Raw genomic sequence first — 403,436 nt, 5'->3', positions numbered from 1 at the left:
TCAGGAACCGAGTTCTTTGCAGGTGACCTGTCTCCAGAAGATCAAAAACTGGTTTGGGCTACACATTATGCACCTGTTGCTGATTTATTCCAGCAGCAAAAAATCACTATTACACCACCGTGGGATAGTAAACCTAGTTGGTATATCTTATGTACTGATGATCACACCGTACATCCAGACTTACAGCGTTGGGTTTCTAAGCGTATGGGAGCTGATGTAACCGAGATTAAAAGTAGTCATGTGCCTATGCTTTCAAATCCTCAAGTTGTCATTGATGTTATCCGTAAGGCAGCCGCATCTGTTTAAAAATAATTATTGAATTATAATAAAAAGACTTCTTTAAAATTCCTTTATAGGAACATTTGAAGAAACTCATTTATTTAGAATAACCGCAAATTTTAAGGGAATTTAGGAAAATTTAATAGTTATAACTTTTCTGAAGATGTCACAGCAAATTATGGTTGTTCACGTAAATTTACAAGGTATTTATTATCCAACTTCCTAACAGGTTTTGTTAAATACCTATAAAGTAAAGGCTGTTATATTTATATAACAGCCTTTTATTAATTAAAGGAAGCCGATAAAGATGCTTTTCAATAATTAATTAAATTATAAATGCCCATTGGTCATGCATTACTATTGAAAAATGGGTATTTTTATACCTCTTTAGTATTAAAATAATGTTGGTGCTTTTTATAAAAATATAAAAACCGATGATAAAAGATAGCGAACATTTCTACTCTAATTTACCTGTAAATAAAGTTTCCATTGTTAAACTCTTGGAAGCTGAAGATATGTTTACTCCTTTGCCCGAAAATTGGCATGTAATTATTACTGATATTACAAATTCCACCGGGGCTGTTCATAAGGGTATGCATCAAACTGTAAACCTAGCCGCAACAGGAAGCATTGTAGTGGTCCTGAACATTGCTTATGATTTGAATATTTCTATACCGTTTTTCTTTGGTGGAGACGGGGCGACATTCCTTGTGCCTGGATTTCTAATTGATCACATGATGGATGCCCTTGCACAATACAAAGCAAATATCTTCAAAAATTTCAATCTTAAATTAAGAACGGAGACTATTTCGGTCGCTAAAATTTATGAAGCAGGCCATCAGATAAAAATATCAAAATTTAAAAGCGAAGGCTCCTTTTCTATTCCCATTGTTCTTGGCAGTGGATTGGCATACGCAGAACATATGATCAAGGCAAAAGATTTTAGCGTAGAGGAAAATGAAAACAATACAGAAAAATTAAATTTAGAGGGGATGCTATGTCGTTGGGATATTATTGAGCCTCCAAAAAATAAGCAGGAAGTAGTTACCCTATTAGTAATCGCTAATGGCACGACACAGCAGGCCATTGTTTTTAAAAAAGTACTTCAAAAAATTGATGAACTTTATGGTCTCCAAAAAAATCGACAACCCATATCTATTGGCAGACTAAAAGTAAAAAGTTCGTTTAAACGATTAGGTATGGAATCACGAATGAAATCTGGCTCAACGAAATGGCTGACGCTTATATTTACTTGGTTTAATACACAATATTTTCGTTTTTATTTTACAACAAAAAAAGGGAAACAATACCTTAAGAGTCTTGTTATAATGTCTGATACCCTCGTAATTGACGGAAAAATTAATACAATTATATCAGGCACAGAAGACCAAAGATCAGCTCTACAGCAATTATTGGATGAAATGGAATCGAATGACGAAATTATCTATGGTATGCATATCAGCAATGCTTCGATAATGTCATGTTATGTAAGAAACATTCAGGATGACCATGTTCACTTTGTTGATGGTTCAGATGGAGGATATAGCAAAGCCGCAACCATGCTTAAAGAAAAACAAAAATATAGATCCTAATGCTGAACGTTGACTTATAACAGAAGAAAACATAAGTAATGATTGAGAATTTTATATATTAAAAATATATAGAAACGTTTATTGATTGAGCTGTATTTGAAAGTATAAGCAAAGTTACAATGTTAATAGAGCTTGAAATGAACGTAATAAAGGAGATATTAAAAGAGTAAATTGTCAAGTAAATAATGGAAAAAACTTGACATATAGAAAAAATAGTTATCTTTGTAATTGATTATGACTGTAACAAATAAGATAGAACGTAAGATAGAACAAATAGCTCCTGGAGAGGTATTTGGATATAATACATTTGGACTTGCTTCAAATGAAGTTTTGGCAGGTGCTAAAGCACTTGGCAGATTAAAGGAAAGAGGGGTTATTAAAAGAGCAAGAAAGGGATATTACTATAAGCCCAAGCTTTCGGTATTTGGTGAACAAAAACCCAGAGAAGATGTTTTGCTTAAACTTTACTTATTTGATAACAATAAACAGACGGCTTATATTACCGGAACAAGGCTTTATAACAGACTTGGACTAACTACACAAGTACCAAGTTCAATTCGTATAGCATCACTTGACAGGCAGATCAAGGGTAAAGTTGGAAATTTAGTTATTAAACCAGCCAGGAGTTATGTAAGAGTAACTTCGGAGAATGTTCGTTATTTGGAAATACTGGATGTAATTAAAGATTTCAATACAATTCCTGATTTGCAAAAAAAAGATGGGCTGGCTTACTTAAAAAAAACGATTAGGAATTTAAATAATATTGAGATAAAAAAACTGATTGCCTACGGTATATCTTATCCACCAAAGGTGCGTGCTTTACTTGGTGCTCTTTTAGAGGAATATTATAATGATGGCGGAGATTTAAAAAAACTTAGAAATTCTTTAAATGTAACGAGTCGTTATCAGTATGGGATTGGATCTATATTGCTTTCAACGGCACAATTATGGAACATATCATAATGAATTTACATTTAGACAAAGAAAATTTTGAAGGTGCTATTACAGCCGCAGCAGATTATTTTTCAATTCCGGAGATTTTCATTGAAAAGGATTACTGGGTTACTTATGCACTTGCCGAACTATTTCAATCAGAAGTAAAAGATAGGGTTGTTTTTAAAGGTGGAACATCACTTTCAAAATGTTATAAGATAATCGAAAGATTCTCTGAAGATATTGATCTGGTGATTATAAAAAAAGATAGCGATACGGGAAATGAGCTTAAAAGAAAACTAAAGGAGATTACTGAGGTTGTCGACAAATCTATTTTGCAGGAAGTTACAGGTGATGCTCAAACCAATAAAGGAGGCAGCGTAAGAAAAATAGTTTATTCGTATCCAAAAATTGGGATGTCTGGGAATTACGGGCAGGTTAGGGAGCATATTACTGTTGAGGTTTCGCATTTGGGAAATTACATGCCTAATGAAACACGATCAATCTGTACACTTATTGCTGATTATATCAAGACGCTGCCAGAAGATGCAGGATTGATTACACAATTTGGATTGCAAGATTTTGAGGTTTGTGCCTTAGCAGTTGAACGAACTTTTTGTGAGAAAATAATCAGTCTGATTCGTTTTTCTTATTCAAAAACACCATTGGAAGATTTGTCTCAAAAAGTGCGCCATACGTACGATTTACATCAGTTGCTTCAACTCGAAAAAATCCAAAACTTTATAGCTTCGAAGAAATTTGACAGCATGCTTCTGCAAGTAGCGATGGATGATGATAAGGCGATCCCAAATGACAAAGCCTGGCTTTATGAACATCCAAAAGAGGCCTTTATTTTTAGTAAAACCTCCATTGTATGGAATCAATTAAAAAAAGTTTATACAACATCTTTTAAAGAATTGGTAACAGGTCATCTTCCTGATGAAAATAAAATTCTTGAAACTTTACTATTAATTTCCGAGCGACTTGAAAAAATGGAATGGTCTGTAAAAAAATAAATTTCTGAAAGCGTTGAAGACAGCTTTTTGAATTTTGAGCTAATTTTTTAGCTTTCTTTATCAATTATCGTTTTTAAATCATTGTATATAGTTTCGCTGTTGTCCATAACTCCTTTTATAATGCCGTTTTTATCAATCACAAAACTAGTTGGGAAATAAAAAACATTATATTTTTTACTTATCTCACCTGAATTTGGCAATTGTGTGAAGTTAAAAGCGGATTTTTTTAGAAAATTATGTACATGTTGTGAAGTGTTGTATGTAAGTCCAAGAAAAATGACCTCTTTATTTTTGTATTCACCCACTAGCTTATTGAGTTCAGGAATTTCCTTAATACATGGAGCACAAGATATAAACCAGAAATTCAATATTATTGTTTTTCCGCGAAGTTCTTTTAGAGACCATATTTTACCATCAAGATCCTTAACTTGAAAATCAGGAGCTGGATTATTAAGCATTTCTGCTAAAGCTTTTTTACTTTTAAATTCGTTTTCTTTAAATTCAGAAGTCTTTCTTACCAGATGCATCACACCATTTTTATCATCCTGTTCGCTATGTTTAAATAGTATTTGACCTTTTCCCCACGCATTTTCAAGGCTATCGAGATTATTACTTTTAAGAACCTCACCATTTGGCAAAATAAAATGGGTTGACTTTTTTGAAGACAGAGTCTGACCATTCATGTTTACGAAAAGTAAACATACAGCTGCACATATTAAAGATTTTATATTATACATTTTTTCAATTGTTTAAGTTTTATATGTCAAAAGTAATTGTAATGTTTTGCCTTACAGGTTAACCCCATCTTAACTAATGTTAACTAGTGTTAACTGATTTTTTCGGTTACCAAAATGAGATATATTTGTATATTATAATTTGCTATGAAAAATCAGTTTAAAATTATTTTAATTACTTCTATTACTGTATGTAGCATCTTGCTTTTTCAGGTTTTTTGGGTTTATAGAACCTATGAAAATAGTCGGGAGAATTTTCAGGTGAAAGTTAAAACTGCATTGCAGCGAAGTGTCGACTTATTCTTTTTGGAAAAAATCAGAACACCTATGAGTTTATCCAGTAGCAATCCTTATTTGTCAATAGTAAGCGAGGTTACAAATGAAAAGAAAGAAAAATTAAGCTTAAAAGAAGATTTTTCGAAATCGTCAGGACCAATCAAAATAGGAATGCAGCCCCTAAAAATAGATACCGCAGATTTGGAAAGTGTACGTCTTTTTTTAGTGAAATTAATAGCTTCATCAAATAAGCAAAATCTAGATTTATCAGTGATTAAAGAAGATTTTAAAAAAGAACTCTACAAAGAAAAAATTTTCATCGACTATAAATTGTCAATGAAAAAAAAGGCAGTTTTGGATTCTGAAGAAATCGTAAGCATTCCTTTAGGCACAGGTAAGAAAAACTGGGTAATTGAAGCCAGGCTTTTTAAAACGGAAAAATACCTGCTTTTAATAAATATCATTCCTTTTTCGATATCCTTAATACTGGTAATTTTAACCGCAGGAAGCCTTTGGTATCTCGGATTGATAATTTATAGACAAAAACAGCTGGATTATAAAAAGAATAATTTTATAAGCAATATCACTCACGAATTACGAACACCAATATCAATTCTTAAATCTTCTAATGAAGCATTATTACAATTCGGACAAGCTTCCAATCCAGAGAAGACAAATCGTTATTTAAAGATTAATGCAGATGTTTTAAATAAATTGGATTATAATATAGATCGTCTTTTGGACATAACCAGATACGAACTAGGAGTAAAATACGTAAATTTAAGCAATGTAAATATTGATGAACTAGTAAGAAGCATAGTAGATAAATTTCAAGTAGATAATAATAATCAGATATCAATAAGGACTGAATTAGAAAATGAAATAATTCGTACCGATAAAGATATGGTTGAGGGAATATTGAATAACCTTATAGATAATGCTTTGAAGTTTAGTGTCAGGTCTTCTAAAATTACAATAAAAGTTTTGAGTTCATCAAAATTTTGGCAACTGGAAGTAGAGGATAATGGCAGCGGAATAAGCGAAGAAAATCTTCCTTTAATTTTTGATAAATTTTACAGGATAACAACTGGTAATCTTCATGATGTAAAGGGATATGGAATAGGATTGAGTTACGTAAAAGAACTGGCTGGTTTGCTGTCGGGTGAAATAATTGTAAAAAGCTCTTTAGGATTGGGTACAACCTTTATTATAAAATTTCCGTTATGAAGGAGATAATTAACGTTTTGCTTGTAGAAGATGAAGAAGTGTTGTCAACTATCATAAAAGAAACTCTTGAATTGCGAGGGTTTAGCTTTTCAATTGCCAAAAACGGAGTAGAAGGCTGGGAACAATTTCAAAGAAAGAAACCTGACATTTGTATAGTTGATATCATGATGCCCAGAAAAGACGGATATTCCCTTGTAGAAGATATTCGAATAGTAGATCATCTGACTCCCATAATTTTTCTCACGGCAAAAAATGAAATTGCAGATGTTTTAAAAGGACTTAAAATTGGTGCGGATGATTATATGAAAAAGCCTTTTAGTTTGGAAGAACTTATTTTGCGAATACAAAAACTAGTACGACGAAAGTATGTCCACTCGGATCAAGCAACTTCCAAAACTTGTGATAAAAATATAATAGTTGGAAATTTTCAGTTCAATCGTCATAGATTAGAATTAACATTTGAACAGAAATCAGTAAATCTTTCGCAGCGTGAATCAGAATTATTGGATTTACTCATTCAAAATAAAAATCAATTATTAGATCGCAATAAAGCCTTGTTGCTGCTGTGGGGAGATAATAATCAGTTTACAGCAAGAAGCATGGACGTTTACATCACCCGCCTGCGAAAATATTTAAGCGCTGATCCGGCTGTAGAAATTCTTAGTATAAGAAATAAGGGATTTAAATTAATCGATTAGAAAGATTTAGAATTTTATTGTAATACAGAAGTTTCGAAACTAAATCAGTTATGACTTTATTTTATTGAAATATCTTTTTTGTTAATAGCCATTTGCGACAATTCTGCCCAGTCGAAAATATTGGAGAGTGAGTTGGATTTAGCACAAATTAAAAAATCACGTTTTGATGCAACAGTAGATATTTGTCGTGCTGCAGGAGGCGGGAGGAGATAACTGTGTGACTTTATTGTGATCTCTGCTTTAACCGTGTTTAAGTGTTGTGTGGAAGAGAACGCTACGGTTTACTTTTTGTTTAAATAGCAACAATTCATATTATCAAATTAACGAAATAAAGCAAAAAATTACGCGGCAAAATTTTTAATGCTTTGATTTTTAATGCTTTAAATAATGGCGCGCTCCTTGCATGTTTATTCCTAGATTTTTTACTTAAAGCTTAACATTATGAAAAAAACAACTATTTTAGTAATCTTAGTTTTATTGCAAATAGTTGGATGCGCCACATTCAAAGAGCAATCAATTGAAGAAACTGCAAATGCATCCGATAAAAAGATTATTCATTCTATTTACCTGACTGGAGGATATGGAGAAAAGGAAACAGCCGACAATACTTTGAATCAGTTTAATGAAATACTAAAAAAAGAAAAGGAAAAAAATTCAACATTTTTGTTATTGGGAGATAATATAACTGCAAATGAAAAAGATATTCTTTCGGATAAGTCGCTTTTAACTGAACAGACAGAGATGATTAAAGGTTATAGTGGAAATACTTATTTTCTTCCCGGTGATTATGAGTGGAAATACAAAAATAGCAGAAAGACGCAAGAGAGCCAGAATTTGCTGAAGATCATACCACGCAATACGGCAGAATATTTACCTAAAAATGGAGCTCCCTTAAGCAAAGTTTCGGTTAATGAAAATCTCGAAATTATATTTATAGATTCGCAGTGGTACATTTCGAACTGGGATGATGTGCAGTACATAAATGAGAATTCACCGGATATTAAAACAAGAAGACGTTTTCTCGAGGAGCTGGAAGGTATGATTCGTGATGCTGCATTTAAAAACGTAATCATTGCCATGCATCACCCAATTTTCAGCAATGGTAAGCATGGTGGAAAATATAGTTTCAATGATTATCAGCATCCTTTACCCATTATTGGCTTAGCAGATAAAACGGTCCGCAAACTGGGAGGAACGAGTTCTCAAGACATTGCCTACAGCAGATATAGAGAATTAACGAGCTTCGTGGCCGCCCTCGCAAAATTATCGGATCATATTGTTATTGTTTCAGGACATGAAAACAGTCTGCAATATTTGGAAGGAAATGGAATTCATCAGATTATCAGTGGCTCACTTGGAAAAAGTGAAGCAACAAAACTATCAAAGGAACTCGTAACAGCTCCAGGTGGAAAATTAAAGTATGAAGGCATTTACAGCTCAAGTGAAAAAGGATATGCCAAGCTTAATTACTTCGAGGATGGTTCCTCAGAAGTGGAATTTCATTCTGTTGAAAACAACAAATTATTATACCGACACGCAGTAAATAAAGCGCTGCCAAATATTGATGAAAAACCCAATAATATTGTAACAGCTGATTTCCCGAATACTGCAAAAGCCCAAATATTAACTAAAGAAGAAACATCTAAATCCTGGTTTTATAAGTTATTCTGGGGAGAACATTATCGTGATTATTATTCCAGGGAAGTCACTGTAAAAACTGCATCGCTGGATACCTTATATGGCGGACTTACGGTATTAAGAGAAGGCGGGGGGCATCAGTCTCAGTCTTTAAAACTCCAAGGTAAAACCGGAAAACAATATGTAATGCGATCACTTCACAAAGATGCGCTCAAATTTTTGCGATTTAAACTAAAAGGGATTGCTTTTAAACCCGATTCGTATGATGATACAGCTACAGAAGAATTGGTATCCGACTTTTTCACTACAGCGCACCCATATGCACAGTTGGCCGTGAGCGATCTTGCAGAGGCAGCTTTAATCAATCATTCCAATATAAAATTATTCTACTTTCCCAAACAATCCGGATTTGGAGATTTAAATGATAAATACGGTAATGGATTGTATTATATCGAAGAAAGACCATCAAAAGACCAGAAAGATTTTAAAGGTTTTCAGCATACTTCAATAGAAAATTCAGGCGAGATAGTTGATTTTGCAAATACAGAAGACGTTCTTAAAAAATTGCGTGATAATGATAAATACAGTATTGATAAGCGTCAGTACATCCGCTCGAGAATTTTCGATATGCTTATTGGCGATTGGGACCGCCACGAAGACCAATGGCGATGGGCACTTCGGGAAACAGGGAATAAATCAGGGGTCTATTCGCCAATACCACGGGATCGTGATGCCGCTTTTTCAAAATTTGATGGTGCTGCTTTAGCCGTAGTCAAAAACAGAGTTCCTGACACCCGTTTTTGGCAAAGTTATGATGACAATCTGGACAATGTAAAGTGGTTTAATTCTGAAGCCTATAACCTTGATAAAATTCTTGTTTCCCAGTATGATGCATCAATCTGGAATGAAGAAGCAATATCCATTCAAAAAGGCATAACCGATGCTGTAATTGATAAGGCATTTTTGAATCTTCCACAAGAAATGCAGGATAAGGCTTTGGAAGATATCAAAACAAAATTTAAAAAAAGACTTAAAAATTTAAACATTCTGGCTTCTGAATATGCTGATTTCATCAATGAAAAAGTTGTAGTTCACGGCACAGATAAAAAAGATGTTTTCCAGATTACCAGACAGCCAAAGGGCAATACAACAATAGAAATATTTTCTGAAAAGAACAGTACCCAGCCTTATTATTCAGCCGTAATAAATTCTGACAACACTTGTGAAATCTGGATATACGGACTTAATGGCGATGATGATTTTATAGTAAAAGGTGAAGGAGACAAGGAAATATTGGTGCGCATTATTGGAGGTTATGGAACGGATCATTATACAGTAGAGGAGAATGATAAAATCCGTATTTATGACTATGATTATGAGAAAAACATCATCGACGCCAAGCAGCCTTCAAAGAAACAGTTATCATCACTTTATGAAACTAATAATTTGCATTTCAGGTATTTTATCCCAAGCAATAATATTTTAGTTCCTGTATTGGGGTATGCGACTGATGACGGTTTTGTACTCGGAGCGAAGGATACTTATACCTACAATGCCTTTAATGGAAATCCACATAAACAGATACATGAAATTTTTGCCAATTATTATTTCACCTACCAATCAGCTGAGGCGGGATACAATGGAAGTTTTTTTAATGTTTTTCCACACATTAACCTTTTAGTCGAAGCGTATTTCTCGGGAACTAAGTTTTCGAACAACTTCTTTGGTTACGGAAACGAAACCGTTAATGATGATAAGGAACTTGGAAAGGATTATAACCGTGCTAGAACCAGACAGACCAATTTGAACGCAGGGTTTGAATATCACAAATTTAAAATTAAGGCTTTGTTTGAAAGTTTTGAAATCCAGGAAATGAATGATCGTTTTTTTACTCCTGCAAATGTAGATCCTGCTGTATTTGAACACCAGAATTATGCCGGTACAGAAGCATCCATAGCTTATCTGAACAGGGATGCAGAAGATTTTTCTACAAAAGGTTTATATGCTTCCGCTAAGGCAGGCTGGAAAATTAATACCGATAACAGCGATAATAATTTTGGTTATTTTGTTGGAAAGGTAGGACTCGAAGACAAGCTTACCAATTCAGGTAATCTGGTATTTCAGACGGTTGCCGAGGGACGCGTTATTTTTGGAGATAATTATTATTTCTATCACTCTTCATTTTTGGGTGGCAATAATGGTTTACGTGGTTATCGCAACGAACGTTTCAGTGGGAAAAACAGTTTGTATGACAGCTCGAATCTTAAACTAAAAGTAGCAAGTTTTAAAACAGGCCTTATTCCGATTGATTTTGGCCTTTATGGCGGATTTGATGTCGGCCGCGTCTGGGTTGAGGATGATCCTTCCAAAAAATGGCATACCTCGCAGGGCGGTGGAATATGGTTTGGAGGACTCAGTACGCTAAGTCTTCAGGCTGCTTGTTTTAATTCCGACGAGGGAAATATTATATTTATAGGTTTTAATTTTAAGTATTGACTAGCTGATTAACAAAATCTGATTGGTTTTAAGTGAAAACGCAACAGGTACCGCAATTTTTTAATTAATGCAATCACAATAAGAAGATTTGTAGAATCCAATAAACTTATAAGTACCAGTTTGGCTTTTGCCTTATTCCGTGGCTTAGTTTATGGAATGATGCTGGTGTATAATATGGCAAGCCCTTTTTTGATTGAAGGGGTAATGCATTATTCAACTTAAGTCAGCGGTAACGCTTCGCTTCTTTAGGTGTGGCAGTGCTTTGCGAAGGGCTTTTGGCAAAGCGCAATATCAAAGCATAATCATTACATTTTACTTTGGTAGAAATTGATAAGAATTTGTCAAATGCGTATTTATGATTAGTTTTTTGAAACTCTTTCTATTATTTCTCGCATTTCATAGAAATAGGATTTATAAATTTCAAGTTTGATAGAGGCTGACTGATGCTCCTTATGGTATGTATTAAATAAATCCTCATAATTTTTTACATCTTTAAACATTCCTGTAAAATCCTGGTGAGGCTCGTTAATGATTTTCTGCATTATATTTTCAAGTTCCGATTCATTACCAAAATGGGAAATAAGCTTATAAATATTTTTACAATAATCACCGATCAGAGCAGAATATTGTGCATGCATGGAATTACTAATTTTAATCTCTTCATGATGCCTTTGTATACTAAAATCTTTTTGTTCTTTCTCTGTACTAATAACTGCTAACTGATGATAGTATTCAATAGTCATACCTGTTTGAAGGTAACCTACCTGATTTAATAAAATCATATAAGTCAGTTTGCGCTCTTCTGCAATTAAGTCGATTTCTGTTTTTTTCTTGTCGCTTTTATCTTTTAATGTATTTGCTACATATTGTGACAATATTCCCGCAGCTGCTCCAATACATGTGGAAAATAGGGCTATTTCTGGTGTAGTCATTTTGAAAAATAGATTTTTGTGAATTTATATCTGCCTTTATTTTCTGAATTGGCTGTGGCAAAAGCAGTGAGAATTCCATTATCGAAGATAAACTTTCCCGGCTAAAGTAGAAATTAATTTTATCTAAACCAGTATTTTAAAAGTATGTGCTTGTGAAGTTTTACTTTTTGTTTTGCTCCATTCTTGCTCTGCGTTACTATGGAATTAATTCTTAAATTTATTACCATGAAAATTCAGCACTAAAAATTATAGATATGGATCCACTTACCTGGGGTTTTATAGGAACCCTTATAGGCACCGTTGTCGGGGCTTCAGCGAGTATAGTCACTACAATAATCAATTCAAGAAATGTTTCCAGAAACCAGAATAAACTTGAAATCTACAAACGTCAGGAAATTTTCCGCGAATTCCAGCGCGATAATTATTTAAAAATTCAGGAAAATATTTATAAAGCGCTCGGGATAATTAACCTGATGCATATTCAGGGGATGCAGAAACTCGATGATACAGGAGAGTGGCACGAAGAATCCCCGAATTCTGAAAATTATAATGAACTGATGGCTGTGATAAGGGATTTGATGATGCACCTGGAGCGTATCGAAAATGAGAAGTTACGCGGAGAGATCAGGGTTATTCTCGGTAAAATGACCACAGTTTCCAGTACTTCGGGCTGGAGGCAAAGCATAGATCTTTTGGCACAAATAACCTTTGCTGCCAATGATGCGATGAAGATACTGGGAACAGAATTACGAAATAACTACTACAGCGGAGCTGTGATTTAGTAATAAAAAGGCAGCGCTACTGATCTGTAATTTTTCTTTTACTGTATACTATCAATTGGCATTGTCCCGTTTATAATGCTCTTATATAGTATACTATGAAAACGATCAGTTTTACACGTGAAGAATTATATGATCTTGTCTGGAAAAAAAACCTCGGCCAAATTAGTCATTTGTATGATCTTTCCAGTTATAGTATTCGACAGGCCTGTGCCACACTAAAAGTTCCACTACCTCATGCAAGTTATTGGATACAGTTAAAGCATGGTTATAGTTGGGTTGCTAAACTTTCAGAATCTTATGAGGGGCCTGAATCGATAGAGATTCTTAAAAAGAAATACGAAACTAATGTGCCCCAACTTGTTCCATCTCCTATAGTGCTACGGACCAAAGAAATTGAAAAGGATCCTAAGGCTCCTCTTACCGTTGCGGAGAAACTTACCAAACCTGAGCCACTGATTCGTCAGACCAAAGAGTATTGGGACAAAAGACGCAAAAACAAAAACTATCGCGAGCAGGATCCTGAGATTATTTTTTTTAATGTCGCGGATACCAATTTTCCACGGGCACTTCGTTTTATGGATGCGCTTATTAAACTGCTTAAATACAGGGGTCATGGGCTTCAAAAAGACCGATACAACCATACGGTCGCGGTAGTTGACGGAATTGAAATCGAGGTCTATCTCCGTGAAGCCAGTAAACGTGTACCGGCGACCGGCGGCTACAGCGGAACGGAGCTCGTGCCAACGGGGGACTTTATTTTTCAGGTGGGAAAGTACTCCGGTCAGAAAGAATGGCGCGACGGCGCCAAACCTGTAGAAGGACTATTGGCCAGGATCGTGGCCAAACTGGAGCTGATGGCGGAGAAAGAAAAAAAATGGCAGGAAGAATCCCGTTTGCGCCAGATCGAGCGTGAAAAACAAGAGGCCATTGAAAGGGCTGCAGCTCAGAGAAAACAAAAGGAAGTGCAGGATTTTAAAGCTTTGCTCAGCGGTGCTGAGCGATATGATGAGGTCACCAAACTGCGTAATTATGTAAAGGCGGTTCACGCGCAAGCTGATCCTTTGGATGAGGCACTTCAGCAGTGGATTGTGTGGGCAGAGAAAAAGATTAACTGGATGGATCCTCTGATCTGCACACCTGACGACATCTTTACAGCTTATGACCTCACGCAGTATAAAAAATGGTAAATGGCGCCTTACAGGGCGCCATCATCTATGAAGGAGTAGTAGGATTCTGAGGTGATAATCAGGTGATCCATTAGTTTAATATCGAGCAGCTCTCCTGCCTGTCTGATCTTTGTAGTGGTGTACTTATCAGCCTCGGAGGGTCTTTTATTGCCTGAAGGGTGATTGTGGGCGATCATAATGCTGGTGGCATTGGCTTTCAGGGCTGCGGAGAATATCATGCGAAGATCCACGGTGGTTCCGGTGATACCTCCTGAGGACATTTCATATAACCCTAAAACTTTTAGTGAATTATTTAGAAAGAGTATTTTAAATTGTTCGAAATATTCGATTTTACCCTGATCCCAGGAGGATTTCAAAAGTTGGTAGGCATCTTTTGAGGATTTGATCTGCAGTCTTTCAGAAGCTTTTACCTTTGATTTGTAAACGAGTTCGATTTCTGAGACCATTTGCCAGTTCTGATTGGTAGTTTCCATGATTTTTATATTTTAAATTAATAATGGAACTGATACCGGAAATGGGCAAGCGAGCGCAAAAAGCAACGCAATAAAGTGCGGTTTACCCGCACATTTATGGGGGAATTTTTTGCAGTGAACCGCTGAACGTTTTCGAACTTTGTGATACTATTAATAACATATAAATAAAAATAACAGCCTTACTAAAGCTACAGGAGATTCAAATGTCTGAGCGCCTCAAAGCAGGGGCAGGCTGTTCTCAGCCTGCCCCTAAAGGGCTTTTAATTGGACAGGATACTGTTTCTTTTCTGTGCAAAATCAGTGCAGAGGTTAAAGGCGCTCTGTCCTCTCTGCTGGGCTGTACCGCCTAAAAGCAATGATTTAAGTTTTGCCTCAGAATCTTTGTAATTCCTTACATTTTGAAAGTAGCCCGTAACGGCATTATAGGCCCCAAAAACGGTGCCTTCACAGGTTTTGTTGAGCTGGGTGTCATTGCTCATGGCGTATTCATAGCAGGCTTCTACACAGTTTGAAAAACAGGCAGACAATTCTGCTACTTCGCCATTTTTAAGATTCTGGGTTATTTCTTTGCTTGGTGCAAGGGCTAACGAGATCAGTTTTTTTACTTCAGTATCGGTAATAGGCACTTTTGCCCAATGGTTAAAAATGCCCTCGAGCTGGACGGATAAAGAGTCGGTAATTCCCATGACTTTGTGCGCCTGTTCCAGACGGCTTATGGCGTTGGAGGTATGACGAATCCTTACGGTATTGGTTTGTGTGCGAAGGGCAGCGTTAAGCGTATTGGCACAGACAATGCGAATGGGAGTAAAGGCAGCTGTAATGCTTCCGCTTCCGTCGTGAGAGGTGGTAAGGAACAGGTATTTTTCTATCAGGTCGTCTTTTCCAACACGGATATAATCGGGGAGTTTGGCAGTTATAAAAATACGTTCGCCTTTTCCCAGAGCGCCTGCAGTTTCGTAAAGGATACCGTTACCACCGATAATGCTGTCAAAGAATGTAAAAGCCTCGCTGTTCTGTACAATCTGATAATCTTTGCCCACAACGCCCAGAACAGCACTGGTGTCGGTTCGCAGGGTTGAAAAATAATCGGCAACGGGTATTTTATCAAGTTCTCCCCTTTGGCTGTATAGCGGTGCTTTGATGACCTCATAGTCCAGCCCTGCATGTTTGATAGCCTGTGCGGAGTTTGGATAATCCGATACAATCTGACCCAGATTGTGCCATGGTTTTTGGGCAACGGAAAAAAAAGAATGTTTTTGTGTACTCTCGTTAAAATGAATTTGATGTGACATGATATTGAATTTTAAATTAAAAAATGTGATGTAAATAATTAAAAAGGCAGGTCGTCGGGATCGTCTTTATTGGAATTTGTTAATGGTATAGCCGCTGAGGGTGTTTGAGAATCTTTTTTGGCAAAGACCAAAATTTTCAGGTGGTTGACATGAAAAGTCAGACTTCCAGCGGGATTGCCTTCATGGCTTAGATAAACGCTGAGGCCGATCCGCCCAAAGAGCTGAACCAGAGCGCCTTTTTTTAGATAAGGAGCTACGCCAGGGCTGAGCCAGTAATCACAATTGATATAAGTGGTTACTTCTTTAACCTGTGAAGCTCCTTTGGGTTTATAAGAATCATTAATAGCTATGCTGAAATTAATGACTTGTTTGCCGTCTTTCAGTTTAAAAAGGCTGGCATCTTTGGTGATACGTCCGGTGATTTCCATAGGGTTTGTTTTTAAGGTTACTACTAAATCCTTTTAAAATCCGCTTTGTCCAAAAAATATTTTCAAAAGAAAAAACGGAAAAAAAGAAAGCAAGAAATCAGTAGTGCCTGGATATCATGGGCTATAAGTCCCGAAGGGTGGGCAAGGGAAGCGCAGTCCATTATGCGCACAGGGTATTGGGGTACTACTATCTTAGCTGCCCTTTTAGTCCGTTTCGAATGAAAATGCTTATTTATGTTTTATCTGTCTGAAAGAAGTTCTTACGAGGACTATGAAAAGACTAATTAAGAAGCATTGGCAGATTAAAGTTTTTGTTCTGCCAATAAGAAATTATTTTTTATTAGAATATATTTACAGTCAACATAAAAATATAATGGGAGACATTTCAGGTAATTTTAAACTTATTGGTATCCAGCCCCATCTTACTTGTGATCAAAAATTCACTAAAGTGCTGGAGCGTGGAAGATTGTATCAATTCTATAGAGAATTTATTTTTTTAAATGCGAAAGGAGACCAGGCTAAGGTTGGCGATACTATTGTTTCTTATATTAGAGTTGAAAATGAGGTTCCTTCAGATTTATTCACTATTGATAATCTCAATATAAATATTTCAGCTATAGTAGGAAAAAATGGAAGCGGAAAGAGCAGTTTGATTGAGCTTTTATTGTACAGCATCTACAAACTGGGAATAACTCTAAAGGATGAGTTCGGTCAACCTGTTTTAAAAACATACAGCCAGCAAGCAAAAGAAGATGTTAAACTTATTAATGATATCCTTGACATTGATCTGGTAAAAACAATAGAACTTCAAAAATATTTTTTGATTGCTAATAATCAAAAAACCGTTGATTATAGTCAAAAACTTGATGAATTCTCCTATATAGACAATAAAATCAAAGAATCAGTTCGAAGAAAGGATCTGCTGGAAAAAAACATTGCTGAAGCTCAAAAGGAGAATGATTTTATCATCTCAAAATTAAAATGCAGCATTTTCTTTGAGGTTGATGGCGTAGTTTGCGAATTGAACACCGATGATCAAGTAGATGTAAATTTGAAGGTTGTTGAGTCCGATGAAAATCCTGTTAATGCAGAGGCTAGAAACATTCGAATTTTTAATCTACTTGATCCCAATGATTATAAAATCCTCTCGAGTTTTTTCTACACGATGGTACTCAATTATTCACACCACGGTCTTAATTCCTCCCATTTAGGATTTTGGATTACAATGCTGTTTCATAAAAACGATGGATATAAAGCCCCTGCGGTTATCAATCCAATGCGCAAAGAAGGCAATTTTGATATTAATACAGAAAATGCTTTAGCCAAGTCACGGCTTTTGATGAATTTATTGGTTCAGGCACTCCATCACAGAGAAAATCCAAAAAAAATTAAACTCACTGACAAACAATATGTTTATAAAGTTCGTTTTGAGTTGGATCAAAAAAATAGTGAAGTAGAGAATAACTATGAGGAGCAATACTATTTGAACTATGAGGATCGTTTTATCGGCAAAAAAGAAATGAATGAAAACATTTTAAAGCTTTTAACCCTTTATTACAAGGAATTGACTCCGGTAATTTCACAAAAAAAGGAGTTGCCCTTTACCGATGAAATTATTGATTACTTAAAAAGAAAAATTCCAAAAGCATTAAAAAAATATCCTAGGTATGGCAGTTTATTAGGATCTGGTGATACACTTTCTTATTTTGATGCAGTTTTAAAGGTCTTAAGAGATGATAAGTCTCATGTTACTTTTAAAATCGAGCGTGCCTTGTTTTTTCTTAGAAAATTGCTAGAGCCGCGCAATGCGATGATTTGGACATTGGCACAGGAAAGGGGCTATATTGATTTTGACCTGTATGAGTTGCTGGAGTGGATGGAAATTAAAGAGATTAAAGATTTACATTTGATTTTTGAAAGAATCCCTCCATCTGTTTTTAAGATAGATTTTATTCTTGACACTAATAAATTGTTTGTCAGCAACAATTTTAAAGAAGAGAAGCTTCCTACTCTTGACAGTCTAAGCTCAGGTGAGCAACAGAAAATCCATATCATAAATGGGGTAGTTTATCATCTTAATAATATTTTTTCAGTACATAATTCGCATTCTGCGATTACCAGAACAAAGTATAATTATGTCAATATTATATTTGATGAGATTGAATTGTATTTCCATCCGGATTTTCAAAGGGAATTTATTTACGATCTTTTGCAAAACATTAAGAGACTTTCTCACATCACACAGGATAAAGATAAAAGGATTAAGGGATTAAATCTTATTTTTTCTACCCATTCACCATTTATACTCTCAGATATTCCAGTTCAGAATATTTTAAAGATTGAGTATGATCAAAGTTTAAAAGCGGCTGTTCCGATCCTGGAAGGTACCCAAACTTTTGGGGCGAACATTCACGATCTTTTGGCGAACAGCTTTTTCTTTAAAAATAAAGCGTTCAGCGGCAAAAAAGCGGATGATTATTTGAAGCAATTGATAAGGAAGATAAATTCTTATGATAAGGAAATACCTTATGCGGAATCTCAGGAATTATTAAAAAAGGCATCTTTAATTGGGGAAAATTTCTTTAGAGAGAAACTTCTTGAAATGATTCTCAGCAATTCTGAAAAAACTTCAAAAGCATTGGAGGACTTGATTGAGAAAAAGAGAAAAGAACTAGAAGATTTAGAAAATCGTAAAAATAATTTGAACAATGATCTTAATTAATCATCCTAATATTAATATTATTGCAACGAAGTATGCTGATGATCTTTTTAAACAATTTGAAAATAAGAGAGGCATTATTACAAGGATCCTGGAAATCCTACTTAGTACGGGCAATTACGATAAAAATATTCATGTAAATAAAGGGCTGCCCGCTTTAAAATTGATTTTAAATCAGACAGAGCTTCAAATTCCTAAAGGGAAGACGAAGAACGATAAAACTGATATTTTATATCATAATATTGATATGCATCGCATCAGAGCAGACAAACGATCAAAATGCAATAGAAGAATCAGGTATAATTTTATTGAAACACAGTTGAAGCTAATTTTTAATTCTAATTCTTTAAAGAAGCTGTTTTCGGCAGAAATTGGCGAATTAAAAAAGCTTGATCAGCTTTTTATTGATGGTGGTAAATTAGATTCGAGAGTTTATGCATATTTTTTTGATTATGAAAAGTACTATAAGACCTTAAATAAATATATTGGTCAGGAATTAGGAATCATTTGCTGTCCTTACTGCAATAGAAATTATATAACTTACGTGTCATCTGATGATGAAAGGCGTATTATAGGTCCTACATATGATCATTTTTTTAATAAAAGCACTTACAAATTCTGTGCGCTGAGCTTTTTTAACCTTATTCCAAGCTGTTATGTCTGTAACAGTAACTTAAAAAATAGAATAAATTTTGATCTGACAACTCATTTGTATCCTTATACAGATGAGTTTGGAAAAAATGCTTTCTTTGATTTTGATTTAAAATTGGTGAATACGAGCGCCGAAAAAAAGATTATATTCAAACCTACTATCAAGCTTATAAATGGAATAAGCCCTGAAGACGAGCTCAAACTAATAGGCAAGAAGGTAGATAAAAAAGGCCAGGTAACGGGTAGTATCAAGGTTTTTAAGCTTCAGAAAATTTATGAATCGCATTATGATACCGTTGAGGAAGTCCACGAAAAATTTGATGCCAACAGCCCTTATTACATTAAATCAATTAAAGAAAAATTAAAACTCATGGGAGTAGGGGAAAAGGAATTTTACAGGTTTCACTTTCATAATTACTATGATAATTCTGATTTTCACAAAAGACCGCTAGCTAAATTGACCAAAGATATATACGCAAAAATGGAGCAGATTCAAAAAGATACGTCAACGGGAATTTAAAACGGAAGAGCGACTATCTTTGTGTTAATTTTTGACGCTTTGGTTTTATGTTTATTCGAGAAGTTCTTGAGATATTTGAGGAATCTTTTCCAGTCAACTTAGAAGATTCCTCATTAGATATTATGTAATTCAAGGAATAAGTGTGTTCAAAAGATCTTTTAATTCGTCCAATCTTGGCTTTAATATATAGTCGTGCGTCTTATAATAATCCTTGAGGATTTGATATTTGTCAGGGTCAACAATTTTTTCGCCCAATCTTTGTGACACACTTTTTTCGTCTTTATTCGGAGGAAGCATTGATGCTACAATAAGAATTGCTAAATCCAGTGTTCTGTGGATTGGCAGCTCTTCGCTTTGTCTGCTCCAATTCTTACCGGTATGTCTGAGGACTTTTGCTGAGATTTCATTTTTGCCGTATTGTGCTTCTCCAATTGACAGGGCTCTGGCGTCGGTATTTGGCGCATAGTGACCATCTATTGTATCATATTTATCTACTGCTATAATTGGTTTGTGTTGTAAATTTTTTGGAATTGCCATAAGAATTTTGTCTGGTTTAAGGAATGATTAAAAGTTTATGTTAGTGATTTTCGCCAGCCTTAGCTGCTGACTTTACAATTTTCGCAGATGTACTTAATTTTTTTGACTGCATTTTGCCAGATCACTTCAGTAAAAGTACTGTTATCCAGAACAGTTTTGTAATCCTGTAAGGATTTTTCTAAAGCCTTTACAAACATTTCAGAGTTGATTGTCTTATTTGTCTTATCCAAAATTTTGCCTGATCTTAAAATACGCCAGCCATTAGTTGTCTCGGCCTGATGCAGGATTCCGCAGCGAATATTGTAATAAAACTCTTTATAGATACTTTCAAATTCAGGAAAATTTGATTTTTCACTTTTAAAAAAGTCCTCAAACATTTTTTTTCCCATACCCGTTGGTTTAGTATTTTTTTTGCCCTGCTTAAAAGATTCGATTGTTTCAATCATCAGGCAGCAGACGGCCATTTTTAAAAAACCGCTGTCCATACTTTTCACATGTTTGATATACCGGTTATAAAATCTGTGGTAAATAAAATTTGTCAGGGCCTCTTTTGCCTGATCATCCTTATCGGTGATCCATTGCTTGGCTTGTCCTACCGTAATGGTTTGTGTTAAAAGAAAGTCATCAGTGTTTTTCATATTTTATGAAATAAGATTTTGGTTAATCAGTGTAAGAAGAAATAGGGTTGCATGGTATTTTAGTTAATATTTAAAGAGATTAAAGATTCTCAAATCCAAGCATTTTTCAGTTATCTATCCAGTACACATAATTAAAAAAGCTATCGATTTCCAAAAATGATTTCATCTTCAGATCATCCTTTATTTTAGTTAAAAGAAGTGTGTATTGAAGATAATCTGCACCTTTGAAAGAGCCTGCTGCTTTAAAATTTGAGCCTGCGATTGATAAGACTGTAAGTGGGTTTCTATTTAAATTGGGAAACTTTTGAAAATTATAACTCAGCATTATCTCGGTCATTATATTTTCTCCAATACCGAAAATTTCTTTGGATTTTCTTTTTGTATTTAAAAAATGCATCACATTTGAAAAAGCGTTGTCAACGGTGTTGATTGAGTTATCTTTTACAACCCTTACCAGTTCACGAAAAGCATCGGCATATTGCAAAGTGATATGCGTTGTCCGGTGGATACTGCCCGAATGCCAGAGTTTTTCATATCCGGCGTGTCCAACAAGGGGACCAAATAGATCATGAAATTGTACTGCATCCAAAGGTTCATCACTGGCCAGGCGATCCAAATTCTGTCTGGCGAGAATGTATTGATTTTCTCTTGTAGAAGGTTTGATAAATTCTTTTGATTTTTTATAACTTTCATAATAATGCCTAAGCATGGGAAGATCAATTCCCAGGATTTCTGCTTGTTGAGTTCTTTTAAATTTAAAAACTGGCTTTTTGCTATGATTTTGATTGAACTGCTCGAGTTGAGTTTTATATTTTAAAATAAGGCCAAGGATATCCTTAGTATAATAAGATTTGTGAAGGTGCGAGAGATAATGGGTGAGTTGTAAATAATCTGCTGCGTGAGTTGAAGTTTGGGTAAGCATTGAAACTTCATCGTTTACCACCCATCCTGCTTCGGTTAAATTGGCAGAACCGATCAGAATTGTTACCGTGGTTTCTTTACGGAAGACATAGATTTTTGAATGAAATATTCCTGCATCAGGAGTACAGAGAATCAGCTGGTGATTTTCTTTGGTTTTGATAATAGAATGCAGCTCTTCCAATGTTTTTGGGTCGGTTTCTCCGAGTCCGGTTCCAATGAAAAAGGTAGATTTCTTTTTTTTATCATTGCAGAAAGTTTTCAATTCCGATTTGATATTGTTCAAACCGCTCTGTCTTAAAAATCCGGCTGCAAAGATTATTTCATCCGAATTTTTGAAAAGCTGCAATAAATGTTCCTTATGAGATGATCCTTCGTGGTTTGTTATAATCATTGTTGTAGTTTAAAAGAGCTATTAAATATTAGAAAAAAGAGGTGCCAGAAAACTGCCTTTTGTAATTGTTATAATTGAATCCAGAAGACAATAATTTCATTTATGATTTCTTATAACTATATTTAATAGGGTTAGATGCTCCTTTTTTTCGATATTCTTCAGGGATTCTTTTTCTTAGATACAGCCCCTGAATGTCAAGGGGAGCCTGTTGTCCGTTAAACGCGTATCTTTTAGTGGTTTGATTTGTAAGTTCAGCCAAATACCAATTCTCAGCTGTAAAAATCCCTACAATAATTCCTTTTTCTACTGCTAAAACATATTCTGCTTTTTGAGCTCTGTTTGGATCAAGTTTCCATGCAAATCTCACAGCATCGTAGATGTCTTTGTCATTGACTGATCTATTGATGCTGATCATTATAATTTTATGTCTGAAATCTGCTGTTTCAGCTTTGTATCTTTGTAAGATTTCATAAGAATTCATCGGACCAATATCATTACTGTAGCGACCGGCAACTAAATTTGTGGTTCCTGGAAATGCGTCGATTAAAGATGCCTCAACGTGAAAGGCAGTATCGTTATCCAAACCGTGTCTATGAATAATATGAATTACTTGTAAGCCGGTTTTTTGAATCTCTCTAATTCGCTGTAATTTTAAATCAACGCTGTCTTCATTGTCATCTAATGGAATTGAACCCTTAATATGTTCAAAGATCCTGTTCGCTTTCCCTTTTCCAATATAGAATGTTTCACCATTACGAGGATCGATCAATCGGTAAACGTAATAGTTTAATTCAGCTGTAACTTCGGGTGGAAATTCAGTTATTTCAAAGTTATTCATAAATTTATTAAGGTTATAATAATTGCATTTAATCAAGTTTAATTAGAGTCAGAGCAAAAAACAAGAATACCATTCTGTTTGATAAATGTAATGTTTTTCAATGATGAAAAGTTGTATAAACGGAGTCATCAAGAAAAAAATATATTGATTCCAGATCAGTGACTAAATATTCGATAAGGATTATAAAGAGTAGCTAACCTGACGAAATGTTAAGTTAATCCTCGGCAGCACATCACGCGCTGTTTTAGGCACCTGATGTTCCCAATAGGTATTAGTCTTTCCTGCCATGAGTAAAAAAGTACCATGATGCAGAGGAATTTCGATCTGAGGAAGGTCTTTTAAAAATTTATGGCGAAGACGGAAGATTCTGGTCTCGCCAAAAGTAACAGAGGCAATATTCATATTCTTGTTGCTGCTTGTGGTTTTATCACTGTGCCATCCCACGCCATCGCTTCCATCCCTGTAGAGATTAAGCAGTACGGCATTAAAATCGATATGCGTTTCGTTTTCAACCCGTTTGCGGATTGCCAGTAGTTCCTCAGGCCATTCTGGATTTGATTTTCTCGAAGCCCTGTTACTGTGACCATACCAGGAAATCATTCTAGGGGCAGTAACAACCTTGTCATACATTGGCATTTCATATTCATGCCACCGGGTCTGATTGTAAAGTGTCTTGTAATAGTGGTCCGATTCGTGCTTGTTGAAGAAATTATCGATGAGCAGTAAATCCGCATCGGGAACATCAAAAGTTTTTCTTCCCCGGTTTCCAGATGAGAAGATCTCGGTATCGTTGAACAGTGTCATATTCTTGCTCTTTAAAGATTATTATTAATCATTTTATGTCTTGGCAAATTGATTTCATGTTCCTGCGGATATGGATCCCGATGGGTCATGCTGACATCTTCGCGAATCTGTTTGTGGACGGTAAATTGCCTGTCATCAGCATTGGAATAACGGGGATCGGCAATAAAGGGCATCTTGGCCATTTTGGTTACTGTAATAGTCGGAAAATGATAATCTACCTCTACGTTGCCCAAGAGCAGATAACAGCCACCTCCCTGAAACGGATATTCCTTGAGGCTTCCGGTAAAATGTGCCGTATCGAAGAGCTCACCCTCTGTATCGATCCAGGTTCCAAAATACATGGCTCCCATCTTGGTTGGGACATGTTTGCGTGAAATGAGATAGGCTATCATTCTAACTGTTTTTTTATGATGTTTCAGTAGGTCCTTTGCCATAACATCACCACGGAATTTAGTCTGCAGCAGCTCAAAAGGAGAACAGGAGACTGGAAAACTCAAGAGTTCAATCTCATCAAAAGCATCTTCAAAAGCAGAACGAGCAAGCTCTGGCAATTCATATTCCTTGACAGGCTCCTGAATCAACATCAGGCTTCTGTTCTCGGGCTTGAAATTGACAAGGATCAGTCTTGCAATGACCAGCAATTGATTTTTTGTTTTTCCGGTAAAACGGAAAGCGCCGATGAAAATCAAAATCTGAATGCCTTCAATGCCAATTGGAATGCGGTTAATAAAATCCTCGAGTGATTTATACGCACCGTTATTTTCGCGTTCCTGTTGTATCAGCAGGGCTATTTTGGATTCCAGGCTTTGCAGGTGCATGAATCCCAGATAAACATCTGAGCTGTAAAGTGTAGTTTCAAATTCGCTTTTGTTTACACACGGATTATGGATAATAGCACCCGACATTCGTGCCTCATGGACATACACTTCAGTGCGGTAAAAACCACCCTGATTATTGATCACCGCCACCATAAATTCGATAGGATAATGCACTTTCAAATAGAGGCTTTGGTAGCTTTCTACAGCATAAGATGCTGAATGTGCCTTGCAGAAAGAATATCCGGCAAAGGATTCGATCTGTCGGTAGATTTCCTCACTAAGTCTTAAGGGGTGTCCCTGGGCTGCGCAGGATACAAAGAAATTATCTTTCACCTTCTGTAGTGCCGCTTTGGAGCGTCCTTTACCCGACATGGCACGACGAAGGATATCACCATCAGCTGCGGGAAGACCGCCGTAATGCAGAGCGATTTTAATTACATCTTCCTGATAAACCATAATCCCATAGGTTTCACCTAATTGCTCTTGAAACACTGGATGGAAATATTCAAATTTTTCAGGATTATTATGGCGGAAGATGTACTCTTTCATCATTCCGGATTGTGCCACTCCGGGTCGAATGATAGAAGAAGCAGCAACAAGAGTTTTATAGTTGTTACAATTCAATCGTCGCAAAAGGCCTCTCATGGCAGGGCTTTCAATGTAAAAACATCCGATGGTTTTGCCAATCCCCAGAAACTCATTGCATCGCTTCTCATTTTTTGAAATTGTAGTGTCGCGAATATTAAGGCGGATCCCACGGTTTTTTTCAATAAGTTTTACGCTGTCGTCAATATGCCCGATCCCGCGCTGGCTTAAAATGTCAAATTTTTCAAGTCCGATATCCTCGGCAATGTGCATATCAAAAAGCACAATAGGAAAACCCTTAGGTGGCATTTCAAGCGGTGTGTAATTTGTAATGGGTTCTTCGGAGATGAGGATCCCGCAAGAATGCATGCTTCGCTGATTTGGGTATTTCTCCAAAAGCATTCCATATTCCTGTACCTGTTTGACTACTTTGTTAGTCGCATGAAGTTCCATCGGGTTTTTAGCCAGCGCATCGAGCTCCTCCTTGGGAAGCCCGAAAACTTTACCGACTTCACGGAAAATTGATCGGTATTTGAATTCTACATTGGTGCCGCAAAAAGCCACATGATCATAACCGTAACGAGAGAAGATATATTCCAGAATCGTATCCCTTTCTTTCCAGCTCCAGTCAATATCAAAATCCGGCGGACTTTTGCGGTTTAGATTCAAAAAACGTTCAAAATATAAATCAAGCTCCAATGGACAGATATCAGTAATCCCAAGGCAATAGGCAATGATGCTGTTAGCGCCACTTCCTCTTCCAATATGCAAAAATCCCTGAGAGTTACTGAACCGGATAATATCCCAGGTAATTAAAAAGTAGCCGCTGAACTGGAGCTCGTCAATTACTTTGAGTTCCTTGAACATTCGGGATTTAGCCTCTGCATTATTTTTGCCATAGCGCCATTCAAGACCCTGCTTTGCCAGGGTGGTCAGCAGGTTCATATCGTCTTTACGGTTATTGGTGTAAAATTTCTTGTTTTTTGGCGTTTTAAAATCAAATTCAAAATTACACTGTTCGATTATCTTTTCCGTGTTGGAAATAATCTCAGGATACTCTGAATAGCAGGACAAAAGCCTGTCCAGAGGTACCATTACTTCGGTATCTTTACAATAATCATAGACAGAAAGCCGTGACAAAATCAGATTCATATCAATAGCACGAAGGATGCGGTGCAGATTGTATTCTCTTTTGGTACGAAAGGTTACAGGCTGGAGCACTACCATTTTTTTCTGTCTGTTTTTCCACTCGGACAATATCAGTTTTTGTAATTGTTCGGGACGGATTCCGATATATTCATTATCCCTTAAAGATTCTGGCACGTTCTCAAGGGGATAGATAACAATTACATTCTCAAACTTTGGAGCGGTTTCAGGCAGGGCAGTTTTTTCAAAATTGTGTCTGGTTAGATAGCGGTTCATCTCCCCAAGCCCCGCTGCATTTTTAGCCACTGCGATAAAATGCAGTTTATGTTCCCAGCGGAATTCCATTCCTACCAGAGGTTTAATACCTGCAGCTTCACAACCTTTTATAAAATCATAGATTCCCGTTACGGTATTAATATCTGTAAGTGCCAGGGCAGTGATCCCGCAGTTTACTGCCTGAGCAATCAGTTCCTCCAAAGGAATGGTCCCGTAGCGCAGGGAGTGAAAGGAATGACAGTTGAGGTACATGGAAATTATGGTTTACGTTTTAAAATTTCATCTTTGTTATTTGGTTTGAACGAGGCTCCGGCGCACCGCATCACGGCATCGAAACCGTAACGGTTTTTCATTCGGTCCATGGCCTGATAAAGTGCGAGCATTTCTTCGGTGTCCTGAAACAGATCGATCTGATAAGTCCCCCTGACCAGTCCACTGAACCGCACCCCAATCAGACGCAGTCGCATGCGGCGCTGGTAGAGTTTGTCAAAGAGTTCCGTTACGGTTTTGGTCAGGATATGATCCGCTGAGGTGTATTGAACACGGCACTGTTTGGTTTCGGTATCAAAATTGGCGTATCGGATTTTGATGGTGACTGTCGAAGTCAGCCACTCTTCGGAGCGCAGCTGAAAGGCCAGTTTTTCCACCATTCCCAGGATTACCCTTTTGAGCCTGTCAATATCGATGGTGTCCTGCATAAAAGTATGTTCAGTGGATATGGATTTTCTTTCTGTATAGGGCTCGACGGGATTATGGTCTATTCCATTGGCTTTCTTCCAAAGCTCCGAACCATTTTTGCCGATCATCTGCTGCAGTACATCACAAGGCATTTTGGAAAGGGTTTCAATAGTACGAATCCCGATTCGGGACAGTAACTGAAAAGTTTTGTCACCAACCATAGGTATTTTCTGAACCGACAAAGGGTTCAGAAATTGCTGCACCAGATGCTCCGGGATTTCCAGGTTCTGTTTTTGCTTTCCTTCTCCGGTTCCAATTTTTGAAACGGTTTTATTTATTGATAATGCAAAGGTGAGAGGCAGTCCCGTTTCTTTGATAATAGTCTGGGCAAGTTCATTGGTCCATTTATAACTGCCGTGAAATTTGTCCATGCCGGTGATGTCCAGATAAAATTCATCGATACTGGCTTTTTCCACCACGGGCGCTTTTTCCTGAATAATTTCTGTGATGTCATGGGAAAGTCTGGAATACAATTCCATATCACCTTTCATTATTTTGGCCTGTGGGCAGAGTTTCATGGCCATGTGAATGGGCATTGCAGAGCGCACTCCAAAACGTCTGGCTTCGTAAGAACAGGATGCCACAACACCTCTTTCACCGCCTCCAATGATTAGAGGTATTCCACTTAATTCAGAATTTGTCAGCCTTTCGCAGGATACGAAAAACGTATTCATGTCGATATGTACAATAGATCTTTCCAATGTTCTTCTCATTTTTATACAAAAACAAAATTAGCATTGATGATAACAATTTTTTATTTTAAAATGTTATAAATAGTAACAAAATTAAAAAACTCTTATTTTTCAGTACCTGTATAATGGAGAAGAAACAGGGGATTTGGCCTTTATTCAGAATTTACAGCATCCTAAATTAATAGATTAGTTTGGTCGTGGAACAGGAGACTCCCTGATATAGATCACAGCGTTTTTTTATTTTATTATTTTGAGTTGTTTTCCTATGTCCTTAGAAAGTTTAGACAAAGGCCTATTGTTTATTTCTGAATCTAAAGTGTAATTACCCAGTATAAATCTATTAATTGTCGATTTATCTAATTTAAGATCCTCAAAAGCTGTTCTTAGTTCTTGTATTTTGGAATCGTTATAATATAAAAATTTTAAAACCAGTTCTTCTACAATATCAGTATGTTTATTATATATGTGATCTAATCTGAACTCTTGTATATGATTATAAACCCTTTTATCTGTAAAATGAATTATTGGTTCTAATAGTCTCTCATCTCTTTTTTCTACTAAATATTTCAAAATATTTTCTTCATCTACTCTAAATGTAAAATTAGAGCTTATATCTTCTAGATATGGATGAAAAAAATTTGCTGAGTCAAAATCTTTTTTGCTCTTGGCTATATTGCAGGACGAACAGCAAGGTATTAAGTTGCCCATTGTCAAAGATAAGAAAGGGTATTTTCTCCTGGTGTGATAATGATCTAACTGAAATAAGAGTTTTTTGGAATTGCCACTTTTTCCAACTGCTAAAGTAAACTGCGCATTGCAGTACAAACATGCTTTAACAGTTAATTTTTCGCAGAACCATGATGCTTTTGCACTTTTCCTAAAATCCTTATAATTAAATTTATCTTCTATTTCAGTACATAAAGCTGTTCTGGCATCAGCTGCATCTATTAGTAAATTCTCATACTGGCCAGTTGTAAATTTAGTAATTAACTGAGGTATGTCACTAGGGGCAGCTTTGATTATATCTTCAAAGTTATTTATTAAATCATTTATTAAACTCAACTCAGAATTATGATATCCCTGTCGTAAATCTTCCAGACCACTTTTTGCATTAGTAAAATAATTTGTCCATGATCCTTTATGAAAATTAAAATATTCAGAAGAGAAATCTTTAAATTCAACAATTTTATCACCGTTATTTTTAATTTTCGTTACTATTCTCATTTAAATTAGCTTTAATTTTTTTTGCTTCTAACAATGTGTTTTCCAAACTTTCAATATATTGATCAATGTTCTTTATATTGCCATGAAAAGAAGGATAGTTTTCGTCTAATAAATTTTTTAATTGATTTTTAATTAATGGCTCCCCTATAAGCTCTATCAAGGCAGCTAATTCACCTTTACTTTTTTCTTTTCGTTTAATGTCCTTTATAAGTTTATTAATATAGCCTCTGGCGACATCGCCCATTGCTGCACCTTTGTCTCTTAAGAAAAAAGCATTGGAGTAAAGAGAGTGGATATTTGCAGCAAAAGTAGAATTTGAATTTTGCATATTATCAACCTGGCATCTACCTGTTTCCCCGTCTTTTTTCAAATATATTACATGATTCGGAGGGAAATCAGATAATAAAATAGGAGAATGAGTTGTCAGTAAAATCTGGATTTTATTAGCAGGAAAAAGTGTTGTCAGAAAGGAAGTTAATATTGAAATAAATTCGGTCTGCCATTGTGGGTGAAGCCCAACTTCAGGTTCATCCAGCAGTAATATAAGTTCTTTGTTTTTAAAATTATAATATTTAGAACTACTATAAAATCTGGAAAATAATGCAAGTAAATTCTTTTCGCCATTACTTAATCCGTCAAATTCTATTAAAATAAAATTACATAAGTAGTATTTGTGTTCTGTTTTAAAATTTTCATTTTCATAAAAAAGTCTGAATAATTCATTAATGGTTTCTACTTCACTAACTTCAATCTCAAAACAGTCTTCATATAATGTTTTAATTTTTGCATTATCAGTTATAAACTTAATAATATCTTCAAAGATTTTTATATTGATCTTTGTTTTTTTATTAAAGAGTGTTTCTTTTAGAAAAGATTCTAATATGGTATGGGGGGTCCGCTTTCCCTTAGTTGCTTCAATAAAAGTATTTAAGGTGTCTATTAAAGCGTTACTTCCAGCAGTGTTTTTGATACTCCACCTGTAGTCATATTCAAATTTCAAAACACAGTATATAAATTCCCTGTATAAATTTGATTTTAAATCCGTGAAGCCATAGTTATTGGATTTAGCTTTTTCATTGATAAAACTGGTTACTTTTTTTATACTTCCTAAAGTCTGGTTGTCAGTTTTTAAAAAATCATCAATTGTTTCCCAATACATATCGTAAAAAGTATTTATTCGGAAACGGATTTTTTCGATTTTATTGTTAAATATAAAATCATCCCCAACCTGGAAATTAAATAAAAAATCAAGGTATCTTTTAGTCTCAAAAATTTTAAAATTAAGCAGTTCGCTTACTCCGTTTAATCTGTATTGATTTGGTTGGTTTATATTGTTTTTATAATCTCTTATTATTTGGTTTTCAATGGATAGATTGATATATTTTTCATAGTATTCGAAAGCATCATTCATTCCTCCGACTCCTTCAAAATCAATGACCTTGTCGAAATTCAATAAAGGACTATAGTAAAAAACAAGATTATTCTTCAAGTAGCTTTCTACTAATCTGGTTGGATAATCTTTGTCGCGTTTTTCCTTGTATTTAGGAAGCTCATAATTAACTACATCAATATCGGCAACAAAATCTAATTTAAGCTTATCATTATTATATTTGATTTTACTATTATCTCTAAAAATTATGAATTTATCCGTTACTATAAATCCATCAAAATTCCTGTTATGCTCCGTCATTAAATTATTTATTAATGCATCTAGGAGAGAAGTTTTGCCAGCACCATTTTCTCCAATAATAACTTTAAAATCTATTATGTTGTCAGGAAAAATATTTACACTATCCAATATCTGACATTTTAATTCTCCTTCAATTCCGTTTGAGATAGTTCTTTTTGTACTTTCTTCAAATGTAAAATTATATCTTGAGGAAAGATTAAATCCTGTTCTTGAGATATTTCTGAAGTTGTTTATCCAAATGTATAATAACATATAATTTAAAATAATAAAAGATTAGGCATTTGCTCTAAAAAAAATAAAAAGCTTAAAATGTAATGATATAAAAAAAAAAGCACATTTTTTTACGGAAAAGCATACTAGCAGGAAATAATTTTTATTTTTTTATAACTAAATGAGTCAGTGAAGGATCACCAAGTAAACGTTCAATTTCAGAATGAACAATATCTTGTACATCCTGTTTGATCTGAAGGTAATTTCGCTGTATTATGCTATTGTCAATTCTCCGGATTGGAGTAATATCCAGATAAGTATCCTGCTCTTTTTTTAGCGCATCATGATCATTTAAAATTTCTGAGTGAAAGGTCTTGAGCTCAATTTTACAGTCGGGATTATCGGCCATAATCCCTACAAATTCTCCTGAACTCAGAGAAGAAATCTTTGACGCGGGAACAGCAGATTCCAATTGTTTGGAACGGCTGATTGAGATATCGGCGCTATTAATTGAGAGGCTTTCGCGGTCCTGCATGATTTTTCCAAACCTCTCGGAGAGCTGTTTCGCTGTATCACCTGTGACCTGACCGCTGATAATGTTTCCGGTAATGTTTAAAATTACATCTGCCTGTTCACGGCCATAGTCTTTTCGAAGCTGGCTGAAGTCCTGAATTCCCAGACAGGTTGCCACTTTATTGCTCCTTGCCGTTGCAATTAAACTGTCCATATTGTTTAAATAAATTGTCGGAAATTCGTCAAAAATCAGACTGCTTTTCAACTTTCCTTTTTGATTAACCTGTTTAATCAGACGGCTCACATAGAGAGATAAAACTGCCCCGTAAGTTTGGATTTTCAGAGGATTATTACCCATGCATACAATCTTAGGCTCCAAGGGATTATTAATGTCCAATGTAAAGTCATTTCCTGATAGAACATAATAGAGTTGGGCGGAAGAAAGCCTTGCCATGGAAATTTTAGCAGAAGCAATCTGACCCTCCAATTGCTCCATGACATCGTTTAGGTAGGCGCTGACAAAGGGATTGATCAATACTTCAATTTCTTTCTCGGTTCTGAGTAGCGTGAAAAGACTGTCATAATCAATCTGCATTAGTTCAATTATGTGAGGCAGGGTACAAAATTCACCATCATTATATTTACGCAGGTACCATATTATGGCAGTGAGGAAATTGATAGGAGATTCTACGAAAAAGTCGCCTTGTTTTTTAATCCATTCTCGGTTCAGCCCAAGTAAAATAGTGCGTGCTGATTCGGTTGCATCAGTGATGTCTGTCATAGATTTGGGATCAAGTGGATTGCATCTGTGCGTGCGGCTCAGGTCATCAAAATTAATGATGTAGAATTTTGGCTCAACAACATAAAGATGTCTGTATTTAAGCCATGTATTATAGGCGATCCGGCTCAGATCATCAAATTTAAAATCATATACAAACATGGAAAAACCTTTTTGAATATGCTGGGTAATAACATGACGGATTACAAAGTATGATTTTCCTGAACCCGGGGTTCCGACAACAAGAAACGAACGAAAAGGATTGATGATATTAATCCAGCTGTTTCGGATCTTATCTTTTAAATGATAGCGGGCCGGAAGATTAATGGAATACTCATTCTCGATGAGTCTTTCTTCCTGGGGAAAGGTTTCATTTTCTTTGTTGAAGATATCTTTATGATTTAACTTTCTTTGAATGATCCTGGTCAGTAAAGTGCCTCCTGAGAGCACCATCAGATAACCAATTGAGGTAGTTGCTATATACCCGATTGTTTTGTATAAAAGATTCACAAAAACAATGAAGAATATTGAACTGCAAAAGTATAGGCAAAGTCCGGCGAGAATATAAGACAGCGCTGTTTTAAAATGTAGTTTTTCATCCTTACGGCCTTTTGCTCCCAGTAAGGAAATAAACAAAAAGCCTAAGGCTATGAGTTTTGATTTATAGAAATGGCTGAACAATCCGGTCTTATAAATGTTTTCCAGAATCCGGTCACTAAATTCACTTACCAGCTGCCAATTTTTAAATGCAGCATAACCGTAATAATAGAAATGAATACTTAAAAGAATGATACTGATAAGTCTGGTCATATCTAAAATTTTTCTAAGTGCCTGCTCATTTTCTCCTGTCTGCATCCCCATGACTTTGTTTGTTATTAATTGTCGGATTGTCCTTTTCTTTTTCTTTTTTTGCGCTTTCCTTTTAGCTGATTTGAAATGTAGTTTTCGGTATATTCAGGCTGTACTATGCTATCTATTATTTTTTTTAATTCGCTTTCCGAAATAAATGAGGTCATATATTTTTTGCTCTTAGAAATAACAATTTCTTTGGGGGTTACAGGACTTAATGATTTACTACTAACTGAATCAATTCCACATCTCTGCTGAATACCTTTAGCAGCATATGCTGTGCCTAAAACGCTGCCATTAAAAACACATTTTGTAGTATGATCAACATAGGTGACTCCGTACAATAATCCTTGTTCATTTTTTCTGTAAACAACAGAGATGCCTTCTTTAAACAGAATGTTTTGCAAATCATTCAGTGCTATTTTGCTGTTCTTTAAAAAGGCCAGATCAATTGTATTCCTAATTTTTTTTAAATGAGGAATTCTGGCTGCTTTATTGGAGGCAAATTTTATTTCAAGATTTTTAAGTGTTGGTTGTAAATAAAAACTGCTGGCTTTTATCGGAACCCCGACGGGCTTTTTGTTGTAATCCTGTATACGATATACCAGTCCTTTGTGAAGAAACATTTTAGAGCCTTCTTTTCCCTGCTCGGCTGTAATATTGTACAGGTTTAAAATGGCATTAAGTTCCCCAATAGTTGTGTATTTATAATTTGGAATTACGGCGTTTAATATTCCGGAGATTGCTTTTTTTGAATCCAGGCTGCCATATTGAACCTTTTGAATATTCACTGGTTGAATATTTAATTTTGCTTTACTGTTTTTACTTTCTGCCCGCACCAAATTAAAAGTGGTTTCTATTTCTTTGCGGGCAGTCTCGGACTTATTCTTTCCAATATTGTGCATGTCTATTCTTCTGCCGTCTGCCTGTACTTTTATAGATACAATATGAATGTGCGGATGCCCCGCATCATAATGCTGATAAACCAGATAGGGCTGGGAACCAAAACCGATTTTCTCCATGTACATTTTGGCAATTTCCATTAGTTTTTCTGTTGCTAATGCTGTTTCAGAAGGATCAAAATTTAGTGAAATATGAACGCTGTTCCTCTTTGCATTTTCATTTAATTCCAGCTGTTTCAAAAACAGTTTTAATTTTAAATCAACAGAGAGATTCTCAACAGCAACAGGATAATTACCTTCGCCAATACACGCTGCTTTACCCTCCAAAACTTTGGTCTCATTATAATAGAATATACTTCTAACCGAATGTCCTGTGTTTATGACTGCAACCATTTTTCTGCAAGATTTTGAATATGTTTTTTTATCTGATCTATAGAATCAAGCAGCACTTTTTTTTCCGATTCATAAGCCATAATCCAGTGTCTGAATTCGGAGATATGTGCAAGTGTATGAAGTTTCTTTACTGCCTGATTAAAATTGTTTCCAATTGAGCTGAGCTGTGCCTTAAGCTGAATCAATTCGGTCATCAGAGCATCAAGTGATTCGTTTCTATATTTCATCACTATCGGTTTCTGTAAAAGGTTTTTTCTGGCAAAATCACTGAGCTTTGGACAGGTAGATTTATTATAAAGGTTTTGAAGTCTTTCAAATTCATCAGGTGTTAGTCTTAAATGAAGCCATCTTGTTCTGTTGTTTTGTTGCTCTTTCATCATATATCTTTTTTTCATCTTCAACAATAATTTCTTTAAGTTTCACCGCCAACGAGTTCCGAGTAAAAAGGCGGCAAGATATCGGTTGTGACACAACCGGACATCTTGCAGATTGCAGGAACGTGGCAATCTTTGCGGGTCTTATAATGTATTTGTTATGGTTCCATGTATTTAGGGGAATTGAAAAACACAGTATTTGAAACAGATTAAAGACTTTCTCTTGATATGTTATTTTACAATTTAATTAGTCATACGAAGTTAACAAAGCCCAATGAATGCAGAGCATCATGGGTAAATTATGCTTATGATGCTCTGAGAATACCTTATTAACTTTAGGGATTGAATTATTAATTTAAAACGTTGAAATTATGATTACAAAAAATGAGTTTGCCAAGGTCTTTGATACTGTTTTCAGTACTCCTGGCATGAGTGAGGCGGTGAAGATTGATTTTAAAATTTCACGCAAGAATGTACTGGTATTAAGTCACTTTATTGAACAGGGATTGCTGTTGGAAAAAGATCCCTCGAGCCTGATGGGAAACCTTTCAGAAGAAGGGCTATCAGAACTCAAAAATATTTCGCAGGAATGCCTTCAGAAGGCCGGACTTGTAGAACTCAATCAAAAGCTTTTATCGCTGAGTGAGTCTTATAAATCTTAACGTTACCTAAACGATTAGAAATGCTTTATAGATATTCTGTATTTATAAAGCATTTTTTTTAGGAAAATATATATAAAATGGCTTCTTTTTGAAAACTTTTGGCTTGTTTTTGATAGCTGTTTCTCAAAAGAACCGATCTACATTTGTTTAAGAATTTACTGATGATAAGTTTGAAAAGTCAGAACGAATCTAAAACTGTTGATTATGAAATTAAATACTAAGAATAAAAGTTTAATTGTAGAGATAATTTCTCTCTTATATATTCTTTTATTTATTTACGCGGCCATCAGTAAAATACTTGATTTTGAGAATTTTCAGGTTCAATTAGGACAGTCTCCAATATTAAGTGCGTTCGCTTCATGGATTTCATGGCTGGTTCCAATAATTGAGATCATAATTTCGTTGCTGCTGTGCATTCCAAAATTTAGAAATTTCGGGCTCTTTGGTGCCTTCAGCCTCATGATTATGTTTACGGCTTATATTTTTATTGTATTGCATTTTAGTTCTTTTGTTCCCTGTTCCTGTGGTGGTATATTAGAAAAAATGAGTTGGAATATTCATTTGTTTTTTAACGTATTGTTTGTTTTTCTTGCCGCAGCTGCACTGGTATTCCAATATAAAAATAATAGAGAAACATTTGAAAATGATAGAATGATATTAATTAAAAGGATTTCAATTTCAATTGTTTTTAGTTCGATGACAGTAATAATTTTGTTTCTATATTCTGAAAATATTATTCATAATGAAAACCCATTTATAAGACGTTATCCACAACATCCAATAATGATGACCCATTCTAAGGATATAAAATTTAATTCCTATTATTTCGCCGGATCTATTAATGGAAGAATTTATCTGGGTAATTATACCGATCCATTACATTTACTTTCGATGGATAATAATTTACAGAATCAAACCATAATAAAAATATCTTTTGACCCAAAAAAGATTCCATTTAAATTAGTTACAATTCGCATTCGTGGTCATTTTTTTTATTTAATGGATGGTACAGTCCCGGTTATTTACAGAGGATCTATTTTAGATTGGAAAGTTAGAGAAAAACTTAACGGAAGTCCATATTTTAATCTAGCGGTACCAATCGATTCAACGCATATTGTATTCAGGTCACACGACGGAAAGAACTCATCTCATATAATTGGTCTTTTTTCTCCAAATGGAACTCCGAAAATCGTATACAATAAAGAATATTTACAAAAGCAAATTGACGGTGTTTTTGATACGGATGGTATGCTGCTCTATGATGAAAAATCTAATAAGATAGTATATCTATATTACTATCGCAATGAATTTGTAATAAGCAATAAATCTGTAAATCTAGTTCGAACACAACATACTATAGATACTAACTCAAGAGCAAAAATAAAGATTGCCTATTTAAGAAATGGAGACAGAACAATGTCAGAACCCCCGTTAATGATAAATCCGCATTCAACAGTGTATGACAATCTTTTATTTATCCACTCAAAAGTAAAAGGAAAATACGAAGTTGATAAACTATGGGAGCAGGCTTCTATAATTGATGTCTACGACATCGAAAAGGCATCTTATTTAATGAGCTTTGCTATTTATGGAATTAAGGGAAAAAAAATAAATTCATTCTATGTTACTGAAACAAATTTGTACGCTCTGATTGGAGATCAATTGGTGGTACATGAGTTTAGGTCAGTTTTAGGAAAAGAATTTAATCATACTCAAAATAGTGATTTAAAATAATGAAGATATACTGGCCAGTATCAGGAAGAAAGATCGAAAACCTGTAAAAAAAAGTAGGTCAAAGTTTAATTTAATATTAAATATTATGAAAACATTAATTTTAAAAAACATTGCTCCCTTTGCTGTAATTGTAATGGGGGTCTCTGGAGCATTTTTAACTACTTCGATGCAAAGTGCACCAAAGAGTACATTACCAAACGGTTACATTTTTAGTGGAAATAAATGTAATGTTGAAGTAAATTGTAGCAATATCTCCACCAATCCGGTATGTCGCCAAGGAGGTGATACAGGACCGCAGGCATTTGGAAAAGATGGTGAGGATAATTGTAATGTAGAATTGTATAAACCTTCAAATCCATAATTAGGATTTAACAATTAGACAATGCAGTTCCAATTTGAAACTGCATTGTCTTTTTATATTTATTTAAGATTATTTTATTCCTTTCTCGACCCAACCAGAAGGAATATCTTTCAAAAAATAATCAAACCAATCTTGCATGCGATTAGTAATGTCTATTTGATTTTTTTCATTAAGGAGCACATGAGTTTCGGCGGGATACTGCAGCATAATGTTTTTTTTTCTAAACCTTCGAAGTGCCAGGTAATATTCCATACTTTGATGCGGATCTACCTGCGGATCTATTTTTCCTGTCCATAATAGCAGTGGCGTTTGTACCTTTTGAACATGGAATACCGGCGAACTTGCATTATAAAGTTCAGGTGCTTCATAGGGAGTTTTCTTTAACATCCAATAGGTGCTTTGAAATCGCCACATTTCAGATTTACCGGTGCCCTGACCCAAATTAAAAAATAAACTATTCAGGTCAGTACTTGCTCCGCCAGCAATGGCAGCTGCAAACAAGTTGGTTTGTGTAATAGTAAATGCGGTTTCGTATCCTCCCGATGAAAATCCTATAAGACCAATTTTTTCAGTATTAACAACGTTTTTCTCGAGTACTTTTTCAACGGCTGCTGTTACACAATTTACAATAGAATTGCCTACATTTTGAAATTCCTGGACAATATCAGGTAATAGTATAAAATATCCCTGCGCACTAAAATTTGTTTTGTTAAAGCCATCTTCATTGTATAAGGTGGGATTTTTATAACGATGAAGCTCATCTGATTGTATTTCATAAATATTTACAATCATAGGATATTTTTTTGCAGGGTCATACCTGGCTGGATATATTAGAACTCCTTTCAAATTTTGGCCTTTTGCATTTTGATATCTTATTAACTCCGAACGTCCCCAAAAATAATTTTGCTGTTGTATATTACTTTGGAAAAACGGTTTATAATTCAATGCTTTATTACTGATTACCAATTGTGGAGGGAGATCAAATTTTTGTTCTCTAAAAATAAAACTCTGCGTTTTTGGATTATAGAAAGGCTGGTCAATATAAGAATCACGGTAAAGAACTTTTTGCTCTTTTGAATGATTGTTCCATGTAAAATATCCTGTTTTACCATCGTCTCCCTGAGCACGTAAATAAATTCCCTTTTCCAGATTATAACTTTCCACATGGTTATCTTCATAAATAGCGGCATAATAAACTTTATTAGGTATGGCAGCGATTCTATATCTTATCTTTGATTCTCTCCCGTGGGTCAGCCTTCTGCTTGAACTGCCATCTGGTTTAATCGCCCATATATCATATTGATCATAAATTAAAATTTCCTTATCACCATCTGTCCATCCTGGATTGCCACAAACTGATTCGGGTGTAAAAATTTCCTCTTTAGCTGTAAATTTTGTATCAATGTTACTAGTCAGATTGATATGTTTATTTTCCTTAATCGCATATAACCACCAATCCTTGTCTTTAAAATAAGCGATATAATTTCCACCTGGAGAAGGATTTATGTGCTTCCTTTCGTAAGGGAGTTTTTTAAGAAATAACATTTTCTCAAATGTTCTTAAATTCATTAAATAGTAATCCCTTGGTGAATATAATTCCAACTGAGGTTCGTAATCTTTAGGATTTGATAAAATTGCAAAGTCTTTATTTCCCGTAAGTGAAATTTTAGGGAGATTATCTGTTGAAAGAAGCCTGAAAGAATTATTTTCAGGAACCCAAAGTGCGTTCTTTACAGCTCTTTCAAATTTTCCGTGCTTAATTTCATCCAGATAAACCCATTTGTCATTTCCATTCCAAATTTCCACGTTAGATTTTTGCGTATTTACAGTGGAAATAACCTTGTTAGTAACATTAAAAAAAACCCTTTGCATATCATCAGAAATTAGTAATTGTGGTTCTCGATGAATTACTAAACTGTCGTTAGGAAAGTCAGACCTATCATTTGAATTTAGTATATATAATTTGTCTTGTTGTAAAACATAATAAAAAATAGATTTTATCGTCTTGGGGTCCGTTTTTGAAAAAAGTGCAATTGATTTTCCTTCTTTTTGCCATGAGAAACCATCAAAGGAATCCTTAGCATTCATTATGATCCAATTTTCAAGGCTCAAATGTTTTAAATTAAGAATTCGAAGTGCGTGTTTTTCATTTTGGAAACTGGTGTAAACCAAGTCCTCCCCATTTGGACTCAATGAAAATTGATCTGCATCTTGTAATTCTCTGACCGTTTTTCCAGCTGGGTAACGAATTATTAGAGTGTTTATGTTTAGTTCGGGGTGCAGGAGAATAACCAAAAAACCGGTTTGTTGTGAATAAGTGTATTCCTTTACATTTTTGATAACTTCCTGCTTTCCGGTTTTCAAATTTAAAATATAGAGACCATTCTTGTTACTACATACAAATGAATTATCATTGGTAAATGTTGAACTTTCAGAGCTGGGAAAAGAGTATGATTTTTTTGAGTCTGTATTTTGGACAAAAAGGCTGTCGGTAATATTTTCATAAGACAATTTGTAACTTGTCCACTGTGCATTTGGAGATAGCTGATTAATATTTATTCTGGTCCAAAGATGATAATCTGAAGATTTTAGTTCTTTTTTTTGCAACACCTGCCCCCATAAGGGACAGGCTTCCAATTGCAAAATAAAAACTAAAACAAAAATTAAAACTGGATTAAAAATGACCGCATTACTATAAATCTTTTTTTGTGTATTGTTATTTATAATCATGATCTTACGAGTTTAGTATCCGGGATTTTGTGGCCCAAGGTTTGGATTCGTAAGCAATTCATTTTGTGGTATTGGGAAAAGTGCGTTCGAAGTTTTCCAACCTGGTTTGCTTACCGATAATTGACTGTCAAGCAGGTTAAATCGTTTCAAATCAAAAAACCGATGGCCATGTTCTGAAAAGAACTCCAATCTTCTTTCTTTTAGAATATCGGTGAGTAGTTCCTCTTTGTTATTTGCTACTGTATTTTGCAGACCGGCACGATTTCTTATTCTATTTAGATCTTCTCTGGCCCCTATTAAATCACCCTGATGCGCTCGTGCTTCGGCTCTAATAAGGTATTGTTCAGCGAGACGAAAGACAATTGAATATTCCAAGGAGCTCGGAGTATTATTTTGCTCTTTATATTTGAAAGGATGAAACCATGTGGAAATACCATTTGTTCTCGATCTTAACCAATTGGACTTGCGTAAATCATCTTGTGAAAATGAGTTAACTAAAAAAGTGCTCAGAGCGACAACTGGTGGTGGAGTAGACTGAAATATAAATTGTAGTCCTTCCTCTGTATTTTTGCCTGGATTTGCAGATTGTAACTGCCAAATCGTTTCGGAGGAACTAATTAAAAAAACTCGATTTAAATCTTGCTCTAATTTAAACAGACCTGTTTGGTTTATCAAAGACGACGCCTCATTAGATGCTTGTGCATAAGCTCCACTATAGAGGTAGGTTCTGGCAAGTAATGCCTTAACTACATATCTGTTTGGGCGAACTCGCTGTAGATTACTGTAATTATTAGTTAACAGTATACTTGCGTTCTCTAAATCTTTTATAATATATCCGAACACCTCTTCGATAGGCATTCTGCCAGTCACACTGTTTTTTCTGTAATCTGTTTGGGTTATAAACGGAATGTCTCCATAGAGATTAACAAGATAAAAATGGGAGAGCGCTCTAATAAAAAGCGCTTCACCGGTAAGCTGATTCTTTTGTTCCGGTGAAAGGCCTGTACTATTTGAAACTCCTTCAATTACTTCGTTTGCAGCATATATCTGATTGTAGGCATAATTCCAGTACTGTGTTACTTCCGGAGTTGTAGCAAGGACGGAATTATAATAAAAATTAAAACTTGTATTGGATGGATTTCCAAATGGGACCATTTCATCTGTATAATTTCCGAGTTTATTCGACAATCCCGAGTTGTTGCCTGCAAGAAAACCTTTATCTCTAATTTTGGAATAGATGTCGGTAATTGCAGTGTTAGCTGTCATATACTCCTGAAATACTGCTGAACTATTAAGCTGCGATTTGGGTAAATCGACATCAACAAAAGAATCACATGAATTTAAGACGAAAAGCAGAAGTATAATATTTATAAAATAGCGGGTATTTGTATATAATTTTTTCATTTGTTCTTATTTAAAATATTAATTGGACTCCAGCAGTAACAACTTTAAGAGGAGGTAGGTAACCATATTTAATAAATTCAGGATCGCCGTCATCATATGGGGTGAAGGTTAGCAGATTTTGCCCTTGTAACATTATTTTAAGTTTGGTGTTTTTTAAATTTACAGGGACGTCGTAGGTGAGTGAAATATTTTTTAAGCGTATAAAGGAAGCATCTACAATAGCAGCGTTACTGTCAGAATATAAATAATATGCATTTGCCGCGTCATTACTGTATGATGTCGTAAAGACCTGATAAGGTTTTATATCTCCCGGCTGTTGCCAGCTATCGCTTTTTCTGGTTTGCTGGTTGGACATTTGACCAGTGATTCCCATTGGATAGGAGTAGTTTTTTTGTTTTACAAATTGAAATAAAAAATCAAGTGTCCATTTTTTGTAGCTTACATGATTTTGTATTCCTCCATAGTACTCAGGATTAAGATCGGACACTGTTTGTCGGTCCTCTGCAGCTGAAATTCTTCCATCTTTATTAACATCTTCATATTGGTAAATTCCCTTCTGCGGATCGACCCCTATATTATTATAAAGGAGCTTAATATTCAGAGGCTCGCCAATTCTATAGGTTTGCTTGTAAGTTGAGCTTTCCAAATTTGGAAATTCCAGAAGTTTGTTATTGGCAAATGTGATATTGAAACTTGTAGTCCAATTAAAATGACCAGATTCAATATTTGATGTTCTTAAAGTCAGTTCCAATCCGGAATTCTCTACCGTAGCATCTAAATTAGACTGCAGGGAAGTAAATCCGGTTGTTCCCGGTAATGGAATGCCTACTAATTGGCTGGAAGATCTATTTTGGTACCATGCAACTGTTGAAAAAATACGGTCTTTAAAAAAACCTAATTCCATGGCTATTTCCAATTTTTTATTTGTTTCCCATCCAAAGTCAGGATTATAAAGCCTCGATGGTTCAAGTCCGATATTGCCGTTGTAACTTACGCCGGTTGTTCGATATGTATTAAGGAATTGATAATCTCCAATTTGATCATTGCCTGTCGTTCCATAACTGCCTCTAATCTTTCCAAAACTTAACCACGAACTGTTTTGGAATAAATGTTCACGTGAGAACAGCCAAGCTGTTCCAATGGCACCAAAATTTGCAAATTGGTTTCCTGAACCAAACCTGCTTGAACCATCACGACGGGCTGTTATATTAATGATGTACTTCTCAAGTAAATTGTAATTTACCCTGCCAAAAAAAGCCTGATATTTATATTTTGTTTCGTCATTTAATAAAATACTTACGACACTAGCTGAAGCCAAATTGTAAATTAAACTATTAGAACTAAAACCGCTCGCTGATTGAAAAAGGCTTGTGGTTGTTTGACTCTGGAAAGTAGATCCCACAAGGAGATCAAGTTTACCTTTACCCAAGTTTTTTTCATAGTTAATCTGTGGTTCCATAATCCACGACGACCTACTTGTGTTATTTACATAAATCGCACTGCTTTTACTCGTTATATTAAAGGAGGGATTATAGATGCTAGAGGGGTTTGTGCGCGTTTCAACAGTATTCAAATTGGTGAACCCCATATTTGTTTTAATAAGTAGCCCGGGTGCCAGCTGGTATGATATAACTGTATTGGCTACCAGATCATTTGTTTTGGATTTAAATTTTGCATTTAGATATCTAAGGGGGTTGTCCCATGTTCCATTCGCCCAGTTTAAATTACTATTGCTGTCATATAGTGCAGGTGCATTGGGGGGCAATGTCCTTGAATCGTAGGTGAAATCATGAGAAGGCTGATCATTATCCTGCACATTATATCCTGTGGACAATGTCAATTTAAACTTATTGTCCTCTGAAGTATGATTCATATTAAATTGCCCGCCACCTTTTTTATAAGTGAAATCACCTGGAAAGACGGTAGATTCTGTATGGTAAGAAGTACTAAGTAAAAATTGAGTCCTGTCAGAACCTCCCGAAACGCTGGCTTGCAGATCGTTTGTACGGGAAGTCCCTCCAAGGAATTCCTTTTGCCAGTTCGTATAACGATTTTGATCCCAAGCACCGTTAATATCATAATCCCAGTCATTATATTGAGAAATGCCATCATTTGCAAATGCTTTTTTACGCATATCCAAATATTGGGACGTATTCATGAGATTCAAAAATCTAGTCACTTTGCCTGTACCTGTTACTGCTGTAATATTAAAAACTGTCTTGCCTGCTTTTCCTTTTTTAGTTGTAATTAGCACAACACCATTAGCTCCACGCGAACCATATATGGAAGTCGCGTCGGCGTCTTTTAAGACTTCAATGCTTTCTATATTGTCAGGATTAATATTATTTAATGGACTTGTTACAGTTGGGAATATTGTAGAGGTCTGATTGTATCCAATTGATTCTGAAGCATACGGTACTCCATCCACAATATACAAAGGTGCGTTTGCCTCTGAGCGAAGACTGTTTTGTCCCCTAATCTTAATTTCAAAGCCTCCTCCAGGCACTCCAGTTGTCTGTGTGATACTTACCCCAGCCATACGGCCTTGCATGGTTGCCAGAACATTGATCACAGGCTGTGTTTCAATATCCTTGGATGTAATACGTGCAATACTTCCTGTGCGCTCGCTTTCTTTTACGGAATAGTATCCGGCATTTACTCGCACTTCCTGAAGTGTTGTTGTATCATAAATTAATTTGATATCAACAATTTTACGGCCTGCAACTGGAATTTGGGCAGTTTTGAATCCAATGAACGAAACAATTAAAGTGTCATTAGCAGCAGCTGAAAGAGTGTATTGGCCACTATAGTCAGAGATTGCAGTACTCCCTGATTTGCTTTTAACTGCAATAGTAACCCCTGGAAGCGGATTACTGCCATCAGTGACAGTTCCCTGAATTTGATACTGTTGAGGTAATAAAGTATTATACCGAAAAGAAGATTTGGCATAAGCAGATGAAAAAGACAATAAGAAGCCAAGAAAAATTAGGCAATAAAGAGCTTTTCCATCCTTGTAAAATGAAAAATTATTCATAATATTGGGATTGGTTAGTTAGATATGATTTAATTAGCTACGGTCCTCTATACTAGTTTAGTCGCTGTGGTAGAGGGCCATTTTTTATGCATTAAGTAAACGGCTTAATGGTCATAATTTTAATAATTAGTACATAGGCATTATATTTTAAAGATTCGAATTTTGGAATGCGGAGCTTTAATAAAAGAGAGAATTGCTAAGAATGTAAGAAGAGTCTAAATCGTAAAAAAAGATACGTGGGACTCATCTTATTGCATTAGAAGGATTTACTGGACTACCTGCGCGCAAATAAGTGAGCCCACGCACTTTAAAGCGTAGGCTATTGCACTTATCATCTTACGCGCTAAAAAAGTGTCCAGTTTTTCTAAGCAAGATTCAAAGCGAATGCTTCAAATATTTTATATGAAGAATCGCAAAATTATTTATTTATAAATTCAAAGCAAACATTTATAAATGTTTATTTGAATATTTTACAAATATAACAAAAAAAAATTATTTGTTATAAGTTCTTATAACATTTTTATTTAAAATTATGACGCCTTTTGTTTAAAAGATTAAAAATGGAAAAGCTGAAGGAGGAAAAATTAAAAAAATTTGGTTTACATATTAAACAGTTAAGAACTGATTTGAATCTAAGTCAAGATAATGTTGCTTTGAATAGCGATAAATTGATTAAAGCTACTATTAGTGACATTGAAAACGGTAAAAGAAACTTATCTTTTACAACTCTTCTAGATTTGGCTAAAGGACTTGGGAAACATCCCAAAGAATTACTTGATTTTGATTTCGATTTAAAAACATAGATATTCAAAAAAAGATGCTTTTAAGCATCTTTTTTTAGTTTTAAAATTTAGAAAATAGATATTTTTAATATATTGAAATTTATTAAAGAAGTATTTTGGTTTAATTTTCTATATGGAAAACCGTAAAATTGAATAGAAAGTTAAGTCATGAAAGAAATCGAAATTGCCAAAGTGCTGTTTTATATTAAAACATATAAAGTGCTCCCACTACATTATAATATGGTAGGTAAAAACAAACCTAATAAGCCAACTTAAAATTATATCTTTGGGCATTAATAAAATAAGCAAATGGTTTAATGACAGTAAAAAATAGCAATTTAATAGTAAAAAATACTGAAGTAATGACATTTTTTTTAATGAATAGTTTATATCTTAAGTGATATAATTCTTTAAAAAAAAGATAATGAAATTATTTAGATTGTCAAATCTTACTTTACTTTTATCAAAAATAATATCTAAAATGACTGATAGCTTTTATAATTGGTCTAATTGGTTGAAAATACAAAACAATAATGGCAAACGAGCGTAAAACTGATTTTTTTATAGGGAAATTATTAGATCAAGCTAAAATTGAATATACACCAAATGGTAGTGATATTAAAGAGGTGAATGATGCTTTAAAAACAGCTTCTAAAAAAGGTACTGGTAGAATAGGCTTTCCGGAATTTACAGCAATCGTCAAAGATTATATAATTGTAATAGAGAATAAAGCTGATATAAATAAACAAGCTCACTTTATTAATAATAATTTAATAGAATATTCTACTGATACAAAATCTTTAATCAACTATGCTGAGAATGGAGCTCTACATTATGCAAAACAGATTGTAGAAAAAACAAGTTTTAAAAAAGTTTTTGCGTTTGGGTGTTCTGGTGATGAAAAGCATCATACGATTCGTCCTATTTATGTTGACCTAAACGGTTATAAACCTCTAGATAAGGTTGATAATTTTATTAATTTTTCAAAACAAAATATTGATCGCTATTATCGAGAACAAGTTCTAGGGGAAACGCCGCAAGAAGAGTTAGAATTAGAAGATATTCTTGCCAAATCTAAAGAATTACATGAGGCATTGCGTAATTATGGACAATTAGGTGATTCTGAAAAGCCGTTAGTTGTATCAGCAATCTTGTTAGCATTAAGCGAGAAGACTTTCAACATGGAAACCTTAATCGGTGATGAGGAAAAAACTGATGGGCAAATTTTATACGACTACATTTCTACATACATGAATCGTGTAAAAGTAACGCCATCAACTAAAAAAGAAAAGGTATTAGGTCAATTTAATATGATTAAAGACCGTGCGCTTTTAAATCAAATTGATGCTCGCTTGAAAAAAACGCCATTAAAATATTTTACTGAATATCTAGAAAAAAATATTCTAAAGTCAGTAAAAGCAAATACTGCCGAAGATGTTTTAGGTAGGTTTTATGGAGAGTTTATAAGTTTTAGTGGAGGTGATGGACAGACTTTAGGAGTGGTATTAACACCAAGTCACATTACCGAATTATTTTGTGATTTGGTTGATTTAAAACCAACTGATCAAATTATGGATCCATGTTGTGGAACATCAGGCTTTTTAATTGCAGGAATGCATAAAATGTTAGAACAAGCAAAAGATGATAAGGAGATAGAGCGAATAAAACAACAACAGTTGCATGGTATTGAAATTCGTGAAGATATGTTTTCAATTGCTACAACTAATATGATTCTTCGAGGTGACGGTAAAAGTAATCTAGAGAATAAGGATTTCTTAAAAATACCAGTTGAAGAGCTTCGAGAAAAGAAGCTTACTGTAGGATTTATTAATCCTCCGTATTCACAAGCTAAAAATAAAGAAACTGTTCATCTATCTGAAATCAGTTTTATAAAGCATCTGCTAGACTGTTTAGCAGATAATGCTCGTTGTGTTGCTATTGTGCCACAATCCACAATGGTAGGTAAAACTAAAGAAGATAAAAAAATAAAAGCTCGCATATTAGAACAACATACATTGGAAGGAGTATTAACTCTGAATAAAAATACATTTTATGGTGTTGGAACTAATGCGTGTATAGTGGTTTTTACCGCTCACCAACCACATCCACCTCAAAAACGTTGTAAATTTATCAATTTTGAAGATGATGGTTATGTAGTTAGTAAACATATAGGATTAACTAAGACACAACGAGCAATTTCACAAAAACAATTACTATTAGATATTTGGAATGACGTTCGTGATACTGAAACTAAATACATGGTAAAAACGATCATAGAAGCAGATGATGAATGGTTACATTCATTTTATTACTTTAATGATGAAGTACCAAAAATAGAGGATTTTGAAAAAAGTATTGGCGACTATCTTTCTTTTGAGTTCAATATGATTATGCAAGGAAAAGGATATTTGTTTAATAATGAAAATGAATAAACTATGGATCTAATTGATAGAGAATGGAAAGAGTTTAAAATTCAAGAAATTTTTACTGTTGAGAAGGGCATTTACTTGCACTCTAGTAAAATATTGAAAGGAGATAACCCGTATATAACTGCTCGTTCAGAAAATAATGGTTTAAATCAACTTATTGGAAACGAATCTATTTTTAAAGGGAATGCAATAACTATTGAAAAAATAAATTTATCTGCTTATTACCAAAAACATGACTTTTATTGTTCTCATGATGTATCTGTTATTAGAAATCAATTTTTAAATCAGTTTAATGCAATTTTTATTTGCAATATGATAAACCGCCAAGGTTTTAAATACTCCTATGGTCGACAAGCGCAAATGAATATTGTAAAAAAAGAAACAATATATCTTCCATGTGATGAGTTTGGTAATCCCGACTATATATTTATGGAACAATATATAAATCACAGAGAAATTACAAAGCAGAATCTGTATGATACTTATGTTAATGAACGTTTAAAAAAGCTTGGTTTTATTAAAAAAGTATTACCATTGGAACAAAAAGTTTGGAAAGAGTTTTTTATAGAAGATATTGCAGAAATTTCATCTGGACGAGATATATATGAAAGTGAACGTGTTTCGGGAAATGTACCTTATATTACCGCTACAGCTAATCAGAATGGAATAGGATATTTTGTAAAAAATGAGAATGTGACTTTGGAAGAAAATTGCTTATCAGTAAATAGAAACGGTTCAGTGGGCTATTCTTTTTATCATCCATATAAAGGTCTTTTCTCTAATGACTGTAGAAAACTACGGTTGCATCACAATAATAAATATGTGGGATTATTTATCTCTAGACAGATAACGTCACAAAAAGAAAAATATGGATATGGCTACAAAATGGGAACTGGGAGGTTAAAAAGGCAGAAAATAATGCTCCCGGTTGATAATAACGAAAAGCCCGATTATTTATATATGGAGCAGTTTATAAAGAATATAGAAATAGGAAAATTACAACATTATGTAGATTTTAAAACGCAAAAAAAGAAGAATATAAAGTAATTGAAAGTTATTGACAATGAAGCTTAATGTTAAGTGTAAAGTTATAGATTCCGAAATAATAGACGATTGATTAATAGAAAAAAATATAATATGAGTGATCAAAATTTTGTTGAAGATCAAGAATTAGAAGATACTAATGAATTACAATTAGCTGAAAATTCAGAAATTGAGCAATATGAATCTATAGGGGATTTGACCTTTGTAGAAAAAAGGGCGTTATTGGAGAAGACAAAGATTGTAAAACAGACATGGTCAATCTTAGAAATATATCAAAAAATTAAAAGTGGTAAATTAATATTGTCTCCGGAGTATCAAAGAAATAGTATATGGAAAGTAGATAAACAAACGGCATTTATAGAAAGTTTATTTATGGATATACTTGTTCCTCCTATATATGTTGTTGAAGTCCCAGGAGATGACGTATTAGAAGATAGTACTTATGAGGTAGTTGACGGTAAACAGCGTTTAACCGCAATTCATGATTTTATTATTAATAATTATTCATTAGATTCTAAGACTTTAGAATATTTTGCAGATCTGTTTTCGGACAAAAAATTTACTGAGATCCAATCATTTTTTCCTGAAGAAACTAATAACCTTTTGTCTTCTGTACTGGATATTTATGTAATTACTGCAAATTCGCCTGAATTCACAAAATATGATATTTTTTCTCGTCTAAATAAAGGTTCAGAAAAATTAAAAGTTAATGAAATTAGAAAGGCAATTTATCGTTCATCTACCTTAAAACGTATTGAAGCATTTACAAATAAACATTTAGTAAGAGAAAATAAAGATGATATAGAGTTTGTTAAATACAATCTTTTTTTTACACAAAATGATATTCAAAGATATGAAGACTATGGTAGGTTTTATAGAAGTATTGCTTTTTATGTCAAATCAAAAATAGAACCGGAAGTTTTTGTTGAAGGCTATAATTCTAGACCTAGAGAAATGATAAATATTGTTCTCCAAGGTATTCAGCTTAAAAAAACCAACATTCCAAATAATATTATAGATAATATCCTAAACTTTACATTAGATTTTGGAGTATGGTTAACGGAAAATAAAGTTGAAAAAAGTAGAATTCACTATATAATAGATTCATTAATTCTTTTCAATGAAAAAATAACTGATTTTAATTCCATAAAGCCGCTTTTAGAAGATGAGAATTTTAATGCTACTTTTGAAAAGTCAGTAGCAACTACAACAAATGTTAACGAGCGATTAAGAATAGCATATGATTTTGTAAGTACTAATCTATGACGGAACAAGAATTTGAAAACTTTAAAATAGAAGCTTTGCTAAGAGCTTATTATTTCAGTTTGTTTGCTGAATTTGAGAAGTTAATAAGAAAGATTTTTAACGAAGAAATTGTAAGTGTAGATAGACAATTTAAAAATAAATTGTTTTTCTACTATGGAGCAGTGCATGGTAATTCTACGTTTATAGATTATCAAAAGAATATGGCAGTTAAGTTAGAAAAAGCTTTCACAGAAGATGAACTTTTTAAAGATTTTGCAGTACTCAAACTTATAAAAATCGATGAGACTGATAAAATTATTAAAAAATTTGACTTTGAAATTCGCTCTCTAAATAAACGAACAGTGAATCTTCCTTTTCATGAAATTACTAAAAAATTGGTTGAGATGAGAAACATACTAGCACATGAACCTAAAGATCTCGAATTTAAAGATAAACATCTTGTTGAATTGTTATCAAGCGCTACTATTAAAGAATACAATAATTTCGATTTTGGCGATTTTGATATGTCTACGGCAAGTACAAAAAATCAAGAATTATTGAGTAATTTAATATATATGAACTTGTTAATGATTGAACTAGATGGAGTTACTTCGCTAGTGAATTAAGTACTAGTTTATAGATTTAAGGCATTAGTGACATATGGTAAACTTTGATGTAATCAATTGAAAAGTAATTTGCATTTTAAAAAGATCAGGTCTTTGTTAAGACCTAATCTTTGTTTCTTTTTATATGTTCAATAAAAAATACTGTAGGCATTTCAGTTCTGGCAAGAAAAGCACTAGCAAATCTTTGTGTACTAGTGAAGCCGACTTCCTCAGCGAGCGCCTTATTTGTATAATTCCTGAGCTGCTTATCATTTTGTAATAAAGTTATTAAATGATCAATTTTTAAATCATTAATATATTCTACAAAACCTTTATCCTTGTAATGAAAGATAATTTTTGAGAGATATTTTGTATTTGAATTAAATGACGCCGAGAGTTTTACCAGAGAAATGTCTTTCTCTAAAAATTTTTTAGTGGACTCAAATTTTTCTAACTGTTTTAGGACCGCGTCCACTGCTTCAGGATTTATATCTAAGATTTCAGGTCTGGTTGCTTTTGTTTTGGATCTGGTTTGATTTATATCGCTAGTTTTTAAAATGAGCTGTTCAAACTTTTGCTTATAGATTTTACGATTTTCAAAATGTCGATAGGTCAGAAAAATCAACACCACAAATAGGATCAGAATGATTGCTGCTAAAATCAAATCATAATATTTCCTTTTCTGCAGCAGATCATTTATCCTTTCTTTTTCAGCGAGTAAAACTTTGGTGTCATATTCTTTATGGATTTTTCCAATGAGATATTTATAGGTTTCGTTTAAACTGTGGTCGGCTTTTAAAAGCTGGTCTATATAATACAATTGCGTTTTTGGCTCGTTACGGGTTTTGTAATAGGTAATAAGTAACTCGTAAACCTCTCTAAGATCAGGACGTAAATAACCTTTGTCATTATAAATCTGATCTACTTTCTTAAAGTAAATTAAAGCCTCGTCCTGTTTTTTCAAGCTCCAAAGGCTTTTTCCGATATAAAAGTAACCAACTGATTCATTGGCAAAATCTTTATTTTCGATAATATTTTCTAGTGAGGCCTTTATCTGCGAAATAGCTAGTGTATAATTCTGTTTAAAGTAATTATTGATTCCTTCAGAATGGATAAAATAGGGCACCATATCTGTGTTGCTTAGTCTTTTGCTTTCCGCAAGTCCAATGTCATTTGTTTGAGAGCAAAGTCCATAATTTCCAATTTTATTGTAACAGAGGCCTAATGAATGCAGTGAGTTAAGATATGGCCTTGAATTTTCGCTTTTAAAATACACAACACATTCTTTTAATAAAGAAATTGCCTCGTCATAAAAACCTAAATAATATTTAATTTGAGCAATGTTGTATTTCACTTTATAGATCAGATATTTATCGTTGGTTTTTGAGATATAACTATTAGCAATGATATAATTATCCAGGGCCGAGTTCTGCTCTTTGAATCCATAAAAAACAATTCCTTTTGATAGATAAGCCGATCCAATAAGCGCATTGTTATTGGATTGCTTGGCTGCATAAATCATGCTGTCGGCATATATCAATCTGAGTTTATCAGGAGATTCGTGAAGAATATTTTGATAGCCGTTTACGATCTCTTTCCAATTCTGCTCATTTTTTGCTTTATGCAGGTAGGTAAACAAATAAACAGAAGCTTTCGCGCTATCTTTTTTTAGATCATATATTTTGTTGTCCAAATATTCATAATCTCTTTTTTGAAGGGAATCAGGAATTTTATAGATCATTTTTTGCGCGATTGCCAACTGACTAATACACAGCAATACTAGAAGAGGAAATTTTTTTTTCATTGATTTGGTTTGGAGACTATATTTTTTTGATTAAAAAAAACATAGAGGTTTACGATTAGTAGGATGATAATCAAAGTTATCTAAAATATTGTAAGTCCTTGTAGTACAAGGTTAACTTCGATAAAAGTGTAGTGTGAATTTCGTGGAAATCCATATCATATTTCGTGGAAACCCACATTGATTGTGTTGTTTGGGAATTTTTAGGGAAATAGATTTGCTTTCGAATTCAAAGGCAAAATGTTTAGCAAAGTGCTGAATAAAAATTCTGCCAACCCAGGGTGAAATGAATTGAGAGGTAACTCTCGATCATATTTAAACACATTAATCATGAAAAATTTTCTATTATGTATGATTTTCCTATTTCAATTTTCTTCCTGTTCAACTGATTCAGATTTTGATAATGCAGAAAGTTTTAATGCAAGCAAATCAAAGCAAATTTCTTTCTCTGCTGAGAATAAAAGGAATCCAATGGATGCGAAGGGTAAAAAGTATTCTGATGTTTTGAGCTTCTATTTAAAGAGTAATAAAGTCCCAAATTCAAAAATCGAATTAACGAATCAAATTAATTTTATTTCAAAAGAATTTTTAAAAGGGAATTCTCTAGAAAAAAAAGTACAACAAATAACTCCTGAGCAGATTTCTACTATCATGGATAATCCTGAATCGGCGCTTCTTGAAATTATAGAAGACAGTACATTAGGCTCAAACGCTAAAAGCGAATTATTAGAGTTTGTCCAAAGCTTAATAGACAGGCAAAATGATAACTATAGCGATGTCTATTTATATATCATTGCATTTGAAGACGAGATAATACAGAATACCTCGCTGTTTACAGATGAAAAAAATGCGATTCTGACAATATCATCTGTTTCAAGATATGTTCTTTATGCTGAAGCGCGTAAGGATCGAGACTGGGAGACTTCAGTAGGCAATAGGATTGCACAGCCTTTTTTGGGTTTTAATCAGGCAGCAATAATTTCGCTTCTTGCGCTTCTTGAAGAAATTATTTAACATTCAAAGTGATTAATTATGGTCTACAATAATTTGAAACCAAGAACTATCTTTTATTTATTTCTGATCATTTTTAATCTTGTGAGCCTTTATTTCATCATAGAACTTTTTACCTATGATGAAATAGTAGGCTACTTAATCACAGGTGAGAAAAAAATAGGAAGCCCAAGGGCAAGAGCTTATTTATTGCTGATTACATTTTTACTCAATCTATATTTTATGATGGTGGAAGTAATCGAAAATTTCTTTATAAATAAAATGTAATCCCTCGCAACGTTGCGTCTTTGATCTTTCTAATTGTAATAATCATGATAAAAGATTTAATAAATATTGAACTGAAAGATTTGCCCATTGAAGGGCTTGATGTTCATATTATTAAAAAATATATCGTAAAAACAGCTTCGGATGAATCATTTTTAGTAAATAATTTTTCCATTTTACTTATTAAATCCGGCAAATTTAAAATTCAGATTAAAGATATTGTCCAACATTTATCAGCCCATGATTTTATAGTAATTCCAAAAAATTCCTTCTGCACTATTCTTGAAGTTCAGGATAAATTGCAATTATTTTTAATTTCTTTCACCTCTGAATTTGCATTTCAAAATTGTCTAAAAAGAGAATTAGTTGAAACGTTTTATTTCTTCATCGGAAAGTCTTCCATTAAAATCACCTTGGAAGAAAGAGATTTCATTGTGCTTTCTCTAATTTATAAACTTATTTATTATGTGAACAATGATGCCAAAAAAAATGGATTAGAAAGAGAGTTACAGCGGATTAGTTTCAACTTATTTCTATATGAACTCAGACTTATATTTGGGAAATACAGTTTGGATGAAAAATTGAATTTTACGAGAAAAGAAACCCTGGTTATTCACTTTTTGACTCTTCTTACCATCCATTGTAAAAAACAGCATAACGTAAAATTTTATGCCGGTTCATTATTTGTTACTTCGGGACATTTGAATAAAATAGTAAAGCAAATAACTGGGAAAACAATTAAAATATTTATAGCGGAAGCTATCATAAGTGAGGCTAAAAATCTACTTGATGACTCACAGATTTCAATTGCTTTTGTGGCTGAAGATTTAGAATTCAGCAACGCTTCAAGCTTTAGCAATTTCTTTAAAAGACATACTTCTATATCCCCATCTGAATATCGTTCGAATACTACCGAAAATTTTAGAGATCGTTAGTTTTCGTTGCATTAATTGTAATTTAAAACTATACCATGATGATTAAAACATATCCTTTAGAATGTTTAGACTCGTTGATTTTAGAAACTTTCGATTCCAATAATAATATAAAGATGAAGTCAATTTTGGAAAGTGATCTAAATCTTATAGCAGAAAATATTTTAAAAGAGTCTTACAATGTCAAATTTGAACTAAAGAAGGAAATTTTTTGTCTGCACAAAAAAGGCCAGATTCAGCTTTTAGTTAGAAAATATCATTCAACCATTATTTTTTTACTGGATAATGTAATCGAAAATCAAAATACAGAAAGGTTCAGAGGAGCTAATTTATCGAAAATCATTGATAAGATAGTTATGGTTCTTGATGAACTGTTATCTTTTGTTCAAAATTGGTTTTCCGGATATTTGAGCCTTGATGAAAGAGTGCCTGCGACCTATCTTATAGTAGCAAGAAAGGAATTGATTTTAAAATTGGAAACTATTAAAAGAAAAAAAATCTCCGGTGACTCGGATACCAATGTAATGAAAATTGTTTTGGAGATTCTTTATAGGACTTCTGAGCTTTATCACGGAAATAAAATTACTTACCGTCATATTATATATCAAAAAGAACTCCTTAGACATTTGGAGGAACACAATTATAGCGAAAAGACCTCAAGCATATTTTCATCTTTAGACCATTTATTGATAAACTTAAATTTTAATTACAGCGGGTATATAAACTGCTTAATTGAAAGATTTACTTTTAATTTAAATTCGACCACGATATTAGAAAATAGAAACAGTATGCTTCTATTTTACTTTAAGGAGCTTAATCAGATGCAGTCTAGTGATCACGTTATGTTTGATCCCCTCCAGCAAAACATAAAGGATGTACTTGCTAACTGGCTAGAATATGAAATTGCTTATTCGCAAAAAAATGTAAAGCCAAATGAAATTTCTAAGATAGATTTTGTGACAGAACAATTAAATCCAGCAGAGGTAGATACAAATAAGCTTGAGTGTATTTTGTCTACAGATCAAATGGGACTTATTTTGAGAGCTACCGATGAGTCCAGAATAGTAAAGGCTAAATCGATGACTCAGGTTTTTAAAACTATTATTCCTTATCTCTCCACACCATTTAAAAAGGATCTTTCTTATCAATCGGTCAGAAGCAAAGCCTATCATGCGGAGGAAAGGGATAAACAAATTGCTATTCAGACTTTGGAAAAGATTATTAAAAAAATAAAAACTTATTAAAAGGCGACCACAACTGCCCTGAGAAGGGGTACGGAAGGGCACGATTTAAAGTTGTACTTGTAGAGAATGTTACATATCACTTCCTTTGACTTGTAGAATGAATCATAAAACTTTGAAGTGATTCATAGAGAAAGTGAACTGATGTTGAATGATAAATGAAAAGGCTATGCTTACAACAATCTCGTGGAGCAATTATATTATTGCCATAACTGTACTGATGCTTTTTTGGTACTTGTTTTTAGGACTTCGATTTTACAAAACTGAATTTAACCGTGTTTTATCAGGACAGTTGAAAATTAGATTTCCTGCACTAAACAGGAATCACTCACAAGTAAATGAGCAAAAAAAATCAGAGAACCTTTCTGAAGTTGGTTTGTCAAGTTCAATGGAGGAATCCTTCAGCACTGTGGAAGATGCTCAGGAACTATCAGACAGGTTAATTATTGCAATTGCAGAACATTCACAGAGTAATCTGTCAAAAGAGGAGTTTACGAATTATATCAGGTTAATTTTAAGTGAGTACCCTTTTGTAAAGAGTTCTTCTTTACGACAAATGATCAATAAATTGTTGGTATCAGAAAGTGGAAAAAATCCACAAATAATTATGACCTATAACCAGGCTGATGTCCTTTGGGATTCTGCTTAATAAATTTCAGAAGAGGAATGATCCCTGTTCGCTCTGATGCGGTATGGCTGATGTGACGGAAAAATAGAGTTGTGTAACGGCGAGATTCCTCTTCTTTGTATTAAACTTTAAAAAATGTAAATGATGAAAAAATGTGATTGGAAGTTAAAAGATTTAAATGTGTCAAAGTTATTGTCTGTTGGGCTAATTCTTTTATTATTACTTGACCAATATAATGGATATGCACAGGATGGAGTTGCAGGAATTAATGAAGCAAATCAAAAGGTAAGAAGTTATTTTGATGCAGGAACAGAGCTGATGTATGCCGTTGGTGCATTACTGGGACTTATTGGTGCAGTTAAAGTATATCAGAAGTGGAATGCAGGTGATCCCGATACAGGAAAAGTCGCAGCCGCATGGTTTGGCAGCTGCGTATTTTTAGTGGTAGTAGCTACGGTTATTAAGTCATTCTTTGGTGTTTAGATAATACAAATGAAAACTTATGAGCAACAGCGTCTACCATATTAATAAAGGAATTAATCAAAGCATAGAATTTAAAGGACTTAAAGCCCAATACATATGGTATTTGGGAGGAGGGGTTGTAGCTCTGATGATACTGTTTGCGCTAATGTATATTATGGGTTTGCCCTCACTTGTCTGTATCGCAATTATTGCTATTGCTGGAACTATTCTAATTGTACGCATCTATAAAATGAGCAATCAATATGGAGAATTTGGGATGATGAAGGCATTGGCAAGAAAACAAATTCCAAAAAACATAAAAGTATACAGCAGGAGAATTTTTAAAATATTATAGCTATAGAACGTTAATCTTAAAAACAGTTACTAATGCAGAAAGAGATAGATGATATTTTACCGATTATGGCTGTCGAGCATGATTGTATCTTATCCAAACAGGGAGATATAACTGTTGCCTTTAAAGTGGAGCTGCCGGAGATTTTTACTTTGTCAGACCAGGAATATGAAGCGTTTCATCAGAGCTGGATTAAGGCTATGAAAATACTTCCGAAATTTTGCGTGTTTCACAAACAGGACTGGTTTTTGGAAAGTACCTATAAAGCTGATTTTGAAAATCAGGACAGTAGTTTTTTAACCAGAAGCAGCGAGCGATTTTTTAATGAAAGGCCTTTTTTAGACCATTCCTGTTACATCATGATTACTAAAAAAGCTCCAGGAAGGAAAAGTTCAAGTTCATTGTTTTCTAATTTGATCAGAAACTCACCGGTTCCTGAACAAACATTAAAAGATCAGCTTTTTCAGGATTTCATTGACTCCACAGGACAATTCAAACGAATTATGGAGGATAGTGGTTTTGTGAAGCTTAACCGTCTCAAAGATGTCTCGCTTAAAAGCCAGAGCAGAAATATTGGCCTGATTGAGAAATATTGCTTTTTGTCTGAGCGTGAGAGTTCTTTTGTTTATAAGGATCTTAAATTTAGCGAAGGTCTTGAGGTAGGAGACAAGCATTGTCAGTTATTTACTTTGGGAGATGCCTCGGATCTGCCAGCTCTTTGCGGTTCAAGAATCAATTATGACAGATATTCCACCGATAAAACAAAATTTAGTGTAGGATTTGCCTCCACACTCGGACAGTTACTGGCATGTAATCATATTTACAATCAGTACATTTTTATCGATGATGCCCAGAAGACAATTCAAAAACTAGAGAGCAAAAGACTGCGATTGCAATCGCTCTCAGCTTATAGCAGAGAAAATATGATTGCCAGGGATGCAACAAACGATTTTTTGAACGAGGCGATCTCGTTGCAGCGACTACCTGTTAAAGCTCATTTTAACGTATTGGCCTGGACATCAGATTTGGAAGAGTTGAATGAGATTAAAAATAAGGTTTGCTCAGCGCTTGCGCAGATGGATTCTGCTGCCAAGCAGGAAACGGTTGGGGCACCACAGATATATTGGGCAGGAATGCCGGGCAATGCTGCCGATTTCCCAATGAATGACACCTTTGACACTTTCACTGAACAGGCGGTATGTTTTTTAAATATGGAAACAGGTTACAGGTCTTCGCTGAGCCCTGTTGGTATTCGGTTAGGAGATCGTTTAACAGGTAAACCAATCCATGTTGATATTAGTGATGAGCCCGTAAAAATGGGGATTTGTACCAATCGTAATAAGTTTATCCTGGGGCCATCTGGAAGTGGAAAATCATTTTTTACCAATCATATGGTTAGAAGTTATTATGAACAAGGAACTCATATAGTGCTGGTAGATGTAGGCCACAGTTACAAAGGATTGTGTGATATGGTTGGGGGGTACTATTTTACTTATGACGAAAAGAATCCTATCAGGTTTAATCCTTTTTACATAAGTGAAGGAGACACATTGGATACCGAAAAAAAAGAAAGTATCAAAACGCTGCTGCTAGCCCTTTGGAAAAAAGATGATGAGTCATTCAACAGAAGCGAATATGTGGCGCTGTCAAATTCTCTGCAGTTGTACTACGAAAAGCTTGAAATTAATAAATCTATTTTTCCGTGTTTCAACACTTTTTATGAATTTTTAAAAGAGGACTTTGTCCCGATTCTGGAAAGTGACAAGGTTAAGGAGAAAGATTTTGATGTTAATAATTTTCTTTATGTGCTTCGGCCTTATTACAAAGGAGGGGAGTTTGATTACTTGCTTAATGCCACTGAGAATCTGGAACTTTTAAAAGAGCGGTTTATTGTCTTTGAACTTGATAACATAAAAGACCATCCGATACTTTTTCCTGTAGTGACAATTATCATTATGGAAGTTTTTATCAGTAAAATGCGAAAGCTCAAAGGGATTCGAAAAATGATCTTAATAGAGGAGGCTTGGAAAGCTATAGCAAGGGAAGGAATGGCTGAATACATAAAGTATTTATTCAAGACGGTTAGGAAGTTCTTTGGTGAGGCTATTGTGGTTACCCAGGAAGTGGAAGATATAATTTCTTCACCGGTTGTCAAGCAGGCAATTATCAATAACAGCGATTGTAAAATCCTTTTGGATCAAAGCAAATATCAAAATAAGTTTGATCAGATTCAGGAATTGCTGGGCTTAACTGAAAAAGAAAAAGCACTGGTTCTTTCGGTTAATAAATCTAATGACCCGGATAAGAAATATAAAGAAGTGTTTATATCACTAGGAGGGATACTTTCTAAAGTGTATAGAACCGAAGTGTCACTGGAGGAATATTTAGCATATACCACAGAGGAGAGTGAGAAGGTAAAAGTAAATGCTTACGCCAGAAAATACGACGGTGATATAAAAAAAGGTATTGCTGCGTTAGCGTTTGACATGCGAAACGGAAATTAAATGAAATCGAAAAATGAAAACGAAATTAATCATTTATATGCTGTGCTTTTTTTTATTGAGCACAGAGGGGAGGCCAGCTGAAAATTGCAGTACCCTTCCTATTCTTGAGATAGTAAAAGCTGTTACCAAAAAAGTAATTAAAGCCATAGATCTGGGAATTCAGCGATTGCAGAATAAGACAATATGGCTTCAGAATGCTCAAAAACAAGTTGAGAATACCTTATCAAAATTAAAGCTTGACGAGATTTCAAATTGGACAAAAAAGCAGCGGGATCTTTATAAACGATACTATGAAGAGCTGCAAAAAGTTAAATCAATAATTACCTATTATCAAAGAATAAAGGAAATCACCAGCAAACAGACCAGACTTATTGAAGAGTATGAGCGGGCATGGAATCTCTTTAAGCAAGACAGCCATTTTAGTGCTTCTGAATTGGATTATATGGAAACAGTTTATACTGGAATTCTGGATGAGAGTGTAAAAAATATAGATCAGATATTTCTGGTGCTGGAATCATTCACAACACAGATGAGTGATCTTCGAAGACTCGAAATCATAAATGGGGCTGCTGATCAGATCGATGCAAATTATGATGACTTGACTCAATTTAATAAGCAAAACGTACTTCTGAGTTTGCAAAGGGCCAAGACTGAAAACGATGTAAATAAAGTCAAACAATTTTACGGAATTCCGTAATTAAGTAAAAAAGATGAAAATTATAGTACTATTATTATTTCTCTCGGGTTTGTTCTCACAGGGAATACACGCACAGGCCAAGCAAAGAAAGGTTTTGCTTCTGCAAATAGCTGCTCTCCAAACTTACATCGGTTATGCTAAAAAAGGATACAGTGTTGTTAAAAATGGACTTAATTTTATTGGAGATGTAAAAAAGGGAGAAGTAAACCTTCATGGTGATTATTTCAAATCACTTCAAAAAGTAAATCCAAAAGTTAGGAAGTACGTAAGAATTTCCGAGATTATTTCTTTACAAGTTAAAATTATAAAGGTTCAAAAAAATACTCTTAAGCAATTACAACATGAAGATTTGTTTCATGGAGATGAACTTGATTATATCAAAAAAACTTTTGAGAAGTTACTTGACAATTGCTCAGGAACCCTAGAAGAGCTTTTACTGATTTCGACCGATAATCAGCTTGAAATGAAAGATGACCAGCGAATAGAGAGAATTGATGGTTTGTACAGAACAATGATGGACGATTATTCTTTCTGTGAAAACTTTAGTGAGCAGATAAGGGTATTATCATTATCGAAAACTAAAGAGGAAAATGAAATTAGACAAAGTCATGTTTTACTTGGTTTATAAAGAAAATAGATATGAAAAAAATACTATTGATTTTTGTGGTCACGGTGACGCTTTTCGCGCCATTAAAGACCAAAGGCCAATCTCAGGAGATTCAGCAGCTGATTCTAAATATTGAGAAACTTGCTCAGTTTAAAAAGATTCTAAGCGACATGAAAAAAGGGTATGAGATTTTAAGTGGAGGTTATAATATTGTGAAAGATTTGTCCCAGGGTAATTTCTCTTTACATAAGACATTCTTAGATGCCCTGATGCAGGTGAGTCCCGTAGTTAAAAATTATAAGCGGGTTGGAGATATTGTAAGCTATCAACTTATACTTGTCAGGGAAAGCAAAATTGCGCTTAATCGTTTTGTTAAAAGCGACTCTTTTACAGCTAAGGAAATAGATTATTTTGAAAAGATATATTCCAATTTGACCAAAGAAAGTCTACGGAATCTCGATGAGCTCATTACCATTGTTACAGCTGACAAATTAAGAATGTCCGATGACGAAAGACTCGAGGCTATTGATAAAATATATCTCGAGATGCAGGAGAAAGTATTGTTTCTGCGAAACTTTAATTCTTCTTCCGATGTTCTTGCGCTGCAGCGTGCAAAAGATAAAAATGATGTCAATCTAATCCGTGACAATTATCAGATAAAAAACTAATTCCTAAGAAATATGCTCAGTATAAATAAAGTGACTGCTTTTGCGGTCGCAGGATTGTTATTCCCTTTTTCGAGCCAGGCTCAGGGAATTGGTGATAATATAGGGGGCCTTCATACTGTACTAGAACAGCTCTATGATGAAATGATGCCACTGTGTTCTAATCTCATTGGAGTGGGGCAGGGCATCGCCGGATTTGCGACGATTTGGTATATAGCTTCAAGAGTATGGCGTCATATTGCCAATGCAGAACCAATTGATTTTTACCCGCTTTTCAGGCCCTTTGTGATTGGTTTTTGTATTATGATTTTTCCATCAGTTCTCGCTTTGATCAACGGCGTGATGAAACCTACCGTTACCGCCACAGGTGCAATGATGACAGGATCTAATAAAGCCATTGAAGTTCTTTTGAATGAAAAGGAAAAGGCAGTGAAGCAAAGTGATCCATGGAAAATGTATGTTGGGATTTTGGGTACCGGTGATCGAGACAGATGGTATAAATATACGCATAGCCAGGCTGATCCGGCAGCAGAAGGAATGCTTGAAGGTATTGGCAATGATGTCAAATTCGCAATGGAGAAAGCTTCTTATAGTTTTAGAAATTCTGTTAAAGAATGGGCTAGCGAAGTTCTGAGAATTCTTTTTGAGGCTTCTTCATTGTGCATTGATACTCTTCGAACTTTTCAATTGGTGGTACTTTCTATTTTAGGTCCCTTGGTGTTTGGAATTGCAGTCTTTGATGGTTTTCAACATACCCTTACAGTCTGGTTGGCCAGATATATTAATATTTATTTATGGCTTCCCGTAGCTAATATTTTTGGCAGTATCATTGGTAAAATTCAACAGCAGATGCTCAAGCTTGACATTTCGCAAATAAATACTTCAGGGGATACTTTTTTTAGTCGAACAGATATGGGATATCTCATTTTTATGATCATTGGGATCGTAGGTTATTTTACTGTACCATCAGTAGCAAATTACATTGTGCATGCCGGTGGAGGAGGAGGACTTGGTCAAAAAGTGACAAGTATTTTTGGGAACTCTACTTCTTCATTAATTACAAGATCATCTCAAGGCGTGGGGATGGTGATGGATTCCATGGGAAATGCCTCAGGTAAAATGAGTCAGAGTATGTCTTCCTCCTCTGGCGCGGCCCCATATTTTGGTGAAAAAGGAAACTATATGAGCGATAAGCTCAAGGGAAACTCTAAGTAATTAAAACCAGCTCAAATATGTTTACAAAAATGAAAAATATAGACACTGCTTTTCGCTACGTCAGGGGTTTTACAATGCTCATTATTGTTGGCTGTATTGTTATTTGTTGTTATACGTTGTATAAAAGTTTTACAGCTGTAACGGTGATGCAGGACAGGATTTACATTTTGGCAAACGGCAAAGCTCTGGAAGCATTTTCATCTGATCGAAAAGAAAACGTTCCTGTTGAAGCCAGGGATCATGTGAAAACATTTCATAGATTATTTTTTACACTTGATCCCGATGATAAGGTAATTAAGTCAAATGTTACCAAGGCTCTTTATTTGGCCGATGATACGGCCAAGCGAGTATACGATGACCTGAAAGAAAATGGATATTATGCAGGGGTGATTTCTGGAAATATCAGTCAGACCATTATAATTGACAGTATTAATGTTGATGTTAACGTGTATCCTTATCATTTTAAATGTTACGCCAAACAAAACATCATTAGAACGACCAGTATTTTAAATCGAAGTCTAATTACAGAAGGGACTCTGAGAAATGTATCAAGAAGCGATAATAATCCACACGGTTTTCTTATAGAAAGGTGGAATACTATTGAAAATAAGGATTTGGGAGTTCAAAACAGGAAATGATGTGGAGGCAATTTAAAAAAAGAAAAGTTGTCAAAATCAGTCCTAAGTACTATTTGTTCCTGCAAGATAAATGGGCCAAAAAAATGAGCGCTCTAACTTCGGATTTATCGATGAGAACTTTGAAGTATTTACTGATACTATTTGTGCTTTTTACAGGGACTGTCTGCCTTTACAATGTCTGGTGTGGATTTTTTAGTCCAGATTCAGTTTCTCAAAAGATTTTTGTTCTTTCTAAAACTGCTTATAAAAATCAAAATCCAATATCGCAAAAAACTGTTCAGAATATGCCTGTATTATCAAAAAAGGAGCTTGAAAACATCACAAGTTTCATGTTATATATAGACAGCCTTAAGCAATCTCCAGAAGGAAAAGGAATTTACGAAAGTATAAATTACTCAAGGCCTGGCCTTCTGGACAGTCTTTATTATGTTGAGAACTATTATAAAAATAAGTCTAAAAACTAAACACATGGAAAAGAAAATAATAACATTGAAAGAACTTAAAAAGCGTAAAATGCTTTTAATACTGCCAATTTTGGCTCTGCCATTTATAACAATTATATTTTGGACACTCGGAGGTGGAGAAAGCAATCTGGATGATTTTGTGAAGGTGGATAATCCAGGATTTAATATAAAGCTTCCTGATCCGAAATTCAAAGAAGATTCTGCTTTAGATAAGATGAGCTACTATGACCAGGCTGCAATTGATTCGTTAAAATTCCAGGACGCGATTAAAAATGATCCGAATTATTCGAGCGATATATTTATAAGGGATTCCTCAGCTGCAAACGATCAAACAGAATTTGATCCGGCAATTTTCAGCAGAAGAAAAACGGCTTTAAATACGTCGTCTTTCAGGGGAGAGAACGAGCAGAAAGTTTATCAAAAATTAAAAGCACTTCAAAACGCAATTGCCGAGCCTCCTAAATCTTATGATACTGATCAGGATATGAGAGAATTTGAAAATGTAAATTCATCCGGCAACATTTCTGATGATATGAAAAATCTGGAACAGATGATGGCAGCTATCAGTGCGCCTGCTGAACCCGATCCGGAGCTCAAGCAACTAGGAGGGATGCTTGAGAATATTTTAGACATTCAGCATCCACAGCGGATTCAGGAAAAATTAAGACAATCTTCTTTAGCTCAAAAAGGAAAAGTTTTTTCTGTCAGCAGAACACCCTCAGATGACCCACTTACCTCATTTGAGCTAAAGAGTAAAAGGCCAATTGATTCAAAATCGAACTCTTTTTACTCCTTAGAGGAAAATGTCACTGCTGATGAAATTCAAAATGGAATTGAGGCTGTTATCCATCAGACCCAGACTATAATTAACGGTTCAATCGTGAAATTACGTTTGACAAGTGATGTTTTTATTAATGGGGTATTAATTCCAAGAAACAGTTTTCTCTATGGAATAGCGGCACTTAAAGGAGAACGACTGGAAGTTAAGATAGACAATATAAAATTCAGGAACTCTATTTTTCCAGTATCGCTGTTAGTTTATGATATGGATGGAATAGATGGGATTTATATTCCCGGCGCTATTAGCAGAGACGTTGCTAAATCTTCAGCTGAGAGATCCTCACAGAGTTTAGGGATTGCAAGTCTGGATGATTCATGGGGAGCTCAGGCAGCCGGGATGGGAGTTGAAGCAGCTAAGACGCTTTTGAGTAAGAAAGTAAAACTTATTAAAGTTGTTGTAAAGGCCGGCTATCAGGTATTGCTTTATGATGAGAAGCAAAACAACGAAAAATAACCTTTAAATATCTATAAGATGAAAAATATTAAATCTTGGTTAATGATGTTCATTACCATTTCGGCACTTGCTCAAAATAACACAGCTATTGAGCCAAACAATTTACAATTAAGTTATTCTAAAACTACTAGTATTGTCTTTCCCTACTCCGTAAAAAGTGTAGATCGCGGAAGTCAGGATGTTCTGGTTCAAAAAGCTAAAGGTGTAGAAAATATTTTATTATTAAAGGCTGGGATCGTTAATTTCAAACAAACGAATCTAACTGTTGTTACCTCTGATGGAAAATTGTATGCTTTTATTCTGAATTTTGATGAACAGTGCCCAACTTTAAATTTAGTTGCTGAGGTTTCAAATTATGATACGGATGTTTTGTTTTTTACCGAGAATGAAAATCAAAAGAAAATTGAGCAATTTTCTCAATTAGCACTTTCAAAGAAGAAGAAGATAACGGGGCTTAAAGCAAATCAATTTTCTGTGCAGCTTCAAGTAAATGGAATTTTCATTCATCACGATGTGATGTATTTCAGAGTAGTGGTGGTAAATAATTCAAGAATTAGTTATGATATTGACCAGCTGCGTTTTTTTATTCGGGACCAAAAGAAAACTAAGCGCGCAGCATCACAGGAAATTGAAATCATGCCGCTTTTTGCAAAGTCAGATTTTACTAAAATACAGGACTATTCGGAAGTAACTCTGGTTTTTGCGGTTCCAAAATTTACTATCCCGGAAAAGAAACTTTTCACACTGCAGCTAATTGAGAAAAATGGTGGCAGACATGTTGAGCTGGATATCAAAAACAAGGATCTGATTAACTTAGAAATACTGAGATCTTTATAATCACTTGCTAATTTTAAAAATAGAAATCATGAACGAGAAAAATGTAGAATACTTGAAAGAGCAGTTAAAATATACTGGATTTGGCGATGCCATGGAAAATGTATTAAGAGAAAATATTGCCAAAGGAAATCCAGAATTTAAGCTGGATCATGAAGTAAAATATGGCAATGATACAGCATCCGCTGTATTGAATTTTAAAAAGTCAGATCAGACTGATATGTACTTTTTTAATTCCTATGATATGAAGATTCAAAGAGAGGGACAGTCGGAAGCATTATCCCAAACCTTTTATATTAACAGGGAAAACAATATTACCGCTAAGGAAGCCTACAATTTAATGGAAGGCAGGGCTGTTAATAAGGATTTAAAAAACAAAGAGGGTGAAGTTTATAATTGCTGGATAAAGATGGACTTCAAAGAAGCAGCAGATGACAAGGGTAATTTCAAACTAAATCATTATCATCAGAATTATGGCTATGATCTGGAAGCAAGCCTTGCAAAACATTCTATTAAAGAATTGGAAACCCCAAAGTACAAGGAGGATTTAATGAACTCGCTAAAAAAAGGAAATATTCAATCGGTAACCTTTATAATTGGCTCGGAGGAAAAAAAGCAATTTGTTGAAGCAAATCCTCATTTCAAAACAGTCAATGTCTATGATAATGCAATGCAAAGGATTAATGATAGAGAGAGTAAAGATCAAAAGAAAAACGAGACAGAAACAAAATCTTCAGGTAAGGATTTAAAACAGAAGCAAGATATTGATTCTAATGCTCCTGAATCAGGACCTAAACAGAATGCAAAAAAAAAGAAACAAGGTAATTCAATCTAGATGTAATGGATAATATACAGCCCTTATCAGCTTTTTTTCTTGCTATTGAAAAAGACTTCAGGATCAGTACAACCCATATAGCAATATTTGCTGCGCTTGTTCAGTTTCGAAATGATAAGGGTTTTATAAATCCAATTCAGGCATACAGTATTGAAATTCAAAATATCGCTAAAATAGCTTCTCCTAAGACCTATCATAAATGCATGCGGGAGCTAGATGCTTACGGGTATGTAATTTATCTGCCTACAAAAAATAAAAATAAACGAAGCAAAGTATATTTTCATTTGGAATAAATAGGGACTAAAAATCACGTTTTATGAAAAAGGCTAAAATGTTTAAATCCCTGGAAGAATTCTTAAATCTGGAAAGCCGGCTAAAATTTTTAGAAAACACTATTAAAGTGAATAATAAAGATTATAATGTTCGGATTTTAAAACCAGGTTTTTCAAAGCAAAGATGCAAGTCATGTTATACTAAGGCTGAGCTTGCTCATTTTTTTTATATTTTATTGGATGAAGGGCTTTTGTTTTTTGATTTGGAAAACACCAGTAACAATCGAAGTGAATTTCAGCATTTTGTTATTGATAATTTTTCATATGCCGGAGATCATGGTTCTCAGATCGCTATAAAGTCAATTAGTAAGCAATTTTCAGAATCTAAAGGTTATAGTTATAGAGAGAAACAAATTAAATTCTTAGAAGAATTTATTACAAGAATGCAGTGTAGAAAACAACGGCTGGAAAATTGGTAAGGATATGGGAAATCAAAGTGTTTAAATTAAATAACATTACTGATGAGAAGGAGCAGAGAAGAAAAAATACTTTCTTTTACGATGAAAGTTGAACAGTTGATCGAACCAGTAATTTTGAGACTGGAAAAGATTGACTCAAAGATAAGCGGTGAAAATATCAGACCGGTCTATTACAGAAACGAAGATCTAAAAAAAATATTTGGTCTGTCCAGCAATACAATCGTAAAATACAGACAGACAGGAATTCTTCCCTTCACCAAACTGGGAGATATATTTTTATATGATGCACTAATAATTGAAAAAAAACTTAGTGAAAACAAAAGATAGTTTTTTATACTATTAAGAAAAGCTAAAGATCGCCAGCAATAGGAATCTTTAGCTTTTTTTCATGAGTAAATTATATATTTGTTTCTAGCAGATCGACTAAAAATTCGGACTTAACAGTTAAATGGACATTTAAGTGAAGCTTTATTATTGCATGCTTTTCGCTTATCTTTGATAGTTAAGAAGGTGTCAATAATAAAAATAAAACTAACTCAACCAGATAAAGGAGTATGGCAAGTAAGAGAATTTTTGAATTAATAAGAAAAGAGGAAGTAGTATTATTCGCCGGAGCAGGTATGTCAAGATATGCTGGGTATCCCTCTGGAGGAGAATTGGCAGACATACTATATAAAAATTTGTCTGATGATATTAGAGAAGATATTGAACCTACATTTAATCTGCCAAAACTTTGTGAAGATATTTTATTGATTAAAGGAAACAAAAGTTATCTAATTGAAACTTTAAAAAAAGAATTTCGCAAAAAAAATACACCGGCAGAAGCTCATAAAATTCTTGCAGGAATTCCGCATTTTAAAACTATCATAACCACTAATTATGATACTTTAATTGAGTCGGAAAACGATAGGATTGAAGTGATAAGGACTAGTATTGATTATGTAAATGCAGATAAAAATGCGCAAATGCTGTTTAAAATCCATTCTGATTTTACGGATATAGAAAACATTATTTTAACCAGTTCTGATTATCTAAATTATTTTTCACAACAAAGTGAAAACACTGTGTTTTGGAATGCGGTAAAAGACAGGCTAGCATCAAATAATATATTATTTGTTGGATATTCACTTGAGGATATCAATGTTCAGGATATGATTAAAAAAATAATACATCAACTGGGAGATTACAAAAAAGAGATGTATTTCGTTGCACCTTCACTTGATAGGGTAAAACAAGGTTTTTTACAAAAGCATAATATAAAACACATTCAATCTACGGGTGAGGATTTAATTAAAGAAATCGATACAGATATCAGACATAATTTTTTACCGGATCTGGCTAAAGGAATCGGCAAAGCAGACACAGCACTGAATTTTGCAAAAGAAAGACAGCTTAGTATAGAGTTAAAAAAAGGTGAAAAGGGAATTGATATTGGTCATGTCAAATCCCTGGATTCAAATAAGGCCTATAAAATTGATCTAAAACTTACACTTGAAGGTGAAAAAAAAGATCAATTTTTCCAGTTTTTAGACAATAAAAGTTTTGACGAGATCTGCCTTGAAAGTGATGTACTTAAAGAACTGAGTTTTATTATGAAAGATCTCCGCATACTAAATCAAGATAGTATTTCAAAAATGACGCTACAGAAGCGACCTAATTTTGATTTCAATATTAACATTGAATTTGATGACGATTTTGAAGTACATGATTACCCGTTTGTATTTACCGTTATAAAACCTGCTGAAGATCAAAGTCACATAAAAATCGTTGTTGACGGTTTTGTTGTTATGATAAAGTTATTCTTTGATTCAATAGAAGATAAAAATAAATTTAATATGGAGATATTTCCTCCTGAAGACATTAAATCTGTAAACCAAGGCTTAAAGTTCTATGAGATTTTATCTAGGATAGCGAATAATATACCATTCAAAATTTTTAAAGAAGGAAAATTATTTTTTAATTCAGCGCAGTTTCCTCTGCCTTTTGAAAAGAACGCTTTCAATGCTGATGGCTTACAACAGTATTTTGCTAATCTAAGAAAGATTGAGAAATATTTCAATATAAAATTTTCAGGTATAAATCTTCAGCAGGCATTTCCTGAGCGAGTAAAATTAATACAGGCAAAAATGAATAATCAGACTTTATTCTATGAATTTGAAGGAGTTAGTATTACTACTGTTGAAGAGAATGAAATTGAGGTTTTAAAGAATATTGAAGGAATTGAAAAAGCTTTGGCTATGAGTGATAAAAAGAAAACGGTAATAAACCTTCATGGTCAAGATTTTGATTTGGGTTATATAGTGGATTTAATTTTTGATCCGGTCATTCGAAACCCGGAGGATCTTATTGATTTTAAAAACAAAGAAATTATTGTTGGAAGTAAAACAAATAAGATTGGAAGAAGATTCTCAGAAGATGGAACCCCTGAAGACTAACAAAGAAATTAAGAATTACGTTGAAACTTCATTATTAGTTTTTATAAATTAGGATTATTTATTGGAGAAAAAAAAGAATACAGTTAAATATATTAGAAAATTATTTTCCAGAGAGGTTTAGTTGTTTATTAAAGATAAAGGTCTATTCCAATTGATATAGGCCTTCTATTATTTTTGAATGGCAGACTCGAATGATTTGTATAAATCGAAAGAAATAAAAATACTAACTAGTATGAATTATAATTTCAGAAACATTCTCTTTACCTTTGTTCGTTATATATGTAATAGATTGGCTTCTATATATGGCTTTTTGGAGTCACCATGTAAAGCATAAAAGTGAAATACATAAAGCTATTAAAATGACAATTTACAACATCAATGGAATTCCTGAGGAGGTAGAGCTAAAGAATATTACAGCAAAAGAGGGATTTTATGTTGTACAAGAGCAATTAGATAATTTTATTTATCGTGGAGGTGAAAAGGTTTCTGAAATTGAATCCATGTGCTTTGAATTAAGGACCTTGCTGGCCATTAAAATATTTGGATCCGCTCAGGAATATTACAGAATTGTGGAACATCCAATTTACTACTTTGTCGCTCAGGCAGGTATAGATGCTGACGTTAGAATATCAAAAAAAGAATTTGAAGAGTTTGTTCTTCAATATCCTGATAAAGAAACCCTCTACAAAATGTTGTACTTCTTTGATATTGATAATGTAATAGGAACTCTTCAAAATTGTATGGTTGAAACAAAATTTGCAGTTGGAGAATTTTATAAACAACTAAATATAAATAGTTTTTCAGTCATAGAGAATAGATTTATTAATGAAGATGGAATTCAATATTCTTCAGGAGGAGTAGTTGCGAATATAACTTCGCTGGTCAATCGTATTTTTATTTGTTTATACAGTATGTTGGACTTCATTACTAAAATTGCACATGAAGTTGAAGCATTACAGACAGATTTCACTTCTTATCCAAAGCTTAAATCAAAAGAAACTGTTTTGGGATATGCTAAAAAGACAACATTTCACGAAATGAAAAATACACTCTTTGAGAGGACAGATACTAGAAAAATGATTGAATTTTTACGAAATGAAATTATTCATAATGCTTCTATTGACAGCCTGCCAAAAGTTTATCAGCGTGTTGAAGCAAATAAGATTGTAGAAAAATTTATATTACTTCCTGATTTTTCTAACGGTATTATAGAGACTTACATAAATAGAAAGAGGTTTTACACAGTCGACACAAAATTGAATGAGATTCTGCCCGACATTATCAATGATTATTTTACAAGATTAAGTTTTACTTTACAACAAATTAATAAGTATTGCAATTCGGATAATAAAGCATAAAAACTCGCTCATAATAATATGAGCGAGTTTTTTGTTTCCTATTTTACAAGATTTTGCAGAGAAATAATAAAAGTAGTTACATCCATGAATCAAAGTAAAATTTGTAATGCCTAACCTTATTGAAATTTATCTTTAAGTTTATTCATATCATCCATTACGTTAACATCTAAAACTTTTGCGTAATGCTGTGTCTGTTTGATGTTGGTGTGACCCATCATCGATGAAACATGCTCAAGTCGCACGCCATTACCCAATGTTACAGTAGTACCAAAGGTATGTCTTGAAACATACCATGTGAGATGTTTATCGATATCACAGATGTCTGCTATCTCTTTTAAATAGGCGTTCATTTTCTGATTCGAAATCTGTGGAAGTAGGAATGTTTGCTTATTTTTATATTTGTTAATAATAGCAAGGGCAGGAGGCAGTACAGGCACATTTTCTCTTATCGTAGTCTTTGTTCTGTTTGCCATAATCCAAAGATTACCATTGTTATCTTCGGACAAGTTCGCTTTGGTTAAACTTATTGCATCTACTGGAGCATAACCCGTGTAACAACAGAACAGAAATATATCCCTAACTTTCTGCAGTCTCTCAATAAAAATCGGCTTATCTGTAATTTTGTTTAATTCCTGTTGTGATAGAAAGATTGCATCAGTGACGTTTAGTTTTCCGTTATAAATATTGAAAGGGTTCTTTTGAATCAAATCCATTCTAAAGCAGTAATTGCAGGCGGTTTTGTACATCTTCATATATTTTACAACAGAATTATTTTTAATTCCGATCTGACCTTTATAGCTACTTTCGTATTTAAGGTATTCTTCCAGGCTAAAGACAAATGCACTCGAAATATCCTCTATTACCATGTCATCGTTTCCGTAGTGTTTTTTAATAAAAACAGACAGTAGGTTAGATGCTCTTTCATATTTTTGAAATGAGGCTGACGATCTCTCCCCTGCAAGAACCATTTTCTTGAAATGTTTATTATGTTTTTGCATAATCTCAATTATGGTGATCTGCTTCGTTTTAATTTCTGCTTTTCCGCTGAGCTCTGCTTTCAATAAATCCAACGATACCTCTGAATCTAAATTAAAGAGCTTATTGAATTTTTTCTCTACATTAAGTCGGTATAAGTCAAGATAATTTTTAAGCACTTTTTCTTTTTCCAGTTTTAAGACATTTCTCAGGTTGTTGGTATAAGCCCATCTTTCTTTTGAGATTGCTTTTCCTGTGCTTAAAGTGATTCTCTTTGTGTTGTAAGTGATTCGTGCAAAAATGGAAAATTCTCCATTTTTGTCTGCTTGTTCAGTTTTGAGGTAAAAAATTACTTTTAACATGTTTTCTTGTTTTTAAATTAATATCAAATTGATTTAAAAAACTCGAGACACACCTTTGTTTACAGGGAATTCCCTAGGGAATTCTTCAATTTAGTACACTATTTTCAGGACCAAAAACCCTAAAAAAAAAATAGTGTACTAAATAGTGTACCGTGCTTTGCCATAACATGTGCTTTTTGAAGGTATGCCAAAAAAGAAAAAGCCTTTAAACAGTGATGTTTAAAGGCTTTTGACTTTTAAAGTTTCTTTTGAAACTTCTACTGGCGGAGAAAGAGGGATTCGAACCCCCGGACCTGTTACAGTCAACAGTTTTCAAGACTGCCGCATTCGACCGCTCTGCCATTTCTCCAGTATGTTGCGATCATTTGCTGATTGCGAGTGCAAATATAAGACCCTTTTTCGGTTCTCAAAACTTTTTCAAAGCTTTTTTACGGATTATTTTAAATTAATTTTTAAGTCATTCATAATCAGTATTTATTTTGTGAACAATTTTGGGTTACTTAACGTTTTTAATCCAAAATAGGCACTGGTTTTTTGTTTTCATCGACAGCAACAAACGAAAAAGTTCCTGAAACTACGGTTTCGCGAAGTTCTGAATACATTTGTTCCATGAAAATGTCAACATGAATTTTACAGCTTGTTCTTCCAACACTAATTACTTTTGCAACTAATTCTATTAATGTACCAGCCGGAATTGCTTTTTTAAAATCAATTTGTCCGGTTGAAATCGTTACAACTTTCTTTCGGCTGAATCGTGTTGCACAAATAAAAGCTACTTCATCCATAAGATGAAGTGCGGTTCCTCCAAATAAAGTATCATAATGATTTGTCGTACTTGGAAAAACTGCTTTAAATATATGAGTCTCAGATTTTGTAATTCGTTCTTCTAAGGTCCCCATATTAATAATTTACATATTCGGTGATTTCAAGTCCATATCCAATCATTCCCACACGTTTTGTCTGCTCTGTATTTGATACTAATCTAATTTTTGAAATGTCAATATCGTGTAAAATTTGAGCTCCAATTCCGTAATCTTTACTATCAATTATTACTTTTGGAGCTTTCATTGTACCTTCTGACTGTAAATTTTTAAGTTCAGTAATACGGCTCAATAGATTTACGGCCTGCATATCCTGATTGATAAAAACTACAGCACCTTTTCCGTTTTCATTAATAACTTTAAACATACCATCTAACTGTTGTTCAGCATTGTTAGTTAAAGTTCCTAATAAATCATTGTTTACCTGAGAAGAGTGAATTCTGGTTAAGATTGGTTCTCCAAGATTCCAGGTCCCTTTTGTTAAAGCAATATGAATTTGCTTGTTTGTTGTTTGTTCGTATGCTCTCAATCTGAAAGTTCCAAAGCGGGTTTCAATATCAAAATCTTCTTTTTTGACAATTAAACTATCGTGTTGCATTCTATAAGCAACAAGATCTTCAATCGAAACAAGTTTTAAATCAAATTTCTTAGCTACTTTCACCAATTCAGGCAAACGAGACATAGTTCCGTCTTCATTTAGAATTTCGCAGATCACACCAGCTGATTTAAATCCGGCTAATCTCGCAAAATCAATTGCGGCTTCTGTATGGCCAGTTCTTCTTAAAACACCACCTTGTTTAGCGATTAATGGAAAAATGTGTCCAGGGCGTGCTAAATCATGTGGTTTTGTATTGCCATCAACTAAAGCCTGAACAGTTTTTGCTCTGTCTGCCGCTGAAATTCCAGTCGTAACACCATGTCCTTTCAAATCTATAGAAACTGTAAAAGCAGTTTCCATATGATCCGTATTATTAGTAACCATTGCACGTAAATCAAGCTCTTTGCAACGGCTTTCAGTAAGCGGTGTGCAAATTAATCCACGTCCGTGAGTCGCCATGAAATTGATCATTTCCGGAGTTACTTTTTCTGCTGCTGCTAAAAAATCACCTTCATTTTCACGATCTTCATCATCGACTACAATGATGATTTTACCTTGACGAATATCTTCTATAGCTTCCTCAATGGTATTCAGTTGTATTTTTGTTGTTGACATAATTATTGTTGATTTTGAGCAGGAAAAAACCGCTCGGAAATTTTTTGAAATAGTTGTGATATCGGAGTTGTGATTGCATCAAAGTTTATTAATCCATTGTCATTTGTAGCACGATAGGTTAACAAAACAGCCAATGGAAGTAAGATAAATGAAGACATCCACGATCCTAAAAACGGACTCATTCCGCCTTCTTGCGAAAGCCTTTTTCCAAAAGTATTGATGAAATGAAAAGTAATAAAAATTAATACGGCAAAGACAATCGGTAAGCCTAATCCTCCTTTACGGATAATAGCACCTAGTGGAGCTCCAATAAAAAACATTAAGAAACAGGCAAAAGCGATGACAAACTTTTCGTATAAGGCACTAAGGTGTTTGTTAATTTCTCTTTGTTTGTCTTTTAATTCTTTTTGAGTTGATTCAATAGAATAGGTATTGCTGGTAACATTGCTGCTAGCCATTTTCAGGATATCCGATTTTTGTTTATTGGTATAAAGGGATAAAATATCGTTCGGAAGTGGTTTTTTCTTTTTATCTGTTTTTGGAAATACAGGTTGTTTTTTAATACCAACTCGCTGATTAATATTCTCTGAAAATGATACTATTTCATTATTCAGATTTTTATTTAAGGAGTCCAAAGTATAACGTAATTCATTTACGTTCAGCATTCCGTTTGTACTGCTAATACTTTGCTGATCATCATCAACTTTGTTTAATTCCGATAAATCAATATTGATAATTTGTTTTTTAAATGCGGCTTTTACAAACGGCAATTTCGCTCGATCTTCATATTTTTTTGGTGTAACATCCTGATAATAATAACCATCATTTAATACCAATTTTAAGATACTTGATTTTTCATTGCTGATTAATTTACCATTCTTAGCTTTGATAACGGTTTTATTTTCGCCGACATTATTTGGTTTTTCATGAATGGTAACGCCAGTTAATATGTTTCCATTTTCGCCCGACTTTTTATTTACTTTAATGTTGTAAAATCCTACATCGTTAAACTGCCCTTCGGCAATAGCCATAGCCGGTTTAGCCTGAGCAATGTTTTTTCGGAAATTGACAAATTTATATTCAGCGTATGGGATCACGTTATTGGCAAACCAGAATGCTACAATGCTTAACACGAAGATAAAAACAATCAAAACACGCATTGCTCTTTGAAGTGATATCCCTGAAGACTTCATAGCGGCAAATTCATAATTCTCTGCCAAATTTCCGAAAGTCATAATCGACGCCAGTAAAACCGATAAAGGCAAAACTAACGGGATAATACGTGGCATTGAGAAAAGAAGGAATTTTACAACCAATATCAAATCCAGATCTTTACCTGCGAGTTCAGAGATAAAAAGCCAGACGGTTTGAAGTATGAATATAAAAAAAAGGATTACAAATACCGTAGTAAATGTAATCAGGAATGTTTTTAGTAAGTATTTGTCTAAAATTTTCAACCTTGTAATTAGTCTAATTTATTGATGTAGTATTTTGGATATTTGCTCGCTACAAAGGTAAATTGATTTTTTGATAAAGGCTGATTGGTTTTAAAAGAATTAACGGTTAAAGTAGTTTTTGTTCCGTTTTTACCAGTTTCAATCAAATTATAGATGTGTTTTGTCTGCACGTCAATGCCTAGTAAGATTTCTTTTCTTTGATCTTTTGTATTTACCGGTGCTAATTTGATGTATTGAATTTTTCTTCCTTTAACGTTTTGAACAATATCCATGTTGTATTTGTATCCGGAATTAAAGAAAGTCAGCATTTTTGAAGGTGTGATAGCGTTATCGTCTTTCTCATTTACTTTAGAAATAGTAACTTCTTCGTCTTCAGGAACAATAGTATATGTTTTTTGTCCATCGAATATTTTAGTAACGCCCATAAAATTCAATACGTATTGATTTCCTTTCATAGTAACATTTCCTTTACTGTCCTGATTAATGTTTTCTTTAGAATTGTTTAAAGAATACTTGAAATCAATAACAATATTGTCATAGCTTTTGATTTTAGCCGTTACTTCGTTCAATAAATCCTTGGCTTTTTTATCCTGAGCTTGAATAGAACCTAAGCTCAAAAGAAATAAAACTGCTATTTTGAAGCATTTTTTACTTCTGTTTGTGATAGAATTGTTTTTGATTTCTTGAATTTTTGTTTTCATGATGGGATTAATTTTGTTCATTATTAAAAAATTGATCAAGAGCACTTAAATCTGAAATATTCACGCTGCGCGCTTTACTGCCTTCAAACGGACCAACAATTCCTGCTGCTTCCAGCTGATCGATTAAACGACCGGCTCTGTTGTATCCTAATTTTAATTTTCTTTGCAATAAAGATGCTGAACCTTGTTGTGCGTTGACAATAATCTCCGCGGCCTCTCTAAATAAAGTATCTCTTTCGGAAATATCCATATCAAGATTAATGCCAGTTTCCTCTCCAACGAACTCTGGAAGCAAATAAGCCGTGGCATAAGCTTTTTGGGAACCAATAAAATCTGTAATTTTTTCAACCTCAGGAGTATCAATAAAAGCACACTGAACACGAACTACATCATTTCCGTTTGTGTATAATAAATCTCCACGACCAATTAACTGATCGGCTCCTTGTGTGTCTAAAATAGTTCTTGAGTCAATTTTAGAAGTTACTCTAAAAGCAATTCTCGCAGGGAAATTCGCTTTAATCAAACCTGTGATTACATTTACAGATGGTCGCTGAGTTGCAATAATCAAGTGAATACCAATAGCACGGGCTAACTGAGCCAGACGCGCAATCGGAATTTCAACTTCTTTTCCGGCAGTCATAATCAAATCGGCGAACTCATCGACAACCAAAATGATATATGGTAAAAATCGATGCCCGGCTTCCGGATTTAATTTTCGTGCTCTGAATTTCTCGTTGTATTCTTTGATATTACGAACCATCGCATCTTTTAATAAAGAATAACGATTATCCATTTCAACGCAAAGAGAGTTTAATGTATTGACTACTTTGGCATTGTCTGTAATAATGGCGTCTTCAGTATCAGGAAGTTTGGCTAGATAATGTCTTTCGATTTTATTGAAGAGTGTAAGCTCAACTTTCTTCGGATCCACCAACACAAATTTTACTTCAGCTGGATGTTTTTTGTATAAAAGAGACGTTAAAACAGCATTCAATCCAACCGATTTCCCTTGTCCTGTAGCACCCGCCATTAATAAGTGAGGCATTTTGGCCAAATCGACAACAAAAGTTTCGTTCGAAATAGTTTTTCCTAAAGCAATTGGAAGTTCCATTTCAGCTTCCTGAAATTTAGCCGATCCAATAACGCTTTTCATAGAAACCATAGTTGGGTTCTTATTCGGAACCTCGATACCGATAGTTCCTTTCCCAGGAATTGGAGCGATAATACGGATTCCTAAAGCCGATAATGACAAAGCGATATCATCTTCTAAACTCTTAATTTTAGAAATTCTGATTCCGGCCTCCGGTACAATTTCGTATAAAGTTACCGATGGACCAACCGTTGCTTTAATCTGTGCAATTTCAATTTTGTAGTTACGAAGTGTATCTACAATTTTGTTTTTATTTTCTTCTAATTCTTCCTGGTTGATTGTAATTCCGCCAGTTGAATATTCTTTTAATAAATCAATGGTCGGGAATTTGTAATTCGATAAATCCAAAGTTGGGTCGAATAATCCAAAATCAGCGACAAGACGAGAAGCCAGATTTTCTTCAATAATATCTTCTTCTTCCGCTTTCTCAATAACAAATTCTTCGGTATGAACCGGAGCAGTTACCGTTGCTGGTTTGATATCCATTTGAACTGGTTTTAAAACCGGATTCAAATCAATTTCTGATGAATGAGAAATTGTTGGTTTTAAAGCTTCTTTGTTAATTTCGAATTGAGTGTCCTCAGTTTTTAAATGGATATTGTCTATTTCAGGATCTTCCTCAATAGCAAATTCTTCTAAATTGTAAGCACTTTCAGGTTGTTTAGGTGTATTTAAAGAACTTAATTCAGATTTAAATTCTTTTTTAGTAGAATCAAAATACGATTGAATTTTTTCCGGAGATAATTTTATTTTGAAAATTAAATACACGATTAATCCAAAAAGCAAGGATAATAAAGTTCCTGTTTTTCCGATGTAATCCTGTGAGAATGAATTTAGCTCATAGCCAATTGTCCCTCCTAATTCTGGTGCCGAAGTAGCAAAGAATCCAAATAGAACCGAAATAATAATAATAGCAAACAAATCCCAGAACCAAATATTTTTTAGTTTTTTGGTAGACATTTCTAATGCCAGAAATAATCCGGTTAAGAAAAATAAACGAACAAGAACAAAAGATGCAATACCGAAACCTCGATATACAATCAGATCTGCAAGATAGGCACCGAATTTTCCGAGCCAGTTTTGTACGTCTTCAGAACGATCGCCAAGCTGGCTAACTGCGCTCTGGTCATACTGCCATTGTCCGTTGACATAAAAAGAAATAAATGCAACTAATAATGCAACAGAAAATAGTACCAAAAGACAGCCTATAACAAAACGTTGTTGTTTGTTAGGTCTCCAAGATCTTAAATTCTCGGCTTTTGGGTTGTTTTTTTTATCTACAGTTTCTTTTTTTGTTGTTTTTGCCATTCTTGCGTTTAGTATTGCCTATATAAATTTTGGGACATAAATAATCAAACCTATCGCTATTGCAGTCATTGCAGCAAAAAATACTGCTCCAGCCGCAATATCTTTAATAAAACCGATTCGTCTGCTGTAATCAGGATGAATAAAATCAGCAATTTTTTCAACTGCTGTATTCAAGCCTTCAACAGCTAAAACTAAACCGATTGCCAATGTTTGACAAAGCCATTCGGTTTGTGAAATATGAAAATAAAAACCAGCAATAGTCATTATGATTCCCAATGAAAATTGAACCATAATGCTATGCTCTGTTCTAATTAGTTTTACAGCTCCGTTAAAAGCATAAGTCATGCTTTTTAACCGGCCTGTAAAAAAAGTATTGTCTTTTTGAAATTCCATTTATAGGTATTATAGTGCTGCTAAAGCTGCTTCGTAATTTGGTTCATTTGCAATTTCAGCAACTTGCTCTGTATGTAAAACTTTTCCGTTAGCATCAACTACAATGATTGCTCTTGAGTGTAATCCTGCCAATGGTCCGTCAACGATTTCTAAACCGTTTGTTTTACCGAAATCTCCAGCTTGGAAATCAGATAAGTTTACCACGTTTTCTAACCCTTCAGCTCCACAGAAACGTTTTTGAGCGAATGGCAAATCTCTTGAAATACAAAGTACAGTTGTGTTTTCTAAGTTGCTTGCACTTTCGTTGAATTTTCTAACAGAAGTTGCACAAGTTCCTGTATCGATACTTGGGAAAATATTTAAAACTAATTTTTTACCGGCAAAATTACTTAATGAAGCAATTGATAAATCATTTTGTACTAATTTGAAATCAGCTAGTTGTGATCCGACTGTTGGTAATTCTCCTGAAGTATGAATAGGATTTCCTCCTAATGTTATTGAAGCCATGATATTTGTTTAAATTAATGAGGTTCAAAAGTAAGGATTAATATTTGAATCTAAAAGTATTTGTTGTGGGTTGTGAGTACAATTAGGCGAGTTTTAAGAGTAACGAAAAAATCGGAATTTTATATTATAAACGTGATGATTTGTCATTGCGAGGAACGAAGCAATCTCATGTAGTATGTGTATTTCAAGGATTTTTTAAGTTTGATTTTGGTTGTGTGGTTGCTTCGTTCCTCGCAATGACTTTGCGTGTGTTTATCTTTGTCAAATTACTGTGCCGAGCTACTTGCGGGGATCCCTCGTTCCTCGGGATGACATACTTTGTGGTTACTTTCTCTTTGTTCTATTCTCTTTTTCCGCGAGAGGGATAGGAGTTAACTACCGAAGTAGTGCGGATAGCCCGACAGCATTAGGGAAAGGGGCGAATAAGCGCAAAGTGAAATAGCCCCTTTTTCTAATGGTGTCTCGCCCAAATGATGATTTAGATTGCGGAGCTTCTAGTGTGATCTCTCCTCCGTCGAGATGACAAGATTGCGCACAAAAAAAGCGTCTCTTATTCAGAAACGCTTTATTGTTTTTTGTTTTTTCTTTGAAAGAGGCCGACTATTTGTCGATGGAGCCTAAAACACGTTTCATGAACGCGTTTAAAGCTTCTTTTTTATCAGTGCCCTGAACTACCATTTTGTGTACTTCAAGCGCACCATACATGTTGGAAATCAATTCGCCAATTACATCTAATTCTTCATCTTTTAGGGATGGAATTTCGCACATAGCTTCCAGAACTTCAATCGTTTCGATGATATAATCCTGATCGTTTTCTTCGATAAATTGCGTTAACTGCTTTATTACGGGTAATTTCATAATTTAGACTTCTTAGATTTTTAGACTTGCTTAGACTACTTAGACTTTCTTTGAATTTAGCAACATCTAAGTTGTCTAAAAATCTAAGCAAGTCTAACAATCTAAATTAAGCGATTGCGTTTACCAGGTCGATTAAAACTTCTTGTTTGTTGGTTTGAGTTTCACCAACCAATTGTCCGTTTACGAAAGTAGCGAAAGTAGGCAGGTTGCTTACATTAGCTAATTTTCTTGATTCCGGAGAATTTTCAGCATCAACCAAAACAAAAGTGATAGCTTCATTTTCTGTTGCTAATTTTTTGAATTTTGGTTTCATAATACGGCAATTTCCACACCATGAAGCTGAATATTGTACTACTACTTTTTCGTTTTTAGCAACTAAATCTGCTAACGTATCTTCGTTTAAGTCGATTAACATACCATTTGATTTAAATTCCAAACTTTTTAAATTCCAAATTCCAAATCTTTACGATTGAACTTATAAATTTTAAATTTTGAAATGTTATTTTTTAATGAAATTCCAATATTTTAAACTCCAAATTCCAAAAACTTAGTATTGAGATTAAAGAATAATGATATTGAAATTGTATTGTTTTTTGAAATGAAATTTCCAATTTAGAAATTCCAAACCCCAAAACTTGGAATTTGGAATTTTAAAAATTTGGAATTTATTTTTTCTTAATTTGCACTAAGGTACTCAGCAGTACTCAATCTGTCTGCAGACATAGCTTCTTTTCCAGCTTCCCAGTTTGCAGGACAAACTTCACCTTTAGTTTGAATATGTGTGTAAGCGTCAACCATACGTAAGTACTCGTTTACGTTACGCCCTAATGGCATATCGTTAACACTTTCGTGGAAGATTTTTCCAGTTTCGTCAATTAAGTAAGTAGCTCTGTAAGTTACGTTTGAACCTTCGATGATAACTGAATCAGTTTCTTCGCTGTATTCTGTAGAATCGATATCTAAAATCCCTAAAATGTTAGATAAGTTACGGTTTGTATCCGCTAAGATTGGGTACGTTACACCTTCAATTCCACCGTTGTTTTTTGGAGTATTTAACCAGGCAAAGTGTACTTCGTTTGTGTCGCATGATGCTCCGATTACGATAGTATTTCTTTTTTCAAATTCTGGTAATGCAGCTTGAAAGGCGTGTAATTCAGTTGGACATACAAAAGTGAAATCTTTTGGGTACCAGAACAATAATACTTTTTTGTTGTTATTTACTGCTTCTTCAAAAATGTTGATTTTCAAGTTATCACCCATTTCTGAGATAGCGTCTACTGCAATACTTGGGAATTTTTTTCCTACTAAAGACATATTTTTCGTTTTAAAGTTAAAATTTATTTGTGGTGCAAAAGTAGGGTATAAGTAGAGTTACTTACAATAAGATGTAATTATAAAAATTTATTTAGTGATAGTATTTAGTTATGGGTTGAAATCATTATTGTGTAAGTTATTGAAGGTCAATATTTACAGGAAGAATTCCGTTACAGGTTTTATTTTCTAAAAATTGAATTCCTGCATTTTTTTGAAATTCTTCAAAATCCTGATACACCTGAATTAGTCCTGAAGCCATAGAAAGATTTGGAATAATAGGTAAAACGTACGGATTTCCGAAAACGTAAACGATGCATTTTTTGGTTTGAACCAAGTCTGAAAGCAATGCTAAAACTTCATCATTGATTTCGAAATTGTTCATTGGTTTTGCCTTTGGAACAAATAAAGAAATAAGAATCGTTTCGAAATTATCCAATTCTTTTTTGATTAATGAAATATCAGAACTTTCTATATTTTCGAAAGCAAATTCCGGAGATTTTAGTTTTGAATTTATAGTTTGGAAGAAAGTATTTTCGACATTTTTATACAAACTCAATTTGGCTAATTGATTGTTTTTCTGTGCTTCAAAAGCCAATTCTGTATTTGAATTGTCAATGATTTTTGTGATGGAATCCTGAGCGATTTCTAAATTTAGTTCGGCTGCTTTTTTGAAGTTTAATTCGCCTGAAGTAAAGTTGTTTTCAGATAAGATTCCAACTTTTTTCTTCGCTTTCATGATTCTGTTGAAGCTTTCTTCAATTCTTTCCGGTGAAGCATTTTTAAGAATAGCTTCAATTCCTTCCGGAACATTTTCGGCAAAGCACAAAACATCGTTTCCGGCGTTGAACGCTACCCATTCTAATTCTCCTTTGGTTTCATATAGTTTAGAAACGCTGTGCATGTTTAAGGCATCAGAAATAATTAAACCATTGTAACCTAATTTCTCACGCAAAAGCGTTTGAATAACTGCTTTTGATAAAGTTGCAGATGTATCTTTTCCGTCATTTAAACTTGGAACTGCCAAATGTCCAATCATAATAGAGTCGACATTATTTTCGATTCCTTTGATGAACGGGTATAGTTCATTTTCTAATAATTCTTCTAAAGTTTCCTTTAAAACCGGTAATCCTAAATGCGAATCGACATTGGTATTTCCGTGTCCGGGAAAGTGTTTCAGGCAGCCTAAAACGCCAACTTCCGACATTCCGTTTAAATATTCTACGGCAAAATCGGTGACTTTTTCTTTGTTTTCGCCAAAAGAACGATAGCCAATTACAGGATTATTAGGATTGTTATTGATATCTGCCAAAGGCGATAAATTATAATGAATTCCAGCTGCTTTTAAGTCTAAACCAATTTGTTTTCCCACTTCGTAAACCAAATCAGATTTGTTTTCCGGCAAAGCACCCAGCGTAATCGCGTACGGATATTGCGGTGTTTTTTCGATGCGCATGGCTAAACCCCATTCAGCATCAATGCTGATTAAAAGTGGGGTAGAGGCCGACTTTTGGTAACGAATAATTAAAGCTTTGATTTTTTCGTAGCTGTCATCATTAAAAACAACTTTTTTCTTGCTTTCGTAATTCGTTGCAGCGCTGGCACGACTGTGAAAAAAAGTCAATCCGCCAATGTTGTGTTCTTTTATTAAACGTTCAGTTTCCTGAATATTTTCTTCGCTATCGTTGATGAAAACAGCAGGAAAAAAGAATTGTCCTACTTTTTGTTTTAATGTTTGAGTCGTCATTTTCATTATTATAAAAAACGTTTGTTGTAAATATTTTTAACACATAGAAACATAGCTTTTTTTAATGTAAAATTAGGCGTTTCACTTGTTGAAAGACACAGAGTAAGCTATGTGTAAAGAAATTTGTTTCTTTTTTTTATTCTCTAACTTATGTAGCAAACCTATGCTTCTATGTGTTTCATAAAGTCTTTTTCATGCACACACTATTCTCTACTTTTTCGTAAGGAGGATAATTTGGAATAATGGTGTACTCTTGTTTTTGATATAGATTAATTGCTTCCGGCTGATTTTTTCCTGTTTCTAAAATCGTGTACGCATAACCTATTTCTTTTGCCCAAATTTCCAGTGCTGCCAGAACGGAAGATGCAATTCCTTTTTTACGAAAATCCGGATGAACAAACATTCGTTTAATTTCGACCGTATCGGATTCTTTTTCCCTAAACGCACCACAGCCAACGGGAGTATCATTTTCATAAAAAACGATCGCATGTTTTATTTTATCGGTTTTGTTAAACTGATTGTAAAAGGCGTGATCTTCTCCGTCTCTGATGGCCAAATCCTGGTCTAATAAAACAACCAGATTTTTGAAATCAGTATCGTCAGAGTTTGTTCTTTTGATCGTAATCATGATAAAATGTGTGAAATTTTATGCTTTATTTCAACTTAGCTTTCTTTTGTTTAGCCAGTTGTTTTTTGGTTTCAATTGCTTTTTCTAATCGGTTTTTGAAACGGAAGAGTTTCGGTAAACCTTCCAGTCGGTCTTCTAGTGTGATTTCTTCAAAAACAATAATTGCTTTTTCCAGAACCCGAATTTCGTTTTCAATATCATTTTGGTTTTTGTAGATCGTAGCTAATCGATCGTAAGGATGATTTCCTTTAAAGCTTTCCGCGACATTTTCTTCATATACTTCAATTGCTTTTTCAAAATCTCCTGTTTTTTCGAACTCAGCCCCTTTTAGGTTGCGTTCGGCCTGCAGATTTTCGTTGAATTCCATATTTAAGATGTTTGATTTGGGGTTAAACTTCTTCAGATTTTTTTCCAAAATCTTTTGGGAAAATTAAAAATCGTGATAAAATAATACCAGGAATTGTAGCCAGAAATACCCAGATAAAGAAATTTCCGTAGCCTAAATATTGTTGTATATATCCGCTTACCATACCCGGCAACATCATTCCCATTGCCATAAATCCGGTTGCCAATGCATAATGGGCAGTTTTAGATTCACCTTCAGCCACATAAATCAAATACATCATAAAGGCAGCAAAACCAAAGCCATAGCCAAATTGTTCAACAATTACGACAGCATAGATATAATAAATAGAAGCCGGATGAAAATACGCCAACAAAATAAAACCAATTATAGGTAAATGCATGGTTAAAATCATTGGAAGCATCCATTTGGTCAGTCCTTGTTTTGAGATCGCAATTCCCCCGAGGATTCCACCCAAAGTCAATGCAATTAAACCACAAGTTCCGTAAATCAAACCAATGTCTTCGGTTTCAAGCCCCATTCCCCCTTTTTTGATTGTTTTTTGATTTCCTCTATTGGCAATCAATTCATCAACAAAGGTAATTCGGGCCTTATTTGCATTTTTATATTCAGCCTTATCTTTATTTTCTACTTCTGCCAATGGTTTTTTTCCATCTCTCATTTCCACCAAAATAGGCAGGTTAGCATAAAGTAATTGTAGTTCTGAATCTGATAATTGCTCGCCGTTCTTTACTTTTGAATTGTATAGTTCTAACGCTTTTGTCTGATTTTCATCTGACCCGATTTCAACCAATTCATATTTAATTGGATCTATCAAAAATGGTGTCAGCATTTTAATTAATTGCGATTCTCCTAATCTGAATAATAAGATGAAAGCGAGGATGATAAGAATTTGTTTTTTTCTGAAGAAGCTTGCAAAAATGCTTGCAAAACTTTGTTTATTGGCATCCACAGGTTTTTCTCCTGCGTTTATTTCGGTTTTTGGAGTTAAGAAAAAATTGTAAACCGTTATGAAAGTCATTAAAAAACCAACAGCAATCATGGTGTACGACCAGGCTTTAGTGTTGTCTCCGTATTTATGTTCCAGATATCCTGCCAATAAAACAATTAGTCCGTTCCCGGCTAACATTGCAATTCTGTAAAAAGTACTTCTGATTCCAATAAAAAAGGATTGTTTATCTTCCGGTAAAACCAATAAATAAAAACCATCACTGGCAATATCATTAGAGGCTGAAGCAAAAGCGGCAACCCAAAAGATAGCGAGGGTCATCATGAAAAAACCGGAGGTCGGAATTGTAAAACCGACTAACAAGAAGGCAATTGAAATAAGCAATTGCATCGATAAAAACCATTTTCTTTTAGTTCCGATTAATTCAATAAACGGACTCCATAGTGGTTTAATTACCCAAGGCAGATATAATAAACTGGTATAAAGACCAATGTCTTCATTAGAGATTCCAAGTTTTTTGTACATAATTACCGAAACCGAGATTATTACGGCGTAAGGTAATCCAGACGCAAAATTTAGAAGCGGAATCCAAAACCAGGGTTTATTATCTGTTTTCATTTGGTTGATTAGGGCTATAGGTTTTAAATGTATTTTTTAAGTCAATAAAAGTAGGTACACTTTCGTTTGCAAAATAGTCAATAAATGTTACAGCGCAAGCTTTGTACTGATTCATTTTTTGAGCCGGTACAGAAAATGAAATTGTCCCATCAAACTGATTAACGGCTACTTTGTCAATTATTTTAGAGGCATCATTAATATCCACTTTCGAAATATGTTCTCCGCCATAAATAACCACATAGCGTACTTTGGTATTCAATGGTGATTTAATATTGAATGAATATTTGGTGCTGTCTTTTCCATATTCATTGACAACCGGAGTGTCAATAACAACATGTTTTAAATTCGGAACTGGAGCTGGTAAAGCAGGATACTTATATTGATTTTCTTCTAAAAGACGTGCGATATCGTAATTTTTATTCATGAACCATTTGGCGCTGTAATAAGCGCTTCCGCCCACTTTTTTGAAGCTTCTGGCATAATCAACCTGATTCGGAATTTCATTTGCAAAGTTCCAGCTTTTGTCACCGTCACCTCTTATTTTATAAGTGGCATGACCAATATAAAGCGCTGTATTATCATTTGCGTTTTCTGACCACCATTTTACTAATTTAGAATATGATGCTCTCGGATTATTCATGCTCCAATACAATTGAGGCAGGATATAATCAATCCATTTTTGGTCCATCCATAAAATAGGATCGGCATATAAATCATCATAATTTGAAGTCGATTGTGTTTCAGAACCTTTCGGATCCTGTGATTTATTTCGCCAAACCCCAAACGGACTAATTCCGAATTGAACCCACGGTTTGCTTGCTTTAATAGTTGTCGAAATAGTATGCACAAAGTTGTTCACATTGGCACGACGCCAATCGGCAAGGCTTAGACCCGCGCCATATTTTTTGTATGATGCGGCGTCATTAAATGTTTTTCCGGGAACGGTATATGGGTAAAAATAATCATCAAAATGAATGGCGTCGATATCGTATTTATCGACAACTTCTTTTACGACTTTTGTTAAATGTTCCTGAACTTCAGGTAATGCCGGATTGTAATATACTTTTCCGCCGTATTCGATCATCCATTCCGGATGTTTAAAAACATCATGATTTGGACTTAATAGTTGTTTGTTTAAATCGAAAGTGGCACGATACGGATTCAGCCATGCATGAAATTCAAATCCTCTTGCGTGGGCTTCATTAATCATCCACGCCAATGCATCATAATACGGACTTGGAGCCTGACCTTCTTTACCCGTTAAAAAACGCGACCAAGGCGCTAGTTCCGAAGGATAAAAAGCATCACCAACACTTCTGATCTGAACAATTACAGCATTATAATTTAATTGTTTATACGTGTTTAAAATCTCAAGATAATCGGCTTTTTCTTTTTCAACAATATCAGCAGCTGTTTTTGGCCAGTCTATATTGACCACGGATGCAATCCAAACCCCTCTAAATTCGTTTTTAGGATGCATTAATTTTTCCTGTGAGTTGGATTTCCATCCTAAGAATAGTAAGAATATGATAGAGAAAAGTAGTGACTGATTTTTATGCATTGTAATCTTTTTTAACAGAAACCAAAAATAGTTTTTTTAGCTGATTATCGTAAATAATTCAGAGATTATAATTTTAACGTTATTTATGTCAATTTCTTATACGGGGTTTTTTGCCACGAAGGCACTAAGGCGCAAAGTTTTTTTTAAATATTGGGCTAAATTTCACGCAGATTCTGCAGATTTAAGCAGATTTAATTTGGATTCAACTATAATAAATCTGCGTTCATCTGCTTAAATCTTTTTAAAATCTGCGTGAAATTTTTCAATCCATCCAGCAAACAAAAACTTTGTGCCCTAGCGCCTTCGTGGCAAACCCTTTTTTAATCCGGGAGAGAAATTTTTCCCATTGTAATGGAAGGGATTCCTTTGTTTGTTCCGAAATTAAAATCTCCGCCGGCAACTGTTTCGTTTGCTAAAAGTGCAAATAAAACAGCTTCTTTGGCATCGCCTGAAATCCCGAGAATGTCGCTTTTTTCAAAATGGCAAGGCAATAATTCTTTTAACCAGCTTACTAAAAGCGGATTACTCGCGCCACCGCCCGACATATAAACCGTAAATTCTTCGATTGGCATTCCCGTGTTTTTTACAACAAACCATATCGCTTCGGCAATCGTTTCTGCGCTTAGTCTTGTTAAAGTCGCAAGCAAATCTGGTGCCGAAATATCCTGAAGACAAGTTTTTGCCAAAGCCAAATCGACAAAATCTTTATTGAATAATTCCTGGCCGATAGTTTTTGGGAAGCTTTTTTGAAAGAAAGGATCGCTTTTTAATTCGGTTAAAAGCGTTTGATTGACCGTTCCTTTTTTGGAGATTTCGGCATCTTTATCGTAGCTTTTTTCAGGGAAAAACTGTTTGGTATAAATGTCGATTAGGGTATTTGCAGTTCCGGTGTCGGTTACAAAAACTTCATTGGCGTTTTGGGAAGCGGGCAAATAAGTGAAATTAGCGATGCCGCCCATGTTGAGCATAATGCGGTTTTCGCCTTTTTTGCTGAACAATAAATAATCGCCATAAACCGCCAAAGGCGCGCCTTCGCCACCGCCAGCCACATGTTTTTGCCTGAAATCTGATAACGTTATAATTCCGGTTTTTACGGCAATATGATCGCCATCGCCAATTTGCAAAGTCGCATTAGGAAATTTTTCCTGCTGATGCAAAAACTTCGGAGCATGCAAAACCGTTTGTCCGTGCGAGGCAATTAAGTCGACTTCGTGCGCGGGAATATTCCATTTTTGAAGACAATCGTTGACCATGCCGGCGTGCAAAAGACCGATCCATTCGTTTAATAAAGCCAAATGCTGAAAATCGATGGTTTTCTGTGCAAACACTTTACGGATTTCGGTTTTAATGTCTTCTGTATAATTGATGGTTTCGAATTCCAGAATTTTTACAGCGGTATTTTCGCCCTTACCAGAAATAGCACAAAGCGCAATATCAAGTCCGTCAAGCGAAGTGCCGGACATTAAACCTATTATTTTTCGGGTCTCCTTTTGAGCGATTTCAAAAAGGGCACTTATATTTTTATTCATTAAAATGAGGTTTTAAGGAAGTGTTTTATTGGTAATGCTAAAATGGGATTTATTTGGGGATAAATTTAGGGAAAGTTGGAGATTTTTTTGTTTTAATAATTAGGTAAAAGTACTTGTTGGTTTGTACTTGTTAATTGATGTTTTTAAAATTCATTCTTAACAAAAGTAAAAAATGTCCTATTAATGTATTTTTTAGACTTATTGTGTTCTATCATAAAATTGAGATAGTGATAGATTTATTATAGAACAATAAAAATCAAAAATCATGTCAAAATTCTCAGAACAAGTTCATATTTCCATCAGTTCTTTTAGTCAAAATATAATTTATTATGATTTGAAGCTATCACAAAAAATGGCCGATCATCACTATTTTTCGTTTGTCTGGCAGTATACCGGAAGGGCAGTAATACCTCCCGAAGATCAGGCAAAAGCGGTTGCCAAATATATAGGAAGTGAAGTGATTTTTACCTTCCAAGTCAACGGAATCAGATTAATGTCTAAGGGGATTATTGAAAACCTGAAATCGATTGATAAGAATGGAAGCCCGGTTGGACTACATGTAACCGGTGTCAGCCATACCATTGTTCTTGATGATATGGAGAAATCCAGAATTTTCCTGAACAAAAACCTTCAGCAAATTGCACTGGAAATTTTTGCCGAAGAAAGTTCCGGGGAGTTTTATCAAAGAGAAGCGATCAAGCCTTCTTCTACCAAAACTTTTGCCTGTAAACCGCAATACAACGAAACGAGTTTTGCTTTTATAAAACGGCTTGCTGCTCGCAATGGTGAATGGCTTTATTTTGATGGGATGCGAATGCAGTTTGGGCAGACAAAAACCAGCAAAGTAGAACTTATCAGCGGGTCGTCGCTTCATGATTTTACATACGAAGCAAATCTGATTTCGAATAAGATTTCATTAGGAGGTTACGATTATAATTCGGCAGCAAATATTCGAAATTCATCAGCCAGAACTGCCACTGGAAGTCAGGATAGGTTTGCCATCTCGATGGGATGGAATCAGGGTGCCGTGACGAATTCAGATTTAAGTGTTGGTACCTATACCAATAATGCGCAAAATAAGGAAGAAATAGACGAAATGATTAGGCTCCAGACTGCGGGCAGTAATGCCAACAGTATTTTTTACAGCGGAATCTCCTATTTTCCTATTGGTGTGGGTCAGGTTTTTGTTATTCATAACGGAGAGGTCAGACATGATTTGTTAGCCATTGAAGTTATCCATCATTCAGAGGTAAATGGAAATTACCGTTGTGAGTTCAGGGCAATCCCCTCAGATGTTGAAGCACCGCATTATACAGATGTAAAAGTATTCGCAGTAGCCGAAACCCAACCCGCCAAAGTAACCGAGAACAACGACCCCGAAGGACTGGGCCGTGTAAAAGTTCGGTTTTACTGGAACGGATGGGGAACCGAAAGTGACTGGATGCGTGTAGTACAACAATATTCTGGTCCGGGACGAGGCTCATATTGCAGACCCGAAATAGACGACGAAGTATTGGTAAGTTTTGAAGGAGGAAATGCAGAACGACCGTATGTTTCCGGTTCACATTATAACGGACGGGCAAAACCGGAGTTTTTCGATTCGAACAATATGATAAAAGGCTGGAAACTAAGATTCGGTCAATTATTCAAATTCATAGAAAAAGTGGGTATCTGGCTCTCAGACCCAAGCGGGAATGAAATTCATTTGGATCAGGAGAATAAAAATATAAATGCCACTACACCAGAAACCTTTACAATACGTGCCAAGAATATCATTTTTGAAGCTACTGAAAGTATTACTTATAGTGCCGGAACGCATATTTCAGAAAATGCGACTTTGAATAAAACAACAATTGTTGGTGGGGTTTTGAATACGAATGTAACTGGAGATAATTTTTTACATGTAGTTGGTGACAGTCATACAGATATTGATGGAGATTCTCATTCAGATGTTAAAAAAGGAAGAAATGTCGCGACGGAAAATAAAATTATCACGCGAAGTGAATCAGGACATGAATTTCATACCGATAAAGAAATAAAAAATAACAGTAGCGAAAATACCAGTCAAAATTAAAATAGCATCAAATGAATGAAACACGCAAAATGATTGGAGATCTATTAATAATTAATCAAGGTAATTTCATCGTTGAATTTATTAATTTAAAAAATAATGCTGCGTTTTGCTTCATGCAAAATGGAGTCCAATACTATGACCCGTTTGACAATTCGATGATAAGTTATCCAAGTGCCTTAGTTATGGATAGAAAAGTTTATAGTTTAAAAAAAATGGGAGATGAAGTTAAGATAAAAAGTGGAACAGCAATATTATTACCAATAAGAGAAATTCAGGAAATTGCCAACAAAACATTTTATGAAGACGGGCAATTTCACGCCATAGACTTTTTAACTTTCACTATAACCGAAGAAAAATAAATTGTATGTCAGAATATATAAGAGTAAAAGGAAATATTTATGAAAAAACTGGCGGAGTCTCAAAAGTCTTCGCCAAAGAAGGAATTGAGCATAACTCTAATGGAAAAATAGAATATTTTGCGGAAAGCTATAGCTACGGAGAACCGGAAAAACCACCTGTACGTGAAAATAAAATTACTTTCTCAGGTTGGTGGAGCCAAGATTATGAAGGATTAAGAAATTTACAAGAAGATACCAGAGGGCGCAAATCCTCCTTGGGAAAAACGGTTTATTTTCAACTCACCGTTAGTGATAATATTCCATTGGGAACTCCCATTGTATTTCAGCTTTGGGATTATGATACCGGAATGTTTATAGACTGTCTGAATCCTGATGACGACAAATTTAATGGCAAAAAAGTATATAGAACTGCTGTGGTTAGAGAAGTTGAAGGAAAACATAGAATAACAATAGAACTTTATTTAAAACCAGAATGGAACCCAGACTTAATTGCAGACAAAGGACCTGCTAAAGATGCGTGTTTAGATTTTTACTGGAATTGGGAATATAATGGCGAACCTTGGACCTCTGAACCTAACTATCTCAGTGTATATCCTTCAGAAACTACTTTGTTTATAAAACCAGCTATTAACGACAATCGTTACGGGCTTCCTGAAATTTATTCTAACACAGGTGCTACAATTTTATATGCTCTAGAAAAGACACCAAACGGTACTGTAAAAAAGTTTTCGATGGTTAAACTTCGTACGATAACCACGTTTAAATTTCAAGCTGATATAAACAAATTTAAAAGAGAAATTTACGAAGAAGCTATAAACTTAGGAACTAACAGGTTAGAATCTGCGAGTTACGTCGTTGAGGAAGGAGCTTCATTTTTTAAAGCACCCAAAAACTCTTCTCAAATTTATATCGACGAACAAATCATCAATATCCCTATAGAAGCAAGAGGATTGCTTGCAGTACGCAATTTTGGAGTGAAGACTTTAAAATTTGCCAAGGAAGCAGCACATTATTACGGGCAATATGAGATACTAAAAGAGATGAAGGAAATGATACCGGAGCTAAGCAGTAACGAAAAATTTAATATGCCTTCGTTATCTACTTTTGTGGGTTTTATACCTCAATTAGAAGTTGTTGCTTTTGGTGTCGAAGTGGTAGGCTGGATGGTAGCCGAATCACTTCGAGAATCTAAAGAAATTGTAGACGAGAGTATGTGGGCAGATTGGCAAAATGCAAAAGGAAAAGGATTGAGGTATGCTCAAGATTTTATGCGAAGTTCTTGGGCGAGAGATCATAAATTTAATAGTATGTATATTGGCCAATCTATTTTAGATAACGTTCTAAAAGGAAAATTTAAAACACTCACAGAATTAAGAAATCAAAATGATAATGATCGCTGTAATAAAAATCACACATTAATACATTACAAAATAAATGATGAAACTACGGATAAAATATTTGACATAATAGACTCAATATATATTAACGAACAAGAATACTAATGACAAAAAGAAGTTTTATAGGAATAATGGCTTTATGCTTTTTAGGATGTAAATCCCCAAACTCGCCCTATTTCAAAGAAATAATTTCAGAAAAAAACATTACAATTACAACAATTCGGACTGATACAAATACAGATAGTTTGTGTTTGAATATTCCAATAGAATTTATGTTAGATTTAAACTCTTCAAATATAAAATCGGTAGTTATTTACTACGTAATAGATGATAAACAATTAATGGATGTAGAGGATTTTTTAATTTATAACGGAGAAAACAATAAAATCATGTATGTAATGGAAGATTTGGAAGAGAATATTTACCCTCAAAGTATCTACATTCTTCAAAGAAAAAATAGACATATCGGAAAAGAAAAGGCAGAGAGCCTATTAAAAAAATACAATCCAACAGCTTCGATAAGTAACATTAAATTTGGGGATACTATAAAATTAGTTTCTTATAAAAAATATATCCAGGATAATCCAGAATTTATAAAGGAAATGAGAAAAGTGCCAGATTCTCTTATTTTGAGTATTGGTTTTAGTGGAGGAAAGTCAAAAGTTGTAGGAGAAAAAATTAAGTGGTTGGATAAATAATAGCCGAATCACTTCGAGAATCTAAAGAAATTGTCGATGAAAGTATGTGGGCAGATTGGCAAAACGCAAAAGGGAGAGGATTGAAGTACGCTCAAGATTTTATTCAAAGTTCTTGGGCTATTGAAAATGGTTTTAAGTTTATAAAGATTAGTAAGGAACTCCTAAATAAATTATTAAAAGGGGAAATTAAAACTTTAGAAGAGTTAAAAAATATCAAATTTAATGAAAAACAAAATGAGTTTTCAGAAAAATACACCATTTTCTACATTGAAATCTACGACAACGAAATTGATAAATATATTACAACAATTGATTCCATATTCATTAATAATTAACATTATGAGATATCCCATTATTGCCTTTATGATTTTATTTTCTTGCCAAAATAAAAATAACATTACGTTAAAACCTGTTGTGAGTAATGAAAGTGTATTTATGAAAGCAAATTATAGACATCCCGAAAAAGATAGTATTATACTAGATTTACCATTAGAATATAAAATAATAAACAATTCATCTAAAGAAATTGACAATTCTGATATACTAATTACACATAATGGACATAGTTTGAGTTATTTAGATGATTTTATTGTTTTTGATAAAAATCAGTATTACAGTAATAATTTTTTGGAAACCAAAAAAAAAATAAAACAGAAGGAGCAATTACATATAATTATTAGAGAAAATTATATTTATATATCAAAAAAAGAAGCTTATCAGATTTTAAAAAAATATAATATAGATCAAAATTTGCTTAAAACAACAAAAGCAGTTAAAATTGTGAATTTCAATAAATTTATAATTGAAAATCCAGAAATAATGAATGAAATTAATAAGAGTAATGATTCAATATTGTTGTCAAATTTTAATAAAGGAACATTGATTTTTATAAATCGAAAAAAAATAAATTGGTAATATTTTTTGATTCATTATATGGTATAAAAAATTAGAAGTAGTCGCTTTTGGAGTCCAAGTAATAGGCTGGATGGTGGCAGAATCATTTAGAGAAGTAGATGGAATTGTTAACGAAAGTATGTGGGCAGATTGGCAAAACGCAAAAGCAAGAGGATTGAAATATGCACAAAATTTTATACAAAGTTCTTGGGCTATTGAAAATCGTTTTAATCTCATAGAACTAAGTAATGAAATGGTTAATAAATTATTGAAAGGTGAGATTAAAACTTTAGAAGAATTAGAGAAATTAAGAGAAAGTCAACTAATTAATAATAATTATAATCGTGCTATATTTAATTATTGGGCTTTTTATCATACAAATGAGAATGAGGACACCGACCAAAACATAACATATATAGATTGTATTATCATAAATTAAAAAATCATGAAACATACCTACATTAATATTATACTGTTTTTATCATTGATGTCTTGCGAATCTAAAAAACCTATAGTAGTAAAACAAACTATATCAAATGAAATTGTAACGATTCTTCCAAGTTTAAAAAATCCTCTGATAAAAGATAGTATTGTTATATCTATTCCTACTGAATTTGAAATAACAATAAATTCCTCTAAGCTTATAGGTCTTAGTTTGTACTATAAAATTAATAAAAAGACATTAATAGATCATATTTTCGATTACCAAGTTTATAACAAGCAAAACAAAACAGAGCCGATATACTCATTTGAATCTTTATCAACCGATAAACCAATTAATATTATTATAAAAGAAAGAAATCATTTAATTTCAAAAAAAGAAGGCTATGAGTTATTAAAAAAATATCATATAAAAAGGTCTATAGATAATTTAAAATTTGGAGATACAATAAAATTAGCGCCTTACAATGAGTTCAGAAAAAAAAATAATTCAATAATTAATGATTTAAAAAAAATTAATGATTCAATATTTTTTAGAGTAACAACAGGTAAAGAGAAACCTTTAATTATTAAAGAAAAAATTAATTGGTAATATAATGGCGAACCTTGGACCTCTGAACCTAACTATCTTAGTGTATATCCCTCAGAAACTACTTTGTACATAAAACCTGCTTACGAAGGTTATGGTTTTCCAGAAATAAGAACAGCTGATGGACAAATTGTAGTATTTTCAAAAGGAATAATTGCTGTTGAAGAACCGTCAAAGGAATTAGAACATGTAATGGAAACTATTTTGGATGATATAAAAAGTAAAGCCATCACCAAAGTTAGGAGAAGATGATAACCTATAGTGCCAAATTACGCTACTCTATAGCTGTAAAACAGCTTAAAAAAGGCTATTTGACAAACAATTTAGGTAAGATAGAATTTAGCCGCAGGCTTTATACACAGCCTGTTTTTGACAACGAAGGCAAGCTTTACGAAATAACTAAAGCAACTAATTTTGGTTATAAAAAGGAAGGAAAACTTGTAACAACCAAAGGAATAAGCCAACTAGATTATTTTAGAGAAGTTGGTGTTCGGAATACCATTGCAAAAGCTTCTAAAGAACTGTTAGGATTTTTTGAATTTTCAGACATCATCAGTTATGTAATGGATGAAAAACCAGAAACGATTATGACAGGTTTTGCACCCGCAGATTTTGTGGTTGCCGTGTTAGCTCCTGAGATTTTGAATTCTATAAAAGAAACTTGGGACAATGTAGTTTATGAACTAGCAGAAAAAGCTAAGGATAAAGGGATTGCTGGGATTAATGATTTTTTGCAAACAAGTGGAGGACAAGAACTGAGATATGGTTTTGGCATTACACAAATAACGCAAGAAATATTAAACAAACTACTAACAGGTAAAATTAAAACTATAGATGAATTAAAAGATTTAAAAGATAACCAGATGATAAAAAATAATTATAATCAATCAATTTTTATCTATAGTGTTTTTTATTACAAAAAGCAACAAGAAAACAAAGATGAAGACACAATAACATTCATAGATTCTATTTTTACAAATAATTAATAAAAAATGAAAAATACATTCCTATATATATTAGTTCCTTTAGCATTAGTTTCTTGTAAACACAAAGAACCTATTGCAGTTCAACAAATAGCTTCTAATGAAATGGTAACTATCTTACCAAATCTTAAAAACCCTCAGATAAAAGATAGTATTCCTATTAGTATTCCTACTGAATTTAAAATAATGGTGAATTCTTCTAACCTTATAGACCTTGATGTTTTTTATCTTCTTGACGGCAAGCGTTTGTTAGATGACTTTATTGATTATCAAGTTTATAATAAAAAAAATAAAAGAAAACCTATACATACATTAAAGCCTTATTTATCATCCGATAAACCAATTAACATTATCATAAAAGAAAGAAATCATTTAATTTCAAAAAAAGATGCTAACGAATTACTTAAAAAATATGATATAAATCTGTCCTTAAACAATTTAAAATTTGGTGATACTATAAAACTAACAACATATAATAAATTTAGGATAGATAATAAACAACTGATTAATGGTTTCAATAAAATTAGTGATTCCATAATATTTGTTGTGTGGTCAAAAGGGGGCAAAACAATTTATAAAAAAAAAATAAATTGGTAATATGATTTACATTCTAGAAAAATTAAGAAAAACAATACTATATACAAAATATGATAGAAGAAAAAGATTTTAGAATATTAAAAAATTCTATTCTTATAATAAATGCATTTACAGAACAAGTTCCCCGCTAGCGCGAGCGTCCCGCTCGTGAACACAAAGCAAAAGCAAAATAATAGGCACGAGCGTGACGCTCGCGCCAGCAGGGGAATGTACGAGTCCATATTGGTAAGGAAATCACACCCCCCGCTCTTCGAAGTCTTCTTGAAACGGAAAGTTTTGCTGTGCGAAGTCTCCCGACTTCGTACCCGCTCCAATATTATATCGCTAATCAATTACGATAAAATGAATATTATCATCTGATTGAAAAATATTTTTCTTAAATTAGAGAAACAATTAAATTCAAAATACATGAATCCATCAAAAATAATAGGAATAATTCTAATCGTTATTAGTCTCGGTGTGGGATATATAGGTATCAATAAAATAGCTGATAATACAAAAGAAATTAATTTTTTAGGACTAAAAATTAATGCATCCAACGAATCCGGTAAACAACAGGGATACCTTTATTTAGGGCTGGGCGTCATTTTACTTGTGGGCGGAATTTACACTGTCAACAAATCAAAATAAAGTGCTGTAAGTACAACTTCAAATTTATCTTTGAATATTTTTTATAAATTTCTCCTTACTGATTTTTCTTCGTCATTTAATTCAATAATATAAACTCTGGTGCTTAGTTTTATATTTCAAAATTTGGTTCTACTGGCTAATTTTTCTTAAATTTGGGTAAATGAATTATTCGAAATGGGTAGTCACACACTCATGTTGTCCATAACCAAATCAGCATACGGATTATTTAAGTAAACTATTTATAACCTCGCTAATCAATCTCAATCTTGCATTGACTGAATACTTTGGAGAAGAAATAGATAAACAACATATCGATAGCTTTATATGCGACTTATTCGAGAAATTATCCAAGCGAGATTTTCAAACAGATGATAAAGATGTTAGAGTATACATATATCAGTAAGACATGAGTTACGAAAAAATCAAAGAAGAATTTATTAAAGGTGCGGAAGAGTATATAAACGCAAAGCGCAAACCGTTCGAAAAATTATCAGGTAGCGAACTAGAAGCTGCAAAATATCATTATCTGGATGATTTTCAAGATTACATCACTCACTTAAACTTTACATTATACAAATTGATTGACGAGCATTTGATATCTTTTCAAACCCTTGAAGAGGCAAATGCTTTCCAGGATTATATGAAACCGACTTTTGGTATGCTTTCTATAAAATTTACAGAAGGACTTATGGATTAAATTTCAGGAAGTGCCTTAATTATTCGCCAAGTAACTCTTCTACTTCTTTTTGTAAAACAGGTAAATTTCTAATTACAATTCCCCAAATTATATCATCAGAAACTGAATCATATCCGTGAATGATTCTATTTCTAACATCGACAATTTTTCTCGAGTTAGAAATTACAATTTCACTGTCAAGTTTTAAAATACGGTTCATCGCTTCTCCAATAATTTCAATATTTCTTTCAACGGCTCTTTTGGTTCTTAAGTCATTTTGATAAACCTCAAAAAATTTTGGAGTATCGATATAATTAACTTTCTATTTCATTGATTGAACTTAAAATGTCATAAAGCCATGTTTTAATATTATTGTCCATAAATCAATTGTTTTTTTTGATTTATAGTTTTTCTGAAAAAAGGATTTTTTATTGCTTTTTCTTCAAGTAAATCAACACTTCTTTTGAAAATCTTTTCTAATGAAAATTTCAAATCATAATAATTATCTCCATAATCGAGAACATCTAATTGTTGGAAATCAACGATTAAATCAATGTCACTTTCGGGATTAAATTCATCAGTCAAAACTGAACCAAAAGCATATAATGATTTTACTTTATGTGATTTACATAAATTTAAAATATCTTTTGTATGACTTTCAATTAAATTCATTTTATCTATTTTTTTATAAAAGTAATAAAAACAAATTTAGATGTATAATATATTCTAAATTTCCTCAATTTTGGGCGTATTTGTGCTTGAAAATATTTTTTTTAAAAAAAACTATAATATAGCATGTGGGGTCGAAGTCAGGAGACTTCGAACAGTGCTAGAGTGTTTAAATTCAAAATCATAAAGCTTCTTATGAAACCAAACTCCCTAGCCCTGATAGAAGTGGAAATCCTTTTGTGTGGTCCCGAAGCCTCGGAACCCCCTGCTGGCGCGAGCGTCCCGCTCGTGCGCGCAATCTATATTACTAAAAGAATCTAAGCGTTCACGAGCGGGACGCTCGCGCCAGCAGAGTAATTCATTAAGCCAATAAAAGCTGTTTTCTAAAGTGTTTATTTGAAGTTGAAGGGTTTCTTTCTAATATCATATATTTGTTTAAGATTTTAAAAAAAAGTAGAAAGAATTAATTTAAAAAATGAAACAGTTTAAAATTCAATTTATAATTTCAACAAGTATTATTTTAATAATTGCCTTCCTTGTTTCTATAAGTGATTCGGTATGGCTAAAAATGTTAGTTATTCCATTACTGTTTTTATCTGCTTTGGTAAACGCAGTTTTTTCAGTTGTTCTGTATTATCTCAATAATAAAGTGTCAGTCTTCGTTTCATTAGGAATCTTTATAATAAGTGCATGGCTTTTGCGGGTAATAAATAAAAACCATGACGAATTTAGTAATTATGAAAACTGGCAGTTCTACCATCATCAACAAATAATTTCAACTAAATTAGATTTAATTATTGGCAAAAATTTGGATTGGTTTCAATTTTATTTAGCCCTGATTTTGCTAAACATTTTTTCGGGTTTTATTGGGTTTTTAATAAGTTACTTTAGAGAAAGAAAAAATGAAAAGCTGAGTTTAGAAGAGGAAAATAGTTAGTAAACTCATAGATGGTGCGACTGTCGCGCTCGTGTGCGTAAAATAAATCAGGCGAGATAATTGTGACTTCAGAGTGTATATAATGATTAGTAATTGTAAATATTTTATGAGGGCCTTGTTTGGTAACTATTTCTTATCAATTAATTTTACAACCTTTTTATGAAAAAAAAATGCCCTAGCCTTGATGGGAGGCACAAAAGGATTTGGAAGGACAGCAGGACAAGAGCGATAGCGACTGACGAAGTAAATAGATCCTGATAAAAAATGAAATTCCAATCTTTTAAAATTCCAAATTCCATATTTTTGCGTATTGGTTTTGTTGAGGCTTCGTTTTCAAAAGTCTTCTCCCTATCCCAAAACTTCGGGAAGGGACGCCCAGGGTTACAATTCGGTTAAATTTCAATAAGAAAAAATCCAAAATTCCAATTTTTCACATGTTTATTAATGTTGAAATTCAGTTTTCAAAAACCTTCGACTTCGCTGAGGATGACAATCGTAGAAAAAACCTTAGAACCTTAGCTCCTCAGAACCTCAGAACCTAAAAAAAAAGTATTTTTGTGAAATCATATTCAGCAAAAATGTCACTACAAAAGGATTTAGAACAATTATCAGCATCGTTGGAAGGAACACTTTTATACGATGATCTTCATAAAACACTTTATTCGACCGATGCTTCGGTGTACCGGATTAAACCAAAAGCGGTTGCGGTGCCTAAAACGATTGCAGATATTAGTAAACTGATTCGGTTTGCGGGGGAGCATCAAATTTCGATTACGCCAAGAACGGCGGGAACTTCGCTAGCCGGACAAACGGTGGGTGACGGAATTGTGGTCGATGTTTCGAAAAACTTTACTAAAATCCTGAATTTCGACCCGATAAAAAAAACAGTTACGGTGGAACCTGGCGTGATTCGTGATGAACTGAATTTGTTTCTGAAACCTCATGGCGTGTTTTTTGGCCCGAATACTTCGACTTCCAACCGCTGTATGATTGGCGGAATGGTGGGCAATAATTCTTCAGGAACGACTTCGATTCGCTATGGCGTGACGCGCGATAAAATTGTGGAAATCAAAGCGATTTTGAGCGACGGATCGGAAGTGGTTTTTAAGGAACTGACTTCGGCGGAATTCATCGAAAAAACCAAAGGCGATACCTTAGAAAATAAAATATACAAAAGCGTTTACGACGAACTTTCGGTAAAAGCAACGCAGGACGAAATTGTAAAAGAGTTTCCGAAACAGGAGATTCACAGAAGAAATACGGGTTATGCGGTTGATATTTTACTGAAATCGGATTTGTTTGGCGGAACGGAACCAACAATAAATCTTGGAAAATTACTTTGTGGAAGCGAAGGAACTTTGGCCTTTACTTATGAAATTACGTTAAAAGTAGACGATTTACCGCCGGCCAATAATATCATGGTGGTGGCACATTATCATAGTATTCAGGAATCGCTGGAATCTGTTGTGGTAGCGATGAAACATCATTTGTACACCGCAGAAATGGTCGACGACACGATTTTAGATTGTACAAAAACGAATCGCGAGCACATTAAAAACAGATTTTTTTTGGTTGGAGAACCAAAAGCGATTATGATGTTTGAAGTGGCTTCGCACGACGCGCAAGATGCCGAAAATCAGGCAAATGCTTTAATTGCCGATTTAGAGAAAAACAACTTTGGTTACGCACTCGTAAAAATTTACGGAGCGGATATTGAAAAAGTAAACGAACTTAGAAAAGCCGGCCTTGGACTTTTAGGAAGTATAGTAGGAGACGACAAAGCAGCCGATTCTATTGAAGATACAGCAGTTGAGTTGAGCGATTTACCTGCTTATATTGCGGAGTTTTCGGCGATGATGCTGCGTCACGGACAAGGTGCGATTTATTATGCGCATGCGGGTGCGGGCGAACTGCATTTGCGTCCGGTTTTGAATTTGAAGAAAACATCTGACTTAAAATTATTTAGAACCATCGCGACCGATGTGGCGATTTTGGTAAAGAAATACAGAGGTTCGCTAAGCGGGGAACACGGCGACGGAATTGTTCGTGGCGAGTTTATTCCGTTTATGATTGGCGAAACGAATTATGAATTGCTGAAACGTATTAAACTGGCTTTTGATCCGAATTCGGTTTTGAATATCGGGAAGATTGTGAACGCTTTAAAGATGGATGAAAACCATCGCGTGGTTTCGGGCAGGGTAGAACCGGATATTAAAACATTTCAGGATTTCTCAGATAGTTTAGGGATTTTGCGTGCGGCCGAAAAATGTAACGGTTCCGGCGATTGTAGAAAATTGCCATCGGCAGGCGGCGCGATGTGTCCGAGTTATCGTGCGACCAAAAATGAAAAAGAAACAACGCGTGCGAGAGCGAATGCGTTACGTGAATATTTGACCTATTCGGAAAAAGAAAACAAATTCGACCAGAAAGAATTATACGAAGTTTTTGAGTTGTGTGTGAGCTGTAAAGCCTGTGCCAGCGAATGTCCGAGTAATGTGGATGTTGCGACTTTAAAAGCCGAATTTTTATACCAATACCAAAAAGCAAATGGTTTCTCAACCCGAAATAAGATTTTTGCCCACAACGCAAAACTGAATAAAATGGGAAGTTTGTTTCCGTCGATCACCAACTTTATTTCGAATCAATCCTTCGTTAAAAAAAGTATGGGAATTGCGCCTGAGAGACAAGTGCCGCTTTTGGCGAAAAAGACTTTCAGAAAATGGCATGAAAATCATAAGCCTACAGTTACGGATTTTCCGAACGGAAGATTGTATTTGTTTGTAGATGAATTTACCAATTATTATGATGTAAATATAGGAATCGATGCTTTCGAATTATTAACCAAATTAGGTTATCAGGTTCTGGTTATCGATCATGAAGAAAGTGGAAGGGCTTATTTATCTAAAGGTTTTTTAGAAGAAGCAAAAAAAATAGCCAATCATAATGTCCGCATTTTTAAAGATTTGGTTTTAGGCAATGCGCCTTTGGTTGGTATTGAACCTTCTGCCATTTTAACTTTCAGGGATGAATATCTTCGCCTGGCTGATGATAAGGAAGAAGCTGAGAAGTTATCCCGAAATGCTTATACAATCGAAGAATTCTTTAAAAAAGAAATTATCGATGGTAAAATTAAACCGGATTCATTCTCTGATGAAAAGAAAGAAATCAAAATTCACGGACATTGTCATCAGAAATCATTAAGTTCTGTTGAAGCGACTTTCGCGATGCTGAATTTGCCGACAAATAATGCGGTTACGATTTATAATTCGGGCTGTTGCGGAATGGCAGGATCTTTCGGTTACGAAAAAGAACATTATCAAGTGAGTATGCAAATGGGAGAAGATACTTTATTCCCAAAAGTGCGTGCCACCGCTGAAAATGTAAAAATTGCCGCTGCAGGAACGAGCTGCCGTCATCAAATCTATGATGGAACGAGTAGGGAAGCGCAGCATCCGGTGAGTATTTTGAGAAGCTGCCTGAAATAATTTTAGATTTTAGAATGTAGATTTTAGATTTTTGTTTAGCCACAGATTAAAGGATTAAAAGGATTTTTTCACGCAGATTTGGCAGATTTTAGCAGATTTAAAAAGATTTTTTTTAGGCTTAGTAAACAATAATCTGCGCTTATCTGCTTAAATCCTTTTAAATCTGCGTGAAACAAGAAACTCAGCGTCAATCCGCCTAAATTCGTGTCATCCGCGTGCTAAAATTACAACGAGATTTTCTTCCCGGTTTCAGCGGCTTTGTATATCGCGTTTATGACTTTAATGTCTTTTAGACCTTCTTCGCCAGTGATGTGGCTTGGGAGTTTTTTGTTTTCTAAGAGCACTTTTGCGATTTCATCCATTTGTGTTTGCTGTTGGTTGATTGCGGGAAATTTTAATGGACCTTTTGATGTTTTTCCTTCGTAGGGACCATAACTTAAAGAAGGGCTTAATTGAAAATTACCTTCATCTGCAGTTGCATAAATTCGGTCAATATAATAACCAACAGAAGAATTGCAATTGGCCATTGCACCGCTTGGAAATTCCATTTGCCAGGAAATACTTTCTTCCGTTTCTGAGAATCTGTTTTTATCATTTACGGTTCCGAATTGCGCTGTTACGGCGATTGGTTCTTCGCCTAAAATATAACGGCTTGCCTGAATACAATAAATCCCCAAATCCATTAACGGACCACCGCCGGATAATTTTTTATTTAACCTCCATACGCTTGGATCATTTATATCGACAGGCTTTTTGGCAATCGTATCATAAGTTTTATATCCCAGAGATGTTTCTATGTATCTAACTTTTCCGAAGACTTTTTCTTGCCCCAATCGCTTAATTTCCATGTGTGTTGGTTCATAATGCAAACGATACCCAACAGCTAACTGTACCTTATTATCGTTGCAGGCTTTGATCATTTCTTCACATTCTGCGGCAGTAATTGCCATAGGTTTTTCGGTAATAACATGCTTTCCGGCTTTTGCAGAACGAACAACAAAATCTTTGTGCATGCTGTTTGGCAGTATCACGTAAACTAAGTCAATATCTTTGTTATTGGCGATCTCATCAAAATTTTGATAGTTATAGATGTTCTTGTCGGGTATGTTATATTTCGCTTTCCATTTAGTCGCTTTTGCGGGAGTACCGGTAACGATTCCGGCAAGCGTACAGTATTCAGAAACCTGAAGCCCTTTGGCTACCAGATCAGCATAAACTCCTAATCCGCAAAGCGCAACATTTAATTTTTTTCCGGTATAAGGTATTTTATCAGGATCCGGTGCAGTTAAAAAAGAGGGGAGTGTTGTTATGATCACGGAGGCTCCAACACCTGCCCCAAATTTATTTACAAATGATCGTCTTGAAATTTTTTCCATGTGGTTTGGTTTTATAGTAATCGTGGTTTATTAATAGGTGTTTTTTTGAGAAATATTACATTAGTGGTTTTTGTAAAATGCTCATTAAAAAACAATTATAAATTGTAGTGTGTGATTTACATTTATCATAATGTAACAAATGTAATAAAAGAAGCAAGATTTATTATGAAGGTTTAAAACAAAAAACTGTGAGAATTTTTCTAATTTGTGAAAAATTATAGAAGTGTATTTTAAAGGAGAGATGGCAAGCGGATGGTAAGCCTTTGGCAGGGATTGATGCGGTTTTTTTGCTAGTCTTTGGCAGTTTTTCACGCAGATTATCGCAGATTTAAAAAGACTTTTAATCTTAGTAAATAAATAATCTGCGCACATCTGCTAAAATCTTTTAAAATCTGCGTGAAAAAATAAATCTGCGGTAACCCGCATTAATCCCTGTCATCCTCGGGCCATAAATTACGTCAACGAGATTTTTTTTCCGGTTTCAGCGGCTTTGTATATCGCGTTTATAACCTTAATATCTTTCAGGCCTTCTTCGCCGGTAATGTGGTTTGGTAATTTTTTGTTTTCTAATAATAATTTCGCGATTTCATCCATTTGTGTTTGCTGTTGATTGATTACCGGAAATTTCAATGGACCTTTTGATGTTTTTCCTTCAAATGGTCCGTAGCTTAACGCTGGAGTTAGTTCAAAGAAACCTTCATCTGCGGAAGCATACAATCTGTCAATATTGTAATTTACAGAAGTATTACAATTGGCGACGGCGCTACTTGGAAATTCCATTTGCCATGAAATACTTTCTTCTGTTTCAGAAAAAATTTGTTTGTTGTATACAGTGCCAAATTGTGCCGTAACAGCAGTTGGCTCTTCACCCAAAATATAACGGCTGGCCTGAATACAATATACCCCTAAATCCATTAACGGTCCGCCTCCTGATAATTTTTTGTTGAGTCTCCATTCGTTTCGGTCATTTAGATTAACAGTGCTTTTTGTATCACGAGGATCGTGGATTTGATAACCAAGAGAAGCTTCTATAAATCGGACTTGTCCAAAAACTTTCTCCTGCCCGAGTCTTTTAATTTCTAAATGAGTTGGTTCATAATGCAAGCGATATCCAATCGCTAACTGGACATTATTATCGTTACAGGCTTTAATCATTTCTTCGCAGTCTTTGACTGTAATTGCCATTGGTTTCTCGGTAATGACATGTTTTCCTGCTTTCGCAGAACGGATAACAAATTCTTTGTGCAGACCATTTGGAAGAACAACATAAACCAAATCGATATCTTTGTTTTTGATGATTTCATCGAAATTCTGATAATTATAAATGTTCTTGTCGGGTATATTATATTGGGTTTTCCATTTTTCAGCTTTAGCTGGAGTTCCGGTAACGATTCCGGCAAGATTACAAAATTCAGAAACCTTAATTCCTTCTGCCAGCATTGAGGCGTAATTTCCTAATCCGCACAGTGCGATATTTAATTTTTTTCCGGTGTAAGGGATTTTATTTTCTTCCGGAGCAGATAAAAAAGAAGGAAGAGTTGTCATGATAACAGAAGCGCCAACGCCAACACCAAATCTATTCACAAACGATCGTCTTGTCATTTTTTCCATGTAGTTTATCTTTTAAATTAAATATCAATTTATTAGTAAGCACTTTTTGATAAATGTTACATTTGTGTAGGGATATGTAGAAAAATGGAACGCGGATGACACGGATTTAGGCAGATTGGCGCGGATTTTTTTTAAATCATTTTAATCTTGTAATCTGTGGCAAATATTTCACGCAGATTTTAAAAGGATATTAGTAGATGCACGCAGATTTTTTACAATTAATTTTTAAATTAAATCTGCTTAAATCTGCCAAATCTGCGTGAAACAAAAACTTCATGCCTTAGCGCCTTAGTGGCAAAAAATAATTCCCATTAAAACAAAATGGTTTTATATATTTGAAATCAGGATAATTTTTGCATTATTTGCAAAATAAATCCACAAAGACCGACATAAATTAATTTTAAAAAGCAAAATCATATATGGCATTATCAGGTTTATTCCGAAAAAAAACGGTACAAGATATTCTCAAGCAAGTTGCAAAGAACGAAGCAGATGGTCATAATGCATTAGGAAAACATTTAACGACCAGGGATTTAACTGCTTTTGGAATCGCGGCAATTGTTGGAGCGGGAATTTTTAGTACCATCGGAAAAGCAAGTGCCGACGGTGGACCAGCCGTAATTTTCTTGTTTTTATTTACGGCTTTGGCTTGTAGTTTTGCTGCTTTTGCTTACGCCGAATTTGCCTCGATGGTTCCGGTTTCAGGAAGTGCTTATACCTATTCTTATGTAGCTTTTGGAGAAATTATCGCCTGGATTATTGGTTGGGCATTAATTATGGAATATGCTGTCGGAAATATAACGGTTGCCATATCGTGGAGTGATTATTTTACCGGACTGCTCCAGAGTGGCGGTATTCATTTACCACAATGGATTCAGATGGATTATTTAACAGCCTCAAACGGATTTAAAGACGCTACCGCTTTAATGCAGGGCGGAAAAACATACGAAAATTTAGGATCAGGATTACAAGCGGCTTATACAGCCTGGACAACAGCACCAACAATTGGTTCTTTTCATTTTGTTGCTGATTTACCAGCTTTATTCATTATTGTTTTAATTACAGCTTTGGTTTACCGCGGAATGAAAGAATCTCGTAACGCGAGTAACGTGATGGTTGTTGTAAAACTTTGTATTGTGCTTCTAGTAATCGCCGTTGGTGTATTTTATGTAGATACAGCTAATTGGGATCCGTTTGCACCAAATGGAGTTAGCGGAGTTTTAAAAGGAGTTTCTGCTGTTTTCTTTGCTTATATTGGTTTTGACGCGATTTCTACAACTGCTGAAGAATGTAAAAATCCACAGCGTGATTTGCCACGCGGTATGATGTGGGCCATTATTATTTGTACTTTATTATATATCGCTATTGCCTTGGTTTTAACTGGAATGGTGCGTTATAACGAATTGAATGTTGGAGATCCTCTTGCATTTGTTTTCGATAAATTAAACTTAAAATGGATGTCTGGAATTATTGCCGTAAGTGCCGTAATTGCGATGGCGAGCGTTCTTTTGGTTTTCCAAATGGGACAACCTCGTATCTGGATGAGCATGAGCCGTGACGGTTTGTTGCCAAAGAAATTTTCTACTGTGCATCCAAAATTCAAAACACCTTCATTTGCTACAATCGTTACTGGTTTTGTGGTTGCCGTTCCGGCTTTATTTTTGAACTTAACAATGGTAACCGATTTATGCAGTATAGGAACTTTATTTGCCTTTGTATTGGTTTGCGCGGGAGTTTTAGTATTGCAAAATAAACCTGAAATTCCAAGAGGAAAATTTAAAACACCTTATGTGAATTCGAAGTATATTTTGCCGGTTTTAATGATTGCCGGAATATATTACGCCTTTGCTTTCAACAATAAAGCGACAATGGCTTTTATTAATAATGAAGCACAAACAAACGATGCAACGACGATTATTACATCTTTAGATAAAGAACAGTCAGCTAAAGTTTTCAATTATTTGGAAAGCATCGACGTCAAAAATAAAACGGCCGAAACTTCAGATTTAGAACATTTATTAAGCCAATACCAGGACGACGACGCTAAATATGCTGAGGTTGTAAAAGGCTTGCCAATCAACGATTCTCTAAAATACGAATCAGGTTTCAGTTTGTTCAAACACAAAATCCCAATGTGGATTTTCCTTTTCGTTTTAGTTGGATTAGCCGTTTGGTCGTTTAGACAAAACTTGTCTTTAATTCCGCTTTTAGGATTAATCTGCTGCCTGTACATGATGGCCGAATTAAGCGTTTGGAACTGGATTTACTTTACAGTTTGGTTGTTAATCGGATTGTTGATTTACTTTACCTATAGTAGAAAAAATAGTAAGCTGAATACGATTGAAGCTTAAGATGTGAGGAGTAAAAAGTATATGTGAAAAGCCGTTTTGAAATTAATCAGAACGGCTTTTTTATTTTATTTTTTCACGCAGATTTGGCAGATTAAAGCAGATTTAAGTAGATTTTTAAGTTTATAGCAATAAATAAATTTGCGCTGATCTGCCTAAATCTTTTTAAATCTGCGTGAAAAATTCTGTGCTCTCTAAAAAAAATCCGCTAAGAGAAAAATCTCCAGCGGATTTAAACAAACAAATTAAAAATCTTGCAAATTTATATATAAAGAAATGTTTGCCTTTTTAAGTTATTATTTTGTTTCACGCAGATTCTGCAGATTAAAGCAGATTTAAATAGATTTTTTTTAACTTGAGCAATATATAAATCTGCGCTCATCTGCTTAAATCCTTTTAAATCTGCGTGAAATAACTTAGTGTATCTCTGCGAAAACCCTCCTCGAATCTCTGCGAAATATAGATTACAAAATCCCAAGCTCAACCATACAAGCTTTCATCATCTCATAAGTACGCTGAATATCATTATCCAACCCAATAGAAAAACGAATTAAGCCATCTGTCAATCCCATTTCTGCTTGTTCCTCTAACGGAATTTCACTAGAAGTTGAGGTTCCCGGCGCGCTGAAAAGTGTTTTATAAAAACCTAAACTTACCGCCAAATACCCTAAGTTTCTCGATTGCATCAATTCCATTAGTTCATTGGCTTTCTCCAAAGTGCCAACGTCAATGGTCATCATTCCCCCAAAACCGTATTCCGGATTAATCATTGTTTTATAAAGCTCATGACTAGGATGACTTTTCAATCCAGGGTAAACCGTTTTTAAACCATCCGCTTCAAATTGATCTGCCAGAAAATGCGCATTATGACTGTGTTGTTTGATACGGATATGAAGCGTACGAAGATTTTTCATTACCGAAGCCGAACGTAAACTGTCCATTGTTGGGCCCAAAAGCATGCTCGCTCCGGAGTTTACATTTTTCAATGAATTGATAAATTCTTTAGAGGCGCAAGTCACACCACCAACCGTATCGCTGCTTCCGTTAATGTATTTCGTCAAACTGTGAATCACGATATCAGCACCTAATTTTGCAGGCGAAACTGATAATGGCGAAAATGTATTGTCAACCACCAATTTCAAATTATGCTTTTTGGCAATTTTTGCCAAGCCAGCAATATCAGCCACTTCCAATAACGGATTACTTACCGTTTCACAGTAAATAACTTTCGTATTAGGCGTAATCGAAGCTTCTACAATATCCAATTTCGTAATGTCCACAAAGCTCGTTTCAATTCCGAATCGGGGTGTAAAATTCTTCAAAAAAGCATACGTTCCGCCATAAATAGTTCGGCTGGAAACAATATGGTCGCCCGCACCGCAAAGCTGCAATAGGGTAGGCGTAATGGCTCCCATTCCAGAAGCTGATACGTTTGCCGTTTCCGTTCCTTCCATCGCTGCCAAAGCCTGATCCAAATACAAATTACTTGGCGAAGAATGGCGCGAATACAAATAACAGCCTTCCATGTTGCCTTCAAAAGTATCGAACATCGTTTTAGCCGAAAGGAAAGTATAAGTAGAAGAATCAGAAATCGAAGGATTCACACCTCCAAATTCCCCAAAGTATTGCAAATCCTGAATTTTATCAGCTGGGTTAAAGTTTTTCATATGTTTTTAGTTTCAAGTTTTTATTTGTTTCAAGTTTCAAGTTGTTGGAACCTTATTAATCAAGCTTTAATTTTTAACCATTTTCATTGGAATTTGGAATTTAAAATTTGGGATTTGATTTAATCAGGAGCTATTTCCAGCTTTCCGTTTCAAGTCCTCATAAAAAAGGCAAAGTTTCTAATGGTCTAAAAAGAGCTTCCGCTGGTCGCTTTTTTAGACCAAGAAACTTTTGCCTTTTTTACTCCGGGCTTTACTCTTCAAATGAAATTCACTGAACTCCGATTAAAATAAAAGTATAGTGAAGTAATCTGGGCTAGGGCACTCGTTTTCAAAAGAAAATCAGTTCAAAATAACATCTATTAAGAAAATTAATCAATAATTGTTTTGATAATTAGATTTTAAAACTATAAAGTGTTATTATAATAGATTTTTAATTTAAATTTGTTTGATAAAACCCAAATCAATAGATTTTTTTTCATCGCATCAAAAATCAACAATCAACAATCAACAATCAACAATCATGACCTTAGACGCCACTGATAAAAAACTCCTGGTTCTATTACAAACCGACAGTAAAAAAACAACCAAAGAATTGTCCTTAAAGCTGAATCTTTCGGTAACAGCAGTTTATGAAAGAATCAAAAAACTAGAGCGCGAAGGAATTATCAAAAACTACGTTGCATTGGTTGATAAATCAAAGATTGAAAAAGGTTTTGTGGTTTTCTGTCATTTAAAACTCATTCAGCACACCAAAGAATTCTTAACAAAATTCGAAAGCGAAGTCATCAAACTAAACGAAGTTTTAGAGTGTCACCACGTAAGCGGAGATTATGATTACATATTAAAAGTATTGGTAAAAGACATGGAAGCTTATAGAGAGTTTTTGGTAACAAAACTTACAACGTTACAACATATAGGAAGCACACAAAGTACTTTTATGATTAGTGAAGTGAAGAATTCGACAGTAATTTTCTAAGATGCTAAGATTCTAAGTTGCTTAGGTTCTAAGTTTAGGTTCAATGGTTTTTTTGTTTCAGGTTGTTTTACTTTGTGTCCTTATCTTTGCCAGCAAATTTTAGATAAGCCTTTGTGCATCTTTGCGTAAACCTTTGCGAACTTTGTTGTAAAATGCCCAATACAAAATAAAACTTAGCGAACCTTTCGTAAATCTTAGCGCCCTTTGCGGTAAAATTTACAAACCAAATTCAAAATTCAAAACGAAAAAGCCGTAAATTTGATTTTAAATGCAACGATAATGGAAACGAAAGAATTAAGACGTAAACTCATAAAGGATTTTGGTAAATTCATTGAAGACGATTCTAAATTAGAGATTTTGGAAAGTGTTTTTGATGCCATAAATAATGATGAAAAAAAAACAATAGTTTCCGATTCCCATTACGATTTAGTTGCTGAAGAAAGAGAAAAGTATATTTCCGGAGAAAATCAGTCAAGTTCCTGGGAAGAAGTGGAGAAACGCTTGAATGCTAAATATAGTTTTTAAGATTATTATTTTACCATTAGCAGAAAAAGAAATTGACGAATCTATTGAATTTTATGAAAGTAGAAGTAAAGGTTTAGGAAAGCAATTTCTGCTTTACCTAAAATCTTACTTAAAAGTTTTAAAAACAAATCCCGAATTTTTCGAAATTAAAAAGCAGCCTTGTTTTCGCGAATTAACATTGGTTAAATTCCATTTGTCATTATTTATGAAATTAGCGGAAATGAAATAATTATTCATTCTGTTTTTCATACCTCACGAAATCCTCAGAGGAAGCCGTAACTTTAGGTACAAAGGTTCAGAGGAGCAAAGGGACAAAGGTTTTTTTGTTTCAGGTTTCAAGTTTCAGGTTGCTCCGCCTTGTGGACTTAACTTTGCTTATCAAAAATCAAAAAAAAAAACTTTGCGACTTCGCGACTTTGCGAGATTAAAAAACAAAAAACTTAGCGAACCTTGCGTAAATCTTAGCGCTCTTTGCGGTTAAGCCCTCCCCATAAAATTCACACAAAAAACATTGAAATTTAAACTTTAAACAAAACTTTATTCCTTAATTTTGTATCGCTAAAAATAAAATAGACAAACTATGAGTTCATTTGACGTAGTCATTATAGGTTCAGGTCCTGGCGGATATGTATCAGCAATTCGTTGCGCACAATTAGGTTTCAAAACAGCAATTGTAGAAAAGTATAACTCTTTGGGCGGAACTTGCCTTAACGTAGGTTGTATACCTTCAAAAGCATTACTTTCTTCTTCTCATCATTATGCAGAAATTGCTCATTTCGCAGATCACGGAATCGAAGTTTCTGGTGATGTGAAAATCAATTTAGAGAAAATGATCGCGCGCAAACAAGCAGTTGTAGATCAAACCGTAGGTGGAATCAACTACTTAATGGATAAAAATAAAATCACTGTTTTCAATGGTTTAGGTTCTTTCGTAGACGCAACGCACATTGCAGTTGCAAAAGCAGACGGAACATCTGAAACTATCGAAGCAAAATATACTGTAATTGCTACAGGTTCAAAACCATCTTCTTTGCCTTTCATCAAAATTGATAAAGAAAGAATTATCACTTCTACTGAAGCTTTGGCTTTAAAAGAAGTTCCAAAACACTTGGTGATTATTGGTGGTGGAGTTATCGGAATCGAGCTTGGACAAGTTTACTTGCGTTTAGGAGCTCAGGTTTCTGTAGTAGAATTCATGGACAGAATCATTCCGGGAATGGACGGAGCTTTGTCTAAAGAATTGACTAAAGTATTGAAAAAACAAGGAATGAAATTCTACGTTTCTCACAAAGTAAAATCAGTTGAAAGAAACGGCGATGCTGTTGTAGTTCAGGCTGAAAATGCAAAAGGAGAAACGATAACTTTAGAAGGAGATTATTCATTAGTTTCTGTTGGTCGTCGTCCTTATACAGACGGATTAAACGCAGACAAAGCAGGAGTGAAAATTTCAGACAGAGGACAAGTAGAAGTAAACGATCATTTACAAACTAACGTTCCAAATATTTACGCAATTGGAGATGTTGTTCGTGGAGCAATGTTAGCACATAAAGCGGAAGAAGAAGGAACTATGGTTGCTGAAATCTTAGCAGGTCAAAAACCACATATCGATTATAACTTAATTCCTGGTGTTGTTTACACTTGGCCAGAAGTTGCTGCAGTTGGACAAACAGAAGAGCAGGTTAAAGCTTCAGGAACTGAATATAAAGTGGGAAGTTTCCCTTTCAAAGCTTTAGGTCGTGCAAGAGCAAGTGGAGATTTAGACGGATTCGTAAAAATCATTGCTGATGCTAAGACCGATGAGGTTTTAGGAGTTCACATGATTGGAGCACGTACAGCTGACTTAATTGCTGAGGCAGTTACTGCAATGGAATTCAAAGCTTCTGCTGAAGATATTTCAAGAATGAGCCACGCGCACCCAACTTTCGCTGAAGCGGTAAAAGAAGCTGCATTGGCTGCTACTGATAATAGAGCATTACACGTATAAACTACGTAAAATAATATTTTAAAAACCCATCGGAATCTAATTTCTGATGGGTTTTTCTTTTGCTGTAATTTTATGGTTTATATAATATAAAATTCAAAAATAATTTTGTAAATTAGATGAACAATTCTGATGCTATCTTTACTTCGATAAAAAGATAACATTATGAAAAATAAATATATAGCTCCAATTCTAATAGGAGCAGGAATTGCATTTGTACTTACTTCGTGCAAAGCAACCATACCAAAAAAAGCAACTGCAGTCACCAATTTTGACAAAGCAAAATATTTGGGAAAATGGTTTGAAATTGCAAGATTAGATTATAAATGGGAGAAAAATTTAAACAACGTAACTGCCGAATATTCCCTAAAGGATGATGGCACGATTAAAGTTGATAACAGGGGCTATAATGTCAAAAAAGACAAATGGGAAGAGAGCATAGGGAAAGCCAAGTTCGTCAAAAAGGACAATGTAGGTATGCTTAAGGTCTCATTTTTTGGTCCTTTTTATGCTGGTTATAATGTAATTGCAATCGACTCGGATTATAAATACGCGCTTGTGGCTGGCGAAAGCTTAAAATACATGTGGATACTTTCCAGAGAAACTACAATTCCTGAAAGTGTAAAAGCAGATTTTCTTATAAAAGCCCAGGAAATAGGATATAACGTTACCGATCTTGTTTGGGTAACTCACGATAAAACTTATCGCTAAATTCTATAAATAACAGCATTTTATCAAATAAATTATTAACCATATAAGTTCATTTAAGAGATTATAAGCTAGATGTTTTCTGAAGTATAAAGTTAAAATATAAGAAAAATTGAGCAAAATTTTAAATGAACTTATATTTGAAATGAATTTTCACCAAATATGAGTTTTTAGTTTTCTTTTAAATAAGACAAAAGTTTTGACCCAAAATATTTAAAAATATTTTTAACTTATATGATTTTTTTAATCACTAATTGATTAAAATGTTAAAAAAGCTTCTATGACTTATATGGTAAAAATTAAATCCTGATTATTTTAGAACATAGCCAAACTAATTATAAAAATAAAACCCGACAGTTTTAAAACTGTCGGGTTTTTTTATGTTAATGTGAAAATAAATTTATGCAGTGAAAATACTTTTATAATTATCCCAATATCTGTAAATCAAAAATAAATTGGCAAGGAATAATATTCCTGCAAGAGCCAACCCCGATGGATTTAAAAAATAGTTGATAAACAGAATGTTAACCGTAATAGGTAAGATCAAAATATTGGCTAAAGTTACATAGCGGCCAGTTACAAAAGCAATTCCGCAAAGCAATTCAATTGATTTTGCCAAAGGCATTAAATATGTAGAAGCCATTAAACCAGTATTAAAAGCTTTAAAATCATCATTTGTTGCTGGTTCTGCCGGCATCAAATGGAAGAAAAAACTAATAGAGGCAAAAAGAAACAACAGACCAATTAAAACTCGGACAATTATGGTAGCAATTTTCATAATACTAGGATTTTTATAGTTAAAAATATATAATTATTTACTGATAAACATTGCAAATTACAACTCTCTATAAAATGAAAATTTGTTTTTGAGGCGGTCTTTATTGAGAATCTTACAATCAATACAGCCCTATTTTGGGATTAATTGAATGCTATATCAAATATAACGATTTTTTTCTTATTAAATTGCTGATTAATTAACAGTTTTCTTATTTTTTAACGTACTTTCTATAAAGGAAAAATCCTCCCAAACTAATTAAAATAAACGGCCACAGATTGATGAAAAATACTAAAATTGACTGAAGAATATACCAGCCGCTTTTTAAAGAATCAACAATCTGAATACCTAAGTTAGGTTTGTAATAAGCGCTGTCCTTTTCGCCGGCCGTGATTTCTTGCTTTATCGTTTCATTTTGATAAAGCTGTAAAGTAACAGTGCTAAAATTAATCTGATCCTGCATTGACAAATTATCAATTGTACGATTATCATTGGCTTCTTTTTGATTAGCCAAAGTGTTTTCAGCAGCCATAATATCATTTATTTTTTTGCCTTTATTATCGATTGCTTTTTCAACTCTTTTTTCATTTGTAGTACTTCTTTTTTGTGAAAGCTGATTGGCTAATAATTTCAACGAAACATCATCAGCTTTGATGACCCTGAAATCCAGAAAGTCGATTTGTCTGGCAATACTCTTAATTACAGTGTCAAGCTGCGTGTTTGGAACGCGAATAGTGATATTGTTTTCTACCGAATATTTTGTGGTTTCGAGCGTGCTGTCCTGACTAATTTTAGTTTTAATCTGATCGTGAATATTGCTTTGCAGGTTGGTGTAAGTAACAAAACCTCCAAATTTTGCCACGGCGTTTTCAATTGCATAAGTAGATTTGACGACGTTTTTAACCTTGAATTTGATATCAGCGGTTCGAATAAATTTCTGTGTGCTGTTTTTGGGCTGCACTGCTGCTGTTGAGGAAACAGCCGTACTGTCTGCTGTAGTTTTGTAATCTGCAGGTTCCTCAGAAGCGTAATCTGCTTTTTTACAAGAAAATAATAATGCGATAATCACCAAGGTAGTCAAACCTAATTGTGCAATTGTTTTCATAAAGGTTATAAAATTTGATTAATAAAAATACTCGCCTGTCTTTCAGGTTCGTTTTGTTTTTTGCCACAGATTATTAGATTTAAATGATTTTTTAATCTTGTTAATCTGTGCAATCTGTGGCATTTTTTTCGTGAGTAATTTTTTAATCAAATGGCAAGAAAAGTTTTAATAATTAGCACTAATTCGATATACTAAAAAGTGTGCCAATAATTTTTGAGGATTACTTTATTGAAGGATTTTTTTTGTCGTAATTTTGAAGTCTAAAATTTATACTTTTTTGAGAGTTTCCATTCATAAACCTATTTCAAATCCAGAGCAGTTTAAAGAGCAACTTCTAACCTGGTCACAGCAATTTCGTGAGGTTGTTTTTTTAGACAGCAATTCGCATACGCAGGAATATTCAAGTTTCGATTGTGTATTGGCTGTTGATGCTTTCACTTCCTTGAAAACCGATTTTCACAATGCTTTTGATGATTTAAAACAATATCAGCAAACGACAAAAGACTGGCTTTTTGGATATTTAACCTACGATCTAAAGAATGATGTCGAGGAGTTGAAGTCAGCTAATTTTGATGGATTAAATTTTCCGGATTTGTTTTTCTTTCAGCCAAAAAAAATATTTTTATTGAAAGGAAATCAGCTCGAAATTCGATATTTATTACTTTGTGATGATGAGGTTGAGGCCGATTTCAATGAGATAGTTGAAAGTCGATCCCGAAGCCTCGGGACGAAAGTCGAAAGTGGTGGAGCTTTAAAAATTGAGCAGCGAATTTCAAAGGAATTTTATGTTGAAAAAGTAACAAAAATGCTAGAGTATATTAATAAAGGAGATATGTACGAAGCTAATTTTTGTATGGAATTTTATGCTGAAGATGCAATAATTAATCCATTAGAAAAATTTCTGAAATTAAATGAAATTTCGAAGGCTCCGTTTTCTGTTTTCTTTAAAAATCATAGACAATATTTACTTTCTGCTTCACCCGAACGTTATTTGAAAAAAGTGGGTGAAACGATTATTTCTCAACCCATAAAAGGAACTTCGAAACGATCTTTAGATTTAGTTGAAGATGAAAAATCCAAACTATTTTTAGAATCAGATTCGAAAGAACGCGCTGAAAATATAATGATTACCGATTTAGTCAGAAACGATTTGTCGCACACCGCACAAAAAGGTTCAGTTGAAGTTGTAGAGCTTTGCAAGATTTATTCATTTTTGCAGGTGCATCAAATGATTACGACGATTACTTCAAAACTAGATTCACAATATTCTCCAACTGATGTTTTAAGAACTACTTTCCCAATGGGAAGCATGACGGGCGCACCAAAAATTTCGGTGATGAAAATCATTGAAAATCTTGAAGAAACCAAACGCGGTTTGTACAGTGGTGCAGTAGGTTATTTTACCCCCGAAGGAGATTTTGATTTTAATGTTGTCATCAGAAGTATTTTGTATAATCAGGAAAATGAATATGTTTCTTTTTCAGTAGGAAGTGCGATTACAGCACAATCTGATCCTGAAAAAGAATATGAAGAATGTCTGTTGAAGGCAAAGGCAATGCATGAGGTTTTGCGATAAAAAAGGTTTGCCACTCCCGATAGCTATCGGGATAAGCGATTAAAATGATTTTGTTTCACGCAGATTCTACAGATTTAAGCAGATTTAAATAGATTTTTATTAAAATAAATCTGCGTCAATCTGCTTAAATCTTTTTAAATCTGCGTGAAAAAATAATTAGTAAAATTCGTGGCGAAAAAATATTTTACGCTTAACATTTCATTTAAAAATTGATAAAATTTAATTCTTTACATTTATCAAATGTTTTCAAAATTTCAAGATCATATCGTTTCAAGATTCCTTTTTCTGAGGAATAACAAACTATTTCTGGCTGTAAGTGGAGGATTGGACAGTATGGTTTTATTGCATTTGATGCAGCAATTACCATGTGAAATAGCCGTTTTGCATTGCAATTTTCAACTTCGCGGATTAGAAAGTTTTGGCGATCAGGATTTTGTTCGCGAGTATTGCGATCAGCATAAAATTCCTTTTTTTACCACACAATTTGATACCGAAGCTTTTGCTAAAGATTATAAACTATCGACTCAGGTTGCCGCGCGAGAATTGAGATACAGCTGGTTTTATGAACTTCTGGAAACCGAAGATTTTGATTTTATTTTGACAGCACATCATGCCGATGATAATCTCGAAACTTTCATTATCAACTTAACGAGAGGAACAGGATTAGACGGTTTGGTTGGAATTCCCGAGCAAAATGATAATATTGTTCGTCCACTTTTGCCTTTTTCAAGAGATGAAATTCTGAAATATGCTGAAGAAAATAAGATAGAATGGCGTGAAGATAGCAGCAATGCTTCCAATAAATATCTTCGAAATAAAATTCGTCATGATTTAGTTCCGATGCTGAAAGAAATCAATCCGAACTTTCTGCACGCTTTTCAGAAAACACAATCATATTTGCAGGAATCCAGAGAAATGGCTGAAGATGCGTCGATTATGATTTATCAGCAAGTGGCAAAAGAAATGGGTAATGATATTCATTTCGATTTAAATCAGCTTAAAAAATTACCTAATTATAAATCGTATTTGTACCAATGGCTGAATGAATTTGGATTTTTGGCATGGAATGATATTTACGATTTAGTCGAAAGTCAGTCAGGAAAACAAATTTTTTCGGCCGAGTTTAGATTGCTAAAAAATAGAAATACGTTGATTTTAAGTCCGCTTGCAGAAGTCAATGAAACAGAGGAATATTTGATTAATGAAAATCAATCAGACGTTAATTTTCCCTTAAAATTGAGCCTTTGTAACGTAGGTCACATAACAATAGATTCAAATAAAGCTATCTTTGTGGACGCTGAAAAAATCCAGTTTCCTTTGGTTTTACGTAAATGGAATGAAGGAGATGTTTTTCACCCTTTTGGAATGAATGGCAAATCTAAAAAAGTAAGCAAGCTTTTTAAAGATGAGAAATTATCGCTGATCGAAAAGGAAAAAACGTGGATTCTTTGCTCCGATAATCAGATTGTCTGGGTTATTGGAATTCGACAGGACGAGCGTTTTAAAATTGAAACTACAACAAATAACATACTTAAAATAGAATTACAATAATGAACTTTAATCAATCCTATCAAACGATAACGTCAAAAAGTGTTTGGAATAAAACCATTGTTTTTTTGTTATTTTTCATTTTTGCTTTTGCAAAAGGTAACGCTCAGATTTTAGAGCCTGTAAAATGGACAGCAAAAATTGAAAAGAAATCAGGGACAAATGCTGTTTTGATTTTTGATGCAACGATTGAAAAAGACTGGCATATGTATTCGCAATTTACGCCGGATGGAGGACCGCTTCCGTTAGAAATTGTCTTTAAAAATCAAAAAGGAAATTACAATTTGGTTGGGAAAGCCAAAGAAGGAAAAACTAAAACAGCTTTTAATGATGTTTTTGGTGTAAATGAAACTTTCTTTGTAGGCAAAGCACATGTCGAACAGGAAATTACAATCACAAATCCGGATTTAAAAACCGTTGATGTCGATTTTGATTTTCAGGTTTGTAAAGAAGTGTGCATTAATTCAAATAAAAAATTCTCTATAGCAATTCCGGCATCTTTCAAAATGGTTGCTGTTGCAACAGTTTCTGAAGCTAAACCTGATGAAACAAAAGTAGAAGGAATTGCTGTTGATACTTTGTCATCAGTATCAAAAGAAACGAAATCAGAACAAGCTAAATCGGAAGTTGCAGCATCTTCAAAAGAAGAAATTCCAGCGCCGGCTCCGACGAGAAGTTTATGGTCAATCTTTTTAATCGCTTTTATATCAGGTTTCGCAGCATTGTTGACACCTTGCGTTTTTCCAATGATCCCAATGACGGTAAGTTTCTTTACCAAACAAAGTAAAAGCAGAGCAAAAGGAATTAGAAATGCTATTATCTATGGACTTTCAATTATCACTATTTATGTAGTTTTAGGTCTTATTGTGACTAAAATATTTGGTGCCGATGCTTTGAATGCATTATCTACCGATGTTTATTTTAACTTGATTTTCTTCGTTTTATTGATTGTGTTTGCAGTTTCATTTTTGGGAGCGTTCGAAATTATGCTTCCAAATTCATGGGCAAATAAAGCAGACCAACAAGCAGACAGAGGCGGAATAGTTGGAATATTATTCATGGCTTTGGCTTTGGCAATTGTGTCCTTTTCTTGTACAGGGCCTATCGTTGGAACTTTATTGGTGGAAGCAGCTTCAAATGGCGGAATTGCGCCGGTTGTCGGAATGTTAGGATTTTCATCCGCTATGGCATTGCCTTTTATGTTGTTTGCCATGTTTCCGGGGTGGTTAAATTCGTTGCCAAAATCAGGTGGCTGGCTGAACACGGTAAAAGTGGTTTTAGGATTTTTAGAATTGGCTTTGGCATTCAAATTTTTATCTAATGCAGATTTGGTTTTACAATTGCATTTATTAGAAAGAGAAGTTTTCTTAGCGATCTGGATTGCTATTTTTGGAACTTTGGCATTTTATTTATTCGGAAAAATTACGTTGCCGCATGACAGTCCGACAAATCATATTTCGGTTGGAAGATTATCATTTGGATTATTAGTATTGACGTTTACCATTTATTTAATTCCGGGACTTTGGGGAGCACCATTAAAATTAATCAGTGCTTTTCCTCCTCCACAAACATACAGTGAAAGCCCATTTGGTGTAGGAAGTTCATCAACTTCAAATGTAAATTCGGGAGAGATAAAAGGATTGCCTGATGGTGCTGAATTAGGACCACATGGTATAATGGTATTTCACGATTACGAAGATGGATTGGCATATGCAAAAGAAATCAAAAAGCCAATAATGTTAGACTTTACAGGTTATGCATGCGTAAACTGTAGAAAGATGGAAAACAATGTTTGGTCTGATGAAAGAGTTTTACCAATCTTAAAAAATGAAGTTGTTTTAATTTCTCTTTATGTAGATGACAAACGCGAATTGCCAAAAGAGGAACAATTTGTTACCGCGAAAGGAGATAAAATTGAAACAGTTGGTGATAAATGGACTGACTTTATGATTTCAAAGTATAAAACAAATACGCAGCCGTTATATGTTTTAACTGATTTGGAAGGAAAGAATTTAAACAATTCAAAACCAACCATTAGTTATGTAGATGTTGAAGAATATTTAACCTGGTTGAAAACTGGGATTTCAAATTTTAAGTAGAGAGCAAGAGGCAAGAGGCAAGAAGCAAGAAGCAAGAAGCAAGAGAAAAGAATATAGAATATAGAATATAGAATATAGAATATTAGAACGAGTATAGAAAAAGTAGTTGAAAAATCTAAAATCTACAGTCTAAAATCTAAAATAATTAAGGTGAAGTTAATTCAAACAAAAAGCACTCTAAGTTTAGAACTCAGAGTGCTTTTTTATTGGGTTGGCAAATTGGAAATTAATTTCTTATAGATATTCTCCGTGTTGAGAAATATCTAATCCTAATTCTTCTTTCTCTTCGGTAACTCTTAGAGGAGTAATTTTATTTACAATGAAGAATAAAATGTAAGAACCAACGAAAGCAAATATAGATACAACTACCAAAGCAATTAATTGGTTAATGAATAAAGTTGGAGTTCCAAAAATCAAACCTTGGTTGTCACCAACTACTGGGTTAACTGCTTTTGAAGCAAAAACCCCAGTTAATAACATACCTACCATACCACCAACACCGTGACAAGCAAAAACGTCTAAAGCATCATCGATTTTTCCTTTAGGGAATTTGCTTACTACAAGGTTACTAACGATAGCAGCAAAAGCTCCAATAAAAATTCCGTGAGGAATACTTACGAAACCTGCAGCAGGAGTAATTGCAACAAGACCTACAACAGCTCCAATACAAGCGCCAAGTGCAGATAATTTATGTCCTAAAATTTTGTCAAGGAAAACCCATGCCATAGCAGCGGCAGCGGCAGCAACAGTTGTAGTTCCTAAGGCCTGAACAGCTAAACCATTAGATCCTAATGCAGAACCCGCATTGAAACCAAACCATCCGAACCATAATAAACCAGTTCCTAATAATACGTAAGTGATTCTTGCAGGGTTAACTTTTTGAATTTTTCTTTTTCCTAAGAAGATTGCTCCGGCTAGTGCGGCCCAACCAGCACTCATGTGTACTACAGTTCCTCCGGCGAAGTCTAATACTCCCATTTTGAAGAAAACTCCGTCAGGATGCCATGTCATGTGTGCTAACGGTGAATATATGAATAAGATAAATAAAACCATGAATAATAAATAAGCCCAGAAACGTACACGCTCTGCAAAAGCACCTGTAATTAATGCAGGAGTAATGATGGCAAATTTTGCTTGAAATAATGCGAATAACATAAATGGAATTGTAGGGGCAAGGCTCCAGGCTGTACTTGTACCAACACCCTGAAAGAATAAATTTGAAGTTGGGTCTCCAATAATTCCGCCAATAGTAGGTCCGAAAGCTAAACCAAAAGCAACAACAACCCATAAAATAGTAACAATTACCATAGCCATAAAGCTTTGTAGCATTGTACTAATAACGTTTTTCTTACCTACCATTCCTCCGTAGAAAAATCCTAAACCTGGTGTCATTAACAATACAAATGCAGTTGCTACAATCATCCAAGCCGTATCTCCGGTATCAAACTTTACAGCTTCTGCTGGAATTGGGTTGTCTGATAAGATGAAATTTGATACAAAAGTTAGTACCAAAATAGTGATAAGAATCACACTTAAAATAATTTTTCGCATAGTTATTTAGTTTTAAAATTTTTTATAAAAATATAAAATCATTCGATACCCCTATAAAAAATAGAGTGTAATGCTTAACTTTTGTTAATTTTTAGATTTAACCCCCTATATTTTACAGGTATTTGTTAAAAAGAACTTAAAATTTACAATTTATTAATCTAAAAATAGAAAAATGTCAGTTTTTTCATCTTTGTTAACAAAAAAACGTTAAAATAATTCTAATTTTAAGAGTAATTATGCTTAAATATTTATAAATATAATCAAAACGTTTAATTATTTAAATAAGAAGGATATCAAATGAATATTTTATCTGATGCCCTTTATTAATAAAATTTAGATTTAGATGTATACCCATTACGTGGTTTTTAGTAATCTTTTTTCTTTATTTGTATTCATTAATTAAGTTGCCTTTTTTAAGAAGATAAATAGAAGATTATGAAAATTGATAATAAAATTAAATGGGGAATTGTTGGTTTAGGAAATATCGCCCATCAATTTGCAACGGATTTGTTACTGATCGAAGATGCCAGTTTGGCTGCTGTTGCCTCTAGAAATTTTGATAAAGCAAATGATTTTGCTGCGGAATACAATTGCCCAAAAGCTTATGATTCGTATGAAGCAATTTTTGCAGATAAAGACGTCGAAATTATTTACATCGCGACCCCTCATGATTCCCATGCCGATTTATCTATCAAAGCTTTAGAAAATGGGAAACACGTTTTATGTGAAAAACCACTTGCCTTGTCTTTTGAAGATGCAGTTCGAATGATTGAAGCTTCTAAAAAATACAATAAATTTTTTATGGAAGCTTTCTGGACACGTTTTCTTCCCGCTTTTCAGGAGATCTTTGCAAAAGTGAAAAATGGAGAAATTGGCGAATTAACATATCTCAATGCCGACTTTACTTTTTGTGCAGATTTATCAGGATTAAATAGATTGACAGATGTTAAACGAGGTGGCGGTGCATTGTTTGATATTGGAGTGTATCCAATTTTTATCTCCTATATTATGTTGGGAATGCCGAAAGAAATTATTGCTAAAGCCAAGTACCATGATACCGGAGTAGATGTACAGACCAGTATTGTTTTACAATATGAAAATGCTCAGGCTGTTTTGCATACCGATTTAGTTTCGTCTCCAAGCATGAAAGCCAATATTTGTGGTACAAAAGGACGTGCCGAATTAAATGCGCCGTGGTTTATGAGTGATGGCTATTCGATTATAAAAGATGATCGTGAAGAAAAATTTATTCTTCCAAACCTTGGAAAAGGATATTCGCATGAAGCAATTGAATGTCATAAATGTATCAGAAATAATCAGATCGAAAGTCAGCTTTGGTCACATCAGAACAGTTTAGATTTGAGTGAAATCGTGAACAAAATTAAAAAGCAAATCGGCTTGCCATTTTAAGGGAAGAATATTTTGTAGTAAAAAAGCTATATTTTAAATATTTTCATTAGATTTAAAAATATTTAATGAAAAGAATTTATGTTAGTAAAAGTTTACGGAAGTGCCGTTTTTGGAGTGGAAGCAACCACAATTACGATTGAGGTTCATATGGATAAAGGAATTGGTTATCATTTAGTTGGGCTGCCGGATAATGCAATTAAAGAAAGCAGTTATCGTATTGCTGCCGCTCTCAAAAATAACGGATTGAGTTTGCCTGGTAAAAAAATAACTATCAATATGGCGCCAGCCGACCTCCGAAAAGAAGGTTCTGCTTACGATTTACCCCTGGCAATGGGAATATTAGTAGGTTCAGATCAAATAAAAGCGCCAGAAATTGAAGAATATGTTATAATGGGGGAGCTTTCTTTAGATGGAAGTCTGCAGCCCATTCGCGGAGCACTGCCCATTGCGATAAAAGCGAAAGAAGAAGGTTATAAAGGTTTTTTTCTCCCGATTCAGAATGTAAAAGAGGCTGCGATCGTTGTGGGCTTAGATGTATATGGAGTTAGTAATTTACAAGAAATTATTGATTTTTTTTCCGGAAAAGGCACGCTAGAACCTACGGTAATTGATACGCGAGCGGAATTCTATAAAACTTTAGATTTCCCTGAATTCGATTTTTCAGATGTTAGAGGTCAGGAAAGTATTAAACGATGCATGGAAATTGCTGCAGCAGGAGGTCATAATATTATTTTAATCGGTCCGCCCGGAGCAGGAAAAACGATGCTTGCCAAACGTGTTCCGAGTATTTTGCCTCCAATGACTTTGCGAGAAGCACTCGAAACCACCAAAATTCATAGTGTTGCCGGAAAATTAAAAGAAGTTGGTTTAATGAATCAAAGGCCATTCAGAAGTCCGCATCATACCATTTCAAACGTCGCTTTAGTGGGAGGAGGGAGTTATCCGCAACCAGGGGAAATTTCGATGGCTCATAATGGTGTTTTATTTTTAGATGAATTACCGGAATTCAAACGCGATGTCTTAGAAGTAATGCGACAACCTCTTGAAGACCGCGAAGTAACTATCTCGCGAGCAAAATTTACCGTTACCTATCCGTCCTCATTTATGTTGGTGGCGAGTATGAACCCAAGTCCGAGTGGTTTTTTTAATGACCCTGGTATGCCAAATACATCCTCACCACATGAAATGCAACGTTATCTAAGCAAAATTTCCGGACCTTTATTAGACCGAATTGATATTCATATAGAGGTGACGCCTGTTCCGTTTGAGAAATTATCCGACGACAGAAAAGCGGAAAGTAGTGTCGAAATCCGTAAAAGGGTTACAGCAGCGAGAGAAATCCAAACCAAAAGATTTGAAGAGATCGAAAACATACATTACAATGCACAAATGAGCAGTAAACTTATTCGTGAGTTTTGCGCTCTTGATAATCAATCAAAAGAATTACTGAAAACGGCTATGGAACGCCTGAATCTTTCTGCCCGGGCTTACGACAGGATTTTGAAAGTTGCACGCACGATTGCCGACCTAGATGACGCACCAACTGTAATTTCTCAACATATCGCCGAAGCCATTCAATACAGAAGTTTAGACCGTGATGGCTGGCTCGGATAATTTTAAATTTTTAGAACAAGTCTTTGCATCTTTTTCTATTACGATGAATAGGAATCTCCGTTAGTACTGCGACGTAGATTTTTATTTCAGATATTCATTAAAATTCATCACAGATTTCTTTTATTCAAACTGTAAATTTATTTGTTTTTAGAAATATTCCAGAAGCTCATTTTTCTTCTGGTTGTAAATCCTAATTTTTCATAGAGTCCGATTGCTCCAGTATTACTTTCTACAACGTGCAAAAACGGAATTTTACCCTGATCAAAAATAGCATTTACCACATACGTAATTAGTTGTTTTGCATGCCCTTTTCCAGTATGATCAGGATGCGTGATAATTGCACTTACTTCGGTAAAAGCATTCATTTTCATACGTTCTCCGGTAATTGCAATTAATTGGCTGTCCTTAAAAATTCCATAATAATCTCCAAGTAAAATGGTTTTGTTTTTAAAATATCCGGGCTGTATTAAATTGACCAAACTGCACAAAGCTTCGTTATGTTCTTGAGTAAGTTTGATAATTTCAGTTTCTACTGGAAGCTGAATTTTTTCTTTTATAATCATTTGAAGACAAACCAATTCTTTTGTGATTTTTAATTCATCAACTATTTCAGGCTTTTCCCCTACAGTAAAAAAATTATCAGTTAAAGTTGCATATTCTTTTGTAGCAATTGCTGTATTTTCCAGATGTATAAAACCTCCAAAAGGACCATAATCCGGATGGTAGAATTTTGTATTACCATAATCTATCGCAAATGCCTGATGGTTTTCTGTTAAGGAATACCAAACCGGATTATCTAATTTATTTTCTTCTGTACCTTTCATTTATAAGGACTTTATTTGTTATTCTTGCGGTTTAGAATATAATACTCTAAAAGAATGAGCAACGGCCGGATGCAAAATGGTAGCGTGGTTTTCTTCAGGGAAATATTCAAAATTCACTTTTATGTTTTTGTTTGTAGAAGATTTAATTCTTTCTGCTAGTAAATTGGCGTCAACTTCCATTACTCTTGGGATTTCTGTTGGCGTAAGACCTTCTTTGCCCACTGCGATGTAAATATCAATTGGTTGATTAAAACTTTGCTGAAAAATAATAGAATCGTCATTTAACAATGAGCCATTATTCCACCATAAACTCGGACTTACGATGATGTATTTATTAAACAGGTTTGGTTTTTTTAATAATATTTCTGTTTCTAACAATCCACCTAATGATTGTCCGATAATCATTTTAGAATTCGTTGTTTTGTATTTTTTATCTATGAAAGGCTGTAATTCTTTTTCGATAAAAGCAATGAATTTATCCGAATGACCGGAAGTTGGAAAACGCTTTTGGTCTTTTTCTATAGTTGTCGGAAAAGTAAAATCTCTTCTTCTGTCAACCGTACCAATACCGACAACAATTGATTTTGGGACCTGATTTACCCATTCAAAACTATTAAATTGAACTAATCCTGAAATATGAATAAAATCTTCATCGGCCGATCCGTCTAATAAATAAATCACGGGATATTTTGTAGCTTCATTTGGATTATAACCTTCAGGCAGATAGATATTCAGGATTCTTTTTTCGCCTAATTCTTTCGATTGAATTTCATTAATAACGCCTAATACAAAAGGTTTACCAGCATCGGTTGATTGAGAATTGCTTGTTTGGCTAAAAATTGAAGTTAAAGAAAAAAATAAGCAGGCAAGTAAGTGTAATTTATTCATTTTGAAATATTTAATGACCAGTTTTGAATTTTTTAGAACAAGTTGTAAGAAGCTAAAATACAAATTTTGATTTACAGTTAATGTCAAAAAGAAATCCCATTCGCCTTAAACGAACGGGATTCCATAAAATGTAATAATTAAAAATTACTTCCCTCTCGAAGCAAATATTTTGTCCAAACCTTCCATCGCAATGGTGAAACCTTCTTTGAAACCCATTTCGATGATTTTTTCTAAATCGGATAGATTTTCATGTTTGATAGCAATGTCTACAAAAGTGCCAGCACCTTGTTCAGAGAAATTCACATTCCAGTCAGAACGTGGAAAATCTTTGTTTAAATTTCCATCGCTATCTGAAAAAGCGTCCAGATATTTAAAATTTGATTTTGGTGTTATTGATGTAAAATCGGCAATAGCCCAATGTTCTTCACCTTGCGGACCAACCATGGCATATAGTCTCCGCCCGCCTACTTTAAAATCCATAAATTTTGTTTTGGCTTTCCATGGCGATGGCGCCCACCACTGGTCTAATATTTCGGGTTCTGTCCAGGCCGACCAAACATTATCAAGAGAGGCATTAAATTCACGTTTTACATTTACCGTGCTATTTTCCTGATCTACGGTAAAATTCATCAATAGATTAGATTTCATTTTCTTTAGATTTTAGATTCATTAATACTTGATCCAATTGACTGAAACGGTTTTCCCAAATTTCTTTAAACTGAGCCAGCCATTTGTCAACTTCTTTCATTTTGTCAATTTTTAGCTGATAATAAATTTCTCTTCCAACTTTTTTCTCGTCTAACAGTTCACATTCATTAAGAATTTTAATGTGTTTAGAAACGGCTTGCCTTGTGGTGTTAAATTGTTCCGCAATCGCATTTGGCGTAAGGGCATTAGTAGCAACTAATACTAAAATGGCTCTTCGGGTCGGGTCAGCAATTGCCTGAAAAATATCTCGTTTCATTTTTAAATTATTTAAACACGCAATCAATCAGTTGCAAATATAAGCAACTTTTTGGTTGCGAAAAAAGCTACTATGATTTTTTTAAAATTTCGTGTATTCGAAGTGTAGCATGATTTATTTCGGCCAGTACAAAACATTAAATTTATGTCCGTCAGGATCAGAAAATCCAAAGAAATAGCCTTTTTCAAAATTTTGTGGTTCAGCGAAAACTTTCCCGCCAGCGCTTTTAACAGCCAGCAATCTTTGATGTACTTCATCAACACTTTCAGCCGAAAGAGAAAATATGATTTCGTTACCTTGTTTCAAATCGGCCATTTCATCATTGACTGCCCACTTGAATCTTTCTTTTGTAAAAAAATGAATTATAAAATCATCATCGCCAAAACAAAAACTTGTTAAATCTGTATTTGTACCATTTGGTTTAAATCCTAATTCGCTATAGAATTTAGTTGTGCGTGCCAAATCTTCTACGCCTAAATTGGCCCATATTTTTTTAGTTTTCATAATAATAACTTTAAAAAATTAGCATTCTATCTCCACCATTCCATAATAGTCGTGTAATAAAATTACGAATTTTAAATTAGAAAATGTAGAAATGAAGACGTATCTCAGTGATGCGCTATAGCTTTAAATGTCAGATAAAATGAAAAATGTAGAGGGACGTAATACGTCTAATTGTAGAGGCGCACAGCAGTGCGTCTAACGCATAGTTTAATTTTTTTGTTTTCTAATTTTTATCTGATAAGCAATTTCCCATAAGATAATTGAAAATATTGCATTAGTCAGGATAGCTGTTTTAATCAGGTAAGGATCATATTTTGTAAGCAGCTGTAAATTGGTAAATTTCAAAGCAAAGAATAGTGCAAAAATTGAAATCAAAATAGAACACGTTATATTAAATAATGGCGTCCATTTTAGAACTAAAAAAGAAAAAACAATATTGATAATAAGAAAACCGCATCCCAGCGTAATGAATCTATGATCTTTTAATTTTTCGCCCAGCGCAAGTAAAGGCGAAGTAGCAAAACTATAAGTAAAAAATAAGAGTGAATAAAGCAGAATTCGAATTTGTGGTTTCATTTTTTAAGATTTCTTTTAATGAATAAACAAAGATAAACATAATGTATAAATTTTTGTGACTTGTGTTCATAAGTGGCATTCTTGCATTCTTATGCTAGCGCGAGCGTCCCGCTCGTGCCCGCAAAGTTTTTAAATTCAGTGTTTTCAGGCTTACGTTCACGAGCGGGACGCTCGCGCTAGCAAGGGGGTTACTTGTGGAGATTCCTCATTCGGTGGGATGACAAACAAAATGGTTGCTTACGGGGCTTCGACTTCGCTCAGCCTGACAAGACTGGGTGAAATAAGAATCTGCAAAATCTGCGCGAAACCAAAAAAAATCCCGCTTCAAAAAATGAAACGGGATTTTTACACTTGATATTCTCTTTTTTTTTATTTTAAACTGTTGCAGCAATTTCTTGTGGCAACGGAATTTGATTTTTAAGCAAATCTTCGAATGTTTCGTGTTGGCGAATTAAGATTCCTTTTCCGTCTTTCCATAAAACTTCAGCTGGTTTGTATCTTGAATTGTAGTTCGAAGACATGGAGAAGCAATATGCTCCTGCATTTCTGAAAGCTAAAATATCACCTTCAGTAATTTCTGAAATTTTGCGATTGTTAGCAAACGTATCAGTTTCACAAATATATCCTACAACAGAGTAAAAACGCTCTTTTCCTTTTGGGTTCGAGATGTTTTCAATGTAGTGTTGTGAACCGTAAAACATCGGACGAATTAAGTGATTGAAACCACTATCAACTCCTGCGAAAACTGTTGAAGTTGTTTGTTTTACTACATTTACTTTTGCTAAGAAGTAACCCGCTTCACTCACCAAAAACTTACCTGGTTCGAAAATCAACGTTAAATCTTTACCATATTCTGCACAGAAAGCGTTGAATCTTTTTGATAATTTTTTACCTAATTCTTCAATATCTGTTTCGATATCGTCTTTTTTGTAAGGTACTTTAAATCCGCTTCCGAAATCTAAAAATTCAAGATTTTTAAAGTGTTTTGCAGTATCAAACAAGATTTCAGCAGCATACAAGAATACTTCGATATCTAAAATATCTGATCCTGTGTGCATGTGAATTCCAACAATACTCATTTTTGTATTTTCGACAATTCGCAGGATATGTGGTATCTGATGTACCGAGATTCCGAATTTACTATCGATATGTCCCACAGAAATATTAGCATTTCCACCCGCCATTACATGCGGATTAATACGAATACATACCGGAATTTGAGGATATTTTGTTCCGAATTGCTCCAGAATAGATAAGTTATCAATATTAATTTGAACACCCATTGCAGCAACTTCTTCGATTTCTTCTAAAGAAACTCCGTTTGGCGTAAAAAAGATTTTTTCAGGTTCATAGCCAGCATGAAGTCCCAATAAAACTTCTTGAATTGATACAGTATCTAACCCAGACCCCATGTTCTTTAATAACTGAAGAATCGCAACGTTAGACAATGCCTTCATGGCATAATTAACTCTCAAGTTCTCTACTTTAGAGAAAGCTTTAGTTAACCTGTTGTACTGTGATTGGATTTTTTCGGCATCATAAACATATAATGGACTTCCAAATTGCTCTGCTAACTGCAGTAAATCTTTTGCTTGCATTTTTTTAAACTATTTTGGGCAAAGTTATTATACTTTTGAGTAACTGCAAATTATTTGTAGAAAAATAACAAATTGTAACAAATTGTTTGTTTTTGAACAAAAAGTGCTTTATTTCGAATTTTTATAAATTCTTTTTAGGTTCTGAGGAGCTAAGATTCTAAGGTACTAAGATTTTGCCACAGATTAAAGGATTAGCGTAGATTTTTTTGCTACGAAGTACACGAATTTTCGCGAATTTTATTTTGAATTTCAGCAAAATGCATAAAACATAGCCCGTGGATTCAACCATGGGAAACGTTTCGGATTAGACGTAATCATATATTGTGTCCCCGCGGTTGAAACCGCTCGCTATGTCTGAAGATTAGATTTTTTAATTTTGAATTTTTCATAAAAGGCTCAAAACATAGCCCGTGGTTTCAACCACGGCAAACGTTGGGAATTGGACGTAATCATCTATTGTGTTCCCGTGGTTGAAACCACGGGCTATGTTTAATTTTAGAAGCGAGCAAAAAAGAAATTTGTGGAAATTAGTGTAATTTGTGGCAAACAAAAGATCACTTTAATCCATATAATCTGTGGCAAAAAAACAAAACCCCTGAATGTAAATTCAAGGGTTTGTTAGTAGTAATGTTGTTTATTGGAATAAAGACTTAATGATTTTAACTTTTAAGTTCTTAAGATTTAGGTTAGAAAGAGAACCTTAGTCCCTCAGTACCTTAGCAACTCAGAACCTTCAAAACTATAAACTCGGTAAATCTCCGTTTCCTTTGGTTGGCAAGTTGGTAGAGCCCATTAAGAACAAATCTACTTCTCTTGCTGCTTCTCGACCTTCTGAAATAGCCCATACAATTAACGATTGTCCTCTTCGCATATCACCAGCGGTGAAAATGTGAGGAACATTCGTTTGATAATTTTTTGCTTTATAGTTGCTTCTCATGTCAACTTCAAGACCTAATTGCTCGCTTAAAGTTTTCTCAGGACCTGTAAATCCTAAAGCCAATAAAGCCAAATCGCAAGGCCAGATTTTTTCTGAACCTTCTCTTTCGATCAATTCAGGACGCTGACCCGGAGTCATTTTCCATTGTACTTCAACTGTTTTTAATCCCACTAATTCTCCTTTTTCGTTCGCCAGGAATTCTTTAGTATTGATTAACCAGTTTCTGTCGCAGCCTTCTTCGTGAGAAGATGACGTTTTCAACTGCAGCGGCCAGAAAGGCCAAGGCGTTGATTCGCTTCTTCCAACTGGAGGTTTTGGTAAAATCTCAAAGTTAGTTACTGATTTTGCTCCGTGTCTGTTGGATGTTCCGATACAATCTGAACCTGTATCTCCACCACCAATTACGATTACGTCTTTTCCAGTTGCCATTACCTGGTCTGGAATTGACTCTCCGTATAAAACTTTCGTTTGCTGTGTTAAGAAATCCATTGCCTGAACAACACCTTTGCTATCGATTCCTTTAGTTGGCAAACTTCTTCTCTCCGTTGCTCCACCGCATAATACGATAGAATCAAAAGAATTTAGTTCTTCAACGCTAAAGTTTACTCCAACATTTACATTAGTTTTGAAAGTGATTCCTTCTGCTTCAAGGATCGCTACACGTCTGTCGATAATTCCTTTTTCTAATTTGAAATTTGGAATTCCGTAACGTAATAAACCTCCAATAGCATTGTCTCTTTCAAAAACCGTTACAGTGTGACCTGCTCTGTTTAATTGTTGAGCCGCCGCCAAACCAGCAGGACCTGAACCAATAACAGCAACAGTTTTTCCTGTTCTCTTTGTTGGTGGCTGTGGTTTGATCCATCCTTCAGCAAAACCTCTTTCGATGATGTTTTTCTCGATGTTTTCGATTGCAACCGGTTCTTTGATGATTCCTAATACACATGATTTCTCACATGGAGCAGGGCATAAGCGACCTGTAAATTCCGGAAAGTTATTGGTAGATTGTAAAATCTCCAATGCACCTTGCCATTCTTCCTGATGTACCATGTCGTTAAAGTCAGGAATTAAATTTCCTAATGGACAAGCACTGTGGCAAAAAGGAATACCACAATCCATACATCTTGAACCTTGTTCTTTTTTCTTATCTTCTGTTAACGGAATAGTAAATTCGTTGTAGTTCGAAACACGTTCTGCAACTGCTACATTACTTTCGTCGGCTCTGTTATATTCTTTAAATCCGCCTATTTTACCCATGACATTTTAATTAAATTCCAACTTCTTTAAATTCCAAATTCCAATTTTTTATTGACATTTGCATTGCCATTGAAATTGATTTTTGATTTTTGAAATTGATTTTTATCCAGCTATTAATTCTTCTATTTTTTTCTCTTCTGCAATTCGTTGTAATGCTTTTTTGTAATCAGTTGGCATTACTTTTACGAAATGTTTCTGCTCATTTTCCCAGTCTGCTAAAATTCTTTTTGCTAATGGACTGTTGGTGTACAAAGAGTGATTTTTGATTAATTTTCTCAATTTGGTCACATCTTCTTCTTCGATAGGATCAAAAGCAACCATTTCCATGTTGCATAATGTTGCATCGAATTGTTGTTTTGGATCATAAACATAAGCTACACCACCGCTCATACCAGCTGCGAAGTTTCTTCCTGTTTTTCCTAAAACAACTACAGTACCACCGGTCATGTACTCGCATCCGTGATCTCCAATTCCTTCAACAACCGCAGTTGCTCCAGAATTTCTCACACAAAAACGCTCTCCGGCCATTCCATTAATATAAGCCTCTCCGGTAATAGCTCCGTAAAGGGCAACGTTTCCAATAATGATGTTTTCTTCAGGTTTGAAGGTTGCAGTAGGAGGGACTTTGATAATCAATTTTCCTCCGGAAAGTCCTTTTCCTAAATAATCATTACAGTTTCCGTGAATTTTAAACGACAATCCGTTTGTTGCAAAAGCACCAAAACTTTGTCCGGCAGAACCTTCAAAATCAACTAAAATAGTGTCTTCAGGTAAACCTTGTGCGCCATATATTTTTGAGATTTCATTACTCAAAATGGCACCTACAGAACGGTCTGTATTTTTAATTTTAAATGTAACTCTTGTTTTTTCTTTTCTATAAATAGAAGGAATCGCTTCTTTGATAATATCAAAATCCAATACATTTTCAAGTTGGTGATCTTGTTCAGTTGTATTGTGAATCGGCTCTGTTTTAGCTTTTTCCGGTTTGTATAGAATTGATGATAAATCTAAACCATTGGCTTTGTAATGTTTGATCGCTTTGTTCACATTTAATTTTTGTGATTGACCCACCATTTCTTTTAAGGTTCTGAAACCTAATTGTGCCATGATCTCTCTTAATTCCTCAGCAATAAAATACATGAAGTTGATTACGTGCTCTGGAGTTCCTTTGAAATTTTTTCTCAATTCAGGATCCTGAGTTGCAATACCAACCGGACATGTATTTAAGTGACAAGCTCTCATCATAATACAGCCAGAAGCCACAAGCGGAGCAGTAGCGAAACCAAATTCTTCAGCTCCTAACAATGCAGCAATAGCTACGTCACGACCTGTTTTCAACTGTCCGTCACACTCTAAAACCACACGGCTTCTTAAATCATTTAAGATCAAAGTTTGTTGTGCTTCAGCTAAACCAAGTTCCCATGGAATTCCAGTATGTTGTAAGGAAGTTAATGGTGCAGCACCAGTTCCTCCGTCATAACCTGAAATAAGGATAACATCAGCTTTTGCTTTGGCAACACCGGCAGCAATTGTTCCAACACCTACTTCAGAAACTAATTTTACGTTTACACGCGCCTCACGATTGGCATTTTTTAAGTCGAAAATCAACTGAGATAAATCCTCAATAGAGTAAATATCGTGGTGAGGCGGAGGCGAAATCAAACCTACATAAGGTGTAGAGTTTCTCGTTTCAGCAATCCAAGGCACCACTTTTTCTCCAGGTAATTGTCCACCTTCTCCAGGTTTTGCACCCTGAGCCATTTTAATCTGAATTTCTTTAGCGTTTGTCAAATAGTTGATCGAAACACCAAAACGTCCCGAAGCAACTTGTTTGATTGCACTGTTTCTTGAATCTCCGTTGATTTCTTTCTGGAAACGTTTTGGGTCTTCTCCACCTTCTCCAGAATTACTTTTTCCGCCAATTCTGTTCATTGCAATCGCTAAATTCTCGTGTGCTTCTCTACTAATAGATCCGTAAGACATCGCACCCGTTTTGAATTTCTTCACAATTTCTGTCCAAGGCTCTACTTCATCAATAGAAATTGGATCTAAGTTGTTGAATTCAAACATACCTCTAATAGTCATTAGGTTTGAGCTTTGCTCGTTTACCATATTAGAGTATTCTTTATAACTTTCAGGACTGTTCAAACGAACTGCCTGTTGTAGTTTAGCAATAGTTGTCGGGTTAAACATGTGTTTTTCACCACCACGTCTCCATCTGTAAATACCTCCAATTTCTAAAGGCAATAAGTTGGCAACTTTTGAATTTGGGAATGCTTTTTGGAAACGTTTTTTAACTTCTTTTTCAACTTCCATCAAACCAATTCCTTCTATTCTTGAAGGTGTATAAGGGAAATATTTAGAAGTAAATGTTTTATTTAAACCTAGAATCTCGAAAATTTGAGCCGCTCTGTACGAATGTAAAGTAGAGATTCCAATTTTGTTCATGATTTTAACGATTCCTTTTGCAATCGCTTTGTTGTAGTTTACAACTGCATAATCAGCTTTTACTCCTGTAATAAATCCTTGTGCAACCTGATCGTGAATGATTTCGTTTACCATGTATGGATTGATCGCACTTGCACCGTATCCGAACAATAAAGCAAAATGATGCGGCTCACGAGGTTCTGCAGATTCGATTATGATTCCGAATTTAGAACGAACCTGTAAAATGTTCAAAGAATGGTGAATGTAAGAACAAGCCAATAACATAGGAATTGGAGCCATTTGTTCGCTCACGCCTCTGTCAGACAAAATGATTACGTTACAGCCTTCAGAAACCGCCTTGTAAGTTGCCTGAACACATTTTTCAAGCGCACGTTCCAAACCGTTAACACCTTTTTCTATTTTATATAAAGTAGAAATAGTAGCCGATTTAAAATCTGCGTGGTCAATGTTTCTGATTTTATCTAAATCCTCGTTAGAGATAACCGGATTTTGAATTTTTAATTTTTTACATTGTTTAGATTCAATTTCGAAAATATTGAAATCTCCACCAACTGCTAAACTGATATCAGTAATGATTTCCTCACGAATACCATCCAAAGGCGGGTTGGTAACCTGAGCAAATAATTGTTTGAAATAGTTGTACAACAATTGAGGCTGGTCTGACAATACTGCCAAAGGCGTATCGTTACCCATAGAACTGATGGCTTCAGCTCCCTGACCTCCCATTGGATTGATGATTGTTTTTAAATCTTCAATAGTGTAACCAAATAAACGTTGTCTGGTTTGGAAATCTAATTTCTCGACCGGAGTCGGATTATTTGTGTATGGAATTTTAGCTAATGGCAGTAAATTCGCATCCAACCATTCTTTATAAGGACGTTTTGTTACGATTGAATTTTTAACCTCTTCATCCTCAATAATACGGCCTTCGTTCATATCAACAAGGAACATTTTTCCTGGCTCAAGACGACCGTGTTTAATTACATCCTCAGGATCGATATCCAATACACCAATTTCTGATGACATGATTACGAAACCGCTTTTTGTCAAAGTGTAACGGGAAGGACGCAAACCGTTTCTGTCTAATAACGCACCAATTACGTTACCATCTGTAAACGGAATAGAAGCAGGACCATCCCAAGGTTCCATGATACAAGCGTTAAATTCGTAAAACGCTCTTTTTTCAGGAGACATCGTCTGGTGTTTTTCCCAAGCTTCAGGAACCACCATCATCATCGCTTCAGGCAATGAACGGCCGGTCATCAATAGAAGCTCAACCACCATATCCATAGAAGCAGAATCTGATTTTCCTTCTAAGATAATTGGGAATAACTTTTTGATATCATCGCCAAAAACTTTGCTTTGCATAAGCTCTTCACGAGCACGCATACGGCTTACGTTTCCACGAAGTGTGTTAATCTCACCATTATGACACATGTATCTAAATGGCTGAGCTAATTCCCATGAAGGGAAAGTATTTGTAGAGAAACGCTGGTGAACTAACGCCAAACGAGTCACTAAATCTGGATCTTTTAAGTCAACATAATAACGGCTGATGTCTTCCGGCATCAATAGACCTTTATATATTATGGTAGTTGTCGATAAACTAGAGAAATAAAACATATGGCTTTCAGAGGTTTTAGAGCCTCTAATAGCGTGTTCGGCAATTTTTCTAGCTGCAAAAAGTTTTGCATTAAATTCATTTTCAGTTAAATCCTGACCGTTTTTGCTAACAAAAACCTGTTTAACTGTTGGTTCTTTTTCTGCGGCAATCTGCCCTAAATTTTCAACTTCAACAGGTACATCTCTCCAACCTAAGACTTTTAAATTTTGGTCTTTAATAGTTGCTTCAAAAGTGTTCATACAAAAAGAAACCTGGTTTTTGCTTTTTGGTAAAAAAACCATTCCTACTGCATACTCACGTGTTTCAGGGATTTCAAAGTCACATACTTTTTTGAAAAAGTTATGTGGGATGTCGAATAAAATTCCAGCTCCGTCTCCAGTTCTTCCATCAGAACTAACGGCACCACGATGTTCCAATTTTATTAAGATGTCCAATGCTTTGTGAATAATATCATTAGATTTAATACCATTCAAATTACAAATAAATCCTGCACCACAATTGTCGTGTTCAAATTCAGGCAAATAAAGCCCTTGTTCTTTAACTTTCATTCTTGATATTTTTTCTACAAAAATAAAGATTTCGTTAAACATAATGTATTGAAATTGTAATATGACTTACATTTTTGTTGTAATATTAGAAAAACGGTTCTTAAATGATAATAATTATATTTAATCCATTGCGAAATGATAAAATGACAATATGTTTTAAATTATATTAAGAAAAATCGGCGGTAAGGTATTGTAATCATTGACATTTTTGTTAAATATCAAACGATATAGTGTTTTTCTGTTAACATTAACAAAGTAATTGTTTAACTATTTATTTGCTTTGAAAAAGAATTAACGACGAATCTGAAAATGACTCATTTTTAATTGAAAAAGATTTTACTATTAAGTTGAATTTTGCTACTTTTGTCGCACTTTTATTCTGAAATAAATTCAGAACCAGACAAATTCTATATTATGAACATACACGAATATCAAGGAAAAGAAATTTTAGCAAGTTACGGAGTACGCATTCAACGCGGAATTGTAGCTAATAATGCGGTTGAAGCTGTAGCTGCTGCAAAACAATTAACTGCCGAAACTGGTACAGGATGGCACGTAATAAAAGCACAAATTCACGCAGGTGGACGTGGAAAAGGTGGTGGAGTTAAGTTGGCTAAAAATCTTCAACAAGTTGAAGAAATTGCAGGACAAATTATCGGAATGCAATTGATTACACCTCAAACTTCTGCTGAAGGTAAAAAAGTAAACAAAGTTTTAGTTGCTGAAGATGTATACTATCCTGGTGAAAGTGAAACTTCTGAATTTTATGTTTCTGTTTTATTGAATAGAGCTACAGGACGTAACATGATTATGTATTCTACTGAAGGTGGAATGGATATCGAAGAAGTTGCTGAGCACACGCCGCACTTAATCTTTACTGAAGAAGTTGATCCAACTGTTGGATTACAAGGTTTTCAGGCAAGAAGAATTGCCTTTAACTTAGGTCTTTCTGGAAATGCTTTCAAAGAAATGGTTAAATTCATCGATTCATTATACAATGCTTACATTGGTTCTGATGCTTCTATGTTTGAAATCAACCCGGTTTTGAAAACATCTGATAACAAAATTATGGCTGTTGATGCTAAAGTAAATATCGATGATAATGCTTTATACAGACAACCAAAATATGCTGAAATGAGAGATATCCGTGAGGAGAATCCAATCGAAGTTGAAGCTAAAGAAGTAGGTTTGAACTATGTAGATCTTGACGGTACTGTAGGATGTATGGTAAACGGAGCTGGTCTTGCAATGGCAACTATGGATTTAATTAAATACGCTGGTTTTGAGCCTGCTAACTTCCTTGACGTAGGTGGAACTGCTGATGCTAAACGTGTTGAAACTGCTTTCCGTATTATCTTAAAAGATCCAAACGTAAAAGCAATTTTGATCAATATTTTTGGTGGAATCGTTCGTTGTGACCGTGTGGCGCAAGGAGTTGTTGACGCTTACAAAAATATGGGTGATGCTATCAATGTGCCAATTATCGTTCGTTTGCAAGGAACAAATGCTGAAATTGCAAAAGAATTAATTGACAACTCTGGTATGCCAATTTTATCAGCTACTCAATTTCAAGAAGCTGCTGACCAAGTTAAAGCTGCATTATCTTAATCAAATAAGAAATCAATTATATAGAAATCCCTCCGAGAAATTGGAGGGATTTTTTTTGCTGGCTATTTAACTGCAAAGTGCGCAAAGTTTTTTGCTTGTAGGATTTTTATATAACCGAAAAGTTCGCAAAGCTTTATCAATAAGCCTTGCGAACTTTGCGTAAATCCTTGCGCCCTTTGCGGTTAAACTAACGTTAGTTATTTTTTATTCTTACCGTTTTTATAAACAACCTTCTCTACAACTTGTATTTTTGGAGATGCTGGTTTTTTCTTGAAAGGTTTTTTAGCAGCAGGACCCGTTTTAGATGGTGCTTTATCGCCTCTTCCTTTTTCAGCATCTTTTGGACTTGCTTTAAATTCAGGTCTTTCCTTTGTACTGTCTTTCTTTGGAATTTCAGCTTTATGTTTCGCTAAAACATCATTCGGATTTTTAGGATTTTCTTTGGTTCCTCTTAAATGAATTACTAATCCATTCAAAAAGTTACGCAAAACCTGATCACCGCATTCCATGTAATTTTCATGATCTTCGGCTCTGAAAAAAGCTCCTAATTCTGATTTTGAAATTCTAAAATCTACCAATTCTAAAATTTCAACTATTTGATCATCACGGAGCATCAAAGCCACGCGCAGTTTTTTTAGGATATCGTTATTCGTCATCGTTTAATTTTTTACAAAGGTACGTTTTAAAAGCAATTAGAGAAGCAGAATTGGTTCAAAGTTTTTTGCCACGAATTCCCGAATTCTCCCGAACTATTTTCTTATGCAGCTTCTGCAAGTATTTTTTTTTGCCACAGATTAAAATATTTTCGCAGATTTTTCAATCCTTTTAATCCTTTAATCTGTGGCTGTTTTTTAAAATAATTAGTGATAATTCGTGAAATTAGTGGCGAACTTTCTATATTTATTTTGAATTATAGTTATTTAAAACATCAATTAATTTATCTAAATCTTCTTTAAGATGATTAGCAGTAACTACAATTCTATTCAGATAATCAGCATCCTGCTTGTATTTAAAACTGGCAATGATGATTTTATTTTCTTTTAAAACTTCAATAACCTTTGCATCTTTAAGATAAATTAAAGGATAGTTTTTACTGAATTTAATTGAATCGTGTTTGATGAGTTTTTTGTCAATATAAAGAAGATTCTCGACCAATTTTTGGTGTTGTTCAGGATATATTTCGGCAGCATCAGCGAGAGTTTGAACAAAAGCGGGATTCATTCCGGCCGCTGAACCAAAGATTTCCGATTTATGGATCTGTTGAATAAAAGCAACATCACTTGCAATGACACCTCCGGTTAAACCAAAAGCTTTTCCTAAAGACGAAACCATAATTTTTCTCTTTATAGGAAGATTGATTTCCGAATAAATTCCACAGCCATTTTTACCTAGAATTCCAAGAGAATGTGATTCATCAACCAGTAATGTAATCTCTTTGTATTTTGGAATTTCTCCTAAAAAATTTAAGTCAGTCGCTTTGGTTTCAAAAGAAATAACTCCATCAGTCAGAATCGTAATTTTCTCTTCTTTTTCGTCCAATAATCTTGGATTTAACTGATTATTGATGAAAACGGGTAAGCTATTATTTACTTGAATTGCCGGATGAATGTCGTTAACATGAAAAAAAGTATCAGTCTGCTTTTTCAACTCGTCGATGACTAATTTTCCTGCCAGCATTCCGGAAGAAACCGTAACTACAGCTTCCGCTTTAATATAATTGGCTAAAAAAGTTTCGCCGTTTTCATAAGCTGTAAGTTTAATATTTGCGTTTCGTGAACTTCCATAAGTGGTTCCCCATTGTAGAATATTTTTTACAACCAATTCCTGAAAAGCTTTATTTGTCGATAACCCTAAATAGGCTGTTCCTCCAAAATACAAATATTGCTCTTGGTCGATTTCGATAATTCGATCTGGAAATTGGTTAATATTCATTGCTTTTTTAGATTAGAGTAACGCCGGTTCCGTTAAGTTCAGAATAAGAGACAACGCCATTTTTTATCGTAACTCCGGTTGCAATATCTTCTGCTAAAAGTAGAGCGCCATCCATATCAACATAATCCAATTGCGGAAGTAAATGCGCGATTGCTGAAATTCCAACAGTAGATTCGGTCATACAGCCAACCATGGTTTTCAATCCCAATTTTTTAGCTTCTTCAATCATACGTTTTCCGGGAGTCAATCCACCACATTTTACCAATTTTACATTTACACCGTGAAAATGATTGTGGCATTTGGCAACATCTTCTTCAATAATACAGCTTTCATCGGCAATTACAGGAAGAACTGAATGTTTGAAGACTTCTTTGTGTGCTTCCCAGTTATCAGCTTTCATAGGCTGTTCAAGAAACTCAACGCCCAATTTTTTTAATTCGATTGCATTATTAATTGTTTCTTCAACCCCCCAGCCGCAATTGGCATCAATTCTAAAAATAGCATCAGTGTGTTTGCGAAGTTCTTTTACGATAGCAATGTCTTCTTTGGTTCCTAATTTGATTTTATAAATCGGCCACGGAAGTTCCTGCATTTTTGAAACCATTTTTTCTATCGAAGCAATTCCAATCGTATAATCAGTTAGCGGATTTCTTTCAGTAGTGTAGTTCCACAATTCGTATAGTTTTTTGCCTTTTTGACGTGCGTACAAATCATTGTAAGCTAAATCTAAAGCGCACAAAGCAAACATATCGTCTTTTAAATACGGATAGATTTTTGCCCAAAAAGCATCTGGGGTTTCATTTCCTGTTGCTTCAATAACAGTTCTGATTTTTTCCAAATCTGCCATCATCATTGGAACTGTTGTTTTGTAATACGGATTTGAAGTAGCTTCTCCGAAACCAGAAAATCCCTCACTTTGCAACTCTACAATTAATGAAGGCTGAAAATCAATAGATTCTCTTGAAATAGTAAAAGTATGTTTTAGCTTTAAGTTATATTCTCTTAAAATTAGTTTCATGATTGTAATATTGTTTTTTTATTTTTTAATAGCCAAGCCAAAGTAAAGCATTTACAAAATTATCCCGCCATAACTTTTCGTTATGTTCGCCACCTTTTACAACTTTCGATTTTGTGAGATGTAAACAAGAGCAGCGTTTTGTGGCTAATAATTTTTCCATTTTATGCATTTCTCCAACCATATCATCACTTTCTTTATCACCACATAAAAAATAGATTTTTGTTTTGTTTTTAGGTGCTTTTTCGGTTAAGGTATAAATGTCTTTTGAAAACCAAAAGGAAGGAGAGAAAACTCCTGCTTTTCCAAAAACTTCAGGATATTTCAGAATCGCATAATAAGAAACCAATCCGCCAAGTGAACTTCCTATTATGGTGGTGTTTTTCGCTTTTGTTTTAGTATTGTAATTTTTATCGATATATGGTTTTAATGTTTTTACAATAAAATCAAGATAATTGTCTGCATTTCCGCCACCATATTTTTCATTTTTGTACGGTGTTAATTCATCGATGCGTTTGTCGTTTCCGTGTTCAATTCCTACGACAATTACAGGTGCTTTTAAACTGTCCAGTTTTTCATCTACATTCCATTCACCAACAAAAGAGGTTTTGGCATCAAATAAATTTTGAGCATCATGCATATAAATGACGTTGTATCTTTTCTTGGCTGAAGCCGAATAGCCTTCTGGGAAGTAAATCCAGATTTTTTTTGCGGTCTTGAGTTGAGGGGCCTCAATCGTAAAAGTTGATACATTTTTTGAAGCCGTACTTTGCTGTGCATTTCCGATAGTGATCATCCACAGAGAAATAAAAAAGAAGAATCCTCGAATCATCAGTTGTGTTGCGTTTTAGATTTAAATATAATATTTTAGCTAAAAATAATAAATTGATGAATACCGAAGCCGAAAAGAGAAGTTTACTTTTAGAAATGATTGCTTTTTCTACCGTTGATGGGCAACTGCATAAAAGAGAGTATGATTTTTTGTGGCTTGTTGCACAGGAATTAAATATTGATCTTAATGATTTTAATGATTTATTTCATCAGGAAAACACAAAGCAAATTATAAAATCAGAATTTCAGCGTATTCAGCAATTTTACAGACTAGCCCTGATTATGCATTGTGATGGAATTTTGCATGAAAAAGAAGCAATAGCGATTCAGCAGATTGCCATCGATATGGGTTTAAATCCCAGTGCGGTAAAACGAGTTTTGGATTTAATGAAGAAAGCACCAAACGCGATGATTGACCCAAAAGTTTTATTGAAGGTTTTTCAGGAACAGCATAATTAAAGAGAAGGACTGTGATATGCAGTCCTTCTCTATTAATGTTTACTATTGTTTTATTTTTTTCGGAGGTTGAAATTTAGGATTCCCGGTATAGGTATAAGCAAAACTGATAACATCGCTTGATTTTTCAATAGCTTTCGTTGCACTGTCTCCCATTCCGTGACCGGATTCAAAATCAGTTAAAAATAATATTGGTTTATCAGAACTATTGGCATTTTGAAGCAATGCCGCAAACTTTGCTGGTTCCCACGCGATAACCCGCGGGTCGTTCATGCCTGCAGTAATTAAAGTTGCAGGATATGCAGTTCCTTTTTTAATATGATGAAAAGAATCCATTTCGAGTAAGGCTTTAAATTCTGTTTCATTTTTTACCGTTCCAAATTCAGGAATATTGCCAGGACCATTAGGTGACGCTTCTGCGCGAAGAGGGTTAAGGCATCCCACTTCCGGAATAGCGGCCGCGAATAAATCTGGTCGTTCTGTAATCGCTCTTCCAATCAAAATACCACCGGCACTTCCTCCGGAAATTGCTATTTTTTTTGAAGTAGTGTATTTTTCATTAATTAAATATTCAGCAGTTGCAATTAAATCTTTCCAGGTATTGGGTTTTGTTTCTTTAAAACCTGCTTTGTGCCAGGCTTCACCTAATTCGCCACCTCCTCTAACATGAGGAACAACAAAGACGCCGCCATAAGTACAATAGGGTAATATGAATCCGGGACTGAAACGTGGATCTAATGAAATACCATAGGCTCCGTATCCCATTATGAGAACTGGATTGTCTCCATTTAGTTTAGTGTTTTTATCATAAATAATTGAAACAGGAACCTTTACACCATCGTGCGATGCAATCATAACCTCTTTTGAAACTATATCTTTAAATTCAGGGTATTCGATAAATTTTGTTAAAGGTTGAAAAGTAAACGTATTGGAAGTTGGAGAATATAGATAACGTTTTGTTGGAGAGGTCCAGCCAGAAAGGGTTACCCAAATATCGCTTTTGTTTTCATTAATCGTTAAAAAAGTGGAAGAACCCGCCGGAAACGGTAAATTTAATTCAACAGGTTCAGTTTTGTTTTTTGCTAAATAAAATACTTTTGCCTGAACTCCATTTTCTCTTACAGAATAATATAACCCGTCTTTAGTAATTGTAAAATCGGTAATGTTTCCATTTTTAGGTTCTTCGACTACCGTTTTTCCGTTTTCCATATTGGGCTGGGAAATAGGAACCTTAACAATCTTAAAATTAGGAGCATTATGATACGTTAAATAATATATAAACTCTTTATCTACATTAAAGTTTGTTACTTCATCTTTTTTCTCTACTAAAGTAGTCCATTTTGTGGGCTTGAAATTTTCTTTCAAATCAGTATCATATAGTTTAATTCGATTGTCAACAGTAACAACCAGAGCAAAATTTTTGTTTGAATTTTTATGATAATAAACCAGGGGAAATTCCTCTTCTCCAATACTAAGTTCGGGATTAGTAGCATTTGACAGGTATTCTATATCTTTGTTTGGATCTTCTCCTAATTTATGATAATACACTTTAGAGTTTAATAATCTATTTGGATCCGTAACATTGGAAGAGTTTAATCTTGCATAAGTAAATGAATTTCCATCCGGCATCCAGGAAGGTGAGCTGAACCAGCATTTGTCGTATACTTCAGGATATCTTTTTCCATCAATATTTATGATGATTAATTCAGCACTTTCAGAACCGCTTGGTGCAATTTCAATTGCAACTTTGTCTCCTTTTTCATTTGGAGTAATACTGCTGATATTGTAATTTACTCCTGCTACCTTATGATACGTTTCCGGATCAAATAACAATTTTTCAATTCCATCGTATCCTATTCTGTAATAGAGCTTTCCATTTTCTTCTTTAGCATTTCGCTTTAAATAGAAATAATAATTGTTTTCGGTTATTTGTAGTTTAGAAATGGTGCTTTCCTTTCTGGCATCAAGCTCCTTTAGCTTTTTAATAAGTTTTTCACGTTCAGGAGTTTCATTTAATTTTTCCTGTGCATAATTAGCATTGGATTTCATCCAGCTTACCACTTGTGGATCATCTAAATTTTCGAGGTATCGATAAGGATCTTCGACTTTTTGCCCGAAATAAACATCTGTAACAATTTTTTCTGGAATGGGTTGTGGCTTAATTTGTCCTGAAACAGAAATTACCGGACCACAAAAGGCAGCAATTAAAATAAATTTAGTGTTCATAATTTTTCTAGTTTAGAAGTAAGACCGAAATACTAGTAGATTATGGATTTGTAAATTTATTAAATTATTTTAAATGATTGACAATTAATGTGTTGTATTTTTTTAAGGCAATTGTTCCTGTAATTTTTTAATATCGTCACGTAATTTGGCAGCTTGCAAAAAGTCTAAATCTTTAGCCGCTTTTTCCATTGATTTTCGTTTCTCGCGAATCATTTTTTCCAATTCCGATTTTGATAAATAAGCAGTTTCTGGCTCAGCTGCAACAGACAAAGTATGTCCTAACTCATATTCCACCAACGGATTCTTAGTAAAAGCACTGTCGATTTTTTTATTTAAAGCTTGTGGCGTAATGTTATTTTCAACGTTGAAATTAATCTGTTTAGTTCTGCGATAATTTGTTTCGTCAATGGTTTTTTGCATACTTCCCGTAATTTTATCGGCATACAAAATCGCTTTTCCATTTAGATTTCTCGCCGCGCGACCAATGGTTTGCGTTAACGATCTGTGGCTTCTTAAAAAACCTTCTTTATCGGCATCTAAAATGGCAACAAGCGAAACTTCGGGCAAATCCAGACCTTCACGAAGTAAGTTCACTCCAATTAAAACATCAAAAATACCTTTTCGCAAATCCTGCATGATTTCGATTCGCTCTAAAGTATCAACGTCAGAGTGAATATAACGACAGCGAATATTAACTTTGGTCAAATATTTGGCTAATTCCTCGGCCATTCTTTTGGTTAAAGTCGTTACCAAAACTCTTTCATCCAATTCACAGCGAACCTGAATTTCTTCGATCAAATCATCAATCTGATTTAAACTTGGTCTGATTTCTATAATTGGATCCAACAATCCTGTCGGGCGAATAACCTGTTCAACATAAATTCCATCCGATTTTTGCAATTCATAGTCGGCAGGAGTCGCCGAAACATAAATCACCTGATTTTGCATGGCTTCAAATTCTTCAAACTTCAAAGGTCTGTTGTCCATCGCTGCCGGAAGTCGGAAACCATATTCCACCAGATTTTCTTTACGGCTGCGATCGCCTCCGTACATAGCATGAACCTGCGAAATCGTCACGTGACTTTCATCGACAACCATCAAATAATCATTTGGGAAATAATCTAATAAACAGAAAGGTCTTGTTCCGGCTTCTCTTCCGTCAAGGTAACGGGAATAATTTTCAATTCCGGAGCAATATCCCAATTCGCGAATCATTTCTAAATCGAAATTAGTTCGTTCTTCCAAACGTTTTGCTTCGAGATGTTTTCCTATTTCTTTAAAATAATCCACTTGTTTTACCAAATCCTGCTGAATTTCCCAAATTGCTCCTTGTAAAACATCCGGAGAAGTCACAAACATATTGGCAGGATAAATCGTCAGCCTTTTAAATTTTTCAATGACTTGAGAAGTCTTAGCATCAAAGGATTCGATTTCTTCAATTTCATCTCCAAAAAAGTGAATTCTAAAAGCGTCATCGGCATAACTTGGGTAAACTTCTACAGTGTCGCCTTTGATTCTGAAGGTTCCAGGTGTAAAATCGGCCTCAGTTCTCGCATATAAACTCTGTACTAAACTGTGTAGTAATTTAGTTCTCGAAATAACCTGATCTCTTGCAATCTCAATTACATTTTTCTGAAATTCAACGGGGTTTCCAATACCATACAAACACGAAACCGAAGCCACAACCAAAATATCGCGACGCCCTGAAAGTAGGGAAGAAGTGGTGCTCAAACGCATTTTTTCAAGCTCTTCATTGATAGATAAATCTTTTTCAATGAAAACGCCAGTTACGGGCATGAAAGCTTCCGGTTGATAATAATCGTAGTAAGAAACAAAATATTCAACGGCATTATTCGGAAAAAACTGTTTGAATTCAGAATACAATTGGGCCGCCAAAGTTTTATTGTGTGCCAAAACTAATGTTGGTCTTTGAACTTCCTCAATAACATTGGCAACTGTAAATGTTTTTCCGGATCCGGTAACTCCTAATAAAGTTTGATATTTTTCGCCATCTCGAACACCTTGTGCCAATTTTTCAATTGCTTGTGGCTGATCACCTTTCGGACTATATTCTGAGGATACCTGGAAATTCATTTTGGACTGATGAAAAGTTTAGTTTTGTAAAGATACAAAGTTTGAATTCGATTTAAATTACGAACAAAAAAAAACCGCCAATAATTTATTGACGGTTTTTAGAACAATATCTTTAAAAATAACTTAAAAGCTCAAACTTAATCTCGCAAAAACAAATCGGCCATTTTGACCAAATTGAGATACATTTCGTGAATACACAAACTGATTTTGATTTGATAAATCGATTGCAGTTGCAGTAGGAGCATAGGTAACAACTCCGTTTGCATCGACGCCATTAGCTCTTTTTGCCATTTGCGGCCCTAAGTTTTTATCAGGATAAATATCAAAAATGTTGTTGGCCCCGATAACAACTCTTGTTGCATCAGTAATTTTTATTCCAACAGACATATCCGTAATAATTTTAGCTCCCCAAATTGGATGTTCATTTTCAACGGCTTTTCCATTTACAACAATTGCACCTACAAGACCATCACCATTGACATCAGCGACATTTGGATCAGTAACTTGTCCAAAATAGACATTTCTTAAAAAGAAATCAAATCTTTTGTAGGTCAGGCTATTCGTGAAGTTTGCTTTTATTCTCGGAATTGCTTCTTCAAGATAAATTCTTGAAGATTCAGAATAATACGTGTTTACCTGACCGGCAGCTTCCAATATTGGCGATGCGTGAATTGCACCTACCTGATGTGTTTTTGAAAAAGTTGCAGAGAAATCATTGTGTAACGTCAGATTTTCGGTTAACGGTATTTTGTTGCTTATTACTACATCAATTCCTTTTGATTCCGTGTCAATTGCATTCGCGAAAAAAGTTGCTGCATTTGCTCCAGCCTGATTAAATAAACCTTGTGTAATTGGAGTAGGAGTAAATTGATCTGTTAATATTACCCTGTCATCAATTTTTATAAAATATGCATCTGCAGTTAATGTTAGATTTGCAGATGGAATTTTAATTGTAAATCCGGCGCTTGTACTTCTGGATTCTTCTTGTTTTAGCTTTGGAATTCCTAATAATTTTGCTACTTCAGAATCATTGCTGAATGTCCCTACTTCAAATGGAACTCCTCCTGTAAATTGTGTAGCAGTCGATTCGTAATAAATTTGGTGTAATGACGGTGCTCTAAATCCTGTAGATATCGCTCCGCGTAAATTGATATTGTCTGTTAATTTGTTACGAGTCGCTAATTTGAAGTTGGTTGTATTTCCAAAATCGGAATAATTTTCAAAACGGGCAGCACCATTTAGTAGCCATTTATCCGTAACATCCAACTCTAAATCAGTATAAAAAGCATAGCTGTTTCTGGATTGATTTTTTGCATTTTCAGCTCTATATCCGGGAAAAACCTGTGCGCCTCCAGGTCTCGCGGCACCATAAAAGTCGGTAACCCTAATATTTGCAGGCGTTGTTGCGTTAATCACATTTCCATTAATATCATATTGATTGTAAGATTCCGGAACTCCTGCATTAATACCATACATTTCATGGCGATATTCAGAACCAAGTGCAATGTTTAATCCTTTTAAAACATCAAATTTTTTGCTCATGTCAAAATTAGTAGTGTTCTGAGCAAAGCGTAAACCACCAGCATCAAATTTTGTAGGGGAACCTTCTCTTAGAGTTGAATTTACTGTATTCTCGATACTGTAATTAAAAGCATTTCGGCCATAAGTGTTACTCAAATCAAAATTCCAATCTTTTAAGAAGGTACCTCTAAGTCCCGCCGCTACTGAAATGTCATTAATTGTAGAATGAATTTCAGGTAAAAATCCGTTCAGATATAAACCCGTATAAGATCTTGACTGATTTGGTCTTCTATAAAAACCTGCCGATTCCCCTTCTCGATAACTGCTTCCTCCAAAAACATATACTTCCAATTTATCATTTATTGGATACGCTGCATTTAAGAAAAACTGAACACTTTTAAAAGAAGATTGACCAACTCTCATGTTAAAATCTTTTCTTTCAAGATTTCTATAGGCCAACTCTCCATCGGTAGCATCAAAATTTAATGCAGTTTGTAATTGCGAAATATTAGCAGCATTATTAATTGACGATTGCTGAGCAGCTGTAAAATAACCTACTTGTGGTGCATACGTTTTTATTGTGTTGAAAATTTGAGTCGAATTTGGCGTATTGTTGATGTTTGCAAAAAGAGAATTAATATTAATACCGTCTTCAAATGCTCTTTGTTCTACTGCATTATACCCATTAAATATTGTTCCGGCAGCATCATTGGCTCTGCTTGTCGCATCTCGTAATTGTAAACTTCCTGTCAAATTGATAAAACTCTTTTCTTTGCCCAGATCTGTTCCAAAATTAGCATCCATTTGGTAATGATTCCCATCATTTCCTCCTCTATGATCATTAGCATTTTTGGAGAAATTACTTCCAGAGAAAAGATTAACATCAATTTTTTTTGTGTTTTTCTTTAGGCTAAGATTAATGACTCCAGCAATTGCATCAGAACCATATTGTGCAGAGGCACCGTCTCTTAGAACTTCGATTTTTTCAATGGCAAACGAAGGAATTGCATTCAAATCCGTTCCTACAGATCCTCTTCCCGGAGTACCATTAATATTGACTAACGATGAAGTATGTCTTCTTTTTCCGTTTAATAAAACTAAAACCTGATCAGGTCCTAATCCTCTTAACTGAGCAGGATCTAAGTGATCAGTTCCATCTGCAACAGTTTGTGTATTAGAGGTAAACGAAGGGGCTACCATATTCAAAATCTGATTTAAATTGGTTTGTGCGCCCTGAGAAGCAATTTTTTTCATGCTGATAACGTCAATCGCTACCGCAGATTCCGTTACAACTCTTGTTGGATTTCGAGAGCCTAAAACGACAATATCATTTAAAGTTTCCCCACTTCCTTTTAATGTTACATTTACTATTTCTCCTGTTACAGTGACTGATTGCGTATCAAGACCCACATATGAAAATTGTAAAACATCTCCTTTTTTGGCATTTACAGTATAATTTCCATCGATGTCAGTAATAGCACCATTTTTAGTTCCTTTTACAAGGACACTTACGCCTGTTAAAGGCGCACCAGCTTCATCGGTGACTTTACCTTTTACTATGTCAGCAATTTTATTTTGTTTTAAAGAAACATTTGACTTTGCATTGGGTATGTTTTCTTTTGCCTGGGTTGATAGACCATTCAGTAAAATGATCGACATAACAAAAGGGGATACTAATGTTTTTTTCAGTTCGAAAAGTAATTTGGTTTTTAGTACATTTTTTTTCATTTTAGTTTTTTTTGGTTACAGCAATAGAAATCTTCAATTTAAAACAGCATCATTTTGGGAGCTGTCGTAAATCACTTGAATGGATTAAATTTGCTTTGGAATTTCTAAAATTGAAAAAGCTGGTACTTGTCTACGATTTTACATTTTTAAGCATGTGGTATAAGATTTTAAATGTAATGACAATGCGATCTAGTTGTATTACTTTGTTTTTTATAAGAAAAGTATCACATTGGACAAATATATGTAATTATTAATTATAAAGGATTTTTTTATTTGAAAATATAAAATAGCAGTTTATTAAATGTGAATAACACTTAATTTTATGATTTGTAACAATTGCAATTTTGTATATTAATCTAAAAAATCAGCCATAGCATCATTTACAATTTTGGCTTGGTCAATACTTAAAAAATGTCCTGCGTCTGCTACTTTTTTAGTTTTACTATTCGGTAAATATTTCTTCGCACGTTCCAGACTTTCATCAGAATTAATGACATCTTTATCACCAATCAAAACCAAAACCGGATTTGTGATAGATCTTAATTCATCATCTGAAAAAGGCGTCATTTTTAGCATACTCGAATTCGATTTGGCGTATTTGTTGGCTAAATAAAATTGTTTTTTATAAACGGCACTTATCTTTTCAGGATGCGTTGAAAAAGTAGTTAATGTTTTTTCGAATTTCTTTTCACTCGGAAAAAGTTTAAGCATTAACGCCGTTGTTGTTTTACCCATTTTATCAATAAACTTAAAAGTTTGCGCTGGACTTAATAAAACGATTTTATCAATAGAATTTGGTTTCTGCGTAGCCAATAATGTCGCAATCCATCCTCCTCGGGAAGCCCCGACAATATCAAATTTCTTTAATTTATAATGCGTGAAAATTTCATTGTACCAAAGGACAATTTCTTCTTTTGATAGTGGTTTAGCAGTTAAGTTTGATTTGCCGGGTTCCATTAAAAAGTCGATGGCATAAATTCTATGGTTTTTAGCCAATGGTTTAATATTTGGAAACCACATGGTTGAGCTGGCATCCATACCGTGAAGCAAGACTAAATCCTTGCCGTTTTTTGGTCCGGAAATAACGAGGTGTGCGGGTCCAAAACGGGTTTGAATGATTTCTTCAGTATACGGAATATCCCAAAGTTTTAGCGCTTTATCGTACGCACTTACATACGTTTGTTTTTCGCTTTTTGTTTCAAAAACATAATCTTCGAACTTTGCTTTTTTTGAAGAAGCACAACTTGCAAGTAAGGTGAACAGTACTATTCTAAAGAATATTTTCGGTGTGGTCATAAAATTCAATTTACTATAAAGGTACTTCGAATCATGAAGTTAAAGTATCAGAATTTTGGTTTAAAGTATCAGAATTACAACCTTTTAGTATCTTTTACGGTGAGATGATATATTTGAACAATCGCTAAAATAGCATTCGGAATTATAATCGGTAAAAGCCATTGATTGAAATCATTATAATCTTTCAGAAAAATACCGTAAATCACGAAGCAAATGCATCCGAAGAGATTGATGAATCGTATCGTTCTGAGGTCTTTTAATAAAAAACCTCCAACAATAAAAATAGATGCCAGGTAACCAATATAATCTGCCATAGTTTTGATATTAAATGATTTAGAATCAAATCTACCAAAAGCAAATTAATAAATCAAGTTTCAAGGCTGGAAATCAGTGTTTTGCAGTTTCCAGGATTTTTGTTGTGCTTCACTTAAGAAAGTCCACGCTACAATTCGGCTGGTTTTTTGGCCCTGCGCCATATCAATAGTTTTTATGAAGGCTGCATTTACTTTATTTAGTGTTTTGTAAATGCTCGAAAGGTTTTCTCTTTTAGAAACTAAAGTCGTGAACCATTGACATTGCATAGCATATTTAGCACTTTCGTAAATCATTTGAGTAACAAAACCAATTTCGCCGCCATCACACCATAATTCGGCATTTTGACCTCCGAAGTTTAAAACCGGATTTGTTTTTTTCTTTTCCTTCGGATTCAGATTAGATACTTTTCTAACAGTACTTTGATGCGCATCTTCGGCTGAAGCGTGAAAAGGAGGATTACACATCGTAAACGTAAAACGATCCTCAGGGGTAATGATATTTTTGAAAATAAATCGGGATTCTGTTTGTTGCTGAAGACTGATTGCGTCAATTAATTTTGGATTTTCTTCAATGATTTTTGCGCAATTCTGAATCGCGCTTTTATCGATATCCGTTCCAACAAAACTCCAGTCATAAATGGCATTTCCTAAAATAGGGTAAATGCAATTAGATCCGGTTCCGATGTCCAAACCTAAAACGGATGCGCCAGTCGGAATAATTCCGTTGTTGGTTTCCGCCAGTAAATCAGCTAAATAATGAATATAATCGGCTCTTCCGGGAATTGGCGGACAGAGATAATTTCTTGGAATACTCCAATTCTTAATGTCATAATACGTTTGTAATAATGCTTTGTTCAGTGCTTTTACTGACTCAGGATTACTGAAATCGATTGTTTCACTTCCGTGAATGTTGATCGCAACATGTTTTTTTAGTTCCGGACAATTCGAAATAAGAAGTTTGAAATCATAACGCGAACGATGAAGATTTCGGGGATGTAAATTGGTTTTTTCGGAATTGTCTGTTGCTTTCATTTTGTGAATTTGGATTGCAAAGATAGTCATTCCTTTTTTAGAAAAGATCTTGTGGAATATTGTGTTAAATCAATTGCCCAAAATCCGTTGTAATTGTTAGCGGTATGTGGCGTTTCGTCCGTTTACCTTGGTTTAAGTAATATTTCTGTTTTCTTTACAGAAGACGTGTATTCATTCTATTATTTTTTCGTTGATGTAAAGGTTATGAACAGTCATAGGAACAAACATAATTGAAAATGGATGAATTTGTAATGTGTACTAAATTCAAAATGCTCAATAGCATTTACCATTGAGCATTTTGCTAAAGATTAATCAATTCAGTGATTACTCAATCACAATACTATTAATTCCTTTTTCCAATGCCTTATCTTGTACCTCAGACACGTGAAGTCCTTCTGCTCTGAATACGGTAAGGTTTGTCATTCCTAAAGCGCCTAAAAAAGATTGCAGATAAGGTACTACAAAATCATTGGCTCTGCCTTGCTCATCGGTATAAATACCCCCCGAACTCATCGCAACATATATTTTTTTACCCGACACGAAACCTATGGGCAAACCCTCTTTGCTATAACCAAAAGTAATTCCACGGCGTGTGATATGGTCTATCCAGGCTTTGAGCGAACTATGAATAGTGCGATTGATGAGTGGTGCCCCTATCACGATAATATCTGCATTAAATAATTGTTTCACCAATTTATCAGATAATTTAAGTTTTTGTTTTGTTTCTTCTGTTTGATTTTCTAGTGGTGTAAACATAGCTTGAAACGTTTCAGGAGAGAGATGTGGAATGTTGCTTTCTACCAAATCCAACTGCTCAACTGTGCTTTCAGGATATTTTTCCTGAATTTTTTCTATGATAGCATTACCCAATTTTCTACTATACGATTGCTCACCCATTATGCTGGAATTAAGCTGTAATATTTTCTTTTGACTCATTGTTTATTTTTTTATGGTTTAATAATATAAAAGTACACCCAATAAGTATCGAAAAGATAGTAGTTACCCAAAGGAAAGCAGTTACCTTTTGGAAAGTTATTATATTTGCAATATAGCAACAAAAAAACGGCAAAAATGACAAAAACAGAATGCACAAGCAATTTAAAGAACGTTATAGACGCTTTGTATGTATTGAATGGCAAATGGAAATTGCCCATTGTATTGAGTTTGGTAAATGCACCCAAGCGGTTTAACGAAATTATGAGAGAGGTGGAAGGTATTTCTCCCAAAATATTAGCGCAAGAACTCAAGCATTTAGAGCAAAACGAATTGATAGTGAGAAATGTATATGACACCACACCTGTAAGTATTGTTTATGAAGCATCGTCATACAGCGAAACACTGAAAGACGTTTTAAGAACTTTAAGTGACTGGGGAGCCGGTCATAGAAAGAAGATTACCGGAAAATAGAAAGCTATTAGCGAAATAAACTATTAAATTCTCTTTTAGAACTTGTCTAGGTTGAAATTGTTGGATGGTTTGTGGGGGGGATGCCATTACCGCTAATGTTATGGTACTACAGCGGGTTTGGGACTAAATTAAGCCCATTCTTCGGATTTGCCAAATATTCCAAATACAAAACCAACTTCCCATTGAGCCCATTGCCCAAATTCGTTGTAGTAGCTGTTTGCGGAAGTGCCTTTGTTAACACAGATTTTAATTGACGAAACAATTAGTTTGCAAAATGAAAACTTTTAGTTATATTTGTCACATGAAAATCCTCATAAAGAAAACTATTTTATTTTACACCGAAAAATATCCAATTGCAAAAACGCAATTGTTGATTTGGTATAATGAATTTACGAAATTGGATTTTCATAATTTCAACGAACTCAAACGAGTTTATGGAAATGCAAGTATTGTTAATAATGAAAGAGTTGTTTTCAATATTAAAGGAAATGATTTTCGATTAGTTATTTCAATTAATTTCCTGCAAATGGCCTGTTATGTTATTTGGTTTGGAACTCACAAAGAATATGATAAAATTAATGTTGAAACTGTTGCTTTTGATACAGCAATCTTAAACGATAAAAATCTATGAACTGGAAAGTGTTAAAAACAGAAGAAGATTATAATAAAGCTTCTATAAGATTGATGGAAATTTTCCATGCAGAGCCAAACTCAGCGGAAAGTGATGAATTAGATTTGCTATTGGTTCTGGTAAAAGATTATGATGATAAACATTATGAATTACCTGAGCTTGACGCGTTAGAAGTAATTAAATACAAAATGCAGGAAATGGGGATGAAAGCCAAAGATCTTGAGCCAATAATTGGAAGCAAGGGACACGTTTCTGCAATTCTTTCCGGAAAGAGAGAAATCACATTAAAAATGGCTCAAAAACTTAAAAATTACTTTAGCATTCCGGCTGAAGTTTTTTTCCACAGCGCTTAACAAAAGTTCCAATTTACTGCAGTTTTTTTTGCATTTCCGCTAACGTCTTGGTACAACAGCGGGTTTGGGACTAAATTAAGCCCTATTTTCGGATTTGCCAAATCATCCCAAATACAAGACCATTTTTCCATTAAGCCTAATGCCCAAATCCGTTGTGGTGGCTGTTAGCACCAGTTATTCTTTTTCTTCTTCAAGTAATTCAGTTATTTTTTTATTGATTATTTGACCTAATCCAGTGTCAAGTGAGAATTTATGCATTTTCAAGTTACCATATATGTCTATTGTAAAATGATATTTCAATTTAGCTTCTCCAGCAGGTTTTGGGGGTATTTTATTAATAACCATCTTTACTAATGCTTGATTTAAACTTGCCTTTGGATTTTCTCCATAATGAATTGTCGCTCCTGATGAAACCTGATTGTCAACAGTAGTAATAACAATTGCACTTAAACTAATAGGGATAAAACTATCTTTCGGCACAATTATCAAATAACCATCGTCTTTCACACTAGAACCAATTGAATGTTTTAATTTGTAACGTTTAGTTAGATTAAGGTCAAATGCAGTTTTTTGAACTTCTATGTTTTCAGAAGCTAATTGAAAAGCACTTTCAATAATATCTTTGTTTCCCGTTGCTTTTGCTTGAAATACGATGTCATTAGCTAAATAATCTCTTGCTCTTAATAAATTGAATTCGTCAACTTCAAATTTTGTCAATGCTCTAATTGTCTCAATTTTCTCAGTCAAAGATTTTAGTCTTTCGAATTCAATGCTAAAAGCATCAATTGTTTCTTGCTCTTCTTTAATCAGCAATATGTTTTCTCTGTTTCTATCCTCTGCATAATACGTCCAGTTATAAGAACCATTTATGAGAACTTTATTATCAATAACGCAGAATTTATTATGCATTGGATTTAATGTACTAGAAAAGTAAAACTCACCACCTTTATCTATAAATTCTTGGAATGGAAGTCCCGCTTCTCTGTTATTTATATAGTCGTTATGAATTATTAACTCAACATTAAGCCCTGCTTCTACTTTGTCTATTAAACGTTGGAATAATGTTTTATTAGTAAACCAGTAAACTGCAACAACAATTTTTTCTTGAGCATTATCAAGTTCTGTTAAAAGTTGTTGTCGGATTTCATCAAAGTATGCTTTTACCATTTATTACTTTAGTTCATTGGTTTTTTCGTCGTTTTTTGGTAATTGGTGCTAACGTTCTGGCGCTACACGAGGTTTGGGATTAAAGAAGCGAGGTTTTTCGGTTAAACACAAATTTCCCAAGTACAAAACCATCTCTAAATTCAGCGAAATGCCCAAATCTCGTGTAACGGCTGTTAGCCGTAGTTTTTATTTATGTATGGAATTTTGTCTTTCCCATTTTTTCCAAGCACTTTTGTCTCCTTTCAACCATATAATGTACTGACTAATAACTACACCTGAAATTGCGTCATTTCCGAACATTTCTTTTCCTATATTTCGGTCGTTAAAGTATTTTAGAAGTCTAGATCCGCCATTAATTCCCCAATTGTTTCTAATCCACATCCCTAATCCTCCCATATGTGAGTTAAATTCCCAAGAATCTTTTGCTTCAATTAATTGCTTTTTACTTTCAAAATTCAGAATATGGTCTAATTCTGTCATACATTCAAATAGGTTTTTAGGAATATAAATGTTATTGATTTTTTCAAGCGTAAGACGTTTTTTAAATTCTTCTGTTCTTCTTTCTTTTTCTTTAAATGTTTCTTGTTCTGCTATTTTATCATCGTAACTACGATACCCACCGAAAAAATGTTTTAAATAAATTTTGTCAACTTCTTGGGGAATAAACTCTGTTTTGAACGTCGTTGTTGTTATATAATTTTCTATCAATTTTCTGTCGAATATTGAATCGGTTTCCAAATTTTCAATTTCAAATTTTCCTTTTCGATTCATATAACCGCTTAATGCAATTCTAAAAAGTTTGTATTTACGATAAGTTGAATCATTTATAGAAATAAATTTCAAATTAGCTATTTTGCTAATACTTGCGGAAAGTTTTTCATTGTTTACTGAGTTTTGGATGTCCGTTACATATTTGTAAGGATATTTATAGTAGGAAACTCTGCTTTTAATGGACTCTATATTTTTAATTTTTGAATAAATGGAATCAAAGTTTATTTTTGAACCTATAATTTTCCCTTTATCTAAATCATAAAGTGTTATTTTTTTTCTTGAATCAATTACATATATTGTATCATTTTTATTGAAAATAAAATTTTTATTCAAAAAAATGTCTATATCCGAAGCAGTGTTTTTATATTGTTTTATTGTAGAACTTCGACCTTCAATTATTTGATATTGATTGTCGTAAAATAGCTCACACTTTTCTTTGTTTTTATCACAGTTAATAAATTCTTCAGTTGTATATGTTTTTTCTAGTTTACCGTCAACATAATAAGTGATATTTTTATTTTCTAAGCCACTTTCATAAATATAATTGGTGATATATATGATTTTTCTTCCATCGTTACTGATTGCAGTGAAAAACGAATTACCTTCATAAACATCAAAAGACCTATTTATTTTATAAAATTTTTTTCTAACTCCAATACTGTCATATTCTTGAGTATATGAAACGAAAGATTCTCCTTTTAGATTTGGGAATTCATCATCATAGGAAATTGATAATAATTTAAATTTTCCATTGGAAGAATAAGTTTCGGAAATTGGAACTACTTCCGTCGACATTTGGGAATATAAGTTTGTGAAAAAGAAAAAAGGGAACAATAAGATTAAGTGATTTTTTTTCATTTGTATTTTTCTCCGGTCTATTTTAAAATTACGGCTAACGTCTTGGCACTACAGCGGGTTTGGGACTAAATTAATCCCTATTTTCGGATTAGCTAAATCATCCCAAGTACAAAACCATCTTTCCATTAAGCCTATTGTCGAAATCCGTTGTAGTGGCTGTTATGTGCAGGCTATTATTTTGTTCTCTTAAATTCTGGTATGCAAAAACTTCCAATTGCTCCACTTCCGTATTTAAGAACAATATTATCCTTGTAAAACATTTGCGAACAATCGTCAGAATATTTTTCTTGAAGTTCTTTACTTAAATTTTTATCAAAAATCTCATAACTAAAAACTCCCGTTCCTTTAAATCCATATTCGATTTCAGTTGAATTTCCGTTAGAAATTCCAATACAGTTTACATTTTCTAATTTATTATACAATTCGGCAAACGTTTCGTCATTCCAATTAAGTTTTTGTTTCAAAATTTCAAGTGAGTTGGTTTTGCCGTTATATTTTTTTTCGTACTCTGTTTGAGCTTTAGGTTCGTAATTATCTAAATTTAAATTCCATTGCTGAAACAATAATTCACTCTTTTCTGAATTTTCTATTGGTTCATACACAAATAGATTTATTTCATCGGATGATTCATATCTAATACTGACTATAAATCCTTTAGGAACAATTTCATTGAAATAATTTTTTAATTTTATTATTTCAGATTTATTTTTATCATAGTTTTCAGTCAAGTCTTGTTTACTTTTCATTCCACAACTTGTAATGAAAAGTAGTATTGTTAAAATAAGAATATTTTGTTCTTTCATCGATGTTTTTTTAGCTTGCTCATAACGGTTTGGGGCTTTGCGATGGTGGGGCAATCGAAGCACAAATCTTCAATTTTGCACAAAAGTTCAATCGAAGAACTGCCGTTGAACTTTGCAGTTTCGCCCCACTATTGCAAAACCCTTGTTAGTGGCAGTTTTATTTTAAGTTCCCAAAGTTTTTCAGTTTTATTTCTTCCCATTCTTCCCGAATGATGCTGAAATAAACGTCATTTTTACTTTTACCTTCAGAATCTATGTAATTATTTCTAAAAATTCCTTCTTGTTTTGCTCCTAATTTTGTTATGGCTCTTTGCGAGGCTAAATTCTCCAAATCAGCACTGAATTGCACTCTTCTTAATTTTATGTTTTCAAAACAATGTTTTAATAATTCAAATTTTGTTGCGTGGTTTAGTCCTGTTCCGTGATGTTTTTTCCCGTACCAAGTCCAACCTATTTCTAATTTTTCACTATTGAAATTGATGTTTCCAAATCTTGTACTTCCTGCAAATTCATTAGTTTGCTTGTCGAAAATCAAAAAGGCATAATGGTTTATCCCTTGAAATTCTATAGTACTTTCAATATAATTTTTAAAATCTTGTTGTGTTCGCACATACATTCCCATAAACTCCCATACGGAATCATCGAATATTATTGATTCTAATTTTCGGGTATATTCTCTGTTAAAAGGAATAAGTTTAAGTCTTTCGTTTTCCAAAACGATTTCTTCTTGTAAAAAGTTTTTGTTCATTATAATATTGGTTCAAAATAATCATCAAAATCAATTTGTAACAATCTGTGAAGGTTTTCTTCGTTCTCTTGTAAACAGAAAACACCAAATGCGAGTTGTTTCTGATAATCAAATAATTGTTCGAGTTTTATATTAGTAAATTCATTTTTTAATTTCTGTATGTTTGGGTAGTTCGTATTTTTATCTTTTGAAAATGCATTGTATGCTATGAAATAAACAAAACGTAAATCATCGTCCACATTTTGAAAAATCTCAGACCAATTTGGTTCTCTATTTTCCAAAAAATATTGGTATGGGTTTATGTTAAATGAATAATAAGTTAGATTACCTAAACCCATTCCTCCAAATCTCATTGGATTAATTTCTATTGGAATCAATTTATTACCAATGAGTTTAAATTCACAATGCATTGGAAAATCCGTAACATTTATTTTTTCGTTCAATTGCTCAAAAAACGATTTTGCCAATGGATAAATTTCATTAAATGTATTTTTGGACGAATAATAAATCATATGCAAATATTGTTCGTATTTTGGAATCGGATGATGGTAAATATTGACAATACACGGTTTACCATCACTATTATAAAACATATCTATGGCATATTCTTGCCCTTCAATAAAATCTTCAACAATAAATTCATTTAAAGTCAATACATTCTCATTGAATACAGTACTGTTTTTTTCTAATTCTTTACGAATTTCCTTTTGAAGTTTCTGTAAATCTGTATATTCATCAATAATCTTTACAGCTGTACCGAAACAACCTTTTAAAGGTTTAAGAACAGATTTGTTTTTGATTTTAAGTTGATAAATGTCTTGAAAATCAATTTTGTGTATTTTGAAATTTTCATCTTTTATCAGTTTACGGAAAATAAATTTATCCTTGAACAACTCAATTGCTTTTCTTTTCGGGTTGCTTTCTTGTAAAGTTGCCAATATGATGTCAATAGATGATTCAGAAATAATGGCAATTTTTTTGTTGTTTTCAAAAATAGATTTTAACTCTATATTTGAATCATCGATAAGTTGAAGTTGTTCAAATTCAGGTAAGGTTTCTATTGTTCCCGATTCTGTATTTTTTGATTTTATTAAATATACTTTCAATTTTGTAAAGTGTGTTCGTTTTAAAATTGCCGCTAACTTATTTATATGCGATACAAACCTTCGCCAATCTTTCGAAATTGGGTGTATATACGAAGGTTTATATCGCTTTTTGTTTTCCAAATGTATTAATTTTTTTCTTACAAATCATCAAACGGACTTTTAATCTGTTGAATGCTTTTGGTGCTTACATGAGTATATATTTCGGTTGTTTTACTACTGGCATGACCCAACAATTCTTGAATATAACGCAAATCAGTTCCGCTTTCTAATAAATGGGTAGCAAAACTGTTTCGCAACCAATGCAAAGTGGCAGGCTTTGTAATTCCTGTTTTTTGTAAGACTTGTTTCAATACAAGTTGTAAGCTTCGGGCATCATAATGTTGTCCTTTAATTTGTCCTTCGAACAAGTAAGTTGTTGGCTTGTATATTTTATAATAGTCTCGCAGCATTTCTAATATTTTGGGAGACAAAGGTACAATTCTGTCTTTTTTGCCTTTGCCATTTTTAAGCAAAACCAAATTCCTTTTAGAATCGATATGAACAGGTCGAAGTGCCAATAATTCGCCACAACGCAGGCCACAACTGTATATCAGCGAAAGCATCATTTTGTGTTTGATGTTACTGTGGGCATTCAAAATCAATTTCACTTCTTCTTTGCTCAAAACATTAGGTAGTGTTTTGGCATTTTTGGGACGATGAATTTTATCCACTATCATCTTGGTTTCTCGAATGGTTTGAAAAAACAATTTAACAGCATTAACGATTTGGTTTTGATAAGAGGCAGAAAGATTATTCTTTAAGATATGCTCGTTATTATATAGAATCACATCTTCGTTGGTAATTTCGGCGACCGCTTTCTCCCGGTAGAAAACCAAAAAAGATTTCAGGGCTTCGCTGTAAGTCGTAACAGTGTTGTCGCTGTAACGTTTGGAACGCAGTATTTGTTTGAATTTTTCGATTTGCTCAATGCCTTCTTCTGATGGTAAGGAATAGGAGAGAGGTGCCAAATGAAATCGTTGTCTATTTTCAACCGTGTCGGGTAGATGCCAAGTTCCCAAAGTTTGACTCCATCGAGAACCTGTCAATTTTTTTATTCGGGCGATCCATTCGTCATTTTTTTCAAAATAGACAGCAATTCTTTTTTCTTTTTTATGAGTAATAATTTTGGCTTTCCACTTCATAGCAATGTAATTTAATTGCTAAAATAAGAAAAAGGTTACAATTTGTTAACGAAAGTCACATACAAAGATTAAAATAGCCCGCAAGTAACATCGAGTATTTTTTGATGTTGTAATCAGAATTCTTAATCAGAATAATTTAATCAATACACTCCATCAACAACAAATCGCCGTTGTTGTGCGTGATGGTTACAAGTCCGTCCTGCGCAACCGAATTACTGCTTCCGGTTCTGTAGCCCATAGTGAGCGTGTCATTTTGCAGTGGATATTCTAAATTGCTGGAATAAATGCCATTTACAACGCCAATTGGAATCAAAGAAATTGGTGTTTTTGCTGTATACCATTTCTCGAATTTATTCGGAAGTAGAAATATTTTGGAGTGATCGTCCAGAATTACAATTTTAAGCAAATTTCGGTAACGAACAATATTGGTAAGGTTCGTAATGGTATGATCGGCACGTTTTCCGGTAGCCCAGACAACGTTTACAGCAGGAATTTTTCGGTCTATTAAATAATCAAAAGCTTTTTCGAGATCAGTTTTATTTTGATCTGGGGTATGCACAATTTCGATAGGATATTGTGAAGTTTTATAGATTTCAGGATCAAAACCGCGATCGAAATCTCCCAAAAGCACATCTACTTTTATGTCCAATTCAATCACACGTTCTATGGCAGAATCTAAAACGACAACGAGCGGAGACCATTCGAGCAATTGCCCTAATAATTCAGGATTGCAGGCAGCTCCGTTAGCAATGATTAAAGCGGGTTCCTGATCGTCGCGAACTATATGGTGTGATGACATGCTGAATTGTTTTTAATGTGGTGCAAAGGTACGGGGAGTATTTTAGATTTTAGAGTTCAGATTTTAGATTTTTTGAGACATATTAGAAATTAGCATAAATTAATCTTAATCCATGGCAAATATTTTTAAGGTTGTAGTTTTTCAATCTAAAATCTACAATCTAAAATCTACAATCTAAAATCTACAATCTAAAATCTACAATCTAAAATCTACAATCTACAATCTGCAATCTAAATTTTATATCAGCCTTCTGTGATAATTGATTTGTCCTAAATGATAGGCTAAATGGGTGGAAAGATGCACTAAAAAGAATTCCGTTGTCATTTCCTTTTCGAAGACAATTTGCGGATATATTTTTTCTAAATCGGTTTCCGTTAAAGAATCAAGAGTATTATTTATAACCAAAATTGTTTCATCGATTTTGGTGATTAATTCTGATTTTGGAACATCTTTCAAAGAAAATTCTAAAGGACGATTTCTTATATAAGCTGTTTTGCCAAGCTCTGCGCCGATATAAGTGTTTAAATTTCCAATTAAATGCAAACAAAGATTTCCCGCCGAATTGGAGATGTTTTTATCAATTACCCAAATCTGATTTTCGTTTTGATACGATTCAATTTCGACTTTTAGTTTATTCAAATCTCGGTTAAAAAGCGATTTTAGCGTTTCGATTAGCATGATGTTTTGATTTTGATTTTTGCCACAGATTTCACAGATTCTCACAGATTAGTATTTGCAATTTTAAATACAATCACTTTAATCCTTGAAATCAGTTGCATAAAAATTAAGCTCTATGTTTTATCGGAATCCAAATTTCTTCTTCAGAATCAGGGTCATCTTTTTGATATCGTTCGTCCATTACTGCAAAATGTGGCCTGTCGTCTACAATATATGGAGAGTTGGGCAGCCACTCTGCAAAGATAGTATGATATGTTTGATAGGCTTCCGTTGCTGCGCCTTTATGAAGAAAAACGGCATACAATCCGGTTGGAATTACGAGTATTTCCATGTTGGCTGGAATTTCATCAAAATCAGAAACTTCGACAGCTGCCCATTTCTGGAAAGTATTACTGGGATCGAAATTATCAAAATGCCCGATAGGAAATACTTCCAAAGAATATAAATTAGAGTCCGTTGCATTTTTGATTTCCTTTCGCCTTGGCATGAAACTGCTCCATAATTGAAAAGTTTTGTTTTCGATAAAGGACATCACAAGATGTTTGCCAAGCAATTTTTTTTCGGTTAAGGTTTCGATTCGGGCTTCCATTTTATTTCATTATTTAATGGTGTATTTTTTTGTATCAGTTTCACTAAGAGAAAAATAGCCTAAAGGATAATTGTTTTTATCTGTTGTATTAATAATATTTCCTTTTACAGTTGCGGGCGGAGATTGAAATGGCCCTCCAACATTAGTTCCTGCAATACTTACTAAAATACTCATATAATTGTAATATTGTTTCGAAATTCCGTAATGTGTTATTTCAATTTCATTGCCAATTTCTAATTCATCGTCATCTGAAAGACTGAAAAATTCATTACCCTGAAAGAATTTATCATCATCTACATAATAGTTTGATCTAATTTTATTGGAGTAAATGTATCGGTATAAATAATAATTTTCTGCAGCTCCGGGATCATTGTAAAAAGCTCTAATCTCAATGTCTTTACCGGTAAATCCTCCTTCGTTATTTTGCTCTATTCGGGTAATTGGCGCTATTGATTTTAAAGTTTCACTTGCTGTATAAGTATTTCCGCCACTAATTACGGTCAACGTATATGTTCCTTCGATTACTGGTTTAAAATTGGTGCAGGCGTATTTTCCCGTTTTTGGAATTTCAGTAAAGGTAAATTTTTCTTTTTGACTATTTGTTATATAAACAGTTGCTCCGGAAACAATTGGAACCTGACTTTCAAAGTAGCCTGTTGTTGTAGTAAGTTTAATAAATTGCTGATTTCCGGAAGTTCCTTTTTGCCAGTTTATTGCCGCTTCAATTACCAATTTTGGAGGAGCGGTTTCTAAATCAACATCAACAACTTCTTCACAGCTGGTGATAAAAATTGCTATAAAAAATACAAGTAATAAGGTTGCTTTTTTCATAATGTATCTCTTTTTCGTTCTAATGACAAACGTGATTTTTTAAAATTTAAAATTATAACTAACAGCTGGCACAACTCCGAAAATCGATATCTTCACAGCTTCATTATTGCCTGTGTCAACATTTTGTCGGAAATTAATCGAAGCCGCATTCTTGCGATTATATAAATTGTAAATGCTAAAAACCCATTCGCCTTTCCAGTTTCTATCCTTGTTTTTTCTTGGAGTTAAAGTTGCCGAAACGTCTAAATGATGATACGTAGGCAAGCGATTTTCATTTCGCAGACCATAACTCGGAACTGTGATTCCTAAATATTCATATTGACCATTCGGATAAGTAACCGGTTGTCCGGTCTGTAAAGCAAAGTTAGCACCAAATGACCATTTTTCGTTCAAATTATATGCAGAAGTAACCGCTAAATTATGCGTTTTATCGTAGGCTGAATTGTACCATTCGCCATTATTGATTCCTATTTCTTCCGGCGTTCTTCCGGGCGTTTGCTGTTCTGATTTGGATAAAGTATATGAAATCCAGCCGTTAAATTTGCCTTCATTTTTTTTCAGCATCAATTCTAAACCATAAGTTCGCATTTGTCCATTCAGAATTACCTGTTCTATAGCATCATTGGCAATCAAATCGGCACCATCAATATAATCCAGACGATTCTGAATTTCTTTGTAGTACGTTTCTACTTCAAGAGCATATTTTCCATTATTGATATTTCTGAAATAACCCAAAGCCACCTGATCAGCAAGCTGTGGTTTGATATACGTATCACTTGGCATCCAGACATCTAACGGAGTCGGAGATGAGGTATTTGAAATCAGTTGAAGATATTGCGTCATTCGGTTGTAACTGGCTTTAATAGCTTCATCATCATTTAGTTGATACGAAACAGAAAGTCTTGGTTCAAGATTATTATAGTTTTTAATGACCTTATTTTTGCCATAATACTGAGTTCCGATTGGAGTTCCTTTTTCGTAAATCTGCAAATCAGAATTGAAAACAACTGCATTATTGTTTTCGTATAAATTAACTGTCGATTCTCCTAAACGATAAAATAAACTGTAGCGCAATCCGTAAGCAACTGTTATTTTTTTTGAAAGCTGGCTTTCAGCATCAATATAAATAGAAGGTTCAAAAGCATATTTTTTGTCTAATTGATCAGGATTAATTCCAGATTCAGTATCAGTTGGCTTAATAGTTCCCGGATTAAATTCATAGTAAATTCCGTTTAAACCATAATTCAGTTTGAATTTATCTGAAATATAATGTTTGAAATCATATTTGATATTGTAATTTCTAATGCCCGAATCCCATTTGAATCCCACAAAATCTAAATCTAAGCCATAATAATAATCACTGTAAATCAGCGAAAGATTTGAAAAGAGTTTATTTGAATATAAATGATTCCAACGAAGATTTAAAGTTGAGTTTCCGTAAATATTAGTAAAACTTTTATTTAAGCTAAAAACATCACGACCAAAATAACCCGATAAATAAAGGTTGTTGTTTTCGTTTAGTTTATAACTCAATTTGGTATTTAAATCATAAAAATAAGCGGAGTTATCTTTTTGATCTTCAGATAGTTTTAAGAACAAATGCGCGTAAGAAGCTCGTCCTCCAATCAAAAATGAACCTTTGTCTTTTACAATCGGACCTTCGGCAAGAATTCGGCTTGAAATTAATCCGATTCCACCATTTACATGGAAATTTTTGCTGCTTCCGTCTTTCTGATAAATATCCAAAACAGATGAAGCTCTTCCGCCGTATCGTGCTGGAATTCCGCCTTTGTACAATTTTAAGTCCTTGATGGCATCGGGATTAAAAACAGAGAAAAAACCAAATACGTGAGAAGAATTGAATATCGTTGCTTCATCCAATAAAATTAAATTCTGATCTGCACCGCCGCCGCGAACATTAAATCCGGAAGCGCCTTCGCCCGCATTAGTAACGCCAGGCAGTAATAAGATCGATTTTAAAACATCGACTTCGCCTAAAACAACCGGCATTTTTTTGATGGTTGCAATCGAAAGTTTATTGGCGCTCATTTCTGGCGATTTGATATTTATTTTGCCTTTATTATCTGTAATGACAACTTCCTGAAGTTCTTCGCCAGCTCCTTCATTAAGTCCAAAATTCAATTTGGTATTTTGGTTTAGGTTGACGGTTTTTTGTACGGTTTGAAATCCGATATAAGAAATTTCTATTTGATGTTCTCCTGAAGGAATCGTAAGAGAATAAAAACCATATTCGTTGGTAGTAGTTCCTATTTTTAATGCCGGGATGTAAATATTGACACCAATTAAGGTTTCGTTATTTTTAAAGTCGGTTATCGTACCGCTTAAAGTGAATTTTTCCTGAGAAAATGAAGTAAATGTTGTAAAAATGATAATAAGAAAAAAGCCGATTTTTTTTGAAATCATCGTGGTATTTGATTTACAGATTTATGAATTCTTACTAAATATTGCGGTTAACTCTCGTTAACCAGCGGTTAAGATAAAAAAAAGACAACCAGTTAAGGTTGTCTTTAATATAAAAATAACAATATTTTGCTTATTTTATTTTTGCAATGATAGCATTGAATGTTTCACTAGGACGCATTGCTTTACTTACTAAAGCAGGGGTTGGCTGGTAATAACCACCAAGTGTCTGAGGTTTTCCCTGTGCTCCAATTAATTCTGCATCAATTTTAGCTTCGTTAGCTTCCAATTCTGCAGCAATAGGAGTGAAGATCGCTTTCAATTCAGCATCTTTATTTTGAGCTGCCAAAGCTTGTGCCCAATAGAATGCAAGATAGAAATGAGATCCTCTGTTGTCGATCTGACCTACTTTACGAGCAGGAGATTTATCGTTTGCAAGGAATTTATCGTTAGCCTCATCTAAAGTTTCAGCTAAAATAATTGCTTTAGAATTGTCTAAAGTTTGTCCTAAGTGCTCTAATGAAGCACCAAGTGCTAAAAATTCTCCTAACGAATCCCAACGTAAATAGCCTTCTTCTGTAAATTGCTCTACGTGTTTAGGAGCAGAACCCCCAGCACCAGTTTCGAACAATCCACCACCATTCATTAACGGAACGATAGAAAGCATTTTAGCAGAAGTTCCTAATTCTAAAATTGGGAATAAATCTGTTAAGTAATCACGTAAAACGTTTCCGGTTACAGAAATAGTGTCTAAACCTTTGATGATTCTGTCTAAAGTAAATTCAGTTGCAGCAATCGGATTTAAGATTCTGATATCTAAGTTTACGGTATTGTAATCTTTTAAATATTTTTGAACTTTTAGAATCAATTCTCTGTCGTGCGCTCTGTTTTCATCTAACCAGAAAACAGCAGGAGTATCAGATAAACGAGCTCTGTTTACAGCCAATTTAACCCAGTCCTGAATAGGAGCGTCTTTTGCCTGACACATTCTGAAAATATCATTTGTTTCAACGTTTTGCTCCATTAAAACATTTCCGTTTGTATCAACAACACGAACAACTCCGTCCCCTTTCATTTGGAAAGTTTTGTCGTGAGATCCGTATTCTTCTGCTTTTTGAGCCATTAAACCTACGTTAGGAACACTTCCCATTGTTTTAGGATCAAAAGCACCGTGTTTTTTACAGAAATCAATAGTTGCAGTATAAAGTCCGGCGTAAGAACGGTCCGGAATAACAGCGATTGTATCTTGTTGTTTTCCTTCTTTGTTGTACATCTGTCCGGAAGTACGGATCATTGCAGGCATAGAAGCATCTACAATTACATCAGAAGGAACGTGTAAGTTTGTAATTCCTTTATCAGAATTAACCATTGCCAAAGCAGGTCCGTTTTCGATAGCTTTGGTAATGTCAGCTTCAACTTCAGCTTGTTCAGGTCTTCCGGCAATTTTTGCATAGATATCACCTAAACCATTTCTGGTGTCAATGTTTAATTCATTGAATAAAGCTTCGTATTTTTTGAAAAGATCAGCAAAATATACTTCAACGATAGCGCCAAAGATAATTGGATCTGAAACTTTCATCATTGTAGCTTTTAAATGCACAGAAAGTAATACACCTTCTTTTTTAGCTTCAGCAATCGCTTCAGCAACAAATTTTTTCAATGCATTTACGCTTAAAACAGCGCTGTCAATAATTTCACCAGCTTTAAGAGGAGTACTTGCTTTTAAAACGGTAGTTGTTCCGTCTTTTGCTACGAATTCAATTTTTACATCGTTAGGCTCAGCAACAGTTAGTGATTTTTCACTTCCGTAGAAATCACCGCTTGGCATTGAAGCTACTTTAGTTTTAGAATCAGCAGACCATGCACCCATCGAGTGTGGATTAGCTTTTGCAAAGTTCTTAACTGCTCTTGGGGCTCTACGGTCAGAATTACCTTCACGTAAAACCGGGTTTACAGCAGAACCTAAAACTTTAGCATATTTTGCTTTAATTTCCTTTTCAGCATCATTTTGAGGCTCTTCAGGGAAATTAGGAATGTTGTAACCATGTGACTGCAACTCAGCGATAGCTGCCTTCAATTGTGGTACAGATGCAGAAACGTTTGGTAATTTGATAATATTAGCTTCAGGTTGTGTCGCTAATTTACCCAGTTCAGCTAAAGCATCTCCAGTTTTTTGAGCATCTGTTAAGACCTCAGGAAAATTTGATAAAATTCTACCTGCTAACGAAATGTCTCTGGTTTCAATAGCAATCCCAGCCGTAGCAGTAAATGCCTGAACAATTGGTAATAAAGAATAAGTCGCTAATAACGGCGCCTCATCAGTTAAGGTGTAAAAAATCTTTGAATTCTGTGTCATTTTTTTTTTTTTTTTTTTATAATCGGTATCGTCAAAGAATAACGATGAAAAGGTATAGTCGGCTCAAAATGAGCGGAGCAAATATAATAAAAACAGTCCGAAAACGGTGTAGTTTTCCAGAGAAATACAGGAATTATCAGATTGTTATTTCGAAGTCCTTAAATTGTCAAATCGATGATTTTGATATTAAAAAATTGCAGTTTTGTTATTTTGAAAATTAGGCACAAAAAAAAACTCGTTTCAAATGATATGAAACGAGTTTTTTATAACAAAGAGATAAATGATTATCTTCTTTTATCTTTAATCTTAGCTTTTTTACCAGTAAGTTCTCTGAAGTAGAAAATTCTAGCTCTACGTACAGCACCTTTCTTGTTGATTTCAATTTTTTGTAAAGCTGGCAAGTTTACCGGGAAGATACGCTCAACTCCAATAGCTCCTGACATTTTACGAATAGTAAAAGTTTCTGTGTTACCAGAACCTCTTCTTTGAATAACAACTCCTTTAAAAAACTGAGTTCTTGTTTTTTCACCCTCTTTAATTTCGTAGAAAACTGTGATAGTATCTCCAGCTCCAAAAACAGGGAAATCTTTTTTAGCAACTAATTCGTTTTGAACGAATTTCATTAAATCTGCCATGATATCTTATAATTATGGTTTATTTATAGGGCAACATTCACGGATCTCGCCAGAGGTTAGCCTAATTCGGGTGCAAATGTAATTAAAAAAAAGTAAATTCCAATAAAAATAAATCCCAAATTCCAATTTCTTAACTAGTTGATTAATTGGGATTTGGGATTTTATAAATTTGGAATTTATTCTAACAAATCCGGTCTTCTGTTTTTTGTGTGCTCATACGCCATATCCTCGCGCCATTTATCGATTTTGGCAAAATGTCCGCTGGTTAAAACTTCGGGAACTTTCCATCCTTTGTAATCTGCGGGTCTTGTATATATTGGTCCTGAAAGTAAATTGTCCTGAAAACTATCTGTCAATGCCGAAGTTTCATCACTTAAAACACCAGGAATTAATCGGATTAAGGCATCAGATAAAACCAAAGCGCCTAATTCTCCACCAGATAAAACATAATCGCCAATCGAAATTTCTTTGGTAATAAAGTGATCACGAACTCGCTGATCTACTCCTTTATAATGTCCGCATAAAATGATGATGTTTTCATACATCGACATGGTATTGGCCATTTTCTGATTCAGCGTTTCTCCATCTGGCGACATATATATGATTTCATCGTATTCGCGCTGGCTTTTCAAATGCGTAATACAGTCATCAATTGGCTGTACGGTCATTACCATTCCCGCGCCTCCTCCAAAAGGATAATCGTCTACGCTTTTTTGTTTGTTTGTAGTATAATCACGCAAATTATGAAAATGTACTTCAACCAAACCTTTGTCGATGGCACGTTTCATAATCGAAGCCTCAAACGGACTCTTTAATAATTCAGGTAAAATTGTAATGATATCAATTCGCATTTTTTTCTTCAAAAAGTTTAGAGGCGCAAAGATACAAAGTAAATAATTGAGATGTTTAAAAAACAAAAGTCAATTACAACTTCTTTAATTAATTGAATGACAGGTGTTTTTTGATTTCAGAGATAATAATTATATAACATAGGATTGTTTTTATGTAAGTTTTGGATGCTTAATTTTAGGTAGCATTGCAGTACCTAATTTTATTATCGAATAATACCAAAAACATCTAACTAAATTTCCATGAAAAAAATAATCCTGATAGCCGCTATACTAATTTTATCTGCCTGTTCGAGTTCTAAAAATACTGGAGATAAATGGGTAGGAATGTCTAAACAAAGCCTGGTTAAAAGTTGGGGAACTCCGGTGAGAATATTTGATAATAATGCCGATGGTGAAATACTGGTTTATGCAGATCAAATTTTTGATAATTCGCATAGAGGAATGGCAGGTTCAAATTATTGGAATTACACATATATGTACATCGATAAAAATGGTAAAGTGTCTTCATACAGACATGAAAAACAAAATTTTCCTCCTCAGGCAATTGATTCTAACAAATTGATTGATTTGAAATTAGTTACCGCGATCTGATTAAAAAATTAACGACGGATAAACTTTGTCGGTCAGAATTTAAATTAAAGCTTTTGAAAATCAATTTTTAGAAACTCTACAGTAGGGTTTCAATAAAAACGCTAGCTTTACTTCACAATTTTTTCAAAACACAAAGATGATTTCCAGACGAAATTTTATAATCAACAGTGGTTTAGCTACAGCAGGAGTTTTAGCTATGCCTTCATTAGCTTTTACTATGGATAGGAAAGAAATAGGTTTACAATTGTACACATTACGCGATGAACTTCCAAAAGACGTAAAAGCAACTTTAGAGAAAGTGGCGGCGGCAGGTTTTACCGCTGTCGAAACTTACGGTTTTTCTATAAAAGACCAATTTAGGGGATTGTCTCCATTGGAACTTAAAAAGATACTTGATGCGAATAATTTAAAAGCTATTAGCGGACATTATAATTTAGGAAGTTTTTTATACGATGGTAATGCAACTGAACTTATTGAAGCAATTGACGCGGCTAAAATTTTAAAAAGTGAATTTCTTACAATTCCCTGGGTTGATGAACCTTTTAGAACCGATTTTAAAAAGATTGCCACTCGTTTAAATGAGGCTGCAAAAATGTGTAAGGATGCTGGTTTAAAACTGGCGTATCACAATCACGATTTTGAGTTTCAAAAAAATAACGGAATTACCGGTTATGAAATTCTCTTAAAAGAGACAGATAAAAACTTAGTTTATTTTGAGATGGATTTATACTGGGTAGTGCGTTCAGGAAATGATCCGATTAGATTAATGAAAGAAAACCCCGGTCGTTTTAAAATGTGGCATGTAAAAGATATGGATAAAGCTAATCAGGCCTTAAATACCGAAATTGGCTCAGGATCTATTGATTTTAAAACTATTTTTAAGGAGGCAAAGTTGTCTGGAATGAAATACTTTTTTGTAGAACAGGAGAATAATTATATTCCGAATTCTTTTGAATCAATTAAAACAAGTTGCAATTTTATTTCGAAGGAATTGATTTAGAAAAAAAATGAAATACTATTTTTGTAGAAACTAAATTAATAACAGATGCAAAGTTTCGGAACAAGCAAAGAGTTTATAAAAGGAGATGATATCGAGTGGGAAGTAGTGGGTGAAGGAATTAAACGTAAAATCCTGGCCTACGATGATCGCGTTATGTTGGTTAATGTTCATTTTGAAAAAGGCGGAATTGGTACTTTGCACGAACATTACCATATTCAGGTAACTTATGTGGCGAGCGGAAAATTTGATGTTACGATTTCCGGAGTTACACAAACATTAAAAGAAGGTGATAGTTTCTATATTCCGCCTCACGCAATTCATGGAGTTGTTTGTTTGGAAGAAGGAATGTTGACCGATGTTTTCAGTCCGATTCGTGAAGATTTTATGAAATAATAAAGGCTTAAAAATCAATATGATTTCTAAAATACCAATCTGATTTGGTCTGAACTTTGAAAAATTTATTCTTTTTTTAAAGTTTTGGTTACAATTAGATTGGTATTTTTGCATTATGAATTTATCCAAAACGAATGTGTTATTTATGGCAGCTTGCACTGGACTTATAGTTGCAAATCTGTACTACTGCCAACCTTTAATTGTTTTAATTGCCAACGAATTTAAAATTCCCGAAGCTAACGCAGGAACCATAACCTATCTAACTCAGGCAGGTTATGCGATTGGTTTGTTTTTTATGGTTCCGCTTGGTGATAAAATTGAACGTAAGAAACAAATTTTAATGACAACTTTTGCCTCTGTAATTGCTTTGATTATTGCGGCAACGGCAAAAAGCTTCTTCATTTTACAAATCGCTTCTTTGTTAATCGGAATTACTTCGATTGTACCACAGCTTATTTTGCCTTTGGCAGCTTCATTAAGTTCGCCTGAACAGCGTGGAAAAGTAATTGGAACCATCATGAGCGGTTTACTTGTCGGGATTTTACTTTCTCGCACATTAAGCGGTTTTATCGGTCAGGTTTTAGGATGGAGATCGATGTTTTATATCGCTGCTGGAATTTGTCTTTTGATCTTTTTTGTAATTCAGAATAAATTCCCAGTCAATAAACCACAATTTCAGGGAACTTACGGGCAGTTAATTCAATCCCTTTTTACCCTTATAAAAACGCAGCCTGTTTTGCGTGAAGCAACATTAATTAATGTATTCAGTTTTGCACAATTTGGAGCCTTCTGGACCATAATGGTTTTATTGCTTTCTGGAGAACCTTTTCATTTTAATAGTGCTACAATTGGTTTGTTCGGAATTGTTGGTGCTTCCGGAGCTTTGGCAGCGCCATTGGTCGGTAAATTAGGAGATAAGGGAAGTTCAAGAGTGGCAGTAGGTTACGGCTGTTTGTTGATATTGATTAGTTTTATAATTTTCTACTTTTCAATAGAAAGCGTCATCGGAATTGCAATCGGAATTGTATTTATTGATATCGGAATTCAGGGCGTTCACATTTCAAATCAAACACGAGTTTATTCTTTACTTCCGGAAGCAAGAAACAGATTAAATACTGTATTTATGTCGTTTAGCTTTTTAGGGACAGCCGCCGGATCTGCATACGGATTGATGTTATGGAAATTAGGAGGATGGCATGCTGTAGCTATCGGATGCGTTGGTCTTTCTGTATTGGCATTAACCGTGTATGGTCTTACATATAAATCATCCCGAAGGGTCGGGACTAAAAAATAGATAAAAAATAATTTGTAAATTTGCATTCAAAATTAAAAATAACAACATGGAAAACGGAATATACGCTAAATTCAACACAAGCAAAGGTTCGATTTTAGTAAAACTTACACACGATTTAACACCAGGAACTGTAGGGAATTTTGTAGCTCTTGCAGAAGGAAACATGGAAAATAAAGTAAAACCTCAAGGACAAAAGTTCTATGACGGATTAACATTCCACAGAGTAATTCCTGATTTTATGATTCAGGGAGGATGCCCAAAAGGAACTGGAACTGGAGATCCTGGTTATAAATTTGATGATGAATTTCACCCAAGTTTAAAACACGATCGTCCGGGAGTTTTAGCAATGGCTAACTCAGGACCGGCAAGTAATGGTTCTCAATTTTATATCACTCACGTTCCAACTTCTTGGTTAGACGGAAAACACACTGTTTTTGGTCATGTTATCGAAGGGCAGGATGTTGTTGATGCTGTTGCTCAAGGAGATAATCTTGATGCTGTAGAAATCATTCGAGTTGGTGAAGAAGCTGAAAAATGGAATGCTATTGAAGCTTTTATTGGTTTAAAAGGTGCTCGTCTTAAAAGAGATGCAGCTTTAAAAGCAGAATCAGAAGCAAAAATGGAACAATTAGCTGCAGGTTTTGATAAAACTGATAGTGGTTTACGTTATAAAATGATTCAAAAAGGAGACGGTAAAAGAGCAGAAGCAGGAAAAACAGTTGCTGTTCATTACGAAGGATCTTTAGAAAACGGAAAAGTTTTTGATTCATCTTACCCACGTAAAAAACCAATTGAATTTAGATTAGGTCAGGGTCAGGTTATTGAAGGATGGGACGAAGGTATTGCTTTATTACAAGTAGGTGACAAAGCTCGTTTCGTAATTCCATCTGACTTAGCTTACGGTGCTTCAGGTGCAGGAGGGGTTATTCCTCCAAACGCAACCTTGATTTTCGATGTAGAATTAATGGAAGTAAAATAAAGAAGTTAAGATACAATTTAGTATTGTTTTAAATAATAATCCCATTCGCCAGCCGAATGGGATTTTTTTTATATTTACTAGAAAAAAACCAAAACAATGAAAGCTAAAATCTTAACACTAGCCGCAATAACGTTACTTGCCGTTTCATGTGGTACCAAAAAAACGGCTCCTGCAGCTCCAGCTGTAACAGCAACTGCTCCGGCACCAGCAGCATTAACCCCTGAATTGGCAGCAGGTAAAAGCATGTATGAAAATAACTGCGCAAAATGTCACAAATTATTTGAACCAAAGAAATTTACTCAGGAAGAGTGGGCACCGATTTTAGTGAAGATGCAGAAAAAAGCACATTTAGATGATACTCAAATGGCTTCAATCACAAATTATATCCATTCTCAATTATAAGAGAGTCAATAAAAAAATATAATTAAACTATTCAGTAAAATTTTTATTGAATAGTTTTTTTATTTCCATTTAATGCTGCAGCCAATACTTGGTTTCTGAATTTCATTTAAACTTCTGTTGTAGATAAGTCCATCTATAGCGCTTCTCAAGTCGCTTCCGCTTAAAGGAATTCCGTTATTAGGTCTTGAATCATCCAATTGTCCGTGATAAAATAAACGATCCTGATTGTCATAAAGAAAGAAATCAGGTGTGCACGCCGCTTCATATGCTTTTGCGACTTCCTGACTTTCATCAAATAAATACGGGAAATCTATTTTATTTTGAAAAGCAAATTCGGTCATCATTTCTGGTGAATCCTGTGGATATTTTTCAACATCATTACTCGAAATAGCCACTACACCAATTCCCTGCACACGATAATCATTGGCAATCATAATAATTTCTCGCAAAACGTGAAGTACGAAAGGGCAGTGATTGCACATAAAAATAACAAGCGTTCCTTTTGATCCTTTTACATCTTCAAACGAAAAATCATTACTAGAATTAGTATCTTTTAATTTGAAGTCCGGAGCAATTGTTCCAAGCGGAATGATATTTGAAGAAGTTCGTGCCATTTTTTAAAAATTTGTTATTCAAAAATAGCTTTAAAATTCTGTAAATAATATGAACCGCCATAAAAAAACACCCAAAAATTTTTTGGATGTTTATAGTTGTAATTTACGAAATTTTGAGCTTTTTATGAATTCAAAAAATCCAGTAAATCTTTATTTAATTTGTCTTTTTCTGTGTAAAACAAACCGTGTGGAGCACCTTCATAAATGATAAAAGTATTGTTAGCTATAGCTTCTGCGGTCTTTTTTGAACTCACTTCTATGGGCACATTTTTGTCATCATCTCCATGAATAATCAGGGTAGGAACTTTTATGGTTTGCAGTTCATCTCTAAAATCGGTATTCGATAGAGATTCGGCGCATTTAAGCGTTGCTCTTGGTGAAGCAGCTGAGCATAGTTTCGTGAAATGTTCAAGTAATGGCGTACTTAAAGGTTTGTTAATTATAGTAATGCCAAAAAATATTTTACCAAAATTTTCAAGAAAACCTATTCTGTCCTCTCTAATAGCAGCTGCTGTAGCTTCTCCTTTTTCTTTTGGACGCCCTTCCGGATTGTCATCCGTTTTTGCTAAAAATGGAATTATGGATGAAATTAAAGCGGCTTTTGTAACACCTTTTCCACCATGACGGCTGAAATAACGAACTACCTCTCCGCCTCCCATAGAAAACCCTACAAGTGTTGCATTTTCTAATTGGAGCTGTTCAATAATTTCGCTCAAATCATCACTTAATGTATCGTAGTCATAACCATCCCAAGGCTGCGATGATTTTCCGAAACCACGGCGGTCGTATGCAATAACTCGATAATTATTTTGAACCAGGAACTCAATTTGATATTCCCACATTTCATTTGAGAGCGGCCAGCCGTGAATTAAAATTACAGGCTTTCCTTTTCCGTAATCTTTTACGTAAAGCTGAACGTTTTTGGCTGTTCTTATATATTTATCAGTGTTTTGCTCGTGAATATCAAAATCAAAATCCTTTATAGAGTGGTCGCTATTAAGTATCGTATTTTCCATTGCTGTTTTTTTAAGGGTTAGCTTACAATTTGTTACTCGTAAATTTAGCATTGGAGTAAAAAAAAGGGTTACAGAATTAACGATATTAATTACAGAATTAATAGGTTTGTAAATCAACTATATTAAAAGAAAATGGATTTAACCTGGAGTGAATTTGAAAGAACTGAAATGCGAGTAGGAACCATAATCGATGTTAATGATTTTCCGGAAGCCAGAAAACCAGCGTATCAGTTAACAATCGATTTTGGTACTGAGATTGGTATCCGAAAATCATCAGCACAAATCACAGTGCATTATAAAAAAGAAGATTTAGTAAATCGACAAATTATAGCAGTCGTTAATTTTCCTAAAAAACAAATTGGAAAATTCATGAGCGAATGCCTGGTTTTGGGTGCGATAGGCAAGGAGGGAGATGTGATTTTATTGGCTCCCGATTTTAAAATTGAGAATGGTTTGAGAATAGGATAGTCTTTGTTATAAACAACGAGATAAATTTTACCGCAAAGTCCGCAAAGTTTTTTGCAAGGAGTATTTTTGCAAAACGTAAAGTTCGCAAAGCTTTGCATTATTGTGCTTTGCGAACTTTGCGTAAAATCTTTGCGGACTTTGCGGTTAAATTATAAATCTATTTTTTCAATTAATTGCTGTAAAATCAATTGTCCTTCTTCCCAGTATTTTAAGTCAGAATCAGAGTTGATATGACCTTTTTGACCAATGTTTACAAAATCGCTTCCCCATTTTTCAGCCAGATATTGTTTTCTTTCGAAAGAAGCATAAGGATCATTTTCGCTTGCCACCACAATCGATGGAAAAGGTAATTTAGAAGTTGGAATTGGAGAAAAATTACGCGTACATTCGGGTGTATGTTGAGGTGAATCAACATCGGCGGGAGCCACTAATAAAGCGCCGACAATGTTTTTGTTATTATTTGATTCTGCCCAATGCATTACTAATGAAACGGCTAAACTGTGTGCCACCAAAATTGTCGGACTATTAAGTTTTGCCACTTCTTCATTTAATCTTTCAAGCCATTCTTCGCGAACAGGTTCGTCCCAGTTGTCCTGAATCAAACGAATTGAATTTTTGAATTTTTTATACCAAAAGGTTTGCCAGTGTTTGTCGCCGGAATTTCCTAGCCCGGGTAATATTAAAAGTTGTGTTTCCATTGCCGTGGATTTATGTTTAATTATATTTTGTTCCTGTATTGGATTTTAGACTGTTAGATTTTTGGAAGATTCGAAAAATCTAACAGTCTAAAAATCCAAAAATCCAAAAATAAATATATAAAAAAAGTCCAAAATGCAGGACAAATTGGACTCGTACTTTTTAAAAAGTTATTTGGGACTAAATATCATCAAAATCAATATCAGTAAAGCTAGATCTTTGACCTTCAGGTTTATCAGAACCGTATTCTTTTTTAAAATCTTTTTGGTGTCTTTCAGAGATTACTTCTTCGCCTTTGTGGTTCAAGACGTATGAAGTCATTTCTTCTAGTATTTCGGCAAAAGCACTAAAATCTTCTTTGTACAAATAAATTTTGTGTTTTTTAAAATGAAATGAACCATCTTCTTCTGTAAATTTCTTGCTTTCGGTAATAGTGATATAATAATCGTCAGCTTTTGTAGCTCTCACATCAAAGAAATAAGTTCTTCTTCCTGCTCGTAATACTTTAGAAAAAATCTCTTCTTTTTCTAACATGTCATTTTCTCTCATAATACGTTCTATCATTTTTGGAATTAATAGTACTCAAAAATCATAAAAAATTATCTATTACACAACAATTAAAGTAATTCTTTTTCCGAAAGTTGTTTTAAATATAAAGATGCATAATAACCTTCCTGATTTATTAATTGATTATGAGAGCCTTGTTGAATTATTCTGCCATCTTCCAAAATGATAATTTTATCAGCATTCTTTGCAGACGAAACTCTATGGCTTACAATAATTGTGGTTTTGTCTTTGCAGATTTCGAACAAATTATTCAAAATAGTTTCTTCAGTTTCAGTATCAACTGCAGACAGGCAATCATCAAAAAGTAAAATCGCCGGATTTTTAATAATCGCTCTCGCAATAGATACACGCTGCTTTTGTCCGCCCGAAAGCGTAATGCCGCGCTCTCCTAAAATGGTATCATACTGTTTATTGAAGGCAATAATATTATCGTGAACAACAGCATTCTTTGCAGCTTCGATTACTTCTTCATCGGTTGCATTTTGATTACCAAATTTGATGTTGTTTTTAATAGTATCCGAAAATAAAAAAGCATCCTGAGGTACAATTCCAATATTATTTCGAAGATCATTTAAATTCAAAGTACTGATTTCATTTTGATCAATCGTAATTCTTCCGTCGGTAACATCGTACAAACGAGAAATCAAAGATAAAATAGTCGATTTTCCAGAACCGGTTTTTCCTAAAATAGCTAAGGTTTCTCCTTTTTTTACTGTGAAAGTCACATTTTTCAACGCCTCAATATTCGTATCTTCATAAGTATAACTCACATTTTCGAAAGCAATTGAGCCTTGAATATCTGACGGATTTTCGTTATTGTTTTTGATTTCCGGTTCAATTTTCAAAAATTCATTCAAACGTTTTTGAGAAGCCTCGGCCTCCTGAACCATTGATGAAACCCATCCTAATGAAGCAACGGGCCAGGTTAGCATATTTACGTATAAAATGAATTCGGCAATCGTACCAATATTCTGAATCGTTCCGTTAATGTACATGACGCCTCCAAAATAAATCACCACTAAATTACTAATTCCAATTAACGCAATCATTAAAGGACCGAACAACGATTGTACTTTGGCTAAATCCAGACTTTTCTTTTTGCTTTCATCAGCAAGAGCCACCATATTATTTTGATGCTGATTTTCTAATGAATATGCCTTTATAACCCGGATTCCGGAAAATATTTCCTGGGTAAAACTGGAAACTTTTGATAGATATTGCTGAAAAGTAGTGCTTCGTTTATTGATTTCTGAACTCAGTTTAAAAATGCAGAAAGACAAAATTGGCAAAGGCAAAATAGTATAAAGTGTCAACAAAGGCGAAACATTATACATATATATGATTACAATTGCAAAACGAATGAAAGTGTTAATCGTATACATAACGGCTGGGCCAACATACATACGAACTTTTGAAACGTCTTCGCTAATGCGGTTCATTAAATCTCCGGTGCGGTTTTGCTTGTAGAAATTCTGAGAAAGAATTTCATATTGCTTGAAGACCTCATTTTTCAAGTCAAATTCAATATGGCGCGACATTACAATTAAAGTCTGGCGCATCAAGAAGGTTAAAAAACCCGCTACAATTGTAGTAGCTATGATTAGCAGTACGTTATGAATTAAATCCTGACGGTACGAATCGATTATAACCTGAGAAGCTTGTTGTGTTTCAGGCAGTTTATCAAACCTTTCAATGGCGTTTAATGACTTGCTGATAAGCTTCGGTGTAAACAGTGAAAAAATTTGTGCGATTATGGTGATTAAAATTCCGAGCGTGAAACTATATTTATATTTGATGAAATATTTGTTTAAATAGCTTAATTCTTTCATTTTTTTAAGAGATTCAATGTTGAAATGTTTTGGAATTGCAAATTATATTCAATAAAAAGTAATTAAATATATTAATTTCTCAAAGCAAATCAATTGTAAAATTGTTATTTTAAAGATAAAAAAATAGCACATGTGTATTTTTTATTTAAGTTTGAGATGTCTTTTTGACAAATTCGTAATTATAACTAATAAATAACTAGCGCTATGGATGCAACTTTCGCAACTGGAAAGGAACTTCAAAAAATGGATCCTGTTTTTGGTCAATTATCTTTTGACGATCACGAACAAATTGTATTTTGCAATGACAAAGATACAGGTTTAAAAGCAATTATTGGTATTCATAATTCAGTTATGGGGCCAGCTTTAGGAGGTACCAGAATGTGGAATTACAATACTGAATGGGAAGCTCTGAACGATGTTTTACGTCTTTCAAGAGGGATGACATATAAATCTGCTATTACCGGTCTTAATATTGGTGGTGGTAAAGCAGTAATTATTGGTGATGCTAAAACGCAAAAAACACCAGAATTGATGCGTAAGTTTGGTGAATTTGTACACTCTTTAAGCGGAAGATATATTACTGCTGAAGATGTTGGAATGGAAACTAAAGACATGGATACGGTAAGAGATGTAACGCCTTATGTTACAGGGATCTCTGAAGAAAGAGGTGGTTCTGGAAATCCTTCTCCTATTACAGCTTACGGTGTTTATTTAGGAATGAAAGCGGCTGCAAAAAGCCAGTTTGGTTCTGATGTTTTAGACGGTAAAAAAGTTTTGGTTCAGGGAATCGGTCACGTAGGTGAAGCTTTGGTAGAATATTTGACTAAAGAAGGAGCTATCGTTACTATCGCTGATATCAACGAAGAAAAATTATACGAAGTAGCGCAAAAATTCAACGCTACAATTTATACTGGTGAAGATTTATATACTGCAGATGTCGATATTTACGCGCCTTGTGCAATGGGAGCGACTATCAATGACAATACAGTAAACAAAATTAAAGCTAAAGTTATTGCTGGTGCTGCCAACAATCAGTTAGCTGATGAGAATGTTCACGGAGCAAGATTAAAAGAAAGAGGTATTTTATATGCGCCTGATTTCTTGATCAATGCTGGTGGAATTATCAATGTTTATGCTGAATTAGCAAATTATGGAAAAGCTGAAATCATGAGCAAAACAGAAAACATCTATAATACTACTTTAGAAATTATCGATTATGCCGTGAAAAACGGAATTACAACGCATAAAGCAGCGCTTACAATTGCTCAAAATCGTATCGATTTGAGAAAAATTGAAAACGCTAAAAAATAATTAGTCTTCAGTGTTCACTTTTTTTAGTGTTCAGTCTTAAATTAAAGTCTCAGTCTACAAGTTAAATTGTAATCTGAGATTTTTTTATGGTATACTAAAACTGATTACTTAAAAACTGACCACTGAATACTAAAAATAACGACTTTTTCACGAATTAATTTTATTATAAGCTGTGAAATTCTTATTTTTGCAGACTAATTTTTAAATGTTCTTACAAGGTGGTAAATAGAAGACACATACGCGTTAAAGTAATGCAATCCATTTATGCAATGCATCAAAGCGGTTCTGATAATATGGAAAAAGAAGAAAAGTTTCTTTTTTATAGCATTGATAATATTCAGGACTTATATCTTATAATGCTTTCTTCATTGATTGAAATTTGCAAAAAAGAATCTGTTTTTTTACATCTTTCAAGCAAAAAACATCTTGCAACTGCTGCAGAACGTAACCCGAACGAAAAATTTATCAAAAACAAAATTTTTCAACTCCTTGCCGAAAGCAATTCCCTTAGCATCGCTTTAGAAAATCGTAAAATCAATAACTGGTCGTTGAATGATGATTATATTTTGTTGCTTTTAAATGATATCAAAGCAAGTGAAGTGTATGCAAAATACATGTCAAACTCAACAAATACTTTTGAGGAAGACAGACAATTTATAATTGATTTGTTTGCTGATGTAATTGTTCCGAATGAAAAATTATATGAGTATTTAGAAGATGATAAGTTAACTTGGGTTGACGATATTCCGGTTGTAAATACACATATTGTCAAACAATTAAAAGCAATCAAAACAGAAGACCCGGACGATTTTAGAGTGCCAAAATTGTATAAAGATGTTGAGGATAAAGATTTTGCTAAAGATTTGTTCAGAAGAACAGTTTTAAACGAATCGATCTTAGCGAAAGAATACGATGATAAAACACCAAACTGGGACAGTGAAAGAATTGCCGAAATTGATACTATTATCTTAAAAATGGCAATTTGCGAATTTTTGAAATTCCCTTCAATTCCAGTTAAAGTAACACTTAACGAATATTTAGAAATTGCGAAAGAATATTCTACTCCAAAAAGTAGTATTTTTATCAACGGAATTTTAGATAACCTTGTAAAAGAGTTAACTGCTAATAAGAAGATGGTAAAAGTGGGTAGAGGTTTGATGTAATTGGAAATAAACTTTCAATTTTTTAAAATTCAAATTCCAATTGAAGTTGTCACTCTGAGCGTAGTCGAAGAGCTTAAATAAAATATTAATAACAAAAATAAAACCTGAATACTATGCAAGATTTAATGAAATTTGCTCCTTATTTACTAATGTTTGTAGTGTTGTATTTCTTCATGATTAGACCACAACAAAAAAGAGCAAAAAACGAAAAAGAATTTGAAAGCGGCCTAAAAGTAGGTGATAAAATAATTACAAAAAGTGGTTTCCACGGTAAAATCGTTGAGCTTGCTGAAACAAGCGCCATTATCGAAACGATGTCTGGAAAATTAAAAATTGAGCGTTCAGCTATTTCTATGGAAATGAGCGCTGCTTTGAAAAAAGCTTAACGCTTTTTAAATTCCAATAAAATTTAAATCCCAAATTCCAGTTATGGAGTTTGGGATTTTTTTTGGTTTGTGATTAAGCATAGTGTGTGTCTTTGCGAGGTACGAAGCAATCTCATGATGCATTGCCGCAAAGTATGTCATTCCGAGGAACGAGGAATCCCCGCAAGTAGCTCGACAAAGATTGGTGATTTTGATTGTAGAGTTTCTCATGGGGATTCCTCGTTCCTCGGAATGACATACTTTGGGGTTACGGTCTGTAAAATACTTCGTGTGGTTGCTTCGTTCCTCGCAATGACACTTGTTTGCGCATAAAAAAACCTTTGTCAAAGTTTTAACTTTGACAAAGGTTAATGAAAGGTTGGAATTTGGAATTTTTTTATTGAAATTTAAATCACCTGTATTTATCATTCAACCCAACATTTCTCAATATCATCGGAATCACTTTTTCAATTCTTGTAATTTTAGTTTTTTCCTGTTTTGCAGTTTCAATATATTCTAAAAACTCATATTGTTTATAGGGACTGAATTTTTGAAAAGCTTCTGCTAAAGCTGGGTTTTGATCCATTTCCTTTTGAAGCAACTCGGAAACTATTGCTTCTTTTTTCGAAGGCTTAATGATTTTTCCTTGCTTTTCGTTCTCAATAGCTTCTAAAATATATTCAAGAACTTCTTTTTCGTTTACGTCGCCTTTTGAAGTAAAACGCCATTGACGCATGGATTTTGTTTTGTCTTCCTGAGCATTTATAAGTCTCTTTTTTTCATCTTTCAGAAATACGCCATTCAGGAACCAAATTGCAAAATAATTTTTAAAACCTCCAATTCCGATAACATTTTTTTTATTGTAAACATAAATAGGGCCGCCCCATTTTATGGTTTCAACCAGTTCAGTTTTATCAATTATAGATTTCAGGAACAGAAGTTCTTCTTCCCATTGATTGACTTTGTCCCAAAAATGTTTTTTCTCAGAATTCGGTTCCACTTTATCTTCTTTTAGATTTTTCAGCTACATCAAAAATACCAGGAGTTGCAGTTAATTCTGCAATTTTTACAATAACATCAGTTGCTTTTTGAATACTTTCAGCAGGAACATATTCGTATTTTCCGTGAAAGTTATGACCACCTGCAAAAATGTTCGGACAAGGTAATCCCATGTATGATAATTGAGAACCGTCAGTTCCGCCACGAATAGGTTTAATGATTGGTTTGATGTCTAATTCTCTCATTGCTTTTTCGGCAATATCAACAATATGTTTTACCGGAAGCACTTTTTCCTTCATATTGTAATACTGATCTTTAACTTCAGCAATAACAATATCTTCGCCGAATTGTTTGGCGTATTTTTTATTGATTTTTTTGGCAATTTTTCCAATTAAATCTTTTCTTTTCTCAAATTTGATTTTGTTGTGATCGCGGATAATCAATTCTAAAACTGTTTCTTCAATGCTTCCTGTTAAGTGATGAACGTGAAAGAAACCTTCGTAACCTTTAGTTTCCTGAGGAGTTTCTCCTTTCGGAAGTTCATTGATGAAATCATTTGCAATTAGCATTGAATTGATCATTTTTCCTTTGGCATAACCTGGATGAACACTTTTTCCTTTGAAAGTAATTTTAGCTCCGGCGGCATTGAAGTTTTCATATTCTAATTCTCCAATCTGGCTTCCGTCCATAGTGTACGCCCATTGCGCACCAAATTTTTCTACGTCAAAATGATGTGCACCACGACCAATTTCCTCATCTGGCGTAAATCCGATTCTGATTTTTCCATGTTTAATTTCAGGATGCTGAACAAGATATTCCATTGCTGAAACAATTTCGGTAATTCCGGCTTTGTCATCAGCACCAAGCAAAGTTGTTCCGTCAGTGGTTATGATAGTCTGACCTTTATATTGTAATAAGTCTTTGAAGTAATTTGGAGAAAGGACAATGTTTTTTTCAGCATTTAAGATGATATCTTTTCCGTCGTAATTCTCAATAATCTGAGGTTTTACATTTGCACCGCTAAAATCGGGAGAAGTATCAAAATGTGAAACAAAACCAATTGTCGGCACTTCATGATCTACATTACTTAGCAAAGTAGCCATGATATATGCTTTGTCGTCTATAGTAACATCTTGTAGGCCGATAGTTTTTAGTTCTTCAACTAATTTATTGGCAAGATTCCATTGTTTTTCTGTACTTGGTGTTGTTTGCGAATTTGGGTCCGATTCAGTGTCAATCGTTACATAACTGATAAATCGATCTATGATATGTTGCATTTGTTTGTTTTTTTAGCAAAGATAAACAATTATTTAGGCGTTTAAAAGATAAAAGAGTTCGCCACTAATTGCCCGAATTTTCACGAATTGCTCTCAATACAAAATCTAATTTTAGAAAATTCTAAAATTGGATTTTTAGTTTAGTACAATTTTAATTCGTTGGAATTCGTGCATTTCGTGGCAAAACTTTATTGCACACATCTGAAACCAATATGATTTGCAGGAGATTTATAATCACCTTTTCCTCTAGTGCCGACCATATAACGTGTGCAATATTGGTCTGTGCATAAAAATGATCCACCGCGTTGTACTTTTTTAGGTAAATCGGGTTCGGCTGGATCGTACGATGCATCAGGACCTTTCGGGTTCTTCGCTACTTGACCACTTTCACTCAAAACAGTATAATAATCAGCCGTGTACCAATCAGTTGTCCATTCCCATACATTGCCTCCAATATCATATAGACCATATGCATTTGGTTCAAATTGAGCTGTTGGTGCTATGCCAATATAGCCATCTTCGCCAGTATCTCCTTTTTCAATAGGAAAATGTCCCTGATAAATATTGGCTTGGAATTTCCCTTTAGGTTTTAAAGTATTTCCCCAAGCATAAAGTTGTCCTGATTTTCCACCACGAGCAGCAAATTCCCATTCGGCTTCAGTTGGTAATCTTTTTCCTGCCCATTTTGCGTAGGCGGCAGCATCATCATACGAAACCTGAACAACTGGATATTTCTCTCTTCCTTTGATAGAACTTCCGGCGCCTTCAGGATGTCTCCAGTCAGCTCCTTTCACATAAGTCCACCATTGCATATAATTATTCAGATCAACTTTTGCCGGAGTAGGAGTAAACACTGCCGATCCCGCAACTAAATTCTCTATTGGAGCATCTGGATATTCTTCATGCGTTGGTGCTTTTTCAGCTAATGTTACATAACCTGTTGCTTTTACAAAAGCTTCAAATTGTTCATTGGTAACTTCTGTTTGATCCATATAAAATCCATCTACATAAACCCTGTGTATCGGAGCTGCATCTTTGGTAACACCTTTAATGCTACACAAACTTTCATCTTCAACATTACTTCCCATAGAGAATTCTCCGCCTGGAATCCAAACCATTCCTTTTGGTGTTTTCCCTTTTGGCCTGTTTTTATTTTCAATGGTTGGTTTAAACAATGACGAATCAGAAGGATTTGGTGTTTCTGCACAATCCATTGCGGCCAAATTCTTTTTCGGTACTATATATTTCGTGTAACCGTAAGCAATTGAAATAATGGAGATTGTGAGTATAGCAAAAATCCAGTAGGTCTTATTTTTCATTATAATTGTTTTAAAAAAGTAGCGGTTGTTAATTAGAAGGATAAAGTTAGAAAAAATAATTCTTTTAAACTCGATTTATTTAGTCGGGTTACTAATAATGTATAATTTGTTGTTTTTATCATGTAAGAGTTTAATGATACAATTTTATACTTATAACGAAATATCCCATTGAATTCTAAAACGCCACCCTTGTTCTAAAGGCAAGGTTTTATCCTGAAAACTGAAATAGGTTACTTCTGAACTTAATTTGTTTTTATGTCCTTTAAAAAACCAGTTAAAGGCAATGGTTGTTTCGTCTTGCAAATTATCTCTAAGGGAGTTGTCCGGACGATATTCAGCATGTCTTGCAGCCATTTCCAAAGACTTCGGCCACCAATTAAACACATTATGAAAAAAATAACCCGCCTGAATATAATAGCCTTTTAAAGTAGTAGTGTCATCATTATTTAGTTTGTCGATGATTTCTTTAGTATGCCATTCGCTTTGCCAGGAAAAACCACGATACATAAAAGCACTTTCTAGATTCCACTGATTAACACGATATTGACCCGGTAATCCGTTTTCATAACCTTCCAGAGATCCTCCTCCGGACTGAGAAAATCGAGTATAAGGGCTACGGTTTGTTAAGACTGAAGCAGCAATAATTGGAGTAGGTTTTTCATGAAATTCTAAATCACTGCCTGTAAAGTCAAGAAATCTTCCTAAGAAATTCCATTGTGCCCGTCCAAAATACATCAAATTTTCATCATCATTTGTAGTGTTTCCTCTTCCGGTTCCGGTAAAGGTTGCGGCCCAATAATTAAAATCGGCAATTCCTTTTCCTTTTAGATGTCCGTAGACTTCGACACCCATTTGTCTGTCGGCAGTAAAGGACCGATTGATTAAAGACCGATCTACAGTTTGTTGCTCGCCACTACTTATATAACGCTCCCGGTTATACTCCACTTTCCATTGTCCTACTTTAAAACTTAACCATTCCCATTTTTCGATTGAGATTTTAAAATCGAGTAAATTAGATTGACTGAGTTCATACTCCAGGGAATATTTTAGCCAGGGTTCAAAAGCATGGCCGCCCAATTTTAATCTGGCTCTATTAATTTTTAGTGTTGTTTCTTTTTCCGGGCTGTAGTCATCATAAGTTAACGGATCCTGATCGTTTGGGGTAGAAAATCGGAATTGGAACCGGCTTTGTATTTGAAAAAGAAATTTATTATCCCTGGTTCTTAATTCAACGCCTTTTTTTCCATAACTAACATTCATTAATTTGGTTGTGTCTTTTTCCTGCTGAGACCATCCATTTAAGCTTAATACAAGTATTAAACCTAATAGAGTACCTTTTGAAATACGAATTAATATACCAGCTTTGTACATATTCTTACTTTAGTTGTATAATGGACTTGCAATAAGAATTTTCCTAAATGTCTCAAAATTAATTAATATATGACTAATTGAGTATGTCAAAAGTGTTGACTTCGTTCCATTTTATAATTTGGAACATCTTATAATTTGTTTTTGTAAAAGAGTATCTCTTTCAAGTATTATAATTAAATTTGCACCCGAAAAACACACACAAACTATTACTATGTATAAATTGATAATTCGCCCGTTACTTTTTTGTTTTGATCCGGAAGAAGTACATTATTTTACTTTTTCATTCGTTAAATTCATTTCAAAAATACCCGGAGTTTCATCAATTATTAGAGGTATATACGAAGTAAAAGACAGTCGTTTAGAGCGTGAAGTTTTCGGAATTAAATTTAAAAACCCGGTAGGACTTGCTGCAGGATTTGATAAAGATGCCAAATTGTATAAAGAACTTTCGGACTTTGGTTTTGGCTTTATTGAAATCGGAACCGTAACGCCCGTGGGTCAGGAAGGGAATCCTAAAAAACGTTTGTTCCGATTAAAAGAAGATCAGGCTATTATTAACAGAATGGGTTTTAATAACGGAGGGGTTCTGGAAGCCGTAGAACGTTTGAAAAAGAATTCAGGAGTTTTAATTGGAGGAAATATTGGTAAAAATAAAGTTACGCCAAACGAAAATGCAGTTGACGATTATATCATTTGTTTTGATGCCTTATTTGATCACGTAGATTATTTTGTGGTAAATGTGAGTTCTCCAAACACGCCAAATTTAAGAGCTTTACAAGACAAAGAACCTTTAACAGCCTTGCTTCAGACATTGCAGAACAGAAATGTAGAAAAGCAAAAAACAAGCAGTCAAAAAGTAAAACCAATTCTTTTAAAAATTGCTCCGGATCTTACAGACGAACAATTATTAGATATTATTGATATTGTAAAAACTACCCAAATTGCAGGTGTAATTGCAACAAATACCACTATTTCAAGAGATGGATTACAATCTGAAAATCAATCTGAAATGGGAGGATTATCTGGAAAACCATTAACGAAACGTTCAACTGAAGTGATTCGTTTTCTTTCGGAAAAAAGTAATAAAGCTTTCCCTATTATTGGAGTAGGAGGAATACATTCTGCCGATGATGCAATCGAAAAACTGAATGCGGGGGCAAGTTTAGTACAATTGTATACCGGTTTTATTTATGAAGGTCCAGCCTTGATAAAAGCAATAAACAAAAAGGTTTTACAGCAATTGTAAAAGTAAGGCCTGAACAATTAATCCGATAAGAATTGCAGTTCCAAAACTGATCAGCGTACCAATTAAAACGTACTCGGTTAGTTTTCTGTCTTTGGCTTCTTTTAAATCTCCAAACCTAAAAATTGACTTTGCAGCCAATAAAAAACCAATGGCTTCAAAATGGCCTGTTAAGATAAAACAGAAGATAAATAATCGTTCTAATATTCCGATATAATTCCCGGCATTGGCGAGCGAATTATCCTGATTGCTATGCTGACTTTCAGGACTCCAGATTGAAATAATTGTTTTGATAAAAATTGAAGTAGGTTTGGTAATGAATATAAGTCCTGTTGCTAAAATCCAAAATGAATTATCGAACCAAAGAAAGTTTATCGAAGTATTTTGGTAGAATAAAACTACTGCAATCAAAACCAAAATATGTGCGATCTGATCAATAATAAACCAGGTACGTTTGGTTTTATTGGTCTGGAAATTAAGCTTGATGACGTCGATAATTCCGTGTGCAACGGCGATTAAAACAGCGTAAGGAATAAACTGAATTTCGCCTGCCAAAACTGCTGCCAAAAAAACGTGCAGCAAAATGTGAAGATACAAGTAAATACTTTTGTGTTTTTTTGCCTCCTTATCGATTACCCATGCAGTTGGCTGCCATATAAAATCGCCTAACAAATGGGCTAACAGTAGTTTTATAAATAAAATCATGGGGCTGGTTATTTTATTTGTGTTCTGAAATACCGATCTAATTGCATTACTAAATCAAACTGAGCCCGTTTTTGTCTGCGGCTCACGGCAGCTTGATTGATTCCTAATTTTTGCCCCAATTCTTCTTGCGATAAAGTTGGGTTTTCTATGGCCATGGCAACAAATTCTGCGGGTTGCACAAGCCAGTTATCCATAAAAGTTAAGGCTAATTTCAGCATTAAATTTAATTTTTCATCAAATTCGGTTTCACCGGCTCTGAGTGCTAAAGTTACCTTTTGTTTTTTTAATGTCTCAAAAAGTTCTCCTGAATTTATAAAAGCAGTGCCATTGCTTTCAGATATTTTTTCGGCATTGTGCGTTTTATCACCAAAACCAATACTCATTCTGGCGTCTAATTTTATGGCTCTTAAATGTGCTTTTATCAAAATAGCCGACAATAATGCTTCTTCAGGATTTTTTATTTCAATCTGAAATTCATCTCCTCTGTAAACTTCCCATTCAGAAGGCATTTCCCCAAAGGGAGACAAGATTTTCTTCAAATCTTCAACCCAATGCTTAGATTTCTGTTGTCTTGACCCGATGATATCACCTGTGATTACGCTTGTCATAATTCAAATATAATTAAAAATAAATAAAGTTTTATAGTACAAATGTATATAAATATTTTATATTATTACGTTTTTTGGTAATAATATTAAATATTACACTTATATGTAATATTTTAGTTTATTACAATATTAAGTAATGTTTTAATTAATAAAAATTATAATTTTATTTCTTTAAAAAAGAAACTAACTTAGCATTCATAAAAGATTAAGCTTTGAATAAAGAAATCAAAATTATCGAATGTCCACGGGATGCCATGCAGGGTATCAAAACCTTTATTCCTACAGAAAAGAAGGTTTCATACATTCAGTCTTTGCTTCGCGTTGGGTTTGATACGATTGATTTTGGCAGTTTTGTATCTCCAAAAGCAATTCCGCAAATGCAGGACACAGCCGAAGTTTTGGGAAAACTTGATCTTTCGCAAACCACCAGTAAATTGCTGGCAATAATAGCTAATACGCAGGGGGCGATTTCGGCATCAGAACACGAACCGATTCAATATTTAGGATTTCCTTTTTCGATTTCGGAGAATTTTCAAATGCGTAATACACATAAAACGATCGCACAGTCATTAGTGACACTTGAAGAAATTCTTGAAATAGCAGCTCAGAAAAATAAAGAAGTAGTAACGTATCTTTCTATGGGTTTTGGAAATCCTTACGGAGATCCGTGGAATGTTGAAATAGTAGGCGAGTGGACAGAAAAACTCTCAAAAATGGGTGTTAAAATCTTATCACTTTCAGACACTGTTGGTAGTTCTACGCCGGAAGTGATTACGTATCTTTTTTCTAATTTAATTCCAAAATATCCTCAAATCGAATTTGGAGCACATTTGCATACCACGCCCAATAGTTGGTTCGAAAAAATAGATGCAGCACACAAAGCAGGCTGCACTCGTTTTGATGGCGCAATTCAGGGTTTTGGCGGTTGCCCTATGGCCACCGATAAGTTAACAGGAAATATGCCTACCGAAAAACTGATTTCCTATTTTACAGCCAATAAAAAAGTAACGGGTTTAAATTCACTAAGTTTTGAAAGTGCTTATAATGAAGCATCTAAATTGTTTGGTAAGTTTCATTAAAAGCAGTAAATTTAATTTTATATGTAATTGGTTGAAGTTGATAATTGAATAATCAGGACTTTTTTTGTTCTAAACAAGGTTTAAGCATGAAATTAAATTTAGTCAATAGGATTTTTAAAATTTTGATTTTAACATCATTATTCTTTTCATGCTCCAGTGATTTAGATTTTGATCAGGCTAATGATTTAAAACTAGAACCTGTGTTTGTAGCTAATCTGGCTTACTTCAATATTCCCGCAACCCAATTGGCAAATGATGGAGGAACACAAATATTGTTTGACGTTCAGGAATTTAATGCTTTTAAGGATAGTTTTTTTAGAGACAATCTCGTAAAAGCCGAATTTGATTTTGAAATAGAAAATACCATTGTCAGAGCTTTTAGGGTCGAGATGGTTCTTTTAGATGCAAACGATCAGATTCTTGAAAGAGATTCATACTCAGTTCCAGCCTATTCAGGAACGCCAAATATTATCAAATATCCGACAGAAGTATTCGAAAACGACCGATTAGATCTCTTAAAAAAAACGGTCAAAATGAAGTTTTTCGTCATAATGGCGACTGGGCCGGCTTTAGACCAAAATAGTGTTGGTAATTTAAAATTACGCTCAAGTGCAAACGTTTATATGGAAATCGAATGAGAAAAATATATTTGGTTTTCATCGTAGTTATTCAATTTTCCTGTTTTTCTCAAAATAAAGAATTGCTGTACAATTTTACCTCAATTCCGCAATCTTCTCTTGTAAATCCCGGAGCAGATGTTTCGTATAAGTTTTATTTCGGATTACCTGTTTTGTCAGGAGTTTCAGCTAATTTAGGCTCGACAAGTTTCTCAGCGTATGATTTATTTGCAAATAATGGAGTCGATTTTAATGATAAAGTCCGCAGTGTAATTAACAAATCATCCAGTAAGGATAAAGCTCAGGTTAACGAACAGCTTGAAATATTTTCTGGCGGATTCAGGATTGGCGGAACAGAGAGTAAATCGTATATTTCGTTTGGAATGTATCAGGAATTTGACTTTTTGATGTATGTTCCAAAAGATCCGGGAATTTTAGCCTTAGACGGAAATCAAAATTACATTGGTAAATCATTTAATTTATCCGATATAAATGTCAGGGCCGAAGTGCTTTCTGTATTTCATGTCGGATTTCATAAAAAAATCGACGAGAAACTTGTTTTAGGAGGACGTGCCAAAATTTATTCCAGCGGTGCTAATGCAACATCTACAAAGAATTCGGGATACATTTATACAGAAGAAATCTCCGGAACACCTAATATTTATACTCAGATAATTTCCTCAAATTTAGAGTTAAGAACTTCCGGTATCGCCGCTTTTAAAAAAGATGAATACGAAGGCAACATTGCCAGGGATATTGTTCACAACACATTTTTTAATGGAAGTTTAGGCCTTGGTCTTGATGCCGGACTTACCTATTATTTTAAGGAAAATCTTCAGTTCACAGCCAGTATTGTCGATCTCGGATTTATAAAACAATCTAAAGACATCGAAACCATAACTTACAAAGGGTATTATAATTATAAAGGTTCAAATCCAAGTTTTAACCCTGTTAACGAGCCGGGAAATGTTTTTGATGAATTCGAAGAAGCTATTCCGAAAGAGACACTTTACGATAAATATACCACCTGGCGCCCAACCAAATTGTATTCTTCCATGCAATATTCCTTTGGTCAATCCCGTTCTGACGCCGAATGTAATTGCAAAACGCAAACTAATCGAAGCTATTTAAATGCAGTTGGAGCTCAGTTATTTGTCATGACAATGCCTAAAGAGCCTTTTATGGCGATTACTGCTTTTTATAAAAGACGCATCTTCGAAAAATTAGATTTGAAAGCCACATATACTTACGATTCCTATTCCAGTAAAAATTTTGGTTTGGGACTTGCCGGAACAATCGGAAAAGTCAATATATACGCCCTCGTAAATAATATTTTAGAATATAAAGATGTCTCAAAAGCAAATAGTCTCGCGTTTCAAATAGGGATCAATTTTGTTTTTCAGGAATCAGAGGATTGAATTTTTTCACCATTTAAGTAATATAAGTCCATATTATTTGGTTTGTGGTGAAGCGCAGATTGAAAACATAGGAAGCAATAGAACCAATTCCTTATATGATTTAAAAAGTCAGTAATTTAAATTATGAGCAAAAACTTAAATTCCTCCTACGAATTTATATATTTAAAAAATCGGTTTGTTTTGTAAGAACATTCTCTATTTGAGAAATTTAAGAAAAAGTTAGTATTCAAGTTTCCAATTTATTCACTATATTTGCACGCAATTCAACTAGAAATTGCAACATGATAGCACACAACTCCAAGATTATCGGCGAAGGTTTAACTTACGACGATGTATTATTAGTACCTAACTACTCGAATGTGCTTCCTCGCGAAGTGAGTATCAAATCAAAATTTTCAAGAAACATAACACTAAACGTTCCAATAGTATCAGCTGCTATGGATACCGTTACCGAAAGTGCAATGGCAATCGCTATGGCGCAGGAGGGCGGAATTGGTGTTTTACATAAAAACATGACAATCGAGCAGCAAGCTGCGAAAGTTAGAAAAGTAAAACGTGCAGAATCTGGAATGATTATCGATCCGGTAACGTTACCAATGACTTCAACCATTGCAGATGCAAAAAATGCAATGAAAGAATTCGGAATTGGAGGTATTCCAATCGTTGACGAAAACAAAATCCTAAAAGGAATCGTTACAAATCGTGATTTACGTTTCGAGAAAAACGGAGCAAGACCAATCGCAGAGGTAATGACAAGTACAAACTTAGTTACTGTTGCCGAAGGAACTTCATTAGAACAAGCTGAAGTAGTTTTACAAGGTCACAAAATCGAAAAATTACCAGTAGTAAACGCTAATAACGAATTGGTTGGTTTAATTACTTTCAGAGATATTACAAAATTAACTCAAAAACCAATCGCAAACAAAGATGTTTTCGGACGTTTAAGAGTTGCTGCCGCTATTGGAGTTACTGGAGATGCTGTCGAAAGAGCTGCTGCATTAGTCGCTGCAGGTGTTGATGCAATCATTATCGATACTGCTCATGGACATACAGAAGGTGTTGTCAATACATTAAAAGAAGTAAAATCAAAATTCCCGGAAATAGATGTAATTGTTGGAAACATTGCAACTCCGGAAGCTGCTAAATATTTAGTAGCAAATGGAGCAGACGGAGTAAAAGTTGGAATCGGACCTGGTTCGATCTGTACAACTCGTATCGTTGCAGGTGTTGGTTTTCCTCAATTTTCTGCAGTTTTAGAAGTTGCTGCAGCTATCAAAGGAACAGGAGTTCCAGTTATTGCTGATGGTGGAATTCGTTATACAGGAGATATTCCTAAAGCAATCGCTGCTGGTGCTGACTGTGTAATGTTAGGTTCATTATTAGCAGGAACAAAAGAATCTCCGGGAGAAACCATTATATTCGAAGGAAGAAAATTCAAATCATACCGCGGAATGGGTTCTGTTGAAGCAATGCAAACAGGTTCAAAAGACCGTTATTTTCAGGATGTTGAAGACGACGTTAAAAAATTAGTTCCGGAAGGAATTGTAGGTCGTGTTCCTTACAAAGGGGAATTAAACGAAAGTATGCTGCAATTCATTGGTGGTCTTCGTGCCGGAATGGGATACTGTGGTTCAAAAGATATTCCTACTTTACAGGAAACAGGACGTTTTGTTAGAATCACGTCGAGCGGAATCACTGAAAGCCATCCACATAATGTTACAATTACAAAAGAAGCACCAAATTATTCTAGATAATTTTTAGTTTTCATTATAAAATAAAAGGCATAAGATTTTAAATCTTATGCCTTTTTTTAGCTTTTTGAAATTTCAATTGTTTGGTAGAACCCACTTTTTGTTTTTGCCTGAAGACTAAAAGCTTCTTGTTTCATATCAAATATCATTTCGGTATCTAAGTCATATTTCGTAGGAAAATGATTTACAGTATCATAATTCATTTTCCCTTTTCCTGTACCTGATCCTTTTACATTATATTTCTCAATAGAGACTTTCATCTTGTATACAATTGAAATATCAAAATTAGCAGTATTATTTACAACGCTTACAAATGTATACGTCGTCGTTAAAATCATTTCCATAGATGCAGTTGCAATCGGAATTGTAAATGGAGTTTCCTGAGAGAATGATTCTCCTATTTTTAATGTTTTTTGTGGTAAATCAAGTTGAGAAAAAGTACTTTGAACGGTATTCAAAATACTCTTTTTGAACGTGTCTTCCATACCGTCTGAGACAATAGAATCCAGCTGTGGCATCTTAGAAACCGTGCCCTTACCATAAATTAGAGTTCCATTTGGAATTAGAACTTTATTATCTGAATTTACAGATTTTAAAAATTCAATAGTAATAGGGAAAGTTCCATCAGATTTTAGTTTACCTGCTTTAAAAACAGATTCTATGTTGCTTACATTTTTTGTAATAGTAGGATTTTGAATTCCATTATTTTTTAATTTTTCTAATATCGTATCTGAAGCTGAATAGTAAAGCGTATTTTCAATACTTTGTTCTACTTTTTGTGAATATTTTGTTTGTGGCTGATATTGAATTTTGAAGTCTACAGATTGTCCAAAAAACATAGATGGGAAAAGAAGTAAAACGAATAAGCATATATTTTTCATATATTGATAAAGCACTTTTTTTGCTTCTGATAACGAAAATAGAAAAAAGAAATGTCTTTTCTAAAGTTTAAAATATATTTTATTATCGACTTAATTCTTGCTTTACTGAAATCGATTATTCAAAATATGTTCTGCAGTAAGGCAGTAACGCTTAGGTCTGTTAAATAGCTCAAATAAAAAAATCAGCTAGAACTTAGCTGATTTTGAAAATTATATGTTTAGAAAATTTATTGCATGGCAGTCTGATCGCCTTCTCTAACCTTCTGATTATTTAAAATGGTCTGCAAAAAAGGCTGTACCTGAGTTTCTATTTCAGATTCTGAAATATTCAAAGCTTTCGGATCGTTAACTAATTCAAGCCAAGGTTTTGGTCCATCGAAATTGTAACTTCCAAAAACAATCACCGGTGTTCCTTTAACTTTTACATTTTCACTGTCTTTTAAGATCCATTCATCAGCCCATTTATATAGGTGTTTTGCATCTTTTTCAAGCAAACGTAAACAAGAATGTGAGGCAGGATAACCAGGTAATTCATATTGATGAAATCCCACTCCCAGTTTATTTTCGATATTGAAATTCCATTTTAAATCCCATTCATCGTTGAAAGTACTCGTTGTTTTTTCTGCCTTCCAGTTGGTGAAAAATAATCCGGTAGGAGTAGGATCTTTTTTTCGTCCCATGTTGGTTGGTCCTGTATAAACCAGTTCTCCGTATTCATAAGCCGCAAATGTCTGCGTTGGGTAAGAAAAAATTAAAACCTTTGCAACCTCTTCTAAACTCGAAACATGAATAGGAAACGGAAGATAATACGGTAAATCCCCATTAAGATCATTAGGAACTATAACCGAATCCATTTTTGCAAAATTTGCTTTATCGGTTCTGTTTATAGCGTAAGCAATATAAAGTTTGGTAGAATCACTTTTGATGGAATCAAGCCATTGTTTTGTTTTTTCAAATTTAAAACTGATAGATGCTTCAGGTTTTTTGTATTCAACTTTTTTGTGAACTTGTGCTTCTGTTCTTCTTATGGTTTTGCTTTTTGTACAAGAGCCTAACAAGACTAAAACAACTAAAAACAAAATATTTGATGTATAATATAACTTTTTCATAAAACTGGTTTTTATATAATGTAAAGTTATTTTAATAGTCGCTCAGATCAATTACACAATTTGAGGAATTGTTTGTTTGATTTTCATTTCAAATAATTATGTCAATTATATGATTCATCTGAAATTAATCTAAATCACCCCCTTTATCTTAGCATGCTGCAACAAAATAATAGTCTTGGCATCCACAATTTCGCCAGATTCGATCATTGCATAAGCTTCATCAAAAGTATATTCTAAAACTTCAATATTTTCCTGCTCGGAGTCTAATCCACCGCCAGCGCTTACTTTCATGCTTTCATCATATTCGCCTGTAAACAAATACAAAATCTCAGTAACTGCCCCTGGAGACATATAGGTTTGTGTGACTTTTTGAACTTTATTAATTCTATAGCCGGTTTCTTCTTCGGTTTCGCGAATGATGCATTCCTCCGGATTATCTTCGTCTAAAAGTCCGGCGCAAACTTCGATCATCATTCCGGTTTTATTTCCGTTAAGGAAAGTTGGTAAACGAAATTGACGCGTTAAAATAACCGTTTTTTTAGCTGAATTATATAATAAGATTCCAGCGCCATTTCCGCGATCGTAAACTTCGCGAACATGAGTTTGTACTGCTTCGTTTTTCTTTTGATAACTATAAGTAACCTTGTTCAGGATATACCAATTGTCTGATAATAATTTAGTTTCGGTTACTTTAATTTCAGGGTTTTTCATGGCGTAAATATTTGTATAAAAAAACGCCCTGATTGTCAGAGCGTTTAGTAATTATTATTTTGTGATTGTTTGCTTTCTGTCTGGCCCAACCGATACAATTTTGATTGGCACTCCCACTTCTGCTTCAATAAATTCAATATATTCTTTTAGCTCAACAGGCAAGGCATCATAAGTAGTCAATCCAGTTAAGTCAGCTTGCCATCCTTTAAATTCTTTATAAATTGGAGTTACATTTTCTGGCTCGATGTTATAAGGAAAGTGGGAAATGTTTTGACCTTTGTAATTATACTCAGTACAAACTTTCAAAGTTTCAAATCCTGAAAGAACATCGCCTTTCATCATCATTAATTGTGTAACACCGTTTACCTGCACTGCATATTTCAAAGCTACTAAGTCTAACCATCCGCAACGTCTTTGTCTTCCTGTAACAGATCCAAATTCGTTTCCAACTCTTGCCATTGTAGCCCCAACTTCGTCAAAAAGTTCTGTTGGGAAAGGTCCGCTACCAACACGAGTAACGTAAGCTTTAAAAATTCCGTAAACTTCTTTGATTTTGTTAGGAGCAATTCCTAAACCAGTACAAGCTCCGGCAGCAGTAGTGTTTGATGAAGTTACGAAAGGATAAGTTCCGAAATCAACATCTAGTAAAGAACCCTGAGCTCCTTCACATAAAATAGATTTACCAGCTTTTTGAGCCTGGTACATGTATTCTTCACTGTCAATAAAATCTAATTTTTTTAATTCTTCAATAGCTTCAAAAAACTCTTTTTCAAGTTCAGCTAAATTATATTGAATGGCAACATCATAAAAAGCAATCATTGCTTCATGTTTGTCTGCTAATGCTCTGTATCTTTCTTTGAAATCTTCTAATTCTACATCTCCAACACGTAAACCGTTTCTACCTGTTTTATCCATATAAGTTGGACCAATTCCTTTTAAAGTAGAACCAATTTTTGCTTTACCTTTTGATGCCTCAGAAGCTGCATCTAATAAACGGTGTGTTGGTAAAATTAAATGCGCTTTTCTCGAAATGATCAATTTGCTTTTGATATCAAGGTTGAATTTCTCCAAACCTTCGATTTCTTTTTGAAAAACTACCGGATCTATTACAACACCATTACCGATGATGTTAATTGAATTTTTATGAAAAATCCCTGAAGGAATGGTTCTAAGTACGTGTTTAATTCCGTCAAATTCTAATGTATGTCCTGCATTAGGTCCTCCTTGAAAACGTGCAATAATATCGTAATTTGAGGTAAGAACGTCAACAATTTTTCCTTTACCTTCATCTCCCCATTGTAATCCTAGTAATAAATCTACGGTCATTCTGTTTTTAATTTGCGTTGAGACAATTTAAATTGCCCTACTGATTAATGTAGTTAATTTTCTTTTTTTTTATTTTTTAAATAATGCCTTTTCGGGATTATTGTTTTTGCTTTTTGTTACCGTAGAAATAAAGTGAATGATTCGTAATTTCGATATCAAATATTTCTTCGATTGTTTTTTTGATGGTTTGAATTCTTGGGTCACAAAATTCGATTACTTCGCCAGAATCGGTCATGATAATATGATCGTGCTGTTTGTCGAAATACGATTTTTCGTAGTAAGCCTGATTTTGTCCAAATTGATGTTTTCTAACCAAAGCGCAGTCCAACAATAACTCGATCGTGTTGTATAACGTTGCTCTACTCACACGATAGTTTTTGTTTTTCATTTTGATATAAAGGTTTTCTATATCAAAATGCTCTTCGCTATCGTAAATTTCCTGAAGTATAGCATAACGCTCAGGAGTTTTGCGATGCCCTTTTTGTTCAAGATACATTGTAAAAACATTTTTTACAATTTCTTGATTCTTAGTGTTGTCAGTTGAAATGAGTGTCATATCCGGCAAAGATAATTTTTTATTTTTAATGAATAAAAGTTTCGGGTTTAAAGTTTAACGTTCTAATGTCGATTTGATCAGTAACAACGTACCAAATACAGGCTTTTGAACCGCTAATTTTTACGAAACCCAAGCGAACTTAATTAACATAATTATTTTTATTTTTGATAAAACAAACAATTCTTTAGTTCGTTTTTGACATGTACATGTACCAGTTCCATTCCCAGGTTTTTCCTTTATCATCAGACATAGCCTGACTCCAAACTGGATTGTTTTCATCTCTGGCATCCCAACGAAATACCTGAATTAAATTTTTGCCTTCAAAAATATCTTGGGAGAAAAAATGCCCAACTTTGTTTTCAAAGGAACCAACAACGGGTTTATCTAAAGTTCCGGTATTGGAATCTGCCCAATAAATACTCCACAATTTTGTTTTTGGATTAAATAGGCGAACCGTCATGCCTTCAAAAGGTTCTCCGTCGAAAGTGGCAAGGAAATTATCAATATTGCCAATGCCATTCAAAATCTTGTACATTTCCTGGGTTGACGGAAACTCAATCCATTCAGTACAATTCACAAATCGCTGTTTTAGTTTTTTATTTTTAATAACAGATTTTCCCTGAAAAAAATCGAAATCATTTTTTGAAGAAGATTTAGAAGCAACAATAATAAGATCACCATTTACATCAAAATTGATTTCTGGAATTTCTAAGTTTTCATTTTCCATAAAAAAATATTTATTTAAATAGTCACAATATAGTGTGCCTTTTGACTTTAAGACTTTAAACTTTCGACTTACTTAAGTTCTGTATTCTCTTGTTACCTTATCAACTCCGTCAATTTTTTTGATTGCATTAATCATCTTTTTCAAAATCGTATTGTTTTTGACAATAACCGCAATCTGTCCGTGAAAAATTCCTGCATCAGTACTCAACGAAATACTCTGAATATTCACACTCATATTGTTGGAAATAACTCTTGTCAATTGATTGGTAAGTCCCAAAACATCCATTCCGGTAATATTGATAATGGCTTTAAATTCTTCCTGAGAAGAATCTATCCATTTAGCAGTCATGATTCTGTATGCATAATTTGATTGCATTCCAATCGCGTTCGGACAGTCTTTTTTATGCACTTTAATTCCTTCGTTGATGGTTACGAAACCAAAAACATCGTCACCCGGAATTGGGTTACAACATTGCGAAAGTTTATAGTCAAGCTTGTCATGTTCTGTTCCAAAAACCAACATGTCATAATTGCTGCTAATGACTGGTTTATGAATATCCTCGTCCGCAGTGTCTTTATTTCTTTTGATTTTATTTTTAAAGAAATTGATAAACGAATTGCTTTTTTGTGCTGCGTAATCTTTTAACTGCTGATTTTCGATCGCACCAATTCCAACCCTGTAAAATAAATCCAGACTTGTTTTAAGTTTGAAGAAGTTAACCAATTCATTGATAACCTGTTCGCTGATGGTTATTTTTAAATGCTTCAGTTTTCGCGTTAATAACTCTTTTCCTTCCTCAGCAATTTTTTTGGTATTCTCGTTTAGAACGTTTTTAATTTTATTTTTAGCGCGGGATGTTGTTACATATTCCAGCCAGTTTACAGTTGGTTTTTGATTGGCAGAAGTAATAACTTCGACCTGATCACCACTTTTAAGCTCATGATTTAATGGAACCAAACGCCCGTTTACACGAGTTCCTCTGGTTTTAATTCCAATTTCAGAGTGAATACTAAAAGCGAAATCTAATGAAGTAGCTCCTTTTGGCAACGATTTGATTTCTCCTTTTGGAGTAAAGACGAAGATTTCTTTTGAATATAAATTCATTTTAAAATCTTCTACAAAATCAACTGCATTTGTTTCCTGGTTTTCCAGTGCTTCGCGAAGTAAATTCAGCCAGACATCCAAACCGCTTTCTTCGGTTGCGCCATTTTTATATTTGTAATGTGCAGCGTAACCTTTCTCTGCAATTTCATCCATACGCTCGCTTCGAACCTGAACTTCAACCCAACGGCCTTTTGGTCCCATTACGGTAATGTGCAAAGCTTCATAACCGGTTGATTTTGGGGATGAAATCCAGTCACGCAAACGACTTGGACTCGGTCTGTAGTGGTCTGTTACAATCGAATAGATTTTCCAGGCAATAAATTTTTCGTCATGTGGATCAGCTTTGTAAACAATTCTTAGCGCGAATTTGTCATAAACTTCATCAAAACTCACATTTTGCGCACGCATTTTTCTACGAATCGAATAAATAGATTTCGGACGACCTTTTATGATATAGTCAATATCTTCATTGTCTAAAGATTTCTTCAAAACATCTGAAATATCTTTGATGTAAGCATCTTGTTCCTCTTTCGTTTCTCTGATTTTGCTCACAATATCATTGTAAACGTTCGGCTCTGTATATTTTAAACCTAAATCTTCAAGTTTGGTTTTGATATTGTAAAGTCCCAAACGATGGGCGAGGGGAGCATAAATATAAAGTGTTTCAGAGGCGATTTTGGTCTGTTTGTATTCGACCATCGAGTCCATAGTCTGCATATTATGAAGACGATCGGCTAATTTTATTAGAATTACGCGAACGTCATCATTCAAAGTCAGAATCATTTTTCTGAAATTCTCTGCCTGCATTGAGGCATTTAAATCTTTTTGAACTAATGAAATCTTAGTTAGACCTTCAACTAATTGTGCCACTTTTGGATTGAACAGACGTTCAATATCTTCAACAGTAATTGGTGTATCTTCAACAACATCGTGCAATAAAGCCGCAGCGATAGAGGTCGCTCCCAAACCAATTTCGGAAGCAACAATTTTCGCAACTGCAATAGGATGAAAGATATACGCTTCGCCAGATTTGCGTCTTTGTTCTTTGTGGGCGTCAACAGCCACATCAAATGCTTTCCGGATTAGTTTTTTATCAGCTGGTGTTAAAGTCTGGTAACTTATTCGAAGTAATTCTTTGTATTCCTGCGCAATCGCTTTGTTTTCTTTTTCAATATCTATTTCTATCATAACGGCATAGTTCAAGTACTAAAAATAAGCATTAGTTTGAATATACGCAAGGTTTTAGATTGCTGATTTGTGATTTTAGATTTTAGATTTTTTGAATGTGAAATCAAGGAAAATTTAGATCCTTTAATAGTCTGAATTTTAGCAAGAGCTGTTTCTTTGAAAATTAAATTCACAGAATTTAATTTTCAATCTAAAATCTAAAATCTAAAATCTAAAATCTAAAATCTAAAATCTAAAATCTAAAATCTAAAATCTAAAATCTAAAATCTAAAATCTAAAATCTAAAATTTCAAAAAGTCTAAATCCTGAAAATCATAACTAAAATCAGTTAATTCAGAAATTGGAAGCATTTTTAGGTTGATTACGTTTCCGTTTGCATCATATTTGAAAAGCAAATGGGCATCCGCATGGAAAAAAGCATTATTCCATTTCACGACATAATTTCCATCTTTATAGAAAAATACTTCTCCAGCTAGTTGAGGAGAACGCTTTGAAGCAAAATATAGTTTTCCTTTTTTCTCGGTAATGGTAATTTCGCCAAACCAATTGTCTTTGTAAGTTCCTGTGATTTTAGAAAAATCAGTTTTTAATTTGTCTTTTTTGTTTTTAGCAACAGTTGCCCAAACTTCATCTGTAACTTTATCTGCTTTTTCTTCGTTAGCTTTCATACGGTTGCTGTAAACTGTTACATAATCATCCGATTTAATGCCTAGATAACTGTCCTTAATAGTATTGGTAATTGCATTAAAAGCAGCTCCTGATTGTTGATTAGTCAGTACGATAATGCCCAAACCTAATTCCGGTATCAAAGTAGTTTGTGTCACATTTCCTTCTAATCCTCCTGTGTGAGAAACTTGTTTGTATCCTTTTACATCATTTAAAACCCAGCCTAAACCATATCCTGAAAAATGAGTATTGTACGGAGGTCTTGTTTTGGTCGGAATAATTGTCTGCAACTGCCACATTTCATCGTGTTCTTTCTCTGAAAACAATTGTTTGTTGTCGCCATATTTTCCGTTATTGATTTGTAAAATTGCCCATTTACTCAAATCATTTACACTGGAGTAAATTCCGGCAGCACCGTCAAAAAGGTTATTTTCATAACGTTTTATGGTTTTTAATTTTCCATCAATTGGAACGTGAGGGGTAATTACATTCGAAGTATCTTTTAATCGTTTTAATGAAGCCACACTGTTGTTCATTTCCAACGGTTTCATAATACGGGTTTCAACAAAGGCAGCCCAGGTTTGTCCGCTTACAACATGCACGATTTCGCCGGCAATAATGTACATCAAATTGTCATAATCGTATTTGGTTCTAAAGCTTGAAACGGGTTTTAAATATCTTAAATTATGAACAATATCCGTCGCTGTAAAATCACTTCCGTCAGGCCAGATCATCAAATCACCGGCTCCAAGTCCGAGACCACTTCTGTGCGTCAATAAATCGCGAATCGTAAATTCTCGTGTTACGTAATCGTCAGACATTTTAAAATCCGGCAGATAAGTAATCACTTTGTCATCCCATTTTATTTTACCTTCATCAACCAGCATGGCGAGTGCAGCCGTTGTAAAAGCTTTGCTATTTGATGCGATTCCAAAAAGTGTATTGGCATCAACCTTTTGCTGTGTTATAACTGATTTTACTCCGTATCCTTTTGCTAAAACAACTTTTCCGTCTTTGACAATCGCAACCGCAATTCCGGGAACATCAAAAGCTTTTATGGTACGGTTTACCAATTCATCAACCTCCTGATTGGTGATTTGTGCCGAAACCGAAAAACTAAATAATAAGGCTAAAAGAGATAATTTGTAATTCATAATATGCGTATTGGTTTTTAGTTAAATCCTCTTTGACGTTTGGCTTCAAAAATTAAAATTGCAGCAGCAACAGAAACGTTCATACTGTCAATTTCGCCCTGCATCGGAATGATAATATTTTGTGTCGCTGCATCACGCCAATCCTGCGTTAATCCAGTCGCTTCAGTTCCAACAACTAATGCCGTTGGAGTAGTGAAATTTTGTGTATGATATGAAGTTGAATTTTGTAAAGTGGCGCAATAAAAATTAATCTTTTTTTCTTTCAAATAAGCAATGATTTCCGCTGTTGTTCCTGTCGCAATTTGATTGGTAAACAAACAGCCTACGCTTGAACGCACAATATTTGGATTGTATAAATCACTTTTTGGATTTGCAATTAAAACCGCATCCAGATTGGCAGCATCTGCGGTACGCAAAAGTGCTCCTATATTGCCTGGTTTTTCAGGTGCTTCAGCCACTAAAATTAGAGGATTTTCAGATAGTTTTAAATCTGATAATTGTAACGATTTTGTTTTGGCTATTGCCAAAATTCCTTCTGTTGTATCTCTGTAAGCTAATTTCTGGTAAACTTCTTTATTGATTTCAATTAACTGAACTGGTGTATTAACCAATTTATTAATTTGATTTTCAGTTACTAATTCCGGTAAAAATAAAACGGTTTCAATTTCATAACCGCCTTTTAAAGCGATTGAAATTTCGCGTAGACCTTCAATCAAAAATGTTCCGGTTTGTTTACGGGCTTTTGCCTTTTCCTGAAGTAAAACAAGTGATTTTATAAACGGATTTTGTATTGAAGTGATTTGTTTCATTTTTTTTAAAGGCTCAAAGTTGCAAAGGTTCAAAGGTACAGAGTTTTTTTCTTCCTGCAAGGTTTTCGAAACCTTGTAGGTTTCAGTATAGAAACAAAAAAAGTTTGCCACGAATTACACTAATTTTCACGAATTAGTATTGCTTTAATGCGAATAAAAAATAAGTGAAAATTAGTGTAATTCGTGGTAAAAAAAATCTATTCCTCCGAAGCAGTTTCTTCTACAAGTTCTTCCTCTTCTTTTGGTCTTGTCATAACCTGTTCTTTTTTACCGAAAAGGAACTTTTTAAGACCAGCAAATGCAGCAATAATTCCGACAACTATAATTTTTCCAAATTTTGCCAAAATTGCAAAGAATCCCACTTTTGCCAGAACTTTTCCAGCTACTAAACCTCCAATTGTCCATGCCGCAACGGTATCAGTATCAGCGTCAAAATCTAGATATTTATGACCATCGTTAAATTCAACACTTTTTAAGATTCCGGGAATACTTGCTTTTACTTCAGCAAGCTCATCCATATTGGCCACTGCCGAAATATTGTACATTCCCTTTCTTCCCAAAACTCTTAAATCATAGTTCAGGGTATTAATAGTGCTTTGACCAAATTTTAATTCTTTTGCCCAGTGCAGCACTTTTAAATTATTATCATAATATGGTTTTGATGCCCATCCCACTAATTGAACTTCGTCATAACCTCCTTTTTTTCTTTCCTCACTTGTTGTTTTGGTATCTTCCTGCATGGTTTTTAGCAAATCGTCATAATCGATGTCGGCAGCGTCATCATCTTTTACGAAACCATCGCCTTGATAACTAATTACAAACATCCAGCTGTTGCTATGTGTAACGCCTTTTCCGTCTGGAACAAGTGCTCCTAAAATGGATTCATCTTTAGGATTCCCCCATAAGTCACTTAAAACATGTTGAGTTTGTTCTCCGTTTAAGAATTTAAATCCTTTAGGTACATTCAAAACTCCTTCTCCTTCCGTTAAGGTAATTTTTCCTGTTTCATACTTCAAAGAATTGTCGATTTTTTCATAATAAGCTGCAGTTGTATCTGCTTGGGCCGTTATTTTAGGAATGAAAACGGCAGATAATAAAATAGTTAGTAGAATTCTTTTCATTGATTTTTGGTTGGTTAATGGTTAATTATTAGGGGTTGTTAAATTTATTTTTGGAGTAATTCCTGAATTTCATTCGCCACCGGATGATCTGTGGAAAAATTGTATCCCATGATTTTTGCGATGGTTTGTGCAAATTGTTTTTGATAGAATTGAGAATCTGTTTTGATTTCGCCCTTTGCTGCAATTTCTGGTCCAATTACAGCAAACCAAATTTCAGATGCACCTGCAATATCAGCCCCATGATCTGTCCATTGTGCTTTTGTTTTGTCGCCACGGCCATGATCTACGGTAATTAATAAAGTAGTTTTGTTTTTGTATTGTGGATCATTTTGTACAAATTCCCAAATCTCTTTTATCCATTTATCAACCTGATTGGCAGCATCTAAATACGATCTGTATTGTCCGGAATGTGCCCACTCATCGGTTTCTCCGTATGCGATATAAAGTACTTTTGGTTTATTATTTTTAAGTTCGTCTAAAGCTTGATAATGTGTAAAAACATCCAAACATTCATCGCTATGAAAAGGTTTAAACGAATTATCTCGCATTTCATTTAGTAATTTTTGCGCTGCCGTAGGTTTGTTTCCTCCGACTTTATCAAAGGCTGAAATGACAGGAAAACCACTTCTTTCCTCATTTAAAATTCGGTCAAAAGCATCCCAGGCACCAAAAGCAGCTGTCTTTCCCTTAAGTTTTGGCTGCTGATTTAGAAATTCTAAAATATTCACATTTGGATTAGCCTTATAACCATTTGAATTAACAGCTATATCAACATTTCCGGTCATAATTTCGCTATATCCGGGATAACTGAACCAATACGGATTGGATACATCTACTTTATTACCGAGATTTCGATTGCCATAAATTTGTCCTTTCGACGCAATTTCTGACCATAAAAATGGCATTAGTTTTTTACGACTTTCTTTAAAATCAGAACTTGAATATTTCTTATAAATATAGGTACTGTCTCCCTGATTGAATTTTTTATCATTGGCAATTGCCGGATCCATTCCTTTAAAGACTTCCTGCCATCTAAAACCATCTGTGGTAATGATAATGATGTTTTCTGTTTTTTGTGCTGAAGACAAAAAGCTTGTGAAAACGAGTAGGATTAGAATTATTTTTTTCATTTTTCCTAAGTTATAAAAGTTCTGGTATCTAATGATTAGATTTTTTTCCGCCACGAATTCACGAATTTTTATTTTAAGCTTGAACAATATAATGTGTGAAGTCGTGGCTAATTTTCTTAATCAGCATTTTACATTTCACAAAACACATTTCACAATCTATAAAATCCCTCTTGCCTTAATTTCCAAATACTTATTGATAGCATCCAAAGTTAAATTCTCAGGCTGCGTCAAAACCGAATGTATTCCGTATTTCTTAAGTTCATTGGCGATTAAACGTTTTTCGAACATGAATTTTTCGGCAATGACTTTATCGTAAATTTCCTGAACGGTGTCTGTTTTTTTGTTGATTAATGAATTCAATTCGGTATTCTGAAAAAATACTACAACCAATAAATGACTTTTTGCAATTCCTTTCAAATAAGGTAATTGTCGATTTAAACCGTCCATCGTTTCGAAATTGGTGTACAAAATAATCAAACTTCTCTGATTGATATTTTTTTTGATGTCAACATACAATCGACTGTAATCACTTTCGAAGAAATCGGTTTTGATATTGTATAAAGTCTCCAGTATTTTTTGCATTTGCGAAGATCTTCTTTCTGCAAAAACTCTGTTTTCTACTTTTTTAGAGAAAGCAAAAATTCCAGCCTTGTCCTGCTTTTTCAAAATCACATTAGACAAAACCAAGGTCGAATTTATCGCATAATCTAATAAACTCAAGCCGTCAAAAGGCATTTGCATCACACGGCCTTTGTCAATCGCCATATAAACAGATTGCGATTTTTCGTCCTGAAACTGATTCACCATCAGTGCGTTTTTCTTGGCCGTTGCCTTCCAGTTTATCGTTCTCAAATCATCGCCCTGAACATATTCTTTAATTTGCTCAAATTCCATAGTATGACCAATTCGTCGAATTTTTTTGATTCCGTATTGGTATAAATTATTCGAAAAAGCTAGTAAATCGTATTTCTTCAATTGCATAAATGAAGGATATGTTGGCACCATTTGATCTTTATCGAAAGTAAATCTTCGGGAAATTAATTTTAAGGGGGAAGAAACATAGATATTCAAATTTCCAAAAAAGTATTCGCCACGTTCTGTTGGACGTAAATCGTAGCCTATTTCTTTTTGACCTGAAGCCGGAATCGCTTTTATAATCTTGAAATCACGAATCTGAAATTGAAACGGAATTTCGTCAATAACCTTTACTGAGATCGGAAAAGTATATTGGTTTTTAATTGTAATCTGAATCTGATTTAAATCGCCGTTTGACAGTTTTTCCGGCGTTTTTCTCGTTGCTTCAATTCCTGTTCTCGTTAAATATAAAAGCAAAATATCAAGACCTAAAAAGGTGCTTAAAACCAAAACAATAAACCAGACTCCGTTGTATAAATTCGGAAAAATAAAAGCACAAATAAACAGTCCTATAATTCCTAAAAGGATATAGAAAAAGAAGTTATTCAGATATAGGCTTTTTATGAAATTCAATTTAAAAGGGTTTTAAAGTTTTTTTTGTTTCAGGTTTCAGGTTTCAAGTTTCAGGTTTAAAAAGGTTTCTCCAGAAGCCTCGGGACGCTCAACCTGATACAGTATTTCACATTTCACATTTCACATTTTACAATTAACCATTAACAATTAATAATTATCTCGGGATCTCGACAGTTTCCAAGATCTGCTTAATAATTTCAGTACTTGTAATACCTTCCATTTCACGTTCCGGAGTTACAATAACACGATGTTGCAGCACCGGAATTGCAGCTTCTTTTACATCTTCAGGCGTTACGAAATCACGGCCACGAATAGCTGCGAAACCTTTGGCGGCATTTAAAATTGCGATCGATGCACGAGGCGAAGCTCCTAGATATAAAAAGGCGTTTTCACGTGTATTGACAACAATTCTTGCTATGTATTCCAGTAAATTTTGCTCGACTCTAATTTGTTTGACTAAAGCCTGATATGCTTTAATTTCTTCACCGGAAAGAATGGTTTTTATAGCTTCTAATTTTCCGTGATCCTGTAATAAATGCTCTCTTTGGATGATCAGGATTTCTTCGTCTAATTTTGGATAATCAATTGAAATTTTGAATAGAAAACGGTCCAATTGTGCTTCCGGCAAACGGTATGTTCCTTCCTGCTCAATGGGGTTTTGAGTTGCAATTACCAAAAAAGGAGTATCCAGTTGAAAAGCGGAACCGTCAATCGTAATCTGGCGTTCTTCCATAACTTCAAAAAGTGCGGCCTGTGTTTTGGCAGGAGCACGATTTATCTCGTCAATTAAAATTAAATTGGAAAAAATAGGACCTTTTTTGAATTCAAATTCGGAGCTTTTTAAATTGAAAATTGAAGTTCCCAAAATATCTGATGGCATCAAATCTGGCGTAAACTGAATTCGGCTAAAGCCAATATTTAAGGTTTTAGATAATAATTTCGCTGTGATAGTTTTGGCAACTCCCGGAACACCTTCAAGCAAAACATGTCCATTTGATAAAATCGCAACCAAAAGCTGATCAACCATTTTGTGTTGCCCTACAATAACAGTTTCCAATTCTTTTTTGATAGCACTTACATGCTCCAAAAGCGGTGCTAGGTTAATTCTCGTTTCAAAATTCACATTTTCATTTGTGATTTCGGTTTCTGTTCTATTGATATCGTCCATGGTTTGGTATGTTTTCTTTTGTTGAATTTTTATTTTTTTTTGCCACAGATTAAAAGGATTAAATTGATTTTTAGAAACTTGCCTAATTTTTAATCTGTGAAAATCATTTAATCTGTGGCTAATATTTTTTTAATTTAATGCAATATTTTCTCAATCGCGTTATTAATTCTGATTAAATCTTCTTCGAGATTGCCGTGATAACTATTTCGATGTTCGTTAATCAGAAAAACAAGTTCCTGAATATCGGTTTCATTTTTCCCAGTTTTATGATGCAGTTTTTTAATGAAATTATCGTCAAGTCTTGTAGTGTCAATTAAATATTCATTTCTGATTTTCTCCAGGAAATAAATAATTTTTTTGTCAATCAGATTTCGGTGATCGCCTTCCTGATAATATAAATTTCCAATTGTTTTGGTAAAATCGACCGTTAAATTAGATAAAGGTCTTAGTATTGGAACAATGCGTTGTTTTCGTTTGGTATTAAAAACAATAAAAATTACTATTCCGATTAAGCTTAAATACCAAGCCCATTTTAAGGCCGGCTGACTAAAGATAAAACGCATTCTTGAGCTTGAAATGGACTCGTCTTTTTGCAGTTTTGTGTACCAAAAAATAGCACCCTTTGGTAAATAAGACATTACATTTTCAGCATATTGATAATGATCTTTTTTCAATAAATGAAAGTTCGTAAAGGCAGCTGGCTGTGTATGAAGATAAAAATAACCATTCTTATACGGAACTTTTATAAAATTGATGTGTTTCTCTTTTTTTGAATTTCCCTGATAACCTAAAACTGTTGTGTTTGCGGTGTCTATTTTAAAAAAATAATCTTCTACAGATTGCTGGAAAATATATTTTTTTGAGCTAACATTTTTATTTGCCATCCAAACCAGATTGTTTTTTGGCTCATGGAAAGTGTATTTTGTAGCAATTTTCAAACTATCCATTAAAGATTCAGGAAATCTTCTCATGCTTAAAAATGCATTATTTCCGTGCGAAACAAAATAGAAAAGTTCTGTAACCGATTGTTCATCAATATTGTCAAGTTCAGAAATACTTAAAAAAGTGCCTTTTATTTTGTATTCTTTGACTAAGGTATCTGCATCGTATTTTGAATCTAAATATTCATACGGCGTTACATTGGCTATCCTTTCAATTTTCTGATTTTTTAAAAGTGGACCAATTTCTTTATCAAAAATGTACAGCCCATATGGAATTTTGTCGTGCACAGAAAATGTGGGACGCCAGTCTATAGGTTTCTTTTCGTTGCGATCTGTTATTAGAATCAGGGCTAACACAAAAACCAGAACACCGATATAAATTTTTATGGATTTATTCATTGTTAAAGGTTTTTATGGATTTCTTAAAACGGTTTTCGGCTTTTATGAAAGAAGTTTCATCAATTTCAAATTCGCCATACCAAATATAATTGTATAAGTAAGACAAATAGGTGAATTCTTCTTTATGTGCCGGATATTTAAGTTCGTACAAATAATCAGAATTGGTTTTTTCGATATCCCATTCGATATAATTATTTTGCGCCATAACTTTCAGTAACCAAAGGTAATAGTAACGAATTGCAATTCGTTTTTCTCCGTTTTGAATACTTTCTTTGATAAGTTTTTCGAAATCCAGTAAGTGAATATTTTTTTCAATATCAGAATATTGGACGTTTCTTTTGTTGGCATTTTTTCCAAAAATCCATTGTCCTTCTTTATTAATTAAAGCTTTAACGATTAAATAAATGACAGCGATAATAATAAGAACAGCCAAAATTCGTAAAACAATAAAGGCAACGGTCACAGATTTTTCAGGATCATTGAATGCAAAAATCCTTCTTATAAAATCTACAATCCATTCTTTGATGTTGTCCCAAATACCTCTTTCGGGCGCTTTTGGCTCATAAATAAATTCAGGGGCTGTATATTTTTTTTTGAAGTTTTTAGAAAATGTTTTGGCCTGTATCGTGTCTGAATCAATCTGAATATCTTTCTCAGAATATTTTACAGAACCCACTTTTGGAGGTTCGGATTTAGCCAAGGTATCCTGAGCATTTGAGATGCCAAAGCAAAAAAAGAAGGATAAAATAAAAAAGATTCTCTTCATTAGTGGTTTCGATTAATTCAAATGGGCTGATAATTGTTGTACTTTTTTGTGTACTATAGCAGGATAAATTAAATAATAAAATGAAATTAAACCCAAAGTAGATACTATAATAGAAACGCTTAACCAAATAGGCATATCGATAGAATAACGTGTTATGAAACCTTCCAGAAAACCAGCTGCACACGTAAAAGGAATTGTACTTAGGTATATTTTGAAACTATTTTTAAACCCAATTTTAAAAGAATTCAATCTTGAAAATGTTTTTGGGAAAAGTATTGAAGCTCCAAAAATAAATCCCGCCATAGACTCAATTACGATTGCAAAGATTTCCATAGAACCATGAATCCATATGCCACGAACGCTTTTCCAGAAAACGCCATGCTCGAAGAAAAAATACTGGAATGATCCTAGCATAATACAGTTTTGCATTAGATAATAAAAGGTTCCAAGACCACCAAAAATGCCATAAAAATAACATTGTGCACCAACTTTCAAATTGTTAACGGTGATGCCAATGAAACTTCCCCAATTGGTCGAAGTACCGTAAACAGCCATGGGATTTCCTTTTTTTATGTTTTCTAAAGTCATGTTGATATAGTCATCGCCCATAACCAATCTGGCAAAATCTGTATCATAACGTGCAGAAATTACACCTATTCCGACCATAGTAAAAAACAAAATAAAGGCGTACAATAAATACCTTTTATATTCGTAAACAAGCAACGGAACTTCAGTTTTAAAGAATTCTGAAACTCTGTTTTTCTCTGTTCGTTTGGTTTTGTAAATTTTTTGATAAATCTGAGAAGCAAGATGATTTAAGTAAACAACTGTTTTACTTTTAGGATAATACGTTTGCGCATACGACAAATCATTCATCATTTGAATGTATAAATTAGCTAACTCATCAGGATTTTTTTTAGCTTTACCAAAAATAGCGAGTTCAAACTCCAGCCATTTTTCTTTATTTTGTTTTATGAAGGCAACTTCTCTCATTGTAGGCTAAAATATAAAATATGTCAGAATTATCTATAACCACGACACAAAATGTTAAAATTAATTTTATTGCCGCTTCTATAGGCGCGCGAATAGGATCTTATTTTATAGATTTAGTTATTAAATCGTCTTATATATTGGTGGTTGCATTTGTACTTTTTTACTTTTTTCGTTTTGACAGGGTATTTGCAGGTTTAGATGTCTGGTCAAGAAGAGCGGTTATTTTTATAATTTGTTTTCCGGTTTTACTGTACTCTATCACTTTAGAAAGTATTTTTGAGGGGCAAACTCTTGGTAAAAAACTGCTAAAAATAAAAGTGGTTAAAATAGATGGGTATCAGGCGGGTTTTGGCGATTACTTTGTGCGTTGGTTTTTTAGACTCATAGACATTTCAATTCTTGGCGGATCAGTTGCTTTAGTGGCTGTGGTTTCGAGTAAAAATTCGCAACGATTAGGTGATATGGCAGCAGGAACGGCTGTTATTACATTAAAAAATAAAATCAACATCAGCCACACAATTCTTGAAGAAATCGGAAATTCGTACGTTCCAACTTATCCCTTGGTTATAAAATTGTCTGATAATGACATGCGAATTATTAAGGAAACTTTTTTGAAAGCCGAGAAAAAAAATGATCATGAAATTATTTATAAATTGGTAGCTAAAATTGAAAGTGTTACCGGAATCAAAAAGCAATCAGGAGAGAATAGTGATTTTATCAGAGTGATTCTGAAAGATTATAATTTCTATACGCAGAATATGTAGATTTTTGGAAGGTTCTGAGGTGCTGAGATACTAAGGTTCTAAGGTTTTTTTTTTTTGAAAATGAGTGTTTAGTTTTGATGAGAGGGAAAATCCTTTTGTGCTGGTCCCGAGGCTTCGGCAGGCACAAAAGATTGGAAAGGAACAGCGGGATTGCTCCTTAAAAATCAAAAGTTAATTGGTAATCTATAATGGTATTTGTACGATGATTTCTTAACTTTGTTAAGAAGATGATTTTTCTTATTCAATTTAATCTAAATGCCATGAAGAAAGTTTTTACCGTACTATTGATGTTGTTTGTTTTTGTTTTTGGTTTTGCTCAGGGGGGAAAAAAGCTGGATAAAATTATAAAAAGAGATTATACGATTATAGAATGCACGATTTCGAAAATGTCCGATCAAACGGTTGAATATTCATTGCCGGGAGAAACGATGCAAATTGTACTAAATGTTTCGCAAATTGCCAGAATTGATTTTGCCAGCGGACGTTCACAGACTTTTGATGTATCGGCTGGACGTACTGCTGAAACTGTTTCAAGTGAAGGTATTACTGTTGCTGAAGCTAAGCCAAATACTATTGCGGTTTTGCCTGTTCCTTACGTAAATTCAGATACGCAACAGGGCTCTGAGGATATGGCGAAATTTGCCCAAAATGATATGTATAACAAATTGTTAGATAAGTCGGCTAATATTTTTCCGCTTACAGTTCAGGATTTGAGAACTACGAATAGTTTGCTTCATAAAGCCGGAATTGACCATACGAATATCGATGAAACGCCAATTGCAGATCTTGAAAAAATTCTGGGAGTTGATAATATTGTAGCTGCAAAAATTTCGTATACGATGTCAACTAGTTCAACTGCTTCGACTTACGGGAGCGGAAGTACTACTGTCAGCAATAATGATAAAAAGGTGAAGTCAAACGATTATTCTACAACTACGGCCAATCAACAAATGTATTATTACTACAACGTTTATTTTGACATGTACAGAAATAATACTAAAATCTACTCGCAAACACGTAAACCCTTCCTAAATTTGAAAGACAGCTGGATTGATTCTATTACATATTTATTGAAAAGAAGTCCGATTTACACTAAGAAATAAATGAGAAAATTTAAATCAAAAATAAGTATTGGACTGATTGTTTTTTTAGCTGTTCTTTTAGGCGGAATGCTTATGATGCTGCTGTATGATAGATCCTGGATGGTATCTTTATTGATTTTTTCTCAAATTGTATTTATTGCACACATGTTTGCAAACACTTATTATATTGTAGAAGACGAAAAACTGCATATAAAAAGTGGTTTGTTAGTTAATTTTTCGCTTGATATTCATCACATAAAAAAGATTTCTGAAACCAATAGTTTAATGACCGGGCCTGCAGCTTCTTTTGACAGACTTGAAATTACGTACAATAAATTTGATACAGTTTTAATTTCTCCAAAAGAAAAAGCAGCGTTTATCGAACTAATTAAAAAGATAAATCCTGAAGTAGAAATAAAATTAAAGAATAAAGAAGCAAGAATAAAGAATAAAGAATAAAGAATAAAGAATAAAGAAGCAAGAATAAAGAAGCAAGAATAAAGAATACAACCTTTGCACCTTTGCAACTCTGAACCTTTGAACCTCAAGAAGAATGTTTCACTTATTAGATATTATCGGTACGATGGCTTTTGCCATGTCTGGTGCTTTAACTGCAATGCATAAAAAACTAGATCCATTTGGGGTTTTTATTATTGCCTTTGTGACCGCAGTGGGCGGCGGAACACTTCGCGATGTTTTAATAGGCAGAACTCCAGTGGGCTGGATGAAAGATTTACAATATGTGTATGTGATTATTTTAGGTTTTTTTCTTGCCATTCTTTTCCGTAAAAAATTTGAAAAACTAAGAACTTCACTGTTTTTGTTTGATACAATTGGACTGGGCGTTTTTACGTTAATCGGACTCGAAAAAGGAATTTCGAAAGGTTTGCATCCTGTAATTTGCATTGCTTTAGGTACTATGACAGCTTGTTTTGGTGGTGTAATCCGAGATATTTTGTGTACGGAGATTCCAACTATCTTCAGAAGGGAAATTTATGCAACCATCTGTATTTTTGGCGGAATTGTTTTTTTTGCCCTTAAAGGACTAAACTTAGATAATGACATTTTATATTTACTCACTTCAGTAGTAATTATTACCGTACGTTTGCTGGCGGTAAAATTCAAATGGTATTTACCGGCATTTGATCACAAATAGATTTTAAATAAATATATTAGCCACAGATTAATAGATTAAAAAGATTTTTGGCAAAGAATTTGAAAAATCATTCTAATCATTAAAATCTGTGGCTAAAAAATGACAAAGTATATCATAAAGAAATACGATAAGAGCGATTACGCTGTCTGGAACGAATTTATCGCTCAGGCTAAAAATGCTACGTTTTTATTTCATCGTGATTTCATGGAATATCATCAGGATCGTTTTGAAGATTTTTCGCTTCTGATTTTTGAAAAAAATAAATTAATCGGTGTTTTGCCTGCCAACATCGTTGAAAACAATATATATTCACATCAAGGTTTGACGTACGGCGGATTGGTTTATAAAGAGGAAACTAAACTAGTGTCAGTAATAGGAATTTTTCGGGAAATTTTATTTTTTTTAAAAGAAAGTAAAATGGAGAAATTATATTTAAAAACACTTCCTTGCATTTATCATTTAAAACCTGCCGAAGAAATTTTATACGGTTTGTTTTTGGCAAATGCTAAATTAGTAAGGCGCGATTCGCTTTCTGTAATCGATTTGACGCAGGAAAAAGTGATATCAAAGATTCGGAAAAGAGGTATTCAAAAAGCAATTTCGAAGCAATTAATCATCAAGGAAGAGACTGATTTTGAGTCTTTTTGGGATGCAATTTTAATTCCGAATTTAGATAAAAAACATAAAGCAACACCTGTTCATTCTTTAAAAGAGATACAGAGTTTAAAAAGTCATTTCCCTGAAAATATTCATCAGTTTAATGTTTATTCTGAAGGTGAAATTATTGCCGGAACCACCATTTTTGAGACTAAAAATGTGGCGCATTGTCAATATATTTCAAAAAATGAAAAGCAGGAAAATTTAGGAAGCTTAGATTATTTATTTCACTATTTAATTGAAGAAAGATTTACAGAAAAAAGGTTTTTTGATTTCGGAATCTCAAACGAAAATAATGGAAAAAAACTCAATGAAGGTTTGTCATACTGGAAAGAAAGTTTTGGTGCCAATGTAATTGTCCATGATTTTTATGAAGTTGAGACATTAAACTATAATAAGTTAAACGATATTCTTGTTTAAGAATTAAAAAGAATTAAATGATACCATTTCTGGATCTAAAAAAAATAAACCAACCTTATGAAACTGCTTTTCAGGAAAAACTGAAAATGGTTTTAGGAAATGGCTGGTATATTTTAGGGAAAGAATTGGAAACGTTTGAAAAGGCTTTCGCCGAATATAACCAAACGAAATATTGCATTGGAGTAGGGAATGGTTTTGATGCCTTAGTGTTGATTTTTAAGGGTTATACCGAGTTAGGAAAACTTCAAAAAGGAGATGAAGTTATTGTTCCTGCAAATACTTATATTGCTAGTATTTTGGCGATTATGCAAGCTGAGTTAGTTCCGGTTTTGGTTGAGCCAAAATTAGAAACCTACAATATAAATCCTGTTTTGATTCAGGAGAAAATCACACTCAAAACAAAAGCTATTTTAGCAGTCCATCTCTACGGACAATTGTCTGAAATGGAGAAGATAAATGAAATTGCAAATCAAAATAATCTAATTGTTGTAGAAGATGCAGCTCAATCGCATGGTGCTGTCACAAATTCCAATAATCTTAAATTCCAAATTCCAAATGCTACTGATGTCACTCTGAGAGAAGTCGAAGAGAATTTAGGTGCGGTTGCTTTCAGTTTTTATCCCGGCAAAAACCTTGGCTGTCTTGGTGACGGCGGCGCGATTACCACAAATGATGCAGCGTTGGCGAAAGTGCTTTTTTCGCTTCGGAATTATGGCTCGGAAGTAAAATATCACAACAAATATGTTGGTATAAATTCAAGATTGGATGAGCTTCAGGCATCATTTTTAAATCTGAAATTACCGAATTTAAATGTTGACAATGAAAATCGCAGAAAAATCGCAAAACGTTATTTATCAGAAATTAAAAACGACAAAATAATACTGCCGTTTTGGGATTTGTCAGAGAGTCATGTATTCCATTTGTTTGTGATCCGAACAGAAAATCGTGAAGCATTGCAGCAATATTTGTCTCAGAATAATATTCAGACCGTAATTCATTATCCAATTCCACCGCATAAACAACAAGCTTTTGTAAATTGGAATAATTTATCATTTCCAATTACGGAGAAAATCCACAATGAAGTTTTAAGTTTGCCAATGAGTCCTGTATTGACCGAAAAAGAAGTCGATTTTATTATTAAGGTTTTAAATAAATACTAGTTTGTACTTTTTAAAAAAAATAACGCGGACCACTTTGTTTAAAATTACTTCTTTAAACAGTTTTAGCCTCGTGCTTAAAATAGGAATTGGCCTGATTACATCTAAAATTTTAGCTTTGTTTGTTGGTCCCGGTGGAATGGCCTTGGTGGGAAATTTTCGTAATTTTTTAACTTCATTGGAAAATATTGCAACACTTGGTTTCCAAAACGGAATTGTAAAATATGTAGCCGAAAATGAGAGGAATAGAAATGAACTTCAAAAAATAATTGCAACAGTTTTTATTACTTTGCTTACTATTGCAGGTTTTTTAAGTATAATTTTGTACTTCTTTGCAACATTGTTGAATGATAAAATATTTGGCAGTAATTATGATTATTCTTTTGTTTTTAGAATATTAGCCTTAGCCTTACCGTGGTATGCAGTGTCTGTGTTTTTACTGGCTGTTTTAAACGGGTTAAGTCAATTTAAGAAAGTTATATGGATTAATATTATAGGAAACGCGATTGGGTTGCTAGTATCAATAATAATGATCATTTATTTTCAAACACTTGGCGCCTTACTGGCCATTGTAATTACCCCTGCGCTACTTTTTTTTGTTACATTTTACTTTATAAATACAGAAATCAAATTTTTAGGTTGTATTCGCTTGTATTTGTTCGATTTTAAAATTGTAAAAAACCTATCGTCTTATTCTTTAATGGCATTCGTTTCTTCGGTTTTAGCGCCAATTATTTTTCTGGCCATTCGAAATAGAATTATAAAAAAATTAGGTATTGAGGAGGCCGGTTTTTGGGAAACAATGACCAGAATATCATCTTATTATTTAATGTTTGTGAGTACGATTTTGACCGTTTATTTTTTACCAAAACTTTCAGCTGCAAAGAATAATTTGGAAACCAAAGCTATTTTTTGGAGATTTTATAAATCAATTTTACCAATTTTTATTGTCGGATTATTTTTCGTCTATTTTTTAAGATTTACCATCATTCAAGTACTTTTTACAAAAGAATTTTTGCCCGTGACCGATTTGTTTTTATGGCAATTAATTGGAGATATCTTTAAAGTCGCATCGTTAATTTTAGGGTATCAGTTTTTTGCAAAAAAGCTTACATCAGCATTTATAATTGCTGAGTTGTTTTCTTTAACGGTTCTATATGGTTTAAGTTTGGTTTTTATGGAATACTTCGGAATTCAAGGTGTATTAATAGCTCAGGCGGTCGATAATTTTATTTATTTACTTATATTATCTCTGTATTTCAGAAAAACTTTATTCTAAATGCTGTTCCAGATCTTCAAATATTTTTCGGCAATTTTTATGTAATTATGTTCCTTTTCAATAAAAGCTCTGGCGCGTTTTCCTATTGCAATTAATTCTGTGGGATTTTCAATTAAAAAGGATAATTCATTAACCAGGTAATCAACATCCGGAAGTGCGTTTACACAAACTCTTTCTTCCAGATTATAATGATTGATGAACTCCATTTCTGCACCTGTAAAAACGACTTTTCCTCTTGCCATTGCTTCTAGTGCATTGTAACCTTGATCGTAACATAAAACCTGATCGAGCACAATATGCGCGTTTTGAAAAAGAGTAATGTATGTTTTATAAGGAGCATTTTCAGTTCTGATAATACCTACTTTAGGTCCATATTTTTTTTGAATTATTTCGATTGCTTCTTCAAAATAGCGAGTTCCTTTTTTTAGTGCACTGCTATTATTTTTGCCAAAAAAAATAATCACTTTTTCTTCAATATTTAGTGGTTCAAAACTTATTTTATCGGTATTAACTGGATTTGGAATTAACGTATTTTCAGGTAATGCAATTTTGTAATCTAAGTCAGAGACAATCGTTTTTGAAACATTTTTTTGTACAAAATCATATAAATTGCGATAATTTTTTTGAGTGTACTTAAGTGAAAAATAAAAATCTTTTGTGAGGTTTTTATTTTGTAAAAGAGGAGTTAGAATAGAATAATCCAAAGAACCTTTTAGCATGAAATCTATGATTGGGGTATCTTCTCCGCAAACCAAAAGAAAGCTTTTTTTATTTTGTTGAAAGAGTTGTTTTAGTAAGTATTTAGAAAAGAAAGGATAAGTTTCAATCGCATTTGAATTGATTAATTGTACAATATCATATTTTTTTAATTTTGGCAAAAAGAACCAAAATCGTATGCCTTTTTCGGCCAGTTGTAAATCAATTTTAAACAAGCGAAATAAAGCCTTGTTTAAATAGATCAAAATGCGGTTTTTTAAAAAATACTTAGGGAAAATAGAATAATCTACAGGAAATTGTTTAAAACTGTCTCCTGTTCCAATAATTGTAACTTCATGCGATAGCATTTGCAATCCTTCTTTTAAAGAATTATGTAATCTGCTATATTCTCCTACCAAGAGTATTCTCATTTGCGATGGAAATATTTATATTTACGTAAATATATGTGAAAATGTCAAATGTTTTTTCTGAAAATGATTTCGAAATTTTAATTGCTACCAAAGATAGAAGCAATTTAGATTTTTTGTTGCCAATGTTTTCATTTGAACATTTCTCCACTTTTAATCTCTTGATTATAAATCAATCTGAAAGCGAAAATTTAGTCTCTGATATTGATTCTGTAAGAATTATTAATGTTGCCGAAAAAGGTCTGTCTAAAAGTAGAAATAAAGCGATTCTAAATGCTTCAAAAAAAATCTGTTTGATTGCTGACGATGACGTTATTTTTGCCGAAAATTTTAGAAAAAATATTCTGTCAGCGTTCAAAAATCAGCCCAATGCAGATATTATTACATTTAATCATCAAAGACTTGGGCAGCCGCAAAAAAGTGGAGAAAAACCTTTTAAACATGACAAAAAAAGTATTTGGAATGTAAGTTCGATAGAAATTGCTTTCAGATTGGAAAAAATTAAAAATCAAAATTTAGTTTTTGATGAATATTTTGGATTAGGTTCTTTTTTTGAAACCGCAGAAGAGTTTTTATTTTTAAAGCATGCTCTGCTTCAAAATTTGAATGTTTATTTTAGCCCTGAAATTATTGTTTCGCATCCGCAATATTCATCTGGAAAAGATCAAGGTTCGGATGCTTTACTTTATGCGAGGGGTGCTTTGTTTTCTAAATTATATAATCATTTTGCATTTGTTTGGCTTGCGAAATATGTGTTTTTTTTAATTCGAAAAAGATATATTGGTTTTTCTTCAGCACATAAAAAATATAAAGCCGGTTTGGCAGGAATCTCAAAATTCAAAGAACTAACTAAAAAGAGGTTATGAGTACAAATGCAGATGTTAAGTTAATAGAAATTCCAAAAATTCAGGATAGGCGAGGTAATCTGTCGGTTATTGAGGAAACAACAATTCCCTTTAAATCTAATCGGGTTTATTATCTATACGACATTCCAAGTGGAAGCAGGCGAGGTGGTCACGCACACAAAATACAGCAAGAATTTTTAATTGCGTTGAGCGGAAGTTTTGATGTTGTGTTGAAAGACGGAAAATCTACTCAAATAGTAACACTTAATAAACCTAATGCAGGCTTGTTAATCGTTGACGGAATTTGGCGTGAATTGCGCAATTTTTCTTCAGGGGCAGTCTGTTTGGTTTTGGCTTCAGGAGAGTTTGATGAAGATGATTATATTCGTGAATATAAAAATTTCAGACTATTTAAAAACCGATGAACCTAATCCTAAATTTGCCAATTTAAGTTTAAAAAGAATCAAAAAACGGAGTAATGTACGCGAACGAGTTAATAAAAAGCGTTTTTTAAATCCTATTTTTTTTAAATCAATTTCTTTGTAATAATAATCGAAACGTGTTTTATTTGATGCTAATTTACATTTTATAGCAAGCGAAAACCGATTCAAATCCAGAAAGTATTTTAAGTCAGAATTTGTTTTTTCCAGTTCAGTAAATTTCGAAAAATCCATTTTTGCATTTAATAAATTACTGTTTTTAGACAAACTATTTTCATCATAAACATATCTTGCCAATATTTTCCAAGAGAATAAAACAGGGTAAACTAATCCAATTCTAATCCACAAATCGGTGTCTTGCCCGCTCTTTATTTTGGGATCGAAATTACCAATTTCTTCGAAAATACTTTTGTGAAATACCGCGCATGAAGTCCAAATAATCGTTTCTTTTAAACTCGCCTTAAAATAATTTACAAGCTCGTAATTACCTGTTTTATGAATAGAATATTGAGCAGGAATAGTTTTTTTGGAAGTCTCAATTTCGATGGCTCCGCTAAAAACTTTTTGGTCCGGAAAAACTTTTATTACTTCATGAATGACTTCTAAGAAATCCGGATACCAAAAATCATCAGCATCAAGAAAAGCGATATAATTTGATTGTGCTTTTTCGATACCAAAATTCCGTGTTACCGAAACTCCTTCGTTTTCTTTTGAATAATATCGAATTCTGGAATCTTTTAATTGCAATAATTTTTCCTCGCTCTTATCTGTAGAGCCATCATTAATTACGATTACTTCAAAATCTTCAAAACTTTGATTTAGGACACTTTGCATCGTATTTTCGATGAAGTTTTCTTTGTTGTATAACGGAATTATTATAGAGAAAAAAGCCATTTAATTTGAATTTAATGTGCAATAATATCCCAATCGATAAATATCAAAAAGAAAAAGTGATGGTTTTTTACCCAATAGGTTATGGATAAAAAGAGGTTTCAAAATTTTGAATCCAAACGCGATTAGCGATTGAAAATGGTATTTTTTTAATGTATTATTATAATGTGAAAGTCGGACATAATCGGGATGGATTAAACCAGAATCAACTAAGTTTTTTAATCCAATAACAGCTTCTTCAGATTTTCGAATAAATGTTTTACTGTCTTCTATTCCCAAATGAAAAACTGGGTTTTCAATATGAATAATTTCAATTTTATTTTGCATTAATTCAAATGAAAATAAAGTGTCTTCATGTCTTAAATTGGGGATGTTTTCATTAAAACTAACTACTGAAAAAATGCTTTTGGAAATCAAAAAATTTAACGTTAAAAAAGATATGTATGGATTTTTATTTCTTTCTGAAGTTGATAAAGCTTCTCGTTTACTGCCATAAATCCAACGCAAAAGCTGGTCTTTTGAAGGTTTTGTATTTTCGTATAAAATACCTCCATAAATAACTTTTTCAGTATTGTTTATTTGTGATATATATTTAGAAATAAAATCTTGCTGAACAGGAATAGTATCAGCATCCAGAAAAAGCAAGTTTTCATAAATTGCTTTTTTAGCTAATAAATTTCGAATAGAACTTCTGCCAATATTCTTTTCTAAAACAGAATAATGACAATTTTCAAATTGATTGATTTTTTGATTTTCTGCAAAAATTAGTGTTGAAAGATCATCTAAGCAAATAATTTCAAAAGTAATTCCATTAAAATTGCATTGCTTTACTAACTCGTTAATAAGGGGTAAAACATTATAATTATAAACCGGAATTAAAATGGAAAGCATTACACGCTTCTTTGAACGACTTCGAAGATTCTTTCATCTTCGCACTTCAATGTTTTAGAAGGGAATTTCATCAACAACGCATAATCATGTGTTGCCATGATAACTGTTTTTCCATTAGCATTGATTTTTTTCAATACTTCAAGAACCTCAGAACTTGTTTGCGGATCCAGGTTTCCGGTTGGTTCATCGGCAAGAATAAATTCGGGATCATTCAATAATGCACGTGCAATAGCCACGCGCTGTTGCTCTCCTCCGGATAGTTGGTGAGGCATTTTGTTTACAAAATCTTTCATGCCAACTTTATCTAAAACTTCATCAATTTTATGCTCCATTTCGCCTTTTTCAGACCATCCGGTAGCTTTCAAAACAAAAAGCATATTGTCTTTCACAGAACGGTCCGGAAGCAATTTGAAATCCTGAAACACAATTCCGATTTTACGTCTCAAATACGGAATTTCGCTTTCTTTCAGTGTAGCCAAATCAAATTCAACTATATGACCTTCACCCTCAGTTAAAGGCAAATCACCGTACAAAGTTTTCATGAAACTACTTTTTCCAGAACCAGTTTTTCCAATAATGTAGATAAATTCACCGTGTTGAACATCTAAATTAATGTGAGATAAAATTTTTCTTCCTTCTTGATATATAGTGACTTCTTTAAGAGATAGTACGATTTGTGACATAATAAAATTGATTTGATTGGTAAAAGTAAGAAGTTAACGGTTGGATTCAAAATAAATTTCAATCATTTCTGATAAAATATTGAAATGATTTTTTTTAACCATATAAGTCATATAAGGTCATTTTAGCGGATTGCAGAAAACATTTATTGCGAAAAATATTTAACCAAATAAGTGATGTAAGCTCATATTAACGGATTGTGGTGAAAGTTTTTATATCGAAAAACTTATATGACCTTCAGGGTTGTTATACGTTGCCAGAAACCTCTGGCTTATAATTACTTAGATGACTTATATGTTTCAAAAATTTCATTTCAGAAGCTGCTAAATGGGGTTTGTTAAAATTTTTGTTCATAATAAAAGCCGGGAACGTTTCGTTATAGACGGTATAAAATGATACATTTGAATACTAAATATAATTAAAATGCGTAAACTTTCCTGGTTCTTTTTACTCCAAATAATTCTTATTTCGACCACAGTTTCGGCACAAAAATCAGCTATATATACTTACGATTTAAAGGATTTCGACAAAGCGCTGGCTTTATATAATGATAAACAATATGCATCTGCACAACACATTTTCGAATATGTAAAAAATCACGCCACGACAGAAGAAGTTCAGTCGGATTGTGCTTATTACATCGCAAATTGCGCCATAAGAACCAATCAGGCAAATGCCGATGCACTGATGGAAAAATTTGTCAGTGATTATCCAACAAGTACCAAACAAAATCAGGCTTATATCGAAGTTGCACAGTTTTTCTTTGAACAGGGAAATTACCCAAAAGCTTTACAATGGTTTGATAAAGTTGACGAAACTTACATGAGTAAATCCGATTCTGATAAATTTAATTTCCAGAAAGGCTACAGTTACTTCAATGCTAAAAAGAAGAAGGAAGCTACAACCTATTTTAATAAAGTGGTGAATTCTCCTGAATTTGGTTCTCAAGCCAAATACTACTTAGGATTTATGGCTTATGAAGGCGACGATTATAAAGAAGCAACCAAATATTTTGATGAAGTTTCAGGCGAAGAAAAATACAAAGAAAAGCTTTCCTATTATCAGGCTGATATGAATTTCAAGCTTGGAAATTTTCAAAAGGCAATTGATTTAGGCCAAAAAGCAATGGCAAAATCAAATGAATTAGAAAAATCGGAGCTGAATAAAATTATTGGAGAAAGTTATTTCAATTTAAAGCAATACGGTAAAGCGATTCCTTTTTTAGAGCAATATGCAGGAAAAAAAGGAAAATGGAATAATACCGATTTCTATCAATTAGGTTATGCTTATTATGAGCAGAAAGATTACGAAAAAGCGATTTCTCAATTCAATAAAATCATTGAAGGAAAAGATTTCGTAGCGCAAAATGCCTATTACCATTTAGGTTTGAGTTATTTAAACACAGGTAAAAAGCAGGAAGCTTTAAATGCTTTTAAAAATGCTTCTGAAATGGAATTTAATGCTCAAATTCAGGAAGATGCGGCTTTGAACTATGCAAAATTAAGTTACGAAATTGGAAACGCATATCAAACCGTACCTGGAATTTTACTTGATTTCTTGAAAAAATATCCAAACAATTCAAGCAAAACTGAAGTAGAAAAATTATTGGTTGATTCTTATATTTCTTCTAAAAACTACAAAGAAGCTTTGGTTTTATTAGAGAAAAACAGATCGGCTGAGAATAAAGCGGCTTACCAAAAAGTGCTTTTTTACAGAGGTTTAGAATTGTATAATGAATCAAATTATTCAGAGGCGGCAAAAATGTTCAGAAGCGCAATAAGTGAACAAAAAACTCCTGAGTTTACGGCTCGTGCGACTTTCTGGAAGGCAGAAACCGAATACATGACAGATGATTTTGAGAACGCATTATTGAGTTACAAACAATTTGCAGGTTTGGCTAGTGCTAAATCAACGGAAGAATACAAAAACATCAATTATAATATTGGTTATACTTATTTTAAATTGAAAGAATACGATCAGGCTGCTAATTCATTTCAGGCTCAAATCGATAATTCAAAAGAAGATAAAGTTCGTTTAAATGATTCGTATTTACGTTTAGGAGATTGCCGATTTGTAAACGCAAAATATAGTGCAGCAAATGAAGCTTATGCCAAAGCAATTGATGCAAAAGGAGTTGATGCCGATTATGCACAGTTCCAAAAAGCAATTTCATATGGTTTCATGTCTAAAAATGATAAGAAAGTGGAGGAGTTGAATAATTTCCTTCAGATGTATAAAAAATCATCTTATCGTGATGACGCTTTGTTCGAACTTGGAAATACTTATGTATCTGAGAAAAAGAACGATCAGGCGATTAAAACGTATGATCAGTTAATTTCAGAATATAAAAACGGTTCATTTACCTCAAAAGCAATTTTAAAACAAGGTCTGATTTATTATAATTCAGATCGTGATGAGCAGGCTTTGGTTAAATTTAAAAAAGTGGCTGCCGAATTTCCTAAAACTCCTGAAGCTTTAGAGGCAGTATCTACAGCAAGATTAATTTATGTTGATTCAGGAAAAGTAGACGAATATGCAACATGGGTTCGTACGCTTGATTTTGTGTCTGTTACTGATGCGGAATTGGATAATGATACTTATGATGCTGCTTTTAAGCAATATAGTCAAAACAATAGCAAGCAGGCGATCGCTGGTTTTACAGGATATGTGAGTAAATTTCCAACTGGGCTGCACGCTTTGGAAGCTAATTTTTATTTAGCGCAATTGCTTTATGCAGATGGTTCTGAAAACAAATCTGTAAGCAATTATCAATATGTAACAGATCAGCCAAGAAATGAATTTACAGAACAAGCTTTAACGAGATTATCTCAGATTTTCCTAAAAGCGAAAGATTGCGGTAAATCTATTCCAGTATTAATTCGTTTAGAAAATGAGGCTGATTTTCCTCAAAATAAAAGTTTTGCACAGGCTAACTTGATGAAATGTTATTATGATCAGAAAGATTACAGCAATTCGGTGATTTTTGCTGAGAAAGTATTGCAGAATCCAAAAGCAGATTCCAATGTAAAAGCAGATGCTCAGATTATTGTAGCCCGTTCCGCAATGCAGTCAGGAGATGAAGACAAAGCTAAAGCAGCTTACGCAAAATTATCAGCTACATCTAAGGGAGAATTGGCGGCAGAAGCTTTGTATTACGATGCCTATTTTAAAACTAAAGAAGGAAAGTTTGATGCTTCAAACGTTTCGGTTCAAAAATTAGCGAAGAACTATTCGGCTTATAAATATTACGGAGCGAAGAGTTTGGTTTTGATGGCGAAAAATTTCTACGGATTAAAAGACAGCTATCAGGCGACATATATTTTAGATAATGTAATTAACAACTTCACAGATTATCCTGAGGTGGTTGAAGAAGCTAAAAAAGAATTAAGTGACATTAAATTGGAAGAATCTAAAACGAATTCGTCTATCACAAAATAAGAATATAGAATATAGAATATAGAATATAGAATATAGAATATAGACGCAAGATGCAAGAGAAAAGATTTGAAAAAGTCTGTTCTCTTTATTCTAAATATAAAAGATTAATAAGCAAAGATTGGGAGTCTATTATCTTTATTCTTTGCTCTATATTTTAAAAAAAAATAAAGAAATGAGTTTACCTTTTTATATAGTAGATGTTTTTGCAGATAAAAAATATGCCGGGAATCAGTTGGCAGTTTTTTTGGATGCAGGAAATTTGAGTTCGGTGGAAATGCAAAACATTGCCCGCGAAATTAATTTTGCGGAAAGCACTTTCATTACAAAGCTTAATACTGAAAATAATAGCGCGGAAATTAAAATTTTTACTCCGGCACATGAAATGCAGTTTGCAGGCCATCCGATAATCGGAACTTCATGGGTTTTGATCAATAAAATATTTGATAATTCGCCTGAGAATATAAAATTAAATGTTCCGATTGGACCCATTTCAATTCATAAAACCGAAGATTTGATTTGGTTACAAGCAGCGCAGCCAAAATTTTGGGATATTTTTTCAAAAGAAGATTTTACATTATTCAGTAATCTGAAAAAAGAAGATTTTGAGAACCAATTTCCAATTCAGGAAGTAACCACCGGAAGTGCTTTTGTAATGGTTGGGTTAAGTAATAAAAGAGCGCTTGAAAATTTGGTTCTGGATAAAGATAAAACAGATGAATGGCTCAAAAAACATTGTAAAACAGCGCATAGAGCCTTATATTTTTATTATTTAGAAGACTCAAAATTGTTTAGCAGAATGCTGTGTGTTGAGCACAATCAGTTGATCGAAGATGCAGCAACAGGAAGCGCGAGTACTTGTTTACAGGCGTTTCTTTTAAAATATCATTTACCTGAATTTGAATTGATTAATTATCAGGGAGATTATATTGGTCGTCCTTCTCAGATTTATTTCAAAGGAAAATTAGCTGATAATCAATTTGATATTAAAATAGGCGGCAAAGCACAATTCGTTGCTAAAGGCGAGTGGGACAGCTAGAAAATAGAGTCAAGATTAAAGAGTCAAGAGTAAAGAAGAATGATATTAGAAAATTGAAAATAGAGGATAGAAAATAGAACATAGAACATAGATTGGAAAGAAAGATTGGAAGTCTATTCTCTTTATTCTTTGTTCTTTTCTCTAAAATTTTCTCTCAAAAAAAATAAAATATGAAAATTAATTGCCAAAATAAAACCTTCCTTTTACTGCTGTTGTTCGCTTTTCAGCTTTCATTTTCACAGAAGAAAAATGAAAGTATAGGAACTGAAACTGTAAATGTAGTAAAACCATATTCGCCAACAATATCGGATGCCTTTAAAGTGAAAGAAACTCCTTCGCTTGATGATACCGGAAATCAGCCGAAAGAAACGATTAAATATAGTATTTTGTCGGTTCCTGTTGCGTCTACTTTTACGCCTTCAAAAGGAAAGGCAGAAGGTGTTGAGAAATCAAAAAAAGAGAGATTATTCAGTAATTATGCGACTTTAGGAGTTGGAAATTACGGCACTCTAAATGCTGAATTATTTGTAACACAGGATTTAGGAAACAATGATTATGTCGCTGGAATGTTTCGCCATCATTCTTCGCAGGGCGGAATTAAAGATGTGAATTTAAATGATGAATTTTACGATACAGCTTTAAATGTGGGTTACGGAGTAAATAATCGCGATATGTCCTGGGCTGTAGATTTGGGTTATCAAAATCAATTGTACAATTGGTATGGTTTGCCGGAAGGTTTCGGTTCAACTTTGCCTGCTGAAACGCAGGAAGATTTAATTAGAGGAATCAATCCAAATCATTCTTATAACACAATTTCTTTAGGTGGGAATGTAGAGTTTACTGAAGGTATTTTTAGCAAAATTGATACAAGATTTACGCATTTTTCAGATAGTTTCTCTTCTTCAGAAAATCGTTTTTATCTGAAACCTTCTTTTAAGGTTGATGTTATGGATCAGTCTATTAATACCAACGTTGTTATAGATCATGTTAGCGGATCATTCGATAATAATTATACTTTAACAAACACTGAACCTTTAAAATATAGTCTTACTAATTTTGGAATAGAGCCAAGTTTTGTAATACATGAAAATGATTGGACATTAGAATTAGGAGCCGGATTGTATTATGGATTGGATTCTGAAAACAGCGGAAACAAGTTTTATATCTATCCAAAAGTAAATGCTTCTTATAAATTAGTAGGCGATTTAATGATTTTTTACACGGGAGTAAATGGCAGTTTAAATCAAAATTCTTATGCCGATTTTGTGACTGCAAATCCATTTTTATCTCCAACTTTAAACATGAGGCCAACGAGCAATCAATATAATGTGTTTGCTGGTTTGAAAGGGAAATTGGCAAATAATATCAACTATAATCTTACGGGTTCTTATCTAAATGAAAAAGATAAGGCTTTATTTAAAAGCAATGATTACAATGAAGATTTTTCTAATGAAAATTATGCTTTCGGAAACTCATTTGGAGTGGTTTATGATGACGTAAGAACGCTGCGTTTTTATGCAGAATTAAAAGCTGATTTTTCAAAGAATGTTTCTTTCGGAATCAACGGAACTTTCAATAGTTACAAAACGGATGGTTTAGAAGCTTGGAATTTACCATCAATGAAATTGAGCTCAAATCTGGATGTAAATATTACCAAACAATGGTATGCCGGTTTGAATATTTTCTTTGTAGGAGAGCGTAAAGACATGCAAACCAATTTAGATGTTGCGACACTTGGAGTACCAGTTACTTTGAAAAGCTATTTTGATGCGAATGCTCATTTAGGTTACAAATACAGCGAACGTTTAACTTTCTTCTTAAAATTAAATAATATAGGAAATCAGGCTTACGAAAGATGGCTGAATTACCCGGTTCAGGGATTCCAGGTTTTAGTAGGCGGAAATTATAAATTTGATTTTTAAATTTAAACGCAAAGAGCGCAAAGTTTTTACGCAATGTTCGCTAAGTCTTTTTAAAGATTTGGCGAATTTTGTTTTTTATAATTAGTGAAAATTAGTGTAATTAGTGGCGAAAAAAATTGCAAAAGGAAAAAACCTTTGCACCTTTGTACCTCAGAACCTCACTACCTTTAAAAAATGAATTTCAAACAAAAAATACATTCCTATTATTTGCAAATGGTCCAGGACCGAATAGATGTTTTCAGGGACATGATTTCGGCTTTGACCGAAGATTCTAAAAACGATGCCAAAGGTTCGGCCGGCGATAAGCATGAAACGGCTCTGTCCATGATGCATATCGAACAGGAAAAACTGACCAATAAACTAAAAGAAGCGATAACTCAAAAGGCGATTTTAGATAAAATTGATCCCTCAAAAACAACAGAAAATATTATTTCAGGAAGTTTGGTAAAAGCCAACGGAATTCATCTGTATTTAAGTGTTGCGCTTCCTAAAATTACAGTTGACGGAATCAATGTTATTGCACTTTCTCCACAATCTCCCCTGGGTTCTCATTTAATGGGTAACAAAGTTGGTTTTAAATTTGAAATTAATAAAACTCATTATACGATTGAGAGTGTGGAATAGTCTCATTTAAGAACTTTTGCAGAGAGTCAAATAGCCCAAAGTATGTCATTTCGACGGAGGAGAAATCCCCGCAAGAAGCTCGACAAAGATTAGACTCTCGCTGCGGAGTTACTTGCGGGGATTTCTCCTCCGTCGAAATGACAAGATTGGGGAAAATCATAATTTATGATTAGCTTTCATTATTTTCGTTGAATATTTTTCAACGTATCTTTAAAAAGTTAAAATATACTTCAAATATTTCTTTAAAACCTAACATTTTTTGCTTCATTTTACCTCAAAATTGAAATTTTCAAGTTCGGGGCTTTTTTTTGTGTTAAAATTTTACATTTTGTATGTAAAAATTAAATTATGGTTATAAATTATAACTAAATCTAATATTTATGTTTTTCAATTATAACCAATAACGCATCTTTGCCCTATCAAAATAAAATTTACAATTAAAAATATATAATTATGTGCGGAATCGTATGTGCCTTTGACCTAAAACAAAAAGCCGAGGCTTTAAGACCTCAAGTATTAGAAATGTCTAAAATTATTCGTCACAGAGGACCAGACTGGAGCGGGATTTATAGTAATGATAAAGCAATTCTATCACATGAGCGTTTGGCGATTGTTGATCCAGCCTCTGGAAAACAACCTTTATTTACAGAAGATAAAAAACTGGTTTTAGCTGCAAATGGCGAAATTTACAACCACAGAGAATTGCGTAAACAATTTGAAGGAAAATATAACTTTCAAACTGAAAGTGACTGCGAAGTTATTTTAGCACTTTACCAGGAAAAAGGCCCACACTTTATTGACGAAATGAACGGAATCTTCGGATTTGCAATTTATGATGTTGAGAAAGACGAGTATTTTATTGCTCGTGACCATATGGGAATTATTCCATTGTACATTGGTTGGGATCAGCATGGAACTTTTTACGTAGCTTCTGAATTGAAAGCTTTGGAAGGATATTGTACAAAAATTCAGTTATTTCCTCCAGGACATTATATGACAAGTAAAGACGGTGAATTTGTACAATGGTATAAAAGAGACTGGACAGAATATGACGCGGTAAAAGACAACGAAACAAGTATTCCTGCTATTAAAGAAGCTTTGGAAGCAGCGGTTCACAGACAATTGATGAGTGATGTTCCTTATGGAGTTTTACTTTCTGGAGGCTTAGATTCGTCTATTACTTCTGCTGTGGCCAAAAAATTTGCACAAAAACGTATTGAGTCAGACGATACTACAGATGCTTGGTATCCGCAATTACACTCTTTTTCAGTTGGACTTGATGGTTCTCCGGATTTAGCAGCAGCTCAGGTGGTGGCAAAACATATTGGAACTATTCACCACGAAATTAAGTTTACTATTCAGGAAGGTTTAGATGCTGTTCGTGATGTAATTTACAACCTGGAAACTTATGATGTAACTACGGTTAGAGCTTCAACTCCAATGTGGCTAATGGCGAGAGTTATTAAATCAATGGGAATCAAAATGGTGCTGTCTGGTGAAGGTGCAGATGAGTTGTTTGGAGGATATTTATACTTCCACAAAGCGCCAAACGCAAGAGAATTTCACGAAGAAAACGTTCGTAAATTAGGTAAATTACACATGTATGATTGTTTACGTGCGAACAAAAGTTTGGCAGCTTGGGGAATCGAAGGACGTGTACCATTCTTAGATAAAGAATTTATGGATGTTGCAATGCGCATCAACCCTCAGGATAAAATGATCAACAAAGAACATCCGATGGAAAAATGGGTTGTTCGTAAAGCTTTTGAAGATATGTTGCCGGAAAGTGTGGCATGGAGACAAAAAGAACAATTTTCTGATGGAGTAGGATATAGCTGGATTGATACTTTAAAAGAAGTTGTGGCTAAAGAAGTTTCAGATGAACAATTGGCAAATGCGAGATTTAAATTTCCATTGCAGACACCAACTTCTAAAGAAGAGTATTACTATCGTTCTATTTTTGCAGAACATTTCCCAAGCGATGCTGCAGCTTTATGCGTGCCTCAGGAAGCAAGTGTGGCTTGTAGTACAAAAATTGCTTTGGAGTGGGATGAGGCTTTCAAAAACATGAACGATCCTTCAGGTAGAGCTGTAGCCAGCGTACATGATGATGCTTACGAGAAAGCATAATTATAGTATTTTTAGAATTAGTTATATTGTTAAAGGGCGTTCTCTCATGGAGAACGTCTTTTGTGTCTTAAATTGTTAATTTGTACAATTTCAGGTAGTTAAAAATGATTTTCGGCAATTATTTGACTTTGTTTTTTATTTTTGATGTTTTCGTGTAAAAAAGTTAAATCGCTGAGATTATAATATAATTGTTACGGAAAATCAGAAATTAATATTTAGTTTTGCTGAATATTGCACATTATAAGCAATAAATATATGATTCACCTCATGAGGGAGGCGATAAATAAAATAATAATAAAAAATAGAATAGTATGTCTGGATTATTGGCCGTTATTGGTAAAGGAAAAGACCCCCAACTCGTAAAAGAGCTTTCTAAAAGGATGTCACATCGTGGCCCTGATGAAAATGATCTGCATATTATGCCGAATGGCAGTATTCTTTGTCATGAAAGCCTTTCAATTGTTGATTTACAAACAGGCAAGCAGCCAATTCAGGGAACAAATAAAGCCTGGATGGTTCATGATGGTGAAATTTACAATTATCAGGAATTAAAAAATACAGTTTTAAAAGGGCATACATTCAGAACAAAATCTGATTCAGAAGTTATTGTTCATTTATATGAAAAATTTGGACATAGTTTCTGTAATATGCTTGATGGTGATTTTGCTTTTGTAGTTATTGATGGAGATGATTATATCGCCGGAAGAGATCCTATTGGAGTCAAACCTTTATATTATGGATTAGACGAAAGAGGAAGGATTTATTTTTCTTCAGAAATGAAATCCATCGCTGATCAATGTAAATCCTTTTCGACTTTTCCTCCAGGACATTATTATACAGGTAAGACAGGTTTTGTAAAATATTACAAACCTGAATATGAAGATCATAAAAATGCCGTTGATAGTCTTGATTTAGATTTAATTCGCAAGACTTTAGTTGAGGCAACACGTAAAAGGTTAATAGGTGAAGTGCCGGTTGGTGTATTGCTTTCCGGAGGTTTAGATTCCTCTCTGACTTCATCAATTGCTGCGCGTTTGCATGCTGAAAATGGAAAGAAACTACATTCTTTTTCTATCGGATTAGATGGTAATACACCGGATAATGTTGCGGCAAGAAAAGCAGCGGAATTTTTAGGAACAGATCACCATGAAATACATTTTAATGTAGCAGAAGGTGTTGCTGTTTTAGAAAAAGTAATTTATCATATTGAAACGTATGACATAATTTCAGTACGAGCGGGAGTTCCGATGTATTTGTTGTCTAAAGCAATAAGTGAAAAGGGAGTAAAAGCAATTCTTTCAGGCGAAGGCGCTGATGAGATTTTTGGAGGGCATTTGTACTTTAGAAATGCACCATCAGCAGAAGAATTTCAGGATGAAACAATTGAGCGAGTTCAGAAATTGTTTACTGCAGATTTATTACGTGCAGATAAAACAACAATGGCAACAGGATTAGAAGCCAGATTTCCATTTTTAGACACAGCTTTTTTAGATGTTGCAATCCGAATCAAAACGGAGGAAAAACAGCCAAAAACATATGATGGTATTGAAAAATATATTTTAAGAAAAGCATTTGATACACCTGAAGATCCGTATTTGCCAACTGAAGTTTTGTGGAGACAAAAAGAACAGTTTTCGGATGGAGTTGGGTATAATTGGGTTGATGAATTAATCGAATATTGTGCTGAACAGGTTTCAGATGAACAATTGGCCGGAGCTGCTGCTGAATTTCCATATAATTCGCCAACAACGAAAGAAGCTTATCTTTACAGATCGATTTTTCATAAATATTATCCGCAAGTCAGTGCGGCTCAAACGGTTCGAAAATGGATTCCAAAATGGCAGGAAAATCTTGATCCAAGCGGAAGGGCAAATGCAGCTCACGTAAAAGCAGATACTGAAATGTCAAAATCTGGAGTGGCAATTTAAAAAATTCAAATCTTAAAATTCCAAATTCCAATTTTAGGAATTGTTGAATAAAAAAAACTGAAACTACATTGTACATGCTGGTTTCAGTTTTTTTTATGCTCATAATTATAATTTGGAATTTTAGGATTTGAAATTTATTTTTTTATAAATTACTAAAACTAAGTTAATAAGAGTTTATTATAATTAAGAAAAATACTATATTTGGTTACCAAGAATAACTAATTTAATACTTAATTTAAATCTATGAGAAACCTATTACTAAGTGGAATTTTGTACTGCTCATTTGTTTCCCTGAGTTCAGTCTATGCACAAAAATCTGAAACACCCAAATACATTACCAATGTCGAAGGTGTTAAAGAATATACATTAAATAACGGACTAAGAGTTCTTCTAATTCCAGATGCTTCTCAAAGCAACATGGTAGTAAATATTGTTTACAGTGTAGGTTCTAAAAATGAAGGTTATGGCGAAAAAGGGATGGCGCATTTATTAGAGCACATGCTTTTTAAAAGTACTAAGAATTTAGGCGATATTAAAAAAATGCTCTCTGATAAAGGAGGGAATGCTAACGGAACTACCTGGTTGGACAGAACTAATTATTATGAAGTTTTTCCATCAAATGACGAAAATTTGAAATGGAGTCTTGGAATGGAAGCAGACAGGATGATTAATGCAACTATTTTACAAACTGATCTTGACAAAGAGTTTTCAGTAGTAAGAAATGAGTTTGAAATCGGTGAAAATAATCCGGATGGTGTGCTTCAGGAACGAATTATGTCTACAGCATATTTATGGCATAATTACGGGAATAGTACCATTGGTAGTAAAGAAGATATTGAAAGAGTAAAAGCCAACACACTTAGGGTTTTTTATGAAAGATATTATCAGCCTGATAATGCAACCTTAATCATTGCTGGAAAGTTTGATGAACAAAAAGCATTGCAATATGTTGGGCAATATTTTGGTGCAATTCCGAGACCTAAAAGAGTATTGGATAAAACGTATACAATTGAACCTGCGCAGGATGGGGAAAAATTCGTAGAACTTAAAAGAGCCGGAGACAGTAAAAATGTAGGCGCTTTGTATCACACGGTTCCTTATGCAGACAAAGATTTTGCTGCAATCGATGCTTTGGGAGAAATTCTAACAGCTGACCCATCAGGATATCTTTATAAATCTTTAGTTGAAACTCAAAAAGCATCAAGTCTTTATGCCTGGCAGCCAAATGTCCGCGATGCAAGTTTTATGTATTTCGGTGTTGCGGTTCCAAACGATAAAGATATCAAGGCTACAGAAGATATTGTAAGAACAGAATTAGATAAAATAGCAACTACAAAATACACTGATCAGGATGTAAGCAGAGCTAAAGCAAAAATCATCAAGCAAATTGAAGGAGTTAAAAACAATACGGTCTCTTATGCTATTAACCTTACTGAAATTATTGGTGCAGGAGATTATAGGTTGGGATATTTGTACAGAGATGCAGTTGAGAAATTAACAACGGCAGATATTCAAAGAGTGGCAGAGAAGTATTTCAGAAGTAATAACAGGACAGTAGGGATATTTATTCCTTCAAAAGATGAACAACGAGTAAAGAATGTTGAATATACAGACGAGCAAATTCTTGCTTTAACTAAAGATTATAAGGGAAAAGCTTTAGAAAAAGAAGCGGCTGCATTTGAAGCTTCTATCAAAAATTTAAAGCAAAATTTTGTTGAAGGTAAACTAAGCAACGGAGCAAAATACGGATTGATTAAAAAAGAAATCAAAGGCGGAAAAGTTCAGGCTAGTTTTAAATTTCCAGTAAGTAATGAAAAAGAATTAACTGGCAAAACTGATACAGCAGGAATTTTGGCTCAATTGTTAAAAACTGGTACTAAAACTAAAACTAAAGAACAGATTCAGGACAGATTGGATCAGTTAAAATCAAGTATAGGATTTAATTTTTCAAGACAAACTTTATCAGTAAGTGTTAGTACTTATAAAGAGAATTTTAAAGAAGTAATGGAAATCTTAGGTGATTTGCTTACTAATTCGACTTTCCCTGAAAATGAGCTGACAAAAACAATCAGTGAGTACAATACGTACCTTGAATCAAGTCTTAATGATCCGCAGTCTGTTGCGTTTACAGAAATTGCAAGACAAACAACAAAATATTCTAAAGAAAGTATTTTTTATACCCCAACAATTCAGGAGCAAATAGACGCTTTTAAAAAGATCAAACAATCAGAAATAGTTGATTTTTATAAAAACTATCTAGGCGGAAATAACGGTGTTGGAACGGTTGTAGGAGATTTAGATGAGAAAACGACAGCTCAGATTTTAGAAAATACATTCGGAAAATGGACTTCTAAATCAAAATACGAGCTTGCTTTACCAACCTATTTTGAGACGGCAAAATCAGATAAGGATTTAATTACTCCAGACAAAGAAAATGCAGTTGCTTTAGGAAGAATTAGCTTTAAAATGGATAGAAAAAACCCAGACTATCCAGCATTTGTGATGGCTAATGAAATCTTAGGAAGCGGAGGTTTTTTGAGTGCAAGAATACCAATGCGTTTAAGAGAAAAAGAAGGTATCAGTTACGGGGCAGGTTCATTTATTGATGTGCCAATTACTAGTAATGTTGCAGCTTGGTCATATTATGCTTTTTTAAATCCGACGAAAAAGACGGCAGTTGAAAATGCGACTAAAGAAGAAATTGCAAAAGCTTTAAAAGATGGTTTTACAGCAGAAGAATTAAAGTCAAATTTAGTGAGCTGGCAAAATGAAAGAAAAACCAGATTAGGAATGGATGACACTTTGATGGGCTTAACGAATACCTATCTTCAATACGGAATTCCTTTGGAAGATTATGATGATTTAGAAAATAAAGTGAAAGCTTTAAAAGTAGAAGAAGTAAATACTGTTCTTAAAAAATATTTAAGTTTAGATAAAATGACTTCTATTTATGTGGGTGATTTTAATAAAAAACAATAAAAAACTGAAATTCCAAATTTTGTAAATTCCAAATTCCAAATTGGATTACGTTTGTGAGATTCAAAGTTCAAAATCCGAAATGGCATTTGTTGTTTCGGATTTTATTTTGGGGAAAATTTGGATTTTTTTTCAAAGAAATTAGTTTTTGGTTTTTAAAGAGGCTAATTTTTGGAATTTGGAATTTATTTTTTGGTTTTTTAAACAATTGTGTTAATAACTTAAGTGCTTTAAATCGTAATTTAACGGATATATAATTTGCGTTTTTATATATTTGCGTGTTAGACAATAATTACATTTTTTAGAATAAATTATATGAGCGAAGAAATCAAGAAGAACAATTATTCAGCAGATAGTATTCAGGCATTAGAAGGAATGGAGCACGTAAGAATGCGTCCATCGATGTATATTGGAGATGTGGGGGTTCGAGGGCTGCATCATTTGGTTTATGAGGTTGTTGATAACTCTATTGATGAGGCGATGGGAGGACATTGTGATACCATTGGTGTTGCAATTAACGAAGACGGTTCGGTAACAGTTGAAGATAACGGTCGTGGTATTCCAGTTGATTTACATAAAAAAGAAGGAGTTTCTGCACTTGAGGTTGTAATGACCAAAATTGGTGCCGGAGGTAAATTCGATAAAGATTCGTACAAAGTTTCCGGAGGTTTACACGGTGTTGGGGTTTCGGTTGTAAATGCCCTTTCTGTTCATATGAAATCTACAGTTTTCAGAGACGGAAAAATCTACGAGCAGGAATACGAAAGAGGAAAATCATTATATCCGGTAAAACAAATCGGAGAAACTGATAAAAGAGGTACACGCCAGACTTTTTATCCAGATAATACAATCTTCACTCAAACTACGGAGTTTTCATACGATACATTATCAGCTCGTATGCGTGAGCTTTCTTTCTTAAACAAAGGAATCACAATTACTTTTACAGACAAAAGAGAAGTTGATGAAAAAGGGGAATTTAAAGTCGAAGTTTTTCATTCTGACGAAGGTCTAAAAGAATACATTCGTTATTTAGATGGTAACCGTGAACCAATTATTTCTCACGTTATCAGCATGGATAATGAAAAAGGTGAAATTCCGGTTGAAGTTGCCTTGATTTATAATACAAGTTATACAGAGAATATTTTTTCTTACGTAAATAATATTAATACTCACGAAGGAGGAACGCATTTACAAGGTTTTAGAAGTGGTTTGACAAGAACCCTTAAAAAATACGCAGATGCCTCTGGAATGTTGGATAAATTGAAATTCGAAATTGCGGGAGATGACTTCCGTGAGGGATTAACAGCTATTATTTCGGTAAAAGTTGCAGAACCACAATTCGAAGGACAAACAAAAACGAAGCTTGGAAATAGAGAAGTAGTTTCTCCGGTTTCTCAGGCAGTTGGAGAAATGTTGGAGAATTATTTGGAAGAAAATCCAAATGATGCCCGTATCATTATCCAAAAAGTTATTTTGGCTGCTCAGGCACGTCACGCTGCGAAAAAAGCGCGTGAAATGGTACAGCGTAAAACCGTTATGGGTGGCGGTGGATTGCCAGGAAAATTATCAGATTGTTCTGAGCAGGATCCGGCAAGATGTGAGGTTTACCTAGTCGAGGGAGATTCGGCGGGTGGAACAGCAAAACAAGGTCGTGACCGTAACTTTCAAGCGATTTTACCTTTGCGTGGTAAAATTCTGAATGTGGAGAAAGCGATGCACCACAAAGTATTCGAAAACGAAGAGATTCGAAATATCTTTACTGCTTTAGGAGTTACCGTTGGTACAGCAGAAGATAGCAAAGCATTAAACCTTGAAAAATTAAGATATCATAAGGTAATCATCATGTGTGATGCCGATGTCGATGGTAGTCACATTTCTACCTTAATATTAACGTTCTTCTTCCGTTTCATGAAAGAATTGATCGAAGAAGGTCACGTTTACATCGCAGCTCCGCCTTTATACTTAGTTAAAAAAGGAAATAAAAAGGAATATGCATGGAATGACGTTCAACGCGATCAGGCAAATGAGAGAATGGGAGGAAGCGCAGCAATCCAACGTTATAAAGGTCTTGGAGAGATGAACGCGGAACAATTATGGGAAACTACAATGGATCCGAACTTCAGAACTTTACGTCAGGTAACTATTGATAGTTTGGCAGAAGCTGACAGAGTTTTCTCAATGTTAATGGGAGATGAAGTGCCACCACGTAGAGAATTTATCGAGAAGAATGCGGTTTACGCAAATATCGATGCATAATAAAAAAGTTTAACCCTCAATTCGTTTAATTGTTTAAATTTACTTAAACGATTAAACGAATTGTCGTTTTATAAAATAAATTAATTAATAACCGATAAAGTATAAAATATGAAAGTTACCATTGTAGGAGCAGGAAATGTTGGAGCTACATGTGCAGATGTTATTTCTTATAGAGGAATTGCCAGCGAAGTAGTGTTGTTGGATATTAAAGAAGGTTTTGCCGAAGGGAAAGCGTTGGATATTATGCAATGTGCTACCAATACAGGTTTTAATACAAAAGTATATGGTGTAACCAATGACTATTCTAAAACAGCGGGAAGTGATGTAGTAGTCATTACATCAGGAATTCCAAGAAAACCAGGAATGACACGTGAAGAATTAATAGGTATTAATGCAGGAATTGTAAAAACTGTTGCTGAAAATGTTTTAAAGCATTCGCCAAATACTATTATTGTTGTTGTTTCGAACCCAATGGATACGATGACGTATTTAGCTTTAAAATCTACAGGATTACCAAAAAGCAGAATTATTGGTATGGGTGGTGCTTTGGATAGTTCTCGTTTCAGAACTTATTTGTCTTTGGCTTTAGATAAACCTGCAAATGATATTTCGGCAATGGTAATCGGAGGTCACGGTGATACTACTATGATTCCGTTAACTCGCCTTGCGTCTTATAATGGAATTCCGGTAACAGAATTTCTTTCAGAAGAGGCGTTGCAAAAGGTTGCTGCAGATACTATGGTAGGAGGAGCAACACTTACAGGTCTTTTAGGAACATCGGCTTGGTATGCGCCAGGAGCTTCTGTAGCGTATCTTGTTGATAGTATTTTGAATGACCAAAAGAAAATGATTGCCTGTTCTGTTTTTGTTGAAGGAGAATACGGACAAAATGATATTTGCATAGGAGTACCTTGTATTATAGGTAAAAATGGAGTAGAAGAGATTTTAGATATTCAATTAAACGAGCAGGAAAAGGCTTTGTTTGCTAAAAGTGCAGATGCAGTTAGAGGCATGAATGATGCCCTAAAATCGATTTTAGTATAAAGAATTTGGTAAAAAAAGGAAAGGACTGCACTTTTGCAGTCTTTTTTTTGAGATTAATTAATAAATAAATTGGTTAATCTTTTCGAGAATTATATATTTGCTCGGTTTAAAAAAAATGCTGTAATTCGTGATCTGGTTTTTTAGTTTTAAAAAATGATGTCAGGGCTTATTTTATGGGACTTTAAAACAAAAACAAACAATAAAACATAATTAATTTTTAGTAATAATGCAGAATAAAGGACTTATTAAATTTTTCGCAATTCTATTTGCATTGGTAAGTATTTACCAACTTTCGTTCACTTTTGTGGCAAACAGCGTCAAAAGTGAAGCTAAAGCTTTTGCAGGAGACAATCCTGATAAAGAGCTAAAATATTTGGATTCTATTGGTAAAGTAGATGTACTGAATCTTGGTTTTTCAAGTTTTACTTATAATGAAGTAAAAAACAAACAATTAAACAAAGGTCTTGACTTAGAAGGAGGAATCAACGTTATTCTTCAAATCTCTGTTAAAGATGTATTGAAAGGATTGTCAAATAATTCGAAAAATCCGGTATTTAATAAATCATTAGCTGATGCGACTGCGAATTTAGAAGGAAACAAAACCTACTTAAATAAGTTTTTTGAAGCATTTGAAGCAAATTCAAATGGAACTACAAAATTAGCTTCTCCGGATATTTTTGCAAACAGAAGTTTACAAGGTGAAGGTGGAATTGATTTCCAAATGACTGATGCGCAAGCTCAAAAAGTAATTAAAAGAAAAGTTGATGAGTCTATCGAAAGTGCTTACAAAGTATTAAGAGAGCGTATCGACAAATTTGGTGTTACTCAGCCAAACATCCAAAAATTAGGAGAAACTGGAAGAATCTTAGTAGAGCTTCCTGGTGCTAAAGATGTTGACAGAATCAAAAAATTATTAGGTGGAAAAGCTCAATTAGAGTTTTGGGAAACTTATAAAGTTGAAGAAATTGGAAACTTCTTAGTAGCTACTAACGAAGCTTTGAAAAAAACTGAAGTTAAAACTAAAGAAACTAAAGCTGTTGCTAAAGATTCATTGAATGCTTTATTAACTGATGCTAAAGATTCAGTAGATACTAAAAAAGGAAACAACCCATTATTTGACAAAATGTTAGGTCAGGGTGGTGGACCAGTTTTAGCTTACTTCGCTCCAAAAGATACTGCTACAATCAATGCATATTTCAAAAGAGCGGATATTAGAGTTTTATTGGCTGCTGACCAACACAACGCAAAATTTGTGTGGAGTAAACCAACTACTTTAAAAGATGCTAAAGGAAAAGAAGTTGAAGCAGTTGAATTATACGCTTTAAAAGGAAACAGAGATAACGTACCTGCTATGAGCGGTGGTGTTGTTACTGATGCAAAAGATACTTTTGACCAATTAGGAAAACCAGCTGTTTCTATGCAAATGAACAGCCAGGGTGCTAAAGTTTGGGAAGAATTGACAGGTAGAGCTTTTGCTCAAAAAAGTTATATCGCTATTGTTTTAGATAATATCGTGTACTCTGCTCCTGGAGTTACTAGTGGACCAATTGCTGGAGGAAGATCTGAAATTACAGGTTCTTTTGATGTTGCTGAAACTAAAGATTTAGCAAACGTATTGAATGCAGGTAAATTACCAGCTTCTGCAGATATTATTCAATCAACTGTTGTGGGACCATCTTTAGGTCAGGCTGCAATTGATGCTGGAACAATTTCATCTGTATTAGGATTTTTATTAGTTTGTTTATGGATGGTATTCTATTATGGTAAAGCAGGTTGGTATGCTAACTTAGCATTATTGTTAAACTTACTTTTCTTGTTTGGTATTATGGCAAGTTTTGGTTTTGTATTAACATTACCAGGTATTGCAGGTATCGTATTAACATTGGGTACTGCGGTGGATGCCAACATTATTATATTTGAAAGAGCGAAAGAAGAATTGCGTGAAGGTAAATCATTGTCTGAAGCAGTTGTTGCTTCTTACGGATGGCACGGTGCAATGCGTTCTATTATTGATGCGAACGTAACCCACGTTTTAACTGGAGCAATCTTGTTTATTTTTGGAACAGGACCAATTAAAGGTTTTGCTTTAACATTACTTATTGGTATCGTAACTTCATTGTTTACATCAATCTTTATTGCAAGAATCTTTATTGACAGAAATATTGCTGGAAAAGGTGATTTAACTTTCTCTACAAATATTACTAAAAACTGGTTTACTAATTTCCACTTTGACTTTATTAAAATCAAAAAATTCACTTATATCTTCTCTTCAATTGTTGTTGTTGTAAGTTTAATTTCTATCTTCTTCGTTAATGGATTAGATGAAGGTGTTGATTTTGTTGGAGGAAGAACTTTCCAGGTGAAATTTGAAAAACCTGTAGATGCTACAGTTGTTTCAGATGAGCTATCTGCTGCTTTTGGAACTCCGGTTGAAGCTAAAATTTTAGGTGATGATGATCAATTGAAGATCACTACTAAATATAAAATTAAAGAAGACGGTGTTGCTATTGACGAAGAAGTAAATCAAAAATTATATACTGCATTATCGAAATATTTCCCTAATGTAACTTATGATAAATTTACCAATACATTTGACGGTAAAAAAGTTGGAGTTTTACAATCTTCTAAAGTTGGAGCTTCTATCTCTGAAGATATTAAAACAAATTCATACTGGGCAGTTCTTGGTGCGATGGCAGTTATTTTCTTATACTTAATGATCTCTTTCCGTAAATGGCAATATTCATTAGGTGCGATTGCAGCTGTTGCGCATGACGTAATCTTTGTATTAGGAATCTACTCTTTATGTTATAAATTCATGCCTTTCCATATGGAGATGGATCAGCACTTTATCGCTGCGATTCTTACTGTAATTGGTTACTCTATGAATGATACTGTAATTGTATTTGACAGAATTAGAGAGTTCATCATCGGAAACCGTAAAGGTACTTTTGAAGATATCGTAAATGCATCTATTAACACTACATTATCAAGAACATTGAATACTTCATTAATGATGATTATCGTATTATTGACGATGTTTATCTTTGGTGGTGAATCAATCAGAGGATTTATCTTCGCAATGTTAGTAGGTATTGTTGTAGGTACTTATTCTTCATTATTTATCGCAACACCAGTATTGGTTGATACGATTTCTAAAGATGATAAACATACAATCGAAGAAAAACACAATCAAGCATAATTAATTGCTTAAATTATATTAAAAAGATCCAACGAGAGTTGGATCTTTTTTTGTGCGTTATTTTTTTGTGATATATTATTATGGAATTAAAAATTTATAGACAAAGTATTTTATAGAGACGCATACCAGTGCGTCTGCGCAGTGTTTTTGCATTTAGATTCACGAGACTTGAGACGCACTGCTGTGCGTCTCTACAATCAATTGGCAATGAAAACCTGAAATTAAAATATTTAGTCCTCAATCTAAATCTTACTTTAATGACATTGGTCCTGAGTTGGATCTTTTTTGTGCCTTATTTTTGTCTGATATTATTATGGAATTAAAAATTTATAGACAAAGTATTTTATAGAGACGCATACCAGTGCGTCTACGCAGCGTTTTGCATTTAGATTCACGAGACTTTAGACGCACTGCTGTGCGTCTCTACAGTAAATTGGCAATGAAAACCTGAAATCAAAAATCGTTAATCCTCAATCTAAAATCTCTTACTTTAATGGCATTGGTCCTGAGTTGGATCGTTTTTTTGTGCCTTATTTTTGCTTGTTATTATGGAATTGAAAATTTATAGACAAAGTATATCGTAGAGGCGCACAGCAGTGCGTCTACGCAATGTAATTTGTATTTAGATTCACGAGACTTTTAGAAGCACTGCTGTGGGTCTCTACAATCAATTGGAAATGAAAACGAGAAATTAAATATTTAATCCTCAATCTAAAATCTCTTACTTTAATGGCATTGCAGATGTGTCTCGCTCGTAAATACTTCTGAAAAATAAATTTCTAATCTAGCCCCGATGGGAGCGATATCCTTTTTTACTGCTCCTTTAGCAGGGAAAAAGATATAGTGGATAGCGGGACTACAGGTTGTTTTGAAAACGATAATTTCTGCTTCTAAAAAATTATAAAAGCCTTATCATAAATTGAAATGGTTCAGTTTAGTGCAAAAAAAAATGCCCGATACAAATCGGGCATTACTATATTAAATTATAAATTTTTAAGACGTTGCTAAAGGATTTCTTTGTGCTCTAATGATAAAGAAAGCTCCGATAATTATAAATGGAATACTTAGCCATTGTCCCGTTGAGAAGTAACCCAACTCATTTTCGAAGCCGCCCTGGCTCTCTTTTACAAATTCTACAACGAAACGCACAACGAATAAAAGCACTAAAAACAAGCCGAATAAATAGCCGGATTTAAGTCTTGCATTTGTTTTCCAGTACAAGAAAAATAAGATTGCGAATACAAAGATGTAGCAAAATCCTTCGTACAATTGTGTTGGATGTTTTGCAGGAACCTGAGCTAATAAATCGGCAAATTTTGGATCGTGAACAATTGCATTGTAAGCTTCTTTTGGATCTGCGATTTGAGTTGCGTTTACAGCTTCACCTTTACTGAATTTGTCATGTAAAAAACGGATTCCGAAAGCAGAAGTTGTTTCATGTCCGATAATTTCAGAATTGAAAAAATTTCCTAAACGGACAAAGATTGCGCCACTTGCTACCGGGATAACAACGCGGTCTAAAATCCATAATATTGGACGTTTTAGGATCATTTTGCTGTAATAATACATTGCAATGATGATTGCAATTGCAGCACCGTGACTTGCTAAACCTTGAAAACCTGTGAACTCAAATTTTGGTTCAAATTTAAAAGGTAAAAAGATTTCGAGTAAATGATTTCTGAAATATTCCCAATCGTAAAATAAAACATGTCCTAAACGTGCGCCTATTAAAGTTGCTAAAACTGTCCAAACAAATAAGGAATCTAATTTGTCTATGGATTCGTTTTCGCGTTCGAAAATCTTTTTCATTATGTACCACCCTAAACCAAAGGCGATTACGAACATTAAACTGTAGTAGCGAATCATAAAAAATCCTAAATCGATTCCTTCTGAAGGGTTCCAAACGAGGTTTAAGGCGTGTGTCATGTAGTATTGTATTTTTTTATTAGTTGTAAAAATAAATATTTAAAACAGAGTAAGTCTTTATTAAAAGTTAATGTTTGTGCGAACATTTCTTTTCGGGAACTGGATCATAGCCGGTTTTTCCCCAGGGATGGCAGCTTAAAATTCGCTTCGTTCCTAAGTAACCGCCATAAAATAGTCCATGTTTTTGCAGTGCTTCAATCATGTAGCTTGAGCATGTGGGTTCAAACCTGCATGATGCGGGTGTAAATGGCGAAATTGCAGTTTGGTAAAAACGGACTAATAAAACAAATGGGGTTATGGCTTTCATGATTTATTAGAAAATAAATTTATTAAACCGAAAAGGTTGTGCCTTCTTTGCCATCTTTCAACTGAATACCCAAAGCAATCAATTGATCACGGATTTGGTCAGAAAGTGCGAAGTTTTTATCTGCTCTGGCTTGATTTCTCATTCCGATAAGCATATTTACAACACCTTCTAATTTATCGTTATTGCTATCGGCGGCTTTCTCATCACTTAATCCTAAAACATCAAAAACAAAAGCATTCATTGCAGTTGTAAAAGTTTTTAGATCATCGGCAGAAATGGTTTCTTTTCCTTCTTTTAATAAATTGATATAACGAACAGCTTCAAATAATTGTGCAATTAAAATTGGCGTATTAAAATCGTCGTTCATGGCATCGTAGGACAATTGTTTCCACGAAGCTATATCTATCGAACTTGTTGCGCTGGTTGAAATAGCAGGCAAAGCATCAACAGCTTCCATTAATCTTTTATAACCTTTTTCAGCAGCTACAATCGCATCATCAGAAAAATCCAAAATACTTCTGTAATGTGCCTGCAACATGAAAAAACGTGTCACAGATGCTGAAAAAGCTTTGCTTAGAATATTGTTGTCTCCGCTTAAAATTTCGCCTGGTAAAATATTATTTCCAGTCGATTTTGCCATTTTCTTTCCGTTTAATGTCAGCATATTGGCATGCATCCAGTAATTTACCGGAGATTGACCTGTACAAGCTTCGTTTTGAGCGATCTCACATTCATGATGTGGGAATTTCAAATCCATTCCGCCACCGTGAATGTCGAAATGATTACCAAGATATTTGGTACTCATTGCTGTACATTCCAAATGCCATCCCGGAAAACCATCACTCCAAGGTGAAGGCCATCGCATGATATGTTCTGGTTCTGCTTTTTTCCAAAGCGCAAAATCCTGTGGGTTTCTTTTGTCTGACTGACCATCAAGATCACGGGTATTGGCTAACATATCTTCGATATTTCGGCCGCTTAAAACTCCGTAATTGTTGGTTTCGTTATATTTTACAACATCAAAATAAACAGATCCGTTGGCTTCATAACCGATTCCGGTGTCAATAATTTTTTTGATGATTTCGATTTGCTCAATAATATGTCCAGTTGCCGTTGGTTCAATACTTGGTGGTAAGAAATTAAATGACTTTAAAATGTCATGAAAATCTACCGTATAACGCTGAACAACTTCCATTGGTTCTAATTGCTCCAAACGTGCTTTTTTGGCAATTTTATCTTCACCTTCATCAACATCATCTACAATATGTCCCACATCGGTGATATTTCGAACATAACGAACTTTATAATCCAGATGTAAAAAATACCTGAATATTACATCGAAAGACATAAATGTTCTCACATTTCCTAAATGTACATTGCTATAAACCGTAGGTCCGCAAACATACATTCCAACATTTCCTTCATGAATTGGGTTGAAATTTTCTTTTTCACCCGAAAGTGAATTGTATATTTTTAGAGGCTGTGTTGTATATAATGGCATATTTAGTGTATTGTTTAATCGTTGATTTGTTTAATCGGTTAATCGGTTATTTTGTGTTATTCTTTTGAAAGATAATACTTTTTTAGATTATTGATCTGGTTGCAAATTTTTTCAATTTTCTCACGAGATTCTATGTATTCGACGTCAGATAAATAATTCAAATCTTTTGAAATAATTAAATGGTTTAGAGTTTCCATAGCTGATGAATAGGATATTGTCAAAAAATGAGCCTTATCTTTATTGGTATTTCTCGAAGTTCCTTCGGCAATATTGGTTGCAATAGACGATGAACTTCTTTTTATTTGAGAAGTTATTCCAAACAATTCATTTGATGGAAATTTACTAGTTAATTTATAAATATCCGAAATAAACAATCTTGCATTTTGCCAAACCTCTAGCTTTTCAAAAGAAAAAGTATACATTTTTTGCTGTTTAATTGTTGATTTGTTTAATCGTTTAATCGAAGATTAAGCATTGTGAAGAAGCGATTAAACAAATTAACGATTTACCGATTTAACTAAAATTGAGTTTCCAATTTAATATAATCCAAGAACTCTCTTTTAGTCTGAGGATCTTTAAATTTTCCACCAAATTCAGAAGTTACTGTACTGCTTTCGATATCTTTAATTCCTCTTGAATTTACGCAAAGGTGTTTGGCATCAATAACGCAGGCAACATCTTCAGTACCTAAAGCTTTTTGTAATTCCTGAACAATCTGCATAGTAAGACGCTCCTGAACCTGAGGTCTTTTTGCATAATATTCTACAATACGGTTCATTTTAGATAAACCAATAACTCTTCCGCTGGAAATATAAGCTACGTGTGCACGGCCGATAATTGGCAGTAAGTGGTGTTCGCAAGTAGAATAAACTGTGATGTTTTTTTCTACCAACATTTCACCATATTTGTAATTATTATCAAAAGTTGAAGCTTTTGGTTGTTTTGAAGGGTTTAAACCACCAAAAATCTCCTTTACAAACATTTTGGCAACTCGGTTTGGAGTACCTTTTATGCTGTCATCTGTCAAATCCATTCCAAGAGTTTGTAGAATGTTTTCGACATCTTTTTTTATTTTTTCTATTTTTTCATCATCTGTTAAGTCAAAAGCATCCTGTCTTACAGGGTTTTTTGCGTTGCTGCTAAAATGATTGTCTCCTATTTCGTCTAAAAAATCTTCGTTATTTATCATTAAAAACTACTATTATAATGGGTATATCTTTTTAAGGGGGTAAAGATAATTAATAAAAAGGAAACCTTTTCTATGGTTTTTACTATTTAATCGATCCTTTTTAGATATAGTTTAAATTAGTACTGATTAACAGTTTTTGTTTTCATTTATTGGTTAAAGAAATAAGCATATGTCTTTATAAAATCAATTGAAAAATCTGCAAACGCTAATTTCTCGGCATCAGTTATTTCTCCGGGGGAGAATTTTTTTGCAGATTGATATTTTGTTATTTCGTTTTCAGGTTTCGTAAATCCGTAGTTATAGGCAGTTGCGAAAAATCTAATCTTGTCTTCTTGGGTTTTAAAATCAATATTTTGATATTTATATTCACCAACATACCAGAATACTTTTAAGTACTTGAGCTGCCATTGAAAATTTTCTAATCGTTTTATTCTTTCTTTGCGAACCTCCTTTTCATTTTTCTGTTGAATAAGAATCCAATTGTATGACTTTAAACTTTCATTATTTGCCACATAATTTTCTAAATCTTCCAGAAATGACGGCTTCATCTGAAAATACCCTGTTGAAAAATCGGAAGCATCCTTTCCTTTATTTACATATAAGAGTCGGTTTGAGGATGTCTCTAAGTAATCAGAATAAGCGTCGTATCGAATGATTTCCGGAAAAGCAACAGAAAGAATTTGTACTTTTTCGTTTGTGTTGAGTTCTAAATCAATAATCCTTTTTTGTTTTTTTAATAATGAAAAAGCGCGGTTAATTTCTTGTCTATAATGCTCTATTCCTGTACTCCGAGAAGTAAAATTAAATTTTTCATCGATACTGTTCTTTTGAATAGCAGATGATGGAAATAGAAAGAAAAACAATATCACGGTTAACTTTTCCATGTCAAAAAAGTCTTAGAAGCTACAGCTAAATTACTAATAAAGATGTGATTATGAAGATTTTTACCAGTTTGTTTTTTAGTGAAACCCTGAACAAAAAAAAATCTGTTTCAACATTTAAGTTAAAACAGATTTTGAAGTAAATATTTTTTGAATATTATCTCTTATTATAAACTAAAAGCGCTTCTTTTAAAACGTGTACAGCCTTAACTAAATCTTTTTTGTTTAAAACATAAGCAATTCGAACCTGATTCAATCCCATTCCCGGAGTTGAATAAAAACCGGCAGCGGGTGCAACCATTACAGTTTCGCCATTAAGATCGTAACTTTCTAGAAGCCATTGTGCAAAATCTTCAGAATTTTCAATTGGCAATTGAACGATGCAGTAGAAAGCGCCTTTTGGTTTGGTTACGATTACACCTTCAATTTTGTTTAATTCGGTAATTAAAGTATCGCGTCTCTCTTTATATTCAGCTATAACCTCGTCAAAGTAGCTTTGCGGAGTATCTATCGCAGCCTCACAAGCAATTTGTTCAATAGTTGGCGGACTCAGACGTGCCTGGGCAAATTTCATTACAGTTGCTAAAACATCCTTGTTTTTAGTGACTAAACAACCAATTCTGGCACCACACATACTGTAACGTTTTGAAACAGAGTCAACCATGATTACGTTTTGCTGCACATCTTCTAAATTCATTACAGAATAATGAACGTCATCTCCATCGTATAAAAACTCGCGATAAACTTCATCAGCAATTAAATATAAATCGTGTTTTTTGATTAGACCTGCTAATTGTTTTATTTCTGATTCAGAATATAAATAACCCGTCGGATTGCCCGGATTACAAATTAAGATTGCTTTTGTTTTTGGTGTAATTAATTTTTCAACTTCTTCGATACCTGGCAAAGCAAATGCAGTTTCGATTGTCGAAACAAGAGGCACTACGGTTGCACTTGTTGAAGATGCAAATGCATGATAATTGGCATAAAAAGGCTCAGGAATAATAATTTCATCTCCCGGATCTGTAATAGTGGCGAGTGCAAATAGTAAGGCTTCAGAACCACCAGTTGTTATAATGATATCTTCTGAATTAACATTTACGTTTTGACGTTGGTAAAATTTGGCTAATTTTTTTCTATAACTTTCATATCCGGCAGACGGACTGTATTCTATAAGAGTTAAATCAATATTTTTTACCGCCTCGATGGCCACTTCGGGTGTCTTGATATCCGGTTGACCAATGTTTAAGTGATACACTTTATGTCCTTTTTGTTTAGCAATGTCTGCATAAGGAGCCAATTTGCGTATCGGTGATTCGGGCATGTTTCTGCCTTTGTGTGAAATTGTTGGCATGAGTTTTATTATTGAAGTGCAAATTTGCATTTTTTTTTCGAATTTAACGTAAACATTATGGGGTCTTGCGAAAATGTAACAATTATCAATATTTTTATTAATTTTATAGTAAAATATTATCAATGAAAAAATATTTCATGTTGTTTTTTGGGCTTTTGATACCTTTTTCACTTTTGGGCCAAGGTGATTTCTCAATCGAAGACCACAAGACTAAGGTGGTTATTCCTTTTAAACTAATCAATAACCTTGTTTTTATTCCGATAAAAGTAAATGGGATCGAGTTGAATTTCTTGTTGGATTCAGGCGTCGAGGAAACTATTTTGTTTAGTATGGAAGACAAAAAAGAAGTAAGTTTTAATAATGTTGAAAAAATTAAACTTAGAGGTTTAGGAAGTGAAGAAGAGATAGAAGGATTAAAATCGGCAAATAATACGTTGGAGACACATGGATTAAAATCGCATAATCATTTGTTGTATATTATTTTGGATCAAAGTTTTAATTTGTCTTCTCATATCGGCATTCCTGTAAATGGAATTATTGGATACCAATTTTTTAAAAATAATTTAGTCGAAGTTAATTATCAAAAGAAAAAGGTTATCATTCATTCTAATAATGAAAAAAATCAAGAAAGAATAAACAAAAAATTTAAAACTATTCCGATTACAATCGAAAAATCAAAACCATATATTCGTGCCAATGCGGTAGTTGACAGTGTTAATGTTCCTGCTAAATTACTTATTGATATTGGTAATAGTGATGCTTTCTGGATTTTTGAAAATAATAAAATTAAATTGCCAAAAAAGAATTTTCCTGACTTTTTAGGGAAAGGATTTAGTGGTGATGTTGAGGGACACAGAGCAAAGATTACAAAGTTTTCTATTGATGAGTTCGATTTTAAAAAACCAATTGTAGCTTTTCCTGATTCTACATCTGTTAGAAATGTAAAGATGGTTCCAGGGCGTATAGGTTCAGTTGGCGGGGAAGTTTTGAAAAGATTTACCGTCATTTTAGATTATCAGGATCAAAAGCTATTTCTTAAAAAAAACAGTAGATTCTCAGATCCCTTTACCTATAATAAAAGTGGAATTACAGTGCAACATAACGGTTTGCAATGGGTTCAGGAAACAGTTCATTTAGAAACGGTACAAGTGGCCACATCAACTAGTGAATTAGATGGAGATAAGCAAAAAGATGATAATTTCAGATATAAATTTTTATTAAAACCCGTTTATGAAATAGTAAATATTCGAAAAAATTCTACAGCTGAAAAATGTGGTTTAAAACAGGGCGATATTATTGTTAGTATTAATCACGTAACGCCCTACAAATACACGTTACAACAAATAAATACACTTTTAAAATCTGAAGAAGATATATGGATTAATATGGAAGTAGAACGTGAGAGTTTGATTTTGAAATTTAGATTTAAGCTTGAAGATGAATTGTAAATTAGTAATAAATTTAAAATTGAATTGAATTTTTATAAGCTTTAATCTTTATAGTTTTTTGCAAATAATTAACAAGAAAACTAAGTTTTTTGGTGTAGTTATTATTATTTGACTATGTTTATCAAAAATAATAGTCTATGGTTAAAAACTACACTAATTTCTTACAATTTATATTGTTTTTTATTGTTTTATCTTTTTTGCCCACAAAACTTAATGCGCAATGCGCAGGTGATGATGGGAGTTTAAAAATATGCGATATTGAAAATCCAATTCATCAATCAATATCATTATTTTCATTGTTAGGCGGCTCACCCACTCCCGGTGGAACATGGTCTGATGATAATAATTCAAAAGGTCTGGATAAGACTAACGGAATTTTAAACGCCCAACTTATTCGTAGTGGGGGTGTTTATCATTACACCTATACTGCCCCAGATGTTACAGGTTGCCTTGATAATAAGGCTACCGTTGAAATTACAATTGGTGCTTACGCCGGAGTACCCGCTCCTTATGCAACCGAATGTAGTTCTAAAAAAACATTCAATCTTTTTGCTGCTTTTAATAGTACTGTAATGAGACCTCATGCAAATGGTACATGGAGAAATAGTTCGGGAGATATTGTTGATGCGATAATTCCAATTACAGGATTGAGCGGATCATTTGATTTTATATATACTGTTCCGGCAGTAACTGCTTGTTCGCCAATATCACCTTCAGTAAAAGTTACCATAACCATTTTTAGAGCTCCTGAACCGGGAGATCCACAAGATTTATTGTTATGCGGAGATACTGATTTAGGTGGTTATACTGATTTTGATTTACATACTTTACTTTCTGGTGAAGATTTGGGAGGAGAATGGAGAGGTTTTGGTTTTACTTCTACAAGTGATCATCATGTAGATCTTCAAAAGGTATTTGATGTTTATGGTGCAGGCACATACAATTATACTTATACCGTGCTATCGTATCCTGACAATCGAATTTGTCCTGATGAAACTTCGGTTATAAGTATTACTTTAGAAAAAAGGCTTGATTTTACTGGTGCAAAAATTATTGTTGAATCGGATATTTGTGAAGACAAAATCCCTACAGCTACTTATTTAGCAAAAATCACAAAAGGACCTGAGCCTGTTCCTAATGGAGAATATGAGGTAACTTTCCATGTTTCCGGACCAAATGGAGGATCAGAAACGGTAATTGCCAACTTTGTAAACGGTGAACTTAGTTTTCCGATAAAATCTTCGTATTTCAAACAAGTGGGTGTATTTAATATAAATGTTACCAATATTGCTGCAACAGCCAGTAAAAAAGCTTGTTTAAATATTATTAATAATTTGTCATACGATTTAAAAATCCATCCATTACCTCATTTAGATGGTGCGATATTAACTCCTGATCCTACCTGTCAGAATAAGAAAGCCACCATTAAAATTTCAGGTGCCACTAAATTACTGGACGGCGAATATGATATTGTTTATAATGTAACAGGAGATAATTTTGCAACAGGACAAACGGCGCATATAACGGCAGTTGGTGGTGTTGCAAGCTTTGAAATTCCTGCAAATCTAAATGTAAAAAGCGGCGTTTCAAATATCACTATTACTAAAATTACCAATTCAGATACGGGCTGTACTAATATTGCGAATGCTGCGGGGAGTTTAATTATCAATCCGTTGCCAGTTTCAGCAAGTGTGAAAGTACAGGTAGATGATTTTTGTTTCACTGACCAATTTCCTGTTACTGTTACTGGATTAGGGAATTTGACGAATGCGACACTTTCTTATACACTTTCAGATAGTAATTCGTCCACATTACAAACCGTTATTTTAGCGGTCACAAACGGAAGTGCAAAATTTATTATTCCTTCAAATTTACTTGCAAATACAGGATCAACATTAATTACAGCTAATAATCTGAAAAATAATATAACTACTTGCGATGTTGATTTAAGTAATGTTTCAGATGGTTTTTTTGTGAAGCCAATTCCTGCAACACCTGTAGCAGCTCCATTGCAGCCATTTTGTAAAGTAGATGCAGCAACTGTTGCTGATTTAGTTCCAAATGGGCCGCAATATAAATGGTACATTTCTGCTACAGCAACAACACCTCTTGCTGATTCTTATGTTTTAAAAGATGAAAATTATTATGTCAGAGAAATTGCTTTAGGATGCCCATCAAGTCCAACGTTAGTTACAGTTAAAATTAACGACACACCGGCACCTGAATTGGTAGAAACGCCTAATTTTTGTGGTTTGACAAATCCAACAATTGCAGATTTATCCGGTAAAACAAATTCACCTTCGACAGTAGTTTGGTATGATGCCGAAGTGAACGGAAATCTATTGCCTTCATCAACTCCTTTGATTGAAAACGGAAAATATTTCGGATTCGATTTTTCAACAACAAACTGTCCTTCATCACAAAGTCGCGAAGTTGTTGTTTCCTTAACAAATTGTGATGAACCAAAATCATTTTTTATTCCTGATGGATTTTCTCCAAACGGAGATAACGTGAATGATGTATTCGTTATTCCCAATATTGAATTTGTATACCCGGATTATGTTATCGAAATTTTCAACAGATACGGAAACGGAATGTACAAAGGCGGCAAGGATAAGCCAGGCTGGGACGGAATAAATTATGAAGCGAAAGGTATTAGCGGCGGAGTAGCTCCAAACGGAGTTTATTTTTATGTTATCCATTTTAATAAAGACAATAAGCCTCCTCAACAAGGGCATATTTATTTAAATCGATAATTCCGTTTCACATCATTTAATATAATTTTTCAAATGAAAAAAATAATACTCTTTATAAGTTTCCTTTTGTATATAACCAACATTTCCGCACAGCAAGATCCAGAATATACGCACTATATGTACAATATGAGTGTAGTCAATCCTGCTTATGCAACAGGAACTCCCGCCATGATTAGCACCGGAGGGTTGTACAGAACGCAATGGGTCGGCGCGAGTGGAGCACCAAAAACCTTTACATTTTTCGGACACGCTGCTTTGACTGATAAAGTCGAAGTCGGATTATCATTAGTTTCTGATGATATCGGGGATGGCGCTAAAAAAGAAAATAATTTTTATGCAGATTTTGCGTATGTACTGAATCTGGGTGGACAAAATAAACTTTCGTTGGGACTTAAAGCTGGATTTTCAGCTTTACAAACGAATTTTAATGGATTTCAATTACAAAGTGGCAGCGCTGCTACAGATGCCGCTTTCGCTGAAAATCTAAATACGACCAAACCTAATATTGGAGTAGGAGCATACTACTTTAGAGATAATTTTTATGTAGGATTATCAGCTCCGAATTTATTGAAAGCAAAGCAAATTGAAGAAAAGTCGGGTATAAACGCCTACGGATCTGAAGAAATTCACACTTTTTTAACTGCTGGTTATGTTTTTCAGGTCAGTGATATGGTAAAGCTGAAACCTGCCTTCATGTCAAGATTCGTTACAGGAGCACCTATTTCTCTTGATATTACGGCGAATGTTTTATACAATGAAAAGTTCGAATTTGGTGCAGCTTACAGAATTAATGATGCTGTCAGCGCTTTGTGTAATATCAATGTAACACCATCTTTAAGAGTAGGGTATGCATACGATTATACCATTTCAAATTTAGGGCAGTTTAATTCCGGAACCCACGAAATTATGCTGCTTTTTGACTTAGATTTATTAGGAAAAGGATATGATAAATCACCAAGATTCTTTTAAAATGAAAAATATGAAAAAACTACTCGTTATTATATTCGTATTTTCAATACAGTTTATAAACGCCCAGGATAAAGATTTGGTGAGAGCCAAACGATTTTTCGATAAAACATATTATAGTGAAGCCATAGTTTTATATGAAAAACTGGCTGAAGAAAAGCCTTCGCAGGAAGTTATTAAAAACCTGGCCGATTCTTATTATTATACCAATGATTTAATCAAGGCACAGCGTTATTACCGACTTTTAATTAAAAACTACAATAACGGCTTAGATCGTAATTATTATTTCAGATATGCCCAGACTTTAAAAGCGAGCAATAGCTATGATGATGCGAATATTGCTTTGAAAGAATATTATGCAAAATCTGGCAATGGTAATGATTCAATTTATTTTGAGAAAGCGGTAAAAGAACTCGAAAACGTTTCTGCAATCGGAAATAGATTTGATATTAAAAATCTAGCTATCAACACACCAAACTCCGAATTTGGAGCTGTGAAATACAAAGGAAATTTGGTTTTTGCCGGCGTAAAATTAAAACCGGGATTGTTTGATAAAAAATTCAAATGGGATAATGAAACGTATTTGAATTTGGTTTCCGTTTCGTTAACCGAAATTAATGCTCCTGTTACGAATGTAACTTATTTTGCAGATGAATTAAAAACCGGAATGCACGAAGCAAATGCTATTTTTACAAAAGATGGTAAAACGATGTATTTTACGCGTAATAATTCCAAAAACGGAACTAAAAAGAAGAACGATCAGAAAATTTCGAACCTTCAGATTTTTAAAGCCGAATTAGTGGAAGGAAAATGGACAAATATTAAGCCCCTTCCGTTTAATAGTCCCAATTATTCTGTAGAACATCCAGCTTTAAGTGCTGATGAAACAGTATTGTATTTTGCTTCTGATATGCCGGGAACATTGGGTTCTTTCGATATTTATTCCGTGAATGTCAATAAAGGTGCTTTTGATACTCCACGAAATTTAGGGCCAATTATCAATACAGATAAAAGAGAGCAATTTCCTTTTGCATCAAAGGATAACAAACTTTATTTTTCATCAGAAGGACATTTAGGTTATGGTTCGCTTGATGTTTTTGTTTCAGATATTAACGGAAATGAATATTCAAAACCTGTAAATATCGGTTTGCCTTTAAATTCAAATTTAGATGATTTTTCTTTTAATATCGATTCAGATACAAAAGAAGGATATTTTGCATCGAACAGAGAAGGCGGAAAAGGAAACGACGACATTTACCAATTCAAGGAAATTAAAGATTTAATTGTCGAAGATTGTAAACAGTTTATTGCCGGAACAATTACAGATGTCGATACCAATTTAGTCTTAGATAATGCCACTGTTATGTTGCAGGATCCTTCTAAAAAGACATTAAATACTGTTACAACTTCAGCGGACGGAAAATTCAGTTTTACAGTTACCTGCGAAAGTTCGTATACAATTGTCGCTTTCAAGGAAAAATATACCAATGAATCAAAATCTTTGATGACCGGGAAAACCAGAAATGCTTCAAACGACGGTTCCTTGGCACTAAAATCTTTAGACGCCATTAAATTGGAAGAACAAAAGATTGCTGAAAATAAAAGAAAAGAAGAAATTCAATTGGCTGATGATAACAAGAAGAAGGAGGCATTGGCTCTTATCGCTTTAAATGAAGCTGCGAAAAAGGCGAAAGCTGATCAAATTGTGGCTGCTGAAGCAAAGAAAAAAGAAAAAGTTAATCAGATTTTAAAAGAAGAAAAAGACGTTGTAAAAGATAATAAAGACAGATTGGTCATCAAAACTGATCCTATTTATTTTGATTATAATATGTGGTACATCCGTAAAGAATCTAAAGTTGTTTTGGGCAGAGTTGTTGATTTAATGAACAAATATCCTGAAATGGTAATTGAAATAGGTTCACATACAGATTCCAGGGGTAACGCTAAATTTAATGAAGATTTATCTCAAAAAAGAGCCAATTCGACAAGAGAATTTATTATTCAGTCTGGAATTAAAGCCAATAGAATTACAGCAAAAGGTTACGGAGAAGCTGTGCCAATTATCAAATGTAAAAATGACGACGCGTGTTCAGAAGAACAACATGAATTGAACAGACGAAGCGAATTTGTTATTAAGAATTTATAAAATTCAGAATAGCAAAAATTATAATTTTAACTAAGAAGCCTTTTTTTTGGCTTCTTTTTTATTTAATTTTATAGAATATCAAAGAACTAAAAAATATTTAAATATGAAAAAATCAGTTATATTTTGCTTGCTTTTTGCCTGCATCGGATTTCAAAGTTGTAAAAATGAGGAAAAGCAAAAAGAACTTGAAACCGCCAAAGCTGAAGGTGAAAAGATTGTAAAAACGGAGTGTTATAAAGCAATCTATGAAAATGATACAATTGACTTACAAATGAATACGTTGAAAAACGGAAAAATATCTGGAGATATGGTAATGAAAGTTGCCAAGGCACCGGTAAGAACGGGTGAACTTGCCGGAGAATTCCACGGTGATACTTTATTTGTTGATTATACTTTTACTGATTCAGCAAATAAAAACACAAAGTTCAAAAACCCAATGGCATTTTTAAAACGTGATAAACAACTCATTTTGGGTAACGGCGAAATGCAAATCACAATGGGAGTTACCTATTTAGTGAAAGATAAACCTATCGATTTTGAAAAAGTGAAATATAAATTTAATAGTATTCATTGCGAATAAGGAAAATTTATATTTCGTATTATCAAAAAGCCGTTTCTTCATTTGAAGAAACGGCTTTTTGATTTTTGATTTTGATTTTTTTATAAAACTTCACCTTTAATTTTTAGGGCTACGCGACCATCAGGATAATTTACGGCATTGGTTTCAACCGTAATGGTTTTACGAATCGGACCCGAAGTCATATTGTATTTTACGTCAATTTTTCCTTTTTTGCCAGGTAAAATGGCAGCAGCTGGCTTGGTAACGATAATGGAACTCACAGTAGATTCTGCACCAATAATTAGTAGGGGAGCATCTCCGGTGTTCGTAAATTCAAAAGAGCGGACTCCATTATCACTTTTAGAAATTTTTCCATAATCAATTGTATTGTCCTGAGCCGAAAATTCAATTTTTGGGCCATTTTGTGCATAACCTATTGCACTAAACAATACGATTGCAAGAAAAGAGGCAACATTTTTCATTTGAAATTATTTTAAGTTGTAAGTAAATATACATTCTTTTAATTAACACACAAATTATTAATTCGCTTTTTATAGTGTCTTTAATTATTTACTTTTGCTGTCAATTATAATTGCAAAAATTAAACCAATTTTTTTGTTTAATTGTTTAATCGTTAATTCGTTCAATCGATTGATGATTATTAGAGTTTCTAATAAAACAAAAAAACGATTAAACGGTTCAACAAATAAACGACTAAACAGTTAAACGATTAAACAATCAAAAATGACAATTCCAGCACAATTTGACGCTAAAACAATCGAGAATAAATGGTATGACTACTGGATGAAAAACAACTATTTTCATTCAGAGCCAGATCATAGAACACCATATACTATTGTAATTCCGCCACCAAACGTGACAGGAGTTTTGCACATGGGGCACATGTTGAACAATACTATTCAGGATGTTCTTATTCGTAGAGCGCGTCTAAAAGGTTTTAACGCTTGTTGGGTTCCGGGAACGGATCATGCCTCTATTGCGACTGAAGCTAAAGTTGTAGCAAAACTAAAAGCAGAAGGAATCAATAAAAATGATTTGACCCGCGAAGAATTTTTAGCGCACGCATGGGAATGGACAGATAAATACGGTGGCGTAATCTTAGATCAGCTTAAAAAATTAGGCGCTTCATGCGATTGGGAAAGAACCAAATTTACGATGGATCCTGATATGTCAGCATCTGTTATTAAATCGTTTGTTGATTTGTACAATAAAGGTTTGATTTATAGAGGATACCGTATGGTAAACTGGGACCCTGAAGCTAAAACAACTCTATCTGACGAGGAAGTTATTTATGAAGAACAACAAGGAAAATTATTTTTCTTAAAATATAAAATTGAAGGTTCAGAAGATTTCTTAACCATTGCAACTACGCGTCCGGAAACTATTTTTGGAGATACTGCAATCTGTATCAACCCAAATGATGAGCGTTTTACACATTTAAAAGGGAAGAAAGCAATTGTTCCTATTTGTGGTCGCGTAATTCCGATTGTCGAAGATGAATATGTAGATGTTGAATTCGGAACCGGGTGTTTAAAAGTAACTCCGGCGCACGACATGAATGATAAAACGTTAGGAGAGAAACACAATCTTGAAATCGTTGATATTTTTAATGAAGATGCTACACTAAATAGCTTCGGGTTGCATTATCAGGGGAAAGATCGTTTTGTGGTTCGTACTGAAATTGCAAAAGAATTAGAAGAAATTGGAGCTTTGGCGAAGACCGAAATCCATTTGAATAAAGTGGGAACATCTGAAAGAACCAAAGCGGTAATCGAACCAAGATTATCAGATCAGTGGTTTTTGAAAATGGAAGATTTAGTAAAACCGGCAATTCAATCTGTATTGGTTGATGGCGATATTAAATTGCATCCAAAACGTTTCGAAAATACTTATGCACATTGGTTAAATAATATTCGCGACTGGAATATCTCTCGCCAATTATGGTGGGGACAACAAATTCCGGCGTATTATTATGGAGACGGAAAAGAAGATTTCGTAGTTGCAGAAAATATTGAAGATGCCTTAGTTTTAGCAAAAGAAAGAACTAACAACCAACAACTAACAACCGACAACCTTAAGCAAGATGTTGATGCATTAGACACCTGGTTCTCATCGTGGTTATGGCCAATGTCCGTTTTTGGTGGAATAATGGATCCTGAAAGTTCAGATTACAAATACTATTATCCAACCAATGACTTGGTTACAGGTCCGGATATTTTGTTTTTCTGGGTTGCCAGAATGATTATTGCAGGTTATGAATATGCAGGTGAAAAACCATTCACAAACGTATATTTGACAGGTTTAGTTCGTGATAAGCAACGTCGTAAAATGTCTAAATCATTAGGAAACTCTCCTGATCCTTTAGATTTGATTGATAAATTCGGTGCAGATGGTGTTCGTGTAGGATTGCTTTTAAGTGCTTCTGCAGGAAACGATATTATGTTTGATGAAGAATTATGTAACCAAGGAAAAGCGTTCTCAAACAAGATTTGGAATGCTTTTAAATTGATTAAGGGTTGGGAAGTTTCAGAAACTATTCCGCAACCGGAATCATCAAAAGTAGCAATTGAATGGTACGAAGCGAAATTACAGCAAACCTTAGTTGATATTGAAGATAACTTCGAGAAATACAGAATTTCAGATTCGTTAATGGCAATTTATAAATTGGTTTGGGATGATTTCTGTTCTTGGTTTTTAGAGATGATCAAACCGGCGTATCAACAGCCAATCGATAAAGTTACGTTTGATAAAGCAATCGAAATGTTAGAAAGCAATTTGAAATTGTTACATCCTTTCATGCCTTTTTTAACAGAAGAAATTTGGCAGATATTGGCAGAAAGAACTCCCGAAGAAGCTTTAATTGTTTCAACATGGCCAGAATTAAAACCTTTCAACGCCAATTTAATTGCTGATTTTGAAAGTACAATCGAGGTAATTTCAGGAATCAGAACAATTAGAAAAGACAAAAATATTCCGTTTAAAGATGCTATCGAATTGAAAGCAATTAACAGCGAAAATATTTCAACTTATTTTGATTCAATTGTAACGAAATTAGGGAATATCTCGGCTTTCGAATATGTGTCAGCTAAAGTGGACGGCGCATTGTCTTTCCGTGTAAAATCAAATGAATATTTCATTCCGATTTCAGGAGGAAATATTGATGTGGAAGCTGAAATTGCAAAACTGACTGCAGAGTTGGTATACACACAAGGTTTCTTAAAGTCAGTTCAGGCAAAATTGTCTAACGAAAAATTTGTTGCCGGAGCTCCAGAAAAAGTTTTGGCTAACGAAAAACAAAAAGAAGCTGATGCCTTGGCAAAAATTGCTACAATCGAGCAGAGTATTGCCGGGTTGAAATAAGAATCAATTATCTCTTAAATAAAAAATCCCAAAACTGAAATTCAGTTTTGGGATTTCTTTTATTTTTCACATTTCACATTTCACATTTCACCTTTCACTTCTTTCTCTTCAAAACCAAAAACAATGGATAAGAAACAATCGTAATTCCCACAATAATAATGAAACTTTTAGGATCACTAAAAATAAAACCACCAAGTAATGCAATCGATGCAACGATTGCCAAAATAGTGGTCCATGGATACCAAAATGACTTATATGGCCGTGCTAAATCAGGCTCCGAATTTCTCAGTTTTATAAGCGAACAGTAGGCTAGTCCCCAAACAATGATAGAAGTAAAGGCAGCAAACGAAAATAGAACTTCAAACGAACCAATATAAATCAAAAATAAACTGAATAACGAAGAAACTAAAAGCGCTGTAATTGGGGTACCTCCTTTGTTGACGTTAGTTCCTTTTTGAGTAAAAAAACCATCCCGGCTTAAACCATATAAAATTCGTGGCGGTATCATCATGAAAGCATTAAGAATACTGATTAAAGAGAAAATAGAAATTACGGTCACAATGATAGCACCGTTTTTTCCGAAGATAATATTAGCAACATCGGCTGCAGCCAAATTTGATTTTGCTACGTTTTCAATTGATAAAACGTGAAAAAAGGCAGCATTCACCAAAACATAAATAGCAATAACCAACAGCACACCGGTATACAGTGATTTCGGGATATTTTTACTCGGATCATCATTTTCCTCAGCAAAAAAGCAAACGCTATTCCAGCCGTTATAAGTCCCAATAATAAGTTGCAGTGATTTGAAAAAGCCAAATATAAGTCCGAATTGAAAGAACGAATTGTCTTTTGGAATGGGCGCTAATTGCACTCCTGAATACATAAAACACGCTACAACTAAACAAACAAAACAAATAACTTTTAAAAAGCTCGTAATCTGCTGAATGGCACTTCCATTTTTGACACCGCTTAAATGCAACAATACAAATGCAACTAAAAGTGAAATAGCCATTACAGTAGAATAGCTTTTTAAGACTGGAAATAAAATAATCAAATATTCGCTTATTACAATACAGTAAAAAGCAGGCGGAATGGCATTGGTAATATAATCAAACCACCCCGATAAAAAGCCGGCATAATCTCCGAAAGCCCTTTTGATGTAATTGTAAGATCCTCCAGCTTTTGGAAGCATTGTAGCAAGTTCTGCATACGAATTAGCACCAATTAAAACATATATACCGCCAAAAAGCCAGGAAGCAATGATAAGCCAATAATTATCTAACATCCCGGCAATAGTTCCGGGCGTTCGCAAAATTCCAACTCCAATTGTACCGCCAATTAATACCGCAATGTTAAAACTTAGTCCGAGTGTTTTTTTTAATTGGTTTTTTGTGGAATCTGACATGTAATTTTTGGTTTTGTTGATATTATATATGCTTTTGGTAAAAGTAAAGATAAGGACTTTCATCATTTAAAATAAAAAACCTCATTTATTGAAAAATGAGGTTTTTATATTAGATTTTTTTGCGTGTTATTTTTTCGCTTTCAGATATTTATCTAAAAAAGCAAGTGTTGTTTTAGAAGTAGTAATTTGATTTTCTTTTTTCTGGAAACCATGACCTTCGTCAGGATAAACAACATATTCGACCGGAACACCATTCTTTTTAACACCTGCTACGATTTCGTCGCTTTCTATTGGCAGTACGCGAACGTCATTGGCTCCCTGAAAAACAAGCAATGGTTTGTTTATTTTTTTATAATTATAAAGTGGCGAAATTCTTTTCAAACGGATACTGTCGGAAGTATTTGGATCACCCATTTCATCATATAAAGCAGCTCGAAAAGATTCCCAATAAGGTGGAATGCTTTTTAGGGTTCTTAACCAGTTGGCTACGCCATATAAGTTTACCCCAACTTTAAATTCGTCAGGATGGAAAGCCAATGCACCCAAAACCATACAGCCACCATAGCTTCCGCCATAAATACCAATGGAATTTGAATCAATATAATCTTGTTTTGCGAGCCATTTTTTGCCCCAAATACAGTCATTTAAGTCACCATTGCTGTGGTCTTTATTGTCTAATTTATAAAACGTTTTTCCGTAACCGCTGCTTCCGCGATTGTTAACGGCTAAAACGGCATAACCATGATTGACCAAATACTGAATACTGTTTGAATATCCAATTCGGCTTTGCCCGCCCGGTCCTCCATGAACCCAAATCAATGCCGGAACTTTATTGGTTTCTGATGCCTGAAGGGGTTTGTAATAAATTGCAGGAATTTCTTTTCCATCGAAAGATTTGAAACGGACTACTTCTGCTTTTACAAGATCATTTTGATCAATTTGCTTGCTTAAAGTTGATGTCAGCTGTTTTAAATTTTTAGTCGGAATATCATATAAATATAAATTTGGAGAACTTGTACTGCTTCCAACCGTAAGTAATAATTTGTTTTCGCTGTTGGAGATAATTACGTTTTGAACGTCACCATCTTTTAAATCGGGAAAATCTATTTTTTGTCCCGTTTTATGGTCAAAGAGAATCACTTTGTTTTTACCGTCATCATTGATAAAAACGATGTGATATTTTTCATTTTCGCTCAGGCTCATATAATTAACGTCCCATTTGTCTTCAAATATTTTTTCAGATTTACCCGAATTCAAATTGTATTTCACCAAATAACTAAACTGACTGTTATCATTAGTAGCGTAATAAAAAATGCTGTCATTCTTTTCAAAAGCCATCGGATTCCAAGTAGCTTCTTTCTCAGAACTTATTTTTTTAGTAGTTTTTGTTTTGTTGTCGTAAATATATAGTTCGTTTTTATCTGTAGTAATCTCTTTCGTTAAAGCGATATATCTTTCTGTTTTACTGATCACTGACGGCGTTAAACCAGTTTCATTTTTATACAAAACAGAAGGCTTCCAACTCAACGTATCTAATTTAATAATGTCGAAGAACTTTACATCACGTTTATTACTGCTCACATACATGTTTTTCTTGTCAAGACTCCAGCCAACAAAACTATTGGCACTTTTTGCCCATGGCGTTAAATCTTTAACAGCAGGATTAGTTCTGTCCGCTAAATAGAGATGCGAATTTTCATCTCCGCCTTTATCAGATGAATAAATAAATTTTGAAGTGCCAGGTAAGTAATCTACAGCATAATTACTTTCGGTTTTAGATTTTGTTAATACGACTGAAGTAGTGTCTGCGATATTTATCTCATATAAATTGGCGATTCCGGTTGAGTTGCTATTTACTAATATTTTAGTTTCATCTTTATTAAAACCAGCTGCACCAATATTTTTGGTGTTATAAAAATCTTCTACAGCATATTGTTTGGGGATTCTTGCTTCTTGACTTTTTTCTTCTTTTTTGCAGGAATTGAATATCATCGCAGAAAAAATTCCAAACAGAATAAACTTTTTTTTCATTTTAAAACGGTTTTAAGTTATTGGTTATCAGTTGTTAATAGTCAAATATAAGAAAAAAAGGCTTTGAGTAGAAATAAAAAAAACCTTGTTAATGTAAACAAGGTTTTTAGTAATAAAGATTATATTTTTTGAAGCGTCATGGTATTCTTCTCCGTTTCTATATTTGCACTGTATTTTTGTGTAGCGATAAGTTTTTTAAATTCAGATTCAGTAATCTCTTTTCCATTTTCATCTTTCCAGATACGAATACCTCTAATTTTCATTTTAATACCACCATTAGCTTCATTTGTAATCTGAACAGTAGATTGTGACATGACTTCGGCCAATTTTTCATTCAGCTTTTCTCCTCGCAAATTGCGTGCAATTATAACGCCATTTCTATCAATCAGTACGTTGCTCGGAATTTCGTTCACTTTATATATTGACGCAGCTATATTGTTTTGCCCGTTTAAGTTACTACATTGTTGCCATGTCAATTTATCTTTTTGAATAGCTTTGACCCAATTTTCTTTTTTATCGTCTAATGAAACGGCGAAGATTTCAAATCCTTGTGCGTTGTATTTATTGTAAACATTAATAAGATTTGGATTTTCCGCGCGGCATGGAACACACCATGATGCCCAAAATTCCAATAAAATAACTTTTCCATTAAAGTCGGAAAGTTTTTTTTCAACTCCATTTTGATCTTTCATCGCAAAATCGACATATTTTTCTCCAATTTTTGGCCCTGTTTTGTCATCTGAAATTAATAAAGCTGCAGCGATTTTTTTGCCATATTCCGATTCCTTATTTTCTTTCGACATATTTGAAAATAACTCGCTAGTTTTTTTCTTTCCAAAAGCGCGTGCCATTATCGAAAGGCTGCGGGCACTGGCAATATTGTTAGGATTGTTTTCAATAAATTTCATTTCTAAAGCAATTCTTTCATCAGGGTCTTTTAGAGTTCTACCTTCTTTAACTAAAATTGCAATTAAACTATCTGTTTGAGAACCTGTAATTAGTGCGTCACTGAAGCCTGTATTAGTTGAGTTAAATGTCATTTTATTATTTTCCAACCACATTCCCTTACTAGTTGAACCGTCTCTAAAAAGAATTGTTCGGAGGGGAGAAGAAGGTAATTTTGTCTGAAGAAGGAAGGTGTTGTTTTTAACAACAACCGAATCGATAAATTTATCTGTGAGTTCATTTTTTAGTAACAAAACTGTCCCATCAGGAATGTCTTTTGTTTTTCCGGATAAAGAAAATTGATTTTTATTTTGACTAAAACAGGCAAAGGAAAATAAAATAAAGAGCGATAAAAATATTTTTTTCATAGTTGATTGGTTAGTGGTATCAAAAAGTTAGTTGAGCTAATGTACGAAAAAGGAGTATAAATGTTGAAACTCATTATTCTATGAAAATAAAAAAAACCTCATCTATTGCTAAATGAGGTTTTCTTTAAAATGGAATTCAAATATTAGAATTTGTATCGTAGGCTTGTCATAATTTGACGAGGTGCAATCGGATTCACACTATAATTTTCGTGAACTGTGTAATTCAATTCATTTGTGATGTTTGACAGTCGGCATAAAATCGAGAACTTTTTCCACTCATACCCAAGAGAAGCATCTACAGTAACATATCCTTCTAACGGAATATCACGATCTCTAATCGTTACCACATAAGTTGGCGGTGTAGTTGGAGGAGTAACCGGTGTCCACAAGTAATCATCATTCCAGCCTCCTGTACGGTCACCCACATAGTTTCCGATTGCTCCAAAAGTTACTCCTTTTAATAAACCAGTAGGCAATTTGTAGAAGAAACTCAAATTGGCAGTGTTTTTTGGAGTTCTTGCTAAAACATCTCCAACAACAAGACTTCCGCTTGTACCAGATGATTTAGATACTTTGGTTTCATTAAAACTATATCCAGCCATAATATTTAAACCTTCTACTGGAGTAGCAGTAATATCTATTTCGACACCTTTTCCTTTTGTGGCTCCAACCAATTCTTTTAGATTAGTATTAACGTTTTGTGTAATACCATCTGATAGATATTGAGCTGTCTGTGCTAAATTGTTATTTGTTATTTGATAAACTGTTATGTTTGTAGTCAAAAGTCCTCTGAAGAAATCTTTTTTCACACCCACTTCATATTGATCTATAATAGATGGATCTAGTGGTTTTGAATCTACTGTTGTTCCTGTATTTGGATTAAAAGAGTTCGAGTAACTAGCAAATAAAGACAAATCTTTAGTTGGCTGAACTACCAATCCTGCCTTAGGTGAAAAAGCTTTGTTAACAGCTGTGGCACCTGTTACAGGTAGTGCATTTTCGTACGTAGTTGTAATGACATTTACATTATTCTTTTTTTCAATTACTTCTTTTGTTGTGGTAGCTTGACTTTCCTGCCATGACCAACGTAATCCCGCCAGAACTTTTATGTATTGATTTATCGAAACTAAATCTTGAAAATAAGCTCCAAAACGTTGCGTTTCTGTACTTGTTAATTGTGTAGTTCTGTTTGGATAAGAAATAACAGTACTTTGTGTGCTATAATCATAAGTGTATAAGTTTATAGGAGTCGCTTCTGTTGTTATAAGGTCTGCAGGTTTGGCAGGAGCATAAAATCCAAAAGTATAATTTGGTGCCAAAGAATTTTCGTAGTCAACACCAGTGAAAATTTGGTGTTTAACACTTCCTGTTTTAAAATTTCCCTGTAAACTTAATTGGTCACCAAAAATTTGTTCGGCACCATCTGCTTTTGTTAAACCACGTTTCCAATTTCCATTCGCATCAATTGTACTTAATTGTGCTGTAGAGGTTTGAGTTCTGCGGTAAGACTGATAAGAAGAATTAAAATTTAATTTCCAGTTTTTATTAAAGTCATGATTGAACAATAATGAGGCACTGGAAGATTTAGTATTTGCTGTTGACCAAAGTGCTCCAAAAAATTCATTACGAGGCAAGTCCAAAATTGTTTTTTCGTAGATTCCTGTACCAAAATCAGGAACCCAGTCAGCACTTAAATAATCCCCTTGTAATGTAATTTGGGTTTTATCCGTGATATGAAATAAGAACGAAGGATTGATATAAATACGCTCGTTTTTTACATAATCTCGAAAGCTTTCAGAGTTTTCGTAAGATCCGGTAAATCTGTAAGCGATTGATTTGTTTAGTGGGCCGTAAACATCAATAGATGGTTTATAATAAGAATAACTTCCTATTTGCATAGATACTTCACCACCTGAAGTAAATTTTGGTGTTTTGGTCACTAAATTCATGATTCCACCCGGAGCTACATTCCCATACAATAAAGCAGAACCTCCTTTTAAGAATTCAACTTTTTCTAAAGATGAAACTTCCGGAATTGAACCCGCGTTATAACGGAAACCATTTTTGAACATATTATTGGCACTCATATCATATCCTCTTGAAAAGAATGATTCCTGAGCGCCACCACGAGCAGATCCTACATAAACACCATTAAGGTTTTTTACTACTTCACTTAATCTGATGGCTTGTTGCTGTTCGATTATTGCATTATCGATCACCTGTACACTTTGAGGCAAATCCATTACTTTAATACCTGAACGTGCTGCTTCAACAGGTTTTTTTGGCTTATTAGGAGTAATTAAAACTTCATTAAGTATTTCCCCTTTTTTATTTTTAACCGTATCATTTAAAGTAGTGGTATTCTCTGCGCTAGTGTATTCCTGACTATATGCTGCAAGGCTTAGAAATGATAATCCGAAGAGTAAAATATATTTCATTTTATTTATTTAGAATTAATAAAAATAGTTACGCAAATATAACTTCTAAATAATCTTTAACAAATTTTATTTAGATTAATTATTGTTAATATTTTAACATATTGAGGAGTAGGTGTTTGCGTTTTTATTTAATACGTAAAATAGGATGTTTATTGTAGTTCTTTACTAAAATACAAGAGTATTTCGCTATTATTACTCCATAAAAAAACCTTGTAATCGCTTACAAGGTTACTAGATTGCAGAAATTACGAATTATTTAACCGTGATTAAATACGTTGCCATTTTCCAGATTTCATCATATTTTTTTCCGTTATGTTCGCCTGATGCTTTTTCGGTATAAGCAAATTCTACCATATAGTTTCCTGGCCAGATTGGTGTAAATGAAACTTCTCCATTTTCATTACTCCATAATTCTTTTTCCCAGCCATTAGGCGCTATTACTTTCATTTTCTGCTCTTTGGCAATTTTACCTTCATACAAAGCATTTACATTGATTTTTGTATTTTGTTTTGCAGTGATAACATCTTTGGAAAATAAACTGATAACATTTGTGTTTGCAACAGTTTCATTTCCTTTTACTGCATTACCAACCGTAACGTTAGCACTTGAATTATAATCTAAAACCATAGTTCCGTACACATCTTTTACTTTATGATGCATTACAATGGTATAAACGCCTTCTTCATCCGGAGTAAAGAAAGCCTGATATTTATTGTCTAAAGCTTTCGAAGTCAGTTTAGTATCTTTTTTTGATGGACTAATTACTACTAATGTAAAATCTTTTAAATCGGAGAACCATTTGTCAGCTTTTGTAATGTCATTATCTGAAAACTCTCCAAAATAAATAGAGATTTCCTGTGCTTTACCTTTTGTTCCCGTAGCTTTAGTCTCTATCCAAAGGGCGTGGGCAAACAATTGTGGACTCGCAACAAACATAAAAAGAAAGAAAGTGATTTTTTTTAAAGAATTTGATTTCATACGATCGGATTTAAATTTATAATTACTGCAAACCTAAGTCTTATTTGGAATAATTAAAAATAATGCAAATGTAAATTTTGATTCAATGAAGATTTTCAAGCGACTTTTGATCTTTAAACCGCAATTTTTAAAAAATTAAAAGAATAATCTTCCGACAGAATGTTTTTAAAAGCCTTAATTTTGCAGCCGAACAAATTGAAACAAATCCATGATCATTCCTTTTTTTAAAAGAATGAAGGGCTCACCAAAAGCATTTCGTTTAGCTAATACTGTATTTTTTTTCGTTTCCGGATTTGGATATTCCTCGTGGGTATCACGAATCCCACATATACAGGCAGAATTACATTTGTCGGAAGCTGAATTTGGTGCTGTTTTATTTGCATTTCCGATTGGTTTAATGCTTACAATGCCTTTTACCGGAATGTTACTAAATAAATACAGTAGTCGTTATATTATGTTGTTAGGAGCAGTCATGTTTAATATTGCGCTGGCTTTACCAGGTTTAGTGGCTTTTGTATGGCAGTTGGTCATAGTTCTTTTAATTTTTGGAGCTTCTCGTAATATTTTTAATTTATCTATTAATGCGCAATCGCTCGAGGTTCAAAAATTATATCCGAAATCAATTATTACCCGTTTTCATGCAGTCTGGAGTATAGCAGTTTTTTCCGGAGCTGGTTTAGGATATGTAATGGTAACACAACATATTGCACCATCACATCATTTACTGGGAGTAAGTATTTTTATGATGGGACTTACAGCTTGTTTTTATCCAATGAGTATTCATAATGAGCCTGTACCGGTAAAAAAGAAATTCTTTTCGATGCCGGAAAAAAATCTGGTAAAATTTGCGCTAATCTGTTTTGTTTCCATGGCGTGTGAAAATACCATGTATGATTGGAGCGGAATCTATTTTAAAAATATATTACACGCTTCTCCAAAGTTAACGAGTGCTGCATTTGTGTTTTTTGCAACAGCGGTAACTTTAGGACGTTTATTCGGAGATTATGGCGTAATGAAATTTGGTACGAAAAGAATTCTATTTTATAGTGGTATTTTGATCACCGCGGGGTTTGGTATCTGTTTTATCCTGCCTTATGCTTATCCTACTATTTTTGGTTATGTTTTAATTGGAGTAGGGGTTTCCTGCGTTGTTCCATTAGTATTTGCTATCGCCGGAAGATCATCAAAATTAAGCAGCGGTTCTGCCTTAACTTCTATATCTACTGTTGGTTATCTTGGTTTCTTGCTTGTTCCGCCAATGGTAGGATTCATCTCTGAATATTTAAGTATGAAATTTGCATTTTTGATCATGGCACTTTTAGGTTTGCTGATGATTTTTATGGTGAATAAGATTGGGGAGAATGAATAAATGATCTAATTTTTTTTAAACTGGACTGAAGTCCAGCCCTACAAAATTGGTCGAACCTATGGTTCTTACTGCTGCTCTTAAAATTGCGCAGGAATGAATTATATTAAAGAAACTGAAGTCCAGCCCTACAATATTAATCGAACCTATGGTTCTTTCTTGTTACCATTATAATCCCGGAGGGATGAATTATTTTGTAGCAACGGATTTTAATCCGTTGAATTTAATTTTAAAATTTACCTGGATTTTTATTTGGTGGTCTTTTCTTCATAATCAAAATCATACATAAAATCATTTAGCTGTCCATTAGAACTTTCCAGTCCAACTATATCCATCAATTCTTCAAAATAAGTGCAAATTCTTTCGCGGTTTTCAGTATCAATTTCGAGATAAATCACAGAGAATCGTTGAAGGCCTTTTTTTATGGCATTTTGATAATCTTCTTCAGTGGCGTTATTTGACGCTGCAACTTTTTTAAAATCATCTGATGCCAGATTGATTTTTTCAGTTAAAATAGGTTTTAGTTTTTTATCTCCGATTCCGGGATAAAAAATTGTATTGTCAGCTACAAATTTTTCTTTGGATTTGAATTGTTCAAATTTATTTATCGCATTAATCGGAGTTTTTATTTGACTCTGTCCACAAGCTGAAAAAACGAGTGCTACAATGAGGAAAGATAATTTTTTCAACATCTTACATTTTACTTTAAACAATTTACAAAAAGCACTACTTCTTAGTCATAACAAATTTCTCCGTAGTCATTTTTCCTTGCAGATTTCCAGAAATTTCAGCCGTTATAGTATTATTGGCGTTTTTTGTATAAGTAATTTTTTGAGGATAATCGTGTGATGGGTTTTCGAAAACCAATTTATTTTCACTTGTTGTAGTCGAACCAAAATCGATTGCTTTGTCGTTATTTTGTCCGTTTACAGCTGCGCTGTACATCAGCATTTCCGCATGTTGTGACAAAACTATTTTCTCGAAGTGTAAAGTATCTTCGTTTTTTATGAAATAAGATGTTGCGCTAAAGGTACTATCGTTTACTTTTTGCCAGTTTTCAGTCAAAACACCGTCTGGCGATTTGTTCTCCCAAGTTCCAATAAGCCAATCGGCTTGTTTGATTTTATCTTTTTCAACTGTTTCTGCTTTTTTGCATGAGACAACGGCTAATAAAACAAGTAGAAGAGTGGTTTTTTGAAACATATTTGGTAAGTTTTTGAGGTTAGATTCTATAGCTAATTTATGAAAAAAAATGATAGCCACGACTCGAGCGATAGCGAATAGACGAAGTAATTACACAAATTTACACGAATTAATTATTCAAGTTATTTCGCCACAGATTAAATGATTTAAAAAGATTAAGAACTATGTAGTAACTTCTTAACGCCAGCAATTATCAAAAATAATTCGTGAAAATTCGTGAAATTTGTGGCAGAAAAAAATCTATTTAATCATTTAATCTGTGGCAAAAAAAACTAGATACTTTTCTGTAAAATCGCATAAACCAATTCCTTTGTAGGTTTTTGATCTTTTAGTTTTGCGCGAACCTCATCAAAAGTCACTTTAAAATCACAACCCAATTTATAATCGCCACAGCCATAAGCGGTTTTTCCTTTCATAACTGTTCCTTTCTTACATTTCGGACACACTAAAGAATCTGATGAAGCATCTGATTTTGCTTTTGAAACAGTTTTCTTGGGTTCTAATTTAAGTTTGAAATTTTCTTCAAAACGAATCAAACCTTCTACGGCACCAGCTTCAGTTTTAAATCCTTTTATATTGACTGTAGATCCTTTTTCGAGCAATCGCAAGTATTGACTTTCTGTTATTTTTTTTTCTGCAAAAATATACGGCAATAGAAAATCACAGCCTGCTTTATATTCAGAGCATCCGTAAGCCGACTTCCCTTTTATCAGATTTCCTTTTTTGCATTTCGGACAGGCTTCCGCCAAAATTCCGGCCGCTTTCTTTTGCTCGACTTTTACCGCTTCTTTTTGGACATTTCCTGCATGCGAAATATTGGCGTGTCGGGTTTCACTTCTTACTTCGGTGACCAAAGCTTCAACCATGCGTTTCATGTTTTTGATGAATGCGCCCGCGGTATAAGTTCCTTTCTCGATATCCTTCAGTTGCTTCTCCCAAGAACCCGTAAGCTCAGCCGATTTGATTAATTCATTCTGAATCGTATCAATCAATTGAATACCGGTTGGAGTAGGCAAAACCTGTTTTTTGTTCCGAACAATATATTGGCGTTTAAAAAGCGTTTCAATAATATTAGCCCGCGTTGACGGACGGCCAATACCGTTTTCTTTCATCAATTCGCGCAAATCCTCGTCATCGACTTGCTTTCCTGCGGTTTCCATGGCACGCAGTAAAGTCGCTTCTGTAAACTGATTTGGTGGTTTGGTTTCTTTTTCCAGAAATGAAGGTTCGTGCGGTCCTTTTTCACCAACAACAAAACTTGGCAATATATCAGCTTCTTTTTCTTTAGCATTCGGATCTTCGAATACCACTCGAAAGCCCTTTTTTAAGATTTCTTTTCCCGTGGTTTTAAACATTACATCAGCAGCCTTACCAATAACCGTGGTATTTGCCACCAAACAATCATCGTAAAAAACGGCAATAAAACGCTTTACAATAATGTCATAAACCTGTTGCTGATTGTACGGCAAATTGCTTTCAATTCCGGTTGGAATAATGGCATGGTGATCCGTTACTTTTTTGTCGTTGAAAACCTTAGGCGATTTTTTAATCTTTTTTTCTAAAAGTGGCTGTGTTAAAGTAGAATACTGCGTTAATTTTTGCAGAATTCCGGGTACTTTCGGATAAATATCATTGGGTAAAAAAGTCGTATCAACTCTTGGGTATGTAACTACTTTTTGCTCGTATAAACTTTGGGCAATTTTCAGCGTTTCATCTGCCGAAAATCCAAATTTCGTATTGCAATATACTTGTAAGCCTGTTAAATCAAACAGTTTTGGTGCAAATTCATTTCCATTTTTTTTATCAACCGAAACAATTTCGAATTCACTTTCTTTGACTTTATTGGCCAAAGTTTCACCGTCTTCTTTATTTAAAAAACGACCTTCCTCATAACTAAAAAGTGTTTCCCGGTATAAAGTCTGTAATTCCCAATAGGGTTGAGGCTTGAAATTTTCGATTTCTTTAAAACGGTCCACAACCATTGCCAATGTTGGAGTCTGTACGCGTCCGATAGACAAAACTTGTTTGTAACCGCCATGTTTTACAGTGTACAAACGTGTTGCATTCATTCCCAATAACCAATCGCCAATGGCTCTTGAAAATCCGGCGTAAAATAAGTTATCGTAGTTAGAAGAGGGTTTTAAGTTATCAAAACCTTCTTTTATGGCTTCAGTGGTCAGGGACGAAATCCACAAACGCTGTACTTCTCCTTTATAATTGGCTTCGTTCATCACCCAACGCTGAATCAATTCTCCTTCCTGCCCGGCATCCCCGCAGTTTATGACTACTTCTGCTTTGTCGAACAGACTTTTTACAATTTTAAATTGCTTTTGGATTCCTGAATTCTCCACCACTTTGGTTTCGAATTTCTCCGGAAGCATTGGTAAATTATTCAAATCCCAGCTTTTCCAATGCGGTTTGTAATCGTTGGGTTCTTTTAAGGTACATAAATGTCCAAAAGTGTAGGTTACCGCATAACCGTTGCCTTCATAATACCCGTCATGCTTGGTATTGGCTCCTAAAACGGATGCGATTTCACGTGCTACACTTGGTTTTTCGGCAATACAGACCTTCATTTATTTCTTCTAATTTTGAAGCCGCAAATTAGGAATTTAGAATTTGGTATTGAAATTAAATAGGGATAAAGATGTAAATGGGACAGAGGTGCAAAGGGACAAAGGTTATTGTAGTTATTAAAAAAGGCGCTTCTTTAGAAAGCGCCAATGATATTGAATTTTAATGTACTACTAAAGCTTACCTTTATTCTACAATTATCTTTAAACTGTCGCCTTTTTCAGTTTTTAGTAAATATACGCCGTTAGGCAAATTGCTTACATTCACCTGTGCTTTTCCGTTTTCTATTATGACAGATTTTACCTGTTTTCCAGAAATGTCATAAAGTATTGCATTTCCGTCAAGGCTCGCATTTTCGATATTAAAAAAGTCTCCTTTTACAGGGTTAGGAAAAGTTCTTAAAGTCGATTTTTCGACATTCCCTATTCCCAAAGTACCATTTTTAGATTCATAAGCTCCCAAATCAATAGTGGTTTCGTTAATACGTGGTCTTCCGGATAAATCTACATTACCGAAAACTAAAGGATCGTATAAAGTATTATCTCCTTTATTTATCGTGACTCCTCCTTCCAAAAGAGAATAATTTCCTGTAGAAGGATTGTTGAAAATCTGAGTTTCACTAATTCCTGTTGCGTCGATATTGGCGTTAGCAGTATCGGTTTTACCAAGTAGTAAAGAGTTTTTTGCGGTATATTGACTATATGATTCTATTTTGGCCCAAACGATACAATTTATAAATTCCATACTTCTTTCATCATAAACTATGGCATCGTTGCCCGTATTGAAAAAAGTACTATTGACGATTTTAAGTTTAACATTGACAGTATTATAAAATTCTTGTCCTAATGTGCCGGCAGTATTGTTCGCAAAAAGACTATTTGCAATGGTTAAATTTACTTCATTATTACTGACAATGGCACCGCCATAACGAACAGCAGAATTTTCGATAAAGCTGCAATTATAGATATTGATATTACAGTGAAAGACATTGTACATTGCACCACCACCATTATTTCCTGTAGTGCTGCGTTTGGAAATGTTTTTCACAAAACGGCAATTGGTCATTGTAACGGTAGAAAGATCATTATACATGGCACCGCCGTCCCAACCACTATTTTCTGTAAAATTGCAATTCGTCAGAGTAACAGTGGTGCGTTCATTATATATCGTTGCGACTGGTGAAATATTTTTTTCAAAATTGCAATTTGTTATTATTGGTGTACCATACAAATTCTCAATAGCAGAATTTCCGTTATTAATAAATGTACAGTTTGTTATTACCCCGGAACCCCCAAAATTATAGATTCCCCCTCCTGCACTTGCTTTATTATTTATGAAGATACAATTTGAGATTGTAAGAGAACATGAAAGAAGGTTCATTCCTCCGCCCATACCGTTATTCTGACTTCCGTCTGATTCGGTAAATCCGTCAGAAATTGTAAAACCATCTAAAACCGTTATTGCGGTTAAGTCGCGTGTTTTGATGACAGTGTTTCTATTTCCTTTTAAATTAGTTATATTGGTTTTGAGATCGCGCTGACTAATATCATTTTCGGTTCCTACAAATCCACCATAAATCTGTACATTATTTTTCAGAGAAAAAGAAAAACCATAATTTGGAGTATACGTTCCGGCCGCAACCCAAATTTGACGAATGGCAGTATTTGTACTGGTCATTGCAGTTTGAAAATCATCGTAGGCATTATTCCATGACGAGCCATTTCCTGTACCTCCTTTTTTAACGTACAAAATACCATTTGCATCTGGAGTAATACCAGCAACAGTTTTTAGCGTTTTCGCATTTAAACTGTTTGTTGTAAAAAAAGACAGAGATAAGAATAACGATAAAAGTAGAATAGGTAGTTTTTTAATCATATAGAGGGCCAAAATTAGTTTTCAGAAACAAAAGTTTTGCTCTTACTTGGTTAGATTTAGTTTAATTAGCTAGGGATTTAGTTGGTATTTGTTATCTTTCAAATATAAATAAATTAACACAAGAAAACTGAAAATTATTTTAGATAAAATTAGAAAGTAAGTTCAAAGTCCCTTCGCGGAATGAAGCAATCTCACAGGTAGTTTGAAGTTTAAATTAAGACTTTTTTCTTCTGTCCGTCAAATACTTCCGAATTGGTGTATCGTAAAAATTCATTGTTAAATAAGCGATACCAAGCAAAAGAACTGTTCCTATGATTATGATTAAAGCAAGCTCACTTGTTGCCGGTTTGTATTTAGCATAATATCCAGCGAATATCCACATTACCGCATAATGGGTCATGTATAACGTATAAGATATTTTTCCGAGGAAGATGCAAATTTTTCTAAATGATTGTGTCAGTGTAGCTCCGGCTCCCAAAATAATTAATAAAGGGAAATAAAGTAAAACAACTATAGGTTCCGTTAGCCAGTTCCAATCGGTAAAAGGCATTAAAAGAGCAAACAGCAATAATATAGATAAACCGACAAATCCCAGTTTCGATTTAATTATCCAATTGGAACGATAAATCAGCATACCTGCCAAAAAGGAATATGAAATACGCCCGCATCCATCCCAAAAATTTTCTCCACTCCAGCCGCCCATCAATGATCCTCCCGCACGGTGGCTAATAAAACAAATCGCAGCTGCAGCAACGACTGTTAATATAAAAAGGGAACGACGGCTCAGTTTATAAAGAAAAAGGGCATAAAGAATATTAGCAATATATTCCCAAAACAAAGACCAGGCTGGTGCGTTTAAGCCGAACAAATTAAAATAACGATCCGGCATAACTGGAAAAGGAATCAAAAGAATGGAAGTCAGAAATACAAGAATCAATTTTCCGGTTTCGTAGTTTTGAGCGTGATTACTAAAAGGGTCAAAAAGAAAGGTCAGCAAACCCAATACCGAACCAAAAACAACCAACGGATGTAATCTGATTAACCTTAAGCTGAAAAAATCTTTAATGCTCATTTTGCCAATACGGTCATGATAAGCATAGGCAATAACAAACCCGGAGAGACAAAAGAAAAAGTCAACCGCTAAAAAACCATGCGCTATAAAATTTTCGGCGGGTGGGTAAACGATTTCCTTAAAATGAAAAACTACAATCGCCAAAGCGGCAATACCTCTTAAACCATCAAGGATCTCAAAATGTTGTTTTGTATGTAAAACCTTAGTCTCTATTTCTGTCATTTATTATAATTCTAATTTTAAAGTTGAAAAAGGAATTTATTTGATATTAAAATGAATGGTAAGATATCAAATTTATCCAAAAAAGATTGCCCGTTTTGCAACGGGCATATTCCTATTTTCAAATTTATGTTTTTTTAAGAATACAAACCTACACAAAAGCAGAGACCTTTGTGTAGTTTTTAATGACACTTCCGGCTACGTAGATTTTTAATGTCCGTTAAAGAAAGCCAACATTGTTTTCAACGCCTCTTTTGAGTGCATTTTTTCGCCATTTTCAAGCGATTCCTGAGCGGCATTTGCAGCTCTTTTACGCATATTTATTTCATAAGAAGAAATCGCTTCCTGCACTGTATTGTATTTGTCAGACGTCAGGAATTCGCTTAGCTCTAAGGCATCGAGCATGGCCATGTTTGCACCTTCACCTGCAAAAGGGGGCATTACATGTGCGGCATCACCAATTAGGGTTAAATTAGGCAAAGCTTCCCAGGTTTGGTCTAATGGTGTGCAATAAATCGGACGTGGAATAAACGGTACTGCAGCATTTTCAAAAAGTTCATGCCAGACATCGCTCCATTCAGGGTATTTATTTTTAAACCATGCTAAAATTTGTGTTGTATCAGCATAATCCAGACCGCTGTTTAACGCCCAATTTTCATCTGTTTTAAAACTTGCGTAAAAACCAAGATCACCGCCGCCTTTTTGACCAAGCAAGATATTTTTGGTTTCTCCAAAAGCCATTATTTTTCCGCCGTTGACTAAAGAAGCAATATGAGGTGCATTTTTTTCAGATTGATAAACATTCCCTTCAAGCATTGTGATACCGGAATAAAATGGTTTAATGTCCGTAATATAAGGTCTGATTTTCGAATTTGCTCCATCAGAAGCGATCACAATGTCTGCGTAAACGGATAAACCCTTTTTGAAATGCAACAGCCAGCCTTCGTTTTGAGGTTCCATCGAAATAAAATGACTATCCCATACTACGGTGTCGGGTTTTAGTGACTCCAGCAATATCTTTCTTAATGCACCGCGGTCGATTTCAGGTCGAAAATATTCGTTGTCAAAATCTTCATGGCGATTCGTTTCGTGGTCACTGTAAAAGATTTCAGCCTGTTCGTTTACGATTAGTGTTTTGTCGGCACCGGGAAGAAAATTCTTTCTGAATTCGGTAAATAAATCTGCTTTGTGAATCGCTGCCAAGCCTGATCCGTCATGCAAATCTAAAGGTGATCCCTGCACTCGTGCGTTTTTGTTCAAATCTCTTTCGTAGACTTTTATATTTACATTTTGAAGTTGTAAAAGTCGTGCTAATGTAAGTCCGCCTGGTCCGCCGCCAATGATTGCAACTTGTTTATTTTTTAATAACATTTCCGTATAATTTTTAGATACGGGCAAAATTATTCTTCTTTCAGAACGGATAATAGTATAAATCGGTCATCTTTATTTTTTAATAGTTCACTCGGAACTACACCTGAGAATTTTTTGATTTCTTTTATAAAATGTGCCTGATCCGTAAAGTTTAATTCCGGAAAAAGTTGGCCTTGTGCAATATGTTGTAAAGATGCCTTGAAGCGTAGAATTTTGCAGAAAGCGTTTAATGAAAGTCCGAATTGTTTATTGAAGTAACGATTGATTTGCCTGCTGCTCCAGGATATTTTTTCAGAAAGTTCGGCTACTTTGATTTCGCCGTTTGATGCGTAGATGAGTTCGAAAAGTTGGCGTTTTCTTTCGTCAATTTCGTGAGGTAAAAGTTCGTTTAGTTTTTGTACTATTTTTTGATGAAAAGTGTCAAAATCTTTGAAATCATCGGGGCCAAAACCCCAAAAATCTGGAGATAAAATTTTGGCACTATTTAAAATATCCGCAATTGCAGTTTGCAAAAGATATTCGACGCCAAGTGGTTTAAAGCTAATTTTATAGGCAAGTGTGTGTGGCGGAATATCCTGCTGTTCCGGAAATGTTTCTAAACCAATCAGTATCACCTGAAAAGGAGCCGATTCAGATTGCATAAAAAATAAATCAACACGTCCGTCTGGCATTAAAACAACTTCTTTGACTCTGTCTGACGGGTTATGAAACATTCCGATGTTTTCTACAAGGTCAGAAAATGAATCGTCTGGCAGAATGAATTTGTAATTGAAGTCATTGTTCATATTTTAAAAACATCAAGCCTTTGCAACCACGAAATTTTTGATTCCAAAATCGTAAGTCTGGTTTTAACTACCTGATCCGATTTATCTCTTGGGTTTTTTGTGACAAATCTCGCGACCGAAGTATTAAAATCCAGCGTATATTTTTTATCAAAGTCTTCTTTAGCAGAAGAAAAAGTAATCATATTGTCTTTCGAGGTCCATTTTCCTTTTCCGTATTTATTCACTTCGGCAGGATTTACACCTCCAAAGTTGGAATAAGAATGAAATAAAAATGTCCCATCCTGATATAAGGTCAATTTATACTCGATTATATGTTCTTCTTCAGTGGGGCCAAATTTACGCTCATATTCACCAGCAAATTGATTGGTTTGCGCGAACACGCTTAAGCTGAAAATTAAAAACAGGGTAGTGATGATTTGTTTCATTGGTCGGTTAGTTCAGTATTTTATTCAAATTTATGGTTTTTAAGAATATAAAAATGGAATGGAAGAGAACTTTATGTCGTATTATTTTAAGTAAGTTTTATAAGCCTAATAATTTGATAAATCCCGTGATTTTTTAAAGATGAAGTACGCGCAATTTCAGGGATACTCTGAATGTTGGCTTCACAGTTATAGCCAAATTTCAGTTCTGCCGTTTTTCAAAGTCTCCCGACTTCGTACCCGTTCCAATATTCTGTTTCAATTTAAGAAATCAGTATTCATTATATCGCGTGAATTTTTTCAAATTTAATGTATCACTTAAACTAGCGCGATCGTCTCGCCCTTGCCCGCAAAGTATTTTATTGTTTTTTTGTTGACAGGCTTGTGTTCACGAGCGGGACGCTCGCGCTAGCGAGGAAATTTAATATATCACTTAAACTAGCGCGAGCGTCTCGCTCGCCCGCAAAGTATTTTATTGTTTTTGGCTTGTGTTCACGAGCGGGACGCTCGTGCTAGCGAGGAAATAAGTATTAATTATATTCCGTAAAATTTTTCAAGTTTAATATATCACTTAAGCTAGCGCGAGCGTCTCGCTCGTTCCCTCAAAGTATTTTATTGTTTTTTTTTGTTGTCAGGCTTGTGTTCACGAGCGGGATGCAAAGTGTTTTCAAAGCTAACTTCTTTTAAGTCAATAACTTTATGGAAGACCATAATTGTTAATCTAAAAACCAAATTCCTAGCCCTGATAACAGCGGCATCCTTTTTAGGCAATTCAAAATAGTGTTGTTTACCATAAACCTTCTGCCTAAAAAGATATAGCGGATAGCAGGATACAGCTCCTAAAAAACAACATAATTCCACCAAACAATCTCAAGAAACAAAGCCTAAAAAACTCAAAAAGTTAATGATAGAATTTTCAACAAAAATTTTGTAATTTTGCAGTCCAATAAAAAGGAAATAAAAAATGTTAGATAGACTTCAAATAGTAAAACAACGTTTCGACGAGATTTCGGACTTAATTATCCAGCCGGATGTTATTTCTGATCAGAAACGTTATGTGCAATTGAATCAAGAGTACAAAAACCTGAAAGCATTGGCTGAAAAGCGTGATGAATATGTGCTTTTGATGGCTAATATAGATGAGGCAAACGAAATTATTGCTGATGGAAGTGATGCAGATATGGTTGAAATGGCCAAAATGCAACTGGATGAAGTAAAAGAAAGATTGCCTGAACTGGAGGAAGAAATTAAATTCATGCTGATCCCTAAAGATCCTGAAGATGCTAAGAATGTTATGGTGGAGATTCGTGCCGGAACGGGTGGGGATGAAGCGAGTATTTTTGCAGGAGATTTGTTCAGGATGTATACTAAATATTGTGAGAATCAAGGCTGGAGAACTTCGGTTGTAGATATGAACGAAGGAACTTCCGGAGGTTTCAAAGAGGTAATTTTTGAGGTTTCGGGAGAAGATGTTTATGGAACTTTGAAGTTTGAAGCGGGTGTTCACCGTGTACAGCGTGTTCCTCAGACTGAAACTCAGGGACGTGTGCATACATCGGCAGCTACAGTTATGGTTTTGCCAGAAGCGGAAGAGTTTGATGTACAAATTGATATGAATGATGTTCGTGTTGATTTCTTCTGTTCATCAGGACCTGGAGGACAATCTGTAAATACAACGAAATCTGCGGTACGTTTAACGCACATTCCAACCGGATTGGTGGCGCAATGTCAGGATCAAAAATCGCAACATAAAAATAAAGATAAGGCATTGACGGTTTTACGTTCTCGTTTATATGAACAGGAATTAGCCAAAAAAGAGGCTGAAGATGCTACAAAACGTACTTCTCAGGTAAGTTCTGGTGACCGTTCGGCTAAGATTCGTACGTACAACTACGCTCAGGGTCGTGTAACAGATCACAGAGTTGGTTTAACGCTTTATGATCTAGGAAACATCATGAATGGTGATATTCAGAAAATCGTTGCGGAGCTTCAATTGGTAAACAATATGGAGAAATTGAAAGAAGCTTCAGAAGTGTTTTAATTTCAGGTTCTGAGGTGCTAAGATGCTAAGGTTCTGAGATTTTTATTTTAGAGAAATAGAAACAAGAAGTAAGAATATAGAGAATTGAAAAAAGCCGGACTACTTTGTAGTCCGGCTTTTTTGTTTTGGTTTTTGTAGTTTATTTCAAGAATTAACATAGAATATAAAGTCCCATTCTTGTTTTTATTGGGCTTATTTAAGATAAGAATTTTGGAACATAGCTGTAAATTTGAGACTTCATAGATTTAGTTAAAAATTATTGATCGTAAAAGTACTTAATACCATATTTAGTTGTGGTTTAAGTACTTTTTTTGATTTTAACCAATAAAACTACATTCATGTTGTAATAAAAGCATTTAAAATTTAAATTATTACTATCGCAAAAATCAAACACCTCACCATAATGACAATGTTATTCATTATCGCAGCTGTCCTTGTATTTTGGATCATTAAGAGATTTATAAAAGCAGTCAAAGACATTTTAAACGAACTCAAAAATTAAAAGCAAAAAAGCAAAGTACACTAATGCGCACTTTGCTTTTTTTAATAAGGATCTAATTTAGAATTAGAAATTATAGTGAAGGATATTAACTGTTTAACCGTTTGTTTATAAAACGTATAAAGCAAGTTAGATACCTAGAAATACTCTCGTAAATTCAAAATATTTATATAGATTAGAGTACATGTACACACTATTTTTTACCATTATTTCGGTTATCTTTTCCATAATAATTATTTTTAGTTATACAATTCCTCTTCCGACGATTCTTGTGATGAGCTCTCTTGCGAGTCTCCATGTGGTTTAGAAACTAATGTTGTTACGGCAAGCTGTACTATTGAACCGAGAATATTTTTAAATGTAGAGTCGGTTTTTCCTATTACTAATTTTTTTGCCAGAAACCCAATACCAATACTGATGGCAGATTGAGCGATATCGCTTTTAAATCCTATGGTTTCATTAATTTCTTCAACTGTGTTTCGAATTAGGTTAAGGGGTTTTAAATTCTCCTTAATTTCATCGATTTCATCTTTTATTGCGCACCATTCGGCATCTTGTTGTACCTCCAGTTGCTTTATTCGCTGATTTAATCCATCAATAGTATAAACAGTTTCCATACTTGTCTTTTTTTATCTTAATTAAATCAGTTTTGCGTTTCTTTTAAAATGCTGGAAATAATCATATTTCCAATTGGTGTTTTAATTAGCTTATGTTGCGTTTTAACTAATATAATAGCAACGATAAGATAAAATAACGCCACAATAAAAAAACCGTAATAATACTCACCAAGCTCTTTTCCAATAAATAAACTAAGCCCGATATTAAGAAACAGGGTAAAAAATGCAACAACCGCGCCAACCGCAATTTTGGATGTTAATGTTGATAAAACATCTGCAGCTGCTGATACCGTTTTGAGTTTGATTAACTCTACACTCGTTTTGGTATAGTTTTCTGCTTTTTCATACATATTCAGGTTTTCACTTGTTGTTGCATTTGTTTCCATGATATAGGGTATTTTTATAGTTGAAAAAATTCACTTTTTAATAGTTCGTTTTTACAGTTTTTGCTTCGTCTTTAATAGTATTGAAGTCTTCTTTTGCCTGATTGAATTTTGCTTTTCCTTCTTCAATAATATCTTTACCATTTGAAGTGATAGTGCTTAAAATTCCGTCAACTTTTCCTTTCAGGTTATCTCCGTAATCTTTTGATTTGTCTGAGATTTTTTTTCTTGTATTTGATCCTTTATCCGGAGCAAATAAAACTCCTAAAAATGCTCCTGCCGCTGCAGCTCCTAAAATTCCTAATAATGTGTTACTCGTTTTCATAATATTTGATTTAGTGATTAATATAAATTATTTAATAATAGTTTGATTTAAATTTCTCGACCTTTAATAAGTCTGAACAGTATTGCGATTACGGCAATTACCAGTAATATGTGGATAATACTTCCTGCGCTATATACAAAGAACCCCAAGGCCCAAAGAATAACTAAAATAACTGCGATTGTGTATAATAAATTTGACATGGTTCTTATTATTTAGTGGGTTAATAAATGTTTTTATTTTTAATTTAATTTATACGAAACGTATAAAGTAAGGTTGCTGTTTTTTGCGTCTGGGAACGTATAAGTAGTTCCTGCAACGGTCCTTTCTTTTCCAACAGTTGTTAAACCGTAATTATAACGTAAACCAATGCTTACCGGATTAAAATCTACTCCGACACCAGCTGAAAGACCAGCATCAAATTTGTTTAAATCCTCAGTATCAATTTCTTCTTCAAAGTTAAAGTCTCCATCGCCTGTTACTTTAGAATTTACCAGGTACGAAGCGTAACCTCCGGCATGAACATTAAAGTTTTTAGTGATGTTAACTCTTACTAACAAAGGAACTTCAATATAATTTAGTTTGAACTTTGCGTTTCCGCTTGCAAAAGCATTGTTGTATTCTAATTCAGATCCTTTTGTAGTAAACAAAATCTCTGGCTGAATTGCGATAAAATCTGAAACTGGTAATGTGGCATATACACCGGCGTTAAAACCGTAAAGTACATTGTTGTCATCAGCCTCGCTTTGATAAAGGTTAGACATGTTGAATCCTCCTTTTACACCAAACTCAGTGGTCACTTTTTCATCTTGTGCTTGTAGTACTCCAAAAGAAGCGGTCATAAAAAGGGTTAAGGCGCATAAAAAATTTGATTGCATTTTCATTGTTAAAAAATTTAGTTAATAATATAGATATAAAGGCATTTAATTAATTTCACTCTTAATTTGTTCAGTTTCACGTAAAAGCTGATATTGTTCCGGCAAATATTGCAGCGTTAATTTCAAAATCATTTTATCATTTGTTTCTTTTGAAATGTTTTCAAACAACTTAATTTGCTGCGCTAGTGATATTGACACCGCATTTAAATAAGCTTTATTAAAATTGAGATCTTTTGTATTTGTCAAAGCCACTATTTCATCTTTGTGAACGGCGTTGATGTCAGTTATAACAATCAGCTTTTTGTTAGCCATTTCTGTTATTTTCTGCAACAATTGATTTTCATGATTTTCAATTTTTTTGCTTACTTCCAATATTTCACTTTCTGAACTTTTTTGTTTTGCAATTTGACTTTTCGAAATCGTAGAATTCACAACATTTCCCATATCAATAAAAAAAGAAGTTTCTATTTCTTCAGTATGATTTTTATTGAAAGTTTCTTTTTTAAAAGAGCTTTCTCTTTGACTTTTTTTTCCGCACGAAGCGAAACAAAATAAGATTATCAAAAAGAAAAGAACTTTAAAAATTAGTGCTTTTTTAGGGGGCATTGTTTTCATTATTACTTCATAAAGTATTACATTACAAAGATGCTAACGAATACTTTATTTTGCTTTACAGCATAAAAAAGAAACGTTATATAATTCCCATAACGGGTTTATATAACGTTTTTTATGTAGTTTTTAAGGGATTTTATTCAGGAAGAAATACTGTAAAAACTGAGCCAGCATTGGGTATGCTGTCTGCTATAATATACCCTTTATGGTTTTCGACAATTTTTTTGCAGATGGCTAAACCAATTCCGGTTCCGGGATAATCTGTTTTAGAATGCAGTCGCTGAAAAAGGACAAAAATGGTTTCCTTAAACTGAGGATCAAATCCCATTCCGTTGTCTCTAAAAATTATTTTGTAGAATTTTTTTATTGACTGTTCTAGTAAATCAGGATAATCTGCAGATAATACTTTGTCGCATTCAACAGAAATTTCAGGAACAGTTCCGGGTTTATTATATTTTAAAGAATTTCCGATTAAGTTGATGAAAAGCTGCTCGACCTGATAGGGTATAACAGACAGTTTAGGTAATTTTGAAGCTGTAATGACCGCTTTCTTTTCATGAATAATTTCCGTTAATTCTGATTTGGCATTTTCAAGCAATTCGTTCAGATTTGATTTTAAGAACTCTTTTTTGGTTGTATTTGTTCGTGAGAATAATAGTAAATCATCAATTAAAACACGCATTCTTTTTGCTGAAACTTCAATCTTCGAAATATAGTCTTTAGCACTGTCTGACATTACGGCTTTATCAGCATCAGAAACACGCGAAATAAAAGTTTGGATTTTTCTTAGCGGTTCCTGCAAATCGTGGCTTGCTACGTGGTTGAAAGAGGCTAACTCTTTATTACTTTTTTCCAGTTCTCTGTTGCGTTCCTGAAGTTCGATGTTCAGCAAATGCTCATCAGTAATGTCAAAATTAATTCCGAGTAAGATTTTGCTTCCCTGCTGATCAGTCAATAATTTTCCGGTCGATTTAAAATATCTGATTTCGCGGTTTGGGCGTACAATTTTGTAGTAAATAAAGGGGAGTTGTTTTTTCTCCAGAATTCCTTCCATCGATTTTGCGATTGCGTCTTTGTCATCCGGATGCACAAACTCCAGAAAAGTTTCTTTTTTCGGAACAAAAGCATTCGGGTGAAAACCTAATAAACGATATTGATTGTCGGAGTAATCAATTTTATCAGCGTCTAAGTCCCATTGCCACGTGCTGAATTTTCCAATAATTTCAGATTCGGCCATCAAACCGCCAGAAATTAAAAGCTGTTTATTAAAAACTTTCAGCCTTTGAAAATCACGGCTAATTTGTCTGTAGGCTAATAAAATGAAAAGTAAGGCTGTTAAAAATAATGAAGTTGAAAAAACAGGACTTAAAGAAATTTCCTGGTCATAAATTTCCAGTCTTTTTTTGAGGTATATTTTCTCGATGTCATTCATCTGATCGACCTGAAAACGAATATTTTCCATTAATATTCTTCCGCCAAACATGTGGTTGTCAAGCTGACGTTTATCGTACGTTTTAGGATCGCTGTATTTCAGACAGTTTTCAAATGAAACAAATCGCTGAATAATTAATTTGAATAATCTTTGGAGATTTTTCTGCTGTAAGGCATTATCAGCAGTTAATTTTTTTAGGGTAACAAATGAAGCGTTTACTTTGTCGCGCGAATAAAGATACGGAGACAGAAACCTGTTGTTTCGCGTGATAATATATCCTCGCTGACCTGTCTCGGCATCTTTAATCGCCGACATTAATCGTTCTAATTGTATGTTAATTTCATACGTATGCATTAACAATTTACTGGATTCGTTTAAATCCTGATTGTGTTTGTAAGCAATCGAAGATAAAAATAACAGAATGAAAACAGCGATTACAAAAATAACTCTCAAAGAGTTTGAAGAATTAAACTTTGGTATCCATTTCATTGGGCATGCGTATTATTTTAGTCGTAACAAAAAGTTATCACGATTCAGACCTGAGGTATGATAGTGCCAGTTTACGGTGACGACTTCGTTGATAATTTTTTTAAGCGTATTAAAATCGCTTGGTTTTTTAATGTAAATATTGGCACCTTGTACAAATGTATCTTCAATATCTTCTTCAGATGATGAAGTAGAGTAAATAGCGATAATAATGTTTTTCAGATGGTCGGTTTTTTTAATTTCAATCAAACATTCTTTACCTGTTTTTTTTGGCATGTTTAAATCCAGAAATAAAATATCCGGTAATTTGTTTTCAGGATCCATTAAATGATCCATTAACTGCATTCCATCATGAACAAATTGTACTTTGGTTTGTATTTTGATTTCCTCAAATGCGTCTTTAAAAAAAAGACGATCATCCTCGTCATCATCGGCCAATAATATATTTAATGCGTTTTTTTGCATTTTAGTATGGTATTTAGGTTTTATTTTAAATTTTCTCTTCGTTTCTTAATTATCCTCTGAAAAGCCGAAGGAGTAATTCCGGTTGTATTTTTAAACTGCGTACTCAAATGGGCAACACTCGAATAGTTAAGTAAAAAAGCAATTTCGGTTAAGCTCATTTCATTAATAATAATTAATTGCTTAGCTCTTTCAATCTTTTGTAAAATGATGAAATTTTCTATAGATGAATACGTTACCTCCGAAAAAACATTCGATAAATATCCGTAACTATGATTTAGTTTTTCAGCTAAAAATACAGAACTTTTATAATTGTTGCTATCCTCAAGAAAGACAAGTTCAATTATGGCATCCTTAATTTTTTGAACTAAAACGCTTTTTTGGTTTTCGACAACTTCAAAACCATGCGGACTCAAATTGTTTTTTAAAGCCTCAAGTGCCTCAACATTCAGATTATCTTCAATTTCTATCTCGCCAAAGCCTAAAGTTTTAAAGTTTATATTTTGTTCTTCAAGGTTTTGTTTTAAATAAAGAGAACAAATGGTGTTAATATCGAACTTTATAAATAGTTTCATTTTATAAAAATTTGGTTAAAGATAATTAATTTATTTTTGGTTCTGGGTGTAATTTTAGACTGAAACATGAGGTTTTACTGCAAAAAAGTAAAATAATCAAAAAAATACCGTCTAATGTTTTTTATTAGACGGTATCATGGCTGACTCAAAAGAATTTACAAATCTGAAATGATTTGTTGAACTTCTTCTTTAGTCTTGCCTAATTTTTGCTGAAGTTTTCCATACATTTCATCTTCTTTACCTTCAGCGTACAATAAATCATCCTCTGTTAAATCTGCATATTTCTGTTTAAGTTTCCCCTTCAGCTCGTTCCAGTTCCCTTTTATTTCTGTCGAATTCATGATATTTTTTTTATATATTAATAGTAATGTAAAATTACAGCCTGAGATTAAATTTAGTGTTACATCAATTTAAAAAACTATTGTATAATTCACATTTTGTTATATTTCTAAACTTGATAACGACGTAATATCCAAGCCATTTTTTCATGTTGCTGTAATAAACCTGTAATAAAATCAGCAGAACCAATGTCGTGATTATCATTCTCAAAAACCGGAATGTAATCTCTGAATTCGGTTACCAATTGCTCATGGTTTTCTAAAAGTTCTTCCAGCATATTTTTTTGCGATGCATACTCTTTTGGCGATTCTTTTAATGTAGAATTCTCGATGAACTCTTTCATGGTTCCGATAGTTTTTTCACCAAGCTGACTAATGCGTTCTGCAACCTCATCAATATTAGCTTCTAAAATTCGGTATTGGTCTTCAAACAATTTGTGCAATTCCATAAAGCTATTCCCGGAAATATTCCAATGAAATTTTCTTGTTTTAACATACAGAGTCATTTCGTTTGATAAAATAGTGGCTAATATACTGGTACTCTTCTTTAAATTTTTTGGACTAATTCCGATATTTGGGCTCATAATTGCTTGATTTAGGGTTATTTTACAAAAATAATTCAGGAGTATATTTTTTCTCTTATATAATTTTCAGAAGATGTTATAGGAATTCAATGTCAGTGCGATAATTAGAGAATGAGGCAATTAGATTATGAGATAATTAGCTTGAAACATCTGTTATCTCACCCTGAGCGATGTCAAAAGTGTGCTTCAATTGTAACGTGGGCTTCGACCACTCTCAACCTGACAGAGTGAGTAAACCTGAAACCTGAAACTTGAAACCTGAAACTTGAAACTAATAATATTATTTGTAATTTTGCCGCACTAGTAAAATACAATATGACAACACAACAACTACATGAGCAAATTCTACAAAAAAAGTCATTTTTATGCGTTGGCTTAGATCCTGATTTAACTAAAATTCCACCACATTTATTAGAAACAGAAGATCCTATTTTCGAATTTAATAAAGCAATTATTGATGCGACGCACGATTTGGCTGTTGGATATAAACCAAATACTGCTTTCTTTGAAGCGTATGGGCTAAAAGGATGGCTTTCATTGCAAAAAACAATTAATTATATCAACGAAAATTTTCCCGATATTTTTACGATTGCCGATGCAAAACGTGGCGATATCGGAAATACTTCAAGCATGTATGCAAAAGCTTTTTTTGAAGATTTGAATTTTGACAGTGTAACTGTTGCACCTTATATGGGAAAGGATTCAGTTGAGCCTTTTTTAGCTTTCGAAAATAAACATACCATTATGTTAGCGTTGACTTCTAACGAAGGAGCTTTCGATTTTCAGACTTTAACTACAAACGGAAAGGAATTGTACAAACAAGTTTTGGAAACTTCTAAAACATGGAAAAACAGCCATAATTTAATGTATGTTGTCGGAGCTACTAAAGCAGAATATTTTGCTGACATCAGAAAAATTGTCCCGGACAGTTTCTTATTAGTTCCTGGAATTGGCGCTCAAGGCGGAAGTTTATCAGAAGTATGCAAATACGGAATGAACGACAATGTAGGTTTATTAGTGAATTCTGCAAGAGCGATTATCTACGCCTCAAAAGGAACTGATTTCGCCGAAAAAGCCAGAGAAGAAGCTTTGAAAGTACAACAGGAAATGGAGGAGATTTTAAATTTCAAGTTTCAGGTTTAAAGTAGGTTGACTTTACTTTTGAACATATTTTTACCACAAAGGGCACTAAGATTTTGATGCATTCTTGGTTTTGTAAAAAAAAAAACACAAAGTTCACAAAGCTTTGAGTTGATCTAGCTTTGTGAACTTTGTGTTTGCTAACCATAAAGTTAGATAAAAATCTTAGCGCACTTTGTGGTTAAATTCACAATCCATAAACCTAAAACATGAAACAACTCAAAGATCAGCTTGGTACTTTACATTCTTTTGAGACGGCTCCGCAACGTATTATCTCGTTAGTGCCTTCTCAAACCGAATTATTGTATGATTTAGGTTTAGAAGAAAAGATCATCGGGATTACGAAGTTTTGTGTGCATCCGTTTCATTTAAAATCGACAAAGAAAATTGTTGGAGGAACAAAGAAAATTCATTTCGAAAAAATAAAACTATTACAGCCTGATATTATCATTTGTAATAAAGAAGAAAACACACGAGAAATTGTAGAACAATTAAGTAGTATTTGTCCGGTTTGGGTAACGAATATTGTTACTGTCGAAGATAATTTTAAGATGATTTCAGATTTTGGTCAATTGTTTAATTGCAGAACAGAAGCTCAAAAATGGAATGACAAATTGAATTTCGCCCTGAGCGATTTCAAAAAATACATTCAGGATATTCCAACAAAAAAAGCAGCTTATTTTATTTGGAAGAGTCCTTATATGGTTGCTGGAAAAGAAACGTATATCAACGAATTATTAAAATTAAATCATTTTCAGAATATCTACCAAGATAAAGGTCGTTATCCTGAAATTGAACTCAAAAAAATACGTTTAGAAGGAGATCCAGATTTGGTGTTCCTTTCTTCAGAACCCTACCCTTTTAAGGAGGAAGACGCTTTCGAAATAGGCCGTTTTACACATCACGCCAAAACTATTTTTGTTGATGGCGAAATGTTCTCCTGGCATGGCAGCCGACTTCTAAAGGCTTTCCATTACTTCAAATTACTTCACGAGCGCTTAAAAGCTTAAATTCCAATAAAAAAATTCCAAATTCCAACTTAATCTTAAAATTGGAATTTGGAATTTTTTTATTGGAATTTAATTAAATAAAGAATGCCGGCATCTCGAAGACGCCGGCATCATTTAACTAACCAAAACCAAAATAATAAATAACCAGTTTATTACATTGCAAAGATCAGACATATATCAAGGTCATGCTGTTAAGGTTTTGTTATTACTTTGTTGGACATAAGTTAAGATTTTTTATCGCTTCATTTTGAGAATTCTACACTTGTATATAAATTTTGGTTATTAAAAGATAATAACAATCAATTTTGTTTATGAATATCGTAAAGATAAGTTTGTATATTTGATAAAGTGTTAAATATCAGTTATATGAGAAATTGAGAAAAACTGGTATTTGACTGGAAGCCATTAACAGTAATTAAAAAAAAATAAAAGAAGAAATGAGCGAATCAATTGAAAAATGTCCTTTCCATAATGGACAAATGAAAGAAACAAGATCGGCAGGAACATCTAATAAAGATTGGTGGCCAAATCGTTTAGACCTAAGTGTATTACGCCAGAATTCAAGTTTGTCTGACCCAATGGAAAAAGGCTTTAATTATGCTGAGGCCTTTAAAACTTTAGATCTAAATGAAGTTAAAAAAGATCTTTATGCATTAATGACAGACTCTCAGGATTGGTGGCCAGCTGATTATGGTCATTATGGTCCTTTGTTTATTCGTATGGCCTGGCATAGTGCCGGAACGTATCGCACATTCGACGGACGTGGAGGAGCGAGTTCAGGAAATCAGCGTTTTGCACCTCTAAACAGCTGGCCTGATAATGGAAATTTAGATAAAGCACGTTTTTTACTTTGGCCAATAAAACAAAAATACGGCAACAAAATTTCATGGGCCGATTTAATGATTTTAACTGGTAACTGCGCTTTGGAATCGATGGGATTCAAAACTTTTGGATTTGCAGGTGGTAGAGAAGATGTTTGGGAACCAGAACAAGATGTAAATTGGGGTTATGAAAAAGAATGGTTAGCTACTAGTGACAAAGCTAATAGCAGGTACTCTGGTGATAGAGACTTAGAGAACCCTCTTGCTGCCGTGCAAATGGGATTAATATATGTAAACCCAGAAGGTCCGGATGGAAATCCTGATCCAATTGGTTCTGGTAGAGATATTAGAGAAACTTTCGCCCGCATGGCAATGAATGATGAAGAAACTGTGGCTTTAACAGCCGGCGGACACACATTCGGTAAAGCACACGGAGCGGGAGATGCTGCGTTAGTAGGAGTAGAGCCAGAAGGTGCAAGCATCGAACAAATGGGATTTGGTTGGAAAAGTACTCACGGAACAGGAGTAGGTGGAGATGCTATTACAAGTGGTATAGAAGGTGCGTGGAAACCAAACCCTACAACTTGGGATAATGGTTATTTTGAAACATTGTTCAAATACGATTGGAAATTGACTAAAAGTCCTGCAGGGGCACATCAATGGACACCAACTGATGAAAGCGCCGCTACAGATGTAGAAGATGCACACGATCCGACGAAAAGACATGCGCCAATGATGACAACAGCAGATATGGCTATGAAAATGGATCCTGTTTATGAAAAAATTTCGAGAGACTACATGCAGAATTTTGACAAATTTGCTGATGCTTTCGCAAGAGCATGGTTCAAATTGACGCATAGAGACATGGGACCAATTGCCCGTTATTTAGGCCCTGAAGTTCCCAGTGAAATATTAATTTGGCAAGACCCGATTCCTGCTGCTAAAAGTGAATTAAACCATAATGATATTGCTGTTTTAAAGGATAAAATACTTGCCAGTGGCCTGTCAATTTCACAATTAGTTTCTACTGCTTGGGCTTCGGCATCTACATTTCGTATTTCTGATAAACGTGGTGGTGCTAATGGAGCCCGTATTCGTTTTGAACCTCAAATAAATTGGGAAGTGAATTCACCTGCTCAATTAAAAAATGTATTGGCAACTTATGAAACGATACAAAATGAATTCACAAGTTCTGGAAAAGTAGTTTCAATAGCAGACTTGATCGTTTTAGGTGGATCTGTAGGAATTGAAAAAGCAGCAGCAAACGCAGGAATAAATATTGATGCTCCTTTTACACCAGGCAGAGGTGATGCAACTTTAGAGCAAACTGATGTACATTCTTTTGAAGCTTTAGAGCCAAAAGCTGATGGATTCAGAAATTATAAAAATGCTAATGTTAGTGCAATCACAGAAGAACTTTTAATAGATAAAGCACAATTATTAGGATTAACTGCACCTGAAATGACAGTTTTACTTGGTGGCTTGAGAGTCCTAAATACAAATTATGATGGCTCTAAACATGGTGTGCTTACAAATAACACAGAAAAATTGAACAATGATTTCTTTGTCAATTTATTAGATTTAAGTACGGCATGGAAAGCAATCAACGAAAAAGGTGAAACTTTTGAAGGGCGTGACCGTAAAACTGGTGAAATAAAATGGACAGCAACCCGTGCAGATCTTATTTTTGGTTCAAATTCAGAATTACGCGCCATCGCTGAAGTTTACGCCTGCGACGATGCAAACGAAAGATTTGTAAAAGATTTTGTTACCGTATGGACTAAAGTGATGAATGCTGACCGATTTGATCTGAAATAGGTTCAAAGGTTCAAAGGTTCAGAGTAACAAAGGTTCAAAGGTTTTTCCTTTATATTTTTATATTTTGTGATAATAAACCTCTATACCTTTGAGCCTTTGCCTCTTTGAACCTAGGAAAAAACAACCGTTTTGTTGCTGTAAACCATTGTTTTACGTTCTGCGTGTAATTTGATAGCTCTTGCCAAAACAATACGCTCTAAATCTCGTCCTTTCATTATAAAGTCATCAACCGAATGAATGTGCGAAACTCGTGCAATATCCTGTTCGATAATCGGACCTTCATCTAATTCCGCTGTAACATAATGACTTGTTGCACCAATAATTTTCACACCGCGTTTAAAAGCTGAATGATACGGTTTCGCACCAGGAAATGCCGGTAAAAATGAATGGTGAATATTAATGATTTTATTCTCGTAAAGCGAAATCAAATTTGGCGTAATAATCTGCATATAGCGCGCCAGTACAATAAAATTAATTTGATAACGATTCAATAATTCAATTTGCTTGGCTTCGCCTTCTTCTTTGTTATCTTTTGTAAAAGGCACACAATGATACGGAATATCAAAACGTTCAGCAATTGATCTTAAATCGTTGTGGTTGCTAATAATAACCGGAATTTCAACATTTAATTCACCAGCACTGTAACGCCCTAAAATGTCAAACAAACAGTGATCATATTTTGAAACAAACAAAGCCATTTTAGGTTTATGCTCCTGGTTGTATAATTCCCAAGACATATCAAAATCGGCTGCAATCGTTTCGTTGAAATCAGTTTTTAAGCTTTCGATTGTAATATGATTGTTCGTCAATTCACATTCCAATCGCATAAAAAACACGTTTTGTTCTACATCAACATGCTGATCGATATACGTAATATTTCCTTCGACTTTTGCAATAAAAGTAGTCACTGCTGCGATAATTCCTTTTTTGTCTCTGCAATGAATCAGAATCGTAATTTTTTGCATTTTTTTGGTTGGTTAATCGGTTAATTGTTTATTTGGTTAATTGTTTAATCGAACAGAATTGCAGCTAAACGATTAAACAATTAACCGATTAAACAAAATTTACTTTCCATCCTGCATCGCAAAAACACTTTTTAATAAAGGCGTTGTTCTTGCACTGATATTATTTCGGATTTCTTTTTCTTCAACGGCAATCATTTTAAAAACACCTGATAAAGCCTGATTGGTTGTGTAATCAGTCAAATCAGGATTTACTTTTTTCACTAACGGAATTGTATTGTATTTGTTTATAATCTTTGTCCAAACCACATCAGCACCTACTTTTTCAAACGAGCTTTTAATCACCGGATTAAATTTTCCGTACAAAGCCGTAGTAGTACTGTTTTGCAAATAACTTGTTGCTGCGCTGTCATTTCCTAACAAAATATTTTTAGCGTCAGTAAAAGTCATATTTTTCACTGCCGAAACAAATATCGGAGTAGCTTCTTTTACCGCATCTTCAGCCGCACGATTCAGCATTTTTATTCCTTCATCAGCAAGCGAGCTTAGACCAATTTTTCGTAAAGTAGCATCTACTTTTTGTAATTCGGCAGGCAATAAAATTTTCACAGCCTCATTTTTATAAAAACCATCAACAGCAGTTAATTTGCTAACTTGTTGTGTAATTCCTTTGTTCAGTGCTTCTTTCAGTCCCGAAGCGATATCAACACCGCCAACTCCCGGAATTTGAGATGAAATTTGTGGGAATTGATTTAATGTTTGTTGCATTTCTGCACACGATGTAAGAGAAAATGTAAAGGCTAATAATAAAATCTTTTTCATGATTGGGGTTTTATGAGTTTCAAAAATACTACTTATTCAAAAACAAAGCCACAATTTTATTTCAGGAGCAGATACAATTTGTTTCATAATTAACTTTTTTTAGATGCTGAGGTTCTAAGGGGCTAAGTTTGTAAGTTTTTTGCTCAAAAAAAAGAGATTCAGCCTAAACTGAATCTCTTTTAAATATTTAAACTTTGATAAATTGCTGCAGCTTATTTTTTCACAGCAAATTTACCGTCTTTCTCACAGTACACATCTTTTGAACTTGATTCGTATTTTTTAAAGCATGAATCTGCCGTTTTTTCAACTAAAAGAAAAGAGTTGTTGAACGAAATAAATCTCAATTCCACACCTTTATCCGTTTTGATAGTTGTTTTATCATCAACTACAACAAAATCTACGTCTCCGTTATCTTTATAAATCCAAACTTTTGCTTTAGTTGGATCCTCAGAACTCATAATACCACCTTCTTGTAAATTCTGAAAACGATCAACTTTTAGTTTTCCGGTTTTAGTTTCTCCATTTTGAGTTACAGAACCATTTAAGTGAATATAATAGGCAGAATCAAATGTTGGATTTTCTACTTTAGCAGTAAAATCATTTTGATTAACCATAATCAACCCTGATATGTTTGCCTTAGCTTCATCTGGCCACATACTCATCATTCCGGCACCTTGCTTAGCAGTTTCAAGATATTCTAAAGCTTTGTTGAAATTTGGAAGAAACATTTGTGTTAGAGCTAAATTCAGGTAAAGCACTTTGTTATAGTCTTTAGGTTTCATTTTTTTGTATTCTTTACCAACATACCCTAAATAGAATTTTTCTAAATCCGTAAGGTAAGATTGATCTAAAGAATTGGCTGCAATTTTATCTAAAAATTCATTGGTTTTAGTATTGAATTCAACAAGTTCACTAAATTCTTCTGCTTTATCAAAGAAACCGTAGTTTATTGTGTATTCTTTTTCAGTAGCAAAAACATTATTGTCTTTTAGGAATTTGTAACCAATATTATTTAAATCTCCGGCTAAGCTTTCATATGGTTTTCCGTTAATGTACGTAGGAGAATATAATTTGGCATTTTTTCCTTCTTCGTATATAATTTCATTGTTTTTACCTAAAACAAGGTATTTAAAATCTCCCTCTAATAAGTATTGACCATTATCAGCTTTTTTATAAGTTGCTCCTTTAAAACCCATTAAAACACGAACATCCGGATTTGCAGCATCTTTTTTAGTGTAATCTTCAATAGTATTTTTTACAACATTTTTCTCGTAAGTTTTTGTTGTTGGATCAGCGTAGGTAGCGTTCCAGCTATCATCACCCTGAATGATAATGTTGTAGGTTTTAATGTTTTTAAAAAACTCCGACTTTGGGATTGTGATTTTGATTTTTTTCTTGTCGGTATCTGCTTTTTGAGCATAAGAAGAGCTGCAAATTGCAGCTAAGAGAAGAAAACAAGTAATTTTTTTCATAAAATATATTTTTCTCAAATATATGAATATGACTATTAAAAATGATATGCAAGCATATATTTTAATTGAAAAAATACATTTAATTAATAAGTATTACTGATTATTAGCTTTTTAACACAAGGCAAAAAACAAGTAATCGGACAAATAAAAAAGGGTAATTTAAGTTTTGACTTTAGTATTTGAAAGTATTTTTTATCCTTCCAAATTCATAATCAATTCTAAAATTACCCTTAGATTTAAACTTTGATTTTTTTATTAATTATTGGCAATAGATTCTTCCGTAGAAAGAATTTCATTTAAATCACCATCTCTGTCATAAACGTCCTGAAAGAAACTAACTTCACCAGATTCTTTTACCCATGTTGTAAAATAAGTAATATAGATTGGCACTTTATTAGGTAATTTAAAAGTTGTTTCTGCTGAACCGTCCATCGCTTTATCAATTCTATCTGCAGTCCATTCTGGATAATCCTGCAGCATTGCAATTGCAAGTTCTTTAGCTTTACTTACGTTTATACAACCGTGGCTGAAAGTTCTTTGTTCAAAATCAAACAATGTTTTTGCAGGTGTATCGTGCATATAAATATCATCTGGATTTGGGAAAATAAATTTCACTAAACCTAGTGAATTTTCAATTCCTGGTTTTTGTCTTACCTGCCCATTAACCATCTCCATATTATGCTCGGCCAAATAATTTGGATCAGAAGCAATTTTCATTTTCAATTCGTTATCAACAATACTTTGCGGAACAGTCCAGTATGGGCTAAAAACCACTTTTTCGATATTTCCGTTAAATATGGTTGTTTTAGTTAAAGGTGCTCCAACAAAAACTTTAGAGACAAGTTCGATTTTACCATTTTTTACATAAACTAATTCAAAAGATGGAATATTTACCATTATATATTCTGTATCAGTTAATAATGTTGGATAAATCTCTTTACAACGTTCCATGTTAATGGTGATTTTTTTGATTTTTTCCTGAATTGGCTCGTTCAAATCTTTAATATTGGCTTCAGAAATAATGTAATTTGGTTTTAATCCGTTACGTAATTTATATTTCATTACGCCATCCATTAATTCCTGATCGTAAAAATCACTTTTAGAGTCATTTTGTAAATCTCCCATTACAAATAATCTATTTCTGATTTGAGCAATCGTAACTGATTTTGCATCAGGTCTAATATCTTTATAAGGAGTTTCTACAGTTATAGGAGTCCAGGTATTGTCTTGTTCTATTTTTTTATATTTTTTTAAGGCACTTTGCAGTTTATTATACTGATCAAATTTTACCACTTTATTTTCCGCAACAGGTTTTGATGCCACAGCAGCTGTTAAAGTATCATTTGCTGTTTTTTGTGCTATTTTTTGTTTAGGTAAAAGCCATCCTGATTTTTTTACTGTTTCAGCATTGACTCCGGTAAATGCATTCTTTACATATATAATGTAAGCAGCGCTTAAAAGCATATCAGAATCTGATTTTGAAGGTCTTTCAGTAGCTTTTAAATTAAAAATCTGATCAATTGCAGTTCTGTACGGAATTTCAATTTTTACACCTTCCTGACTTGCACTAATTTTTGTATATAAAACTTTTCCTAATTCAGTTATTTTTCCATTTTCATACCAAATAGTTCCGTACGATCTGTTTTTATATAAAGAGATAACCTCGTTTTGGTATTGTTTTAAGTCAGTGTATCTTTTGAAAAAATCATTCAAAATTTCGGTGTCTACTACATCATCATTTTTAGTAGAAATAGATGTGTCAACAGAAGTTCTTTTTTTATTTATTTCATTTTTATCAAGGGTATTAAAAGATGAAATAAACAAACTTGTGACTACAATTATGGCGATTGGATATAATGTTTTCATTTTAGTTTAAATTTTTACGTTAGATGCTTTTGGTAGGTAAGTTTTAGTAAAAATTTGGGGTTTTTCTACACTGCTAAATTACTGTAGTATGCTGGGGAACACGTTGTTATATTTTATTTAAATGTTGCGATATTGCCATGTTTTGACATTTTTCATACCTTATATATAATGTAGTCTGATTGTCTTACCTTTAAGGAATGAAAAAAACGATTCTTTTTTGTTAACATAAAGCTATTGACGTAATCAAATATTAAAATAATTTGTAAATTGCTCCCTTAAAATTATCATATTCATAAAATGGAACAACAAAAACCATATATTCCTAAAAATAAAGTAAGAATTGTCACCGCAGCTTCACTCTTTGACGGACATGATGCCGCTATTAATATCATGCGACGTATTATTCAGTCAACTGGAGTTGAAGTTATTCATCTTGGTCACGATCGTAGTGTTGAAGAAGTAGTAAATACCGCAATTCAGGAAGATGCTAATGCTATTGCTATGACGTCTTATCAGGGTGGGCATAATGAATACTTTAAATATATGTATGACCTGCTTCATGAAAAAGGAGCTGGACATATCAAGATTTTTGGCGGAGGCGGAGGTGTAATTCTGCCAAGCGAAATTTCAGAATTACATGAATATGGAATTACAAGAATTTATTCTCCGGATGATGGCCGCTCTTTAGGTTTACAGGGAATGATTAATGATTTAGTGGAGCGTTCTGATTTCCCGATAGGAGATAAATTAAATGGAGAACTTGATCATATAGAAAGTAAAACGCCAACAGCTATTGCGCGTTTGATTTCGGCTGCAGAAAATTTCCCTGAAATTGCAAAACCAGTCTTTGACCAGATTCATACCAATAATACTAATTCTAAAATTCCGGTTCTTGGAATTACAGGAACAGGTGGTGCCGGTAAATCATCTTTGGTTGATGAATTGGTTCGTCGTTTCTTAATTGATTTCCCGGAGAAAACAATCGGATTGATTTCTGTAGATCCTTCGAAAAGAAAAACAGGAGGCGCTTTATTAGGAGACAGAATCCGAATGAATGCGATTAATAACCCTCGTGTATATATGCGTTCATTGGCGACCCGTCAATCGAATTTAGCTTTGTCTAAATATGTAGCTGAAGCGATACAGGTTCTAAAAGCAGCAAAATATGATTTGATTATCCTTGAAACTTCAGGAATCGGGCAGTCTGATACCGAGATTATGGATCATTCAGATGTATCCTTATATGTAATGACTCCCGAATTTGGTGCTGCGACACAATTAGAGAAAATAGACATGCTTGATTTTGCTGATTTAGTAGCTTTAAATAAATTTGATAAAAGAGGTGCTTTAGATGCGATTCGCGACGTTAAAAAACAATACCAGCGCAATCATAATTTGTGGGACAAAAATCCGGATGAAATGCCGGTTTTCGGAACAATAGCTTCACAGTTTAACGATCCTGGAATGAACACGCTGTACAAAGCGATCATGGATAAAATCGTCGAGAAAACAGAATCAAATTTACATTCGACTTTTGAAATTACGCGTGAAATGAGCGAGAAAATCTTCGTGATTCCGCCGCACAGAACACGTTATTTATCTGAAATTGCCGAGAACAACAGAAGCTATGATGAAATCGCACTTTCGCAACAAAAAGTAGCTCAGAAATTATACGGGATTTTCAAAACGATAGAGTCGGTTTCAGGAAAAATTCCACAAATCAATAAAGCAGGAATTGATGATGCAACTGTTTTGCCAGCCGGAATCCAGGAGCATGATGAAAATAGAATTTTCTTAAATCTTTTACTAAATCAATTTGATAAAGTAAAAATGGATTTAGATCCATACAACTGGGAAATTATCCTGAATTGGGATGAAAAAGTAAACAAATACAAAAATCCGCTATATACTTTTAAAGTACGTGATAAAGAAATTAAAATCGCGACCCATACAGAGAGTTTATCACATTTACAAATTCCGAAAATTGCTTTACCTAAATATGAAGCCTGGGGCGATATTTTGCGTTGGAGTTTACAGGAAAATGTTCCGGGAGAATTTCCGTTTGCTTCAGGATTGTATCCGTTTAAACGTGAAGGCGAAGATCCGTCAAGAATGTTTGCTGGCGAGGGTGGACCGGAAAGAACCAACAAACGTTTTCATTATGTGAGTGCAGGATTGCCTGCAAAACGACTTTCAACAGCTTTTGACAGTGTGACTTTGTACGGAAATGATCCAGATTTGCGTCCGGATATTTATGGAAAAATTGGTAACGCAGGAGTTTCGATTTGTTGTTTGGATGATGCTAAAAAACTGTATTCAGGTTTCGATTTGGTACATGCTTTAACATCTGTAAGTATGACTATTAACGGACCAGCACCAATGTTGTTAGGTTTCTTTATGAATGCGGCGATTGATCAGCAATGTGAGTATTATATTAAGGAGAATGGTTTAGAGAAAGAAGTTGAAGCCAAAATCAACAAAATATATGCTGAAAAAGGAGTAGAGCGCCCACATTACCAAGGAGATTTACCAGAAGGAAACAATGGTTTAGGTTTAATACTCTTGGGTGTTACCGGAGATCAGGTTTTACCTTTAGATGTTTATAATGAAATAAAAGTTAAAACATTATCGCAAGTGCGTGGAACGGTTCAGGCTGATATTTTAAAAGAAGATCAGGCACAAAATACTTGTATTTTCTCAACCGAATTTGCTTTACGATTAATGGGCGACGTTCAGGAATATTTTATTACCAAAAACGTTCGTAATTTTTATTCGGTTTCGATTTCAGGATACCATATTGCTGAGGCAGGAGCGAACCCAATTACACAGTTGGCTTTCACACTTTCAAATGGTTTTACTTATGTGGAGTATTATTTGAGCCGTGGCATGAGCATCAATGATTTTGGACCAAATTTATCATTCTTCTTCTCTAACGGAGTAGATCCTGAATATTCAGTAATTGGTCGTGTGGCGCGTAAAATTTGGGCGAAAGCCATGAAAAACAAATACGGAGCCAACGAAAGAGCGCAAATGTTGAAATATCATATTCAGACTTCAGGTCGTTCATTGCACGCTCAGGAAATTGATTTTAATGATATCAGAACGACTTTGCAGGCTTTATATGCAATTTATGATAATTGTAATTCACTGCATACGAATGCATATGATGAAGCGATTACAACACCAACAGAAGAATCTGTACGTCGTGCAATGGCAATTCAGCTGATTATCAATAAAGAATTAGGTTTGGCGAAAAACGAAAATCCAATTCAGGGATCTTTTATCATAGAAGAATTAACTGATTTGGTAGAAGCCGCAGTTTTACAGGAATTTGACCGAATCACAGAACGTGGAGGAGTGTTGGGTGCAATGGAAACCATGTATCAGCGTTCTAAAATTCAGGAAGAAAGTTTGTATTACGAAACATTGAAACATAACGGAGATTTCCCAATCGTGGGTGTCAATACATTCCTGAGTTCAAAAGGTTCTCCAACAGTAATTCCGGCAGAAGTAATTCGCGCCACTGAAGAAGAAAAACAATACCAGATTACGATGCTGGATAATCTGCATCAGTTTCACGAAGCAAAAGTAAACGAGCATTTAAATAAACTTCAGGAAGCAGCCATTAAAAACGAAAATTTATTCGACCATTTAATGGAAGCCACAAAGGTTTGTTCGCTTGGACAGATTACTTCGGCTTTGTTTGAGGTTGGTGGTCAGTATAGAAGGAATATGTAATATTCTTCATTACGAGGAAAATACAAATAAAAAAGCAGCTCTGGCTGCTTTTTTATTTACTTTTAATTACCACTTTTAAATTTGTTTTTCAATTTTTCCATTAGTGCATCAGCTTTTTCATTTTGAGAGGTGAATCGTAAAGATTCTTCATATCGGTAATAATATACTGGATCCAGATCATATGTCATGGCAAATAATTCACCATACCATTTTGCCGCTTTATCAAAATTGCAAATATCATAAGAAGAATTTCCTAGTTTTTGGAATAAATCTACAGATCTATACCCTTTTGCAACTACTTTTTCGTAGGTTTTTGTAACATCAACATATGCGTATTTTTCGCTTATTCTACTAGTTGAATAATTCTCATTCTGTCCCACAGCGCGAATAGAAAAAACAGTCAGTAGAAATAAAATAGTTTGCTTTTTTTTCATGAGCATACGATTATATGTAATTTTAACTTTACAAAAGTATTAAAACTATTAATGTGTAAGGTCATAAATTGATAATATTTTAAATTTAACTAACACAATAACAGTTTATTATGTTATATTATCTAAACGGAATTATAGCATATTATTGTGTGAAAAATAAAAAGAAATAAAAAAAAAGCAGCTCCTGGAACGAGCTGCTTTTAACTTTTTGGGCAAAAAGAGTGATTAACGACGAAATGCAGGACTTTCGTTTACTGATTCCTCTAACTTTACAGTCTTTGTTTTTTTAGTTGCAACTTTAATTTCGTGTTTAACAACTTTACTGTTTTCCTTTACTTCTAAAACATAAGTTCCGGCTGGAAAACCTTCTAAACTTATTGTTTTTGAAATCTCTAATTTGTCTGCAGCAGAATTTCCTGTGTACACCAAATTATTGTTTTCATCAAAAATTGAAAAAATTGAAGTTTCAACAGTGTTTAAAGTAAAACTAACTACTTTTCCATTTCCGGTTTTTATATTCAAAATATAATCACCTTTTCCTTCAATTGCATAAGTAAAAATTGTTGTTAAAAATACGGTAACAACTAAGCCCATTTTAATAAATTTTGTCATGTTTTTTTTAAATTGTTTACTATTATTTTGGAACGTGCAAAACTACAAATTCAAATTGAATTTTATGCAAAAATAAGCCGTTTTCAAACGGATAAGTTGTTGAATTAAAGATGTTTCTGTAGTTTTATTAAAGTATATACGTAAAAAGTAAGTTCTTGGATGTTTTTTTACGAAATTTTTAAAAGTTTAAAAATCAGATTATTAAGTTTGTAAGAATAGTTTTGGAAAAACGTCCTACGATTTAATTGTTATATATTATAAGGCACAAAAAAAACAGCTCAATAACCACAAAGAGCTGTTTTAAAACAATCACGTTTTCTTTCTAACTATCTAACCTCATTTTTATACTTATGAGAAGTATAAACTTTTTTAGCGTGTTGCAACGCTAGTACTTTTATTGTAAAATGCTGATTTGTAAACTGATGAAATTGCTTTTTTTGATAACACAGAAGTGTCATCAGTAATTGTAATTTCATGAGTTACTTTTTTTACATTATCTTCTACTTCTAGATAGTAAGTTCCTTCCGGAAATTCTTCTAAGTTAAAAGTTCTCAAAATTCCATCTTTACCTGAAGCATTTTCAGCATAAATTAGATTACCATCTTTGTCGTAAATAGCCAAGCTTGCTTTTTTTACCTGATTAAGGGCAAAAGTGATAAGCTTTCCATCTCTTTTTAAAACATGAAGATTAAAATCTTCATTCCCGTCAATTGCATAAGTACTCATTCCTGTGAAAAGCACCGCACATACTAAACTTAATTTTAAAATCTTTTTCATGGCATTAGTTTTTAAATTAATAGTTCTAATTCTCTGATGCTAAATTACTTCAGTTATAAGGTTTTTACCACAACTCTATTTTCCGATTTCGATGCTGTATTCTCATTTACGAAACCGTTATAGGTTAAAGTTTGAATTATTTTTAGTGTTTTTGTTAATTTGATTATTATTTTTCAACGTTTTGCCGTAATGTTAGGTTTTTGATTTGCTAACTTTTTGGTAACAATTATAGTGGAAAAATTGTCTTTATTATTATCTCATTGTTTTGACAAATTATGCTTTAAAATGATGAGTTGCATTTTTTCAAAAGAGGGCAGAGGATTTGATGAGGATTGTAATTTGATAAAACGGAATGCTTTTTAATTTTTTCAAAAAATAAGGCACAAAAAAAACAGCTCAATAACCACAAAGAGCTGTTTATAAACATTTAAGTTTTAAACTTTACTAACTATCTAACCTCATTTTTATACTATATGAAAAGTATAAACTTTTTTAGCGTACTGCTACGCTAGTATTTTTAGCTGAAGAAGCTTTATAAGTTGATGAAATTGCTTTTGTAGATAAAACAGAAGCATTTTCAGTAATTGTAATTTCGTGTCTTATTTTTTTAGTGCTGTCTTCTACTTCTAAGTAATAAGTTCCTGCTGGAAATTCTTCAAAGCTAAAAGTTCTTAAGATTCCATCTTTTCCTGAAGCACTCTCAGAATAGATTAAATTACCATCTTTATCATATATAGCCAGGTTTGCTTTTTTAACCTGGTTCATAGCAAACGTCACAAGTTTTCCGTTTCCTTTTAATACACGTAGGTTAAAATCTTCATTTCCTTTTCCATCAATTGCGTAAGTACTTATTCCTGTGAAAAGTACTGCAAGTACTAAACTTAATTTTAAAATCTTTTTCATGACTATCTTTTTTTAAATTATTAGTTCTAATTCTCTGATGCTAAATTAGTACAGTAATGGATTTTTTATCACAACTGTATTTTCCAATTTCTATGCTATATTCTCATTTACGAAACCGTTATAGGTTAAAATTTGAATTATTATAGGTGTTTTTGTTAATTCGGCTAATATTTTTCAAACTTTTTAAATAATTAACGTTTTTTGTATTTGTCCAATATTCTTACAAATATGCTATATGTGTATAAAAAAGGAGAATTAAATACGATATATTAAAAAAATCAGCAATAAAAATACGGGTCATGAAAAATACCGGTATTTTAGTGTAAATTGCCTATTCCTGTTTTCTGCCGTATTCTCATTTACGAAACCGTTATAGGTTAAAATTTGAATTATCTTAGGTGTTTTTGTTAAATTTGCTATTATTTTTTAAAGATTTTTATCATGAAGACAATCGCCCCAGCTCTTGAAGTGATAACAAACTCGTACGGAAGTTCTTTTACCTACGCCCAACACGCCGAAAAGACAAATAGTAAAGCCCATTTGTGGCATTATCATCCTGAAATTGAATTGGTTTACATAAATGGAGGCGCAGGCAAAAGACAAATAGGAAGCCATGTTTCTTATTACACGAACGGTAGTTTGCTTCTGATAGGTGCTAATTTGCCTCATTGTGGTTTCACTAATGAGCAGACAGGAAATATAAATGAAACAGTTATTCATATTAAACCTGAATTTTTAGGGAATGAATTTTTTGTAGCTCCGGAAATGAAGAGGATTCAAAAGATTTTGCAGAAATCAAAAGGTGGAATTGCTTTTGGAGGAGAAACTAAAAAGAGAATTGGAGACAAAATTGAGATGATGGAGCATCAGCTTCCATTTGAACGTTTAATGTCTCTTTTGAGTATTTTAGATGAATTGGAAGCTTCTGACGAATATACAATTCTGAATGCCGATGGCATGATGTTACAAATGCAGACTCAGGACAACGATCGTATGAATGTAATTTTTAATTATGTAAAAGATCATTTTCAGGAATCGATTGCTATAGATGAGGTTTCCAGTCTGGTGAGTATGACAACACCATCATTTTGTAGATATTTCAAGAAAATATCAAACAAAACTTTTACTGAATTTGTAAATGAATATCGCGTTGTTCATGCATCGAAACTTTTGGCTGAGAAACCGATCAGTATCAATGAGGTTTGCTATGAAAGCGGATTTAATAATTTCAGCCACTTCAGTAAATCATTTAAGCAATATACGGGCGTAAGTGCTTCACAATACAGGCATGAGAGCAGGATTTTTATAGGTTAAAAGAGTAAGTCTAATGATGGGAAAAATGTTAGACACATAGATACATAGATCATTACATAATATAAATATAGAGTACAGCGTTTCACTTGTTAAAACACATAGCTATGTGTTTATATGCTAAGTGAAACGCTTTTTTAATTTAAATAAGGCTATGTTTCTATGTGTTAGAGAAATTTCAGCTTACAAATAGTAATTCGATTAGTGAAAACTGGTCGGATTTTTCATATAATTTATTTGGAAAAAGGTATATTTACAATCCCTAATCTGAAAAAATTATAATATGAAAAACTTTAAAAATTTAGTATTTGCAGCTTTTTTGTGTATTTCATCAATGACTTACGCCGCAAAAGTAGATACGTTACAAATTGCCAGTACAGCGATGAGCAAAACCTACAAAGCTGCAGTTGTGTTGCCAAATTCTTATGCCAAAAGTAAGACAGCTTATCCGGTTTTGTATTTGCTGCATGGCGCTTATGGCCATTTTAGTGATTGGCTAAAAAACACACCAAACAAAAAATTAGTACAAACTTTATCTGATCAATACAATATGATTATTGTAATGCCGGAAGGAGAAACTTTTAGTTTTTATTTGGACAGTCCGGTAAATAAAGGAAGCCAGTTTGAAACCTTTATCACGCAGGAAGTAATTCAGAAAGTAGATAAAACGTACCGAACAATCAACAACAGAAACGGAAGAGTTATCACCGGACTTTCGATGGGTGGGCATGGTGCATTGTATTTATCAGCCAAGCATCCTGAATTGTTTTGCGCCGCCGGAAGCATGAGCGGGGCAGTAGATATGAGTACAATGCTTAACAGAGAATCATCGGCTCAGGTAGTGAAATTGATGCAGCCTGTTTTTGGAGATAAAAGTGATAATTCAGAAATGTATGCACAATATGCTGTGATGAATATGCTTGATAAAATAAAAGCTAATAAACTGGCTTTGATTATAGATTGCGGTGTCGATGACTTTTTAATAGAACCAAACAGAGAATTACATCGTAGATTAGTATATAGTAAGGTAGAGCATGATTACACTGAACGTCCAGGGGCACATACTTGGGATTATTGGGAAAATTCACTGCCATATCACGTATTATTTTTCAATAAAATATTGCTTAAAAACCAGCAGGTTGCAAAAAAATAGTTGAAAAAATAAACAAAGAATGTCCAAATCACTTTTTTTGGTTTGGTTTTTGGAAGACCTTTATATATAAACGTTATAAAAATAAAAATTATGAAAAAGATACTTACCCTTTTCGCAGTAGTCGGATTAATCGTGTTTTCAAGCTGCGAAGGACCAGAAGGGCCTCCGGGGCCTCCGGGAGAAGATGGTGGAGAATTAATAACTGAAGTTTTTGAAGTTCAGATGGACTTTAATACAGGTAATAATTTTGGTAAAACTTTTCCCTTAAAACCAAAGATATATTCCGGAGATAATCTCTTAGTTTATGAATTAGTTAATACTAATGGTGGAATCGATACCTGGGCATTATTACCGCAACTTTATTATTTTGCAAGTGGTACAGCGCAGTATAATTATGAGTTTTCTTATGACCAATTCTCTATTTTTGTTGATGCGAGCTTCCCTTTAACGCAATTACCTGCAACCTTTACAACAGCTAAAGTGTTTAGGGTAGTTATTATTCCTGGAGATGATGGAATTAATAGCGGAGGACCAAATTCTAAAACAGTAAATAAAGCAGATTATTCAGATTATAATGAAGTTATCAAAAGGTATAATATTGATGATAGCAATGTTAAAAGAATAAAATAATAAAGTAGCATAAAAAAAGGAAATCGTAAGATTTCCTTTTTTTATGAATATATTTTTAAAAGCGATTATTCTCCATCAGCATCGGTAAGTTCTTTTTCTTCTCCAAATTTTAGAGAAACCAGGATTCCAATTAAAAGCGACAAGGCGATAAATCCTAAAGACGCCCATTCCGGAACGTGAATAAAATCGTGAAGTATCATTTTGAGTCCAACAAATGCTAAAATAGCAACTAAGCTGTATTCTAAATAGCTGAATTTTGCCAGCATATTTGCCAGGAAGAAATACATTGAACGTAATCCTAAAATAGCAAAAATATTTGAGCTAAAAACCAAGAAAGGATCTGAAGTAATAGCCAGAATTGCAGGAACGCTGTCTACAGCAAATAAAACATCCATCACTTCAATTACAATCAAAGCTACGAATAACGGAGTTGCAGCTTTTTTTCCTTTTTCAGTTAAAATAAAAAATTTCTCATGATCTGTTTCAGAGGTTATTGGAATAATTTTTCCTAATGTTTTGTATACGAACGAATCTTTCGGCTGAAAATCTTCCTCTTCCCCGGTGAACAACATTTTTAAAGCGGTAAAAATCAAAAATGCACCAAATAAATAGGTGGTCCATGTAAATTTATTGATCAGCATAACTCCGAAGAAAATCATTAAACCACGGAAAACAATAGCACCCAGAATTCCCCAGAATAAAACACGATGCTGGTATTTTTGAGGTATTTTAAAAGAAGCAAAAACAATGGCTATGACAAAGATATTGTCAACACTTAAAGAAAGTTCTATCAAATAACCCGTAATAAACTTCATTGAAGCAACGGCAGGTTTTAGATTGTCTGGATTTGCAATATAATCTGTAGTATAAAGCCAGTAAATTACTCCTGAAAATACGAAAGATAATGTTACCCAAATCAGTGTCCACTTGCTTGCTTCTTTGGTGCTAATAATATGAGGGTCCTTATTAAAAACGCCTAAATCCAGAGCAAGAATAAGTACGACTGCCAATAAAAATAAAGTCCAGACCATTGTGATATTTTTTTAAATGATTTACAAAGATAGTTTTTGAGTTTTAACTTAAAAATTAAATTATTAGAAAAATACGTTCAATTTAGGTAATGTGTGTGTGTTTTAGTAATCTACTCTCTTTTTATGTCATTTCTGACAAGATTGTGAAAATATTGTCGGGATTGCTTGTACGTGTCGACTTTTGTCAAAGTTTAAAACTTTGACAAAGGTTTACCATAGTCGTGTATTTATAAAAAAAAGTGCCATCAATTACGATGGCACTTTCCAGTATAATTTAATCTAAGAATTATAGCGCTGATTTTACAGTTTTGATAATTCTTGCAGCAATTTTGTATGGATCACCGTTTGAAGCTGGTCTTCTGTCTTCCAGATATCCTTTCCATCCTTTTTGAACGGTATATAAAGGAATTCTGATTGAAGCTCCTCTATCAGATACTCCATAAGAGAAATCGTGAATAGAAGCAGTTTCGTGTTTACCTGTCAAACGTTGTTCATTGTAAGCTCCGTAAACTGCAATATGTTCTTCGACAACAGGACGGAAAGCTTCACATATTTTTTCGTAAGTTTCTTTAGAACCACATGTTCTCAACACTTCGTTAGAGAAGTTAGCGTGCATTCCAGAACCATTCCAGTCAGTATCTCCTAGTGGTTTTGGATGATATTCAATATAGTAACCATATTTTTCAGTCAAACGGTCTAATAAGTAACGGGCAACCCAGATTTCGTCTCCGGCTTTTTTAGCACCTTTAGCGAATAATTGGAATTCCCATTGCCCGCAAGCAACTTCCTGATTGATTCCTTCAAAGTTAAGTCCTGCAGCGATACATAAGTCAGCATGTTCTTCTACTAATTTTCTTCCGTGAGTGTTTTTTCCACCTACAGAGCAGTAGTACATACCTTGTGGAGCAGGATATCCTCCAACCGGGAAACCTAATGGCAATAAAGTTTTAGTATCCATGATGAAATATTCTTGTTCGAAACCAAACCAAAAATCTTCATTATCATCATCAATAGTAGCTCTTCCGTTAGAAGGGTGTGGTGTTCCGTCTGCGTACATAACTTCAGACATAACTAAATATCCGTTGATACGTGTTGGATCTGGGTAAATTGCAACAGGAACTAAAAGACAGTCTGAAGATCCACCTTCAGCTTGTTTTGTTGACGAACCATCAAATGACCAGTTTCCAAGTTCTTCTAATGTTCCTTTGAAATTTTCGTGCTCTTCAACTTTAGTTTTACTTCTAAGATTTTGAGTTGGTTCATATCCATCTAACCAAATGTACTCTAACTTAATTTTAGCCATAATAATATAAATTTATTTTTTTGTTTTTTTTCGCTGGGTCAAATATAGATTTATTTTTTTAGTCCTAAAAATTAGGGGGCTATTTTGTTTTGCGGTGTATTATTTTTTAGAGAAGCGCAATTTAATTGGGGGTATATTTTTAAAAAAGCAATTTTTAACAGCTTAAAAAAATAAATTCGTAATAATTACGGAATATTTTTGAATATCATGGTTAAGAAATTATGAAAAAATGTTTATTTAATGAATAATACTGCGGAGTTTTGTTATATTTCTTCGATATGAACTCATTATTCTTTGTAAAAAGCTCCTTCTGTTGAAAAATCATCGTTAAAATTTCTAAAATATAAGTTCTCTACAGGCTGTTTTATTGTTTATATTTGTTTCTCTTTTTTTAGTAAAAATTATTACAAATTTTAAACTTATATACATGTCAACATTACGTTTCCAAGCTTTAAAAGAAGCTTCGACAAGAAAGCCTGTACATTTTGAAGAAATCGACAAAAAGTCTAATCTTTTTGGTTCAAATGTGTTTAATGAGAAAGCAATGAAGCAATATTTAACTTCGGATGCTTTAAAAGGAGTGAGGGATGCGATTCAGCACGGAACTAAAATAGACAGAAAACTGGCAGATTATATTGCCATGGGAATGAAAGAATGGGCGTTGGCAAAAGGTGTTACACATTATACGCACTGGTTTCAGCCACTTACAGGAACAACCGCAGAAAAACATGATGCTTTTTTTGAAACATCTTATGACGGAAGTGATCCTGTAGAAAAATTTGGAGGAGCGCAATTAGTTCAGCAGGAGCCTGATGCATCAAGTTTCCCGAATGGCGGAATCAGAAATACGTTTGAAGCCAGAGGTTATACGGCCTGGGATCCTACTTCTCCCGCATTTATCTACGGAACAACTTTATGTATCCCGACGGTATTTATTGCCTATACCGGAGAAGCTTTAGATAATAAAATTCCGTTATTAAGAGCATTATCTGCAATGGATGAAGCAGCTACAGAAGTATGCCGTTATTTTGATAAAAATGTCAAAAAAGTAACAGCAACTTTAGGTTGGGAGCAGGAATATTTCCTTATTGATAAAGCTTTGGCAAATTCACGCCCGGATTTGATGATGACCGGAAGAACGTTATTAGGACATACATCGGCCAAAGGCCAGCAATTAGACGATCATTATTTTGGATCTATCCCAACGCGTGCCTTAACTTATATGAGAGATTTGGAGCAGGAATGTATGTTGTTAGGAATTCCTGTAAAAACCCGTCATAACGAAGTAGCACCAAATCAGTTTGAGCTGGCTCCAATTTTCGAAGAAACCAATTTGGCTGTAGATCATAATTCACTTTTGATGGATGTAATGCAGCGAGTAGCGGAACGTCATGACTTTAAAGTATTATTTCATGAAAAACCATTTAAAGGTGTTAACGGTTCAGGAAAACACAATAACTGGTCATTAGCGACAGATACCGGAATTAACTTGTTGAGTCCAAGTAAGACGCCAATGAGCAATTTACAATTTTTAACTTTCTTTATCAATACTATAAAAGCGGTTAACGATTACGAAACTTTATTGAGAGCTTCTATTGCAACTGCAAGTAATGATCATAGATTAGGAGCAAATGAAGCACCGCCGGCCATTATTTCTGTTTTTATAGGGGCACAATTAACTAAGGTTTTATCTGAATTAGAAAGTGTAACAACAGGAAAATTGTCTCCAGAAGAAAAAACCGATTTAAAACTGAATGTTGTTGGTAAAATTCCGGACGTTCTTTTAGACAATACAGATAGAAACAGAACTTCACCTTTTGCTTTTACAGGAAATAAATTTGAGTTTAGAGCAGTTGGTTCAAATGCAAATTGTTCGAACGCTATGACAACGCTTAATGCAATTGTAGCGAAACAATTAAAAGATTTTAAAATTGAGGTTGATAATTTGATCGAATCTAAAGACATGAAAAAAGATGATGCAATCTTTAATGTTTTGAGAGAATACATCAAACAATCTAAAAAGATTCTTTTTGAAGGCGACGGATATAGCGATGCGTGGGAAAAAGAAGCTGCTAAACGCGGATTAAGTAATTTTAAAACTACACCTGAAGCCATTAAAGCTAAAGTTTCTAAACAAGCTCTTGATTTATTTGATGAATTGGGAATCCTGAATCACGTTGAAGCTGAAGCGCGTTACGAAATTGAATTGGAAGAATACACAAAAAAAATTCAGATTGAAGGAAGGGTGTTAGGAGATATTTCAAGAAATCATGTAATTCCGACTGCAATTCGTTATCAAAATACATTAATTGAAAATGTTAAAGGTTTAAAAGAAATCTTTGGAAAAGAATTTGAAACCATTGCTAAAGAGCAAATCGTTCTGATTAAAGAAATTTCCGGTCATATTGAAGGAATCAATTCAAAAGTGTTGGCAATGACCAACGAAAGAAAAAAAGCAAATCAATTGACCGATGCGCAGAAAATGGCCGAAGCATACTGTAATAAAGTAAAACCTTATTTTGAAGATATTAGAAACCATTGTGATAAATTAGAATTATTAGTAGACGACGAAAGTTGGACATTAACTAAATACAGAGAATTGTTATTTACCAAATAACATTTCCAAAACATTCAATTAAAGCCTGTCTCAAAAAGACAGGCTTTTTTTGTGATTATGTTAAAATAAAGGTTTGATGTCATGAATTTTAACATTTGTTTGACTTTAAATGTAAGGAAATTGTAATAAGTAGTTTTTTTCTTACTGTTAAAAAAAACAAAAAAGGCAGTTCATCGAGATAGTTTCACATTTCATCGAAAAGACGTTAAGATCTTGTAAAATACGTATTTATACTTGATTCGATTTTGGAGAAGTTTTCTAATTTTGAATATGGAAATGAGAAAATAAGTCCAGAATTTTATTTTCAAATGATGATTTGAATCCCCAGATTCCTTTCCCCAAATTGCAAAACCTACATAATAATTTGTATTAATAACCAATTAAATATATTTATTATGAAAAAAGTAATTTTTAGCATCTCCGCGATGCTGCTTGCAGGTTTTGGTTTCGCTCAAAATGTCAGCGATGTTGATCAAACAGGTTTATTAAATGGTGCACTAGTTGTACAAGTAGGATCAAACAATTCAGATGTTGATCAAATTGGTATTGCTAACGTTGCAATTGTAGGGCAGTTAGGAGCCGGAAACGACTCACAAGTTTTCCAATTAGGAGCGGGTAATCTTGCTGTTGTGGCACAAGTTGGAGTAGATAACACATCTACTGTTACTCAGGGAATTTGGGTAGGAAATGTTGCAACTACTACACAAATCGGAATTGCAAATAATTCTGATGTATTACAAATAGGTAATTATAATACTGCAAGTACTACTCAACTTGGTATTGGTAATGGCGCTTTGACAATTCAGTTTGGAGAAGGCAATGATGCATCTACTGATCAATTCGGATTGTTCAACAGTGCAACTACTTTACAATTAGGATTTGATAACACTTCTATAATTGAACAAAACGGAATTGGAAACTTTGCTGCTACTGCTCAATTTGGATCTGATAACTGGAGCTCAGTTACTCAAACAGGATTCTTAAATGGAAGCGTAGTTGTACAAGCTAACTAAGAAAAAACCAAGAAAAGGAAGAACTTAACATGTTAAGTCCTTCCTTTTTTTTATTACAATAAATACTATGAAACGTTTATCAGCTATCCTTTTATTTCTAATTACAGGAATTTTATTCTCACAAACAATTGATGGGAATAAAAGCGATTACGTTTTAGCAACAACCAACAACCGCAATCAAAATCAAGCACGAAATCAATATATTATCAGTAATAATATTGTGAAAGTTGCACAAATTGGTAACTACAATCAAGCCAATTTAACCATCATCAGCAAAAATGCCTATGTGACTGCACAACAAACAGGCAATAACAACTACATGAATGTCTACAAAAATGCTGATGAAATTAATCAATCCTATATACAATCAGGCAATAACAATTATATAAGTGATTTTTCATTGTATTCACGAGGAACCAATACAATGGCAATCAATCAGGAAGGCAATAATTTATCGGTTTTCAATAATGGCTCAAATTCGATATCTAAAGATTTAATAATTAATCAATCTGGAAATTCAGGAACAATTTACGTATACAATCGCTAGGATTATGAAAAAGTACCTGACCATAGTATTTGTTGTATGTGCTATTTTTTTTTCAGAGCTGGGATTTTCGCAAATGGTCTACAAAGAAGTAAAGGCTAAAATCGAAGTGAAAGAAATTGAAAACCTGCTTGCTATAACCGGAACTGTTGAAAATTTAAAATCGGAGTTCAAGAATATTTCATACAAATTGAGTGTATTCAAAAAAAACAAAACAAATTCTAATAAATCAAATAACGCTCAGGACGGAAGAGTAACATTAGAACCCATTCAAAAAGTTGAACTTTCTAAAACGCAGGTCAACTTTACAAAAGAGGATGAAATTATAATATTGTTATTGATTTACGACGAACATAACACCATTATTGGTAAAGACAGAGTTGTTTTTGGAGAAGAAGCAAAAGATGATACAGGACAATCAATTCCTGTAGATGGAATAGAAATGGTAGGAATTGTCGCCAATGATACCAAAACAAAACTCGGAAATGATTTTTATGATTTTTTTTATGCTCAATATTCTAAATTAAGAGTTCATACCACCAAAATAGTAACAGTTCAGGAAGAATTGACTTTTGGCCGAACTACAAAAATTACGATTCTTGTTGACGGAGAAATAATACAGGAATTTATTTCGCGTCCGGATGAAGATTTTTTAAAATATATGGCAGAAGATTCTGCTTCTAAAGCATTTAAATATTTTAAAGATATAGAAAAGCAAAATAAAATTATTACGCAGTATTAAAATTTTGATACAGTAATGAATTCTAATCTATTTGTTTAATGGATGTCTGTTTGTTTTATGATGTTGACTAAAAACTAAATTTCAATCCTATGAAAATTATAGCTTCAATAATTTGCGTCTTTGGTTTTTGTACCATTTCCATGGCTCAGGATTTAGCATACAAGCCTATAAATCCAGCCTTTGGCGGAGATACTTTTAATTACCAATGGCTGTTAAATTCGGCAGATGCACAAAATAAATATAAAGAAGATACAACCGATGCTTATAAACAGCCAACAGATTTAGAGCGATTTAAAAGTAATTTGAATAATCAATTATTAAACAGAATTTCAAATTCACTTTTAGACGATCAGTTAGGAACAGGTACGGGTGGTACCGGAACCGGTGGAACTGGCAGCGGACTAGGCCCTGGAACGTATGTTTTCGGAACGCTGTCAGTAGATGTATATCCTTCAAATTTGGGTTTAGTAGTGGATATTCTGGATACAGATACCGGTGAGCAAACACAAGTAATTATACCGGGTAATTAGATGTAACCGTCTATTTTAATAACGAGTTTTTATAAAATTAAGGTTCATGTTTTATTGTAAATGATCAAATTATGAATAAAAGTCCCCTTTTTCTATTGTTAGTAACCTGCCTATTTTCAGGATGTGGAGCCTATTTTAATCAGCCAGTTGGCGTTCAAAAAGCAGCTTTTGGAGAAAACACTCCTGCAACTGCGTCATTGGCTGAAATACCAAAGCCAAAAGAACAAATTGTGGTTGGTGTTTATAAATTTAAAGACCAGACCGGGCAGTATAAAGCAACAGAATTAGGAAGTACGTTTAGTACTGCGGTAACTCAGGGTGCTACATCTATTTTGATAAAAGCACTTGAAGATTCAAAATGGTTCATCCCTATTGAACGTGAAAATCTGGGAAATTTATTAAACGAACGAAATATTATTCGGTCCACCCGTCAGGAATATGCAGCGAAAACAGAACCAAATGAAGCTGTTTTGACACCACTGTTATTTGCCGGAGTTTTACTTGAAGGCGGAATTATTTCATACGATACCAATATTATTACCGGTGGTTTTGGAGCCAGATATTTTGGAGCCGGCGGATCTGTAAAATACAGACAAGACAGGGTAACCGTTTATTTAAGATTAGTTTCGACTTCAAACGGAAAAATATTAAACACTGTTTATGTTTCTAAAACTATCCTCTCACAAAGTGTCGATGCGAGTTTGTTTCGATACGTTAATCTGAATAGGCTTTTAGAAGTAGAAACCGGTTTTACAAGAAACGAACCAATACAATTAGCTGTTACCGAAGCTATTGAAAAAGCCGTAGAAGGATTAATAGTTGATGGTATAAAAGATAATATTTGGGAAGTAAACGCTCCTAAAAAACAAGTTGATACGTTTATTGAACAATACGATAAGGAAAAAGACGAAGCAAATTTGGCACAACTTTACAATAGACATTTAGACGAAAAAAGAGCCAGATTTGGTTTGGAACTAACAGGTGGAGCAACTTATATGCAGGGAGATTATGCGAATCCGGTTGCCAAACCAATGGGACGGGGGGCATTAAAGTTCTTTTTTACTCCGGCTTTTGATATTAGCGCATCCACGAATGTGTTCACTCTCGGAAACAAAAATAAACTCGATGTAGGGTATACCACCTTAGATATAAACTTAGAATTTCTCATTTTACCACAGGACACTTTTACCCCATATGTTTTTGGAGGAACTGGTGTCGGATTCAATAAAGATGTAGAAAATGTTCATAGCAAGGTTCAGTTTGGAGCGGGTGTCGAATATCTGGCTACGAATCATCTTGGAGTGAAATTGTATGGGGAATACAATTTGAACTTTACCGATAATATTGATTATGTAGAACAGGGAGTCCGGGATGATTATTACTGGAGATTTGGCTTAGGATTAACCTATTATTTTCCTAAAAGTTATAAATACAATAAGAAATAATTTCAAAAGATAACCGAAGTAAATTCGACATAAGTCTAACAAAATAAGTCTCAAATGAAAATAGGATTAAAAATATTGGTGTGTTTTCTTCTTTTGATTTCTTGTAGTGAAGAACAAATTGATGAAAACGGAACAGGTTCTGCAAAGGGAAGAGTGGTAGATTCCCGAACCTTTGAGCCAATCGCAAATGCCCGTGTCTCTTCAAGTCCAACAACCAGCACAGTATTCTCAGATAAAGATGGGTACTTTGTAATGGAAAAAATACCAGTTGGAAAGTATTCTTTTCAGGCCCAAAAAGATGGTTTCATTGCCAGATTTCAACCTGGAACAATCGAGAAAGACCTTGAAATTCAGCTTGTTTTTGAGCTAGACGTTTCGACTGCGACTAATAAACCACCCGAAATTCCTGTACTGACAGCACCTGCAGACAATGCTGTAAGCCAGCCTTTAACCTTAGATTTGACCTGGACAGCTACAGATCCGGAGTCAGATCCTGTAACGTATGAGGTAACCATAAAAAACGGAACAACTGATGAAGTTAAAACGTATAAAGATCTTAAAACTATGACCTTAAACATTTCCGGTTTAAATTATAGTACAAAATACTACTGGCAGGTTTCGGCAAATGACGGAATCAATAAACCAACCAACAGCGTTGTAAATTCATTTACGACTCTGGCATTCCCAAATCCAAGATATTTGTACGTTAAAAAGATCAAAAATAACAATGTTATTTATACAGCAGATGATGCAGGAAATGAATTGCAATTGACTTCATCAGAAGTTAATAGCTATAGACCGAGAAAAAATTTGAGTATCAACAGAATTGCTTACATCAGTTCTGACGGATCCCTGAATCAAATCTTCAGTATGAATCCTGATGGAACAGATATAAAACAAATCACCAATTTCATTCCAATTGCAGGATTTAATATGGAGCATGTAAATTACAGCTGGAGTGCCAATGGAAGACAGATTATTTATCCAAATTTTGATAAATTATATCGCATCGATTCAGATGGTTCAGGGTTAGTCCAATTATTCAAAACGCCAAACGGCAAATTAATTTCAGAATGCGACTGGAGTCAGGACGGAAGCAAGATTGTCCTGAAAGTAAATGATCTTTCAGGCTATGGTGTTGAAATCTATGTTATTAATATGGCAGGAGATGTATTATATCAAGTGGTTTCAGGATTAAGTGGAGCAGTTAGTGGTATTAATATTTCAATAGATAATAGTAGAATTGTTTATACAAGAGATGTTTCAGGATTCGAAAATTCTAATTACAGACGATTAGATTCCAGAATATTCATATATACTGTTGCGACTAATACTTCGGCAGAATTAGATACTCAAAAAGAGAATGGTTTTAACGATCTAGACGTAAAATTCTCTCCAAATGAAGCAAAAGTAATTTTTGTCAATACATCAAATGACGGTGTATCTGCAAAAAATATCCAGACAGCCAGTACAACCCCTGGCACGACAACAGGAACAGGTGGTACCGCAACTACCACAAGAACAACATTGTTTTCAAATGCATCAATGCCAGATTGGAAATAATGTAAAATATTGCGATTATAAAACAATTTAGTTTAAAAAATTCGGGAGCATTCACACTGCTGCCGAATTTTTTTGTGAATCAGACATCCGAATCAACCTAAGAATTAAAAAAAGGGATTATCTTTGCACCACATCAACACAAACTAAGTTTTCATGAGTTCAGATTCTAGCAAAAGGTACGCACAAAGAGGTGTTTCGGCATCAAAAGAAGACGTACACAACGCCATAAAAAATATCGATAAAGGTTTATTTCCTCAGGCATTCTGCAAAATTGTTCCCGATTATTTAACTCAGGATGCAGAACACTGCCTAATTATGCATGCCGATGGAGCTGGTACAAAATCGTCTTTGGCTTATATGTACTGGAAAGAAACTGGTGATATTTCAGTTTGGAAAGGAATTGCACAAGATGCTTTAATCATGAATATTGATGATTTATTATGTGTTGGAGCAACAGATAATATTTTGCTTTCTTCAACTATTGGAAGAAATAAAAACTTAATTCCTGCGGAGGTTATTTCGGCAATTATTAATGGAACCGAAGAACTGATCAACGAATTAAAATCTTTCGGTGTAACCATCCATTCAACAGGAGGAGAAACTGCCGATGTTGGCGATGTAGTTCGTACTATCATTGTAGATTCTACTGTAACAGCCCGAATGAAACGCAGCGATGTTGTTGACAATGCAAATATCAAAGCAGGTGACGTTATTGTTGGTTTGGCTTCTTTTGGTCAGGCAACTTACGAAAAAAGCTATAACGGCGGAATGGGAAGTAACGGATTAACATCTGCCCGTCACGATGTTTTCGGAAAATATTTAGCTAAAAAATATCCTGAAAGTTACGATGCTCTTGTTCCTGAAGAATTAATTTATTCAGGTCAGGTAAATTTAACTGATGCGGTTGAAAACAGCCCAATAAACGCTGGTCAATTGGTACTTTCGCCAACAAGAACCTACGCGCCAATTATCAAGAAAATTTTAGATACTTATACACCAGACGATATTCACGGAATGGTGCATTGCAGTGGAGGAGCGCAAACTAAAATTCTTCATTTCGTTCAGAATTTACACATTATAAAAGATAATTTATTCCCGGTTCCACCATTATTCAGGTTAATTCAGGAGCAATCAAAAACCGATTGGAAAGAAATGTACCAGGTTTTCAATTGTGGTCATCGTATGGAAATTTACGTACCGGAAAACATTGCTCAGGATATTATAGCGATTTCAAAATCGTTCAATGTCGACGCACAAATCGTTGGTAGAGTAGAAGCTGCAGATTCAAAGAAATTAACAATCAACAGTGAATACGGAACTTTTACATATTAAAAAATATTTCACCATATAAGTAATATAAGTTCATTTTAAACTTAATGAAATAAATGTCAAGCTGAGCGAAATTCTGGTAATCTAATTCCTTTACTTCGATGAGCTTGATATTATTTTATTAATAAGGGAATGAATATTATATTTCTTAAATAACTTATATGGTTTATAAAACACAAGCTATGTACGAACTACTTTTTTGGAGATATTTAGATGAGATATATTTAAATCATCACGAAGTTTACGAAGCACTTCTCGAAAAACAAGAAGTTGACGGATTAGAAATACTTCCTGTTGAGGTAATTTTCAACCGCATCAATTCCGTATTTTCTCAATGGGAAAAAGTAGATGAAAACAGCTGGCAAAACACCAAAGGTAAAGGTGCATTCCAAGTTATTTCAACACCTCAAAGTATTAAAATTGATTGCTACGGTACAGAAGGAAAAACCATGAATAAGCTAGTGGGTTTGATGGAAGAATTCAAATGTCCTTTATACGACCCGCAAGTTCCGGAGCGTTATGATGAAATGAGCGAATAATTAATAAAAAACGGTCCCTAAATTGGGACCGTTTTTATTTATACAGACTCTAATTTTTTGCCATTTCTGTCGGTGGATTTAAAAGAACTGGTTCTCCAAAACCAATCTCCCCTAATTTTTGTAATTGGGTTTTTGCATCACCAACAACGACATAAATCATTTCATTTACGTTTAAATATTTGTCTGAAAGCTTTTGAACTTCTTCAATTGTCATGCTTTTTACAATTTTTTCACGTTGTTTGGTATAATCATTTGGAAAATTGTAATTGCTGATGTCAAAAAGCATATTCAATTTTGCAGAAAATGTTTCAAATGTTCTCGCATTACTTTTAACTAGAAAGTCTTTTGTGACATCAAGATCAGTTTTACTGAAATTTTTACCATATTGACCTGTTATTTCTTTAATTAAACTAACTGATTCATAAGTCACATTAGATCGTACGCCACTTTCAATAGCAAACGAACCTTTGTTGTTTGAACCATCAAACCAAGATGAGATACCGTAAGTATATCCTTTTCCTTCTCTTAATTGTTGTGTCAGTTCCGAAGCAAAACCACCTCCGCCTAAGCGGTAATTCAATATTTTGGCAGGATAAAAATCTTTATCAGTAGCGGCAAGTGCAAGGTATCCTATTCGAATTACAGATTGTTTTGCATCAGGTACGTCATAAAAATAAATTTTTGATTGGGCTGCTGCTTTTGAGCTTTCTACTTTAGGAATGCTAACTTCTTTAGATTGCCATTCCTTATTTAGCCCGGCTAAAGATTTATTCACATCTGCTTCTGAAATAGCACCAACAATCTGAAAATTAGAGATTGATGGCGAAATGTTTTTCGAATAATAATTTTTTAAATCTTCAATAGTAATGCCTTTAACCGAATTCTCGGTTCCGATATTATTATTTGACAGAATAGATGCTTCACCATGAATTAATTTTCTGAATTCATTATCGGCAATGTTGTTTGGATTTGCTTTTTGCTGTAGAATTTTACTTAAAGTACTTTGTTTAATCAAATCAAATTCTTTTGCATCCCAACGTGGTTGAAGTAATATTTCCTGAACCAGTTTCATAGTCTCATTGTAGTTCTTTGCCAAAGTATTTCCTCTGATAACAATATATTCGTTAGTTGCGGCAGCTTTAATCTTAGCCCCAAGACTTTCGATTGCAATTTCTAATTGTTCTGGTGTTTTGTTTTGTGTTCCCTTTGTCATCAATTCTGCCAACATGTTAGAAACACCAATTTTATTTGCTGTTTCCAGAAGCATTCCGCCCCTAATTTGAAGTTGAAATTGAACAAGTGGCACTTCATGGTTTTCAATTCCGTAAACATTTAAACCTGATGATAATTTATTTTTCCACACCGATGGTAATTTTATGTCAGGACTTTGTCCATAAGGAGGTTCAACACTTCTGTCAAAAGCCGAAGGTGTTTTTTTATACGTTGCCGCAATGCTGGCATCAAAAGAAGCCTCTTTGCCGTCAATTATTTTTTCTTCAACAATAATGGCAGGAATAGAACCTTCCAAAGCTAAATTAGCTTCCCCTTTTGGTACAAAACTCGTCCCTACAAAATGTTTTCCTTTTATGTATTTAGTATAAACCCGCATGACATCTTCAGAAGTAACGGCAAGAATATTTTTAATATCCTGATTAATATAATCCGGAGTTCCAGCAAAAATCTGATATTGTGCTAATTGAAATCCTTTTCCAAGAACACTTGCCAGTCCGTTATAAAATGCAGTTTCCTGTCCTGCCTTAATTCTATTTAAATCCTGTTGCGAAATTCCTTCGGCTTCAAACTTTTTGAAAGCTTCATTTATTCCCTTCTGTACCTCATTGAGATTTGTTTTATCAAAAGCAGTAATTTCAAGCACAAGCTGTCCGGCTATTTCAGAATTATACTGAAACATTTCGGTGGCATCTGTTAGTTTTTTGTCTGCTACAAGCGTTTTGTACAAAGGAGCTCTTTTACCGATTGACAGATAATTTGCCAAAACTTCCAGAGCATAACTATCAGGATGATATTTATAAACAGTTGGCCAAGTCATGTTTAATTGTGGTAAACGGGCAAAATTATCTTCATAATAAAGTTTTTTAGTTTCTGTAAGCGTAACGGGCTGCTTTACCATATTCGGAAGGTCTGCACCACGTTTTATTTCGCCAAAATATTTTTCTACCCATTTTTTTGCTTGATTTGTATCAAAATCACCAGCAATGGTTAGTGTAACATTATTAGGTACATACCAGCGATTGTAGAAGTTTTTTACGTCGTCTAGTGTAGTATTTTGTAAATCTTCTAATGAACCAATAACTTCCCAACTATACGGATGCGAAGCTGGATATAAATTTTTATCGATGACTTCAAAGGTTAGTCCGTAAGGCTGATTGTCGTAACGCTCTCTTTTTTCATTTTTAACAACTTGTTTTTCTTTAGAAAGAACAGGATCAGTAACTGTATTGATGAAATATCCTAGTTTATCGGCTTCTGCCCAGATCATTTTTTCCAATGCATCTTTAGGAACCGTTTGGTAATAGTTCGTTATATCTCTGTTAGTCGAACCATTCGCTCCAGAGCCGCCAATTCGTGCACTCATTTTGTCAAGCCCTCCTTTTCCCAAATTTTCTGATTCCAGAAAAAGCAAGTGTTCAAATAAATGAGCAAATCCTGTATGGCCTGCAGTTTCTCTGGCTGAGCCAACATGGCAAGTCAAAGCGACAGCAACAACAGGGTCAGATCGATCAATATGAAAAATTACATGTAGTCCATTATCTAAAGTGAATTGTTCGAATTCTACTTTAAACTCTTTTGTAGCCGTTTTATCTTGAGAATAAGAAAAACCAGTAAAAAGTAGGAGCAAAAGCAGTAAAAAGTGGTTTGATTTCATGGTTTGATTGGTTAAATTTATATTCTTGGTTGTTATAGTGGTAATGACTTGCCAGCCATTACGAAATTAAGGAAATAAAACTATAAAACATTGAATGTTAATAAGTTAAATTTGGTTAATTATCTAATTAAATTCAATAGAAATAACTCATTTGCAGGAAGTTGAGTTTTTAAATGATGAAGAAATAGTATTGATGACGAAACAATCGATTTTTAAATAATTTTGTTTCTTTGTATTCCTTACATCTTAATTAATATTGCTATGATTTTGAATTTTCCACCAAATGTAATACTCGAAGACGAAATGGTTTTACTTCGTCCGCTGCAACTGACTGACGTCGAAAATCTGTTAGATATTTCAATCAACGAACCAGAAACCTGGAAATATTCCTTAGTTGGTGCCGACGGAAAAGAAAACCTCATTAATTATATTGAAGCTGCTGTAAAAGCAAGGGAAGAAGGAAGAGAATATTCATTTATTGTTTTCGATAAAAAATCTCAAAAATATGCTGGTTCAACACGTTTTTACGATATTCAGCTTCCCTATAAAACGTTGCAATTAGGATATACCTGGTACGGTGCAGCTTTTAGAGGGACTGGTTTGAATAAGCATTGCAAATTCTTATTGCTTCAATTTGCCTTCGAAACACTTGGTTTAGAACGAGTCGAATTCCGCGCTGATAATAACAACGAAAGAAGTATCGCTGCCATGAAAAGCATAGGCTGTAAAGTCGAAGGTGTTTTACGCAGTCACATGCCAACCGCCAATAGCGAAGTTCGTCGTGATTCTATTGTTTTGAGTATTCTTAGAAATGAATGGTTTGATGAGGTGAAGGAAAATTTGAAAGGGAAGTTGTGATGAATGAGCAGTTGTAATAGCAGTTCGTTTTTTTTATTTATTCAGCTAATCTGTTTTCAATGTCCATTCTTTCATGTAAAACTCTAACAACTTCAAATTCATTTGTTTTGTCTTTTTTAAAGAAAATTACATGTGATTTTACTTTTGAACATCTATATGATTTTCGAATTCTCCCAAAGTCACGAGCCATATCTCTAATTACATATTTTGATATTATTTTTGAAAATTAGCTTTTAACATTTCAAGATTTTTATTGCGGTCAAAATCTCTGATTTTACCACTTTTTTCACCAATTTTTAGTTCATTGATTAGAGATTTTGTTTTAGTTTCTTCTTGCTCAAAAACTCTTAAAGCGGTTCTAACAACTTCACTAACTGAACTATATTTTTCTGTAGAAATTTGTTCCTTAATAAAATTTTCAAAATATTCTCCTAATAGTATCGACGTATTCCTTGCCATAATTTTTATTTTATCAAAGGCACCAATAATTGGTATTAAATTCAATTTTTTAGACTTTTACGCAAAAGTTACTGCTAACATTCTGTTATTACAGCGGGTTTAGGACTAAATTAATTCTCTATTTTAGGATTTACCAAATGATCAAAACCAATTAAGTAAATTTCCCAAATCTGTTGTAGTAGCAGTTAGGCGAAGCTTTTTTCTAAATCTACCTTGGCTAATTTGACACTAGGTTTATTTATTTTTAATATTGATGCTTTAATTTTACTTCTATCTTTTTGAGGTATAATTGTAGGGATTAGATTTTCAAGTTTAATGTGAAATAAACGATGAATAATTATTAAATCTCTATTGTTAAAAGGGCTAATTCCATTCATAAGTTCTGACATATAAGATTTACTATGGCCTAAAATTATACCTAAGTCTTGTTGATTTATACCATGTTCGGAAATTTTATCTTTAATTACATTTTTTCTGTTTTCTAAAAATCTTCTTTCTTGTTTTGCTATAAATTCTGCCAAATCGCTTTCTTGTATTTTTTCATCAGAAATGATTGAATCTTTACTCCAATTTTTATTTTCATATTCTTTGATAATTGCCCGAAGTTGTTTTCTTTCGTCTCCTAATTCAGGGTTGCCTTTAACAAGTAATCGAAGTTTTCTGTCTAGAATCATTGCTCTTTCAAGACCAATTTCGTCAGAAATATGTCCTTTTTTTAATATCTGTTTTAAATCTATTTGTGTTTTCATTTTTTTAAATTGTCACTAAAGTTGTTTGTAAAAAAGTTTATAAAATATATCCTTTATTTTTTAACCATTTCTTGATAGTACTTTTATTGTTTTTAAATGTAGTTTCATATTCATCATGAATTTAAAACAAATATAAGTAATATTTTTACTACAAATAACTAAAAAGCTTTAATTCATTTTAAATATTCTTAAAATGAAAATCTAAAATCGCAGGACAGAATCTCAATCAAAATTCATTAATTTCCAGTAAAAAAAAGGTAATTTTCGAAAGTGAAATAAAAACTAAAATATTACACAAAATCCCTGAAAATAAAACAAATACGAAACAATGATTGCAACTGGTCACTCGTTAAGAAATTTAAAAAGTAAAAAAATACTTTTCGGACTATCATTTTTAATGCTGGGTTTTACAGCAAATGCACAGCAAAAAGGAAATGAAAAACGAAATTTAATTCAGTACGTCGATCCAATGATTGGAACGGCTAAAATGGGTCATACTTATCCGGGTGCGACAGTTCCGTTTGGAAGCGTACAATTAAGTCCCGAAACTGATACGATTGCCTACAGTTTAAACGGAAAATATAATGGCGATGTCTATAAATATTGCGCCGGATATCAATACGATGATAAAACAATTGTTGGTTTTAGTCACACACATTTCAGCGGAACCGGTCACTCAGATTTAGGAGATTTTCTAATTATGCCAACAACCGGAAAACTGCAATTGAATCCCGGAGTAGCTTCAAAACCATTGTCAGGATATCGTTCGACATTTTCTCATTCGACAGAAAAAGCGGAGCCAGCGTATTACAGCGTTCTTTTGGAAGATCACAATATCAAGGCAGAACTTACGGTAACAACCCGTGTTGGAATGCATCAATATACTTTTCCAAAGTCGGATGAGGCACATATTATTTTGGATTTAACTTCGGGAATTTACAATTACGATAAAAAGAATGTCTGGACGTTTGTTCGTGTAGAAAATGATACTTTAATTACTGGATACCGCCAGACAAATGGCTGGGCAAGAACGAGAACCGTTTACTTTGCGATGTCTTTCAGCAAACCAATTAAAAGTTACGGACAGGCAGCACAGGAAAAAAGTGTGTACCGAGGTTTTTGGGGAAGATTTGATCAAACCAAAAATTTTCCGGAAATGGCAGGTCAGAACCTAAAATTATTTTTTGATTTTAATACTGAAGAAGGGGAGAAGATCAAAATTAAAATGGCTTTATCACCAGTAAGTTCTGCCGGAGCGTTAGAAAATATGAAAAAAGAAGTTCCGGGCTGGGACTTCGAAAAGGTAAAAAAACAAAGTCAGGAAGTGTGGAATAACGAACTGAATAAAATTCAGATTGAAGCCATTCAAAAAGAAGATTATGTGAATTTTTATACCGCAATGTACCACGCATTTTTAGGTCCGACAGAATACATGGATTTAGATGGGAACTATAAAGGTTTGGATATGAATGTTCACAAGGCCGAAAAATTTAAAAACTACACCAGTTATTCATTGTGGGATACCTACAGAGCATTGCATCCTTTCTTTAATATTATCCAGCCAACCCGAAATGCCGATATGGTGAGTTCAATGCTGGCACATTCAGATCAAAGCGTACATAAAATGTTGCCAATCTGGTCGCATTATGCCAATGAAAATTGGTGTATGATCGGGTATCACTCGGTTTCTGTAGTGGCCGATGCAATTGTAAAAGGCAATACAAGTTTCGATCCTGAAAAGGCGCTTCAGGCATGTGTAAACACAGCCAGAGTTCCGTATTACGATGGATTGGAATATTACATGAAAATGGGTTACGTTCCTGAGGATAAAAACGGTGCTTCGGTTTCTAAAACTTTAGAATATGCTTATGATGACTGGGCGATTGCTCAGGCTGCTAAAAAATTAGGCAAAACTGATATTTATAATGAATTTATCGAAAGATCTAAAAATTATAAAAACGTTTATGATGCCAAAACTGGTTTCATGAGACCTAAATTGAATGACGGAACTTTCAAAAAGGAATTTGATCCGCTAGATACGCACGGACAAGGTTTTATTGAAGGTAATTCATGGAATTATAGTTTATACGTTCCGCAAGATCCTGCTGAAATGATTAAAATGATGGGCGGAAATGATAAATTTAATGTTCGATTAGATTCGTTGTTTAATATGCATTTGCCGGATAAATATTTTGAAAATACAGAAGATATTACCAGAGAGGGAATTATCGGAAATTATGTTCACGGAAACGAACCTTCACATCACGTGGTGTATTTGTACGATTGGACAAATTCGCCATGGAAAGCCCAGGATAAAATCAGAATGATCCTGAAAAAAATGTACCGAAATGGTGCCGATGGTTTGGGAGGGAATGATGATTTTGGTCAAATGAGCGCCTGGTATATTTTTAGCAGTTTAGGATTTTATCCGGTTGCTCCGGGTTCTGATGAATATGCATTAGGAAGTCCGTTGGTTAAAAATGCTGTTTTTAATTTAGAAAGCGGAAAGAAATTTGAAGTTGAAACGGTGAATCAATCCGATAAAAATGTGTTTGTGAGCAAAGTGCTTTTAAACGGAAAAGAACTTTCAAAACCTTTCTTAAAGCATTCAGATGTTATGAACGGAGGGAAAATTACATTTTACATGAGCAGTAAACCGAATAAAAAGAATTATCAAAATTAATAAAAAGGCAAACGTAACAGACTTTGCAAAAACTTCACGAAATTTGCCACTTCAAATAAAAGATATAACAACATGAAAATAAATCTAAAATCGGGAATTGATAAATTGCTTTTCGGAATGAAGCAAAATGATGTTACGGCTGTTTTTGGTAAACCGGATAAAAACTACAAAGACGAAGACGATAATGTGATTTTTGTTTACAATGCACAAAAAATCAGATTGACTTTTTATCAGGAAGAAGACTTGAAACTAGGTTATTTAGTAGCGTCAAGCAATGATTTAGAAGTTTTCGGATTCAAGGTTATTGGTAGAAAAATAGCTGATGTAAAGAAAGATTTCACAGCAAAAGGAATTACAAAATACAATCAGGAAACTTTTGATACTTTTGAGAATTACTTCAACGAAGACAATTGGTTTATACTTCAGACAGAATTTGATGAAGTAGTGAAGTTTGAAATTGGTGCTATCATTAATGATAAAGACGAATTTGACTGGAAATTTCCGGCTAAGAAATAAAGAAAATTGCTGAAAGCTTTGTCAAAGTTTTAAGCTTTGACAAAGGTCTGGACAGCGTTGTCAGACTGAGCGAAGTCGAAGTCCCGCAAAGGGACTCAGTTTTACAAGGACTTCGACTTCGCTCAGTCTGACAGAAAATTTGAACATAAAAAAAACCGACAATCACTTGTCGGTTTTTTTTATGTTCAAAAGAATAATTATCCTTTCAACCATGCATTTTTAAGTTTCTCTTTTGAAGCATCAGTAGCTTTAAAAGTTTCCGTTTCTTCGTAAGGTATCTTCACAGCTCCTTTAATAGTTTGTTCAACACCAGCACGTTTTATTTTAATTGTAATCGGATCATTTTCTTTCCAGTTTTCACCTTCTCCAATTAAATCGTAAATGTTGTCGAAGTTGTAAGCTTTATCGTTTACAGCAATAATTTGATCACCACCTTTAAGATTTAAATTGGTAAAGAACACATTTAAATCCATATTTGGACGAACGCTAATTGCTTTAGTTGCCTGATCAACAGCGATGTAAGGTTTTTGTCCTTTGATAAAAATTGAACCCGCTTTTTTCTCAGTTGCTTTTGTTACTCCTACTTTAGCTAAATAAAAATCGTAAGGAATTGGAGTTGTACCAGCTACATATTTAGTTAAAAATTCCCCAACTTCAGGATAAGTCAATTCTGTTATTTTTGCGAAAAGTTCGCTATCATTAAATGGTTTCTCAATACCATATTCTTTTGATAATTTATGCATTAAATCAAGAATTCCTCTTTCTCCATTACTTTTTTCTCTAATAATAATGTCAATACACATTCCGATTAAAGCTCCTTTTTGGTATACATTCAAGTACTGGTCTTTATAAGGCTGTTCTAAAACATTAGCACTCATTTTTGTAAAAGACATTGTGTCATCCAATCTTTTTGCCTGCTCAATTTTATCAGCAATACGAGTATAAAACTCAGCTTCATTAATTAAACCCTGATTAATTTGGAAAAGGTTTGCAAAATATTCAGTTACACCTTCATACATCCATAAATGCTCTGACATTTTAGGATTATTATAATCAAAATACTGAATTTCTTTAGAATGAACCGTTAATGGCGTTACAATATGGAAAAACTCGTGCGAAACCACATCTTTCATTGATTCTACTAGTTTTTCTTTTGGCATAGATTCCGGTAAAACAACTGTTGTAGCTGTTGGGTGCTCTAAAGCTCCAAAACCATGAGCATCATCTTTCGCCATGCTTGACAAATACAATAAAACGGTATATTTTTTAGTAGCATTTACCTTTCCTAAAAAGTTTTTTTGTGCCGTCATCATTGTTTTCATTTCCGGTGTGATACTTTCGGCAGTAAATTTTCCTGTTGGAGAATAAACAGCAATCAAAATATCCATTCCATTAACGTTGAATGTTGTGTAATCTGGTTTAGAGTACATAATTGGATTTTCAACCAAAACAGCATAACGTGATGTACTAAAAACGTCGCTTGTTTTGCTTGCATCTTCATCTGTCATAGAAGTTGCTCCCCAAAGTGTATCAGGATGTGTAATGGTAACTTTATACGGAACATCTAATTTATCCTGAAAATAACCTACAAACCCATGTGTATTAACCATAAAGTTAATTCCGGCATTGATGTTGGTTCCCGCTGGTGAGAAAACATCATCACCACCAAATCCTCTTCCTTTTTCAGTATCAAAGGTATCGCCCACCAGATAAGTTACTTTTTTTAATGTTTTAGCATTTGAAATAGACCATGTATTGTCATCAAGTCTTTTCACAGTCAAAGCATTTCCTTTGGCATCAAAAGCTTTGAAATCATCAGAGTATTTTCCGTAATTATCTGTAGAGTAAGTTCCTGGAACAGTTTTAGGGATACTGTAGGTAATTTCGTCTGTTTTGATCGGTGGAGCAGTAACTGTCACCAAAACTTTGTCATCTTTTACATCGACAAGGTTGATATTAACATCAACAGTATTGTTTTTTGCGGGTCCTGTTGTGGTACCTGTTTTACAACTCCACAATGATACTGCGAGTGCTAAGGTGTAAATTATTTTTTTCATTTGTTCACGTTTAGTTATATGCATTTGACTGAAAAAATATAAAATTGTTACAGTTTGATATAAATATAAAAAAAACTCCTGATTTACAGGAGTTTTATCTTAGTCTAATTTGTTTTTTATGTAATATTTACCGTCTAAATCTTCATCAAAGTCATCTATTTTAACGGGTTTTGGTTTTGGTTTATTTGCGATAGCCTTCTTTTTCCACATTTCAAATTTTTCAAGCGGCATTTTCTTTTTCATGATTTCCAAAACTTCTTTTTCTGCCAATCCAAATTCTTTTTTTATAATTTCAAATGGATTTCTTTCTTCCAAGGCTAACGAAACAAGTTTTTCCGTTTGTTCCCAGCTCAATTCTTTGCGGTTACTCTTTTTCATCACGTGAAAATTAATTCAAAATAGGGGTTAATGATTAATAGATTGATTTTCAATTTAAGTATCAATATTAATAAAAAAAATAATTAGTTGGTTCGATCAGGGATATTTTTTTTAATGATTTTAATTGTTTTTTACAGATCTTGATTTTTGAAACGGAATTTGCAATAAATTTTGCAATTTGTTATTCTCTTTCGGCGCCATATGAGTATCAACTCCATATATTATTTCCTCTTTGGGCAACGTGGTAAAAGTACCAAAAAGTCTGTCCCAAACAGAGAAAATATTACCATAATTACTATCTGTATAAGGCAAAACGTAATGATGGTGGACTTTATGCATATTGGGTGAAACAATAAAATAACTCAGAAAAACATCTAATTTTTTTGGTAAAGAAATGTTGGCGTGATTAAACTGAGAAGTCACAACAGATAGAGATTGATATAGAAAAACCATCCACATTGGGCTTCCGAGGATTAAAACGCCAAGTGTAGTAAATATAAAACGAATGATGCTTTCGCCCGGATGATGTCTGTTAGCAGATGTAGTGTCAATCCAGGTATCCGTATGATGAATGAGGTGAAATCTCCATAGAAATTTTACTTTATGCTGAACAAAATGGGCCAGATAGGCCCCAATTAGATCTAATAAAAGTAAGCCAATAATGGTGTATAACCACATTGGGATTTCAGGTGCCCATTGCAAAATTCCAAAATGATTTTCAGTTGTCCAGGCAGCAGTTTTAATGAGAATAAAAGCCAGAATAAAATTGACAATTATCGTAGTTACAGTAAAAAAAATATTGATTCCTGCATGATGCCATTTTCGGTATTGCATTTGAAATAACGGAAATGTATTTTCAATCAGCCAAAAAATAGTAATTCCACCAATCAGAATCAAACTTCTGTGGGAGGATGGAATTGTACTGAAATAAGCAATAATATCATTCATGGTAAGGCAATTTGTTTGAAGGAGCTCGTTTGAAATAATTCAATAAAAAAGAGAAAATCAGATATAAATATATCTGATTTTCTCTTAAAATTTTAGAATTGACTAAAAAATTATGCAGCGTCGTGATTCTGCAGTAATGATTTATAGATGAAACCTGCGACAATTGCTCCTAAAATTGGTGCTACCCAGAATAACCAAACCTGAGATAATGGCTCGCCTCCAACAAAAATAGCCTGAGATAATGATCTTGCCGGATTTACAGATGTATTTGTAATTGGAATACTGATTAAGTGAATTAAAGTCAACGCCAAACCAATTGCAATACCAGCGAATCTTCCGTTTGCAAATTTATCAGTTGCTCCTAAAATTACTAACAGGAAAAATAATGTCAATACAAACTCGGCGATAAACGCGGATTGCAGCGAATATCCATCAGGTGAGAATGCGCCGTAACCATTTGAAGCAAATGCTCCGGCTTGTGTATTATTGATTGCATTACCTGCTTTACCTGTCCAGATTATAAATAATGTACCAGCCGCTGCGAGAGCTCCAATACACTGCGAAATAATATAAGGTAAAAGATCTTTTGCCGGAAATCTTCCTCCAGCCCATAAACCAAAAGAAACGGCAGGATTAAAATGTCCTCCCGATATATGTCCAACAGCATACGCCATTGTTAATACAGTTAAACCAAAAGCAAGGGAAACACCTGCAAAGCCAATTCCTAAATCAGGAATTCCGGCCGCAAAAAGTGCGCTTCCGCAACCTCCAAATACCAGCCAATAGGTTCCGAAAAATTCTGCAAATAATTTTTTCATAATTTAATAATTTAATGGTTAATGTTAAGATGTATATTGGTATGCCCAATAAATCAAAACGACTTGTAAGGGCAAACGTACAAATAAAATCCATTTTGGTAAACCAAAACTTGCTTTTTTATTTTGAAGCATGAATAAATTAGCTGGAAATATTGCAATCAAGAGTGCAATAATTCCCCATGCCGCAATTTTTTTTGTAAAAGGAAGAAGGAGGAGAATGCCTAGTATTATTTCGGCCGCTCCACTTAAAATATTAATTAATTTGGGGTTTTTAAATGCTGGTGGAATGATTCGGATATACATTCCTGGTTTTATAAAATGATTGATTCCGGCACCTATATAAAGAATAGCCATTAAATATAAATGCCAAGGTAGATTCATGATATCTTATTGTTTATCACGAATTTATAAAAAAATTAACAATTATTGCATTACAAGTGGCTTTTTTTTAATTGTATTTAAAACAGACTAATTTTTACGTTTGAAATTTACATTCATAATAATAATCGCCAGGATAATTAATACAATTCCAATCCATTGAGAAAAGATTACTTTTTCGTTTAGTAAGACATAAGCCATCATTACAGAAACAGGCAATTCAAGTGCCGAAACAATGCTTCCTAGTCCAATTCCAGTCAAAGGAAAACCTGCATTCATAAGCATTGGCGGAATTATAGTTCCGAACAAAGACAATATGATTCCCCACTTCAAAAAGATTTCTAAATTGAAAGGCGTTACCTGTGTCACAAATGCGAATGAAAACACGATTACAGCACCCCCTAAAAGCATATATAAACTACGTTGTGCCGATGAGATTTCAGTCGCCACTCGATTGGCGGTAAACATAGTTGTGGTAAAAGAAGCCGCAGCCATAATTCCCCATGCAATTCCACGCCAATCCAGTTTTATATCATTATTGATGATATTAGTTGCCAAAACAGTACCAACAAGCACAATAAATACTGCGATTACCTTTTGTTTTGAGGGTAATTTTTTCTCTAAAATCATCTCTAATAAAACACCCATCCAAACGGTTTGCATCAATAAAACAATACCTATTGAAACCGGAATAAATTTAACAGCTAAATAGTAAAATAAGCTTGTCATACCTAATGACGTTCCGGCAAGCATTAGTTGCGTGATGTTTTTAGAAGTAGCTTTTACAACATTCTTTTTATGTTTTATTTTTTGGAACGTATTGATAATTAAAATTCCAATGATCCCCAAAACAAATTGAGATGTTGTTACCTCGGCGGTTGTGTAACCTTCAGAATAAGCCATTTTTACAAAAGTGGCTAACATTCCGTAAGTTGTAGCTCCTAAAGCAACTAAAAATACTCCTTTTAATACATTGTTTTGTGACATCTGAATTTGCGTTTTAAAAATTAAGGCTGGCAAAGGTACGCTATTTTGTTTGGGATTTAGCAGTAAATCGTAGTAAACAATGTTATTACTGTGTTTTTGAATGGTGATTTTGTTTATAAATTGATGATTTGATATAAAAATGGAATTCTTTAAATGAAAAAAGCCATCAAATATTTTTGATGGCTTTCTATTATACTGAAAAATAGCAGTTATTTCGTTGGTTGATTTTGGTACGTTTCAATTTCAAAAATTAAAGTAGCATTTGGTGGAATAACACCTCCGGCACCTTTTTCGCCATAAGCTAAATTTGAAGGAAGAAAGAAAATTGCTTTTTCTCCGTCAGTCATCAAGTCCAATGCTTCGATAAATCCCGGAATCATTCCGTCTTTTTTACCTACTGTGAATGGAAAAGCTTTATAGCCGCCTTGCGCATCTCTGGCAGCATCGTATTTACCATAAGCTTTTGCTACGCTTGATATACTGCTGTCAAAAAGATTTCCGTCTTCAAAATAACCTGCATAATGAAAGTAAATTGTAGATCCGTCAGCTCCCTTAACGCCCGTTCCTTTTTGTGTAATTACATATTTAAGACCAGAAGCAGTTGTAGTTGCTTTTGCTTTAGTTGCGGTAAAATAAGCAGCTTTAGCTGTGATAACTTTTTTAGCTTCGTCTTTTTTAGCTGCTTCTTTTTTGGCATCGTCCGCTATAACTTTTACGGCATCAAATTTTTTAGCAGCATCACCTTTGCGTGTGATCGTAATTTTTGTCATAATATCATCCTGAACAATTTTATTAACGTTGTCCATTCCTGAAACTACATGACCAAAAATGGTGTGCTTTCCATTTAACCAAGGTGTATCTTTATGCGTGATAAAAAATTGGCTTCCGTTAGTTGCAGGGCCAGAATTTGCCATTGCAAGAATTCCACCTTTGTCGAACTTCAATTCTTCTGTGAATTCATCTTTAAATGAAAATCCGGGACCTCCAGATCCATTTCCGTCAGGATCTCCACCCTGAATCATGAAATCGTTAATAACTCTATGAAATTTTAATCCGTCATAAAATGGTTTTCCTTTTAGTTTTTCAACTTTTACATTCGGGTTTTTACCTTCTGCCAAAGAAATGAAGTTAGCCACAGTTACGGGTGCTTTAACATATTCTAAAGTTACCACTATATCGCCTTTTGTTGTAGAAATGGTAGCAAAAATACCATCAGTTGGATCCGCTTTAGCAACTGTTTTTGTTGGTGCAGCTTTTGGTTTCGCTACAGGTTTTTTAGTTGTTTGTGCCTGAATATTTACAATTGCAAGGCAAAATAAAAATAGAAATCTAAATTTCATTGTATTTATAATTTAAGTCTATATAAGTTTTAAAATATGCTATTGTGGTTTTTCTAATAATTGAATTTCAAAAATAATATTAGCATTTGGCGGAATTACTGCTCCAGCTCCGGTTGTACCGTAAGCTAAGTGAGATGGAATAAAAATAACAGCCTTATCTCCAAATGAAAGCTGCTCAATTCCTTCTATAAAACCAGGAATCAGACCTGATTTACTTCCTGCTGTAAAAGGAATTGGCTGATATCCTTTTGCTTCAGCTCTTGCAGGATCAAATTTTCCAAAAGCTTTGTTAACTTCTTCTATACTTGAATCAAATAAAGTTCCGTTTTCTAAGAATCCTGCATAGTGTATGTAAACCTGAGTTCCAGTTGCAGGTTTTTTACCACTTCCTTTTTCAGTAATTACATATTCTAATCCAGTGCTGGTTTTTGTAGCTTTAGCTTTTAAGGCTGCAAAAGAAGCCACTTTTTCTTTGTGAACTTCGGCGTATTTGCTTTGTTCTTTTGCTATTTCTGAAAAATAATCATGAAATACTTTTACGGCATCAAATTTTTTGGCTTCTTCACCATTTCTTATGATTGTTACAGAAACAATTTTGTCATCTTGTTTAACCTGATTTACTACTTCCTGTCCTTTTTCAACTACATGTCCAAAAATAGTATGTTTTCCGTCTAACCAAGGAGTTTCAACATGCGTAATAAAAAATTGGCTGCTGTTAGTTCCGGGACCGTTATTAGCCATTGCCAGAACACCTGCTTTGTCAAATTTTAAATCAGTGATTTCGTCTTTGAATCTGTACCCTGTATCTCCAGAACCAGTTCCTTCCGGATCTCCCGTTTGAATCATGAAATCTTCAATAACTCTATGAAATTTTAAACCATCATAAAACGGTTTCTTTTTTAGGTAATCTTTTGTTACAAATTCATTTTTACCTTCAGCCAGGGTTACAAAATTTGCTACTGTAACAGGTGCTTTTTTATAATCTAATTCAACAATAATATGACCTTTATTAGTTTCAATGTCAGCATATAAACCATCAGGTAAATTGCTGTGCTCGTCTTTACAGGAATAAAATGAGGTAACGGCTAATAGTAATAGTAAAATACTCTTTTTCATTTTCAAAATGTTGTTTATGGGTTTATTGTATCTTTTTTAGTTTGAGTTACTGGTTTTGCTGCAACAGGTTTAGGTGTAACAGGCTTTACAGTTTGTCCTGTTGGTACTGCCGTCGCGGATGTTTGTGCTGCAGGAGTGCCTGTTGGTACTGTTTGCGGAGCCGCTGGATCAGGTACAATATTGCGTAATGTTACCGTGCAAATTAACGGTTCATTGGGTCCTATTTTTTTGTTGTCACCATGATATCCGTAAGCAATATGCGAAGGAAATAAGAAAGTCACTGTTTCGTTTTTATGCATATATTTAATACCGTCACGTAATCCCATCATGATATCCTGTTTGTCTACATAATACGTTTGTGGACCTAAATCAGCTTCAGAATAAATCACGTTGCCTTTGATGTCTTTTACTTCTAAATTGAAATAAGCGATATATCCTTTTCGTGGCGTTTGGGTTTCGTTTGAATTTCTCTCATCATAAGAAAACCAATATCCTTTTCTGGTTGCGTAATATTTAACTTTAGGATTGCTTTTGATAATTTTCTTAAAAGTACTCTCTTCGTCAGCAATTAATTTTTTATTGCGATCAACTGATTTTTTCATGAAACTTCCCGAAGCTCTCGAAATGGGTCTTCTGGCATCTTCATGCTGTTTGCAGCTCACCAATAAAACAGCAAAAAGGAGCGTGTATATGCTTAGTTTTATGTAGTTCATAGTAGGTTATATTTTTAGTTTGGTTACTAAATCTTCAAATTTTTTCAAGGTTTCTTCCATCGAAACATCTGATCTTCCACCGGCAGCGTTACTATGCCCTCCGCCATTAAAATGATCTCTGGCAAATTGGTTTACGTCAAATCCACCTTGCGAACGGAAAGAAATTTTGATAATTTTCTCTTCTTTATTTTCGATAAAAATAGCAGTAAAAACAATACCTTTTATACTTAATCCATAATTTACAATTCCTTCAGTATCACCTTTTACGTAATCAAAAGAATCCAGTTCATCCTGAGTAAGTGCAGTATAAGAAGTTTTATGTTCTTCTAAAACTTTCATATTCTGTAAAGCACGCCCTAATAATTGTAATCGACTGTACGAACTATTATCAAATAATAAAACAGGAATTTGAGTATTTTCAACTCCCAGATCAATCAATTCTGCAATGATTCGGTGTGTATTTCCTGTAGTTCCCGGAAAACGAAATGATCCTGAATCGGTTAAAATTCCGGTATAAATACAAGTTGCAATGGTTTTATCCAAATCTTCTTTTTTATTTAAGAAAGAAATGAAATTGTAAATCATCTCACAAGTTGAACCAAAAGAAGTATCAGAATACGTATAAGCTGCATAATCATCAGGTTTTTGATGATGATCTATCATGATAAACGGAGCAGTTAGTTTTGCCAAAGTGTGTTCCATTTCGCCTGTACGATGAAACGCATTAAAATCGAGTGTGAAAATTAACTCCGCTTCTTCTAATATTTTGGTGCAGTTTTCGGTGTCTTTCTCAAATATTTTTACTGTTTCTGAACCTGGAAGCCAAGCCAAAAAATCAGGAAAATCATTTGGTGCAATAACCGTTGGCTGGTGGTTGTTTTTTAATAAAAAATGGTATAAAGCTAAAGTAGAACCCATAGCGTCGCCATCTGGTCCTCTGTGCGGTATAATTGCAATTTTCTTTGGAGTCGCAAGCAACAATTGTATTGCCTGAATATCTTGTATTTTCATAGTGTGCGAATTTACATTTTTTTAATGTAATGTTGAAAACATTTTGGAGATTAACACACTTTTATAAATTATGAGTTAGGAGTTATAAGTTATGAGTTTTGAATTGTGAAATTAGGAGTATTGTTCCACAGAGATTCGCAAAGAATTCACAGAGATTCACAAAGAGAATTTTAAGATATTGCTTCGATTGAGAAGCTATCCCGGGTTTTGGAATTTAAAAATTGGAATTTATTTTATGATACAACTTATATTTAGCTCCCTTCACAATCTGTGATTTATAAATCCCAACAGAACCTGAAGAAAAATAGGCAATTGTGCAGGCAATTGCAATGAAAATTCCGGGTGCAATTCCGAATAGTTCCATTCCCATAATCGTGCAGGCGATAGGAGTGTGGGTCGCGCCCGAAAATACAGCTACAAATCCTATTCCTGCCAAAAGAGCGATTGGCATCGGAATAATTGCAGATAAAGCACTTCCTAAAGTAGCACCTATAAAAAATAATGGTGTTACTTCGCCTCCTTTAAAACCGGCTCCTAAAGTGAATCCGGTAAACAATATTTTTAGTAAAAAGTCATACCATTGATTTTGATTTGAGAAAGAATCTACAATAACCGGAACACCTAATCCGGAGAATTTTGTAAAACCGAAACCAGCAATTGCAATGGCTAAAATGATTCCGCCAACAAAAGGTCGTAATGGAGGGTATTTGATATTTTTTGAAAAAAGAGAACCCCAAAAATGAGTACTTCTGGAAAATAATAAAGCAGCAAAACCTGATAAAACTCCAACGATAGCAGTAAATGCAATATTTTGTAAATTGATTTCAGGAATATCAGGAATACTATAATGGGTATGTTTAACCTGCCAGAATTCGACAGTAAAGTAAGCGGCGTAAGCAACAATAAAAGATAAAATAATACTTTTGATATTGATTTTACTGAAGTACAAAACTTCCAATGCAAAAATAGCACCTGCCAAAGGAGTTCCGAAAACCGATGCAAAACCGGCACTGATTCCGAGGATAATCAGAATTTTTCTTTCGGAATTATCTAGTTTGAAAATTTTAGTGAATTGATCTGCAATTGCCCCGCCCATTTGTACCGCAGTTCCTTCACGGCCTGCAGAACCTCCAAATAAATGGGTGATTAAAGTTCCGAAAAGGACTAAAGGAGCCATTTTAAACGGAATTACTTTCTTCGGACTTTCGTATTCTTCCAGTAATAAATTATTGCCTTTTACGACAGATTCGCCCCAGTAGTAATAACTAAATCCGACCAATAATCCGCCGAAAGGCAAAAGCCACACAATCCAGTCGTGGTGAATTCTAAATTGGGTAACCCATTCAAGAGAAACTAAAAAAAATGCCGAAGCCGATCCGGACAAAATGCCTATCAAAATACAGATCAAAATCCATTTGAAAGTAGTCAGGAATATTTCTTTTAGTTTTTGAGAGATCATCAATTTAAGATGGGCAGGTTTTTCGCCACGAATTCACGAATTTATAAAAAAATATCTGTTTTGATCTTTTTACAATATTAATTCGTGAATTCGTGGCTAATAAATATTACTGAACAACAGCTGTAAATTCAATTTCAACTAGATATTCAGGGGCAACCAGTTTACTGATTTCATAAAAACCGGTTGTAGGTTTTACATCCTTAAAAAATGCCGAATGCGCTCTCGCAACATCTTCAAAAGTTGAAATATTAGTGGTAAAAATTCGGGTCCTGATGACGTCTTTAATTCCAACATTCAAATCTTCCAGTACTTTTTCAACACGTTCTAAAATATTATAAGTTTGAGCATAAGCATCATCGGCTTTTACTTTATCGCCATCAACAATTGCCACAGTGCCCGAAACTTCAATAATATTACCAATTCGTACGGCACGGCAATATCCCATTTTGTCTTCCCATGGTGATCCTGTCAAGATGTTTTCTCTTTTCATTTCTTATGTTTTTTTGGAATTATTTTTTGTCGATTTTTAAAAACAATTCTGGTTAGTTAATACCGTCGCAATTTATAAAATATGTAACTGAAAAGAGTATAGATTTATTTGAAATCAAACTGTAAAATAGTCTTTTTTGTGATATTTAAAAAAGATAGATTTTGTTTTTGCCACAGATGAAATGATTTTAAGGATTACTTATTTGTATAAAATTGTTGCCACGAATTACACAAATGTACACTAATTTAATTTGCGTAATTTGTGTAATTCGTGTCGGAAAAAAAAGCATAAATTATTTAATTTGTGAAATCTGTGAGCAAAAAACCTTGATTATTCAATTTGATACTGTTCAAAAAGACGAAGTTTGTTTTGCGTTGCCGTTAGGTTTTGCTGTAAAGTTTCAATCTTGTTCAGCAAATGATAAATAGCGTCGATTCCTTCCAAATTTATTTTAAGATCATAATGCATGCGAATCATTTTTTCGATGACGGGCAACTGTTCAGGCTGTAAATATTCATCTTCTTCCTCGATAATAATTTCCACTAAACCATAATTGTGCAGCTCCGTTATAAAGGTGTTTTCAATTTCGTGATATATGCAAAATTGTTTTATCTGAATTAAGTTTTTACTACTCATGATTTCTTATTTTAGCTAATTCTTCAAATAATTCTTTCTCTTTTTGAGATAATTTCGTTGGTGTTTTTATATTATACGTAATGAATAAATCACCAAACTGATTGTCTTTTTTGTATACCGGAAATCCTTTTCCTTTTAATTTGACCTTCGTTCCGGTTTGTGTTTCAGGTGCAACTTTAATTTTTACTTTTCCGTCAAAAGTGTTTACGAAAGTTTCTCCGCCTAAAATTGCGGTGTATAAATCGAGCTCAACATCAGAGTAAAGATTATTTCCTTCCCGTTTAAAATCTGAATTGTTTTCAATATTAAAAGTGATATATAAATCTCCATTAGGCCCTCCGTTTGCGCCTGGTCCTCCATGTCCCGGAATTTTAATTATTTGGCCGTTTTCAACTCCGGCGGGAATTGTAATTCGGATATTTTTTCCATTTACGGTTAAATTCTGTTTATGGGTTGTGTATGCTGCAGCTAAATCCAATTGTAATTCGGCATTAAAATCCTGTCCACGGTATTTCGATTGTGTTCTTGAACTTCTTCCCCCACCGTACATCGAATTAAAGAAATCAGAAAAATCACTTCCTGAAAAATCTCCGCCAAAACCAGAAAAATCCTGATTTCCGCCTTGCTGCTGTCTCGAATATTGCTGTTGATTTGGATCGTAACCCGCTTTTTCAAATTCATCGGCATGTTTCCAGTCTTTTCCGTATTTATCGTATTTTTTGCGATTCTCAGGATTGCTTAAAACTTCATTAGCCTCGTTTATTTCTTTGAATTTTTTCTCCGCTTCTTTGTCATTCGGATTTAAATCAGGATGGTATTTACGAGCCAGTTTTCGATATGCTTTTTTTATTTCGGCTTCTGTAGCTGATTTTGTAACATCCAATATTTTATAGTAGTCGATATAATCCATTTTATATGTTTTTTATAAAATTCATTTAAATTCTTGAAGTTAGGAATAAGTGCGTAATTATCAAAATGATGCAATTCTTTTTAAATAAAAAATAACGTATTGCAGATCGATTTGGAATTTGGAATTTTTCTTTTGGATATTAATAACGATTTTTTGGCAAGTTTTTTGTTTCCAAAATTTAGCCTAATATATTGTTATAAAAGTCTTAAAGTTAAAGTCAGTAATTAAATTATGCTATTTTTGCTTTGCTATACTATTATTTTATAAAATTATAAAAGCCGATTCGATAAAACTTTTTCAATGAAGCAAATTTTATTTTTCATATTATTTTTTACAGCTGTATCAGTATCAGCCCAAACCGAATTTGGTACAAAGTACAAGGCGATTCCGGCTCCAAAATTCAGCGCTAAACCTAAAAAACTTCCTACTCCTGAGATCAAAGATCCTCAGGCTGAAAATTCAGATATACCAAGTATAAAAACACCAAATGTTTACGACAATAAGACTATAACTCCAAAGTCTAAATTTCAGGTAGGAGAACAAAAAAGTAAATTTACCATGTCTACAGAAACTGATTTTGCCAATCCCGGCGATCGTTATGTGGCCAAAATGGAGAAAGATGTAGATAAAGCTTTGAGAGCTGAAGGGTTAAGAGAAGGAAGGGGAACATTGGTTAAGAAAAATATTTCACTGGGAGATTTTAAAACCAAATCAAATTATTTCATCATAAGATTTCGGGATTTTGGTGCGATTGATGGAGATTTGGTAAAGGTTTCCTCGAATGATCAGGTAATTAGAGATCAGATATTTTTAGACTCTAATTTTAAAGAAGTTAAAATAAATCTCGTAGTAGGTTTCAATAAATTAGATTTTGAAGCTCTGAATATTGGTACTTTAGGCGGAAATACAGCTGAAATACAGGTTTATGATGATAAAGGGCAATTGGTTACCAACGATTATTGGGACAACCTTGCTGCAGGATTTAAGGCTTCGATTCTTGTGACGAAAGAGTAACTTCGAGGTTCAGAGTAACAAAGGCTCAAAGGGACAAAGAAAGAAACCTCTGAACCTTTGTAACTCTGTGGCTTTGTATCTAAAAATCGGAACAATAAAAAAAAATATTTTTTTTATTGTTCCGATTTTTCATTTTGGAATATAAAAAGTATTTTTGCGCATGCAACACAACGTACTTATTTTAGATTTCGGATCGCAATATACTCAGCTTATTGCGCGTAGAGTTCGCGAATTAAATATATTCTGCGAAATTTTCCCTTACAATCACTTTCCTAGTGATTTATCACCTTATAAAGCAGTAATTTTAGGAGGAAGCCCATTTTCTGTTCGTGCAGAAGATGCTCCACATCCTGATTTATCTCAAATTCGAGGCAAGCTTCCAATGTTGGCGGTTTGTTACGGAGCACAATACTTAGCTCACTTTAGCGGTGGAGAAGTAGCAGCTTCAAACACCAGAGAATACGGTAGAGCAAATTTGTCTTATATTAAGGAGAATGAAGTTTTCTTTAACGATGTTTCAGAAAACAGTCAGGTTTGGATGAGCCACAGCGATAGTATTAAAGCTTTGCCAACAAATGCTGTGAAATTAGCAAGCACGCATGACGTAGAATATGCTGCTTACAAAATTGAAGGCGAAACAACTTATGCTATTCAGTATCATCCTGAAGTTTTCCATTCTACAGATGGATCAAAAATGCTTAAAAACTTTTTAGTAGATATTGCTGAAGTGCCTCAAAACTTTACACCAAACGCTTTCGTTGAAGAAATGGTGGGAGAATTAAAAGAGAAACTTGGAAATGATAAAGTAGTTTTAGGATTATCCGGAGGAGTTGATTCAACTGTAGCAGCAGTTTTATTACACCAGGCAATTGGTAAAAACTTATACTGTATTTTCGTAAACAACGGTTTACTTCGTAAAAACGAATTCCAAAATGTATTAGACCAATACAAAGGAATGGGATTAAACGTAAAAGGAGTAGATGCAGGAGATCGTTTTCTTGGTGAATTAGCGGGAATTTCTGATCCTGAAACCAAACGCAAAACAATTGGTCGTGTATTTATCGAAGTTTTTGATGATGAATCACATTTGATCGAAGACGTAAAATGGTTGGCACAGGGAACAATTTATCCTGACGTTATCGAATCGGTTTCTGTAAAAGGACCATCGGCAACGATTAAATCACATCACAATGTTGGTGGATTGCCAGATTATATGAAATTAAAAATTGTAGAACCACTAAGAATGTTGTTTAAAGACGAAGTTCGTAGAGTTGGGGCTACTTTAGGAATAGATCCTGAATTATTAGGAAGACACCCTTTTCCGGGACCTGGATTATCAATCAGGATTTTAGGGGATATTACTCCTGAGAAAGTTCAAATCTTGCAAGATGTTGACGCTGTTTTTATTGACGGATTAAAATCTTGGGGATTATATGATAAAGTTTGGCAGGCTGGAGCAATTTTGCTTCCAGTAAATTCTGTTGGTGTGATGGGCGATGAACGTACTTACGAAAAAGTAGTAGCGTTAAGAGCTGTAGAATCTACAGATGGTATGACTGCTGACTGGGTTCACTTGCCATATGACTTCTTGATGAAGGTGTCAAATGACATTATAAACAAGGTAAAAGGCGTGAACCGCGTTGTTTACGATATAAGTTCAAAACCACCTGCAACAATTGAGTGGGAATAGTACTATTTTTCAATTTAAGGCGTTACATTTGTAACGCCTTAAATTTTTAAACCTACTATTTATGAGAGAACTTTTAACGATTTCTCTTGTCTTTATTTTGTCTTTTAACAAAATAACTGCACAAGATTCAATTATTGAACACAAAATTCAAAAAGGGGAAACCGCTTATTTTATTGCCCAAAAATATAAGGTTTCTGTTGATGAAATTTACAAACTCAACCCTGAATCACAAAGCGGAATCCAAGACAATCAAGTTCTTAAAATCCCAGTCCACCCCACAGAAAAACAAATTCAGAAGCAACAAATTACCCACGTCGTTGCTGCAAAAGAAACGCTTTATGGCATATCGAAACAATATAAAGTTACGGTTGATGCTATCCAGACTGCAAATCTTGAAATTTTGGCTAATGGACTTCAAATGGGTCAGGAATTAGTAATTCCGCAAAATTCCGATGATCTTCCAAAAAATGAAATTGCAACTTCTTCAAAAGTAAGCCATCAGGTAGTTGCTAAAGAATCCTTGTTTAGTATTGCCAGACAATATAATGTTTCGGTTCAGGATCTTGAAAATTTGAATAAGGAGATTCTTCAAAACGGTTTGCAAATTGGTCAGACGATTACTATTCCAAACAAAAGAAAAACGTTGGATGGAAGAGTTCGGGTAATTAATCAGGAAACCATTTTTCATGTTGTTGAAGCGAAAGAAACTAAATTTTCAATTGCCAAAAAATATGGAATTTCAATCGATCAGTTAGAATCTCAAAACCCTGAAATCGTAAACGGATTGGTTGTAGGCAACAAGTTAGCTATCAATACAAAAGAAATTAAACCCACAAACGAGAGCGAAGAATTGATGTTGGCTTTAGCCGAAAAACAAGTTGTGGTTGAAAAAACAAAAGCCAAAACAGTTGAGATTGATGATTTAAAAGACAGATTGGTTGTTCAGAAAGAAATGAATCAGAAGATTATCAAAATCAATGATTTGAAAGTTAATCTGAATGATATGAATGGTTCTAAAGAAAATTCAGTTGAAAAACTGCGTTTGGTTTTAGAAGCCAATAAAAACGTTCAGGATATTTTAATGGCGAAATTAGATTCGCTGGTAAACACGATGAACAATGATTTGGTTGAATTGAAAAGAATGGATGTTTTGAACGTCGATGAATCCAAACGTTTAGAAAAACAATCGTATGAAAGCATCGGAAAGACAAGCGAATTATCATCTCAATTGAAAAAAGAGCTCGCTGAAAACCGAAAAGCTTATGCGGGTTTAATGAATAAAGTAGAGAAAATTGCTGTTGAAGAAAATCAGGAGTATAAGAAGAAAATCCGCGAAAGCGAAAAGAATAATAATGTCAATTCGTTGCAGCAAAGACTTTCGTTGGAAGAAATAAAACGCTATAAAATTGAGCAGGAGCAAGGTGATGCACAAAACCAACTTTTAATTGCTAAAATTGATTCGCTGGATACTCAAAAGAAAATTGAGGTAAAACGACATATCAGCAAAGCGAATTATTACAGCATGGAAGCTCGTAAATTTGATGATAAACTGGCTTTAATAAAATTGAGGAAATATCACGATGATGTTATTAAAAATCAAGGTAAAAATAATTCAGGTCAAACTTCAAAAACAGTTTCGCTAGAGGAAATGAAACGTGAGTTAAAAGAAAACCCGCTTAAAAGCGATAAAACTATAAAAGTTGAAGTTTTTGATAATCTTAAAGAAGTTTCAAATGGCTATTACTTAGTTTTGGGTATATTTACAGATGCAATTCCAAGAGATAAGTTTATTATGAAACTTATTGATTCTGGGGATTTTAATGCTAGTTTTTTCTTTAATATAAACAGTCTTTCGTATTATGTTTATTCAGACAGATACCAAAATATGGAAGAAGTTTTATATAAATGCAAGAAAAAGGAGGAAGATGAGTTATATAAGGATATTATTATTGCCAAGGCAGAGATTGATCTTAGGTAATAATTTGAAAAAAATTAACAAGTGGCCTGAATCTTGCTTCAATCAAAATTAGTATCTTGTTTTTGAATTAAAAATTAAATTGTTTAAGCCTTATTATGAAATATTATTTCGCCTTATTATCCCTTGTTTTTTTTGTTACTTGTTCTGCCTTCTCGCAGGAAAAAGTGATAAAATATACCGTTTCTAGTGGAGAAACTGTCAATCAGATTGCCGTAAAATTTAAAATTACGCCTTACGATATTTATCAGTTAAATCCTGACGCAAGAAATGGAGTGAAACCAAATACGGTTTTACTGATTCCGACGAATGTTAGTAAAGCGGCTGCGAATAAAACAGAAGCAACTAGCACAAAAGTTGCTGTAAATTCAAAAGAAATAATACACGAAGTTCAGCCAAAAGAGACTTTTTACAGTATTGAAAAAAAATACAATGTTTCTGATGAAGCGTTAAAAGCGGCGAATCCTGGTCTTGAAAAAACGGGGGTTCAAATCGGACAGAAATTGGTAATTCCTGGAAAAGGATCGGCATCAAAAGCGAGCCCAACCACTTCAAAAACAAATAAAGAGAAATATGTGTATCATGATGTTATAGCAAAAGAAACTAAGTTTTCAATAGCAAAACAATACGGTATTACAATTGAAGAACTGGAAAAACGCAATCCTGAGATTGTTTCTAACTTGCCAGTTGGATATCGACTGACAATAAAAGGAACAGCTCCTAAAACAGAAAATTCAGCAGCGGTTGCTCATGTTGCTAAGCCTGCAGAAGCTCCAAAAAAAGTAACTACTTATATGGAATACCAGGTTAAGCCAAAAGAAACTTTTTATAGTTTAGGCAGAACTTTTCATATTAGTCAGGAAGAATTGACAGAATTGAATCCGTCACTTTCTGAAGGAGTAAAAGAAGGAATGGTTTTAAAAGTTCCTTCAGGATATTTGGCTCCAAGTCCAATTGTCATTCAACAACAACCAATAGAAAAAGCTGTTGAGAAACCAATTGATAATTCAAGTGGTGGTGGTATTAAGATTTTAGAGAAAGTAAAATCTGAAACAGTTTCTGCTAATCCTGAAGTAGTGGAATTGACTAAAAAAAGAGGACAGACCGATCGTAAAAAATTGGTTTTATTACTTCCTTTTAATTTGGCTAAAATGCAAAACGATACCACAAGTGCTGCAAACCGAATTAAAAATGACAAGTTCCTGAACATGACGCTGGATTTTTATTCGGGAGCAATGATGGCAATCGATTCGGCAAAAACTTTACGTTTACCAATTGATGTTTCGATATATGATTCAGGAGAGACTAAAACATCATCGAATGTTTCTGGCTTAATTGCTCAAAATAAACTGCAGGATGCTAATGCAGTAATCGGACCGTTTTATCAGACTAATGCTGAAGGAGCGGCTAATACGCTTCGTTTGTATAATGTTCCGGTAATCTCGCCTTTATCAAAAGACACAGCAAATCCGATAGATAATTTATATCAGTCAATACCTTCTAACGATATCGTTCGTAATGCTGTTTTTGATTATATGCGTGCTAAGAATGGAAATATTGTGGCTGTTGTAGATAAGAAAAAAGAGTCTGTTATTAATTACATCAAACAAAATCAAAAAGGCGTCGTGTTTGCTGCTTTGACCGAAACTGGAGGCTTGGACGTTGCAAATTTAAAAAGTTTGCTGTTGCCAAACAGAATGAATTATGTTGTGATGGAAACGGGAAATACCGCTATGATTAAAACAACAATCAAGGCTTTAACTGATGCGCAAAAAACATGTCAGGTACAATTGGTAATTTTAGAACCAAACAGTACACTGGATACAGATGAGATTAGTTTTGAAAATTTAGTAAAACTGAAATTAATGTATCCGTCAGTGACTCGTGAAAGCGATGAACCTGGAGTTTTAATTTTTGAAAAAGAATATCGTCTGAAAAATAAGGTGAACCCAAATACGTATGCCACAAGAGGATTTGATGTTACTTTTGATACGATGATGCGTTTGGTGCAGGGAAAGACGTATCAGGAAACTGCAGATTTAATAACTACGGAACAAGTAGATAATAAATTTCAATATTATAAAAAAGAAGATGGTGGGCACGCCAATAAAGGCGTCTACATTTTATATTACGACTCAGATTTAACTTTAAAAGTAGCAAACTAATGACATCAAAAGTAACCTATTTAGGTGATTTAAGAACAAAATCAATTCACGTGCAATCCGGAAGCGAAATCATTTCAGATGCACCTGTAGATAATAATGGAAAAGGAGAAGCTTTTTCTCCAACAGATACAGTGGCAAATGCTTTGGCCAGCTGCATGATGACAATTATGGGAATTAAGGCGCGCGATTTAAGTGTGGATTTTATTGGTTCCACTGCCGAAGTCACTAAAATAATGAATGCCGAACCAAGAAGAATTGGGGCAATCGAAATTGTTTTTGATATGGAAGGTGTTGAAGGGGAGAAAAACAGAACAATTTTGGAGCGCGCGGCAATGACTTGTCCGGTATTTTTAAGTTTGAATTCAGAAATTGAAAAGAGAATTACTTTCAATTGGAAGTAAGTTAAAGATATTTTTCATTTTATTTGCAAAATGAAAATTTCAAAAAGAGCACAATTTGTGCTCTTTTTTTTGTTTTTATGCGTTTTTAATTCATTGGCAGAATTGTGTAATGTGCTGAAATTAATGATATTTAGGCATGGTTGTTAAGGATAAGGTTTTAAAAATTATGAATAAATACGAATGATGTAAATTTTATGCAGATTATTTTTAATTGCAAAAAAAATGCAAATTTTTCAAAATTTTCTGCAAATATTTCGAAAGTATTACTACTTTTGTTTCACATTAAATTTACTTATGATTACAGCAAAGAAAGCAAGTTCGGTAAGCTGATTAATTCACTTGTGTTGTAATTGTAAAGATCTTATCTTTATATGAGATTGATAATTAAGTGATTAGTTAAATTTTGGAAATGAAATTGTTAGGCGAGAACTGAAATATGTTTTTTAGGAAATCAGAAAGATTTTAAAAGAGATCTATTGGTTCGAAAATCCTTTCATGCAATTAAAATTTATAAAAATTAAAAAAAAAATATATCATGTTAAAAAGTAAAATCGACAAAGCAACAGGATTCGAAAAAAGATTCGAAAACATCAATACGGTTGTTTTTGAAAATTCTTCTGAAGCGTCAAAAGCAGTTGCGCAGGAAATTGCAGCCTTAATTCAATCAAAACAAAAAGAAAATCAGCCTTGTATTTTAGGATTGGCAACAGGTTCTTCTCCAAAAGGATTATACGCTGAATTAGTGCGTTTGCATAAAGAAGAAGGTTTGAGTTTCAAGAACGTAATCAGTTTCAATTTGGATGAATATTATCCGATGGAACCAAATTCGATCAATAGTTACGTTCGTTTTATGAAAGAATTATTGTTCGATCACGTCGATATTTTACCTGAAAACGCTCACGTTCCGGACGGACTTTTGACAAAAGAACAAATTGCAGATTATTGTCATGATTATGAAGCTAAAATTGAAGCTTTGGGCGGAATCGATTTGCAGATTTTAGGAATTGGAGGAAACGGACACATTGGTTTCAACGAATCAGGTTCGCTTCAAAACTCAAAAACTCGTTTAGTGGCGCTGGACCATATTACAAGAGTTGCGGCAAGTAAGGATTTCTTTGGATTGAGCAACACGCCAAGAACTGCGATTACGCTTGGAGTAAAGAAAATTATGGAAGCCAAACAAGTTATTTTGATGGCTTGGGGTGAAGGAAAATCAAATATTGTAAAAAAATCAGTTGAAGATGAAGTTACGAATAGAGTGCCAGCTTCATTTTTGCAGGAACATAATAATGCTGTTTTTATTTTAGATAAAGAAGCATCTTCAAAATTAACCAGAATTAATAAACCGTGGCTGGTAGAAAAAGTAATCTGGACAGATAAGTTAATTCGTAAAGCAGTTTTAGGATTGGCTCTTCAGCTTAAAAAACCAATTTTAATGCTGACTGATGCTGATTACATCGAAAACGGTATGAGTGATTTATTGGCAGATTCAGGTCCGGCGTACGATATCAACATCAAAATTTTTAATAAATTACAAAATACAATCACAGGCTGGCCAGGAGGAAAACCAAATGCTGATGATGCGAACAGACCAGAAAGAGCTGAGCCGGCTAAAAAACGTGTATTGATTTTCAGTCCGCACCCGGATGATGATATTATCAGTATGGGAGGGACATTTATGCGTTTGCAGGAGCAGGGACATGAAGTGCATGTCGCTTACCAAACTTCTGGAAATATTGCTGTTGCAGATGATGAAGCGTTGCGTTTTGCAAGATTCGTAATTGATTACAACGAGAAATTCGGAATCAAAAGTGCTGAGGCAGATAATATTTACAAAAAAGCGCAAACATTTTTAGAGAATAAAAAGAATAGTGAAATTGATATTCCGGAAGTTCGTTATATAAAAGGATTAATCCGAAAAGGGGAGGCGAGAGCTACGAGTAATTTTGTTGGTTTAACAGATGATCAGATTCACTTCATGGAATTGCCATTTTATGAAACGGGAACAATCGAGAAAAAACCACTTGGAAAGGAAGATATTCAATTGACAATGGATTTAATAGAAAAAATCAAACCACACCAAATTTACGCTGCAGGAGATTTAGCAGATCCGCATGGAACGCACAAAGTATGTCTGGATGCTATTTTTGAAGCTGTAAAAGCGTTAAAACCAAAATCTTTTATGGATGACTGCTGGTTGTGGTTATACCGTGGTGCTTGGCAGGAATGGGGAATTGATGAAGTAGAAATGGCGGTACCAATGAGTCCGGATCAGGTATTGGCAAAACGTCACGGAATTTTCAAGCACCAATCTCAAAAAGATGGTGTTGTTTTTCAGGGAACTGATGCCAGAGAATTTTGGCAAAGAGCCGAAGACCGAAATGCTGAAACGGCTGCTTTGTACCAACAATTAGGTTTGGCAACTTATGCGGCTATGGAAGCTTTCGTGAGATGGCATTACTAAAAAAAAGTTGCTAAGGTTCTGAGGAGCTAAGATTCTAAGGTTTAAAAAGTTTAGCAGCGCTGTAAATTGTTTTAAATGATTTCTGTCACTTAAAAAAAAATAATCTGTGTAAATCTTCTAATCTGTGGCAAAAGAATAAAAATAATAATAGCTTTGTAGCATTAAGAAGCAAGAGGAGAGAATGAGTCTATATTCTTTCATCTTGCTTCTTTTTTCTTTTAAAAAAAATGGAACAAGACAAAAAACTTCTCATCAAATTAGCCCACACCAAAATGCCTTTCGGGAAATATGAAGGACGCTTTTTAATCGATTTACCTGAATATTATGTGGTTTGGTATCATAATAAAGGTTTTCCTAATGGAGAATTAGGGCAGCAATTAGCTCTCATTTACGAGTTAAAACTGAATGGTTTGGAGGAATTAATTCGGAATATTAAGAAGCAATATCCGAAGCCTTTAAAATAGTAAGAAAAACCTTTTTTTATCGATTTTTGTACCTATATTTGATTATGTAAATTATTATAATTCTAAAAAACAAATTGATGCCACAATTAAAGCTTTAAATTTTAAAGCTTTAATATAAAGTCATGTTTTTTAGAATTATTTTTTTTATGTCAAAACTTACCTCAATAGCAAGTATTACCTGTTGGTACGGAAAATTTCCGTGGTACTTACCTTATTTTTTGCATTCTTGCTCTTTTAATCCAACCGTCGATTTCTACATTATTACAGATAATCAAACTAGAATTGATAATAAACCAGATAATGTAAAAATTATATACAAAACACTTAATGAGATTAAAGCAGTAGCTTCTCAAAAACTTGGTTTTACAGTAAATATTGATTATCCTTATAAATTATGTGATTTTAAACCAGCCTATGGTTTTTTGTTTCCTGAAATTATATCGGGTTATGATTTTTGGGGAATTGGAGATATAGATATTGTTTACGGGTCTATCCGGAATTTTATGACCGAAGATATTTTAAATAATTATGATGTAATAAGTAGTCGTCATGATTATATCACTGGCTCTTTTTGTTTATTTAGAAATAATGATTATGTCAATCAATTATTCATGAAAAGCAAAGATTATAAAATGGTTTTCAGTAATCCTATCCACTTTTGTTTTGATGAATGTAATTTTCTTTTTGAAAAACTGAAAATAGGATTATCAATTTTAGATATTAAAAACGCTATAGAAAGTATGACTTATGTAGTGAAGAAAGAAGAAAAAAAATTTCAGCTCAGAGCTTTTTTTGATTTTATAATTGTGGAAGGTTTGCCCGGTAATATTGAATGGAATAAAGGAAGAATGGTGTACAAAGAAATGTATGAAGTCATGTTTTATCATTTAATTCAATTTAAAACTTCTTGCTCAAATCGTAAAATATTAAACCCTATACCAAATAAATTTTATTTTACTAAAACAGCAATTATGAAGAAATTGACATAATTGTAAGTTATTAAATATGTATTTTATTTTAATTGTAATATTTTATTTATATATTTGGAGGTACAATTTTTAAAATCATAATACTATGAAAATTAAAAAAATGAGTTTTGCAGATATTGAAGATACAATGTGCAAAGAAGAAATGAAAAGTATAATGGGAGGTTCAGGAATGGTTGGTAGTGGTGGTAGCTTCCTTGGAGGCTCATTAGAATATGGAGGAACAAATCCACGTGGTTTTGATACTAATTATTGGGCAAGTTCTGCCGGATGGGCTCCAAATAATTTTGACAACTCTTGGGGTTCGTCTCCTAGTGGTGCAGTTGGAGGTTCAAATCCGAATAATTATACAAACGGATGGGTTCAAACTAGTAATGGAATATCTACAAATTCACCAGAGTTTATTAATCGTTTTTCTGATTTTTTAAAAAAAAGTAATGGGTTATCTACTAATGAGCAAATAAGTTCTTTTATAAATAATGAGGGAACACCTTCAGGTCAAAGGCAAAATAGTATGATATTATATGGTACTCCAGATTTGCCGGGTACGATTCTGAATAACGTTACAGTTGCCAATAATTATAAAGCACCAAGTACATTACCTAAAGGAGTGTCTTACAATAACGGTATTTTAGGGTTTAGTAACTACGGTGAAGAACCTGTTAATTTTTTTGCTGATGGTAAGAATAGATTTAATGGAGTAGCCGATTCGAGGTCTTACACGATTGGAGATGGTAAATTTACTTTATTTGGTCATGGAGCACCAGGCTTTATATTGGATGAAAAACATAGCGTTGGTATTAGAAATGCAACAGATTTTGATAAATATATGGAATTGATGAATAGTAATTGGACGAATGCAAAAGATAAAAATGGTACAATTCTATCTTTATGGTCTTGTCAGTCTGGTACAGTTTCTCAAAATAATCTATCCATAGCTCAAATGATTTCATTAGCGCACCCAAATATTACAGTAACAGGAGCTGATGGTTTTGTTAATTATGGAGAAAAAGATGGATTATATAGAATCACTGGAATTGATACAGTCATGGATTCGGGAAAGAATGATGGTGCTATAGTGGCTTATAAGAATGGTGTTGAAGTTTATAGAAGGCAATATTAATCTAAATAAAAAATCATGAAACCTTATATTCTTTTGTTAAGCTGTCTGTTTTTGTCTTGTCATAAAAAAGATAGTCTAGAAACTATTAAATTGACAAATTCGGCAAGTTATTTTAGGGAAAAGTTATACAATAAAAAGTTAATGGATAGCTTAGATAATCTTGCCTTGAATCATGGTGATACGCTTGCGTATTATGAATTAAAAAGTATTTATTATGTTGGGGAACAAAAACTTACAGGTTTTTTATATCATGCTATGGTAATGTCTAATAAATATAGTTATAAGAAAGCTTCATTTGATGTTTATGATATTTTAACTTCCAATAATGAAATTTTAGATGATAAAACAAGAAAAATGGCGAATGAATATTTATTAAAAAGTAAAAAATAATGCAATAGTGCATCAACTTCTAGAAGCAATGCAATCTGGTGGAGTCGCCGCAGCAAATACAATAATGGAAAATTCATATCTAAATAAAGGAGATGGCGGCGTTCAAGATCGTAGATATTTTGAAGCACAGGCGTTTATTTATGGGCGATTATTAACTCCTGAACAAGCAAATGCAGAATTAGTTAGCTTAGGATTAAAATAAAAAAAAATGAAGAAAATTACAGTTATTTCGATTGCATTTAATTTAGTGTTGTTAAGTCTTAGTATATTACTTTATTGTAGATTTTACGAATTAAAAAAAGAAATGGTTATTAGTAAAAATAATTTGCAAGTTGAGAAAAAAGAAATAAAATTAAATATTAGTGACCCTAGTTATATTTATAATTCTAAAAAATTTTCATGTGATTCTTCTGCAAATTCAACTTATGAATCTAATATGTGTATTGGGGAAAAATTAGAATTTGCGGATAGTTTATTAACTAATGTTTTAAAAAGTAAATTTATTTTATTAGATAAATACATTAAGATTGATAAAGAAGTAATTGTAAAAGATAAAGGAAATACATTTTTTACAAATGCGCTAAAAATTAATATTGCTAAAAAAGAAAATCTTATCAAGTCTCAAAGACTATGGGAGCAGATGAGAGTATTGAATTCGGAAAATGTGAAATTAGGATGCGATGGAGCAACAGGATGTGCAGGTATTATTGGTAAAGCTGAAATAAAATATGTTTTAGAACGGATTGAAAAGATAAGAGATATCAAGGGTAATAATTAATTTTTGTCTAAATATAATGTTAGATATTTTAAACAAGGCACTTTGTTAGTTCAAATGGAAGTTCTGGAGGTCATAGTATTGATGCTATGATCACATCACTTGTAATAAATCAAAGCCAATAGTTACATGAAGAAAAAGATATTGTTAATATTGATAATCGTTATTTTGAACTCTTGCGGTAAATGCATAGAAACAAATTTGACTGCTGGTGAAAAAGAATGGTTTTCTGTTTATGAAAAGGGACAGAATATTATTTTTAAAAGTAATTTGAATCATTTGGATACTATTGTAGTTACTGAAAAATTAAGGCAACATAATAATAGCGATTGCAATTATTATGGAATTGGCCCTATGCAGCCTGAAATAATGTTTATTACTCTCACTTCTAAAATATGCCACAATGAACCATATTGTACAGGGGAAATATTTATTAGTAAAGATGAAGTAGATAAAATTTTCGTTCCAGGTTTTAGTCTTTTTGGTTTATATTCTACTAGTGAAAATTCTTTACCAAAAGAAACATGGGTTATGTTAACTACAACTAAAAAAAATATACATACGTATATCTTTTTGAAGATGGTATAAATGCAAAAAATTCAGGAAATAACTATATGGTATCTTTTTATTGGGACAAAAATGAAGGGTTGATTCGTTATTATACAAGTGATGGCGAAGTGTTTGAGTTGTTAAAAAAAGAATGAAAACAAAACAAATGTTAAAGATGCTAAAAATAAAAAGAATACTGCTTCCATTTTTCTTAGTACTAATTTCTCTTAATGCTGTTGGTCAGGATCAAAGTAATAAATCATCGGCTGGAGGACCCGCAACGGCACATGAACTGATAGGTTATTGGAAAATGATTGCGTTACCAAATCCTAAGGTGAATAAGGTAAATCCTTGGCCACAAAATTATCAGTGGTTTGAGTTTACAAAAGATGGAAAAATAAATTCAATGATGAGTTTGGAGAACAAGGAATATTCAATACAAGAATTGCATACCGTTTTTGAGGTTTTTCCAAAAAAGAGAGTGCCTAATTATAAAGTTAATGGATCTTTTGTAACAATCGATAACCCTGAAAACAAAAATTATCTGGAAATATGGGGAACAAATATTTTTGCAAAAGATATAGAAGGTATTGCAAAAAAAGGAGACTTGATGATGACACTCGATGACGGCACTCAAACCGGAAAGGTTGTTTATTATAGGCTGTTAAGAAGGGTAAAATGATTTCTATGAGAAAAATCGCAACTATTTCAATTATAGCAAACGTGTTATTATTGGTTTCTGTTACTGTATTATTTAAGAAATATTCTAGTATAAAGAATAAAAATGTTTCTAAAAAAAAAGTGATAGTAGTGAAAAATGAGAACATAGATTCTGTTATTTATAAAACGGATCCAATCTACATTTTTAAATCACAAAAATTTCCTTGTGATTCAGGATACGCAAGTTATGAAACAAATATTTGTATGGGTGAAAAATTACATTTTGCAGATAATTTGCTAAATAAACTCGTAGTATATAATTTAAAAGAATTTGATTATAGAATAAATCAAGATAAGGATGGGGTTTTAAAGGCTGAGGAAAATAGTTATTTTGTAAAATCTTTAAAAAGCGCTATTGCTTCAAAAGAAAACTTCATTAAAACTCAAAAAAAATGGGAAGAACTTCGAACATTAAAATCTGAATCTGTCAGATTAGGATGTGAAGGTGGTACAGGTTGCTCAGGTATTGTCAGCAGTGCAGAAATAAAAGAAGTTTTAAAAAGAATGCAAGAGATTAAGTAAAGAAAAAGCAAATGTTCAATTTTCCCCATGAGTTTCAGCTTGATGCTAAAGATTGCGGTCCATCTTGCATAAAAATAATCGCAAAATATTACGGCAGGTTTTATAGCCTGCCTTTTTTACGCGATTTATGCGGTATAACACGCGAAGGTGTGAGCTTTTTAGATCTCAGTGATGCCTGCGAAAAAATAAGTCTTCGCACCAAAAGCATTAAGATAGATTTTAATAGTTTAAAAGCTATTCCGTTGCCGTGTATTGTGCATTGGCAAGGTGATCATTTTATAGTAGTTTATAAAATAAGTAATAAGCAGGTTTTTGTTTCTGATCCGGCAAAAGGATTGATGAAATACTCATTTGAATATTTTCAGAATGGCTGGCTAAACGAATCTAAAATAGGTGCCGTTTTAGCTATTGAACCAATGGCTGATTTTAAACAGCGTTCTATAAATGATAAATTAGAACGTCGTAAAACTTTCGAAAATTTCTTCGGTTATTTTACACCTTACAAAAAGAGTTTTGTAAACTTGTTTATAGTGATGCTTTTGGTAACACTTGTGCAGGCATTTTTACCCTTTATTTCAAAGTCAGTTATTGATGTTGGTATTCAAACAAATGATTTAGATTTTATCGACCTTGTTTTAATTGCTAACATTACAATCATCGTGAGCATTTTACTAAGTAATATGATTCGGGATTGGATTTTACTGCATCTTACTTCAAGAATCAATATTTCATTAATTTCAGATTATCTCATTAAATTAATGAAGCTGCCCATTACTTTTTTTGAAAATAAACTCATTGGGGATATTTTGCAACGAGCCCAGGATCATGAGCGTATTCGTGATTTTATCATGAACAATTCGCTCAATTTTATATTCTCGATTTTAACCTTTTTCATTTTTGGAATCATCCTGTTTATTTATAGCCCAATTCTGTGTTTAATTTATGTAATTGGAAGCGCATTATTTGTTGGCTGGGTGCTGTTTTTCCTTCAATTTAGAAAGAAATTAGATTGGGAATATTTTGATATTCATACAAAAAATCAAAGTTATTGGGTCGAGACAATTGGTAGTATTCAGGATATAAAAATTAATAACTACGAAAAGCAAAAAAGATGGAAATGGGAAGAATTGCAAGTGCAGCTTTTTAAAATTGACCAAAAAATACTCCGCATAACTAATGCTCAAAATCTTGGAGCGCAATTTATTAATCAATTAACCAATTTGGTGATTACATTTTATTGCGCCAAAGCAGTAATAAAAGGTGATATAACATTTGGAGTAATGATTTCAACCCAATTTATAATCGGAATGTTAAATGGTCCAATTATGCAGTTTATCTCTTTTGTGCAATCGGCTCAATATGCAAAAATAAGTTTTTTAAGACTTAACGAAATACATGAATTAGAAGAGGAAGAAGAAAATGAGGTAAATAATAGTATAAAGTTACCAGAAGATAAAAGCTTGTTTTTAAAGAATGTCAGTTTTCAATATAGCCGTAATGGAGATTATATTTTAAGTAATATTTCACTAATGATTCCCGAGGGAAAAGTAACAGCAATTGTTGGAGATAGCGGAAGTGGAAAAACCACTTTATTGAAACTTATTTTAAGATTATATAAGCCTACACATGGGGAATTATCTATGGGGAATTTGAATATTCAAAATATTAACCTAAAGCAATGGAGAGAAAGTTGTGGTGCTGTGATGCAGGACGGTAAAATCTTTAGTGATACAATTCAGAATAACATTGTTCTTGATGATGAAAATATAGACTATGAAAGGTTGAAAAAGGCAGTCACCGCTGCTAATATTGCCGCTGAAATTGAAGCAATGCCAAAAGGATATCAAACCATGATGGGAGAAAACGGAAGAGGTTTAAGTGGCGGGCAAAAACAACGAGTACTTATAGCAAGAGCTTTATATAAAGATCCTGATTACTTGTTTTTTGACGAAGCAACAAATTCTTTAGATGTTATAAATGAACAAAAAATTGTAATGGCGCTGGAAGATATTTTTAAAAATAAAACAGTAATAGTTGTGGCGCATAGATTGAGTACTATTCGTAAAGTAGATCAAATTATAGTACTTAAAAATGGATTTATTACAGAAATTGGAAATCATGATATGTTGATGACAAGGGAAAATGGACATTATTATCAATTAGTAAAAACACAAATAGGAGATACTGTAAATGGGTAATAAAGGATTTCATAAAACATTAAACGAAAACAGAACAGAGGAGGTTGCATCTATAATTGAAAAAATGCCGACTAAATTTGGTACTACAATCAGTTCAGTTGCTATAGGATTAGTTTTGCTATTGCTTTTATTTGGATGGTTAATAAAATATCCATCAATTTTAACAGGGCAAATTGTTATTAATACACGACAGGCACCTGTAAAATTAGTAGCTTTAACATCAGGGAATATTATATTATTAAAGAATAAATCTGGAGAAACTGTAAAAACAGGAGAATATGTTGCTTATATAAAAAATGAAGCAGATTTAAATGATATTCAATTGTTAGAGAATATGCTCCATAAGATTGATATTCATAAAGTAAATTATAAAGATCATCGCCATTTGTTTTATGAAAATTTGTCATTGGGAGAAATTAATAATAAATACTTTAATTATTTAAACTCTCTTTATCAATATCTTGATTACACTGTTCAACAGCCATTTGAAGCTCAAAAACAAATAAATCAAAAGTTGCTCGAATTGCAAATTAATAAGTTTACTCAATTAAAAAATGATTATCAAAATCAAAAAATAAAATATAAAACTTCTAAAAGTCTATTCGCAAAAGATTCAACCTTGTACGCTAAAAATGTTACATCTAAAGCTGATATAGAACATTCTGTCATTGCAAAAGCAAATAGCGAACTGGATTATAATGCCATAGATAAAGAAATTAGTAATACAAGTTACCAGATAAACGAAGCACAGAATAAAAATCAGATTATTGCGATTGAAAAAGCAACAAAAGAAAGAGAATTAATCATAAATATGTTTAATAGTTATTATGATTTACTTGATGCTATTAAGAAGTGGGAACGTACATACGTTTTTGTGTCTCCAATAAATGGCAAAGTTGATTACCTGAATTTCATTAAAAATAATGATTATATACAATCGGGACAAGAGTTGTTTAAAATAATCCCTAATAATAATCAGATTATTGGACAGGTAAACTTGCCGGAAAATGGTGCTGGAAAAGTTAAAATCGGTCAGGATGTAATTATAAAACTTAATAATTATCCGTACAACGAATATGGTTCCATAAAAGGAAAAGTAAAAAGAATTTCATTAGCCACAAATGAACAAACGCTTTCAAACAATCAAAATAAAATTAATTCATACCTTGTAGATATTGATTTACCTGCCGGTTTAAAAACCAATTATGGAGTAGAATTAAATTTTCATGCTGAAGCAAAAGGAACTGCCGAAATTATTACAGAAGACAGAAGATTGATTGAACGCTTTTTTGATAATTTGAGATATAAAGTACAATAATATCCTGAAAAAGCTTTTAATTTTAGAAGCCTTTAAAATAGTAAGAAAAACCTTTTGCTATTTCATTTTTTTTAATTATGTTTGATACATACAATATTATAATTCCTTAAAATAAATTGATACCACAGAATTCGAGCCTGAATTTATAAATGTGTACAAGTCAGTATTTTGAAATTATAATAGATATAAAAAATATTATAATTTTTAAAAACAAATTGGCACCACAGAATTCAAGACTGAATTTGTAAATGTGTACAAGTCGATGTTTTAAAATTATAATATTTTTTTTGGTCAAAATTTATCTCCTAAGAATAAATATTTAGCTTGTCGAACCAAAAGAAATCTTCTTGTTTCTCATTTATCTTTTTTACTTAACTATAATTTGAAAGGTCATTTTTATCCTCCGAATTAAAGACATTCTTCAAAAAAATCTCTAATTAAAAGTTAAAATTATCGATTACAAAACCAACTAATCGATCTATTTAAAAATTTGCAAATTATCTCATTCTCTTATTGACAAATTATCTAATTAAATTTGTACTTTTGCCAAGTTTTTTACACAACTACAACAAACAACAACAGAATGAATCAAACAAAATATATTTTTGTTACAGGCGGTGTGACTTCTTCGTTAGGAAAAGGAATTATCGCGGCATCTTTAGCAAAATTGTTACAAGGAAGAGGATACCGAACAACTATTCAAAAATTTGACCCGTATATAAATGTAGACCCGGGAACATTAAATCCGTACGAACATGGAGAATGTTATGTAACAGATGATGGTGCTGAAACGGATTTAGATTTAGGTCACTACGAGCGTTTTCTTAACGTTCCTACTTCTCAGGCCAATAACGTTACTACAGGAAGAGTTTATCTTTCAGTTATTGAGAAAGAAAGAAGAGGGGAATTTTTAGGGAAAACAGTTCAGGTTGTTCCTCATATTACAAATGAAATCAAAGACAGAATGCAATTGCTGGGTAAATCTGGCGATTACGATATTGTAATTACTGAAATTGGTGGAACTGTTGGTGATATTGAGTCTTTACCTTATATTGAGTCTGTTCGTCAGTTAGTTTGGGAATTGGGAGAAAATAACGGAATTGTTATTCATTTGACATTAGTTCCTTATTTGGCTGCTGCAGGAGAGTTGAAAACGAAACCTACACAGCACTCCGTAAAAACGTTGATGGAAAGCGGTATCAAAGCCGATATTTTAGTTTGTAGAACTGAGCATGAACTCTCAGACGAATTGCGCAATAAATTAGCATTATTTTGTAATGTAAAAAGAGAGGCAGTTATTCAATCGATCGATGCTTCAACAATATATGAAGTTCCAAATTTAATGCTTGAAGAAGGATTAGATGTTGTGGCTTTGAAAAAATTAGATTTGCCTAAAAAAGCAGCACCAGATTTAAAAAACTGGAATACTTTTTTACGCAGATTAAAAAATCCAAAACATACCGTAAATATTGGTTTGATTGGAAAATATGTAGAAATGCAGGATTGTTACAAATCTATTTTAGAGGCGTTTATTCATGCTGGAGCTTCAAATGAAACTAAGGTTAACGTAATTTCGATACATTCAGAACATATTAATTGTGATAATGTAGAAGAGAAATTAGGACCTCTTGACGGAGTTTTAGTTGCGCCTGGTTTTGGTGAAAGAGGTATTGAAGGAAAAATAGAAGCCGTTCGTTTTGCACGTGAGAATAATATTCCGTTTTTCGGAATTTGTTTGGGAATGCAAATGTCAGTTATCGAATATTCAAGAAATATTTTAGGTTATGCTGAAGCGAATTCTACAGAGATGAATGATAAGACAAAACATCCTGTGGTGAATTTGATGGAAGAGCAAAAAACAATTACAGACAAAGGTGGAACAATGCGTCTTGGAGCTTGGAAATGTGATATCAAACCAAACTCATTGGCACATAAAATCTACGGTCAAAAAACTATTTCGGAGCGTCACCGTCACCGTTATGAGTATAATAACACTTATAAAGATGAATTACAAAAAGCAGGTTTAATTGCTTCCGGAGTGAATCCTGATACTGGTTTAGTTGAAATCGTGGAGCTGGAAAACCATCCATTTTTCATTGGAGTACAATACCATCCTGAATACAAAAGTACGGTTGCAAATCCGCACCCGATCTTCGTAAACTTTGTGGCTGCTGCAGTTAATGCGCATAAAAAATAATAATTAAATTCTAAAGGTTGTAACGTTTGAGTCAAACTCATACTAATAACCTTTAACGAGTAACTTTTTTAAATTAATAATGGAAGAAAAAAAATTTGACCTTAATTCAATCATTGGTTTTGTATTGATATTTGGAATTTTGATTTGGATAATGTATCAAAATCAGCCTTCAGATAAGGAAATTGCTGCTGAAAAAGCCAAGAAAGAATTAGTTGCTAAGCAAGAAGCTCAAGCTCAAGCTGATAAAACCAAAACAGCTGTTTTACCTGTTGTTGCTGCAACACCTGGTGATACGGTTCAATTGGCAAACTTGCAAAAAACTTTAGGTGGTTTTGCTTATTCAGCTACACTTCCTTCTGCAAAAGAAGGTTTTACAACTATTGAAAACGAAAAGATGATACTAAAAATCGCCAATAAAGGTGGTTACATAGTTGAAGCTAAATTAAAAGAATTCAAAAGGTTAGAGAAAAATTCTGGGCAATTAGTAGAATTGATTAAAGACAATAATTCTAGTTTAAATATTCAGTTACAAACGACTGATAACAGAACTTTAAATTCTAAAGATTTATATTTTGAACCAACGTTAACTAAAAATGGATCGGATCAAATTCTGACTATGCGTTTGAAAGCTGGTGCAAACGAATTTTTAGAATATAAATATATCTTAAAAGCAAATGACTATTTAGTTGTTTTTGATGTTCGTTCTCAAGGATTGAATAAAGTTTTAAATTCTTCTAAACCATTAGATTTACAATGGGATTTGAAAAGTTATAGAAATGAGAAAAGCGTTTCTATTGAAAAACGTTATGCTCAGTTAGAATATGAATATGGCGATGAAAAATACAGTTCAGTAAGTCTTGGTGTAGGAAAAGAAGATACTCCGGAAAAAGTAAGTTATATAGCTTTTAAACAACACTTTTTTACTGCAATTTTATCTACAGATAAAGCATTTGAAAAATCTAAATTACAATCTGACGATTTAGTTAAAGATGAAAAATTAGATACTACCTATATAAAACAATTTAGAGCAACTGTTCCTTTAGCTTTTACAAATGGAGAAGTTGATTATAAGATGAGCTGGTATTTTGGGCCATCTGATTATAAAGTGTTAAAATCATACGATAAAAACTTCGAAAAAATTATTCCACTAGGATGGGGAATTTTCGGATGGATTAACAAATGGATTTTTATCCCATTGTTTGGATTCTTAAGTTCAACAATCGGATTATCCTTGGGTATTGCGATTATTATTTTTACGATTATCATCAAAGTGGCAATGTCGCCAATTACCTATAAGTCATTCTTGTCTCAGGCTAAAATGAAAGTTTTACGTCCGGATATTACAGAGTTGGGAGAAAAATACAAAAAAGACCCAATGAAGAAACAACAGGAAACAATGAAGTTGTACAACAAAGCAGGAGTAAACCCAATGGCAGGATGTATTCCGGCATTGATTCAGCTTCCGTTTATGTATGCGTCATTCCAGTTCTTTCCGTCTGCTTTTGAATTAAGACAAAAAGGATTTTTATGGGCAGACGATTTATCATCTTTTGACTCGGTTGTTAAATTACCATTCAATATTCCAGTATATGGAGATCATATTAGTTTGTTCCCAATTTTGGCAGCAGTTGCGATTTTCTTCTACATGAAGATGACATCTGGAGATCAGCAAATGGCAGCTCCTCAGCAAGAAGGTATGCCGGATATGGCAAAAATGATGAAAATCATGATTTATATTTCGCCATTAATGATGTTACTTTTCTTCAATAATTATGGTGCTGGTTTGAGTTTGTATAACTTTATTTCAAACTTAATTACAATCGGAATTATGTTTGTCATCAAAAATTATATTGTTGACAGTGAAAAAATTCATGCTCAGATTCAGGAGAATAAATTAAAAGAGCCTAAAAAACAAAGTAATTTTCAACAACGTCTTCAGGAAGTTATGGAACAGCAGGAAGCTGCAAAAACTCAAAATAAAAAGAAATAAGTAATACTTATAAACACAAAAAAGCCGTCTTTAGACGGCTTTTTTGTGTTTAAAACTTAGGTAATAAAACTTTATCTATTACATGAATAATTCCGTTTGAGCATTGGACATCAGTAGCGGTTATATTACTTATTCTGTTGCTTGCATCAGTGATTTTTGCTCCTCCGGTTAGTCCAATTGTAAAATTTTGGCCAGCAAAAGTACTTACGACTTGTCCGTTTGTTAATGCGTTCGATTGTACATTTGCTCCGGCAACAACGTGATATTTTAAAGTTGTCTCTAAAACATTAGCAGGGATAGCAGCAAGTCCAGAAAATCCAGTTTCCGTTAAGAAGCTTGTAAAAGCTGCATTAGTAGGTGCAAAAACTGTAAATGGCGAACTGGCTGTACCGGATAATATTCCGGCAAATCCAGATGCAGGATTGTATGTCAAAGCAGCAACTAACGTGCTAAAGTTTTTATTGGCTATAGCATGATTTACAATAGTTGGTAATCCAATAACACCATCAACTACATGAATAATTCCGTTTGAAGCTTCAATATCAGCAGTCGTAACTGTTGCTCCACCATTTGTTTTTCCGCCATTAATATCAACACCAGTACCTTTTTCAAGATACATACTTATGGTATTTGAAGTCGAAGCACTTCCCTTTGCTAAAGTCTTTACATAGCCCGTTGCAATTTCTGCCGATTTTACTTTTGTACTTAAGACATGATTTAATAATATTTCTTTTAAAGCAGGAACGGGAACGGCATTTAAATCGGCATAACCTTTTGCTGTTAAAAAAGCACTAAATGCAGTATTAGTGGGTGCAAATACGGTATAAGAACCGGAAGAATTCAGTGTGCTGGCCAGGTCTGCTTTTTCAAGAGCGGCGACTAAAGAGCTGAGATTCGGATTTGCTTTCGCAATAGAGACGATTGTTTGAGGTTGTTGAGATGAATCATCATCATCATTGTTACATGAAATACTGACGAAAGCAATTAACGCTAATAACGCAATTAATTTAATTTTGATTGTTTTCATAATATTGATTTTTTTAGTTTGTGAAGCTAATTTACTTATTTTGTTTAACAATTTGCATAAAATATTAAACAAATATTTATTTTAATATTAATTTAACTTTCTTGTTTAAGTGATTTAAGTTATTGATTTATAGTTATTTGTATTGTTTATGAGGTTTTTTTAAAATTCTGTATATGTAATTTTTACTTGAAAAGTTAAACAGATTTTAAATTTTAATTTTGATAAAAAAAAATGAAATTAATGTTGAAAGGGTCATACTTTTGTATAATACTAAAAAGTAATTTTTACTGTTATATAGAAAAACGAGTTATGAAAAATTTTTGGATTTTATTTTTAATAAGCGCTGCTGCTTTTTCACAAGATGTCAATAAACTAGATTCAAACGGAAAAAAAGACGGGGTCTGGAAAGGAACTTACGAAGTATCAAAACGTCCGCGTTATGAAGGAACTTTTAGTCATGGAAAAGAAACTGGACTTTTTAAGTTTTTTGATGATACAAAAAAAGGAGATGTTGTGGCAACTCGTGATTTTACAGCTAGCGACGGAAGTTCGTATACCATTTTTTACGATCAGAATAAGAACAAGGTAAGTGAAGGAAAAGAAGTTGGAAAAGTACGTGAAGGCGAATGGAAATACTATCATAAAGCTTCTACGGTTGTAATGACACTTGAAAATTATAAAAAAGGTAAATTAGAAGGTTTAAGAAGTGTTTTTTACCCAAATGCAAAAATCGCTGAAGAAATAACATACAAGAATGGGTTAAAAGAAGGAATTTATAAGAAATATGGACAAAATGGAATTCTTTTAGAACAGACTACTTATAAAAATAATGAATATAACGGAGATGCTGTTTTTTATGATTCAGATGGAGTTGCTGCATCTAAGGGGAAATTCTTAAACGGCAAAAAAGTAGGAATTTGGCAGTTTTACTTAAAAGGAAAATTGACTAAAGAAGTAAATATGAGCAATCCAAAAAGTAATTATCAGGCCGATTCAAAACCTAAAATGCAATAATATTTCTCATTGATACTGTTTATAACAGGGTATTTTTTGCCACAAGTTCAGGAATTTATTAAGCAATAATAAAATTCGTGAATTTGTGGCAATCTTTTTTTAAATTTGATTTGCTAATACTTTGATTAAATGGATATAAACGAACTTTCTTTAAGATTTTTATTATTGTTTTTTTCAATTTTAGTTTTGTATTTTTTCTCCAATAGAAAGGATAATGAAACGATCAATCCATTAATGGTAATTGTTGGACTTTGTACTTTTTCACTTTGTTATTTATTTACAAAAATTGAGATTGGGATTGGGATTGGTTTCGGATTATTTGCAATTTTCTCCATTTTGAGATTTAGGACACAGTCTTTCACTGTAAATGCGATTATTTTTCTCTTTGCAACGATTACACTTTCTATTTTAGATATAATGTACCCATATGAAAAAATAGAAGTGCTACTCTTCTTTCAGGTCATCATTATCGGATTTTACATTTTTGCTTCTATTTTAGTCAACAAAAAAGCTTCAAAATATTTGAATATTGTTGATGTGAAAATTCCTTTAGAAGGTGATTTTTCCTTGGATAATCAGAGGATTAGAAAATTAATTCAACAAAAAATAAATGTTGAAGATTTTGATTTTAAAATTATTCTGATCAACACGGTTTCTAACGAAATTGATTTGCAGGTCTTCTATTAGATTATTCATTAAAAGGTCTGACTTGTTTGATGTATAAATCCCTGTTTTCGCCCACAATTTTAAACTCAATATCTACAGGATTTAATCTGTTTTTTTTCCAATAGCGATTCATTTGGCTTTCAATTTTTTGACTGACAAAATTGAGTCTGATCATTTCTTTTCTGCTTAACAAAGGTTCATTGTTGTTTAAATTGGAATTGGATGTATAATCAACATTAAAATCTTCATCAGCTGTTTTTTCAGGCATTAGATAATAAGCTGTGAATTGTTCGCATATTTCTCCTTTTTCAGGTTTAACGACAGAGTTTTCTCCTTTTTGAATATTAACGGTAATGCCAGGGAATTTTTTCCTGAAGATATTTTGCGTAATAATAACACCATTCGCTAATTCATCCGTAAAAGAGCGATGCACTAAAACTCCCATCGCAATAGTGCGTTGATCAATTCCAAAGAGTTCCCGTTCGTTATACGAACCTTCATTCCAGACACTTGCCCAAACCTGTTTAATCGCTTTTTCAAATGTTTTTGTGCTATCGCCTAAAATTCCGGTTTTTGAATCATATAATCCGGCACCATTAAAATCATCTAAATCTTCAGCATTGGTTGAAGACCTGAATCTAAAATTTTTGAAAGCAGCATTTTTAAAAGTTTGATTTAGATTTTCTATTAATTCAGGATTAATAGGTTCTTTTTTAATAGCCTCACGAATTTTTTTTAATTGCTGATTGATCCAAACTGTCGAATCTTTATGAGGATAAGCTAAAAGTTCATTTATTAAAGGTGAAATTGATTTCTTCTGAATGTGCTCCGTGTAAAAATAAAAAGGAATTGCATGCGGCGCTTCCGGAGTTTTAAATGGGGTATCTTTTTCGATATCCTTTGAAATCGCTATCAGATACGCCAAATTTTGCGCTTTAGAACCAATAGAATTTATGCCTTTTTTCGGTATCGAATTCAAATCTACCAAATCTGTAATACTATTATCAATAATTAATTGCTTCTTTTTTGAAACGGTTTTTTCGTTTATCTTTTTTGTAGTTTCTTTAATGTAAAAAGTGTCAATTTCAATTTTTAATTCTACTTTCTTCGAAATTAATCTTTTGATATTGTTATCTTTAAAAACAGTTGTGTACGCCATAATCGGAATTTTTCTATTCTTGCCCAAAAGCACTAAATGGCTTAAAGGTGTCTGAAGTTCATTCACAATAATTCCTCTAACATCAGGTAGAATATCAGGCGTTCCATCCAAAATTATAATCTCATCAGCGTTTGGTTTCGTTGTTTCTAAATCCTTAATTTTATACTGTTTTAAGATTCCGACATTGCTTCCTGAAACGACTTCCTGATACGAGATATCATTAAAAATATAATCTGATTTGACACATGGAATTTTAAATTTATTTTGTTGAAACCATTCCATTTTTTCTGGATTATTCAAATAGAATTTTAAATCAGGTCCAATAAAACTTGACTTCAAAACTAAATTGTAAAAGTTTTCAATTACTGGTACAGGCATACGATCTGAAGCTGCTAATTCAAAAATCCACTTTTCAGTTCCTTTGATATGATTCAGATTTCCCAGTAAATAATCCCGATTTTTTTCAGTATTACTATAATTTTCGCTGTTAAAGATTTCTACTTCCTTGTCATATCCTAAATAGCTCGTTACAAAATCATAATGATGTGCAATCAGACTGCTGTTGAAATAATACATTTTTTGCTTTTTCAGATCGTAAACAATTTTTACCGATTCGATATTTGAGAATTTATCTGATAAAGGTTTGCCTTTAAATGCTTTGTAAGCTTCATAATTAGGCAAAGAAGCATTGAATCTTTGTGCGCTCAAAGAAATTATAGCGAAGAAAAAAACGAGGCTTAATATAAATTTCGGCATGACAATTTTATTGATGATTAAAAGTAATTAAAAAAAACGATAGGTTTTGTCTACTGCGGAATTATATAAACTAATCGAAACTGCCAAAATTATCTAGAATTTGACTTACCTTTGCACCCTTGTAAAAATATAAACGATTTAGAATGAAACGTGTAGTAGTTGGACTTTCTGGTGGAGTAGATTCTAGTGTTGCGGCTTATTTATTGCAGCAGCAAGGATACGAAGTTATTGGCCTTTTTATGAAAAACTGGCATGATGACTCGGTTACTATTTCTAACGAATGCCCGTGGTTAGAGGATAGTAATGATGCTTTATTAGTGGCTGAAAAACTCGGAATACCGTTTCAAACTGTTGATTTAAGTGAAGAATACAAAGAAAAAATCGTTGATTATATGTTCAACGAATACGAAAAAGGACGAACTCCAAATCCTGATGTGCTTTGTAATCGTGAAATCAAATTTGATGTTTTCATGAAAATTGCTTTAAGTCTTGGAGCTGATTATGTTGCAACAGGACATTATTGCCAAAAAAATGAAATTGAAGTTGATGGAAAGCCTGTTTATCAATTAATTGCCGGTGCTGATAATAATAAAGACCAGTCGTATTTTTTATGCCAATTGTCTCAGGAACAATTATCAAAATCATTATTTCCAATTGGTGCTTTAACCAAACCGGAAGTGCGTGAAATAGCTGCCGAAATGGATTTGGTAACGGCTGAAAAGAAAGATTCTCAAGGATTATGTTTCATCGGGAAAGTACGTTTGCCTGAATTTTTGCAACAAAAACTGCAGCCAAAAGACGGTAAAATTGTTCAGATTGATAAAAATGATCCGATCTACAATATCGAAAAACCAGTTGGTTTATCATTAGAAGAGGAATTAAAATTAGAAGCTCAAAAGCTTAATTATCTTCCAACAATGGGAAAATTAGTTGGTAAACATCAGGGGGCTCATTATTTTACTATCGGACAAAGAAAAGGTTTGAACGTAGGTGGAACAACAGATCCTTTGTTTATTATTGCTACAGATGTTGAAACTAACACAATCTATACAGGTTTAACAAGTCAGCATCCTGGTTTATTTAGGAAAGCTTTGTTTATCGAAAAATCTGAAGTTCATTGGATTCGTACAGATTTAACTTTGAAAGTTGGTGAAACAATGGAAGTAATGGCAAGAATTCGTTATCGTCAGCCTTTGCAGAAAGCGACCTTACACCAGTTTGAAGATGGAATGTACGTCCGTTTTGATGAGCCACAATCTGCTATTACTGAAGGTCAGTTTGTAGCTTGGTATTTCGATAATGAATTAGTTGGTTCGGGAGTAATTTCATAGCTTTATACTTTTTTACGGAGGTTTTGCCTTTAATAAAAAGTAACTATGAAGTACTATTTCGTGTTTCTTTTACTGCTATTTTCTTCTGTGGCCTTTTCGCAAGAAGATGCATGGGTTTATTTTAAAGATAAACCAAGTGCTCAAACTTTTCTGGATACTCCCGCTAAAATGCTTTCTCAGCGATCTTTAGATCGCAGAACGAACCAGAATATTGCTTTAAGTTTTTCGGATGCCCCAGTTGAAAAAAGCTATTACAGTCAGGTGAAATTTAGCACCGGAATCACTATAATGGCGCAGTCGAAATGGCTGAATGCACTTCATATTCGAGGAACTCAAACCAATATTTTAGCACTTCAATCATTGTCATTTGTAGATAAAATTGTCTTCGCTAATAAAGCTTTAAATACAACCGCTAAAAAGGTCAATCAGAATAGCATTGCACAAACAAAAGATAAGCTGAAAACGACGATTGATTATGCCTATGGAAATTCAGCAGGACAAATTCAAATGCTTAACGGACAGGTTTTACATCAGAATAATTACACAGGTTCCGGAAAAATTATAGCTGTTTTAGATGCAGGTTTTCCAGGTGTAAATACAGCTCTGCCTTTTCAGAATCTAATAGCAAATAACCAAATTTTAGGTGGTTACGATTTTGTAAACAGAAACCCTAATTTCTATACCGGTGACGATCACGGGACTTTAGTATTATCAACAATGGGAGGTTATAAGGAAAACGCTTTAGTAGGAACTGCTCCGAGCGCTTCTTATTATCTGTTTATTACAGAAAATGATGCCTCTGAAAATCCTGTTGAAGAATCTCTTTGGGTTGAAGCTGCTGAAAAATCCGATAGTTTAGGGGTTGATATTATTACAACTTCTTTGGGTTATTTTACATATGATAATTCGAATTATAGTCATACTTATAGCGATATGAACGGAACTACAAATTTCATTTCGCAAGGTGCAGAAATTGCCTTTAGTAAAGGAATAATCGTGGTGGCGGCTGCAGGAAATGAAGGTACAACAGTAGAACCTCATATTGGCGGTCCTGCCGATGCCGTTTCGGTGATTACAGTCGGCGCGGTCAATTCTTCGAAAGTAAAATCTGGTTTTAGTTCCATTGGTCCGAGTTTCGACAATCGTATAAAGCCTGATGTTATGGCTCAGGGAACTGCTGCTGTAGTCTCAGATATTTCTGGAAATATTGGTACTGCAAACGGAACATCATTTTCATGTCCGATTATGGCTGGAATGATTGCGTGTTTATGGCAGGCGTTTCCAACAAAAACTAATAAAGAAATACGCCAAATGATTCTTCAATCATCCGATAAATATTCAAATCCAAATAATAATTATGGCTACGGAATTCCCAATTTCGGATCTGCTTTAGGAATTGAAAATTTTCAGGTTTCAAGCTTTTTTTCAGCGTTTCCGAATCCGACAAAAACAACTATTTCATTTTTATTTCCAGAGGAAAATTATAACGCATCAGTTTCAATTTATTCTATTTTAGGACAAAAATTAATTGAAAAACAAATTACAAATCAAAATCCAATTCTTTCTGTCGAGGCTTTAAATAGCGGACTTTATTTCTATACTTTTGATGCCGAAGGTTTGCATAGAACAGGAAAGATAATCAAACAATAGCCCTTTTTAAATGAATAAAATTACCCAACTTTTCAATATTAAATATCCAATTATTCAAGGCGGAATGATCTGGAACAGCGGTTATAAATTAGCTTCTGCTGTGAGCAATTCTGGAGGTTTAGGTTTAATTGGAGCTGGTTCTATGTACCCTGAAGTTTTAAGGGAGCACATTCAAAAATGCAAAAAAGCAACAGATAAGCCTTTTGGTGTCAACATTCCGATGTTATACCCGAACATTGAAGAAATCATGAATATAGTGGTTGAAGAAGGTGTGAAAATTGTGTTTACTTCGGCAGGAAATCCTAAAACATGGACATCTTTTTTAAAATCAAAAGGAATAACCGTTGTACATGTAGTGAGCAGTAGTATTTTTGCTTTAAAAGCACAAGAAGCGGGTGTAGATGCCATTGTCGCCGAAGGCTTTGAGGCCGGCGGGCACAACGGTCGTGATGAAACCACAACATTGACTCTGATTCCGATGGTGAAAGAAAAAATTCAGATTCCGATTATCGCTGCAGGTGGAATTGCAACAGGAAGAGGAATGCTGGCTGCAATGATTTTAGGTGCCGACGGAGTTCAGGTTGGAAGCCGTTTTGCCGCTTCAGTTGAATCTTCTGCACACAATAATTTCAAGGAAACGATAGTTAAAGTAAAAGAGGGTGATACACAATTGACATTAAAAGAATTAGCCCCAGTTCGTTTGATTAAAAATAAGTTTTATCAGGATGTTCTGGAATTATACGAAAAATGTCCTTCAAAAGAAGATTTGATACAGCTTTTAGGCAGAGCCAGAGCCAAAAGAGGAATGTTTGAAGGCGATCTTGATGAAGGTGAACTCGAAATTGGACAAATCGCAGGATTGATTCATGAAATTCTCCCAGTTGAACAAATTATTCAACAAATGATAGCCGAATTTGAAGCTGCATGCTCAGAAAAGGCTAAATTTGAGTTTTAATTAGCCCCAAGAACCTACAATATGAATTCTATACGCACTTATATATTTTTACTTTTTTTAGGATTTGGTCTGCAACAGGTCCAAAGCCAGTCATATCAATTTAAAACATCAGGATTTAGTGTTTTAGAGAAAAATGAAAGAGGAAAGTGGGGAGAGTGGTCCAATCTTGATTTAGTCAATTTATCAGTAATCCTGGATACTAACAAACATAGAATTGTGGTGTATTCGCAGGAAATTCAGCTTTTTAATATTTTAAATTATATTGAACGTGAAGAGAACGATACTGATATAGTCTATTCTTTCATGTGCAAAGACAACGACGGAAAAGAGTGTAAGCTTTCAATTATTACGCGCAAAAAACAAGAATTTCGTAAACAACTTTACATTAATTATGATGATCATATTATCGTTTATAATATTTTTACTGTTTAATTGATTTCAAATAGATAAAACATAAAAAACCCGACAGGTTGTTATTAAACTTGTCGGGTTTGTTGTAAAAAAAACTTAGAATCTCAGCCCCTTAGTAACTGAGCACCTTTTCTAAGAATCAATATCCTTAATAAATTCATCATATTCTAAATAGAACATTTCCAAAGCATTCATTTTTTCGAAAAAGAAATCAAAAATAGTGTCCCAATTATTTCGGTTACTAAAACCCACACCTTGTATTTCGACCCAAATTCGGCTGATGGTTTTGCCGCTTTCTAAAGTGTAGTTTTTCTCATAAACCAAATCAGAAACAAATTCTTCTTCCAGAATATTTTTTAAAGCTTCAATTTTTTCAAAATAGGCATTTCGTTTTTCATCACTTCGATGTTCGATATCAATTAGAACCTGAGCTTTTTTATTATCCACATAAAATTTAAAAGAAAAATCTTTGATTTTAGTATCGTAAAGTACCCATTTTCGTGGATATTTTTCGGCAAAAGCTACCCAAAATTCCCTTTTTATCTTCTGTGATTCTTCTCTGCTGTACATTTTTATGGCTTTGGTTTTAGAAAACTTGTACGAACGCATTTTCTAGACTATATTTATATATTATTTGAAAGTACAAAAATAAACTTTGATTATGGATTTTCAAGATTTTTTGCAATTTGTTCCTATTTTAATTCCAGTTGAATTGCCGGCGACTTTAGCTCATATAAAAATGGCACCAAAAGGACGTATTGAGGAACTTAAAAACCTTGATTTAACAACAAAAACTCCAAGGATTGCTGCGGTAATGATGCTGTTTTACCCAAAAAACGGAAAAACACATTTAGTTTTAATTGTCAGAAATGCCTATAATGGAGTGCATTCTTCTCAAATTGCTTTTCCTGGAGGGAAGTATGAAGCTTCAGATTTAAGTTTTGAAGATACAGCTTTGAGGGAAACACATGAGGAAGTTGGTATTTTTCCGGAGAAAATAAAAGTGGTCAAGCATTTTACGCCGATGTATATTCCGCCAAGTAATTTTTTGGTACATCCTTTTTTAGGAATTTCAAATGATGAACTTTCATTTTACCCTGATATCAGAGAAGTGGCCGACATCATAGAACTACCTTTGTCTGTTTTTTTGAATGATGAAATAATCATCGAAACCAGATTGTCAACCTCTTATGCGGCTGATGTTTTGGTGCCAGCATTTAATATTCAAAATCATATTGTTTGGGGGGCAACAGCCATGATTTTAAGTGAACTGAGAGATGTTTTAAAAACTACCTTTCAGGAAAATTCCTAAAAACATAAAAATAACAATTTGATATTCATAAGATTAACAACTTCCTGTTGAAATTGTTTAAAACTGTTGCTAAAAGAATAATTTTTGTATGTTTGCGACTTAACAAAAAAACACAATACACAAGCTATGGGATTGTTTAAACGAAATCCTTTTGGACATATATTATTCATCAAGAAATGGTTAATCCGTGTTTTGGGTGCCATGACGCATAGGAGATATAGAGGATTCAATGATCTGCAGATTGAAGGATCTGAAATCATTAAAACATTGCCAGACACTAACGTATTGTTTATCTCGAATCATCAGACTTATTTTGCCGATGTTGTCGCTATGTTTCACGTCTTTAACGCAAGTTTAAGCGGTCGTCAGGATACTATTAAGAATATTGGTTATTTGTGGCAGCCTAAAATGAATCTGTATTATGTTGCGGCCAAAGAAACAATGCAAGCTGGCTTATTACCAAGAATTTTAGCGTATGTTGGCGCTATTACAGTCGAAAGAACCTGGCGTGCAAAAGGAGTGGATGTAACTGAAAAACGTGATATTAATCCAAATGATACTGAAAATATCAGAATTGCGCTTGAAGATGGTTGGGTAATTACCTTTCCGCAAGGAACTACAAAATCATTTAAACCCGTTCGTAAAGGAACAGCACATATCATCAAACAGCATAAACCTATAGTTATACCAATTGTAATTGATGGTTTCCGTCGTTCTTTTGATAAAAAAGGTTTACGAATGAAAAAGAAAGGAATTCTGCAGTCTTTTATAATCAAAGAACCTCTTGATATTGATTATGAAAATGATACTATTGAAGAAATCGTTGAGAAAGTAGAATTTGCTATCGAACAACATCCGTCATTTTTAAAAGTTATTCCGGCTGAAGAACTTAAAGCACAGGAAGAACTTAACAAAATGAGACAATGGGATTACTAGAAATTTTAGATTTCTGATTTTAGATTTTAGATTTTAGATTTTTTGTTTCAGGTTTCAAAAATACTTTGAACCTTTGCTACTCTGTACCTTTGCCCCTCTTTTAAAAATCAATTTTCTTCAACTCTTTATAATTAGTGTATAATCTGCGTAATAGGGTTCCGTATAGTAATCGGTAGAAACACCAGAATAAACCAAAAAAGGCGCAGGTAACTAAAATCAATATACCAGCCGTTATAAATATTGCTTTCCCATTGATGGCTAATTTTTCTCTTATAAAAGCCATGTCCGGATTGTACACAAAAGCAATAAAAAAGCTTAGAATTGCTGTAACAACGATCATTCCTAAATTATACCATACATAATATTGGACTGTCTTTCGAGTTCGTAAAATAGCACTCATCAAAGATTTGGTAGAAACAGTTGTAGAAATTGTTTGGTAATTTTTGTAAAAAATAAAGACAAAAATCAGGACGACCACATAATTAAAATAGGTTAAAATCTCAAGTGCCAAAACAATTTCCGGATGATTGATTTTTTTTAAAACATCGTCTGTATTTATAAACAGGTTTGAAAACGTCCAAAATGAAATTTCTAAAATACTGATAATCAAAATCCACTTCACGATTGAAGATGATTTTTTATGAATCATTTTGTAGATTTCCGTTTCAGAAATTTGTGCAAAAGAATCCGAGTTCTTTTTCCAGTCTTTTTTTAATAAATCCAGTTCTTTCATAATAATATTTAAGGATTTAGTATTTTTTTAAGTTTCCCTTTGATTCTGTTCATTTTCACGCGCGCATTCACTTCGCTGATCCCTAAGGTCTCTGCTATTTCTTGATAATCTTTGTCTTCTAAATACATAAAAACCAATGCTTTTTCGATGTCATTAAGCTGATAAACTGCTTTGTACATTAATTTAATTTGTTCTTCCTCTTCATAATTGTAGTCAACATCTTTTACAAAATGCTGATGACTTTCATATTCTACTGTCGATATGGTTCTTTTGGTTTTTCTGTATAGGGTTATGGCCGTATTTAAAGCCACACGATATGTCCAGGTCGAAAATTTACTATCTCCTCTAAATTTAGGATAGGCTTTCCAGAGCTGAATAGTAATTTCCTGAAACAAGTCTTTGTGAGCGTCTTCGCCAGCAGTATATAATCTACAAATCTTGTGGATTATATTCTGATTTGCCTGCAATTGCGCAACAAATGACTGTTCTAGACTTTCGCTCATAATGTATTAGTAGTATTGAAATCTATTTTGTTACAGTTGCTTTATAATTTTTCGGTTTTATAATAATTTACCATCAAATCTATAAATTTACTGTAACTGTCCATTCCATCTTTTTGATTATTTGTTTTTAGGAAATTATCGTAGAATATCTCAAACCCGGTATCAATAGGAGTGTGGTATTGTTTCCAGAAATCATGGCTTTCCTGATAGTTTTTCAAGATTCCAATATGAGTGCGTTTTTTTAATTGTTCGAAAATCTTGTCATTTTTGGCTTGCCAGATACCTAAACAATAGTGCAGGGCAAAGCTATAACCCGAATATTTATAATATAGATTTTCATTTTTTACAGAAGCCAAAACTCCAATAAAATTACACTCACTCTCACTGGCAAAACCTATCTGATGCGCCATTTCGTGGCAGCTCGTAACGGGAAAATTATACATCGGCAATAAATCATTTACCTGTGCTTCATTAGTAAACGGATTCAGATATCCACCAAAACCCATATAGGTCAGAGGTAGACTAAAGAGTGATTTTTTGACACTCAAAATTTCATATTTAAAATAAGGATGTTCTTTCGATAGATTTTCATATCCAACTAAATTCATTTTAAAAGCCTCTTTTTGTGAGTACGGAAAAATGATTTTCGAACTATCATTTTTGGTAATTTGAAATTGGATATCGTTCGTTTTTCGAATTAATTTTAAGGTAAACTCAAGCAATTCGGCATCAGTATATTCTCTTTTGATTTCCATTTTTTGAAATAGAGGTTCACGGTAATAATTGAATGCCCAAAGAAGATGAAAGAGAAAATAAAAAACGGAAATTTTACCTAAGATCTTTAAAAGGTGATCTTTCCAATCTGTTTTCCATGTTTTTCGTGTTTTCCAAAACCAGCCAATCACAGATAAAATCAAAACAGCATAAATACAATCCCCAACCGAAAATGGAATTTTTCCAAAAAGTATTCTTGAGAAATGTGAAATTCTAATATACAGATTGTTGCTATAAGCACCTTCGACAAAATCCGGAAAAAAGGGAAGGATCCTTAGAAAGATAATTTGCATTAAAAGAAATAATGGTAAAATATATTTTGATTTCACAGCATAAATTTTGGATACGTAAATATAAATAAAGCATAAAAAAACCGAAAATAATTTCGGTTTGTATATTGATGCAATTTAATTTTTTTAATTCAATGTGGCTTACATGGCAATAATGTCGTTTTTCATGATTTTAATTTTTATTATTGATAAAATAAAGATACTCTAATTTTATTGTAGTAGGAAAGAAATTAACAGTTTATAATTTCTTTATAATTCCCTTCTTTAAACTTCCCTTCAACGATTACACTTTTATTTACAAAGTTATAAGTAAAGATATTATTTAATCCTATCAAATTATGACGGGCAGTAATTTGAAATTGTATATAAGTGGAAGAATTGTTCATTTTGCTTGATAAATCTTCATAGGTGAAAAATTGAATACAGTTGTCCCCATAATTTTTGGTGAAAGGTTTAAATCCCGATATAAAATTTACTTTACTTGTCTTAAGTTCAATTTTTGAAAAAACTTTATTTACAATATCATTTTCTCCCTGCCGAATATAATAATAATTTGATCTGGCTTCAATATCATATGCGCCGAAAAAAGATTTGTTAATTATTTTAAAGGAATAGCACAAATCACTAACATTATCAAAAGGGCTGTCGTTTTTAGCGATAAAATGGACAATATCAAATTTTGGTTTTAAGAAAATTAATAAAGCAAATATAAAAATGAACGATGCAGTAATATTGCAGCAAATGTTAAATATAAATTCATGCATTATTTTTAGTATTATTTTTCAAATATAATAATTAATTATAAGAAATAACTTATTTTTTATAATTAAAATCGATGTGTTTTTTAATTGATGGAAATCAAGTAAAGATGATGTCTATTTTTTTAATACTTAATAGTTATGTAACTTTGACATTCGTAATTGTTAAACTTCAAACAAAATATAATGAGTCAGGAAATAAGAAATCTGGAGCCAAAAGCGCTATGGAATAAATTTGCAGATTTAAACGCTGTCCCGCGTCCATCAAAGAAAGAAGAACGTGTGATCGAGTTTATGAAAAATTTTGGAAATAGTCTGGGTTTAGAAACTTTTGAAGACGAAATTCGAAATGTAATTATCCGTAAACCTGCAACTCCCGGAATGGAGAACCGTAAAGCAATTGTAATGCAGGGGCATCTTGATATGGTACACCAAAAAAATGCTGATACTGTTTTTGACTTCGATACACAGGGAATTGATATGTATGTGGATGGTGACTGGGTCCGTGCTCGCGGAACAACACTTGGTGCTGATAACGGATTGGGAGTTGCTACAATTATGGCAATTCTTGAAAGTAAGGATATTCCGCATCCGGCAATTGAAGCTTTGTTTACGATTGATGAAGAAACTGGAATGACCGGAGCTTTAAATCTTAAAGGAGGAATTCTTCAAGGTCAGATTTTATTAAATTTAGATACTGAAGAAGATGATGAAATTGATATTGGCTGTGCCGGTGGAATCGATGTAACAGCTACAAGAACCTATCACGAAGAAGAAGTTCCGGAAGGTTCTGTTGGTCATATTATTACTGTAAAAGGTCTAAATGGTGGTCATTCAGGAATGGATATTCATAAAGGTTTGGGTAATGCCAATAAAATTATGAACCGTTTGTTGTTTGATGCTTTTGAAAACTTCGGATTGCAAGTTGCTGAAATTAATGGAGGAAGTTTACGTAACGCAATTCCGAGAGAAAGCGTTGCAAAAGTAATTATTTCTGAAATGTTTGATGAAGCATACATCTTTGATATGCAGGAAATTATCAATGATATTAAAGCTGAATATAAAACAACTGAACCAAATCTTTCTATTGAAATTGTAAAATGCGATCTGCCGGAAAAAGTAATGGATTTAGGTGTTCAGGAAGGAATTATCAGAGCTATTTATGCTGCACATAATGGTGTTTACAGAATGAGTGCAGATATGGAAAATCTGGTTGAGACCTCAAATAATATAGCGCGCGTTATTGTTAAAGACGGTGAAATATCAATTGGATGTTTGACTCGTTCTTCTGTTGAAACTTCAAAATTTGATTTAGCAAATTCACTGCGTTCTGCATTTGAATTGGTAGGTTGTGAAGTAGAACTTTCAGGCTCTTATCCAGGTTGGACACCAAATGTAAATTCTGAAATATTAGATACTTTGGTAGGAATCTACGAAAAACAAAATGGAGAGAAACCAAAAGTTGTAGCTTGTCACGCTGGTTTAGAATGTGGAATCTTAGGAACTAATTATCCCGATATGGATATGATTTCCTTTGGACCAACAATTCATGGTGCGCATTCGCCTGACGAAAGAGCAAGTATTTTATCTGCTCAAAAATATTGGAAATTTGTGTTAGAAATTCTTTCAAATATACCAGTTAAGTAGTCTCAGTTTCAGTCTCGGTTTTCAGTTCTATTAGTAACTGAAAACTGAGACTGCGACTGAAAACTTTAATTAATCTCTCTTCGGAGCATTTTTCTTTTCTCGTTTTTCTTCTTTCTTTTCTTTAGCCGTTTTTAACGGTTCTTTTTTTGCTGTTTTTTTAGCATCTTGACTTTTTGACATGTTTTCTCGATTTAGCTATTTTATTTATTTTCAAGTAAATATAGGTTCTATTTTTGGTTTATAGTGTTAGTTTTGCTGATATACTTCGATTGAATCTTTGGCAAGTCTTTCTTTTAGCCATAATTTCATTTTTATTTGCGTTTGTGCATCAATGTTTTTTTTGCTTTGGAAAAGAACTATAGGAATGATTTTTGGCTTATTTGCATTACTTTCACTAGTGTAATTTCCAATTGTCAGCGAAGTTACTGTCGGAAATAATATTTTAGCTTCATTACTAATCTGCTTTTTATCAAATTGAATTTGAGATAATTGATTTTGGAGATTGTTTATTATTACGTCTTTCTTATCAACAACACTTTGATTGCTATTAATTTGATTCAGAATATCTTTTCTCAAATTAACAGTATCTTGCCTTATAATAAGTTTTGTATTCGGTAACTCATAATCGCCCAATTTTTTATTAAGATGGGCAATTTCGGCATCAGTAAATTTTTTGCTCAAAAAGGCTAATTCAATTTTTTTCGGATCTGCATTGTATCTTATTTTTTTATAAATTATTGGATAATCTTTATTGTGAAATTGATCCTGGAGAAAAACTTCCACTTTAGAGTTATAACTTTTTTGATCGTATAATTGGAATGCAAAATAAATACTCGGCAAAATTAAAAGTAAAGTAAGGACTGATATTCCGTATTTTACACGTTTTTCATGTTTTAAATCCAGTTGTTTTGCAATTGGATATTTAAGATATTTTACAATCACAAAAGTTGCAATACAGATAAAAACACAGTTAATAGTGTAGAGATACATAGCACCCAAAAAATAAATATAATTTCCCAAAGCCAAGCTGTAGCCTGCAGTACAAAGCGGAGGCATTAACGCAGTTGCAATTGCAACACCGGGAATTGGATTTCCTTTCTCAACCCGCGTTACGGCTATCACACCAACTAAACCTCCAAAAAAAGCAATTAAAATGTCATAAATATTTGGAGATGTTCTGGCTAATAATTCAGATTGTGCTTCTTTAAACGGACTGGCATAAAAGTATATTGTAGAAGTAATTAAACTCACTAAAGTCGCAATAATCAGATTTTTGATTGATTTTTTTAAAAGCTCAAAATCATACATTCCCAAACCAAAGCCTGCGCCAACAATTGGCCCCATCAATGGAGAGATCAGCATAGCTCCAATAATTACTGCAGTCGAATTTACATTTAAACCAACAGATGCAATGATGATAGCACAAGCCAAAATCCAAATATTAGAACCTCTAAAAGATACGGCACTTGTTATGTTTTCAATAACAGATTTTTTATTTTCTTCGCCTTTATGAAGATCAATAAAATTTAAAATTTTTTGAGATATATCTGTCATAATCTTATTGGAATTATAATGAGAAGATGTCTAATTTAATCAAAAAAAAGCATTAAACCGACTATTTCGTAGGCAAAATACGGTAATAAGTTTAGCAAGAAAGATGAAATGTTTCTGTTTGGGTAAAAAAATTCCTCAATTACAGAATTGAGGATTAGGTATTTTTTGTTATAAAGTAAATATTAATTTCGTTTTAAGACTTTATATTGTTCGTAACAGCCACTGATTGCATCGAGGATCTGTAAGTCATTTGCAGATTGAATAAAAGATTCAGAATAGTTGCAACGTTGTAAAATTTCAGGAATTTCGTCTTTACTAATGCCTAAAAGAACAGCTAAAGTTTCGCGATCATACTTTGATTCTAAAAGGTTTCGAATAGTATCATCTTTTTTCATATCCTTTAATTTCTTGAGTTCTTTTCCGTTTTTCCCAAAGAAATTATAAAGCATATCGGCGGGGTTAAAAATAGATCCCAGTACTTTTCCGAACGCATTTGGAGCATATTCTCCTGCTTCATAACCTTGTGTAAGACCAGAGATGCTGTAACGATAATTTTCTTTTGTTGGAATTAATTTCGAATCAATTTCAAGATATCCTGTTAAATTAAAAGGTGCAATAACGACTTCTTCAAGTGCAATTGCTTTTTCTGTAAGCTGAATTCTTGTTATCTTATTTTTAATCCAGTCGTTTGTCACTCTGATTCGTAGTGACTGAAATCCTAAAAGCGAGAAATGAAGTGTGTCATTTACCTGTACATCAATCTCAAAATACCCTTTCGCATCAGACATCGCACCACGTACTTTGTTTGTGTTAATGATATTTACGTTAGGAAGAGGTTCTTTACTATTATCGTTGTAGATATAACCAGAAACCCTTTGTGGAGTTGTTGGTTCAGTTTCTTGTGCAAAACTGATAGTCGATAATAATATAAAAAAGAAAACTGCAAAATATTTCATATCCTGATTTAAAGCACTAAAAGTAATAAATCGGGATTAAATATTTTGCAGTCTTTGAATATAATTATAAGAAAATTAACAAAGCAAGTAATGTTGCTTTTATGATTTAGATAAAAAGGTAAAAGGATGCTTAATTTAAATTGTTTTTGAATTACAAAACCCATTCATGGTAAAGAAGATTTTGGTATAAAAAAAATCCCAAATTCCAATTATGTCTGGAATTTGGGATTTTATATTTAAAAATAATCTAAATGATTAGTCTCTTCTTGGTCTTCTTGGTCTTGGTGAATCACCAAAGCTTTCAGAACGTCTTGGAGCTCTGTCTGAACTACCTTCGTTTCTTGGAGCTGAACTTCTAAAACCACCTTCTCTTTTTGGAGCGGATGAATTTCTGTCGCTTCTGAAACCACCTTCTCTTGGAGCTGAGTTTCTATCGCTTCTGAAACCTCCACCACCAGAACCTTCACGTCTTGGGCCGAAACTTCCGCCACCAGAACCTTCACGTCTTGGACCTCCAGAAGAACGTCCACCACCGCTGCGTCCGTTATGGTCACGTCTTCCGCCACCATCATTTTTAGAAATTTCAACATTAATACGACGTCCTTCTAATTGTACGTTGTTTAATACTTCCATTACTTTATCAGTGTGCTCAGGATCAGTGTTAAAGAAAGAGAAACCTTCTTTTACATCTACTTTGAAAACGTCATCACGACCTAAGTCTAATGTTTCTTTCAAGTAATCTTTAAGAGTCATCCAATCGAAATTGTCTCTTGAACCGATGTTTACAAAATAACGAACTGCTCCGTTATTATTGAATTCTCTTGGCTCAGAATCGCTTCTTTCACGTCTTTCTCCTGCTTGAGATGAAATATCTCTGTTCTTTTTATAGTAAGCAATAAAACGGTTAAATTCTACTGAAACCATTTTCTTAATCAATTCTTCTTTAGATAAACCTTCAAGAACATTGTTGATTGCTGGTAAATAGTTGTCAATTTCGTGATCAACTTCAGTATCTTTAATTTTGTTTGCTAAGTGCAATAATTGAATTTCGCAGATTTCGATTCCAGATGGAATAGATTTTTCTTCGAATTTTTGTTTAATGATTCTTTCGATAGAAGAAATTTTACGCAACTCACTTTTTGTAACAATTACAATAGAAGTTCCCAATTTTCCAGCTCTACCAGTACGTCCGGAACGGTGATTGTATGTTTCAATTTCGTCAGGAAGTTGGTAATTTACTACGTGAGTAATATTATCAACGTCAATACCACGTGCAGCAACGTCAGTAGCAACAAGCATCTGAATTTGTCTTCCACGGAAAGATTTCATTACACCATCACGTTGCGCCTGAGATAAATCTCCGTGCAATGCAGCAGCGCTGTATCCATCTTCAATTAATTTTTCAGCTACAGCTTGTGTATCTCTTTTAGTACGACAGAAAACCACAGAGAAAATATCTGGATTTGCATCGGCTAAACGTTTTAAAGCTTCGTAACGGTCACGTGCATTTACTAAGTAAAATTCGTGAGAAACTGTTGCAGAACCTGAGTTCTTAGCTCCAACAGTAATTTCAACTGGATCGCTCATGAATTGTTTTGCAATCCTGGCAACCTCTTGTGGCATAGTTGCAGAGAACAACCATGTGCTTTTTTGATCTGGAGTATCAGATAAAATAGATACGATGTCTTCATAGAATCCCATGTTCAACATCTCATCAGCCTCATCCAAAATACAGTAATCTATATTTTTAATGTTAACCAAACCTCTGTTGATCATGTCTTGCATTCTTCCCGGAGTTGCCACAATAATTTGTGCACCTCTTTTAATGTCTCTAGCTTGCTCTGTAATACTAGCCCCGCCGTAAACTGCTACCACATTAATACCTTTTTCGTATTTTGAGTAGTTTTTAAGTTCGTTGGTAATCTGTAAACAAAGTTCTCGTGTTGGCGATAAAACTAATGCTTGTGTATTTCTGTTGTCAGCATCAATTTTTTGAATTAGCGGAAAACCAAAAGCTGCCGTTTTCCCTGTCCCTGTCTGAGCCAACGCAACCATATCTGTGTCTTTTTCCAATAATAGGGGAATCGCTTTCTCCTGTACTTCTGACGGATTCTCAAATCCTAGATCTAAAATCGCCTTCAGTAACGATTCATTCAATCCTAATTGTTCAAATTTATTCATATGTGTATTTAAAATAGGGTGCAAAATTACTGTTAATATTTCACATAAACTAATGCATTTTTAAGAATTATGCATTTGTTATGATTTGATTATCAAAAAGTTATGTTTATCGCAAAATCAATTTGACAGGAAAACGAATAATTTTACGTCGAGTAATATAAATTTTACCCTTTAAAATGTTGTATTTTAAACAATTATTCCGCTTTGTTCAGAAAATCAATTAGTTGCTGTGTTGCTTTTGCACGATGGCTGATTTTATTTTTAATTTCTGAAGCTAATTCGGCAAAAGTCTCCTTATAGTTCTCCGGCTGAAATATAGGATCATAGCCAAAACCGTGATTCCCTGCTTTATCAAAAGTAATTTCTCCTTTTGCAAGGCCGGTAAATAAATGTTGTGCTCCCTTTAAGTTTAGAGCAATAACGGTCTTGAACTGTGCACTTCGGTCTGATTTGTCTTTTAGCGCCCCTAAAAGTTTATTCATATTATCATCAGCACTTTTTTGCTCGCCCGCATATCTCGCAGAATAAACGCCAGGTTCGCCATTTAAAGTCGCAACTTCTAAACCGGTATCATCGGCAAAACAATCGTAACCATATTTTTCGGTAACATAATTGGCTTTTAAAATTGCATTTCCTTCAATAGTCTCTGCCGTTTCCGGAATTTCTTCATGACAGCCAATATCTTCGAGACTTAATAATTGTATTGTACCATTTAAAATGCTTTGAATTTCTTTGATTTTGTTGAGATTATTTGATGCGAAAACGAGTTTCATAATAATAAGTTTAGTTGTATGAGTAATTCCAAACACAAATTTAGAATTCTTATATTTGATATGTTGCCTAAAAAGAAAATAAATGGAGATATCCGCGCTATATAAAAAGATAATGCCTTTTGTAAAGCCTTACCGGAAAATGGTAATTGCAACTTTGCTGCTTACTTTTTTAGGATCCTTTGCAGCACAGGTAAATGCTTTAATATTAAAGTATACTGTCGATACCATTAGCAATTTGATGGTCGCTCATGAACCCTTGTCTAAAGGATTTCATTTATTAGGTATAATTAGTATTGTATTGCTTTCCAAAGAATTAATTTATTCAGTGGTTCAATTTGGACAGAAATTTTATGGTGAAAAGCTTCGAATTTTCATCACCCGTGATATTTCTCAAACCATAGTCGAAAAAATTCTAAGCTATAGAATGGAATTTTATACTTCGAATGAAAATGAAAGTGGAAAACTTCAAACGAGAATTGATTTAGGAATCAGCAGTCTGACAAGATTGGTACAGAATTTCTTTATTGATATTCTGCCTTTATTCGCAAATGCTTTCGTTGCCTTGGTTTTAATGTTCTACGCCAATGTGTATGTTGGACTCGTGAGTTTATGCATAATTCCGATTTATTTTTATGTGAGTCAATTGCAGGCCAGTAAATTAAGCGGTTTTAGAAGAAGAATGCGGTCTTATCGTGAAACGAAGAATAACGGTATCATAAGTTTAATCGAATCGATAACGGTTATTAAATCGTTTGTTCGCGAACCCATGGAAGCAGATCGACATAAGAATATTCAATTTGAAATGACCGAAAATCAATTGGCGACCAGAAAAACCAGTTTTATTTTTGAAAGTATTAAAGGTTTTATCGAACAAATTGGCGTTGTAATTATAATCATTTTGACAGCTTATTTTGTTCTGAATAATACAATGACCATTGGTGCGATTATGTTCCATATCATGTTGTTTAACAATGTGTCATCGCCAATCAGGCAATTGCATCGAATTTATGACGAAGTAAATGATGCGCTAATTTATTCCGAAGGATTTTTTGATATTTTAGAATCCGATCAGGAAAAAGAGACCAGTGGGAATTATATTCCGGAAAAAATCGTTGGATTCATAGAAGTTAAAAATGTCGATTTTGTTTATCCAAACGGAACTAAAGCGTTATCAGATATTAATTTCACCATTAAACCAAATGAAACCAGTGCGTTAGTCGGATTAAGCGGTGCCGGAAAAAGCACGGTTATCAATTTATTAGATAAGTTTTATTTGCCTTCATCAGGAAAAATTTATTTAGATGGAGTTGATTTAAATGATTACAATACAGATTTTCTGCGAAAAAATATTGGCTTAGTATTGCAGAAGAATCACATTTTTAAAGGAACTATCGCCGAAAATATTCTCTATGGAAATCCTGATGCCAAACAATCGGAAATTATTGATGCTGCAAAACAGGCTTACATTCATGAGCAGATAATGGAATTGCCAAAAGGATATGATTCTGATGCGCATTTACTTTCGGGAGGACAGCAACAGCGGATTGCAATTGCCCGATTATTTTTAAAGAATCCTCCGATTATATTTTTAGACGAACCAACAGCCAGTTTGGATGCGATCGCAACAGAGCAAATTAAAAAATCACTTGATGCTATTAAAAAAGACAGAACGGTAATTATTATTTCACATAGTATTTCTCAAATTATTGATGCTTCTCACATAATAGTTTTAGAAAAGGGAAAATGCGTTGAGCAGGGAACGCACGATGAATTATATGATAATAAATTAGTTTATTATGGAATATTTACGGCTATGGCGAATAGTTTAAATATCGAAAAAATTACGCAGACATTTGATTAGTACAATGTTTTAAAATGAATTTTTCGATCACAAAAGCAATTGCAATTCCAAAAGTATAAGCTACAATATCAGTCCAAAGAAAACCCTGACCTAGAACATATTTTCCAAAAAGCGTTTTTCTGAGTTCGATCATCCATTCGCCCTGATAAAGTTGCAAAAACTCAACTCCGTAACAAGTTAGTAAGGATAACAATATTATTCGTGAAGCTTTTTCATTGATGAAAATCATCCGGATTACTACGTAAATCATAACAGCATACAGCAGATCGCCAAGACATAAAGGAATAAAGCTTATTTTTCTGGAAAGGATTCCGAGACAAATAATTGCTAAGAAAATAATGAAATAGTGAAATCTGTATTTTTTCAAATTTAAATTTTATAGGTCAGCTTTAGTACTTTTTCGGTAAACAAAAATACAAAGATTCGAATAGGTATATATTATTTTATAAATTTATCAATTCTAAAACTTTACCAAAAAAAATAACCACATGACTAAAAGATTTACAATATTAATTCTAGCCTTCTTTCTTTTTGCAGGTTCGGTCTATTCTCAAAAAAGCGATTCATTTAACGTCAAAAAACAACTTGAATATTGTGCTGAGCAAGCTTCAAAAACATTAAAAGTGATTCCCGATGACGGAACCTCTCCACGAACGGTTCCCAACGGAAGCAAGGAATGGAAATTTGTTGGATATAAAGACTGGACAAGCGGCTTCTGGCCTGGGGAATTATGGTACTTATATGAGGCAACTAAGGACAAAAAGTGGGAAAAAGAAGCCGATAAATTCAGCCGGTTTTTGACGCCATTATCAGTAAGTAAAGCAAATGACCACGATTTAGGTTTTCAGATTTTTAATAGTTTTGGAAACGGATACCGTTTAACTAAAAACGCAGCATACAAAGATATTATCCTGAAAACGGCTGACACTCTTGCAACACTTTTTAATCCAAAAGTAGGAACAATTCAATCCTGGCCACACAATAAAATGGGTGGTCATAATACGATCATCGATAATATGATGAACTTAGAACTGCTTTTTTGGGCTTCTAAAAACGGCGGGAATAAAAAGTTATATGATATTGCCGTAAAACATGCTGAAACTACGATGCATAATCATTTCAGACCAGATTATACTTCTTATCATGTTGTGATTTATGATTATGAAACCGGCAAAAAAATAAAGGGAAGAACTGCACAGGGCTATAGCGATGAAAGTATGTGGGCTCGTGGACAAGCTTGGGCAATTTATGGATTTACAATGGTTTACAGAGAAACAAAAGATCCTAAGTTTTTGAATTTTGCTCAAAAAATAGCGCGTGTTTATTTGGATAAATTGAGAACAGATGATTTGATTCCGTATTGGGATTTTAATGCGCCGGGAATTCCGAATGAACCAAGAGATGCTTCGGCCGCAGCGATTGTATCTTCGGCATTGCTTGAACTAAGTTCATACACTAAGGATAAAACCTTGAAAAAGGAGTATCTGACAAAATCTAAAAAGATGATTGTTTCACTTTCAGATCATTATCAAAGCCGTGATGTCAATTCGGCATTTTTACTTCATGCTACAGGGCATAAACCTGCCGGAACCGAAATAGATTGTTCAATAAATTATGCCGATTATTACTATTTGGAATCACTTTTAAGACTTCAAAAACTAAAAAAATAAAATTATGATAAAGAGATTAACACAAATTTCGTTTGCAATTATGATGGTTTTGGTGCTGGTAAGCTGTAAAAATACCAAACAAAAACTTCAGGAATATGTGGTTTCTTACAATAAAACGGCCGTAAATTTTAAAGCTAAAAATGTCACGCTTACAACTGCGCGCGGATATATAAACGATAATAAAATAGAATTACGTTTTGAAACTGATTTAGAGTTGAATGATGCCAATAAAACCACAGCTGCTAATTCATTTCCGAAGTTGTTAAAAGAAATGATTAATAAAGATCAAAATTTTAAAGAACTACTTGAAGAAGGAGTGCAGTTTGATGCTTATTTTTTGGCTAATGATAACACAGTTCTGGCGAAAAAGATTCTTAATAAAGAAGAACTGCCGGAATTATTAAAAGAATAAAGTGAATTGAAAACACTTTACCAAAAGCTCTTGAATTAATTTTAAAGGGCTTTTTTAGTATATAAAATTTGATGCTTAATGAAGTAATTTATTTGTAGTGATTTAATTGTAATATGTGTTTTTATTACCGCGTATTGCTTTTGTGTTAAAAATTTGTTATATTTGAGTTAAAAATTAACTATAAAACCAAAAAATTATGAAAAAAATTACCCAAATCGCATTTGTCCTATCTGTTCTGTTAATGCTTGCAAGCTGCAAAAATACCAAACAGAGAATTCAGGAACATGTTAGTAATTACAATACCACAGCTTCTATAAAAGGTGGAAATGTTGTAGCTACGAGTGCTAAAGCATTTTTGAATGATAATAAAATTGAAATTAGAATTGAAACTAATTTAGAAGGGACAGAAGCAAACAAATTGGCATATGAGGATACTTTTCCAAGTTTACTTAAAGAAATGGTTAAAAACGACCAAATCTCTCCGGCGTTAATTGAAGAAGGTGTAAAGTTTGATGTGTATTTTATCTCTTATAACAATATTATTCTGGCTCAGCAATTAGTTGATAAAGAGGAATTAGCGGTATTAGAAAATAAAGGAGGTTCTGTTGCTGGAAAAGAAACAGCAAAACTATAAATCGAAATAAATTATAAAAAATAAAAAAACCTCTTTGTTGATTTCAAAGAGGTTTTTTTATTTCTAGTGTTTTGTGACATTCGTTAAGTTATCAGGGAAATAACTGTCTGATAAATTGGCAAATTCATCACCACGCATAAAAATGTTGATGTCTACATCTGCGAAACTTTTTTTGCCTGCTGCGGCCAAAAGTTCGTTGGCAGCATGTAAAGTGTTTTTATGAAAATGATAGACACGTTCCGATTTATCGGTGACAACCAAACCTTTCATCAGCATTTTATTTTGAGTTGCAACTCCAGTCGGACATTCATTATTATGACAACGGAGCGCCTGAATACAGCCTAATGAAAACATAAATCCTCGTGCGCTGTTACACATATCTGCACCTAAGGCTATGGCGTGTAAAATGGAATAACCGGAAATAATTTTGCCACTTCCAATGATTCTTATTTTATCTCTGATATTTAATCCGACTAAAGTTTTATTGACAAAGATTAAAGCAGGTTCAAACGGCATTCCAACGCCATCAGCAAATTCCAGCGGAGCAGCTCCGGTACCTCCTTCGGCACCGTCAACGGTGATGAAATCAGGATAAATATCTTCGGCAATCATTTCATGACAAATGGATTCAAATTCAGCAGTATTTCCAATACAAAGCTTAAATCCGATCGGTTTTCCGTTTGATAATTCACGTAATTGTGCAATGAAGTGAACTAATCCTTTACTATCTGAAAAAACATGATGACCGGGAGGCGAAAGAATAGTTGTGTGTGGTTCAACGCCTCTGATTTTTGCAATCTGAACTGTGTTTTTTGCTGCCGGAAGTACTCCGCCATGACCAGGTTTTGCTCCTTGCGAAAGTTTAATTTCAATCATTTTTACATTCGGAAGATTAGCTTTTTCTGAGAATTTTTCAGGACTGAAATTTCCATCAGCAGCGCGACAGCCAAAATATCCTGTACCAATTTGCCAGGTGATATCACCACCACCAGCCAAATGATATTCTGTTAAACCACCTTCTCCAGTATTTTGGTAGAAATTTCCTTTTTTAGCACCAATGTTTATTGCGCGAACGGCATTTTCGCTTAGCGAACCAAAACTCATGGCTGAAACATTAAATAAAGAAGCTAAGTAAGGTTGTCTGCAATCTTTTCCGCCAACTAAAACGCGCGGTAATTCCTCATTGACTTTTGCTGGAAAAATCGAATGTTTGATTCCTTCATAACTATCATGGTTTAAATTTAATTGGGTTCCAAATGGTGAATTCGAATCGATATTTTTTGCTCTTTGATATACTAAAGAACGCTGATTTCTCGAAAACGGTTTTCCGTCAGTTGATCTTTCGATAAAATACTGCTGAATTTCGGGAGCAATCATTTCAAATAAATATCTGAAATAACCTAAAACAGGGAAATTTCTTAAAATGGCGTGCTTTTCCTGAATAATATTATAAACACCTACAACTAATAATATAGGTAGAATAATTACGAGTAAAAAACCACGGTCAGTGTAATAATAAATTGTTGCAACAAATAGAAATAATAATAACCCGTAGATGAAAAACTTTTTTCTCATGCTTTTAAAAATTTAAAAAGTAATATTTTGATAATTAATTGAATCGTAATCTAACATAAACGTGTTTAATGCCTTTTTTATCCGATTCTCTTTCATCAATTTCTAGAATATCAGTGAGTGATTTTAACATTGGCGTAAGCTTAGAGAAACCATAATTTCTAGGGTCAAATTCCGGTTTTTTCTTCACGATCAAATTTCCAACATCACCTAGAAATGCCCAGCCGTCGTCATCTTCAATGTCTTCGATAGTAGCTTCAATAAGTTCGATGGTTTGTTTGTCAATTTTATGTAAGGCTTTTTCAGCAGGTTTTTCGACAGGTTTTTTGGCATCAGCAGCAGCGGTGGTTTTAGGCTTTTTCTTTTGGATTGCTCCGTCCAAAACTTCAATATAAATAAATCTATCACAGGCTACTATAAAAGAATTTGGTGTTTTTTTCTCTCCAATTCCAATTACTTTCATGCCTGATTCGCGCAATCGGATGGCCAAACGGGTAAAATCGCTATCGCTTGATACGATGCAAAAGCCGTCTAATTTTCCGGAATAAAGCAAATCCATAGCGTCGATGATCAAAGCCGAATCAGAAGAGTTTTTTCCGACGGTATAACTGTATTGTTGAATAGGGGTAATCGCGTGTTCGAGTAAAACAGCTTTCCATCCGTTTGCATTTGGCTTGGTCCAGTCGGCGTAAATACGTTTGGTAGTGGGTGTTCCAAATTTTGCTATCTCTTCCATCATACCCTTTACATTACTGTAGGGTACATTGTCGGCATCAATTAGAACAGCTAGTTTTAATTCTTTAGAGTTACTTAAAGCCATTATTAAGTTGTTAGAAGTTGTGATTCATTTTTAATGATTTTAAAATTACTAAAAAATAAAAGAATTACGATCTTTTAAGTGGAATTTATAAAAGGTATAAATTATGAAATTTCGACACTCTTCTTTTGTTTTATTAAGAAAAATAATATCATATTAGTTGTTTTATCATAAAAGTTTACAAAACAGCAATTTTGGTTCTGAATCATTTTTAAATTATTATGATACCATAGAATAAATATTTATTTTTGCTCGCTGATTAAATTAAAATTATTACTTCAATATATTATGGTAAAAGATTTATTCGAAAGAATTCAGAACAATAAAGGTCCATTAGGAAAATGGGCATCACAAGCAGAAGGTTATTTTGTATTTCCTAAATTAGAAGGAGAATTAGGCCCGAGAATGCAATTTGGCGGGAAAAATATTTTAAACTGGAGTATCAATGATTATTTAGGTTTAGCAAATCATCCGGAAGTTCGTCAGGCAGATATTGATGCAGCAACTCAGTTTGGTGCTGCGTATCCAATGGGTGCCCGAATGATGTCTGGTCATACAAAATACCACGAGCAATTAGAAAATGAATTGGCTGAATTTGTAATGAAACCAGCAGCATATTTATTGAATTTTGGTTATCAGGGAATGGTATCTATTATTGATGCTTTGGTAACTAAAAACGATATTATTGTATATGATGTAGATTCACATGCCTGTATTATTGATGGGGTTCGTTTGCACATGGGCAAACGTTTTACATACAAACACAATGATCTTGAAAGTATTGAAAAGAATCTGCAACGTGCTACAAAAATGGCCGAAGAAACTGGAGGAGGTATCTTATTGATTACTGAAGGTGTTTTTGGAATGCGTGGGCAACAAGGTAAATTGAAAGAAATTGTTGATTTAAAACAAAAATACAATTTCCGTTTATTAGTTGATGATGCACACGGTTTTGGTACACTTGGTAAAACAGGAGCAGGAGCCGGAGAAGAGCAGGGAGTTCAACAGGATATCGATGTTTATTTCTCAACTTTTGCAAAATCAATGGCTAACATTGGTGCTTTCGTAGCTGCTGATAAAGATATTATCGATTATTTAAAATACAATTTACGTTCTCAAATGTTTGCAAAAGCATTGCCAATGATTCAGACCATTGGTTCTTTGAAACGTTTAGAATTGTTGCGTAACAACCCAGGATTGAAAGATAAACTTTGGGAAAATGTAAATGCATTACAAAATGGTTTACGTTCAAGAAACTTCAATATTGGTGATACAAACACTTGTGTGACGCCAGTTTATTTAGAAGGAAGTGTTCCTGAAGCTATGGTAATGGTGAACGATTTAAGAGAAAACTACGGTATTTTCTTGTCGATTGTAATTTATCCGGTAATTCCAAAAGGAATTATTTTGTTGAGAATGATTCCAACAACATCACATACACTTGCTGATATTGATGAAACATTAATTGCTTTTGAAGCAATTCGTGAGAAATTAGAAAACGGTACTTACAAAGAAATTGCAAGCAGAACTAAAGTTGATTTAGATGCTTAATTTCTTCTAAAACAGATTCCTAATATGGGAATTATATAAAAAAATCCATTCGTTATACGAGTGGATTTTTTTTATTTACGGTAATTTTATAATTCAAAATCAGTAAAAATAAGAATTATGAAAAAAGTATTAGCACTCACAATTTTGATGATCACGATTTTTGTTTCTTGTAAAAAAGAAACAACACTTCCGCCTCCGCAAATAGAGCCAAATCCGCCAAAAGAAGCAGAAATTGCTGAACCTGCCGGAGATCAGTGTTACGCATCAAGACTTAATGGAAATATTGTAGCATTGAGTTTTAATGTCAATTCACATCAGGAAGTAAACGGAAAATTGAGTTATAACCTAACAGGTAAAGATAAAAATGAAGGTACTATTATCGGAAATATGAAAGGCGATACGCTGGTTGCAGATTATACCTTTATTTCTGAGGGAGTTTCTTCAGTTAGAGAAGTAGTTTTTTTGCAAAAAGACGGAACCCTTATTGAAGGATATGGAGATGTAGTCGATGCAAATAATAAAGTAAGTTTTAAAGATAAAAAGAAATTAAAATTTGAAGCAAAAAATGCGTTGACAAAAGTTGATTGTCCGCAATAAAAATAAAAAAAATTGTAAAAAAGAAAAATCCATTCGGTTACGAATGGATTTTTTTATGAAAACTGCGACTGCGACTGCGACTGCGACTGCGACTGCGACTGCGACTGCGACTGCGACTGCGACTGCGACTGCGACTGCGACTGCGACTGCGACTGCGACTGC

Annotated in this window: 350 protein-coding genes and 1 tRNA gene; 166 read left to right on the top strand and 185 right to left on the bottom strand. The window is 33.7% G+C overall.

From position 1 onward, the window contains the following. The 4 genes from J2X17_RS09245 to J2X17_RS09230 all read left to right on the top strand — a co-directional run. Window positions 1-306 (top strand): alpha/beta hydrolase (locus J2X17_RS09245; protein WP_310296785.1); only part of this gene is annotated, 306 nt, incomplete at its 5' end. Between the two features lie 407 nt (window positions 307-713). After that, window positions 714-1,871, top strand: coding sequence for a DUF3095 domain-containing protein (locus tag J2X17_RS09240; RefSeq protein WP_310296783.1), 1,158 nt, complete (start codon window positions 714-716; stop codon window positions 1,869-1,871). Window positions 1,872-2,105: 234 nt separating this feature from the next. Further along, window positions 2,106-2,834, top strand: a complete 729-nt coding sequence (locus tag J2X17_RS09235) for a DUF6088 family protein (RefSeq protein ID WP_310296781.1) — start codon at window positions 2,106-2,108, stop codon at window positions 2,832-2,834. Next, window positions 2,819-3,820 carry a nucleotidyl transferase AbiEii/AbiGii toxin family protein gene (locus J2X17_RS09230; RefSeq protein WP_310296780.1) on the top strand — a complete coding sequence of 334 codons (1,002 nt, stop codon included), beginning with the start codon at window positions 2,819-2,821 and terminating at the stop codon, window positions 3,818-3,820. Before J2X17_RS09235 ends, J2X17_RS09230 begins: the two co-directional genes overlap by 16 nt. Before the next feature lie 47 nt (window positions 3,821-3,867). Here the strand turns inward: J2X17_RS09230 and J2X17_RS09225 are convergent, their stop codons facing one another. Next, a complete protein-coding gene (locus tag J2X17_RS09225) occupies window positions 3,868-4,557 on the bottom strand; it encodes a peroxiredoxin family protein (RefSeq protein ID WP_310296778.1) in 690 nt (229 codons plus the stop codon). Between the two features lie 144 nt (window positions 4,558-4,701). Between J2X17_RS09225 and J2X17_RS09220 the strand changes: the two genes are divergently transcribed. The 3 genes from J2X17_RS09220 to J2X17_RS09210 all read left to right on the top strand — a co-directional run bounded on the left by J2X17_RS09220 (window position 4,702) and on the right by J2X17_RS09210 (window position 10,889). Further along, window positions 4,702-6,057 (top strand): sensor histidine kinase, encoded by a 1,356-nt coding sequence (locus J2X17_RS09220; RefSeq protein ID WP_310296776.1) that lies wholly within the window; start codon window positions 4,702-4,704, stop codon window positions 6,055-6,057. Then, complete coding sequence (locus J2X17_RS09215) at window positions 6,054-6,755, top strand: response regulator transcription factor (RefSeq protein WP_310296774.1); 702 nt, start codon at window positions 6,054-6,056, stop codon at window positions 6,753-6,755. The genes J2X17_RS09220 and J2X17_RS09215 overlap by 4 nt, the downstream gene beginning before the upstream one ends. Before the next feature lie 441 nt (window positions 6,756-7,196). After that, entirely contained in the window at window positions 7,197-10,889 is a 3,693-nt protein-coding gene (locus tag J2X17_RS09210) for a bifunctional metallophosphoesterase/BamA family protein (RefSeq protein ID WP_310296772.1), read from the top strand. Between the two features lie 359 nt (window positions 10,890-11,248). Here J2X17_RS09210 and J2X17_RS09205 read toward each other — a convergent pair whose 3' ends face one another. Next, entirely contained in the window at window positions 11,249-11,821 is a 573-nt protein-coding gene (locus J2X17_RS09205; protein WP_310296771.1) for a hypothetical protein, read from the bottom strand. A gap of 254 nt (window positions 11,822-12,075) precedes the next feature. Between J2X17_RS09205 and J2X17_RS09200 the strand changes: the two genes are divergently transcribed. Both J2X17_RS09200 and J2X17_RS09195 read left to right on the top strand, forming a co-directional pair. Next, complete coding sequence (locus J2X17_RS09200; protein ID WP_310296770.1) at window positions 12,076-12,603, top strand: hypothetical protein; 528 nt, start codon at window positions 12,076-12,078, stop codon at window positions 12,601-12,603. Window positions 12,604-12,698: 95 nt separating this feature from the next. Continuing rightward, a complete protein-coding gene (locus J2X17_RS09195; protein WP_310296768.1) occupies window positions 12,699-13,790 on the top strand; it encodes a hypothetical protein in 1,092 nt (363 codons plus the stop codon). A gap of 8 nt (window positions 13,791-13,798) precedes the next feature. Here J2X17_RS09195 and J2X17_RS09190 read toward each other — a convergent pair whose 3' ends face one another. The 3 genes from J2X17_RS09190 to J2X17_RS09180 form a co-directional block, all read right to left on the bottom strand. Continuing rightward, window positions 13,799-14,263 carry a JAB domain-containing protein gene (locus J2X17_RS09190; protein ID WP_310296766.1) on the bottom strand — a complete coding sequence of 155 codons (465 nt, stop codon included), beginning with the start codon at window positions 14,261-14,263 and terminating at the stop codon, window positions 13,799-13,801. Between the two features lie 260 nt (window positions 14,264-14,523). Beyond that, window positions 14,524-15,555 (bottom strand): DUF932 domain-containing protein, encoded by a 1,032-nt coding sequence (locus J2X17_RS09185; RefSeq protein WP_310296764.1) that lies wholly within the window; start codon window positions 15,553-15,555, stop codon window positions 14,524-14,526. Window positions 15,556-15,593: 38 nt separating this feature from the next. Then, entirely contained in the window at window positions 15,594-15,983 is a 390-nt protein-coding gene (locus J2X17_RS09180; protein ID WP_310296763.1) for a single-stranded DNA-binding protein, read from the bottom strand. A 271-nt stretch (window positions 15,984-16,254) separates the two neighbouring features. Here J2X17_RS09180 and J2X17_RS09175 point away from each other — a divergent pair, with 271 nt between their 5' ends. Beyond that, on the top strand, window positions 16,255-18,705 hold the full coding sequence (locus tag J2X17_RS09175; protein ID WP_310296761.1) for an AAA family ATPase: 2,451 nt from the start codon (window positions 16,255-16,257) through the stop codon (window positions 18,703-18,705). Beyond that, a complete protein-coding gene (locus J2X17_RS09170) occupies window positions 18,692-19,873 on the top strand; it encodes a hypothetical protein (protein WP_310296759.1) in 1,182 nt (393 codons plus the stop codon). Before J2X17_RS09175 ends, J2X17_RS09170 begins: the two co-directional genes overlap by 14 nt. A 129-nt stretch (window positions 19,874-20,002) precedes the next feature. On the opposite strand, the gene J2X17_RS09165 is transcribed toward J2X17_RS09170, so the two are convergent. From J2X17_RS09165 to J2X17_RS09110, 12 genes are all read right to left on the bottom strand, one after another. After that, window positions 20,003-20,410, bottom strand: coding sequence for a DUF6530 family protein (locus J2X17_RS09165; protein WP_310296757.1), 408 nt, complete (start codon window positions 20,408-20,410; stop codon window positions 20,003-20,005). 59 nt (window positions 20,411-20,469) lie between these two features. Continuing rightward, on the bottom strand, window positions 20,470-21,048 hold the full coding sequence (locus J2X17_RS09160) for a hypothetical protein (RefSeq protein WP_310296755.1): 579 nt from the start codon (window positions 21,046-21,048) through the stop codon (window positions 20,470-20,472). Window positions 21,049-21,154: 106 nt separating this feature from the next. Next, a complete protein-coding gene (locus J2X17_RS09155; protein ID WP_310296753.1) occupies window positions 21,155-22,315 on the bottom strand; it encodes a restriction endonuclease PLD domain-containing protein in 1,161 nt (386 codons plus the stop codon). Between the two features lie 145 nt (window positions 22,316-22,460). Further along, window positions 22,461-23,198: an LEM-3-like GIY-YIG domain-containing protein gene (locus J2X17_RS09150; RefSeq protein ID WP_310296751.1), complete on the bottom strand. Its 738-nt coding sequence runs from the start codon at window positions 23,196-23,198 to the stop codon at window positions 22,461-22,463. Between the two features lie 180 nt (window positions 23,199-23,378). Next, window positions 23,379-24,002 carry an alpha-ketoglutarate-dependent dioxygenase AlkB family protein gene (locus J2X17_RS09145; RefSeq protein ID WP_310296750.1) on the bottom strand — a complete coding sequence of 208 codons (624 nt, stop codon included), beginning with the start codon at window positions 24,000-24,002 and terminating at the stop codon, window positions 23,379-23,381. Between the two features lie 11 nt (window positions 24,003-24,013). Then, window positions 24,014-27,079 (bottom strand): DNA polymerase III subunit alpha, encoded by a 3,066-nt coding sequence (locus tag J2X17_RS09140; protein ID WP_310296748.1) that lies wholly within the window; start codon window positions 27,077-27,079, stop codon window positions 24,014-24,016. Between the two features lie 5 nt (window positions 27,080-27,084). Beyond that, complete coding sequence (dinB, locus tag J2X17_RS09135; protein ID WP_310296746.1) at window positions 27,085-28,266, bottom strand: DNA polymerase IV; 1,182 nt, start codon at window positions 28,264-28,266, stop codon at window positions 27,085-27,087. Window positions 28,267-28,494: 228 nt separating this feature from the next. Further along, window positions 28,495-29,481 carry a hypothetical protein gene (locus tag J2X17_RS09130; RefSeq protein ID WP_310296743.1) on the bottom strand — a complete coding sequence of 329 codons (987 nt, stop codon included), beginning with the start codon at window positions 29,479-29,481 and terminating at the stop codon, window positions 28,495-28,497. After that, window positions 29,459-31,423: an AAA family ATPase gene (locus J2X17_RS09125; RefSeq protein ID WP_310296741.1), complete on the bottom strand. Its 1,965-nt coding sequence runs from the start codon at window positions 31,421-31,423 to the stop codon at window positions 29,459-29,461. The genes J2X17_RS09130 and J2X17_RS09125 overlap by 23 nt, the downstream gene beginning before the upstream one ends. A 121-nt stretch (window positions 31,424-31,544) precedes the next feature. Further along, the gene (gene mobC / locus J2X17_RS09120; RefSeq protein WP_310296739.1) at window positions 31,545-33,527 is read right to left on the bottom strand and encodes a conjugal transfer protein MobC; all 1,983 of its coding nucleotides are present in this window, start codon (window positions 33,525-33,527) and stop codon (window positions 31,545-31,547) included. A gap of 20 nt (window positions 33,528-33,547) precedes the next feature. Further along, window positions 33,548-34,816, bottom strand: coding sequence for a relaxase/mobilization nuclease domain-containing protein (locus J2X17_RS09115; RefSeq protein WP_310296736.1), 1,269 nt, complete (start codon window positions 34,814-34,816; stop codon window positions 33,548-33,550). Further along, entirely contained in the window at window positions 34,801-35,211 is a 411-nt protein-coding gene (locus J2X17_RS09110) for a plasmid mobilization protein (protein WP_310296734.1), read from the bottom strand. Before J2X17_RS09110 ends, J2X17_RS09115 begins: the two co-directional genes overlap by 16 nt. A gap of 350 nt (window positions 35,212-35,561) precedes the next feature. On the opposite strand from J2X17_RS09110, the gene J2X17_RS09105 reads away from it, so the two are divergent. The 3 genes from J2X17_RS09105 to J2X17_RS09095 all read left to right on the top strand — a co-directional run bounded on the left by J2X17_RS09105 (window position 35,562) and on the right by J2X17_RS09095 (window position 37,947). Then, a complete protein-coding gene (locus J2X17_RS09105; RefSeq protein WP_310296732.1) occupies window positions 35,562-35,852 on the top strand; it encodes a hypothetical protein in 291 nt (96 codons plus the stop codon). A gap of 204 nt (window positions 35,853-36,056) precedes the next feature. Next, window positions 36,057-37,586: a MauE/DoxX family redox-associated membrane protein gene (locus tag J2X17_RS09100; RefSeq protein ID WP_310296730.1), complete on the top strand. Its 1,530-nt coding sequence runs from the start codon at window positions 36,057-36,059 to the stop codon at window positions 37,584-37,586. Window positions 37,587-37,671: 85 nt separating this feature from the next. Then, window positions 37,672-37,947: a hypothetical protein gene (locus J2X17_RS09095; RefSeq protein ID WP_310296729.1), complete on the top strand. Its 276-nt coding sequence runs from the start codon at window positions 37,672-37,674 to the stop codon at window positions 37,945-37,947. 69 nt (window positions 37,948-38,016) lie between these two features. Here J2X17_RS09095 and J2X17_RS09090 read toward each other — a convergent pair whose 3' ends face one another. From J2X17_RS09090 to J2X17_RS09080, 3 genes are read right to left on the bottom strand one after another with little or no spacing between them, the layout of a single operon-like run. Further along, complete coding sequence (locus J2X17_RS09090; protein WP_310296727.1) at window positions 38,017-40,677, bottom strand: S9 family peptidase; 2,661 nt, start codon at window positions 40,675-40,677, stop codon at window positions 38,017-38,019. A gap of 12 nt (window positions 40,678-40,689) precedes the next feature. Further along, window positions 40,690-42,081 (bottom strand): RagB/SusD family nutrient uptake outer membrane protein, encoded by a 1,392-nt coding sequence (locus J2X17_RS09085; protein ID WP_310296725.1) that lies wholly within the window; start codon window positions 42,079-42,081, stop codon window positions 40,690-40,692. 10 nt (window positions 42,082-42,091) lie between these two features. Beyond that, complete coding sequence (locus J2X17_RS09080; protein WP_310296723.1) at window positions 42,092-45,115, bottom strand: SusC/RagA family TonB-linked outer membrane protein; 3,024 nt, start codon at window positions 45,113-45,115, stop codon at window positions 42,092-42,094. 560 nt (window positions 45,116-45,675) lie between these two features. On the opposite strand from J2X17_RS09080, the gene J2X17_RS09075 reads away from it, so the two are divergent. The 5 genes from J2X17_RS09075 (at window position 45,676) to J2X17_RS09055 (ending at window position 51,241) form a co-directional block, all read left to right on the top strand. After that, window positions 45,676-45,918, top strand: coding sequence for a helix-turn-helix domain-containing protein (locus J2X17_RS09075; RefSeq protein ID WP_310296722.1), 243 nt, complete (start codon window positions 45,676-45,678; stop codon window positions 45,916-45,918). 512 nt (window positions 45,919-46,430) lie between these two features. Further along, window positions 46,431-48,329 (top strand): HsdM family class I SAM-dependent methyltransferase, encoded by a 1,899-nt coding sequence (locus J2X17_RS09070; protein WP_310296720.1) that lies wholly within the window; start codon window positions 46,431-46,433, stop codon window positions 48,327-48,329. Window positions 48,330-48,332: 3 nt separating this feature from the next. After that, window positions 48,333-49,373 (top strand): restriction endonuclease subunit S, encoded by a 1,041-nt coding sequence (locus J2X17_RS09065; RefSeq protein ID WP_310296718.1) that lies wholly within the window; start codon window positions 48,333-48,335, stop codon window positions 49,371-49,373. A gap of 90 nt (window positions 49,374-49,463) precedes the next feature. Beyond that, window positions 49,464-50,636 (top strand): DUF262 domain-containing protein, encoded by a 1,173-nt coding sequence (locus J2X17_RS09060; protein WP_310296716.1) that lies wholly within the window; start codon window positions 49,464-49,466, stop codon window positions 50,634-50,636. Next, entirely contained in the window at window positions 50,633-51,241 is a 609-nt protein-coding gene (locus J2X17_RS09055) for a hypothetical protein (protein ID WP_310296714.1), read from the top strand. Before J2X17_RS09060 ends, J2X17_RS09055 begins: the two co-directional genes overlap by 4 nt. A 103-nt stretch (window positions 51,242-51,344) precedes the next feature. Here J2X17_RS09055 and J2X17_RS09050 read toward each other — a convergent pair whose 3' ends face one another. Beyond that, window positions 51,345-53,024, bottom strand: a complete 1,680-nt coding sequence (locus J2X17_RS09050; RefSeq protein ID WP_310296713.1) for an AraC family transcriptional regulator — start codon at window positions 53,022-53,024, stop codon at window positions 51,345-51,347. 327 nt (window positions 53,025-53,351) lie between these two features. Between J2X17_RS09050 and J2X17_RS09045 the strand changes: the two genes are divergently transcribed. The 22 genes from J2X17_RS09045 (at window position 53,352) to J2X17_RS08940 (ending at window position 72,208) form a co-directional block, all read left to right on the top strand. Beyond that, window positions 53,352-54,035 (top strand): hypothetical protein, encoded by a 684-nt coding sequence (locus tag J2X17_RS09045; RefSeq protein ID WP_310296711.1) that lies wholly within the window; start codon window positions 53,352-53,354, stop codon window positions 54,033-54,035. Between the two features lie 18 nt (window positions 54,036-54,053). After that, window positions 54,054-54,299, top strand: a complete 246-nt coding sequence (locus J2X17_RS09040) for a hypothetical protein (RefSeq protein ID WP_310296710.1) — start codon at window positions 54,054-54,056, stop codon at window positions 54,297-54,299. Between the two features lie 44 nt (window positions 54,300-54,343). Then, window positions 54,344-55,231, top strand: a complete 888-nt coding sequence (locus J2X17_RS09035; RefSeq protein ID WP_310296708.1) for an AraC family transcriptional regulator — start codon at window positions 54,344-54,346, stop codon at window positions 55,229-55,231. A gap of 35 nt (window positions 55,232-55,266) precedes the next feature. Then, on the top strand, window positions 55,267-56,472 hold the full coding sequence (locus J2X17_RS09030) for a hypothetical protein (RefSeq protein WP_310296706.1): 1,206 nt from the start codon (window positions 55,267-55,269) through the stop codon (window positions 56,470-56,472). A gap of 166 nt (window positions 56,473-56,638) precedes the next feature. Then, window positions 56,639-57,118, top strand: coding sequence for a hypothetical protein (locus J2X17_RS09025; RefSeq protein ID WP_310296704.1), 480 nt, complete (start codon window positions 56,639-56,641; stop codon window positions 57,116-57,118). A gap of 123 nt (window positions 57,119-57,241) precedes the next feature. Next, complete coding sequence (locus tag J2X17_RS09020) at window positions 57,242-57,580, top strand: DUF4134 domain-containing protein (RefSeq protein WP_409025256.1); 339 nt, start codon at window positions 57,242-57,244, stop codon at window positions 57,578-57,580. A gap of 19 nt (window positions 57,581-57,599) precedes the next feature. Further along, entirely contained in the window at window positions 57,600-57,914 is a 315-nt protein-coding gene (locus J2X17_RS09015; protein ID WP_310296700.1) for a DUF4133 domain-containing protein, read from the top strand. 32 nt (window positions 57,915-57,946) lie between these two features. Then, on the top strand, window positions 57,947-60,415 hold the full coding sequence (locus J2X17_RS09010; protein WP_310296698.1) for a TraG family conjugative transposon ATPase: 2,469 nt from the start codon (window positions 57,947-57,949) through the stop codon (window positions 60,413-60,415). Between the two features lie 13 nt (window positions 60,416-60,428). Next, window positions 60,429-61,112 (top strand): conjugal transfer protein TraI, encoded by a 684-nt coding sequence (locus tag J2X17_RS09005; RefSeq protein ID WP_310296696.1) that lies wholly within the window; start codon window positions 60,429-60,431, stop codon window positions 61,110-61,112. 13 nt (window positions 61,113-61,125) lie between these two features. Then, complete coding sequence (locus J2X17_RS09000; protein ID WP_310296694.1) at window positions 61,126-61,740, top strand: hypothetical protein; 615 nt, start codon at window positions 61,126-61,128, stop codon at window positions 61,738-61,740. Between the two features lie 11 nt (window positions 61,741-61,751). Further along, entirely contained in the window at window positions 61,752-62,387 is a 636-nt protein-coding gene (locus J2X17_RS08995; protein WP_310296692.1) for a TerB family tellurite resistance protein, read from the top strand. 12 nt (window positions 62,388-62,399) lie between these two features. Next, window positions 62,400-63,599 (top strand): conjugative transposon protein TraJ, encoded by a 1,200-nt coding sequence (gene traJ, locus J2X17_RS08990; RefSeq protein ID WP_310296690.1) that lies wholly within the window; start codon window positions 62,400-62,402, stop codon window positions 63,597-63,599. A gap of 29 nt (window positions 63,600-63,628) precedes the next feature. Next, window positions 63,629-64,237, top strand: a complete 609-nt coding sequence (gene traK / locus J2X17_RS08985) for a conjugative transposon protein TraK (RefSeq protein ID WP_310296688.1) — start codon at window positions 63,629-63,631, stop codon at window positions 64,235-64,237. 83 nt (window positions 64,238-64,320) lie between these two features. After that, window positions 64,321-64,701 carry a hypothetical protein gene (locus J2X17_RS08980; protein ID WP_310296687.1) on the top strand — a complete coding sequence of 127 codons (381 nt, stop codon included), beginning with the start codon at window positions 64,321-64,323 and terminating at the stop codon, window positions 64,699-64,701. A gap of 4 nt (window positions 64,702-64,705) precedes the next feature. Next, entirely contained in the window at window positions 64,706-65,995 is a 1,290-nt protein-coding gene (traM, locus tag J2X17_RS08975) for a conjugative transposon protein TraM (protein ID WP_310296685.1), read from the top strand. An 18-nt stretch (window positions 65,996-66,013) separates the two neighbouring features. Further along, entirely contained in the window at window positions 66,014-66,832 is an 819-nt protein-coding gene (traN, locus tag J2X17_RS08970; RefSeq protein WP_310296683.1) for a conjugative transposon protein TraN, read from the top strand. Window positions 66,833-66,860: 28 nt separating this feature from the next. Further along, window positions 66,861-67,664, top strand: coding sequence for a hypothetical protein (locus J2X17_RS08965; RefSeq protein WP_310296681.1), 804 nt, complete (start codon window positions 66,861-66,863; stop codon window positions 67,662-67,664). A gap of 5 nt (window positions 67,665-67,669) precedes the next feature. Next, on the top strand, window positions 67,670-67,957 hold the full coding sequence (locus J2X17_RS08960) for a hypothetical protein (protein WP_310296679.1): 288 nt from the start codon (window positions 67,670-67,672) through the stop codon (window positions 67,955-67,957). A gap of 23 nt (window positions 67,958-67,980) precedes the next feature. After that, entirely contained in the window at window positions 67,981-68,415 is a 435-nt protein-coding gene (locus tag J2X17_RS08955; RefSeq protein WP_310296676.1) for a hypothetical protein, read from the top strand. 42 nt (window positions 68,416-68,457) lie between these two features. Next, on the top strand, window positions 68,458-68,742 hold the full coding sequence (locus J2X17_RS08950) for a DNA-binding protein (protein WP_310296674.1): 285 nt from the start codon (window positions 68,458-68,460) through the stop codon (window positions 68,740-68,742). Window positions 68,743-68,969: 227 nt separating this feature from the next. Further along, window positions 68,970-70,850, top strand: coding sequence for an SIR2 family protein (locus J2X17_RS08945; RefSeq protein WP_310296673.1), 1,881 nt, complete (start codon window positions 68,970-68,972; stop codon window positions 70,848-70,850). Window positions 70,851-71,209: 359 nt separating this feature from the next. Next, the gene (locus tag J2X17_RS08940) at window positions 71,210-72,208 is read left to right on the top strand and encodes a hypothetical protein (protein ID WP_310296671.1); all 999 of its coding nucleotides are present in this window, start codon (window positions 71,210-71,212) and stop codon (window positions 72,206-72,208) included. A gap of 116 nt (window positions 72,209-72,324) precedes the next feature. Here the strand turns inward: J2X17_RS08940 and J2X17_RS08935 are convergent, their stop codons facing one another. The 18 genes from J2X17_RS08935 to J2X17_RS08850 all read right to left on the bottom strand — a co-directional run bounded on the left by J2X17_RS08935 (window position 72,325) and on the right by J2X17_RS08850 (window position 90,660). Then, window positions 72,325-73,545 (bottom strand): site-specific integrase, encoded by a 1,221-nt coding sequence (locus J2X17_RS08935; RefSeq protein ID WP_310296669.1) that lies wholly within the window; start codon window positions 73,543-73,545, stop codon window positions 72,325-72,327. Window positions 73,546-73,806: 261 nt separating this feature from the next. Continuing rightward, window positions 73,807-73,894: transfer RNA gene (locus J2X17_RS08930), tRNA-Ser, on the bottom strand. Window positions 73,895-74,054: 160 nt separating this feature from the next. Further along, window positions 74,055-74,444, bottom strand: a complete 390-nt coding sequence (locus J2X17_RS08925; protein WP_310296667.1) for an acyl-CoA thioesterase — start codon at window positions 74,442-74,444, stop codon at window positions 74,055-74,057. 1 nt (window position 74,445) lies between these two features. After that, the gene (ribB, locus tag J2X17_RS08920; protein WP_310296665.1) at window positions 74,446-75,579 is read right to left on the bottom strand and encodes a 3,4-dihydroxy-2-butanone-4-phosphate synthase; all 1,134 of its coding nucleotides are present in this window, start codon (window positions 75,577-75,579) and stop codon (window positions 74,446-74,448) included. 2 nt (window positions 75,580-75,581) lie between these two features. After that, window positions 75,582-77,036: an LptF/LptG family permease gene (locus J2X17_RS08915; protein ID WP_310296663.1), complete on the bottom strand. Its 1,455-nt coding sequence runs from the start codon at window positions 77,034-77,036 to the stop codon at window positions 75,582-75,584. Between the two features lie 8 nt (window positions 77,037-77,044). Then, window positions 77,045-77,737, bottom strand: a complete 693-nt coding sequence (gene lolA1, locus J2X17_RS08910) for an outer membrane lipoprotein periplasmic chaperone LolA1 (RefSeq protein WP_310296662.1) — start codon at window positions 77,735-77,737, stop codon at window positions 77,045-77,047. A 7-nt stretch (window positions 77,738-77,744) separates the two neighbouring features. Beyond that, a complete protein-coding gene (locus tag J2X17_RS08905; protein ID WP_310296661.1) occupies window positions 77,745-80,195 on the bottom strand; it encodes a DNA translocase FtsK in 2,451 nt (816 codons plus the stop codon). An 18-nt stretch (window positions 80,196-80,213) separates the two neighbouring features. Further along, complete coding sequence (locus J2X17_RS08900) at window positions 80,214-80,588, bottom strand: diacylglycerol kinase (protein ID WP_310296659.1); 375 nt, start codon at window positions 80,586-80,588, stop codon at window positions 80,214-80,216. 9 nt (window positions 80,589-80,597) lie between these two features. Then, window positions 80,598-81,095, bottom strand: a complete 498-nt coding sequence (gene tpx / locus J2X17_RS08895; RefSeq protein WP_310296657.1) for a thiol peroxidase — start codon at window positions 81,093-81,095, stop codon at window positions 80,598-80,600. A gap of 600 nt (window positions 81,096-81,695) precedes the next feature. Beyond that, window positions 81,696-81,953: a DUF6952 family protein gene (locus J2X17_RS08890; protein ID WP_310296655.1), complete on the bottom strand. Its 258-nt coding sequence runs from the start codon at window positions 81,951-81,953 to the stop codon at window positions 81,696-81,698. Window positions 81,954-82,059: 106 nt separating this feature from the next. Beyond that, the gene (locus tag J2X17_RS08885; RefSeq protein WP_007805605.1) at window positions 82,060-82,368 is read right to left on the bottom strand and encodes a thioredoxin family protein; all 309 of its coding nucleotides are present in this window, start codon (window positions 82,366-82,368) and stop codon (window positions 82,060-82,062) included. A 260-nt stretch (window positions 82,369-82,628) separates the two neighbouring features. Beyond that, on the bottom strand, window positions 82,629-83,267 hold the full coding sequence (locus J2X17_RS08880; RefSeq protein WP_026985957.1) for a peroxiredoxin: 639 nt from the start codon (window positions 83,265-83,267) through the stop codon (window positions 82,629-82,631). A gap of 136 nt (window positions 83,268-83,403) precedes the next feature. Next, window positions 83,404-85,017: a glycoside hydrolase family 3 protein gene (locus tag J2X17_RS08875; RefSeq protein ID WP_310296651.1), complete on the bottom strand. Its 1,614-nt coding sequence runs from the start codon at window positions 85,015-85,017 to the stop codon at window positions 83,404-83,406. A gap of 172 nt (window positions 85,018-85,189) precedes the next feature. Then, complete coding sequence (locus J2X17_RS08870) at window positions 85,190-85,639, bottom strand: GNAT family N-acetyltransferase (RefSeq protein ID WP_310296650.1); 450 nt, start codon at window positions 85,637-85,639, stop codon at window positions 85,190-85,192. A gap of 25 nt (window positions 85,640-85,664) precedes the next feature. After that, window positions 85,665-86,006: a tetratricopeptide repeat protein gene (locus J2X17_RS08865; RefSeq protein WP_310296648.1), complete on the bottom strand. Its 342-nt coding sequence runs from the start codon at window positions 86,004-86,006 to the stop codon at window positions 85,665-85,667. Window positions 86,007-86,028: 22 nt separating this feature from the next. Further along, on the bottom strand, window positions 86,029-87,570 hold the full coding sequence (locus J2X17_RS08860) for an MFS transporter (protein WP_310296646.1): 1,542 nt from the start codon (window positions 87,568-87,570) through the stop codon (window positions 86,029-86,031). Beyond that, window positions 87,557-89,131, bottom strand: coding sequence for a glycoside hydrolase family 10-like protein (locus J2X17_RS08855; protein WP_310296644.1), 1,575 nt, complete (start codon window positions 89,129-89,131; stop codon window positions 87,557-87,559). The genes J2X17_RS08860 and J2X17_RS08855 overlap by 14 nt, the downstream gene beginning before the upstream one ends. Before the next feature lie 320 nt (window positions 89,132-89,451). Beyond that, window positions 89,452-90,660, bottom strand: a complete 1,209-nt coding sequence (locus J2X17_RS08850; protein WP_310296643.1) for an anhydro-N-acetylmuramic acid kinase — start codon at window positions 90,658-90,660, stop codon at window positions 89,452-89,454. A 265-nt stretch (window positions 90,661-90,925) separates the two neighbouring features. On the opposite strand from J2X17_RS08850, the gene J2X17_RS08845 reads away from it, so the two are divergent. From J2X17_RS08845 to J2X17_RS08785, 13 genes are all read left to right on the top strand, one after another. After that, window positions 90,926-92,734, top strand: coding sequence for a type VI secretion system Vgr family protein (locus tag J2X17_RS08845; RefSeq protein WP_310296640.1), 1,809 nt, complete (start codon window positions 90,926-90,928; stop codon window positions 92,732-92,734). 11 nt (window positions 92,735-92,745) lie between these two features. Then, window positions 92,746-93,093 (top strand): hypothetical protein, encoded by a 348-nt coding sequence (locus J2X17_RS08840; protein WP_310296638.1) that lies wholly within the window; start codon window positions 92,746-92,748, stop codon window positions 93,091-93,093. Between the two features lie 5 nt (window positions 93,094-93,098). Then, the gene (locus J2X17_RS08835) at window positions 93,099-94,595 is read left to right on the top strand and encodes a hypothetical protein (protein ID WP_310296637.1); all 1,497 of its coding nucleotides are present in this window, start codon (window positions 93,099-93,101) and stop codon (window positions 94,593-94,595) included. Next, window positions 94,595-95,188 (top strand): hypothetical protein, encoded by a 594-nt coding sequence (locus J2X17_RS08830; protein ID WP_310296635.1) that lies wholly within the window; start codon window positions 94,595-94,597, stop codon window positions 95,186-95,188. Before J2X17_RS08835 ends, J2X17_RS08830 begins: the two co-directional genes overlap by 1 nt. 80 nt (window positions 95,189-95,268) lie before the next feature. Continuing rightward, window positions 95,269-95,523 (top strand): hypothetical protein, encoded by a 255-nt coding sequence (locus J2X17_RS08825; protein WP_310296634.1) that lies wholly within the window; start codon window positions 95,269-95,271, stop codon window positions 95,521-95,523. A 4-nt stretch (window positions 95,524-95,527) separates the two neighbouring features. Next, window positions 95,528-96,103, top strand: coding sequence for a hypothetical protein (locus tag J2X17_RS08820; protein WP_310296632.1), 576 nt, complete (start codon window positions 95,528-95,530; stop codon window positions 96,101-96,103). A 70-nt stretch (window positions 96,104-96,173) separates the two neighbouring features. Further along, complete coding sequence (locus J2X17_RS08815) at window positions 96,174-96,521, top strand: hypothetical protein (RefSeq protein ID WP_310296630.1); 348 nt, start codon at window positions 96,174-96,176, stop codon at window positions 96,519-96,521. Window positions 96,522-96,527: 6 nt separating this feature from the next. Beyond that, on the top strand, window positions 96,528-97,115 hold the full coding sequence (locus J2X17_RS08810) for a hypothetical protein (RefSeq protein ID WP_310296629.1): 588 nt from the start codon (window positions 96,528-96,530) through the stop codon (window positions 97,113-97,115). Window positions 97,116-97,178: 63 nt separating this feature from the next. After that, a complete protein-coding gene (locus J2X17_RS08805) occupies window positions 97,179-97,364 on the top strand; it encodes a hypothetical protein (RefSeq protein ID WP_310296627.1) in 186 nt (61 codons plus the stop codon). After that, complete coding sequence (locus J2X17_RS08800; protein ID WP_310296625.1) at window positions 97,361-98,098, top strand: hypothetical protein; 738 nt, start codon at window positions 97,361-97,363, stop codon at window positions 98,096-98,098. The genes J2X17_RS08805 and J2X17_RS08800 overlap by 4 nt, the downstream gene beginning before the upstream one ends. A gap of 6 nt (window positions 98,099-98,104) precedes the next feature. After that, window positions 98,105-98,692 (top strand): hypothetical protein, encoded by a 588-nt coding sequence (locus J2X17_RS08795; RefSeq protein WP_310296623.1) that lies wholly within the window; start codon window positions 98,105-98,107, stop codon window positions 98,690-98,692. Between the two features lie 408 nt (window positions 98,693-99,100). Beyond that, window positions 99,101-99,322: a hypothetical protein gene (locus J2X17_RS08790; RefSeq protein WP_035684497.1), complete on the top strand. Its 222-nt coding sequence runs from the start codon at window positions 99,101-99,103 to the stop codon at window positions 99,320-99,322. 406 nt (window positions 99,323-99,728) lie between these two features. Beyond that, window positions 99,729-100,019 carry a hypothetical protein gene (locus J2X17_RS08785; protein ID WP_310296620.1) on the top strand — a complete coding sequence of 97 codons (291 nt, stop codon included), beginning with the start codon at window positions 99,729-99,731 and terminating at the stop codon, window positions 100,017-100,019. A 19-nt stretch (window positions 100,020-100,038) separates the two neighbouring features. On the opposite strand, the gene J2X17_RS08780 is transcribed toward J2X17_RS08785, so the two are convergent. Next, entirely contained in the window at window positions 100,039-100,230 is a 192-nt protein-coding gene (locus tag J2X17_RS08780; protein ID WP_310296792.1) for a HepT-like ribonuclease domain-containing protein, read from the bottom strand. A 137-nt stretch (window positions 100,231-100,367) separates the two neighbouring features. Beyond that, window positions 100,368-100,670 carry a nucleotidyltransferase family protein gene (locus tag J2X17_RS08775; RefSeq protein WP_310296619.1) on the bottom strand — a complete coding sequence of 101 codons (303 nt, stop codon included), beginning with the start codon at window positions 100,668-100,670 and terminating at the stop codon, window positions 100,368-100,370. A 472-nt stretch (window positions 100,671-101,142) separates the two neighbouring features. Here J2X17_RS08775 and J2X17_RS08770 point away from each other — a divergent pair, with 472 nt between their 5' ends. After that, window positions 101,143-101,604, top strand: coding sequence for a hypothetical protein (locus J2X17_RS08770; RefSeq protein WP_310296617.1), 462 nt, complete (start codon window positions 101,143-101,145; stop codon window positions 101,602-101,604). A gap of 578 nt (window positions 101,605-102,182) precedes the next feature. Continuing rightward, window positions 102,183-105,089 carry an FAD-binding and (Fe-S)-binding domain-containing protein gene (locus J2X17_RS08765; protein WP_310296615.1) on the top strand — a complete coding sequence of 969 codons (2,907 nt, stop codon included), beginning with the start codon at window positions 102,183-102,185 and terminating at the stop codon, window positions 105,087-105,089. A 224-nt stretch (window positions 105,090-105,313) separates the two neighbouring features. Here the strand turns inward: J2X17_RS08765 and J2X17_RS08760 are convergent, their stop codons facing one another. Continuing rightward, window positions 105,314-106,465: a Gfo/Idh/MocA family protein gene (locus tag J2X17_RS08760; protein ID WP_310296614.1), complete on the bottom strand. Its 1,152-nt coding sequence runs from the start codon at window positions 106,463-106,465 to the stop codon at window positions 105,314-105,316. Window positions 106,466-106,918: 453 nt separating this feature from the next. After that, the gene (locus tag J2X17_RS08755) at window positions 106,919-108,076 is read right to left on the bottom strand and encodes a Gfo/Idh/MocA family protein (RefSeq protein ID WP_310296612.1); all 1,158 of its coding nucleotides are present in this window, start codon (window positions 108,074-108,076) and stop codon (window positions 106,919-106,921) included. Window positions 108,077-108,495: 419 nt separating this feature from the next. Between J2X17_RS08755 and J2X17_RS08750 the strand changes: the two genes are divergently transcribed. Then, window positions 108,496-110,427, top strand: coding sequence for an amino acid permease (locus J2X17_RS08750; RefSeq protein WP_310296611.1), 1,932 nt, complete (start codon window positions 108,496-108,498; stop codon window positions 110,425-110,427). 461 nt (window positions 110,428-110,888) lie between these two features. Here the strand turns inward: J2X17_RS08750 and J2X17_RS08745 are convergent, their stop codons facing one another. Further along, window positions 110,889-112,091, bottom strand: a complete 1,203-nt coding sequence (locus tag J2X17_RS08745) for an aminotransferase class I/II-fold pyridoxal phosphate-dependent enzyme (protein ID WP_310296609.1) — start codon at window positions 112,089-112,091, stop codon at window positions 110,889-110,891. Window positions 112,092-112,611: 520 nt separating this feature from the next. Here J2X17_RS08745 and J2X17_RS08740 point away from each other — a divergent pair. From J2X17_RS08740 to J2X17_RS08725, 4 genes are all read left to right on the top strand, one after another. Beyond that, window positions 112,612-113,067 (top strand): Lrp/AsnC family transcriptional regulator, encoded by a 456-nt coding sequence (locus J2X17_RS08740; protein ID WP_133527175.1) that lies wholly within the window; start codon window positions 112,612-112,614, stop codon window positions 113,065-113,067. Between the two features lie 279 nt (window positions 113,068-113,346). After that, a complete protein-coding gene (locus J2X17_RS08735) occupies window positions 113,347-113,592 on the top strand; it encodes a hypothetical protein (protein WP_310296606.1) in 246 nt (81 codons plus the stop codon). A 580-nt stretch (window positions 113,593-114,172) separates the two neighbouring features. Further along, the gene (gene lpdA / locus J2X17_RS08730) at window positions 114,173-115,576 is read left to right on the top strand and encodes a dihydrolipoyl dehydrogenase (RefSeq protein ID WP_072975931.1); all 1,404 of its coding nucleotides are present in this window, start codon (window positions 114,173-114,175) and stop codon (window positions 115,574-115,576) included. A 162-nt stretch (window positions 115,577-115,738) separates the two neighbouring features. Continuing rightward, complete coding sequence (locus J2X17_RS08725) at window positions 115,739-116,284, top strand: lipocalin family protein (protein ID WP_310296604.1); 546 nt, start codon at window positions 115,739-115,741, stop codon at window positions 116,282-116,284. 397 nt (window positions 116,285-116,681) lie between these two features. Here the strand turns inward: J2X17_RS08725 and J2X17_RS08720 are convergent, their stop codons facing one another. Both J2X17_RS08720 and J2X17_RS08715 read right to left on the bottom strand, forming a co-directional pair. Beyond that, on the bottom strand, window positions 116,682-117,059 hold the full coding sequence (locus J2X17_RS08720) for a DoxX family membrane protein (protein ID WP_310296603.1): 378 nt from the start codon (window positions 117,057-117,059) through the stop codon (window positions 116,682-116,684). A 208-nt stretch (window positions 117,060-117,267) separates the two neighbouring features. Next, window positions 117,268-118,161, bottom strand: a complete 894-nt coding sequence (locus J2X17_RS08715) for a DUF4349 domain-containing protein (RefSeq protein ID WP_310296602.1) — start codon at window positions 118,159-118,161, stop codon at window positions 117,268-117,270. A gap of 277 nt (window positions 118,162-118,438) precedes the next feature. On the opposite strand from J2X17_RS08715, the gene J2X17_RS08710 reads away from it, so the two are divergent. The 3 genes from J2X17_RS08710 (at window position 118,439) to J2X17_RS08700 (ending at window position 123,384) form a co-directional block, all read left to right on the top strand. Then, a complete protein-coding gene (locus J2X17_RS08710) occupies window positions 118,439-119,737 on the top strand; it encodes an anthranilate synthase component I family protein (RefSeq protein WP_310296600.1) in 1,299 nt (432 codons plus the stop codon). 240 nt (window positions 119,738-119,977) lie between these two features. Then, window positions 119,978-121,288: a tRNA lysidine(34) synthetase TilS gene (gene tilS, locus J2X17_RS08705; RefSeq protein ID WP_310296598.1), complete on the top strand. Its 1,311-nt coding sequence runs from the start codon at window positions 119,978-119,980 to the stop codon at window positions 121,286-121,288. Continuing rightward, entirely contained in the window at window positions 121,288-123,384 is a 2,097-nt protein-coding gene (locus tag J2X17_RS08700; RefSeq protein WP_310296596.1) for a protein-disulfide reductase DsbD family protein, read from the top strand. Before tilS ends, J2X17_RS08700 begins: the two co-directional genes overlap by 1 nt. A 234-nt stretch (window positions 123,385-123,618) precedes the next feature. Here the strand turns inward: J2X17_RS08700 and J2X17_RS08695 are convergent, their stop codons facing one another. After that, on the bottom strand, window positions 123,619-124,935 hold the full coding sequence (locus tag J2X17_RS08695; RefSeq protein WP_310296594.1) for an ammonium transporter: 1,317 nt from the start codon (window positions 124,933-124,935) through the stop codon (window positions 123,619-123,621). Window positions 124,936-125,370: 435 nt separating this feature from the next. Between J2X17_RS08695 and J2X17_RS08690 the strand changes: the two genes are divergently transcribed. Together J2X17_RS08690 and J2X17_RS08685 are read left to right on the top strand one after the other, a co-directional pair. Then, window positions 125,371-126,345 carry a Gfo/Idh/MocA family protein gene (locus J2X17_RS08690; RefSeq protein ID WP_310296591.1) on the top strand — a complete coding sequence of 325 codons (975 nt, stop codon included), beginning with the start codon at window positions 125,371-125,373 and terminating at the stop codon, window positions 126,343-126,345. 78 nt (window positions 126,346-126,423) lie between these two features. Then, window positions 126,424-127,959: a YifB family Mg chelatase-like AAA ATPase gene (locus tag J2X17_RS08685; protein ID WP_310296589.1), complete on the top strand. Its 1,536-nt coding sequence runs from the start codon at window positions 126,424-126,426 to the stop codon at window positions 127,957-127,959. 137 nt (window positions 127,960-128,096) lie between these two features. Here the strand turns inward: J2X17_RS08685 and J2X17_RS08680 are convergent, their stop codons facing one another. The 9 genes from J2X17_RS08680 to gltB form a co-directional block, all read right to left on the bottom strand. After that, window positions 128,097-128,783, bottom strand: a complete 687-nt coding sequence (locus tag J2X17_RS08680) for a GNAT family N-acetyltransferase (RefSeq protein ID WP_310296587.1) — start codon at window positions 128,781-128,783, stop codon at window positions 128,097-128,099. Between the two features lie 18 nt (window positions 128,784-128,801). Then, window positions 128,802-129,671 (bottom strand): alpha/beta hydrolase, encoded by an 870-nt coding sequence (locus tag J2X17_RS08675; RefSeq protein WP_310296585.1) that lies wholly within the window; start codon window positions 129,669-129,671, stop codon window positions 128,802-128,804. Window positions 129,672-129,815: 144 nt separating this feature from the next. After that, the gene (locus tag J2X17_RS08670; RefSeq protein ID WP_310296583.1) at window positions 129,816-130,319 is read right to left on the bottom strand and encodes an SRPBCC family protein; all 504 of its coding nucleotides are present in this window, start codon (window positions 130,317-130,319) and stop codon (window positions 129,816-129,818) included. Beyond that, window positions 130,309-130,635 carry an ArsR/SmtB family transcription factor gene (locus tag J2X17_RS08665; RefSeq protein ID WP_310296582.1) on the bottom strand — a complete coding sequence of 109 codons (327 nt, stop codon included), beginning with the start codon at window positions 130,633-130,635 and terminating at the stop codon, window positions 130,309-130,311. The genes J2X17_RS08670 and J2X17_RS08665 overlap by 11 nt, the downstream gene beginning before the upstream one ends. A gap of 114 nt (window positions 130,636-130,749) precedes the next feature. Continuing rightward, window positions 130,750-131,139, bottom strand: coding sequence for a VOC family protein (locus tag J2X17_RS08660; RefSeq protein WP_310296580.1), 390 nt, complete (start codon window positions 131,137-131,139; stop codon window positions 130,750-130,752). 207 nt (window positions 131,140-131,346) lie between these two features. Beyond that, window positions 131,347-131,715, bottom strand: a complete 369-nt coding sequence (locus tag J2X17_RS08655; protein ID WP_310296578.1) for a hypothetical protein — start codon at window positions 131,713-131,715, stop codon at window positions 131,347-131,349. Between the two features lie 374 nt (window positions 131,716-132,089). Continuing rightward, window positions 132,090-133,313 carry a diaminopimelate decarboxylase gene (gene lysA, locus J2X17_RS08650; RefSeq protein ID WP_310296576.1) on the bottom strand — a complete coding sequence of 408 codons (1,224 nt, stop codon included), beginning with the start codon at window positions 133,311-133,313 and terminating at the stop codon, window positions 132,090-132,092. A 739-nt stretch (window positions 133,314-134,052) separates the two neighbouring features. Continuing rightward, a complete protein-coding gene (locus tag J2X17_RS08645) occupies window positions 134,053-135,507 on the bottom strand; it encodes a glutamate synthase subunit beta (RefSeq protein ID WP_310296574.1) in 1,455 nt (484 codons plus the stop codon). A 102-nt stretch (window positions 135,508-135,609) separates the two neighbouring features. Then, the gene (gene gltB, locus J2X17_RS08640) at window positions 135,610-140,127 is read right to left on the bottom strand and encodes a glutamate synthase large subunit (RefSeq protein ID WP_310296572.1); all 4,518 of its coding nucleotides are present in this window, start codon (window positions 140,125-140,127) and stop codon (window positions 135,610-135,612) included. 414 nt (window positions 140,128-140,541) lie between these two features. Here gltB and sucC point away from each other — a divergent pair, with 414 nt between their 5' ends. Then, complete coding sequence (gene sucC / locus J2X17_RS08635; protein WP_072976052.1) at window positions 140,542-141,735, top strand: ADP-forming succinate--CoA ligase subunit beta; 1,194 nt, start codon at window positions 140,542-140,544, stop codon at window positions 141,733-141,735. Between the two features lie 197 nt (window positions 141,736-141,932). On the opposite strand, the gene J2X17_RS08630 is transcribed toward sucC, so the two are convergent. The 4 genes from J2X17_RS08630 to J2X17_RS08615 form a co-directional block, all read right to left on the bottom strand. After that, complete coding sequence (locus J2X17_RS08630) at window positions 141,933-142,391, bottom strand: DUF1456 family protein (protein WP_310296570.1); 459 nt, start codon at window positions 142,389-142,391, stop codon at window positions 141,933-141,935. 244 nt (window positions 142,392-142,635) lie between these two features. Beyond that, entirely contained in the window at window positions 142,636-143,667 is a 1,032-nt protein-coding gene (locus J2X17_RS08625) for an aminotransferase class I/II-fold pyridoxal phosphate-dependent enzyme (RefSeq protein WP_310296569.1), read from the bottom strand. A gap of 7 nt (window positions 143,668-143,674) precedes the next feature. Continuing rightward, on the bottom strand, window positions 143,675-144,685 hold the full coding sequence (locus J2X17_RS08620; RefSeq protein WP_310296567.1) for a dipeptide epimerase: 1,011 nt from the start codon (window positions 144,683-144,685) through the stop codon (window positions 143,675-143,677). Window positions 144,686-144,710: 25 nt separating this feature from the next. Next, window positions 144,711-145,514 (bottom strand): alpha/beta hydrolase, encoded by an 804-nt coding sequence (locus J2X17_RS08615; RefSeq protein ID WP_310296566.1) that lies wholly within the window; start codon window positions 145,512-145,514, stop codon window positions 144,711-144,713. A gap of 56 nt (window positions 145,515-145,570) precedes the next feature. Between J2X17_RS08615 and J2X17_RS08610 the strand changes: the two genes are divergently transcribed. Further along, entirely contained in the window at window positions 145,571-145,972 is a 402-nt protein-coding gene (locus J2X17_RS08610) for an excinuclease ABC subunit B (protein WP_310296564.1), read from the top strand. 42 nt (window positions 145,973-146,014) lie between these two features. Here J2X17_RS08610 and J2X17_RS08605 read toward each other — a convergent pair whose 3' ends face one another. The 7 genes from J2X17_RS08605 to J2X17_RS08575 all read right to left on the bottom strand — a co-directional run bounded on the left by J2X17_RS08605 (window position 146,015) and on the right by J2X17_RS08575 (window position 157,116). Continuing rightward, the gene (locus tag J2X17_RS08605) at window positions 146,015-148,195 is read right to left on the bottom strand and encodes a prolyl oligopeptidase family serine peptidase (RefSeq protein WP_310296563.1); all 2,181 of its coding nucleotides are present in this window, start codon (window positions 148,193-148,195) and stop codon (window positions 146,015-146,017) included. Window positions 148,196-148,297: 102 nt separating this feature from the next. Beyond that, the gene (gene uvrB, locus J2X17_RS08600) at window positions 148,298-150,289 is read right to left on the bottom strand and encodes an excinuclease ABC subunit UvrB (protein ID WP_310296561.1); all 1,992 of its coding nucleotides are present in this window, start codon (window positions 150,287-150,289) and stop codon (window positions 148,298-148,300) included. Between the two features lie 123 nt (window positions 150,290-150,412). Further along, complete coding sequence (locus tag J2X17_RS08595; protein ID WP_310296559.1) at window positions 150,413-153,538, bottom strand: TonB-dependent receptor; 3,126 nt, start codon at window positions 153,536-153,538, stop codon at window positions 150,413-150,415. A 351-nt stretch (window positions 153,539-153,889) separates the two neighbouring features. Then, window positions 153,890-154,834: an alpha/beta fold hydrolase gene (locus J2X17_RS08590; RefSeq protein ID WP_310296558.1), complete on the bottom strand. Its 945-nt coding sequence runs from the start codon at window positions 154,832-154,834 to the stop codon at window positions 153,890-153,892. Window positions 154,835-154,908: 74 nt separating this feature from the next. After that, on the bottom strand, window positions 154,909-155,148 hold the full coding sequence (locus tag J2X17_RS08585) for a uroporphyrinogen decarboxylase (RefSeq protein ID WP_310296556.1): 240 nt from the start codon (window positions 155,146-155,148) through the stop codon (window positions 154,909-154,911). Window positions 155,149-155,208: 60 nt separating this feature from the next. Beyond that, the gene (gene rlmF, locus J2X17_RS08580) at window positions 155,209-156,180 is read right to left on the bottom strand and encodes a 23S rRNA (adenine(1618)-N(6))-methyltransferase RlmF (RefSeq protein WP_310296553.1); all 972 of its coding nucleotides are present in this window, start codon (window positions 156,178-156,180) and stop codon (window positions 155,209-155,211) included. A 324-nt stretch (window positions 156,181-156,504) separates the two neighbouring features. Continuing rightward, window positions 156,505-157,116, bottom strand: coding sequence for an FMN-dependent NADH-azoreductase (locus J2X17_RS08575; RefSeq protein WP_310296552.1), 612 nt, complete (start codon window positions 157,114-157,116; stop codon window positions 156,505-156,507). A 135-nt stretch (window positions 157,117-157,251) separates the two neighbouring features. On the opposite strand from J2X17_RS08575, the gene J2X17_RS08570 reads away from it, so the two are divergent. The 3 genes from J2X17_RS08570 (at window position 157,252) to J2X17_RS08560 (ending at window position 158,571) form a co-directional block, all read left to right on the top strand. Further along, entirely contained in the window at window positions 157,252-157,587 is a 336-nt protein-coding gene (locus J2X17_RS08570; protein WP_310296550.1) for a winged helix-turn-helix transcriptional regulator, read from the top strand. A 301-nt stretch (window positions 157,588-157,888) separates the two neighbouring features. Next, window positions 157,889-158,218 carry a type II toxin-antitoxin system HigB family toxin gene (locus J2X17_RS08565; RefSeq protein ID WP_310296549.1) on the top strand — a complete coding sequence of 110 codons (330 nt, stop codon included), beginning with the start codon at window positions 157,889-157,891 and terminating at the stop codon, window positions 158,216-158,218. Then, complete coding sequence (locus J2X17_RS08560) at window positions 158,215-158,571, top strand: helix-turn-helix domain-containing protein (protein ID WP_310296547.1); 357 nt, start codon at window positions 158,215-158,217, stop codon at window positions 158,569-158,571. The genes J2X17_RS08565 and J2X17_RS08560 overlap by 4 nt, the downstream gene beginning before the upstream one ends. 174 nt (window positions 158,572-158,745) lie before the next feature. Here J2X17_RS08560 and J2X17_RS08555 read toward each other — a convergent pair whose 3' ends face one another. The 14 genes from J2X17_RS08555 to trmD all read right to left on the bottom strand — a co-directional run bounded on the left by J2X17_RS08555 (window position 158,746) and on the right by trmD (window position 174,365). Continuing rightward, window positions 158,746-159,738 carry a phospholipase D-like domain-containing protein gene (locus J2X17_RS08555; protein WP_310296545.1) on the bottom strand — a complete coding sequence of 331 codons (993 nt, stop codon included), beginning with the start codon at window positions 159,736-159,738 and terminating at the stop codon, window positions 158,746-158,748. Between the two features lie 186 nt (window positions 159,739-159,924). Beyond that, a complete protein-coding gene (locus J2X17_RS08550) occupies window positions 159,925-161,367 on the bottom strand; it encodes a DUF6794 domain-containing protein (RefSeq protein ID WP_310296544.1) in 1,443 nt (480 codons plus the stop codon). A gap of 173 nt (window positions 161,368-161,540) precedes the next feature. Continuing rightward, window positions 161,541-162,170, bottom strand: coding sequence for a hypothetical protein (locus J2X17_RS08545; protein ID WP_310296542.1), 630 nt, complete (start codon window positions 162,168-162,170; stop codon window positions 161,541-161,543). Between the two features lie 157 nt (window positions 162,171-162,327). Further along, window positions 162,328-162,918, bottom strand: coding sequence for a GNAT family N-acetyltransferase (locus tag J2X17_RS08540; RefSeq protein ID WP_310296540.1), 591 nt, complete (start codon window positions 162,916-162,918; stop codon window positions 162,328-162,330). Beyond that, window positions 162,918-164,024 carry an ATP-grasp domain-containing protein gene (locus tag J2X17_RS08535; RefSeq protein WP_310296538.1) on the bottom strand — a complete coding sequence of 369 codons (1,107 nt, stop codon included), beginning with the start codon at window positions 164,022-164,024 and terminating at the stop codon, window positions 162,918-162,920. Before J2X17_RS08535 ends, J2X17_RS08540 begins: the two co-directional genes overlap by 1 nt. 137 nt (window positions 164,025-164,161) lie before the next feature. After that, complete coding sequence (locus tag J2X17_RS08530) at window positions 164,162-165,205, bottom strand: tyrosine-type recombinase/integrase (protein ID WP_310296536.1); 1,044 nt, start codon at window positions 165,203-165,205, stop codon at window positions 164,162-164,164. A 136-nt stretch (window positions 165,206-165,341) separates the two neighbouring features. After that, on the bottom strand, window positions 165,342-166,004 hold the full coding sequence (locus tag J2X17_RS08525; protein WP_310296534.1) for a thiamine diphosphokinase: 663 nt from the start codon (window positions 166,002-166,004) through the stop codon (window positions 165,342-165,344). 237 nt (window positions 166,005-166,241) lie between these two features. Next, complete coding sequence (locus tag J2X17_RS08520; RefSeq protein ID WP_310296533.1) at window positions 166,242-166,682, bottom strand: DinB family protein; 441 nt, start codon at window positions 166,680-166,682, stop codon at window positions 166,242-166,244. A gap of 106 nt (window positions 166,683-166,788) precedes the next feature. Continuing rightward, a complete protein-coding gene (locus J2X17_RS08515) occupies window positions 166,789-167,271 on the bottom strand; it encodes a GyrI-like domain-containing protein (protein ID WP_310296531.1) in 483 nt (160 codons plus the stop codon). A gap of 9 nt (window positions 167,272-167,280) precedes the next feature. After that, window positions 167,281-168,102 carry a DUF4249 domain-containing protein gene (locus tag J2X17_RS08510; protein ID WP_310296529.1) on the bottom strand — a complete coding sequence of 274 codons (822 nt, stop codon included), beginning with the start codon at window positions 168,100-168,102 and terminating at the stop codon, window positions 167,281-167,283. A gap of 39 nt (window positions 168,103-168,141) precedes the next feature. Next, window positions 168,142-170,526 carry a TonB-dependent receptor gene (locus J2X17_RS08505; protein WP_310296527.1) on the bottom strand — a complete coding sequence of 795 codons (2,385 nt, stop codon included), beginning with the start codon at window positions 170,524-170,526 and terminating at the stop codon, window positions 168,142-168,144. Window positions 170,527-170,656: 130 nt separating this feature from the next. Then, window positions 170,657-172,879 (bottom strand): NADP-dependent isocitrate dehydrogenase, encoded by a 2,223-nt coding sequence (locus J2X17_RS08500; RefSeq protein WP_310296525.1) that lies wholly within the window; start codon window positions 172,877-172,879, stop codon window positions 170,657-170,659. A gap of 284 nt (window positions 172,880-173,163) precedes the next feature. Continuing rightward, entirely contained in the window at window positions 173,164-173,514 is a 351-nt protein-coding gene (gene rplS / locus J2X17_RS08495; protein WP_026981821.1) for a 50S ribosomal protein L19, read from the bottom strand. A 176-nt stretch (window positions 173,515-173,690) separates the two neighbouring features. Beyond that, entirely contained in the window at window positions 173,691-174,365 is a 675-nt protein-coding gene (trmD, locus tag J2X17_RS08490; RefSeq protein ID WP_310296789.1) for a tRNA (guanosine(37)-N1)-methyltransferase TrmD, read from the bottom strand. A gap of 240 nt (window positions 174,366-174,605) precedes the next feature. Here trmD and J2X17_RS08485 point away from each other — a divergent pair, with 240 nt between their 5' ends. The 6 genes from J2X17_RS08485 (at window position 174,606) to J2X17_RS08460 (ending at window position 179,024) form a co-directional block, all read left to right on the top strand. Further along, the gene (locus J2X17_RS08485; protein WP_310296522.1) at window positions 174,606-174,956 is read left to right on the top strand and encodes a hypothetical protein; all 351 of its coding nucleotides are present in this window, start codon (window positions 174,606-174,608) and stop codon (window positions 174,954-174,956) included. A 136-nt stretch (window positions 174,957-175,092) separates the two neighbouring features. Continuing rightward, window positions 175,093-175,956 (top strand): sugar phosphate isomerase/epimerase family protein, encoded by an 864-nt coding sequence (locus J2X17_RS08480; RefSeq protein ID WP_310296520.1) that lies wholly within the window; start codon window positions 175,093-175,095, stop codon window positions 175,954-175,956. A gap of 45 nt (window positions 175,957-176,001) precedes the next feature. After that, on the top strand, window positions 176,002-176,349 hold the full coding sequence (locus tag J2X17_RS08475) for a cupin domain-containing protein (protein ID WP_310296519.1): 348 nt from the start codon (window positions 176,002-176,004) through the stop codon (window positions 176,347-176,349). A 145-nt stretch (window positions 176,350-176,494) separates the two neighbouring features. Further along, window positions 176,495-177,643 carry an MFS transporter gene (locus tag J2X17_RS08470; protein ID WP_310296517.1) on the top strand — a complete coding sequence of 383 codons (1,149 nt, stop codon included), beginning with the start codon at window positions 176,495-176,497 and terminating at the stop codon, window positions 177,641-177,643. A gap of 46 nt (window positions 177,644-177,689) precedes the next feature. Beyond that, window positions 177,690-178,622: a peptidylprolyl isomerase gene (locus tag J2X17_RS08465; RefSeq protein WP_310296515.1), complete on the top strand. Its 933-nt coding sequence runs from the start codon at window positions 177,690-177,692 to the stop codon at window positions 178,620-178,622. A gap of 96 nt (window positions 178,623-178,718) precedes the next feature. Further along, window positions 178,719-179,024, top strand: coding sequence for a cytochrome c (locus J2X17_RS08460; RefSeq protein ID WP_310296514.1), 306 nt, complete (start codon window positions 178,719-178,721; stop codon window positions 179,022-179,024). Between the two features lie 59 nt (window positions 179,025-179,083). Here J2X17_RS08460 and J2X17_RS08455 read toward each other — a convergent pair whose 3' ends face one another. Beyond that, on the bottom strand, window positions 179,084-179,638 hold the full coding sequence (locus J2X17_RS08455; protein ID WP_310296512.1) for a thioredoxin family protein: 555 nt from the start codon (window positions 179,636-179,638) through the stop codon (window positions 179,084-179,086). 122 nt (window positions 179,639-179,760) lie between these two features. Then, window positions 179,761-180,654: an alpha/beta fold hydrolase gene (locus J2X17_RS08450; RefSeq protein ID WP_310296510.1), complete on the bottom strand. Its 894-nt coding sequence runs from the start codon at window positions 180,652-180,654 to the stop codon at window positions 179,761-179,763. Window positions 180,655-180,786: 132 nt separating this feature from the next. Between J2X17_RS08450 and J2X17_RS08445 the strand changes: the two genes are divergently transcribed. Continuing rightward, entirely contained in the window at window positions 180,787-181,122 is a 336-nt protein-coding gene (locus J2X17_RS08445) for a tRNA-binding protein (RefSeq protein ID WP_026981836.1), read from the top strand. A gap of 149 nt (window positions 181,123-181,271) precedes the next feature. On the opposite strand, the gene J2X17_RS08440 is transcribed toward J2X17_RS08445, so the two are convergent. The 3 genes from J2X17_RS08440 to J2X17_RS08430 all read right to left on the bottom strand — a co-directional run bounded on the left by J2X17_RS08440 (window position 181,272) and on the right by J2X17_RS08430 (window position 184,214). Further along, complete coding sequence (locus J2X17_RS08440; RefSeq protein WP_310296508.1) at window positions 181,272-181,820, bottom strand: RBBP9/YdeN family alpha/beta hydrolase; 549 nt, start codon at window positions 181,818-181,820, stop codon at window positions 181,272-181,274. A 178-nt stretch (window positions 181,821-181,998) separates the two neighbouring features. Next, a complete protein-coding gene (locus J2X17_RS08435) occupies window positions 181,999-182,367 on the bottom strand; it encodes a PUR family DNA/RNA-binding protein (protein WP_029268690.1) in 369 nt (122 codons plus the stop codon). A 68-nt stretch (window positions 182,368-182,435) separates the two neighbouring features. Further along, the gene (locus J2X17_RS08430; protein ID WP_310296506.1) at window positions 182,436-184,214 is read right to left on the bottom strand and encodes an ABC transporter ATP-binding protein; all 1,779 of its coding nucleotides are present in this window, start codon (window positions 184,212-184,214) and stop codon (window positions 182,436-182,438) included. Between the two features lie 204 nt (window positions 184,215-184,418). Between J2X17_RS08430 and J2X17_RS08425 the strand changes: the two genes are divergently transcribed. From J2X17_RS08425 to yajC, 3 genes are all read left to right on the top strand, one after another. Continuing rightward, window positions 184,419-185,525 (top strand): Glu/Leu/Phe/Val family dehydrogenase, encoded by a 1,107-nt coding sequence (locus tag J2X17_RS08425; RefSeq protein WP_310296504.1) that lies wholly within the window; start codon window positions 184,419-184,421, stop codon window positions 185,523-185,525. A gap of 251 nt (window positions 185,526-185,776) precedes the next feature. Further along, window positions 185,777-186,688 (top strand): transcription antitermination factor NusB, encoded by a 912-nt coding sequence (gene nusB, locus J2X17_RS08420; protein WP_026981842.1) that lies wholly within the window; start codon window positions 185,777-185,779, stop codon window positions 186,686-186,688. Between the two features lie 113 nt (window positions 186,689-186,801). Continuing rightward, window positions 186,802-187,074, top strand: coding sequence for a preprotein translocase subunit YajC (gene yajC / locus J2X17_RS08415; protein ID WP_026981843.1), 273 nt, complete (start codon window positions 186,802-186,804; stop codon window positions 187,072-187,074). 391 nt (window positions 187,075-187,465) lie between these two features. Here yajC and J2X17_RS08410 read toward each other — a convergent pair whose 3' ends face one another. The 4 genes from J2X17_RS08410 to J2X17_RS08395 form a co-directional block, all read right to left on the bottom strand. Next, complete coding sequence (locus J2X17_RS08410; RefSeq protein ID WP_310296502.1) at window positions 187,466-188,053, bottom strand: YdeI/OmpD-associated family protein; 588 nt, start codon at window positions 188,051-188,053, stop codon at window positions 187,466-187,468. 1 nt (window position 188,054) lies between these two features. Next, window positions 188,055-189,329 (bottom strand): peptidase T, encoded by a 1,275-nt coding sequence (gene pepT / locus J2X17_RS08405; RefSeq protein WP_310296500.1) that lies wholly within the window; start codon window positions 189,327-189,329, stop codon window positions 188,055-188,057. 188 nt (window positions 189,330-189,517) lie between these two features. Beyond that, window positions 189,518-190,648, bottom strand: coding sequence for a formylglycine-generating enzyme family protein (locus J2X17_RS08400; RefSeq protein WP_310296499.1), 1,131 nt, complete (start codon window positions 190,646-190,648; stop codon window positions 189,518-189,520). A 150-nt stretch (window positions 190,649-190,798) separates the two neighbouring features. After that, window positions 190,799-192,019, bottom strand: a complete 1,221-nt coding sequence (locus J2X17_RS08395) for an OprO/OprP family phosphate-selective porin (protein WP_310296497.1) — start codon at window positions 192,017-192,019, stop codon at window positions 190,799-190,801. 211 nt (window positions 192,020-192,230) lie between these two features. Between J2X17_RS08395 and J2X17_RS08390 the strand changes: the two genes are divergently transcribed. Further along, window positions 192,231-193,265, top strand: coding sequence for a quinone-dependent dihydroorotate dehydrogenase (locus tag J2X17_RS08390; RefSeq protein ID WP_310296495.1), 1,035 nt, complete (start codon window positions 192,231-192,233; stop codon window positions 193,263-193,265). Here J2X17_RS08390 and J2X17_RS08385 read toward each other — a convergent pair. Both J2X17_RS08385 and J2X17_RS08380 read right to left on the bottom strand, forming a co-directional pair. After that, window positions 193,251-193,967: a DUF3307 domain-containing protein gene (locus J2X17_RS08385; RefSeq protein ID WP_310296494.1), complete on the bottom strand. Its 717-nt coding sequence runs from the start codon at window positions 193,965-193,967 to the stop codon at window positions 193,251-193,253. The genes J2X17_RS08390 and J2X17_RS08385 overlap by 15 nt on opposite strands. 8 nt (window positions 193,968-193,975) lie before the next feature. Continuing rightward, window positions 193,976-194,575 (bottom strand): SatD family protein, encoded by a 600-nt coding sequence (locus J2X17_RS08380; RefSeq protein ID WP_310296492.1) that lies wholly within the window; start codon window positions 194,573-194,575, stop codon window positions 193,976-193,978. 212 nt (window positions 194,576-194,787) lie between these two features. On the opposite strand from J2X17_RS08380, the gene J2X17_RS08375 reads away from it, so the two are divergent. The 4 genes from J2X17_RS08375 to guaB all read left to right on the top strand — a co-directional run bounded on the left by J2X17_RS08375 (window position 194,788) and on the right by guaB (window position 199,443). Next, on the top strand, window positions 194,788-195,654 hold the full coding sequence (locus J2X17_RS08375; protein ID WP_310296491.1) for a hydroxymethylglutaryl-CoA lyase: 867 nt from the start codon (window positions 194,788-194,790) through the stop codon (window positions 195,652-195,654). Between the two features lie 86 nt (window positions 195,655-195,740). Further along, window positions 195,741-196,292, top strand: coding sequence for a hypothetical protein (locus J2X17_RS08370; protein WP_310296489.1), 552 nt, complete (start codon window positions 195,741-195,743; stop codon window positions 196,290-196,292). Further along, window positions 196,289-197,689, top strand: a complete 1,401-nt coding sequence (locus tag J2X17_RS08365) for a DUF5723 family protein (RefSeq protein WP_310296485.1) — start codon at window positions 196,289-196,291, stop codon at window positions 197,687-197,689. The genes J2X17_RS08370 and J2X17_RS08365 overlap by 4 nt, the downstream gene beginning before the upstream one ends. 281 nt (window positions 197,690-197,970) lie before the next feature. Beyond that, complete coding sequence (gene guaB / locus J2X17_RS08360; protein ID WP_310296482.1) at window positions 197,971-199,443, top strand: IMP dehydrogenase; 1,473 nt, start codon at window positions 197,971-197,973, stop codon at window positions 199,441-199,443. A gap of 56 nt (window positions 199,444-199,499) precedes the next feature. On the opposite strand, the gene J2X17_RS08355 is transcribed toward guaB, so the two are convergent. From J2X17_RS08355 to J2X17_RS08280, 16 genes are all read right to left on the bottom strand, one after another. Then, complete coding sequence (locus J2X17_RS08355) at window positions 199,500-200,321, bottom strand: hypothetical protein (RefSeq protein ID WP_310296480.1); 822 nt, start codon at window positions 200,319-200,321, stop codon at window positions 199,500-199,502. A 227-nt stretch (window positions 200,322-200,548) separates the two neighbouring features. Further along, window positions 200,549-201,430, bottom strand: a complete 882-nt coding sequence (locus J2X17_RS08350) for a L,D-transpeptidase (protein ID WP_310296478.1) — start codon at window positions 201,428-201,430, stop codon at window positions 200,549-200,551. Window positions 201,431-201,559: 129 nt separating this feature from the next. Further along, window positions 201,560-202,141, bottom strand: a complete 582-nt coding sequence (locus J2X17_RS08345; protein WP_310296476.1) for an NUDIX domain-containing protein — start codon at window positions 202,139-202,141, stop codon at window positions 201,560-201,562. A 54-nt stretch (window positions 202,142-202,195) separates the two neighbouring features. Continuing rightward, window positions 202,196-203,467: an adenylosuccinate synthase gene (locus tag J2X17_RS08340; protein ID WP_310296474.1), complete on the bottom strand. Its 1,272-nt coding sequence runs from the start codon at window positions 203,465-203,467 to the stop codon at window positions 202,196-202,198. 97 nt (window positions 203,468-203,564) lie between these two features. Continuing rightward, window positions 203,565-204,023, bottom strand: coding sequence for a Fur family transcriptional regulator (locus J2X17_RS08335; protein WP_026981862.1), 459 nt, complete (start codon window positions 204,021-204,023; stop codon window positions 203,565-203,567). Between the two features lie 184 nt (window positions 204,024-204,207). Further along, complete coding sequence (locus J2X17_RS08330) at window positions 204,208-204,750, bottom strand: hypothetical protein (protein ID WP_310296468.1); 543 nt, start codon at window positions 204,748-204,750, stop codon at window positions 204,208-204,210. 72 nt (window positions 204,751-204,822) lie between these two features. Then, window positions 204,823-207,042 (bottom strand): RelA/SpoT family protein, encoded by a 2,220-nt coding sequence (locus J2X17_RS08325; protein ID WP_310296466.1) that lies wholly within the window; start codon window positions 207,040-207,042, stop codon window positions 204,823-204,825. Between the two features lie 281 nt (window positions 207,043-207,323). Continuing rightward, a complete protein-coding gene (locus tag J2X17_RS08320) occupies window positions 207,324-208,862 on the bottom strand; it encodes a serine hydrolase (protein ID WP_310296465.1) in 1,539 nt (512 codons plus the stop codon). A 17-nt stretch (window positions 208,863-208,879) separates the two neighbouring features. After that, window positions 208,880-209,671 carry a TrmH family RNA methyltransferase gene (locus J2X17_RS08315; RefSeq protein WP_310296462.1) on the bottom strand — a complete coding sequence of 264 codons (792 nt, stop codon included), beginning with the start codon at window positions 209,669-209,671 and terminating at the stop codon, window positions 208,880-208,882. A 197-nt stretch (window positions 209,672-209,868) separates the two neighbouring features. Continuing rightward, window positions 209,869-210,792 (bottom strand): DUF2167 domain-containing protein, encoded by a 924-nt coding sequence (locus J2X17_RS08310; protein WP_310296460.1) that lies wholly within the window; start codon window positions 210,790-210,792, stop codon window positions 209,869-209,871. A 44-nt stretch (window positions 210,793-210,836) separates the two neighbouring features. Further along, window positions 210,837-211,922: a sulfatase-like hydrolase/transferase gene (locus J2X17_RS08305; RefSeq protein WP_310296458.1), complete on the bottom strand. Its 1,086-nt coding sequence runs from the start codon at window positions 211,920-211,922 to the stop codon at window positions 210,837-210,839. A 156-nt stretch (window positions 211,923-212,078) separates the two neighbouring features. Beyond that, window positions 212,079-213,410: a DUF58 domain-containing protein gene (locus tag J2X17_RS08300; protein WP_310296456.1), complete on the bottom strand. Its 1,332-nt coding sequence runs from the start codon at window positions 213,408-213,410 to the stop codon at window positions 212,079-212,081. 154 nt (window positions 213,411-213,564) lie between these two features. Beyond that, complete coding sequence (locus J2X17_RS08295; RefSeq protein ID WP_310296454.1) at window positions 213,565-214,578, bottom strand: AAA family ATPase; 1,014 nt, start codon at window positions 214,576-214,578, stop codon at window positions 213,565-213,567. 134 nt (window positions 214,579-214,712) lie between these two features. After that, window positions 214,713-215,918 carry a DUF4350 domain-containing protein gene (locus J2X17_RS08290; protein WP_310296452.1) on the bottom strand — a complete coding sequence of 402 codons (1,206 nt, stop codon included), beginning with the start codon at window positions 215,916-215,918 and terminating at the stop codon, window positions 214,713-214,715. Then, a complete protein-coding gene (locus J2X17_RS08285) occupies window positions 215,911-216,618 on the bottom strand; it encodes a DUF4129 domain-containing protein (RefSeq protein ID WP_310296451.1) in 708 nt (235 codons plus the stop codon). Before J2X17_RS08285 ends, J2X17_RS08290 begins: the two co-directional genes overlap by 8 nt. A 78-nt stretch (window positions 216,619-216,696) precedes the next feature. Further along, window positions 216,697-217,677, bottom strand: coding sequence for a stage II sporulation protein M (locus J2X17_RS08280; RefSeq protein WP_310296449.1), 981 nt, complete (start codon window positions 217,675-217,677; stop codon window positions 216,697-216,699). A gap of 20 nt (window positions 217,678-217,697) precedes the next feature. Here J2X17_RS08280 and J2X17_RS08275 point away from each other — a divergent pair, with 20 nt between their 5' ends. The 7 genes from J2X17_RS08275 to J2X17_RS08245 all read left to right on the top strand — a co-directional run bounded on the left by J2X17_RS08275 (window position 217,698) and on the right by J2X17_RS08245 (window position 224,192). Then, window positions 217,698-218,441 carry an RDD family protein gene (locus J2X17_RS08275; protein ID WP_310296447.1) on the top strand — a complete coding sequence of 248 codons (744 nt, stop codon included), beginning with the start codon at window positions 217,698-217,700 and terminating at the stop codon, window positions 218,439-218,441. 260 nt (window positions 218,442-218,701) lie between these two features. Further along, on the top strand, window positions 218,702-219,544 hold the full coding sequence (locus J2X17_RS08270; RefSeq protein ID WP_310296446.1) for a hypothetical protein: 843 nt from the start codon (window positions 218,702-218,704) through the stop codon (window positions 219,542-219,544). Continuing rightward, entirely contained in the window at window positions 219,545-219,982 is a 438-nt protein-coding gene (locus tag J2X17_RS08265; protein WP_310296443.1) for a PH domain-containing protein, read from the top strand. A 94-nt stretch (window positions 219,983-220,076) separates the two neighbouring features. Continuing rightward, on the top strand, window positions 220,077-220,679 hold the full coding sequence (locus tag J2X17_RS08260) for a trimeric intracellular cation channel family protein (RefSeq protein ID WP_310296442.1): 603 nt from the start codon (window positions 220,077-220,079) through the stop codon (window positions 220,677-220,679). Window positions 220,680-220,778: 99 nt separating this feature from the next. Continuing rightward, a complete protein-coding gene (locus tag J2X17_RS08255; protein ID WP_310296440.1) occupies window positions 220,779-221,756 on the top strand; it encodes a GNAT family N-acetyltransferase in 978 nt (325 codons plus the stop codon). A gap of 17 nt (window positions 221,757-221,773) precedes the next feature. Beyond that, window positions 221,774-222,916 carry a DegT/DnrJ/EryC1/StrS family aminotransferase gene (locus tag J2X17_RS08250; RefSeq protein ID WP_310296438.1) on the top strand — a complete coding sequence of 381 codons (1,143 nt, stop codon included), beginning with the start codon at window positions 221,774-221,776 and terminating at the stop codon, window positions 222,914-222,916. Window position 222,917: 1 nt separating this feature from the next. After that, the gene (locus J2X17_RS08245) at window positions 222,918-224,192 is read left to right on the top strand and encodes an O-antigen translocase (RefSeq protein ID WP_310296436.1); all 1,275 of its coding nucleotides are present in this window, start codon (window positions 222,918-222,920) and stop codon (window positions 224,190-224,192) included. Here J2X17_RS08245 and J2X17_RS08240 read toward each other — a convergent pair. After that, a complete protein-coding gene (locus J2X17_RS08240) occupies window positions 224,189-225,319 on the bottom strand; it encodes a glycosyltransferase (RefSeq protein ID WP_310296433.1) in 1,131 nt (376 codons plus the stop codon). The genes J2X17_RS08245 and J2X17_RS08240 overlap by 4 nt on opposite strands. 41 nt (window positions 225,320-225,360) lie before the next feature. Here J2X17_RS08240 and J2X17_RS08235 point away from each other — a divergent pair, with 41 nt between their 5' ends. Beyond that, a complete protein-coding gene (locus J2X17_RS08235) occupies window positions 225,361-226,182 on the top strand; it encodes a glycosyltransferase family 2 protein (RefSeq protein WP_310296431.1) in 822 nt (273 codons plus the stop codon). After that, on the top strand, window positions 226,179-226,586 hold the full coding sequence (locus J2X17_RS08230) for a sugar 3,4-ketoisomerase (RefSeq protein ID WP_310296430.1): 408 nt from the start codon (window positions 226,179-226,181) through the stop codon (window positions 226,584-226,586). The genes J2X17_RS08235 and J2X17_RS08230 overlap by 4 nt, the downstream gene beginning before the upstream one ends. On the opposite strand, the gene J2X17_RS08225 is transcribed toward J2X17_RS08230, so the two are convergent. The 3 genes from J2X17_RS08225 to J2X17_RS08215 are packed head-to-tail and all read right to left on the bottom strand — an operon-like array spanning window position 226,569 to window position 229,066. Next, window positions 226,569-227,495 carry a glycosyltransferase family 2 protein gene (locus tag J2X17_RS08225; protein WP_310296429.1) on the bottom strand — a complete coding sequence of 309 codons (927 nt, stop codon included), beginning with the start codon at window positions 227,493-227,495 and terminating at the stop codon, window positions 226,569-226,571. The genes J2X17_RS08230 and J2X17_RS08225 overlap by 18 nt on opposite strands. Continuing rightward, window positions 227,496-228,383 (bottom strand): glycosyltransferase, encoded by an 888-nt coding sequence (locus J2X17_RS08220; RefSeq protein WP_310296426.1) that lies wholly within the window; start codon window positions 228,381-228,383, stop codon window positions 227,496-227,498. It lies immediately after the preceding gene. Then, window positions 228,383-229,066, bottom strand: coding sequence for a cell division ATP-binding protein FtsE (locus J2X17_RS08215; protein ID WP_310296424.1), 684 nt, complete (start codon window positions 229,064-229,066; stop codon window positions 228,383-228,385). Before J2X17_RS08215 ends, J2X17_RS08220 begins: the two co-directional genes overlap by 1 nt. Window positions 229,067-229,487: 421 nt before the next feature. Here J2X17_RS08215 and J2X17_RS08210 point away from each other — a divergent pair, with 421 nt between their 5' ends. The 10 genes from J2X17_RS08210 to secDF all read left to right on the top strand — a co-directional run bounded on the left by J2X17_RS08210 (window position 229,488) and on the right by secDF (window position 249,617). Continuing rightward, window positions 229,488-232,502 (top strand): tetratricopeptide repeat protein, encoded by a 3,015-nt coding sequence (locus J2X17_RS08210; protein ID WP_310296422.1) that lies wholly within the window; start codon window positions 229,488-229,490, stop codon window positions 232,500-232,502. 172 nt (window positions 232,503-232,674) lie between these two features. Further along, window positions 232,675-233,538, top strand: a complete 864-nt coding sequence (locus tag J2X17_RS08205; RefSeq protein ID WP_310296421.1) for a PhzF family phenazine biosynthesis protein — start codon at window positions 232,675-232,677, stop codon at window positions 233,536-233,538. 170 nt (window positions 233,539-233,708) lie between these two features. Beyond that, complete coding sequence (locus J2X17_RS08200) at window positions 233,709-235,460, top strand: TonB-dependent receptor (RefSeq protein ID WP_310296420.1); 1,752 nt, start codon at window positions 233,709-233,711, stop codon at window positions 235,458-235,460. Between the two features lie 174 nt (window positions 235,461-235,634). Continuing rightward, window positions 235,635-236,084: a hypothetical protein gene (locus J2X17_RS08195; protein ID WP_310296418.1), complete on the top strand. Its 450-nt coding sequence runs from the start codon at window positions 235,635-235,637 to the stop codon at window positions 236,082-236,084. Between the two features lie 453 nt (window positions 236,085-236,537). Beyond that, window positions 236,538-238,214, top strand: a complete 1,677-nt coding sequence (asnB, locus tag J2X17_RS08190; RefSeq protein ID WP_310296416.1) for an asparagine synthase B — start codon at window positions 236,538-236,540, stop codon at window positions 238,212-238,214. Window positions 238,215-238,525: 311 nt separating this feature from the next. Further along, window positions 238,526-240,142 carry an asparagine synthase B gene (gene asnB / locus J2X17_RS08185; RefSeq protein ID WP_310296413.1) on the top strand — a complete coding sequence of 539 codons (1,617 nt, stop codon included), beginning with the start codon at window positions 238,526-238,528 and terminating at the stop codon, window positions 240,140-240,142. A 243-nt stretch (window positions 240,143-240,385) separates the two neighbouring features. Further along, window positions 240,386-243,121, top strand: a complete 2,736-nt coding sequence (locus J2X17_RS08180; RefSeq protein ID WP_310296411.1) for a M16 family metallopeptidase — start codon at window positions 240,386-240,388, stop codon at window positions 243,119-243,121. A 312-nt stretch (window positions 243,122-243,433) separates the two neighbouring features. Continuing rightward, entirely contained in the window at window positions 243,434-245,374 is a 1,941-nt protein-coding gene (gene gyrB / locus J2X17_RS08175; protein WP_056204073.1) for a DNA topoisomerase (ATP-hydrolyzing) subunit B, read from the top strand. 108 nt (window positions 245,375-245,482) lie between these two features. Beyond that, window positions 245,483-246,418 (top strand): malate dehydrogenase, encoded by a 936-nt coding sequence (gene mdh, locus J2X17_RS08170; protein WP_310296409.1) that lies wholly within the window; start codon window positions 245,483-245,485, stop codon window positions 246,416-246,418. A 226-nt stretch (window positions 246,419-246,644) separates the two neighbouring features. Further along, complete coding sequence (gene secDF / locus J2X17_RS08165; protein WP_310296407.1) at window positions 246,645-249,617, top strand: protein translocase subunit SecDF; 2,973 nt, start codon at window positions 246,645-246,647, stop codon at window positions 249,615-249,617. A 993-nt stretch (window positions 249,618-250,610) separates the two neighbouring features. Here secDF and lgt read toward each other — a convergent pair. From lgt to J2X17_RS08130, 7 genes are all read right to left on the bottom strand, one after another. After that, window positions 250,611-251,543, bottom strand: coding sequence for a prolipoprotein diacylglyceryl transferase (lgt, locus tag J2X17_RS08160; protein ID WP_310296405.1), 933 nt, complete (start codon window positions 251,541-251,543; stop codon window positions 250,611-250,613). 67 nt (window positions 251,544-251,610) lie between these two features. Then, a complete protein-coding gene (gene yidD, locus J2X17_RS08155) occupies window positions 251,611-251,850 on the bottom strand; it encodes a membrane protein insertion efficiency factor YidD (RefSeq protein ID WP_310296404.1) in 240 nt (79 codons plus the stop codon). A 22-nt stretch (window positions 251,851-251,872) separates the two neighbouring features. Beyond that, window positions 251,873-253,351 carry a cysteine--tRNA ligase gene (cysS, locus tag J2X17_RS08150; RefSeq protein ID WP_310296402.1) on the bottom strand — a complete coding sequence of 493 codons (1,479 nt, stop codon included), beginning with the start codon at window positions 253,349-253,351 and terminating at the stop codon, window positions 251,873-251,875. Window positions 253,352-253,407: 56 nt separating this feature from the next. Beyond that, a complete protein-coding gene (locus tag J2X17_RS08145; protein ID WP_310296400.1) occupies window positions 253,408-253,773 on the bottom strand; it encodes a four helix bundle protein in 366 nt (121 codons plus the stop codon). Between the two features lie 95 nt (window positions 253,774-253,868). Next, the gene (gene folE, locus J2X17_RS08140) at window positions 253,869-254,540 is read right to left on the bottom strand and encodes a GTP cyclohydrolase I FolE (protein WP_310296399.1); all 672 of its coding nucleotides are present in this window, start codon (window positions 254,538-254,540) and stop codon (window positions 253,869-253,871) included. A 146-nt stretch (window positions 254,541-254,686) separates the two neighbouring features. Then, a complete protein-coding gene (locus tag J2X17_RS08135) occupies window positions 254,687-255,424 on the bottom strand; it encodes a hypothetical protein (protein ID WP_310296397.1) in 738 nt (245 codons plus the stop codon). Between the two features lie 154 nt (window positions 255,425-255,578). Then, the gene (locus J2X17_RS08130; protein ID WP_310296396.1) at window positions 255,579-256,775 is read right to left on the bottom strand and encodes a pyridoxal phosphate-dependent aminotransferase; all 1,197 of its coding nucleotides are present in this window, start codon (window positions 256,773-256,775) and stop codon (window positions 255,579-255,581) included. Between the two features lie 122 nt (window positions 256,776-256,897). Here J2X17_RS08130 and J2X17_RS08125 point away from each other — a divergent pair, with 122 nt between their 5' ends. The 5 genes from J2X17_RS08125 (at window position 256,898) to J2X17_RS08105 (ending at window position 264,671) form a co-directional block, all read left to right on the top strand. Next, a complete protein-coding gene (locus tag J2X17_RS08125; protein WP_310296394.1) occupies window positions 256,898-258,223 on the top strand; it encodes an aspartyl protease family protein in 1,326 nt (441 codons plus the stop codon). A gap of 137 nt (window positions 258,224-258,360) precedes the next feature. Next, window positions 258,361-260,979 (top strand): gliding motility-associated C-terminal domain-containing protein, encoded by a 2,619-nt coding sequence (locus tag J2X17_RS08120; RefSeq protein WP_310296392.1) that lies wholly within the window; start codon window positions 258,361-258,363, stop codon window positions 260,977-260,979. A 33-nt stretch (window positions 260,980-261,012) separates the two neighbouring features. After that, window positions 261,013-261,948, top strand: coding sequence for a PorP/SprF family type IX secretion system membrane protein (locus J2X17_RS08115; protein ID WP_310296390.1), 936 nt, complete (start codon window positions 261,013-261,015; stop codon window positions 261,946-261,948). Between the two features lie 10 nt (window positions 261,949-261,958). Further along, on the top strand, window positions 261,959-264,091 hold the full coding sequence (locus J2X17_RS08110; RefSeq protein ID WP_310296388.1) for an OmpA family protein: 2,133 nt from the start codon (window positions 261,959-261,961) through the stop codon (window positions 264,089-264,091). A 103-nt stretch (window positions 264,092-264,194) separates the two neighbouring features. Further along, window positions 264,195-264,671: a hypothetical protein gene (locus J2X17_RS08105; protein WP_310296386.1), complete on the top strand. Its 477-nt coding sequence runs from the start codon at window positions 264,195-264,197 to the stop codon at window positions 264,669-264,671. An 80-nt stretch (window positions 264,672-264,751) separates the two neighbouring features. On the opposite strand, the gene J2X17_RS08100 is transcribed toward J2X17_RS08105, so the two are convergent. Next, window positions 264,752-265,132: a DUF1573 domain-containing protein gene (locus J2X17_RS08100; protein ID WP_310296384.1), complete on the bottom strand. Its 381-nt coding sequence runs from the start codon at window positions 265,130-265,132 to the stop codon at window positions 264,752-264,754. Window positions 265,133-265,394: 262 nt separating this feature from the next. Here J2X17_RS08100 and J2X17_RS08095 point away from each other — a divergent pair, with 262 nt between their 5' ends. Next, a complete protein-coding gene (locus J2X17_RS08095; RefSeq protein WP_310296383.1) occupies window positions 265,395-268,031 on the top strand; it encodes a valine--tRNA ligase in 2,637 nt (878 codons plus the stop codon). Between the two features lie 94 nt (window positions 268,032-268,125). Here the strand turns inward: J2X17_RS08095 and J2X17_RS08090 are convergent, their stop codons facing one another. From J2X17_RS08090 to J2X17_RS08070, 5 genes are all read right to left on the bottom strand, one after another. Then, window positions 268,126-269,439, bottom strand: a complete 1,314-nt coding sequence (locus J2X17_RS08090; protein ID WP_310296382.1) for an APC family permease — start codon at window positions 269,437-269,439, stop codon at window positions 268,126-268,128. A 126-nt stretch (window positions 269,440-269,565) separates the two neighbouring features. Then, a complete protein-coding gene (locus tag J2X17_RS08085) occupies window positions 269,566-271,470 on the bottom strand; it encodes a S9 family peptidase (protein WP_310296380.1) in 1,905 nt (634 codons plus the stop codon). A 119-nt stretch (window positions 271,471-271,589) separates the two neighbouring features. Beyond that, window positions 271,590-272,783 carry a redoxin domain-containing protein gene (locus tag J2X17_RS08080; protein WP_310296379.1) on the bottom strand — a complete coding sequence of 398 codons (1,194 nt, stop codon included), beginning with the start codon at window positions 272,781-272,783 and terminating at the stop codon, window positions 271,590-271,592. Window positions 272,784-272,926: 143 nt separating this feature from the next. Beyond that, complete coding sequence (locus J2X17_RS08075) at window positions 272,927-275,221, bottom strand: TonB-dependent siderophore receptor (RefSeq protein WP_310296377.1); 2,295 nt, start codon at window positions 275,219-275,221, stop codon at window positions 272,927-272,929. Window positions 275,222-275,473: 252 nt separating this feature from the next. Further along, on the bottom strand, window positions 275,474-276,199 hold the full coding sequence (locus J2X17_RS08070) for a DUF4198 domain-containing protein (protein ID WP_310296375.1): 726 nt from the start codon (window positions 276,197-276,199) through the stop codon (window positions 275,474-275,476). 232 nt (window positions 276,200-276,431) lie between these two features. On the opposite strand from J2X17_RS08070, the gene J2X17_RS08065 reads away from it, so the two are divergent. Further along, complete coding sequence (locus J2X17_RS08065; RefSeq protein ID WP_310296373.1) at window positions 276,432-277,568, top strand: MFS transporter; 1,137 nt, start codon at window positions 276,432-276,434, stop codon at window positions 277,566-277,568. Between the two features lie 245 nt (window positions 277,569-277,813). Here the strand turns inward: J2X17_RS08065 and J2X17_RS08060 are convergent, their stop codons facing one another. The 8 genes from J2X17_RS08060 to J2X17_RS08025 all read right to left on the bottom strand — a co-directional run bounded on the left by J2X17_RS08060 (window position 277,814) and on the right by J2X17_RS08025 (window position 287,089). Beyond that, a complete protein-coding gene (locus tag J2X17_RS08060; RefSeq protein WP_310296371.1) occupies window positions 277,814-278,257 on the bottom strand; it encodes a DUF4844 domain-containing protein in 444 nt (147 codons plus the stop codon). 34 nt (window positions 278,258-278,291) lie between these two features. Beyond that, on the bottom strand, window positions 278,292-278,768 hold the full coding sequence (locus J2X17_RS08055; protein ID WP_310296369.1) for a DUF6265 family protein: 477 nt from the start codon (window positions 278,766-278,768) through the stop codon (window positions 278,292-278,294). 272 nt (window positions 278,769-279,040) lie between these two features. Continuing rightward, window positions 279,041-281,344, bottom strand: coding sequence for a type IA DNA topoisomerase (locus J2X17_RS08050; RefSeq protein WP_310296367.1), 2,304 nt, complete (start codon window positions 281,342-281,344; stop codon window positions 279,041-279,043). A 184-nt stretch (window positions 281,345-281,528) separates the two neighbouring features. Next, window positions 281,529-283,217, bottom strand: coding sequence for a T9SS type A sorting domain-containing protein (locus tag J2X17_RS08045; RefSeq protein WP_310296366.1), 1,689 nt, complete (start codon window positions 283,215-283,217; stop codon window positions 281,529-281,531). A 214-nt stretch (window positions 283,218-283,431) separates the two neighbouring features. Continuing rightward, on the bottom strand, window positions 283,432-284,511 hold the full coding sequence (locus J2X17_RS08040) for an acyltransferase family protein (protein ID WP_310296364.1): 1,080 nt from the start codon (window positions 284,509-284,511) through the stop codon (window positions 283,432-283,434). A 207-nt stretch (window positions 284,512-284,718) separates the two neighbouring features. Next, entirely contained in the window at window positions 284,719-285,879 is a 1,161-nt protein-coding gene (locus tag J2X17_RS08035) for an FAD-dependent oxidoreductase (RefSeq protein WP_310296361.1), read from the bottom strand. 29 nt (window positions 285,880-285,908) lie between these two features. Then, complete coding sequence (locus tag J2X17_RS08030; RefSeq protein WP_310296359.1) at window positions 285,909-286,664, bottom strand: helix-turn-helix domain-containing protein; 756 nt, start codon at window positions 286,662-286,664, stop codon at window positions 285,909-285,911. Beyond that, window positions 286,661-287,089 (bottom strand): hypothetical protein, encoded by a 429-nt coding sequence (locus J2X17_RS08025; protein WP_310296357.1) that lies wholly within the window; start codon window positions 287,087-287,089, stop codon window positions 286,661-286,663. Before J2X17_RS08025 ends, J2X17_RS08030 begins: the two co-directional genes overlap by 4 nt. Before the next feature lie 961 nt (window positions 287,090-288,050). Between J2X17_RS08025 and prfA the strand changes: the two genes are divergently transcribed. Then, complete coding sequence (gene prfA, locus J2X17_RS08020; RefSeq protein WP_310296355.1) at window positions 288,051-289,127, top strand: peptide chain release factor 1; 1,077 nt, start codon at window positions 288,051-288,053, stop codon at window positions 289,125-289,127. Between the two features lie 738 nt (window positions 289,128-289,865). On the opposite strand, the gene J2X17_RS08015 is transcribed toward prfA, so the two are convergent. From J2X17_RS08015 to J2X17_RS07965, 11 genes are all read right to left on the bottom strand, one after another. Beyond that, window positions 289,866-290,243 carry a hypothetical protein gene (locus J2X17_RS08015; RefSeq protein ID WP_310296353.1) on the bottom strand — a complete coding sequence of 126 codons (378 nt, stop codon included), beginning with the start codon at window positions 290,241-290,243 and terminating at the stop codon, window positions 289,866-289,868. Window positions 290,244-290,269: 26 nt separating this feature from the next. After that, window positions 290,270-290,629, bottom strand: coding sequence for a hypothetical protein (locus J2X17_RS08010; RefSeq protein ID WP_310296351.1), 360 nt, complete (start codon window positions 290,627-290,629; stop codon window positions 290,270-290,272). Window positions 290,630-290,666: 37 nt separating this feature from the next. Continuing rightward, entirely contained in the window at window positions 290,667-290,951 is a 285-nt protein-coding gene (locus tag J2X17_RS08005; RefSeq protein WP_310296349.1) for a YtxH domain-containing protein, read from the bottom strand. A 47-nt stretch (window positions 290,952-290,998) separates the two neighbouring features. After that, window positions 290,999-291,151 (bottom strand): lmo0937 family membrane protein, encoded by a 153-nt coding sequence (locus J2X17_RS08000; protein WP_117590293.1) that lies wholly within the window; start codon window positions 291,149-291,151, stop codon window positions 290,999-291,001. Window positions 291,152-291,190: 39 nt separating this feature from the next. Further along, window positions 291,191-291,832 carry a porin family protein gene (locus J2X17_RS07995; protein WP_310296346.1) on the bottom strand — a complete coding sequence of 214 codons (642 nt, stop codon included), beginning with the start codon at window positions 291,830-291,832 and terminating at the stop codon, window positions 291,191-291,193. A 39-nt stretch (window positions 291,833-291,871) separates the two neighbouring features. Continuing rightward, complete coding sequence (locus J2X17_RS07990; RefSeq protein ID WP_310296345.1) at window positions 291,872-292,441, bottom strand: DUF4142 domain-containing protein; 570 nt, start codon at window positions 292,439-292,441, stop codon at window positions 291,872-291,874. 133 nt (window positions 292,442-292,574) lie between these two features. Beyond that, window positions 292,575-294,359 carry a sensor histidine kinase gene (locus J2X17_RS07985; RefSeq protein WP_310296344.1) on the bottom strand — a complete coding sequence of 595 codons (1,785 nt, stop codon included), beginning with the start codon at window positions 294,357-294,359 and terminating at the stop codon, window positions 292,575-292,577. A 12-nt stretch (window positions 294,360-294,371) separates the two neighbouring features. Further along, window positions 294,372-294,821, bottom strand: coding sequence for a response regulator (locus tag J2X17_RS07980; RefSeq protein WP_056186416.1), 450 nt, complete (start codon window positions 294,819-294,821; stop codon window positions 294,372-294,374). Window positions 294,822-294,841: 20 nt separating this feature from the next. After that, window positions 294,842-295,393, bottom strand: a complete 552-nt coding sequence (locus J2X17_RS07975; protein ID WP_310296342.1) for a helix-turn-helix domain-containing protein — start codon at window positions 295,391-295,393, stop codon at window positions 294,842-294,844. Between the two features lie 155 nt (window positions 295,394-295,548). After that, window positions 295,549-295,734 (bottom strand): CsbD family protein, encoded by a 186-nt coding sequence (locus tag J2X17_RS07970; protein ID WP_310296340.1) that lies wholly within the window; start codon window positions 295,732-295,734, stop codon window positions 295,549-295,551. Between the two features lie 107 nt (window positions 295,735-295,841). After that, window positions 295,842-296,315, bottom strand: coding sequence for a Dps family protein (locus J2X17_RS07965; protein ID WP_310296338.1), 474 nt, complete (start codon window positions 296,313-296,315; stop codon window positions 295,842-295,844). 315 nt (window positions 296,316-296,630) lie between these two features. Here J2X17_RS07965 and pyrF point away from each other — a divergent pair, with 315 nt between their 5' ends. The 3 genes from pyrF (at window position 296,631) to katG (ending at window position 301,104) form a co-directional block, all read left to right on the top strand. Continuing rightward, the gene (gene pyrF / locus J2X17_RS07960) at window positions 296,631-297,458 is read left to right on the top strand and encodes an orotidine-5'-phosphate decarboxylase (protein ID WP_310296336.1); all 828 of its coding nucleotides are present in this window, start codon (window positions 296,631-296,633) and stop codon (window positions 297,456-297,458) included. A gap of 206 nt (window positions 297,459-297,664) precedes the next feature. Then, entirely contained in the window at window positions 297,665-298,465 is an 801-nt protein-coding gene (locus J2X17_RS07955; RefSeq protein ID WP_310296334.1) for an ABC transporter substrate-binding protein, read from the top strand. Window positions 298,466-298,902: 437 nt separating this feature from the next. Next, the gene (gene katG, locus J2X17_RS07950) at window positions 298,903-301,104 is read left to right on the top strand and encodes a catalase/peroxidase HPI (RefSeq protein ID WP_310296333.1); all 2,202 of its coding nucleotides are present in this window, start codon (window positions 298,903-298,905) and stop codon (window positions 301,102-301,104) included. A 110-nt stretch (window positions 301,105-301,214) separates the two neighbouring features. Here katG and purU read toward each other — a convergent pair whose 3' ends face one another. The 4 genes from purU to J2X17_RS07930 form a co-directional block, all read right to left on the bottom strand. Beyond that, entirely contained in the window at window positions 301,215-302,069 is an 855-nt protein-coding gene (gene purU / locus J2X17_RS07945; RefSeq protein ID WP_310296331.1) for a formyltetrahydrofolate deformylase, read from the bottom strand. Window positions 302,070-302,168: 99 nt separating this feature from the next. Continuing rightward, window positions 302,169-302,888, bottom strand: a complete 720-nt coding sequence (locus J2X17_RS07940; protein WP_310296328.1) for a DUF4197 domain-containing protein — start codon at window positions 302,886-302,888, stop codon at window positions 302,169-302,171. Between the two features lie 212 nt (window positions 302,889-303,100). Then, window positions 303,101-304,360: a hypothetical protein gene (locus J2X17_RS07935; RefSeq protein WP_310296327.1), complete on the bottom strand. Its 1,260-nt coding sequence runs from the start codon at window positions 304,358-304,360 to the stop codon at window positions 303,101-303,103. A gap of 255 nt (window positions 304,361-304,615) precedes the next feature. Next, a complete protein-coding gene (locus J2X17_RS07930; RefSeq protein ID WP_310296326.1) occupies window positions 304,616-306,226 on the bottom strand; it encodes a L,D-transpeptidase family protein in 1,611 nt (536 codons plus the stop codon). 297 nt (window positions 306,227-306,523) lie between these two features. On the opposite strand from J2X17_RS07930, the gene J2X17_RS07925 reads away from it, so the two are divergent. Next, window positions 306,524-309,964 (top strand): methylmalonyl-CoA mutase family protein, encoded by a 3,441-nt coding sequence (locus J2X17_RS07925; protein ID WP_310296325.1) that lies wholly within the window; start codon window positions 306,524-306,526, stop codon window positions 309,962-309,964. A gap of 62 nt (window positions 309,965-310,026) precedes the next feature. On the opposite strand, the gene J2X17_RS07920 is transcribed toward J2X17_RS07925, so the two are convergent. The 4 genes from J2X17_RS07920 to J2X17_RS07905 all read right to left on the bottom strand — a co-directional run bounded on the left by J2X17_RS07920 (window position 310,027) and on the right by J2X17_RS07905 (window position 312,690). Then, window positions 310,027-310,398, bottom strand: coding sequence for a flagellar motor protein MotB (locus J2X17_RS07920; RefSeq protein ID WP_310296324.1), 372 nt, complete (start codon window positions 310,396-310,398; stop codon window positions 310,027-310,029). Between the two features lie 225 nt (window positions 310,399-310,623). Continuing rightward, the gene (locus J2X17_RS07915) at window positions 310,624-311,010 is read right to left on the bottom strand and encodes a secretion protein (protein WP_310296323.1); all 387 of its coding nucleotides are present in this window, start codon (window positions 311,008-311,010) and stop codon (window positions 310,624-310,626) included. Between the two features lie 369 nt (window positions 311,011-311,379). Beyond that, window positions 311,380-311,787 (bottom strand): secretion protein, encoded by a 408-nt coding sequence (locus J2X17_RS07910; protein ID WP_310296322.1) that lies wholly within the window; start codon window positions 311,785-311,787, stop codon window positions 311,380-311,382. A gap of 492 nt (window positions 311,788-312,279) precedes the next feature. After that, complete coding sequence (locus tag J2X17_RS07905) at window positions 312,280-312,690, bottom strand: secretion protein (protein ID WP_310296320.1); 411 nt, start codon at window positions 312,688-312,690, stop codon at window positions 312,280-312,282. Window positions 312,691-313,131: 441 nt separating this feature from the next. Here J2X17_RS07905 and J2X17_RS07900 point away from each other — a divergent pair, with 441 nt between their 5' ends. The 3 genes from J2X17_RS07900 (at window position 313,132) to J2X17_RS07890 (ending at window position 315,784) form a co-directional block, all read left to right on the top strand. Then, the gene (locus J2X17_RS07900) at window positions 313,132-314,004 is read left to right on the top strand and encodes an AraC family transcriptional regulator (RefSeq protein WP_310296319.1); all 873 of its coding nucleotides are present in this window, start codon (window positions 313,132-313,134) and stop codon (window positions 314,002-314,004) included. Between the two features lie 280 nt (window positions 314,005-314,284). After that, a complete protein-coding gene (locus J2X17_RS07895; protein ID WP_310296317.1) occupies window positions 314,285-315,154 on the top strand; it encodes an alpha/beta hydrolase in 870 nt (289 codons plus the stop codon). A gap of 90 nt (window positions 315,155-315,244) precedes the next feature. Further along, window positions 315,245-315,784 (top strand): hypothetical protein, encoded by a 540-nt coding sequence (locus J2X17_RS07890; protein ID WP_310296315.1) that lies wholly within the window; start codon window positions 315,245-315,247, stop codon window positions 315,782-315,784. A gap of 65 nt (window positions 315,785-315,849) precedes the next feature. Here the strand turns inward: J2X17_RS07890 and J2X17_RS07885 are convergent, their stop codons facing one another. Then, on the bottom strand, window positions 315,850-316,815 hold the full coding sequence (locus tag J2X17_RS07885) for a TerC family protein (protein ID WP_310296313.1): 966 nt from the start codon (window positions 316,813-316,815) through the stop codon (window positions 315,850-315,852). A 286-nt stretch (window positions 316,816-317,101) separates the two neighbouring features. Then, window positions 317,102-318,118 (bottom strand): glutamine synthetase beta-grasp domain-containing protein, encoded by a 1,017-nt coding sequence (locus J2X17_RS07880; protein ID WP_310296311.1) that lies wholly within the window; start codon window positions 318,116-318,118, stop codon window positions 317,102-317,104. Between the two features lie 427 nt (window positions 318,119-318,545). Here J2X17_RS07880 and J2X17_RS07875 point away from each other — a divergent pair, with 427 nt between their 5' ends. The 9 genes from J2X17_RS07875 to J2X17_RS07835 all read left to right on the top strand — a co-directional run bounded on the left by J2X17_RS07875 (window position 318,546) and on the right by J2X17_RS07835 (window position 328,440). After that, window positions 318,546-320,735, top strand: coding sequence for a glutamine synthetase III family protein (locus tag J2X17_RS07875; RefSeq protein WP_310296310.1), 2,190 nt, complete (start codon window positions 318,546-318,548; stop codon window positions 320,733-320,735). 395 nt (window positions 320,736-321,130) lie between these two features. Then, on the top strand, window positions 321,131-321,748 hold the full coding sequence (locus tag J2X17_RS07870) for a hypothetical protein (RefSeq protein WP_310296308.1): 618 nt from the start codon (window positions 321,131-321,133) through the stop codon (window positions 321,746-321,748). 67 nt (window positions 321,749-321,815) lie between these two features. Next, window positions 321,816-322,295, top strand: a complete 480-nt coding sequence (locus J2X17_RS07865; protein ID WP_310296306.1) for a hypothetical protein — start codon at window positions 321,816-321,818, stop codon at window positions 322,293-322,295. A 4-nt stretch (window positions 322,296-322,299) separates the two neighbouring features. Beyond that, window positions 322,300-323,034: a CsgE family curli-type amyloid fiber assembly protein gene (locus tag J2X17_RS07860; protein ID WP_310296304.1), complete on the top strand. Its 735-nt coding sequence runs from the start codon at window positions 322,300-322,302 to the stop codon at window positions 323,032-323,034. 89 nt (window positions 323,035-323,123) lie between these two features. Then, a complete protein-coding gene (locus J2X17_RS07855) occupies window positions 323,124-323,564 on the top strand; it encodes a curli assembly protein CsgF (protein WP_310296302.1) in 441 nt (146 codons plus the stop codon). Window positions 323,565-323,635: 71 nt separating this feature from the next. Beyond that, window positions 323,636-325,009, top strand: a complete 1,374-nt coding sequence (locus tag J2X17_RS07850; protein ID WP_310296300.1) for a CsgG/HfaB family protein — start codon at window positions 323,636-323,638, stop codon at window positions 325,007-325,009. 54 nt (window positions 325,010-325,063) lie between these two features. Beyond that, on the top strand, window positions 325,064-326,572 hold the full coding sequence (locus J2X17_RS07845) for a carboxypeptidase regulatory-like domain-containing protein (protein ID WP_310296298.1): 1,509 nt from the start codon (window positions 325,064-325,066) through the stop codon (window positions 326,570-326,572). A gap of 153 nt (window positions 326,573-326,725) precedes the next feature. Continuing rightward, entirely contained in the window at window positions 326,726-327,904 is a 1,179-nt protein-coding gene (locus J2X17_RS07840) for an AIR synthase related protein (RefSeq protein ID WP_310296296.1), read from the top strand. Between the two features lie 179 nt (window positions 327,905-328,083). Further along, window positions 328,084-328,440 carry a hypothetical protein gene (locus J2X17_RS07835; RefSeq protein WP_310296294.1) on the top strand — a complete coding sequence of 119 codons (357 nt, stop codon included), beginning with the start codon at window positions 328,084-328,086 and terminating at the stop codon, window positions 328,438-328,440. Window positions 328,441-328,489: 49 nt separating this feature from the next. Here the strand turns inward: J2X17_RS07835 and J2X17_RS07830 are convergent, their stop codons facing one another. Next, entirely contained in the window at window positions 328,490-331,327 is a 2,838-nt protein-coding gene (locus J2X17_RS07830; RefSeq protein ID WP_310296293.1) for a M16 family metallopeptidase, read from the bottom strand. A gap of 261 nt (window positions 331,328-331,588) precedes the next feature. On the opposite strand from J2X17_RS07830, the gene J2X17_RS07825 reads away from it, so the two are divergent. Continuing rightward, window positions 331,589-332,185, top strand: coding sequence for a GNAT family N-acetyltransferase (locus J2X17_RS07825; RefSeq protein ID WP_310296291.1), 597 nt, complete (start codon window positions 331,589-331,591; stop codon window positions 332,183-332,185). A gap of 213 nt (window positions 332,186-332,398) precedes the next feature. Here the strand turns inward: J2X17_RS07825 and J2X17_RS07820 are convergent, their stop codons facing one another. Both J2X17_RS07820 and J2X17_RS07815 read right to left on the bottom strand, forming a co-directional pair. Beyond that, window positions 332,399-332,689, bottom strand: a complete 291-nt coding sequence (locus tag J2X17_RS07820) for a type II toxin-antitoxin system ParD family antitoxin (protein WP_310296289.1) — start codon at window positions 332,687-332,689, stop codon at window positions 332,399-332,401. A 140-nt stretch (window positions 332,690-332,829) separates the two neighbouring features. Beyond that, the gene (locus J2X17_RS07815) at window positions 332,830-333,393 is read right to left on the bottom strand and encodes a transcriptional regulator (protein WP_310296287.1); all 564 of its coding nucleotides are present in this window, start codon (window positions 333,391-333,393) and stop codon (window positions 332,830-332,832) included. A gap of 397 nt (window positions 333,394-333,790) precedes the next feature. Here J2X17_RS07815 and J2X17_RS07810 point away from each other — a divergent pair, with 397 nt between their 5' ends. Together J2X17_RS07810 and J2X17_RS07805 are read left to right on the top strand one after the other, a co-directional pair. Then, window positions 333,791-336,076, top strand: coding sequence for a GH92 family glycosyl hydrolase (locus J2X17_RS07810; RefSeq protein ID WP_310296787.1), 2,286 nt, complete (start codon window positions 333,791-333,793; stop codon window positions 336,074-336,076). 72 nt (window positions 336,077-336,148) lie between these two features. Then, window positions 336,149-336,592: a hypothetical protein gene (locus J2X17_RS07805; RefSeq protein ID WP_310296286.1), complete on the top strand. Its 444-nt coding sequence runs from the start codon at window positions 336,149-336,151 to the stop codon at window positions 336,590-336,592. A 197-nt stretch (window positions 336,593-336,789) separates the two neighbouring features. Here J2X17_RS07805 and J2X17_RS07800 read toward each other — a convergent pair whose 3' ends face one another. The 14 genes from J2X17_RS07800 to J2X17_RS07735 form a co-directional block, all read right to left on the bottom strand. Further along, complete coding sequence (locus tag J2X17_RS07800; RefSeq protein WP_310296284.1) at window positions 336,790-338,649, bottom strand: M61 family metallopeptidase; 1,860 nt, start codon at window positions 338,647-338,649, stop codon at window positions 336,790-336,792. Between the two features lie 99 nt (window positions 338,650-338,748). Further along, window positions 338,749-339,027, bottom strand: coding sequence for a DUF2805 domain-containing protein (locus J2X17_RS07795; RefSeq protein ID WP_042563191.1), 279 nt, complete (start codon window positions 339,025-339,027; stop codon window positions 338,749-338,751). 120 nt (window positions 339,028-339,147) lie between these two features. Next, window positions 339,148-339,975, bottom strand: coding sequence for a sterol desaturase family protein (locus J2X17_RS07790; protein ID WP_310296280.1), 828 nt, complete (start codon window positions 339,973-339,975; stop codon window positions 339,148-339,150). Window positions 339,976-340,085: 110 nt separating this feature from the next. Next, window positions 340,086-340,793: an aquaporin Z gene (gene aqpZ, locus J2X17_RS07785; RefSeq protein ID WP_310296278.1), complete on the bottom strand. Its 708-nt coding sequence runs from the start codon at window positions 340,791-340,793 to the stop codon at window positions 340,086-340,088. Between the two features lie 24 nt (window positions 340,794-340,817). Beyond that, window positions 340,818-341,174 (bottom strand): DoxX family protein, encoded by a 357-nt coding sequence (locus tag J2X17_RS07780; protein WP_310296276.1) that lies wholly within the window; start codon window positions 341,172-341,174, stop codon window positions 340,818-340,820. Between the two features lie 87 nt (window positions 341,175-341,261). After that, entirely contained in the window at window positions 341,262-342,158 is an 897-nt protein-coding gene (locus tag J2X17_RS07775; RefSeq protein ID WP_310296274.1) for an EamA family transporter, read from the bottom strand. A gap of 209 nt (window positions 342,159-342,367) precedes the next feature. Next, the gene (locus tag J2X17_RS07770) at window positions 342,368-343,498 is read right to left on the bottom strand and encodes a peptidylprolyl isomerase (RefSeq protein ID WP_310296272.1); all 1,131 of its coding nucleotides are present in this window, start codon (window positions 343,496-343,498) and stop codon (window positions 342,368-342,370) included. Window positions 343,499-343,537: 39 nt separating this feature from the next. Next, entirely contained in the window at window positions 343,538-344,614 is a 1,077-nt protein-coding gene (locus tag J2X17_RS07765) for a peptidylprolyl isomerase (protein ID WP_310296270.1), read from the bottom strand. Between the two features lie 14 nt (window positions 344,615-344,628). Then, window positions 344,629-345,327: a gliding motility-associated peptidyl-prolyl isomerase GldI gene (gldI, locus tag J2X17_RS07760; protein WP_310296268.1), complete on the bottom strand. Its 699-nt coding sequence runs from the start codon at window positions 345,325-345,327 to the stop codon at window positions 344,629-344,631. Window positions 345,328-345,333: 6 nt separating this feature from the next. Continuing rightward, window positions 345,334-346,338, bottom strand: a complete 1,005-nt coding sequence (locus J2X17_RS07755) for a DHH family phosphoesterase (protein WP_310296266.1) — start codon at window positions 346,336-346,338, stop codon at window positions 345,334-345,336. Window positions 346,339-346,552: 214 nt separating this feature from the next. Continuing rightward, window positions 346,553-347,797, bottom strand: coding sequence for a voltage-gated chloride channel family protein (locus J2X17_RS07750; RefSeq protein WP_310296265.1), 1,245 nt, complete (start codon window positions 347,795-347,797; stop codon window positions 346,553-346,555). A gap of 106 nt (window positions 347,798-347,903) precedes the next feature. Next, window positions 347,904-348,287 (bottom strand): RidA family protein, encoded by a 384-nt coding sequence (locus J2X17_RS07745; RefSeq protein WP_310296263.1) that lies wholly within the window; start codon window positions 348,285-348,287, stop codon window positions 347,904-347,906. Window positions 348,288-348,617: 330 nt separating this feature from the next. Then, on the bottom strand, window positions 348,618-348,923 hold the full coding sequence (locus J2X17_RS07740) for a chaperone modulator CbpM (RefSeq protein WP_310296262.1): 306 nt from the start codon (window positions 348,921-348,923) through the stop codon (window positions 348,618-348,620). Then, on the bottom strand, window positions 348,916-349,833 hold the full coding sequence (locus J2X17_RS07735) for a DnaJ C-terminal domain-containing protein (protein ID WP_310296261.1): 918 nt from the start codon (window positions 349,831-349,833) through the stop codon (window positions 348,916-348,918). The genes J2X17_RS07740 and J2X17_RS07735 overlap by 8 nt, the downstream gene beginning before the upstream one ends. Window positions 349,834-350,133: 300 nt before the next feature. Between J2X17_RS07735 and J2X17_RS07730 the strand changes: the two genes are divergently transcribed. The 19 genes from J2X17_RS07730 (at window position 350,134) to yidC (ending at window position 372,774) form a co-directional block, all read left to right on the top strand. Beyond that, the gene (locus J2X17_RS07730; RefSeq protein ID WP_310296259.1) at window positions 350,134-350,847 is read left to right on the top strand and encodes a hypothetical protein; all 714 of its coding nucleotides are present in this window, start codon (window positions 350,134-350,136) and stop codon (window positions 350,845-350,847) included. A 160-nt stretch (window positions 350,848-351,007) separates the two neighbouring features. Next, a complete protein-coding gene (gene guaA, locus J2X17_RS07725; protein WP_026981989.1) occupies window positions 351,008-352,537 on the top strand; it encodes a glutamine-hydrolyzing GMP synthase in 1,530 nt (509 codons plus the stop codon). 61 nt (window positions 352,538-352,598) lie between these two features. Further along, complete coding sequence (locus J2X17_RS07720; RefSeq protein WP_310296255.1) at window positions 352,599-354,515, top strand: lytic transglycosylase; 1,917 nt, start codon at window positions 352,599-352,601, stop codon at window positions 354,513-354,515. Window positions 354,516-354,610: 95 nt separating this feature from the next. Further along, on the top strand, window positions 354,611-356,677 hold the full coding sequence (locus J2X17_RS07715) for a LysM peptidoglycan-binding domain-containing protein (RefSeq protein WP_310296254.1): 2,067 nt from the start codon (window positions 354,611-354,613) through the stop codon (window positions 356,675-356,677). Then, window positions 356,677-357,078, top strand: a complete 402-nt coding sequence (locus tag J2X17_RS07710; RefSeq protein WP_310296253.1) for an OsmC family protein — start codon at window positions 356,677-356,679, stop codon at window positions 357,076-357,078. The genes J2X17_RS07715 and J2X17_RS07710 overlap by 1 nt, the downstream gene beginning before the upstream one ends. Window positions 357,079-357,613: 535 nt before the next feature. Continuing rightward, complete coding sequence (gene nagB, locus J2X17_RS07705) at window positions 357,614-359,542, top strand: glucosamine-6-phosphate deaminase (protein ID WP_310296251.1); 1,929 nt, start codon at window positions 357,614-357,616, stop codon at window positions 359,540-359,542. Between the two features lie 227 nt (window positions 359,543-359,769). Then, complete coding sequence (locus tag J2X17_RS07700) at window positions 359,770-360,006, top strand: DUF3820 family protein (protein WP_310296249.1); 237 nt, start codon at window positions 359,770-359,772, stop codon at window positions 360,004-360,006. A gap of 146 nt (window positions 360,007-360,152) precedes the next feature. Beyond that, the gene (locus J2X17_RS07695; RefSeq protein WP_310296247.1) at window positions 360,153-360,995 is read left to right on the top strand and encodes a DUF6625 family protein; all 843 of its coding nucleotides are present in this window, start codon (window positions 360,153-360,155) and stop codon (window positions 360,993-360,995) included. Window positions 360,996-361,095: 100 nt separating this feature from the next. After that, window positions 361,096-362,115 carry a hypothetical protein gene (locus tag J2X17_RS07690; protein WP_310296245.1) on the top strand — a complete coding sequence of 340 codons (1,020 nt, stop codon included), beginning with the start codon at window positions 361,096-361,098 and terminating at the stop codon, window positions 362,113-362,115. A 15-nt stretch (window positions 362,116-362,130) separates the two neighbouring features. After that, window positions 362,131-362,505, top strand: coding sequence for a hypothetical protein (locus tag J2X17_RS07685; protein ID WP_310296243.1), 375 nt, complete (start codon window positions 362,131-362,133; stop codon window positions 362,503-362,505). Window positions 362,506-362,512: 7 nt separating this feature from the next. Continuing rightward, window positions 362,513-362,707: a hypothetical protein gene (locus tag J2X17_RS07680; protein ID WP_310296241.1), complete on the top strand. Its 195-nt coding sequence runs from the start codon at window positions 362,513-362,515 to the stop codon at window positions 362,705-362,707. A 6-nt stretch (window positions 362,708-362,713) separates the two neighbouring features. Then, the gene (locus J2X17_RS07675; protein WP_310296239.1) at window positions 362,714-363,283 is read left to right on the top strand and encodes a hypothetical protein; all 570 of its coding nucleotides are present in this window, start codon (window positions 362,714-362,716) and stop codon (window positions 363,281-363,283) included. A gap of 126 nt (window positions 363,284-363,409) precedes the next feature. After that, window positions 363,410-363,868: a hypothetical protein gene (locus J2X17_RS07670; protein WP_310296237.1), complete on the top strand. Its 459-nt coding sequence runs from the start codon at window positions 363,410-363,412 to the stop codon at window positions 363,866-363,868. A 112-nt stretch (window positions 363,869-363,980) separates the two neighbouring features. Next, complete coding sequence (locus J2X17_RS07665) at window positions 363,981-364,511, top strand: hypothetical protein (protein ID WP_310296236.1); 531 nt, start codon at window positions 363,981-363,983, stop codon at window positions 364,509-364,511. Window positions 364,512-364,516: 5 nt separating this feature from the next. Beyond that, window positions 364,517-365,071, top strand: a complete 555-nt coding sequence (locus J2X17_RS07660) for a lysozyme inhibitor LprI family protein (protein WP_310296234.1) — start codon at window positions 364,517-364,519, stop codon at window positions 365,069-365,071. Window positions 365,072-365,082: 11 nt separating this feature from the next. Then, window positions 365,083-367,269 (top strand): peptidase domain-containing ABC transporter, encoded by a 2,187-nt coding sequence (locus J2X17_RS07655; RefSeq protein WP_310296232.1) that lies wholly within the window; start codon window positions 365,083-365,085, stop codon window positions 367,267-367,269. Continuing rightward, window positions 367,262-368,587: an HlyD family secretion protein gene (locus J2X17_RS07650; RefSeq protein WP_310296230.1), complete on the top strand. Its 1,326-nt coding sequence runs from the start codon at window positions 367,262-367,264 to the stop codon at window positions 368,585-368,587. Before J2X17_RS07655 ends, J2X17_RS07650 begins: the two co-directional genes overlap by 8 nt. Before the next feature lie 583 nt (window positions 368,588-369,170). Then, window positions 369,171-370,784, top strand: coding sequence for a CTP synthase (locus tag J2X17_RS07645; RefSeq protein WP_310296228.1), 1,614 nt, complete (start codon window positions 369,171-369,173; stop codon window positions 370,782-370,784). A gap of 79 nt (window positions 370,785-370,863) precedes the next feature. Beyond that, entirely contained in the window at window positions 370,864-372,774 is a 1,911-nt protein-coding gene (yidC, locus tag J2X17_RS07640; protein WP_310296226.1) for a membrane protein insertase YidC, read from the top strand. Window positions 372,775-372,823: 49 nt separating this feature from the next. Here the strand turns inward: yidC and J2X17_RS07635 are convergent, their stop codons facing one another. Beyond that, entirely contained in the window at window positions 372,824-373,801 is a 978-nt protein-coding gene (locus tag J2X17_RS07635) for a fasciclin domain-containing protein (protein ID WP_310296225.1), read from the bottom strand. A 309-nt stretch (window positions 373,802-374,110) separates the two neighbouring features. Here J2X17_RS07635 and J2X17_RS07630 point away from each other — a divergent pair, with 309 nt between their 5' ends. Together J2X17_RS07630 and J2X17_RS07625 are read left to right on the top strand one after the other, a co-directional pair. Further along, window positions 374,111-374,815: a toxin-antitoxin system YwqK family antitoxin gene (locus J2X17_RS07630; RefSeq protein ID WP_310296223.1), complete on the top strand. Its 705-nt coding sequence runs from the start codon at window positions 374,111-374,113 to the stop codon at window positions 374,813-374,815. Between the two features lie 129 nt (window positions 374,816-374,944). Further along, a complete protein-coding gene (locus tag J2X17_RS07625) occupies window positions 374,945-375,502 on the top strand; it encodes a DUF4956 domain-containing protein (protein ID WP_310296222.1) in 558 nt (185 codons plus the stop codon). 1 nt (window position 375,503) lies between these two features. Here J2X17_RS07625 and J2X17_RS07620 read toward each other — a convergent pair whose 3' ends face one another. After that, the gene (locus J2X17_RS07620) at window positions 375,504-377,396 is read right to left on the bottom strand and encodes a PEP/pyruvate-binding domain-containing protein (RefSeq protein ID WP_310296220.1); all 1,893 of its coding nucleotides are present in this window, start codon (window positions 377,394-377,396) and stop codon (window positions 375,504-375,506) included. A gap of 143 nt (window positions 377,397-377,539) precedes the next feature. Here J2X17_RS07620 and mnmA point away from each other — a divergent pair, with 143 nt between their 5' ends. From mnmA to J2X17_RS07600, 4 genes are read left to right on the top strand one after another with little or no spacing between them, the layout of a single operon-like run. After that, a complete protein-coding gene (mnmA, locus tag J2X17_RS07615; RefSeq protein WP_310296219.1) occupies window positions 377,540-378,727 on the top strand; it encodes a tRNA 2-thiouridine(34) synthase MnmA in 1,188 nt (395 codons plus the stop codon). 45 nt (window positions 378,728-378,772) lie between these two features. Next, on the top strand, window positions 378,773-380,377 hold the full coding sequence (locus J2X17_RS07610) for a S8 family serine peptidase (RefSeq protein WP_310296217.1): 1,605 nt from the start codon (window positions 378,773-378,775) through the stop codon (window positions 380,375-380,377). Window positions 380,378-380,387: 10 nt separating this feature from the next. After that, the gene (locus J2X17_RS07605; protein ID WP_310296215.1) at window positions 380,388-381,332 is read left to right on the top strand and encodes an NAD(P)H-dependent flavin oxidoreductase; all 945 of its coding nucleotides are present in this window, start codon (window positions 380,388-380,390) and stop codon (window positions 381,330-381,332) included. A 21-nt stretch (window positions 381,333-381,353) separates the two neighbouring features. Further along, window positions 381,354-381,764, top strand: coding sequence for a hypothetical protein (locus J2X17_RS07600; RefSeq protein ID WP_310296213.1), 411 nt, complete (start codon window positions 381,354-381,356; stop codon window positions 381,762-381,764). A 111-nt stretch (window positions 381,765-381,875) separates the two neighbouring features. Here J2X17_RS07600 and J2X17_RS07595 read toward each other — a convergent pair whose 3' ends face one another. Continuing rightward, entirely contained in the window at window positions 381,876-382,313 is a 438-nt protein-coding gene (locus J2X17_RS07595; RefSeq protein ID WP_310296212.1) for a DUF4268 domain-containing protein, read from the bottom strand. 91 nt (window positions 382,314-382,404) lie between these two features. Between J2X17_RS07595 and J2X17_RS07590 the strand changes: the two genes are divergently transcribed. Together J2X17_RS07590 and J2X17_RS07585 are read left to right on the top strand one after the other, a co-directional pair. Further along, complete coding sequence (locus tag J2X17_RS07590; protein ID WP_310296210.1) at window positions 382,405-383,055, top strand: NUDIX hydrolase; 651 nt, start codon at window positions 382,405-382,407, stop codon at window positions 383,053-383,055. A 126-nt stretch (window positions 383,056-383,181) separates the two neighbouring features. Next, complete coding sequence (locus tag J2X17_RS07585; RefSeq protein ID WP_310296208.1) at window positions 383,182-383,991, top strand: lysophospholipid acyltransferase family protein; 810 nt, start codon at window positions 383,182-383,184, stop codon at window positions 383,989-383,991. A 100-nt stretch (window positions 383,992-384,091) separates the two neighbouring features. On the opposite strand, the gene J2X17_RS07580 is transcribed toward J2X17_RS07585, so the two are convergent. From J2X17_RS07580 to J2X17_RS07565, 4 genes are all read right to left on the bottom strand, one after another. Next, window positions 384,092-384,724, bottom strand: a complete 633-nt coding sequence (locus J2X17_RS07580; protein WP_310296206.1) for a hypothetical protein — start codon at window positions 384,722-384,724, stop codon at window positions 384,092-384,094. Window positions 384,725-384,732: 8 nt separating this feature from the next. Further along, window positions 384,733-385,227, bottom strand: a complete 495-nt coding sequence (locus J2X17_RS07575) for an RNA polymerase sigma factor (protein ID WP_310296204.1) — start codon at window positions 385,225-385,227, stop codon at window positions 384,733-384,735. Window positions 385,228-385,268: 41 nt separating this feature from the next. Further along, window positions 385,269-386,330 (bottom strand): DUF3810 domain-containing protein, encoded by a 1,062-nt coding sequence (locus J2X17_RS07570; RefSeq protein ID WP_310296203.1) that lies wholly within the window; start codon window positions 386,328-386,330, stop codon window positions 385,269-385,271. Window positions 386,331-386,521: 191 nt separating this feature from the next. Further along, window positions 386,522-387,055, bottom strand: a complete 534-nt coding sequence (locus J2X17_RS07565; protein ID WP_310296200.1) for a hypothetical protein — start codon at window positions 387,053-387,055, stop codon at window positions 386,522-386,524. Between the two features lie 180 nt (window positions 387,056-387,235). On the opposite strand from J2X17_RS07565, the gene J2X17_RS07560 reads away from it, so the two are divergent. After that, window positions 387,236-388,696, top strand: coding sequence for an aminoacyl-histidine dipeptidase (locus J2X17_RS07560; RefSeq protein WP_310296198.1), 1,461 nt, complete (start codon window positions 387,236-387,238; stop codon window positions 388,694-388,696). Window positions 388,697-388,942: 246 nt separating this feature from the next. Here the strand turns inward: J2X17_RS07560 and J2X17_RS07555 are convergent, their stop codons facing one another. The 4 genes from J2X17_RS07555 to J2X17_RS07540 form a co-directional block, all read right to left on the bottom strand. Next, window positions 388,943-390,250, bottom strand: a complete 1,308-nt coding sequence (locus J2X17_RS07555) for a TIGR00341 family protein (protein ID WP_310296196.1) — start codon at window positions 390,248-390,250, stop codon at window positions 388,943-388,945. 182 nt (window positions 390,251-390,432) lie between these two features. Further along, a complete protein-coding gene (locus tag J2X17_RS07550; protein ID WP_310296194.1) occupies window positions 390,433-391,206 on the bottom strand; it encodes a carboxypeptidase-like regulatory domain-containing protein in 774 nt (257 codons plus the stop codon). A 255-nt stretch (window positions 391,207-391,461) separates the two neighbouring features. Further along, window positions 391,462-393,387 carry a DEAD/DEAH box helicase gene (locus J2X17_RS07545; protein ID WP_310296193.1) on the bottom strand — a complete coding sequence of 642 codons (1,926 nt, stop codon included), beginning with the start codon at window positions 393,385-393,387 and terminating at the stop codon, window positions 391,462-391,464. Between the two features lie 194 nt (window positions 393,388-393,581). Then, window positions 393,582-394,160, bottom strand: a complete 579-nt coding sequence (locus J2X17_RS07540) for a non-canonical purine NTP diphosphatase (RefSeq protein ID WP_310296191.1) — start codon at window positions 394,158-394,160, stop codon at window positions 393,582-393,584. Between the two features lie 82 nt (window positions 394,161-394,242). Here J2X17_RS07540 and J2X17_RS07535 point away from each other — a divergent pair, with 82 nt between their 5' ends. Next, window positions 394,243-396,021: an ABC transporter ATP-binding protein gene (locus J2X17_RS07535; protein WP_310296188.1), complete on the top strand. Its 1,779-nt coding sequence runs from the start codon at window positions 394,243-394,245 to the stop codon at window positions 396,019-396,021. Here J2X17_RS07535 and J2X17_RS07530 read toward each other — a convergent pair. Next, the gene (locus tag J2X17_RS07530) at window positions 396,002-396,388 is read right to left on the bottom strand and encodes a ribosomal maturation YjgA family protein (RefSeq protein ID WP_310296186.1); all 387 of its coding nucleotides are present in this window, start codon (window positions 396,386-396,388) and stop codon (window positions 396,002-396,004) included. The genes J2X17_RS07535 and J2X17_RS07530 overlap by 20 nt on opposite strands. A gap of 121 nt (window positions 396,389-396,509) precedes the next feature. Between J2X17_RS07530 and J2X17_RS07525 the strand changes: the two genes are divergently transcribed. The 3 genes from J2X17_RS07525 (at window position 396,510) to J2X17_RS07515 (ending at window position 398,737) form a co-directional block, all read left to right on the top strand. Then, a complete protein-coding gene (locus tag J2X17_RS07525) occupies window positions 396,510-397,691 on the top strand; it encodes a glycoside hydrolase family 88 protein (protein WP_310296184.1) in 1,182 nt (393 codons plus the stop codon). Between the two features lie 4 nt (window positions 397,692-397,695). Further along, window positions 397,696-398,103: a hypothetical protein gene (locus tag J2X17_RS07520; protein ID WP_310296182.1), complete on the top strand. Its 408-nt coding sequence runs from the start codon at window positions 397,696-397,698 to the stop codon at window positions 398,101-398,103. A 196-nt stretch (window positions 398,104-398,299) separates the two neighbouring features. Continuing rightward, window positions 398,300-398,737 carry a hypothetical protein gene (locus J2X17_RS07515; RefSeq protein ID WP_310296181.1) on the top strand — a complete coding sequence of 146 codons (438 nt, stop codon included), beginning with the start codon at window positions 398,300-398,302 and terminating at the stop codon, window positions 398,735-398,737. 63 nt (window positions 398,738-398,800) lie between these two features. Here the strand turns inward: J2X17_RS07515 and J2X17_RS07510 are convergent, their stop codons facing one another. After that, on the bottom strand, window positions 398,801-400,312 hold the full coding sequence (locus J2X17_RS07510; protein ID WP_310296180.1) for an FMN-binding glutamate synthase family protein: 1,512 nt from the start codon (window positions 400,310-400,312) through the stop codon (window positions 398,801-398,803). A 34-nt stretch (window positions 400,313-400,346) separates the two neighbouring features. Next, on the bottom strand, window positions 400,347-401,129 hold the full coding sequence (locus J2X17_RS07505) for an NYN domain-containing protein (protein ID WP_310296177.1): 783 nt from the start codon (window positions 401,127-401,129) through the stop codon (window positions 400,347-400,349). Window positions 401,130-401,414: 285 nt separating this feature from the next. On the opposite strand from J2X17_RS07505, the gene capB reads away from it, so the two are divergent. Beyond that, window positions 401,415-402,677 carry a cysteate-C-fatty acyltransferase gene (capB, locus tag J2X17_RS07500; RefSeq protein ID WP_310296175.1) on the top strand — a complete coding sequence of 421 codons (1,263 nt, stop codon included), beginning with the start codon at window positions 401,415-401,417 and terminating at the stop codon, window positions 402,675-402,677. 117 nt (window positions 402,678-402,794) lie between these two features. Then, the gene (locus J2X17_RS07495; protein ID WP_310296173.1) at window positions 402,795-403,274 is read left to right on the top strand and encodes a hypothetical protein; all 480 of its coding nucleotides are present in this window, start codon (window positions 402,795-402,797) and stop codon (window positions 403,272-403,274) included. Window positions 403,275-403,436: the final 162 nt, after the last annotated feature.

The organism is Flavobacterium aquidurense (assembly GCF_031458035.1).
Lineage (GTDB): Bacteria > Bacteroidota > Bacteroidia > Flavobacteriales > Flavobacteriaceae > Flavobacterium > Flavobacterium aquidurense_C.
The sequence above is the reverse complement of the archived record's forward strand: the minus strand, read 5'-3'. Positions and strand labels throughout refer to the sequence as shown.

What these genes read in the sequence shown, in the direction of transcription:
- J2X17_RS08565 (WP_310296549.1), top strand. Translation starts at nt 157,889, where the DNA reads ATGAAAATCCTCATAAAGAAAACTATTTTATTTTACACCGAAAAATAT.
- lysA (WP_310296576.1), bottom strand. Translation starts at nt 133,313, where the DNA reads ATGCAAGCAAAAGATTTACTGCAGTTAGCAGAGCAATTTGGAAGTCCA.
- traN (WP_310296683.1), top strand. Translation starts at nt 66,014, where the DNA reads ATGAAAAATATTAAATCTTGGTTAATGATGTTCATTACCATTTCGGCA.
- J2X17_RS08075 (WP_310296377.1), bottom strand. Translation starts at nt 275,221, where the DNA reads ATGAAATATATTTTACTCTTCGGATTATCATTTCTAAGCCTTGCAGCA.
- J2X17_RS09240 (WP_310296783.1), top strand. Translation starts at nt 714, where the DNA reads ATGATAAAAGATAGCGAACATTTCTACTCTAATTTACCTGTAAATAAA.
- J2X17_RS08555 (WP_310296545.1), bottom strand. Translation starts at nt 159,738, where the DNA reads ATGGTAAAAGCATACTTTGATGAAATCCGACAACAACTTTTAACAGAA.
- J2X17_RS09110 (WP_310296734.1), bottom strand. Translation starts at nt 35,211, where the DNA reads ATGAAAAAAAGATATATGATGAAAGAGCAACAAAACAACAGAACAAGA.
- J2X17_RS07850 (WP_310296300.1), top strand. Translation starts at nt 323,636, where the DNA reads ATGAATAAAAGTCCCCTTTTTCTATTGTTAGTAACCTGCCTATTTTCA.
- J2X17_RS07575 (WP_310296204.1), bottom strand. Translation starts at nt 385,227, where the DNA reads ATGAGCGAAAGTCTAGAACAGTCATTTGTTGCGCAATTGCAGGCAAAT.
- J2X17_RS09225 (WP_310296778.1), bottom strand. Translation starts at nt 4,557, where the DNA reads ATGTATAATATAAAATCTTTAATATGTGCAGCTGTATGTTTACTTTTC.
- pyrF (WP_310296336.1), top strand. Translation starts at nt 296,631, where the DNA reads ATGACAACACAACAACTACATGAGCAAATTCTACAAAAAAAGTCATTT.
- J2X17_RS08610 (WP_310296564.1), top strand. Translation starts at nt 145,571, where the DNA reads ATGAATACCGAAGCCGAAAAGAGAAGTTTACTTTTAGAAATGATTGCT.
- uvrB (WP_310296561.1), bottom strand. Translation starts at nt 150,289, where the DNA reads ATGAATTTCCAGGTATCCTCAGAATATAGTCCGAAAGGTGATCAGCCA.
- J2X17_RS09015 (WP_310296700.1), top strand. Translation starts at nt 57,600, where the DNA reads ATGAGCAACAGCGTCTACCATATTAATAAAGGAATTAATCAAAGCATA.
- J2X17_RS08310 (WP_310296460.1), bottom strand. Translation starts at nt 210,792, where the DNA reads ATGAAAAGAATTCTACTAACTATTTTATTATCTGCCGTTTTCATTCCT.
- J2X17_RS08400 (WP_310296499.1), bottom strand. Translation starts at nt 190,648, where the DNA reads ATGAAAAATAAGACCTACTGGATTTTTGCTATACTCACAATCTCCATT.
- J2X17_RS07740 (WP_310296262.1), bottom strand. Translation starts at nt 348,923, where the DNA reads ATGAGTAGTAAAAACTTAATTCAGATAAAACAATTTTGCATATATCAC.
- J2X17_RS09210 (WP_310296772.1), top strand. Translation starts at nt 7,197, where the DNA reads ATGAAAAAAACAACTATTTTAGTAATCTTAGTTTTATTGCAAATAGTT.
- yidD (WP_310296404.1), bottom strand. Translation starts at nt 251,850, where the DNA reads ATGAAAGCCATAACCCCATTTGTTTTATTAGTCCGTTTTTACCAAACT.
- J2X17_RS08995 (WP_310296692.1), top strand. Translation starts at nt 61,752, where the DNA reads ATGAAAAAAATACTATTGATTTTTGTGGTCACGGTGACGCTTTTCGCG.
- J2X17_RS09140 (WP_310296748.1), bottom strand. Translation starts at nt 27,079, where the DNA reads ATGTACCTCAACTGTCATTCCTTTCACTCCCTGCGCTACGGGACCATT.
- J2X17_RS07795 (WP_042563191.1), bottom strand. Translation starts at nt 339,027, where the DNA reads ATGAAAAAGAGTAACCGCAAAGAATTGAGCTGGGAACAAACGGAAAAA.
- J2X17_RS08500 (WP_310296525.1), bottom strand. Translation starts at nt 172,879, where the DNA reads ATGACACAGAATTCAAAGATTTTTTACACCTTAACTGATGAGGCGCCG.
- J2X17_RS09165 (WP_310296757.1), bottom strand. Translation starts at nt 20,410, where the DNA reads ATGGCAATTCCAAAAAATTTACAACACAAACCAATTATAGCAGTAGAT.
- J2X17_RS09105 (WP_310296732.1), top strand. Translation starts at nt 35,562, where the DNA reads ATGATTACAAAAAATGAGTTTGCCAAGGTCTTTGATACTGTTTTCAGT.
- J2X17_RS07890 (WP_310296315.1), top strand. Translation starts at nt 315,245, where the DNA reads ATGAAAAAGATACTTACCCTTTTCGCAGTAGTCGGATTAATCGTGTTT.
- J2X17_RS09010 (WP_310296698.1), top strand. Translation starts at nt 57,947, where the DNA reads ATGCAGAAAGAGATAGATGATATTTTACCGATTATGGCTGTCGAGCAT.
- J2X17_RS07875 (WP_310296310.1), top strand. Translation starts at nt 318,546, where the DNA reads ATGTCAACATTACGTTTCCAAGCTTTAAAAGAAGCTTCGACAAGAAAG.
- J2X17_RS07605 (WP_310296215.1), top strand. Translation starts at nt 380,388, where the DNA reads ATGAATAAAATTACCCAACTTTTCAATATTAAATATCCAATTATTCAA.
- J2X17_RS07835 (WP_310296294.1), top strand. Translation starts at nt 328,084, where the DNA reads ATGTACGAACTACTTTTTTGGAGATATTTAGATGAGATATATTTAAAT.
- J2X17_RS09205 (WP_310296771.1), bottom strand. Translation starts at nt 11,821, where the DNA reads ATGACTACACCAGAAATAGCCCTATTTTCCACATGTATTGGAGCAGCT.
- J2X17_RS08280 (WP_310296449.1), bottom strand. Translation starts at nt 217,677, where the DNA reads ATGAGAGAAGTTGCCTTCATAAAACAAAATAAAGAAAAATGGCTGGAG.
- J2X17_RS07710 (WP_310296253.1), top strand. Translation starts at nt 356,677, where the DNA reads ATGACATCAAAAGTAACCTATTTAGGTGATTTAAGAACAAAATCAATT.
- J2X17_RS08485 (WP_310296522.1), top strand. Translation starts at nt 174,606, where the DNA reads ATGAAAAAAATAATCCTGATAGCCGCTATACTAATTTTATCTGCCTGT.
- J2X17_RS07905 (WP_310296320.1), bottom strand. Translation starts at nt 312,690, where the DNA reads ATGAAAAAGATTTTAAAATTAAGTTTAGTACTTGCAGTACTTTTCACA.
- J2X17_RS08630 (WP_310296570.1), bottom strand. Translation starts at nt 142,391, where the DNA reads ATGACGAATAACGATATCCTAAAAAAACTGCGCGTGGCTTTGATGCTC.
- J2X17_RS07540 (WP_310296191.1), bottom strand. Translation starts at nt 394,160, where the DNA reads ATGAAACTCGTTTTCGCATCAAATAATCTCAACAAAATCAAAGAAATT.
- J2X17_RS08840 (WP_310296638.1), top strand. Translation starts at nt 92,746, where the DNA reads ATGAATGAAACACGCAAAATGATTGGAGATCTATTAATAATTAATCAA.
- J2X17_RS08515 (WP_310296531.1), bottom strand. Translation starts at nt 167,271, where the DNA reads ATGGAAGCCCGAATCGAAACCTTAACCGAAAAAAAATTGCTTGGCAAA.
- J2X17_RS09100 (WP_310296730.1), top strand. Translation starts at nt 36,057, where the DNA reads ATGAAATTAAATACTAAGAATAAAAGTTTAATTGTAGAGATAATTTCT.
- J2X17_RS07805 (WP_310296286.1), top strand. Translation starts at nt 336,149, where the DNA reads ATGAAAATAAATCTAAAATCGGGAATTGATAAATTGCTTTTCGGAATG.
- J2X17_RS07635 (WP_310296225.1), bottom strand. Translation starts at nt 373,801, where the DNA reads ATGAAAACAATCAAAATTAAATTAATTGCGTTATTAGCGTTAATTGCT.
- J2X17_RS07865 (WP_310296306.1), top strand. Translation starts at nt 321,816, where the DNA reads ATGAAACGTTTATCAGCTATCCTTTTATTTCTAATTACAGGAATTTTA.
- J2X17_RS08520 (WP_310296533.1), bottom strand. Translation starts at nt 166,682, where the DNA reads ATGCTAATCGAAACGCTAAAATCGCTTTTTAACCGAGATTTGAATAAA.
- J2X17_RS09160 (WP_310296755.1), bottom strand. Translation starts at nt 21,048, where the DNA reads ATGAAAAACACTGATGACTTTCTTTTAACACAAACCATTACGGTAGGA.
- J2X17_RS07965 (WP_310296338.1), bottom strand. Translation starts at nt 296,315, where the DNA reads ATGAGCCCAAATATCGGAATTAGTCCAAAAAATTTAAAGAAGAGTACC.
- aqpZ (WP_310296278.1), bottom strand. Translation starts at nt 340,793, where the DNA reads ATGAAAAAATTATTTGCAGAATTTTTCGGAACCTATTGGCTGGTATTT.
- J2X17_RS08685 (WP_310296589.1), top strand. Translation starts at nt 126,424, where the DNA reads ATGTTAGTAAAAGTTTACGGAAGTGCCGTTTTTGGAGTGGAAGCAACC.
- J2X17_RS08870 (WP_310296650.1), bottom strand. Translation starts at nt 85,639, where the DNA reads ATGATTACGATCAAAAGAACAAACTCTGACGATACTGATTTCAAAAAT.
- J2X17_RS08765 (WP_310296615.1), top strand. Translation starts at nt 102,183, where the DNA reads ATGTCACTACAAAAGGATTTAGAACAATTATCAGCATCGTTGGAAGGA.
- J2X17_RS07505 (WP_310296177.1), bottom strand. Translation starts at nt 401,129, where the DNA reads ATGGCTTTAAGTAACTCTAAAGAATTAAAACTAGCTGTTCTAATTGAT.
- J2X17_RS09190 (WP_310296766.1), bottom strand. Translation starts at nt 14,263, where the DNA reads ATGGAAACTACCAATCAGAACTGGCAAATGGTCTCAGAAATCGAACTC.
- gyrB (WP_056204073.1), top strand. Translation starts at nt 243,434, where the DNA reads ATGAGCGAAGAAATCAAGAAGAACAATTATTCAGCAGATAGTATTCAG.
- J2X17_RS07715 (WP_310296254.1), top strand. Translation starts at nt 354,611, where the DNA reads ATGAAATATTATTTCGCCTTATTATCCCTTGTTTTTTTTGTTACTTGT.
- J2X17_RS07585 (WP_310296208.1), top strand. Translation starts at nt 383,182, where the DNA reads ATGGGATTGTTTAAACGAAATCCTTTTGGACATATATTATTCATCAAG.
- J2X17_RS07940 (WP_310296328.1), bottom strand. Translation starts at nt 302,888, where the DNA reads ATGAAAAAGATTTTATTATTAGCCTTTACATTTTCTCTTACATCGTGT.
- J2X17_RS08125 (WP_310296394.1), top strand. Translation starts at nt 256,898, where the DNA reads ATGAAAAAATATTTCATGTTGTTTTTTGGGCTTTTGATACCTTTTTCA.
- J2X17_RS07935 (WP_310296327.1), bottom strand. Translation starts at nt 304,360, where the DNA reads ATGAAAAAAATTACTTGTTTTCTTCTCTTAGCTGCAATTTGCAGCTCT.
- J2X17_RS08370 (WP_310296489.1), top strand. Translation starts at nt 195,741, where the DNA reads ATGAAATTAAATTTAGTCAATAGGATTTTTAAAATTTTGATTTTAACA.
- J2X17_RS07580 (WP_310296206.1), bottom strand. Translation starts at nt 384,724, where the DNA reads ATGAAAGAACTGGATTTATTAAAAAAAGACTGGAAAAAGAACTCGGAT.
- J2X17_RS09130 (WP_310296743.1), bottom strand. Translation starts at nt 29,481, where the DNA reads ATGAGAATAGTAACGAAAATTAAAAATAACGGTGATAAAATTGTTGAA.
- J2X17_RS08390 (WP_310296495.1), top strand. Translation starts at nt 192,231, where the DNA reads ATGTATAAATTGATAATTCGCCCGTTACTTTTTTGTTTTGATCCGGAA.
- J2X17_RS08665 (WP_310296582.1), bottom strand. Translation starts at nt 130,635, where the DNA reads ATGAAACGAGATATTTTTCAGGCAATTGCTGACCCGACCCGAAGAGCC.
- J2X17_RS08745 (WP_310296609.1), bottom strand. Translation starts at nt 112,091, where the DNA reads ATGAAAAACTTTAACCCAGCTGATAAAATTCAGGATTTGCAATACTTT.
- J2X17_RS07565 (WP_310296200.1), bottom strand. Translation starts at nt 387,055, where the DNA reads ATGCATGAATTTATATTTAACATTTGCTGCAATATTACTGCATCGTTC.
- J2X17_RS08815 (WP_310296630.1), top strand. Translation starts at nt 96,174, where the DNA reads ATGGTGGCAGAATCATTTAGAGAAGTAGATGGAATTGTTAACGAAAGT.
- J2X17_RS07915 (WP_310296323.1), bottom strand. Translation starts at nt 311,010, where the DNA reads ATGACAAAATTTATTAAAATGGGCTTAGTTGTTACCGTATTTTTAACA.
- J2X17_RS09080 (WP_310296723.1), bottom strand. Translation starts at nt 45,115, where the DNA reads ATGAATAATTTTTCATTTTACAAGGATGGAAAAGCTCTTTATTGCCTA.
- purU (WP_310296331.1), bottom strand. Translation starts at nt 302,069, where the DNA reads ATGCAAAAAATTACGATTCTGATTCATTGCAGAGACAAAAAAGGAATT.
- J2X17_RS08445 (WP_026981836.1), top strand. Translation starts at nt 180,787, where the DNA reads ATGGATTTAACCTGGAGTGAATTTGAAAGAACTGAAATGCGAGTAGGA.
- J2X17_RS08590 (WP_310296558.1), bottom strand. Translation starts at nt 154,834, where the DNA reads ATGACCACACCGAAAATATTCTTTAGAATAGTACTGTTCACCTTACTT.
- J2X17_RS08545 (WP_310296542.1), bottom strand. Translation starts at nt 162,170, where the DNA reads ATGAAAGAACAAAATATTCTTATTTTAACAATACTACTTTTCATTACA.
- J2X17_RS08850 (WP_310296643.1), bottom strand. Translation starts at nt 90,660, where the DNA reads ATGAATAAAAATATAAGTGCCCTTTTTGAAATCGCTCAAAAGGAGACC.
- J2X17_RS07900 (WP_310296319.1), top strand. Translation starts at nt 313,132, where the DNA reads ATGAAGACAATCGCCCCAGCTCTTGAAGTGATAACAAACTCGTACGGA.
- J2X17_RS07775 (WP_310296274.1), bottom strand. Translation starts at nt 342,158, where the DNA reads ATGTCACAAAACAATGTATTAAAAGGAGTATTTTTAGTTGCTTTAGGA.
- J2X17_RS08030 (WP_310296359.1), bottom strand. Translation starts at nt 286,664, where the DNA reads ATGAACAATGACTTCAATTACAAATTCATTCTGCCAGACGATTCATTT.
- J2X17_RS08210 (WP_310296422.1), top strand. Translation starts at nt 229,488, where the DNA reads ATGCGTAAACTTTCCTGGTTCTTTTTACTCCAAATAATTCTTATTTCG.
- J2X17_RS08955 (WP_310296676.1), top strand. Translation starts at nt 67,981, where the DNA reads ATGAAAAAGGCTAAAATGTTTAAATCCCTGGAAGAATTCTTAAATCTG.
- J2X17_RS08050 (WP_310296367.1), bottom strand. Translation starts at nt 281,344, where the DNA reads ATGAAGGTCTGTATTGCCGAAAAACCAAGTGTAGCACGTGAAATCGCA.
- J2X17_RS07695 (WP_310296247.1), top strand. Translation starts at nt 360,153, where the DNA reads ATGTCAAAACTTACCTCAATAGCAAGTATTACCTGTTGGTACGGAAAA.
- J2X17_RS07745 (WP_310296263.1), bottom strand. Translation starts at nt 348,287, where the DNA reads ATGAAAAGAGAAAACATCTTGACAGGATCACCATGGGAAGACAAAATG.
- J2X17_RS07545 (WP_310296193.1), bottom strand. Translation starts at nt 393,387, where the DNA reads ATGAATAAATTTGAACAATTAGGATTGAATGAATCGTTACTGAAGGCG.
- J2X17_RS08695 (WP_310296594.1), bottom strand. Translation starts at nt 124,935, where the DNA reads ATGCGAAAAATTATTTTAAGTGTGATTCTTATCACTATTTTGGTACTA.
- J2X17_RS09065 (WP_310296718.1), top strand. Translation starts at nt 48,333, where the DNA reads ATGGATCTAATTGATAGAGAATGGAAAGAGTTTAAAATTCAAGAAATT.
- J2X17_RS07730 (WP_310296259.1), top strand. Translation starts at nt 350,134, where the DNA reads ATGAAGCAAATTTTATTTTTCATATTATTTTTTACAGCTGTATCAGTA.
- J2X17_RS08325 (WP_310296466.1), bottom strand. Translation starts at nt 207,042, where the DNA reads ATGATAGAAATAGATATTGAAAAAGAAAACAAAGCGATTGCGCAGGAA.
- J2X17_RS08385 (WP_310296494.1), bottom strand. Translation starts at nt 193,967, where the DNA reads ATGATTTTATTTATAAAACTACTGTTAGCCCATTTGTTAGGCGATTTT.
- J2X17_RS08800 (WP_310296625.1), top strand. Translation starts at nt 97,361, where the DNA reads ATGATAACCTATAGTGCCAAATTACGCTACTCTATAGCTGTAAAACAG.
- J2X17_RS09170 (WP_310296759.1), top strand. Translation starts at nt 18,692, where the DNA reads ATGATCTTAATTAATCATCCTAATATTAATATTATTGCAACGAAGTAT.
- J2X17_RS08090 (WP_310296382.1), bottom strand. Translation starts at nt 269,439, where the DNA reads ATGTCAGATTCCACAAAAAACCAATTAAAAAAAACACTCGGACTAAGT.
- J2X17_RS09040 (WP_310296710.1), top strand. Translation starts at nt 54,054, where the DNA reads ATGGTCTACAATAATTTGAAACCAAGAACTATCTTTTATTTATTTCTG.
- J2X17_RS08530 (WP_310296536.1), bottom strand. Translation starts at nt 165,205, where the DNA reads ATGAAGTGGAAAGCCAAAATTATTACTCATAAAAAAGAAAAAAGAATT.
- J2X17_RS08935 (WP_310296669.1), bottom strand. Translation starts at nt 73,545, where the DNA reads ATGTTAAAAGTAATTTTTTACCTCAAAACTGAACAAGCAGACAAAAAT.
- J2X17_RS08865 (WP_310296648.1), bottom strand. Translation starts at nt 86,006, where the DNA reads ATGGAATTCAACGAAAATCTGCAGGCCGAACGCAACCTAAAAGGGGCT.
- J2X17_RS07590 (WP_310296210.1), top strand. Translation starts at nt 382,405, where the DNA reads ATGGATTTTCAAGATTTTTTGCAATTTGTTCCTATTTTAATTCCAGTT.
- J2X17_RS08065 (WP_310296373.1), top strand. Translation starts at nt 276,432, where the DNA reads ATGAAGGGCTCACCAAAAGCATTTCGTTTAGCTAATACTGTATTTTTT.
- J2X17_RS08255 (WP_310296440.1), top strand. Translation starts at nt 220,779, where the DNA reads ATGACAAAGTATATCATAAAGAAATACGATAAGAGCGATTACGCTGTC.
- nagB (WP_310296251.1), top strand. Translation starts at nt 357,614, where the DNA reads ATGTTAAAAAGTAAAATCGACAAAGCAACAGGATTCGAAAAAAGATTC.
- J2X17_RS08320 (WP_310296465.1), bottom strand. Translation starts at nt 208,862, where the DNA reads ATGAATTACAAATTATCTCTTTTAGCCTTATTATTTAGTTTTTCGGTT.
- J2X17_RS09215 (WP_310296774.1), top strand. Translation starts at nt 6,054, where the DNA reads ATGAAGGAGATAATTAACGTTTTGCTTGTAGAAGATGAAGAAGTGTTG.
- J2X17_RS08435 (WP_029268690.1), bottom strand. Translation starts at nt 182,367, where the DNA reads ATGAGAGAAAATGACATGTTAGAAAAAGAAGAGATTTTTTCTAAAGTA.
- J2X17_RS08340 (WP_310296474.1), bottom strand. Translation starts at nt 203,467, where the DNA reads ATGACCGTAGATTTATTACTAGGATTACAATGGGGAGATGAAGGTAAA.
- J2X17_RS08235 (WP_310296431.1), top strand. Translation starts at nt 225,361, where the DNA reads ATGTCAAATGTTTTTTCTGAAAATGATTTCGAAATTTTAATTGCTACC.
- lgt (WP_310296405.1), bottom strand. Translation starts at nt 251,543, where the DNA reads ATGACACACGCCTTAAACCTCGTTTGGAACCCTTCAGAAGGAATCGAT.
- J2X17_RS08270 (WP_310296446.1), top strand. Translation starts at nt 218,702, where the DNA reads ATGAAGAAAGTTTTTACCGTACTATTGATGTTGTTTGTTTTTGTTTTT.
- J2X17_RS07975 (WP_310296342.1), bottom strand. Translation starts at nt 295,393, where the DNA reads ATGAAACTATTTATAAAGTTCGATATTAACACCATTTGTTCTCTTTAT.
- J2X17_RS08205 (WP_310296421.1), top strand. Translation starts at nt 232,675, where the DNA reads ATGAGTTTACCTTTTTATATAGTAGATGTTTTTGCAGATAAAAAATAT.
- guaA (WP_026981989.1), top strand. Translation starts at nt 351,008, where the DNA reads ATGCAACACAACGTACTTATTTTAGATTTCGGATCGCAATATACTCAG.
- J2X17_RS08460 (WP_310296514.1), top strand. Translation starts at nt 178,719, where the DNA reads ATGAAAGCTAAAATCTTAACACTAGCCGCAATAACGTTACTTGCCGTT.
- J2X17_RS07600 (WP_310296213.1), top strand. Translation starts at nt 381,354, where the DNA reads ATGAATTCTATACGCACTTATATATTTTTACTTTTTTTAGGATTTGGT.
- J2X17_RS09175 (WP_310296761.1), top strand. Translation starts at nt 16,255, where the DNA reads ATGAAAAGACTAATTAAGAAGCATTGGCAGATTAAAGTTTTTGTTCTG.
- J2X17_RS09230 (WP_310296780.1), top strand. Translation starts at nt 2,819, where the DNA reads ATGGAACATATCATAATGAATTTACATTTAGACAAAGAAAATTTTGAA.
- J2X17_RS07670 (WP_310296237.1), top strand. Translation starts at nt 363,410, where the DNA reads ATGAAGAAAAAGATATTGTTAATATTGATAATCGTTATTTTGAACTCT.
- J2X17_RS07765 (WP_310296270.1), bottom strand. Translation starts at nt 344,614, where the DNA reads ATGAAAAAGAGTATTTTACTATTACTATTAGCCGTTACCTCATTTTAT.
- J2X17_RS08305 (WP_310296458.1), bottom strand. Translation starts at nt 211,922, where the DNA reads ATGAAAAAAATAATTCTAATCCTACTCGTTTTCACAAGCTTTTTGTCT.
- J2X17_RS08085 (WP_310296380.1), bottom strand. Translation starts at nt 271,470, where the DNA reads ATGAAAAAAAAGTTTATTCTGTTTGGAATTTTTTCTGCGATGATATTC.
- J2X17_RS08670 (WP_310296583.1), bottom strand. Translation starts at nt 130,319, where the DNA reads ATGAAATCTAATCTATTGATGAATTTTACCGTAGATCAGGAAAATAGC.
- J2X17_RS07830 (WP_310296293.1), bottom strand. Translation starts at nt 331,327, where the DNA reads ATGAAATCAAACCACTTTTTACTGCTTTTGCTCCTACTTTTTACTGGT.
- J2X17_RS08740 (WP_133527175.1), top strand. Translation starts at nt 112,612, where the DNA reads ATGACCTTAGACGCCACTGATAAAAAACTCCTGGTTCTATTACAAACC.
- J2X17_RS08365 (WP_310296485.1), top strand. Translation starts at nt 196,289, where the DNA reads ATGAGAAAAATATATTTGGTTTTCATCGTAGTTATTCAATTTTCCTGT.
- J2X17_RS07550 (WP_310296194.1), bottom strand. Translation starts at nt 391,206, where the DNA reads ATGAAATATTTTGCAGTTTTCTTTTTTATATTATTATCGACTATCAGT.
- J2X17_RS08010 (WP_310296351.1), bottom strand. Translation starts at nt 290,629, where the DNA reads ATGGAAACAAATGCAACAACAAGTGAAAACCTGAATATGTATGAAAAA.
- gldI (WP_310296268.1), bottom strand. Translation starts at nt 345,327, where the DNA reads ATGAACTACATAAAACTAAGCATATACACGCTCCTTTTTGCTGTTTTA.
- katG (WP_310296333.1), top strand. Translation starts at nt 298,903, where the DNA reads ATGAGCGAATCAATTGAAAAATGTCCTTTCCATAATGGACAAATGAAA.
- J2X17_RS08230 (WP_310296430.1), top strand. Translation starts at nt 226,179, where the DNA reads ATGAGTACAAATGCAGATGTTAAGTTAATAGAAATTCCAAAAATTCAG.
- J2X17_RS07560 (WP_310296198.1), top strand. Translation starts at nt 387,236, where the DNA reads ATGAGTCAGGAAATAAGAAATCTGGAGCCAAAAGCGCTATGGAATAAA.
- J2X17_RS08875 (WP_310296651.1), bottom strand. Translation starts at nt 85,017, where the DNA reads ATGAAAATGACGACTCAAACATTAAAACAAAAAGTAGGACAATTCTTT.
- J2X17_RS07655 (WP_310296232.1), top strand. Translation starts at nt 365,083, where the DNA reads ATGTTCAATTTTCCCCATGAGTTTCAGCTTGATGCTAAAGATTGCGGT.
- J2X17_RS07880 (WP_310296311.1), bottom strand. Translation starts at nt 318,118, where the DNA reads ATGGCTAAAATTAAGTTAGAGTACATTTGGTTAGATGGATATGAACCA.
- J2X17_RS07790 (WP_310296280.1), bottom strand. Translation starts at nt 339,975, where the DNA reads ATGAATGATATTATTGCTTATTTCAGTACAATTCCATCCTCCCACAGA.
- J2X17_RS08395 (WP_310296497.1), bottom strand. Translation starts at nt 192,019, where the DNA reads ATGTACAAAGCTGGTATATTAATTCGTATTTCAAAAGGTACTCTATTA.
- J2X17_RS07980 (WP_056186416.1), bottom strand. Translation starts at nt 294,821, where the DNA reads ATGCAAAAAAACGCATTAAATATATTATTGGCCGATGATGACGAGGAT.
- J2X17_RS08885 (WP_007805605.1), bottom strand. Translation starts at nt 82,368, where the DNA reads ATGTTAATCGACTTAAACGAAGATACGTTAGCAGATTTAGTTGCTAAA.
- J2X17_RS07770 (WP_310296272.1), bottom strand. Translation starts at nt 343,498, where the DNA reads ATGAAATTTAGATTTCTATTTTTATTTTGCCTTGCAATTGTAAATATT.
- J2X17_RS07925 (WP_310296325.1), top strand. Translation starts at nt 306,524, where the DNA reads ATGGAACAACAAAAACCATATATTCCTAAAAATAAAGTAAGAATTGTC.
- traM (WP_310296685.1), top strand. Translation starts at nt 64,706, where the DNA reads ATGGAAAAGAAAATAATAACATTGAAAGAACTTAAAAAGCGTAAAATG.
- J2X17_RS09180 (WP_310296763.1), bottom strand. Translation starts at nt 15,983, where the DNA reads ATGGAAATCACCGGACGTATCACCAAAGATGCCAGCCTTTTTAAACTG.
- nusB (WP_026981842.1), top strand. Translation starts at nt 185,777, where the DNA reads ATGCAATCCATTTATGCAATGCATCAAAGCGGTTCTGATAATATGGAA.
- mnmA (WP_310296219.1), top strand. Translation starts at nt 377,540, where the DNA reads ATGAAACGTGTAGTAGTTGGACTTTCTGGTGGAGTAGATTCTAGTGTT.
- J2X17_RS07750 (WP_310296265.1), bottom strand. Translation starts at nt 347,797, where the DNA reads ATGATCTCTCAAAAACTAAAAGAAATATTCCTGACTACTTTCAAATGG.
- J2X17_RS08940 (WP_310296671.1), top strand. Translation starts at nt 71,210, where the DNA reads ATGACAATTTACAACATCAATGGAATTCCTGAGGAGGTAGAGCTAAAG.
- J2X17_RS08605 (WP_310296563.1), bottom strand. Translation starts at nt 148,195, where the DNA reads ATGAACACTAAATTTATTTTAATTGCTGCCTTTTGTGGTCCGGTAATT.
- J2X17_RS09075 (WP_310296722.1), top strand. Translation starts at nt 45,676, where the DNA reads ATGGAAAAGCTGAAGGAGGAAAAATTAAAAAAATTTGGTTTACATATT.
- tilS (WP_310296598.1), top strand. Translation starts at nt 119,978, where the DNA reads ATGTTTTCAAAATTTCAAGATCATATCGTTTCAAGATTCCTTTTTCTG.
- J2X17_RS07860 (WP_310296304.1), top strand. Translation starts at nt 322,300, where the DNA reads ATGAAAAAGTACCTGACCATAGTATTTGTTGTATGTGCTATTTTTTTT.
- J2X17_RS08735 (WP_310296606.1), top strand. Translation starts at nt 113,347, where the DNA reads ATGGAAACGAAAGAATTAAGACGTAAACTCATAAAGGATTTTGGTAAA.
- J2X17_RS08960 (WP_310296679.1), top strand. Translation starts at nt 67,670, where the DNA reads ATGGATAATATACAGCCCTTATCAGCTTTTTTTCTTGCTATTGAAAAA.
- J2X17_RS08110 (WP_310296388.1), top strand. Translation starts at nt 261,959, where the DNA reads ATGAAAAAACTACTCGTTATTATATTCGTATTTTCAATACAGTTTATA.
- J2X17_RS07955 (WP_310296334.1), top strand. Translation starts at nt 297,665, where the DNA reads ATGAAACAACTCAAAGATCAGCTTGGTACTTTACATTCTTTTGAGACG.
- J2X17_RS08120 (WP_310296392.1), top strand. Translation starts at nt 258,361, where the DNA reads ATGGTTAAAAACTACACTAATTTCTTACAATTTATATTGTTTTTTATT.
- J2X17_RS08690 (WP_310296591.1), top strand. Translation starts at nt 125,371, where the DNA reads ATGAAAATTGATAATAAAATTAAATGGGGAATTGTTGGTTTAGGAAAT.
- J2X17_RS08620 (WP_310296567.1), bottom strand. Translation starts at nt 144,685, where the DNA reads ATGAAACTAATTTTAAGAGAATATAACTTAAAGCTAAAACATACTTTT.
- J2X17_RS08810 (WP_310296629.1), top strand. Translation starts at nt 96,528, where the DNA reads ATGAAACATACCTACATTAATATTATACTGTTTTTATCATTGATGTCT.
- J2X17_RS08860 (WP_310296646.1), bottom strand. Translation starts at nt 87,570, where the DNA reads ATGAAAACAGATAATAAACCCTGGTTTTGGATTCCGCTTCTAAATTTT.
- J2X17_RS07815 (WP_310296287.1), bottom strand. Translation starts at nt 333,393, where the DNA reads ATGAAAACACAAATAGATTTAAAACAGATATTAAAAAAAGGACATATT.
- J2X17_RS07520 (WP_310296182.1), top strand. Translation starts at nt 397,696, where the DNA reads ATGATAAAGAGATTAACACAAATTTCGTTTGCAATTATGATGGTTTTG.
- yidC (WP_310296226.1), top strand. Translation starts at nt 370,864, where the DNA reads ATGGAAGAAAAAAAATTTGACCTTAATTCAATCATTGGTTTTGTATTG.
- J2X17_RS07555 (WP_310296196.1), bottom strand. Translation starts at nt 390,250, where the DNA reads ATGACAGATATATCTCAAAAAATTTTAAATTTTATTGATCTTCATAAA.
- J2X17_RS08720 (WP_310296603.1), bottom strand. Translation starts at nt 117,059, where the DNA reads ATGAAAATTGCTACCATAATTGTCCGAGTTTTAATTGGTCTGTTGTTT.
- J2X17_RS08570 (WP_310296550.1), top strand. Translation starts at nt 157,252, where the DNA reads ATGACAAAAACAGAATGCACAAGCAATTTAAAGAACGTTATAGACGCT.
- J2X17_RS09025 (WP_310296704.1), top strand. Translation starts at nt 56,639, where the DNA reads ATGCTTACAACAATCTCGTGGAGCAATTATATTATTGCCATAACTGTA.
- J2X17_RS09090 (WP_310296727.1), bottom strand. Translation starts at nt 40,677, where the DNA reads ATGATTATAAATAACAATACACAAAAAAAGATTTATAGTAATGCGGTC.
- J2X17_RS07675 (WP_310296239.1), top strand. Translation starts at nt 362,714, where the DNA reads ATGAAGAAAATTACAGTTATTTCGATTGCATTTAATTTAGTGTTGTTA.
- J2X17_RS07990 (WP_310296345.1), bottom strand. Translation starts at nt 292,441, where the DNA reads ATGAAAACAATGCCCCCTAAAAAAGCACTAATTTTTAAAGTTCTTTTC.
- J2X17_RS08380 (WP_310296492.1), bottom strand. Translation starts at nt 194,575, where the DNA reads ATGACAAGCGTAATCACAGGTGATATCATCGGGTCAAGACAACAGAAA.
- J2X17_RS09150 (WP_310296751.1), bottom strand. Translation starts at nt 23,198, where the DNA reads ATGAATAACTTTGAAATAACTGAATTTCCACCCGAAGTTACAGCTGAA.
- J2X17_RS08275 (WP_310296447.1), top strand. Translation starts at nt 217,698, where the DNA reads ATGTCAGAATTATCTATAACCACGACACAAAATGTTAAAATTAATTTT.
- J2X17_RS08790 (WP_035684497.1), top strand. Translation starts at nt 99,101, where the DNA reads ATGAATCCATCAAAAATAATAGGAATAATTCTAATCGTTATTAGTCTC.
- J2X17_RS08820 (WP_310296632.1), top strand. Translation starts at nt 95,528, where the DNA reads ATGAGATATCCCATTATTGCCTTTATGATTTTATTTTCTTGCCAAAAT.
- J2X17_RS09235 (WP_310296781.1), top strand. Translation starts at nt 2,106, where the DNA reads ATGACTGTAACAAATAAGATAGAACGTAAGATAGAACAAATAGCTCCT.
- J2X17_RS08100 (WP_310296384.1), bottom strand. Translation starts at nt 265,132, where the DNA reads ATGAAAAATGTTGCCTCTTTTCTTGCAATCGTATTGTTTAGTGCAATA.
- J2X17_RS07735 (WP_310296261.1), bottom strand. Translation starts at nt 349,833, where the DNA reads ATGGATTATATCGACTACTATAAAATATTGGATGTTACAAAATCAGCT.
- J2X17_RS08475 (WP_310296519.1), top strand. Translation starts at nt 176,002, where the DNA reads ATGCAAAGTTTCGGAACAAGCAAAGAGTTTATAAAAGGAGATGATATC.
- J2X17_RS08145 (WP_310296400.1), bottom strand. Translation starts at nt 253,773, where the DNA reads ATGTATACTTTTTCTTTTGAAAAGCTAGAGGTTTGGCAAAATGCAAGA.
- J2X17_RS07665 (WP_310296236.1), top strand. Translation starts at nt 363,981, where the DNA reads ATGAAAACAAAACAAATGTTAAAGATGCTAAAAATAAAAAGAATACTG.
- J2X17_RS07970 (WP_310296340.1), bottom strand. Translation starts at nt 295,734, where the DNA reads ATGAATTCGACAGAAATAAAAGGGAACTGGAACGAGCTGAAGGGGAAA.
- yajC (WP_026981843.1), top strand. Translation starts at nt 186,802, where the DNA reads ATGCAAGATTTAATGAAATTTGCTCCTTATTTACTAATGTTTGTAGTG.
- J2X17_RS08070 (WP_310296375.1), bottom strand. Translation starts at nt 276,199, where the DNA reads ATGAAATCAAATTCTTTAAAAAAAATCACTTTCTTTCTTTTTATGTTT.
- J2X17_RS08655 (WP_310296578.1), bottom strand. Translation starts at nt 131,715, where the DNA reads ATGAAACCACAAATTCGAATTCTGCTTTATTCACTCTTATTTTTTACT.
- J2X17_RS08925 (WP_310296667.1), bottom strand. Translation starts at nt 74,444, where the DNA reads ATGGGGACCTTAGAAGAACGAATTACAAAATCTGAGACTCATATATTT.
- J2X17_RS08130 (WP_310296396.1), bottom strand. Translation starts at nt 256,775, where the DNA reads ATGCCAACAATTTCACACAAAGGCAGAAACATGCCCGAATCACCGATA.
- J2X17_RS07810 (WP_310296787.1), top strand. Translation starts at nt 333,791, where the DNA reads ATGCTGGGTTTTACAGCAAATGCACAGCAAAAAGGAAATGAAAAACGA.
- J2X17_RS09125 (WP_310296741.1), bottom strand. Translation starts at nt 31,423, where the DNA reads ATGTTATTATACATTTGGATAAACAACTTCAGAAATATCTCAAGAACA.
- prfA (WP_310296355.1), top strand. Translation starts at nt 288,051, where the DNA reads ATGTTAGATAGACTTCAAATAGTAAAACAACGTTTCGACGAGATTTCG.
- J2X17_RS07630 (WP_310296223.1), top strand. Translation starts at nt 374,111, where the DNA reads ATGAAAAATTTTTGGATTTTATTTTTAATAAGCGCTGCTGCTTTTTCA.
- J2X17_RS07930 (WP_310296326.1), bottom strand. Translation starts at nt 306,226, where the DNA reads ATGAAAACATTATATCCAATCGCCATAATTGTAGTCACAAGTTTGTTT.
- J2X17_RS08015 (WP_310296353.1), bottom strand. Translation starts at nt 290,243, where the DNA reads ATGGAAACTGTTTATACTATTGATGGATTAAATCAGCGAATAAAGCAA.
- J2X17_RS08880 (WP_026985957.1), bottom strand. Translation starts at nt 83,267, where the DNA reads ATGTCTTTAGTAGGAAAAAAATTCCCAAGTATTGCAGTAGACGCTATC.
- J2X17_RS08330 (WP_310296468.1), bottom strand. Translation starts at nt 204,750, where the DNA reads ATGGAAAATGAAAACTTAGAAATTCCAGAAATCAATTTTGATGTAAAT.
- J2X17_RS08680 (WP_310296587.1), bottom strand. Translation starts at nt 128,783, where the DNA reads ATGAAAGGTACAGAAGAAAATAAATTAGATAATCCGGTTTGGTATTCC.
- J2X17_RS08215 (WP_310296424.1), bottom strand. Translation starts at nt 229,066, where the DNA reads ATGTCACAAATCGTACTATCTCTTAAAGAAGTCACTATATATCAAGAA.
- J2X17_RS07525 (WP_310296184.1), top strand. Translation starts at nt 396,510, where the DNA reads ATGACTAAAAGATTTACAATATTAATTCTAGCCTTCTTTCTTTTTGCA.
- J2X17_RS08760 (WP_310296614.1), bottom strand. Translation starts at nt 106,465, where the DNA reads ATGGAAAAAATTTCAAGACGATCATTTGTAAATAAATTTGGGGCAGGT.
- J2X17_RS07495 (WP_310296173.1), top strand. Translation starts at nt 402,795, where the DNA reads ATGAAAAAAGTATTAGCACTCACAATTTTGATGATCACGATTTTTGTT.
- J2X17_RS08755 (WP_310296612.1), bottom strand. Translation starts at nt 108,076, where the DNA reads ATGGAAAAAATGACAAGACGATCGTTTGTGAATAGATTTGGTGTTGGC.
- J2X17_RS08450 (WP_310296510.1), bottom strand. Translation starts at nt 180,654, where the DNA reads ATGGAAAATACGATACTTAATAGCGACCACTCTATAAAGGATTTTGAT.
- J2X17_RS08105 (WP_310296386.1), top strand. Translation starts at nt 264,195, where the DNA reads ATGAAAAAATCAGTTATATTTTGCTTGCTTTTTGCCTGCATCGGATTT.
- J2X17_RS07515 (WP_310296181.1), top strand. Translation starts at nt 398,300, where the DNA reads ATGAAAAAAATTACCCAAATCGCATTTGTCCTATCTGTTCTGTTAATG.
- J2X17_RS08645 (WP_310296574.1), bottom strand. Translation starts at nt 135,507, where the DNA reads ATGGGTAAAATAGGCGGATTTAAAGAATATAACAGAGCCGACGAAAGT.
- J2X17_RS08785 (WP_310296620.1), top strand. Translation starts at nt 99,729, where the DNA reads ATGAGTTACGAAAAAATCAAAGAAGAATTTATTAAAGGTGCGGAAGAG.
- J2X17_RS08770 (WP_310296617.1), top strand. Translation starts at nt 101,143, where the DNA reads ATGAAACAGTTTAAAATTCAATTTATAATTTCAACAAGTATTATTTTA.
- folE (WP_310296399.1), bottom strand. Translation starts at nt 254,540, where the DNA reads ATGATAAATAACGAAGATTTTTTAGACGAAATAGGAGACAATCATTTT.
- J2X17_RS09005 (WP_310296696.1), top strand. Translation starts at nt 60,429, where the DNA reads ATGAAAACGAAATTAATCATTTATATGCTGTGCTTTTTTTTATTGAGC.
- J2X17_RS08795 (WP_310296623.1), top strand. Translation starts at nt 98,105, where the DNA reads ATGAAAAATACATTCCTATATATATTAGTTCCTTTAGCATTAGTTTCT.
- J2X17_RS07720 (WP_310296255.1), top strand. Translation starts at nt 352,599, where the DNA reads ATGAGAGAACTTTTAACGATTTCTCTTGTCTTTATTTTGTCTTTTAAC.
- tpx (WP_310296657.1), bottom strand. Translation starts at nt 81,095, where the DNA reads ATGGCTTCAATAACATTAGGAGGAAATCCTATTCATACTTCAGGAGAA.
- J2X17_RS09145 (WP_310296750.1), bottom strand. Translation starts at nt 24,002, where the DNA reads ATGACACTGTTCAACGATACCGAGATCTTCTCATCTGGAAACCGGGGA.
- J2X17_RS08260 (WP_310296442.1), top strand. Translation starts at nt 220,077, where the DNA reads ATGTTTCACTTATTAGATATTATCGGTACGATGGCTTTTGCCATGTCT.
- J2X17_RS08715 (WP_310296602.1), bottom strand. Translation starts at nt 118,161, where the DNA reads ATGAAAACAATTGCACAATTAGGTTTGACTACCTTGGTGATTATCGCA.
- J2X17_RS08505 (WP_310296527.1), bottom strand. Translation starts at nt 170,526, where the DNA reads ATGATTTCAAAAAAAATCGGCTTTTTTCTTATTATCATTTTTACAACA.
- J2X17_RS08480 (WP_310296520.1), top strand. Translation starts at nt 175,093, where the DNA reads ATGATTTCCAGACGAAATTTTATAATCAACAGTGGTTTAGCTACAGCA.
- J2X17_RS07645 (WP_310296228.1), top strand. Translation starts at nt 369,171, where the DNA reads ATGAATCAAACAAAATATATTTTTGTTACAGGCGGTGTGACTTCTTCG.
- J2X17_RS08425 (WP_310296504.1), top strand. Translation starts at nt 184,419, where the DNA reads ATGGATGCAACTTTCGCAACTGGAAAGGAACTTCAAAAAATGGATCCT.
- J2X17_RS07920 (WP_310296324.1), bottom strand. Translation starts at nt 310,398, where the DNA reads ATGAAAAAAAAGCAAACTATTTTATTTCTACTGACTGTTTTTTCTATT.
- J2X17_RS08560 (WP_310296547.1), top strand. Translation starts at nt 158,215, where the DNA reads ATGAACTGGAAAGTGTTAAAAACAGAAGAAGATTATAATAAAGCTTCT.
- J2X17_RS08355 (WP_310296480.1), bottom strand. Translation starts at nt 200,321, where the DNA reads ATGAAAAATATATGCTTATTCGTTTTACTTCTTTTCCCATCTATGTTT.
- J2X17_RS08265 (WP_310296443.1), top strand. Translation starts at nt 219,545, where the DNA reads ATGAGAAAATTTAAATCAAAAATAAGTATTGGACTGATTGTTTTTTTA.
- secDF (WP_310296407.1), top strand. Translation starts at nt 246,645, where the DNA reads ATGCAGAATAAAGGACTTATTAAATTTTTCGCAATTCTATTTGCATTG.
- J2X17_RS08615 (WP_310296566.1), bottom strand. Translation starts at nt 145,514, where the DNA reads ATGATTCGAGGATTCTTCTTTTTTATTTCTCTGTGGATGATCACTATC.
- J2X17_RS08540 (WP_310296540.1), bottom strand. Translation starts at nt 162,918, where the DNA reads ATGAACAAAAACTTTTTACAAGAAGAAATCGTTTTGGAAAACGAAAGA.
- J2X17_RS07910 (WP_310296322.1), bottom strand. Translation starts at nt 311,787, where the DNA reads ATGAAAAAGATTTTAAAATTAAGTTTAGTATGTGCGGTGCTTTTCACA.
- J2X17_RS08855 (WP_310296644.1), bottom strand. Translation starts at nt 89,131, where the DNA reads ATGCATAAAAATCAGTCACTACTTTTCTCTATCATATTCTTACTATTC.
- J2X17_RS08750 (WP_310296611.1), top strand. Translation starts at nt 108,496, where the DNA reads ATGGCATTATCAGGTTTATTCCGAAAAAAAACGGTACAAGATATTCTC.
- J2X17_RS08095 (WP_310296383.1), top strand. Translation starts at nt 265,395, where the DNA reads ATGACAATTCCAGCACAATTTGACGCTAAAACAATCGAGAATAAATGG.
- J2X17_RS09115 (WP_310296736.1), bottom strand. Translation starts at nt 34,816, where the DNA reads ATGGTTGCAGTCATAAACACAGGACATTCGGTTAGAAGTATATTCTAT.
- J2X17_RS08440 (WP_310296508.1), bottom strand. Translation starts at nt 181,820, where the DNA reads ATGGAAACACAACTTTTAATATTACCCGGGCTAGGAAATTCCGGCGAC.
- J2X17_RS08845 (WP_310296640.1), top strand. Translation starts at nt 90,926, where the DNA reads ATGTCAAAATTCTCAGAACAAGTTCATATTTCCATCAGTTCTTTTAGT.
- trmD (WP_310296789.1), bottom strand. Translation starts at nt 174,365, where the DNA reads ATGCGAATTGATATCATTACAATTTTACCTGAATTATTAAAGAGTCCG.
- J2X17_RS09050 (WP_310296713.1), bottom strand. Translation starts at nt 53,024, where the DNA reads ATGAAAAAAAAATTTCCTCTTCTAGTATTGCTGTGTATTAGTCAGTTG.
- J2X17_RS09220 (WP_310296776.1), top strand. Translation starts at nt 4,702, where the DNA reads ATGAAAAATCAGTTTAAAATTATTTTAATTACTTCTATTACTGTATGT.
- J2X17_RS08585 (WP_310296556.1), bottom strand. Translation starts at nt 155,148, where the DNA reads ATGGCAGATTATATTGGTTACCTGGCATCTATTTTTATTGTTGGAGGT.
- J2X17_RS08135 (WP_310296397.1), bottom strand. Translation starts at nt 255,424, where the DNA reads ATGGAAAAGTTAACCGTGATATTGTTTTTCTTTCTATTTCCATCATCT.
- asnB (WP_310296416.1), top strand. Translation starts at nt 236,538, where the DNA reads ATGTGCGGAATCGTATGTGCCTTTGACCTAAAACAAAAAGCCGAGGCT.
- J2X17_RS08040 (WP_310296364.1), bottom strand. Translation starts at nt 284,511, where the DNA reads ATGACAGAAATAGAGACTAAGGTTTTACATACAAAACAACATTTTGAG.
- J2X17_RS08335 (WP_026981862.1), bottom strand. Translation starts at nt 204,023, where the DNA reads ATGACACTCATTTCAACTGACAACACTAAGAATCAAGAAATTGTAAAA.
- J2X17_RS08950 (WP_310296674.1), top strand. Translation starts at nt 68,458, where the DNA reads ATGAGAAGGAGCAGAGAAGAAAAAATACTTTCTTTTACGATGAAAGTT.
- J2X17_RS08465 (WP_310296515.1), top strand. Translation starts at nt 177,690, where the DNA reads ATGGAAAACGGAATATACGCTAAATTCAACACAAGCAAAGGTTCGATT.
- J2X17_RS08470 (WP_310296517.1), top strand. Translation starts at nt 176,495, where the DNA reads ATGGCAGCTTGCACTGGACTTATAGTTGCAAATCTGTACTACTGCCAA.
- lolA1 (WP_310296662.1), bottom strand. Translation starts at nt 77,737, where the DNA reads ATGAAAACAAAAATTCAAGAAATCAAAAACAATTCTATCACAAACAGA.
- J2X17_RS08945 (WP_310296673.1), top strand. Translation starts at nt 68,970, where the DNA reads ATGGCAAGTAAGAGAATTTTTGAATTAATAAGAAAAGAGGAAGTAGTA.
- J2X17_RS09045 (WP_310296711.1), top strand. Translation starts at nt 53,352, where the DNA reads ATGAAAAATTTTCTATTATGTATGATTTTCCTATTTCAATTTTCTTCC.
- J2X17_RS09030 (WP_310296706.1), top strand. Translation starts at nt 55,267, where the DNA reads ATGATGATTAAAACATATCCTTTAGAATGTTTAGACTCGTTGATTTTA.
- J2X17_RS08315 (WP_310296462.1), bottom strand. Translation starts at nt 209,671, where the DNA reads ATGAAACAAATCACTTCAATACAAAATCCGTTTATAAAATCACTTGTT.
- J2X17_RS07995 (WP_310296346.1), bottom strand. Translation starts at nt 291,832, where the DNA reads ATGAAAATGCAATCAAATTTTTTATGCGCCTTAACCCTTTTTATGACC.
- J2X17_RS08660 (WP_310296580.1), bottom strand. Translation starts at nt 131,139, where the DNA reads ATGAAAACTAAAAAAATATGGGCCAATTTAGGCGTAGAAGATTTGGCA.
- J2X17_RS08025 (WP_310296357.1), bottom strand. Translation starts at nt 287,089, where the DNA reads ATGAAACAAATCATCACTACCCTGTTTTTAATTTTCAGCTTAAGCGTG.
- J2X17_RS08775 (WP_310296619.1), bottom strand. Translation starts at nt 100,670, where the DNA reads ATGAATTTAATTGAAAGTCATACAAAAGATATTTTAAATTTATGTAAA.
- J2X17_RS08350 (WP_310296478.1), bottom strand. Translation starts at nt 201,430, where the DNA reads ATGAAAAAGTTATATTATACATCAAATATTTTGTTTTTAGTTGTTTTA.
- guaB (WP_310296482.1), top strand. Translation starts at nt 197,971, where the DNA reads ATGATAGCACACAACTCCAAGATTATCGGCGAAGGTTTAACTTACGAC.
- J2X17_RS08890 (WP_310296655.1), bottom strand. Translation starts at nt 81,953, where the DNA reads ATGAAATTACCCGTAATAAAGCAGTTAACGCAATTTATCGAAGAAAAC.
- J2X17_RS07855 (WP_310296302.1), top strand. Translation starts at nt 323,124, where the DNA reads ATGAAAATTATAGCTTCAATAATTTGCGTCTTTGGTTTTTGTACCATT.
- J2X17_RS08905 (WP_310296661.1), bottom strand. Translation starts at nt 80,195, where the DNA reads ATGGCAAAAACAACAAAAAAAGAAACTGTAGATAAAAAAAACAACCCA.
- J2X17_RS08900 (WP_310296659.1), bottom strand. Translation starts at nt 80,588, where the DNA reads ATGGAATTTCAAAAAGACAATACTTTTTTTACAGGCCGGTTAAAAAGC.
- lpdA (WP_072975931.1), top strand. Translation starts at nt 114,173, where the DNA reads ATGAGTTCATTTGACGTAGTCATTATAGGTTCAGGTCCTGGCGGATAT.
- J2X17_RS07660 (WP_310296234.1), top strand. Translation starts at nt 364,517, where the DNA reads ATGAGAAAAATCGCAACTATTTCAATTATAGCAAACGTGTTATTATTG.
- J2X17_RS08115 (WP_310296390.1), top strand. Translation starts at nt 261,013, where the DNA reads ATGAAAAAAATAATACTCTTTATAAGTTTCCTTTTGTATATAACCAAC.
- J2X17_RS08225 (WP_310296429.1), bottom strand. Translation starts at nt 227,495, where the DNA reads ATGGCTTTTTTCTCTATAATAATTCCGTTATACAACAAAGAAAACTTC.
- J2X17_RS08575 (WP_310296552.1), bottom strand. Translation starts at nt 157,116, where the DNA reads ATGAGTCAAAAGAAAATATTACAGCTTAATTCCAGCATAATGGGTGAG.
- J2X17_RS08430 (WP_310296506.1), bottom strand. Translation starts at nt 184,214, where the DNA reads ATGAAAGAATTAAGCTATTTAAACAAATATTTCATCAAATATAAATAT.
- J2X17_RS07510 (WP_310296180.1), bottom strand. Translation starts at nt 400,312, where the DNA reads ATGAGAAAAAAGTTTTTCATCTACGGGTTATTATTATTTCTATTTGTT.
- J2X17_RS07625 (WP_310296222.1), top strand. Translation starts at nt 374,945, where the DNA reads ATGGATATAAACGAACTTTCTTTAAGATTTTTATTATTGTTTTTTTCA.
- J2X17_RS08725 (WP_310296604.1), top strand. Translation starts at nt 115,739, where the DNA reads ATGAAAAATAAATATATAGCTCCAATTCTAATAGGAGCAGGAATTGCA.
- J2X17_RS09200 (WP_310296770.1), top strand. Translation starts at nt 12,076, where the DNA reads ATGGATCCACTTACCTGGGGTTTTATAGGAACCCTTATAGGCACCGTT.
- J2X17_RS07685 (WP_310296243.1), top strand. Translation starts at nt 362,131, where the DNA reads ATGAAACCTTATATTCTTTTGTTAAGCTGTCTGTTTTTGTCTTGTCAT.
- J2X17_RS09055 (WP_310296714.1), top strand. Translation starts at nt 50,633, where the DNA reads ATGACGGAACAAGAATTTGAAAACTTTAAAATAGAAGCTTTGCTAAGA.
- J2X17_RS07700 (WP_310296249.1), top strand. Translation starts at nt 359,770, where the DNA reads ATGGAACAAGACAAAAAACTTCTCATCAAATTAGCCCACACCAAAATG.
- J2X17_RS08045 (WP_310296366.1), bottom strand. Translation starts at nt 283,217, where the DNA reads ATGATTAAAAAACTACCTATTCTACTTTTATCGTTATTCTTATCTCTG.
- J2X17_RS08980 (WP_310296687.1), top strand. Translation starts at nt 64,321, where the DNA reads ATGAGCGCTCTAACTTCGGATTTATCGATGAGAACTTTGAAGTATTTA.
- J2X17_RS07885 (WP_310296313.1), bottom strand. Translation starts at nt 316,815, where the DNA reads ATGGTCTGGACTTTATTTTTATTGGCAGTCGTACTTATTCTTGCTCTG.
- J2X17_RS07895 (WP_310296317.1), top strand. Translation starts at nt 314,285, where the DNA reads ATGAAAAACTTTAAAAATTTAGTATTTGCAGCTTTTTTGTGTATTTCA.
- J2X17_RS09060 (WP_310296716.1), top strand. Translation starts at nt 49,464, where the DNA reads ATGAGTGATCAAAATTTTGTTGAAGATCAAGAATTAGAAGATACTAAT.
- J2X17_RS08295 (WP_310296454.1), bottom strand. Translation starts at nt 214,578, where the DNA reads ATGGACGATATCAATAGAACAGAAACCGAAATCACAAATGAAAATGTG.
- sucC (WP_072976052.1), top strand. Translation starts at nt 140,542, where the DNA reads ATGAACATACACGAATATCAAGGAAAAGAAATTTTAGCAAGTTACGGA.
- J2X17_RS08625 (WP_310296569.1), bottom strand. Translation starts at nt 143,667, where the DNA reads ATGAATATTAACCAATTTCCAGATCGAATTATCGAAATCGACCAAGAG.
- J2X17_RS07825 (WP_310296291.1), top strand. Translation starts at nt 331,589, where the DNA reads ATGATTTTGAATTTTCCACCAAATGTAATACTCGAAGACGAAATGGTT.
- cysS (WP_310296402.1), bottom strand. Translation starts at nt 253,351, where the DNA reads ATGCCATTATATACAACACAGCCTCTAAAAATATACAATTCACTTTCG.
- capB (WP_310296175.1), top strand. Translation starts at nt 401,415, where the DNA reads ATGGTAAAAGATTTATTCGAAAGAATTCAGAACAATAAAGGTCCATTA.
- J2X17_RS09195 (WP_310296768.1), top strand. Translation starts at nt 12,699, where the DNA reads ATGAAAACGATCAGTTTTACACGTGAAGAATTATATGATCTTGTCTGG.
- rplS (WP_026981821.1), bottom strand. Translation starts at nt 173,514, where the DNA reads ATGGCAGATTTAATGAAATTCGTTCAAAACGAATTAGTTGCTAAAAAA.
- J2X17_RS08195 (WP_310296418.1), top strand. Translation starts at nt 235,635, where the DNA reads ATGAATTTCAAACAAAAAATACATTCCTATTATTTGCAAATGGTCCAG.
- J2X17_RS07620 (WP_310296220.1), bottom strand. Translation starts at nt 377,396, where the DNA reads ATGCCGAAATTTATATTAAGCCTCGTTTTTTTCTTCGCTATAATTTCT.
- J2X17_RS09185 (WP_310296764.1), bottom strand. Translation starts at nt 15,555, where the DNA reads ATGTCACATCAAATTCATTTTAACGAGAGTACACAAAAACATTCTTTT.
- rlmF (WP_310296553.1), bottom strand. Translation starts at nt 156,180, where the DNA reads ATGAAAGCAACAGACAATTCCGAAAAAACCAATTTACATCCCCGAAAT.
- J2X17_RS08240 (WP_310296433.1), bottom strand. Translation starts at nt 225,319, where the DNA reads ATGAGAATACTCTTGGTAGGAGAATATAGCAGATTACATAATTCTTTA.
- J2X17_RS08550 (WP_310296544.1), bottom strand. Translation starts at nt 161,367, where the DNA reads ATGAAAAAAAATCACTTAATCTTATTGTTCCCTTTTTTCTTTTTCACA.
- ribB (WP_310296665.1), bottom strand. Translation starts at nt 75,579, where the DNA reads ATGTCAACAACAAAAATACAACTGAATACCATTGAGGAAGCTATAGAA.
- J2X17_RS07870 (WP_310296308.1), top strand. Translation starts at nt 321,131, where the DNA reads ATGAAAAAAGTAATTTTTAGCATCTCCGCGATGCTGCTTGCAGGTTTT.
- J2X17_RS08345 (WP_310296476.1), bottom strand. Translation starts at nt 202,141, where the DNA reads ATGAAAAACCCTGAAATTAAAGTAACCGAAACTAAATTATTATCAGAC.
- J2X17_RS07840 (WP_310296296.1), top strand. Translation starts at nt 326,726, where the DNA reads ATGAGTTCAGATTCTAGCAAAAGGTACGCACAAAGAGGTGTTTCGGCA.
- traK (WP_310296688.1), top strand. Translation starts at nt 63,629, where the DNA reads ATGAAAAATATAGACACTGCTTTTCGCTACGTCAGGGGTTTTACAATG.
- J2X17_RS08060 (WP_310296371.1), bottom strand. Translation starts at nt 278,257, where the DNA reads ATGTTGAAAAAATTATCTTTCCTCATTGTAGCACTCGTTTTTTCAGCT.
- gltB (WP_310296572.1), bottom strand. Translation starts at nt 140,127, where the DNA reads ATGAAAGTTAAAGAACAAGGGCTTTATTTGCCTGAATTTGAACACGAC.
- J2X17_RS07690 (WP_310296245.1), top strand. Translation starts at nt 361,096, where the DNA reads ATGAGTTTTGCAGATATTGAAGATACAATGTGCAAAGAAGAAATGAAA.
- J2X17_RS08080 (WP_310296379.1), bottom strand. Translation starts at nt 272,783, where the DNA reads ATGAAAAAAATATTTTTATCGCTCTTTATTTTATTTTCCTTTGCCTGT.
- J2X17_RS09035 (WP_310296708.1), top strand. Translation starts at nt 54,344, where the DNA reads ATGATAAAAGATTTAATAAATATTGAACTGAAAGATTTGCCCATTGAA.
- J2X17_RS09070 (WP_310296720.1), top strand. Translation starts at nt 46,431, where the DNA reads ATGGCAAACGAGCGTAAAACTGATTTTTTTATAGGGAAATTATTAGAT.
- J2X17_RS07845 (WP_310296298.1), top strand. Translation starts at nt 325,064, where the DNA reads ATGAAAATAGGATTAAAAATATTGGTGTGTTTTCTTCTTTTGATTTCT.
- J2X17_RS09000 (WP_310296694.1), top strand. Translation starts at nt 61,126, where the DNA reads ATGAAAATTATAGTACTATTATTATTTCTCTCGGGTTTGTTCTCACAG.
- J2X17_RS08005 (WP_310296349.1), bottom strand. Translation starts at nt 290,951, where the DNA reads ATGAAAACGAGTAACACATTATTAGGAATTTTAGGAGCTGCAGCGGCA.
- J2X17_RS07985 (WP_310296344.1), bottom strand. Translation starts at nt 294,359, where the DNA reads ATGAAATGGATACCAAAGTTTAATTCTTCAAACTCTTTGAGAGTTATT.
- J2X17_RS07595 (WP_310296212.1), bottom strand. Translation starts at nt 382,313, where the DNA reads ATGTACAGCAGAGAAGAATCACAGAAGATAAAAAGGGAATTTTGGGTA.
- J2X17_RS08525 (WP_310296534.1), bottom strand. Translation starts at nt 166,004, where the DNA reads ATGTCATCACACCATATAGTTCGCGACGATCAGGAACCCGCTTTAATC.
- J2X17_RS08965 (WP_310296681.1), top strand. Translation starts at nt 66,861, where the DNA reads ATGAACGAGAAAAATGTAGAATACTTGAAAGAGCAGTTAAAATATACT.
- J2X17_RS08200 (WP_310296420.1), top strand. Translation starts at nt 233,709, where the DNA reads ATGAAAATTAATTGCCAAAATAAAACCTTCCTTTTACTGCTGTTGTTC.
- J2X17_RS08290 (WP_310296452.1), bottom strand. Translation starts at nt 215,918, where the DNA reads ATGAATAAATCCATAAAAATTTATATCGGTGTTCTGGTTTTTGTGTTA.
- J2X17_RS08830 (WP_310296635.1), top strand. Translation starts at nt 94,595, where the DNA reads ATGACAAAAAGAAGTTTTATAGGAATAATGGCTTTATGCTTTTTAGGA.
- J2X17_RS08835 (WP_310296637.1), top strand. Translation starts at nt 93,099, where the DNA reads ATGTCAGAATATATAAGAGTAAAAGGAAATATTTATGAAAAAACTGGC.
- J2X17_RS08035 (WP_310296361.1), bottom strand. Translation starts at nt 285,879, where the DNA reads ATGTTATTAAAAAATAAACAAGTTGCAATCATTGGCGGCGGACCAGGC.
- mdh (WP_310296409.1), top strand. Translation starts at nt 245,483, where the DNA reads ATGAAAGTTACCATTGTAGGAGCAGGAAATGTTGGAGCTACATGTGCA.
- J2X17_RS08250 (WP_310296438.1), top strand. Translation starts at nt 221,774, where the DNA reads ATGATACCATTTCTGGATCTAAAAAAAATAAACCAACCTTATGAAACT.
- J2X17_RS09085 (WP_310296725.1), bottom strand. Translation starts at nt 42,081, where the DNA reads ATGAAAAAATTATATACAAATACCCGCTATTTTATAAATATTATACTT.
- J2X17_RS08700 (WP_310296596.1), top strand. Translation starts at nt 121,288, where the DNA reads ATGAACTTTAATCAATCCTATCAAACGATAACGTCAAAAAGTGTTTGG.
- J2X17_RS09020 (WP_409025256.1), top strand. Translation starts at nt 57,242, where the DNA reads ATGAAAAAATGTGATTGGAAGTTAAAAGATTTAAATGTGTCAAAGTTA.
- J2X17_RS07650 (WP_310296230.1), top strand. Translation starts at nt 367,262, where the DNA reads ATGGGTAATAAAGGATTTCATAAAACATTAAACGAAAACAGAACAGAG.
- asnB (WP_310296413.1), top strand. Translation starts at nt 238,526, where the DNA reads ATGTCTGGATTATTGGCCGTTATTGGTAAAGGAAAAGACCCCCAACTC.
- pepT (WP_310296500.1), bottom strand. Translation starts at nt 189,329, where the DNA reads ATGCAACATATCATAGATCGATTTATCAGTTATGTAACGATTGACACT.
- J2X17_RS09095 (WP_310296729.1), top strand. Translation starts at nt 37,672, where the DNA reads ATGAAAACATTAATTTTAAAAAACATTGCTCCCTTTGCTGTAATTGTA.
- J2X17_RS07780 (WP_310296276.1), bottom strand. Translation starts at nt 341,174, where the DNA reads ATGAATCTACCTTGGCATTTATATTTAATGGCTATTCTTTATATAGGT.
- J2X17_RS08595 (WP_310296559.1), bottom strand. Translation starts at nt 153,538, where the DNA reads ATGAAAAAAAATGTACTAAAAACCAAATTACTTTTCGAACTGAAAAAA.
- mobC (WP_310296739.1), bottom strand. Translation starts at nt 33,527, where the DNA reads ATGCAGACAGGAGAAAATGAGCAGGCACTTAGAAAAATTTTAGATATG.
- J2X17_RS08220 (WP_310296426.1), bottom strand. Translation starts at nt 228,383, where the DNA reads ATGCTTTCCATTTTAATTCCGGTTTATAATTATAATGTTTTACCCCTT.
- J2X17_RS07610 (WP_310296217.1), top strand. Translation starts at nt 378,773, where the DNA reads ATGAAGTACTATTTCGTGTTTCTTTTACTGCTATTTTCTTCTGTGGCC.
- J2X17_RS08055 (WP_310296369.1), bottom strand. Translation starts at nt 278,768, where the DNA reads ATGTTTCAAAAAACCACTCTTCTACTTGTTTTATTAGCCGTTGTCTCA.
- J2X17_RS07800 (WP_310296284.1), bottom strand. Translation starts at nt 338,649, where the DNA reads ATGAAAAAAATAATTTACACCTTAGCACTCGCAGTATCATTGTGGAGT.
- J2X17_RS08675 (WP_310296585.1), bottom strand. Translation starts at nt 129,671, where the DNA reads ATGAATAAATTACACTTACTTGCCTGCTTATTTTTTTCTTTAACTTCA.
- J2X17_RS08455 (WP_310296512.1), bottom strand. Translation starts at nt 179,638, where the DNA reads ATGGCACGAACTTCTTCAAATATCATTCCGCTTGGAACAATTGCTCCG.
- J2X17_RS08180 (WP_310296411.1), top strand. Translation starts at nt 240,386, where the DNA reads ATGAGAAACCTATTACTAAGTGGAATTTTGTACTGCTCATTTGTTTCC.
- J2X17_RS07755 (WP_310296266.1), bottom strand. Translation starts at nt 346,338, where the DNA reads ATGAAAATACAAGATATTCAGGCAATACAATTGTTGCTTGCGACTCCA.
- traJ (WP_310296690.1), top strand. Translation starts at nt 62,400, where the DNA reads ATGCTCAGTATAAATAAAGTGACTGCTTTTGCGGTCGCAGGATTGTTA.
- J2X17_RS08510 (WP_310296529.1), bottom strand. Translation starts at nt 168,102, where the DNA reads ATGAAAAAAGCAACCTTATTACTTGTATTTTTTATAGCAATTTTTATC.
- J2X17_RS07535 (WP_310296188.1), top strand. Translation starts at nt 394,243, where the DNA reads ATGGAGATATCCGCGCTATATAAAAAGATAATGCCTTTTGTAAAGCCT.
- J2X17_RS08000 (WP_117590293.1), bottom strand. Translation starts at nt 291,151, where the DNA reads ATGTCAAATTTATTATACACAATCGCAGTTATTTTAGTTATTCTTTGG.